Source organism: Tsukamurella pulmonis, from assembly GCF_900103175.1.
Lineage (GTDB): Bacteria > Actinomycetota > Actinomycetes > Mycobacteriales > Mycobacteriaceae > Tsukamurella > Tsukamurella pulmonis.
This window is the reverse complement of sequence record NZ_FNLF01000002.1, coordinates 1,754,730-2,205,156: the sequence shown is the minus strand read 5'-3', so window position 1 is coordinate 2,205,156 and position 450,427 is coordinate 1,754,730. Positions and strand designations below refer to the sequence as shown.

The window sequence follows — 450,427 nt, the reverse complement described above, 5'->3', positions numbered from 1 at the left end:
CGGTTGAGGGTGGACGCGGGGTGCACGTGCCGATCGCTGAACAGACCCATCAGGTCCCGCATCGGCGAGCGCGCATCGATCGCGCGCTGCACCGTGCCGGGGACGTCCATTGCCAGGCCGAGCTGTGCCGGCTGGAGCTTCACCTCGCCCTTGGCGGTACGCAGCGTGATGGGCTCGGTGTCCACCCGGCGCGCGGCGTCGTCGAGTCGGTGCACGGCGTCGTCGCGGCCGAGCGCGCCGAACTCCACGCCCACCGCAGTGGCGCCGTGAACGGTCTCGGCTCGCCCGGATTCCCAGGCCGCGGCCCCGCCCGCGCCCAGGAGCAGCGCCCCGGCCAACGCCAGAGCCGGGGCACGGCGCAGCGCCGTTCGGGTGCGAGTCACAACCTGAGAATATCCTGACGTGGTTTTACCGCACAGTAGGGGCGATGCGGAATACCGATCTCAGGACGTTCAGTCCTCGTCGAGCTCCGCCAACACCTCGTCGGAGATGTCGACGTTCGTGTAGACGTTCTGCACGTCGTCGCTGTCCTCCAGCGCGTCGACCAGCTTGAACACCTTGCGCGCGCCGTCGGCGTCGACGGGGACCTCGACCGACGCACGGAACCCGGACTCGGCCGAGTCGTAGTCGATGCCGGCTTCCTGCAGGGCGGTGCGCACGGCGACCAGATCGGTCGGCTCGGCGATGATCTCGAACTGGTCCCCGAGATCGCTGATCTCCTCGGCGCCGGCGTCGAGGACCGCCATGAGGACGTCGTCCTCGGCCTGATCGTTCTTGTCCAGCGTGACGATGCCCTTGCGGGTGAACAAGTACGAGACCGAGCCCGGATCGGCCATGTTGCCGCCGTTGCGGGTCATCGCGACGCGGACCTCGCCCGCGGCGCGGTTGCGGTTGTCGGTGAGGCACTCGATGAGCACCGCCACGCCGTTAGGGCCGTAGCCCTCGTACATGATGGTCTGCCAGTCGGCGCCGCCCGCCTCCTCGCCGCCGCCGCGCTTGCGGGCGCGCTCGATGTTGTCGTTCGGCACCGAGGTCTTCTTCGCCTTCTGGATGGCGTCGTAGAGCGTCGGGTTTCCGTCGGGATCACTGCCACCGGTCCGCGCCGCGACCTCGATGTTCTTGATCAGCTTGGCGAACAGCTTGCCGCGCTTGGCGTCGATCGCCGCCTTCTTGTGCTTGGTGGTGGCCCATTTGGAATGGCCGCTCATCGATCCCTCGATTCCGTTCGGGTGCGCTGCTTCAACCCTTCGAGTTTACGTGAAAGCCTTCTCCAGCTCAGTCAACGCGTCCTCGAGATGGTGGATGAGTCGCTGCACGTGCGGCACGGAGGTGCGGTCGGCGGTGATACCGAACTCCAGGTTGCGGTTGTTCGTGCAGATCGTGATGTTGAGGGCCTGTCCCTCCCAGGCGATCGACGCGGGGTACACGCCGTCGAGGTGCGCCCCGTTCCAGTACATCGGTTCCCGGGGCCCGGGCACGTTGGAGATGACCAGGTTGAAGGGCGGCCGGGAGACGCCGCGGTAGCCGGGCAGCATGCCCGGCGCGAGCCCCGCGATGTTCGCCGCGCTGAGCGCGAGCACCTGCAGCGGCGAGAGCTCCCCCATCACGCGGCGGGCGGCGCGGACGGAGTCCTGGATGGCGGTCACCCGCGCGGCCGGGTCGGTCAGGTCGGTGGCCAGGGTCGAGATCACGGCACCGACGGCGTTCGACGAGCTCTCGTCGCCGTCCTTGTGCAGGGAGACCGGCACCATCGCCGTGAGCGAGCGATCGGGCAGCTCGCCCATCTCCTGCAGGAAGGCGCGCAGCGCGCTGCCGCACATCGCGAGCACGATGTCGTTCACGGTCGCGCCCGCCGCCTGCCGGATCACGTCGATCCGGTCGAGCGAGTAGGACTGCGCGACGAACCGTCGGGCGCCGCCGATCGGCACGTTGAAGATCGTGTGCGGCGCCTGGAAGGGCGCCTTGTAGTCGTGGTCACGGATCGAGGTGCCCGCGACCTTGAGCGAGGCCGGGAGCATGCCCAGCACCTCACCGGTGAGGCCGCCGATCTGCTTGACCGTGCCCAGCGGGTCGAACGCCGGCCGCCGCGTGGAGTGCGCCGGCGCCCGCTTGCCGCGGCGCCCCAGGCCCGGCTGCCAGACGACGCGCCCCTCGCGGTCGTCGGGGTCGTTCGAGAGCGCCAGGGTCATGTAGCGCAGCGCGGTCACCCCGTCGACCAGGGAGTGGTGCACTTTGGAGTAGACCGCGAACCGACCGTCCTCGAGTCCCTCGACGACGTGCACCTCCCACATCGGACGATGCCGGTCGAGGAGCGTCTCGTGCCACAGGGAGACCTGCTGGAACAGCTCGCGGATGCGGCCCGGCTGCGGCAGCGCCGAGTGCCGCACGTGGTAGTCCAGGTCGATCGAGTCGACCTCGGTCCACCACGTGTTGCCGAGGATCCCCACCGGATCGGCGGGGCGCCGACCGAACTTCTCGCTGACCTGCGTGTGCGCGCGCATCGTCTCGACCACCGACCGCACGAAGTCCGGCCCCGCGTCCTTGGGCGGCGTGAACAGCTGCAGGCCGCCGACGTGCATCGGATGCTCGCGGGACTCCGCCAGCAGGAACATCGAATCGGTCACCGGCATGTAGCTCACGGCGCGCTCCCCTCGCTCTACGGCAGCGGAGTCACCGGCGCCGGACCATGTCCACGAAGCGACGGTGGATCCGCAGATCCCCCGTGACTTCGGGATGAAAAGATGTGGCCATCGTCACACCTTGCTGAACAGCGACAACCGTACCCGCTGTGGCGCCGGCCTCAGCGGGCACCCTCGCCAGCACCTCGACGCCCTCGCCGACCCGCTCGACCCACGGCGCGCGGATGAACACCGCGCGCACGGGGTCACCGTCGACGCCGGTCACCGCGAGGTCGGTCTCGAAGGAGTCGACCTGCCTGCCGAAGGCGTTCCGCCGCACGGTCATGTCGATGGCGCCCAGGCACCGCGCATCGGGCCGGGTGTCGAGCACCTCGGAGGCCAGCAGGATCATCCCCGCGCACGAGCCGTAGGCGGGCAGGCCCGCGGCGAGCGCGTCACGGAGCGGGTCGAAGAGGTCGAAGACGCCGAGCAGCCGGCTCATGGTGGTCGACTCACCGCCGGGGATGACGATGCCGTCGACGGCCGCGAGGTCGGCCTCCGTCCGCACCGTCGCCGTCGCGGCCCCCGCCGCCTCGAGCGCATGGCGGTGCTCGCGCACGTCGCCCTGCAGAGCCAGAACCCCGATCCGCACAGTCACGGGGAGCCAGCCTAGGCGGCTACTGCCGGAAGCGGTGCAGGCCCTCCTGGATGACGACCGCCACGAGCGCGCCGTCCTGCGCGAAGATGCGGCCGGCGGTCAGCGCCCGGCCGCCTCCGGCGGACGGCGACGTCTGGTCGTAGAGGAGCCACTCGTCGGCGCGGAACGGCCGCAGGAACCACATCGCGTGGTCGAGCGAGGCGACCTGGGTGTCGACGCCGGGGTGCGCGACGCGTGCCGAGCCGAGCAGCGTCATGTCGCTCATGTACGCGAGAGCGCTGGTGTGCACGTTCTGATCGTCCGGGAGGCGCTTGATGTGCCGGAACCAGACCTGCTGATGCACGGCCCGCCCCGTGTACGGCGTGGTCTCCTCCTGCGGCACGATGCGGATGTCCCAGTCGCTCCACTCCGCGAAGAGCCCGAGGCTCTCGCGCGTCGCGTTGGGATCCTCGCGCGGGCTCAGCACCGATTCCGGGTCGCGGGTCGGCGGCATCTCGTCGGCGTGCTCGATGCCGTCCTGCCCGGGCAACTGGAACGACGCCGACATCGAGAAGATCGCCTCGCCGTTCTGGACGCCGTTGACGCGGCGGGTGCAGAAGGACCTGCCGTCGCGGATCCGGTCGACCAGGAAGACGGTATCGGCGTCCGGGTTGCCGGGACGCAGGAAGTAGCCGTGCAGCGAGTGCACCTGCATCTCGTCGGGCACCGTCTCGATCGCCGAGCGCAACGCCTGCCCGGCCACCTGGCCGCCGAAGGTGCGCACCAGGATCGACGGGGCGTGGATACCGCGGAAGATGTCGCGGTCGATCTGCTCGAGACTCAGTAGTGCTTCGATGTCAGCCACGAGGGATGACTTTACTCAGGTCACCAGTCCGGATCGGTCTGTTCCGTGGTGGCGTCCACCACGATCACCGTGACGTTGTCGCGGCCGCCCGCGTTGAGGGCCGCGGCCACGAGCTGATCGGCGCACTCGTCGATCGGCACGTCGCTCTCGAGGATCTGACGGATCTCGTCGTCGGTGAGCTCACCGTTGAGACCGTCGGAGCACACCAGCAGCTTCTCGCGCGGCTGCGCCGGCACGATCCAGAAGTCGGCGTCGGGCTCCATACCCGCGCCGAGGGCGCGGGTGATGACGTTGCGCCGCGGATCGACGCGGGCCTGTTCGGGGCTCAGGAAGCCGCCGTTGATCAGCTCCTGGACCTGCGAGTGATCGACGGTGAGCTGCTCGAAGTAGCCCTCGGCGAGCCGGTAGGTGCGCGAATCGCCGATGTTGACCACCAGCCAGTGCGGCACGCCCTCGTACGTGGTGAGCAGGACTCCGGTCACCGTCGTGCCCGCGCGCTTGCCCGTCTCGGAATCGATGGCCTCGATCGCCGCGTGTGCGTCGCGCAGCCGGTCGACGACCTGCTCCATCACGACCTGGGCGTCCACCGGCTCGGGCCCGAAGACCTCGGCGAGCGCCTCGAGAGCGGCGGCCGAGGCCACCTCGCCCGCGTCGTGGCCGCCCATGCCGTCGGCCAGCAGGAACATGCCCGGGCCGGTGAGCGCACCGTCCTCGTTGGTCATGCGCACGCGTCCCGGATTGCTGATGGCGACCCACTTCATGGACACGCCGCCCTGCGCGCCGTAGACGATCTCGGAGCGTGCCTCCCCCGCTTCCGTCGTCATCCTGCGAACACCTTGAAACTCCGCTGCCCCATGTGCACGACGCTGCCCTTCTCCACGGCGTACCTGACTCCCTTGGTGAGCTCGGTCCACGAATCGCCGAACGCGATCGCGGAACCGTTGGTCGAGCCCACGTCCTCCACCCACAGTTCACCGCGGGTGATGCCGAACAGCAAGTGCGTCTTCGACACCGAAGCAGTGTCGTCGACCAGCACGTGCTTGGTGACCTTGGCCGGGTCGGAGCCCGAGGGCACGACCGGCTCGCGACCGATGATGCCGTCGCCCCGGACGTCGACCGAGTGGCCGTCGTCGAAGCGCAGGACGACGGGCGCTCCGCCCGACGGCGCGGGCGCAGCGGGGCGCCCCTGCTGCGGCGCGGCCTGCGGCGGCACCGGGCGTGCGACGGGCGGCTGTGAGGGGCCCTGCGGGCGCGCCTGCGGCTGGCCGGTGGGGCCGGTCGGCCCCGTGGGCCGGGGTGCGACCTGCGGCGGCTGCGGCGGCGGCGCGAACGCCGGGGTCGGCGACTGCGCTGCGGCGGCCTGCTCCTCCGCCGTGGGCGGCGGACCGAAGCGGGGCGGGATCGGGCGCAGACCGGGAACGTCGTCCGGCAGCGGCGGCAGCGACGGGGGCTGCATCCGCTCGCGCGGCTCGTCCACGCCGACGACCTCGGTCGCCGCGCCCGCGGCGGCCGACTCGGGCAGAGGCTTCGGAATGCGCTGCAGGCTGCTCTCGGACTCTCCGGTCACCAGGCCGCCGAGCGGGCCCGACGGCGCGGCCGAACGCGCGCGGACGGGCGCGGCGACGTCGGCCTCGTCGACGACGGTCGAGCGCGAGGCCTTCTCGTGCACGCCCCGGTGCCCACCGTCGGCGAGGACGGACCAGGCCGGGAGGTAGACGAGCGGTGCCAGAACGTTGAACACCACCGAGCGGATCGCCGAGGCCGGGAACGCGATCGGCTGGCGCGAGTCGGCGTCGACGACCGTGAGGCCGGCGAGCGATTTGCCGGGGCTGGCGCCGTAGAGCCCGTGCAGCACGATCGAGGCGACGATCGCCACCGCGACACCGATGCCGAGGAAGACCCAGCCCAGCTCGAGGCCGGCCACCACGTTCACGATCAGGGCGATCGCGACCACCGCGGACGCGACGCACAGGTCCGCGATGTACGCGAGGACGCGCAGCACCGTGGGCGCGGCCTCCACCTGCGATCCGCCCAGGGACGGCTGAGCTCCGTACTCCTGGGTGGCCCTGGCCGTTGCTTGGTCTGACATCCTCCGCCTCACTGCTTCCACTTCAGTACCGCGCCGTGCCCGACACGCGCAGTCTCGACGCTAGCGCGAATCGTCGGACACCGGCGGGCGACATGCCGTTACCAGCCGCGTTCCGCCAGGCGGTGCGGCTGCGGGATGTCATCGACGTTGATTCCGACCATCGCCTCGCCCAGCCCGCGCGAGACCTCGGCGAGCTTGGCCGGGTCGTCGTAGAAGGTCGTGGCGGCGACGATCGCCTTGGCCCGCTGTTCCGGATTGCCCGACTTGAAGATGCCGGAGCCCACGAAGACGCCCTCGGCGCCGAGCTGCATCATCATCGCCGCGTCGGCCGGGGTGGCGATGCCGCCCGCGGTGAACAGCGTGACCGGCAGCTTGCCGTTCTTGGCGACCTCGACGACCAGGTCGTACGGGGCCTGCAGCTCCTTCGCGGCGACGTACAGCTCGTCCTCGGGCAGCGAGGTCAGTCGGCGGATCTCGTCGCGGATCTTGCGCATGTGCGTGGTCGCGTTCGACACGTCGCCGGTGCCGGCCTCGCCCTTGCTGCGGATCATCGCGGCGCCCTCGGTGATGCGGCGCAGGGCCTCGCCCAAGTTGGTCGCGCCGCAGACGAAGGGCACGGTGAACGCGAACTTGTCGATGTGATTGCTGTAGTCCGCCGGGGTCAGCACCTCGGACTCGTCGATGTAGTCGACGCCGAGCGCCTGCAGGATCTGCGCCTCGACGAAGTGGCCGATGCGGGCCTTCGCCATGACGGGGATGCTGACGGCCTCGATGATGCCGTCGATCATGTCGGGGTCGGACATGCGGCTGACGCCGCCCTGGGCGCGGATGTCGGCCGGCACGCGCTCGAGGGCCATGACGGCCACGGCGCCGGCGTCCTCGGCGATCTTCGCCTGCTCGGGCGTGACCACGTCCATGATCACGCCGCCCTTGAGCATCTCGGCCATGCCGCGCTTGACGCGTGCGGTGCCGGTGACGGGTGCGGTCTGGGGATCAGTGGTCACTGACAGGTCTCCTCGTAGGTGGGGCGTGCGGGGTTCCAGTATTCCCGATGACGGTCCGCGGTTCCCAGCCCGGGTCGGGACGCCGGTTGTCGACGGTGCGGTCCGGGCACACCCACAGGTCACGGCGGTGTCTTCTCTACACTGACGTCATGGGCGGAATGATTGCGGTGCACCCGTTCGTTCCGGCGGCCGAGCTCACCGTGGGTCCCGATTTCGCCACGGAACGCGTGGTCCGCTTCATCGCGACGTGGTCGCTCGTCGCCGTACCCGATTCCCCCGGCGAATACCTGACCGCCGAGGACATCGCCGACGGATTGCTGCCGCGCATCACCGCCGACGAGCAGCACCTCGCCATCAGCCGCCCGATCGACACCGAGATCGACATGGCCTTCGACTGGATGTTCACCGTGGGCGGCTCGTTCATCGACTACTCGGGCGGCGAGATCATTACGACCGATCCCCGATGGCTGGAGCTCGAGACTGCTCCTGCGAGCGATCTCCGCGTCTTCGTCGTGCAGGACGCGAGTGACGCGTGGGAGGCCTACCGGGCACACCGAACCCCACCCGGCGTGTGGGACGTCCGCGACGGGGCAATCACCGCGGCGCACCGCGACGGGACAGGCGGCCCCGTCATCACCTCGCGCTGACGCCCCCGCCCCCCTGATTCGTTCCGTCCCCACCGGAACGCGCGTCGTTTCGGTGGGGACGGATCGAATCGGGTGGGGGCTGTGGCGTTTCGGTGGGGACGCGACGGATCGGGGGGCGGGTCAGCGCACCCAGACGGCGCGGGCGGGCTCGGAGGCGACGGCCCGCCCGTCGCCGCGGGAGATGACCAGGCCGCTGGCGCTCACGGTGTAGATGTGGTCGTTGTCGGACTTGCCCTTGGCGTCGCGGTTCACCGCGCGGTAGGCACCGGCGCCCGATTCCGTCGCGGGCAGGGTGACGCCGCTGTTGTCGCCCGATGCCCGTGCACCGCGGTAGGTGAAGGCACCGTCGGCGCTGCAGACCACGACCCGCGATCCCGAGCCGGCCCCGGTCGTGAGCAATGCGAATTCGAGCGTCTCGCCGCCACCGCAGCGGGCCGGGCTGCCGACGAAGCCGTAGGCGTCGGTGCCGGGCACCGTCGGGACGCGGACGGAGGGGGTGGTCGCGACCGGAGTCGTCGTCGGGAGGTCCGTCGTGGTCGACGGCGTCGACGATCCGGTGGCAGCCACCGGGGCACCGGCATCGTCGCGCCCGAAGGCGAGGAAGCCGACGACCACCAGCGCGACGACGAGCACCGCGACGACCGCGCTCAGCGCGATGACCCGGCCGTTGCCCCGCGCCGGCCCCGGCGGTGGGCCGCCGGGCGGCGGCGTGGTGCCGGACGCGTAGGCCGGAATCGGCGTGGGCGGCGGCGTCGGCCGGATCAGCGTCGGCTCGGAGGGCTGCATCGGCGGACGGTTCGGCGACGTCGAACCGACGACGGGCGGACGCCCCGCGACGGCGGGCGCGGTCCCCAGGGCGTCGCGGAGGGCGGCCGCGAACGCGGCGTTGTCGGGGAACCGCTCCGCCGGCCGCTTGGCCATCGCCCGGGCGAAGACCGGACCGAGGCCCGACGGCAACCCCGCCAGCCGCGACGCGGGGTCCGGGACCGGGGCCTGCAGGTGCGCCATCATCACCGAACTGGGCGTGCCCGGCCCGTACGGCGGCGCGCCCGTCAGCAGCTCGAAGGCGGTGCAGGCGAGCGAGTACTCGTCGGCGCGGTTGTCCAGCGGCTCGCCCTCGATCACCTCGGGCGCGAGGTAGGCCATCGTGCCGACGGCCACCCCGGTGGCGGTCAGCGAACTCGCCTCGTCGCCGGCCTTGGCGATGCCGAAGTCCACGAGCTTGGCCACGGGAGGGCGGCCGGACCGCGCGGGCTCGATCAGGATGTTGCCGGGCTTGATGTCGCGGTGCGTCAGGCGGCTCTCGCTCCACGCCCAGTCGAGGGCACTGCCGACCTGCTCGACGATCTGCACGACGGTCTCGGGCGGCAGCGGCCCGCGGGTGCGCAGGTACTGCGCGGCGTCCTCCCCCGCGACGTACTCCATCGCGAGCCAGAGCCGGTCCTCGTACTCGCCGCGGTCGTGGATCGTGACGATGTTCGGGTGCCGCAGGCCCGCGAGGATGTCGGCCTCGCGCAGGAAGCGAGCGGCGAACTGCGGGTCGCCGCCGAACTGGGGCCCGAGCAGCTTGAGTGCGTCCTGCCGGGGCAGCCGCGGGTGCTCGACGAGGAAGACCTCGCCCATGCCGCCCGCCCCGAGGCGGCGCACCACCCGGTACCCGGAGATCTCCTTCGGCGCCACGGCGGCCTCCTATTCGACGGGGGTCGGCGAGGCCGGCGCCGCGCCGGAGCCGACGGCCGCGTGAGCGGCCGGGATCAGGTCGGCGAGCGTCGCGGGGTAGACGGGATCCGCGAGCGCGCGGATCTCGTCGGGCGTGCACCAGCGCATCTCGTCGAGGGTGCGACGCTCCAGTTCGGTCCAACCCGACGGTGCCGGCTCGAAGCGTTCGGTGCCGACCGCGAAGAAGTACTCCACCGAGTCGATCACCTCCCCGTCGAAGGAGAACACGGCCTCTCGGCGGTAGAGGGGCCCGACGAACGCCGACGGCGCGAGGGCCCGGCCCGTCTCCTCCAGCAGTTCGCGCGCGGCCGCTACGCGCAGGTCCTCGCCCCGCTCGACTCCGCCGCCGACGGTGAACCACCAGTGATTCGACGGTGTCCTGCCCTCCGGGACCGGCTCGTGGCCGCGGACCAGCAACACGGCACCGTCGGGATCGAGGACGATGACCCGGGCCGAGACCCTGCGCTCGTCGTTGGCCGCGAGCAGAGCCGCGGGCAGGATGCCGCCGCGGTCGACGATGTCGAAGTACTGCGGCATCGGCGCGGTGCCCCCGAGGTGCAGCCAGCGCACGAACCGCCGCCCGCGCAGCGCCCGAGTGTCGCGGACGGCGTCGTTGTGGAAGCGCCGGGCCATCGTGACACGGGTGTCGGCGTCGGCGATCTCGGCGACGAGCGAACGCGGCAGGTTCTCGATGTCGATGGCCCCGATCGCGGCGGAGAGCCGGTTCTCCATCGGCATCCGATCCTCGGGCGCGGCGTTCTCGGCGCGGTCTGCCGCTGCGCGCAGCATCGGCCCGCGGTCCGCGGGGATGGACGCCGCCACGGCCCGGGCGACGGCGGACCGTCGCGCGAGGGCGGCCTCGAGCGCGGCGAACGAGAGATCGACCCGCACGTGCAACCGGTCCAGACGGTGCGCGGTCTGATACGCCAGGGCCGCCACGACGAGCACGGCCATGACGATCAGGCCGATCACCAGCACGGTGGTTGCGGTGAGATTCAGCACGGCGACACCCTCATCTCAGTCACGGGGCCCGCTCGCTTCGCTCCCGGCGGCTCAGTCACGGGGCCCGCTCGCTTCGCTCCCGGCGGCTCAGTCACGGGGCCCGCTCGCTTCGCTCCCGGCGCCCGGGATCGACACGACCACGCCGGGCACGGCGACGGTCTCGTAGACGCGGATCACCTGCTCGGCGACAACGGACCAGTCGAAGCGCCAGACCACCTCGGAGGCGTGGGTGACGAGCTCGGCGCGACGGAAGTCGTCGTCGAGCAGGTCGACGATGGTGCGGCCGAGGGCGGCACCGTCGCCGACCGGGAACAGGCGCCCGGCCTCGCCCCCGTCGAGCACCCGCTCGAAGGCGTTGAGGTTGCTCGCGACCACGGCGGTCCCGGCCGCCATGGCCTCGACGAGCACGATGCCGAAGCTCTCGCCGCCGAGGTTCGGGGCGACGTAGACGTCGGCGGAGCGCAGCGCGGAGGCCTTCTCCTCGTCGGTGACGGCACCCATCAGCCGCAGGTGCCCGGCGTACGGGCCGGCCTCGCGCAACAACTTCTCCTCGTCGCCGCGGCCGATCACCAACACCTCGACGTCGGGCTGCGCGGCGACGATCGCCGGCAGCGCCTCGAGGAAGACGGCCATGCCCTTGCGCGGCTCGTCGTAGCGGCCGAGGAAGAGCACCGTCTTGCCGGCGCGCGGATAACCGGGCAGCGGTTCGGCGTCGGAGAAGGTCCGCACATCGACGCCGTTGGGGATCTCGATCGCGTCGGAGCCGAGGGACTCCATCTGCCAGCGACGGGCTAGCTCGGAGACCGCGATCTTGCCGCGGATCTTCTCGTGCGACGGGCGCAGGACGCTCTGGAAGACCGAGAGCACCAGCGACTTCTCGGTGGAGGTGTGGAAGGTCGCCACGATCGGGCCGTCGGCGATGGCCAGCGCCAGCATGCCGAGGCTCGGGGCGTTCGGCTCGTGCACGTGCAGCACGTCGAACTCGCCGCGCCGAATCCACTTGCGCAGGCGGGCGAACGCCTTGGGCCCGAAGGAGAGCCGGGAGACGGAGCCGTTGTACGGGATCGCGACGGCCTTGCCGGAGGAGACGGCGAAGTCGGGCAGCACCGTCTCCTTCGACGACGGCGTGAGGACAGAGACCTCGTGGCCGCGTTCGATGAGCACTCGTGCGAGATCCACGACGTGCGCCTGCACTCCGCCCGCGACGTCGAAGGAGTACGGGCAGATCATCCCGATCCGCATCAGCGCACCTCGGGCTCCGCGTCCGCACCGAGGATCCGCTCACGTCGCGCCTGCGACCAGTCGGACTCCCACAGCGGCTGCAGCATGTGCCAGTCGGCGGGGTGCTCGGCGATGTTGCGCGCGAAGGCGTCCGCCAGTTTCTGGGTCGCGCTCTCGATACCGCCGGAGACGTCGATCGGCGCCTCGGCCTTGAAGCCCCACGCGTCGCCCTCGAACCAGCAGTGCACGGGCAGCAGCGGCGCGCCGGTGTCGATCGCGAGCTTGGCGGGTCCCGCAGGCATCCGGGTGCGCTCGCCGAAGAAGGTGACCGGCACGCCGTGGCGCGCCAGGTCGCGCTCGCCGAGCAGGCAGATCGGGCGGCCCTCGCGCAGCCGCTGCGCCAGCGCCTGCATCGGCGGCTGCTCGCCGCCGGACGTGGGGAAGATCTCGAACCCGAGCGACTCGCGGTACGCCACGAACTGCCGGAACAGGGACTCGGGCTTGAGCCGCTCGGCCACCGTCGCGAAACGGCCGTAATGCTGCGCGAGCCACACGCCCGCCATGTCCCAGTTGCCGCTGTGCGGCAGTGCGAGGACGGCGCCCTTCCCCGCGGCGACGGCCTCGTGCACGCTGGGGGCGTCGACGTACCGGTCGAGCGTGCGCCCCAGTTCCTCCAGGTCCATCGACGGCAGCCGGAAGGACTCGCGCCAGTACCGCGCGTACGAGCGCGAGGACTCCTCGATCAGGCTCTGCGGCACCGCGTCCGGCGTGGTCCCGAGGACCCGCGCGAGGTTCTTGCGCAGCTGGGTGTTCTCGCCGCGGGCGCCGAGGCGGCCACCGACACCGTCGATGAGGAACTTCGCAGCGGACTCCGGCATGCGCTTGGTGACGGCCCAGCCGGTGCGGTAGGCGAGGTCGGCGAGCTCTTCGCGCGGGTCGATCACGCCTGGTCCTCCTCGTGCTGGGCGACGGCCTGCGGCAGCGGCAGCAGGTCGGTGGCGCCGGGCGAGCGGCGCACGCTCATCGCGCGCTGGAAGACCGTCACGATGCTCGTGACCGCGAGCAGCCACATCGCCACGTGGATCGCCCACCACACGCCGAGCCCGGTGAAGCCGGCACCGACGAGCACGATGATGAGACGCTCCGGGCGCTCGATCCAGCCACCGTCGCCCTTGAGGCCCGAGGCCTCCGCGCGCGCCTTGGCGTAGCTGATGACCTGCGAAGTGACCAGGCAGATGAGCGTGGCGACGAGCAGGTTGAGGCGGTTGTGCTCGGTGAACACGGCCCACCACGCCAGGCCGGCGAAGATGGCACCGTCGGCGACCCGATCACAGGTGGCGTCGAGCCACGCGCCGAACCGGGTGCCGCCGCCTCGCACACGGGCCATGGCACCGTCGAGCATGTCGAACATGACGAAGAACCAGATCACCATGGTTCCCCAGAACAGCTGGTCCTGCGGGAACAGCCACAGCGCGGCGCCCACCGAGCACACCGTGCCGAACAGGGTGACCGCATCGGGGGTCAGGCCGGTCTTGATCAGCACCTTCGCGATCGGATGGGTGACCTTGGAGACCGCCTCGCGACTGAAGATCGCCGACACTCCTAGACCTCCTCCCAGGCCTTCGCCATCAGCGCCCGGGTCTGTCCGAGGAGCTGCGGCATCACCTTAGTGCCCGAGAGCACCGTGATGTAGTTCGCATCCCCGGGCCAGCGCGGGACGATGTGCTGATGCAGGTGCTCGGCGATGGAGCCACCGCCCGCACGACCGAGGTTGAAGCCCACGTTGAACGCGGCCGGCCGGGAGATGCGCTTGATCACCCGGATGGTCTTCTGAGTGAGCTTGATCAACTCGAAGGCCTCGTCGTCGGTGAGCTCCTCGAGATCGGCCACCTGGCGGTACGGGACCACCATGCAGTGGCCCGGGTTGTACGGGAACAGGTTGAGCACCACGTAGCAGTGCTCGCCGCGGGCCACGATCAGCCCGTCCTCGTCCGCCAGCTTGGGGATCTCGAGGAAGGCCGTACTGCCCTCGGGGACGGGAGGGGAATCGACGAGGTACCGCATCCGGTACGGCGTCCAGAGCCGTTCGATCGACTCGTCGCCGTCCCCGACGCCGAAGTCGGTGTGAGCGTCGTGCGCGCCGCCCTCGGTGGCGTCCGTCATCGATCCCCTCTCCCGTTCGTCCCGTGCTGTTCCGGTCAGGGCGTGACGACGGTGCCGAGCAGCTCGGCGGTCGGCGACTCGTTGCGGCGCGCCCGCACCCATTCGACGATCTTCGCGACGGCCTCGTCCACGGGCACCTCGTTGACCTGGGTCCCGTCCCGGAACCGGAAGCTCACCGCTCCCGCCTCACGGTCGCGCTCACCGGCTAGCAGCATGAACGGAACCTTCTGGGTGGTGTGGTTGCGGATCTTCTTCTGCATCCGGTCGTCGCTGTGGTCGACGTGGGCGCGGATCCCCTCGGCCCGAAGCTTGCGGATCACCGTCTCGAGGTGATCGCCGAACTGCTCCGCCACGGGGATGCCGACGACCTGTTCCGGGGCGAGCCACGCGGGGAAGGCGCCGGCGTAGTGCTCGGTGAGCACGCCGAAGAACCGCTCGATCGACCCGAACTTGGCCGAGTGGATCATCACCGGCTGCTGTTTGGTGCCGTCCGCGGCGGTGTACTCGAGATTGAAGCCGGCCGGCTGGTTGAAGTCGTACTGGATCGTCGACATCTGCCAGGTACGGCCGATGGCGTCCTTCGCCTGCACGGAGACCTTGGGGCCGTAGAAGGCGGCCCCGCCCGGGTCCGGCACCAACTGCAGGCCGGACTCGATGCAGACCTCCTCGAGGATGCCGGTCGCCACGGCCCACTGTTCGTCCGAGCCGATGAACTTCTCGGAGTCACCGCGCGTGGACAGTTCGAGGTAGAAGTCGTCGAGACCGAAGTCGCGCAGCAGCCCGAGGACGAAGCCCAGGAGGTGCTTGATCTCCCCCTTCGCCTGCTCCGGGGTCACGTAGCTGTGCGAGTCGTCCTGGGCGAAGCCGCGCACGCGGGTCAGACCCTGGATCACGCCCGACTTCTCGTAGCGGTACACGGAACCGAACTCGAAGAGCCGCAGCGGCAGCTCCCGGTACGACCGACCGCGCGAGCGGTAGATCAGGTTGTGCATCGGGCAGTTCATCGCCTTGAGGTAGTAGTCCTGCCCCTGCTTGGTGATCTCGCCCGCGGCGTTGCGCTCCTCGTCCACGTGCAGCGGCGGGAACATCGTGTCCGCGTAGTACGGCAGATGGCCCGAGGTGTGGAAGAGGTTCTCCTTCGAGATGTGGGGCGTGCCCACGTACTCGAAGCCGTTCTCGATGTGCTTGGCGCGGACGTAGTCCTCCATCTCGCGCTTGATGATGCCGCCCTTGGGATGGAAGACCGGCAGGCCCGAGCCCAGCTCGTCCGGGAAGCTGAACAGGTCCAACTCGGCGCCGAGCTTGCGGTGGTCGCGCTTCTCCGCCTCGGCGAGCAGCTCGAGGTACTCGTCCATCGCCTCGGGCGACTCCCACGCGGTGCCGTAGACGCGCTGCAGGTCGGCATTGTTCTGATCGCCGCGCCAGTACGCCGCAGAGCTGCGGGTCAGCTTCACCGCGGGGATGTACTTGGTGGTGGGCACGTGCGGGCCGCGGCACAGATCGCCCCAGATCCGCTCGCCCGTGCGGGGATTGAGGTTGTCGTAGGCGGTCAGCTCGGCGCCGCCGACCTCCATGACCTCGCTGTCGTCGGCCGCACCCTTGTCGTCGATGAGCTCGAGCTTGTAGGGCTCGCCGGCGAGCTCGGCGCGGGCCTCGTCCTTGCTGGCGTAGACGCGGCGGCTGAACCTCTGCCCGGCCTTGATGATCTGCTTCATCTTCTTCTCGAGGCTCTTGAGGTCCTCGGGGGTGAACGGCTCGGCGACGTCGAAGTCGTAGTAGAAGCCGTCCTTGATCGGCGGGCCGATGCCCAGTTTGGTGCCGGGGAACCCGTCCTGCACGGCCTGCGCCAGCACGTGGGCGGCGGAATGGCGGATCACGCTGCGCCCGTCCTCCGTGTTCGCCGCGACGGCCTCGACCTCGGTGTCGGTCTCGGGGATCCAGCTCAGGTCCTTGAGGGTGCCGTCCGTGGTCTTGACGACGACGACGGCCTCGGGCCCCTTGTTGGGCAGATCCAGCTCGCGCATGGCGGCCCCGGCGGCGATGCCGGCGGGGACGACGAAGGTGGTGCTCACAGTGCTCCTAGTCATGTAGCGGGCGGCATACCTGGCCGCACGCGGTTGTCAGTGTGTCCGATCCTATCGGTCGCGACCGGCGCGGCGCCGTTCGAGGCGAGCTCAGGCGAGCCGCGCCCGCCGCTCCCGCGGCGTCTGCCGCGGGCAGCTCAGGCATTTGGTCATCCCGGGGCACAGGTACAACAGGCAGCACGAACCCCGTCGGACGACGGTGCCGCGTCCCGGCACCTGCTCGAACCGGGCGGCAGGGGCCTCGGGGCCGCACGCCCGCAGCGCCTCGGCCGCGGCGGCGTCCGGGTCGGTTGCGCCCAGGGCGACCGAGGCGATCGAGTCGGTCGTGACCGCCCAGAGGGATCGCTCGGAGGCGCCCGAGGCGGCGGCGAGTACCGGGATCAGGGCGTGACAGCGGCGGGCGAACGCGCCGTACGGGTCGTCCGACGGTGCCCGCTCCCCCAGCTCCGGCCAGCCGCCGTGGCCCGAGTGGATCGTCAACGTCGACGCGTCCCGGCCGGCGGCGGCGACGCCGGCGAGAGCGTTCGAGAGGGCGTACCAGTAAAGGACGCCCGCGACGCGCCGATCCGGCGCGCCGGTGCCGCACCGGAGCGCCTCGACGGCGCCGACTACGGCGTCGGGTTCGGTTCCGTCGGATCGCACCTGAAGGGTCAGCCGAAGATCGGACTGGCGAGCCAGGCCCAGTCGATGCCGAACCACCCGGCGATCATGGCTGCGGCGCCGAGCAGCCACACGGTGGCGAGCACGATGAGACAAGTGGCCAGGCCGAAGGCGCCCTTGACGAGGATGTTCTGCCGCGAGAGCCATTCGGCGAAGCGGTCGTAGCGGGCGCGGGCGAAGCGCAGGAGCCGGTGCGCCCACTCGAATTCGGTGGCCAGGATGCCCAGCCCGGCGAAGACGATCAGCCACCCCGGGCCCGGATACGGGATGGCGATGATGCCGGCGACCAGCACGAGGCCGCCGATCACACCGACGGCGATCCGCCAGGCGAGGGCGCCGTGCGCCGACGACTTGATGCGTGCGCGCCACGCGCGTGGGCCCGTCTGGGGCAGCTCCTTGTGCTGGTCGTGCATGGTTCCACGGTACCGGCGCTAGCCGGCTACCTCCTCCAGCAGCGGCAGGGTGACGGCGTCCGCCACCGCAGGAGCGGCCGACTGCAGTTCGGCGTCGAGGATCTGGACCGCGGCGGCGAACGCGCGCCCGACGTTCTTGACGTCCCGCGATCCGGTCTCCGTGGCACGCAGGCGCGTGCGGTCCTCGGGCACGAGGAATCCGGGCGGAGCGCCTGTACGTGCCCCCGCGAGAGCGATGAGCGCGTCCCGCAGCCCACCGAGCGCGTCCGCGGCGGCGGGCCCGTCACCACGGTGCAGTGCGGCGCGGGTCCGCAGCGCGGCCAACCAGGCCGGACCGACCAGATCGGCCGCGGGGGCACCGATCCCGCCCTGCTGCACGTCGGCGCCGAACACAGGATGGAAGGGTTCGCCCGGACGGGGGCCGAACCGCGCGGGCGAGACGATCGCGATCCGGGCCGTGAGGAGATCCTGAAGCAGGTAGACGGTGCCCTCCGCCTCGACCGTGTGATGGACTGCGCCGAACTCGGCGTACATCAGGGCCGTCCAGCGCTCCCGCACGTCGGCGATCTCACCGTCGGTGGCGAACCGAAGGTCGATGCCGGACAAGGGATCCAGGGCGCCCGCAGCCGCCGCTCCGATGACCGCACCCGCCGTGATCCCGTCGGCGCCCCGGGCTGCGGCGAGCAGCCGGTTCGCTACGTCCTGACGTTGCATGGTAGTGAACATGACGTTCATGATAATCGCTTGGCGTCATCGGAGCGCAGGCTGCACATCCACTTATGCAAAGCGCCTATTCATTCACCGCCGAACGTCATTTCTGCCGCGAAGAAACCCGCCATTCCAACGCCAGAAAACTGTTACGAATACACCGATTGCGCAGGGCTATCGCATCGCAAACAGGTGGAACGGGTTTTGTTAGACCACTTATGATTTCGCTACTGCGCGGTAGCTTGAATCGGTTTGAGCGAATACCTGAGAAACGTATTGGGAAAGCGTGAAATTACTGATAACTTCAGAACTCCCAGGAGATGCACAGGCGCCGCTTCAGGCACTCGCACCGAGCGCAGACGCCGTAGGCCCTCCCGGGTCACCATCACTTCTATCGGCGCCCTCGACCGAGCTCGCCGAACCTTCATGAACCGGAGGTCCTCCATGTCCGCTCCCTCGCCCAAGCACACCCGGAAGTCGGTGCGCCGCACCGCCGTCGCCGCGACCGCCGTCGCCGCGGCTGCGGCAATGGCGGTGGCCACCCCGGCCACCGCGAACGCCGCTACCACCGGCAACCCGCAGGTCGACGCGATCCTCGCCGCCGCGCCGTTCCTCCCCGGCGGCATTCCGCTGGCGACGATCCCGATCGTCGCCCCGCAGATCAACCAGGGCGTCGCCACGTGGAACCAGATCCCCGTCCTCGGTGGCCTGTTCCCCGCGTCGAACACCACGGGCGGCGCCGTTCTCGGCACCACGCCCCTGGCGCCCGGCTGGATCGGCGCCTGGGCGTCGGACACCTTCGCGGTGGGTGCACCTCTCGGCCTGGGTGGCCTCTCGAGCACCACCTACGGAGTGGTCGGCCTCGCTCCCGGGGGCGGGCTCGGCAGCATCGGCGGCAACAACACCACGATCAACGGCCCGCTGGGCAGCGCGCTGGGCCTGTCGACCTCGCTGAGCGCGATCACCGCGAACGGCCTGACCACCTGGACCCCGTCGCTGGGCCTCAACGCCACGGCACCGCTCGGTCTCGGCGGTGCCACCGCCACCATCGTCCCGGTCAAGGTCACCTACGGCCCCAACACGTTCATCGTCGGGCTGCCGGCCATCAACCTGGGCCTGACCACCCCGCTGGGCGGCGGGACGCTCGCGCTCAACCTCGGCAGCATCGGCTTCCAGAACGGCCAGCTCGTCCTCGTCACCCCGAGCCTGTCGGGCGCGATCACCACCCCGCTCGGCGGCGGCTCCGTGGGCGTCACGCCGGGCACCATCACCGTCGGCACCGGCGGCCTCACCGTCGATGCCCCCGACCTCACTGCGAACGTCAACGTGCTCAACACCGTGACGGCCGGACTCAACGTCAACGGCGGCGGCGGGAGCATCACCCCGACCGGCGCCACCGTGACCGGACCTTCGGGAACGGCGAACGTGTCCACGCCGATCGGCGGCGGAACCGTCTCCGCCACCACCGGTAGCGCCACCGCCGGTGCCGACGGCGTCTCGGTGACCGGCCCCACGGCCAGTGGTTCCGTCACCACCCCCGTCGCGAGCGGCAGTGCCTCCGTCTCGACGGGTTCGGGCAGCGTCGCCGGCAACGGCGACGTGACGGTCACCGGCCCCAAGGCCGAGGCCGAGGTCACCACCCCGGTCGGCGGCGCCAGCGGCCACGTGGAGGCCGGCGAGGCCACCGTCAGCCCGAGCACCGGCTCGGCATCCGTGACCGGCCCGTCCGGCGGCGTCGAGGTGAGCTCGCCCGCCACCGGCAGCACCAGCGTGGAGGCCGACACCGGCTCCGTGACGGCCGATTCGAGCGGCGTCGAGGTCACCGACACCCCCTCGGTGGACGTGAGCTGACCCCCTCGCGGAGACGACCGGCGGCGGCCGGGGCCCAGTGCCCCGGCCGCAGTCGGCGTACCGTTCGAGCATGACCAGCGATTGGCGGGAGCGCACCGTCGAGCAGATCCGCAGCCTCATCCTCGAGGCGGAGCCGGACACCGTCGAAGAGGTGAAGTGGCGCAAGCCCTCCAACCCCGATGGGGTGCCCACGTTCTCGCTCGGCGGTCTTCTGTGCACGGTCGAGACCTACAAGGACAAGGTGAAGGTCACCTTCGCCAAGGGCGCCTCGTTCGACGACCCCGCCGGGCTGTTCAACGCCAGCCTCGACGCAGGAACCCGGCGCGCCATCGACATCCGCGAGGCCGACGCGCTCGACGAGCCGGCCTTCCGCGACCTCATCACCCGCGCGGCCGCCGTCAATCGGGCCTGAGAGCTCAGTCCCGGGCGATGGCCTGGGCGAGCATGACGATGATGCCGCTCGGGCCGCGCACGTACGTCAGCTTGTAGACGCCCTCGTACGTCCCGATTCCGCGCAGGGGGAAGCACCCGTGCTTCGCGGCGATCGCCAGTGACTCGTCGAGATCATCGACGGAGAAGGCGATCCGGTGCATGCCGATCTCGTTGGGCAGCGTCGGCTCGGTCTCGATCGCGTCCGGGTGGAGGTACTCGAACAGCTCCACGTGGCCGCGGCCGTCGGGCGTCTGGAGCATCGCGATCTTCGCGTGATTGCCGTCGAGGCCGACGGCGGTGTCCGTCCATTCGCCGCTGACCGTCTGGCGGCCGATGACGGTGAGCCCCAGGTCGGTGAAGAACGCGATCGTCGCGTCCAGGTCACGGACCGCGATCGCGACGTTCTCGAGTGTGATGGCCATGTGATCGAGGCTAGCGAGGGCTCGGCGTGCGCGGGGGACAACCGAAGCCGACCACGCCCCGTCCGTAATGGTGGCAGTCTCCTGTCCATGACGGCTGGGCATCACGTGAGCGCGGCGCAGAGCGCCCTCCTCGTGATCGATGTCCAAGGAACCTTTCCGACGATCGCGTACGACGCCGACGGCGTCCTCGCCCGTCTCGCTGCGGTGCTGCACCGTGCCCGTGCCGCCGGCGCGCTCATCGTGTTCACCCGGCAAAGGTTCGGCGATCGGATACCGGCCGTCGTCGCGGCGCTCCACCCTGAGCACTCGGACGTGACGATCACCAAGGACTTCCCCGATGCATTCGCCGAGACCGACCTCCCGGACGTTCTCACCCGCGCCCGGATCACGACGGTCGTCGTCGCCGGGTTCGCCACGGAGGCGTGCGTCGACTCGACCGTTCGCGGTGCGAACGCGCGCGGGTACCAGGTCGTACTGCTGGCGGATTGCCACACGACGACGTGCGAGCGCGGCCTCGAACTCATGCGGGCTGCGGACGTGATCGAGCACCACAACACCGCCTGGCGCCGGCCGTCGGACTCAGCGCCGATCTCGGTCGTCCGCTCCGGGGATCTCGGCTTCACCGTTGGCGCTGAGCCGGTCTAGGACCCCATTGGACCACCGAGGACGACGCACCGTCGCACGACGGTCGAGCGCCGCTCCGGTCCCCGGATACGACGAAACCCCCTGGATATCCAGGGGGTTTCGTCTTGTGCGCGATACTGGGATTGAACCAGTGACCTCTTCCGTGTCAGGGAAGCGCTCTCCCACTGAGCTAATCGCGCTTACATGAAGTGGCGCTCAGCCGCTCCGTTGCGGAGTGGCTGAGCGTGTTGGAGGCGGCGACGGGAATCGAACCCGTGTGCACGGCTTTGCAGGCCGTTGCCTCACCACTCGGCCACACCGCCACGGTAAGCCCACTTCGAGCGGATGACGGGATTCGAACCCGCGACCCTCACCTTGGCAAGGTGATGCGCTACCACTGCGCTACATCCGCACTCGTCCGGACCGGCGCTCAGAACGCCTTTCCGGTGCGAGAGAGAACACTACGTGAACAACGAGCGCTCTGCCAAATCAGCAGGTAAACCCGTGTTTCGCGCGCAGTCGGCGTGGTGATGCGCACGCCCGAAGCCTCTTCGGCTCACACAGTCGAACTCTAACCGCTGGTCGGACACCCGATTACCGTTTCACTCACCGGTCGTGTTAGTGTTCTCTCTCGTTCGCCTCCCTGATACCACGGAGGCGCGCACGAGCTCGGTCCTATGGCTCAGTGGGAGAGCGTCCCCTTCACACGGGGAAGGTCGCTGGTTCGATCCCAGCTAGGACCACCGAGAAACCGCCTGGTGACAGGCGGTTTTTTCGTTTCCAGGCCCGCACGCTCGCACGGGCCGGCCCTCGTCGATCCCCCAGGCCCATTCACCGTGTTGACAGTGCTTACATATCCGCATACGGTCAATGTAAGCACCGCACACATCGAATCGAGGAGCCTCATGAACACCACCGTCGACGTCGATCTCGGCGGGCGCACCGTCCCCGTCCCGCGGGACGGTCTCTACGACCGTTTTCGGATGGACACCCCGCTGGAGGAGGTGGCGGCCGACCCGCACGTGCCGGGCGTCGACTTCTTCCGCACGCTCCCCAAGACCCGGGTCGACTCCCCCATCGGTGCCACGCGGACGCCGAACTTCTACTACGCCATGTCCTCCGCGCGCCTGACGATGCTGGCCCCCACCGCGGCGATCCGCCGCCGCTTGCCGCAGGAACTCACCCCGCTGGAGGTCGCCCCCGGCCTGGGGCTCGCCTCCGTCATGTTCTTCCGGTACGACGTCTGCGACATCGACTTCTACACCGAGGCCGCCGTGGGCGTCGCGGTCCGGCCCGCGCGCCACGGCGGTCCGGGAGTGGCGGATCTGGTCACCGCTCTCGCCGACGACCACCTGCACTCTTACGTCTTCTCGCTGCCGGTGAACACCGAGATCGCGCAGGTCCGCGGTCACGACGGCTACGGCTTCCCCAAGTGGGTCACCGACCTCGACGTCGACATCACGGCCGAGCGCACCACGGCGCGGGTCGCCAACGCCGACGGTGGCGTCGACGTCGCCTTCTCCGCCCGGACCCCGCGCCAGAAGCGGCGCGCGAGTGGCGAGAAGGTCTCCACCCTCACCTCGTACACCCGGCGGGACGGCGCGTGGTTCTCCACCCTCAACCAGACCAACGTCCTCGCGTCCGGCTCCACCGTCCTCCCCCGTGGCGCCGATCTCACTCTGGGCGAAGGGCGCATGTCCGACGACCTGCGATCACTGAAGCCGATTCGCACGATCGCGCTCGACGTGAACACTGGAGCCCAGGCGGCCCTGCACATGCCCGTCCCGTTCTCCGTCCGCTGACCGTCGCACCCGACCGAAAGGTATCCGACATGACCTCCGCACAGACCTCCATGCGCGCGATCGTCGTCGACACGGAGGGGAATCTCGTCGTCGACGAGGTGCCCACTCCCGCACCCGCCTCCGGCGAGGTCCTCGTCCGGATCGAGGCGGCGGGGATCAATCGTGCCGACCTGCTGCAACGGCAGGGCCTCTACCCGCCCCCGCCCGGCATCACCGACGTGATGGGGATGGAGGTGTCCGGCACCGTCGTCGCGCTGGGCCCCGAGGTCGACGGGCCCGCCGTGGGCGACGAGGTGTGCGCACTGATCGCCGGAGGGGGCTACGCGGAGTACGCCGTCGTCCCCGCGACCCAGTTGCTGCCGATCCCTGCCGGCATTTCCCTGATCGACGCGGCGGCGCTGCCGGAGGTCGCGAGCACCGTCTGGTCGACGATCGTCATGGATGCCGGCCTCACGGCGGGCGAGCTGCTGCTCGTGCACGGCGGCGGCAGCGGGATCGGCACGCACGCGATCCAGGTCGCGAAGGCGCTCGGCGCGCGGGTCGCCGTCACTGTCGGCTCGGAGGGCAAGGCGCAGCGGTGCCGCGAGCTCGGCGCCGACATCGTCATCAACTACCGCGAACAGGATTTCGCGGCCGAGCTCGCGGGCCAGGTGGATGTGATCCTCGACATCATGGGCGGCAGCTACCTGCCGCGGAACGTCGACGCGTTGGGCGTCGGCGGGCGGCTCGTCATCATCGGCATGCAGGGCGGCCTCACCGGAGAGGTGAACGTGGGCGCGCTCATCGGTAAGCGAGCGAGGGTGATCGGGCTCAACGTCCGCAACCGCCCTCTGACCGGGCCCGGTTCGAAGGCGGAGATCGTCGCCGCCGTGGCCGCGAACGAGTGGCCGTTCGTCGAGCGCGGGCTCATCGCCCCGGTGATCTCGGCGCGCCTGCCCCTCGCCGAAGCCGAGCAGGGACAGGCCCTACTCGAGTCGAAGGATTCCGTCGGCAAGGTCCTCCTCCTACCGCGGGAAGTCTGACGCCACCTGGCGATTCGCCTTCGGGCGCAACGTTCGTGTAACTTGTTGCTCGCCCGATGGGCACGCGGATGTAGCGCAGTGGTAGCGCATCACCTTGCCAAGGTGAGGGTCGCGGGTTCGAATCCCGTCATCCGCTCAAGAAGCCCCGGTCGCGTACGCGGCCGGGGCTTCAGCCATTTCTGCCGTACCGTGGAGTCATGATCGCCGACCTCGTCCGGAGCCTCCCCCGCTGGGACGATCTCTCCGCGCCGTGGGTCGCCGTGGTCGCCCTGTTCGTCGCCGGCGTCGCCATGTCCGACGGTGCCGCCGCCCTCGTCGGGATCGCCCTCGCCGTCGCCGTGGCCGCGCTCTGCCACGCCTGGTCGGATCGGGACGCGCAGGCACCGTCGGGACCGGCCACCGGACGCGAACCCGATCAACGACTCCGCGGCGCTTATCGCCGCAGTTCCATGCCCAACGGGGCCGGGCGGCCCCGTCGACCTCGAGCACCCGGCTTCGCCGCCTCCGCGGCGTAGCCCCCTCTCCCGGCACACGCCGCACACGCAGAACCCATCCCCTGCGCGTCGCGGTCCCTCGCGCGCGCTCTGCCTGTGAGGTGCTCCTTCATGCTCGATGTCGTCTACTACCCGATCTCCGCCGTCCTCTGGGCCTGGCACCGCGTCTTCGGCGCGGTCCTGGGCGCCGACAACGGCTTCGCCTGGGCCCTGTCCGTGGTGTTCCTGGTCTTCACCGTCCGCGCATTCCTGTTCTGGCCCGGCCTGGTCTCCGCACGGACCGGACGCCGGATGCAGAAGATGCGGCCACAGCTCGACGCGCTGCGCACCGAGCACGGCAAGGACACGCAGAAGCTCGCGGCGGAGATGCAGAAGCTGCAGCGCGAGCACGGCGTCCGGCCGCTGCTCGGCTGCCTGCCCGCCCTGGTGCAGATCCCGGTGTTCTTCGGGCTCTACCACGTGCTCCGCTCGTTCAACCGCACCGGAACCGGCGTCGGCCAGCTCGGCCTCACACCGGAACAGAACGCATCGACGGCGAACTACGTCTTCTCCGCGCACGACGTGCAGTCGTTCCTCAGCGCCCGCCTCTTCGGTGCCCCGATCTCCGTCTCTATGTCCAGCTCCGACACGGTGCTCGCGTCGTTCGGTCAGTTCGGCGGCGTGCCGAGTCTCGCGACCATCGCAGCCGTCGCGATCCCACTGATGCTGATCGCCTGCCTGGCGACGCATCTCAACGCTCGGTTCTCCCTGCGCCACCAGGTGACCGACACTCCGAACGCGATGCAGGCCGGCATGATGCGCAATCTGATGCTGTGGGTGATGCCCGTGGGCAGCATCATCGCCGGCCCGATCCTGCCGATCGCGATCCTGCTCTACTGGGTCGCGAACAACATCTGGACGTACGGGCAGCAGCACGCGGTCCACGCGATGCTCGGGCGCGAAGAGCAGGGGAGGGTCGCTGCGCTGAGGTAAGTCGCAGGCCAGGCCGCTGTCTCGCGGAGCTTGACGCCATCCTGCGGAACATGACGTCCGAACGCCGGCGAGCTCACCGCACGCGACCGGTCACTCCAGCAAGGCACCCGTCGCCGACATCGTGCCGCTGGCTTCATCCAGGGTCGCGGTGCACGTGAACGGTTTGGTCCCCACGTAACCGCCGAAGCTGTTCTTGGCGTTGACTGTGCCTGCGACGTCCCAGACGCGAGTCCCTCCGTCCCGTCGTTCGCTTCCCGAGGTGACGTCGCCGAACCTGGCACTCTCAGGGTCCTTCAACTGACCGCTTATCGACTCCTTGCACAGCGATATCGCCGTCTCCTTGTTCGCACGCGGCGGCGGAGAATCGTCGCTGACGATGACACCAATCGTCGCTGCTACCGCAAGGGTCGCGACAGCGCCTATACCGATCAGGATCGGAACACGGTCCCGACGTTCGCGAGCCCCTTCTGTGTTTGCGGAGGAAGGCGAATCCGCGGGGCCATCGCCGCACGCGTTCGCTCCCGCGTCGGAGGAGCCGGCCTTGGTGTGACCAGCTACGACGTCATCATCCATCACGCGATGGTACGCCCGAGTTACGCAACCGGATCCAGGTTTTCGCTCTGCTGACAGTACGTGAGCAACGGGCACTGAGTAGACACTTAGGGGGCGATTGTCCACTGCGCGCGCCTGGCTGCTAGCTTCCGAGCGTGAGCGAGAACACGCAGGCACCGTCGAATCAGAGCCCCGAGGGGGCGCTGAACGACCGCGTTCGTGCCGCCTACCGGGCGGTCACCGACGAGGCACGCGCCGAGAAGGTCGCGAAGCAGCACGCCCGCGGGAAGATGACCGCCCGCGAACGGGTAGCGCTGCTCGCGAACGGCGGGTTCCACGAGTTCGGCGCCCTCGCTGGGCCAGGCCCGGCGCAGCAGGGCGCCGCTCCCCTGGTCGCGCCCGGCGACGGCGTGGTGACCGGCATCGGTTACATCGACGGGCGTCCCGCGGCGATCGCGGCCTTCGACTTCACCGTGCTCGGCGGTAGCAACGGCGCCACCGGCATGGCGAAGCTCGACCGGTGCGCCGAGCGCGCCCTGCTCGACGGCATCCCTCTCGTCATGCTCATGGACGGTGGCGGCCACCGCATGCAGGAGGCGCTCGACTCGCGGCTCGCCGCACCGGGATCGAAGCTGCTGCTACGGCTGGCCGACCTGTCCGGCCACGTGCCGCTCGTCGCCGCGATGATGGGCCCGGGCTTCGGCGCGCCCGCGAACATCTCGGCGTGCTGCGACTTCGTCACCATCGTGCGCGGCATGGGCACCATCGGGATCTCGTCGGCGCCGCTGGTTCAGGCCGCGACGGGCGAGAACCTCACCAACGACGAGATCGGCGGCGCCGACCTGCAGGCCGAGCGCGGCGTGGTCGACGTGGTGACCGATACCGAACAGGAAGCGGTGGACGCGATCCGCGCCTTCCTCAGCTACCTCCCGGCCTCCGCCGCCGACGAGCCGTTGATCTCGGCCGGCCCGTACGAGCCCGGGGACACCGCGGACGGGATCGACACAATGGTGCCGTCGTCGATGCGGCAGGCCTACGACGTGGTGGACGTCATCGAGGCGATCGCGGACGTCGACACGGTCTTCGAGCTCAAGCGCGTTCACGCGCGGAACATCGTGACCGCCTTCGCGCGGATCGACGGCCGCCCGGTGGGCGTGGTCGCCAACCAGCCGCGCTTCCACGCCGGCGCTCTCGATGCGAACGCGTGCGAGAAGGCGGCGCACTTCATCGCCGTATGCGACACCTTCGGGCTGCCGCTGCTGATCCTCATCGACCTGCCCGGTTTTCTGGTCGGCGCGGGCGCCGAGGAGACGAACCTCGTGCGGCGCAGCGCCCGTCTGGGTTACGAGTTGGCGGCGGCGACGGTCCCGCGCTTCGTCATCGTCACCCGTAAGGCCTACGGCGCGGCGTACATCGCGATGGGCGGCGGCCGCAGCATCGAGGCCGATCTCTCCTTGGCGTGGCCCACCGCGGAGATCTGTGCGATCCCCATCGAGAGCGCGGTCGACCTCGCGTTCCGCTCGCAGTACGAGGCGGCGCCCGATCCGGCGAAGGCGCGCGGCGATCTCATCACGCTGTTCCAGGCGAACGTCGATCCGCTGCTCGCGGCCGACGGTTTCGGCATCGACGACGTGGTGCTCCCGTCGGCGACGCGGCCGATGCTCGCGGAGGCGCTGGGCCGGGTTCGGCGGCGCCCGCCGCGGGTGCCGCAGAAGCGCCGCTCGATCTCCCCGATCTAGGTGCGACGGTGCCGGCGTACCGCGTCGGTGTTGGAGCAGCGGGGCGAGCAGTAGGACTGCCGCCCACCGCGACTGGTGTCCGCGAAGACCCGGCCGCAGCCGGCGCGGGCACAGGCTCCGAGGCGCGCGCCCTCGGCCTCGGTGGTGAAGACCGCGAGCCCGCCGGCGGTGACCGCCTTGACCCGGCCGAGCAAAGATTCCGTCTCCGGCGTGAAGTGCAGGTGCGGCCGCCAGTCGTCGTGCGCGGTGAGGTAGATGCCGGCGGTCCCCGCGTCGAGGAGACTGTTCACCGCAGCGCAGCGCTCGTCGACGGTCGAGGTGAGAAAAGGCGCACGAAGGAGGTTCGCCCAGTCGCCGAGCCCGGCGGTCGTCGCGGAATCCAGTTCGATGCGCCGGATCTCGTGCTCGCGCAGAACCTCGGCGACGCGATCCTCGGCCCACTCCCCGTCGACCCGGAGATTCACCAGGTCGACGGAGAGCCGCACCCCGGTCATGTTGTCGTGGTCGAACTGCACGCGTCGATCATCCCGCCTGCGCGACGATCCCGAGCTGCGACACGGGTACTTCGACGGTGCGGCCGACCAACTTGATCTTGCGGGCCCCGCACGAGCACCGTTGGTACACGACCACACCTTCGCTCGTCGGGTGGTGCGATTCGGTGACCCAGGCGTGCGGCTGCGTCTCGATCTCGTTCATGGTCTCGAGCGTGCGACCTGTTCATTCGACGTTTCAACCATTACAGTGCGCCGCAGCGCCACCGCGCCGTTCGGCGTACCCTAGGGGGGTATAGTTCGCGCGACACAGACGGAAGGGCGGTCACGACGATGAATCCACTGGCGACGATCGGCGCGTTCGTGGCCGGCCTGGCCGTGGTCTTCGTCGTCGCGTTCGCGGTGGGCTCCGCCGCCGACCCGTCGCCCGACGGCACGACGCCCCACGCCCCGTCCGCCGTTCCGGCGCCGCCCGCGGGCGCACCGACGATCCCGGACGGGGGCCACGATGGCCACTGAGACCCGCCCGGACGACACCGTCGTCGACCTCGCCATCGAGGGGATGACCTGCGCTTCGTGTGCGAACCGCATCGAGCGCAAGCTCAACAAGCTCGACGGGGTGCACGCCACGGTCAACTTCGCCACGGAGAAGGCGCATGTCACCGCTCCGCGGGGGACCGACACCGCGGTGCTGATCGGCACCGTCGAGCAGGCCGGCTACTCCGCGCACGTGCCCGCGCCGCCGGGCTGTGAGGACGGCGACGAGCCGGACGGGCGTACGCACGAGCCCACCGATGCGCTGCGCCGCCGTCTACTGATCAGCGCTGCCCTCACGGTCCCGGTGATCGCCATGGCGATGATTCCCGCGCTGCAGTTCGACTACTGGCAGTGGCTCTCGCTGACCCTGGCCTCGCCCGTCGTGGTGTGGGGAGCGCTCCCCTTCCACCGTGCCGCGTGGACCAACCTCCGGCACGGCACCGCCACCATGGACACGCTCGTCTCGATCGGGGTGCTGGCGGCGTTCGGCTGGTCGGTCTACGCCCTGTTCTGGGGCTCGGCGGGCGTCACCGGCATGAGGCACCCGTTCACGTTCACCATCGAGCGGATGGACGGCGCCGGCAGCATTTACCTCGAGGCGGCCGCGGGGGTGACCACGTTCATCCTGGCCGGGCGCTACTTCGAGGCGAAGAGCAAGCGCCGGGCCGGCGCCGCACTGCGGGCCCTGCTCGAACTGGGCGCCAAGAACGCGACCGTGCTGCGCGACGGTGTCGAATCGCTGGTGCCGATCGGCGAGCTCGCCGTCGGCGACGAGTTCGTCGTCCGCCCCGGCGAGAAGATCGCGACCGACGGCGTCGTCGTCTCGGGACAATCGGCGGTGGACGCCTCGATGCTCACCGGCGAGGCGGTGCCGGTCGAGGTGCGCGCCGGCGACGCCGTGACGGGCGCGACGGTCAACGCGGGCGGCCGTCTCGTGGTGCGCGCCACCCGCGTCGGCGCCGACACCCAGCTCGCCCACATGGGTCGCCTCGTCGAGGATGCGCAGGCCGGCAAGGCCGCCGCGCAACGCCTTGCCGACCGCATCTCCAGCGTCTTCGTGCCGATCGTCATCGCGATCGCGGTCGGCTCTCTGGGCTTCTGGCTGGGCGCGGGACAACCCGCCTCCATGGCGCTCACCGCCGCCGTCTCGGTCCTGATCATCGCCTGCCCGTGCGCACTCGGCCTCGCCACGCCCACGGCCCTGCTGGTCGGGACCGGCCGCGGCGCCCAACTCGGCATCCTGATCAAGGGCCCAGAGGCACTCGAACACACCCGCAGGATCGACACCGTCGTCCTCGACAAGACCGGCACGATCACCTCGGGCGTGATGACCCTGCAGGCCGTCCACGCGGCCGCGGGTGAGTCCGCCGACGAGGTACTGGCCGTCGCCGCCGCGCTCGAGGCGGCGTCCGAGCACCCCATCGCCCGCGCCGTCGTCCGGGCCGCACCCGCACCGCTCGGTGCCGTCGAGCACTTCGCCGCCGTGCCCGGCCTGGGAGTCCGCGGCGGTTCCGGCGGGCGCACCGTCGCCGTCGGGCGGCCGAGCCTGCTCGACGAGGACGCGATGCCGTTGCCCGACGACCTGCGCGCCGCCTTCGACGAGGCCCAGCACCGGGGCCAGACGCCGATCGCCGTCGGCTGGGACGGCGCCGCCCGCGGCGTGCTCGTCGTGTCCGACGAGATCAAGCCCACCTCGCGTGAGGCCGTAGCCCGGCTCCGCGACCTGGGGCTGCGTCCCTTGATGCTGACCGGCGACAACGAGCCCGCCGCCCGATTCATCGCCGCGCAGGTCGGGATCGACGACGTCGTGGCTGAGGTGCTGCCCGAGCGGAAGGTGGGCACCGTGCGAGCGCTGCAGGCGGACGGTCGCGCCGTGGCGATGGTCGGCGACGGCGTCAACGACGCGGCCGCACTCGCGACGGCCGACCTCGGCGTCGCGATGGGCACCGGCACCGACGCCGCGATCGAGGCGGCCGACCTCACGCTGGTCAACGGCGATCTGCGGACCGTGGTGGATGCGATCCGGCTCGCGCGGCGCACGCTGAGCACGATCAAGGCGAACCTGTTCTGGGCGTTCGCGTACAACGTGGCGGCACTGCCTCTCGCCGCCGCCGGGCTCCTCAACCCGATGCTGGCGGGCGCCGCAATGGCCCTGTCCTCCGTCTTCGTGGTCAGCAACAGCCTGCGACTGCGGAGCTTCCGCCCCGAGAAGGGATACTGATCGTCATGACCACCGACACGGGCCACGAGCACCATCACGGCTACATGTCCGACAAGGACGAGTACCTCAAGCGGCTGCGCCGCATCGAGGGGCAGGCCCGCGGGCTGCAACGGATGGTCGAGGAGGAGAAGTACTGCATCGACATCCTCACCCAGGTCTCGGCCATGACCAAGGCGCTGCAGGCCGTCGGCCTGGGACTGCTCGAGGACCACATGAGCCACTGCGTGGTGGACGCGGCACGCTCGGGTGACGAGGAGGAGACCGCGGCGAAGATCAAGGAGGCCGCAGACGCCATCGCCCGGTTCACGCGCTGAACCACTGCGGCAGAACGGGCCGCAGATCCCGACGTGGGAAAGTGCGAAACCCGGTTCCCCGGAGCACCACGTTCCCGTACAGTGACTGGTGTCAGCGAAGTGAGATCCGTCTCACACTCCGGCACCCTCACCCATGCACCCGCCCGGCCCACACATCACCGGGCGGGTGTTGGTGTGTTCGGGGGCTTCAGCGCACGTCGGCCGACGCGAAACGCGAGAGCGCCAGCAGGCGCGACGTCGCGCGGAGGTACTTCTTGCGGTAGCCGCCGGCCAGCATCTCGGGCGTGAAGATCTCGTCGAGCTTGGCCCCGGAGACCAGCACCGGGATACCGGCGTCGTAGAGACGATCGGCGAGCACCACGATCCGCAGCGCGACGGTCTGGTTCTCCGCGGGGTGCACACCACTGATGCACACCTTGGAGATCCCCTCGACGAGCTGCTTGTAGCGCGAGGGGTGCAGCTTCGACAGGTGCTCGGAGAGCGCGTCGAAGGTGTCGAGCGTGGCCGTCGGGTCCGCCTCGGCGATCGCCGTCAGCTCCTCGTCGGTGAGCGGGTCCGGCGCGGGCGGCAGGTCGCGGTGCCGGTAGTCGGGGCCGTCGACGCGCACGGACTGGAACACCGAGCTCAGCTTGTTGATCTCGCGCAGGAAGTCCTGCGCGGCGAAGCGGCCCTCGCCGAGCTGCCCCGGCAGGGTGTTCGACGTGGCGACGATGGACACGCCGCGCGCCGCGAGCTCGGTCAGCAGCCGCGACATCACCATCGTGTCGCCCGGGTCGTCGAGCTCGAACTCGTCGATGCAGAGGACGCTGTGGTCGGCGAGGTACTCCACGCACTGGTTGAAGCCGAGCGCGCCCACCAGGTGGGTGTACTCGACGAAGGTGCCGAAGGACTTCGGCGACGGGACGCTGTGGAAGATCGACGCCAGCAGGTGGGTCTTGCCGACGCCGAAGCCGCCGTCCAGGTACAGGCCCACGCCGTGCGGCGGGGTGCTCTTGCGGCCGAACAGGCCCTTCTTGGTGCGCTGCTTGGTCAGCTTGATGACATCGGCGACGAAGGCGCGTCCCGTCTGCACCGCGGCGGCCTGGGTCGGCTCGTTGGGATCGGGGATGTAGCTGTCGAAGCTGACCTCGCTGAACATCTCCGGCGGAACGAGTTGCTCCACCATCTGCTCCGGCGTCACCGTCGGGTTGCGATCCACGAGATGCAGCGTCATGACTGGAGATCATATCCAGTGGTCGGCGCGGTCGAAAATCTCGCGCTACCGTCCCTGCATGATCAAGGACCTCCCCGCGGACGATGCGGCCCTCGCCCTCGCCTACGCCCACCCCGTCGCGGAGGGCCGCGCTTACGTCCGCGCGAACATGATCAGTTCGCTCGACGGGTCCGCGACGGCGGCCGGACGCTCCGGCGGCCTCGGCGCGCAGGGCGATCACCGGGTCTTCGGTGCGATGCGCGCCGCGACCGACGCCGTGCTGGTCGGAGCGGCCACGGTGCGCGACGAGGACTACGGCACGCCGGAGCATCCGGCGCTCGCCGTCGTGACGCGCGGAACGCTCGACCGCACCCCGCGCCTGTACCCGCCCGGTGGGCCGGAGCCGATCGTGTACTCGGGCAACGGCGCATCGGTCGACCTCGCCGAGGTGCTGAAGGACCTCTACGCCCATGGCCACCGCCGGGTGCTCGCCGAGGGCGGCCCCGGGATGCTCGGAGCCCTGCTCGCGCAGGGCCTGGTCGACGAGCTGTGCCTGACGTTGTCCCCGGTGCTCGTCGGGGGCAGCGGCAAGCGCATCGTGACGGGCCCCGACCTGCCGCTCGATCGCCTCCACCGACGCCACGTGTTCGGTGACGACGAGGGCTACCTCTACACCCGCTGGGCGCGCTGAAGCGGGCCCACCGCGGGCGTGGTTACTGTGAACGGCATGCCCCACGCGCGCACCCGAGCACTCGCGACCGCCGGTCTCGCAGTCGGAGCGATCCTGGTTCTGCCCGCCTGCGCACCGGTTCCGGCACCCACCCCCGACTACGTGACGGACTTCGGGAAGGGTGGCGGTGCCGCCCCGGGCTCGCCGGAGGCGCCGAAGGGGCCGGAGTGGAAGGCCTCCGCGAAGGACCCGCTCGCCTGGCAGGACTGCACGAGCCGGCTCGCCTCCCGCTACGGCACCCCGCCGGCGGCCAACGCCACCCTGCAGTGCGCCACGCTGACGGTGCCCGTCGGCGGCGCGCAGGTGCCGCTGCGCCTGTCGGTGACCCGGGCGAAGGTCCCCGGCACCCCGGACGCCGCGGCTCCGCTGGTCCTCGTCGGCGGCACCGAGTTCACGGGGCAGCGCGCCGTCGCGACCCTCGCCTCCGGCGACAGCCCACTGCTGGCGAACCGGCCGGTGGTCGCAGTCGAGCGCCGGGGCATCGGCGCCTCGGGCGCTCTCGGGTGCCGCACCGTCGAGGACCAGGCGGTCCTGCGCAGCGGCGGCGACCCCGGCCCGGACGTCGGCCGGCGCATCGCCGCGATCGGCGACGCCGCGCAACGGGCCGCCACCGCCTGTGGTGACGTCTACGAGTCGACGATCGCCGACTACACCGCCACCGCCGCGGCCGAGGACCTCGAGGCGCTGCGCACCGCATGGAACGTGCCCACGCTGGGCCTGCTCGCCGTCGGCGACGGCTCCACCACCGCCCTCGCGTACGCGGCGCAGCACCCGAAGCAGGTGGCACGGCTCGTGCTCGACTCCCCCGTCCGGTACGGCGGCACGGAGCTGCAGCGCGCCGAGGACGCCGCCCGGGGCACGTCGGCCACCATCGACGCCCTCGCCGCGCAGTGCGGCCCCGGGTGCGCGCTGGGCGCGGATCCGGCGGCCGCGATCCGCGGGATCATCGACGACGCCGCGGCCGGCCGGCTGGGGCCGTTCACCGACGTCGACGTCCGACGGGCCGTGGTGCTCACCCTGGGGATCGGCGCGGGCGACCGCGATGCGCGCATCTCCCGGCTGGCGACCGCCCTGCAGGGCGCCCGCACCGGCGACGCCGCACCGCTGCGCGCTCTCCTGCGCTCCGCCGACGAAGCGCTCGGCACGGACGGACAGTTCATCGCCCGCTGTTCGGACGCCTCGACGAAGGCATCTCCCGATCAGATCGCCGCTTCGGCCCGCACGTGGGGCCCGGAGTTCCGGCTCGGCGCGGCCGCCGCGCTCGAGCTCGGCGCGTGCGCCGCGTGGCCGACGATGCCGGAACCGCCGAAGCTCGCCGAACTCGACGTGAAGTCGGTGGTCGCGACCTCCGCCGCCGACCCGCTCACCGCGCGGACCGCGCTCGACACCCTGACCGGGCAGCTCACCGTCGTCGGCGCGCAGCCCTCGCAGGTCACCTGGGGCGGCATCGGCGACGGCGCCCTGATCCGCTCCTCCTGCGTGCAGAAGTCGGTGATCGGCTACCTGGACCGGCTCGACGCACCGTCGACCCGCGCCTGCCCGGCATGACCCCGGCGGGCCTCCCCTGGCCCGCAGCGCCGTTGGGTACGGTTTAGCGGTGTCGTCAGTCGCCCTCGCTCGGATGAAGTCCGACCCCGCGCTCGTGGTCAAGGCCATTCTCTGGCCCCTCGCCCTGCTCACACTGCTGCAGCGGCTGATCATCCTGGTCCCGAACGGGAACAAGACGGACGACTTCACCACGGTGTACGCGGCCGCGGTGCGCTTCCTGCGGCACGAGGCCGTCTACACCGAGAACTACGACACCGTCGATCCGCACTACCTGTACGCGCCGTCGGGCACGCTGCTCATGGCCCCGTTCGGGTACTTCGACCCGCAGACCGCCCGGTACATCTTCGTGGGGCTCAGCGCCGCCGCGCTGCTCGTGGCGCTCTACATCTTGATCCGGATGTTCGGCTACGGGCTCACGTCCCTCGTGGCGCCGGTCGTGCTGTTCTTCGCGGTGACCACCGAGGCCGTGACCAGCACGCTGGTCTACACGAACTTCAACTGCTTCGTCCTGCTGGCCGAGGTCGCCGCGATGGCGCTGCTGCTCAAGAACAAGGCGTTGTGGGCGGGCATCCCGCTCGGGCTCTCCTTCGCCGTCAAGCCCCTGCTGGCCGTGATGCTCCTGCTCATCGTCCTCAACCGGCGGTGGTGGAAGGCGTTGATCACCGCGGTCGGCATTCCCCTGGTGCTGCTGGGCGCGGGCATGCTGCTCTCGGCGGACCGCACCGAGTACTTCGACAAGACCCTGCCGTACCTGGGCGAGGCGCGCGACTACTACAACAGCTCCATCGCCGGGAACGCGAAGTACTTCGGCCTGCCGGAGTGGCTCGAGCTCCTCCTCCGCGCCGCCGTGGTGATCATGGCCGCGGTCACGCTGTGGCTGCTGTGGAAGTACTACCGCACGAATAACGAGCTGCTCTGGCTCGCGACCTCTACCGGCACGCTCCTGACCATGTCCTGGCTCGTCGGTTCGCTGGGGCAGGGCTACTACTCGATGCTGCTGTTCCCCATGCTGATGACGGTGGTCTACCGCAGCTCGGTGATGGGCAACTGGGTGTCCTGGGTCGCCGTGTACGGCTTCCTCAGTTACGACACCTGGCTCTCGGGCAAATGGCCCGCATTCGGACGCTCGCTGGCCTATCTCAAGTGCACGCTCGGCTGGTCCCTGCTGATCATCGTGCCGTTCTGCGTGCTCCTCTTCCGGTACCTCGATGCGAGGGCGGAGAAGCGCCTCGAGGACGGCATCGACCGCCCGCTGCCACCCGCCGAGGAACCGGGCAAACACGAACTGGCACCAACCGCCGTACAGGGTTAGCGTGGAGTCATGACTGACCCCAAGCCCAAGCTGGAACTGAGCGATTCGGAGTGGCGTCAGCGCCTCACCGCCCCCGAATACCGCGTTCTGCGCCAAGCGGGCACCGAGGCGCCGTTCACCGGCGAGTACACCGATACCAAGACCACCGGCGTCTACCGCTGCCGCGCCTGCGGCGAGGAGTTGTTCCGCTCGGACGCCAAGTTCGAATCCCACTGCGGCTGGCCGTCGTTCTTCTCCCCGCTCGCGGGCGAGAAGATCATCGAGCGCGTCGACAACTCGCTGGGCATGCGCCGTGTCGAGGTGCTCTGCGCCAACTGCGAGAGCCACCTCGGCCACGTCTTCGAGGGCGAGGGCTACGACACCCCCACCGATCTGCGGTACTGCATCAACTCGATCTCGATGCGCCTGGAGCCCGACGCGGACGACGCCGCCGCCACGGAGTGACGGCCGCCGGGCCCCCGGCGACGGGGGTCACGGCAGCGCGGTGACCAGATCCCGCACGGGCACCCGCGGCCCGGAGAAGAACGGCGTCTCCTCGCGGGTGTGCCGACGGGCATCGGTGGCCCGCAGGTCCCGCATGAGGTCGACGATGCGATGCATCTCCGGCGCCTCGAACGCCAGCAACCACTCGTAATCGCCCAGCGCGAATGCCGGCACGGTGTTCGCGCGCACGTCCGGGTAACCGCGCGCGGCGCGGCCGTGGTCGGCCAGCATCTTGCGGCGCTCCTCGTCGGGCAGCAGGTACCACTCGAGGCTGCGCACGAACGGGTACACGCAGATGTACGCGCCCGGGTCCTCACCCGCCAGGAACGCCGGGATGTGGCTCTTGTTGAACTCCGCCGGCCGGTGCAGCGCCGAGTTCGACCACACCGGGCGGCTCGCCCGGCCCAGCGCGGTGGTGCGCCGGAAGTCGTTGTACGCGGCCTGCAGATCCTCGAGCTTCTCCGCGTGCCACCAGATCATGTAGTCGGCGTCGGCGCGCATGCCCGCGACGTTGTAGACGCCGCGCACGACCAGATCCCCCTCCTGGATCTTCGCGAGGAACTCCTCGGCCTCGGTGGCCGCCGCCGCCCGCTGCGCATCGTCACCCAACTCCCCCGGCGAGATCGAGAACACCGAGAACATGAGGTAGCGAACGGTCGAATTGAGCTCCGCGTAATCCAGTTTGGCCATGACCCGATCGTAGTCCCGCGCGTGGGACGGGCTCAGGACAGGTCGGCCAGCACCCGCTGCGCCGCAGCCTCCGCACGGGCGATGCACGCCGGCACTCCGACGCCGTCGAAGTAGGCGCCGGCGAGCGCCAGGCCCTTCGGCGTGGCCGCCTCGATCGCCGCGAGCGTCTCGCGGTGCCCCGGCAGGTACACGGGGATGCCCTCGTACCACCGCTGCACGTGAGCGGCGGTCGGTTCGGCGGTCACGCCGAGCACGTAGGCCAGATCATCGCGCGCCGCCGCGATCAACCCGGCGTCGACGTCGTCGACGATCCTGCTCACGCCGAGGCGGCCGAACGACAGCCGCACCGTCCCACCCGGCAGGTGATCCCACTTGCGACCGGAGAGGGTGAGCGCCTTCGCGCTGACCTGCTCGCGACTGGCCATGAGCACGCCGGACAGGTCCGGCAGCTCGGTCCCCTCCGGCAGGCGCAGCGTCACGAGGGCGGAGCTGGCCGCCGGGATCGCGCCCACGGCGGCACCCAGGTCGGGCAGGCTCAGCCCGACGAGGCGCCCCACCTGCGGGGCGGGGACCGCGAGCACGACCGCGTCGAACATCGAACAGCGCAGGCTCCAGCCCGGACGCACCTCCGGCACGGGCGCGCCGAGCATGATGCGATCACCGAGCCGCTCGGCCAGCGCATCGAGCAGCTGCTGGTAGCCGCCGCGGAAGGCACCGAACACCGGGGTGTCGACGGGCCGGCCGAGCACATCCCGCACGGCCTCGCCGAGCGACGGCGCGCCCTCGTCCAGGCGCGCGGCGAGCGCGGGCAGCGCGGCGCGGACCGAGACGTCGTCCGCGTGCGCGGCGAACACACCGGCGACCATCGGATCGACGCTGCGCTCGACCACCTCGTCGCCGAGGCGCGAGCGGACCAGTGCCCCGATGGAAGCATCCGCGCCGGCGTTCCAGCGCAACGGGATCCGCACCTCGTCGGCGTCCCCGGGGACGCCCATCAGGGTCCGGCCGAATCCGCCGCGCAGGGCACCGTCGGCGAACAGGGCCGGGCGCCGCCCGGCGGGCTCGACGAGTTCGTCGGTCAGGCCGAGCTCGGCCGCGAGGTCGAGGACCTCGGGACGGCGACGGACGAAGGCCTCGGCACCCACGTCGAGGCGGTCGCCACCGATCTCCTCCGAGCGCAGTTTCCCGCCGACGCGATTGCCCGATTCGAAGACGGTGACGCGCACGCCCGCCTGCTGCAGCCGCAGTGCCGCTACCAGCCCGGAGATGCCCGCCCCGACGACGGCGACATTGCTCATAGGGCGTGCACCAGCTCGACGACGCGCGTCAGCACGTCGGGATCGGTGGAGGGCAGGACGCCGTGCCCGAGGTTGAAGACGTGCCCCGTCGCACCGGTGGCGAGAGCGGCGTCGGCGTCGGCGACGACGCGCCGGACCTGCGCCTCGACGGTGTCCCGATCGGCCATGAGGGTGGCGGGATCCAGGTTGCCCTGCAGCGCCTTCCCGGGCCCGACGCGGCGGGCGGCCACCTCGAGCGGAACGCGCCAGTCCACGCCGACCACGTCCGCGCCGGCCTCACCCATGGCGCCGAGCAACTCGCCGGTCCCGACCCCGAAATGGAAGGCGGGCAGGGCGGGCGCGCTCTCGCGCAGGGCGGCGAAGACCTTGGCGGAGTGCGGCTGGACGTACTCGCGGTAGTCGACGAGCGAGAGCGCTCCGGCCCAGGAGTCGAAGAGCTGGAAGGCCTGCGCGCCCGCGTCCGCCTGCACGCGCAGGAAGGTGATCGCGATGTCGGCGAGAGCGTCGAGGAGGGCGTGCCAGGTCTCGGGCTCGGAGTACATCAGCGCCTTGGTGCGCTCGTGGTTGCGGCTCGGGCCGCCCTCCACCAGGTAGGAGGCGAGGGTGAACGGCGCACCGGCGAAGCCGATGAGCGCGACCCCGGCGGGCAGTTCGCCGCGAAGCATCCGGACGGCCTCCGCGATCGGCTCGACCTGTGCCACGTCGAGCCGCGGCATCGCCGCGACGGCGGCCGCGTCCCGGATCGGCTGCTCGATGACGGGGCCGATGCCGCTCACGATGTCGAGATCGATCCCCGCCGCCTTGAGCGGAACGACGATGTCGGAGAACAGGATCGCGGCGTCGGTGCGATGCCGGCGGACCGGCTGCAGCGTGATCTCGGTGACCAGGTCGGGGCGGAAGCACGACTGCAGCATGCCGACGCCCTCCCGCACCTTCCGGTACTCGGGCAGCGAGCGCCCGGCCTGCCGCATGAACCACACCGGACGGTGTGAGGGGGTGCGCCCCGCCGCTGCATCGAGCAACGGATACGCCGTCGCGTCGGCCGTCGTCGATCGATCCTCGGTACTCATCGCCAACGATCATGTCATGACCTCCGCGCCCGGAGGCCGAGGCCTGCGGCGCGCCTCCGCCGGGAGCGCCGCCCGAGCGGCTACGGTCACGGTTTGTGAGCCAACCAGGAACGGGTGACGAGACGGCGGGAGCGCGCGGCGCCGAGCCGGAGTCCTTCCGCGTCGCCGTCGAGTCCCTGCACACGGCGACGGTCCGCCCCGAGATCGAGATCGGCAGCATCCGGCCGCCCCAGCGGCTGGCCCCCTTCAGTTACGCCCTCGGCGCCGAGGTGCGCGCACCCGAGACCGACGTCGTGCCCGAGCACTCCGACGGGGAGACCTTCGGCCGGCTGATCCTGCTGCACGACCCCCACGGCCACGAGGCGTGGAACGGCCTGATGCGGCTCGTCGCCTACGTCCAGTCCGAGGTCGACGAGTCGCTGGCGTCGGATCCGTTGCTGCCCGAGGTCGCGTGGAGCTGGCTGACCGACGCCCTCGCCGACCGCGGCCAGGAGGTGACCGCCCTGGGCGGCACCGTCACGGCCACCGCGTCCGTGCGTTACGGCGATATCGCCGGCCCTCCGCGCGCGCACCAGCTGGAGCTGCGGGCCTCGTGGACTCCCCTCGGCGACGACCTGTCCGGGCACGTCGAGGCCTTCTGCGCGGTACTCGAGACCGCCGCCGGACTCCCCCCGGCCGGCACCACCCGGCTCGGCCCGGCGTAGGCGCGCCCGTGGGCAAGGCCTCGTCGGAACCGGTTCCCGGTATTCCGCTCACCGAACCCGCCGGGGGCGTCCCGGAGCCGCTGACCACTGTCGAAGAGTTCGCCGACTGCGCCGCCGCGCTGCGTCGTGGCACGGGTCCGATCGCGGTGGACACCGAGCGGGCGTCGGGCTTCACCTACTCCTCCCGCGCCTACCTGATCCAGATCAAGCGCACCGGCTCCGGCCTGTTCCTGCTCGACCCGATCCACGAACCGGAGGGCCTCGCTCCGGTGATCGAGGCGATGCGGGGCGTCGAGTGGGTCCTGCACGCGGCCGATCAGGACCTGCCGTGCCTGCGCGACGACGGCTTCGAGTGCGATGCGCTCTTCGACACCGAGCTCGCCGGACGGCTGCTGGGCGCGCCGCGCGTCAATCTCGCGGCGATGACCTCGGAGTACACCGGGTACGCGCTGGCCAAGGGCCACGGCGCCGCGGACTGGAGCACCCGCCCCCTGCCGCACGAGTGGCTCAACTACGCGGCCCTCGACGTCGAGGTGCTGGTGGACCTGCGGGACGAGGCGCACGAACGGCTCGAGGACGCGGGCAAGCTCGAATGGGCGCTCGAGGAGTTCGAGTACGAGCGCACGCGGCCCGATCCGGCGCCCAAGCCGGATCCGTGGCGCCGCGTGTCCGGGCTGAGCACCCTGCGCAACCGGCGCCAGCTGGCCCGCGCGCGGGAGCTGTGGCTCGCCCGGGACGAAATGGCCGAACAGCGCAACGTCGCGCCCGGCCGTACCCTCCCGGACGCCGCGATCGTCAACGCGGCGGCGAAGAACCCCACCACGGAGGCGGAGCTCACGGCGCTGCCCGTGTTCGGCGGCCCGCGCATGCGACGCTCGGCCAAGCGGTGGCTCGGCGCGATCCAGCGGGCCAACGCGCTCCCCGACTCACAGCTGCCGCCGCTGCACGGCCCCCGCAACGGGGTTCCGGCGAACAACCGCTGGTCCAAGTCGAATCCCGAGGCGGCCGAGCGGCTCGCGAAGGTCCGGGCCGCCCTGACCGAGATCTCCGACGAGGTCGCGGTACCGGTCGAGAACCTGCTGCCGACCGACGCGGTCCGGCAGCTGTGCTGGGACGGCACGGCCCGCGGCGCGGCGGCCGTCGACGATGCGCTCGCCGCATCGGGCGCGCGGGACTGGCAGCGCCGCCTGACGGTGACCGCCGTCGCGGACGCCCTCGACGCCGCGTAGCGCGGAGCCCTCCTCGCCTGCGCCCCTCGGGGACGCGGGCCTCTCAGGAGACGCGTCGGCGTCGGCTCAGCGGACCTGCTCCGGCGCCGCCGCGGGCTCCTTCTCCACCGCGACGCTCACGTGCGCGCACGCCGTGGCCCAACCGGTGATGCGGAAGGCGATCTCCGCCGGGGTGAGGCCGAGGCCGGTGAGGATCTCACCGCGGGAGGCGTGATCGAGGAACTTCTGATCGATGCCGAGGACCCGGGTGGGCACGTCGATCTCCGCGCGCTGCAGGGCCGCCGTCACCGCCGCGCCGACGCCGCCGGCCACGCCGTTGTCCTCGAGCGTGACCACGAGCTGATGCGTGCGGGCCAGGTCGACGACCGAGCCCGGGACCGGCAGGACCCAGCGAGGGTCGACGACCGTCGCAGAGATGCCCTGATCACGCAGGCGGGTGGCGACGTCGACCGCGGTGTGCGCGAAGGGGCCCACGGCGACGATGAGCACGTCCGCGCCGGCGGGATCACTCTCGACGAGCACGTCGGCACCGTCGGAGAGCCGGCGTGCGGGTTCCAGATCGGCGGGCACCGCCCCCTTGGGGTAGCGCAGGAGGGTGGGCGCGTCGTCGACGGCGAGCGCCTCGGCGAACTCCTCGCGCAGCCGGGCGGCGTCGCGCGGGACCGCGACGCGCAGGCCCGGGACGATCGAGGCGAGCGACAGGTCCCACATGCCGTGGTGGCTGGCGCCGTCGGGCCCGGTGACGCCGGAGCGGTCGAGCACGATGGTCACGCCCTGCCCCAGCAGCGCGACGTCCATCAGCAGCTGGTCGAAGGCGCGGTTGAGGAAGGTGGCGTAGAGCGCGACGACCGGGTGCATCCCGCCGAGCGCGAGTCCGGCCGCGGAGGTGAGGGCGTGCTGCTCGGCGATGCCCACGTCGTACATGCGGTCGGGGAACTTGCGGCCGAAGTCCGCGACGCCCGTGGGCTCGGCCATGGCGCCGGTGATGGCGACGACGTCGGAGCGCTGCTCGCCGTGCGCGACCAACTCCTCCGCGAACACCGAGGTCCAGTCGCGGGCCCCGCCGCCTCCGCCGGTCGGGAGGCCGGTGGCGGGGTCGATCACGGCGACCGAATGCATCTGATCGGCCTCGTTGTTCTCCGCGTGCTCGTAACCGTTGCCCTTGCGGGTGATGGCGTGCACCACGACGGGGCCGCCGAAGTCCTTGGCGCGCCGCAGCGCGGCCTCGAGGGCCTCCTCGTCGTGCCCGTCGATGGGACCGATGTACTTGAGGCCGAGATCGGCGAACAGGGCCTGCGGGCTCACCATGTCCTTGATGCCGGCCTTCATGCCGTGCAGGAACGAGTAGGCGGGCTCGCCGAGGACGGGCATGCGGCGCAGCCGGGCGCGGGCCTCACCGAGCAGTCGCTCGTACTCGGGCTGCGTGCGCAGGCCCGTGAGCCGGTTGGCGAGTCCACCGATGGTGGGCGCGTAGGAGCGACCGTTGTCGTTGACCACGATGACGACGGGCCGCTCCGAGGCGGCGATGTTGTTGAGCGCCTCCCAGCACATGCCGCCGGTGAGGGCGCCGTCGCCGACCACGGCGACGACGGTGCGCTGCTCGCCCTTGAGCGCGAAGGCCTTCGCGAGGCCGTCGGCGTAGCTCAGGGCGGCGGAGGCGTGCGAGGACTCGACCCAGTCGTGCTCGGACTCGGCGCGGCACGGGTACCCGGACAGCCCGCCGGCCTGCCGCAGCGTGTCGAAGGCGTCGCGGCGCCCCGTGAGGATCTTGTGCACGTAGGCCTGGTGGCCCGTGTCGAAGAGCACCGGATCGGTCGGCGAGTCGAAGACCCGGTGGATCGCCATCGTGAGCTCCACCACGCCGAGGTTGGGTCCGAGGTGCCCGCCGGTCGCCGCGACCTTCTCCACGAGGAAGTCGCGGATCTCCCCGGCCAGCGCCGTGAGCTGGTCCTGATCCAGCCGACGCAGGTCGCGTGGGGTGTCGATGGTGCGCAGCAGGTTCATATCCCTCGTGTCTACTCCCGTGAGAGGTGCCTTTGCCACTTTACCGGCCACGCCGGTCTTCGCGACCCGACACCAGCACCGCGAAGGCCTCCAGATGATGGGTGCCGGGGAACGCGTCGCACGCGGACACCTCCGCCAGGCGATAGCCGTTCTCACAGGCCGCACCGAGGTCGCGGGCGAAGGCCGCGGGATCGCAGCCGACGTGCACGATCGCGGTCGGCGCCGCCGCCGTGATCGCGGACATCACGGCCTCGCCGGCGCCCGTGCGCGGCGGATCGAGCACGACGACACCGGGCGCCCGCAGGCCCTTGAGCCGGGAGGCGACGTCGCCCCGGTGGAAGGCGACGGGCTCGTCCGCGAGGCTCTCCCTACCGGCGGCGATCGCGCCGCCGGAGGTCTCGACGACGTCGACGGCGAAGCCCTCGTCGACCAGCGCGCCGGCGAGGACGCCCGCGCCGCCGTACAGATCCCAGGCCCGGCCGGGTTCTCCCCCGTACCGCCCGGTGTACTCGCCCACCCACTGCGCGTAGCGGGACGCGGCGTCGCGGTGGGCCTGCCAGAAGCCGCCGACGGGGATCCGCCACGAGCGGGCGCCGACCCGGTACTCGGCGAGCGCCTCCCCGGCGAGGACCCGGGCGGCGCGACCGCGGCGCGCGGGGACGGCGGCGTGCGCGGCGCCCGCGTCGTCGAGCACGAGCGCGACCTCGGCGCCGGGCTCGGCCCGCAGGCCGGCCGCGAGATCGACGAGGGCGGAGGGCAGTTGCACGCACGGCGCGACCACGACCTCGGCGCTGCGGTGGGCGTGCTGTCCGAGACGGCCGTCGTCGTCCGCGACGAGGCGGGCGCGGTGCCGCCACCCGGCCGGCGGGGCGTCGGAGAGCGGAGCGACGACGGGTTCGAGGGCTCCGGCCTCGAAGCCGCCGAAACGCACCAGCAGGTCCTGCAGCACCTGCGTCTTCATCTCCCGCTGGAAAGCGGGGGCGGCGAAGGTCAGATCGCAGCAGCCCGCTCCGGCGGCGGCCGCGGCGCAGGCCTCGGCCACGCGGTGCGGCGAGGCCTCGAGCACCTCCACGGTGCTCGCGCGGGCGTAGGACTTCTTCACCTCGGTGACCCGCGCCCGCACCCGCTCCCCGGGGAGCGCGCCGCGCACGAACACGGCCCGACCCTCGTGCCGGGCGACGACGAAGCCGCCGTGTCCGGGGGCGCCGCAGGTCAGCTCGAGGACGTCATTCGGCGCGAGCATGCGTCACCCGCCTCGCCACGAGGAAGGTGATCAGGACGCCGACGGCGAACATGGGCCAGCCCATGATGATCCGGGCGATGCCGAGGCCGCCCACGTCGTCGTTCTGGTACAGCGCCGCCTGCACGGCGAAGCGGACCGCGAACATCGCGATCCACAGCACCGTCAGCCATGCGAACGCGCGGTACTGCCGGCGATCGGACCGCCAGTCCCCCGCGGCGACGGTGCCGTCGGTATCGGCGGAAGTCTGCTTCCGCTCGTCGAAGAGGTGCCAGAGCACGCCCACGAGCGGCCATCGCACCAGCAGCGAGACCGCGAAGACGACGGCGAACACCGCCTGCATGACGATGCCGTAGAGGAAGTAGCCCTTGCCGTTGCCGCCGACGATCAGGGCGATGACGACGCACACCGCCACGCCGAAGAAACCGGAGATCGCGGGCTGGATCGAGCTGCGGGTCGCGAGCCGGATCACGGCGACCACGGCCGCGACGACCAGCGCCGCGATGGCGCCGCCGGTGAGACCCCAGGCCGCGTTCGCGGGCACGAAGGCGGCCACGGGCAGCGTGGAGTACACCAGCCCCTGCCAGCCGCCCATCTGCTCGAGCACCTGCTCCTTGATCGAGGGCTCGGGGGCGTCCTGCGCGGTATCCCGCTCCTGCTCTGCACCATCCGTCACACGGACACACTACGCGGCCGCGACGCCCGCACCGCCCGCTCGGCGGTGCCGACGGTGCGCCGCGCGGCCGCCCTGGCATGCTCGGCCCATGCAGTTCCCCGCGCACACCACCGCAGTCCTGCTGCCCGGGTCGGGGTCGGACGCCGACTTCGTGCTCCGCGCCTTCGCGCCGCTGACGGCGCTCTGCGCGCGCACGGTCGCCGTCGATGCGACACCGCCGTCCGTCGAGGCCGGGTACCGCGCCGCGCTGGACGCGGCGGCGGCCGATGGGCCCCTCCTGATCTGCGGCGTCTCCCTCGGTTCCGCCGTCGCGGCGAGCTGGGCACTGGAGAATCCGCACGCCGACGTCACCCTGGTACTGACGCTGCCGCCGTGGTGCGGACCGGCGGGACCGGACGTGCCGGCCGCGCTGTCGGCGCGGGTCACCGCCGAGACCGTGGACGAGGTCGGGTCCGTGGAGGCGATCGCGCGGATGCGGGCCGGGAGCCCGCCCTGGCTGGCGCGGGAGCTGAGCCGCTCCTGGGCCGCGCACGGTGACTTCCTCGCGCCCGCCCTGCGCGAGGCGGCGGGCTACGCCGCACCGACCGAGGAGGCGCTGCGCGAGCTGACCGCGCGCGCCGTCGTCGTGGGCGCCGAGGGCGACCTGATCCACGCCGTCGCGACGGCGCGGACGTGGGGCGCGGCGATCCCGGGCGCGGCCACGGTCGTGGTGGACCTGGCCGACCTGGGTCCCGACCCCGCCGTTCTGGGCCGGGCCGGGATCGAGGGCCTTACTGCTGGTTGTTCAGGCGGGTGAGCGCCGAACCCTGCGTGAGCCGGTCCTGATTGCTCTGCCGCAGGGCGGCCGGGCCGTCGGCGGAGGCGCGCTGGGCGACCTGCGCCGCGATCGATGCGGCGGCCTGCTCCTGCTGCGCCTGCTGGGCCGCCATGGCCTCCTGCAACTGCTGCACCAGCTCGGCGGGGAGCTCGATCTCGAGGTGATCACGTGCGGGCCGCGGGTCGGTGCCGCGACGCACCACGGTCTCCGCGAGCATCGCGCGCGCCAGTTGCGCGGCCTGGTCGGCGGTCTCGAGCGGCGAGGCGACGACGATGCGGACCATCCACCGCGGACCGTCGACACCGACGAACCGCAGGATGCCGTCGGGCTGCGTCCCGACGACCTCGCGGCCCCAGTGGCCGTCCTCGATGGCGACCTGCGCGCCGTTCTCGCGGAGCGAGTCGGCGAGCTCGGTGACGACCTCACGCCACTGCCCGCCCGACTTGGGCGCGGCGAAGACGCCCGGGGTGATGCGGCCGACGGGGGTGTCCAGGTGCACACCGACGGGCACGCCCTCGGGGCTCATCTCCACCTGCAGCTGCGATTCCGGGGGCATCGCCAGGATGAGCGAGCCGAGATCGAGGCGACCCTCGTCGAGTCCCTCGGTGCTCTCCAGCGAGCCGAGGTCGTACGGGCCCGCGCCGGTGCCGAGCTCCTGCACCTCGTCGTCCTCCACGGGCGCCGGCGCCGTGTGGTGCTCGGGCTGTCCGATCGTCGCGTACGGGTCGACGCTCGAGGTGCTGCGCTGCTTGGACTTGCGGCGGCCGAGGGCCATGGGGATGTGCTCCTTGGATCTACGAGGGGTGTGTTCGGGAGATTACTGGGACGACTCGAGGCTGGCGTGCCCGCCCGACGAGCCGTAGCCGCCGGCGCCGCGGACCGTCTCGTCGAGGAACGAGACCTCCTTGAAGTCGGGCAGTTCCACGCGCTGGACGAGCAACTGGGCGATCCGGTCGCCGCGCTTGATCTCGACGGCGCTCTCGCGATCGGTGTTCAGGAGGCAGACCTTGATCTCGCCCCGGTAACCCGCGTCGACGGTGCCGGGCGTGTTGACCACGGTGAGCCCGTGCTTCGCGGCGAGGCCGGAGCGGGGGTGGATCAGACCGACGGTGCCGTGCGGCAGCGCGAGCGCCACGCCGGTGGCGACGAGCGTGCGGGCACCGGGTTCGATCCGCACGTCGATCGTCGAGTACAGGTCCACGCCCGCGTCGCCGGGATGTGCGCGCTTGGGAAGTGGGAGGCCCTCGTCGAGCCGCAGTAGGGGTATCTGGCTCACCATGGCATGCAGACTACGCTGAAGGCGTGTCGGACGATCGAACAGTGAAGACCTCGAAGCCCGCGGGCGGCTACTCCGAGCGGCTGACGGTGCCGTGGTACTGGTGGATCGCGGGCGCGGTGGTCGCGTCCCTACTCTGCTACGAGGTGACACTCGCCGCACGCTGGGGCGATTGGATGATCGGAGCGTGGGTGCTGATCGTCGCGGTCATCGCTGTCCTGCTCTGGTCCATGGGACGCGGCAGTGTCGCGATCCGCGACGGGGAGCTGTGGGCCGGCAACGCCCATCTGCCGCTGGAATTGGTCTCGCGCGCGGCGGCGGTGCCGCCGGAGGCGAAGAGTGCGGCACTGGGCCGCCAGCTCGATCCCGCGGCGTTCGTCTATCACAGGGGATGGATCAAGTCGATGATCGTCGTGGTCCTCGACGACCCGGACGATCCGACACCGTACTGGATGGTGTCCACGCGGCATCCCGAGAAGATGCTCGCGCTCATCCCCGCCGCGACCACGCTCGGCTAGGAGCGGGCCGCCGCGGAGAGTTTCGCCGTCAGGCGCAGTCGATGCAGATCAGCTCGTTGCCGTCCGGATCGGCGAGGCGGCTGCGGTGGTACACCAGGAAGCAGCTCGTGCAGGTGAACTCGTCGGCCTGCTTGGGCACCACGCGAACACTGAGTTCCTCGCCCGAGAGATCGGCGCCGGGAAGCTCGAAGGACTCGGCGGTCTCACCCTCGTCCACGTCCACCGTGCCGGACTGCCCCTCGTTGCGACGGGCCTTGAGCTCCTCCAGCGAATCCTCCGAGATCTCGTCCGCCTCGGAGCGCCGTGGAGCGTCGTAATCAGTTGCCATGCCGTGTCATCCCCATCCTTGCTCGTGCCCCGGGTCTCGGGGTTTCCGTGACCGCCGGGCGCGTTGTCCCGCGCGAGCGGCCCAGAGTGTAACCCACTCGGAAAGCGATGTCACGGCCTTTCCGTGACGGCCTCCGATCGGTCCGCTCGTTGCCCGTCCAACGCGCACGGAGCCCCGATGATTCCCGGGCCGACTCCCGCGCCGCCTCCCCGGCACCGGCGGCCCGCTCCCGTACAGTCGGGGCCGTGGTTTCCCAGCTCACCGGCACCGGCCGGCGATTCGACCGGAACGGTGATCCGTTCCGGCGTCGCAACACGTTGCCGATCCTCATCGTCGTCGCCGTGCTCGCCGTGATCGCGGTAGCCACCTGGGCCCGCGCGATGTCCACCCAGGAGGAGACCGCGGCACCGGTCTCCTGCCCGCAGCCCGGCCCGGCGTCGGCGTCGGCCGCGCCCGCGCCCAGTGCCGCCGCGCGTGCCGGCGGCACCACGCCCGCCCCCGCGCCCAACCGGTTCGAGGTCGTCTCCCCCGACGATCTGATCTCGGTGCGGCCCGCCCCACTGGCCGCGACCACGGTGCGGGTCCTCAACGCCTCCGGCCAGTCGGGGCGCGCGGAGACCACCCTGAACAAGCTCGCGGACTACGGCTTCGCCGCGCCCACCACCGGCGCGTACGGCAACGACCCCGTCTACCCGGAGATGGCCTGCCAGGCACAGCTGCGCTTCGGCGATTCCGGCCGCGCCGCCGCCGCGGCGGCCTGGATCATCGCGCCCTGCGCGGAACTGATCGACGACGGCCGGCGCGACAACTCGGTGGATCTGGTGCTGGGCACGTTCTTCACCGACCTCGAGCCCAGCACCGATGCGCAGGAGATCCTGCGCATCCTGCGTGCGGCTCCGGCCGGCGCCACGGACGGCGGGGCGAATCCCGCTCTCGTCTCCGCGGTGCACAGCCAGTCCTGCACCCGCTGATCAGAGCGCTTCGAGGCCCCCGGCGCTGCGAAGGAGCTCGATCAGCGCCTCGGCGATCCCCGGCGCGGCCGCCAGCGTCAGCGCACCGTCCGCGCTGCTGGAGTCGGCGGCGGGCACGATCACGACCGCTCCGGCCTCCTGTGCGATGAGTGCGCCGGCAGCCCAGTCCCACGGACTCAGACCGTGCTCGTAGTGCGCGTCGGCACGGCCCGCTGCCACCATGCACAGGTCGAGTGCGGCGGAACCGATCCGCCGCACGTCCCGTACGGCGGGCAACAGCTGGGCCAGCACGCGCCCCTGCTTCTCGCGCCGCTCACGGGCGTAGCCGAACCCCGTGGCGACGAGGGCGAGAGCAGGATCGGTGATCGGGTTGGCGCTCAGTTCGCGGACGGTGCCGTCCGGCGATATCTCGCGCGCGCCACCGTCGCGCACCGCCGCGTAGACGGTGCCGTGCACCACGTCCGCGACGGCCCCGGCCACTGATACCCCGTCCACCTGGGCGCCGAGCGAGACGGCGTACGCCGGCACGCCGTAGAGGAAGTTGACGGTGCCGTCGATCGGATCGACGATCCACCGGACCGCGCCGGACTCGCCCGGGTCGCCCCCGAACTCCTCCCCGAGCACGGTGTCGTCCGGCCGCAGCTCGGCGAGTCGTTCCCGGACGAAGCGCTCGGTCTCGGTATCGACGACGGTGACCGGATCGGTCGGCGTGGACTTGGTGGTCACGCCCTCCGGGCGGGCGCCGTCGGCACCGTCGAATGCGTTGGCGCCGAAGACCTCCGCCCGGCGGGCCGCGACGCGCTGCGCGGCTTCCGTGACGACGGCGACGGCGACCTCGGACAACTCCCAGCGGTTAAGTTGCACGTCCTCCACAGAACCACAATCCGCGGTAGTTTGTCAGCGCCGGGGGCACCCCGGGAACCAGGACGCGACGTGCGGCACCGACGAGGAATGCGAGCAGGCAATGGCGGAGAAGCTGGGTTTCGGCGTCGATATCGGCGGCAGCGGCATCAAGGGCGGTGTCGTGGACATGGAGACCGGGGAGCTGGTGGGCGAGCGCTACAAGGTGCTCACGCCGCAGCCCTCCACGCCGGAGGCGTGCGCCGAGGTCGTCCGCGAGGTGATCGATCACTTCGACTGGACGGGCCCCGTGGGCGTCACCGTGCCGGCCGTCGTGACCAAGGGCACGGTCCGCAGCGCCGCGAACATCGATCCGGGCTGGATCGGCACCGACGCGGACGCCCTGTTCACGTCCACGTTGAACCGGGCCGTCACGGTGCTCAACGATGCCGATGCCGCGGGCCTGGCCGAGGACCGCTACGGCGCCGGCCGGGACTTCGACGGCGTGATCCTGCTGCTCACGCTGGGAACGGGAATCGGGTCAGCCCTGCTGCACCGCGGAACCCTCGTCCCGAACACCGAGTTCGGGCACATCGAGGTGGACGGCAAGGAGGCCGAGCACCGGGCCGCGAGCTCGGTCAAGGAGCGCAAGGAATGGAGCTACGAGCGGTGGGCCAAGGAGGTGAGCCGCGTCTTCCAGGAGTACGAGAAGCTGCTCTGGCCGGACCTCATCATCGTCGGCGGCGGGGTCAGTCGGAAAGCCGACAAATGGGTGCCGCTGCTCGACGTTCAGACCCCGGTGATCCCGGCGAAGCTGCAGAACACGGCGGGCATCGTCGGCGCGGCGATGGCATCGCAACGCGACTGATTCCGGCCGGTTCGTCGCACTGTGACCGCAGGTGAATGCGGGCGCGACGAGAAGAATCGTTACAATGGGGGTCCGACGTCGAAACGTCGGACCAGACGCCGAACCACCTCGCCCCGGTCGCCGCAGCCACCACCGAAGCCCCGTACCACGGGAACGGTAGCGTTGTCGCGCCCTGGACCAGCAGTTCGACGCACGCAGGCACAGTAGGAAAGGGCGTAAGTGGCAGCGACGCAGACCAGCTCCAGCGCACCGTCGGCAGACGGCGTGGACGGTTCGGCCACCTCGGCGGAGACCCCCGCCAAGAAGACCACCGCCAAGAAGGCTCCCGCGAAGAAGGCCCCTGCCAAGAAGGCGGCGGCGAAGAAGGCTCCCGCCAAGAAGGCCCCTGCCAAGAAGGCGGCGGCGAAGAAGGCTGCCGGGCCGGCGAAGCGCACCGCCAAGAAGGCGGCGGGCAAGAAGGACGCGTCGGCCGCCGGCGCGGAGAGCGGCGCCGAGGACGAAGTCGATCCCGAGCTCGACGGTGACCCGGATCCGACCGAACTCTCCGACGAGGAGGTCGCGATCGACGCGGAGGACACCGCGGACGACGCCCCGGACACGAAGACCAAGAGCGCCGTCACCAAGCCCGCCCCTGCGGACGCGGAGGACGAGGAGCCGTCCGAGGCCGACAAGGCCTCCGGCGACTTCGTCTGGGACGAGGAGGAATCCGAGGCCCTGCGGCAGGCCCGCAAGGACGCCGAGCTCACCGCCTCGGCCGACTCGGTGCGCGCGTACCTCAAGCAGATCGGCAAGGTCGCGCTGCTCAACGCGGAGGAGGAGGTCGAACTCGCCAAGCGGATCGAGGCCGGCCTGTTCGCCGAGCAGCAGATCAACCGCTGGCTCGAGCGCGGCGAGAAGCCGGCGATCGGCATCCGGCGTGACATGAACTGGATCGCACGCGACGGCAACCGCGCCAAGAACCATCTGCTCGAGGCCAACCTGCGCCTCGTGGTCTCGCTGGCCAAGCGCTACACCGGTCGCGGCATGGCGTTCCTGGACCTGATCCAGGAGGGCAACCTCGGACTGATCCGCGCCGTCGAGAAGTTCGACTACACCAAGGGCTACAAGTTCTCCACGTACGCCACCTGGTGGATCCGGCAGGCGATCACCCGCGCGATGGCCGACCAGGCCCGCACCATCCGCATCCCGGTGCACATGGTCGAGGTCATCAACAAGCTCGGTCGCATCCAGCGCGAGCTGCTCCAGGACCTGGGCCGCGAGCCCACGCCGGAGGAGCTGGCCAAGGAGATGGACATCACGCCGGAGAAGGTGCTGGAGATCCAGCAGTACGCGCGTGAGCCCATCTCGCTGGACCAGACCATCGGCGACGAGGGCGATTCGCAGCTCGGTGACTTCATCGAGGACTCGGAGGCCGTCGTCGCGGTCGACGCGGTCTCGTTCACCCTGCTGCAGGATCAGCTCCAGTCGGTGCTCGACACGCTCTCCGAGCGTGAGGCCGGCGTCGTCCGCCTGCGGTTCGGCCTCACCGACGGCCAGCCGCGCACTTTAGACGAGATCGGGCAGGTCTACGGCGTCACGCGTGAGCGCATCCGCCAGATCGAGTCGAAGACGATGAGCAAGCTGCGGCACCCGTCGCGCTCGCAGGTCCTCCGCGACTACCTGGACTAGCGGCTCCCCCGCTGCCACGACACTCGGCTGCTCCCGCGATCACGATGGTGATCGCGGGAGCAGCGTCGTTTCCGAGGCAGGTCTCAGCGCTCTGCGGTGCGTTCCCCTCGCCCCGCGACCCACAGCGGCCCGGTGACGAGCCAGATCACCGTGATCACGCCGAGGGTGCCGAAGACGCCCATGAGCGCCTCGCGCTGCGTCTGATCGGCGACGGTGTAGCCCAGCCCCAGGGACACGGCGCCCGCGATGGCCACAGCGCCGAGCCAGCGGTAGAAGTCGTTCCATTCCTTGCGCGTGCGCTCGGGCCCGACCTTGGGCACCTTCCGCGGCGCGGGCCCGCCGGCGAAGCGGTGTGCGAAGCGCTCGTCCGCCCAGGCGATCATCGTGTGCCCGAACATCACCGTGCAGCCCAAGTAGATCCCGGCCAGTCGGTGCGCGAAACCCACTTCCCCGCCGCGGTTCAGATCGATCGCGACGGCGGCGATCAGCACCAGATCGAGCAGCGGCACCAGCGCGAGCGCCACCATGCCTGCGCGCCGCAAGCGCAGGATGTAGCGCAGCACGAGGCCCCCGACCACGAGGACCCAGAAGCCGATCTCGCACGCGGCGATCGTCCACAGCACCGGATTGTTCAACTCGTCCATGCCCCGCACTCTGCCGCGCCCGCGCCCCGCCGTCGTCCGCCCGACGGTGCGCCACCCATCCTCCGTTCGGCGGACCCGGCACTGCGCCCGATGTGCTCCAATGGGCGCATGAAGTCGATCGGCCGGTCGTGGACGTCGGAGTACGCCGCGGTCCCCGCGATCGGCATCACGCTCGTGGGAGCGCTGCTGTGGGCCGCCGGCGGCTGGACGGTGCGCAACGAGGCGGAGGACTTCTATCCCTGGCAGGTGAAGCTCGGGCTGCTCTGCGGCGCGCTCGCAGTCCAGCTGCTCGCGCGACATCGCCCCGCGCTCGCCTTCGGCCTCATGCTCGCACTCGCGGCGTGGGACTTCCCGTTCGGCCCGTCGGTGGTCTTGTGGATCGCCTTCTCGGACGTCATCTACCTCGCGGTGGCCACCGGCTCCGATCGGCTCCGCGATGTCGTCTCGTGGACGGTGCTGGTGCTCACGCTCGCACTCGGGGCCGGTGCGTCCGTTCTCGGTGGGGTCAAGGGCGGCATTTACGCGGTCCTCGTACTGGTCGCCGTCCTCTGGTCGCCGATCGGGTACGGCCGCGCGGTCCTCGCCTACCGCAGGCTCGCGGAATTGGAACGCGACGAGGGCGAGGCCCGGCGCGCGACCGCACTCGCGGACGAGCGGCGCCGCCTGGCACGGGAGCTGCACGACACCGTTGCAGGGCACCTGTCCGCGGTGGCGATCCTCGCGGACGCGGCGCAGCGCACCCCCGAGAATCCCGCGGTGCTGCAGTCGATCCGATCGGGCAGCCTGGCCGCCCTCGAGGAGATGCGGGCCACGATCAACCTGCTCACCTCCCCCGACGACGCGGCGGTGCGGACCACTCTCGAGTCGCTCGAACCGCTGATCGAGACGGCGAACGCGGCGGGGGTCCCGGTACGGCTCGCGCTGCCCGACGGTGCGCTGCCCACCGCGGTCGAGGCGACGCTCACGCGGATCCTCGGGGAGGTCATCACCAATGCCACCAAGCACGCCCCCGGGGCCGCTCTGGAGGTCGACGTCGCATTCGCGGAGGAGCATGTGAGCATGACCGCCAGAAACGCCCTGCCGCCCGGCCCGCTCGGGTCGGGTGACGGCCTGCGCAACATCGCCTTCCGCGCGGAGTCGGTCGGCGGGACGGCGACGGCGGGCCCCGAGGGCGAGACCTGGGTGGTCCGGGCGACGATCCCGAGGGAGGTGGCGAGGTGACGGTCACCGTCGTCCTGGCGGACGATCACGCGGCTATCCGCGCCGGTCTGCGACTGCTCCTCGAGTCGACCGGCGACGTGCAGGTGGTCGGTGAGGCGGCCGACGGTGCCGCCGCGCTGCGGCAGGCGCGCGCGCTCAAGCCCGACGTGGTGGTGATGGACGTGAGGATGCCGCGGGTCGACGGGCTGGCGGCGACGGCCTCCGTCGTCGCCGAGACCGACTGCGCCGTACTGGTTCTCACCACGTTCGATCTCGACGAGTACGTGCTCGGCGCGCTCGCCGCGGGCGCGAGTGGCTTCCTGCTCAAGTCGGCGGGCGGCGACGAACTGATCCGGGCCGTCGTGGCGGTCGCCGCGGGCGATGCGGTGCTCGACCCGAAGGTCACCCGCGCGGTGATCGCGGCGATCCCCCGGCCCGCCGAGCCGTCCGGTGCCGACCTGAGCACGCTCACGGACCGCGAACGCGACGTGCTGGCCGGGCTGGGCCGCGGACTGTCGAATCAGCAGATCGCGCGGGAGCTCGACATCGGCGAGGCGACGGTGAAGACCCACGTCTCGCGCGTGCTGATGAAGCTCGGCGTGCAGTCGCGGGTACAGGCGGCTGTCGTCGCCGCGCAGGCCGGTCTCACCTAGAGGCTTGACCTAAACATTCCTTGAGGTTGTGTGATGGATCCGTTCCAGAAAAACGACCCCCGAGGAGAGACCATGACCGCCATCGATTCCGCCGCCCCGTCGTCCTTCCGCGTCAACCGCACCACCGCCGTTCTCGGCGCGGTGGGCCTGTCCCTGCTCATCAACCTCGTGCTGTGGCTGGCCGGCCTCGCCGCCGGTGGAGACTTCACCATGTCGGACGAGACCGGCGCCCGTGCCTCGGTCGCCCCGGGCGGCGTGATCCTCCTGACGGTCGTGCCGCTGGCCGTGGGAATGACCGTGGCCGTGCTGCTCTCGAAGCTGTGGGCTCCGATCCTGCGCGTCGCGGCCGTGGTCGGTTCGGCCGCCTCGCTCGGCACCGTCGCGGGCACCCTGGCCGCCGACTTCGACGGCCCCTCCACGCTGATGCTCTCGCTGATGCACGTCGTCATCGCGGCGGCGCTCACCGTGGCACTGGAGGCTCTGTACCGCCGCGTGCGCTGACCGCGGTCACCGGCGCACGGCCGGTGACCGCGGAGGATCCGTACCCTCGCCCCCTCACCGGGTGAGGGTACGGATCCAGTCTCTGGTGGCGGCGGGGTCGATCACGTCGTCCAGCTCGAACGTGGTGGCGGCGTGCAGCGCTCGTCCGCGCTGATACGCGAGCCCGAGCAGCTGGTCGAACAGCTCCGCTCGGGCGGCCTCGTCGGGCGCCGCCGCGAGCTCCTTGCTGAACCCCAGCCGCACGGCCCCTTCGAGGCCCATGCCGCCGATCTCGCCCGTCGGCCAGGCGACCGTGAACTGCGGCGCGTGGAAACTGCCGCCCGTCATCGCCATCGCGCCGAGTCCGTAGCCCTTGCGCAGTACGAACACGCCGAGCGGCACCGTCAGTCGCGCACCGAGCACGAACAGCCGGGAGAACCGACGGACCGTGGCCTGCTCCTCCGCGTCGGGGCCGACCATGAATCCCGGTGTATCGCAGAGCGAGACGATCGGGAGCCCGTGGGCCTCGGCGAGTTCGAGGAAGTCCGCGAGCTTGTCTGCGGCCTCCGCGTCGATCGCGCCGCCGAGGTGTCGTGTGCTGTTCGCGATGAGCGCGTACGGCCGGCCCTCCACCCGCACCAGCGCGGTGATGACGCCCACGCCGTAGTCACGGCGCAGCTCCAGCGTCGAGTCCTCGTCGACGATCGCGGCGATCGCGGCGCGGACGTCGTAGGCGCGCAACCGGTTCTCGGGAACGACATGGCGCGCGACGCGCGGGTCCGGCGCCGACCACTCCTCGACCGGCCCCGCGAGGTAGCCGAGGTACCGGCGCGCCCGGTCGACGGCGTCCGCCTCGTCGTCGGCGACCACGTGCACGACGCCGTTGCGACGCTGCACGTCGATGGGGCCGATCGCCTCCGGCGCGAACTCACCCAGGCCGCCGCCGGAGATCATCGCCGGCCCGCCCATACCGAGATTCGCATCGGGGGTCGCGATGATCACATCGCAGATCCCCGCCAGTGCGGCGTTGCCCGCGAAGCACCGGCCCGAGACGACGGCGACCAGCGGGACGCGGCCGCGCAGGGCACCGAGCGAGCGGAAGGTCGGAACATCGAGTCCCGCAACGATGTCGAGATCGGTGTCCCCGGGGCGCCCGCCGCCGCCCTCGGCGAACAGCACGATCGGCACGCCGCGGCGCTCCGCGACGTCGATCAGCCGGTCCGTCTTCGCGTGGTTACGCCAGCCCTGCGTGCCGGCGAGCACGGTGTAGTCGTAGGAGATGACCATGGCCTCGGCGCCGTCGATGGTGGCGAGGCCACCGATCAATCCGTCCGCCGGGCCGGTCGCGATCAGCTCCTCCTCGGACCTGCGGGCGCGCTGCGCCGGCAGGAGCAGCGCCCCGTACTCGGTGAAGCTGCCCGGATCGACGAGATGGTCGATGTTCTCGCGGGCGGTGCGCCGCCCGAGCCGCCGGCGTTTGGCCACGGCGTCGGGCCGACCCTCGTCGCGGGTCACGCGGTGCCGTTCGCGGACCTCGTCGAGGTCCGCACGGGGCCGGTCGAGATCGAGCGCGTCCGCCGTCGCGGTGCCCTCCCCCACCGCGCTGTCGGCGTGGTACGTCAGCAGCGGGGTTCCCGCGGCCACCGTCTCGCCGGGCCGGACCAGTACTTCCCCGACGGTGACGGGGACCGCCAGCACCTGCTCGTGCTCCATCTTCATCGCCTCGAGCACCACCAGGGCGGTGCCCGGTTCGGCCGCCGATCCCGGTTCCGCCACGGCGACGACGGTGCCGGTCAGGGTCGCGGTCAGGACGTCGCCGTCGAGATCGGCGGCCGCGACGGCGGGTTCGGGCGCGTCGACCTCGGGCACGAGGTCGACGATGCGTCGCGCCAGGTACCCCGTATCGACGGGGCCGGAGCGGAATTCGGGATCGACGAGGACGGCGCGCAGTAGGGGGAGGTTCGTGCCGGGGCCGTCGATCACGAACTCCCCCAGCGCCGTATCCGCCTTCGCGTACGCGCGCGCCGGAGTCGCGGCGCGCACGATCACCTTCGCCAGTAGAGAGTCGTAGCGCGCGGAGGTCGTCAGCCCCGGGCGGCCGTAGTCGTCGACGCGGACGCCGGGACCGGTCGGCGGCGTGTACCCGGTGAGGGTGCCGGCGGCGGGCAGCACGGTGCCGTCGTGCTGCGGCACTTCGAGGTTCACCCGGGCCTGCACGGCGGTGCCGTGCGCGGCGGCGGGCGCGCCCGTGACGACGCCGTCGCGGCAGCCGATGGCGGCGGGCAGGCCCAGCTCGCGCAACGGCGCACCGTCGGCGAGCGCGAGCTGCGCGGCCACCAGATCGACGCCCGTGACCTCCTCGGTCACGGTGTGCTCCACCTGGATCCGTGGGTTGACCTCGAGGAAGACCGCTGCGCCGTCGCGCACCAGGAACTCGACGGTGGCGAGCCCGCGGTAGCCGGCCGCCGCGCAGAGGCGGGCGGCATGGCCGTGCAGCGCGGCGCGCAGGTCCTCGCCCAACGCCGGTGCGGGTGCCACCTCGATGAGCTTCTGGTTGCGGCGCTGCACGCTGCAGTCGCGGTCGCCGAGCGCGACGCTCTCGGTGCCGTCACCGACGATCTGGACCTCGACGTGCCGGGCTCCGCTCTGCAGTTCCTCGGCGAAGACGCGACCGTCGGCGAAGCCGAGCTCGGCCTCGGAGACGCAGGCGCGGTACGCGGATTCGAGCTCCTCGTCGAAGCGGGGACCGGGCACCACGGCGCGCATGCCGCGGCCCCCGCCGCCGGCGACGGCCTTGATCATCACACCGGCGGCACGCCCCGCGGCGAAGGCGCGCACCGTCGCGAGATCGACCCCGCCGTCGGTGGCCGCCGGCACCGGTACCCCGGCGGCGACGGCCGCGGCCCGGGCGGATGCCTTGTCGCCGAAGGTGCGCAGCACGCCCGGATCCGGACCGACGAAGGTCAGCCCCGCGGCGGCGCAGGCCGCGGCGAAATCGGCGTTCTCGGCGAGGAAGCCGTATCCGGGGTGCACCGCATCAGCGCCCGTGTCGGTGGCGGCGACGATCACCGCATCCTGGTCGAGGTAGGCGGCGGGGCCCGAACCCGGCAGTGCCACGGCGTCGTCGGCGGCAGCGACGTGGGGCGTCCCGGCATCGTCGGCGGCGTGGACCGCCACCGTCGCCACGCCGAGTTCGCGGGCGGTACGGATGATCCGCAGCGCGATCTCGCCGCGGTTGGCGATGAGCAGCTTCACTTCGCACTCCCCTCGGCCGCGATCCGCGCGGCCCTCTCGAACAGATCCCCCTTGCGCACCTTGCCCGTCGCCGTCATGGGCAGCGCGTCGACGACGACGAAGTCGGGCACCTTGTACCCGGCCATGTTCTCCCGCGCCCACGCCGTGAGCTCGGCGACGTCGACGGGCCCGGCCGAGACGACGAACGCGAGCGGCACCTGGCCCCTGCGTTCGTCCGGGCGCGGCACCACCGACACCGACCCGATCGCCGGGTGGTCCTTGAGCAGCGCCTCGACCTCGGACGGGAACACCGACATGCCGTTCACCTTGATCATCTCCTTGGTGCGCGCGAGGTAGTGCACGGCACCCCAGTCGTCGATCTTCCCCACATCGCCGGTGTGCAGCCAGCCGTGACGAATCGCCTCGGCGGTCGCGTCGGGGCGGCGGTGGTACCCGGTGAGGATCGATTCGCTGCGCACCACGATCTCCCCGGTCTCCCCGACCGGGACCGGTGCCCCGTCGGGATCGACGACGAGGATGTCGGTGCCGGGCACCGGAAGTCCGCAGAAGACGGGGTCGGCGGTGAGATCGCGGTCGCCGTCCTGGAAGCCGAGGGTGAAGGTGTCGGCGGTGTGAGTCTCCGTCATGCCGTACGAGGCCTCGCGCAGGGTCCGACCGGTCAGCTCGCGCCAGCGTGCGCGCACCGCGGGGGTCAGCTTGAGCACGAAGGAGACGGCGAGCGGGTTGACGACGGTGCGGAGGGCGCTTCCGTCGAATCCGGGCAGGTCCATCAGTTCGACGTAGTTGTCGACGGTCGCCACCATGTCGGTGACCGCGTACCGCGCCGCGAGCGCCGCCGCGATGCTCGGTTCCCACCGCGTCATGAGCACGATCGTCTGCCCGTTGATCAGCGGCTTGAGGATGCCGAAATCCTCACCGGCGATCCAGAAGACGGGCAGGAAATTCAGACCGACCGCACTCGGGTCCCCCACCTCGGTACCGCCCGCGAGGGTGGCGGTGGCCGCCGTGTAGGCCATGTGTCGCTGGGTGTGCTCACACCCCTTGGGCAGCCCCGTGGTGCCGCCGGTGTAGTTGAGCGCGGCCAGCGCGTCCGGATCCGACGCCCGCACCGGCGCGGGCGCGGCGGCGACCACACGGTGCCAGTCGCTGCGCGGGTCCGGCGCGGTGTCGAAGGGCGCCGCCCCCTCGGCGAGTGGCGCGACGTCGGTGAGCAGATCACCCAGCGCGGTGCCGATCACGGTGTGCACAGGTGTCCGCTCACGGACCGATTCGACCAGCTCCAGCAGATCGGTCTGTGCCAGCAGGACTCCGACACCGGCGTCCTCGAGCTCGTGCTGCAGTTCGCGGCCCTTCAGGAGGGGGTTGACGGGGACGTGGACGGCGCCCGCCTTGAGGATCCCGAGCATGGCGATGGCGAACTGCGGGCAGTTGCCCAGGTACACGCCGACCGCGTCGCCGGGCCGCACGCCGAGCTCGACGAGCAACCCGGCGAACCGGTCGGAGAACTCGTCGTACTCGGCGTAGCTCACCTCGCGGCCGTAGAAGGCGATCGCCACCGTGTCGGCGCGCTCGCGGGCCCAGTGCCGCAGGTGCTCGACCATCGCGGGCGTACCGGCCGGGTAGTCGACGGTGCGGGGCACCTGCGTCGGCCAGTTGCGCTCGCGCAGGGCGCGGATCTCGTCGGCGGCGGCGTCGAGTGCGGCGGCCACGTCGGTGGTCCGGTCGGTCATGGGGCTCCTTCGGTGCGTCGGCTCCGTCAGAAGCCGATCAGTCGTTCGGCGACGCGGATCTGGTCCGCGACGAATCGCTCACGCGCGGCGGGGCTGTCGCGCGCGACCCGCTTCGCGCCGTGGTGGATGGTGTCGTTGAGGATGGTGACCAGGGCCGCCGGCGGCAGGCACAGGTCGACGGTGCTCGGGTCGAGGGACTCGAGGTAGGCGGTGTAGCGGCGATGGGTGCGGCGAGTGGTCCGGCCCCAGATCTCGGCGACGTCGTCGCGGACCGGCGCCATCGCGTCGAACAGTGCCACCAGGCCGCCGTTGGCGAAGACGGCGTCGGCGTAGGCCCGCATCGTCGCCGCGATCACCTCGCGGGGAACGTCGGTCTCGATGCCGTCGAGCATCTGCGTGGCCTCGAGCTCCGTGCCGATCCGGTCGACCAGGGCGAGAAGGATCTCGTCCTTGGAGCGGAAGTAGGCGTAGAACGTGGGACGCGAGGTCTCGGCGCGCGCGGCGATGAGTTCGACGGTGGTGGCCGCGTAGCCGAGGTCGTCGAAGCACTCGGCCGCCGCTCGGAGGAGTTCCTCCCGGCGGGCGCCACCGGCGTCCTTGCGGTTCGCGCGGGCCCGCTCCTGTGATTGGCTGATCGTCACACTCACGAGTCTGCTCGGCTCCGCTCGGACCTTCAAGGACGCCGGTGCGGGTCACGCCGCTACGGGGACGCCGGGGACGGCGTTCGGATCCTCGCGCACCGCCTTGCCGTTCGTCTCCTTGAGCAGGTAGGCGCTGGCGAAGGTCACCAGGCCCATGGCCGCGAGGTAGACCGAGACGAACGTACTGGACTGCGTCTCCGCGATGATCGCCGTCATGATCAGCGGTGCGACGCCCGAGACGGCCACGGCCGCGAGCTGGTACGCCAGCGAGGCGCCGGAGTAGCGGATGCGCGGTTCGAACAGTTCGGCCATGAACGCGGCGAGCGGGCCGTAGGTCAGCGCCTGACCGAAACTCGAGACGAACATCGCGACCAGCAGCAGACCGATGTTGGTGGTCTCGGCGAGCCAGAAGAACGGGAACGCCCAGGCGACGAGCACGGCGCCGCCGATCAGGATGAGCGGCCGGCGGCCGACTCGGTCGGACACGGCACCGGCGATCATGATCACGATCGGCATCACGATCGACGTCGCCAGTACGCACGCCAGGATCGAGTTGCTGTTCATTCCGAGGCCGCCCGCGGACGGCTTCTTGCTGCCGTAGCTGACGAAGCCGGCGATCGAGACGTAGAACGCGGAGTTGGTACCGGCGAGCAGGCCCGCGCCGAGCAGGATCTTCCGCCAGTGCTTGCGGATGGCCTCCGACAGCGGAGCGGCGGCGACCGCTTCCTTGCCGGCGTTCTTGGCCGCGACCTCGCGCTGCAGGGCGAGGAACTCCGGCGAGTCCTCGATCTTCTTGTGGATGTACATCACGACGGGTACGAGGATCGCGCTGGCCCAGAACGGCACGCGCCAGCCCCAGCTGAGGAAGGCCGCGTCGTCGAGGACGCCGTTCATCAGGATCATCATCAGGTTGCCCAGCAGCAGCCCCAGCGGCACGCCCATCTGGCCGAAGGTGCCGGCGAAGCCGCGCTTCTTGGGGCCGGCGGACTCGGTGAGCAGCAGGACCACGCCGCCCCACTGGCCGCCGCACGCCAGACCCTGCACGAAGCGCAGGGACACCAGCAGGATCGGCGCGAGCGAGCCGATCGCGCTCGCGGTGGGCAGGCAGCCGATGAGGAAAGTGGCGGTCCCCATCGCGACCAGGCACCAGATGAGCATCGGCTTGCGACCGATCTTGTCGCCGAAGTGCCCGGCGAGGATGCCGCCCACCGGGCGGGCGACGAAGCCCACCGCGAAGGTGGCGAACGCCATCAGCGTGCCCATCAGCGGCGACAGGTCCGGGAAGAAGACCTTGTCGAACACGAGGGCGGCGGCAGTGCCGTAGACGAAGAAGTCGTACCACTCGATCGAGCTGCTCACCAGCCCGGCGGTCAGCAGTTTGCCGTGCGACTTCTTCGCGGTCACCGGTGCGGCGGCGCCCGGGTCGTGGGTCTGTGTCATGGATGGCCCTTCAGGTGGAAGTGTGTGATCCCCGACACAGAGAATCCTTGACGTTGACGTTCGTGTCAACCGGTTCAGCGAAATTGCTAAGCGTTTGCTTACGCAGATGAGAGACCGTTTCCATGGCTTCAGATCGTTCTGCGACGGTCCGGGCGCCGATCACGTAGAACTGGGGCATGGCACTCCTCGAACCCGATTTCCCGTCCGTCAACGGTCGCGACACCGTGCGCGCCTGGATCTACAGCCCCGTGCGGCGGCCCCGCGCGGTCGTGCAGGTGATCCACGGCCTGGGCGAGCACTCACGGCGCTATCTGCGCCTGGTGACCGCACTGCTCGACGCCGGTTTCGTGGTGGCCGCGGAGGATCACGCCGGGCACGGCGCCACCGCGATGGGCTCGGGTGTCTGGGGCGACGCCGGCGCGGACGCCGCACACGTGCTCGTCGCCGATGCCGGCACACTCCGCACGACGGTCCAGGACCTGTACCCCGACCTGCCCTACGTCGCGTTCGGCCACTCGATGGGCTCGATGATCGCCCGCGGGCTGGCGACGGCGCGGCCCGACGGGATCGACGGCCTGGTGCTGTGCGGTATCGCCGCGCAGATCGCCGGGATCGACGGCGTCGTCGATCGCGCCGCGCTCGCCGCGGAACCCGACCAGGCCGGCCCCGCCCCCGAGCACTACGTCGCCGAGCTCTTCGACGGCTTCGTCTCGCGCTTCGGCGCAGCGGCGGGCCCGACCGATTGGGTGGCGCGGGACGCGGAGGTCGTCGCCGACCACGCCCGCGATCCGTTCAACAACTTCGGCGCTCCGCTGTCGACGCGGTTCCTGCGCGGCTTCATCGAGCTCTACGACGCCGCGAACGGGGACGCGTTCTACGCCGCGCTGCCGCCGGAGACACCGGTGTTGATCCTTGCGGGCGACCAGGATCCGGTCACCAACTACGGCGAGGGCGCCTACCACGTGGCGAACGCCCTCGTCGCCTCCGGTCACCCCGACGTGCGCACCCGGGTGTACCCGGGCGTGCGCCACGAGGTGCACAACGAACCGGAGACGCGCGACGACGTGACCGCGGAGCTGATCGCCTTCGTCGAGCGCGTCATCGCCTGACGGTGCGCGGCGGCCCCCGGAGCGCCGGGTGCCGCCGCCGACCACTACTGCGCGCGCAGTTCCCGCTTGAGGATCTTGCCCGTGGCCCCCTTGGGCAGCTCGGCCCGCACGTAGTAGGCGCGGGGGTACTTGTACGCCGCGAGATGCTCCTTCGCGTAGGCGGCGAGGCCGTCCTCGTCGAGGGCGGAACCGGGGCGCAGGACGACGTGCGCCACGACCTCCTCCCCCAGCCGGTCGTCGGGGCGGCCCACGACGGCGGCCTCGATCACGTCCGGATGGGCGTAGAGCACCTCCTCGACCTCGCGCGGGTAGACGTTGTACCCGCCACGCACGATGAGGTCCTTGAGCCGGTCCACGATGAAGAAGTAGCCGTCCTCGTCGCGGTAGCCGAGGTCGCCGGTGTGCAACCAGCCGTTGCGGATCGCCTCCGCGGTGGCCTCGGGCCGTTTGTAGTAGCCCTTCATCACGTTGTGCCCGCGCACCACGATCTCGCCGACGTTCTCCTCCCCGGGCGGGAGCTCGGCACCGTCGGGATCGACGGCCCGCATCTGCACGCCCCAGATGGGCTTGCCGATGGAGAGCACCTTGCGCTGTTCGGCGCTGATGTTGAAGGTCGCGGTCGACGCCGTCTCCGAGAGCCCGTAGCCCTCGAGGATCGCCAGCCCGGGGAACTTCTCCTCGAAGGCGCGGATCACGCCGCCGGGGATCGACGCACCGCCCGAGACCGCGGCGCGCAGGCTCCGCACGTCGCGCCCCGCGATGTCGACGCCCAGCAGTGCCACGTACATCGTCGGCACGCCCGAGAGCACGGTGACGCGGCGACGCTCGATGACGTCGATCGCCGCCTCCGCCTCGAACCGCGGCAACAGCGCCATGGACCCGCCGTACCGCACCGCGGCGTTGAGCACGCTGGAGAGGCCGAAGACGTGGAAGAGCGGCAGCGCTCCGAGCGCGACGTCGTCGGCCCGCATGCCGAACAGCTGCGGCGCGATGGTGCAGTTCATGTAGAGCTCGATGTGGGTGAGCTCGGCACCCTTGGGACGCCCGGTCGTCCCCGACGTGTAGAGCAGCACCGCGGTGTCGTCGGCGTTCGTCGGGTGGATCTCCCTCGCGTCCTCGCCGAGCAGCGCGCTGAAATCCCGGGCCCCGGCGGGCGGTTCGCCGCCCACCACCACGACGTCGCTCACGTCCGCGGCGCGGGCGCCCTCGAGCGCGCCGGCGAGGGAGAAAGCGGACGTGATGAACAGCCGGGCATCGCTGTCGGTCAGGTGGTACTCGACCTCGCGGGCCGTGAACAGCGGATTCAACGGGACCATCGTCAGGCCGGCCTTGAGGATGCCGAAATAGGCGACGACGAACTGCGGGAGGTTCGGCAGCTGCACGGCCACCTTGTCCCCCGGAGCCAGGCCCGCCGCAATCAGACCCGCTGCGAGCCGACCGGATTCGGCGTCGACGGTGCGGTAGTCCAACTCGGCGTCACCGGCGAAGAGCAGGGGCGCCGACGGGGCGGCGTCGGCGGATTCGCGGAGCATCGTCGCGAGGTTGAACGACATCTACGCCTCCCCGGTCAGCACGCGGCGCGGCACGTCCACGAGCATCGTGTCGATCTGCGCCTGGGTGACGCCTCGCTCGAGGACGTACGGGAAGACGTCGTCGAAGACGTGCGTGTAGTGCCACTGGGTCATGCCCGCCTTGACGTTCGGGTCGATCCAGTCGATGTAGCAGGAGGCGTCCTGGGACAGTACGATCCGTTCGGCGTAGCCGCGGCGCACCATCTCGATGAGGGTCTCGTTGCGGGCCTCGAACGTGGTCTCGAGGTTGATGCCGAACCGATCGAAGCCGAGGGTGAACCCGGCATCGGCAAGCGCCGTGAGGTGCTCGACGTCGGTCGAGTCGCCGCTGTGCCCCAGCACGATCCGGCTCGGGTCGACTCCCTCCTCATCGCACATCACCCGCTTGACCAACAGGCCCGTCTCGGAGCCGGGATGCGTGTGCACGGTGATCGGCACACCGGTGGCGTTGTGCGCCTTCGCCACCGCGCGCATCACGCGCTCGACGCCGTCGGTGAGCCCGTAGTGATCGATGGCGCACTTGAGCATGCCGGCCTTGACCCCGGTGTCGCCGATGCCCTCGGTGATGTCGCGGACGAACATGTCCACCATGGGATCCGGGAAATCGATCCCGGTCATCGCGGTGAGCGCCGGGCCGCGGTACATGAAGTAGCGCGGCACGTCCCGGTAGGTGTAGACGCCCGTCGCCGCCACGATCCGCACCGGTGTGCGCTCCGCGATCCGCCGGATGCGCGGGATGTAGCGGCCGAGGCCCACCACCGTCGGATCGACGATGGTGCGCACGCCCGCGTCGTGGGCCTTCTGCAACTGAGCGACGGCGTCGTCCACCCGGACATCCTCGTCACCGAAGTCCTCCGGATAGTTCTGCTGGATGTCCGGGGTGAGCACGAAGACGTGTTCGTGCATGAGGGTGACGCCGAGATCGGCGGCGTCGACGTCTCCGGTGACGGTGTGGACGACTCCCATGATTCCTTCTTCCTGTCTCGGTGCGCCCGGGGCGCGGTGTTCTCAGGCGGGCAGGTCGACGAGGCCCGCGAGCGCGGCGCGGTGCCGCCCCGCAGTGCCGAGCCCGATCTGATCCGCCTTGGCGCGCTTGAGGTACAGATGCACCGGCGCCTCCCAGGTCATGCCGATGCCGCCGTGCAGCTGCACCGCCTCCTCCGCCGCGCGGACCGCGAGGTCGGAGCAGTACGCCGCCGCCACGGCGACCGCGATCCGGGTCTCCGGGTCCTCGGTGCCGAGGGCGGACAACGTCACCGTCGCCGACCGTGCCGCCGCGGCGGCGGACTCGGCGTCGGCGTACAGCTCGGCGAGGCGGTGCTTGAGCGCCTGGAACCCGCCGACCACGCGCCCGAACTGCTTGCGCTCCTTGAGGTACGCGACCGTCGTCGTGACGCACCAGCGGGCGACACCTGCCTGCTCGGCGGCGAGCAGCGCCGCCCCGGTGAGCAGCCCCGCGCGGACGGCGGCGGCGCCGTCGGCGGCGACCGGCGTTCCCGGGACGTCGGCGAGGACGACGTCCGCGAGCTGCCGCGTCATGTCCAGGGACGAGACCGCGGTGATCTGCGCGGCGGACGCTTCGACGGCGTACAGCGCACCGTCGTCGCCCGGCACCAGCAGCACGTCGGCGCCGAGTGCCCCGGCCACCGACCGGACGGTCCCGGTGAGCGCGCCGCCGGTGACGGTGACGCCCCGGACCGGGCCGTGCGGATCCACGGAGAAGGGCACGGCGAGCGCAGCGGTGCGCTCCCCCGCGGCGAGGGCGGCCACCAGGTCGGTGGCGCCCGCAGCGAGCGCCGTCGCGGTGGCGATGCCCGCCGAGGTGAGGAAATCACCGGCCGCACACGCGGAACCGAGCTCCTCGGCGACCACGCCGGCGACGGCGGCACCGGCTCCGGCGCCACCGGACTCCTCCGGGACGAGCAGGCCGGCGACTCCCATGTCCGCGAGCTCCGACCGCAGGCCGGGCGCGGGGTCGCCGTCGTAGGCGGCGATCAGGTCCGACGGTGCGACCCGTCGGCCGAGCAGGTCGCGGACGGCGGCGCGCAGATCGTCCTCGACGTCACTGTCGAGCAGGTGCGGGGTGAAGCTCACTTGGGCACGTCCTTCCACGGCAGGTCCTTGTCGACCCGGTGCTCCGGCGGCAGGCCCAGCACGCGCTCCGCCACGATGTTCTTGAGGATCTCCGAGGTGCCGCCCTCGATCGAGTTGCCCTTGGCGCGCAGGTACCGGTACCCGGCGTCGCGGCCGTAGAAGTCGACCCGGTCGGGGCGGACCATCGTCCACTCCCCGTAGCGCAGGCCGTCCTCACCGAGCAGCTCCAGTTCCAGTCCGGAGAGCTTCTGGTTCAGCCGCGCGAACGACAGCTTCATCGCGGCGCCCTCCGGGCCGGGCTGGCCCGAGGCGAGCTTCTGTCCCAGGCGCAGCGCGGTCACGCGGGCGACCTCGCTGTCCACCCACAGGCGGAGCAGGTCGTCGTGCAGGTCCGGCGTGCGCAGCTCGGGCCGCTCGCGCCAGGTCTTCGCGACGACGCCAATCATGCCGTCCTCGCGCCGCGCGGCGCGGCCGCCGATCGCGACCCGCTCGTTGTTGAGCGTGGCGTTCGCAACCTGCCACCCCTGCCCCACCGCGCCGAGGCGGTGTGCGTCCGGGATGCGGACGCCCTCGAGGAAGACCTCGTTGAACTCGGCCTCGCCGGTGATCTGCCGCAGCGGGCGCACGTCGATGCCCGGGTCGGACATGTCGCACAGGAAGTACGTCAGGCCCTTGTGCTTCGGCTGATCCGGGTCGGTGCGGGCGACGAGGATCGCCCACTGCGCGTTGTGCGCGCCCGAGGTCCACACCTTCTGCCCGGTGACGATCCAGTCGTCGCCGTCGCGCACCGCGCGGGTCGCGAGGCCCGCCAGATCGGACCCCGCGCCGGGCTCGCTGAAGAGCTGGCACCAGATCTCCTCGCCCGTCCACAGCGGGCGCAGGAACCGGTCGATCTGCTCCGCGGTGCCGAACGCGAGGATCGTCGGCGCGGCCATGCCGAGCCCGATCCCGTTGACGTGGCTGCGGTTGTCCGGGGCACCGGCGGCGGCGAACCGGGCGTCGACGCCCTGCTGCAGCGATCGGGACAGCCCGAGTCCGCCGCGCCCCTCGGGGTAGGCCACCCAGGCCAGCCCGGCGTCGTACCGCGCGCGCAGGAACTCCAGTGGATCGGTCGCGATGGGCGGGTGCGCCGCGAGGAACTCGTCGATGCGCCCGTCGAGTTCCTGCGCGGTGGTCACTGCGCCTTCTTCGCTGCGACGCGCTTGAGCTCTGCCCGCGCCAGCGAGTTCTTGTGCACCTCGTCGGGGCCGTCGGCGAAGCGCAGCGTGCGGATGCCGGCGTACGCCTCGGCGAGCGAGAAGTCCTGGGACAGGCCGCCCGCGCCGTGCGACTGGATGGCCTTGTCGAGGATCCACTGCACCGTCTGCGGGGTGGCGATCTTGATCGCCTGGATCTCCGTGTGGGCGCCGCGGTTGCCCACGGTGTCCATCAGCCAGGCGGTCTTGAGCACCAGCAGGCGCAGTTGCTCGATCCGCACACGGGACTCGGCGATCCAGTCCCGGATCACGCCCTGCTCGGAGAGCGGCTTGCCGAAGGCGGTGCGGCTCGACACCCGCTCGCACATCATCTCCACCGCGCGCTCGGCGACGCCGATCGAGCGCATGCAGTGGTGGATGCGGCCGGGCCCGAGGCGGGCCTGCGCGATGGCGAAACCGTCGCCCTCGTCGCCGATCAGGTTGCTCGCGGGGACGCGGACGTCGGTGAAGCGCAGCTCGGCGTGGCCGCCGTGGCTGTGGTCGTCGTAGCCGAAGACCTCCATGCCGCGCAGCACCTCGAGGCCCGGGGTGTCGCGGGGCACGAGGATCTGCGACTGCTGGCGGTGACGCTCGGCATCGGGGGCGGTCTTGCCCATGACGATGAAGACGGCGCAGTTCGGGTTCATCGCACCGGTGATCCACCACTTGCGGCCGTTGATGACGTAGTCGTCGCCGTCGCGCACGATGGAGAGCTCGATGTTGGTGGCGTCGGAGCTGGCGACGTCCGGCTCGGTCATCGCGAACGCCGACCGGATCTCGCCGTTCAACAGCGGCGTGAGCCATCGCTGCTTCTGCTCGGCGGTACCGAACTCGTTGAGCACCTCCATGTTCCCCGTGTCGGGTGCCGCGCAGTTGAACACCGCGGGCGCGAGGTGCAGGCTGCGGCCGGAGATCTCGGCGAGGGGCGCGTACTGCAGGTTGGTCAGTCCGGCACCGCCCTCGCCGGGGAGGAAGAAGTTCCAGAAGCCCCGGCTGCGAGCCTCGGCGCGCAGCTCCGCCAGGACCGGGACGCTGTCCCATGCCCAGCGGTCGTCCAGCTCGGCCAGCTGGCGGTGGAAGGTCTCCTCCGCCGGATAGACGTGGCTGTCCATGAAATCGTTGACCTGCCCGATCAGTTCGGTGGTCTTGGCGTCGTACGCGAAATCCATGTCAGTTCTCCTTCAGAGCGTCGAGTCCGGCGTCCAGCAGCGGGTTCACTGCCTGGCCGGCCTCGGCGAAGCCCTCGCCCACGGTCTGCCCGTTGACGTAGCGGTAGTGGATGCCCTCGACGATGCCTGCGAGCTTGAAGCAGGAGAGGGCGATGTAGAAGCCGAAATCGCCGAGGTCCCGGCTCGATCCGGCGGCGTAGCGGTCGATGATCTGCTGCTCGTCGAGGAAGCCCGGCGCCTCGCTCACGTCGCTGACGGTGCCCGCGGAGACCTTCGCCAGCCGGCCGTAGACGAGCATCAGGGCGAGGTCGGTGAGCGAGTCGCCGATCGTCGCGAGCTCCCAGTCGACGACGGCCGCCGGCTCGTCCTGCGGCGAGACGAGGACGTTGTCGAGACGGTAGTCCCCGTGCACGATCCCCGGTGCCGAATCGGCGGGGACGCGGGCCTCGAGCGCGGTGAAGAGCTCGTCGACCTTGGGCAGGTCGCGGGTGTGCGCGGCGGCGAACTGCTTACGCCAGCGCTGCACCTGCCGACCGAGAAAGCCCTCGGGGCGGCCGAAGTCGCCCAGGCCGACGCTCTCCGGATCGACGTGGTGCAGGTCTACGAGGGTGTCCACGAGGCGCTCGGAGATCGCCCGGGTGCGCTCGGCACCGAGCGCCTCGAGCTCGGTCGCGCGGCGGTAGGGCACGCCGTCGATCTCGCTCATCACGTAGAACGGCGCGCCGAGCACCGCGGGATCGTCGCAGTACGAGTACATCACCGGGACCGGCACCGCGGTGCCGCCGAGCGCCGACATCATCCGGTACTCGCGACCCATGTCGTGCGCGGACGGCAGCAGCTTCCCGACCGGTGGCCGGCGCAGGATCCACGACGAGGCACCGTCGGAGATGCGGTAGGTGAGGTTGGACTTGCCGCCGGCGATGAGCACGGCGCTCAGGTCCGCCCCCGCCCCCGCCACGTGCTGCGGGAGCCAGGTCGCGAGGACGTCGAGGTCGAGGCCCGGGTGCTGCTCCGCCATCAGAAGACCACCACGGACACGGTCTCGGCCACGCAGGCCGGGCGGTCCGCGCCCTCGCGCTCGATGGTGACCCGGGCCACCACCTGCTGTCCGCCGCTGCCCGGGGTCACCGAGACCAGCTCGACACCGGCGCGCACCCGCGATCCGACCGGCACCGGCGCCGGGAAGCGGACCTTGTTGCAGCCGTAGTTGACGCCCATCTTCGTGCCCTCGACGGTGTAGATCTGCCACACCAGCATCGGGATGAGGGAGAGCGTCAGATAGCCGTGGGCGATGGTCGTCCCGAACGGCCCGGCCTTCGCCTTCTCCGGATCCACGTGGATCCACTGGTGATCGCCGGTCGCCTCGGCGAACAGGTCGATCCGCTTCTGATCGATCTCGACCCAGTCGCTGTAGCCGAGGTGCTCCCCCACGGCCGCCTGCAACTCCTCGAGTCCGTTGAGTACCCGCATGCTCGTCTTCCTCTCCCGTCCGGTCCTGCGCCTAGTCCTTGGGCCCGCCGGCCACGTAGACCACCTGGCCGGAGACGAATCCCGCACCCTCACTGGCGAAGAAGCTCGCGGTGTGCGCGATGTCGGCGGGCAGGCCCACGCGCTGCACCGGGATCTCCTTGGCGGCAGCGGTCTTGAAGTCCTCGAAGGAGACGCCGATCCGCTCGGCGGTCGCGGCGGTCATGTCGGTGGCGATGAATCCGGGAGCGATCGCGTTGGCGGTCACGCCGAAGCGGCCGAGCTCGAGGGCGAGCGTCTTGGTCAGGCCCTGCATGCCGGCCTTCGCCGCCGAGTAGTTGGCCTGGCCGCGGTTACCCAGCGCCGAGGTCGACGACAGATTGACGATGCGACCCCACTTCTCCTGGGTCTGGTACTTCTGCACCTCCCGCGACATGAGGAAGGCGCCGCGCAGGTGCACGCCCATGACCGAATCCCAGTCGGAGACGGTCATCTTGAAGAGCAGGTTGTCGCGGATGATGCCCGCGTTGTTGACCAGGATGGTGGGCGGTCCGAGCTCCTCGGCGACGCGGGTGACGGCGGCGCCGACCTTCTCCTCGTCGGAGACGTCGACACCCACGCCGATGGCGCGGCCGCCGGCGGCGGTGATCTCGTCGGCGACCACCCGGCAGGCGGCCTCGTCGAGGTCGAGGACGGCGACGGCGTGTCCGTCGGAGGCGAGGCGGCGGGCCACCTCGGCGCCGATGCCGCGGGCGGCCCCGGTCACGATGGCGATGCGCTGGGTCATGGTGTTCTCCTTCAGGGGTGGACGGACGTATCGGCCAGGGCGGGAACGAGTTCCCGCAGGGCCGCACGCGTGGTGGCGGGTTCGGTGTGATGCACGGCGCGGATGCCGAGGGCGGCGGCGCCGTCGATGTTCGGCGTCGCGTCGTCGATGAAGGCGGCCCGCTCGGGCGGGACGCCGAGCGAGTCGAGCGCGAGTCGGAAGATGGCGGGGTCGGGCTTGCGCAGCCCCACCTCCTCCGAGATGATCACCGGCGCGAACAGGGCCGCGAGGCGCTCACGGGGGTAGAGGTTCCCGCCGCCCCAGCTGTTGGAGACGATCGCCACGGGCACGCCCGCCGCACGCAGATCGGCGGCGAGCTCCCACATCGCGGGGTCCTCCTCGATCCGGGCGAACATGCGGCGCAGCACACCATCGGGATTCACGGGCTCGCCCGTACGGGTGCGCAGCGCCGCGGCGAACTCCGCGTCGAAATCCGCCTCGGGCAGCTCGCCGGTCTCGAGCCGGTGGATCGGGCTGCCCGCGTGGGCGTCCCGTCCGAGCCAGGCCTTGAGCGTGGCGGTGAAACTGGCGGGTTCGATGCCCTCGTCGGCGATCCACGCCTCGATGCTGTGGCGCATCGGCCGGGTGAGGACGCCGCCGTAGTCGAACAGGACGGCGTCCACCCGGCGGCCCTGCGGCCCATCGGGGCCGCTGCCCGCCACGGGTTCCGCCGTCACCGGTCCGCCTGGTAGACGACGCGCCCCACGGTGGTGCCGTCCGCGAGCCGCTGCAGGCCGTCCGGCACCTGGTCGAACGAGAGTCGCTCGCTCACCAACGGGTTGACCAACCCCTTGTCCGCCAGAGCGGTCAGCTCGGTGTGGCACTGCTGGACCGCCGCCGGGTCGAGGGCGTTGTAGAGCCCCCAGTGCAGGCCGACGATCGAGTAGTTCTTGATCAGGGCGTGGTTGAGCGGGGCCTCCTGGATGGTGCCGCCGGCGAAACCGATGATGAGGATCCGGCCCTCGAAGGCGATGCACTTGGTGGAGCGCTTGTAGGTCTCGCCGCCGACGGGATCGTAGATGACGTCCGCACCGCGGCCGCCGGTCTCGGCCTTGACCACCTCGACGAAATCCTGGGTGTGCCGGTCGATCACGACGTCGGCACCCAGCGCGCGGGCGACCTCCGCCTTGGCCTCGCCGCCCACGACGCCGATGACCTTCGCGCCGGCGGCCTTGCCGAGCTGGATCGCGGCGCTGCCGACGCCGCCGGCGGCGGCGTGCACCAGGAGGGTCTCGCCGGCCTGCAGGTGCGCGCGACGGTGCAGGCCGAACCACCCGGTCTGGTAGCCGATGAACAGCGACGACGCCTGCGCGTCATCGAGCGATGCCGGCGCGGGAAAGGTCTGTGCGGCGCTGAGCACCGCGTACTCCGCGAAGCCGCCCGCGGGCAGCGCCGCCCCACCGAGCACACGATCACCGACGGCGAAGCCGTCGACACCGTCACCGACCGCGACCACCTCACCGCAGAGCTCGACGCCGGGGGTGAACGGCAGGTCGGGCTTCACCTGGTACAGCCCGCGGCACATGAGGACGTCGGGGAAGTTCGCCGCCGTCGCGAGCGTGCGCACCACGACCTGCCCGGGGCTCGGCTCGGGAACGGGGAGGTCGGCCTCCCGGAGTACGGCGAGCGGCTCCCCCAGTTCGGGTACCTGCCAGGCCCTCATCGCGTGCTCTCCTTCTCTTCCAGTCGCTGCTGGAGCTTGTTCATGCCGTGCAGCCACTTGTCGGTGGCACCCGCACGAGTGGCGTAGTACCCCGCGACCTCGGGGTGCGGGAGGATGAGGAACTCATCGCCGGCGAGCGCGTCGACCGCCTGCGTCGCGACCTGCTCGGGGGTGAGCGCGGTGTCGTGACTGAGCAGCTCCTCCAGTTCGCCCGACTGCTCGAGCATCCGCGTGCGCACGCCCTGCGGACAGATCGCCTGGACCACGACGCCGCGGTGCCGGTAGGTGACCGACAGCCACTCGGCGAAGGCGACGGCGGCGTGTTTGGTGGCCGAGTACGCCGGGGCGCCGAGCATGGTCAGCAGGCCCGCCGCCGAGGCGGTGACCACGAACCGGCCCGCGCCTCGTTCGGCCCACTCGGGGACGAGGAGCCGGGCCGCCCTGACGTGCGCCATGACGTTGACCTGCAACGAGAGATCCCAGTCGGATTCCGGGGCTTCGAGGCCGCGGCCGCGGTCGACGCCGGCGTTGGCGTACCAGGCGTCGATGGCGCCGAGGCGCCCGCGAGCGGTGGCGACGAGGGCGGCGACGCCCTCCTCGGAGGCCGCGTCGCCGGGGGCCGCGTACGCGGTGCCGCCCGCGGCGGTGATCTCGTCCGCGACGCGCGAGGCCCCCTCGGCGTCGAGATCGGCCACCACGACCCGCGCCCCGCGGGCGCCCAGCTCCCGCGCGAGTGCTGCGCCGATGCCGTTGCCCGCGCCCGTGACGACGATGCCCTTGTCCTTCGGATCGAAGGCCGCCATCGGCCTAGACCCCACCGGTGAGCAGGACGCCACCGTCGACGGTGAGCGTCTGGCCGGTCATCCACGCCGCGTCGTCGGAGAGCAGGAAGGCGACCACGGAACCGATGTCGTCCGGGACGCCGAGGCGCTTGAGCGGGTACGCGGCCGAGACCTGCTCCTCGCGTCCCTCGTAGAGGGCGGTGGCGAAGCGGGTCTTGACCACGGCGGGGGCGACCGCGTTGACGCGGATGTCCGGGCCCAGCTCGACCGCGAGCTCCTCCGTGAGGTGGATGACGGCCGCCTTGGAGACGCCGTAGAAGGCGATGCCGGGCGCGGGGCGCAGGCCGGCGACCGAGCCGACGTTGACGATCGCACCGCCGTGCTCCTTCTGCCAGGCGGCGTGGACCTTCTTGGTCCAGGACAGAGTGGAGAGCACGTTGACCTCGAAGATCTTGCGCGCGGCCGCGATGTCGATGTCCATGAGCGGGCCGTAGACCGGGTTGATGCCGGTGTTGTTGACGAAGAAGTCGGCGCTGCCGAAGGTCTCGATCGCGGTGGCGATCGCCTGATCCTGGTGCGCCTCGTCGTCCCCCGAGCCGGCGACGGCCACGGCGACGTCCGGCCCGCCCAGCTCGACGACGGCGGCGTCGAGCGCCTCCTGCTTGCGCGCCGTGATGACGACCTTCGCGCCGTCGGCCACCAGCCGCTGCGCGATGGCCAGGCCGATGCCGCGGCTCGCTCCGGTGACGATCGCGGTCTTCCCGGCGAATCGGGTCATGCTCCACACACCTTCCATTCAAACTGACTAAGCGCTCGCTTATTTTGTAGCCTACGACACACCGCGCCGGGTGACGACCCCTTGAGCCGGCGAACTCCTGTGACCCTTCTCACAGTACGGATGTCCGCGGTGCGCCGCCTCGGAAAACGACGGAGCGGCCCGCGCGTCGAGGACGTACGGGCCGCTCCGGGACGGTTCGAGCGCTGGTCAGCTGAGCCGCTCGATGACCATCGCCATACCCTGGCCGCCGCCGACGCACATGGTCTCGAGACCGAACTGCTTGTCGTGCCACTGCAGCGAGTTGATGAGCGTGCTGGTGATGCGCGCGCCGCTCATACCGAAGGGGTGGCCGACCGCGATGGCGCCGCCGTTGATGTTGACCTTGTCGACATCGATGCCGAGGTCGCGCACCGACGGGATGACCTGGGCTGCGAACGCCTCGTTGACCTCCATGAGATCGATGTCGCCGATCGAGAGTCCGGCGCGCTGCAGCGCCTGCTTCGACGCCTCGACGGGGCCGAGGCCCATGATCTCGGGAGAGAGACCGGTGACACCGGTGGAGACGATCCGCGCGAGCGGCGTGAGACCGAGCGCCTTCGCCTTCTCGTCGGACATGATGACCACGGCCGCCGCACCGTCGTTGAGCGGGCAGCAGTTGCCCGCGGTGACGGTGCCGTCCGGGCGGAAGACCGGCTTGAGGCCGGCGATGCCCTCGTAGGTGACGCCGGCGCGCGGGCCGTCGTCCTTGCTGACGACGGTGCCGTCGGCGAGCGTGACCGGGGTGATGTCCTTGGCCCAGAAGCCCGAGGCGATCGCGGCCTCGGCGCGGTTCTGGCTGCGCACACCCCACTCGTCCTGGTCCTGACGGCTGACGTTCTTGAACTGCGCGACGTTCTCCGCGGTCTGCCCCATCGCGATGTAGACGTCGGGCAGCAGGCCGTTCTCGCGCGGGTCGACCCAGGTCTGACCACCGGCGGCGAACGTGGCGGTGCGCGCCTCGGCGTCGGCGAAGATCGGGTTCTTGGTATCGGGCAGGCCGTCGGAGTTGCCCTTGATGTAGCGGCTGACGGTCTCGACGCCGCCGGAGATGAAGACGTCGCCCTCCCCCGCCTTGATCGCATGGAACGCCATGCGGGTGGTCTGCAGGCTCGAGCTGCAGTAACGGTTGACGGTGACGCCGGGCAGATGGTCGAGACCGGCCTCGACGGCGACGACGCGGGCGATGTTGAAGCCGGACTCGCCCGCGGGCTGGCCGCAGCCGAACATGAGGTCGTCGATGTCGCGCGGGTCCAGGCCGGGCACCTTGGCCAGCGCGGCCTGCACCATCTGGACGGAGAGGTCGTCCGGGCGGGCGTCCTTGAGCGAGCCCTTCGCTGCGCGCCCGATGGGCGACCGGGCGGTGGAGACGATGACTGCTTCGGGCATGGGATGACCTCCGAGTTGAAACTATGCTGACTAAGCGCTCGCTTAGCGGTGTACCATTTACTCTGCACCACTGAGAGCCGGTCGTCAACGGACCGTTCACTGTGGTCCCGTTCACACTAGAGACATCGCATCGAAGGGCCGCATCGCGGTGGGCAGCGGAGGGAAACGATGACCGACACCGAGGCACCGTCCCGCGCGGACGCCACGCGGGCGCGACTGCTGGCCGCCGCCGCAGCCGCCTTCGCCGAACGCGGCTTCCACGGCACCACCACCCGCGACATCGCCTCCGCCGCGGGGATGAGCCCGGCCGCGGTCTACGTGCACTACAAGTCCAAAGAGCAGTTGCTGCACCAGCTCTCCCGCGTCGGCCATCAGCGGATCATCGACGCGATCGCCGCCGTCGACGACGCCGGCGCCTCCCCCGCCGAACGCCTGGCCGCGACCATGCGCGCGTTCGCGACGCACCACGCCTCGTCGCACACCAGCGTCCGGGTGGTCAACTACGAACTGGACGCGCTCACCGAGGAGCACCGCGCCGAGATCGGCGGCCTGCGCCGGGAGATCACCCGCCGGGTCCGCGCGATCGTCGACGCCGGTGTCGCCGACGGCTCGTTCGACACCCCCGATCCCCGCATGGCCACGATCGCCGTGCTCTCGAGCGGCATCGACATCGGCCGCTGGTACCACGACGGCGGCGAGATCACCCCCGACCGCATCGGCGACTTCTACGCCGACCTCGCCCTGCGCACCGTCGGGGCGAACACCACCGAGACCCCGAACTAGAAACCCGAGGAGAACACCATGCGCCGTACCGTCTACACCGCCGATCACGAGGCCTTCCGCGAGACCCTCCGCGCCTTCATCGAAGCGGAGGTCGTTCCGCACTACGACGAGTGGTACGCGAACGGCATCGTGCCCAAGGACTTCTACCCCAAGCTCGGCGAGCTGGGCGTCTTCGGCATCGAGGTGCCCGAGGAGTACGGCGGCGCCGGCATCGAGTCGTTCAAGTACCAGGCCGTCATCAGCGAGGAGCTGGGCCGCGCGGGTGTCTCCTTCGGCGGCTCCAGCGTGCACATCGCGCTGTGCCTGCCCTACCTCACCAGCCTGGGCACCGACGAGCAGAAGCAGCGCTGGCTGCCCGGGATGGCCGCGGGCGAGATGATGTTCGCCATCGCGATGACCGAGCCCGGTACCGGCTCCGACCTCGCCGGGATGAAGACCACCGCGAAGCTCTCCGAGGACGGCAGCCACTACGTGCTCAACGGCGCCAAGACCTTCATCACCGGCGGCGTCAACGCCGACCGCGTGATCGTCTGCGCACGCACCGCCCCGTCGACGCCCGAGGACCGCCGCCACGGCATCTCGCTGTTCGTCGTCGACACCACGCTCGAGGGGTACTCGGTCGGCCGCAAGCTCGACAAGATCGGCCTGCGCACCTCGGACACCGCCGAGCTCTCCTTCACCGACGTCAAGGTGCCCGCCGAAGATCTGCTCGGCGAGGAGAACAAGGGGTTCAGCTACCTCGGCCAGAACCTGCCCCAGGAGCGCCTGTCGATCGCCGTCGGCGCGTACTCGCAGGCCGCCGCCGCGGTCCGCTTCGCGCAGGCCTACACCCAGGACCGCACCATCTTCGGTAAGACCGTCGCCTCGTTCCAGAACAGCAAGTTCGAACTCGCGGCGTGCAAGGCGAAGGTCGACGCGATGGAGTCGAGCGTCGATCGCGGCCTCGAGCTGCACGACGCGGGCCAGCTGACCGCAGCGGATGCGGCCTCGCTCAAGCTCTTCTGCACCGAGGCGGCCTCCGACGTCATCGACCGCTGCCTGCAGTTGCACGGCGGCTACGGCTACATCAACGAGTACCCCATCGCCCGCCTCTACGCCGACAACCGCGTCAATCGCATCTACGGCGGCACCTCCGAGGTGATGAAGACCATCATCGCCAAGGACATGGGCCTCTAGCCCGGTCCCCCGCGGCGGTGCTGTACTGAGCGCATGGACCTGCTGATCGGCCTGGCGGTCGTGGCGCTCGGCGGGGCCGCCGCGGGGAACGTGCGGCGCGGCGGTCCCGGAGCGGCGGCGACGGTGCGCTGGGCCCGCTACGCCCGGGCGTGGGTGCGTGCGAGCCCCGTCGCCGCGGCGCTGTGGTTCGTGGTCACCCTCAACGCGGTGATGCTGCTCGGGCTGCCCGACGGGCTCGCCGACGACGTGCTGCAGGTGCACAGCACCAACCTCGACCGGTTCGCCACGCACCCGCTGCAGGCGCTCATCACCTCGGCGCTGTGGATCGAGCCGATCGACATCGTCTTCGCCACCCTGATGACGATGCTCGTCCTCGGCCCCGCGGAGCGCTGGCTCGGCCACATCGGGATGCCCCTGGTCTACTTCGCGGGCAGCGCGACCGCCTCGCTGATCTCCGTCCTGTCGGCGAACCGCCTTCTCGCGCACGGGGTCATCACCGACGAGATCGACCTGCGCGGCATGATCGACGTCGGTGTGAGTTACGGCGGCCTGTGCGTGCTCGGACTGCTCGTCTACCGCATCCACGGCCTGCGATGGCGGCTGGCCGCGATGATCGCGCTGCCCGTCCTCGTCCGGCTCACGCTGCCCTTCTTCGGCATGTACTCCACGCTCGGGCACCTGCGCGCCGTTCTGCTCGGCTACCTGCTGTGGCCGGTCACCCGGATCCCGGCCGTGCGCCGCCGCGGTGCGGACTGGACGTGGCGACTGCACCCCGCCGAGCCGGATCGGCGCGGCGGGGCGGCACTCACCAGACCCTGACGCGGTCCTTGGGATCGAGCCACTCCCCGTCACCGGCCTTGACCCCGAAGGTCTCGGCGAAGGCACCCACGTTCTTGACCACCTGGTTGGCCCGGAACTCGTTGGGGGCGTGCGGGTCCGTGGCGAGCGACTGGATCGCGGCGGCCTCGCGCGCCTTGTTCCGCCAGATCCGGCCCCAGCTCAGGAACAGGGGCGTCAGGTCCGGTCCCGCAGCGGACGGGGCCGAGCTCGGCGAGGCGCTCGGCCCCGCGCTCGCCGACGGTGCGCTGCTCGCGGCGGTGGCGTCCTCAGTGCCGGCGTCGTTGTTCGCGACGGCGATCCGGTAGGCGGCGATGGCGATGGACAGGCCGCCGAGGTCGGCGAGGTTCTCCCCCACCGTGAGCCCGCCGTTGACCTTGTTGGTGGGCGGCAGGCCCGCCGGGACCAACGCGTCGTACTGCGCGATCAGCGCCTTGGTGCGCTTGTCGAACTCGGCGCGGTCAGCCGGCTCCCACCAGTCCTTGAGGTTGCCGTCACCGTCGTACTTGGCCCCCTGATCGTCGAAGGCGTGACCGATCTCGTGCCCGATCACGGCGCCGATGCCGCCGTAGTTGACCGCGGCGCGCGCATCGGGCGAGAAGAACGGCGGCTGCAGGATCGCGGCCGGGAAGACGATCTCGTTCATGCCCGGGTTGTAGTAGGCGTTCACGGTCTGCGGCGTCATCAGCCACTCGCCCTTGTCCACCGGCTTGGACAGTTTCGCCAACTGGTAGGCGTTCGAGAACTCCGCCGACGCCCGGACGTTGGCGACGATCGACTTCGCGTCCGTCTTGTAGTCCGAGTAGTCGCGCCACTGGTCGGGATAGCCGATCTTGGTGCGGATCTTCTCCAGCTTCGCGGCCGCGGCGCGCCGGGTGGCGGGCGTCATCCAGTCCAGGTCCTCGAAGCTCGCGCGATAGGCGCTGCGCAGGTTGTTCACCAGTCGCTCGGCCTGCTGCTTGGCGTCCGCCGGGAAGTGCTTCGCGACGTACAGCTTCCCGAGCGCCTCGCCGAGGGCGTCCTCGACCACCGCCACGCCGCGCTTCCAGCGATCGCGCTGCTGCTCGACTCCGCTGAGGGTCTTGGAGTAGAAATCGAAGTTCGCCGTCACGAAGGGCTCGGACAGATAGGCGGCGTAGGCGCGCACCACCTGGATGCGGGCGTGGTCCTTGAGCGTGTTCAGATCCGTGTCCGCCCACAGCTTCGCCACGGCGGTGAGGAAGCTCGGCTGCGCGACCACGACGTTCCTGGCGTCGTCGGCCTTGATGCCGACCGCCTTCTGCCAGCGGTCCCAGTCGTAGCCGGGCGCCAGCTTCGCCAGCTCGGTCCAGGGGTACGGGTTGTAGGTGGCGGTCGCATCGCGCGAGCGGACCTTGTCCCAATGCCCCTTCGCCACCGACGATTCGAAGGCGAGTACGCGCGCCGCGACGCCCGGCGCATCGGCCAGGCCCGCGAGCGAGGCCGCCTTCTCGAGGTACGCGCGGTACTTGTCGCGGACCTCGGCGTACTTCGGGTCGCGGTAGTACGCCTCGTCGGGCAGGCCGATGCCGGACTGCACGAGGCTGAGCACGTACTTCGACGAGTCCTTCTGGTCGGTGTCGACGTAGTAACCCACGAGGCCGCCGACGCCCTGCTTCTCGTGCGCGCCGATCACATCGAGTAGCGCCGCCTTGTCCGCCGCCTTGTCGATGGCGTCGAGGTCGGGCTTGATGGGGCCCGCGCCCTCCCGGTCGATCCGGCCTGTGTCCATGAACGAGTCGTAGACATCGCGGATCTTCGCCTCGTCGCTGCGGGTGCGCGGGTCCTTGATCCCCTCGATGATCTCCTTGAGCTGGTCCAGCGCGCGATCGGAGAGCTCGGTGAAGGTGTTGAAGGAGGCCTTGTCGGCCGGGATCGTGTAGCCGTCCGCCCAGCCGCCGTTGACGTGCCGGAACAGGTCGTCCTGCACGCGCACGCCGGGGGCGGCGCCGCTGAGGTCGGGGCCCGTCAGGGGGCGCGACGGTCGGGCGGAGGTCGACGGTCCGCTGTTCGGTGCCGAGACCCCGCACGCGGCGAGGACGGCCGTGCCCGCGAGCACGCCGAAGCCGGCGAGGAACCGGCGGCGGTCGAACCCGGCCGACGGACCGCCGAACGGGTCCCGGTCGGGGCGGGGCGGATGAGCGGAGGAGTGTCCATCACCGGTGTGCATACCCGAATCTAACCCGAGGACCGCCGAGGTGCTGCGAAAGGCTAACCACCCGTGTCGGGTGCGGGCGTGCGGCGCGAGGTGAGCGCGATCGCGAACACCACCAACGCGATCCCCGCCGCCTCCAGCCAGCCGGGCCGCTGACCGAGCAGGACCGCGCCCACACCCGTCGCGGTCACCGGGAGCAGCGCGAGCAGCAGCGCGAAGCGCTCGCGCCCGACCCGGGTGAGCACCACCTGGTCCAGGACGTACGGCACCACCGAGCTGAGCAGTCCGAGGCCCAGCCCCAGCACCCACACCTGCCAGTGCAGGAATGCCTCGGGTCGGGTCGCCAGATCGGGGCCGAGGCCGGGCAGCGCCAGCACCAGGGCGCCCGCGGCGAGTCCCACACCGAGGCCCTCGATGCCGCCGCCCGCATCGGCGACGCGCTTGCCGAGCACGATGTAGCCGGCCCACAGGGCCGCCGCGAGCAGCGCGCACGCGATGCCGACGACACCGTCGGAGCCCGACCCGCCGGCACCGTCGATGTTGACGCCCGCGACGCAGATCACCCCGATGAGCGCGGACGCGGCGGCGATCAGGTCGACGGCGCGGCGCGATCCGGCCACCGCCACCGCGATCGGGCCGAGGAACTCGATCGCGACGGCCGTGCCCAGATCGATGTGGTCGATCGCCTCGTAGAAGGCCATGTTCATCGCGACGGTGACAGTGCCGAACAGCGCGGCGGCGCGCAGGCGGGTGCGGGACCAGTCGGCGCGGCGCGGCCGCAGCACGAGCAACAGGATCAGCCCGGCCCCGGCGCCCCGCAGCCACGCGACCGCGACCGGGGAGAGCTGCTCGAACAGGCCGACACCGAGGGAGGCGCCCACGTACTGGCTGATCGCCCCGAGCACGAACATCGCGGGGATCATCAGGGGCGTCACGCGGATCACCCTAGGCGACGGGTCCGGCGCGCCGCATCGGCGTTTCCGGCGGCGGAAAGTTGTTCACCCTCGGAGAACATGCCGCCCACCTCCCCGGTGCGGTGGAACAAATGGGTACCCTCGAACGTATAACCAGATGTACGAATGGTTCGTGAGGAACGGAGGAGTCATGACGAACACAGTCACTTCAGAGGCCCCCGCGGGCGATGCCTTCGCTCCCCTGACGGCGTCCGACCGCTGCGATCGGTGCTCGGCGGCCGCCCAGGTCCGTGCGGTTCTCCCCTCGGGGTTCGAGCTGCTCTTCTGCGGGCACCACTTCACCGAGCACCGGGAGAAGCTGGAGTCGCAGGGCGCCCACATCACGGGGGAGCCCGCCTCCGTCTGATCCCGCACGACCGACGGCGCCGCGCACCCGCCCTACTTCCGGGTGCGCGGCGCCGTCGTCGTATCGGGGCCTCGCGTCACTTCCAGGTGCGCAACGCGGCGATCCGCTCCCGCAGCTGATCCGCCGTGGCCATCGCGGTGACCGGTCCGCCCAGCTTGCTGCGCAGCTCGTTGTGCACCACGCCGTGGGGCTTACCCGTGCGGTGATGGTGCATCGCCACGAGCGAGTTGAGCTCGCGCCGCAGGGCGGAGAGCTGCGCACCGGCGGTGGCCCGCTCCTCGACCTGCGGCGGCGGCGCGGGCCGCTCCTCGACCGCGCGCTCGATGACCTGCTCCTTCTGCCGCTGCCGCAGGAGCGCCCGCATCTGCTCCGCGTCCAACAGCCCGGGGAGCCCGAGGTAGTCGGCCTCCTCCTCGCTGCCCGAGAACGTGGCGGTGCCGTAGGACGATCCGTCGTAGATGAGCTGATCCAGCTCGGCATCGGCGTGCAGCGAGACGAACGCCTTCTCCTCCTCGCCGGGCTCGTCCTTCTGCTTGTTGGCGTCGATGAGCAGCGCGTCGTCGAGCCCGTCGGACTCGCGGTGCGGCTTGCCCAGGACGTGATCGCGCTGCTCCTCGAGCTTGGCGGCCAGATCCAGCAGCACCGGCACCGACGGCAGGAACACGCTGGCCGTCTCCCCGGGCACCCGCAGTCGCACGAAGCGGCCGATGGCCTGCGCGAAGAACAGCGGAGTCGATGCGCTCGTCGCGTAGACGCCCACCGCCAGGCGCGGCACGTCGACGCCCTCGGACACCATGCGGACGGCGACCATCCACTTCTCGGTGCCCTCGGAGAACGCGGAGATCCGCTTCGAGGCGGTCGGGTCGTCCGAGAGCACGACGGTGACCTTCTCGCCGCTGATCTCCTCGAGCAGCTCCGCGTAGTCGCGGGCGGTGCTCTGATCGGTGGCGATCACCAGGCCGCCCGCGTCGGGCATGGCCCGGCGCAGCTGCTCGAGTCGCGTGTTCGCGGCGTGAAGCACGGCCGGGATCCAGTCGCCGTGCGGGTCGAGCGCCGTGCGCCACGCGCGGGCCGTCTGCTCCTTGCTCAGCGGCTCGCCCAGGCGTGCGGTGAACTCCTCACCCGCGCTGGTGCGCCAGCTGGCCTGACCGGAGTAGGCCAGGAACACGACGGGGCGCACGACGCCGTCGGCGAGCGCGTCGGAGTAGCCGTAGACGTGGTCGGCCTTCGAACGCTGTCCGCCGCCGAACTCGGGCTCGTACGTGACGAACGGGATCGGGTTGTCGTCGCTGCGGAAGGGGGTACCGGTGAGCGCGAGCCTGCGCGTCGCGCCCTCGAAGGCCTCCCGTACGCCCTCGCCCCAGCTCTTGGCGTCGCCGGCGTGGTGGATCTCGTCGAGGATGACCAGCGTCTTGTAGGCCGTGGTGCGCGCGTGGTGCTTGTACGGATGCATACCCACCTGCGCGTAGGTGATGACCACGCCGTCGAAGTCCGACGAGGTGCTGCCGGCCGAGTTGGTGAAGTTCGGGTCGAGGTTGATGCCGTTCCGGGCGGCCGCCTCGGCCCACTGGTACTTCAGGTGCTCGGTCGGCGCGACCACCGTCACGCGCTCGACGGTGCGGTCGGCCAGCAGCTCGGAGGCGACCCGCAGCGCGAAGGTGGTCTTACCGGCGCCGGGCGTCGCCACGGCGAGGAAGTCCTGCGGCTTCGCGGTGAGGTACTTCGTGAGCGCACGGCGCTGCCAGACACGAAGTGAAACCGCCATTGAGAAACGCACCCCTAAACGCAAGAGAAGGCCCGCCGGGCGCGGACGGGCGCCGCGGGCGGGTCGATCGTGAACCGTGAAGCAGTCTACTCGCAACACGCGGCGGTCCCGGTTCCGGCGTGATCGCGCCCGGTGCGCAAGACTGGACACGATGGACGACGCACGCGGCACGCCGGGAACCCGGCAACCGGGTCCGGCGAAGGACGCCGGACCACGCGATCCGGGCCCGCACACCCAGGACCTGGATCGGCCCGCCCGTGCCTCCTTCCCGACCCGCGCGTGGGGCGTGATCAAGGGAATGCCGCAGGTGCTGTGGCGCACGGTGGTGAAGTCGTGGGACGACTCGATCGTCGGGCACAGCGCACAGGCCGCGTTCTGGACCACACTCTCGCTCGCCCCGCTGCTGCTCGCGCTCATGGGCCTGATCGGTTACGTCGCGAACTGGTTCGGCCCGGACACCATCGGCGTGATCCACGACCGGCTCATCTCGTTCGCACTGCGGGTGTTCACCCCCAACGTCGTCGACGAGATCATCCGGCCGATGGTCGACGGCGTGCTCCAGCAGGGCCGCGGTGACGTGGTCTCGGTGGGCTTCATCCTCGCCCTGTGGGCGGGATCGTCCGCGCTGTCGTCGTACGTCGATTCGATCAGCATGGCCCACGACCAGCACACCGTGCGCAACCCCGTGCACCAGCGGTTCTTCGCGCTGGCGCTCTACGTGGAGTTCCTGGTGATCGCGGTGTTCACGCTGCCGCTCGTCGCGCTGGGACCGAGCTTCATCGTCAAGTACATCCCCGCGTCGTGGCACCCCGCGGTCGCCCAGCTCATCGACTTCGGGTACCTGCCGTTCGTCGTGCTGATGCTGGTCGGTGGGCTGGCCCTGCTCTACCGGCAGGCGCTCCCGCGCCCGCTCCCGTGGTACCGGCACGTGCCCGGGGCCGCACTGGCCGCACTGATCTTCCTCATCGCCTCGACCGGGCTGCGGGTGTACCTGTCGTACATCGCCTCGGGCAAGGGCATCTCGTACGGCGCACTCGCGACGCCGATCGCCTTCCTGCTGTTCACGTTCTTCCTCGGCTTCGCCGTGATGGTGGGCGCCGAGTTCAACGCCGCGCTGCAGGACCGCTGGCCCGCGCGCGAGATCAAGACCGACCAGCTGCGCGGCTGGGTCGTCGAGCAGATCAAGGAGGTCGGCATCCCCGATCCCGGCCGCGCCGCCGCCGAGGGCCTGCGCCGCGCGACCGATCCGATCCGCCGGAGACAGCGTGGGGACGACGAGCCGGCGGACGACGAGCCCGCCCGTGCTCCCGAGCCGGCGGTCCGGCGCACCGTCGAGACCGACACGCCGACACCGCGCGCCGGCGCACCGCGGAACGCGCCGGTGCGGCCGCCGCACGGGGTGGAGCCGCGCTGAGCGGCTACTTCTTCATGCGGTCGTAGATCTTCTTGCACTCGGGGCACACGGGCGAACCGGGCTTGGCCGACTTGGTGACGGGGAAGGTCTCGCCGCACAGCGCGACGACGTAGTTGCCCATCACGGCCGACTCGGCGATCTTGTTCTTCCGGACGTAGTGGAAGAACTTGGGAGTGTCGTCGTCGTTGCCGGTATCGGCGTCGACATCGACATCGGGCTTCTCCAGAGTCTTCGTGCTCATGACTTTCATTCTGCCAGCCGCAGTGGGACGATCGAAGTGTGGGAAATCAAGGTGAGAACACCTACGTCATCACCGACGCCGAGGACTCGTACGAGGAGCAGCATCGGCGGCGGGTGCGGCGGTACCTGATGATCATGGCGATCCGGATCCCCGCCCTCGTGATCTCGGCGTGGATCTACTCCGCCACCGGTAACTGGATGATCGCGCTCGCCGTCCTCGCCGGTTCCATCCCGATTCCTTGGATCGCGGTGATCCGGGCGAACGACCGGCCCAAGAAGCGCAAGGGCGAGCCCGACCGGTTCACCCGCCGCAAGCTCGACCGCCTGGCCCTGCAGGGCCACCCCATCACCACCGTCTCGACGCGCGGCGAGTAGGTGCTGCTCTCCCCCGCTCTGGCACCGCTGTGCCGTCGGCTCGGCCCTGCGCTGACCGCCGCCGACTTCTCCGAATCCGCCGTCGCCGGTCGTCTCGGTGACGCCTACGCCTGCCTCTCCCGCGGCGAGCCGGGCCCCGTCGAGGCCGCCGCCGGCGGCGACGGGCCGCTCGATGTCCTGATTCGTCTGTTCCTGGCCGCCGCGCCGGTCCCGCGTCCGCTGGCCGACGGTGCCCTCGCGCCGGTCACCGTCGACGAGGCGATCGCCGCCGGGCTGCTCGAGCCGGACCCGGAGGACGCGTCCCGGGTCCGGGCCGCACTGGGCCTGCGCCCCCTGGACCTGCCGGACGGTCCGCAGTTCTTCCTCTCCGATCTCGACGGCCTGATGCGGCCGCATCCGCAGCACCGCGAGCACGTGCTCGGCGTGGGGCACGCGTCGCAGTCGCTCCTGCGGGCCACGCCGCGCGAACCGGTGGGTTCCGTCCTCGACCTGGGCACCGGCTGCGGCGTGCACGCGTGCGCGGCCACGCGGTTCGCCGACGCGGTGACCGCGACCGACGTCAGCGAGCGCGCCGCGGGCTTCGCCGCCGCCTCGGCCGCGCTCAACGGCGCGGACGTCGAGGTGCTCACGGGCGACTGGTTCGCCCCCGTCGCCGGCCGGCGGTTCGACCTGGTGCTCGCGAATCCGCCGTTCGTCGTGGGCGAGGGCCGGGTGGATCACACCTACCGCGATTCCGGCCTCGACCTGGACGGCGCCTCGGAGCTGGTGGTGCGGGGCGCGCCCGAGCACCTCGCCCCCGGAGGGACTGCGGCACTGCTGGCCTCCTGGGTGCACCGCGAGGACGAGACCTGGCAGGCGCGCGTCGCCTCTTGGCTGCCCGCCGAGGGCATCGCTGCGTGGGTGCTGCAGCGCGACGTCGCCGACCCCGCGTTGTACGTGGGCACCTGGCTGCGCGACGAGGGGCTCGACCCGCGCACGGGCGAGGGACGCGCGAAGTCCGACCGGTGGCTGGCGCACCTCGCGGACGCCGGCGTGAGCGGGATCGGCTTCGGCTTCGTCCTGCTGCGCGCGATCGACGGACCGTCGGAAGTGGTGTGCGAGGAGCTCGCGCACCCGTTCGACGATCCCCTGGGGGACGAAGTGCCCGCGCACTTCGCCCGAATGGCGTGGTTGCGCGACGGCGACCTCGATGCCGCGCGCCCCCTGCTCGGCGACGACGTCGCGCTCGAGCGGGTCTCCATCGGCGGCGACGAGGGCTGGGACGAGGTCGCGGTGCGCGTGACCCGGATGTCGGGGCCGCGCTGGAGCCATGAGATCGACGATGCGGGTGCCCGGCTGCTGGCGGGCTGCCGCGGTGAGCTGCCCACCGAGGACCTGGTCCTGCTACTGGAGGCGGCGACGGGGTCGGACGGACTGGCCGAATCCGCCCGCCGACTGCTCGCGGATCTCCATCGCCACGGATTCGTAACCTTCCTCTAAGCAACTTCTCAGACCGCCTCTGCGTCTTCGCAGGTCAGGGGTTCGAGGCTCGGGAACTCTGCGGCCCCGCCGTCCGTTGAACCTCATGTACCGGCGAACAGGAGGCAGCCACATGGCACACCGCGTCAATACCGCTAGCACCGCAGCCCGCCCCGCTGATCGGGTGCGGCCCCCGCTGACCGAGGCCGATCTCGATGCACAGAGTCCCGCCGCGGATCTGGTGCGGGTGTACCTGAACGGCATCGGCCGCACCGCTCTGCTGACCGCGGAGGACGAGGTCGATCTGGCCAAGCGCATCGAGGCGGGGCTGTACGCACAGCACCTCCTCGCCACGAAGAAGCGGATGGCCGCGTCGAAGAAGCGTGATCTCGCGTTCATCGTGCGCGATGGGCAGGCCGCGCGCCAGCACCTGCTGGAGGCCAACCTGCGCCTCGTGGTCTCGCTGGCCAAGCGCTACACCGGCCGCGGCATGCCGCTGCTGGACCTGATCCAGGAGGGCAACCTCGGACTGATCCGCGCGATGGAGAAGTTCGACTACGCCAAGGGCTTCAAGTTCTCCACGTACGCCACGTGGTGGATCCGTCAGGCGATCACGCGCGGTATGGCGGATCAGTCCCGCACCATCCGCCTGCCCGTCCACCTCGTCGAGCAGGTGAACAAGCTGGCCCGCATCCGGCGCGAGCTGCACCAGCAGCTGGGCCGCGAGGCCACGGACGCCGAGCTCGCGGAGGAGTCGGGCATCCCCGCCGAGAAGATCGCCGATCTGATGGACCACTCGCGTGATCCGGTGAGCCTGGACATGCCCGTCGGTTCCGACGAGGAGGCGCCCCTGGGCGACTTCATCGAGGACGCCGAGGCCGCCTCGGCCGAGTCCGCGGTCATCTCGCGGCTGATGCACAGCGACGTGCGGTCGGTGCTGGCCACCCTCGACGAGCGCGAGCAGCAGGTCATCCGCCTGCGCTACGGCCTCGACGACGGCCAGCCCCGCACCCTCGACCAGATCGGCAAGCTCTTCGGGCTCTCCCGCGAGCGCGTGCGCCAGATCGAGCGCGAGGTCATGAGCAAGCTCCGCAACGGCGAGCGGGCCGACCGCCTGCGCGCGTACGCGAGCTAGGAACCACCCCGAAGGAACCGCGTCGGCTGTTACAGCCGGCGCGGTTCCGCTTGTTGGGTGAGCACGTCGCTGGCGTGCCCGATCCGGATCACCGCCGAGAGCACCGCGGCACCGTCCGTGGTCGCCAGGATCGGCTGGCAGTCGATCGAAACGATCTCGGGCACCTCGTAGGCGAGCGCGGCGATGCGGGTGACCACGTCGGTCAGCGCCGCGCGGTCCACACCCGACTCTCCCGCGAAGCCGTCGAGCAGCGGAGCCGAGCGGGTCGCGGTGACGAGGTCCTCCGCGGCGGCATTGGTCAACGGCAGGAGCCGATAGGCGCGGTCGCCGAGGAGTTCCGGGACGGCGCCGCTGAGGCCGAACGAGAGCAGCGGACCGATCCGGGGGTCGTTCTCGTACCCGACGGCGCAGCCGATGCCCTTGTGCGCCATGCGCTGCACGTGCAGCGTCGACTCCCCGGTGGCGTGCGAGAGCTCGGCGAAGGCGTCCGCCACCGCCTGCGAGCCGGCGAGATCGAGCCGCACCGCCGCGAGGTCGGCGCGCAGCCGCCAGCGCTCCCCCATCGCCTTGACCGCCACGGGGTAGCCCAGTCGGTCGGCGGCGGAGGCCGCCTCCTCCGGGGTGGAGACGACGTCGAAGGCGACGACCCCGACCCCGTAGAGGCCCAGCAGTTCGGCGCTCTGCGCGAAACTCAGCGTGACGGGGCCACTCTCGGCGTCGTCGACGGCCAGCCATTCGCGCACCCGGGTCCGAGCGGTCTCCACGTCGGTGCGATCGGGCCGCGCGGTGTCCGAGACCGGCCGGGCCCGCCACTGCGCGTAGCGCCAGCCGTGAGCCAGGACCCGGGCAGCGCGCTCGGGCTCCGGGTACGAGGGCACCGAGCCCCGTACCCGCGCGCCGTGATCGTCGGTGGCCGCGAGGATCTCGGCGACGCCGTCGAAGGCGAGAAAGGTCGAGACGATGGGCTTGACCTGCTTGCGCGAGGCCTCGAGCAGGACGGCCGCGTGTGCCTCGGGCGGCGCCTCGACCGGCGGGACGAAGACGGCGATGATCGCGTCGACCGCGTCGTCGGCCAGCGCGGCATCGATGGCGGCGCCGAACTCCGCGGGCGTGGCCGCGGCACCGAGGTCCACGGGCTGCGCGACGTCGAGCCCCTCGCGGATACCGGTGTGCGTTGCCAGGACCCCCAGGGCGGTCGAATTGCCGATGACGGCGACGCGCGGCCCCGCCGGCAGCGGCTGGTAGCTGAAGAAGGTCGCGCAGTCGAACAGCTCCGGGATCGAATCGACCTGCACCACACCGGAGTTCTCGAACAATGCCTCGGAACCGCGCTTGCGCCGGTTGGCGTCGACACCGCCGCGATGCACGGCGACGATCGGCTTGCGCCGGGAGAGCCGCTGCGCGATCCGGCCGAACTTGCGGGGGTTACCGAAGCTCTCGAGGTAGAGCAGCACGACCTCGGTGGCGTCGTCGGTGTCCCAGTACTGCAGCACGTCGTTGCCGGAGACGTCGGCCCGGTTGCCCGCCGAGACGAAGGTGGTCAGGCCGACGCCGCGCTTGGCGGCGGTGTCGAGGATCGCGATGCCGAGGGCGCCGGACTGACAGAAGAACCCGACGTTGCCGCGCCGCGGCACCACGGGCGCCAGCGTCGCGTTGATCCGCACCTCACGGTCAGTGTTGACCACACCGAGCGCGTTCGGGCCGATGAGCCGCATCCCGTGCGAGCGAACGGCTTTGAGCAACCGCCGCTCCGATTCCTTGCCCCGCCCGCCGACGTCGGAGAAGCCGGACGAGACGACCAGCAGCGTCCGCACCTCCTTGGCGAGGCAGTCGTCGAGGACCTGGTCCATGTTGTCGGCGGGCACCGCGACCACGGCGAGGTCCACCTGGTCGGGGATGTCGCGCACGGACTCGTAGGCGCGGATACCGGCCACGGACCGACGCTCGGGATGCACCGGGAACACGGGCCCCGCGAAATCGCCGGCGATGATGTTGCGCAGCACGGCGTGCCCGACCTTGCCGGGGGTCGTGGAAGCGCCGATCACCGCGATCGAGGTGGGACGCAGAGCGTTGCTCACGCTGCGTGCCTCGGACGCCAGCTCGCGGGCGTTGCGCACCGCGACGAGCGCCTCGGTGGGGTCGATGCCGAACTCGACGTGCACCACACTGCCGTCGAAGCTGCGGCGCAGCTCGTATCCGGCCGCCTTGAAGACGTTGACCATGTACCGGTTCTCGGCGAGGACCTCGGCCTCGAACCGGTGGAAGCCGTTCTCCGCGGCGGCCCCGGCGAGGTGCTCGAGCAGGATCGGACCGAGCCCTCGGCCCTGGTGCTCGTCGGCGACGACGAAGGCCACCTCCGCCGACGTCGGCTTGCCGGAGTCGGCGAGGCCCTCGTAGAGGCCGACGGCGATGATCTTGCCGCCGAGGATCGCGAGCAGGCAGACCCGCTGCTCGTGGTCGACGGTCGTCATCCGCGCGACGTCGCGCGGCGGCATCACGGGGTACGGCCCGAAGTAGCGCAGGTAGCGGGTGCGCTCGGAGAGTCCCGCGTGGAACTCGACCACGGCGTCGGCGTCGTCGGGCACGACCGGCCGCAGGTGGACCACACCGCCGTCGGAGGCGAGCACGTCGGCGACCCAGTGCACGGGGAACTCGTACGGCCCCGACGAGGCCTGCGGGCTCGGCGCCGGAAACGGGTCCGTGGCGGGCCCCGACGGGTGCAGCGGGGTGTCGTCAGTCACGAGGGTCCTCCGGGTCGAGGCCTGGAGCGGCGAAGTGCGGGAGGCGACGGTCAGTCACGAGGATCCTCCGGGTCGAGGCCGTGGAGTGGAAAGACCGCCGAACGGGCGCGCGCGATGAACCGGTCGGCGGCGGCGTCGAGCGGCGCGCTCGTGGGGTCGTAGGACGAGGGCTCCCAGGGTGTGAACGACGTGTCCCCATCCTCGCCCATGGTCGCGGGCAGTCCGTCGACGGCACCGACCTGGTCGGTCGGCAGGGCGGCGGCGAGGTCCTTCCACTCCTGCGGGATCGGCGTGGCCGGGTCGATGTCCACGCCGACCACCGCGCCGATGAGGTGGGTCCAGGCGCGGGGAACCACGTGCACGAGCTGGTAGCCACCGCCGCCGACCGCGAGCCACCGGCCGTCGCACAGCTCGTCCGCCAGGTCGCGCATCGCGAGGATCGCGGCGCGCTGCCCGTCGACGGTGAGTGCGAGGTCGGTGAGCGGATCGCTCGCGTGCGAGTCGCAGCCGCACTGGCTCACGATGAGCTGGGGCGCGAACTCGCGGACCACCGACGGGACCACGGCGTGGAACGCGCGCAGCCACAGACCGTCGGGGCAGAAGGCGGGCACGGGGATGTTGACGGCGGCGCCGCGGGCCTCGGGCCCGCCGAGCTCGGTCGGGTAGCCGGTGTTGGGCCACAGGTGCTGCGGGTCCTCGTGCATCGAAACGGTGAGCACGCGCGGGTCGTTCCAGAACTGGGCCTGCACCCCGTCGCCGTGATGGGCGTCGACGTCGATGTAGGCGATGCGGTCGAATCCGTTGTCGAGCAGCCAGGAGATGGCGATCGCGGCATCGTTGTAGATGCAGAAACCCGAGGCGTGCGAGCGCATCGCGTGATGCATGCCGCCGGCGATGTTGACCGCCCGCGTGGTGTGACCGGAGGCGATCGCCTTCGCGCCGGTGAGCGTGGAACCGACGAGGCTCGCCGCCGCCTCGTGCATGCGCAGGAAGATCGGATTGTCGTCGTTGCCGAGGCCGTAGCCGGTCAGATCGATGCGCGAGCGGCCGGAGCCCGCGACCCGCACCGCGGCCTGGTAGTCGTCGGTGTGCGCGCGGGCGAGCTCGAGCGGGTCGAAGCCGTCGGGGGCGACGACCTCGGCACCGTCGAGGATCCCCAGCATCCGCGAGAGCTCCATCGTCAGGTGCAGCCGGACGGGGTCCATCGGATGCGAGTGCGAGAAGCGGTAGTCGAGAACCGAGGGGTCCCAGACCACCTGGGAGTCGGGGAACCGTGCCATGGATCACGACCCTAGTCGTTGTCCACCTGGACCGCCTCCAAGTTAGGTAACCTTTAGTACGGGGGACGGTAGCCCGTCTCGGTTAAGCTCGACAGTGACGAGAAGGAGCTGGATACGTGAACGATCTGGTGGACACCACCGAGATGTACCTGCGGACCATCTACGAGCTCGAAGAGGAGGGCGTGGTGCCTCTCCGGGCGCGGATCGCGGAGCGTCTCGAGCAGAGTGGTCCCACCGTCTCGCAGACGGTGCAGCGCATGGAGCGCGACGGCCTGGTGCGGGTCGCCGGCGACCGTCACCTCGAGCTGAGCGAGAAGGGCCGCCAGCTGGCGATCGCGGTGATGCGCAAGCACCGCCTGGCCGAGCGGCTCCTGGTCGACGTCATCGGACTGCAGTGGGAGAACGTGCACGCCGAGGCGTGCCGCTGGGAGCACGTCATGAGCGAGGACGTGGAGCGGCGGCTGCTGGAGGTGCTCGGCAACCCCACCACCTCCCCGTACGGCAACCCCATCCCCGGGCTCGGTGAGCTCGGCGTCGCGATCGGTAACGAGCCCGCGCGCCCGGCCCGCCTGACCGATCTCCCGCAGGGCGGCCCGACCGCCGTGGTGATCAAGCGGCTCGCCGAGCACGTGCAGGCGGACACCGATCTGATAGGCCGTTTCCGCGAGGCCGGCGTGGTGCCGGACGCCCGCGTGTCCGTCACGGTCCAGCGCGGTGCGGTCACCATCTCCGTCGCGGGGCACGAGGATTTCGAGCTGCCGGACGAGATGGCGCACGCGGTGTTCGTGGAGGCGGTGTAGTCGATGCGCCTGGTGGTGACCGGCGGTGCCGGGTACGTCGGCAGCGTGTGCACGCAGGTGCTGCTCGAGCGCGGCCACGAGGTCACGGTGCTCGACGATCTGAGCACCGGCAACCGCGATGCGGTGCCCGCGGGCGCCACGTTCGTCGAGGGTGATGTGGCCCAGGTCGCGCGCCCGCTGCTCGCCGACGGCGATTTCGACGGGGTGTTGCACTTCGCGGCGAAATCCCTGGTGGGCGAGTCGGTGTCGCATCCGCACAACTACTGGCAGGGCAACGTGGTCACCACGCTGACGCTGCTCGATGCGATGCTCGCCGCCGGGGTGCCGCGCCTGGTCTTCTCCTCGACCGCGGCGACGTACGGCGAGCCGGAGTCGGTGCCCATCACGGAGGACGCCCGCACGTCGCCCACCAACACGTACGGCGCGACCAAACTCGCGATCGACGCGGCGATCTCCTCGTACGCGACGGCCTACGGGCTGGCCGCGGTCTCGCTGCGGTACTTCAACGTGGCCGGCAGCTACGGCGGTTTCGGCGAGAATCGCGCGGTCGAGACGCACCTGATTCCCCTGGTGCTGCAGACGGCGCTGGGCCAGCGCGGCGACATCGCCGTGTTCGGCGCCGACTACCCCACCGCCGACGGCACGGCCGTCCGCGACTACGTGCACGTGCGCGATCTGGCGGAGGCGCACCTGCTGGCGCTCGATCACGCGCGGCCCGGCGCGCACGAGATCTTCAATCTCGGCTCCGGCGAGGGATTCTCGGTGCGGCAGGTGATCGACACCTGCCGCGAGGTGACCGGGCGCGACATCCCCGAGGTGGCGGCCGAGCGCCGCGCCGGAGATCCGGCGGTGCTGGTGGCGTCCTCGCAGCGGGCGATCGACGTGCTGGGCTGGCGACCGGAGAAGACCGATCTGCGCGACATCGTCGCCGACGCCTGGGAGTACACCCAGGCGTTGGGTGATCGCGCGCACGCGGCACGCCGCGCCTGATCCTGCTCCACCCGCGCGGCGGCGGCCGGCACACGTCATCCCGCGAGCGGGTAGTCGACATCACGCGGCGGGAGCTCCACACCGAGCCGCCGCGCGATGGCCACGCCGATCTCGGCCGTCGCGCGCAACTCCTGCGGGTGCATGCCCGCGGCCAGCGCCTCGGCCAGCAGCCGGGCCCCGCGATAGCGCCGATCGGCGCCGAGCGCCGCGTCGAGCGCGATCCCGGTGAGCGGTCCGTCCCCGCGGAGGTAGCCGGACGAGGCGACGAGGGTCGCGGCAGCGGCGCGCGGCGTACCCCGCAGCCGCCGAGCGAGTTCCGCGAACAGCAGGCGCGCCTCGTCCGCCATCACGGTCAGCCCGAGGGCCATCGCCGCGTCGCGCACCTGGACGTCGAGGAGCGCGCCGCCGAGCAGCGCCACCTCGGCGTCGGAGAGCCCGCCGGGGCGTTGCCCGGTGACGGCGCCGACGACGGCGGCGAGCAGCTCGCACGGGTCTCCGTCCGCCTCGTAGGCGGCGGCGTCACGGCACCGATCGGCGACGATCCCCGTCCCCTCCTCCGCGAGTTGCGCGGTCAGCTCCGTCCGGGAGCGATGGATGATCCGCCCCTCCATCACCGCCGCGAGCATCACCGGCGAGGACTCCGGGTCCGGGAGCGCCCCACTCTCCCCGTGCCCGCACAGCCACCGCTGGCCGTACGCGATCCGCTCGACGATCAGGACGTCGACGATCTCCAGATCGGGTTCGGCGACGATCGATGAACGCCCCGCGTCCTCCAGCACCTGAATCAGCGCGGGCGTGGCGCGTACCAGGGGGCGGTCGTCGACGACGAGGCAGAACAGGCGGTCCGCTCCCTGCGCGCGCAGCATCCCCACCGCCTCGGTCAGGTGCGCCCGCGCGTCCTTGCGCAGTTCGCCCACGCGCGTCAGGCCGAGATCGGTGCGGGCGGTCGCCCCGATCCGACGGGTCACGTCATCGTGGGCGAGCAGGACCACCGACCGCTCCGGGTAGAAGCCCAGCAGCGCCGGGACGGCGGCGACGAGGTCGCCCACGGAGTCGATCTTCATGGCGGGGTTCGTGTGATGGTTCGTCATGTCCGTCATGCTGGTGCAGCCCGCGGACCGCGATCGCCCGGCGAGGCGGCGTCGTCCCCAGTTTGGTTACGAAACCTTCTCCACGCTGCGCGTCGTGCACAGGATCGGTCGTTACCGGACACCTGCGCTCAGGGCGAACGACGCCCGGGATCGGTGAGCGCTACTGTGAACCGCGTGATCGGCTTACCGCGGTTCTCGGACCGCACGCGCGCCTGGTTCCTCAGCGGCATGTCTGAGCGTGCCGGCACCCACGTCGGCCCGCACGCGACCGACGCCGAGCATCCGCAGCCGTGGTGGAAGGTCATGTGCCTGACCGGCGTCGACTACTTCTCCACCCTCGGATACCAACCGGCGATCGCGTTCATCGCCGCCGGTGTGATCTCCCCCATCGCGACGCTGGTGCTGATCGCGCTCACCCTGTTCGGCGCCCTCCCCGTGTACAAGCGGGTCTCCCGCGAGAGCTTCAACGGCTCGGGCTCACTGGCGATGTTCGAGCGGCTCCTGCCGTGGTGGGGCGGCAAACTGTTCGTGCTGGTGCTCCTCGGCTTCGCCGCCACGGACTTCATCATCACCATCACCCTGTCCTCGTCCGACGCTGCCGAGCACATCGTCGAGAACCCCCTCGTGCCGTCGTTCCTGCACGGCGCGAACATCCCGATCACGCTCGGACTGGTCCTGCTGCTCGGCGTCATCTTCCTCAAGGGGTTCCGCGAGGCGATCGGCACCGCCGTCGTCCTCGTGGCGGTGTACCTCTCGCTCAACGTGGTCGTCATCGGCGTCTCGCTCTTCCACGTCGCGCAGCAGCCGCACAAGGTGATCGACTGGCAGAACCTGCTGTGGGCGGAGCACTCGAATCCGCTCATGGTGATCGCGGTCGCGCTCATCGTCTTCCCGAAGCTCGCGCTGGGCCTGTCCGGCTTCGAGACCGGCGTCGCGGTGATGCCGCAGATCAAGGGCGATCCGAACGACCCACCCGAGTACCCCGCCAAGCGGATCCGCGACACCGGGCGCATGCTGACCACCGCCGCCGTGATCATGAGCGTCCTGCTCGCCACCTCCAGCTTCGCGACCACGGTACTCATCCCGGCTGCGGAGTTCGAGCCGCACGGCGACGCCAACGGTCGCGCGCTCGCGTGGCTCGCGCACGAGTACCTGGGCAACGGTTTCGGCACGGTCTACGACGTCTCGACCGTCGCCATCCTGTGGTTCGCCGGCGCCTCCGCCATGGCCGGCATGCTCAACCTGGTCCCGCGCTACCTGCCCCGGTACGGCATGGCACCGCGCTGGGCCTCCGCCGTGCGGCCGCTCGTCGTGGTCCTCACGGTGATCGCCCTCGTGATCGTGCTCATCTTCGAGGCCGATGTGAACGCGCAGGGCGGTGCCTACGCCACCGGCGTCCTGGTGCTGATGACCTCCGCCGCCGTAGCCGTGACCATCTCGGCCCGTCGCAAGAGGCAGACCGCCGCCACCTGGGGCTTCGGGCTGATCTCGGCGGTCTTCGTCTACACCACCATCGACAACATCATCGAGCGGCCCGACGGCGTGCGGATCGCGGCGCTGTTCATCCTCGCGATCGCGGTGGTGTCGATCGGCTCGCGCGTGCGCCGCTCGTTCGAGCTGCGCGCCTCGTCGATCACCTTCGATGAGAAGGCCCTCGAGTTCATCCGGGACGACGCGGCCGCGCAGCACGCGATCCGCATCGTCTCGCACGAGCCCGACGTGGACACCAAGAAGGAGTACCGCGACAAGGTGCGCGCCGAGCGCAAGTTCGGCCACATCCCCGGCCGCTCGCGGGTGATCCTGCTCGAGGTGTGGCCGCGCGACTCCTCGGACTTCGAGGAGGACCTCGAAGTGCGGGGCATCGAGAAGTTCGGCTACCGCCTGCTCAAGGTGCGCTCGGGCAGCATCGCGAACACGATCGCCGCGGTCCTGCTCTACATCCGGGACGAGACCGGCGTGGTGCCCGAGGTCTACTTCCAGTGGTCCGAGATGAACCCGGTCCTCAACATGGGCAAGTACCTGGTCGAGGGCTCGGGCGAAGTGGCCGCCGTGTGCCACGAGGTGCTCCGCCAGGCCGAGCACGACGCCAAGCGCCGCCCGACGGTGCACGTCTCCTGATCGACGCCGCTCACGGGCGATAGGCGAACGGCAACTCGTGGTGCGACACGGGCAGCGTCTCGACCCGCATCCACGGGTACCGCCGTTCGACGGTCCGCGCCAGGGCCGCGCCGTCGTGGTACCGGCTGCGCAGCGCGAACACCACCGTGACCGCACCGGGTACGGCGCCGAGCCCGTCCAGCGCGGTCGCGGTGGGCCGGCGCGGCGGCCAGTACCTGGGCCGGGCACCGTCGGCGATCACCGCGGCGAGGCGGCCGAACTCCTCGGTGGGAGGCCACTGTCCCCGTGTCTCCCACATCACCTGCGCGCGGCTGCGTGAGCTCGACGGTGCCACCAGCGCGGGCAAGGCACGCAGCAGCGCACTCGGCCGCATGGGAGCGAACACGTCGGTCGGGTCGAGCAGGGTCATCGTGCGCACCCGCTCGGGGTGGACGAGGGCGTGGGCGACCGCGATCTGGGCGCCGTACGAGTGGGCGAGCACATCGGCGGTCGGCGCGTCGACACCGTCGAGGACCTCGTCGAACCAGGCCGGCCAGTCCGCCCGCGAGCCGAACGCACGGCGCTGCGTCCCGCCCGCGTCACCCGGCAGGTCGGGCGCGATCACCCGGAATCGCCGGACCAGGTCGGCCGCCTGTGCGAACCACACCGCCGCCGTACCACCGCCCCCCGGTAGGCAGAGCAGGGGCGGCGCATCGTCGTCGCCCGCGACCAGCACCCGCGTGCGGGCGAGGGCCCCGTCGACGACGAGACGCCGCACCGGCACCCGCCAGTCCCGCAGCACGGTGTCGTAGGCGTCGGCGAACTCGGATCCCATCGAATTCCTCTCGATAATCGAGATATTTGACGATCAAGTTACCTGATATCGTCGCCGCGTGAGCGACAACGAGCACCTCGTGCACGCCCTGCGCGCTGCGGCCCTGCGTTGGGAGCGGGAGATCGCCGCGTTCGGTGCGCGGCACGCGCTGGGAGTGACGGACGTGCGCGCGCTCGTGGCGCTGCTCGATCTCGCGCGGACCGACACCCCGGCGACGCCCGGGGCCCTGGCCGCGGAGCTGCGCTTGAGCTCCGCCGCGTGCACCGCCCTACTCGACCGCCTCTCCGCCGCGGGCCTGATCGAACGGGGGCCCGATCCCGACGACCGCCGCCGGGTCCAGGTGCTCGTGACCGCGCACGCGCGGCGCCTCGGGGAGGACTTCTTCGCCGATCTGATCGGCCCGATCCGCGCCGCGGCGGCTGCGCTCTCCTCCGCGGAGGCCGAGGTCGTCGGCCGTTTCCTCGCGTCCGCCGTGACGCCGTGAGCGGAAACACGCGGCGCGCGGGAATCGACACAGTGCCCGCGAGGTTGTCCCACGTGGAAAACTGGTAGCTCCCCCTCGCGGGGCGGCACGGTGAAGGAGTAGCGCATGGACGAGCAGTCCCACATGTACGAGCTGGAGTTCCCCGGCCCCTCGGTCTCGGACACCGACGGCAACGGTCCCGTCCTCGTGCACGCTCTCGACGGCTACGCCGACGCGGGTCACGCGCTCCGTCTGCTGCGTCAGCACCTCAAGGACAACCTCACCACCGAGCTGGTGGCATCCTTCGACGTGGACGAGCTGATCGACTACCGCTCGCGCCGCCCGTCGATGACCTTCGAGGACGGCTTCACCGGTGTCGACGAGCCGGAGCTCAACCTCTACGCGGTCCGCGACTCCGCCGGAAGGCCGTTCCTGCTGCTCGCCGGCGCCGAGCCCGATCTGCGCTGGAACGGTTTCGTCAGCGCCGTCGCGGGCCTCGCGGAGCGGTTCGGAGTGCGCACCGTCGTCGGCCTGCACGCCATCCCCATGGCCGTGCCGCACACCCGCCCCGTGCCGGTCACCGCGCACGGCAACAACCCCGCCCTGCGCAGCGAGCTGCGGTCCTGGGACGGCGGCACGATGCGCCTGCCCGGCAGCGCCGCCGGCATGCTCGAGCTGCGCCTGGCCGACAAGGGCTACGACACCCTCGGGTTGTCGGTGCACGTGCCCCACTACCTCGCCCAGAACGACTACCCGGAGGCCGTCCTCGGCATGCTGGGCGCGCTCCGGTCCTCCGTCGACCTGCAGGTTCCCGACGGCGAGCTGCCGGTCGAGGCCGCGGAGCTGCGCGAGCAGATCGACGCCCAGGTCTCCTCGAGCGCCGAGATCTCCTCGGTGGTCGAGACGCTCGAGCAGCAGTACGACGAGGCCGTCGCCCAGCCGCGCGAGCTGCTGATCGCCGACGGCGAGACCATCCCGACCGGTGACGACCTGGCCAGCGAGTTCGAGGCCTTCCTCGCGGAGCAGGCCGGCGACGACGGCGAGAACGGCTCCGCGTCGTGACACAGGTCCGTCAGCGCGTCGCGCTGATCCACGGCCACCGCCGGGCCTATCGCATCGGCGGCAGCGGCCCCGCCCTCCTGCTCATTCACGGGATGGCGGACAACTCGGCGACCTTCGAGCCGATCCTCGAGCGGCTCGCCGAGCAGTACACGGTGATCGTGCCGGACCTCCTCGGACACGGCCTCTCCGGACGACCGCGCGCCGACTACTCGCTGCCGGCGTTCACGAACGCCATGCGCGATCTGCTTCTCTACCTCGGGATCGAGCGCGCGACGCTGGTCGGGCACTCCCTGGGCGGCGGCATCGCGGGCCAGTTCACCTACCAGTACCCGGAGATGGTCGAGCGGCTCGTCTTCGTCAACACCGGGGGCGTGACCCGGTCGGTCTCCCCCGTGCTCAGGGCCGTCTCGCTCCCGATGTCGGAGGTCGCCATCCGCTCGCTCGCGCTGCCGGGCGTACTGCCCGTGGCGAGCGCCGCCCTGGGCCTGCTGGGCCGCGTGCCGCTCAAGCTGTTCGTCGACAACGCCGAGTGCGCCCGTGTGCTCGCGGGCCTGCCGCACGCGGGTACGCCCCGCGCGTTCGCGCGCACCCTGCGCGCCGTGGTGGATCCGTTCGGCCAGGTGGTGACGATGCTCGACCGCACCTACGTCGCCGAGTCCGTGCCGGTGCTCGTCGTGTGGGGTTCGGACGACCCGATCATCCCCGTCGAGCACGCGCACCTGCTGCACGCCTCTCTGCCGTCGTCGCGCCTGGAGGTGTTCGACGGTGCCGGGCACTTCCCCTTCCGGAGCGCCCCGGACCGCTTCGTCGCGGTGCTGACCGATTTCATCGACGGCACCGAGCCCGCGCGCCTCAGCCTTGCGGACCTGCAGGCCGCACTGCGCCGCGACTCGGATTTCGACGTCGAGGCCGGGGCCGAAACGCCCGCGTAACGGGCGGCGTCGCCGGCCGTAACCCCGCCCTTCCACACTGACGGACATTCAGTAGTGAGGAGGCCGCGATGAACTCCGAGGTCCTGCCCTTCCGGGCCCGTCCGTACGTGCCCGATCTGTGTTTCGCGACCATTCACGGGCACCGCCGCGCCTATCGCATCGGGGGTACCGGCCCTGCGGTGCTCCTGCTGCACGGCATCGCCGATAACTCCCTGGTGTGGGATTCGGTTCTCGCACCGCTCACGGACCGTTTCACCGTGATCGCACCGGACCTGCTCGGCCACGGCCTCTCCGACCGCCCGCGCGCCGACTACTCGATCGCGGCGTTCGCGAACGGCATGCGCGATCTGCTGTGCTACCTCGGTATCGAGCGCGTCTCGGTCGTCGGCCATTCGCTGGGCGGCGGGGTGGCCGGGCAGTTCGCCTACCAGTTCCCGGACATGGTGGAACGGCTCGCCTTCGTCGCGCCGGGCGGCGTGGATCACGACGTCTCGCCCCTGCTGCGGCTGCTCTCGCTGCCCTTCGCCGAGCAATTGGTCGCCCTCACCGCGTTGCCGGGCGCGAAGCAGGTCCTGGCGACCGCGCTGCTCGCGGCGGCGGCCGTACCCAGCCCGGTGCGCCCCGACGCGGCGCAGCTGCGCCGGGCGCTCGACCGCATGCCCAACACCGCGTCCCCGCACGCGTTCGCCCGGACGCTGCGATCCGTCGTGGACCTGCGCGGGCAGGTCGTGACGATGCGGGACCGCTGCTACCTGACCGCGGAGGTCCCCACCCTCGTCGCGTGGGGCGCCGACGACTCCATCATCCCCGCCTCGCACGCGGAGGTGCTGCGTGCAGCGCTGCCGTCGGCACGGGTGGAGGTCTTCGACGGCGTCGGCCACTTCCCCATGACCGAGGCACCCGATCGCTTCCTCGCTCTGCTCACCGACTTCCTGACGACCACCGCGCCGGCGCGCCTCGAGCGGACCCACCTGCGCGACGGGCTGCGGTCGGCCGCCGGCATCACCGTCGCCGCGCCCGCCCAGGAGCTGGGCTGAACGGCCACGATCGCGGCCCGTAGAGTGAGATGAGTGAACCTCACCGACCTGCTCCCGGCCGATCCGACGGCGGACGCGGTCTTCGAGGCCTTCCTGGAGTGGACGGACGGCCGCGGCATCACGCTGTATCCGGCCCAAGAGGAGGCGTTGATCGCCGCCTGCTCCGGCGCGAACGTCATCGTGGCCACCCCGACGGGTTCCGGTAAGTCACTGGTAGCCATGGGCTCCCAGTTCGCCGCGCTCGCGCAGGGACGCCGGACCTACTACACCGCGCCGATCAAGGCTCTCGTCAGCGAGAAGTTCTTCGCCCTGTGCGAGGTCTTCGGCACCGAGAACGTCGGCATGGTGACGGGCGACGCCGCGGTGAACGCGTCGGCGCCGATCGTGTGCGCCACCGCCGAGATCGTCGCGAACCTCGCGCTGCGCGAGGGCGCCGATTCCGATATTGCCCAGGTGGTGATGGACGAGTTCCACTACTACTCCGAGCCCGACCGCGGCTGGGCGTGGCAGGTCCCGCTCATCGAGCTCCCGCGGGCGCAGTTCGTGCTCATGTCCGCGACGCTGGGCGACACCTCCTTCTTCGAGGAGGACCTCACCCGCCGCACGGGGCGCGAGACCGTCCTCGTCGCCGGTGCGGAACGGCCGGTGCCGCTGCACTTCTCGTACTCGACGATGCCGATCCAGGATCAGATCGTCGAACTCGTCAGCACGCACCAGGCACCCGTGTACGTCGTGCACTTCACCCAGCAGGCCGCCGCGGAACGGGCGCAGGCGCTGATGTCACTGCCGTTGACCTCCAAGGAGCAGAAGGCCGCCATCGCGCAGGCGATCGGCGACTTCCAGTTCACCACCGGGTTCGGCAAGACGCTCTCGCGGCTCATCCGTGCCGGCATCGGCGTCCACCACGCCGGGATGCTCCCCCGCTATCGGCGTCTGGTCGAGAAGCTCGCCCAGGACGGACTGCTCAGGGTCATCTGCGGCACCGACACCCTGGGCGTCGGGATCAACGTGCCCATCCGCACCGTCTACCTGACGGGACTGACCAAGTTCGACGGCAATCGCACGCGCCACCTGCGGGCGCGCGAGTTCCACCAGATCGCGGGCCGCGCCGGGCGGGCGGGATTCGACACCATGGGCACCGTCGTCGTCGCGGCGCCGGAGCACGAGATCGAGAACGCTCGCCGCGAGGCGAAGGCCGGCGGGGATCCGGCCAAGCTCAAGCGGGTCCAGCGCAAGAAGCCGCCCGAGGGCTTCGTCTCCTGGGGGAAGGCCACCTTCGAGAAGCTGGTCGCCGCTGATCCGGAGCCGCTGACCTCCCGCTTCTCGGTGACCAACTCGATGCTGCTCAACGTGATCGCGCGGCCGCAGAACTGCTTCGACTCCATGCGGCACCTGCTCGAGGACAACCACGAGTCGCGGCGCAATCAGTTGCGGCACATCCGCACGGCGATCACGCTGTACCGCGGCCTGGAGTCGGGCGGCGTCGTGGAGAAGCTGGACACCCCGGACGAGTTCGGCCGGCACGTGCGGCTCACCGTCGACCTGCAGCCCGACTTCGCGCTCAACCAGCCCCTCGCGCCGTTCGCGCTGGCGGCACTCGAGCTGCTCGATTCCGAATCCCCCGACTACGCACTCGATGTCATCTCGGTCGTCGAGTCGGTGCTCGACGACCCGCGGCCCGTGCTGCGGGCCCAGCAGAACGCCGCGCGGGGCGCCGCGGTGGCGGAGATGAAGGCGGACGGCATCGACTACGACGAACGCATGGCGCTCCTCGAGGACGTGACGTACCCGAAGCCGTTGGAGGACCTGCTGGTTCCGGCGTTCGCCACCTATGCGGCGGGGCACGCCTGGGTCACGCAGTTCGAGCTCTCGCCGAAGTCGGTGGTGCGCGAGATGATCGAGCGGGCGATGACCTTCAACGATCTCGTCTCGAAGTACCAGCTCGGCCGCTCCGAGGGCGCGGTGCTGCGCTACCTCTCCGACGCGTTCAAGACGTTGCGGCACACCGTCCCCGAGTCTGCGCGCACACCCGAGCTGGACGACTACATCGCCTGGCTGGGCGCCCTGGTGCGGTACGTGGACAGTTCCCTGGTGGACGAGTGGGAGGAGATGACCTCGCCGGATCCGGTGAAGGCGCACGCCTCCGCACCGGAGATCGGACGGTCCACCTCGCTCACCTCCGACGAACGGGCGTTCGCCGTGATGGTGCGCAACGCGATGTTCCGCCGCGTGCAGCTCGTGGCGGACGAGGAGTACGACCTGCTCGACGCGATGGACCCGGGCGTCGACTGGTACGCGGCCTTCGACGACTACTACGAGGAGTACGACGACATCGAGACGGGCCCGGACGCCCGTGGCCCGCAACTGTTCTCGCTCGACACTTCCATGCCGCGGGCCTGGAAGGTGCGGCAGACGATCGCCGACCCCGACGGGGATCACGGTTGGGCGATCACCGCCGTCGTCGACCTCCCGGAATCCGACGAGCGCGGCGACGTCGTTCTCGTCGACGTCGAGGTCGTCTCCGGCTGAATCAGCCCGAGACGTGGCGGTCGAGCGCCTCGAGCGACTGGTCGAGGTACTCGGGCGGGAACGGCGGCATCGGCACCTGATCGCGGAAGGCCTGCGGCGTCTCCGACCAGTCGTACGTGAGTGTCACGTCGGTGCCGTCGCCCGAGGGGGCCAGGTCGTAGCGCCACCACCAGCCGCCGGCCTCCCACCCGCCGCCCTCCGGGGTCTGGCCGGGCAGCCAGCCGATGGTGCGATCCGGCACGAACTCGGTGACCTTGTTCTCCATGACGTACGCGCCGCCGGCGAAGTCGAGGTACATGTTCACCGCGAAGACCTGGCCCGCGTGGTCGATGGGCGCGGTGTCGACCGCGTCGCGGACCCAGTCGGTCGGTTCGGAGTACTGGTGGGTGTTGGGATCGCTCAGTGCCGCGAAGACCCGCTCGGGCGGGGCCGCGAAGCGTCGAGTGCTGGAGAAGCGTTCGGTCATGATGCACCTGCTCTATCGAGACGGACCGGTGCACGGCGGCGCCCGCGCACCATGTTCACAGCGTACACATGGATGCGCGTCCTCGGAACCGAACTCAGGATTCCGGCCGGTCAGCGAGCGGGAGCCGCCTCCACCGTCTCGTTCGTGCCGGTGTCGGAGCCTGATTCCTGCGGTGACGGCGCCTCCTGGACCTCAGTCGGCGGAGTGGCGGGCTCCGGGGACGCCGATTCGTCCACAGACGCCTCCGCCGTCGCGGGCGGCACCGTCTCCGACTCCGTCGCCGGCGTCGTCTCCGCCGAAGTGCGCGTGGTCGTTTCCGTCGCGGTCGGCGCGGCCGACGTGCTCCCCTCCGCCGCGGTCGACGAGTTCGCGGTCGACGACGCGGACACGGCGGCGGTCGGCACCGTGGCGGACGGGCTCGTCGATTCCCGCGTGGATGTCGAGGACGCGGTCGCGCCCGCCTCCCCCGCCGTCGCGCCGTCAGCGTCCGTTCCGTCCCCGGCCTTCGTCGCGCCCTCGTCCGCATCGCGGCCCGCCGGATCGGGACCGGCCGCGACGACGGGCGCGGTCACCGTCGCGACGCCGGGCCGGATGATGTCGGCGACGAACTCCTGGACCGCGGTGACCGCGTCCTCAACGGCGAGCAACACGATCCGCGTGGCGGTCTCGAGGCTGCTCCGCACGAAGTACACCGCCCGCTCGATCGGGCCCGGGTTGAGCGCACGCGGGTCGACGCCGGTCCGGACGACGGAGCCGTCGGCGCGGGTGATCTCGAAGTAGCCGGTCACGGGCTCATGATCCGAGACGGGCTCGGCCCCGGCGACGGGGATCTGCACCCAGCGGACCGTCGCGCCGCCGGTGGTACCGACGTAATCGAGCGTGTCGCGGTAGCCCGCGTACCCCTGGTTCGCAACCAGCTTGTTGGTCACCGCGTCGTAGGTGTACGGCAGCGCTCCGGGGTCGAAGAGGTTGATCCCGCTGCGTGCGACGAGTTGCTGGAACTCCGTGAGCCCCTGGGCGTCGCGCCGCCCCTGCCCCGCGAAGTACTCGGTGTTGAAGTCGCCGCCGTAGATCACCGGCGCACCGTCCGCGGCGAACGTGTCCACGAACCTCCGCAGCTCGGCGGCCTGCAGCATCCGGATCTCGTGCGTGCGCGAGGCCCTGTCGTTGATCGTGTCGTCGGCCTGGGTGTGCATCGCCACCACCCAGAACTGCTGCCCGTCCTTCTCGATGCGCGCCATCACCGCGCCCTTGTTGGCGAACATGTCGGGGGCGAGCGGCGCGTAGTTGGTGTAGACGTACTGCTCGGACTGCGCGATGGGGTACTTGCTCACCACCGCGACACCGCCGTTGACGGACCAGAGGGCATCGCTGCACGCGCCGAAGACACCGGAGCAGCTCTCACCGAGGCGCGGTGTCTGGTAGGTGTAGCCCTGCTCCTTCAGCCCGTCCAGGATCGCCCTGCCCGCAGTGCCGTTGACCTCGCTGAGCAGCAGCACGTCGGCGCCGCTGGCGGCCAGCTGCTCCACCGAGGCACGCACGCGGGCGTCGGAATCGGCCTGGGTTCCCGTGACGAGATTGAGGATGTTCGGCAGCTGGTACATGTTCCAGGCCTGGACCTTGACCTCGACCGGGACCGCCGGCGCGGCGGGTACCACGTCGGCGCGCACACCCGGGACCTGCGCCGGAGTCGATCCTGCGGCCGGTCCCGCGGTCATCGCACCGATCCCCGCTAACGCCATCACCGCGAGCGCGGTCGCCCCGAACCCGTTGTACTTCGCCATCCGTCCGACCTTCTCCTCCGTGCGATTCCACAGGGATTAAACCGGACGGAACGGACCGGTGACGAGCGTTCGGGTGAACGCCGTACGACGCCCCGGTGGCGCGACGTCATTGCCGGCGGGCACGCTCCTCGCGCAGCGACTTCACCCTGCGCTCCTCGCGCAGCACCGTCTGGTACCCGGCGCGTTCGGTGACCAGCCAATCGGGATTCTCGGCGATGAGGGCGTCGATCCGCTCGGTGGTCAGCGCGTCCTCGACGCCGCCGCGGGCGAGGCCCGAGATGGAGACGCCGAGCTTGGCCGCCACGAGGTTCTTCGGATGCGGGCCGTTCTTACGCAGGTCCTTGAGCCACTGCGGCGGATCATCCTGCAGCGCGGCGAGTTCGGCGCGGGTGATGGTCGATTCCTGGAACTCCGCCGGGGTCGCGGGCAGATACACGTCCAGCTTCTTCGCCGCGGTGGCCGGTTTCATGGACTGCGTGTTCTGCCTGCTCATGGGTGCCAGCCTATCGGTAACCTCCAGGAGTGACCTCCTCGCTCCCGCCCGTTCTGCGGCTCGGCTACGTACCCGGCGCCACGCCCGCCAAGTGGGCGCGCATCTGGGATGAGCGGCATCCGGACGTCCGGCTCGAGCTCGTGCCCGTGGCGGCGGCCGATGCGGCCGACGCGGTGCGGGAGGGCGCCGTCGACCTCGCGTTGGTGCGGCTGCCCACCCCCACGACCGGCCTCGCGACCATCACCCTCTACGAGGAGCAGGTGGTGGCGCTCGTGCCGAAGGAGCACCACACCGCGGCCGCGGACGAGCTGACCACGCAGGACCTCGAGGACGAGCCGACGATCGCGCCGCTCGACGACGCCCTGTACTGGGCGGAGGCGCCCGGAACGCCGATCGAGCACCGCCCCGAGAACACCGAGGCGGCCGTCGAGCTCGTCGCGGCGGGGCTGGGCGTGCTCCTCGTGCCGCAGTCGCTCGCCCGGCTGCACCACCGGCGGGACCTGACGTTCCGGCCGATCACCGACGCGCCGCCGTCGCCCGTCGCCCTCGCCGTGCCGGCGGGCGAGCAGTCGGATCGGGTCGCCGACTTCATCGGCATCGTCCGCGGCCGGAAGGCGGGATCCTCGCGCGGGAACTCGGAGCCCGCGCCCAAGCGCACGGCGCGGGAGAAGACCCTCGCCAAGCAGGCGGCGCGGGCCGCCGCCGGCAAGAAGCAGGGCCCTGCGAAGGGCAAGTCCGCCAAGCGGACCCGGCGCTGATTCAGGCGCGGCCGTCGATCCACTCGTCGACGGTGAGGACTTCGGCCTGGCGCGGGAAGACCTTGCGCATGAGCACGCGGTGCACCTCGGGATCGTGGTCGGCGCAGGCATCGAACAGCACCGTCAGGTCGTAGTCGAGGTCTCCGGCGTAGCGCACCGTCGACAGCACGACGCCACTCGTCGAGATCCCCGCGAGCACCAGGTGATCGGCCTGCAGGCCCCGCAGGACGACGTCGAGATCGCTGCCGCTGAACGCGCTGAACCGCCGCTTGATCACGACGGGCTCGCCCGGCAGGGGCGCTACCTCGGGGACGATCGCAGTGAGCGGGGAGACCTCGGTCATCGAGTCGCCGCCCTCCCGGATCACGGCGAATGCCCGGTTCGTGGGCGGGATCTCGGGGTAGTCGGGCCGGAAGGCCACGCGCACGTGAACGACGGGGATGCCGCGGTCGCGCGCGGACGACAGTGCGCGCGCCGCGGAATCCACCGCCGCGGTACCCGCCCGCTCGGCACCGTCGACGATGCCCTTCTGGTAGTCCATGAGAACGAGGACGATGCGCGAGGAGGTCATGGCCCCAGGCTAGCGGTCACCGGATCGCCCCGCGGGCGCGCGCGTCAGGCGGGCACGTGCGCCGCGGACCGGGCGATCTCCGCGAGGCGGGCGAAGCCCTCGTTCTTCGCGCTGGAGGCCCGGTAGGCCAGACCGATCCGGCGCCCCGGCGCGGGCGCGGCGAAACGGGCGATCTGCAGATCGGTACCGCGCAACTCGACGGCCACGGCGGGCTCCGGGAGCAGCGTCACGCCCAGGCCCCCGGAGACGCACTGCACGATCGTGGCCAGCGACGCCGCGCGGGTATCGCCCATCACCCCGACTCCCTGCTCAGCCTGGCGGCACAGGTCGAGCGCCTGATCCCGGAGGCAGTGCCCCTCGTCGAGCAGGAGCAGCGGCAGGCCGGACAGGTCATCGGCGGTGAGATCGTCGCGCCCGGCGAGCGGATGCCCGGGCGGCACCACGAGGACGAACTCCTCGTCGTAGAGCGGGATCTCGGCGATCGAGCCGCTGTGCACCGGCAGGGCGAGGAAGGCCGCGTCGATCCGGCCGGAGCGCAGTGCGTCCAGCAGCCGGGCGGTCTGGTCCTCGACGACGGTGACCGCGAGATCGTCGACCTCGGCGCGCAACTGCGGCAGGAGGCGCGGCAGGCGGTAGGGCGCCACCGTCGGGATCATCCCGAGCCGCAGGGAGCCGCGCAGCTCCCCTGTCAAACCGGCAGCGGAGCTCACCAGCTCGGCGGCGGAGGCGACGATCCCGGAGGCCTGTTCCAGCAGCGCCATACCCGCCTCGGTGATCAGCACCTTGCGGGTGCTGCGCTCGACCAGCTGAACGCCGAGCCCCGCCTCCAGCGACGCCAGCGCCTGCGAGAGCGACGGCTGGCTCACTCCGAGCGACGTGGCGGCGGTCCCGAAGTGGCGGGAACGCGCCACGGCGACGAAGGCACGCAGCTGCGCCAGGGTCGGCTGGTACGGCTGATCGGACATACCTATGAGTCTACTGTCGGCCATCGCCTACGCCTTTGCACCGGCGTGCCGACCGTCTCCGCGAGCAGGTCTAACATCAGTGTTCGCAATCAGAAAGGTGCTTTCGTGAAGAACGTCGCTCTCATCGCGCGCACAGTGGCGCTCACGCTGCTCCTGGCCGGCGCTCTCGCCGCGATCGCGTCGATGACTCCGCGGACGGCGGACGCGGCCGAGTTCGCGGCGGCGCTGGAACACGACGAGGTCGTCGCGGTGCAGCTCACGGACACGGGCGGATCGTCGACTCGGGTGCGCTCCTTCGACGGTTCCTGGGCCACCGGCCCGTTCGAGTGGCGGCGCGGGCCGCTCGCGGACGACGTCAGCGAGCAGGACTTCCGCGATCGTCTGGCGGCGCACGACGTCGAGTTCCAGCGGATCGACCGCGATCAGTGGATCACCTGGCCGTTCCGCATACCGACGTGGTTCGGCCTCGTCGTGGCGACGACCTGGGGGCTCACGTTCGTCGCGATGATCGCGTCGCGGCCGACGTACGGCAACCGATGGGCGTGGTTCTGGCTCTTCACGATCGGACAGATCGGCGCACTGGCGTATCTGCTTCTCGAGCCGGTCCCTCTGCGGCGCGCCCTGGACGATCGGGAGTTCACCGCGCTCACCCCTGCCCGCGACCGGTGGACAGGCCTCCAGGGCTGTCTCGCATCGCCGGTCGCCGCGTTCGCCGCGGCCACGGCCGCCACCGTCCTCGGATGGGCCCTGAGCTTCGTGCTCCCCTGACACGACCTCGCGACGTCTCCGAACGCGACGGTGCCCGGCCCCGGAGGCCGGGGACGGGCACCGTCGAACGCGGGAACCTAGTGGTCGATGGCCTTCTCGACACCGACGCCGGTGAGCGATCGGACCTCCATCTCCACCGCCTTTTCGGCGAGCTCGGGCTCCGACTTGCCGAAGAGCGTGCCCAGGATCGCGAGGCCGAAGCCGATCGGGATCGACACCAGGCCCGGGTTCTCCAGCGGGAACCAGTGGAAGTCGAGCGACTTGAACATCGAGGTCGACTTGCCCGAGACCGCGGGCGAGAACACGATCAGCACGATCGCCGAGATCAGGCCGCCGTACATCGACAGGACGGCGCCGGTGGTGTTGAACCGTCGCCAGAACAGCGAGAACAGGATGGTCGGCAGGTTGGCCGACGCCGCGACGGCGAACGCCAGGGCCACCAGGAACGCGATGTTCTGCCCCATCGCGCCGATGCCGAGGATGATCGACGCGATGCCGATGACGACCACGGTGATCCGCGAGACGCGCACCTGGGACTCCTCGGAGGCCTTGCCGTGCTTGATCACGCCGTTGTAGATGTCGTGCGCAAGGCTGGCCGAAGCCGTGATCGCGAGGCCGGCGACGACCGCGAGGATCGTGGCGAAGGCGACCGCGGAGATGATCGCCATGAGGATCGTGCCGCCGAGCGAGAACGCCAGCAGCGGCGCCGCCGAGTTCACGCCTCCCGGAGCTTTGGCGATGACGTCCGCGCCCACGTAGGCGGCGGCGCCGAAGCCGAGCACGAGGGTGAAGATGTAGAACGCGCCGATCAGGCCGATCGCCCAGGTCACCGAGCGGCGGGCCTCCTTGGCGGTGGGCACGGTGTAGAAGCGCATCAGCACGTGGGGCAGGCCCGCGGTGCCGAGCACCAGGGCCAGCGCCAGCGAGATGAAGTCCAGCTTGGTGGTCTCCGTCTTGCCGTACTTGAGGCCGGGCTCGATGATCTTCTCCCCCGCCGCGCTGCCGTCGATGGCCTTCTGCAGCAGATCCGAGAAGTTTCCCTTCACGGCGGCCAGCACCATCAGGGTCATGAGCAGCGCGCCGCCGACGAGCAGCACCGCCTTGACCATCTGCACGTAGGTGGTGCCCTTCATGCCGCCGACCAGCACGTACACGATCATCAGCACGCCGACGACCGCGACGACGACCGCCTGCCCCGTGCTGCCCTTGATATTGAGCAAAAGGGAGACGAGGCCGCCCGCGCCGGCCATCTGCGCGATCAGGTAGAACAGCGAGACCGTGAGCGTGGCGAGCGCCGCGGCCATCCGCACCGGGCGCTGCTTGAGCCGGAAGCTGAGCACGTCGGCCATGGTGAACTTGCCGACGTTGCGCAGCCTCTCGGCGACGAGGAGCAGCGCGACGAGCCACGCGACCAGGAAGCCGATCGAATACAGGAAGCCGTCGTAGCCCTGTACGGCGATCGCGCCGCAGATGCCGAGGAAGCTGGCTGCCGAGAGGTAGTCACCGGCGATGGCGAAGCCGTTCTGCGGACCGGTGAAGGTGGCGCCGCCCGTGTAGAAGTCGGTCGCCTTCTTGGTCGTGCGGCTGGCCTTGATGACCAGGCCCATCGTGACGCCGATGAACAGGACGAAGACCAGGATGTTCAGCGCCGTCGAGCCGACCTGCTGGCCGACCTCGATCGTCCGGGGTTCCCATGCGAGGAGATCGGTCACTTGCCCGCCTCCCCCGCCTTGAGCTCGCCCTCGATGTGCTCACGCAGCTCGGTGGCCATCGGGTCGATGGTGTTGTTCGCGAACCGGACGTACGCCCAGGTGATGGCGAACGTGGTCACGAACTGGCCGAGTCCCATCACCAGCGCGACGTTGATGTTGCCGAACAGCTTCTGGCTCATGAACTCGTGCGCATAGGTGGCCAGCAGCACGTACAGGACGTACCAGAGCAGGAAGGCCACGGAGATCGGGATCACGAACGACGCCAGCCTGCGGCGGAGTTCGTGGAATTCCTTGCTGTCGTAGGCGCGCTGATAGACCGCCGCCGTATCCTCTTCGTTCACGAGCGAAGTGTGGCACGGACCACATTCGCCTCGGGTTTGAATCGTCGACAAACGCGGTGCAACCCCGTGCAACGGTCAGCGCACGGGGCCGCACCGATCAGGCGTCGAGTGCCCGCCGGGTGGCCGCGGCGATCTCGGCGACCTGCTCGTCCGTGGTGACCAGCGCGGGCGAGTACTGCAGCGTCCCCAGCCCGGCGGCGCGACCGGAGACCCCCTGCGCCCGCAGCTTCTTCACCATCGCCATCGCCTCCGCGGGCTCGTGCAGCTGCACGCCCGCGACGGCGCCGACGCCGCCCCGGACGTCCTTGACCTTGGGGTGATCGGCCAGGGTCGACAGCTCCCGCAGGAGCGTGCTCTCCAGCCGCAGCGCCTCGGCCAGCAGGTTCTCCCGCTCCATGATGTCCAGGACCGCCATCGACGCGGCCGCCGCGGCCGCGTGCCCACCGTAGGTGTAGCCGTGCCGCCACCACACGCCGCCGGAGTAGAAGGGCTCCGCGACGTGCGGCGCCACGAACAGCGCACCCATCGGGACGTAGCCGCTGGTCAGTCCCTTCGCCGTGGTCATCAGATCGGGCTGCAGGTCGAACCGGCTCGACGCGAACCACGCGCCGCCGATGCGGCCGAATCCCGTGATGACCTCATCGGCGATGAACAACACGTCGTGCTCGCGGCAGATGTCGCGCACCTCGCGCAGGTAGCCCTCCGGCGGGGGCAGCAGTCCGCCGGCGCCGATCACGGGCTCGGCGACGAACGCCGCGATCGACTCGGCGCCGACGCGCTCGATGAGGCCCAGGAGCTCCTTCGCGTCGTCCCACGCGACGGTGGCGGTGTCGTCGAAGAGCACGCCGCCGTAGCCCTCGGCGTTCACCGGGATGCCGCCCAGGCTGGTGCCGCCGACGTGCATGCCGTGGTAGGCGTTCGAGCGGCCGACGATCAGCTTCTTCCCGGGCCGGCCCTGCTCCTGCCAGTAGCGCCGGGCCAGCTTGATCGCCGAGTCGACCGAGTCGGAGCCACCCGAGGTGAAGAAGATCTTGCTGCCCGCCACCGGTGCGATGGCCTGCAGGCGGTTCGCGAGGGCGACGGTGGTGTCGGTGGCGGCGTCGCCGAAGCCGGTCACGTGCGCCACCTTGAGCAGCTGATCGCGCACCGCGTCGGCGACCTCCGCGCGTCCGTGGCCGACGTTGGCGAACCACAGTCCGGCCGTCGCATCCAGATAGCGATTGCCATCGGTGTCGAAGACGTGGGCGCCCTCGCCGCGGGCGAAGACGAAGGCTCCGTCCCGCTCCACGGCGCCCATGTCCGCGAAGCCGTGCCAGAGTGCCGATGAGGTCGTGGGTCCCTGTCCGCTCATAGGCCTAAAATAGAGCAAATGACTGAGCACGAGACGCGCACCGCACCCCGCGGCGCAGACGAGGCGCAGCTCCGCCCTTCCACGAAGCGTGATCTGTACGCCGCGCTCGGCACCGACGCCGCGCCCACCGTGAGCCTGCGCGACGAAACACGTCTGCGCGGGAAGCTCAAGCGCGCCAAGGACTCCGACCTGGCGCGCCTGACCCGCGATGTCGCGGCCGCGCAGGATCGCTTCGCCGAACGGAAGGCGGCTGTCCCCGCCATCGTCTATCCCGAGAACCTGCCGGTGAGCGCGCGACGCGACGAGATCGCCAAGGCCATCAGCGAGAACCAGGTGATCATCCTCGCGGGCGAGACCGGCTCGGGCAAGACCACGCAGCTGCCGAAGATCTGCCTGGAACTCGGCCGCGGCGTACGGGGCATGATCGGGCACACCCAGCCCCGGCGCCTCGCCGCGCGCAGCGTGGCCGAGCGCATCGCCGAGGAGACCGGCACGGAGCTGGGCGACGCGGTCGGCTACGCCGTGCGCTTCACCGACAAGGTCTCACCGAAGACGTCGGTGAAGCTGATGACCGACGGCATCCTGCTGCGCGAGCTGACGCGCGACCGGCTGCTGCGCGATTACGACACGATCATCATCGACGAGGCGCACGAGCGCAGCCTCAACATCGACTTCCTCCTCGGCTACCTGCGGCAGATCCTGCCGCGTCGTCCCGATCTCAAGGTCATCGTCACCTCGGCCACGATCGAGCCGGACCGGTTCGCGGCGCACTTCGCGCGGCCCGACGGGACGCCCGCCCCCGTCATCGAGGTGAGCGGCCGCACCTACCCGGTCGAGATCCGCTACCGCCCGCTCGACGAGATGACCGACGACACCGAGCCGCTCGACCAGGTGACCGGCATCGTGCACGCGGTGGACGAGCTCTCCCGCGAGGCCCCCGGCGACGTGCTGGTCTTCCTCTCGGGCGAGCGCGAGATCCGTGACGCCGCCGAGGCGCTGACCGCGCACGTCAAACCCGGAACGGAGATCCTGCCGCTGTACGCGCGCCTGTCCTCCGCCGAGCAGCACCGCGTCTTCGCACCGCACACCGGGCGCCGGATCGTGCTGTCCACCAACGTCGCCGAGACCTCGCTCACCGTGCCGGGGATCAAGTACGTGGTGGACACGGGCACGGCGCGCATCTCGCGGTACTCCCTGCGCACCAAGGTGCAGCGGCTGCCGATCGAGCCGGTCTCGCAGGCCTCCGCGCAGCAGCGCTCCGGGCGCTGCGGCCGCACGTCCGACGGCATCGCGATCCGCCTGTACTCCGAGGACGACTTCGACGCCCGACCGGTGTACACCGATCCGGAGATCCTGCGCACCAACCTGGCCTCGGTCATCCTGTCCATGACGGCGCTGGAGCTGGGCGAGGTCTCGGCCTTCCCGTTCGTGCAGCCGCCCGACGAGCGCGCGGTCCGCGACGGCACCGCCCTGCTCGAGGAGCTCGGTGCCCTGGAGGATGCCAAGGAGGGACACAAGCGGCTCACCGCCGTCGGCCGCCAGCTGGCGGACCTGCCCGTCGATCCGCGCATGGCACGAATGCTGGTCGCCGCGCGCGAGTTCGGCGTGCTGCCCGAGGTGCTCGTCATCGTCGCCGGCCTGTCCATCCAGGACGTGCGGGAGCGGCCGGCCGAGCACCGTCAGGCGGCGGACGAGAAGCACGCCCGCTTCGCCGACCCCACCTCCGACTTCCTCTCCTACCTCAACCTGTGGCGTCACCTCGGTGACCGCCGGGCCGAGCTCAGTTCGAGCGCCTTCCGCCGCGAGTGCCAGCGGGAGTTCCTGCATTACGTACGGATCCGCGAGTGGCAGGACCTGCAGGGCCAGCTCCGGCAGATCTGCCGGGATCTGGGCTGGAAGGTCGAATCGCTGGGCCGGGAACCGGCACCGTCTCCCGACCTCATCCACCAGGCGATGCTCTCGGGCCTGCTGTCGCAGATCGGCCTGCGCGAGACCGACGGTCGCGAGTTCCTCGGCGCGCGGGGCGCGAAGTTCATGGTGTTCCCCGGATCAGCGCTGTCGAAGAAGCCGCCGCGGTTCGTCATGGCGGGCGAGCTGGTCGAGACCTCACGACTGTTCGCCCGCACCGTCGCGAAGATCGAACCGGAGTGGGCGGAGAAGTTGGCGGGGCCGCTCGCCAAGCACCACTACTCCGAGCCGCAGTGGTCGACCAAGCGCGAAGCCGTGCTCGCGAAGGAGCGGGTCACGCTGTTCGGCGTGCCGCTCGTCGCCGATCGCACGGTCAACTTCGGCCGCATCGATCCGCAGGCAGCGCGGGAGATCTTCCTGCGCCACGCTCTCGTGCAGGGCGAATGGCGCACGCGTCACGGCTTCTTCGCCCGCAACCGGGCCCTGCTCGACGACGCGGAGTACCTCGAGGACAAGGCACGCCGCCGCGACCTCGTCGTCGACGAGGACGGCCTGTTCGACTTCTACGACCGTCGGGTCCCCGAAGGCATCGTCTCGGCCCGGCACTTCGACTCGTGGTGGAAGAAGGCCTCGCGGACCGAGCCGGACCTCCTGGACTTCACCGCCGACGATCTCCTCTCCGACGGCGCCGCCGACGTCACGGCCGACGCGTACCCCACCTCGTGGTTGCAGGGCCGGATCGAGGTGCCGCTGAAGTACCGGTTCGAACCGGGTGCCGCCGACGACGGCGTCACCGCGCGGATCCCCGTCAAGGACCTCGCGACGGTCCGCGCGGACGGCTTCGAATGGCTGGTACCCGCGATGCGCGAAGAGCTGGCGATCGCGCTGATCAAGTCGCTACCGAAGCATCTGCGCCGTGAGGTGGTGCCCGCGCCGGACTTCGCGGCCGCGGCGCTCGCCCGGCTCACGCCGCGGGCCGAGCCTCTCGCCGAGGGGTTGGCCCGCGAGCTGACGCAGCTCTCCGGCACCGTGATCCGGGCGGGCGACTTCTCCCCCGCCGCGATCCCGGACCACCTCCGGGTCACCTTCACCGTGATCGGCGACGACGGCCGCGTACTCGGCTCCGGCAAGGACCTCGACGCGCTCAAGCGCACGCTCGGCGCCGCGGTGCAGAAGGACCTCTCCCACCGGGCCGGGGCGTACGAGCGGGCGCCGGCGCAGCAGTGGACCGCGCAGACTCTCGGCGACGTGCCGCGCACCGTCGACACGGAGATCCGGGGCAGCCGGGTGACCGGGTTCGGCACCCTCTATCCCGACGGTGACCGGGCAGGTGTCAAGATCGTGGCCGCCGAGCCGGAGCAGCGGGCGCTGATGGGGGCGGGCCTGGATGTGCTGCTCGCGAACGTGCTTCCTGGAGCACACAAGTCGGTGCTGCAGTCGGTGGGGCAGCGCGAACGCCTGGCGCTCTCGCAGAGCCCGTACGCGACCCCGATGGATCTCGTCGCCGATTGCCGCCGGCGAGCCATCACCGACCTGCGGGCCGCTGCCGCTTTCGCGTGGACGCCCGAGGAGTTCACGCGACTCACCGCGACCGTGCGTGCGGGCCTCGGCGAGGCCGTGCAGCAGAACTTCGCGAACGTCGCCACCGCCGTGGCGACCGCCACCGAGGTGCGCGGCGCCATCGCCTCCGCGCCGCCCGCCCTGCGGGACGCCGCGGACGACATCGCGGAGCAGTTGGACGCGCTCCTGTTCCCCGGCTTCGTCGCGGCGACACCGGGCGTGCACCTGCAGCACCTGCCGCGCTACGCGGCGGGCGCGGCGGCGCGGTGGGCGGCACTGCCCGCCTCGCTCGATCGCGACGACCGCGGGATGGCCGTGCTCGACCGCGTGTACGGAGCGCTCACCGCGAAGTTGGAGACGCTCCCGGAGCACCGCCGGGATGCGGGGCTCGAGCAGGTGCACTGGCTGATCGAGGAGCTGCGCGTGAGCCTGTTCGCCCAGTCACTGGGCACGGTGGGCTCCGTCTCCGAGAAGAAGGTGCTGGCCGCGATCGCCGCCCTGACCTGAGCTCGGCGACGCCTACGCGGCGTCTGTGGGGTCTGCGGCGGCGGCACGGGTGCGCAGCTCGCGGATGGCGGCCTCGAAGTCCTCGATGGAGGAGAAGCCCTTGTAGACGGAGGCGAACCGCAGGTACGCCACTTCGTCGAGATCGCGCAGCGGCCCGAGGATGGCGAGACCGACCTCGTTGGCAGGCACCTCAGCGACACCCGTCGCGCGGATCGCCTCCTCGACCTGCTGGGCGAGCTTGTGCAGATCGTCCTCGGCGACGTCGCGCCCCTGGCAGGCACGGCGGACACCCTTGACGACCTTCTCGCGACTGAACGGCTCAGTGACCCCGTTGCGCTTGACGACGGCCATCACGGCGCTCTCGACCGTGGTGAAGCGGCGCCCGCACTCGTTGCAGGAGCGGCGGCGGCGGATGCCCTGCCCGTCGTCGAAGACGCGCGAATCGACCACACGGGTGTCCTCGTTCTTGCAGAACGGGCAATACATGGGTCCACCTCCCGCGGCGCGGCTGCGCTCGGACGTCCGGCGGGGCAGCTGCAGCACGGTGGCCTCTGCCACCGCCGTGCCCCGCGATCTCCCTGTCGAGAATACTCGGCGCGGGAACGGCACCACGTTGTCGAGGTGGGCCGAGCGCCCGCCCTGCCGGGAATCCACTATCACCATGCGGGTGGTCATCTAGGTCTCCTTGCTGCGTGGGGTGAGTCAGTACCGCGGCGTGACGAGGGTCTGCCCCGGGTGCACGCGCCCGTCCTGCAGGCCGTTGATCTCGCTGATCTCGGCCATCACCGCGCCGGACGCGCGCTCCGGAGCGATCTCACGGGCGATCTGCTCGAGGCTCTGTCCGGAACGGACCGTGACGATCGACGTGAGCGCGGGCGTGCTCGCACCGGCCGGGGCCGGCTCGGTCTGCGATCCGCCGCCGAAGAGCACCAGCAGGCCCACGAAGACGCCGGCCGCGAACAGCACGCACGCCGCGAGCGATGGACTCGGAGTGCGACGGGCGCAGCCGCCCGCGCGGGAGACGCCACGGGGTGCGCGCCGCGCGGCCGAACGCACGCCCGGGCGTTCGACGGTACGCCGGGCGGAGCCGCGCGCACCCGTCACGCGGACCGCCACGGGATCCGTTCGAAGAGCACCCGCGGGGAGCTCGTTCGACGACGTGATCGAATCCGCGGACAGCTCCGCCGAACGACTGCGTGCGAGCCGCGGGGACACCCCGCGGGCGCGGGTGGCGCCGCGACGACCGGCGGCAGCGGAGCCGTGGCGCGCCAAGGACGGCGCCTCGGCGATATCGCCCTGCGCTGCGGTGATGACGTCTCGATCGATGATCGCGGTCATGGTCTCTCCTGAGGTCGGTAGCGGTTCCTTCTCGCTCACCCACAGGTCTATCGGAGGGGACTGACAAGTTTTCAATCCTGCCCCACCAGTCACACCGAAGTGCGTGCAAGTGTTCGAGAGAACTTCTGTTCGATTTCTACCACACCCCCGTACGGAGCGGAAGACACGCGGCGAAATTTCTCGAACAGATGTTTGTCAGCGGGTCCGGGCTGCATTACAGTGGAGTCGGAACCGAACGGGCGTGAGGAGCGACACATGACAGAAGATCGACAGGTTCAGCACCGGGACAAGCGCTTCCGCGACGCGCAGGGCAACGTCTCCGAGGATCACCTCACCCGTCGCCAGAAGCAGGTCCTCGAAGTCATCCGGCGTTCCGTCCGCGATCGCGGCTACCCGCCCAGCATCCGGGAGATCGGTGACGAGGTGGGCTTGACCTCCACGTCGTCGGTCGCCCACCAGTTGCGCACGCTCGAGCGCCTGGGCTTCCTGCATCGCGATCCCAACCGCCCCCGCGCCGTGAACGTCCAAGGCGCCGAAGAGCGCACCGCGCAGGTGATCCAGAAGGTGATGGAGGACGAGGAGAGGATGCCGGAGCCGGCCTTCGTCCCCGTCCTCGGTCGCATCGCCGCCGGTGGGCCGATCCTCGCGGAAGAGGCGGTCGAGGAGATCTTCCCGCTCCCCCGCGAGCTGGTCGGCGAGGGCTCGCTCTTCCTGCTCAAGGTGGTGGGCGAGTCCATGACCGACGCGGCCATCTGCGACGGCGACTGGGTCGTCGTGCGGCAGCAATCCGTGGCCGAGAACGGCGACATCGTCGCCGCGATGCTCGACGGCGAGGCCACCGTGAAAACCTTCCGTCGCACCGGTCGGGATGTGTGGTTGATGCCCCACAATCCCGCGTTCGATCCGATCCACGGCAATGACGCCGTCATTCTCGGCAAGGTCGTCACGGTCATGCGCCGGATCTGACCGCCCCCGCTCCCGACGACGCCGGCTCATCGACCACCAGGTCGAGGGCCGGCGTTCGTCGTCCGCCGGTCGAGGCGATCGCGCAGGCGGCGCCACCCAACGCCAATCCCGCGACCACTCCTGGATGCACCGGCTCCCCGAGGATCAGGAAGGCGAACACCGCGGATACCGACGGGATCACCGCGAACAGCATCGCCGCGCCGCTCGCTCCGGCGATCCCGATCACGCGCAGATACAGCGTGGTCGCTGTCATCGAACTCAGCACCACCATCAGCACGAGGACCACTGCGCCCCGCACCGGATCGACGACCGTCGCGCCGAACAGGAGCATCAGTACCCCCGCCGGCACCGCCGCGACGGCCATACCCACCGCGTTGCCCGCCACCGGATCCACCTCCCGGCAGAACCGCTGCTGATAGACCCCGCCCAGCGCGATGCCCGCCAGCCCCACCAGCGTGAAGCCGAGTCCGGCTCCGGCGTGCGCCAGCGCCGGCACCGTCGACCAGCACGCGGTGACGACGGCCGCCAACCCGAGCACCGCCGCGAGCGAGCGCCGGGCGGTCATCTGTTCCTGCAGCACCATCCTCGACAGCACCGTGGTCACGGCGGGGTTCACGCCGATGATGAGTGCCGCGACCCCGGCCGGAACGCCCGCCCGCAGCCCCAGATAACAGCCGAGGAACTGCGTCGCCTGCGTCAGCATCCCCACCACGACGGCGTGCCCCAGGTCCGCGCCGCGGGGCAGTCGTCGACCGGTGAAGCGGACCAACCCGAGCATGAGTGCGCCGGAGACCGCGAAACGCAGGAACAGCAGCAGGAACGGGCTCATGGCCGCGATTCCAAGGGCGCCGAGCGGGTAGCCGAAGGCGTACAACACGACGACTGAGAGCGCGAGCAGCGGTGGAATTCTCATGACGTCATGGTCGAACGCGCAGGTCGTGCGCGTCCAACAATGATTGACGATCACGATCGATCGAGACTATCGTTCAGTCATGCGAGACCCTGTCCTGGACATCGTGCCACTGCGCAGCGTGGTCGCGATCGCACGCTGTGGCGGCGTCCACCGCGCCGCCGAGGCTCTGCACCTGACCCAGTCGACGGTGAGCGCGCACGTACGCCGCCTTGAGACGTCGACGGGTGAGGCGATCGTCGAGAAGGCCGGACGCGGCGTCCGCTTCACCGATCACGGCACCCGCCTTCTCGTGCACGCTCAGGCGATCCTCGACGCGCACGACGCCGCCGTCCATGCGCTCGCCTCCCCCACGACCCGCACGCTGTCCGTCGCCGCGACCGAGCACGGCGCCGACCGCCTGATCCCCGAACTCAGCCGCGGCTTCGGCACTCTGCCCGGCGGATGGACGGCGCAGTTCCGGTTCGACCGCAGCGCGCAGGTCGCCGGCGCCGTGGAACGCGGCCTCGCCGACGTTGCGGTCTACCTCGCGCCCGTCGACCACCCGGACGCGGTCGGCACTATCCCCTTGCAGTGGTACGCCGCGCGGGACTGGGAACGCCCGTCCGACACCGTTCCCGTCCTCCTGTTCGACGATCCCTGCGTCCTGCGCGCCCCGGCCGCCACCGCCCTCCGGCGCGACGGCGTCGATTACGTCGTCGCGGCGGAGGCCGCCAATCTCGCGGGCCTGTACTCCGCCGCCCGCAGTGGCCTCGGCGTCACTCTGCTTCCGGCCATCGACGCCACGGACGGTCTGGTCACCGTCGACGCCCTCCCGGTGGTTCCGTCGATCGCCCTCGCCGTCACGGTCGGACCGCGCATCCCCGGGCCGGTCGCGGCGGCGGTCCGCCGCGCCGCCGCGGCGCTCGCATCCACGACGTGAGGACTGCGGCGGCGAGCCGTCGACCGATCACCCGGCCTGCACCCCGCGGCCCGAGCGACGTTCCTGCTCGACAACAGCTCCATCGATGCTCCGGTGATCATCGCCGACCGGAGCTGACTCGTACCTATCCGGAGCCGGCGTCTGCGTACCGTCGGAGATGGTCGGTGGCGGAACCGAACTCGGTCTCGATCGCGGTGAGCCGCTTGAAGCAGTGGCCGATCGCGAGTTCCTCCGTCATGCCCATGCCCCCGTGCAGTTGGACCGCGTTCTGGCCGACGAAGCGCGCCGCGCGCGCGACGGTGATCTTCGCCGCCGATACGGCCCGTCGCCGCGCCTGCGGCTCCGCCTCCAGGTTGAGCACGGCCAGATAGGTGGCCGCGACGGACTGCTCGAGTTCGAGTGACATGTCCACCATGCGGTGCTGCAGCGCCTGGAACGACCCGATCGGCACGCCGAACTGGCGCCGCTGCTTGGCGTACTCCACCGTCTCCCGCACGACGCGGCGCATGATCCCGACCGCCTCGCTGCAGACGGCGGCGGCACCGTCGTCCAGAGCGCGTTCGATGATCCCCCAGGCTCCGCCCTCGGCGCCGAGCAGCGCCGTGGCGGGCACGCGCACCTCGTCGAGCACCAGATCGCCCGTGTGGTGATCGTCGATCGTGCGGAAGTACGTTGCGCTCACCCCGGAAGGCGGAGCCTGCGGATCGAACTCGAGCAGGAACAGCGACACTCCATCACGGTCGAGACGATCCCCCGCGGTGCGGGCGGCGACGATCAGGTGCGTGGCCAGCGGTAGGTCGGCGACCACGATCTTGGCCCCGGTGAGGACGTACTCGTCACCGTCGCGGACGGCGGTGGCCCCGATGTCCCAGGGCTCGCGACCGGACTCGGGCTCGGTGAGCGCGAACGCGATCCGCGCACCGCCCTCGGCGATCGCGGAGCGCACGGCATCGGCGGATTCGCCCCCGCCGCCGCGCAGCAGGGCGGCCCCCACGACGGCGGTGCCGACGTAGGGCTCGACCACGAGCGCGCCCCCGAGCTCCTCCGTGATCACCATCATCTCCTCGGGCCCGCCGCCGAGTCCACCGAGCGATTCCGGGACGAGGGCCGCCAGGATGCCCAGTTCGGAGGCGAAGGCCTCCCAGACCGCGGGCTGCCAGCGCTCCGCGGATCGTGCGGCACTCCGGGATTCGACCAGCGGGTACCGTCCGGCCAGGTACGACCGCACGGCGTCGCGCAGCATGCTCTGTTCGTCGGTGAGTGTGAAGTCCATCTACAGCCCCAATGCCGCTTTCGCCAGAATGTTCCGTTGGATCTCGTTGGAGCCCGCGTAGATCGACCCCGCACGATCGTTGAAATAGCGCAACGGCGCCACGGCCTGCCAGAGATCACCGCTGTGCGCTCCGTCGGCCGGCGGCAGGTACTCGACCACGGGGCCACCGGGTCGCGTCACGTGCGGCTGGTAGACGCGGCCGCGCGGGCCGGCGCTCTTGTGGATGAACTCGGTGATCGCCTGGCTCAGCTCGGTTCCCAGGATCTTGAGCATCGACGCGGCCGTGCCGGGGTTGCCACCCGCGGCGAGCACCGCCAGCGAGCGGTGTTCGAGGATCTCCAGCACGTCGACGCGGGCGCGCAGTTCCGCGAGCCCGAGCCGGAAGTCGTCGTCGTCCGACAGCGGGCGCCCCGCACGACCGGGCACCGTCGTCGCCTGCTCGGCGAGACGGTCGAGCGAGACCTGCAGCCACGGCGCGGCAGCACCGCCGCCGCGCTCGAACTCCAGCAGGTACTTGGCGACGGCCCAGCCCTCGTCGATCTTCCCGAGAACGTTGGCCTTCGGCACCCGCACCCGGTCGAAGAAGACGACGTTCTGGACCTCCTCACCCGAGGCCATGACGAGCGGCTGGATCTCGATCCCGGGCACCGTCATGTCGAGCAGCAGGAACGTGATGCCCTGCTGCTTGCGCTCCTGCTTCGAGGTGCGGACCAGCGCGAACATCCAGTTCGCCTCCCGCGCATGGGTGGTCCAGATCTTCGAGCCGGTGAGCACCAGATCGTCGCCGTCGGACTCGGCGCGCATCGCCAGCGACGCGAGATCGGAGCCGGATTCGGGCTCGGAGTAGCCCTGGCAGAAGAAGACCGAGGCGTCCAGGATGCCCGGGAGGAAGAACCGCTTCTGCTCCTCGGTCCCGAACTTGATGATGGCGTGCGCGACCATCCGGATCCCCATCGGCGAGAGGAACGGCGCGCCGGCCAGCACCGACTCGCGGGCGAAGATGTAGTGCTGCGCGACGCTCCAGTCGCACCCGCCCCATTGCACCGGCCATGCGGGCGCCGCCCACCCCCGCTCGTGCAGGATCGCCTGCCACTGCAGGCTCGCCTCGTGATCGGAGTACACGCTAGTGGCGAGGTCACCGGCCGCGCGCAGATCGTCGGTCAGGTGCGTGTCCAGGAACTCGCGCACCTCGTCGCGGAAGGCCTCTTCCTCCGCTGTGAACGTCACATCCATCCGGGTCCTCCCCGCGTTGACACCCTCGCACTGGCGAGACAAAATAGAAGTATGTCTCATCCGGAGCGGACTGACAAGCAGATCGCGGCGATCCGTCGCGCCGCACAGTGGTTCCGCGAGGGTCGCCGCATCGATCTGGGGCGGCTCGCCACAGCGGAGGGCGTCGGACGGGCCACGCTCTACCGTTGGTTCGAGGGGCGCGAGCAGGTGGTCGGCGAAGCGATCTGGCTGGGCATCGCACAGGCCATCGCCCGCGTCGAGGCCGCGGAGCCGGTCCGCGACCGCCCGGCCTTCGTGCGCTCCTTCCGCCGGCTCGCGCACGAGGTGCGTGAGTACCCGCCTCTCGCCGGATTCGCCTCGGACGAGCCGGAATTCGCAATGCGGGTGCTGCAGTCCGGCGGCAGCGTCGTCCAGGCGCGCCTGATCGCGTGGGTGGACGACTGGCTCGCGGACATCGCCGTACCCGGTGTCGACGGCGCCCGGGGCGTCGCGCGGGGCGACCTCGCGTACGCGATCGTGCGCATCGCCGAATCGTTCCTCTGGTCGGACATGATCATCGGTACGCCCCCGCAACCGGACAAGGCCGCCGCGCTCGTCGAGCTCCTGCTGGACGGCGCGTCCGCGCCCGCCGACGGCTAACCCGAGACGATGCCGACGACCAGGTTGATCGCCGTGGCGAGGATCAGGGTGCCGAAGACGTACGAGAGCAGGCAGTGCCGCAGCACCACGCTGCGGATCGCCGGCGAGGAGACCGAGGTGTCCGACACCTGATAAGTCATCCCCAGGTTGTAGCTGAAGTAGAAGAAGTCGCGGTACGCGGGCAGATCCTCACCGTTGAAGTCGATGCCACCGGGTTCGTCGTCCGGGTCGCCGTAGTACAGGTCCGCGTACTGCGTGGCGTACGTCAGATGCAGCGCGGCCCACACCGCGAAGGCCGCGATCAGGGCGGTGGCCGCGGCGGCGTCCCGGTTCTCCGAGTCACCGGCGATCATCAGCGCGACGATCGCGATCAATCCGCTGAGCGCAATCACTGCCACGACCAGCTCCATGACCTTCGGCCGGAAGTCCTCGCGCTGGACCGTCGCGCGGGTCGCGCCCGCGGGCAGGGGCCACATGACCCACCAGCCGATCGCGACGAAGACTGCTGCCGCGACGGCGATCCCACTCAGCACGCCCAGGACCGGGTCGATCATCACGGCGACGGCCGCGGTCACGGCTGCCCCCAGCGTCAGCGCGGACGCCAGGCGCACCCCGGCGGACAGCGGCATGCGTGCCGTGGCCCCGGTCACCGGTTCAGTCATACGACGATTGTGCCGCCTACGACACGAACGCGGCGAGCAACCCGGCGAGTGCGCCCGGAACCCGCGCGGTGATCCGCGTTCCCTCGGCCTCGTGCTCCGTCGACAGGATCGTCCCCTCGGCGTGGATACGGGCGACCAGATCGCCGCGGTCGTACGGCAGCAGCGCGGTGACCTGCACATCGCCGGCGGTGATCAGCTCCGTCATCCGGGCGAGCAGCTCGTCGACGCCCTCGCGCGAGTGCGCCGAGACGAACACGGCCTCGGGCAGCGCGACGCGCAGCTGGGCCAACACGAGCGGATCGGCCGCGTCGATCTTGTTGACCACCAGCAGCTCGCGCGGCAACGACGCCTCGCGTTCGCCCGCGACCTCACGCAGCACGTGCCGCACCGCATCGATCTGGCGCTGCGGCATGACGTCGCTGCCGTCGACGACGTGCAGCAGCAGGTCCGCGTCGACGACTTCCTCCAGCGTGGAGCGGAAGGCCTCGACGAGCTGCGTGGGCAGGTGCCGCACGAAGCCGACGGTGTCGGTGAAGACCACATCGCGGCCGTCCGTGAGCACGCCCTGCCGAGTGGTCGGATCGAGGGTGGCGAACAACGCGTTCTGCACCAGCACGCCCGCATCGGTGAGGGCGTTGAGCAGGCTGGACTTGCCCGCGTTCGTGTAGCCCGCGATCGCCACCGCGGGCACCCCGGACCGGCGGCGTGCCCCGCGCTTGGTGTCGCGGGCCTGCTTCATGCCCTTGATCTCGCGTCGCAGCTTGGCCATCCGCTCGCGGATCCGGCGACGGTCGGTCTCGATCTTCGTCTCACCGGGACCGCGCAGGCCCACACCGCCGTTGCTGCCGGCGCGGCCGCCCGCCTGCCGGGACAGGGCCTCACCCCAGCCGCGCAGCCGGGGCAGCATGTACTCCATCTGCGCGAGGCTGACCTGAGCCTTGCCCTCGCGGGAGGTGGCGTGCTGGGCGAAGATGTCGAGGATCAGGGCGGTCCGGTCGATGACCTTGACCTTGACCACCTTCTCCAGCGCGTTGAGCTGCGCGGGGGTCAGCTCACCGTCGCAGATCACGGTGTCGGCGCCGGTCGCGAGGACGATCTCGCGGAGCTCGTGCGCCTTGCCGGAGCCGATGTAGGTGGCGGGGTCGGGCCGGTCGCGACGCTGGATCACACCGTCGAGCACCGCGGAGCCCGCGGTCTCGGCGAGGGCCTTGAGCTCGGCGAGCGAGGCGTCCGCCTGCGCGGCCGAGCCGGAGGTCCAGACGCCCACCAGCACGACCTGCTCGAGGCGCAGCTGGCGGTACTCGACCTCGGTGACGTCGTCGAGCTCGGTCGAGAGGCCGACGACGCGGCGGAGCGAGGAGCGCTCCTGGAGTTGGAGTTCACCGACGGTGGGCTGGTGCTCTTCGGTCGGTTCCCAGGTATCTGTCTGTGTCATATGCGACCCATTCTCGCACGTCGTGCGGGTGCGGGTCACGCGAGTTTTCGCAGGGCGAAACCGCTCAGAGCGCCGCGAGGCGCGCTGTACCGGACGCCACGATGCGGCTGGGACCGCGCAGCACGGCACCGTCGGCTTCGACGGTGACGGTGACCGTCCCGCCCGGCACGTGCACGTCCACCGCGCCGGTCTCCCGGCCGGCCGCACGCAGCGCGGCGACGGCGGCCGCGACGGTGCCCGTGCCGCAGGAACGGGTCTCGCCCGAGCCGCGCTCGTGCACGCGCATGTGGACGCCGCCGTCCACGAGCGGGGTGACGATCTCGACGTTGGTGCCGTGCGGGAACAGGCCGTGATCGAAGGTGGGGACGCTCGCCACGTCAAGCGCCGCGAGGGCCTCCTCGGTCAGCCCGGGGACGACGCAGGCGATGTGGGGATTGCCCACGTCGACGGCGATCCCGGCAAGATCGCGACCGTCGACACCGGCGGACGACTCCCCGAAGACGCGGGGAACCCCCATGGAGACCGAGACCTCCGCGGTCTCGGGATCGGCGTGGTGCACGCGCACCGGCTTCGCGCCCGCACGGGAACCGACGGTGAACTCGTCCCCGGGTACCAGCGCGTTCGCAGCCAGGAAGTGGGCGAAGACGCGGACGCCGTTACCGCACATCTCGGCGATCGATCCGTCGGAGTTGCGGTAGTCCATGAACCAGTCCTCGCGGCGCACTCCGGCGGGCAGCGCGTCCAGCACGCCCGCGTCGAGCAGATCGCCCGCACGGGCGGCGCGGAGCACGCCGTCGGCGCCGATGCCGGCGCGCCGGTCGCACAGCGCAGCGACCAGTTCCGGCGTGAGGTCCAGGTCCACGCCCGGGTCCGGGAGGATCACGAAGTCGTTCTCCGTGCCATGGCCCTTGAGGAAGTCGACCGCCGTCACCTGACCCGTCATGGCGACCAGTCTACGGACGCCAGGGCGGGGCGTCGTGCGCGGCGAGAGCGCCGCCGAGGAGGTCCGACGCGGCCGCGTCGAGCCACACCACCCGCGGGTCGCGCCGGAACCAGGAGCGCTGGCGCCGGACGTACCGGCGGGTCCCGATGAACGTCAGCTCGCGCGCCTGCTCGAGGTCGTACTCCCCGTCGAACGCGGCGAGTACCTGGGCGTAGCCGATCGCGCGCGACGCCGTCACCCCGTCCCGCAGGCCGCAGGCCTCGAGCGCGCGGACCTCATCGACGAGACCGTCGTCGAACATGCGGCGCGTGCGCAGGTCGATCCGGGCGTCGAGTTCCCCGGTGTCGCGGTCGAGCGCGACGACGGCCGTGTCCCAGCGCGCGGGGCCGATCTCCGGCGCCGAGGCCGCGAAGGGCTCGCCGGTGATCGTCACGACCTCCAGGGCGCGGACGATGCGACGCCCGTCGGTGGTGAGGATCTTCGCGCCCGCGGCGGGATCGAGCGCGGTGAGTTCGCGGTGCAGGGCGAGCGGGCCGATCTGGGCGAGGCGCTCCTCGAACCGCGCGCGTACCGCAGGATCGGTCGCGGGGAAGCGCCACTCGTCGAGCAGGGCCTGGAAGTACATCATCGAGCCGCCGACGATCACCGGCGTGCGCCCCGCGGCGAGTAGGGACTCGACGTCGGCGCGGGCGCGCTCCTGGTACGCGGCGACGGTGGCCGTCTCGGTGACGTCGAGGACGTCGAGCTGATGGTGCGCGATGCCGCGGCGCTCGGCGACCGGCAGCTTCGCCGTCCCGATATCCATGCCGCGGTACATCTGCATCGCGTCGATGTTGACGATCTCGCCGCCGAGCCGTTCCGCCAGATCGAGCGCCAGATCGGACTTGCCGGTCGCGGTGGGGCCGACGACCGCGATGGGCCGCGGGCTCACCGCACTCCCCCGGTCGCGACCAGGTAGCCGACGCCGAACGGTGCGTCGCGGTACCGCACGTCCACCGGTGCACCCGAGCACGCGAGCGCTGCGGCCCGCCACGCCTCGTCGAGCCCGTCCACGGGACCTTCCCCGCTGACCGCGGCGACCTGGGCCTCGAAGACGGCGGCGTCCTCGGGACGGTGCCCACCGGGCGCCCGGGCGGTCAGCGTGTTCGGACCGTCGAGCACGAACAGCAGGCCGTCGGCCTCGTCGTCATCGTCGACGAGGCGGGCCGACGGTGCGGCCGCACCGCGGACCCAGGCGGCGACCAGCAGTGGGACCGGCCACGTGGCACTCGGCGGCAGGTCGTTCGACGGTCCGCCGGGCGCCGCGGTGACCAGGACATCGACGCCGAATCCGGTGAAGCTCCCTGCCGAGGAGGCGTCATTCCTGGTCAATGGGCTGGAAGCGACGACACGCCAACTCCGGGCGCGGTCACCGAGCCAGGTGCCGGCCGCGAGCACCGCGGCGCGCAGCCGATCGGCGTCGGGGTCGCCCGGGGAGCCCACCAGCTCGGGAACGAGCAGCGGGGCGCCGGGGATCACGGCGACGGGCCGGTGGCCGCGCGAGGACTCATGCACGAGAAGAACGCTAATCGATCGCGCCCGCACGCCCGCGGAGTGCTTGAATGGAGCCGGGCCCGCGTGCTGTGCGGGTCCATGACGACCGGCAGCCGTGACGCGCGGCGCAGACGAAGGGGACCCCCGTGGCCGAGAACGACCCGATCGCCGAGACCACTCCGATCGAGAACGCCGCCCCGAAGCCCGTCCCGGGCGCCCGGCCCGGCCCCAAGCCGCACCCCGGCCCCCGGCCCGGCGGCCCGCGCCCGCACGCCCCCGCCGCTGCGGCCGCGCCACGCACCCGCCCCGCTTCCGACCCGAGCAAGTTCGGCCGGGTCGACGAGGACGGCACCGTCTACGTCGTGACCTCCGGCGGCGAGCGCGCCGTGGGTTCCTGGCAGGCCGGCGAATCCGCCGAGGGCCTCGCGCACTTCGGCCGCAAGTACGACGAACTCGCCACCGAGGTCGAGGTGCTCGAGGAGCGCCTCGCGAGCGGCACGGGCGATCCGAAGAAGATCCGCACGGCCGCCCAGCAGATCGCCGACGCGCTCCCCACCGCCGCTGTGGTGGGTGATCTCGACGGCCTCGCGTCCCGCATCGGCGCACTGCTCACGGGCGCGGATACCGCTGTCGTCACCGCGCAGGCCGACCGGGAGCGCAGCCGCGCGGAGGGCATCGCCCGCAAGGAGGCACTCGCCACCGAGGCCGAGCAGATCGCCGCCGAGGCGACGCAGTGGAAGACGGCCGGCGACCGGATGCGCGCCCTGCTCGACGAGTGGAAGACGATCAAGGGCGTCGACCGCAAGACCGACGACGCGCTGTGGAAGCGCTACTCCAAGGCCCGTGACGCGTTCAACAAGCGCCGCGGCGCGCACTTCGCCGAGCTCGACCGCGAGCGCGCCGGCGCCAAGGCGCGCAAGGAGGAGCTGATCGCCGAGGCCGAGAAGCTCAAGAACGACACGTCGTGGGGCGAGACCTCGGCGAAGTTCCGTGATCTGCTCGCGAAGTGGAAGGCCGCCGGTCGCGCGCCCCGCGACACCGACGACGCCCTGTGGGCCCGGTTCAAGGGCATCCAGGACGAGTTCTTCTCGGCCCGCAACGCCGCCGCGGGCGAGCGGGACGCCGAGTTCGCCGAGAACGGCAAGGCCAAGCAGGCGCTGCTCGACGAGTACACCCCGCGCATCGAGTCCGCCTCGAACCTGAACGCGCAGAAGTCCGCGCTGCGGGAGCTGCAGGACAAGTGGGAGGCCATCGGCAAGGTCCCGCGCGAGCAGATGGGCTCGCTCGAGGCCGGAATCCGCGCGCTGGAGAAGAAGATCAAGGCCGCGGACGACAGCCAATGGCGCCGCACCGACCCCGAGGCCGCCGCGCGCGCCGCCCAGTTCCGCGACCGCGTCGCGCAGTTCGAGGAGCAGGCCGAGAAGGCCGAGAAGGCCGGCAAGACCAAGGACGCCGTGCGGCTGCGCGAGCAGGCCCAGCAGTGGCGCGAATGGGCCGACGCGGCCGAGGGCGCCGTCGAAGACCGCTGATCCGGCGGTGGCCTCCCTGTTCGCCGACGGCTTCTCCGTCGGCGCCGAGGGCGCCGGCCTCCCCCGCTGGGTCCACCGGGTCCCGGCGCTGGGGCCGCTGATCGGCGGCGCGACCGTCCCACTGACCGCGCCGGTGACCTTCGTCGTCGGTGAGAACGGCTCCGGCAAGTCCACCCTCGTGGAAGCGATCGCGGAGCGGTTCGGCCTGGATGCGCGGGGCGGCCGCGCAGCGGTCCTGGGCGGCAACCTGGACACCGAGAAGACGCCGCTCGGCGAGGCGCTGCGCCTGCACCTGACCCATCGGGGCCTGGCGATGCGGCGCGGGCCTCGGACGGCCCGGCACGGATTCTTCCTCCGCGCCGAAACCGTGCTGGAGATGAACGAGCGGTGGCGCGACCTGGAATTGGTCCGGCACTGGCAGCGCTTCGTCGACCACCCCGAGACCTACCTCGGCGAGTTGGTCACGGCCACCGTCGAACCGGCGGCGGAGCCCGAGCGCACCGTCGCACCGGAGGACGAGCGGGAATTGATCCGGCGGCTGCGCGCGCGGATCCACGGCGAGGACTGAGCGGCTACGACTGGTCGGTCGGGCGCTGCGGGCGGGGCGGCTGGTTACCGATCCGGTTCGACCGCGCGAAGGCGTCCCACTGCGTCGAGGCGTCGCGACGCTCCTGCTCGGCGGCGATCTGGTACGGCGTCCGCGCCCAGATCGTCTTGATCCAGACCACCGCCAGCACGATCATCGCCAGCCAGCCCAGGTAGAGGCCGATCCCCGCACCCGTCGGCGGCTCGCCGTGCAGGCCCGTGGTCTGGCGCGACCACACCGACAGCAGGCCGAAGACGATGGAGACGCCGCTGCCCGCGCCCGCGATCACGGCGAGCACCCACCGTCGGGTGAGCAGCGCGGCACCCGAGGCGAGGACGCCGAACAGCACCTCGAGCCAGACGAAGATCTTGGAGACGATGACCAGCGAGCTGCCCTCGATGTGGGGATCGCCGGTGACGATCTCGATGCCCGTGACCGACCCCGTGTGCGGCAGGGCCAGCGAGCCGATCACCGCGACGACGGCAACGGCGGCCACCAGAATGCGGGGGCCGACCTGGAACTCGCCGGCGAGCTTGCGCTCGACGGACTCGACCTGCGTGCGCAGGTTCTCCAGCTCTTCGGCGCTCCGGGGTTTCTCGCTGTCGGAGTTCATGGCACCCATTGTCCACCCCTACGCAATCGTTGTCTCCTACAGGTCGTCGTAGACGACGATCAGCAGGTCGAGCAGCCGTTCGCGGCGGGCTGCGCGGCCTGCGCGGGACGACCGACCGCCGGCAGCCCCAGCCCGACGCCGACAGGCGGTGTGACGGGCGTGATCGACGCCTCCACGTTGTCGCCCGCACGCGTCCGGCGGTGGCTGAGCACACCGGCGTCGGCGACGAGGTGGTGCGGTGCCGCGCCCGTGATCTCGACCTCGACCACGTCGCCCGGGCGGATGTCCTCGCGCCCGGCGAAGTGCACGAGCCGCCCGTCGCGGGCGCGACCCGACATGCGGTTGGTCTCCGCGTCCTTGCGGCCCTCACCGAGCGCCACCAGCAGTTCGACGGTGCGCCCCACCTGCTTCTGGTTCTCCTCGAGGGTGATCCGCTCCTGGAGTTCGATCAGCCGCATGTACCGCTCCTGGACGACCGCCTTGGGCAGTTGCTCGGGGAGCTCGGCGGCGGGGGTGCCCGGCCGGATCGAGTACTGGAAGGTGAAGGCGGAGCTGAACCGGGCCTTCTCCACCACGTCGAGCGTGGCCTGGAAGTCCTCCTCGGTCTCCCCCGGGAAGCCGACGATGATGTCGGTGGTGATCGCGGCGTGCGGAATGCGGTTGCGGACCCGCTCGAGGATGCCGAGGAACTTGGTGCTGCGGTAGCTGCGCCGCATGTCCTTGAGCACCTTGTCCGAGCCCGACTGCAGCGGCATGTGCAGCTGGGGGCAGATGTTCGGCGTCTCGGCCATGGCGTCGATGACGTCGTCGGTGAACTCGGCCGGGTGCGGGCTCGTGAACCGGACGCGCTCGAGACCCTCGATGCGGCCGCAGGCGCGCAGCAGGTCGGCGAAGGCGCCCTTGTCGCGGCCGAGCTCGGGGTCGGCGAAGTTCACGCCGTAGGCGTTGACGTTCTGGCCGAGCAGCGTGACCTCGGAGACGCCCTGGTCGACGAGGGCCTGCACCTCGGCCAGGATGTCGCCGGGACGGCGGTCGACCTCCTTGCCGCGCAGGCTCGGCACGATGCAGAAGGTGCAGGTGTTGTTGCAGCCGACGGAGATGGAGACCCACCCGGCGTACGCGCTCTCGCGGCGGGCGGGCAGCGTCGACGGGAACGCGTCGAGCGCCTCCTTGATCTCGACCTCGGCCTTCTCGTTGTGGCGAGCGCGCTCGAGCAGCGTCGGCAGCGAACCGATGTTGTGAGTGCCGAAGACGACGTCGACCCACGGGGCCTTCTTCACGACGGTGCCGCGGTCCTTCTGGGCGAGGCAGCCGCCGACGGCGATCTGCATGCCCGGCCGCTCGCGCTTGATCGGAGCGAGGTGGCTGAGGTTGCCGTACAGCTTGTTATCGGCGTTCTCCCGCACCGCGCAGGTGTTGAACACCACGAGATCGGCCTGCTCGCCGCCGTCCGCCCTGACGTAGCCGGCGTCCTCGAGCAAGCCCGACAGGCGCTCGGAATCGTGCACGTTCATCTGGCACCCGTAGGTGCGGACCTCGTACGTTCGGGTGACGGGGGCTGCTTCGATCACCTCACCAGGATAATCGCCGGGGGCAAATCAACCCCGCTCGCAGATTTCCGGCACCAATCCGCCCGAGTTAACGCGAGCGAAACCTCACAACTCATAGGCTCAGGCAATGACCACTCCCGCGACCGAGCCCACAGGCTCCGCTCCGATGATCGAGATCGAATCGGTGGATAAGCACTTCGGCGACCTCCACGTGCTCAAGAACATCAATCTGACGGTCCCCAAGGGGCAGGTCGTCGTGATGCTCGGCCCCTCCGGTTCGGGCAAGTCGACGCTGTGCCGCACCATCAACCGGCTCGAGCCCATCGATTCCGGATCGATCAAGATCGACGGGGCGCTCCTGCCCGAGGAGGGACGCGGTCTCGCGAACCTGCGCGCCGAGGTGGGCATGGTCTTCCAGTCGTTCAACCTCTTCGCGCACAAGACGATCCTCGACAACGTCACCCTGGGCCCGATCAAGGTGCGCAAGCAGTCCAAGGCCGATGCCGAGAAGCGCGCGCTCGAACTGCTCGATCGCGTCGGCATCGTCGCCCAGAAGGACAAGTACCCCGCCCAGCTCTCGGGCGGCCAGCAGCAGCGCGTCGCCATCGCCCGTGCTCTCGCGATGGGCCCCAAGGTCATGCTCTTCGACGAGCCCACCTCCGCGCTCGACCCCGAGATGGTCAACGAGGTGCTCGACGTGATGGTCGGCCTCGCCAAGGAGGGCATGACGATGGTCTGCGTGACCCACGAGATGGGCTTCGCGCGCAAGGCCGCCGACCGCATCCTGTTCCTGGCCGACGGCGAGATCGTCGAGGACACCGAGCCCGAGCCGTTCTTCACCGCACCGAAGTCGGACCGCGCCAAGGACTTCCTCGGCAAGATCCTGGGGCACTGATGACATCACCGCAGAGCACTCGAACCCGACCGTGGCGGGGCGCGTTCGTCGCGCTGGCCGCCACTCTCGTCACCGTTCCCCTCCTCTCCGCGTGCGGGACGGACACCCCGCGCAGCCTGCTGGACTCGATCCGCAACGGCGATGTCGTGCTGGGCACGAAATACGACCAGCCCGGTCTCGCCAATCGCAACCCCGACAAGTCCCACTCGGGGTCCGACGTGGACGTCTCCGAGTTCGTGGTCAAGCAGATCGCGAAGAACAACGGCTGGGACGAACCGAAGATCACGTGGAAGGAGACCCCGTCTCCCCTGCGTGAGCGGATGATCGAGAACGGCGAGGTCGACATGATCGCCGCCACGTACTCCATCAGCGCCGCCCGCACCAAGAAGGTCACCTTCGCCGGGCCGTACGTGACCACCTATCAGGCGCTGCTGGTGAGTAAGAAGACCTCGAACCCGATCCGCAGCCTCGAGGACCTCAATTCGGGCCGCAAGCTGTGCTCGGTGTCGGGCTCGACCTCGGCGATCAACGTCAAGGCGGCCCTGCCGAACGTCCAGCTGCAGCAGTACGACGGCTACGCCTCGTGCGTGGAGGGCGTGCGCCGCGGCGTGCTGGACGCGCTCACCACCGACGCGACGATCCTCGCCGGCTTCCAGGCGAAGTACCCCGGCGAGTTCGACATCGTGCCGATGACCTACCCGAAGGACGTGACCCTGACCAGCAGCACCGGCACCAAGACGGAGAAGAAGAAGGGCGATCAGTTCTCCACCGAGCGCTACGGCATCGGCCTGCGCAAGGGCGACGCCGACGCGCTCCGCGAGGTGAACAAGGCGCTGCGCGAGATGACGCTCGGTGAGCAGGGCGCGGCCGCCTACGACGCGGAGGCGACGCCCTCCTCACCGAGTTGCGTGGTGCCGACGGCGACCGTCAGCGACTTCACCGCACGCGCCTACGCCGACCCCGATAACGCCCTGTTCAAGGCGCTGCGGGAGAACTTGGGCGAGTACGCGAACACCATGATCGAGGAGGGGCGCCCCGTCGACGGGGGCAAGCCGAAGTCCGTGCTCGTCGCCGTTCCCGGTGACCAGACGTGGTTGCTGCCCAAGCAGGTTCCGCTCAAGGCCCCCGACGCGGCGCCCGCACCCGACGGCACGCCCGCAACGGCGCCGCAGTCCGATCCGCGGACCTGGTGCACGAAGGCAGGTGCATGAGTATGTGGGAAGACCTCGGGCCACAGCTGTGGCCGGCGTTCTGGGTGACCATCAAGCTCACCTTCTTCTCGGCGATCGGCGCCACCATCTGGGGCACGATCCTCGCGGGCATGCGGGTCTCCCCCGTACCGGCCATGCGGGTGTTCGGCACCTGGTACGTCAACATCGTCCGCAACACGCCGCTGACGCTCATCATCCTGTTCCTGTCCCTCGGGCTCTACCAGAACATGGGCCTCGCCCTGGTTCCCGAGGACGCGAACTTCACCACCAACAACAACTTCTGGCTGGCGGTCATCGGCTTCGTCGTCTACACCGCCACCTTCGTCTGCGAGACGCTGCGGTCGGGCTTCAACACTGTGCCGCTGGGCCAGGCCGAGGCGGCGCGCTCGCTGGGCCTGTCGTTCATCCAGGTCTTCCAGATCATCGTGCTGCCGCAGGCGATTCGCTCGGTGATCGCGCCGATGGGCAGCGTGCTCATTGCGCTCACGAAGAACACCACCATCGCGTCGATCATCGGTGTCGGTGAGGCGGCGCTGCTGATGAAGGAGCAGCAGGAATTGCACAGTGATCAGCTGATCCTGATCTTCGTGATCTTCGCGGCCTGCTTCATGGTGATCACACTGTTCGAGGGAGCCGTCTTCGGCTACTTCGCCAAGCGACTGGCGGTGAAGCGATGAGCGCGAAGTCCACCTCGACCGTCCTCTACGACGCGCCCGGCCCGAAGGCCCGCGTCCGCAACAACATCATCGCGCTGGTCTTCATCGTGGTGCTCGTCGGCCTCCTCGCCTGGGTGATCACCACGTTCGCCGCGAACGGGCAGTTCGACCAGGAGAAGCTCGAGCCCTTCACTGAGAAGAATTTCTGGGGCACCTACATCATCCCGGGCCTGTGGGGCACCTTCAAGGCAGCATTCGCCTCGATCATCCTGGCTGTGATCATGGGCGCCTTCCTCGGCATCGGCCGGCTCTCCGACCACCGGTCGGTGCGCTGGGCGACGGGCGCGATCGTGGAGTTCTTCCGCGCGATCCCGGTGCTGATCCTGATCACCTTCCTCTACATCGTCTTCGGCGTGTACAAGGTGTTCACCTCGGACTACACCGCGTTCTTCGCCGTGGTCTTCGGCCTCGCCCTGTACAACGGCTCGGTGATCGCCGAGATCCTGCGCTCGGGGATCAACTCGCTGCCGCAGGGCCAGTTCGAAGCCGCGAAGGCGCTGGGCCTGCGCAAGTCGCAGACGATGCGTCTGATCCTGCTCCCGCAGGCCGTCGCGGCCATGCTCCCGGCCCTGATCTCGCAGATGGTCATCGCGCTCAAGGACAGCACATTGGGCTACACGATCGGCTACGTCGGGGTCGTCAAGTCCGGCATCCAGGCGGGCAACTACTGGGGCAACGTGATCCCCACGCTCATCGTGGTCGCGATCATCATGATCCTCATCAACTTCGGACTCTCGGCGCTCGCGTCGAACATCGAGAAGAACCTGCGCGAGGGACGCAAGAGGAAGTCGATCCTGGATCCGCCGCACGCGCTCCCGGAACCCGGACTGATGTCCAAGGAAGTCCTGGAGACCACGCACCCGGATCCGAAGCACAGGGATCTACGGCAGGACTACGGCGACTGATCGACGTGATCTCCCGAACTCGCGCGAGCGCGGCCCTGGCACTGGTGACAGTGCTGGTGGCCGCGCTCGGCGCGTGTTCCGGGCCGTCACCGCGCAACCTCCTGCGCTCCATCGACGACGGTGCCGTCCTGGTGGGAGTGAAGGCCGACCAACCGGGTCTCGGACTGCGGGGGCCCGACGGTGCGTACTCCGGCTTCGACATCGACGTCGCGCGGTTCGTCATCCGGACGGTGGCCGACGCCCGTGGCAAGCCCGAACCGAAGATCACCTGGCGCGAGAGCCCGACCTCGCAGCGCGAGAAGCTGATCGGCAACGGCGAGGTGGACGCGATCGTGGCGTCCTACTCGATCGACGCCGAGCGTGCGGACGCCGTCGCGTTCGCCGGCCCGTACCTGTCGACCCGCCAGGGGCTGCTCGTACGGCACGACGAGGCGGGTGTCGACACCGTCGCCGATCTCGGCCGCAACCGCACGCTGTGCTCGGTGAGCGGCTCGACCTCGGCGCACACCGTCGCCGAGTTGCTGCCGGGCGTGCGGCTTCTGGAGTACGACTCCTACCGGGCCTGCGCGGATGCGTTGGACCGCCGGGTCGTCGATGCGGTGACCACCGACGAGGTGATCCTCGCCGGTTTCGCTGCGCAGCGCCCCGACGCCTTCCGCCTCGTGGACATGACCCTGCCGAAGGAGACCTGCGTCGACGGCCGGCTCCGCGCGGCGGGAGCACCGTTCGCGGTGGAGCGCTACGGCATCGGGCTGGCGCAGGGTGATGCCGACGCCGTCGACGCGGTCAACGCGGCGCTGCGGACGATGCTCGAATCCGGTGAGTGGGAGCGGTCCCTGCGGCGGGCCGTCGGCGACGAGGAGGCGATGCGCACCCTCGACCGCGACGGGGGCTCCGACCGGATCGCCTCCGGGCTCGGAGACCTCGGCCTCGACGCGGCCGGCGGCGCGCCCTGTGCGTCGCGCTGACCGTCACAGGTAGGGGCGGGTGAGCAACTCGATGCCGTGGCCGGCGGGGTCCCGGACGTAGACGCCGCGCCCGCCGTGCCCGTGGTTGATGCGGCCCGGCTCCTTCCAGAACGGGTCCGCGGCATGATCGACGCCGCGCTCGGTGAGCAGGGCGTAGGCGCGGTCGAAGTGGTCGTCATCGACGAGGAACGCGTAGTGCTGCGACTGGATCTCGATGGGCGGTGCCGCGATCTGCAGGAGGACGCCGTCCTCGATCTCGAGGTTGGTGAACGGCCCCCAGGACTGCGCGGGGCGCGCCTCGAGGTAGTCGCGGTAGAACGCGGCGGACTCGTCGCTGTTGGTGGCGAAGATGATGGTGTGGTTGAAACGTGCTGGCATGGAATCTCCTTCGGGTTCGGAATCGGGGTATGTGTGGTGTGATTCCGAACGGCGGAGACCGGGCCGTCAACCGTTCGCCGGATCGCCCGTCCGTGCATGGCCCGTGGCCGTTCCGGCAGTCATGAGCAGGACACTACTCCGGCGCACCGCAGCGTGACCAGTACCCGGATGCGCTGGCCGGCGATACAGCGAAGCCCCCGGAGTGTTCTCCGGGGGCTCCACTCGGCACGGGGATCACTCCCCTGGTTCATGGGACGTCGCGCGACAGCGGCGCGGCGTGGGCCCGTCTCGGTACGCGCACGCGGGACGCAGATGAGGCGCCGCCGTGGCTACTCCGCGGCGGCCTCCGCCTTCTCGCGGAGAGCCTCGAGTACCACCGACAATGCCAGCGACGGATGGTAGCCGCGCCGTCCGAGCATGCCGACGAGGCGCTGGGTCAGCTTGTCGCGCTCGATCCGGTCCTCCGGCACCTCGACACGGGCGAGTTTGCGATCGACCAGCTCGGCCGCCCGTTCCCGCTCGTCCTCCCGGCTGACCGTCTCGAGAGCCGCCGACGCCTCCTCCTCGCCGACGCCCTTCGTGCGCAACTCCTGTGCGAGGGCGCGGCGGCCCCGGCCGGAGAACTGGTGGCGGGACTGCACCCACCGCTGCGCGAACGCGGCATCGTCGATGAGGCCGGCGGCGACGAACTTGTCGAGCATCCGCTCGGTGAGCTCCTCGTCGAAACCTCGGCGCGCCAGCTTGTTCCGCAGCTCGGCTCGCGAGTGATCGCGCATGCCGAGGGCCCGGTAGATCAGGTCCCGGGCCAGCGCCTCACGTTTGGCCGGGTCCTGTTCGACCTGCTGCGGCTGCCCCTCCGGTCCGTCACCGTCGCGCCGACGACGACCGCGCCGCCGGCCTCGCGAGACGACCTCGTCGTCGGCGTAGTCCGACATCGCGGGCTAGAAATCGACGGGGGCGGGAGCGATCTCGTCGGCCTCGACAGTGACATCGGCACCCACGCCCAGCTTCTCCTTGATCCGCTTCTCGATCTCATCGCGGACGTCCGGGTTCTCGACCAGGAACTTGCGGGCGTTCTCCTTGCCCTGGCCCAGCTGGTCACCGTCGTAGGTGTACCAGGAGCCGGACTTGCGGATGAAGCCCTCGTTGACGCCCATGTCGATGATGGAGCCCTCGCGGCTGATGCCCTGGCCGTAGATGATGTCGAACTCGGCCTGCTTGAACGGCGGCGAGACCTTGTTCTTGACGACCTTGACGCGGGTGCGGTTACCCACGGCGTCGGTGCCGTCCTTGAGGGTCTCGATGCGGCGCACGTCCAGGCGCACGGAGGCGTAGAACTTCAGCGCCTTACCGCCCGTGGTGGTCTCGGGCGAGCCGAACATGACGCCGATCTTCTCGCGCAGCTGGTTGATGAAGATGGCGGTGGTGCCCGAGTTGTTCAGGGCGCCGGTCATCTTGCGGAGCGCCTGGCTCATGAGGCGGGCCTGCAGGCCGACGTGGCTGTCGCCCATCTCGCCCTCGATCTCGGCCTTGGGGACCAGCGCGGCCACCGAGTCGATCACGATGATGTCGAGTGCGCCGGAGCGGATCAGCATGTCCGCGATCTCGAGGGCCTGCTCACCGGTATCGGGCTGGGAGACGAGCAGGGCGTCGGTATCGACCCCCAGCTTCGCGGCGTAGTCGGGATCCAGCGCGTGCTCCGCGTCGATGAAGGCGGCGATGCCGCCGTTGGCCTGCGCCTCCGCGACCGCGTGCAGGGCGACAGTGGTCTTACCCGAGGACTCCGGGCCGTAGACCTCGATGACGCGGCCGCGAGGGAGACCGCCGATGCCCAGCGCCACGTCCAGCGCGATGGAGCCGGTGGGGATCACCGCGATGGGCTGGCGGACCTCGTCGCCGAGGCGCATGACCGAGCCCTTGCCGTAGCTTTTGTCGATCTGGGCGAGCGCCAACTCGAGGGCCTTGTCGCGATCCGCGGGTGCAGGTGCCATGGGACTCTCCGTCCTTCGGGCCGGGGTGGGAAGTACCGCCGGCGCTGGGTTCTACTGTTGCTACGGACGCTAGAGGGACCCTCTGACAAGTTTGCGCATCCGCATCGGGCGCGCTCTCGCCGGCTCACTTTCACGTCGAACACCGTCGACTATAGGCGAACCTGCGTTCGAAGCAAGCATCGAACGCGCGACACGCCGCCTCGCAGTTCGGCCGCGTCCGAACGCCGGGACGAGATCACCTGCGAGCTGCGGTTCCCCCGCTCCGCGCGAAGCGTCCAGGCGTGGTTCCGACCATCGACTTGAAGTGACGGTTGAGGTGCGACTGGTCGTGGAACCCCGCCTCCACCGAGACGTCCGCCGCGGCGGCACCTGCCAGCAGTAGCCTGCGCGCGAGCTCGACCCGGCGGCCGATCAGGTAGCGGTGCGGCGGGAGCCCGAACTCGCGGGAGAACTCCCTGACCAGGTGCGTCGGATCCGCGTGGAGCGCGCAGCCTGCCTCCTCCAGGGTCATGCCCTCGCGGACACTGCTGTCGAGCAGGTCCCGGAGAGCGTGGGCGATCGATCGGTTCCGCGGGGCCCGTAGAGGCTCCGGGTTGCCGTCCAAGTGCCACTGCAGCCGTTCGACGATCAGCGCCAGCCTGCTCGCCGCTTCGAACTCCTCGCCCGGCCCGGCGAGCGCTCGATTGAGCCGATCGACACGCCGCCGGAGCGCCCCGTCGAGCAGCGTCGGCCTGCCGACGGCGCGGCCGATCCCGTCGAGCATCCGCGACTCCAGGTAGATCACCCGCTTGTCGAACCCGCCCGCCGTGAGGCTGTGCCCGTCGTGCGCGACGTGCGGCGGCAGCAGCGTCACCGACCGCGTCGACGAATCGCACCGCTCGCCGCCCAGCTCATACCCGATGCGCCCGCGGTCGACCGTGAGCAACGTCCAGACCTCGTGCGTGTGCATCGGGTAGGCGTGCTCCTCGAAGTGCGCCCGGAACACCTCGGCGATCCCCTCGACGCGGGGTCGCCACGCGACGCTCGACTCCGCGGACATCCATCAAGTATGTACAAGACTCGGGCACCGGCCGCCGACGACGCTGGGGGCATGACCGAGACGATCCGATTCGACACCAAGATCGCGGTACTGCTTCGCGACGATCTAGCCGGGTGGCAACGCCTCAACGCCACGGCGTTCCTCGTGAGCGGGATCGCCGCCACGGTTCCCGACGTCGTCGGCGAGCCCTACGCGGACGCCGACGGCGTCGCGTACCTGCCCATGTTCCGCCAGCCCGTCCTCGTCTTCGAGGGCGCCGCCGACACACTCCGCCTCGCGCACCAGCGGGCGCTGGGGCGGGGCCTGACCGTGTCGGTCTTCACAAGGGAACTGTTCTCGACCGGCAACGACCGCGACAACCGCGCCGCGGTGCAGGCGGTCGGCACCGCTGAGCTGGACCTGGTCGGCATCGGCGTCCACGGTCCCAAGAACGCCGTCGATCGAATCATGAAGGGCTCACGGATGCACCCGTGACGCGGGGCCGAAACGACGGTGACCGCCCCTCAGAGCGAAGGGACGGTCACCGTCGAACACGAGGGACGGAGGGTTACCAGCCCAGCGTCTGAAGCTGCGCCTGGACGGCGGCGCGGTACTTCTCCACGTTGCCGGTCTTGATCGACTCGTAGCCGCGAACCATGTCGGGCAGCTCGGCCAGGGCGACGACCTGCATCCGCTGATCCTCGGCCACGCGGCCGCCCTCGGCGGCGGCGATCATGAGGCCCACCAGTGCCCGGTACTCGGCGATGAGCGTGCGCTCCATCTTCCGCATCTCGGTCATGCCGAAGAAGTCGAGCTTGGTGCCGCGCAGGCGCTTCATCTTCGCGAGCGTCTTCGTGCCCGGGTTGACCCACTCACCCAGTGCGAGCTTGTTCTTCAGGCCCATCTCGCGCAGCGTCGGCGGGTGCAGGCGGATCGCCTTCTTGGCATCGGCACCGAACTCGTCGGCGACCTGCGCCGCGAAGCCGGCGTCCTGCGAGAGCCGCGCAACCTCGTACTCGTCCTTGTACGCCATCAGCTTGTGCAGGTTGTGCGCGACAGCCGCGGTGAGATCCTCCGAGCCCCAGCTCTTCTCGGCGCGGAAGACGCGGGCGACGTCATCGACGTAGCGCTCGGCGTAGGCCTTGTCCTGGTACGCGACCAACTCGTCCACGCGGATCCCGACCTGGCGCAGCAACTCCTCGGAGCCACCGTCGAGCACCCCGACGAGACCCTTGGCGAAAGCGCTGACCGGAGCCGGCGCGGGCACCGGGTGCAGCGCGTCGATCGCGGCCTTGACGCCGGCCGGGTCCGACACCGACTGGCGGCCACGGCGGAACGCCTGCAGGTTCTTCTCCACGGCCACGCCGTTGAGCTCGATGGCACGCTCGATCGAGGTGGAGCTGATCGGCAGTGCACCGGTCTGGAACGCCGCGCCGACCATGAACATGTTGGCGTACTGCTCGTCGCCGAACAGCTGCAGCGTCAGCTCGCCCGGATCGAGGTACACGGTGCGCAGCGAGGCGCGGTCGATCGCCTCGTGGATGCTCCGCGCGTCCGGGTAGCCCACCGACGTGTCGATCACCATCTGGCCGGTGGGCACCTCGGTGGTCGAGACGATCGACGTGGTGCGCTCGGGCGAGGCCACCTTGAGGTTCGTCGGATCGACGCCGACGAGGCTGTCGCAGGACAGGTAGACGTCGCAGTCGCCGGAGGCGACCTTCGCGGCCTGGTCCACGTACGTGGCCGAGACCTTGATGTCGGAGACGACGGCGCCGCCCTTCTGCGCCATGCCGGTCATGTCGACGGTGCGCGCCGAGTGACCGTCGAGCACCGTGGCCGTCGCCAGGATCTGCGAGACCGTGACCACGCCCGTGCCGCCGATGCCGGTGACGCGGATCGCCATGCCGTCGGCCTCGCGGCGGGCCTTCTTCGGCTGCGGAATCGACTCGGCGGTGATGTCGGGCACCGACTTGCGGACCTTGCCGACCTCGCCCGGCGTGACCGTCACGAAGGACGGGCAGTCGCCCTTGAGGCAGGAGAAGTCGAGGTTGCAGGAGCTCTGGTCGATCCGGGTCTTGCGGCCGAACTCCGTCTCCACCGGGTGCACCGAGAGGCAGTTGCTCTTCTGGCCGCAGTCGCCGCAGCCCTCGCAGATGCGCTCGTTGATGACCACGCGCTGGTTCGGGGTGGGGTACTTGCCGCGCTTGCGCTTACGCCGCTTCTCGGCGGCGCAGTGCTGGTCGTGCACCAGGACGGTGACGCCCGAGAGCTCCGCGAGCTCGCGCTGGATGTCGAGCGTGTCGGCGCGGTCGCGGACCTCGACGCCCTTCGGCAGCCCGAGCGCCTTGGTGCGCTTGGGATCGTCCGAGGTGACCACCACCTTGGTGACGCGCTCCGCGAGCAGCAGGGTACACATCTGCGGCAGCGTCATCTCGCCGACCGGGTCCTGGCCGCCCGTCATCGCGACGGTGCCGTTGAACAGCAGTTTGTAGGTGATCCGCTCCCCGGAGGCCACCGACTGGCGCAGCGCCAGCGAGCCCGAGTGCATGAACGTGCCGTCGCCGATGTTCTGCACGAAGTGCTTCTCGGTGACGAACGGGGCCATGCCGACCCACTGCGCACCCTCGCCGCCCATCTGGCTGACGCCGGTGACGTCGCCGACCTGCTGCGGATCCATGAGCAGCACCATCGCGTGGCAGCCGATGCCGGCGCCGACCAGCGTGTCGTCGGCGACCTTGGTGGAGGTGTTGTGCGGGCAGCCCGAGCAGAAGTACGGCGTGCGCGCCGCGAGCGGCAGCTCGATGCGAGTGCGCACCTGCGCCTTGCGGTCGAGCCAGTCCTTCGCCGCGGGTACCTGGTGCACGCGAGCGAGGCGCTGGGCCAGGCCGCGGGAGACCGAGTCGACGTCCAGTTCGCCGAACCTCGAGAACAGGGTGGAGCCGTCCTCGTTGGCCTTGCCGACGATGTTCGGGGCACCGGGGTGCCGGAAGAGGATGTCGCGCATCATCGTCTCGAGGAAGTCGCGCTTCTCCTCGACCACGATCACCTCGTCGAGGCCGTCGATGAACTCGTGCATGATCTGCCGCTCGAACGGGTAGACCATGCCCATCTTCAGAATGCGGATACCGAGGCGGTTGAGCTCGCCGTCCTCGATGCCGATCAGCCGCAGCGACTCCCGCACATCGAGGTAGGTCTTGCCGGCGCAGACGATGCCGATCCGGTCGTCGCTGGAGCGCACCGTGATGCGGTTGAGCCGGTTGATCCGGGCGTACTCGGTGGCGCGCGGCAGCCGGACGGTGAGCTGGTTCTGCTCGAGCTCCATCAGCTTGGCGCCGAGCAGCTGGCCCGACGGGACGTGCGGGCTGGTGCCCATGTCTCCGTAGACGGGCAGGATGCGATCCGGGTGCACGTCCGCGGTCGACGCGCCGTCCGCGACGTGCGCGGAGATCTTCAGCGAGGTCCACAGGCCGGAGACGCGCGACATGATCGCCGCGTGCACGCCAAGATCGAGGATGTCCTGCGAATCGGCCGGGTACAGGATCGGCATGTAGAGATCGGCCAGCGCCATCTCGGAGGCGCAGGGCACCGTCGAGCTCTTGGCACCGGGGTCGTCGCCGACGAGGGCGACGGCGCCGCCGGTCGGATGGGTGCCGATCATGTTGGCGTGCCGCAGCGCGTCCGTGGCGCGGTCGAGACCGGGCGCCTTGCCGTACCAGTAGCCCGTGACGCCGGCGAGGCCGCGGTCGAGGTGGCCTACCTGCGCGGCGATCTGCGAGCCCATGACCGACGTGGCGGCGAGCTCCTCATTGAGCCCGGGGCGGTGAACGATGTCGAAGTCCTTGAGGTACTTCGTTCGCTTGGCGATCTCCAGGTCGTAGCCGGCGAGCGGCGAGCCCTCGTAACCGGAGATGAACGAGCCCGTGGTGAGGTTCTGGCGACGGTCCAGGCGCGCCCGGTCGCGCACCATGCGGACCAGGGCCTGAATGCCCGTCAGGTAGATCGTGCCCTCTTCGCGTGTGTAGCGATCGTCCAAGGAGAAGGACTCGACCGCGGCCGACTGCCCGCCCCGGGGATCCGCGTCATGGTGGCCGGCCTGCGTGGCGTCGGCAACGTCGGGAACCTTCTGCAAAGGCGAATTGGCGTCAAGGGTCACTGAAACCACCGTGCTTTCTCTCAATGCGCTGAGTTCCAGGGGTGGCGGAACGCAGCGCGGGCTGTGTCGGTGATCACAGCATAGCCGTCGAGACGGCTCAATTCACACCCGCGCCGGGCGACTCGCCGCGCGGCGCCCGGGACCTCCCGTGCGGGCCGATACCCTGACTGATCGTGAACCTCCGAATCGCCCGGATCGCCGCCGTCGTCGCGGGCCTGGTCGGCCTGGTGCTCGCGATCGCGACGCCGCTGCTGCCGATCAAGCAGACCGCCGTCACGATCGACTGGCCGCAGTCCGGTTCGCTGGCCCCGGTCACCGCGCCGCTGACGATGTACAAGCCGCTGCAGGTGAACGCGACGATCCCGTGCGCGGTCGCCGCGGCGGCACCGTCGGACCGGCAGACGGTGCTCGCGGCCACGACGCCCCCGGCCGCCGGGGACCGGGCACGCACGGCCGGGCTGTACGTCACCGTCGACGGCGATGCCCTGACGGTCCGCTCCCGGGGCGAGCTCGTGCACACGGTGCCCCGCGCCGACCTGGGGCGGTGCGGTGACCTGCGGATCACCATCGACGCCGACAACGCCTTCGCAGCGGCCACCGGTATCGCGGCGCAGGGCGGTGTCCGCGGCGACCTGCGGCCGCAGGTCGTGGGGGTGTATTCCGACCTGCCCGCGGACCTGCAGGGCCCGGTCCCGTCGATGACGATCGACGTGGACTCGCGCTACACCTCCTCGCCGACCGTCCTCAAGGGCATCGCGATCCTCGTCGGGGTGGCGTGCGTACTGATCTCGCTGATCGCGCTCGCGCTGCTCGATCGCGCCGACGGGCGGCGCCGGGGCGCGCTGCTCCCCCGCCGCTGGCTGCACCTGCGGCTCGCCGACGTCGCCGTGATCGGCAGCCTGTTGGCCTGGCACATCGTCGGAGCGCCGACCTCGGACGACGGCTACATCCTCGGCATGATCAAGGCGGCGCCGCACTCCGGCTACATGCCCGAGGTCTTCCGCTACTACGACGCGCCCTACGCGCCCTTCGGCATGCCTTTCTACGTGGTCTCCTGGATGGCCGACCTCAGCGTGTCGAGCCCGTGGCTGCGCCTGCCCGCGTTGCTCTCGGGGATCCTGGCGTGGTTCCTGCTCTCGCGCGAGGTGCTGCCGCGGCTCGGCCTGAGCAAGCGCCGCGCGCCACGCGATTACTCGCGCGCACTGTGGGCCATGGCGGCCGTGTTCACCCTGTTCTGGCTCACGTACAACCCCGGGCTGCGCCCGGAGCCGATCGTCGCCGTGGGCACCGTCGTCACCTGGTGCCTGGTCGAGCGCAGCATCGCCACCCGTCGCCTCGCGCCCGCGGGCGTCGGCCTGGTCGTCGCGGGCCTGACCGTCTCCGCGGCGCCCACCGGCAGCTTCGCGTTCGTCGTGTTCCTCGTGGCGGCCGCCCCGCTGTGGCGGGCGGTGGTCGCGCACGTGAAGGCCAACGGCTACGCCGCGACGCTCCTCACGCTGGCCGCGGCCGGCGCGTCCGTGCTGTTCCTGGTCTTCGCCGATCACGGTCTCGTCGAGATGCTGCAGTCGACGAAACTGCTCAGCGAGGTCGGGCCGAGCGAGCCCTGGCACCGGGAGATCATCCGGTACGAGGCGCTGTTCCAGCAGAACCCCAACGGCTCCGTCGCCCGACGGTTCGCGATGCTCGCACTGTTCCTGGGCGCGGCCATGGTCACGGCGGTCCTGCTGTGGCGGCGCCGGATCCCCGGTATCGCCACTGGTCCCGCGCGGCGCGTGGTCGCCGCGATCGGCGTCTCCCTGCTGGTCATGGCCTTCAACCCGACCAAGTGGACGCACCACTTCGGCGCCTTCGCCACGCTCGGCGCGATGGTCGCGGCGATCGCGGTCGTGGCGGTGGGCCCGCGCACGATCCGTCGCCCGCAGTTCCGCCTCCTCGCGCTCGCGGCTGTCGCCGGCTGCGCGACGCTCGCCTTCGAGACGACCAACGGCTGGTTCTACCCCGGCAACTTCGGCATTCCTTGGGGAGGCGCCGAGCCGACCGTCGCGGGCATCAAGATCGCCGACGTCTTCGGCGCCGCGACCGTCGTGCTGCTGCTCGCCGCGCTCGTGGTGCACGTGACCGGCTGGACGCCGCGGCTGCCGCGCGTCGCCGACCGCCTGCCGGGCTTCGCCACGCCGATCACCCTGGTCGCGACGCTGATCATCGCGATGATCGGCGCCACCAACGTCGCGTCGATCATGATCCAGCGGCCCGCGTACTCCTACGGGCAGCAGAACCTGCGCTCGCTCGCCGGCGACCCGTGCGGCATGGCCGACGAGGTTCTCGTCGAACGCGACGTGAACGCCGGCGTGCTCACCCCGCTGGGCACCGCGCCCGATCCGCTGGTGGGCGAGCTGAACGCCAACTTCACGCCCAACGGCATCGCCGGCAGCCTCACCTCGAGCTCGCGCGGCGCGGCCGACCTGGTGCGCACCGGCGACGCCGACAACACCCCGTCGAACACCGGCGGCACCGGCGGCGGCACCCTCGACGCGCCCGGCGTGAACGGCTCGACCGCGGCTCTGCCCTTCGGATTGGACCCGGCGCGCGTCCCGGTGATCGGCAGCCGGCAGACGGGCCCGCAGCGCTCCGCACGCGCGATCTCGAGCTGGTACGCGCTGCCCGCCGACGGCATCGACCGGCTGCTGACGATCAGCGTCGCCGGCCGGTTCAACCCCGGCGATCTGCAACTGGAATTCGGCACCGGGGAGGGTGTCATCACCCCGAACGGTGCGGTCACGCCGATCGACATCGGCCCGCTGCCCGCGTGGCGCAATCTGCGCGTCCCGGCGGAGACAGTACCCCCGGGCGCGACGGCCGTGCGCGTGCGCGCGTCGATCACCGCCCCGTCGGAGAGCACCTGGGTGGCGTTCACGCCGCCGCGCGCGCCGAAGCTCGAGACCCTGCAGGAGCTGTTGGGCGACGATCCGACCCTCGTCGACTGGGGTGCGGGCATCGGTTTCCCGTGCCAGCGCCAGTGGCGCGAGAACGGCGGCGTCGCCGAGCAGCCGAAGTGGCGGATCCTCCCCGAGCGCGATCTCGCGGCCGCGGCGACCACCACGTGGCAGGGCGGCAGCGCGGGCGGTCCGCTGGGCTGGGCGCTGCTGGTGGCCAAGGCGCAGACGGTGCCGACCTATCTCGACCACGACTGGGGCAGGGAGTGGGGCGCGCTGGAGCGGTACGTGCCCTACGTCGACGCGCCCGCGGCGCAGCTGGGCCGGACCGAGGTCACGCGCACCGGCCTGTGGACGCCGGGACCCACGCCGGCGTAGCGGCTACCGACGGAACAGGGGCATCGACCGGGCGTGCGCCCGGTCACCACCGGGACCGCGGGACGTCGAACTCGGAACACAGCGCCCGCCACACGTCCCGCGGATCGACGCCGGACTCGATGGCCTGGTCGCCGGTGACGCCGAACTCGTTCAGGCGGTGATCACTCATCAGGGTGTCGCCGCGGAGGGTGCCGAACTCGGCGTAGAGCAGTTCGCGGAAGTCGGTGAGGCGCACCGCACCAGGTTACCGATAGGCCTCGCACACGAGCACCGGGTCGGCGACGCGGTGGGCGGTGGCGGCGGCCGCGCGCGCGGCGCGGGCGAAGGAGGGCTCGGCGACGACGCGCCGCACCGCGGCCCGGATCGCGTCGGCGGTGGCGGGCCGCACGAGGACGCCGCTCCCCTGCCGCGCGACGCGGTTGGCGAGCTCCCACTGGTCGCCCCCGCCGGGCACGACCACGACGGGTTTGCCGGCCGTGAGCGCCTTGGTGAGCATCCCGTGCCCACCTCCGCACACCACCGCGTCGGCGCGGGCGACGAGGTCGTCCTGCCTGCCGAACCCGCTGGCGACCCACGGTTCGTCGAACACGGGCGGGGTGAGTCCGCTGACCGCGAGGCGCAGTCCCTCGCCGCGCAGGCCGTCGACGGCGATCGCGGCGAGGTTCTGCTCCCCCGTCGCCGCGGTCGACGGCGCGACCATCACGAGCGGTCCCGCACCGTCGGGGACGGGGCACAGCTCGTCCGTCGGCTCGAGGGTGAGCGGTCCGACGAGGTGGGTACGCGCGGGCCAGTCCGGGCGCGGCACCTCGAGGGTGGGGATGGTGGCGACGAGCCGCCCGGCGGGCCCGCCGTCGCGCGCCGGAAGGCCGATGCCGGCGCGGGCGGCTTCGCGTTGACGGCGACCGTTGCGGATGTCGCGGGCGGTGAACGCCCGCAGCACGGCGTCTCGGAGCAGTTCGCGCGGCGTCTGCGCGGGCGCCAGCCCGGAGCCGATCGGGGGCAGCCCCGCCGAGGGGAGGTAGAGCGGATGCGGGCTCAGCTCCACCCAGGGCAGGCCGAGCAGTTCGGCGGCCATGCCGCCGCCCGGGGTGAGGATGTCGGCCACCACGAGCTCGGCGCGGACCTCCTCGATGCCCGGCATCACCCGGGTGGCGATGTAGGCGGCGCGGCCGTGGATCTTGGCGCCGGCGTCGCCGTCGTCGTCGCCGGGGCGGGCGGCGAGGCCGGGCAGTTCCCGGGTGTCGATCCCGTAGCGGGCGCCGACGCCCTGCCACTGCCTGCCGGTGAAGACGACCGGTTCATGGCCCGCGGCGAGCAGGCGCAGGGCGAGCGCGAGGCCGGGCAGTGCATGCCCGGCCTCGGAACCCGCGATGATCGCTACGCGCACCCGCACTCCTTCGTGAGCCGTCGGCACGCCCCGCTGGGGTGCGTGCGCGGGGGCGGCCCCGCTAGAACGTGCTCGGGGACTTCTTCCCCGAGCTCAGCCACTTGACCACCGTGACGATACCGATGACGACGAGCGCGATGACGGCGAGCGGGAACAGGGACTTGATGATCGCCGAAGCCACCATCAGGGCGAGCCAGAGGACGACGATGGCGCCGAGGATCTTCCAGAACATTGCGGTGCACCTTTCGGGATGACGTTTGGGCCTTGCTTCGCCTTCCATACTGCCCCCGCGAGAGACGGAAAGTCACGCTCTGAACTGCGGTTTCAGGGAGATTTGGGGGTTAACCCGGAGGAGCCGATCACCACTGGTGCGGATCCGGCACGGGCGGCAGCGCCGCGATGCCGTAGGCCCACGCACGCAGGCGCTCGGCCGTCTCCTGCAGGCGGGGAGTGGCGTAGCTCAGTTCGTCGAAGCGGGCGGGCGAGCCGAGGGACCTGCGGGCGGCGGCCACGGTCGTGGCGGCTGAGCGGACCATGTCGCGGTACGCCACGATGCCGTCGTCCAAGCTGTCCAGGCCCTCCTCGAAGGTCTCGCGCAAGTAGGCCGCGGAACCGCCGCCACCGGAGACGACGCGCTCGAGATCGGCGAGTTGTTCCGCGTAGGCCACGATCGCGTCGGCCGAGGTCTCGGCGTCGTCGTCGAGCTCGCTGAGCGCGTCCGCGGGCAGCGCGCCCGAGCGTGAGAGCACCGACATGAGCGCGAGGAACTCCTGCTCGGCCTCGGCGAGCGCGCGGACGGGACCGTGCAGGGCCGAGGAACGGGCGGGAACGGCCCGTCGGGCGTAAGTACGGGGAGGAGGTGGGGTGCGCCGCAGCCGGCGCAGCTTGCGGACGGCGTAGCCCGCGGGGACGGCGACGAGCGCGGTCACGGCGGTCGCGGTGCCGCCCACCACGGGAGCTGCCGCGGCGAACCCGCCGACGGCGACGACCGCCGACGTGGACGTGGTGGCGGCCCAGCTGTTCACGGTGTAGCGGGCCTGCTTGATCGAGCGTTGGTGCGCGGCTTTGGGGTCGCGGCGACGGGCGGCCTTGTCGCGCGCCTCATCGGCGGCGCGGGCGGCGGTCTCCATCGCGGTGGACGCCGCGGTCATCGCGGACGCAGCCATCCGACCGGCAGAGGCCGCCACCGCCGAGAAGTCGGTGCGGTAGCGGCCTCGCTGGTCGGTCATGGTTCCTCGTGTTCTCAGGGCTTCTGCAGGTTCGGGTTCGGAGCCTGCTGCGGGGTCTGCGGCGCCGGGGCGGCCTGCGGGGCCGCGGGGGCACCCTGGATCTGGCCGTTCGCCTGCATCGACGCGCGGATCTGCTCGAGCCGCGAGTGGCCGGCCATCTGCACGGTGGCCTGCTGGACCTCCATCATGCGGCCCTGGACCGAGTTCTGGGCGAGCTCGGTGGAGCCGAGCGCGTTGGCGTAGCGGCGCTCGATCTTCTCGCGCACCTCGTCGAGGTTGGGGGTGTTGCCCGGCGCGGAGAGCTGGCCCATCTGGTTGAGCGACGCGGAGACCTGCTCCTGCATCTTGGCCTGCTCGAGCTGGCTGAGCAGCTTGGTGCGCTCGGCGAGCTTCTGCTGCAGCTGCATGGCGTTCTGCTCGACGGCGCGCTTGGCCTGGCCGGCGGCCTGCAGGGACTGATCGTGCAGGCCCTTGAGATCCTCGACGCTCTGCTCCGCGGTCACCAGCTGCGCGGCGAAAGCCTCGGCGGCATTGGTGTACTCGGTGGCCTTGGCGGCGTCTCCCGCAGCGGTCGCCTGGTCGGCGAGCTGCACGGCCTGGCGGGTGTTGGCGGAGAGCTTCTCGACCTCGGCGAGCTGACGGTTCAGCTTCATCTCGAGCTGGCGCTGGTTGCCGATGACGGCCGCGGCCTGCTGCGAGAGGGCCTGGTGCTGGCGCTGCGCGTCCTCGATCGCCTGCTGGATCTGCACCTTCGGATCGGCGTTCTCATCGATCTTCGAATTGAACAGCGCCATCAAGTAGTTCCACCCCTTGACGAACGGGTTAGCCATCGTCAGTTCTCCTCCGCCTCGATATACGTCCGATCCGGATCCACATCCGGCCGCCCGGCGACCGCCGGACTCGTACTCACCAATCTATCGGGAAACGACCCCGTCGCGCCCCCCTGGTCCGCGGGTTCGGGGAAATCCCCGAATCCGCGGAACATCGTCTCAGGGTCAGGCAGCCGCGAGCGCCGGCGCGGGGATCACCATCGTGGGGATCGGGCGCATCGACACGCTGGCCTGTGCGACCACATCGGCCACGTCGACCGCGAGCGCGCCACAGATGGCGGCCAGCAGTTCGCTGGACGCCTCCTTCTGGCCGCGCTCGACCTCCGACAAGTAGCCGAGGCTGACCTGTGCCGCCGAGGACACGTCCCGCAGGGTGCGACTCTGGCGCACCCGGGTCTTGCGCAGGTTCTCGCCGATCGCCTCGCGAAGCAGTAGAGCCATGCTCACCTCCGTGTTGGTATCTGTCCAGTCAACGCGGGGCGGGCCGAGAAGGTTCCCGATTCGCCGAAACCCGTGCGGTCAGCTCCCGCAGCGCGCTGCCGACGGCGCCCTGGCGGATCGCACCGCGGTCACCGTCGAGCCGGAGGGACGTGACATGGTCGCCGTCCGGCCCGGATATCCCCAGGTAGACGGTGCCGACGGGGACGCCGTCCTGGTCGGTGGGACCGGCGACGCCGGTCAGCCCTACGCCCCAGTCGGCGCCGCAGCGGACCCGCGCACCGTCGGCGAGCGCTCGGGCGGTGTCGGGGTGGACGGGGCCGTTGCGCTCCAGCTCGACCGACGGAACGCCCGCCAGGCTCGCTTTGAGGTCGGTCGCGTAGACGATGAATCCGCCGCGCAGCACGGCGCTGGCACCGGGGACGTCGGCGATGGTGGCGGCGAAGAGGCCCGCGGTCAGCGACTCGGCGGAGGCGACCGTCTCGCCGCGCTCGACGAGCGCGGCGACCAACCGGCCGGCCTCACCTGCGGCCACGCCACCAGCTCAGCAGGTAGTCGATGCCCGTCGCGACGGTCACGACGACGGCCGCGCCCATGACGATCTGGCTGGGCACGGCCATCCAGGCCGGGAGCGGCATGAGGTAGAGGCCGATCGCGATCGTCTGCAGCAGGGTCTTGAGCTTCCCGCCGCGGCTGGCGGGGATGACGCCGTCGCGGATCACGGCGAACCGGAAGACGGTGATACCGAACTCCCGCGCAAGGATCACGATCGTGACCCACCAGGGCAGCTCCCCCAGGACCGACAGCCCCACGAAGGCGGCGCCGGTGAGCGCCTTGTCGGCGATGGGGTCCATGAGCTTGCCGAAATCGGTGATCAGGCCGTAGCGGCGCGCGATCTGGCCGTCGACGCGATCGGTGATCATGGCGATCGCGAAGATCCCGAAGGCGATCCAGCGCCAGGTGCTCGATTGCCCGTCGTCGACGAACAGCGCCGCGAGGAAGACGGGAACGAGTACGATCCGGAGCACCGTCAACCCGTTCGCGACGTTGACGTTCGAGACAGGTGTGCTCGCAGGCTGCACGCCGTCCGTTGCACTCACGCCGATCAGCCTATCGGTAGGCCGGATCGGCGGCTCTGCGCGCTACAGTTTCGTCCCGTGAGCACCGACGAGGCCGCCGTCCCGCGCCGCGCCCGGACCTCCGACGTCCCCGCGATCAAGCGCCTCATCGACGTCTACGCGGGCCGGATCCTGCTCGAGAAGAACCTGGTCACGCTGTACGAGTCGGTGCAGGAGTTCTGGGTGTTCGAGGTCGACGGGACGATCGTCGGGTGCGGTGCACTGCACGTGCTGTGGTCGGACCTGGGCGAGATCCGCACGCTCGCCGTGGATCCGATCGTCAAGGGCCACGGGATCGGCCACCGGCTGGTCGCCCGCCTCCTCGAGGAGGCGCGCTCGCTCGGGCTGCGCCGGGTGTTCGTCCTGACCTTCGAGACCGCCTTCTTCGGCCGGCACGGCTTCGTGGAGATCGACGGGACGCCCGTGAGCGCCGAGGTCTACAACGAGTTGTGCCGCAGCTACGACGAGGGGATCGCGGAGTTCCTCGATCTCTCCTCCGTCAAACCCAACACCTTGGGCAACACCCGCATGCTCGTCACCCTCTGATTCCGATCGACGGATTCACCTGATCGGACCTGTACTCGCGCAGGGTGAACCAGCCCGCACCGAGGTGTGGTGAGTGTGGTGAATCACGGCCAACCGTGATTGACTCCACCGGTGAATGTGATCGGTGAGCTGCGGGCGGCGGGCTGCGCCTTCGCCGAGCGCGAGGCCGAGTTACTGGAGGAGGCGGCGTCCGGAGCCGACCTCGAGGCCCTCGTCCGCCGACGGTGCGCGGGCGAGCCGCTGGAGCACCTGCTCGGCTGGGTGGAGTTCCGCGGCCGGCGACTCTCGGTCGGCCCCGGCGTCTTCGTGCCGCGCCGACGCACCGAGCTGCTCGCCGAGCTCGCCGACAGCCCGGGCGTCCTCGTCGAGCTGTGCTGCGGGGCCGGCCCCATCGCGGCGACCGCCGCCTCCGCGAAGACCTACGCCGCGGACATCGACCGCACCGCCGCGGAGTACGCGGCGCGCAACGCCCCGGACGCGACGGTGCTGGTCGGCGATCTGTATCAGCCGCTCCCCGAAGTGCTGCGCGGGTCGATCGACGTGATCGCCGCCAACGCGCCGTACGTGCCGACGGCGGCCATCGCGACGATGCCGTCCGAGGCCCGCGACAACGAGCCGCACCGCGCCCTCGACGGCGGGCCCGACGGGCTGACCCTGCATCGCCGGATCGCCATGGATGCGCCGCGCTGGCTGAGACCGGGCGGCCGCGTGCTGATCGAGACCGGCCGGCTGCAGGCCACCTACACCGTGGCCGCCCTGCGCGCGGTGGGGCTACTCACCCACATCGAGATCGACGACGAGCGGCAGGCGACCGTCGCCGTCGGCGTCCGGCCCTCCTGACGACGGACCGCCGACCACCCGGCGGGGTGATCGGCGGTCCGACGGGTCGGGGCGCCTACGCCTGCGGGCCGCTGTCCTCGTCGACGAGTTCCTTGCGGCCGTCGCGCTTGGACTTGACCAGCGAGGCGACGGTGGTGATCACGAGAACGCCGAGGATCACCGAGAGCGACAGGCCCGTGGAGATCTCGGGCACCGCGACGTGCTCGCCGCCGTTGATGAAGGGCAGCGTGTTCTCGTGCAGGGCGTGCAGCACCAGCTTCACGCCGATGAAGCCGAGCACGATCGACAGGCCGTAGGACAGGTACACCAGGCGATCGAGCAGGCCGCCGATGAGGAAGTACAGCTGGCGCAGGCCCATCAGCGCGAAGGCGTTCGCCATGAACACCAGGTAGGGCTCCTGGGTCAGGCCGTAGATCGCGGGGATCGAGTCGAGCGCGAAGAGCACGTCGGTGAAGCCGATGACCACCAGCGCGAGCAGCAGCGGGGTCGCGACCTTTTTGCCGTCGACCTTGGTGATCAGCTTGTCGCCGTCGTAGGTCTCGGTCGTGGGGACGATCTTCTTGAACAGCGCGGCGACGCGGCCCTCGCGCTCCTTCTCGTCCTCGACCGGCCCCTCGGGCGACGACGCCTCCTTGACCAGCTTGATCGCGGTGTAGAGCAGGAACGCGCCGAAGATGTAGAACACCCACGAGTACGCGGAGATCGCGGCGGCGCCGACGGCGATGAAGCCGGCGCGCATCACGAGCGCCATCACGATGCCGATCAGTAGGACCTTCTGCTGGTAGATCCGGGGCACCGCGAACTTCGCCATGATGATGACGAAGACGAAGAGGTTGTCGACCGAGAGCGCCTTCTCGGTGACGAAGCCGGCGAAGAACTCACCGCCGTACTGCGGACCCGACACGGCCCAGACGCCGATGCCGAAGAGCACCGCGATGCCGATGTAGACCGCCGACCAGAAGCCGGATTCCTTGAGCGAGGGCTCGTGCGGCGTGCGCACATGACTGAAGAAGTCGAAGACGAACAGTCCGAGAACGACCAGGATCGAGACGATCCAGACGAGAGCAGAAACCTGCATTGCATACACCTCCGGTACAGATCCGGAGGTCTCTCCCGACCCGACTTCGGGTCCGACGTGCCCGGGTGGATGTCGATCCACCGTGCTGACGTTCACGCCGCGAGCGGGATACTCCCCTCACACATGCAAACAGGACTGTATCAGAAGTCCGGTTCGTCCGCTTCCTGAGCAGCGGCGTCGCCACCCTTGAGCACCAGCAGCAGCCCCGGCAGCTCGTCGGGCGTGACCAGCACGTCGCGCGCCTTGGATCCCTCGGACGGCCCGACGATGTCGCGGGTCTCCATCAGGTCCATCAGCCGGCCCGCCTTCGCGAAGCCGACGCGCAGCTTGCGCTGCAGCATCGATGTCGAGCCGAACTGCGAGGACACGACGAGTTCGACGGCCTGCAGGAAGACATCCAGATCGTCGCCGATGTCCGGGTCGACGTCCTTCTTCTCGACCTTGGTCTCGGTGACGCCGTTGGCGTACTCCGGCTCGGCCTGGGTGCGCACGAACTCCACGACCGACGAGATCTCCTCGTCGGTGATGAACGCGCCCTGCATACGGGTGGTCTTGCCGCCCATGGGCAGGAACAGCGCATCGCCCATGCCGATGAGCTTCTCGGCGCCGGGCTGGTCGAGGATGACCCGCGAGTCCGTCAGCGAGCTGGTCGCGAACGCCAGGCGCGAGGGCACGTTCGTCTTGATCAGGCCGGTCACGACGTCGACCGACGGGCGCTGCGTGGCCAGCACGAGATGGATACCGGCGGCACGCGCCTTCTGCGTGATCCGGACGATCGCCTCCTCGACGTCGCGCGGGGCGGTCATCATCAGGTCGGCGAGCTCGTCGACGATCGCGACGATGTACGGGTACGGCCGGTAGACCCGCTCGGACCCGAGCGGCGTGGTGATCTCGCCGGAGCGCACCTTCCGGTTGAAGTCGTCGATGTGCCGCACGCGCGAGGCCTGCATGTCCTTGTAGCGCTGCTCCATCTCCTCGACCAGCCAGGCCAGCGCGGCGGCGGCCTTCTTGGGGTCGGTGATGATGGGCGTGATGAGGTGCGGGATGCCCTCGTACGGCGTCAACTCGACCATCTTCGGGTCGATGAGGATCATCCGCACCTCGTCGGGGGTGGCCCGGGCGAGCAGCGAGACCAGCATCGAGTTGACGAAGCTCGACTTACCCGAGCCCGTCGAACCGGCGACCAGCAGGTGGGGCATCTTGGCGAGGTTGGCGTTGACCATCTCGCCCTCGATGTCCTTACCCAGGCCGATGACCAGCGGGTGCGTGTCCTTGCGGGTGTTGTCGGCGGCCAGCACGTCGGCCAGGCGGACCATCTCGCGGTCCGTGTTGGGCACCTCGATGCCCACGGCGGACTTGCCGGGGATCGGCGCCAGCAGACGGACGTTGTCCGTCGCAACCGCGTACGAGATGTTGCGGTGCAGAGCGGTGACCTTCTCGACCTTCACGCCGGGTCCGAGCTCGAGCTCGTACCGCGTGACCGTCGGGCCACGGGTGTAGCCGGTGACGGCCGCGTCGATCTTGAACTGCTCCATGACGCCGCTGATCGCGTCGATCATCGCGTCGTTGGCGCTGGTGCCGGCCTTGGCCGGTTCGCCCTCGATGAGCAGGTCGGCCGGCGGCAGGACGTAGTCCTCGCTGTCGATCGTCCGCGCGACGGTGAACTCCTCCGACTTCGGCGCCGGCGGGGGCGTGTGGTCCTTGACCACCGGCGCGGCGCGGCGCGGCTTCGGCGCGGGCGCCACCTCGACCGTGGGCTCCTCGGACGGGGCCGGCTCGGGCGTGATCGGCGCCGTCACCTGGTCCGACGGTGCCTCGTCCACCGGCTCGGCGGCCTTACGGCGACGGCTGGCGCGCTTCGGGGGCTCGGGATCCGCCGGGTAGTTGTCGTACGGATCGCCGTAGGGCGAGAGCGCCCGGGTCGCGGTGTCGTCGCGGCCCGAGTCGAAGGCCGCGAACGGCGAGTCCAGGTCGTCGTCCGCCGCGGCGTCCCACTCCTCGTCCGCCGCGCCGTACTGCTCCTTCATGTCCACGCCGAAGTAGAACTTGAGCCGGTCGACGATCTCGCGCACCGTCATACCGCTCACCAGGAGCAGGCCGAAGGCCGCGACCAGCACCAGCAGCGGGACTGAGATCCACGGCGTGAAGCCGTCGGTCAGCGGCCCGCCCACGATGTAGCCCAGGTAACCACCCGCCGCCGCGCGGTCGTCGAAGCGCGACGGTCCGCCCGCGGCGATGTGCAGCAGGCCCAGGAACGGCAGCACGATGAGCGCGGCACCGACGCGGTGACGCACATGCGCCGACGGGTTGTCGGGGCGACGCATCATGACGACGCCGAGGGCGATGGCCAGCGGCGGCACCAGCACGGCGAACCAGCCGACCACGGCGCGCACACCGGTCGAGAAGAACGAGCCCACCGGCCCGCCGGCGTCGAAGTAGACGGCGGCGCCGAGGACGATGGCGACGGCGAACAGCGCCAGCGCCAGCCCGTCGCGCGAGTGCGTGGGACGCGCGGGGGTCACCTCACCCGTCGCAGCGTCCGCGTCGTCGGAACGACTGCCGGTGCGCACGGCACCGCCGACGCCCTTGGCCAGCAGCTTCCAGCCCGCACCGAGGCCGCGCCCCACTCCCCCACCGGGGCCCGAGGCGGCCTTCGGCGCCGCGGCCGCCTGCTTACCGCGGGAGCGCGGAGCCGCCTGGCGGCTGCGCGTGGAGCTCGCGGCGCGGCTGTTGCGCGCGCCGCCGGAGCGGGAGTTCGCGGCGCCGCGCGCGCGGGTGCTGGTCTTCGATGCCATGGGGGCAGTCTATCGATATCGACCCCATTCGTATCAAGTGCCACACCCGTAACAGCTGAACCAGCGGCGGGTCGCCTACAGCGAACGCACCACCGAGCCGAGCAGTTCGATGTCGGCATCCGCTCCCTCGAAGGTGACGAGGGCCTCGTCGCGCCCGAACGCCCACATCGTGACCTCGCCGATCGCGCCGGTCACGGCCACCTCCGGCCCGCGGCCGGCCGCGACGACCGTGCCCTCCTCGGTGGTGAGACTGATCCGCAGCGGGGCGCCCCGCAGGGTCAGCTTGGCGATCCGGCCGACCACCGACCGCAGACCGTGCTGCACCCCGTCGTCGAGCTGCCGGGGCGTCCAGCCCGTCGCGGCCCGGCGGATGTCCTCGGCGTGCACGAAGTACTCCCCCAGGTTCGCCTGCTCGTCGACCAGGCGCAGCGGCGAGAAGCGGGGCGGACCGCTCGCCACCGTCTCCAGCAGGTCGACGAAGGGGCGCGCCGCGATCTCGGCCTGGACGCGCTCGGTGTATCCCGCCAGGGGGCGAACCAGAATGCCCGCCATCGCGTCGGGGCGGCCCTCGCGGAGAACGAGGTGCGCGAGCAGCTCCCGCACGGTCCATTCACCGCAGAGAGTGGGGGCATCGGGTCCGGCGGCGCGCGCCGCCTCGACGAGTGCGGCACGTTCGATCCGAGCTGGCTTCACAGGGCCACCCTAGTCGCGCGCGACGGTCCGCCGCAGCCGTCACGAACGCCCGGATCCGCGTACTGAAATCAATGTGAAGTGTTCTATACTTCACCTCATGACTGCGACCTCGCTGCCTACCTCCCGCCGTACGCGCTTCGCCTCGGCGGCCGCGCTCCTCACCGCCGTTGTCGCGGGATCCACGCTCGTCGCTCCCGCGGCGTCCGCCGCGCCGGCCGGCCCGAGCCTCGTGCTGACCAAGGCCGAGTTCCCCGCGGGGTCGAGCGACTACATGACGGGCAAGCCGGTCCCGACGCGACTGAAGGTCTCCACGAACCCGCCGCCGGTGTGCGCCACCGCCATCGACCGGGTCAACCGCGCCACCGACTCCGCGCAGGGCACCAGTGCCACCGCGCGCAACGGCTACTCGCTCATGCTCACCTCGGTGCTCACCCCGCAGCACGCCGGCGTGTGGCGCGCGGCGACCAAGGCCTGCGGCGGCCCCGTCGCCGAGCTCCCCGTCCCCGGTGACCTGGTGCGGTTCAACCCGGTCGTGCTGGCCTACCGCGACGACAAGCGCACCTACGCCGTCGAGGGCGTCGCCGACGTCGCCGGTCGCACCGTCGACGTGTACGTCAGCGGCCTCGGCGAGACCCCGGCCAACACCGCCCGCTTCTGGGACGTCTTCCGCGCACAGATCAAGAAGGTCGAGGCGGCGCGCTGATGCGGGCCCGTCACCTCGTCGCGGGCACGACGGTGGCGGTGCTCGCCGCCGTCGGCCTCCCCGGCGTCGCGCAGGCGGCTCCGGTCGTGCCGGCGCAGGCCGTCCTCGCCGCCCACGAGTTCCCTGCAGGCTCGACCGGGTACACGCAGAAGAGCAGCATCGAATCCGCGGCGTCAGTGCCGTCGGCGAAGACCCCGTGCACCACCGCCACGTACGAGGCGGAGAAGGCCACGGCCGGCGGGCGCTCCACGACGGCCACCGCACGCAGGGGCAGCACCGTGCTCGACGCGAGCGTGATCGACCGCGTCGTGATCGGCAAGGCGATCGAGATCGGACGAGCGTGCACCGACGACGGCCCGATGCCCGGCACTCGCCTGTCCGCCCCGGCGGACCTGGCGCGATACCGCACCGTCTTCAGCTCGAACGCGGGTGGTCGCGAACTCATCGGTTTCATCGGGGTGCGCGATAGCACCGTCCGCGTCGATGCGGTGAGCGTGCGCGACCGGGCGGACTTCGATGCCTTCTGGCAGACGGTTCGCGCACAGGTCGCCAAGGTGGAGCGGCAGCCGTGATCGCGCGCCGTATCGCCGCCGCGCTGGTCCCCGTCGCCGCGATGTCGCTGCTCGTCCCCGGCACCGCGCACGCGGCACCGGTGAACACCGCGCAGGCGGTCCTCGCCGCGCACGAGTTCCCCCTCGGCTCGACCGGGTACAAGGTGGAGACCGAGACCCTCGAGCCGCTCGACGAGCCTCAGGATGCCTCGCCCGCCGCCGGCCCGTGCGGCCGGTTCATCGATGCGATGTTCCAGCGCCTCAGCGGCGCGCGGGTGAGCGATGCCAGCGCCGTCCGCGGGGGCACCGAGATCAACGCGACCGTCCTGAGCCGGCCCATGGCGCGGTTCATGGCCGACGGATTCCCGACCTGCGAGGCGGCCCTCGATCCAAGGAGCCGCTCAACGGTCCTCGCCGTCCCCGCCGACCTGGCGCGCCTGAACCCGTTCCTCTTCCGCGATGCGGACGAGCTCCAGGGGTGGGTCGATGTCCGTGGCATCTCCGTCAACGTCATCGCCTCGGCGACCAAGGGCTCGGCCGTCGACACCGACGCGTTCTGGCAGACCCTGCGCGCGCAGGTCGCGAAGGTGGAGCGGCAGCCGTGATCGCGCGCCGGATCGCCGCCGCGGGCGCCCTCGCACTCGCTGCGACCGCGTCGGTTCCCGCGTTCGCGAGCGCCGCACCGGTGCAACCGACACGCGCCCTCCTCACCGCCGACGAGTTCCCCGCCGGCACGACCGACTACACGTTGGAGAACAGGTCTCCGTCCGCCGGATTGCCGTCGTCCTCGGAATCGCCGAAGTGTTCTGCGCAGCGCGAAGACCTCGATCAACGACTCCGAGGCATCACGTCTGCGAATGCCGTCGCTCTGCGACGCGCGAACGAGATCCTCGTCTACGTGCTCGATCGACCTGTCACGACCCAGATTGCAGACCTGGCCACCCACTGCGCGATACCCGGCATGGGTGTTGCCACACCGCGGGCGGTTCCGGGCGACCTCGCCCGGGTCCGCGCCCGCGTCGTGACGACATCGCCGGACACCATTCAGGGCTGGGCGGACGTCCGGGGAGCCACCGTCTCCGTGAACCTGTTCGGGATCGACGGTGCCGCCGCTGACCGCGAGGCGTTCTGGCAACTGTTCCGCGCGCAGATCGCGAAGGTGGAGCGGCAGCCGTGATCGCGCGCCGGATCGCCGCCGCGGGCGCCCTCGCACTCGCTGCGACCGCGTCGGTTCCCGCGCTCGCGAGCGCCGCACCGGTGCAACCGACACGCGCCCTCCTCACCGCCGCCGAATTCCCCAGCGGCAGCAGCCAGTACACCGTGATGCACCGACCCGCCCCCACGGCGCCCGCCGGAGCCGCGGGTACGTCGTGCGATGCGGCACGGGAGCGCCTGGGGGCGGCATCGGCGGGCGGCCGCTCGACAGAGGCGGTCGCCTATCGGGACCGGACCTACGCCTCGGTCGAGCTGACGGACAGGCCGCTGCTCGACCCCATCCGCGCCGTCATCACCGCGTGCACTGATTCGGAGCCCGGTGCACCGACGACGCTCGCCGTTCCCCGCGACGTGAGTCGGTACGGCGCGATCACCGCTTCCACCGAGGGCGGCACGACACTCGAGACGGTCGCCGAAGTCCGGGGGATCACGATCCAGGTTCTCGTCGACGCCTCCCCGGACGGCGCCGATCACGCCACGTTCTGGGAGCTCCTCCGCGCGCAGATCGCGAAGGTCGAGCGGCAGCCGTAGCGAGACCGCAGCACCATAGCGCTCCGTGAGGTCCGCGGAAGTCCGCTTCCGGTATCTGTTGCTCCACTAAACTCCGGGGAACCGAGAGCAGCGGTCACCAGAGGAGCGGATCATGAACGTTCGACAGTGGGCAGCAGGTTCGGCGGTCGCGACGGCCACCGTGGTATTCCTTCCCGCACTCGCCCAGGCGGCGCCGATAGCGCCGCAGCAGGCGGTGCTGGCGGCGCACGAATTCCCCCTCGGTAGCACCGAGTACAAGGTGGAACGCGAGACCCTGACCTCCCCGGAGGGGCTGCCGTCCGAGCCTGCGGCGCAGTCGCAGTGCGCCACGAAGCTCGACGCGTTGAGCAAGGCGCTCGACGGCGCCGCCATCGTGGAGGCGGAGGCCGTCCGCGGCACCACTGAGCTCGAATCGTCCGTCCTCGATCGCACGGTCACGACCGCCCGCTCGGACGCGTCCAAGGCGTGCATGCAGGAGGTCACCGGTGAGGACCGGCCGACGATCCTCGACGCTCCGCAGGACCTGGCCCGCCTGAACCCCTTCCTGTTCGCGATGGGTCGCAACACTCTGCAGGGCTGGGTCGATGTGCGCGGCGTGACGGTCATCGTCGAGGCCGAGGGCAAGGACGGTGGCGCCGTCGAGACCGAGGCGTTCTGGCAGACCCTGCGCGCCCAGGTCGCGAAGGTCGAGCGCCAGCCGTAGGGCCCGAGAAGGACGAAACGCCCTGCGCCGCAAGCATGCGACACAGGGCGTTCGACGTTCTACTACTCGCCGACCACCATCACGGTGGGCACGATCATGGGCCGGCGACGGTAGGCCTTGTCGACCCAGCGGCCCACGGCCCGGCGGACGCCCTGCGCGATGCGGTGCGCCTCCTTGACGCCCTCGGCGGCGAGATCGGCGAGCACGTCCTCGACGAGCTGCTCCGCCTCCTTGAGCGCGGTCGGGTCGTCGGAGAAGCCGCGCCCCGACACCTCGGGCTTGCTGACGGCGTTGCCCTCCTTGTCGATGGCGACGCTGATCGAGATGAAGCCGCCCTCGCCGAGGACCAGGCGATCGGAGAGCGTCGACTCGCCGACGTCGCCGACCGAGTTGCCGTCGACGTAGACGTGGCCGACGGGGACCTGCCCGACGATCTTGGCGACACCGTCGACCAGGTCGACCACGACGCCGTCCTCGGCGAGCATGATCCGATCCTTGGGGACGCCGGTCGCCTCGGCCAGCGCGGCGTTGGCGCGCAGGTGCCGCCACTCGCCGTGCACGGGCATCGCGTTGCGCGGGCGCACCGCGTTGTAGAGGTAGAGCAGCTCACCGGCGCTGGCATGGCCGGAGACGTGCACCTTCGCGCTCTGCTGCGTGATCACCTTCGCGCCCAGCTTCGACAGCCCGTTGACCACCGCGAAGACCGAGTTCTCGTTGCCCGGGATGAGCGAGCTGGCGAGGACGATCAGGTCGTCGGGCGAGATGGTGATGTTGCGGTGCTCGCCTCGGGCCATGCGCGAGAGCGCGGCGAGGGGCTCACCCTGCGATCCGGTGGAGATCAGCACGATCCGGTTGTCGGGCAGCGAGGCGGCGGTGTCGAGGTCTACCTCGACGCCCTCGGGCAGGTTCATGTACCCGAGCTCCTGCGCGAGCGCCATGTTCCGCACCATCGACCGGCCGACGAAGGTGATCCGCCGATTGTTCTTGACCGCCACCTCGGCGATCTGCTGGATGCGGTGCACGTGCGAGGCGAAGGACGCGACGATCACGCGGCCCTTGGCGCGGCCGATCACGTTGTCGAGCACGGGGCCGATCTCCCGCTCGGGGGTCACGAAGCCGGGGACCTCGGCGTTGGTCGAGTCCACGAGGAACAGGTCCACGCCGGCGTCGCCGAGCCGCGAGAAGCCCGCGAGGTCGGTGAGGCGGCCGTCGAGCGGCAGCTGGTCGAGCTTGATGTCGCCGGTGTGCAGCGCCACCTGGCCGCCCGCGTGGATCGCCACGGCGATCGCGTCGGGGATCGAGTGGTTGACGGCGAAGTACTCGCACTCGAACGGGCCGTGGCGGGTCGACTCGCCCTCGCGGACCTCGACGAGCTTCGGCCGCAGACGGTGCTCGTCGCACTTGGCCTTGATGAGGGCCAGGGTGAACTTGGCGCCGACGATCGGGATGTCGGGCCGCAGCCGCAGCAGGAACGGCACGGCGCCGATGTGGTCCTCGTGGCCGTGCGTGAGCACGATCGCCTCGACGTCCTTGATGCGGTTCTCGATGTACCGGAAGTCCGGGAGGATCAGGTCGACGCCGGGCTGCTGGTCCTCGGGGAAGAGCACGCCGCAGTCGACGATGAGCAGCTTGCCGTCGTACTCGAAGACGGTCATGTTGCGACCGATCTCCTTGATGCCGCCGAGCGCGACGATCCGCATGCCGCCCTTGCGCAGCTTGGGCGGGGCCCCGAGCCGTTCCACGGGGGCCGACGGTGCCTTCTGCCGGTCGTTGCCGCGACGGCCGCCGCCGCGACGTCCCCCGCCGCCCCGCGAGGCCGCCTTCTGCGGCTGCTGGCCCTCGGCCTTCGCCGCCGGCGCGTTCGCCGGGGCCTTGGCCGCCGGGGCCGCCTCCTCGACGACGACGCGCGCCGCCGAGGTCTCGATCACCGGCTTGGGCTCGGCAGGCGGTCCCGCCTGCCGGGTCGCCTTACGGCTCCGTCGGGCTCCACCTGCTGCACCGTCGGTCATTGTTTAGAGCACCCCCGCTTGGGTCAGTAGCGCTGCGAGCCGGTCGCGCTGTTCACCGGTGGGCGGCACCTGCGGGAGGCGCGGTACACCCATATCAAGGCCCTGCAGGGCCAGTGCCGCCTTCGAGAAGGTCACGCCGCCGAGGCCGGCCATGGCCTCGTAGACGGGCCCGAGGGAGGCGTTGATGTCCTTGGCGCGGGCGATGTCGCCCGCGAAGTAGGCATCGCGCATCGCGCGCAGCTGCGGCGTGACGACGTGCCCGATCACCGAGACGAAGCCGAGGGCGCCCACGGAGAGCCAGGGCAGGTTCAGCGGATCGTCGCCGGAGAGGAACTGCAGGTCGGTCTCGGCGATGAGCCGGGCACCGGCACCGAGGTCGCCCTTCGCGTCCTTCACGCCGATGATGTTCTTGTGCTCGGCCAGCTTCCGCAGCGTCGCGGTCTCGATCGGGACCACGGAGCGCGGCGGGATGTCGTAGAGCAGCACGGGCAGATCGGTGGCGTCGGCCACCGTCGTGAAGTGCGCCAGCAGGCCCGCCTGCGGGGGCCGCGAGTAGTACGGCGTGACCACGAGGAGGCCGTGCGCACCGGCCTCGGCGGCGTCGCGGGCGAAGACGGCGGATTCGTCGGTGTCGTAGGTGCCCACACCCGCGGTGATCTTCACGCGGTCGCCGACGGCCTCGAGGATCGCCTTGAGGAACTGGATCTTCTCCCACGGCTGCGTGGTGGGCGACTCACCGGTGGTGCCGGCGACGATCAGTCCGTCGCAGCCCTGGTCGGCGAGGTGCGACGCCAACTTCTGCCCGGCCTCGAGGTCCAGCGTGCCGTCCGCCTTGAACGGAGTCACCATCGCCACGGAGATCGCGCCGAACGGGGTGGTGGGCGTTGTGGTCGCCGGGGTCGCACTCATAAGCGCTAAGGCTACCCACCCGGGACCGGAAAGCTGCTATTGGCTAGCGCTTGCGCCGGTAGGTGAGGTGCCGGTACCGCAGGCCCGACGTGGACTCGCGCCACGCGGCGTCCTCCTCGAGGGCGAAGCCGTCCGGGATCGACGGTGCGCGCGTGTCGCCCGCGACGTCGGCATCGACCTCGGTGACCGCGAGCAGATCCGCGACCGGCAGTGCCGCCGCGTAGATCTCGCCACCGCCGATGACCCACACGTCACCCTCCGGGAGGGCGAGGTCGTGCTGCACCACGGCACCGTCGGCCCGCCAGGACGGATCCCGGGTGACGACGATGTTGGTGCGGCCCGGCAGGGGCCGGAACCGGGGCGGGAGTGAGTCCCACGTCCGGCGCCCCATCAGGACGGTGGCACCGGCGGTGCTCTCGCGGAAGAACTTCATGTCCTCGGGGATGTGCCACGGGATACCGCCGTCGGCGCCGATCACTCCCCCGCGGGCCTGCGCCCAGATGAGCCCGATCATCTACACCGCCACCGGGGCTTTGATCGCGGGATGGTGCCGGTAGTCGTGCACGGCGATGTCGCCGTACTCGTAGTCGAAGATGCTGGGGCGCTCGGCGAGTTCGAGCCGCGGGTACGGGTACGGCTCCCGGCTGAGCTGCTCGGTGACCTGCTCGACGTGGTTGTCGTAGATGTGGCAGTCGCCGCCGGTCCAGATGAAGTCGCCGGGCTCGAGGCCCACCTGCGCGGCGACCATGTGCGTGAGCAGCGCGTAGCTGGCGATGTTGAACGGGACGCCCAGGAACAGATCGGCGCTGCGCTGGTAGAGCTGGCAGCTGAGCCTGCCGTCGGCGACGTAGAACTGGAAGAAGGCGTGGCACGGAGGCAGCGCCATGTTCTCGATCTCGGCCACGTTCCACGCGGAGACGATGTTGCGCCGGCTCGACGGGTTGGTCCGCAGGGTCTCGATCGCCTTGCTGATCTGGTCGATGTGCTCACCGTTCGGAGTGGGCCAGCTGCGCCACTGCACGCCGTAGACGGGGCCGAGCTCGCCCTCCGGCGAGGCCCACTCGTCCCAGATGGTGACGCCGTTGTCCTGTAGCCACTTGACGTTGGAATCGCCGCGCAGGAACCACAGCAGCTCGTACGCGATGGACTTCATGTGCACCCGCTTGGTGGTGATCAGCGGGAAGCCCTGGGACAGGTCGTAGCGGAGCTGGCGACCGAAGACGCTACGCGTCCCGGTGCCGGTGCGATCCGGCCGGTGCGTGCCGTTCTCCATCACGTCGCGGAGCAGGTCTTCATAGGGCGTCGCGATCACAGGGCCAGTGTAGGCGCGGCCACTGACACGCCGCGGTCGCGCCGTCCGCTGCGGCGTCCGCCGCGGTCAGCCTGCCTGCTGAGCGGCGCGGGCGAGGCGCTGCTGGCCGATCTCGGCGAGGTTCTTCATCAGCTCCGCGTTGACCCACGCGACCTGGTGCGCGACGGTCAGGCCGGCATCCTCCGGCCACGGGTATGCGGACGGGGCGTCGAGTCCCTCCTCGGTGAGCCCGTCGAGCACCGTCAGCCATTCGTCGCGCAGCCCCGTCAGCCAGGCCACCGCACCGTCGGGCCCGGGCCACCGCACGGATTCGCGCTCCCGGACCGGGCGCCCCAGCAGGTGATCCATAGTGGTGCTCCACCACCAGCCGATGTGCCAGCTCAGCCAGGCCATCGTCGGGACGGGGATCGGCGTGGGCTCGGTGTCGGCCCAGTCGGCGATCCACTCGCCGTCGCCGCCGGGGCGCACGGTCCAGCACAGCGGACCGGGCTCCCACCGGAAGTCGTCCGGCGTCAGCTCGGCGAGGTGCACCTCGCCGAGTGCCCAGGTCAGGTCGAACTGCCAGCGCAGGAGGTCGAGCCGCGATTCAGCCACGCCTCGACCCTATCGGCGGCGCACGCTACGCCGCCTGGTCCGGCGCGGTGGAGCGGTGGCCGTGTCCCCTCGGCGTCCGGGCTTCGACGGTGTGCCGCCCTGACAGGTCGCCGACGACGGTGCTGTGCCAGCCGTCGGCTTCCTCGGCGTGGTTGCACGCCGCGCGCAGGCGCCGGGTCCGAGCACAACCGCTCATCCGCGGCGCGCCGATCCGCGATGTCCAGATGCGAGAGGCCCGCGATCACCGCCGGGATCGACTCCGTCGAACGCAATCGTTCCACCACTCCCGCATCAGGCGGCGGATCCTCCTCCACAGCAGTCTTTTCGTCGATGCCAGGACGCTACCGCGACCCACCGACAAGCTTTCAAGATCGCAAGCACGAATCGAACAGGGTTGGCGCTCAGCCCATCAGCTGCGCGGCGACGGTCGCGCCGAGGTTCCAGCACTCCTCGAGCTGATCCTTCGTCGGTCTGCCCGACACCACCACGTACGGGGTCACCTTCTCCCAGCCGAGCCCGGCGGTGATCGAGTCCACCGCCCGCTCGGCTCCTTCGCCACCCTCGTTCGCGTGCAGGTACAGGCCGAAGGGACGCCCCTGGGTGGCGTCGAGGCACGGGTAGTAGATCGTGTCGAAGGCGTGCTTGAGCGCGCCCGAGATGTACCCGAGGTTCGCGGGCGAGCCGAGCACGAAGCCGTCGGCCGCGAGGACGTCGGAAGCGGTCACGGCGAGCGCCGCGCGACGCACCACCTCGACGCCTTCGATCTCGGGGTCGCTCGCGCCCGCGATCACCGCCTCGAACATCTCCTGGCAGTGCGGGGACGGCGTGTGGTGGATCACGAGCAGCACGGCCATCAGCGCGCCTTCTTCTCCATCGAGACGGCCTTCGTCATCCAGTCGCGCGCACGGGACCGATCGCCGGCGTAGTCGTAGGCGCGCGCGAGCCGGTAGGCGTTCACCCAGGACTCCGGCTCCGCCTCGTACTCCGCCTTGACCTCGGCGAAGAGCTGATCGGCGGCGGCGCGCTGGACGCGCCCGGAGGGCATCTTCGGCAAGTCGGACACGTCGAGGTCGCGACCGAGGGCCTTGGCCGAGGCCGCAAGCCTCTGGTGCGCGTAGCCGTTGCGCAGCACGGACCACAGGATCCACAGGCCGACCACTCCGACGAGCACCATCCCGAACGCGAGGCCCAGGTTGGCGCCGCCGCCGCGGCGGGCGATCATCGACGCCCACACGCCGATCAACCCGATGTAGACGAGCATCGCGACGGCGAGGAACCCGATGACCAGCAGCTGGCCCAGGTTCCCACGGTCGCGGCGCTCCACGGGACTCACAGATCCATGAACGGCTCGATGCCCACCGTCAGGCCGGGGCGCGACGAGATGCCGCGCACACCGAGCAGCACGCCGGGGACGAAGGAACTGCGGTCGAGCGAGTCGTGCCGGATGGTCAGGGTCTCCCCCTGGGTGCCGAGCAGCACCTCCTGGTGGGCGACGAGGCCGGCGACGCGCACCGAGTGCACGCGCACGCCGTCGACCCGGGCACCGCGGGCGCGGTCGAACTCGGCGGACGTGGCGTCGGGCATCGGCCCGCGACCCGCCTCCTCACGCGCCTCAGCGATGAGCTCCGCGGTGCGGCTGGCGGTGCCGGACGGGGCGTCCGCCTTGTGCGGGTGATGCAGTTCGATGATCTCGACGGAGTCGAAGTACTTCGCGGCCTGCGCGGCGAAGCGCATCGTGAGCACGGCGCCGATGGCGAAGTTGGGGGCGATGAGGACACCCACCTCGGGCTTCTCGGCGAGCCAGCCGCGCACGGTGTCGAGCCGGTCGTCGGTGAATCCGGTGGTGCCGATGACGGCGTGAATCCCGTTGTCGATGAGGAACTTCAGGTTGTCCATCACCACGTCGGGATGGGTGAAGTCGATGACCACCTGCGTGTTCGAGTCGAGCAGACCGGTGAGCATGTCACCCGCGTCCACCGCCGCGCTCAGCGCCAGGTCGTCGGCCGCCTCCACGGCATCGACCATCGCGCGGCCAACCTTGCCACCGGATCCCAGGACACCCACGTTCAGCATGAGCCCGACGATACCCTTGCACCGTGACCGCCCGACCAGACGTTCCCGACGAGTGGATCGACCGCCTCGCGGGCATCCTCGAGGCCTTCCCCGAATGCGTCGCCGACCGGGCCTGGGTCGGCACGCGCTGGCGCGTCCGCGGGGCGACGGTGGCCCACGTGTTCGGCGGTGAGGACCAGCTGTTCCGGCTGATCTTCCGCGCCGAGCCCGGCGAGGTCCCGGCCTTCGAGAACCTGGGCGACCCCTACTTCCGCGTGAACTGGGGCGAGAGCACCGTCGGCATCATGGTCGATGACGGCACGGACTGGGACGAGGTCGCCGAGCTGCTCACCGACTCCTACTGCGTCCAGGCTCCGCAGGCGCTCGCGGCGCTCGTCGAGCGTCCGCCGGTCGACGGGTCCTAGGCTCACCGCATGGACGTCACCATCCGCACGTGGAACGAGGCGGCCGACGGTGCCGCCCGCTTCGACCGCGCCGTCCACGCCGGCGCGGAGGCGGTCGCGGACGCCCTCGCCACGTCGTCGGGCCTGGCCTGGGTCGACGTGCTGGACCCGACCGAGGCCGAGTTCGCCCCCTTCGCCGCGGCGCTGCACCTCGATCCGCTCGCGGTCGAGGACGCGCTCACGGTCCATGAACGCCCGAAGTCGCTGCGCTACGGCGAGGTGCTGTTCGTCACCGCGTACACCGTGACCGACGACGGCACCACCAACCGGCTCTCAGTGTTCTTGTTCGAGTGCGGCGTCCTGACGGTCCGGCTGGGCCCGGGTTTCGACGTGGACACCGTCGCGCGGAGCATCGCCGCCAACGCCGGCCTGCTCCGGTACGGCCCCCACGCCCTGGAGCTGATGCTGCTCGACGCCATCGTCGACGGCTACACCTCGCGCGTGACGGCGGTCGACGAGCGGCTCGACGACGTCGAGGCGATCCTCTTCGACGACCGCGCCAGCGACCGCGTCTCGCAGATGACCTTCGCACTGCACAAGGACGTCAGCGAGCTGCGCCGGATCGTGCTCCCGATGCGCGACGTGGTCGGTTCCCTGCTGCGCCGGGTCTCCGCCACACCGGAGGAGCACCAACTGCTCCCCTACGCCGAGGACGTCTACGACCACACCATGCGGGCGGCGGACTGGACGGACGGACTGCGCGACGGCGTCGAGTCGGTCCGCTCGACCAACCTCGCGCTGGTCGACAACCGGCTCAACACCGTGATGAAGAAGCTCACCAGCTGGGCCGCGATCATCGCCGTCCCCACGGCGATCACCGGCTACTTCGGGCAGAACGTGCCGTACCCGGGGTTCGCCGAGGAGTGGGGCTTCTGGCTGAGCCTGGTGACGATGGTGCTCCTGGCCGGCGGGCTGTTCATCCTGTTCAAACGACGCGGCTGGATCTGATCCGGATCGCTCACCGGGCGGGCCGGGTCGCGCCCGCCTAGGCTCGGTCCATGACCGGTTCACCCGTTTCCCGCGGATCGCTGCACCCGCTCGCCCTGGTGGTGTCGCTGATCGCCGTCGCGGTGGTGGCGTTCCTCGGCGGGCTCGCCTCCGCCGACGCCGCGGACGAGTACGGCGCGCTGGCCCAGCCCACGTGGGCGCCGCCGAGCTGGCTCTTCGGACCGGCGTGGGGCGTGCTGTACCTGCTCATGGCGATCGCCGCGTGGCTGGTGTGGCGTGTGCAGCCATCGTTCGGCGGCCGGGCGATCCAGCTGTACACGGTGCAACTGCTGGTGAACCTGTCGTGGTCGCCACTGTTCTTCGGGCTGGAGCTGCGCGGCATCGCGTTCGGCGTGATCGTCCTGCTCGACGTCCTGGTGGTCGCCACGATCGCCGCGTTTTGGGCCGTGCGGCGCTCAGCCGCGCTGCTGCTGCTCCCCTACCTCGGCTGGATCCTGTTCGCCAGCGCGCTCAACTACTCGGTCTGGATCCTCAACGCCTGACGCGTGACCGCGCGGCCACCAGTTCGCGGTACCCGCGATCCGCATGAAAGCGGGCAGCAGCACCAGCCGCACCAGGGTGGCGTCGAGGAGCACCGCGATCGCGAGGCCGACGCCCAGCATCCGCATGAACGAGACCTCGGAGAAGCCGATCGCGGCGAAGACGACCGCCATCAGCAGCGCCGCGGCGGTGACCACCCGTGCGGTGCTCGCGATCCCCCGCGCGACGGCCTCGTCGTTCGCGGCCCGGTCGGCGCCCGGCAGCTTCCGCCACTCCTCCCGGATGCGTGAGAGCAGGAACACCTCGTAGTCCATCGACAGGCCGAAGGCGATGCAGAACATCAGCACCGGCATGTCCGCGATGAGATGTCCCGTCACCGTCGTCCCGAGCCCGCCCAGGTGGCCCTCCTGGAAGATCCACACCATGGCACCGAACGTGGCTGAGAGCGAGAGCACATTGAGCACCAACGCCTTCAGCGGCAGCAGCACACTGCCCGTGAGCAGGAACAGGAGCAGGAAGGTGGTGACCGCGATCGCGAGCAGGACGCGCGGCACCGCACCGAGGATCGAATCCACCGCGTCCCGATCCGCCTGCGCCGCACCGGCGAACAGCGTCGGCGCTGGGGCGGGCACCGCGCGCAGCGCGTCGAGCTGCTCGCGCCCCGCGTCCGAGCGGGGGTCGTACTCCCCCGCGACCGTCATCAGCCGGGCGAAACCGGCTCGCGCGGCAGGGTCCCCGTCGGTGACGCGCTCGCCGCGCAGCCACGTCCCGTCGGGGCCGGTGACGGGACCGGTCCCCGTCACCCGGGACAGTTCCCGGGCGTAGTCCTCGGTGCCCGACGGTGCGCCCTCCGGCAGCAGGATCAGGACGTCGGACGCCGGATTGGGGTGGAAACCGGTCCGCAGCTCGTCGCCCACCCGGTGCGCCGACGCGGTGGTCGGCAGTGCCCGGTCGTCCGGATACCCGAGCTTGGCGCCCAGGAACGGCGCACCGAGCGCCACGAGCAGTGCCACGACCGCGATCCCGAGCGGAACCGCCCGGCGCTGCACCGCCCGCACCGCCCGGTACCAGCGGGATTCGTCCGACGGGCGGGGGCCCCGACCCACCCGCAGGCGGTCGATGCGGTCGCCGAGGAGCGCGAGGATCGCGGGCGTCACGACGAGGGTCGCCACCGCGGTGAAGGCCACGACGACCAGGCCGGCGTAGGCGAACGAGCGCAGGAAGTACATCGGGAAGAGCACCATCGCGGCGAGGCTCAGGCCGACGGTGACCGCGGAGAACAGCACGGTGCGCCCGGCGGTCGACATCGCGACCACGAGCGCCTCGTCGCGGCCCCGCGCCGGCACCTCCTCGCGGTAGCGACTGACCACGAGCAGTGTGTAGTCGATGGCCAGGGCGAGGCTCATCGCCGTGATCAGGTTGAGGGCGAAGACGGAGACGTCGGTCGCCTCCGCGACCAGTCGCAGCAGGCCCGAGGTCGCGATGATCGCGGCGATGCCCACCACGACGGGGACCGCGGCGGCGACCACCCCGCCGAACGCCCACACCAGCACGAGGAAGGTGAGGGGCAGCGCGATCAGTTCGGCGCGCAGCAGGTCCTTCCCCGACTGCTCGTTGATCTGCAGGTAGGTGATGGCCTCGCCGCCTGCCTCGATCCGCACGCCGTCGGGTGGGCGCGGCAGGGCGCCGACGAGTTCGCCCGCATTGTCGGGCGCCTTCCCGCTCCCGCCGGTCACGGTCGCCACCACCAGTCCGGTGCGGCCGTCCGCGGAGGTCAGGCGGGGTGCGGCGGCGGGGTCCGTCCAGCCGGACACCGCGGATTGGACCGTCGGGGCGGCGCGGAGGGATTCGGTGATCGCACGCCCGTAGTCCGCCGCGGCGGTCGCGGCGTCGGGGCGCTCGGCGCGGACCGTCAGGACGAGGGACGAGCCGCCGCGCCCGAAGTCGTTCTCCAGCACCGTCTGCGCCCGAGCGGACTCGGCGTTCGGGTCGGTGCTGCCCCCGCTCTTGAGAGCGCTCCCCACGCCGGTACCCAGCACGCCCAGCGCGATGAGCACGAGCAGCGCAGCGGCGAGAACGGTGCGCGGCCGCGCCGCGACGGCGCGGGTCAGGCGGGCGATCACAGCGCCGCGAGGAAGGAGCGGACCTCGTCCATGGTGCCCACGCTCCGCATCCGCTCGGCGTCGAACAGCACGAGGAAGTCAGCCATCTCGAAGTCGGGGTCGTAGGACGGCGGACCGCAGACGAGGCCGCCGTACCGCACGGCGACACGGATCGTCGGAGCCACGAGGTCCTCGTCGGCCCCTTCCGGGCGCGGGAGCCGCTCGATCGGGACCCCGTCGACCGAGACCGGGCGGATCGGCTCGACGCGCACGTCGCCGCTCGCCAGTGCGTCCTGGTCCGCGAGGAAGCCGAGCGCGGCGCTCACCAGCGCAGCGCGGGGGTGCACTCCGTCCTCCATCCGGACCGACATGCAGCCCATCGCGTACTGGAAACCGGAGCGTTCGTAGAACAACAGCAGCGCGATGCGCAGCAGCATCGAGACCACACCTCCGCGGTGCGCCGCGTCGATCGTGGCGCGGCCCCATTCGGCGACCTCGTCGGACATCGCCTCGAACGCAGGGCTGAGACGGAACATGCTGGTGGTGAACACTTCCCGTTCGCCGCGCGGCGCCGGCAGGATGATCCGATAGCAGCCGACGATGTCGTCGGTGGGGTCGTGGCGCACCAGTAGATGGGCGCTGTAGTCGTCGAACCGGTCCACGTCGATCGGCCGGCCGAGGCGCTCGCTGAACACGGCGCCCGGCAGCGGGGCACCCATCTCGGTGGAGAAGGCGGCGTAGCGCAACGCCTGTGCCCGTTCGATGTCGAGGGGATCCTCCGCCACGAACACGGTGAACGGGGTCCGCTCGGTGGCCGCGAACAACACGGTGCCCACCGGAACGCGTGCGGTCATGGCGTCTCCTCCTGCTCCAGTGCGCGGGCGATCTCGCCCGCGCGGACGGCCACGTTGGACAGCAACGTGGTCCCGAGCCCGTGGCCGGGCAGATCGGCCCCCTGGACGTACAGGCCGGGGATCTCCCGTCCGTCGATCACGGCGCGGTGCGAGCGCGCCACGTGCACCGTGGCGCCGGCCGGCGCCACACCCGCCAGGCCCGTCAGCGCGCCCGGCTCGAATCCCGTCGCGCACACCACGGCGTCGAAGGCCTCGGTCCACTGCTCGCCGGTGGTGGACCGCCGTACGGTCACTTCGACGCGGCCGTCCGGCAGCGACCGCGCGGCGACGACCTCGCTCGTGCGGTGCACGCCCAGGCGGCGCGGCCCGGTCACCGATTCGCGGTACCACCGGTCGTAGAGATCGCGGGTCAGGGCGTGCTCGACCGCGGCGTAGTTGGTGTTGCCGTGCCGTTCGAGCAGCATCGCGCGCACGTCGGGCGAGGCCGCGTTGAACTCGTCGACGACGTCCGGGTCGAAGACCTGGTTGACGAACGGGCTCTCGTCGACGTCCGCGAGGCCGAACCCACGGAACACCAGGTCCACGCGGGCGCCCTTGTCGTGCAGGTGAAGCGCGACCTCCGCCGCCGACTGTCCACCACCGACCACGAGGAACGACGCCGCAGCGCCCGCCTGCGTCGTGCGCGCGAGGGCTTCGAGCCGCGGCAGTACCTCGATGTTGTGGAACACGCGGGCCGGATCGAGTCCTCCGGTCCACGCCGGCAGGACCGGCCGCAGGCCGCGGGCCACCACGACGGACCGCGCGCGGGTGGTCCGTTCCGCACCGCCGGGGCCGCGGTGGGTCACGGCGAACCGGGCGCCGTCGCCGTCGGTCGACACCGCGATCGCCTCGCGGCCGTAGTCGACGCTGTCGGCGAAAGGCGCAGCCGCCCAAGCGAGGTAGTCGGCGAACTCCGCCCGCTCCGGGGTGAGCACGGCCCTGTTGACGAAGTCGACCAGCCTGCCGCGCGCGCCGAGATAGGCGACGAAGGAGTACGGGCTGCTCTGGTTACGGAGCGTGACCAAGTCTTTGAGGAAGCTGATCTGCATCGACGCACCCGGCAGCAGCATGCCGGGGTGCCAGGCGAAGGACTCGCGACGCTCCAGGAACCGCATGGACCGGCCGGGCCGTGGTGATTCGCCGAGTGCGATCGCCAGAGCGAGATTGGCGGGACCGAAGCCGATCCCGAGCACGTCGACGACTCCCCCGTCGCCCTCCGGTTCCGTCGGCCGCATCACGCCCTTTCCCACTGGTCGGGGCGGGTGCCGCGCATCCGCCTGAACGGATCGTACTACCGAGAAAATGTCGTACGGCGTACTTGATCCCGGCGCTCACGTGGACCGCGCGGCGGGACCTTCAGTACCTGCGGATGCATGCCTCTACCTGGTTGAACGCGGAGGCTCCATAGGTAAACGCGGGTTGTGCAGGTGAGCGACCAGACCGGTCCATCCGGTCTGGTGCGTGGCACCGAGCCCCTCCCCCGTGTCACCGTCGAAGTACTCGTAGAAGGTGGGGTGCTGCGCCCACAACGGGTTGTCACTGCCCTCGATCCGGCCGGCGTCGGCCGGTCGGCGGGTGCCGCCGCCGTCGGCCCGCGCGACGGGACGGAACAGGCCGACGAGCCCCTCGTCGATGACGTCGGCCGCCTCCTCCAGAGTGCAGATGTTGTCGGAGCCCGTGGGGATCGCGATGGTGAAGTCGTCGCCGAAGTGCCGCCCGTACGTGCGCAGTTTGTCGGCGAGCAGCACGTTCACCGGGAACCACACGGGGCCGCGCCAATTGGAGTTGCCTCCGAACATGGCGGTCGTGGACTCGCCCGGCTCGTACTGTATCGAGACGGTGTTCCCGTCCACGTCCTCGGTGACCTGTTGCTCCGCCTTCGACAGCGAGCGGATCCCGTAGGGCGCGAGGAACTCCGCCGGATCGAACATGCGCTCCAGGACTCGCCGCAGGCGATCGGGGCTGACCAGCGAGAGCAGCATCCGGCCGTCGTCCGAGCCGTCGCCGGAGGCGTTCGAGAGCACCGGTTCGACGAGCTCCGGCCGCCGCGAGCGCAACCAGTTCAGGCGGGCCGTCACGTCGGGGCACTCCTGGGCCACCCACGCCGGGACATCGGTGGTGCCCAGGACCGGAAGCAGTCCCACCATGGAACGCACGCGCATCGGCAGCGCGCTGCCGTCGGGCCGTACCAGCACGTCGTAGAAGAAGCCGTCCTCCTCGTCCCACAGCGACAGGCTGTGCGAGCCGAAGTCGTAGGTGGCCTTGGAGATCTGCAGGAAGTGCTCGAGGAACTTGGTCGCGCAGTCCTGCCACACCGGGTCGTGCCGGCTCAGCTCGATGGCGATCTTGAACATCTGCTGGCAGTAGAAGGCCATCCAACTGGTGGCGTCGGACTGCTCGAGCCGGTAGCCGGGCGGCAGGGGCGCCGAGCGGTTGAAGAAGCCGATGTTGTCCATCCCGAGGAAGCCGCCCTCGAAGACCCCGGCGTCGTCGGAGCCCTTGCGGTTGACCCACCACGAGAAGTTGAGCAGGAGCTTGGTGAAGACGCGGATCAGGAAGTCCTGGTCGCGCCAGCCGTCGATGCGGTACACGTGCCAGGCGGCCCATGCGTGCACGGGCGGGTTGACATCGCCGAACTCCCACTCGTAGGCGGGCAGTTGGCCGTTCGGGTGCATCGCCCACTCGCGGCACATGAGGACGAGCTGTTCCTTGGCGAATTCCGGGTCGACGTGCGCCAGTGGGATGCAGTGGAAGGCGAGATCCCAGGCGGCGAACCAGGGATACTCCCATTCGTCGGGCATGGAGATCACGTCCGCGAGGGAGAAGTGCTTCCAGGTGGTGTTGCGGCGCCCCTGGTCGGCCCGCTCCCGCGGCGACGGGTCCACCGCGGGATCGCCCTCCAGCCAGGACTCGACGTCGTAGCGGTAGAGCTGCTTGTTCCACAGCATGCCCGCGTAGGCGCGCCTCGCGACGGCACGGTCCTCACCCTGCACGTCCTCGTGGATGACGGTGGCGTAGAACTCGTCCGCCTCCTCGCGACGATCCGCCAGGACCGCCGCGAACCCGGGCCCGAAGGTGTCGAGCGACGGGGCGGTGCGCGCCAATCGCAGCCGCACCGTCACGCTCTCCCCCGCAGGGACCGAGGGGAATCGGTACCAGAGCGCGACCTTCGTGCCGCGCTCCTGCGGGTTCACCGCGCTCTCGTCGCCGCGGACCACGCGCTCGTTGATCGAGTCCTTGGGGTACGGCGAGGCGTTGGACTCGGCACCGAAGAGCTCCACGGCATCGGTCTCGTTGTCGCAGAACAGGAGCCGCGGAGCACCCTCCGCGGCGAGGTGGTACTCGCCGAGCCACTGGTGCGTCACCCGCACGGCTTCGAGGCCACCGGCCTGCGGCGAGTCCACCCGCGCGATCTCCCCGCGCCGGTCGTCGTGGCCCCATGCCCAGGTGTTGCGCAGCCACAGTTGCGGCAGCAGGTCGAGCGGCGCCGCCGACGGGCCGTGGTTGACCGCCTCGATCTCCATACAGACGTCGTCGGGGGCCGCCTTGGCGTAGCGGACGTGCACGTCGAAGAACCGGTTGTCGGCGAGCACGCCGGTGTCGGCGAGCTCGTATTCGCGCTGCGTGCGATCGCGCGCGGCGTTGCCGTCACGGAGTTGCTGGTACGGGAACTCGGCCTGCGGATACCGGTACATCCAGTGCATCCAGCTGTGGGTGGGAGTCCCGTCGACGGGCCACCAGTACTCCTTGACGTCCTCGCCGTGGTTGCCCTGTGCGTTGGTCAGGCCGAAGAGCCGCTCCTTGAGGATCGGATCGTTGTGGTTCCACAGCGCGACGGCCAGATTGAGGAATCCGTAGCGGTCACAGATGCCGCCCAGACCGTCCTCGCCCCACCGGTAGGCCCGGCGGTGCGCCTGCTCGAAGCCGAAGCTCTCCCAGGCGTCGCCGCTGCTGCTGTAGTCCTCGCGGACGGTGCCCCACTGGCGGCCTGCCAGGTACGGGCCCCACAGGCGCCACGGCCCGTCCGGGCCAGGGCTCTCCGCGAGGCGGCGGTGTTCGGCGGTCGTCTCGGTGTGCACCCGAGAATCCTCCTACACGGATGTGCCGCCCCGCGTGAACAGTGCCCGAACTCAGTGCGTGGAGCCGTGGTCCTGCGTGAGCAGCCGCAGCTTGGTGAGCTCGTCGAGCAGCCCGATCGTGGCGTGCGCCGATGCGATGGCCGCCCACGCCGCGGGATCCTCCTTCGCCCCCTCCTCGGCCTTCTTGACCGCCGCCATCGCCTCGCCGTAGTGGCTCGCCATCTCGTCCTCCGCTCATCCGCGGGCGCGCGGATCGCGCCCGCTGACAGTCTTACCGAGAACGAACGCTCGCGCTGTGCAATCGCGAACCACGGCCGCGGGATTCGCCCCCCTGCTACCGCAGCGCGGAGCGGGCCTGCGCGCGCATCGCCCAGAACAGGATCTCGGTGCCGTCCGCGTCGGCCCGCACCGGCGTCACCCCCGCCCCGACGGTGCGCAGGGCGTCTCCGTCCGCGAGCCGGCCGGCCTCGACGGCGACCGCGCCGGAGACCACGAACAGGTGGCCGTACGGCGTCGCGGGCAGCACCACGGACTCGCCCTCGGCGAGTCGGGCGGCGTACAGGGCCGCGGCGTCGTTGCCGATCGTGACGGCCGGCTCGTCGCCGTCGATCCCCGAGGCGACCAGGACGAGTCCGCGCCCGTCGAGCGGGACGTCGGCGGTGCGGTACTCGGGCTCGCCGCCGGGCTCGTTCGGCGGGAGCCACATCTGGATGACGCGCGCGGTCACCCCGGTGACGCGCGGGTTCTGTTCGCGGTGGTTGACCCCGGTGCCGGCACTCATCGCCTGCACCTGGCCCGCCCGGACCACCCCGGTCGCACCGGACGAGTCGTCATGATGCATCTCGCCGGTGACCACCCAGGTGACGATCTCGGCGTCGCGGTGGAAGTGCCGGTCGACGCCGGAACCCGGATCGATGAGGTCGTCGTTGTGCACCAGCAGCTGGCCGTGGGCGTTCGCCCCGAGGTCGAACTTGCCGGTGAACGGCATCGACTGCCGCGTGTACAGCCCTTCGCCCCGCCAGTGCGTGCGGTCGGCGGCCGGGATGATCCTGCTCTCGCTCACCCGGCCAGCGTAGGCAGCCCCGCTCCGGACGGCGAGACCAGGATCTTCACCGCGCTCTCGTTGTGGTGCAACAGGGTCTCGTAGCCGGTGCTCACGAGTTCGTCCAAGCCGATCCGTCCGGTGATGAACGGCGCCAGGTCGACGGTGCCGCTCTCCACCAGCGCGATCGTCTCGGCGTGGTTGTTGACGTAGGCGATGGTGCCGCGCATGTCGATCTCCTTGAGCACCAGCTTCTGCATGTCGACGGTGCCGGGGTGCCCCCAGATGGAGACCACGACGAGCACGGCCTGCGGCCGCAGCGCGTCGAAGAGGGTGTCGAGGGCGGGCTGCACCGAGGTGCATTCGAACCCGACGTCGGCGCCGCGGCCGCCGGTCAGATCGCGCACCGCCGCGACGACGTCGACCTGCGTCGGATCGAAGACGTGGTCGGCGACCCCGGTCTCGGCGGCGCGACTGCGACGCAGCGAGCTCGGTTCGCTGATCGCGACGGTGAGCCCCTTGGCCTTGCAGACCGCAGCGGTCAGCAGCCCGATCGGCCCGGCGCCGGTGATGAGCGCGAAGGCTCCCGCGCCCGCGCCGGAGCGCTGCAGGGCGTGGTACCCGACGGCGAGCGGCTCGATCAGGGCGGCCTGATCCAGCGGCACGTCCTTCGAGACCCGGTGCACCCAGCGCCGCTGCACCACGATGCGCTCGGAGAGGCCGCCACCGCGGCCGCCGAGGCCGATGAAGTTCATGTTCGGCGAGAGGTGGTAGTCCGTGCTCGCGGGTCCGGTGTCGACACCGTCCGCGATGATGTACGGCTCGACCACCACGTGATCGCCCACCTGCAGATCGTCGACGCCCGCGCCGACGGCCGCGACGACGCCGGACATCTCGTGGCCGATCGTCACCGGCGCGGCCTCGCCGCTCACCGGGTGCGGATGACCGCAGGGCGGCACGAAGATCGGGCCGTCGACGTACTCGTGCAGGTCGGTCCCGCAGATGCCGCACCACGCGACGTCGATGGCGACGGTGCCGGCCGTCGTCTCGGGTGCGGGGACGTCCTCGATCCGGACGTCGCCTCGGTCGTAGTAGCGCGCTGCTCGCATGGGGGCCTCCAAGCCGGTACGTGTGATGCGTCCCACACTGGCCGCGCCGGTCCCTCGCGGTCGATCGTTGCAGCGGGTTGCACACCTACAGCGGCGCCGAGCCGCGGACGTGCTCGAAGACCAGTGAGGTGTTGGTGCCGGCGACCTCCTCCCGCGCGCTGAGGTACTCGACGAGGTGCCGCAGGTCGTCGGTGTCCACGGCCGCGACGTGCAGGAGGTAGTCGTCGCCGCCGGCGAGGAAGTAGGCGTCGATCACCGGCGGCAGATCGATCACCGACTCCACGAACTGCCGGATCCGGTGCCGCGCGGTCGACCTCAGGGTCACCGCGATCATGGCGCGCAGCGGACGGCCGACGGCCGCGGGATCGACGTCGGCGAAGAAGCCGCGGATCACCCCGGCATCGGTGAGCCGTCGAACGCGGGTGTGCACGGTGGACGGCGCCAGCCCGACCTCCGCGGCGAGCGCGGCGTTCGAGACCCGGCCGTCGCGCTGCAGGACCAGCAGGATGCGCCGGTCGGCATCATCGAGCAGGGGGCGACGATCGTTCGACGACTGCGGCCGATATGCCGTTCTCACTGAATGCACGTCACTCATCGCGCCTACTTTCAGAATCTTCTTCTGGTGCCTTGATCGGTTCTCGATGTTTCTTCAGACTATGTGACACACGACACTCACCTGACAGGAGCACACGATGCGCGTCGGAATCCCCACCGAGATCAAGAACAACGAGTACCGCGTGGCGATCACGCCGGGCGGCGTCGCCGAACTGGCCCGCCGCGGCCACGAGGTGCTGATCGAGGACGGTGCGGGACTCGGCTCGGCCATCGGCAACGACGACTTCGTCGCGGCCGGCGCCCGCATCGTCCCGACCGCCGACGACGTCTGGGGCGCGGCGGATCTGCTGCTCAAGGTCAAGGAGCCGATCGAGGCCGAGTACGGCCGGATGCGCGCCGAGCAGACGATCTTCACCTACCTGCACCTGGCCGCCTCGCGCCCGTGCACCGACGCGCTGCTGACGTCGAGGACCACGTCGATCGCCTACGAGACGGTCCAGCTCGCGGACGGCTCGCTGCCCCTGCTCGCGCCGATGTCCGAGGTGGCCGGCCGGCTGGCACCGCAGGTCGGCAGCTACCACCTCATGCGGTCCAAGGGCGGACGCGGCGTGCTCATGGGCGGCGTCCCCGGCACCGCGCCCGCGAAGGTCACCGTGCTCGGCGGCGGCGTGTCCGGCATCAACGCCGCCCAGATCGCCGCGGGCATGGGCGCCGACGTCACCGTCTTCGACCTCGACGTGCGCAAGATGCGCGCCGTCAACGCGCAGTTCGGCGGTCGGGTGCACACCAGCTACTCGACTTCGCTCGCGCTCGAGGAGGCCGTCGTCGAGTCCGATCTGGTGATCGGCGCCGTGCTGATCCCCGGCGCCGCCGCGCCCAAGCTCGTCTCCACCGAGCTGGTGCACCGCATGCGCCCCGGCGCCGTGCTCGTGGACATCGCGATCGACCAGGGCGGCTGCTTCGCCGACTCGCACCCGACCACGCACGACGATCCCACCTTCACCGTGGGCGAAACGGTCTTCTACTGCGTCGCCAACATGCCCGGCGCGGTGCCGCGCACCTCGACCTTCGCGCTCACCGGCGCCACCCTGCCGTACGTGCTGCGCATCGCCGATCAGGGCTGGCGCGCGGCCTGCGTCACCGATCCGGCGCTCGCAGCGGGCCTGTCCACGCACGACGGCGTGCTGCTCAACGACGGTGTCGGCGAGGCCCTCGGCATCGATGCGACGTCGCCGGAGTCCGTGCTCGCCTGAGGCTCACCACTCGCCGGCGTCGAGGTACTGGGCGAGGTTGGCCATCCGGCGCTGCACCGCGGCCACCTGCCGCACGCACTGCTCGAGCAGGCCGCGATCCAGGGACGACATCCGGCGGATCGACAGCACGTCGCCCGGCGTGCGCCCGGCCGCCATCTGCTCCACCTGGTGCTCGAGCCGGAGTCGCTCGAGGATGGAGAAGGCCTCCCGCAGCACCTCGGCCGAGTCGTCGGGCAGGACCGGGGAGTCCGCACCGGCCGCGAGCCGGTTGCGGGTCTGCAACTTCGTGGAGCCGCGGCTGAGCGCGGCCCATCGCGCGATGTTGACCACCGGCACCAGCGCGTGCGCCTTGATGTCGAAGGTGCCGCCCCGCAACGAGATCACGTCGCGCACCGACCGCAGCCGCGCCTTCGCGGTCAGCGCTTCCCGCAACATCAACATGAAGGCCCGCGGATGCTCCGAGAGATGCTGGTACACACCGGCCACCGGCTGCAGTGTCAGGTCGCCCCACACAGGGCGACCGTCCACCAGCAGCGACGCCATCATCATGGCGTTGTTCGACAGCGGCGCCTCGATCCACTCGCCGGCCGCGTAGAGCCACTCGGCCTCGGTGCGGCAGAACCGCGGCTGGGCGGCGACCGCGCCGTTGGTGTCCGACGGTATCCCGCACTCCTCCAGCCGCCCGTGCACGGCGGCGGCGAGCGCGAGCGCGGCGGACCGCCGGACCTCGATCTCCTCCGGCGAGGCACCGGGGAGGTCGCGCAGGATGATCGCGCTGTCCACGTCCGAGCTCGGGACCACCTCGCGGCGGGAGACGCTGCCCAGCGAGAGCCACGTGAAGTCGCCCTCGCGCAGCTCGGGGTGCACGGGCAGCTCGAGTTCGATGCAGCGGCGCACCATCGCCTCGATCGCGACGGCGGCCACGCCGGAGATGTGCCGCACCGGCGCCTGCTGCCCCCACAGCACCGGGAAGATCTCGCGGATCGTGGCGCCGATCTCGGGCAGCTCCGCCGCGCTCGCGCGCTCGATCCGGCGCTGCAGGGCGAAGGTCGAGGTGGTGGGCACCGTGAGGAAGTCGACGTCCTGCACCACGCCCCGCACGGCGGCGTGCTCGTCGAGCACCGCCATGTAGTGCAGCTTGCGGTCGAGCATCTCGATCAGCACGTCCGACGAGAGCGCGGACTCCGGGACCGCGGCGAGCGGCGCGGTCATCACCGCGGTGACAGGGTCGGTGACCGGCCTGCCCACGGAGATCACCCGGGCGCGGAGGTCGTGATCGGTGACGATGCCCAGCGGCTCGCGCGCGGCGTTCTCGACCACGATGTAGCCCGATTTCGCCTCGGTCATGGCCGTGGCCGCCTCCTGCACCGTGACCGTCGGCGGGCACACCACCGGCGCGCGGCGCACGATCTCGCCGGCGGTCCGCTCGCGCACTTCCTCCGCGGAGACGGCCGTGGTCGGCTTCGCCAGCTCGGTGGCGAGGAAGGCCGCGCCCGCCGGCGTGGAGAACATGTCGCCCACGGCCCACGCCGGCAGGCGCAGCAGCGTGACGTCCGAGAGCGCCACCGCGCGCGGGCCGCCCTTCGCGCCGACCAGGATCACCACGTACCCGAAGACGCCGCCGGGCCCGACCACCTCGTCGACGTCGCGGGCCTCGCCCGGCACCGCGGTCGGGAAGTTCCACACCCCCACCCGGCCGGAGAGCACCACGAACGCGTGATCGGGCGAAGCGGACAACCCGTCCAGGATCGTGGCCCCCTCGGCGAACTCGCTGATCGTCGACTCGGCCGCCAGACGTGCGCGAACGTCGTCGGGGAGGCCGTCGAAGGGCGCGTGTCCGGACAGGAAGGCGAACAGCTCCCCGAGGTCCGAGAAGTCGGTCATGGACCTATGTTTACACGCCTGAACCGATCGACATCCCGAAGTCATCTCCCGGTAACGCATCCGCGGAAGCGTTGCGAGGTCTACATTCCCATCCAGCGCACAACCCCACGCGCACTTCCCACGTCGAGGAGAAAGACTCATCCATGACGCAATCCGTCGATAAGTTCGCGGCCGAGCAGGAGGGCTACAAGCAGACCCTCGGCCGCCGACACGTGCAGATGATCGCCATCGGTGGCGCCATCGGCACCGGCCTGTTCCTCGGTTCCGCCAGCCGCCTCAACAGCACGGGCCCCGCCCTGCTGTTCTCCTACGCCTTCGTCGGCGTGATCGCGTTCTTCCTCATGCGCGCGCTCGGCGAGCTCGTGCTCTACCGCCAGAGCTCCGGCGCGTTCGTCTCGTACGCCCGGGAGTTCTTCGGCGAGGCCGCGGCCTACGCCGCGGGATGGCTGTACTGGATCTTCTGGGCGCTCACCGGCGTCGCCGAGCTGTCGGCGGTGGCGGTGTACGTCAGGAAGTGGTGGGAACTGCCCAACTGGATCTCGGTCATCATCGCTCTCGCCGTGGTGCTGGTGATCAACCTCCTCTCGGCGCGCGCCTTCGGCGAGTTCGAGTTCTGGGCATCCGTGCTCAAGGTCGCCGCGATCGTCATCTTCCTCGTCGTCGGCCTCGTCATCGTGGTCGGCCAGATCACCGTGGGCGAGGGCGAGCAGGCGCACCGGGCCGGGATCTCCAACCTGTGGTCGAACCCGGGCGGATTCTGGCCGCACAGCGACACGTTCGGGTGGATCGCACCGATCGTCGTGATGTCCGGCGTCGTCTTCGCGTACGCCGCCATCGAGATGGTCGGCATCGCGGCCGGCGAGATGCAGAACCCGCAGCGCGAGGTACCGAAGGCCGTCAACTCGGTGATCCTGCGGATCGCCGTCTTCTACTGCGGCTCGATCTTCCTGCTCGTGTGCATCCTGCCCACCAGCCAGTACGGGCAGCGCAACGCCGAGGGCGACCTGGAGTCGCCGTTCGTCACCGTCTTCGAGCGCATGGGCGTGAGCTGGATGGCCACCCTCATCAACGGCGTGCTCATCGTCGCGGCCATGAGCTCGCTCAACGCCGGCCTCTACACCACGGGCCGCATGCTGCGCAGCCTCGCCGCCAGCCGCGAGGCACCGAACATGTTCCTGAAGATGAGCAAGTCGGGCGTCCCCGCCACCGGCATCATCGTGACGTCGATCTTCTACGTGCTCGGCGCCGTCCTCAACGCGCTCGTCCCGGGCCACGCCTTCGACATCGCGCTCGAGGCGTCCGCGATCGCGGTCGTCGGCGTGTGGAGCCTGATCTTCCTGTGCCACATCCGCTACCGGAAGCTCTCCGACGCCGGGATCGTCGCGAAGAGCCCGTTCCGCGCTCCGCTCGCGCCGATGATGAGCTACGTCGGCCTCGTCTTCCTGTTCCTGGTCCTGGTCGGGATGGCCTACTCGGGCTACAAGTCCGACGGTGGCTTCTGGGACAAGACGAACCTCATCGTGGTCATCCTCGGCATCCCCGCATTCGTCGCGATCCTCGCCATCGGCTGGATCGTCGTGAAGCCCAAGGTGCTCGAGCACACCGGCGGGGACCTCTCCCCGACCTGGTCGATGGACGACGCGACGAACGTCGACCTCGACAAGAAGTAAGCACGATCCGCTCCGCGACGAACGCCCGCCGGCCTCCGGCGGGCGTTCGTCCGTTCACCGGGGATTCATCGTGTGCGATTACGTTGCCGCCATGACCTCCCGCACCCTTTCCCGCCTCTCCGCGCTCGCCGCGGCCGCCGTCGTCGTTCTCGGTGGTGCCGCGCTGGCCGCGCCGGTCCAGGCGGCACCGTCGACCGGCTTCGATCTGCAGTCGCACCGCGGCGGCCGGGGCGAGCACACCGAGGAATCCCTCTACGGCTTCGCCCGCTCGCTGGAGCTCGGCGTGACGACGCTGGAGCTGGACGTCGTACTGACCAAGGACGACGTGCCGCTGATCTGGCACGACCCGACCGTGCAGGCCGACAAGTGCGCCGACACCGCCCCGGCCACCCCGGGCGACCCGCAGTTCCCGTACGTCGGCAAGACCGTCCACGACCTGAGCTACGCGCAGGTCCAGACGCTGGTGTGCGCGAAGAAGCTGGCGAAGTTCCCGGACGCGAAGGTGGTCGAGGGCAATCGGATCGCCACCCTGCCACAGCTGTTCGATCTGGTCGGGCAGTACAAGGGCAACACCGTGCGGTTCAACATCGAGACCAAGATCGAGGCCGAGGAGCGGTCGAAGTCCGCCGCGCCCGCCGCGTTCGTCGGGCAGATCCTCGGCGCCGCGCGCCGCGCCGGCGTCCTCGACCGGATCGAGATCCAGAGCTTCGACTGGCGCTCACTGCCACTGGTGCGGGCGCAGGCCCCGTCGGTGCCCCTGGTGGCGCTCTACGACGCGACGACGTGGAAGAAGGGCTCGGCCTGGCTGGGCCCCGTCCGCTACGAGGAGTTCGACGGCGACGTGGTCCGCGCGGCGAAGGCGGCGGGCTTCGACGTGCTCTCTCCGGATTACGAACTCTCCGATGCGAAGACGGTGTCCGCGGCGCACGCCGCCGGCCTGAAGGTGATCCCGTGGACGGTGAACGACGCCGCCGATATGCGGGCGCAGCTCGCGCTCGGTGTCGACGGCATCATCACCGACTACCCCACGCGCCTGCGCGGCGTGCTCGCCGACGCGGGCGAGCCGCTCCCCCGGGCGTTCACGAAGTAGCGAACCACGGCGGCGGCCCACCGGATTCCGGTGGGCCGCCGCCGTGTCGGGTACGGGATCAGGCGACGTAGGTGGCGACCGCCGTGCCGACGATGCCCGTGATCATCACGTTCACGTTGCCCTTGCCCGGCCTGACGATGAAGGTCCCGTCGTATTCGGAGCGCGCGGTGCCGGTGGCGCCGGTGGTGCTGTTCTCCCACACCAGGAGGCGGTCGGAGAGGTCGATGCCCTGGATCGACTCGCAGCGCTCCGGCGGCAGGGGCGACGGCGGGATGCCGATCACGCCGAGCTCGTGGCGGGCGATGACGCAGTTGGTGCGGATCACCAGGTTGCCCGCGTCGTCGTAGTCGCCGACCCAGGTCGCGGTCGCGTTCGGCGCGGTGGTGCGGATGGACGTTCCGCCCGTGACGGTGCCGCGGAAGGTCACGGAACCGGAAGCGTTGGCCACGGCCGGGGCGAGTGCGAGCACCGTTCCCGCGGTGAGAGCGGTCGCGATCGCGCGACGGACGAGGGTGGTCATGGGCATCCCCTGATTCTCGAAGCAGCTTTTGACTTCGCAAAGTGTACACACGGGCCGCCCGCGCGCCGCATCGCCGTGCTCGAGCGCCCTACCGCTCCGCGCCACCCGGGTCAGGCCGGCGATGTTGCCCCGAGAAAGTCGGCGAGTTCAGCGGCGACGGCGTCGGGCCTGTCCAGCATCGCCAGCACGGCGCAGTCCTCCAATTCGACGAGCCTGCCCCGCGGCAGGAGATCAGCCAGTCTGCGCCCGTGCTCGCGTGGCATGACCGCGCCGTCGGTCGACCACAGCACCAGCGCGGGACCGCCGAAATCGCGCAAGGCCTCACAGCCCCGCGTCAGTTCTGCGCGGTCGAACGGTGCCCGGGCATGCCGGAGCAGGTCCCGACGGATCGCCGGGTCGTTGATCGCGGGCTCGGTCCATGCCCGCATCGTGCCATCCGGGATGCGATGAGCCATGCGCCCGAAGAGCAAGGGCGAACGGCGCACCACCCCGATCCGCATGGCGCGCAGGCCGAATCGCAGTCCGGGCAGGCGCGCAGCGATCGTCGCGACCTTGCCCGGCAGTCCGGGCGGGAAGTTGTCGAAGGCGGTACTCGGCAGGATGACCAGGCGCCCGATCCGCTCGTCCCGGCCGAGCGCGGTCAGCAGCAGCGCCCCGCCCCAATCACTGTGCACCAGCGTGACGTCACGCAGATCGAGGGCGTCGAGGAGGTCCGCGATCAGGTGCGCGATCCCCTCGTTGCTCTGGTCCGCGTCCGGCCGCAGCGGGATCCGGTGGGCACCGAGAGGCAGATCGGGCAGCACGTAGCGGTACCCCGGGGGCAGCAGCGGCAGGACCTGATCCCACAGCGTGTGATCCATCAGGAGTCCGTGCAGCAGGACCACCGGCGGCCCCTGCCCGCGCTCCTCGTAGTGGACCCGGCCGGCGGGGACGGCGGCCTCCGGCATTCCCATCACCTCCAGTGGAGCGATCACTCTAGAGCGGACACTCTAGAATGTATTCCGTGATGATCGACCGGTCAATGCCCACCCGCGAGCGGCTCGTGGTCGCGATGGGAGAACTGCTGCGCCGCCAGGGATACGGAGCCACCTCCGTCAAGCAGCTCACGGAGGCGGCGGGCGCGACGATGGGCTCGCTCTACCACCACTTCCCGGGCGGAAAGCCCGAGGTCGCCGCTGCGGCGTTGCGCGCGTCGGGGGCGGCGTACGCGGATCTGCTCGCCGTCCTGTTCGACCGTGCACCGGAGTTGTCGGAAGCGATCCCGGACGCCTTCGCCCTGGCCGCCGAGCACATCGCCGAGGCGGGCTGGATCACGATGTGCCCGGTGGGCACCGTGGCGGGCGAGGTGGCGGACTCCGAGCCCGAGGTGGCGGCCGCTGCCGCTGAGGTCTTCGTGGACTGGATCGCCGGCGGCACCGCGTACTTCGCCCGGCGCGGCCTCGACGACGACGCCGCGCGGGAGCTCACGCTGGCGGTGCTGAGCTCGCTCGAGGGCGCGTTCATCCTCGCTCGATCGCTGCGCAGCCCGGACCCCCTCCTCGCGGCGGGATCCGCTCTGCGCGAGCACGTTCGACTGCGCCTGGGGATTGTCGGAACGATGTAACTTCCGGCGAACCGGGGCGGAGGCACTCCCGCACCCGCGGCGCCCGGGCGCACCCGGCGTGCCGGGTGCGCTCGGGTGTTCCGGGTGCGGTCGGGGTACCGCACCCGGAACGCGCGGTTCAGCCCAGCCAGTTCCGGACGGGCGACGGAACGCCGCGCTTCCCGCGGTGCGGGCCGAGAACGGCGCCACCGAAGGGCTGCGAGAGCAGATCCCGCGCAACGCGGTTCACGTCCGCCGCCGAGACCTTGTCGATCCGCGCCAGCGTTCTGGTGACGGTGCGCTGGTTCTGGTAGTTGATCTCGCTGCGGCCGATGCGGTGCATGCGGGACTGCGCGTCCTCGAGTCCCAGCACGAGCCCACCGCGGAGCGAACCCTTGGCGCGGGAGAGCTCCTCAGCCGTCAGGCCGTCGTCCCGCACGTCCTCCAGGACCTTGCGCGCGACCGTCGCGACCTCGCCGAGACGCTCGGGCGAGCACCCGGCGTACACCGAGAACAGACCCGTGTCGGCGTAGGTGTCCACCGCCGAGTACACGGTGTAGGCGAGGCCCCGCTGTTCCCGGATCTCCTGGAACAGGCGGGAACTGAGCCCACCGCCGATCGCGGTGTTGAGCACCGACAGCGCCCAGCGGTCGGGGTGGAAACGCCCGTAGGCGCGCGTTCCCGCGACCAGGTGCGACTGCTCCCCGTCGCGATTGACCACCTGAAGCGTCGGTGCGCCGGGGCGACGACGGATGCCCGTGCGCACGGGCGTCGATTCCGCGGCACCGTCGAGCCGGCCCGCGAAGGCCTTGCGCGCCAACCCGACCACCTGGGCGTGCGTGACGTTGCCGGCGACGGCCAGCACCATCCGCTCCGGCGTGTACCGCCGGCGGTGGAAACCGCGCAGCCGCGCCGCGGTCATCGCCGAGACCGAGTCCTCGGTGCCGAGCACCGGCCGGGCCAGCGGATGATCGCCCAGAAGCGCCGCGGTGGCGGCCTCGTTGACCAGGTCCTCGGGGTCGTCATCGCGCATGGCGAGCTCCTCGAGCACGACCTCACGCTCGACCTCGACGTCCGCGGGGCGGCAGAGCCCCCCGAGCACGACATCGGTCACCACGTCGACGGCCAGGTCGAGATCGGTGTCGAGCACGTGCGCGTAGTAGCAGGTGTGCTCCTTCGACGTGAAGGCGTTGATCTCCCCGCCGACCGCATCCACCTCGGCGGCCAGGGAGGCCGCGTCGCGATGAGGCGTCGCCTTGAACAGCAGGTGCTCGAGGAAGTGCGCGGAGCCGGCGGAGGCGGGGTGCTCGTCGCGGGAGCCGACCGCGACCCACAGGCCGACGGCGGCGGACCGGGACCCCGGCACCGTCTCCGTGACCACCCGCAGGCCGCCGGGCAGGACGCTACGACGAACGGGGGCACCCGATCCGGATGCCCCCGCCCGCGCAGCCCGTGATGTCAGGCTGCTCAGTTCCTACTCCTCGCCAGCGGGAGCGGCCTCGGCGGCCTGCTCCTCCACGACGGGGATCAGGCTGATCTTGCCGCGCTCGTCGATGTCGGCGATCTCGACCTGCAGCTTGCTGCCGACGTTGACCACGTCCTCGACCTTGTTCACGCGCTTGCCGTTGCCCAGCTTGCTGATGTGGACCAGGCCGTCGCGGCCGGGGACCAGCGAGACGAAGGCGCCGAACGCCGTGGTCTTGACCACGGTGCCCAGGAAGCGCTCGCCCACCTTCGGCAGCTGCGGGTTGGCGATGGCGTTGATCCGGTCGATCGCCGCCTGGGCCGACGGGCCGTCGGCCGCACCGACGAACACGGTGCCGTCATCCTCGATCGAGATGTTGGCGCCGGTCTCCTCGGTGATGGAGTTGATCGTCTTGCCCTTGGGTCCGATGACCTCGCCGATCTTGTCGATCGGCACCTTGATCGTGGTGATCCGCGGGGCGTACGGGCTCATCTCGTCGGGCGCGTCGATCGCCTCGGCCATGACCTCGAGGATCGTGGTGCGGGCGTCCTTCGCCTGGCCCAGCGCGCCGGCGAGCACCTGCGACGGGATGCCGTCGAGCTTGGTGTCCAGCTGCAGGGCGGTGACGAAGTCGGACGTACCGGCGACCTTGAAGTCCATGTCGCCGAAGGCGTCCTCGGCGCCGAGGATGTCGGTCAGGGCCACGTAGCGGGCCTGACCGTCGACCTCGTCGGACACCAGGCCCATGGCGATGCCCGCGACGGGCGCCTTGAGCGGCACGCCGGCGTTGAGCAGCGACATCGTCGAGGCGCAGACCGAGCCCATCGAGGTCGAGCCGTTGGAGCTCAGCGCCTCCGAGACCTGACGGATGGCGTAGGGGAACTCCTCCACCGAGGGCAGCACCGGCACGAGGGCGCGCTCGGCGAGCGCGCCGTGGCCGATCTCGCGGCGCTTCGGCGAGCCGACGCGGCCGGTCTCACCGGTCGAGTACGGCGGGAAGTTGTAGTGGTGCATGTAGCGCTTGCTGGTCTCGGGTCCCAGCGAGTCGATCTGCTGCGCCATCTTCACCATGTCCAGCGTGGTGACGCCCAGGATCTGGGTCTCGCCGCGCTCGAACAGCGCGCTGCCGTGGGCGCGCGGGATCACGGCGATCTCGGCGCTCAGCGAGCGGATGTCGGTGATGCCACGGCCGTCGATGCGGAAGTGGTCGGTCAGGATGCGCTGGCGCACGAGCTTCTTGGTCAGCGAGCGGAAGGCCGCACCGATCTCGCCCTCGCGGCCCTCGAACTGCGGGCCCACGGCCTCGAGCACCTCGGCCTTGACGACGTCGGTGGCGTTGTCACGCTCCTGCTTGCCGGCGATAGACAGCGCGTCGTTGAGCTTCGCGGCGCCCGCGGCCTCGACGGCGGCGAAGACGTCGTCCTGGTACGCGGGGAACAGCGGGAACTCACCGGTCGGCTTGGCGGCACCGGCGGCCAGCTGCTTCTGCGCCTCGCAGAGCACGGCGATGAAGGGCTTGGCGGCCTCGAGGCCCTCGGCCACGACGGCCTCGGTGGGCGCGGTGGCGCCGCCCGCGATGAGCTCGATGACGTTCTCGGTGGCCTCGGCCTCGACCATCATGATCGCGACGTCGGCGTCCTTGCCGGAGCCCGAGACGATGCGGCCGGCGACGACCATGTCGAAGACGGCGCGCTCGAGCTGCTCGACGGTCGGGAACGCGACCCACTGGCCGTCGATGAGCGCGACGCGCACGCCGCCGACGGGACCGGAGAAGGGCAGGCCCGCGATCTGGGTCGACGCCGAGGCGGCGTTGATCGCGACCACGTCGTACAGATCCTTGGGATCGAGCGACATGACGGTCACGACGACCTGGATCTCGTTGCGGAGACCGTCGACGAACGACGGGCGCAGCGGCCGGTCGATCAGGCGGCAGGTGAGGATCGCGTCGGTCGACGGGCGGCCCTCGCGACGGAAGAACGAGCCGGGGATGCGACCCGCGGCGTACATGCGCTCCTCGACGTCCACCGTGAGGGGGAAGAAGTCGAAGTGCTCCTTGGGGTGCTTGCTGTGCGACGTGGCCGAGAGCAGCATCGTCTCGTCGTCGAGGTACGCGGCGACGGAGCCGGCGGCCTGCTGCGCGAACCGGCCGGTCTCGAACCGGATGGTGCGCGTGCCGAAGGAACCGTTGTCGATGACGGCGACGGCTTCGGTGATGTCGTCGTCGAATTCGACCTGCGTGTTGTCTGTCATGAAGGGGGAAGAAACCTTTCTTCTTCGCGCGGACCGTCCCCACCCGGCGGCGCGCATGCTGCGCGCGGCCCAAGTCGTTCGACGTGGCGGCGGGGCGCCCTGGCGCGGTCATCGATCGAAGCCGCCGGACCCTCCCGCCCGTGAGGGCGAGGTTTCCGGCAACCACTACCGAGGACCACCCCGCGGGGAGTGACACCGAGATGGCGCACCGCAGATGTCGACGGGCCGGATCTACCGGTGCCGACGTCGGACGGACCTGCAACAAGGCTATCATCGGGAGTCTTTTCCACGTGAGCCGCACACGCCGTGCGCACACCGAGAGGGAATCGCTCGTGTCGCAGACCAGCCGTGAACGCGCTCAGGAGGCGACCGCGGTGTGGATCGCGAGAATGATGCTGGTCGCGGCGATCCTCTCGCTGCTCAGCGCGCTCATCCGCAACGACCGCTCCTTCTACGTGGCCGATCTGCTCAGCGTCGTCGGCATCCCGTCGTATCCGAGCCTGCTCGTGGTCGCGGTGCTGACCGTGCTCAGCGGCGCGTTGCGCCGGCGGCTGCGGGCCGCGCACACCGTCACCGTCGTCCTGATGTCGCTGCAGGTCCTCGCGAACATCGCGACGCTGGTGATCATCGCGACCGAGGAGATCGACCCCGACGAGGCGCACCACCTCCCCACCTACCTCGCGTCGTTCGTGGCCGTGCGCTACTCGCTGCCCGGTGCCGCGCTGGCCGCCGTGACCAGCGCCGTCTGTCTGGCGTTCGTGATCGCCTCCCGGCCGCGCTTCCCCGCCCGGCTCGCCCGCGGCTCGCGGCGCGCCGCGATCGGTGTGCTCGCCGGCGGCTTCGTCAGCGTCTACCTCGTGGTCGTGGCGCTGGCCTACACCTTCCCGGGGCGCGGGCCGAACCGGCTCGACGGCACCGTCGAAGTGCTGGTGTGGTCACTGCGCTCCACGTTCGGCGTGGCCGTGCCGCGACGGCTCGACCTGGCTCTCAACGGCCACAGCGGTCCGGTGTGGATCTACTCCCTCGCCGGCGTGATGTCCGCGTCGGTCCTGATCCTGGCGCTCATGGCGTTCTGGCGCGCGGGACGCGGTGACGAGCTGATGACCGAGCCGGAGGAGCTCGAGGTACGCCGCCTGCTGCTCGAATACGGCGAGGACGACTCGCTCGGCTACTTCGCCACCCGCCGCGACAAGGCGGTGATCGCGGCGCCGGACCGGCGCGCCGTGGTGACCTGCCGCGCCGTCGGCCCCGTGTCGATGGCCAGCGCGGACCCGATCGGACACCGCGATTCCTGGCCCGCCGCGGTCGGCGCCTGGATCGAGGACTGCCGCGCGCACAGCCTCTACCCCGCCGTCCTCGCCGCCAGCGCCGAGGGCGCGCAGGTGTACGAGGAGGCCGGGCTGCGCACCCTGATGATCGGCGACGAGGCGATCATCCACGTCGACGCTTTCACGCTCAAGGGCCGCGAGATGCGGGCCGTGCGCCAGGCCGTGACCCGCGTCGCCGCCGCGGGGTACACGCTCAAGGTCCGCCGGCACGGCGACCTGTCCGCCGCGGAGCTCGCCGAGGTGGCCGAGCTCGCCGAGGCGTGGCGCGGCGAGGAGACCGAGCGCGGCTTCTCCATGGCCCTCAACCGGATCGGCGATCCGGTGGACGGTCGGTGCGTCCTGGTCTCAGCCCACGACGCCACGGGCACCGTGCGGGGCCTGCTCAGCTTCGTCCCGTGGGGCACGCGCGGCCTGTCCCTGGACCTGATGCGGCGCGACCGCGATGCGGAGAACGGGCTCAACGAGTTCATGGTCGCCACGCTCATCGAGCAGTGCGGGGAGCTCGGGATCCGCCGGATCTCCTTGAACTTCGCGGTCTTCCGCTCCGTCTTCTCCGAGGCCGACCGCGTCGGCGCGGGGCCGATCACCCGCATGGTCGACTCGGCGCTCAGCCTGGCGTCGAAGTTCTACCAGCTGGAGTCGCTGTACCGCTCGAACGACAAGTACCGGCCCGATTGGGTGCCGCGCATCCTCTGCTACGACCCCACCCTCACCGCGGTGCGGGCCGGCATCGCCGTCGGCATCGCGGAGGGCTTCCTGCCGCAGATCGGACCGAAGTTCCTGGCCGGACCGTCGATTCCGGACGAGGTTCCGCGTGATCCGGAGTTCGTGGATCGGTTGCTCGCCGAGGAGGAGCGCCTACTGCGCCGCGAGGCTCCGCCGGTGCGGCTCTCCGAGCAGCAGCGGGTGCGGCGGCGCAAGCTGCGGGCCCTCGAGGAGGCGGGCATGCCCGGCTATCCCCCGTCGGTCCCTCGCACGACCTCCCTCGAGGCCGTGCGTGCGCAGGACGCCGCTCCACCCGCCGACGGTGCCGGCACCGTCGTCTCCGTCACGGGCCGGGTCCGCGCGGTGCGCGACTACGGCGGCGTGACCTTCGTCGACCTGCACGAGGACGGGGCGCACCTCCAGGTGATCGCGGAGCGCTCCCGCACCCCCGAGGACGCACGGTCGCTGTGGCGCAGCGCGATCGACATGGGCGATCTCGTTTCGGTGACGGGGCCGGTGGTCCGCTCCCGCTCCGGCGAGTTGTCGGTGCTCCTGACCTCGTGGGCCATGGCGGGCAAGTGCCTGTCGCCCGTCCCGAAGACGCGGGCCCGGCTCGGCGACGAGACGCGGGCGCGCAACCGTCCCCTCGAGTTGATCACCGACGACGGCGCCGTGGACCTGCTGTACCGGCGCTCGCGGGCCGTTGCGGCGATGCGTGCGGTCTTCACCCGTCGCGACTACACCGAGGTCGAGACTCCGATGCTGCAGACGGTGCACGGCGGCGCCGCGGCCCGTCCGTTCACCACGCACATCAACGCCTACGACATGGGCCTGTACCTACGGATCGCGCCAGAGCTCTACCTCAAGCGACTCGCGGTCGGCGGGATGGGCCGGATCTTCGAGCTGAACCGCAACTTCCGCAACGAGGGCGCCGACGCCACGCACAACCCGGAGTTCACCGCTCTCGAGGCCTACGAGGCCTACGGCGACTACAACACCATGCGCACGCTGACCCGGGAGGTGATCCTCGCCGCCGCGGTCGCGGTCAACGGACGGCCCGTCGCCGTGCGGCCCGACGGTGCCGGCGGCACCCGCGAGGTGGACCTCACCGCCGAATGGCCGGTGATCGCCGTGCACGCGGCGGTCTCCGCCGCCGCCGGAACGGAATTGACCTCGGCGTCGAGCTTCGACGAGGTGGCCGCGGTGTGCGCACGCCATCGCGTCGCCGTCCCCCGGGGCGCGACCGCGAGCAAGCTCGTCATGGAGCTGTACGAGGCGCTGGTCGAGAAGCAGACCGAGTTCCCCACGTTCTACTGCGACTTCCCCATCGAGGTCTCCCCGCTGGCGCGCAAGCACCGCGATGATCCTCGGCTGACCGAACAGTGGGATCTGGTGGGCTTCGGTGCCGAGCTCGGCACCGCGTACACGGAACTGACGGACCCGATCGACCAGCGCGAGCGGCTCACGCAGCAGTCGATGGCGGCCGCCGCCGGCGATCCCGAGGCGATGGAGCTCGACGAGTCCTTCCTGGACGCTCTCTCCTACGCGATGCCGCCCACCGGAGGCCTGGGCATCGGCGTGGACCGCATCGTCATGCTGCTCGCGGGCGTGAACATCCGTGCCACCCTGGCGTTCCCCTTCGTCAAGCCCCAGGACCGCTGAGGGGCTGTTCGCCTCCACGGCGAGCGGCGAGTTCGCGCACCACCAGGAGAGCGCCGAGCGCCCTCGACACCGTGCGGTCCGACGACGCGCAGCGCCAATCCCGGTATCCCCCAGCGGTCCGCCGTCGCCACAAGGGTCGCCGCCGTGCGCGCGTGCGATGGCGCGGCCCCGACGCCGACCACCGCGGCCAGAACCGCCACCACCGCCGCCCATCGACGTGCCGCCCCAATCGAACCCATCATGGCCGCACGGTATCGAGCCGTCCCGCGTCCCGACCTCCCCCGAACGGGTGAGATCGCTCAGTCGACCTGGATCTCCGGCCGGCCGCTGGGGATCGTGACGACGGCGCGCCGGTGCAGCCCGAGTCCGCGGCTCGCGATGGAGTCCGCGACGCGGAACTCCGCCCGCCACTCCTGCGGCGTGAGGCGGTTGAGCATGTAGCCGCGCTGGGCGTTCCCGAACTTCACGTGCGGCGACGCCGCCTTGATCGCCTTGTCCGCGTCGTCGCTGTCCTTGCCGTCCTTGCCCGAGGCGATCGAGGTGCCCGCGAGCTCGACGCCCACCGTGGTTGCATCCGCGGTGTAGGTGGACTTGAGCTCGGAGACCACGTTGCGGTGGATGTCGCCGACGACCGACACCAGGTTCGGCACCCGGCGCTGCACGGCACCGTCGAGGATCCGCGCCCGGGAGGCCTCGTAACCGCTCCATCCGTCCATCGAGACGGTGCGCCGGCCGTCCGTGTTCCGGGCGAGGTCGGCGATCGTGGTCTGGTGCGCCAGGACGTTCCAGTGCGCACCGCCGGCAGCGAGACCGTCGAGGATCCACTTCTCCTGCGCCGCACCGGTGATGGTGCGCGACGGATCGGCGGTGGCGGCGTCCTGGGGGCTGCTCTTGTCGTCGTTGGCCTGATCGCTGCGGTACTGCCGGGTGTCGAGGACGCTGAACCGGGCGAGGTCGCCGTAGGAGAAGCGCCGGTACATGCGCAGATCGGGGCCGTTCGGCCGCAGCGCCGCCCGGACGGGCATGTTCTCCCACCACGCCTTGAAAGCCGCGGCGCGGCGGACGATGAACTCCTCGGGCGACTGCCCCTTTTCGGGGATGCCCGCGGCCCAGTTGTTCTCGACCTCATGGTCGTCGTAGGCGCAGATGAAGGGCGCGGCGCGATGCGCGGCCTGAAGATCGGGATCGAGCTTGTAGAGCGCGTAGCGGTCCCGGTAGTCGGCGAGAGTGGTCATCTCGCGCCAGGCCGATGCCGGGACGTCGGTCGTGGGACGACGGACGGTGGCCGGCTTGATCTCGTACTCGTAGACGTAGTCGCCGAGGTGGAAGACCACGTCGGGCGCGTGCGCCGCCAGGTCGGCGAAGGCGTTGAAGTAGCCGTCGGTCCACGCCTGGCAGGAGACGGCGGCGAAGGTCATCTCGGAGACCCGGGCCCCGGGAGCCGGCGCCGTGCGGGTCCGGCCGATCGGCGAGAGGTCGCTGCCGCAGCGGAATCGGTAGAAGTAGTCGGTCGCCGGACGCAGGCCGCGTACGTCGATGTGCACGCTGTGCCCGTCCTCCGGCACGGCGGCACTGCTCCCCCGCTGGACGACGGAGCGGAATCCCCGGTCGGCCGCGATCTCCCACTGCACCGGGACGGGCGCGTTCGGCATCCCACCGCCGGGCTGCAACGGACGGCGGGCCAGTCGGGTCCACAACACCACCCCGTCCGGAAGCGGATCGCCCGAGGCGACGCCCAGCGTGAACGGATCCCCCGTGCCCGGTTCCGCACCTGCGAACGCCGGCCGCATCAGCTGGGGCGCGGCGGCGACGCCGCCCACCAAACCCATCCAGGTCATGAACCTGCGCCGGGTGGTGCCGGCGGTCACGGTCTTGTCGGGCAGGACACGGAAGGAGGCTGAGGTGTCGGGCATGGGTACTTGTGTTACCGAAGGGAGGTGGCCGCCCCCTCACCGCGAAGTGTCCCGCGTCACCCTTCGACGTGAACCCGCCGTGAATGCGATCCGGAATCGGCCGGGATGCACACCGGCCGCGATCGTGAGACATTCGAAGGATGACGAGGCGAGCAGTGGTGACGGGTGGCGGCACGGGCATCGGACGCGCGATCGCGCACCGTCTGGCGTCCGACGGGAACGACGTCGTGATCGTGGGACGGCGCGGCGACGTTCTCGAGCGGGCGGCCACCGAGATCGACGCGGCCGTGCAGATCGCGAGGGTATCCGTCGAGATCGCCGACCTCACCGACACCGGCGAGGTCGACGCCCTCGCCGGACGGATCGCAGCGGGCGGCACGGTCGACGTCCTGGTCAACAACGTCGGCGGCAACCCCGCACTGCCGCAGGAGAACTCGGCCCAGATCGCCGCCGCCTACGCGGAGGTCTTCCGACTCAACGTGATCACGGCGGTGACCGTCACGAACGCCCTGGCACCGCACCTCACCCGCCCGGGCGCGCGCATCGTCTCGATCAGTTCCATCGCCGGCCTGCGCGGACCGGGTGCGTACGGTGCCGCCAAGGCCGCCGTCCACGCATGGTCCTCGGGGCTGGCCACCGAGATGGCACCCGAGGGAGTCACCGTGAACGTGGTAGCCCCGGGATTCGTGCCCGCCACGGAGTTCTGGACCGACCGGCTGACGGACGAACTGGCGACGAGTCGGATCGCGCAGATCCCCGCCGGGCGCCCCGGGACCCCCGACGAAGTCGCGGCGGCGGTCGCCTACCTAGCCGCTCCGGACGCGGGCTGGACGACCGGACAGATCCTGCAGGTGAACGGCGGAACGCTGCTCGGGCGCGGGTGACGAGCGCTCGCCGCCTGCGCCACCGCCGTCTCCATGCGCGTTGGTGATGCGGCGGACGCATCACCGGACGCGCATCGGACCAGGTGGGCGCGGGTATGCGCTGGGCGCATCGCTCCCCGGCAACGCGAACGGCCCGCTCCCGGAGATCCGGGAGCGGGCCGCTGGCGTGGAGGTTCTTAGCGACGCAGGCCGAGACGCTCGATGAGCGAACGGTAGCGGTTGATGTCGACCGAGGCGACGTACTTCAGCAGGCGGCGACGACGGCCGACGAGCAGCAGCAGGCCGCGGCGGCTGTGGTGATCGTGCTTGTGCTGCTTGAGGTGCTCGGTGAGGTCGGTGATGCGCTTGGTCAGCATCGCGACCTGCGCCTCGGGCGAGCCGGTGTCGGTCTCGTGCAGGCCGTACTCGGCCAGGATCGACTTCTTCTGCTCAGTGGTGAGCGACATGGATTGCTCCTTGTTTCAGTATCGCGTCGTCAGAATTCCGTGCCGCCACCGCGAACTGCAGCAGGCACGAGAGGCCACGTTACCAGGCGTCAGGCGATTCCCAGAATCGCGCGCGTCCGGTCGACGTCGCCACCCATCGCCTCGAGCAGCGCCTCCACCGACTCGAAACGCTCCATCCCGCGGACGCGATCGACGAAGTCCACGGCGACGTGCTGGCCGTAGAGATCGGCCGAGGTGTCCAGGACGAACGCCTCGACGGTGCGGGTGCGCCCGGAGAACGTCGGATTGCTTCCCACGGACACCGCCGCCGGGTACCGCTCGCCGGGCGTGACCTGGCCGACCACCGGCCCGGGGCCGAGAACCGTGAACCAGGCCGCGTAGACGCCGTCGGCGGGGATCGCCGCGAACATCGGCGGGGCCACGTTCGCGGTCGGGAAACCGAGTTCGCGCCCGCGACCGTCGCCGCGCACGACGACACCCTCGACGCGATGCGGACGCCCGAGAGCCTCGGCGGCGGCCTTGACGTCGCCCGCGTCGACGCAGGAACGGATGTAGGTCGACGAGTAGGTGACCGCGTGCTCGGTGAGCAGCGGCACGGAATCGACGGAGAAGCCGAACTTCTGGCCCAACTGCGCCAGCATCTCCACGTTGCCGAGAGCGCGGTAGCCGAAGGTGAAGTTGTCGCCGACCACCACTGCGGCGGCGTGCAGCCTCTCGACCAACACGGAGTGCACGAAGTCCTCGGCCGGCTGCGCCATCACCGTGGCGGTGAAGGGCATGACGCAGAACACGTCGATGCCCAGCTCCTCCGCCAGCTCCGCACGCCGCGTCAGCGTCGTGAGCTGCGGTGGATGCGATCCGGGCCGCACCACCTCAGCGGGGTGCGGATCGAACGTCATCAGTACGGCCGGGAGCCCACGTTCATGGGCCTCCGCGGTCGCTCGTGCGATCAATTGGGCGTGTCCACGGTGTACACCGTCGAACACGCCGATCGTCACTACACAGCGTCCCCAGTCCGCGGGAACGTCATCGAGCCCTCGCCAGCGAAGCACGCACTCACCCTATCGGACGGCATATGGTGGGTGCGTGACTAAGCCTCCCCTGCCCGATTCGCCGCGCCCCGTCGGCGAGCTGTCCGCGGTCACGCAGGACTACCTCAAGCAGATCTGGACCGCCCAGGAGTGGTCCGATGTCAAGGTCACCACCAAGTCGCTGGCCGACGCGCTCGGCGTCTCCGCCTCCACCGCCTCCGAGGCCATCCGCAAGCTCGCCGACCAGGGGCTGGTGGACCATGAGAAGTACGGCGCGGTCACGCTCACCGACGACGGCCGCGCCGCCGCGACGGCGATGGTGCGCCGCCACCGGCTGCTCGAGACCTTCCTCGTCTCCGAGCTCGGCTACGGCTGGGACGAGGTGCACGACGAGGCCGAGATCCTCGAGCACGCCGTCTCCGAGCGCTTCCTCGTGCGGCTCGACGAGCGCCTCGGCCACCCGCTGCGTGACCCGCACGGCGACCCGATCCCCCAGCCGGACGGCACGGTGCCGACACCGGACGCCTGCCTGCTCTCCGAGCTCGAGGCCGGGCAGTGCGGCACCGTCGCCCGGATCTCCGATTCCGACCCCGAGATGCTGCGCTACTTCCAGGAGGTCGGCATCGCCCCCGACGCGCGGATCGTGGTCGTGGAGTTGCGCAAGTTCCTGGGAACCATCGCCGTCACCGTCGACGACGGTGCGCCGCTCGACCTGGGCGACGTGGCCGCACAGGCGATCTGGGTCCGCAGCTGAGTGCACCGCCTCACAGGTGCTTGAGCGCCTCGCGTCGCGAGAGCCCGCTGAGCCGATTCTCGTGGGCCGTCACATAGGCGCGCACCCAGTCCGGATCGGTCTTGGCGTGCTCGCGCAGCGCCCAGCCGATCGCCTTGCGCAGGAAGAACTCCGACTCGGACAGCGCCGGCTCGATCACCTCCGCCAGGAGTGCGGTGTCGAGCCGGTCCTTGCGGCCGAGCTGGGCGAGGATCGCCAGCCGTCGCAACCACAGGTCCTCGCCGCGACTCCAGGCGCGGACGACGGCCGCGGTGTCCTCGGGATGCGCATCGAGCAGGGCCGCGATGTGCCGGGCGGTCTCGTCGACGTGATCCCACCAGGCCCCGGTAACCGCGATGTGTTCGTGCAGCGGGAGGAGTGCCGGCTCACCCCGGCCGAGCCGGTGGCGGAGCAGGTTCTGCGCGGCGTAACGCTCCTCGCGGAACTCGGCCTCGTCCCACAGGGCGAGCACGGCGGCGCGCAATCCGTCGAGATCGGCGGGCGGGTGCGTCCGAAGCGCGGTCGACGTGATGCTGCGCACCGCCGCCGCGGGCACGCCGAGGAAGGGCATCGCGGATTTCATGTACGCCTGCATCGCCGGCGCCCGCTCGGCATCGGCGGCCGCGCGCAGGTCGGTGCGGATCCGGTCGACCAGCTTCACCTCGTCATCACGCGCGCGATGCTACTCGCGAGGGCGTCGACGACCGTGGGAATGCTGAGCACGGTGCCCCAGGTCCAGGCGCCCGACACCACCGGATCATCGATGAACACGGATCGTCCCGCACGCACCGCCGGCACCGTGCGATAGATCGGCAGCCCCTCGATCTCGGTGCGCACCGCGGGGGTGCTGCCGATGTTCCACACCAGCACGTCCTGATCGAGCCGGGACATGTTCTCGTCCGGAAGACTCACGCCGTCGTTGCCACCCGAGTCGTTGCCGGCGACCTCGGCGACGGTGAAGCCGAGTGCGCTCAGGAGCCGTGAGCGGGGATCACCCGGGGAGCGCACGAAGGTCGCTCCGGGCTCGAACCGTTCGACGACGACCGCCGTTCGCCCGGCGAACTCGGGGTGTGCCGCTCGTGCCGCCGAGAGCCGCTCGTTCACAGCAGTGATCGCACGCTCGGCCGCCTCCCGCCGCCCGAGGGCATCGCCCGCGAGCCGGGTCGCGGCATCCCACGGCGCGGTGAACTCCTTGTAGCCCGGGGGCGGCCCGACGGTGGGCGCGATCCGCGAAAGCCGCTCGTACTGATCGGGATTCATCTCGGTGTAGAGACCCAGAATCAGATCCGGGCGCAGCGCGGCGATCTCCTCGTAGCGGTAGTCGGGGGTCCCGGTGAACTTCCCCTTGTTCAACACGGCGGGCCGCTGATCCCCCAATTGCGCCTGCGCCCACGGCCAGGTGGCGAACTCGTAGTCGCCGTACCAATCGGTCACCCCGACGAGACGCCCACCGAGCGCGAGAACGGGGTCCTGATCGCTGAAGCCGACCGCGACGATGCGCCGCGGATCGTCGGGCACCGCGGTACTCCCCCGCAGATGGTCGACGGTGCGCCGCCCGGACTCGACCACCGAACCCCCGCCCGCGCCGCACGCTGCCGCCAGACCGGCCGCACCGAGCAGTCCCGCGCCACGGAACAGGGCGCGACGGGTGGGCGAGACTACGGCACTCATTATTCTCCTAAGGCTTGGCTAACCTAGTGAATCACAGTCGTCGTCAGCGCACGGCGCTACTGTTGGCGCCGCGCCAGCGCAGCGGCGCCTCCTCGTACTCCTCGGCGATGTGCGCCGCCATCCCGACGGTGCGCCCGTATTGGAAGAGCACCTCTGTGGCGCGCTCCGGCAGCCCCAGCGCGTGCGCGACCGCGGCGCCCGCCAGATCGATGTTCACCGCCCGGCCGACGCGGTCCGCGAGCGCCGAGACCGCCCGCAGAGCAGGGGCATCGGGCCGGTCCTGGCGAATCATCCCCAGGACGACGGTGGCCCGCGGATCCTCGCCCGTGTAGACGATGTGTCCGAACCCCGACAGGTGCCCACCCCAGGAGGCGTCGGCGATCGCCGCGTCCACGTCGCCGCCCGCGAGCACCCGCCCGAGCATCGCGTAGGCCGCGGCCGGCGCACCGCCGTGCAGCACCCCCGCCATCGCCCCGTACCCCGCGAGCAGTGCGTCGTACAGACCCGCCCGCGCCGACGCCGCGACCCGGGCGGCAGTCGTGGACGCCGCGAGCCCGTTGTCGATGAGGCAGGTCGCGAGCGCGTCGACCCAGGGGTGCTCGAGATGGACCTCGGGGACGAGCTCGGCGAGCACCGGCAACAGTCCGAGAGCCCGTTCTGCCACCTGGGAACGGTCCGCCCGCAACGGGTCCTGCGCCGCGAGCAGCGCGACGGCGAGCGGGATCCTGCGCTCCAGCGCTACGGCCCGCGCCGCGCCGAGATCGACGACGGGCGGCGCCTCCGCGGTCCGCGCCTCGAGGGCGAAACGCGCGGCGGCGGCGAAGTCCATCTCCGCGCACACCTGCGCGATCGGTCGGCCGCGCAGGGAGAGCGCGTCCCCGCGGAGCGCGGAGACGCGCGTGGTCACGGCTCGGAAGCGCAGCAGGCGGTCCGCTTCGCGGCGGCCGTCGTGTTTCGCGGCGGCGAGCGAGTCGACCTGCGTGCGATCGAAGAGCGACTCGGCCTGGCCGGGCATGCGCTGCGAATGCAGCACGCCCCGGCTCACGTACGAGTACAGCGTCCCGCGCTTGACCCCGAGGCGCTCGGCCGCTTCCGAGGTCGTGATCCATCTGTCCACGACCTTGATTCAATCAACATTGCGGATGTTGATCAACATCGCCCAGACTCGGGCCATGACCACACCGCTCATCGCCCCGGCGGGGCTCAAGAACGTCATCGTGACCGACACCGAACTCGGCGATGTCCGAGGCGAAGAGGGCTACTTCCACTACCGCGGCCACGACGCCACAGCCCTGGCCAGGGACGTCGACTTCGAGGACGCCTGGCACCTCGTGCTGTTCGGTGCACTCCCCCGGCCCGACGAGGCCGCCGCCTTCCGACGACGGGTGGGCGCTCTCCGCGAGCTCGACGGACGCACCGTCGACCTGCTGCGGGCGACCGTTCGACCCGGGACCGAGCCCATGCACGCCCTCCGCGTCGCGCTCGCGGCGCTCGGCCTGGGTGAGCGGCCGCTCATGGACCTGCCGGAGGACGAACGTACGGCGGCCGCACTGCGGTACGCCGCGCTGACGCCGACGATCCTGGCGGCGGCACACCGTCTGGCCCGCGGAGAGGCGCCCGTGGACGCCGACCCCGCTGCCGGCCACGCCGCCGACTACCTGCGCATGGCGACGGGGAACGTCGCACCGGACGACGCCGCGGCACTGCAGACCTACCTCGTCGCCACCATCGATCACGGTTTCAACGCTTCGACGTTCGCGGGGCGGGTGATCGCGTCGACCGGCTCGGACATGGCGTCGTGCCTGCTCGGCGCCCTGGGCGCCTTCCTCGGTCCACTGCACGGCGGTGCGCCGAGCCGCGCACTGGCCGCGCTCGACGAGATCGGAGACCCGAGCAACACCCGGGACTGGGTGCGCGACAAGATCGCCCGGGACGAGCGGATCATGGGCTTCGGGCACGCCGTCTACCGCACGCACGATCCGCGCTCGGAGCTGCTCAAGGGCGTGGCCCGCCGCTACGACTCGGTGCTGGTCCGCCAGGCGCTGCAAGTGGAGTCGGAGATCGAGACCGCGATCAACGAGCTCAAGCCGGGTCGGCGGCTGTACGCGAACGTCGAGTACTACGCAGGGGTGGTGATGAGCGAGGTGGGACTGCCGCCGTCCATGTTCACGCCCACCTTCGGCACGGCACGCGTCGTCGGGTGGACGGCCAACGTCCTCGAGCAGGTCGCGCAGGGAAAAATCATCCGCCCGTCCGCGCGCTACACCGGCCGAATTTTGCAGTAGCATCATCGCGTGACCACACAGTCGAACTCCGGCCGGTACCGCTTCGGGGACCGGATCATCGAGCTCCGCACGTCCCGTCTCTCCGACGGACGCTCCTGGCGGCGCACCAATCTCGAGCACGAGGAGCGGCTCCGGCCCGCCTTCGGCAGCCCCAGCTCGGATTGGGACGCCGAGCATTCGGCCACCGCATGGGCGCAGAAGTGGCTGGCGGACCGGTCCGGCGTAGGGATCCCCCTCTCTCGCCTCATCCTCCTCGAGGAGGGCGACACCGATCGCGTCGTCGGTCAGCAGGCCTACGCCGGCCCGGATCCGCGCACCGGCCACGCCGAATCGTCGACGTGGATCGCCGGCCTCGACGATTCGAGCAAGGTCGCGGTATGGCTCTGCGCGATGAACATGCTCGAGCTGTTCCGGCTGCATCCGCAGGTGACGTGGGCCACTGCGCCGCTCGCCGTGACGAACGCGCCCGCCATCGCGCTGGCGAAGGCGGTCAACCTCACCTGGATCAACGACATGCGCGGCTTCCGCGAGTACAGCGGCGTCCCCATCGATCACACGCTGTACGCGGGGCCCAACACCCCCGAGTACAAGGACCACCTCGAGAAGCTCGTGGCCTCGCTCGGTGTGGAACGCGTGGCACCGCGCCGCGCGGCCGCCCCGTCGCCCGAGGCGCTGCTCGGTCTGGCCCGCGCGGGCGTGCGCCGCGCCCGCGCCCGCCGCGGGGCGGGGGCGTCCTCGGGCGCGGCAGCCGTACTCCTGCCCGCGGCCACGACCGAGGACGGTCACGCCATCGCGTTCGTCCCCGGGCCCGACCAGCGCTACACGGTGACCGCCGACGGCACGCGGATCGGTCAGGTGCAGATCACGGTCGACCCGGGCACTTCGACGACGGAGCTCATCGAGTGGCTGCGTCCGGACGCACCCAAGGAGATCGCGACCGCGGCCACCGTCGCGGCCTGCCGCGTCCTGGCGGAGCGCCAGAACACCAGGCGACTGACGGTGGCGCTGGCCGATCGGCACGCGGGCGCACGCGACCCGCTCATCGGGATCGACTTCGTCTCCGAGGGACAGACCCTGCCGACGATCGGCGACGCCGACTCGCCTCGCGAGATGTTCACCCGCTACCGGGAGCAGTGACGCCCCGTCACGCCGAGGGGCGGACCACGAACACCGAGCTCGCGCGCTTGCCGCTCTCCTGCAGCAGCGCGAAGGCCCGCCCGTCCGCGGTGACGGCGGCGTAGACGCCCGGCATGCCGACGGGATCGAGCCACCGGCCGAGTGCCAGATCCACGGCCTGCTCGTCGGTGATCGTCCGCGTGGCGAAGCCCGCGGCGATCGCCTCGTCGATCCCGTAGGACAGGCGCGGCGTCTCGAAGAGGTCGTCGAGGGTGATCGCGTGGTCGAGTCCGTACGGGCCGACACGGGTGCGCCGCAGCGCGGTGAGGTGTCCGCCCACGCCGAGCGCGGCGCCCAGATCGCGGGCCAGCGCCCGCACGTAGGTGCCCGACGAGCACTCGACGCTCACGTCGACGTCGAGGTACTCGCCGTCGCGCCGGAACGCGTGCGCCGCGAACTCGTCGACGGTGACCGGGCGGGACTTGAGCTGTACCTCCGCACCCTCGCGCACCAACTGGTGGGCGCGCTTACCGTCGACCTTGATGGCACTGACGGTGGACGGGACCTGTTCGATCGCCCCGGTGAGCGGCGTCATCGCGGTGCGCACGTCCTGCTCCGTGACCGCGGCGGCCGAAGCGCCGCCGGTGATCTCGCCCTCGGCGTCGTCGGTCGACGTGGACGCCCCCAGCCGCACGGTGGCGGAGTAGGCCTTGGTGGTCAGGGCGAGGTGGCCGAGCAGCTTGGTCGCGCGCTCGATACCGATGACCAGCACACCGGTCGCCATGGGATCGAGAGTGCCCGCGTGGCCCACCTTGCGGGTGCCCATCGCGCGCCGGCAGCGCGCGACGACGTCGTGGCTGGTCAAGCCCGCCGGTTTGTCGACGATGACCAGGCCGGCGCCGTCGGGTTCGAGGAATCCTCTCGCCGAGGTCATCTCAGACCACCGCGATCGAGGTGACGATGAGGCCGTCGGTGATCCGCCACCGGCCGTCGAAGGACGCGACGGGGGCGCCGCCGTCGGTCGCCCGCCCGTCGATGAGGATCCGCGAGTGGAAGAGTCCCTCGGCGGCGTCGTCGGTGCGGTCGGTGACCTCGAAGGTGATCTCGGCGTCCTCGAAGCCCAACCAGCGGCCCGTGATCGGGTTCCACGCCTTGTAGGTGGCCTCCTTGGCGCAGAACAGCAGCCGGTCCCAGTGCAGTCCGTCGTCGGGGCGCGAGGCGAGCACCTCGCGCTCGGACTCGACGGAGACGGTGGGCAGCACCTTGTCGGGCAGCGCGAGGTGCGGCTCCGCGTCGATCCCGACGGTGCGCACACCCATCCGGTAGCCGACGACGGCCCCGCGGTAGCCGTCGCAGTGGGTCAGCGCACCGACCACGTTGCGGGGCCAGTCCACGCCGCCGCCCTCGCCCTTGACGAGCACGGCGTCGCCGATGCCCAACTCGCCCAGCGCCTCCCGGGCCAGATGACGCACCGTCGCGTACTCGGCCTGCCGCTTGGGCACGGCCTTGGCGATCTGCGCGGCCTCGCGCGGGTGCAGCGGCGCCTCGACGTCGCCGTGGGCCTCGCGGGCGATGACGCCGCGCGGCAGCATGGACTGCAGGATCACTGCTCCCCCTCCTTCGCCCGCGCCGCCCGGCGCTCGGCGATGCGTTCCCGTGCGGCGGTGCGACGGTCGCTCAGCCGTTCCTGGGCCGCGGCCCGCTCGGCGGCGAACTTCTCCGGATCGTCCCGGTACTCGGGGTCCACCTCGAAGTGCACGCCGTAGTGCCCGAGCGACTCCGGGGTGTACTCCGGCGCGGGCAGGATCCGCCGCAGAAGCGGATCGGGCAGGCCGCGCTTGTTCCACTCCCGCGGATAGCCGACCGAGACCTCCTCGAAGCGCACGCCGTCGTACCAGGTGGTGCGTGGGATGTGCAGGTGGCCGTACACCGCGGCCTCGGCGTTGTACCGCACGTGCCAGTCACGGGTCTCCGTCGTTCCGCACCAGAGAGCGAAATCCGGGTAGAACAGCACGTCGGTCGGTTCGCGCCGCAACGGCCAGTGGTTGACCAACACGGTGCGCGTGCCCGCCGGCAGCGCCGCGAGCCGGCGACGCGTGTACTCGAGGCGGGCGCGGCACCAGGCGTCGCGCGTGGCGTACGGCTCCGGGGAGAGCAGGAACTCGTCGGTGGCGACGACGCTCTTCTCCTTCGCGCGCGCGAGGGCCTGCAGCGCGGTCAGTCCCTCGTCGCGGAAGCTGTAGTCGTAGAGCAGGAACATCGGGACGATCGTGACGGGCCCCGCCTGCGCGTCCTCGAAGACCGGGAACGGGTCCTCGGGCGTGAGCACGCCGTGGTGCCGGCAGATCTCGACCAGGTGGTCGTAGCGGGTCTCACCGAAGACCTGCATGGGGTCCTTGGAGGTGGTGTAGAGCTCGTGGTTGCCCGGCACCCAGATCACCGTCGCGAACCGCGGCGCGAGGGCGGAGAGCACCTCGTCGAGCTGGTCGGTCCGCTCACACAGATCACCGGCGAGGATGAGCCAGTCGTCGGGGGCGGCGGGTCGGATGAGATCGACGATCCCCTCGTTCCCCCGATGACCCACGTGCAGGTCACTGATCGCCCAGAGATTCGCCACCCCTCCACGCTACCGGCCCCGGGCGGTCGCCGGGCGCGCCGGGCGGGCGCCGCGATCATTAGGCAAGGTAACCCTAACTGCACCTGCTAGCGTCTACCGCCATGACCATCGCATCGCGCCCGAACCGCCGTCGATTCCTCGCCGTCACGCTCGCCGTGGCGACCGCCGCCACGCTCGCCGCGTGCGGATCCGGCGACTCCGAGGCCGGCCCGTCGGACACCCGTGTCGTCCGGCACGCGATGGGCGAGACCTCGGTCCCCGTCGACCCCAAGCGGGTCGTGGTGATCGACTCGCCGCACCTGGACGCCCTGGTGGCGCTCGGGATCACGCCCGTCGGCGCCACGGTCTCCTCGGCGAACGACGGCTTCCCGGGGTACCTGCGCGACAAGCTGAGCGGCACGGTCTCCGTCGGATCGACCACCTCCCCCACCATCGAGGAGATCGCCGCACTGCGCCCCGACCTCATCATCGGCTCGAAGGTGCGCCACGAGAAGATGTACGCGCAGCTCTCGGGCATCGCGCCGACCGTCTTCTCCGTGGACACGGGCACCAATTGGAAGGAGCAGGCGAACATCACCGCGTCGGCGGTCAACCGCACCGCGGAGATGGACACCAAGCTCGCCGAGCTCGACGCCCGCGCCACCGCGGTCGGCAAGCAGGTGGGCGCCCCCGGCACCACCCTCTCGATCGTGCGGTTCCGCGCCAACGGCTTCCGCCTCTACGGGCCCGAGACCTTCTCCGGCAGCGTCATCGCCTCGATGGGATTCAGCCTGCCGCAGAAGGCGTGGGGCCAGTACTCGATGATCGAGACCTCGCTGGAGAACTTCGCCGAGATCGACGGCGACACCGTGTTCTACACCGAGGGCGCCAACGCCGCCGCGACGGCGAAGACGGTGACCGGCCGATGGGGAGCGCTCCCCGCCGTGGCCGCCGGTCGCGCGTTCGCGGTCGAGGACGAGACCTGGATGGTCGGGATCGGGGTGCTCGGCGCCGGCCGCATCATCGACGACGTGCAGCGCCTCGTGAAGCCCAAGCCCTGACCCGCTCCGGTGGGCGGTCCGCACGGACCGCCCACCGCGACGTCGGCGGCTCAGTAATGTCGGGTGCGATGACTCCCACGACCGATGCCCAGCTCGCGCCGTACCCGCGCAAACCGCCCGTCCTGTGGACCGATTGGGCGATGGTCGTACTGGCCTTCGTCTCCGTCGGGCTGATCGTGTGGATCACCTTCTTCGACGTCTCCGAGACCACCCGTACCACCGTGCTCATCGCCGACGCGGTGATCTGCGTCGTGTTCGCCGTGGAGTTCCTCTACCGCTGGCGGCAGGTGGGCTGGCACCGGCGGTTCCTTCTGGTGAACTGGTACGAGCTGCTCGGCATGGTCCCGGCCATCATCGTCCCGAGCCCGGCGCCGCGACTGTTCCGCCTCATCCGGATCGCCGTCGCCCTCGCCCGCCTCGCCCGTGCCATCGACCGGCTCTACGGCGACCGGATCACCGCTGCCGTGGTCAACCGCGCCACCGACACCGTCGTCGACGCGGTCAAGCGGCCGATCACGATCGCCGTACTCGACGAGGTCGCCGCCGTGCTCAAGGCGGGCCACTACACCAAGAACATCGCCGCGGCGCTCGAGGAGAACAAGCCCGAGATGACGGGCATGATCCTCGAGACGATCAAGAACGATCCGCAGACCAAGCGGGTCAAGTACATCCCCTTCCACGACGAGATCATCCAGCTCATCGTGGACACCACCTTCCGCATGGTGCTGCAGGTGCTCGCCGACGAGCGCACCGACGAGTTGGTCTCGGACATGCTGCGCGAGAACATCGACCAGATCCGCGACACCGTCAAGCGCAAGGAGGAGGCGGCCGCGCGCCCCGGCACGGGCAACACCGTCGTGACATCACCGCCGGCCTCGTAACCCGACCGTTACGGCGGGGTCATCGGCTCTGAACCCGCCGCCAGCACGATTCCCTGCAGTCCCGCCGCACGGCCGGGACCGGAAGGAATCCTTCGTGACCGCACTGCAACCCGCGCAGGCCGACGGCGCCCCGTCCGCCGCCCGCCGCGACGCCGCCTCCCGCGAGACGCTCGAGGACTACACCCTGCGGTTCGCGCCGCGCAGTTACCGCAAGTGGGGGCCCGCCGTCGTGGCGACCTCCGCGCTCGGCGGCATCGCCTACCTCGCCGACTTCGCGATCGGCGCGAACATCGGCATCGCCGGCGGCACCGGCAACGCGCTGCTCGGCATCGGCTTCTTCGCCCTGGTCATCATGGCCACGGGACTGCCCCTCGCCTACTACGCCGCCCGGTACAACATCGACCTCGACCTGATCACCCGCGGCAGCGGCTTCGGCTACTACGGGTCGGTGCTCACCAACGTGATCTTCGCGTCGTTCACGTTCATCTTCTTCGCCCTCGAGGGCGCGATCATGGCGCAGGGGCTCAAGCTCGGCCTCGGCATCCCGCTGCCCGTCGGCTACTTCGTCAGCTCGGTGATGGTGATCCCGCTGGTCATCTACGGCATGAACACCCTCGCGAAGCTGCAGGTGTGGACCACGCCGATCTGGTTGATCATGATGGTGCTGCCGTTCGCATACCTGCTCATCAGCCACCCGTCCGCGATCGGCGACTTCTTCGCGTACTCGGGCACCGACATCGTGCGCGACGACGCCGGGAACGTGCTCTCCGCGACGTCCGCCGGGCACGGCGTCAGTCTCGCCGGCACCATGCTGGCCGCCGGCGTATGCCTCTCGCTCATCGCCCAGATCGCCGAGCAGATCGACTACCTGCGATTCATGCCGCCCAAGACCGCCGAGAATCGGCGCGCCTGGTGGACCGCGATGCTCACCGCCGGACCGGGCTGGGTCGTCTTCGGCGCCATCAAGCAGGTCGTCGGGCTGTTCCTGGCGGTGTACCTGATCGCGCAGACCGCGGACAACGCCGGCATCGCCAATGAGCCCGTGCACCAGTTCGTGGAGATCTACTCCGACTTCCTCCCGGGCTGGCTCGCCATCACGCTCGCCGTGATCCTCGTGGTGATCAGCCAGATCAAGATCAACGTCACCAACGCCTACTCCGGCTCGCTCGCCTGGACGAACGCCTTCACCCGCGTCACGAGCACCTACCCCGGACGCCTGGTCTTCGTGGTGCTCAACGTCGCGATCGCCCTGGTGCTCATGGAGGCCGACATGTTCAGCTTCCTCAACTCGATCCTCGGCTTCTACGCCAACCTGGGCATCGCCTGGATCGTGGCCGTCGCCAGCGACATCGCCATCAACAAGTACCTGCTGAAGATCTCGCCCAAGGATCCTGAGTTCCGCCGCGGCATGCTCTACAACGTCAATCCGGTCGGCGTCGTCACCTTGATCGTCGCCGGTGGTCTGTCCATCGCCGCGTTCTTCGGACTGCTCGGCTCGGGCCTGCAGCCGTACTCGCCGCTCGTCGCGCTGGTCCTCGCCCTCGTACTGCCGCCGGTACTGGCCGTGGCCACCCGCGGCAAGTACTACCTGCGCCGCGGCGACGACGGCATCGACCTGCCGATGTTCGACGAGGACGGCAACCCGTCGGGCGAGAAGCTGCTGTGCTGCGTGACCGGCATCGAGTTCGAGCGCCCGGACATGCTGGCCTCCGCGGTGCCCGGCCCCGACGGCGCGAAGCAGTACATCAGTTCCCTGGCCCTCTCGACCGACAAGTCGGGCGAGCACATCCTGCCCGCCGATCCGCCGGTGCGGTAGGGATCGTCAGGACGCCGACGGTGCGCCGACCTCCCCGGTCGGTGCGCCGTCGTCGTCGCGCAGGCGCAGATGCATCAGGATCTCGGCGTGCCCCTGCAGGAACGCCTTCTCGTCGAGCTTCTTGCGGCGCATCCACCCGGTGACCTCCGCGTTGCACTTGCTCGCATTGCACGAACGGCACGCGGGTACCACATTGTCCCGGGTGTAGCGGCCGCCGCGGGAGATCGGAAGGACGCAGTCCTTCTGGAAGGGGCCCTCTCCCCCGCAGTACGCGCACGCGCCCCACAGCCGCAGCAACTCCTCCCACTGCGCGCCGGTCAGATCGTTGTCGGCGGCGGCCACGCGCCGGGCGCGGCGGCGGGCGATCCTGGCCTTGCGGGTCCGCGCGGGCGGCGTCGACTTCGGGGGCACGCGCCCACGGTACTCACCGCAAGCGGTACCGATTCGGTAGTTCCCCCTCGGGAACCGGACGAAAGGAATACGGTCCACTCATGCCTACCTATGAATTCCGCTGCAGCGGTTGCGGACCCTTCGACGCGGTGTTCAGCATGCGCGAGGTCCCCGCGACGACGCCGTGCCGGTGCGGCGCCCCGGCGCGTCGCGGCATCTCCGCTCCCCGGCTGGGCACCGGCGCGACCGGCGCGATGCGTCTGCTCGACGCCACCAAGGCCACCGCGGAGCGGCCCGCCGTCGTCTCGGGACCGCCCGGCCGGAGCGGGGGCGGCGGCGCACCGTCGGACCCCCGGCACGCGCGCCTGCCCCGCCCCTAGACCACCGAAGACCGTCCACTGAAGAAAGGCCCGCTCCATGCCCGAAGTCGTCTTTCCGCTCGACTCCAGTAAGAAGTTCACCGATCAGGAGAAGATCGGCCACAACCGGTGGCACTACGCCATTCCGCCGGCCGTCACCGTCAAGCCCGGCGACACGTTCCGGGTGCACTGCCGCGAGTGGTTCGACGGTGCCATTCACAACGACGACTCCGCCGAGGACATCCTCAACGCCCCGCTGACGACGGTGCACACGCTGTCCGGGCCGATCGCGGTGGAGGGCGCCAAGCCGGGCGACCTGCTGATCGTGGACATCGTGGACGTGGGCCCGATCCCGCAGGAGGACAGCGGTCCGCTCGCCGGGCAGGGCTGGGGCTACACGGGCATCTTCGCCAAGGACAACGGCGGCGGCTTCCTCACCGAGCAGTTCCCCGACGCCTACAAGGCCGTCTGGGACTTCACGGGCCACACCGCCACGTCGCGGCACGTGCCGCACGTGAGCTTCACCGGCATCATCCACCCGGGCCTGATGGGAACGGCACCGTCGAAGGACCTGCTCGCCCGGTGGAACGCCCGCGAGGCCGCGCTGATCGCGACCGACCCCGATCGCGTTCCGCCGCTGGCGCTGCCGCCCGAGCCGAACGACGCCATCCTCGGCTCCCTGACCGGTGACGCCTTCACCGCGGCCGCCGCGGAGGGCGCCCGCACGGCGCCGCCGCGCGAGAACGGCGGCAACCAGGACATCAAGAACCTCACCCGCGGCACCCGCGTGTTCTACCCGGTGTTCGTGGACGGGGCGAACCTGTCGGTGGGCGACCTGCACTTCAGCCAGGGCGACGGCGAGATCACCTTCTGCGGCGCGATCGAGATGGGCGGTTTCATCGATCTGCACGTCGACATCATCTCGGGCGGCATGGAGACCTACGGCGTCAGCGAGAACGCGATCTTCCTGCCCGGCGGCGACGTGGGTCCGCGCTACGAGCAGTTCCTCGCCTTCTCCGGCACGTCGGTCACGCTCGACGACGAACAGCGCTACCTGGACAGCCATCTCGCCTACCAGCGGGCGTGCCTGCACGCGATCGACTACCTGACCAAGTTCGGCTACAGCCCGGAGCAGGCGTACCTGCTGCTCGGCGCCGCGCCGATCGAGGGCCGCCTCTCGGGCGTGGTCGACATCCCGAACTCCTGTGCCACGGTGTACATTCCGACGTCGATCTTCGACTTCGACGTCACCCCCGGCAAGGACGGACCGGTGCGGATCGATCCGGGTCAGGGGGCCCCGCGCGCCTCGCGCTGATCTCCGCCCGACCCCGGCCCCGGGAGCGCGGCCACGGCGAACTCGCCGAGCTGCCGCCGCGCCCCGGGGCCGAGGCGTACCGTGGCCCGGCCCGCGATGTCGTCCACCAGATCGCGCGCCCGGTCCAGGTAGGCGATCCGCTCGGCCTCGGTGGCGGCGCCGACGGCGTGCCGGAGCAGTCTCACGGCGCGATCGAGATCGGCGGCGTCGGGTGCCGTGAGCCGTGCGTGGCCGGTCCGGCGGCCGTGGTCCTCGCACACCGCCCACCGTCGCGCGGTCTCGGTGACCGCGCGGTGGTATTGCTGCGCGTGCTCGGTTCCCGTCGGACCCGACTCCGTGCGCAGGGCTTGTGCCCGGCCGAGGGCGTCGTGGAAATCGGCCGTCGGCTGTTCGGTGACGTCGGAGACGGCCGGGTACGCCAGGATCACCGCGGGGTCGCTCTCGTACGGCAGATACGCGCCCAGGACCCGATCGTGTTCCGCGGTGGCCGCGCGCCACAGCAGCTCTGCGGGCGACGGCCCCGGGGACGGGCGCGGCGCGCGGCGCCACCACGATCGCGTGCGTCGCGGGACCGGTGGCGCCGCCGGCGCCCCGACCCGCAGCCCGGGCGGCGGACGGCGGTAGCCCCGCGCGGGCCGGTTCTCGACGATCCGCGCCCCCGCGGAGGGATCGCCGGCGAGGTGTGCGCGGCAGCGCTCCACGGACAGCACGCGCACCCGGTCGGCGGCGTGCGACGGCACCGCGGGGACGACCCGCACCGTGAGCGAGCCCCGCGCCGGCCCGTTCACCACGGTGACCCGATGCAGTGTGCACCCGGCCCCGACCGCCACGGAGGCGTAGCTGACGCCCTCGCGCGCGACGACGGCCACGACGTCGCCGACGGTGATCGTCTCGTCGTCGGAGGCGTCGAGCCGCAGCGCGGTTCCGCCCCCGGCGACCGGCTGCGGAGCACCGCGCGGGGCCCACGTCGTTCGATCCGGGTGATCGCGGCGAAGGCGGCGAGGACGGGGACCGTATGCGCGGTACCGATCATGGTGTTCGGGAGGTGATCGAGCGCGCGCTCGACGGTCGCCGGGCGGTACGACAGCCCGGCGGCGACCGGACCGATCGCCTCGAGCCGCGCCCGTAGCGCCGGCGCGTCCACTCCCGCCGCGACGCTCACCTCGGCGATGCGATGGACCTCGTGCACGCTCAGCTGCCCCAGGCGCAGCGCGAGCGCCCACTGCAGCTCCGACATCCGCTCCCCCGGCTCCTCCGCCGGGAAGACGCCGCGGTCCCCGGCACTCACCGCCTCGAGCAGGGCGGCCACCGTCGGCGCCGGGCACAGCGACTCCACCGCGGACGGCCGTGAGGGGTCGACCCCGTCGATCGCGTCGCGCGTGTCGAGCAGGACCGCCGTGGTGGGGCGGTCCATGTCGAGCACCACCGGCAGTACCGTTCCGGCGGCGACGCCCTCCCGGCTCGCGCAGTCGGCGACGGGGCGCAGCCCCCGCCGTCCCGGGACCCACACCTGATCCGGACCGTCGGACGGGTCCGAGATCCGCAGGTAGCCGCGGGTCAGCACGCTCGCCCGGGGATCAGCGCGGAACGGGCAGCCCCGGCGGGATGGTGATGGTGCGCGGCGCGCCCGGCGGCAACTGGATCGCCGGCGGGATCACGACCGTGGTGGGGTACGGCTCCTGCGTCGCCGCCGGCGCCTGCGTGGTCTCGGGCTCGGTGTACGTCGTGGTGGGCGGCGTGTACGGCGGGGTGTAGGGCTGCTGCGGCGCCTCGGTCCGCGGCGGCGCCGTCGTGGTGGCGGCGGCCGCGGAGGCCGACGACGACGCGGAAGCACCGGCCGAGGCCGAACCCGACGGCGCGCTCGGCGCCGACGGATTCACCGTGAACGAGGGCACCGATTCCGGGGCCGACGGGGAGCAGGCGACCGCCACACCGCACGCCGCGACGACGGCGGCACCGGCGAGGATCCGGCGGAGCGGGTTCGTGCTCGTAATCACAGTGAACGACATAGGCAACATAGGATCGCATTCGCGGCCGCATTGCAAGCCCGCTCACGCCGGTGCGGTGCCCACCCGCTCCCACCGATGCCCCAGGAAACGCACCACGACGGCGAGGCAGCGCAGCACCATGAACGTCGCCAGGCCCGACCAGATCCCCGCCAGGCCCCACCCGAAGGCGTAGGACAGCCAGATCAGCGGCAGGAAACCGACCAGCGCCGCGGCCAGCGTCGCCGAGCGCAGGTACGCGGCGTCGGAGGCGCCCAGCAGCACACCGTCGAGCGCGAAGACCACGCCCGCGATCGGGATCATCGCCACCAGGAACCACCACGGGACCCGCAGCGCGTCCAGCACCGCGGGGTCCGAGGTGAACAGGTGCGGCAGCACGCCCGACGCCGCCGCCAGGGCCGTGGCGATCAGCACCGCGACAAGAGTCGACCAGGCGGTGACCCGGTGCCCCAGTGAGCGTGCGGCGGCCACCTTCCCACTCCCGAGGGCCGCACCCACCAGGGTCTGTGCGGCGATCGCCAGCGAGTCCAGGACCAGCGAGACGAAGTTCCACAGCTGCATCGCGATCTGATGCGCGCCCACGTACTGCGCGCCCGCCCGGGCCGCGACCGCACCGGCCGAGACGAAGCACACCTGGAAGGACAGGCTGCGCACGATCAGGTCGCGCCCCAGCACCAGTTGCGCCCGGATCAGAGCGGGCTGCGGGCGCAGTGCGGCGACGGGCCCGGCCGCGCCGCCGCCCGCCGCGCGCACGACCGCGCCGAGGAAGAGCGACCCGCTGACGATCTGCCCGGCGAGGTTCGCCCACGCCGAGCCGACCAGCCCCAGCTCCGGTGCGCCCGCCCACCCGAAGACGAGGACCGGGCAGAGCACCGTCGAGAGCCCGAGGCCGACCAGCACGAAGACCAGTGGAGCGCGGGGCCGCTGCACGCCGCGAAGCCACCCGTTCCCGGCCATCGTGATCAGGATCAGCGGGATCCCGAAGGCCGCCACGCGCAGCCAGGACTCCGCGGCCCCGGCGATCTCCGCGCGGCCCGCGATCGCCCGCGTGATCGGACCGGCGAGGCCCTGCACGAGAGCCAGCAGGGCGCCACCGACGGCCAGCGCGATCCAGGTGGCCTGCACGCCCTCCACGACGGCTCCGCCGGGATCGCCGGCGCCGAAGCGGCGCGCGGAGCGCGACGTGGTGCCGTACGAGAGGAACGTCAACTGGGTGGAGACGGTGGCGAGGATCAGCGCGCCGACGGCGAGCCCGGCGAGCGGGAGCGCGCCGAGCCGGCCGATGATCGCGGTGTCCCACAACAGGTACAACGGCTCGGCGGCGAGTACGCCGAGAGCGGGCAGTGCCTGCCCGAGGATGCGCCGACCGAGCCCACTGGGCACGGCGTCGGTCTCGGTCATACGGGTCACGTCGGAATCGGGCGGGGCGGTCAGGTGCGGGCGAGGAAGGCGGAGACCACGTCCTCGCCGGTGCCGCGCGCCGAGTAGCCCGCGGCCAGCTTGTGGCCGCCGCCACCGAAGGCGCGCGCGAACGCCGCGACGTCGAGATCGGTGCGGGCCCGCAGCGAGGCGGACCAGTCCCCGTTGTCGGCCTCCTTGAACAGCGCGGCGACCTCGCAGTCCTCCGCGGTGCGCAACAGGTCGATGAGCGACTCCGCCGCGTCCCAGCCCAGGGGCCCGCGATCGGCGGCACGGCACACGGCGTAGACCGCGCCGCGACCGCCGAAGGCCTCGGGCACCGCGGTCGCCGAACCGAGCACGGCGGCGACCATCGAGAACCAGGCGCGCGGATGGCTGTCGAGCAGGTCGCGCGAGAGCTCACGGCCCTGGGCGCCCGCGGCGAGCAGCCGGCCGGCCATCGTGTGTCCCGCGGGGGACGACCAACGGAACGATCCGGTGTCGGTGACCAGTCCTGCGTAGAGGCAGTCCGCCGTTCCGGCGTCGAGCTCGGCACCGAGCGCGTCGATGACGGCCAGCACCAGCTCGGTGGTGCAGTTCGCTCCCGGGTCGATCAGGTCGATGGTGCCGAAGCCCGGGTTGGTGGCGTGGTGGTCGATGACCACGCGCACGGGATGCGCGTGGAAGGACTCCTCGAGCCCGGCGAGCCGCTCCGCGCTCGCGCAGTCGACGGCGACCGCGACCTCCGCATCGGCGAACGGGGCGGAGAATCCGTCCACGCCGGGGAGCCGGCCGATGCCGGAGGGGAGATCGGGCCCCGGGTGGCTCACGCTCACCTCGGCACCCCGGGCGCGCAGCACCCGCGCGAGTCCCAGGCCGGAGCCCAGGGTGTCCGCATCCGGTCGCACGTGGCAGTACACGGCCACCCTGCGGGCGCCGTCGAGGGCCGCGGCGACGGCAGCGGCGTCGGTCACCGCACGTCCTCGCCCGGCTCGTCGTCCGGGTCCTCGTCGTCGTGCTTGTACGGGTCCGCCTCGCCGGCGGGCTGCGCGGTGGCGGCGACGGCGGCCACCCGCTCGTCCTGCTCCCGCGCCTTGGCGAGCAGCGCCTCCATGTTCGCGACGGCCGCGGGCACCCCGTCGAGCTCGAAGCGCAGGGTGGGCGTGAACCGCACGCCGGTGCCCGCGCCGACCTTGCTGCGGAGCTGGCCGCGGGCCTTCTCCAGGCCGGCCGCGGCCGCTTCGTAGTCCGGCTCGACGTCGAGCGTCGGTCCCATGACGGTGTAGAAGACGGTCGCGTCGTGCAGGTCGTTCGTCACGCGGGTATCGGTGACGGTGACGTAGTCGAGCCGCGGGTCCTTGATGTCGTGCTCGATCGCGGTCGCGACAATGGTCCCGATCCGCTTGGCGAGCCGAGCGGCCCGTGCCGGGTCAGCCATGGCCAATTCTCCCTTACACGTCGAACGAACTTCATCGGAGTCGTGTGTCATCCGATGGAACAGCGAGCATATCCCGGCACGGTGCGGTCGTGCCGGAACCTGCGTCGGGGACGCTCAATCCTCGGGGCCGAAAAGCCTCCGGCGCACCGACAGCACCTCGAACTCGGGATGCGCGGCGGCCGTGCGCTCGCACCGGTCGAGCACCTCGACGACGTGCGCATGATCCGGGCCGACGACGCCGACCCCGAGCACCGCGCGGCGGTGCAGATCCTGACCGCCGACCTCCGCCGCGCTGACGGAGAACCTCCGCAGCTCGGCGAGAACGGGTTTGATGAGCGATCGCTTCTGCTTGAGCGAGTGGACGTCGCCCAGCAGCAGATCGATTTCCAGAGCACCGAGGAACATTCAGTCGGGCCACCCGGCCCAGGGGGTAGGGAGCCCACGGGCCGGGCGCGACTGCGCCCGGCCCCTGGACCCGTGAATCACACGCGCGGCTTCTCGACCAGCTCGTAGGTCTCGATGACGTCGCCGACCTTGATATCGGAGTACGACAGCGTCAGACCGCATTCGTAGCCCTCGCGGACCTCGGTCGCGTCGTCCTTCTCACGCTTGAGCGAGGTGACCGTGAGGTTCTCGGCCACGACGGTCGAATCACGCAGCAGGCGCGCCTTGGCGTTGCGCCGCATGATGCCCGACTGGACGAGGCAGCCCGCGATGTTGCCCACCTTGGAGGACTTGAAGATCGCGCGGATCTCGGCCTGGCCGAGCTCCTTCTCCTCGTAGACCGGCTTGAGCATGCCCTTGAGCGCGGCCTCGACCTCGTCGATGGCCTGGTAGATCACCGAGTAGTACCGGATCTCCACGCCCTCGCGGTTGGCGAGCTCGGTGGCCTTGCCCTCGGCGCGCACGTTGAAGGCGATGATGATCGCGTTCGACGCCGACGCCAGGTTGACGTTGGTCTCCGTGACGCCACCGACACCGCGATCGATGACGCGCAGCTGCACCTCGTCGTCGATCTCGATGCCCAGCAGGGCCTCCTCGAGCGCCTCCACGGTGCCCGAGTTGTCGCCCTTGAGGATGAGGTTGAGCTGGCTGGTCTCCTTCAGAGCCGCATCCAGGTCCTCGAGCGAGACGCGCTTGCGCGAGCGGGCCGCCAGGGCGTTGCGCTTGCGCGCCGCGCGCCGGTCGGCGATCTGCCGGGCGATGCGGTCCTCGTCGACCACGAGCAGGTTGTCGCCTGCACCGGGGACCGACGTGAAGCCGATGACCTGCGCCGGACGCGACGGGGTCGCTTCGGTGATGTCGTCGCCGTTCTCGTCGACCATGCGCCGGACGCGACCGTAGGCGTCGCCCGCCACGATCGAGTCGCCCACCCGCAGGGTGCCGCGCTGGATGAGCACGGTGGCCACCGGGCCGCGGCCGCGGTCGAGGTGCGCCTCGATGGCCACGCCCTGCGCGTCCATGTCGGGGTTCGCCCGCAGGTCCAGCGAGGCGTCGGCCGTCAGCAGCACCGCTTCGAGCAGCTCCTCGACGTTCGTGCCCTGCTTGGCGGAGATGTCGACGAACATCGTGTCGCCGCCGTACTCCTCGGGGATCAGGCCGTACTCGGTGAGCTGCCCGCGGATCTTCTCCGGCTGCGCGCCCTCCTTGTCGATCTTGTTCACCGCCACGACGATCGGCACGTCGGCCGCCTGCGCGTGGTTGATGGCCTCCACCGTCTGCGGCATGACGCCGTCGTCGGCCGCGACCACGAGGATCGCGAGGTCGGTGGCCTTCGCACCACGGGCACGCATGGCGGTGAACGCCTCGTGACCCGGGGTGTCGATGAACGTGATCAGGCGCTCGTTGCCCTCGAGCTCCGTCAGCACCTGGTAGGCACCGATGTGCTGCGTGATGCCGCCGGCCTCGCCCTCGCGGACGTTGGCCTTACGGATCGTGTCGAGCAGTCGGGTCTTACCGTGATCGACGTGGCCCATGACGGTGACCACCGGCGGACGCTGCTCGAGGTCCTCCTCGCCGCCCTCGTCCTCGCCGTAGGTGAGGTCGAAGCTGTCGAGCAGCTCGCGATCCTCGTCCTCGGGGCTGACGACCTGGACGACGTAGTTCATCTCCTCGCCCAGCAGCACGAGGGTCTCCTCGTTCACCGACTGGGTGGCGGTGACCATCTCGCCCAGGTTGAACAGCGCCTGGACCAGCGACGCCGGGTTCGCGTCGATCTTCTCCGCGAAGTCGCTCAGCGACGCGCCCCGGGCGAGACGGATCGTCTCGCCCTGGCCGCGGGGCAGCCGGACGCCACCGGCGATCGGCGCCTGCATGTTCTCGTACTCGGCGCGTTTCGCCCGCTTCGACTTACGGCCACGACGCGGAGCGCCACCGGGACGACCGAACGCACCCGCGGTACCGCCGGGACGGCCACGACCGCCGCCGCCGGGACGCCCGCGGAAGCCGCCCGCGGGAGCACCGGTACCGGTGCCGCCGCCGGGCCCACCGCGGTAGCCGCCGCCACCGCCGGGACGCCCACCGGGCCCGCCACGACCACCGGGGCCGGGACGGCCCTGAGCGGCCGGACGTGCGGCGCGTGCGGGCATCGCTCCCGGAGTCGGGCGCGGAGGCATGCTGCCAGGGGTCGGACGGGGGCCGCCGGGACCGGCCGCGGGGCGACCGCCCTGCGGACGCGGGCCACCCTGGCCGGGCGCCGGACGGGCGCCGCCCTGCGGACGCGGACCACCCTGGCCGGGCGCCGGACGGGCGCCGCCCTGCGGGCGGGGACCACCGGGACCCGGCTGCGGACGGGCCGCGGGACGCTCGACGGGAGCCTGCGAGGAGAACGGGTTGTTACCCACCTTGGGCGTGCGCGGGCCGGGCTTGGGGCCGGCCGGGCGCGGAGCCGGGCGTGCGGCGGGAGCCGCGGGGCGCGCCTCGGGCGCCGACGGTGCGGCACTCGCGGCGGGAGCCGCCGGTGCGGCGGGCTCCGGGGTCGGCTCGGGCGCGGCCGGCGCAGCGGGGCGCGGGCCGGGTCGGGCCGAGGTGGGACGGGGCGCATCCGCGGCGGGTGCCGACGGTGCGGGGGTGCTCGCGGCCGCGGGGCCGGGCTTGCGGGCCGGGGCGGGGCCCGGCTTCGCGGCGTCGGACTTGGTTCCGTACGACTCGCGCAGGCGTCGCGCGACGGGTGCTTCCACCGTCGACGACGCGGACTTCACGAACTCGCCCTGCTCACTGAGCCGAGCGAGAACTTCCTTACTGGTGACACCGAGCTCTTTTGCCAACTCGTGCACGCGGGCCTTGCCTGCCACTCTTCTCCTCAAATGTGAGGTCGAGGGCATCACTGGTCCCGCCGACCTCGGTTAGTTACTCCGATTGCCGTTCATCGCTGGTGCTTCACGGTGTGCTCATGTCTTCAGCTCGATTCCTTCATTTCCGAGTAGGTCGGCCTTGGGAAAGACCTACCGTCTTCAGACCGCTCATAATCATAGCGCGTCCTGGCAAGTCGATTCACCGCAGGGAGTCGTCCAACGGGCCCGAAACCCGCAGAGCGCGGCGGAACGCGTTCCTTTTCGCCGCCGCCTCCCGGCAGCCCGGATCGTCGTGCAGCCACGCCCCGCGGCCGGGCAGCCGGCGCCGGTCGTCCACGACGACGGTGCGCGCACCGTCGTCACCGGTGACCGCGACCACCCGGATCAGCTCGCCCGCCGGCGCCCGGCGACGGCATCCGATGCAGGTGCGCACGGGGCCGGACGGGGTCATCCCTCCGACGCCGCGCTGTCCGCGTCCGAGCGGATGTCGATGCGCCAGCCGGTCAACCGCGCGGCGAGGCGGGCGTTCTGGCCCTCCTTGCCGATCGCGAGGCTCAGCTTGAAGTCGGGCACCACCACACGGGCGGCCTTCTCCTTCGCGTCGACGACGGTCACCGAGACCACCGACGACGGCGAGAGCGCGTTGCCGACGAAGACCGCGGGGTCGTCGTCGTAGGAGATGATGTCGATCTTCTCCCCCTCGAGGTCGCTCATCACGTTGCGCACGCGCTGGCCCATCGGGCCGATGCAGGCGCCCTTGGCGTTGAGCCCCGCCACCGAGGTGCGCACCGCGATCTTCGAGCGGTGCCCGGCCTCGCGGGCCACGGAAGTGATCTCGACGCTGCCGTCGGCGATCTCGGGCACCTCGAGCGCGAACAGCTTCTTGACCAGGTTCGGGTGCGTGCGCGAGAGGGTGATCTGCGTGCCGCGCTGGCCGCGGCTGACGCCGACGACGTAGAACTTCATCCGGTCGCCGTGCTCGTAGCTCTCCCCCGGCACCTGCTCGGCGGGCGGCAGGAGGCCCTCGTGGCCCTCGCGCTCGCTGCCGATGCGGACCACCACGAAGCCGCGGGCGGCGGCGCGGGCGTCGGCCTGCACGACACCGGAGACGACCTCGCCCTCGTAGACGGCGAACTCGCCGAAGGTGCGGTCGTTCTCCGCGTCACGCAGGCGCTGAGTGATCAGCTGGCGCGCCGAGTCGGCGGCGATGCGCCCGAAGCCCTCAGGGGTGTCGTCCCACTCGGTGATGATGTTGCCGTCGGCGTCGAGCTCCTGCGCGAGCACCTTCACCGCGCCGGTGCGCCGGTCGACGTCGATGCGCGCGTGGGGCTGATGCCCCTCGGTGTGCTTGTACGCGGTGAGGAGCGCCACCTGGATCGCCTCGATGACGGTGTCGACCGAGATGTCCTTCTCCGCCTCGATCGCCCGCAGGGTCGCCATGTCGATGTTCATCTATTCCTCATCCTCGCTCTGCGCCGCTCCGGCGTCATCACCCGTCAGGTCCGCCGGTTCGGCGCCCGACTCCACGCGCCCGGGCGTGATGCCCGAGAGCTCCATCTCCCTGGGGTTCGGCCTGCGGAACTCGACCCGGACGGCGGCGGCGGCCACCTCGTCCAGCGCGAGCTCGCGGGTCGTGGGGGCGGATCCCTTCGCCCCCGGCAGCACGACGGTGACCCCGGCGCCGTCGTCCGACAGCGGTCCGATCCGGGCCAGGAGGTTCGTCCCGTCGGTCAGTTCGATCGCCGCCTGGCGGCCGCGAGCGCGGCGCCAGTGGCGAGGCTCGACGAGCGGACGCTCGGCGCCCGGAGTCGTGACCTCGAGGGTGAACGCCTGACCGCCGAAGACCTCGTCGGCGTCGTCGACCGCGGCCGACAGGGTGCGCGCCACCTCGGCCAGCTCGTCGAGGGTGGGTCCGGCATCGCTGTCCACGACCACCGCGATGGTCGATTTGCTGCCCGCGTTGTTGATCTTCAGCTGCTCGAGATCGAGTCCAGCCGCATCCAGGTGGGGCGCGAGGACGGCCTTCACCGCCGATTCGTCGTAAGCCATACGCGCCTCCCTGTGAAATTGTCACCGGACGTGCCCGGTGTCGAACGCTGCGGCCAGTGTACTCATGTCCCACGCGGCGAGTGCGCGACTGCGTCCACGTCGATCGAACACACCGATCGGACTAGCGGGCCGTCGGTAGACTGATCGGGATATCACCGGAGATCCCTGTGGGAGGGGCACACGATGCGAGCACGGGACGGCCTCATCGAAGCAACCGTCGGTCTGCTCCGCCGTCACGGCGTGGCCGGAACGGGTCTGACCGCGATCACGGAGGCGAGCGGGCGGTCGCGGCGCACGATCTACCTCAACTTCCCCCAGGGCAAGGCACAGCTCGTGGAAGCCGCGACGCGCGCCGCCGGCCAGTTCATGGCCGACGTCATCGCGGCGCTACCGCTCGAGGATCCGGCCGCGGCGATCCGCCGGTTCGGCGCCCTCTGGGAGACCACCCTGATCGAAAGCCGGTTCCTGTCCGGATGCCCGATCGTCGCTGCGGCGCTCGGGCGCGCCGAGGCGCCCGAGGCCGCGGACGCCGCGGGCGATGCGTTCCGGCAGTGGATCGAGACACTGACGGATTCGCTCGTCGAGCACAGCGCGATGGAGCCGCGTAGGGCGCGGGCCGTCGCCACGACGATGGTCGCGACCGTCGAGGGCGCCATCATCATGAGTGCCGCGACCCGATCGGTCGAGCCGCTCCACCAGGCGCTGAGCGTCCTGGAGGAGTTGGTCGCGCCGGACGACAGGAGCGTCACGCCGCGGACCTCGGTGTAGTCGAGCTCAGGAAGCTCGTCGGCCACCAGAACCAGCGCCCCGCGAGCCGGGCGATGGCGGGCATGACCAGGGTGCGGACGATGAGCGTGTCGATCACGAGCCCGATGCCGACGGTGGTACCGATCTGGGCGACGTTGGGCGCATAGCTGGCGAGCATCGCGAACATGGTGACGCCGAAGGTCAGGCCTGCTTGCGTGACGACGCTGCCGGTGCCCACCATCGCGCGGATGAGACCGACTCCCGGTCCGGCGGCGTACTCCTCCCGGAGCCTGCTCACGAGCAGCATGTTGTAGTCGGCGCCGACCGCCACGAGGAAGGTGAACGCGATGGGTGCGACCGACCAGTGCAGGGGGTTGCCGATGACGTCCTGCCAGAGGAACACCGCGACGCCCAGGGCCGCGAGGTACGACAGTCCGACGGTGCCGATGACCGCGAGCGCGGCGATCAGGCTCCGGAGGAGGATGAGGACGACGCAGAAGACGAACGCGAACGCCGCGACGATGATCGCGATGAAGTCCTCGTGCGCGAACGACTCGATGTTGAGCAGCGTGCCACCCGGTCCGCCGATGCTGACAGTCGAGCCCGCGAGCGAGGTGCCCTTCATCGAGGTGAGCGCCGCGGGGATCACCTTCGCGCTGACGTCCATCGCGTCGCGGCTGAACCCCTCGCGTTGCGGCGTCACGACCATGCGCGTGGCTTTGCCGTCCGCGGAGAAGAAGTAGGGCATGCCGCTCTTGAAGAGAGGGCTCTCGAGCGCCTGACTGGGGAGGAAGAACGACGTGCCCGGATTGCCGGCCGCATAGGCGGAGCTGACCTCGTTGACGAAGTCCGTGATCTCGCCGGTCTGCGGGATCAGCGCCCCGAGAGTCGTTCGCAGCGGCGAAATCAGCTGGCGCGTCTGAGCGACCGCCGCGCGCATGACGGGGATCTGGCGAGCGGCGTCCGGCAGAGCCGCGCTGAGCGCGGTGGTGCCGTCCGTGAGCGACTGGACGGACCGTCGCAGCTGCGGCAGTTCGTCGAGCACGGACAGCCCGGTGAGCGCCGCCTTGCATGGCGCGAGCGTGGCGCACTGCGGGATCGAACTGATGAGACCGCGCGCCGGAGCGATCGCCGTGCTGAGCTCCACGACCTTCTTCAACGCGGAATCGCTGATCGTCGCCAAGGACCTGGTTGCGGTGGAGAGGCCCGCGGCGCCGGCACCTCCCTGCTTGAGGGCGGAATCGAGACCGTTGATCGCGGTGTCGAGCTGATCGATCGTGGCCGAGACGGAGTCGAGGTCTGCGAGCCGGTCGCGGAGCAAGGTCGTCATCTGCGTGAACCGGTTGCCGATGTAGGCGGCCTGGCTGGTCAGGGACCCCTGGTTGAAGGGTTGCCCGAGCGGGCGGGTGATTCCCTGCACCGCGCTGATGCCGTCGATGGATGCGACAGCGTCGGTGAGTTTGGCGAGGGCGATGAGATCGCCCGGATTGCGCATGTCGTGATCGGATTCGACGATCAACACACTGGGGGACATGATGTTCGGGGGCAGGTGCCGGTCGGCCGCGGCGAAGCCCAGGTTGGCGGGTGAATCGGACGGCTGCGCCCGGCGTTCGTTGTAGCTCGGTGCGTAGAACGCCAGTGGAACGATCATCACGGCGAGGACTGCGAGCGCGCCTGCCAGCACCGGTCCGGGCCACCTGGCCACACAGGTGGCGATCCGGTGCCACCGGCGCCCCGAATCATTCGCACGGGGTTCCACGAATCCGAGCCTGGTCGTGACCGCGAGGATCGCGGGTCCCAGCGTCAACGCCGCCGCCAGGGTGACCAGAATGGCGATGGTGCACGGCAGCCCCGACGTACTGAACATCGCGAGACGCGTCGCCGCGAGGCAGGCCATGGCGCCCGCCACCGTCAGCGCCGACGCGATGACGATGTGCTGGACCCCGGCGAGCGCCGCGTAGTACGCGTCCTCGGGAGTCATTCCCTTGCGGCGTGATTCCTGGTACCGACCGACGAGGAAGATCCCGTAATTGGTCCCGGCGCCCAGCACGACGACTGCGGACAGGGACGCGGCGAAGATCGATACCTGGATGACCTCGTGCTCGGCGAGCAGGGAGATCGTCGCGCGGGCCACGGCGAGCGCGATGCCCACTCCGAGGAGCGGCACCAGCGCGGTCACCACCGACCGGTACACCAGGATCAGGACCAAGGTCACGAGGAGCGAGCACAGGACGATGAGCAGGATCATCGAATCGTTGATCGCGACCATCTCGTCATTGACGACCGCGGACGGACCGGTGAGGTGCGCGGTGATACCCGCGGGCGGCGGATTCGCGGCGATGATGTCCCGTGCCGCCTGCGTCGATTCCATCGCCAGCGCGGTCCCCATGTTGCCGGTGAGGTTCACCAGCACGTAGGCGACCTTGCCGTCGCGGCTCTCCGCGACCGGCGCGAGATCGGCATTGGACCACAGGTCCATCGCGGATCCGACGTGCTCGGTGTCGGCGGTCAGCCTGGTCAGCAGGCCGTTGTAGTACGTCCGGGCGTCGTCGCCGAGCGGCTCGTCGCCTTCGAGAAGGACGTAGACGAAGTTGTTGCTTCCGCCGCCACCGAAGTACTTCCCCATCTTCACCAGCGCCTGCACCGAGGACGCCTCGTCCGGAAGGAAGGACTGCGCGTGCGCGGTCACCGTCGACTCCAGCTGCGGAACAGTGAGATTCAGCACGCCGGCGAGCACCAGCCACACACCGATCACCGGCAGCGAACACGCATACAGGAATCGCGCGAACCGGGAACGACCGTCGACCGGTCGACGAAGGACATCGAGGCGGACCGGATGGCGGAGCTCGCCTCCGAGGCCCTTCGTGACATCGGAAACGCGGTGGCGCACATCGCGCGCGGAGATCTTCATCGTCGACTCCCCTTCGTCTACGCGACCGGCACGGCGCAATTGACGGCCGCTGTTCCCGCCGGCCCGGTTCCACGTTCGGTCGCCCGCTGCACGCCGTTGACCCGGACCGTGCAGGACACCGAACCGGATCCCGAGACCTGGGCGAGGACGCCCGCGGACACGGTGAACTCCCTCGACGTGACGACCTTTCGCCACGGCAGTACGACTTGCTCGTCCTGGGCGCGGCCCGCCGCACCGAGATAGGACACCCGCGCCGTGGTTCCGGCGGGTCCCGCGACCGTGTACTCGATCGATCTGTCCCGCGGGAGGCCGGCTTCAGGAGCAGGCGGCGCATGACCGATCGCCCGATCGGGGATCTCACTGAGCCGTAGTCGGCCGACGTACAGACCTGACACGCTCATCACCAGCACCACCACGAGGGCGATCCACCCACCGTCGCGCAACCGGCGCGAGACGCGCCCGAAGCCGGCACGACCGTCTGTGCGTCCCATACCAGAACCTCTCCCCTTGCTCAGTGGCCCGGTTCGAGCGGGAACCGGACCGAGCGGCGACGACCGCCACGGTCGGTGCCGACTAGACTGATCGGTGTACCGAACCTAGCGACCGATAGATGTGGGCGCAAGTTCTATCACCGAGCCGGGGTCGTGACGCCCGCCACAGGCCTCGGAGCGAAACGACGATCAGGTCGCGTGCGCGCGAGCCCGGCAGCGCCCCATAGACTCGACCGCGTGATCGACCAACCGCACAGCGGCCGCCGCGGTATCAATCGGCGCACCGCCCTGACATCCGCCCTGGTGACGGGTGGCGCACTCGTAGGCTCGGGCGCCCTCGCCGGGTGCACGACGCCCGACGACCGCGCCGACGACCCGCAGGCCGTGCGCCTGCAGGCCGCCGCCGCGCAGGCGCAGGCCGACGCCGATGCCGCCCGCGGGCTCGCGGTGCTCGACGGTGCCGCCGGGGCGCAGCTGCGGGTCATCGCGGACCAGCGCGGTCAGCACGCCTCCGCGCTGGCCGACGAGCTGTCGCGGTACGTCGAGCGCACCACGTCCGTGACCGCCGCGCCGTCGTCGACCCCGGCGCCGCCGTCCCCGCTGACCCGTCAGTCGCTGCACGCCCAGCTGGTCCGCTCCGCGAAGGATGCGGGCGACGCCGCAGTCGCGGCCTCCGGGTACCAGTCCGCGCTGCTCGGGTCCGTCGCCGCCGCGACCCGGGTGCACGCCGAGGTGGTGCTCGCATGACCCCCGCGCAGGAGGCGGTCGCAGCCGCCGTGAAGTCCGAGCACGCCGCCGTGTACCTCTACGGCCTGGTGGAGGCGTACGCCGCCCCCACCCGCCGCAGTGAGATCGCGACCTACGCCGCCGACCACCGCGCGCAGCGCGACGCCCTGATCCGGGTGCTCAGCGCCGCCGGCGTCGAGGTGCCCGCCGCGGCGCCCGCCTACACGCCGCCGGAGACCGTCACCGATCCCGTGAGCGCGGCCAAGGTCGCGGCCGCGGCGGAGGACGACGTCGCCGCGGCGCACCGCAACGTGCTCGCGCACGCCGACGGTGACGGCATCCGGCACCTCGGCGTCACGGGCCTCGGCGGCGCGGCCGTGCGCGGCGCCCGCTGGCGCGTCGCTCTCGGCGACTCCCCCGTGACCACGCCGTTCCCCGGTATCCGCACCTGACGTCGTCATTACGTACCCCTACACTCGGGGAATGACGTCCAGCGATCCGCAGCAGCCCGGCGACGGGACCGACGACCCGACCGTGATCCGCCCGGCCGAGCCGACCCCGTCCGCCCCCGACCTGACCAAGCGGGACGGCGGGACGGCGAGCGCAGGCGATCAGAACGTCGGCGACCCGGACGCGGCGACCACCGTGCACAACACGGCGCAGCCGAATCCGTACGCCGCGCCGTACACCCCGCCCGCCGATCCGTACGCGGCACCGGCGGATCCGTACGCGCAGCAGAACCCCTACGCGGCCCCGGCCGACCCGTACGCGAACCCGTACGCCGCGCCACCGCAGTACCCGGGACAGCAGTTCGGCGGCGAGCAGCCGCAGTACGGGCAGCAGCCGTACGGTCAGGATCCCTACGGCCAGCAGGGTTTCGGGCAGCAGCAGCCGTTCGGTCAGCAGGGCTACGGCCAGCAGGGCTTCCCCGCGTACCCGGGCCAGGCCGGCGGCTACCCGGGCTACCCCGGATACCCGGCCCAGCAGCAGTCCGGGACCAACGGCCTCGCGATCGCCGCGCTCGTGACGGGCGTCCTCGCCTTCCCGCTCGCGTGCATCCCGTTCCTCGGGTACGTCACTCCGTTCCTCGCGATCGCCGCGATCGTGCTCGGCATCATCGGGATGAAGCAGGCCAAACAGACCGGACAGCAGGGACGCGGCATGGCCATCGCGGGCATCGTCCTCGGAAGTGTCTACCTGGTCCTGCTCGTGATCGGCCTGATCTTCGGCATCGCGTACGTGGCGACCGACGGTTTCGGTAGCGGCACCGACTTCCTGCTCTCGCTGCTGCGCTAGCACCCGTTCTTCAACGCGGGAAGCCCGCACCGTTCCGGTGCGGGCTTCCTGCGTCGCTCGGGCTACTTCGCGGCGGCGGCGATCTCCGTCGCGGCGTCGGCGACGGGGATCTCGCGGGACTCGCCGCTCAGGCGGTCCCGGAGCTCGACGACACCATCGGCCCAGCCCCGGCCCACCACCACGACGGTCGGCACGCCGATCAGCTCGGAATCCTTGAACTTGATGCCGGGCGAGGCCTTGCGATCGTCGAGCAGCACCTGCAGGCCCTGTGCGTCGAGCGCGGCGGCGATCTCCTCGGCGCCGCTCCAGGCGCCCTCGTCCTTGTTGGCGATGACGACGTGCACGTCGAACGGGGCGATGCCCTTGGGCCAGCGCAGGCCCTTGTCGTCGTGCTGCTGCTCGGCGACGACGGCGACGAGGCGCGAGACGCCGACGCCGTAGGAGCCCTGCGTCAGGCGCACGGGCTTGCCGTTCTCGCCGAGCACGTCGATCTCGAAGGCATCCGTGTACTTGCGGCCCAGCTGGAAGATGTGACCGATCTCGATGCCGCGCGCGGACTGCAGCACGCCCTTGCCGTCGGGCGAGGCGTCGCCGTCGCGGACCTCGGCGGCCTCGATCGTGCCGTCGGGGGTGAAATCGCGGCCGGCGGTGAGGTTCACGACGTGCTTGCCGGGTGCGTCCGCGCCGGTGATCCAGGCGGTGCCATCGACGACGCGCGGGTCGACGAGGTAGCGGACCTTGTTCTCCAGCAGCGCCTTCGGCCCGATGTACCCCTTGACCAGGAACGGGTGCTTCGCGAAGTCCTCGGCCTCGAGCAGCGCGACCTCGGTGGGCTCCAGCGACGCCTCGAGGCGCTTGAAGTCCACCTCGCGGTCGCCGGGGACGCCGACGCCGAGCAGCTCCCAGTCGCCGCCCGGAGCGCGGGTCTTGACCATGACGTTCTTGAGGGTGTCCCCCGCCGTGACCTCGCGGCCGAGCACGGAGGCACCGTCGGCGCCCTCGTTGGCCCACGCGACGAGGGTCTCGATGGTGGGCGCGTCCGGGGTGTCGTGGACCTGCGCGGCGGGCAGCCCGGCGAGCGGGATCGCCGGGGGCGCGGGGGTGATCACGGCCTCGACGTTGGCCGCGTAGTCGGACTCCGTCGAGTGCACGTAGGTGTCCTCGCCGACCTCGCTCACCGCGAGGAACTCCTCGGAGGCGCTGCCGCCCATGGCGCCCGACGTCGCGGAGACGATCACGTGCTCGACGTCGAGGCGCGCGAAGATCCGCTGGTAGGCGGCGCGGTGCTTGGCGTACGCCTCGGACAGGCCCTCGTCGGAGGTGTCGAAGCTGTAGCTGTCCTTCATGACGAACTCGCGACCGCGCAGGATGCCCGCGCGGGGGCGCTCCTCGTCGCGGTACTTGGTCTGGATCTGGTACAGGATGACCGGCAGGTCCTTGTACGAGTTGTACTCGCCCTTCACGGTGAGGGCGAAGATCTCCTCGTGGGTGGGGCCGAGCATCATGTCGGCGCCCTTGCGGTCCTTGAGCCGGAACAGCGCGTCGCCGTACTCGGTCCACCGGTTGGTGGTCTCGTAGGGCTCGCGCGGCAGCAGCGCGGGCAGCAGAATCTCCTGGCCGCCGATCGCGTTCATCTCCTCGCGGACGACCTGCTCGATGTTGCGCAGCACCCGCAGGCCCAGCGGCAGCCAGGAGTAGACGCCGGGTGCGATGCGGCGCACGTAGCCGGCACGGACGAGCAGCTTGTGGCTGGGCACCTCGGCATCCGCCGGGTCGTCGCGGAGCGTGCGCAGGAACAGCTGGGAGAATCGGGTGATCACGACGCCACAGCTTAGTGTGTCCGGTGTGTTGATCCTGCTTCCCCCGTCCGAAACCAAGGCCGGTGGCGGGAAGGGCGCGCCGCTCGACCTCGCCGCGCTGACCTTCCCGTCGCTCACCCCGACCCGCCAGCGCCTCCTCGACGCGCTCGTCACGCTGTCGCAGGACGACGGTGCAGCCCGCGCCGCGCTGGGCCTGTCCGAGGGGCAGACCGACGAGCTCGAGCGCAACCGGGCGCTGCGCACCGCCGCCACGCGACCCGCGATCGAGCAGTACACGGGCGTGCTCTACGACGCCCTCGACGTGCGCGGACTGACCCGGGCGCAGCGCGCGAAGGCGGACGCGCGGCTGGCCGTCGGCTCGGCACTGTTCGGGGTCGTCGGGGCGGTCGACGCGATCCCCGCCTACCGGCTCTCGTCGGGCTCGAAGCTGCCCGGGCTGGGAACCCTGGCGGCGCAGTGGAAGCCGGACCTCGCCGACGCGCTCGCCGATGCCGACCGAGGCCTGGTGGTGGACCTGCGCTCCGGCGGCTACGCGGCGCTCGGGAAGGTGCCGGACGCGGTCACCGCGACCGTCGTGACGGAGAAGTCCGACGGCTCGCGTTCGGTGGTCTCGCACTTCAACAAGCACCACAAGGGCCTGCTGGCCCGGGCGCTGGTGATCAGTCGCGCCGAGCCCGGTGACGCGAAGGCCGTCGTCAAGGTCGCCGAGAAGGCGGGCCTGCGCGCGGAACTGTCGTCGCCGACCGAGGTTACGATCGTCACCGCCGGGTGAGTCACCCGATCCCGCCGGAAAGGGTGGCGCCATGATCGCACCGTCGAATCCCAACGCCGTGCCCGACGACGCGGCGCTGCCCCCGCTCGGGCTGGGCGCCGAGGACGCGGAGGCGCTGCGGACGGAGATCTGGTCGCTGCTCGTCGTCGGGCGGGACGACCCCGAGGAGTTCGCCGAGTACGCGGCGGAGGAGTACGACCTCTCGCCGGAGCAGCTGATCGCGGCCTTCCGAGGCCTGCGCGAGGCCCGCATCCGGCAGCAGGCCGGGTTCGGTGGATTGCGCTCGCGCACCACCGCCGCCTTCGCGGAGCTGGCGGAGCACGGGATCCTCGCGCGCGGCGACTTCACCTGCTGCGGCACCTGCGCGGCGGCGGAGATCGGCGACGAGCGGGACGAGAGCCGGCACTGGTCCGGGTACGTCTACTTCCACAGCCAGGACACCGAGGGACTGATCGAGACCGGCAGCACCTACATCGGCTACGGCGCATTCCCGCCCGCGGACTTCGACGAGGTCGCGTACGCGGACCTCAGCGACGCCGAGAAGCGGGCCGGATACGCGGCGGACGTCACCCGCATGCTCGACGAGGTGGTCTTCCCCGTCCTGCGGCGGCACGGCATCGAACCCGAGTGGAACCGCGACCTGGGCACGCGAGTGCTGCTGGCCAACGCCGACTGGTACGTCCCGATCGGCCCGGGCGCCTAGTCCTCGTCGGTGCGGTGCCGACGCGCCCGGCGCACCCGATCGGCCTGGGGCGAGGGATCGGGACGGTGCATGCCGTCGGACTCGGGCAGCGCGTGCCGGCCACCGGTCCGGGGCGCCCGCGTCGGGGGCTCGGACGCCGTCGGGCGCTGCGGCGGGGAGGCTGGGCGCTGGATCGGGCCGCTCGGGCGCTGCATCGGCGCGCTCGGGCGCTGCACCGGGCCGCTGGGGCGCGGTGCCTGATCGGGGCGCCCCATCGCACCGCTCGGACGCTGGATCGGCGCGCTCGGACGCTGCACCGGCCCGCTCGGGCGCTGCATCGGCCCGCTCGGGCGCGGGATCGGCGCGCTCGGGCGCTGGATCGGCGCGCTCGGGCGCTGCTGGCGCGCCGACGGGCCCGGGCCGGGCCGGTACTGCGGGTCCGCCGCCGGGCGCTGCGGCTGCGGTCGCGCGGGTTGCTGCGGCTCGACGACGTCGCGCTGGATCGGACCGGACGGGCGCGCGAGACCGGCGAGGTCGTCACCGGGGCGGGTGATCGGATCACTCGGATGCGAGTAGGCCTGTTGCGGCGCCGGGGCGGCGGGAGCGCTCGGTGCGGCGGGAGCACGCGGCGCCGGCGGGGCGGGCGGCGCGGCCTGCGGGCGCTTGATGGCGCGGAACCGGTCGGTGAAGTACACGGGCTCCGGATCGCCCGGCTGCTCGTTGTAGGCGCGGTCGAAGTCGCCGCGGCGCACCGCAGGGAAGGAACCGGAGGTGACGTCGCCCTCGAGCGGCTCCCAATCGTCGTCGACGTCGTCCTCGTGATCGAGCGCCTGCGCCGGGAAGGAGGTCGACGGGATGGTGCCGCCGGACTTGCTCGACTCCTGCGCCGCCTGTCCCTCGGCGACCTCCTCCGGGGTGAACCGCATGAACGGGATCACGACGAGGCCCGCGAGGATCAGGATCACGGCGCACGCGATGAAGGCGAGGCCGTAGCCCGAGGCGAGCGCGCTGCGCTGCGCGTCGTCGAGCATGTCGTGCGTGATCTCGCCCTTGGTCGGTCCGCCCTCGGCCATGATCCGCGAGGTCACGATCACCTGGACGGTGGCGAGCCCGACGATGCCGCCGATGTTCTGGCACACCTCGACCAGCGCCGACATGGGGCCGGTCTCCGACGGACGCACCCCGGCCAGGGCGCAGATGGGCAGCGGGATCATCGCGAAGCCCACGCCCAGGCCGATGAAGAAGACCGCCGGACCGATGTACGGGAAGTAGGTGACGGTGGCCGGGTCCCGGGTCATCAGCGTCGGGACGTAGATGCACGGGAGGAAGACGATGGCGCCGCCGAGCGCCACCAGCCAGCGCGCCTGGACCCGCAGCGCGAGCTTGGAGGAGATCGGCGCGGCGATGCCCATGCCCACGGCGAACGGGATGAGCGCGAGGCCGGACTGCAGCGGCGTGTACCCGAGCACCTGCTGGAAGGTGAGCGCGACGTAGAAGCCGAGGGTGGGGATGAGGGCGCCGCAGACCAGGATCGCCACCATGGCCGCGACGCGGTTGCGGTTGTGGAAGAGCGAGAAGGGCAGGATCGGGTTCTTCGCGGTGCGCTCGACGACGAGGAACGTCGCCAGGCACACGACGGCGATCGCGGCGGAGATGTAGACACCGGCGCCCTGCCAGTGCACTTCCGGGCCCATGGTCAGGGTGTAGACGCCGGCGACGCAGCCCGCGACGGCGAGGAAGGCGCCCTTGATGTCGAGCGCGTGCCGCCGCTCGGCCGTGGACTCCTCGAGCGCGATGACTGCGCCGATGATGCACACGATGCCCACCGGGACGTTGATCCAGAAGACGAAACGCCAGTCCCAGGTGGCGAGCAGGCCGCCGGCGACGAGTCCGGAGACCGAGCCGAGGCCGGCCATCGCCCCGAAGATCGCGAATGCCTGGTTGCGGGCCTTGCCCGGCGCGAACGTGGTCGCGATCAGCGCCAGCGCTGTGGGACAGGCGATGGCGGCGAAGAGCCCCTGCCCGGCGCGGGCGATCAGCAGCCAGGCCTCGTTGGTGGCGAAGCCGGTGAGCAGCGACGCGAGGGTGAATCCCGCGACGCCGAGGATGAACATCCGTTTGCGCCCGAAGGTGTCGCCCAGTCTGCCGCCCAGCAGCATGAAGCCGCCGAAGGTCACCGCGTACGCGCCGAACACCCAGATCTTCGCGGCGTCGGACAGGTGCATGGCGTCCTGGATCCGCGGCAGGGCCACGAAGACGACCGTGCCGTCGAGCACGGCGAGGAACATCATCCCGGACAGCACGACGATGGCGAGTCCGAGAGCGCTGCCCTTGACGCGGTAGGTCTGCGCCGGGGCCCCGGGGGCCATCGTTGAGGTCATGGAGACCGAGGCTACCGGCTGATAGAAGTCGCTAAGAAATCGCTCACGCTGGTTTTCCGGGCGTTCCCGAGGAGCGCGAGCAGCCGTGCATGCACCCCGCAATCATTGCGCGGGAGCGTTTTCCCAGACCACGGCCGGTATCCGGCCGATCGCGACGACATCGCCGTCGGAAAGGTCACAATTCGGGCGACACGCCGGGCGCGCCCGCCGTCAGTCCTCCCGGCGGTGCCGGCGCGCGCGGCTGACCCGCTCGGCCTGCGGGGTCGACTCCGCGTGGTGGATGCCGTCGGGCTCCGGCGCGGCGTGCCGACCGGTGCGCGGCGCCGGGGCGCCCTGGTACTGCGGGACGCGCTGCTCCGGCGCACCGGCCGTCGGTGCGCTCGGCCGCGGGACGGGGCCGCTCGGGCGCGGCGGCCGCGGGTCGGCGCGGTACTGCTGCGGCGCGGGGCGCGGCGGACGGTAGTCCGGCACGGCCGCGCGCGGCGCCGGCGGCACCGGGGGACGCGGCAGGTCGACGCTCTCGCGCTGGATCGGGCCCGACGGGCGCGCGACGCCGGCCAGGCCCTCTCCCGGGCGGCCGCCCAGGCGGGGCAGCGGATCGCTGGGATGCGAGTAGGCCTGCTGCGGCGCCGACGGTGCCGGTCGGTGCAGCGGATCGCTCGGGTGCGGCTGCCCGCGCGGCGGCACCGGCGGCGCGGGGCGCTGCCCGGGCCGTACCCCGGGGGCCTGCCCCGGCCGGGCGACGGGGACCTGCGCCGTCGGCGGCTGCGGCTGGGCGGGGGCGGGCCGGCCCTGGGCCGCGGCCGCGTTCTCGACGTCGGCGCGCTTGATGGCGCGGAACCGGTCGGTGAAGTACACGGGCTCCGGATCACCGGGCTGTTCGTTGTAGGCGCGGTCGTAGTCCTCGCGGCGGATCGCGGCGAACGAACCGGAGGTGACGTCGCCCTCCAGCGGCTCCCAATCGTCGTCGACGTCGTCCTCGTCCTCGAAGGCCTGCGCCGGGAAGGAGGTGGACGGAATGGCGCCACCGGATTCGCTGGATTCCTTGGCGGCCTGCCCCTCGGCGATCTCCTCGGGGGTGAAGCGCATGAAGGGCACCACCACGAGGCCGGCGAGGATGAGGATCGCGGCGCACGCGATGAACGCGAGGCCGTAGCCCGAGGCGAGCGCGTGGATCTGGTCGCCCGAGAGGTTGTCGTGGCGCAGGTGGCCGGTCGTGGGGCCGCCCTCGGCCATGATCCGCGAGGTCACTACGACCTGCACCGATGCGAGACCGATGATGCCGCCGAGGTTCTGCGCGACCTCGATCAGCGCGGTCAGCGGACCGATCTCCGACGGGCGCACGCCGGCGACGGCGCCGAGCGGCAGCGGCACGACGGCCAGGCCCACGCCGATGCCGATGAAGAACACCGGCAGGGCGATCTGCGGGAAGTAGTCGATGGTGGCGGGCGCCTTGGCCATGAGCGTGGGCACGTAGAGGCAGGGCAGGAAGACGATGAGCCCGCCGAAGGCGACGAGCCAGCGCGCCTGGAAGCGCCGCACCAGGGAGGCGCTGATCGCCACGGAGATGCCGAAGCCGACGGCGAAGGGCAGCAGTGCGAGCCCGGACTGGAACGGCGTGTAGCCGAGCACCAGCTGGAAGGTCAGCGCGACGTAGAAACCGAGCGTCGGGATCAGCGCGCCGCAGACCAGGATCGCGAGCATGGCCGCGACCCGGTTGCGGTTGTTGAACAGGGAGAACGGCAGGATCGGGTTCTTCGCGGTCCGCTCGACCCAGAGGAACAGGGCCAGGCAGATCACACTGATCACCGCGGCCACGTAGACCGACGTGCTCTGCCAGTGCGCCTCGGGCCCGGCGGTGAGGGCGTACACGCCCGTCACACAGCCGGCGACGGCGAGCGCGGCCCCCTTCACGTCGAGGGCGTGGCGCCGCTCGGCCATGGCCTCGTCGAGCGTGAGGTAACCGCCGATGGCGCACGCGATACCGACGGGCACGTTGATCCAGAAGATCAGGCGCCAGTCGATGGTGGCGAGCAGGCCGCCGGCCACGAGCCCGGCGATGGAGCCGAGGCCCGCCATGGCGCCGAACACGGCGAAGGCCTGGTTGCGCGCCTTACCCGGCGCGAACGTGGTCGCGATGAGCGCCAGCGCCGTGGGCCCGGCGATGGCGGCGAAGAAGCCCTGGCCCACGCGGGCCGCGAGCAGCCACATCTCGTTGGTCGCGAACCCCGCCAGCGCCGAGGCGATCGTGAAGCCGATGACCCCGAGCAGGAACATCTTCTTGCGCCCGAAGGTGTCGCCCAGCCTGCCGCCCAGCAGCAGGAATCCACCGAACGTGAGCGCGTACGCGCCGAACACCCACACCTTGGTGGCATCCGACAGGCCGAGCGCGTCCTGGATCTCCGGCATGGCGACGAAGACCACGGTGCCGTCGAGCACCGAGAGGAAGATCATGCCGCAGAGCACGAGGATCGGGATGCCGACTGCACTGCCCTTGACGCGGTAGGTCTGCGCCGGGCTGCTGGGCGCCATCGTTGAAGTCATGATGGTCCGAGGCTACCGACTACCCCACCGGATCTGGAAGTCGTGAACGGTAACAATTGTGACGAGAGTTACTGAAGTTACGGTTCGCCACGACGGCGATCCGAGCGGATTCGGGCGATTCGCGCAGCGCAGAGCGGTGCTCCCCCCGGCTCGGGGCGCGGGAGGCCGTGGGGGCGTCACACTCGAGCGACACGCGGCGAAACCACACCCCGGATGGGCGTCAGGCCCCCTGCGCCGCCAGGAATCCGGCCGTCGGCCCCACCACGAGCACCGCCGGCGGGACGACGTTCGCGGCCGCGGCATCGGCCGCGATCGAGGCGAGCGTGCCGCGGACGGTCCGCTGGCCGCCCGTCGTCGCGTTCTCGACCACGGCGGCGGGGGTCTCGGTGGGCCGCCCGCCCGCGATCAGCGCCTCGGCGATCGCCGCGAGCCGCTCCACCGCCATGAGCACCACGACGGTGCCGCGCAGCCGGCCCAGCGCGTCCCAGTCGACGAGGCTGTCGGGGTGCCCCGGCGCCACGTGCCCGGAGACGACGACGAACTCGTGCGTGACGCCGCGGTGCGTGACCGGGATGCCCGCAGCCGAAGGCGCGGCGATCGAGCTGGTGATCCCCGGGACCACCGTCACGGGGATGCCCTCGGCTGCCAGCGCCTCGAGCTCCTCGAAGCCGCGGCCGAAGACGTACGGGTCGCCGCCCTTGAGCCGGACGACGAACTTGCCCTCGCGCGCGCGTTCGATGAGCACCTGGTTGATCGCCTGCTGCGCCATGGCGCGCCCGTAGGGCACCTTCGCCGCGTCGATGACCTCGACGTGCGGCGCGAGCTCGGCGAGCAGGCGGGGCGGCGCGAGGCGGTCGGCGACGACCACGTCGGCCAACCCGAGCAGGGCCCGGCCCCGCACGGTGATGAGGTCGGGGTCGCCCGGTCCCCCGCCGACGAGCGCCACGCCTTCGGGCTTGCGGCTGGGGCGGGCGGCCTCGTCGCCCGTCAGGACGGCGCGGAGAGCGTCCCGGACGGCGGCGGACCGTCGGTGATCACCCGAGGCGAGGACGCCCACCTGGAGGCCGTCCGTGGCGACCGTCGCCGGAGTGACGGCCGTGCCCTCGCGAGCGAGGTCGGCGCGGACGCAGAAGGTGCGCTGCACCTCGGCCTCGGCGACGACGGCCGCGTTGACCGCGGGATCGTTCGTGGCGGCCAGGGCGTACCAGGCGCCGAGCAGGTCGCCGGAGGCGTACTCGCGCCGGTGCCAGACGATCCCCGGGGTCGCCTCCACCGCCGGCGTGGCCTCGGGGGCAACGACGTGGACGTCGGCGCCCGCGGCGAGCAGGACGGGCAGCCGGCGCTGCACGACGGTGCCGGCCCCCACGACGACGACACGGCGCCCTCGCAGATCCAGACCGACGAGGTAGGGATCGTGCGGGGCGCCGTGGCTGTTCATTCCGCTCAGCTTAGTGAGCGACCGGTGCGGCTATGCGCGCGGCTCGGCGTGCTTGGTCGGCGTGTGCACGATGTCGTAGTACACGGCCTTGTTCGACGCCTCGGGGTACACGCGGTACGTGAACTCCTTCTCGGTGAGGGTCACGATCTCGACGGTGCGCTTGTACTGGACGCTGCCGTCGGCGTTCTTGGCGACGATGGTGCGGGTCTTGCCGTCGGCGGAGACGGTCCAGTCGCCCTTGCCCTTGGCGGTGTCGTCGAGGTTGTAGAGGGTGAAGGTGCCGTCCTTCTTGAAGTAGGCCCAGCCGACGTAGTTCTTCACGTTCTTGTCGGTCAGCGCGACCGTGGCGCCCTTCGCGTCCTTGGCACCGGTGGTCTCCCACGCGGTGGAGGCGAGGATCGCGCCCGGGGTGCCCGCCTTGACCGGGGTGGGCTTCGCGGCCGAGGGCTTGGCCGAAGCGCCGGCCGACGTGCCGGTCGAAGGCTTGGTGGACGGCTTGGCGGACCCGCTGGGCTTCGCGGAGGACGAGGACGACGGCGAACCGGGGGCGGCGTAGGACCCGGCGGCGCAGGCGGAGGTGGCGACCACGGCAGCGGCGGCGAAGGTCACGGAGACGAGCTTGATCGAGGAGTGCATGAAGCTTTTGTACAGCACCCTCTCAGCCCGCGCGAGGCCCTCGCTCAGGGTGAGACGAACTCCTCACGCGACCGCTCTGACCAGGCGTTCCGCGACCTCGGGGTATCCGGCAGGGTGCACGTGCAGATACGAGGAGTGCACTGTGGGCGAGAGGTGTCCGTCGGTGACGGCGACACCGTCACCGTCGCGCCAGCCCCAGGCGGGCGCGGGGCCGGGAGCGAGCACGGTGCGGTGGAACTCGTGACCCGTCACGCGCTCGCCGGCCGCGAACAGCGCCCCCGTGCCGAGGGCGACGGCGTCGCGGTAGCCGAGCTTCAGACGGGGGGTGAAGGCCGCGTCGCCCGGGATCACCCCGCACATCGGGACCCCGTCGAGCGAGTCCGCGAGATAGAGCTGGCCGGCGCACTCGGCGTGCACCACTCCCCCCGCGGCGACGAGCGCACGGACCTGTGCGCGCAGCGGCGCGTTCGCCGAGAGCCGCTCCGCGTACACCTCGGGGAAGCCGCCCGGCAGCACCACGGCGGCGGCGTGCTCGGGCAGTTCATCGGTGAGCGGATCGAAGCGGTGCACCCGGGCGCCGGCGGCGCGCAGCAGTTCCTCGTGCTCGGCGTAGCCGAAGCTGAAGGCGGGGCCGCCGGCCAGGGCGACGACGGGTTCGCCCACGGCGGCCACCTCCGTGGCGGGCGACCACACCGGCCCCTCCGCGACGGGCCGCGCGAGGGCGCGGATCCGCTCCACGTCGACGTGGCGTTCGACGAGGTCGGTCATGGCCTCGACGGCGGCGACCGCGTCCGTGCCGCGCTCCGCCGCGGGGATCAGGCCCAGGTGTCGCGCCGGGACCTCCAGAGCGGCGGCGCCGGGGACCGCCCCGACCGCTTCGAGGCCCGCGTGCACACACGCATCGCGCAGCACCCGCTCGTGGCGCGGGCTGGAGACGCGATTGAGGATCACGCCGGCGATCGCGATCCCCGGACGATGGGTGGCGAAACCGGCGAGCAGGGCGGCGAGGGACTGCGAGTGGCCGCGGGCGTCGACGACGAGCAGCACCGGGGCGCCGAGGATCTGGGCGACGTCGGCGGTCGAGCCGATGCCCTCGGTCGCGACGCCGGCCGGGCCGTCGAGGATGCGCCCGTCGAACAGGCCCATCACGCCCTCGATCACCGCGATGTCGGCGCCCTGCGCGCCGTGCCGGTAGAGCGGCGCGATGCGCTCGTCGCCGCACAGCACGGCGTCGAGATTGCGGCCGGGGCGCCCGGTGGCCAGCGCGTGGTAGCCGGGATCGATGTAGTCGGGGCCGACCTTGAACGGCGCCACCGCACCGGTGCGCGCGAGGGCACCCATGAGTCCCGTCGCGATGGTCGTCTTCCCGCTGCCGGACGAGGGCGCGGCGATGACGACGGCGGGGGTCACCATGCGATGCCCCTGCTCTCCCCGGCCACCGCGCCTCCCGGGACGCCGGAGCCGTTCCTCACCACTCGATCCCCCTCTGCCCCTTCCTCCCCGCGTCCATGGGGTGCTTGACCTTCGTCATCTCGGTGACCAGGTCGGCGGCGTCCATGAGGGCCTGCGGCGCGTCGCGGCCGGTGATGACGACGTGCTGGTTGCCGGGGCGGTGCACCAGGGTCTCGACCACCTCGTCGACATCGATCCAGCCCCACTTGAGCGGGTAGGTGAACTCGTCGAGCACGTAGAAGCGATGCTGCTCGACGCTGAGCCGGCGCGCGATCTCCCGCCAGCCGTCGCGCGCGGCCTCGGCGTGGTCCTGTTCGGCGTCGTCGGTGCGGCGCAGCCACGACCAGCCCTGCCCCATCTTGTGCCACTCGACGGGCCCGCCGGCACCGGTGCGCTCGTGCAGCTCGTTCAGCGCGAGCATCGTCTGCTCCTCGCCGACCTTCCACTTCGCGCTCTTGACGAACTGGAAGACGCCGATGTCGAAACCCTGGTTCCAGGCGCGCATGGCCATGCCGAACGCCGCCGTCGACTTCCCCTTGCCCGGCCCGGTGTGCACCGCGAGAACCGGCTGGTTGCGGCGCTGCCGAGTGGTCAGGCCGTCCTGCGGCACCGATTCGACCTTGCCCTGGGGCATTCGGGGCTCCTCACTGAGTGTCGGGTTTCGCGGGGCTCCGCGGCCCGATCTCACCTCGGAGGGCCGCAGAACCCGACGTTGGCGAACATACGTCAGGCGACGCGGGCGAGATCCTGCGGGCTCAGGCCGCTCAGCGGGAGTAGCGAGGCGCCGAGCTCGGCCGCGACCTTCGTCGCCAGCCCCAGCCGCACCATGGAGGTCTCGCAGTCCACCACGACCGCCGCGCGGCCGTCGGCGCGCAGGCCCGCGGCCGCGGCGAGAGCCCGCGGCAGCGGATCACGGCCGGCGGTCGCGCGACCGTCGGTGAGCACCACGACCAGCGGGCGCCGGGCGTCGGGCCGCAGGTCCTCGCGACGCAGCAGCTTCCGCGCCTCGATCAGGCCCTCGGCCAGCGGGGTCCGGCCGCCGGTGCGGGCCCGCGCCAGTCGCCCGACGGCCACGTCGACGGACCGCGTCGGCGGGACGAGCAGGGTGGCCTCGGCGCCCCGGAAGCCGATGACGGCGACCTTGTCGCGGCGCTGGTAGGCGTCGCGCAGCAGCGAGACGGCGGCCTCGCCGACCAGCGCGATCCGCTCCCGGGCCGCCATCGACCCGGAGAGGTCCACGACGAAGACCACGAGGTTGCCCTCGGTCGCCTCCCGGATCGGGGACCGCAGATCCGACGGTGCCAGGCGCAGCGGACCGTCGACGCGGCCGCGGGCGGCCTGCGCGGGTGCCGCGGCGCGCAGCGTGGCGGCCAGGTGCAGGCCCGCGCCGGTGCCGGCGGGGGCCGCGCGGACGACGCTGCCGCGATCGGAGCGGGACTTCGAGCGACGGCCCGCTGCTCCCCCGGTCCCGACGCCGGGCACGGTGAGCCGGCCGACGGTGCGGTGCCGCGCGGTGGGCAGCGGCGCACCGCCCGGCGCGTCCTGTCCGTCCTCGCCCGGATCCTGTTGCGGCGTCGGCGGGTCCGCCGCCTCGCCGCCGTCCGGGCCGTCGGGATCGGGGTCCGGCTCGGGTTCGGGGTCGTCGTCCTGGCGGGCCTCGTCGAGGGCGCGCTCGAGTTCGGACTCGTCGAGGCCAGGCTCGTCGAAGGGGTCACGGCGCTTGCGGTGCGGCAGCGCCAGCGCCGCGGCGACGCGCACGTCGTCCTCGGTGACCTCGTCGGCGCCGCGCCAGGCGGCGTGGGCGCGGGCGGCGCGCGCGATCACCAGGTCGGCGCGCATGCCGTCGACGTCGAAGGCCGCGCACACCGCGGCGATGCGGCGCAGCTCCGCGTCGGGCAGCACGACGTCCGGTAGCCGGTCGCGGGCGGCGGCGATGCGACGGGCCTGCTCGGCGTCGGCCGCGGCGTACTCGGCGGCGAAGGCCGCGGGGTCGGCCTCGAAGGCGAGGCGCCGCCGCATCACCTCGACGCGGTCGTCGACGTCGCGGCTGGCGCGCACGTCCACCGCGAGACCGAACCGGTCGAGCAGCTGGGGCCGCAGCTCCCCCTCCTCGGGATTCATGGTGCCCACCAGGACGAATCGCGCCGGGTAGGAACGGGAGACGGCGTCGCGTTCGACGCTCACCCGGCCCATCGCGGCGGCATCGAGCAGCACGTCCACGAGGTGGTCGGAGAGCAGGTTGACCTCGTCGACGTAGAGGATGCCGCCGTCGGCGTCCGCGAGCAGGCCCGGCGTGAAGTCCACGGCCCCCTCACCGAGCGCGCGGTGCAGATCGAGGGAGCCCACGACGCGGTCCTCGGTGGCGCCGATGGGCAGCTCGACGAGGCGGGCGGTGCCGCCGTCACTGCGCGGCGGGAGCAGCGGTGCCAGCGCGCGGGCGGCGGTCGACTTCGCGGTGCCCTTCTCGCCGCGCACGAGCACGCCGCCGACCGCGGGCGCGATGGCGCACAGGGTCAGTGCGAGCCGCAGCTCGTCGTGGCCGACGACGGCGCTGAACGGGTAGCGGTCAGACACCGGCGGGCCTCCTCATGGGGACGTGCGGGATGCCGTCCTCGATGAATTCGTCTCCCTCGCGGGCGAATCCGTACTTGGCGTACATGGCCTCGAGGTGCGACTGCGCCTCGAGCAGGCAGGCGCGACCGTCGAGTTCGGCGAGCGCCGCGGTCATCAGTTCGCCGATCAGGCCACGCCCGCGGTGCGACGGTGCCGCGCACACCCGGCCGATCGCGGCCAGGCCCGGCCCCTCGTCGGTGACGCGCACGGTGGCGACGGCGCCACCGTCCTCGGCGGGCAGCCAGAAGTGCACCGTCGACGGGGAGAGGTCCCGCCCGTCGACGTCGAGCCACGGGCTCTGCTGCTCGGCGATGAAGACCTCCGCGCGCAGCCTGAGCAGCGCGTAGAGGGTCCTCGCGTCGAGTTCGTCACCGGAGGCGCGGTGCACGGCGTTACGCCTGCGCGTCGGCCCCGACGCCCGGGGACAGCTGCAGCGTGCGGTTCGTCCAGTCCCAGACCTGGTCGAAGAGCTGCTTGTTGTCGTTGAGCGTGGTGCCGTACGACGGGATCATCTCCTGCAGCAACGGCTTCCACGCCTGCATGTGCTTGGGGAAGCACTTGCCGAGCACGTCCAGCATGGCGGGAACGGCCGTCGAGGCGCCGGGCGAGGCACCCAGCAGGCCGGCGATCGACTCGTCGTTCGCGGCGATCACCGCGGTGCCGAACTCGAGGTTGCCGCCACCGGGGCCCTTGCGGATCACCTGGACGCGCTGACCGGCGGTGATGAGCTCCCAGTCGTGGCCGTCGGCGCGGGGCACGAACTCCGAGAGGGTCTTGACCCGGTCTGCGGGCGACTGGAGCAGCTCGCCGATGAGGTACTTGGTCAGGCCCATCTCCTTGAGGCCCACGGCCATCATCGGGAGCAGGTTGTTCGGCTTCACCGACAGCGGCAGGTCGGTGTACTGGCCGGCCTTGAGGAACTTCGGCGAGAACCCGGCGTAGGGGCCGAAGAGCAGGCCCTTGTTGCCCTCGATCACGCGGGTGTCGAGGTGGGGCACCGACATCGGCGGGGCGCCGACGGCGGCCTTGCCGTAGACCTTGGCGGCGTGGTGGTCGATGAGCTCCGGGTTGGAGCAGCGGAAGAACTGACCGGAGACGGGGAAACCGCCGAAGCCCTTGGCCTCCTTGATGCCCGACTTCTGCAGCAGCGGCAGCGCGCCGCCGCCCGCGCCGACGAAGACGAAGCGCGCGTCCACGTGGGTGACCTCGTGGGTGCGCAGGTTCTTGACCGTCAGCCGCCAACCGTCCTTGGTGCGCTTGAGGTTGGTGACCTTGGTGCCGAAGTGGACGGCGCCGCCCTTGCCCACGAAGTTGATCAGCTTCTTGGTCAGCGAGCCGAAGTCGACGTCGGTGCCGCCCTCGTACCAGTTCACGGCGACGGGATCGGCGAAGTTGCGGCCCGCGGCCATGATCGGCAGGCGCTCGGAGAACGTGGCCGGATCGGTGAAGTACTCCATGCCCCCGAACAGCGTCTGGTGCGCCAGCGCGTCGTAGCGCTTGCGCAGGTACTCGACGTTGTCGGCGCCGTGCACGAAGCTGGCGTGCGGGATGGGGTTGATGAAGTCGGAGGGCTCGTCGAGCACGCCGGCGTCCACCGCGTACGCCCAGAACTGGCGCGAGACCTGGAACTGCTCGTTGATCGTGATCGCCTTGCTGATGTCCACCGAACCGTCCGCCGCCTGCGGCGTGTAGTTCAGCTCGCACAGCGCCGAGTGCCCGGTGCCCGCGTTGTTCCACGGGTCGGAGGACTCGGCCGCCGCGGCGTCGAGGGACTCGAAGACGTTGATCGACCAGCTGGGCTCCAGCTTGCGGAGCAGGGTCCCGAGCGTGGCGCTCATGATTCCTGCGCCGACGAGCGCGACGTCCGTGCTGATCACGTTACGGGCCATCTGGTAGTTCACTCCTCGACGTGGGGCGGGGCCCGGTATCGGCCCCCTTCTGGGCGAGAACCTTACTCCGGGCCCCTCCGGTGGCGCGCGGCACACCGTGCAGTACGACCCGACGGCACACCCTCATTACAGTGAAGTCGTGGCGACCACTGAGCTGACCTACTCCCCCGACGTCCTCGGCGACGAGTACGTCGCGCACACCTTCGAGCTGGGCCCGGACCCGGACGGCGAGCCGGGCGGGGACGTCGTGGCCACGCTGGTCAAGCACGTCCCGACGAGCACCGCGGGCGCGACCGATCCGCACCACGCGGTGCTGTGGGTGCACGGCTTCTCCGACTACTTCTTCCAGACCGCCGTCGCGGAGTTCTTCGCGGAGCGCGGGTACGCCTTCTACGCGCTCGATCTGCGCAAGTGCGGTCGTTCGCTGCGCGAGGGTCAGTCCGCGCACTACGCGACCGACTTCACCGTCTACGACGAGGAGCTGGACCTCGCGGTCGCGGCGATCGAGCAGGAGCACCCCGGCCTCGGCGTCGTCGTCGCGGCGCACTCCACGGGCGGACTCATCACCCCGCTGTGGCTCGATCGGCGCCGCAAGGCGGGCCGCACCGGACCGGTCGTCGGCCTCGTCCTCGACAGCCCCTGGTTCGACCTCCAGGGCTCCGCGATGCTCCGCGAGCTCGCGACGCCCGTCGTCAAGCTCATCGGCAAGGCCGTCGGCACCCGGCCGGTGCCGGTCGAAGCCGTCGGCGTCTACGGCCAGACCATCCACTCGAGCGCGCACGGCGAGTTCGACTTCGACCCGCGGATCAAGCCCATCGAGGGCTTCCCGGTGCGGTTCGGCTGGCTGCGTGCCGTGCGAGTGGCGCACAGCCTGCTGCACCGCGGCCTGGACGTGGGCGTCCCGTCCCTGGTGCTGCGCTCGACGAAGAGCTTCGCCCCCAAGGAGTGGAGCGAGGAGGCCGGCCGCGCCGACGTGGTGCTCGACACCCGGCAGATCGCGAAATGGGCCGGCGCCCTCGGCGGGCGGCTGACCGTGATCCCCGTCGAGAACGCCAAGCACGACGTCTTCCTCTCCGAGAAGGACGCGCGGGAGACCGCTTACGCCGAGCTGGCCGGTTGGCTGGCCCGAGAGATCGAGGCCTGACATGTCCGAGAACGTCTTCGACCTCGTCGTCATCGGCTCCGGCGCCGGCAACACCATCCCCGATCACCGCTTCGACGACCGGACCGTCGCGATCGTCGACAAAGGCGTGGCCGGCGGCGCGTTCGGCGGCACCTGCCTCAACGTCGGCTGCATTCCCACCAAGATGTTCGTCTACCCGGCCGATGTCGCCGAGGACGCGCGCGAGAGCGGCCCGCTGGGCGTCGACGCGACCGTCACGGCCACCCATTGGCCGGCCATCCGGGACCGCGTCTTCGGCCGCATCGACCGCTACTCCGCGGGCGGCCTGCGCTACCGCGTGGAGAAGTGCCCGAACGTCACCGTCTTCCAGCAGGAGGCGCGATTCCTCCCGGACGCCGGGGACGGCCTGCACCGTCTCGCGCTCGCGGACGGCACCGTGGTCGCCGGCCGCGACGTCGTGATCGCGGCGGGTTCGCGCCCGGCCGTCCCGCCCGTCATCGAATCGGGCCCGGCGCGCTACCACGTCAGCGAGAGCATCATGCGGCTCGACGACCTGCCGCGCCGGCTGATCGTGGTGGGCGGCGGCTACATCGCCGCCGAGTTCGCCCACGTCTTCGCCGGCCTCGGCTCCGAGGTCACCGTCGTGGCCCGGGGCGAGCGCCTGCTGCGGGCGCAGGACCGGACGATCTCGGAGATCTTCACCGAACAGGTCCGCCGGACCTGGGACGTGCGGCTCGGCACCGAGGTCACCGCGACGCGGGCGGTGGGCGACGGCGTCGAGGTGGATCTGACCGACGGGTCGACGGTGGCCGCCGACGTGATGCTCGTCGCGACCGGCCGGATTCCGAACGGTGACACGCTCGACCTGTCCGCGATCGGCATCGACCTCGACGAGGAGGGCCGGGTCCCCGTCGACGAGCACCAGCGCACCCCGGTGCGCGGCGTGTGGGCGCTGGGCGACGTGAGCACCCGGTTCCCGCTGCGGCACGTGGCCAACCACGAGGCGCGGACCGTCGCGGAGAACCTGCTCTCCGGCTGGGACACGCCCGCGGCGACCTCGGATCACCGGTTCGTGCCGGGTGCGGTGTTCTCCCGGCCGCAGGTCGCCTCGGTGGGCCTGAACGAGGACGAGGCCCGCGCGCGCGGCATCGACGTGGCGGTCGGCGAGCAGCGCTACGCCGACATCGCCTACGGCTGGGCGATGGCGGATGCGGAGGGCGTGTGCAAGCTGGTCGGCGACCGCGCGACGGGGCTGCTGGTGGGCGCGCACATCGTCGGCCACCAGGCTTCGGCGCTGATCCAGTCGGCGATCACGGCGATGTCGTTCTCGATCCCGCCGGAGGAGTTCGCCCGCGGTCAGTACTGGATCCACCCGGCGTTGCCGGAGCTGGTCGAGAACGCCTTCCTGAAGGTGGCGGAGGACATGCGCTCCTGACGCCCGGCCGCGGTACAGTCATATGCATGAATCACAATGAATTGATCATCCCCGGCTGCTCCAACCCGAACTGCACGTGCGAGAACTGCTCGTGCGGCGACAGCTGCACCTGCGGCTCCGGCTCCTAGCTCGCTCGGGGACTGACCGCGCGCGGCGCGGTCAGTTCCGCAGCGTGCGCAGCGCGATCTCCGAGGCCAGCGCCGCCGGCGCGCGCAACGGGAGCCAGTGGTCGCCGTCGGGCACCTCGCTGAGCCGGTAGTCGGCACGGAGGAAGTGCGCGGTGCCCTTGGCCTGCGCCGCACCCGCGATCGCATCGCGATCGCCCCAGACCAGCGTGGTGGGCACCTCGATCACGGGGCAGTCCAGCCCCTCCCCGCCGGGCACCATGTTGGCCCGGTACCAGTTCAGCGCCGCCGTCAACGCGGGTTCGTTCGCGAGGTCCTCGATGCCCCCGCCCGGCGCCGTGGCGAGCAGCGTGCGGGCGTCGTTCGCGAGCAGCGCCTTCTCGGCCTCGCCGGAGCGCAGGAACAGCTCCAGGTAGCGCGAACGCTGCCGCTGGTCCTGATCGCTCGCCATCGCCTCGCCGAACGCCGACGGGTGGCCGAACGAGACCGCCGTCAGGCTCATGGCGCGCAGTGGATAGGCGGCGGCGAAGTGCCACGCCACCGTCGCGCCGAGGCCGTGACCGACGACGTGCGCGTAGGGCACCTCGAGCGCGTCCAGGATGCGCGCGGCGTCCTCGGCGAGGTGCTTCATCGTGTACTGGTCGACGCCCACCGGACGGGCGCCCGGGCTGTACCCGCGCTGGCGGGGCGCGATGGTGCGCAACCCGGCCTCGTGCAGACGCTCACGGACCTGGTCGAAACACTCCTCGGTCTGCGGGAATCCGTGCAGCAACAGCACCGGCACGCCGTGCTCCGGCCCCCCGACCGAGACGTCGAACGTCCACGAGCCCGCGGGTACCTGCACGGTCTGCGCTGTATCGATCCCCATGACCGTTCACGCTAGTCACTGACAATCCGTATGGGCGGCAGGATCGCGGAAAACGCGCCGAGCGATTGCAACGGCGCCAGGATCGCGTCCACGTCGCAGTGCTCCTCGATCGCGTCGGCGAGGACGTCGAGCTGGGCGCGCCGCGCAGCGTCGTAGCCGACGGCCGGACCGAGGTCGCGGCCCGGGAGAACGGCGCCCAGGTAGGCGCGCCGGAACTCGTCGGCGCCGAACAGTCCGTGCCAGTGGGTGCCGAGGACCGTGCCCCGCAGCGCCCCCTCCGGCCCGTCGGGTCCCTGCAGCACCGGGCTCTCCTCGGTCCGGACCACGACGCCGTGATGGATCTCGTAGCCGCTCGCAGCGGCACCCATGCCCGTGCCGGTCACGTTCCGCACGCATTTGACGGGGCCGAACTCGACGTCGAGGTCGAGGATGCCGAGGCCGTCGACGCGCGTCCCGGCCGCCGCCTCCACACCGCCGGGATCGGTGATCGAGCGGCCGAGCATCTGGTAGCCGCCGCAGACGCCCACGATCGGGCCGTCCGCCGCGGCGCGCCGGATCAGCGCGTCGGCGAGTCCGCGTTCGCGCAGCCACGCGAGATCGGCGACGGTGCTCTTCGTGCCGGGGAGCACGACCAGGTCCGCGGCGGCGACGTCGGCGGGCCGGGTCGTCCAGCGCACCGTCAGCCCGGGTTCGCACGCGAGGGCCTCGACGTCGGTGGTGTTGGACACCCGCGGCAGCGCGATCGCGGCGACGCGGATCGGGTCGGGGCGCGTGGAGCCGCGGCCCACGAGATCGGCGCCGAGCGCGGCGAGCGAGTCCTCCGCGTCCAGCCACAGGTCGGTGAGGTACGGCAGCACGCCGAGCGTCGGCCGCTTCGTGATCGCCTCGAGTTGCTCCAGTCCGGGCGTGAGGAGCGAGACGTCGCCGCGGAAGCGGTTGATCAGGAAGCCGTAGATCAGGCGCTGGTCGTCGGGCGGCAGCACGGCGACGGTGCCCGCGAGGTGGGCGAGCACTCCCCCGCGGTCGATGTCGCCGACGATCAGTGTCGGCAGGCCGGCGGCGCGCGCGAGGCCCATGTTGGCGATGTCGGTAGCGCGCAGGTTGATCTCGGCGGGACTGCCAGCGCCCTCGCAGAGCACGACGTCGAACTCCTCGCGCAGGCCGGCCAGTGTGGTGGTGACCTCGTCGAGCAGCCACTGCCGCCGGGTGACGTAGTCGCGCGCACCCACGTCGCCGACGGGCCGGCCGTGCAGGACGAGCTGGCTGCGCCGGTCGCTGCCGGGCTTGAGCAGTACGGGGTTGAACCGGGTCGACGGCGCCAGACCGCACGCGAGCGCCTGGGTCGCCTGGGCGCGCCCGATCTCCCCGCTCGTGCCGTCGGCCTCGACGGTGGCGACGGAGTTGTTGGACATGTTCTGCGCCTTGAACGGCGCGACGCGCACGCCTCGCCGGGCCAGCAGACGGCACAGCCCGGCCGTGACGGTGGACTTACCGGCGTCCGAGGTGGCGCCGGCGATCAGCAGCGCCCCGTGCATCTAGGCGGCGTCGCTCGGCAGCGTGAGGATCTCGGCACCGTCGTCGGTGACGACGAGGGTGTGCTCGAACTGCGCGGTCCACTTCTTGTCGGTGGTCGCAACGGTCCAGCCGTCGGACCAGATCTCGTAATCGAGGCCGCCGAGGTTGATCATCGGCTCGATGGTGAAGACCATGCCGGGCTCGAGGACGGTCTCGACGTTCGGCTCGTCGTAGTGCAGCACGACGAGGCCGTTGTGGAAGGTCTCGCCGATGCCGTGGCCGGTGAAGTCGCGGACCACGGTGTAGCCGAAGCGGTTCGCGTAGGACTCGATGACGCGGCCGACGACGTTGAGCTCGCGCCCGGGCTTGACGGCCTTGATGGCGCGTTCGGTGGCGGTGCGGGTGCGCTCGACGAGGAGGCGGTGCTCCTCGGAGACGTCGCCGGCGAGGAAGGTGGCGTTGGTGTCGCCGTGCACCCCGTCGATGTAGGCGGTCACGTCGATGTTGACGATGTCGCCGTCCTCGATGACGGTGCTGTCCGGGATGCCGTGGCAGATCACCTCGTTGAGGCTCGTGCAGCACGACTTCGGGAAGCCGCGGTAGCCCAGCGTCGAGGGGTAGGCGCCGTGGTCGATCATGTACTCGTGCGCCACCCGGTCGAGGTGGTCGGTGCTCACGCCCGGCGCCACCTCGGCGCCCGCCGCCTGCAGCGCGTCCGCGGCGATCCGGGAGGCGAGGCGCATCTTCTCGATGGTCTCCGGGGTCTGCACCCAGGGCTCGTTGCCCTCGTTCGCCGAGGCCTTGTCGACGTACTCCGGCCGGACGATCGTCGCCGGGACGGCCAGACGGGGCGAGACGGTGCCGGGAACGAGTGCAGCGCGGGTCATCCGTTCAGCCTAATCGGCGCCCGCCACACCTCCAGCGCCCCGCCCCGAAGCACGCAGCCGCCCACCGGGCCGTCGCCACCGCCCCATCCGGACGTAACAGCGCCGGCTCGGACGGCGTCCTGGGAAAACGCCTGCTGCTCACGCTGTTACGTCACCCGGTGGGCGACATCGGGGGCCGTGGGGAGCCAGTAGTGGCAGGTCGGTTCGAGGAAGCCGTGGCCGACGGCGAAGTCGTCGACCGGACGGATCCTGGTGAGGACGCCACCCGCCGATTCCGCGGTGCGCCGCGAGGCGAGGTTGCCCTCGTCGCAGGTGACGAGCACCTCGGTCAGCCCGATGCCCTCGGCGCGCCGGACCACCTCGCACAGCGCGGCGGATGCGACGCCGCGGCGGCGCGCCGAGGGACGCACGTGGTACCCGATGTGGCCGCCCAGCTCGGCGAGCATCGGGGACAGCTCGTGCCGGAGCTGGATCGCACCGAGATAGCGCTCGCCCCGCACGATCCACCAGGTCGTCGCGGGCAGCAGTTCGCCACTCCGGTCGATCGTGGTCGCCGCGTTCAGTCGATCCACCCAGGTAGCGAAGTCCGACGGTGCCGTCAGGTCCAGCTCGCGCGCCAACGCGCTGCCGGAGCCCGGGTGGTGCGTCACGTCGCCCCACTCCGCGACGTTGCGCAGCCACTCCTGGTGCCACGCAGCGTCCGGGGCGATGAGGTCGATGTCCACGCCCCGAGCCTCCCCGACGAGACTCGGGGCGGCAATCGATTTCCCGTGAGGTGTGCGGCGGGTGTAATGCCCGTCTCTTGTCTCCGAACACAACCCTGGGTAACTTACTCAGGCACAGTATGCAGTCTGTCGCAGAGCGGGTTGCATCGATGGAAGCGATCGGATGACGACATGGGGGAGACAATGCCCAGCACCACACGCCTGCGCCGCACCGCTGCCACCGGCGGCGCGCTCCTGGCGGCGCTCGCGGTCGCCGCAGGACCGGTCCAGGCCGCGCCCGGCGATCCCACCCTCGCCGGCACCGACACGCACGGATTCACCACCCAGCCGGCCGCGCGCTGCGACGGCGCCGACCGCGCGACGGCACTGTTCACCGGCGGCAACGGCGATCCGTACCGCTTCGCGGTGTGCCGCACCGCGAACGGCGCGCCCTACCTGCGCGCGTGGGCCAACGGCCGGCCGAGCCTCGCGGACACGCAGGGGCCGCGGATCGGCCTGCGCGGGACCGCCGTCAACGGATCGGACACCCTCTTCGCCGCCCGCGGCGCCACCGTCGACGTGGGGGTCTCCCCCATCGCGATCCGCTGGCCCGACAACGGCGCCGGGGCATGGACCGTCTCCTACCCCATCCGAGCAGCCTGGCACCGCGGATGACGCGGCTCCGCGCAGCGGTGCCGATCGCGCTGACGTGTATCGGCGCCGCCGTGCTCACGGGCTGCGCAACGGCGATCGAGGGTCGCGCCACCGTCGACGCCGCCGAGGTCAGCGCCGCGCTCGCCCTGCCCGCGGGCCGGGGCACGCCGCCCGCGGATACGGATCGCCGGGGCTTCACGGCGGCGTCGGCGCGCTGCGACGGCACCGACGTCCCCGTGACCCTGATCTCGGGCGGCCTGCCGGCTGACCCGTACCGCTTCGCAGTGTGCCGCGACGACAGCGGGATGCGGTACCTGCGCGCGTGGGCGAACGGCGAACCGTCGAGCATCGACTCCTCGCCGCCCCGGATCACCTTCCGCGGATCGTTCCTCACCGACACCCCGAACAGCGCCCAGTTCCTCGCGGGCGACGCCAAGGTCGACATCGGGCCGACCGTGGTCACCATCACGTGGCCGCGTCGCGGCTCGACCACCTGGACGACGACCTACCCGATCCGGGCCCGCTGGGACCGCCTGTAGCGTCGGGCGGTCCGGTCTCGACGCGCGATCAGCCGGGGGTCGCCGCGACCGGGGCGTCGAAGCGGTCGAAGAACTCCTTGGTGACCGCGACCGCGTTGTCGGAGCTGCCGCCCAGCACGACGAGGGACGCGAAGGCCAGGTCGCCGCGGTAGCCGACGAACCAGGCGTGCGAGCCGCCCTCGACCTCCGCCTCGCCGGTCTTGCCGAGGATGTCGCCCGAGCCGCGGATCAGCTCGGCGGTACCGGAGGCGACCACCTCGCGCATCATGGCGCGCACCCCGTCGACGGCCTTCGGATCGAGCGGGGGCCGCTCCCCGTCGACCGTGGTGGGCTTGCCGAGCACCAGCTGCGGGGTGACCGCGCCGCCGTGCGCGACCGCGGCGGCCGCGAGCGCCATGGCGAACGGGCTCACCAGCACCTCGCCCTGCCCGAAGCTGTCCTCGACCTGATTGACCATCGCCTTGGGCACCGGGTACTGCCCGGACGAGACGGGCAGGCCCGCGATCGAGTACTCCGGCCCGATGCCGAGCTCGGCCGCGGCGGTGGGCAGCGCCTCGGGCGTGAGCTTGGCACCGAGGTAGGCGAAGCTCGTGTTGCACGACCGGGCGAACGCGCGCTGCATGCTCACATCGCCCAGGGCGAACCGGTTGTAGTTGGGCACCTCGCGCTCGCCGATGGTGAGGGTGCCGGGGCACGGCACGATCGTCTCGGGCCCGGCGATGCCGGCGGAGATCGCCGCGGTGGCCGTCACGATCTTGCCGACGGAGCCCGGCGGGTACAGGCCGGAGGTCGCGAGCGAGCCGAGTTTGTCGGCCTCGGGGTTCTGCGCCACCGCCAGGACGTTGCCGGTCGACGGCTGGATCACCACCATCATCGACTGCCGGTCGCGGCGGGTGTTCACGGCGGCCTGCGCCGCGGCCTGCGCGATGGGCGAGATGCTCACGGACGCGGCCGGGGCAGTCTGCGGCGCCGTGGACGAGAGCGTGGTCACGCGAGCGCCGGTGTCGGCCTGGGCGATCACCTCCCAGCCGTCCTTGCCGGCGAGGTCGCCGGCGACGTTCTTCTTGATCGAGGACATGAGCGCCGGGGCGAAGCTGCGGTCGGTGGGCACCAGGTCCGCCTGCTCGACGAGGGTGACCCCCGGCAGCGAGGTCACATCGCCCGCGAGCTTGCGCAGGTCGGCCTGGTTGACCGAGGCGACCGTGTACGGCGCGCCCAGCGACGTCGCCTGCTCCGTGATCTGCACCGGGTCGAGCCCCGGCAGGATCGGCTGCAACGCGCGGGCCAGCTGCCCCGCGACGTCGAGCACCGTGGTGGGGGCGGCCACCTTCGACGCGTCGAGCCGGATCCGGTTGATCACTCCGGGAACGAGCACGGCGCCGCCCGACGCCGAGTTCACGGGCGCCTCGGCCGCGGGCAGCGCGCGCAGCACCATCGTCTGGTTGGCGCCGAGCCGCGGATGTAGCACCGACGGCGCCCACCGCACGCGCCACTGCCCGTTCTCCTGGACACCGGTCAGCGAACCGCGGTAGTCCCAGGAGCGGCTCGAGCGGCCCTGTTCGGCGGGCAGGTCCCACACGTACTCGTACTCGACCTGGCTGGTGGCCCCGACGGTGCGCACCTGCCCCACCTTGAGCTGGACGCCGCGCGCCTGCAGCCCGTCGAACGCCTCCTGCAGCGCCTTCTTCGCGGCGTCGGGCGACGTGGTGAGGGCGGCGGCACCGTCGAGATCCTTGTCGGCGAGCGCCGCACCGAAGCGCACCGCGAGCGGCCCCGGGCCGGCGGTCTGCGCCGGCGCGCACGCTCCGCTGGCGACCAGCGCCACGAGGGCGACGATCGCGACGGCGCTGCGCATCGGCGTGTTCACCGGCCCAGAGTATGTCGGTGCGCCGTCGGGTTCGGGTTGCCGCGCTGGGCCGTGACAGGTGGGACGCAGGTGACGGCCGAAACACCGTGACCGTGATCACCCACTCGAACTGACTCGTGAGTAAGATAGCGGCATGACCACGCAGCAGAGTCGCCGCGCCGTGATCGTCTCCGGCGCGCGCACCCCGTTCGTCCGCGCCTTCGGCGACTACGTCCGCCTCGACAGCATCGCCCTCGCGGACCAGGCCGTCCGCGGCCTCCTCGATCGTGTTCCGGCCGTCGCGGACGGCGTCGAGGCCATCGTCTGGGGCGGGGTCATCCTGCCCGCGGGTGCGCCGAACATCGCCCGCGAGATCGCTCTGGACCTCGGGCTCGGTCACGGCGTCGAGGGGCACACCGTGACCCGCGCCTGCGCCTCCGGCCTGCAGGCGATCACCACCGCCGCCGCCGCGATCGAGCGCGGCGAGTACGACGTGATGATCGCCGGCGGCTCCGATTCGGTCTCCAACGCCGCAGTGAACCTGCCGCAGAAGCTGGTGCAGGCCGCGGCTCCGCTGGCCCTGGGCAAACCGTCGGCCCGCGACTACGTCGGCGCCGCGATCGGGCTCGCCCCGTTCACCGGCCTGCTGCCCAGTCGCCCCCGGATCGAGGAGCGCACCACCGGCGAGGTGATGGGCGAGTCGGCGGAGAAGATGGCGCGCATCCACGGCATCACCCGCGAGGCGCAGGACGAGTTCGCCGCCCGCTCGCACGCCCGCGCCGCGGCGGCCATCGCCTCGGGCCGCTTCGACCGCGAGGTGGTCCCGGTGACCACCCCCGACGGCACCACGGTGACCCGCGACGGCCTGGTCCGGGCCGACACCAGCGCCGAGAAGATGGCGCGCCTGAAGCCCGCGTTCGAGCGCGAGGGCACCGTGACCGCGGGCAACGCCAGCCCGCTCACCGACGGTGCCGCCGCGGTGCTGCTCATGAGCGAGGAGAAGGCGCGCGAGCTCGGCCTGACCCCGCTCGCCGCGATCCGCTCGTGGAGCTACGTCAGCGTCGACCCCGCCGACGAGGTGCTCATCGGCCCCGCGATCTCGATGCCCCGCGCGCTGGAGAAGGCGGGCCTGAAGCTCGAGGACGTCGACCTGGTGGACATCCACGAGGCCTTCGCCGCGCAGACGCTCTCCGTTCTCGACGCCCTGGCCAGCCCGGAATGGGCGGCGGAGCGTCTCGGCCGCGACGAGCCCGTCGGCACGATCGACCCGGAACGACTCAACGTGCACGGCGGATCGGTGTCGATCGGCCACCCCTTCGGCGCCACCGGTGCCCGCATGGTCACCACGATGGCCAACGAGCTCGCACTGACCGGCAAGGACACCGCCCTGCTCGGCATCTGCGCGGCGGGCGGCCACGGCGCGAGCGTGGTGCTCGAGCGCGTGTAGTCGACGAATCGGCTGATTTCCGGCCGGCGATCCCGTGAGCGCATCGCCACGCGGGAATCGGCCGATTCTCCGAGGCTCAGGTGACGGAAAGCCCACCGTCGACGCAGAGGTTCTGCCCGGTCACCCAACCGGAACCGGGGCCGGCGAGGAAGATCGCCGCCGCCGCGAAGTCCGCCGGTGCGCCCAGCGTCCCGGTGTGCGCGCGCCGCCGGAAGTAGTCGGCGCGCTCCGGATCGGCCAGGACGGGTGCGGTCATCGGCGTCGCGACGAGTCCGGGCGTGAGTGAGTTCGCGGTGACGCCCGACGGCGCCCACGCCTCGGACTGGGACCGCGTCAGCCCGGCGATGCCGGCCTTCGCGACGCCGTAGACGCCACTGTTGCCGAATGCGCGATGCGCCTGGGTCGATGCGACGTTGATGATCCGGCCCCAGCCCCGGGCGGCCATCCGCGGCCCGTAGTGCCGGCCGAGCTGGAAGGGCGCATCGAGATTGACGGCGAGGATCTCCCGGTAGAGCACGTCGTCGATCTCGGCGAGCGGCGGGCGCGGGTTGCTGCCCGCGCAGTTGACCAGGATGTCGACGGCGTCGGCCCGTCCGTCCACCTGCGCGATCAACGCAGCCGCGCCGGCGCCCAGGTCGGCGCTGATCCCGTCGGGCCCGAGCCGATCGCGGTCGCGGCCCGCCCGGAGGACCCGCGCCCCGGCGCCCTCGAGCGCCTGCGCGATCGCGGCGCCGATCCCCGAACTCGCCCCGGTCACCAGCGCGGTGCGGCCGGCGAGGTCGAACAGCGCGGTCGTCTGCGGATTCATGGGAGACACAGTACGTCCCGGCACCGCGCGGCCCGGCCGCGCGGACAACCGTGATCCGATCACCGGCTCACATTGCAATCGCTACGATCGCTCCATGGTGAGCCTGATTCTCATGGTGAAGCGACTCGTCGACGCGGTCGTCACCAGCTGGCGCGACCGAGTCTCGCGGGGCGCGGCGATCAGCCTGGTGGGCACGGTGACCGGCGCGACGATCTTCTACACGCTCACCGAGAAGTGGTCGGTGCTCGATTCACTGTTCTACGCCGTGTCGGTGGGACTGCCGATGGGCAACGGTGCGCTGGGCCCCACGACCACCGTGTCGAAGATCTTCACCCTGATCTACGCGCTCGTCGTGGTGGGCCTGTTCGTCGCCGTCGGCGGCTCGCTGGCGAAGGCGACGGTGAAGAACACCAACCGGAAGGTGGCCCGGGTGCGCCGCGATGACGCGCACCTCGAGCAGGAGGAGATGCGACTGCAGAAGAAGGAGGCACTGCTGCAGGAACAGGCCGACCGGGTCCGGAGGGAGGCGGCCCGCCTCGGAATGACCCTCGAGGAGGATCTCTAGGAGAGCACCGCGGCCAGCCAGATCGTGATGGCGCCCAGCGCGCCCGCGAGCTCGGTGAGGATGAGCAGGCCCGCGGCCCTGGTCGCGGCGAGCGCGGCCCGCCAGCCCGCCTTGGCGTCCTGCAAACGGATCGCCTCGGCCACGAAGGTGCCCCCGACGAAGCCGATGAGCAGCCCGATCACGGGGATCACGAAGAAGCCCACGATGCCGACGATGCCGCCGGCCACGAGCGACCACTTCCCCACCCCGGCCTTGGCCATGGTGCGACCGCCGACGAGGTACTTCACCCCCCAGGCCAGCACCATCACCGCGAGCGCGCCGGCGAAGACCCACCAGGCGTTCCCCCCGGTGAAGATCGCCCAGATCAGGATGCCGAGCGCCACCAGGGATGAGCCCGGCAGCAACGGGACCACGATTCCGACCAGGCCGACGACCATCAGCGCGACGACCGCCACGTACCCCCATGCGTTCATGGGGACTAGGTAAGCAGAACGGTGGCGAACGTCGCCACTTGGCGGAAGCCCACCCGCTCGTAGGCGCGGCGAGCGGCGACGTTGAAGCTGTTGACGTACAGGCTGGGCAGACGGCCGGAACGCAGAACCGCGTCGGCGACGGCGGCGGTCCCGGCGCCGCCGAGGCCCTGTCCGCGCAGGTCGGGCCGTACCCACACGCCCTGGATCTGCCCGACGGTCCGCGAGACGGCTCCGACCTCGGCCTTGAACGCGACCTCCGGACCGTCGAAGAGCACGTACGCGCGGCCGCCGAGGATCACGTTGGCCACGCGGCGGCGGTAGGCGCGACCGCCGTCGGCGCCCCGCGGATCGATGCCGACCTCAGCGGTGAACATGGCGACCGCGGCGTCGAGGTACCGGTCGAGCTCGGCGAGCCGCGCGGGCCGCACGCCGGCGTGCGCGAACGGCGACGGCTCGCTCATCGTCATGAGGGGCTGCTCGGGCCGGACCTCGCGAGCGGGACCCCAGGCCCCCTCGAGGCCCTCCCAGAGCGGCAGCACCATCTCGGCGCGCCCGACGACCGAGGCGGCGGCGCGGTGCCCGCGCCCGGCCCGTCCGGCGAAGTACCGCATGTCCTCGAGATCACCGCGCAGCGGCATGAGGTTCGCGCCCGAGAAGCACAGTGAGCTGCCGACGCCGCGGTGGGTCCACAGCTCGCCACCCAGGCGCCCGGGTTCGGTGCCGCACTCCTGGACGCGGCCGGCGACCATGCAGGCGGCGACGGGGTCGGCGTCGAGGACGGTCAGCACCCGGGCCAGGTCCCGCGGCGGGACCGGGCGCTCGTGCAGCATCCTCAGCACCGCTGCCTCCTCACCCCTGACTCGACCCGCCCTCGTCGGCGGGCAGCCGACTAGGACACCGTGACGACCGGTGTCCCGCTTTCACTATCCCCCGACTCCTCCGCGATGCGCAGGGCTTCCTCGATCAGGGTCTCGACGATCTTGGACTCGGGCACGGTCTTGATGACCTCGCCCTTGACGAAGATCTGGCCCTTGCCGTTGCCGGACGCCACGCCGAGGTCGGCCTCGCGCGCCTCGCCGGGGCCGTTGACGACGCAGCCCATGACGGCGACGCGCAGCGGCACCTCCATGCCCTCGAGACCGGCGGTCACCTCGTTGGCGAGCTTGTAGACGTCCACCTGCGCACGCCCGCACGACGGGCAGGAGACGATCTCCAGCTTGCGGGGGCGCAGGTTGAGCGACTGCAGGATCGCGTCGCCCACCTTGATCTCCTCGGCCGGCGGCGCGGAGAGGGAGACGCGGATGGTGTCGCCGATGCCGTCGGCGAGCAGCGATCCGAAGGCCACAGCGCTCTTGATGGTGCCCTGGAACGCCGGGCCCGCCTCGGTGACGCCGAGGTGCAGCGGATAGTCGCACTGCGCGGCGAGCTGCCGGTAGGCCTCCACCATGATCACCGGATCGTTGTGCTTGACGGAGATCTTGATGTCGCCGAAGCCGTGCTCCTCGAACAGGCTCGCCTCCCACAGCGCGGACTCGACCAGCGCCTCGGGGGTGGCCTTGCCGTACTTCTCCATGAGCCGCTTGTCCAGCGAGCCGGCGTTGACGCCGATGCGGATCGGGATGCCCGCGGCGCCGGCGGCCTTCGCGACCTCGCCCACGCGGCCGTCGAACTCCTTGATGTTGCCGGGGTTCACGCGCACCGCGGCGCAGCCGGCGTCGATCGCGGCGAAGATGTACTTCGGCTGGAAGTGGATGTCGGCGATCACCGGGATGTTCGCCTTCTTGGCGATGATGGGCAGCGCGTCGGCGTCCTCCTGCCGGGGGCAGGCGACGCGCACGATGTCGCAGCCCGACGCCGTGAGCTCGGCGATCTGCTGCAGCGTGGCGTTCACGTCGTGCGTCTTGGTGGTGCACATGGACTGCACCGAGATGGGGCTGTCGCTGCCGACGCCCACTCCGCCCACGTTGAGCTGGCGGGTCTTGCGACGGGGTGCGAGCGTCGGGACCGGGGCTGCCGGCATTCCCAAACCTACGGACATTTCCTGCTACTCCAGTTCAGTTGAAGAGCTTGATCGGATTGACGATGTCAGCTGTGAGGACGAGCAACATGTACCCGCCCGCGAGCGCCAGGACGACGTACGTCAACGGCGCGAGCTTCATGTAGTCGACGGGGCCGCCCTTGCGGCGCGTGACCAGGTCGCGGAGCTTCTCGAAGATCACCACCGCCATGTGGCCGCCGTCGAAGGGCGGCACGGGCAGCAGGTTGATCAGGCCGAGCATGAGGTTCAGGCCCGCGAGCAGGAGGAAGAAGACCGCCCACATGTCGCGCTCGACGACCTCGCCGCCGATCATCGACGCGCCGACCAGGGACTGCGGGGTGTCGAGGCCGCGCTCCTCGCCCTTGATCGCGTCGATGAGGGCGGGGACCTTCTGCGGCAGCTCGCCGATCGCCACGATCGTCTTGTGGCCCAAGTCCATCGTGAACGCGGCGGTGCCGCCGATCGCGGTGATCGGGTTGTAGTGGTCGGTCACCGGGATCAGTCCCACGGTGATGCCGATGGTAGGACCGGAGACCTCGACGAGGTCCTTCCCGTCCTCGGACGGCCGCCACTTCTTGCTGGTGAGGGGGTCGACCACGACGGTGCGCTCCGCACCGTCGCGCTCGATGCCGAGGGTGATCGGCCCCGTGGACGCCTGCAGGGCTTCGACGACGGTGTCCCCGTCGACCGCGCCGCCGTTGACCGTGGTGATCACGTCGCCGCGCTGCAGGCCCGCCTGCGCCGCGGGACTCGGCCGGCACTCGCCGACCGGCGTGCTCGGCCGCTCCTTCGTCGGCTTGGTGATGGCATCGGCGACGCAGCCGGTGGCGGCGACCGCCGCGCGCGGCGCGCTCGTCGACGGCAGCCCCGAGAAGACCGCCACGCCGTAGATGAGCAGGGCGCCCAGGATGAAGTTCATGCCCGGGCCGGCGAACAGCACGAACAGCCGCTTCCACGCGGCCTGCTTGTACATCGCCTTCTCCTGCTCGACGGGCGTCTTCAGCTCGTCGAGCAGGGTCATCCCGGCGATGTCGCAGAACCCGCCCAGCGGCAGCGCCTTGACGCCGTACTCGATCCCGTCCGGCCCCTTCGGGCGCCTGGTGGACCACAGCGTGGGACCGAAGCCGATGAAGTAGCGCCGGACCTTCATGCCCGTCGCCTGCGCCGCCCACATGTGCCCGCACTCGTGCCACGCGATCGACGCGAGGATGCACAGCGCGAACGCCGCGATACCCAGTGCGTACATCATGGGTTCCAGGATACCGGGCGATCAGACCAGCCCGACCAGCTCCGACGCCCGCCGGCGGGCCCACTGCTCGGCCGCGAGCACGTCCGCGACGTCGCGCGGCTCGGCCTGCCACTGCGCACCGTCGGACACGACCTGCGCGACCGTGTCGACGATGGCGAGGAAGGAGGTGCGGCCGTCGAGAAAGGCCTGCGCCACCACCTCGTTGGCGGCGTTGAACACCGCGGTGAGGCTGCCGCCGCGGGTGCCCGCGTCGCGGGCGACGGCGATCGCCGGGAAGGCCTCGTCGTCGACGGGGGCGAAGGTCCACGTGTGCGCCTGCGTGAAGTCGCAGGCCGCGGAGGCGCCCGGCACGCGATCGGGCCAGCCGAGGGCCAGCGCGATCGGCAGCTTCATCGACGGCGGCGAGGCCTTGGCGATGGTCGCGCCGTCGACGAAGGTGACCATCGAGTGCACGACGGACTGCCGGTGCACCGTGACGTCGATGCGGTCGTAGGGCACACCGAAGAGCAGGTGCGCCTCGATCACCTCGAGCGCCTTGTTGACCAGCGTCGCGGAGTTGAGCGTGATCATCGGCCCCATCGACCAGGTGGGGTGCTTGCCCGCCTGCTCGGGGGTCACGTCGGCGAGCTCGGCGCGCGTGCGGCCGAAGAAGGGGCCGCCCGACGCCGTGAGGATCAGCCGGTCCACCTCGGCCGCCGTCCCGCCGCGCAGGCACTGGGCGATGGCCGAGTGCTCGGAATCGACGGGCACGATCTGCCCCTCGGCGGCGCGGGCCAGCACCAGTGAACCGCCGGCGACCAGCGACTCCTTGTTCGCCAGGGCGAGGCGCGCGCCGGAGTCCAGCGCCGCGAGGGTCGGGCCGAGCCCGAGGCTGCCGACGACGCCGTTGAGCACCACGTCCGCCTCGACGGTCTCGACGAGCCTCGTCATGGCGTCCGGGCCGGTCAGCGCACCGTCGAAACCCGCGGCGCGGGAGGCGTCCGCGATGCCGATCCGGGCACCGTCGATTCCGACGGCGCGCGCCTGCTGGGCGAGGAGGTCGGTGTTGCCACCGCCGGCGCCGAGGCCGACCACCTCGAACCGGTCCGGGTTCTCGGCGATCACCTCCAGCGCCTGGGTGCCGATGGAGCCGGTGCTGCCGAGGATGAGGACGCGGGTGGTCACGGGCTCAGCCTATCGGCGGCCGCCCTCGCCCGACGGTCCGCCGTCGCCGCCGGTCCGGTCCCGCTGCGCCGGTACCGCTTTCGCCGCTGACGAACTGTCGACGAGGTCCGCGGGCGCCAGTTCGACCACCGCGGATACGGGGATCGGCCCGTAGACGTGCGGGAACAGTTCCTCGACCCCGGGCGCGGGCGGCTCGTACCGCACGTCGAGCCCCGTCGGATCGATGGAGAGCAGCACGAGATCCGCGGCGGGGACGTCGGCGTAGAACCGCTCCCGGACGCCGCGCCACTGCTCCGCCGTGGAGCAGTGCACGAAGCCGACGTCGGCGAGGGAGGCGCCGCGCGTGGACACGGTGTACTCGCCGGCGGCGCGCGCGGCGTCCCAGTCGGATACGAGAGCCAGATGGAAGATCACGGCGCCACGGTACCCAGGATTTCCCGCCCCTCGTACGACGCACGGTCGTAGCGGGATAGGATTCATCCGTATCCCGGGCCCCGGCCCGGTGCTCAGCTGAAGCGATGAAGGAGAACTCGAGTGGCAACCACCGACCTGGAGCGTCAGAGCACTTCGAAGGTCGACGTCGCCGACGTCCCGTCGCGCGACTGGGGCTGGAGCGGCAACGCCCCCACCGCGGCGCGCATCTCCGGCGTGCTGTTCGCGATTCTGCTGCTGCTCATGACCATCGGCAACCACCAGGGCAAGACCGAGGACATCTTCCTCGTCGGCTTCGCCGTGGTGATCCTGGGCTCGATCCTCGTGCAGTGGCTGACCACCCGCCGCAAGAAGTGGAAGTACTGAGCTACTTCTCCTCGGCGGCCAGCTGACCGCAGGCCGCCGCGATCTCCTGGCCCCGGGTATCGCGCACGGTGCACGAGACGCCCTGCGCGATCACCCGGCGCACGAACTCGTCCTGACGGTCCTTCGGCGACGCGTCCCACTCGCTGCCCGGCGTCGGGTTCAGCGGGATCAGGTTGACGTGCGCGAACTGACCGAGCTTCTTGCGCAGCTTCTCCCCGAGCATGTCGGCGCGCCACGGCTGATCGTTGACGTCGCGGATCAGCGCGTACTCGATGGACACGCGGCGGCCCGTCCGATCGGCGTAGTACCGTGCGGCCTCCAGCACCTCCTGCACGCTCCAGCGGTTGTTCACCGGAACCAGCGTGTCGCGCAGCTCGTCGTCGGGGGTGTGCAGCGAGACGGCCAGCGTCACGGACAGGCCCTCGTCGGCCAGCTTGCGGATCGCGGGCGCCAGGCCCACAGTGCTGACGGTGACGTGGCGCTGCGAGATCCCCAGGCCCTCCGGTGCCGGTGAGGTGATCCGGCGGACGGCCTGCACCACGCGCTTGTAGTTGGCGAGCGGCTCCCCCATGCCCATGAACACGACGTTCGACAGCCGCCCCGGTCCCCCGGACACGTCGCCGTCCTGCATCGCCTTCGCGGCGCTGCGTACCTGGTCCACGATCTCGGCGGTCGAGAGGTTGCGGTCGAGGCCGCCCTGGCCGGTGGCGCAGAACGGGCACGCCATGCCGCAGCCGGCCTGGCTGGAGATGCACAGCGTCGCGCGGTCGGTGTAGCGCATGAGCACGGATTCGAGCAGCGTGCCGTCGTGCAGGCGCCACAAAGTCTTGCGGGTGGTGCCGCTGTCGGTGGCGATGTGCCGCACGGGCGTCATCAACTCGGGCAGGAGCGCCTCGCCGACGGTGCCCCGCGCGTTCGCCGGCAGGTCGGTCATCGTCGCCGCGTCGGCCTCGAGCCGGCCGTAGTAGTGCCGGGCGAGCTGGTTCGCGCGGAACGCGGGCAGGCCGAGGTCCTTGACCGCGGTCCTGAGCTCGTCGTCGGTGAGGTCGGCGAGATGGCGCGGGGGCTTGCCGCGCTTGGGGGCGTCGAATACCAGGGGCAGGGAGGTGCTCATAACACCTCCATCCTCCCACGTCGGCGCCGCTGCGCCGACCAGCGTGATCCGAGCCACCGCGCGCCGAGTGTCGCACCCCCGCGCGAGGTGGCAGGATGACGCCATGCCCAAGGACGAAGACCACGTTCGAGACGGCGAAGAAGCGCTGGGTACCCCCACCCCCGGCCCCTCCGACGCCCTCGACGTCCCCGCCGATCCGACCGCCGTGCCGGCCGGTGCCGACGACGCCCGCACCGGTGCGACGACGCCGTCGTCGAAGCGCCGGATCGACACGCGCGACGCGTACGAACAGGTCAAGCACACACGCTCGGCCGCGCTGTGGTCCGGTCTCGTCGGCGGCGCCGTGGTGCTGCTGCTCCTGCTGGTGTTCATCGTGCAGAACCAGCAGAACACCGAGATCAACCTGATCTTCTGGACCGCGCGACTGCCGCTCGGCGTGTCGCTGCTCATCGCCGCGATCGGCGGTGCCCTGCTGGTCGGCCTCGCGGGCGCACTGCGCATCCTGCAGCTGCGGCGCGCGGCGAAGAAGCTGCAGGACTGACGGCGCTCTCCCCGCCACCGCGGTGAATCCACCGCTCACCGCGGCGGGGCGGCGTCCTCCTGCGCACCTCCGCCGCGGATTCACCGGCCGTGCCGCGCACGGGATCCGGCCGGGGTGAAACGATGGACCCATGCGCGCATGGGTCGTCTGGTCGGTGGCGACTCTCGCCTACGTCGTCGGCGTTCTCCAACGGACCTCGTTCGGGGTCTCCGGCACCGAGGCCGGTGAACGCTACGGCGCAGCGCCCGCGACGCTCTCGGCGTTCGTGGTGCTCCAGCTCGTGGTCTACGCGGGGATGCAGATCCCGGCGGGCCTGATGCTCGACCGGTTCGGATCGCGCCGCCTGGTGTTCACCGGCGCCCTGATCATGGCGCTGGGACAGATGACGCTGGCGCTCACCGGCGCTCTGCCCGTCGCCATCGCCGGCCGCGTCGCGGTCGGCATCGGCGACGCCCTGACCTTCGTCTCCGTGCTGCGCCTGGTGCCCGCGTGGTTCCCGGTGCGCCGCATCCCGCTGGTGACGCAGTTGACGGGCATGACGGGCCAGCTCGGCCAGATCCTCTCCGCGGTCCCGTTCCTGGCCCTGTTGCACGCCGAGGGCTGGACGCCCGCGTATCTCGCGGCCGCCAGTCTGGGGCTGATCGCCGCCGTCGCGGTACTGACCGTGGTGCGCGACGCCCCCGCCGACCGCATCCCCCCGCGCGTGACCGTCCGCGTCGCCGACATCCCCGGCATCCTCCGCTCGACGTGGCTGCACCCGGGCACGCGGCTGGGCTTCTTCACGCACATGGGTGCGATGTTCTCGGTGACCGCGTTCATGCTCATGTGGGGCGTCCCCTACCTCACGCTGGGCCAGGGCCTCTCGTCGGCCACGGCCGGCGCGATCGTGAGCTTCGGTGTGGCCGCGACGCTCGCCGCGGGGCCGGTGATCGGCTACCTCACCGGGCGGTTCCCGCTGCGCCGGTCGTGGATGGTCATCGCCATCATCGTCGGTAGCGCGAGCGTCTGGACGGCGGTCCTGGTGCGCGACGAGCCCTCCCCGGTCTGGCTGCTCACCCTGCTCGTGCTGGTGATCTCCGTCGGCGGCCCCAGCTCCGCGATCGGCTTCGACTACGCGCGCTCGTTCAACACGACGCGGGTGCTGGGCACCGCGCAGGGCATGGTGAACATCGGCGGGTTCCTCGCCAGCCTGGTGCTGATCCAGGCGATGGGCGCGGTGATGGGGTCCGGCGACGGGCTGACCTTCGACGGGTTCCGGGCGGCCTGGACGGTGCAGTACCCGCTGTGGGCGATCGCCCTGATCGGGGTCATCGTCACCCGCGGCAAGGCCCGGCGCCGCGACGGGATCACCCCGCGTCCACTGCGCGAGGCCGTGCGCCGCCGCCCCTGACGCCGGTCCGGGCGCTAGCTGCCCATCAGGGCGGTGAGTGCGGCCCACACCACCACGGCGCTGGGCAGCAGGGAGTCCAGCCGGTCCATGATGCCGCCGTGCCCGGGCAGCAGGGTGCCCATGTCCTTGATGCCCAGGTCGCGCTTGACCTGGGACTCGAGCAGGTCGCCGAGCGTCGCGGTGATCACCACGACGGGGCCGAGCAGCAGGCCCCACACCGGGTTCACGTCGAGCAGGAACTTCAGCACGAGCACCGCACCGACCGCGCCGGCGACCATCGACCCGGCGAAGCCCTCCCAGGACTTCTTGGGGCTGATCGCGGGCACCATCGGATGCTTGCCGAAGAGGACGCCCGAGGCGTAGCCGCCGACGTCCGAGCACACCACGAGCAGCACCAGCGCCACGACGCGCTGCGGCCCGCGATCCTCGGGGAGCACCAGCATCGCGCCGAAGGACGCGAACAGCGGGATCCAGGCGAGCACGAAAACGGTGGTCGAGATGTCGCGCGTGAACGAGTTCGGCGCGGCGGTGCTCTGGTGCCCCAGCAGTCGCCAGACGATGGCGACCAGCACGGTGGCGACGAACGCCGCCAGCACCCCCTCCGGGCCCAGCGGCCAGCTCAGCCAGATGATGGCCTGCCCGCCGATGAGCATCGGCCACAGTTCCAGGTTGGTGCCGGCGGCGCGGAAGCGCTTGACCACCTCCCAGGTGGCGACGGCGACGGCCGCGGCCACCAGCGGGACCCACAGGTGCGGCGCGAAGTACAGGATCGCCACGATCAGCCCGCCCAGGCTCACGCCCACGCCGATGGCGGCCGGGAGGTCGCGGCCGGCGCTGATGCGCCGCTTGCCGGACTCCTCGGGCCCGCCCGGTGCGCTCGGCCCGGAGCCGACTGATTCGGGGGTTTCCGGCACGGCTAGACCTCCATCAGATCGGCTTCCTTGCGCGCCACGAGGTCCTCGATCTGGGCGACGTACTTGGACGTCGTCTTGTCGAGCTCCTTCTCGGCGCGGGCCACCTCGTCCTCACCGGCGTCGCCGTCCTTGACGATCTTGGCCAGCTGGTCGTTGGCCTTGCGGCGCACGTTGCGGATGGACACCTTGGCGTCCTCGCCCTTGCCCTTGACCTGCTTGACCAGGTCCTTGCGTCGCTCCTCGGTGAGCTGCGGGATGCCGACGCGGATCAGCTGACCGTCGTTGGTCGGGTTCACGCCCAGGTCCGAGTTGCGAATGGCGGTCTCGATGTTGCCGAGCTGGTTCGCCTCGTAGGGCTTGATCACCACGAGCCGCGCCTCGGGCGTGGTGATCGAGCTGATCTGGGTGATGGGCGTGGGCGAGCCGTAGTAGTCCACGACCACCTTGGAGAACATCGCCGGGTTCGCGCGACCGGTGCGGATCGACTGGAAGTCCTCCCGGGCCACCGAGACGGCCTTCTCCATCTTCTCCTCGGCGTCGAAGAGCGTTTCGTCGATCACTTGGGTCACACGTCCTTTACTTCAGAATGGGTGGTTGCATCCGGCGTCACGGCCGGACGAGGGTGCCGATCTTCTCCCCCGCGACGGCACGGGCGATGTTCCCCTCCTCCAGGAGATTGAACACCAGCATCGGCATCTTGTTGTCCATGCAGAGGCTGAAGGCGGTCGCGTCGGCCACCTTGAGGCCCTTCTCCAGGGCGGCGCGATGGGTGATCTCGTCGAAGAGCTTCGCGTCGGGGTTCGTGCGGGGGTCGCTGTCGTAGACCCCGTCGACGGCCTTCGCCATGAGCACCACCTCGGCGCCGATCTCCAGCGCGCGCTGGGCGGCGGTGGTGTCGGTGGAGAAGTAGGGCATGCCCATGCCGGCGCCGAAGATCACGACGCGGCCCTTCTCGAGGTGGCGCCGGGCACGCAGCGGCAGATAGGGCTCGGCGACCTGCCCCATGGTGATGGCGGTCTGCACGCGGGTGTCCACGCCCTCCTTCTGCAGGAAGTCCTGCAGGGCGAGGCAGTTCATCACCGTGCCGAGCATGCCCATGTAGTCCGAGCGGGCGCGGTCCATGCCGCGGTTCTGCAGTTCGGCACCACGGAAGAAGTTGCCGCCGCCGATCACCACGGCGATCTCGTGGCCGCTGCGCGCGACCTCGGCGATCTGCTGCGCCACCGTCGTCACCACGTCGGGGTCGAGCCCCACCTCACCGCCGCCGAACATCTCGCCGCCCAGCTTGAGCAGCACGCGCTTGTAGCCGTGCCGCACCTTGTGCTCCGTGTCCTGATCCGTCTGCTGTCCCTGGGCCGTGTCCGTCACGACGACCATCCTATGCGGGCGGCGCAGTTCCTCGGAGCCGGTCCTCTATCAGGTTGCCCAACGCCCGCTGTCCGGCCGCTGTCGGGTGCAGTCCGTTGGCGTCCGGCTCCTGCTTCCTGAGCTTGGATCCGCCGATCCGCACGTACGGATCGGGCTCGCACGCGGTGCGTTCCATCGGAGGCTGGACGTACATCACCCGACGGTCCGCGGCCACCTCACGGATGAGCCGGTCGACGCTGCGGTACCAGGTGCGCCAGTGGCCGACGTTCTCCTCGGGGATCCCGGCCCGGTCCAGGCAGGCGCGGTCGAGCGGACCGTCGAGCGGGAACAGCGGGAGGTAGCCGACCAGGACGACCCGCACGTCGGGCGCGGCGGCGCGCTTGATCGCGTCGACGGTGGCCGCGTACTGCGCGCGCACGAAGTTCCAGCCCTGCGAGCCGGGCAGGTCCTGGGTGGCGACGGCGCCGCAGCGCTCGTCGGGCTCGCCGAAGCAGTGCACCACGATGTTGCCGAAGCCCAGGGAGTTCGCTCCGATGATGATCGTGACGAGCCGTGTGTACGGCCCGACGCCGAAGAGCTGCGGCGAGGTGTTCGGCTTGGGCGAGGGCTGGGTCAGGTCGTCGAGCGTGGCGCCCGAGCACGCGCGGTCGGTGAAGGAGTACGGCTGCAGGCGCTGGGCGAGGACGTGCCCGAGGTCGTCGCCGTTACGGGCGCACAGGTCCAGCGGCCGCACCTTGGCGGTGGTCCCGGACGCCGCGTAGCTGTCGCCCATCGAGACGTACTGGGCGCCGCCGGGCAGATCGGGGATGTAGCTCCTGGAGTTGCTCTGGTAGTGCACGTAGCCGCTGCCGCCGCCGATGTACGTCGACGCCCCGACCGCGAGCACGAGGCACGCGACGAGGGCGAGTGCGATCGCACGCCGGATCCAGGACACCCCGGCGAGACTACACAGGCGTGAACTCGCTCCTGCGTCGCGCGAGGTACGCGGACGGCGAACACCCCAGGAAGGCCCGGAACTCGCGGCTCAGGTGCGCCTGGTCCGCGTACCCGGCGCCCACCGCGACGTCGGCGGCGCCCGCCCCGGCCTCGAGCGCGTGCCGCGCGGCGTCGAAGCGCATCAGGCGGGCCGCCTGCTTGATCCCCATGCCGAACTCGGCCGTGAACCTCATCGCCAGGTACCGCGCCGACCACCCGGAGCGCTCAACGAGTTCGGCGACGGTGACCCGCCCCTGGCGGGCGACGAGGTGGGACCACGCCGCCGCCGCGTCGGGCTGCACGTCGCGGCCCGACGTCGCGTAGCCCGCCAGGACGCCTGCCGCGACGGCCTCACGACGGGCGACGGGTGCCGCCGCCACGCGGCCGTACAGCTCGGCGGCGAGACCCGGGTGGAGGTCGTCGAGTTCGACGGCCTCTCCCCCGAGCTCGGCCGCGGGTGCGCCGGTGAGCGCGCGGACGAGGCTCGGCAGGACGTCGACCTGGACGCCGCGCTGCAGCCCGTCGTGGTGCACCAGTTACGGCGTCGGGTGCATCCCGGACAGGCACAGCCGGAACGTCGTCCGGTCGGGCAGGCCCGGCCCCGTCAGGTCGAGGCCGTGCCCGAGGTCGATGATCAGCGTGAGCGCCGGCGACGGGACGGCCAGGTGCGTGCCGGGGACGACGCCGCTGATGTCGTAGGCGGTCGCGCGCGAGATCCCGGGCGCCGTCACCCCGCGTAGGTACCGAAACTCCACGTGTTGCCCTCCGCGTCGGCGATGGAGAACCCTCGCGACCCATAGTCCTCCTCCGCCATGTCGCGCACCAGGCGCGCGCCGATGGCCTGCGCGCGGGCGTACACGGCGTCGGGGTCGGTGACGACCACGTACACCCCGGACGTGCCGGGCGGGTTGGTGAAGGTCGTGTCGACCTTGCAGATGCTCGAGACCATGACCCGGCCCCGTCGGGCCAGAGCATCTCGGAGTGGACGACCTCGCCGTCACCGTCGCCCTCGACGAGGATCCCGTCCTCGAAACCGAGTCCGCGCAACCACTCCCGCTCCGCGAGCGGATCGTCGCAGGTGATGCCGGGCCAGATGTTCGTGTCTTTGCGTGTGGTGTTCATGCCTTCAAGACTGGCAGCCGGAGGCACCGTCGGGCTTGAAGATTTCCGCACGCCCCCCGATTCGCCTCAGCCCCACCGGAACGTACGGCGTCCCGGTGGGGCGGGCACGGATCGGGGGCGGGCGCCGCGGATCGGGTGGGGTGGGGCGAATCGGGGGGGCGACGGAGACGACTCGGGCCGGGCAGTCGCAATGACTGCCCGGCCCGATGACGTCTGCAGGAGACTAGTCCTGGCCGACCTCGAAGCGCGTGAAGGCGACGACCTTGGCGCCGGCCTCGTCCAGCACCTGCTGGACCGACTTCTTGTTGTCGGTCACCGACGGCTGATCGGGAAGGACGGTGTCCTTGTAGTACGCGATCGTCTTGCCCTCGATGATCTTCGGCAGCGCCTGCTCCGGCTTGCCCTCGGCCCGCGCGGTCTCCTCGGCGATGCGACGCTCGTTCTCGATGACGTCGGCCGGAACCTCGTCCCGGCTGGCGTACTTCGCCTTGAGCGCGGCGATCTGCATGCCGGCGCCGCGAGCGGCCTCGGCAGCGGTGTCACCCTCGCCCTCGAACGAGACCAGCACGCCCACGGCGGGCGGCAGGTCCGAGCTGCGCTTGTGCAGGTAGACGGCGACGGGGCCGTCGTAGCGCGCCACGCGGCGCAGCACGAGCTTCTCACCCAGCTTGGCCGACGCGGCCTCGATGCGGGCGGCGACGGTCTCGCCGTCGATCGTCAGGGCCTCGACGGCCTCGACGGTGGCGGCGTCCGAGGCGGCGGTGGCGGCGACGATCGCGTCGGCGAGCTGCTGGAACTCCTCGTTCTTCGCGACGAAGTCGGTCTCGGAGTTCAGCTCGATGAGCACGCCGTCCTTGGCGGCCACGAGGCCCTCGGCGGTGGAACGACCGGCGCGCTTGCCGACGTCCTTCGCGCCCTTGATGCGCAGCACCTCGACGGCCTTGTCGAAATCGCCGTCGGTCTCGGTGAGCGCGTTCTTGCAGTCCATCATCCCCGACCCGGTGAGGTCGCGGAGACGCTTGACGTCAGCGGCGGTGTAGTTCGCCATGAATTGCGGCTCCTTAGCGTTGTAGGGAAGTGCGACCGGACGCAGTTACTCGGCGGCCGGGGTCTCGGTGGCCGGAGCCTCCGTCGTGGTGGCCTCGGCGGCGGGCGCCTCGGCAGCGACGGTGGCGGACTCCAGCAGCTCCTGCTCCCACTCGGCGAGGGGCTCGCCGGCGCCGGCCTCGGGCTTGGCATCGCCGGTGGCGACGCCCGCGCGGGCCTGCACGCCCTCAGCCACGGCCGAGGCCACGACCTTGGTCAGCAGCGCAGCGGAGCGGATGGCGTCGTCGTTGCCCGGGATCGGGTAGTCGACGAGGTCCGGATCGCAGTTGGTGTCGAGGATCGCGATGACCGGGATACCCAGCTTGCGGGCCTCGCCCACGGCGATGTGCTCCTTGTTGGTGTCCACGACCCAGATGGCCGAGGGGACCTTGGCCATGTCGCGGATACCGCCGAGGGTGCGCTCGAGCTTGTTCTTCTCACGCGTGAGCATGAGGATTTCCTTCTTGGTGCGACCCTCGAAGCCACCGGTCTGCTCCATGGTCTCCAGCTCCTTCATGCGCTGAAGACGCTTGTGGACCGTCTGGAAGTTGGTGAGCATGCCGCCCAGCCAGCGCTGGTTCACGTAGGGCATGCCGACGCGGGTGGCCTCTTCGGCGATCGACTCCTGGGCCTGCTTCTTGGTACCGACGAAGAGGACGGTGCCACCGTGGGCGACGGTCTCCTTGACGAACTCGTAGGCCTTGTCGATGTAGGTCAGCGTCTGCTGCAGATCGATGATGTAGATGCCGTTGCGGTCGGTGAAGATGAATCGCTTCATCTTCGGGTTCCACCGACGGGTCTGGTGACCGAAGTGCGCGCCGCTGTCCAGCAGCTGCTTCATGGTGACGACAGCCATGATGCCTCTTTCGTAGTTGCAGTTGTTCACGCCGCGACGACCCTCGTTTCCGCTGGTCAGCGGGCGAGAGGCGATGCGCGGTGTCCTGGTGTTCCGCCGCACTGCACTCCTTCGGTGAAGGAGACCGCGCTGCACGGCAGCGCCCAGAACGAACCAGGGCGCCTCAAGGAACACGCGTAGTCACCCCGCCATAGGGACGGAGTGCAGGAACAAGTGTACGCCCACGGCGCCGACCTGCGAAATCGCCGGGATTCCGCAGGTCGGCGGCGCCGGGCGGCTAGGCGTCGACGGGATCGGCGCGACGCGACGCCGCGCGCTCCTCCCAGAAGGTCGCGTTCGTGATGCCCAGCGGGATCGGGTCGAACTGCGGGTCGATCCCCATCTTCTGCTGCCGCTCGAAGTCGCGGAGCGTCTTGAACGCGGCGTTCTGCAGGACCAGGATGCCGATGATGTTGAGCCAGGCCATCAGCCCGACGCCGAGATCGCCCATCGCCCAGGCGTCCTTGGCGGTGGAGACGGCGCCGACCGCCACCGACGCCAGGATCAGCATCTGCAGCAGCATGGTCAGGATGCGGCCGAGCGGCGCGCTGAGGACGGGGACGATCACCGTGGCCGCCCGGCCGAGCAGAAAGCGCAGGTTGGTCTCGGCCATGTAGTAGTAGGCGACGATCGTGGTGAAGCAGAAGAAGGCGAGTGAGATCGCGATGAAGCTCGCGCCCGAGCCGTTGAAGACCGTGTCGAAGCCCTGCTGCGCGTAGGCGGGCCCGACCTCGGGGTCGCCGGTGAGCGCGCCACCGTCGGCGAGCACGCGACCGGACATCGAATCCCCCTCGTAGACCCGGTACGCGCCGGTGCTCAAGATGATGAACGCGGTGGCGGAGCAGACGAACAGCGTGTCCACGTAGACGGCGAAGGCCTGCGCGAGCCCCTGCTTGGCGGGGTGGCTCACCTCGGCGGCCGCGGCGGCGTGCGGGCCGGTGCCCTGCCCGGCCTCGTTGGAGTAGACGCCGCGCTTGACTCCCCACATGACCGCGGTGCCGATGAGCGCGCCGAAGCCGGCGGAGAGATCGAAGGCCTCGCGGACGATGAGCTCGATGACGCCGGGGATCGCGCCGGCGTTGAAGGCCATGATGATCAGGGCGGCGGCGATGTAGAGGATCGCCATGAACGGCACCACGATCGACGCGAAGGTGGCGATCCGCTTGACGCCGCCGATGATGACGAAGGCCAGCACGATGACGGTGCCGATGGCGGCCACCCAGGGCTCGATCCCCCAGGCGCTCTCCATCGCCGTCGCCATCGAATTGGCCTGCACCATGGGCATCAGCAGGCCGCAGGCCAGCACCGTGACGGCCGCGAAGATCAGTCCGTAGACGTTGCCCACCACGGCGTACTTGCCGTGGGCGAGCGCGCGCCGGAAGTAGTACGCGGGCCCGCCGCGATACTCCCCCGTCAGCTTGTCGCGCTCCTTGTAGATCTGGCCCAGCGTGCACTCGACGTAGGAGGTGGAGGCGCCGAGGAAGGCCATCACCCACATCCACAGCACGGCGCCCGGACCGCCGAAGGCGATCGCGGTGGCCACGCCGGCGATGTTGCCGGTGCCGACCCGCCCGGCGAGCGAGATGGCGAGCGCCTGGAAGGAGCTCACGCCCGACGCCGATTTCTCGCCGTGGATGAGTTGTCCCAGCATGGCGGGGATCTGGCGCACCTGCACCAGGCGGGAGCGGATCGAGAAGTACACGCCCACCCCGAGGCACAGGTAGATCAGCGCGGGGCTCCACACGTACTCGTTCAAGGTGGTCAGCAGGTCGGACATGGAGCAACTTTAAAGGCCTCCCCAACGCTGCGGAGCACAACGGCGATCACCGTTGACACGAATGTCACCGGGCCGCAACACCGCGCCGCCCGGTCAGGTCGCGAACAGCTCGTCCAGGTGGCGATCGACCGCGGCGAGTGCATCGTCGGCGGTGATGACCCCCAGCTCGAGCAGGGGCGTCAGGCCGGTCAGCGCGAGCACCCGGTCCGTCTCGGTCGACGGTGCGCGACCGGCCGCGATCTGTCCGTCGTCGATCGCCTGTCGGAGGAGTTCCTCGACCTGCGCGCGCCCCTGCAGCATGCCGTCGCGCGTGCGGGTGCGCACGGACTCGTCGTGCAGCGCCTCGAGGACGTAGGCGGCGCTCATCCGGCTGGTCGCGCGGGCGTCCTCGTGCAGCGGCAGCATCTCGATGACGGTGAGCCGCAGGATGTCCCGCGGGTGCGGATCGGGGCCGAGTCGGGCGATCCCTTCCGCGACCCGTGCAGCCGTCCGCTCGGCGGCGAGGTCCATCGCGAAGGTGAGGAGCTCCTGCCGGGAGGCGAAGTAGTGCTGGAGCTGGCCGTGCGACATCGCGGCCTCCTTCGCCACCTCGCGCAGGCTCAGCCGCTGCACGCCGGAGCGCTCCACGACTCGCCACAGCGCCCGGGCGATCTCCTCGCGGCGCTCCTGGTGATCGACCTGTTTCGGCACGTCGCCCCTCACTCTTTCTAATACACTTGAAATAATACACCTGGCTGATAACGTGAGGTGCACGACGCGCCACAGAGAGGTGATCGATATGCGCGCACATCCCCGAGTCCGCACCGCGGAGGGCGTCGTCGAGGGCCGTCGGCTCGGCGGCACCCTCGCCTTCCGCGGTATCCCCTACGCGCAGCCACCGGTCGGGGCGTTGCGCTTCGCCGCGCCGGCACCGGTCCCCCACTGGGACGGGGTCCGGTCCGCGGCCGAGTTCGGGCCCCCGCCGCCGCAATCGGGGCCGGGTCCGAAGGCCGGGGCGTCGGACGACGCGAACTGGCTCACCGTCGGCGTGTGCGCACCGGACACCGGCGCGTCCGAACTGCCCGTGCTGGTGTGGATCTCCTGCGGCGGCTACATGGCGGGCACCGCGGCCGATCCGATGTTCGATCCCACCGCGCTCGCCCTCGAGGGCCTCGTGGTCGTGATCGTCCAGTGCCGGATGGGGGCCGAGGGCTTCGCGCTGCTGGACGGCGCACCGTCGAACCGGGGGCTGCTCGACCAGATCGCCGCGCTCGAGTGGATCCGGCGCAACATCGCCGCGTTCGGCGGCGACCCCGAGGCGGTCACGATCGCCGGCACGTCGGGCGGCGCCGGATCCGTCGCCGCCCTGCTCACGATCCCGCACGCGCGAACGCTGTTCCGCCGGGCCATCACCCACTCCGTCCCCGGACTGAACATCACCCCGGCGCTGGCGAGGGAGGTGACGGCCGCGCTCGCGGAGCGTCTCGGCGTCGCGCCGACCGCGGCGGGGTTCGCAGACGTCCCGCCGCAGCGCCTCGCCGAGGAGGTCACCGCCCTCTGCGCAGACTCCCCCGCGCACCGTGAGCGATGGGGCCGCCTCGCCCACCTGGGTATCGTCGTCTGCCCGGTCATCGACGACGACCTGCTGCCGCAGACCCCGTGGGAGGCGCTGACCGACGGGAACGCCGCGGGCATCGATCTGCTCGTCGGTCACATGCGCGACGAGTTCCGGCTGTTCAGCGTGATGATCGGAGTGCGCGGCACGTTCACCGAGGAGGACGCAGCCACGGCGCTGGAGGTGTTCGCGCCCGGCGATCCGGCCGAGTACCGCGCCGCGTACCCGGACGCGGCGGCCGACGAGATGGTGGAGATCGTGTACTCGGACGCCACCTTCCGCATGCCGTCGGCCCTACTCGCCGAGGCGAACGCCGCCGCTGGCGGCATCTCGCACCTGTTCGAGATCCGCTGGGAGACCGAGGAGTTCGGCGCCGGCCACAGCATCGACGTCCCGCTCGCCTTCGGAACCCTCGCGAGCCCCACCGGCGTCCTGTTCTTCGGCGAGGACGCCGCGCCCGCGCTGCGGGCGCTCTCGGACGAGGTACGCAGCGCGTGGGTGCGCTTCTGCCGCACGGGCGATCCCGGATGGGCCCGCTACGAGGCGGAGCGCCGCAGTACGCGCCTCCTCGACGCGGCCTCGACGACGGCGCCCTATCCCGAGGAGCGTTCGCGCCGCATCTGGGACGGCCGCCCGCCGGCGCCGTTCGCGCCGGCCTGAGCACAGCACCCTGCGCGGGGCGGACGCCGCCCTGCAGGCCCTGTTGCGCGACTCAGGCGGGTAGCCGCGCGGCGAGGCCGTCGAGCACCAGCCGCACGGCGTCGTCGAAGCGTTCGCCCGGCGGCCCCCAGGCGGTCGGCCCGGCCTGCGCCGCGAGTGGGTGCGTGCGCGTGCCGATCGCCTCCGCGCGGGCCGTCGGGTCGTAGCCGTCGGTCGGCGTACCGTCGGCGCCGAAGACCTCCTGCTCCTCGATGACGAAGCCGACCACGAGGTCGCGCAGGCTCGCCAGCGCGAGGGCGGCGTCGCGCAGCGGGAACCCGGCGTCCACGAGCAGGCGCAGCGGCCGCTCGCTCGCGCGCACCACTTCCACATCCGTGAACTTCGTGCCGCTGAAGACCCGCGCACCGTCGGTGTGCGCACGCAGCACGGAGCGCAGCCGGCGGGCGCCGTCGAGCAGTTCGGCGCGCCAGTCGACGGCGGGCGGCCCGACGGGCAGTGCGCGGCGCATGAGTTCGGTGGCCATCTCGTCGAGCAGGTCGCGCTTGGAGGCGACGTGCCAGTACAGGGCGGGCGCCTTGACCTCGAGGCGGTCGGCGATCCGGCGCAGGGTCAGCCCCTCGACGCCGACCTCGTCGAGCACGGCCAGCGCCGCCGTCACCACATCCGCACGCGTGAGTCCCACGCACCCAGCTTAACGCTGTTAAGGTGGACATCGATTTAACACCGTTAAGGAGATGTCATGCAGGCCGCACTCGCCACCTACGCCGCGACCCCCGTCTGGGCCGACGCGCCCGCCGTCGCCACGGATCCGGGGCTCGTCCCCGTCACGATGCGCGCCGTCGCGCTGCACAACCTCGCGCGCGGCATCGCCGACGGGCGGCACTACGCCTCGCCGCCGGCGCCCGGATTCGTGATCGGGGTCGACGGCGTCGGGGTCACCGACGACGGCCGCCGGGTCTACGTCTCCGCGCCGGGCACTGCGGCGCCACGGATCGCCGTCCCTGAATCAGCCCTGGTCGACGTGCCGGACGCGCTCGACGACCTCCAGGCGGCGGCCGCGATGAACGCCGTCATGTCCTCGTGGATGGCGATGACGGTCCGCGTCCGGGTGCGGCCGGGACAGACGGTGCTGGTGCTCGGCGCGACGGGCGGCTCGGGGCGACCCGCGGTGGCGCTGGCGCGTCGTCTCGGGGCGCGGGTGATCGCGGCGGGACGGAACACGGCCGTGCTGAGCACGGTCGGGGCGGACGCGACCATCGATCTGCGCGCCCCCGAAGAGGACATCGCCGCGGCGCTGCGCGCCGAGAAGATCGATGTGGTGTTCGACTACCTGTGGGGCAGGCCCGCGGAGCTGACTCTGGCCGCGCTCGAGAAGCGCGGGCCGTCGCAGTTCGTGCAGATCGGCACGATGGCGGGCACGGAGATCGCTTTGCCCGGCGCGCTGCTGCGCTCGACCGACATCCGCCTGCTGGGCAGCGGATTCGGATCGTTCACCGCGGAGGAGGTGGTCGCCGCGCGGCCGTCGATCCTCGCGACCGCCGTCGATCTCGGGATCGAGATCGACGTCACCGCCGTGCCCGCGGAGTCCGTCGCCGAGGTCTGGCGGGCGGACACCGCGGGCCGGCGGGTGGTGCTCACGCTGTAGCGGACACCTTCGCCCCGGCGTCCGCGGCGTCCGCGGCTTCGTCGGCCGACTCGTCGGCGTAGACGTCCTTGCGCGGCGCGTTGTAGGCCTCCTCGTCGAGGATGCCCTCCTGCTTGGCGACGATCGTCGGCACCAGCGCCTGGCCGGTCACGTTGAGCGCGGTGCGGCCCATGTCGACGATCGGCTCGACGGCCAGCAGCAGGCCGACGCCCGCGAGCGGCAGGCCGAGCGTCGACAGGGTCAGCGTCAGCATGACCGTCGCGCCGGTCGTTCCCGCCGTGGCGGCCGAACCGATCACCGAGACGATCACGATGAGCAGGTAGTCCGTGAGGCCGAGCGGGACGTGGAAGAACTGCGCGACGAAGATCGCCGCGATGGCCGGGTAGATCGCGGCGCAGCCGTCCATCTTGGTGGTCGCGCCGAGCGGGACGGCGAACGACGCGTACTCGCGCGGCACGCCGAGGTTGCGCTCGGTGACGCGTTCCGTGACGGGCAGGGTGCCGATGGAGCTGCGGGAGACGAAGCCGAGCTGCGCCGCGGGCCACACGCCGCTGAAGAACTGCTTGACCGACAGGCCGTGCGCCTTGACGATCAGCGGGTACACGATCAGGCCGACGATCAGCAGGCCCAGGTAGATCGCGCCCGTGAAGACGCCGAGCGAGCCGATCGCGTCCCAGCCGTACGTCGCGACCGCGGTGCCGATGAGCGCGGCGGTGCCGATCGGTGCCAGGCGGATGATCCACCACAGCACCTTCTGGATGATCGCGAGCAGCGAGGCGTTGAACGCGATGAAGGGCTCGGCCTTGTCGCCCACCTTGAGCGCGGCGATACCGATCGCGGCAGCGACGACGAGCACCTGCAGCACGTTGAAGCTCAGCGAGACGGACCCGTCGGAGGCCTTGGCCTGCAGGCCGAGGAAGTTCGACGGGACCAGACCGGTCAGGAAGGCCCACCAGGAGCCGGTGCTCGACGGTGCCTTGCCGTCACCGGTGACGGTGGTGTGCGCGCCGGGCTGCAGCACCAGGCCGAGGATGATGCCGATGATCACCGAGATGAAGGCGGTGATCGCGAACCACAGCAGCGTCTTGCCCGCCAGCCGCGCCGCGTTGGTCACGTTGCGCAGGTTGGCGATCGAGGCGATGACGGCCGTGACCACGAGCGGCACGACGGCCACGGTGAGCAGCTTGACGTAGCTCGAACCGATGGTCTTGAGCGTGCCGACCAGCCAGTTGACGTTGCCGTCGGCGGCCGGGGCCATGCTGCGGGCGAGCAGGCCCAGCAGCACGCCGGCGACGAGGCCGACGATGATCTGGAAGCCGAAGTTCTTCAGCAGCGGCGGGATACGAGAGGGCTTCTGCGCAGGGGTGGCGGCAGAGGACGACATGGTCGTGTCCTTAGGTAGGAGCGCCCGGATGTGGGCGGAGAAGACGTGCGGAAAGGGACGGATCAGCGGCGACAGAGCGCGCTGGCCGTCTGCACCTGGTCGACGAACCGCCGACTCGTGAGGAGGCACTGCACCCCGAGGATGCTACGCCTGACCGCGGAACCGTCGGACCACGACCCGTGCGGGGCGCACCGAACGCCCGGGCACGCTCAGCCCCGGCGCCAGGACCGCCTCGACGGTGCGGTCCTCGCCGGCGTCGGCGGCGTCGACCACGTCCGCAGCCTCCATCACGGCCGCGTCGAAGACGTCGCCGACGGCGGGCACCACGACCGTGCCGCCGCGCCCCACGAGCAGGCGCTCGACGCGCGCGGCGACGGCGGCGAACGCCGCGCGCTCGCGCTCGGATCCGGCGGTGTCCGCGCACGCCGTCACCTCGCCCAGGAGGGCGAACAGCTCGACGACGAGCGGCAGGTCGGCACCGGCCCGATCGCGGGCCGCGCGGGCCTGCTCGGCGTCCGCCAACCGCTCGACGGTGCCGGCCTGCCGCGCCAGGATCCGGGCCAGGTCCTGTACCTGTTCCGCCAGTCGGTCACCGTCGGATCCGGAGGGCGTCGCGACCTCGTCAGCGCTCATGCTCACCCACCCTAGCGAGCGCCTGTGCGCTGCTAATATCCCCGCCATGGGGGTCTACGGAATCGACCTGGGCACGACCAATTCGGCGATCGCGCGCATCGGCGCCGACGGGCGTCCCGAGATCGTCCGGGGGCTCGGCGGAGAGGCGACGGTGCCCTCCGTGGTCCTGTTCGCCTCCTCCTACGACCACCTCGTCGGCGAGGGCGCGCGGCGCCAGGCCCGGCTCGATCCCGAGCACGTGTGCAGCCTCGTCAAGCGCCGGATGGGCGACTCGCAGTGGCGCTTCCGCGCGTACGGCGAGACCTGGTCGGCCCCGGCGGTCTCGGCCCTGATCCTCAAGTCCCTCGCGGGCGACGTCGCGTTCAGCGGCGGCGAGCCCGTGCACCGCACGGTGATCACCGTGCCCGCCTACTTCGGCGACGAGGAGCGCCGCGCCACCATCCAGGCCGGCGCGTACGCGGGCTTCGACGTGGCCGGGGTGCTGTCCGAGCCGATCGCGGCGGCCCTCTCGTACGGCTTCGGCCGGCTCGACGGCGGCCTCGACACCGGCAAGGGCGCGCCGCGCGAGACGGTGCTGGTCTACGACCTGGGCGGCGGCACCTTCGACGCCACCGTCATCGAGCTCGCCGACCGCCGCATCTCCGTCCTCGCGGTGGAGGGCGATCACCAGCTCGGCGGCGCCGACTGGGACGAGCGCCTCGCGCTGCACCTCGCGCAGCGCTTCTGCGAGGCCAACCCGGACGCGGAGGACCCGCTCGACGATTCCGCGGGCTCGCAGTCGCTGGTGCTCGCCGCCGAACAGGCCAAGCACGAGCTGACGCTCGCCGAGCGCACCGAGGTGGTGATCGCGCACGACGGTGCCCGCGCCGTCGTCCCGCTCACCCGCGCCGAGCTCGAGGAGATGACGGCCCCGCTGTTGCGGCGCACCGTCGACCTGGCCCGGGACTGCCTGAAGACGGCGGAGAAGCGGGGCGTGCACACGATCGACCGGCTGCTGCTCGTCGGCGGGTCCTCGCGGATGTCGGCCGTCGCCCGCGCGCTGCGCGAGCAACTCGGCCTCGACGGCGAGCTGCACGACCCGGACCTCGCGGTGGCCCGCGGCGCGGCGCTGTACGGCGAGAAGCTGGAGATGGAGCGCCTCGTGGCGGCCGACCTGGTGACCCGCGGGCTCCTGCCCGACGGCGCTCCCCCGCTGCACGCGCCGGCGGCGGAGCTGGAGAACTCGATCGCCCGCGTCGCCGCGTCCTTCCAGCAGCCGGTCTCGATGGTGCGCCGGATGCTGGAGATCCAGGTCGACACGGTGATCTCCCGCGGCTTCGGCGTGCTGGCGGTGCACGATCACGGCGACCTCGGGGTCACGTGGCTCGTGGAGCGCAACCAGACTCTGCCGGTGCGCGTGCGCCGCTCCTTCGGCACGATGCGCGAGGACCAGCAGCAGATCGAGATCACCGTCGTCGAGCAGCAGGGCCAGATCGCCTCGCAGCGCCTCGGTGACGCGAAGCTGTTGGTGGAGGGCACGATCCGAGACATCCCGCCCGGCTACCCCGCGGGCAGCGAGGTGCGCATCACCTTCGAGATGGGCTTCGACGGGGTGCTGCACGTGACGGCGCACCACGTCGAGGCGGACCTGCCGCTCACGCTCTCCGCCCAGACCGGCGCGATGCTCTCGCAGGCCGACGTCGAGCGCGAGCTCGGCCAGGTGCAGCGCTCCCGACGGCGCGACTGAAGGGAGGCACCGACGATGACGCCGATGACGCCGTTCGATCCCAACGGCTATCGCAAGCGGGTGCTCGCCGACGTCGCGCGACGCGGCGGCCCCGAGCACGCCGACGCCTTCGAGCTCTACGACCTGCCGCTCGACGGGGCCGATCCCACCGACGCCGAGGTCGCGGTCCGGCTCGACGAGGTGTGGGGCTTCTGGCAGCGCCAACGCGACCACCCGAAGTACCGCACCCTGGTCGCGCGGCTCGTCGACGAGCACGAGCAGCGCAGCGCCCCACTGCGATCCGCCGCGAGTCGAGCGGCCGAGGCCGCCCGGGTGCGCGCCGAGCGGGAACAGCGGGACGCCGCGCGGTACGAGATCCTCGACACCGCGATCGCACGGCTCGTCGAGCGGCACGGCGGGGTGCCCGCGGCGAAGGTCGCCGGCCTCGAGGAGGTGGGCGCGCTGGGCGGCCTCACGCCGGCCGAGGTCGCGACCCGGCTCCGGCGCCATCGGGTGCTCGCCGGCGACGTCCCCGCGTCGGACCCCGCGCTCGCGGGCCTGACCCCGCAGCGCCGCACGCAGATCCGTTCCCTGCTCACCGAGTGGGGCGAGCTGTGCGGCGAGCGCGTACCGAGCCTGTTCTCCCTCCTCGGTCTCGGCACCGCCGACGCGCACGACGTGGTGGAGATACGCGACCGCGCCGAGATCCTGCACCGCCGCGCGCGGCAGATGCCTCCCGGCCGCAGCCGCGCGGTCCTCGACGAGCTGGGCGTGCACGTCCGCGAGGTGCTCGCCACCGGCGGCCCGCTCGCCGACGCGTACGCGCGCGCCGTCATCGAGGACGCCACGGAGGCGCTGCGACCCAAGGTCCGCGCCGCGATCCTCATCGAGGACCGGCTCGTCGGCCCCGACTACGAGTACCTCGCCGGCGAGGGCGAGGAGCTCGGCCTGGACCGCATCACCGCCGAGCGGGTGCTCGCGGACCTGGCCGCCGAGTACGGCGGCGGGGTAGGGAACGCCGCTCCCGCCGCTGCGCCCTCGGCGCGACCCGCTCCCGCCGCCCCGCGCGCCTGGGAGGCGCCGCTCAGGGCCGCCCGCGCGGCGCTGCGCCGGGGCCGCCCGGCAGAGGCGGCGCGCCTGGCCGCGGAGGCGGCCGGCCTCGATGACGGCACGGCCGGTGCTCAGGTGCGCACCGTCGCCGACGAGGCGCGACGCGTTCTCGACGACGCCGCGGCCCTGTGGCGCGAGGTCGCCGCGGCGCGCGCGGCGGGTCGGCCCTCCGACGCCGCCCGCGCCCTCGCCCGACTGCAGCGCGGCGCGCTGGACGCTCCCCCGCCGCCCGGCCAGCCGCCGCTGCTGGAGGCCATCGACGAGGCCCGCGGCGCGCAGGCGGGCGCACCGAATCCCGGGCCGGGCGCCACGCCGGCGTCGCCCACCACGGCGCCCGCGCCGCCCACGGCCGTCACCGCCCGCCAGGCCGACGGTGCCGTCCTGGTCACCTGGGACTCCGCGCATCCGGATGCGTCCTTCAAGGTCAGCAGGCAGGGGCCCGACGGCGGTTGGACCGTGGTCGGCCGCACCCGCGAGCGACGGCTCGAAGACGGCGGCGCACCCCGCCGCGCGGTGCCGGTCTACGCCGTGGTCGCGGTCGTCGACGGCGTCCCGTCGGCCGAGGCCCGCTCGGATGCCCGTCGCTCCCCCGCGCCGGTCCCCGCTCCCGCGAGCACGCCGTCCGCGCCGGTGTCCGTCCCGCCACCCGCCCCGCCGGAGCCGGTCCCCGCGGGCGACTTCCCGCCGATCGCGAACGTCGCGCTGCGCGGCGACCGACTGGTCTTCGACTGGCCCCCGGACATCACCGAGGCGTACGTCACGGCGCGGGTGGGCGGGCCGCCGCGCTCGCCCGTCGATGCGACGGCGCGGGCCTGGAAAGTGACCAACACCCGGTATCAGATCGACGGCGGCGCGGTCCTTCCCGCGGATCTGCCCCGCCCCGCCCATGTCGCGGTCGCCGCCTGCCGCCGGGCACCGGACGGGGCGCTGCTGATCGCGCCGGATTTCGCCCCGACCGCGCACCTGCGGTTGGATTGAGGGGTGACACGACCCAGCGCAGACTCCCGAGGAAACCTGCGGCTGGCCCTGATCCTGGGCTCGCTGTCGGCGTTCGGTCCCATCACGACCGACCTCTACCTCCCCGCACTCCCCGCGGCGGCCGCAGACCTCGGCGCCTCGCAGCCGGCGATCCAGGCGACGCTCACCGCCTGCCTGATCGGCCTCGCCGTCGGGCAGATCTTCGTCGGCCCGCTCTCGGACTCGATCGGCCGGCGCCGCCCGATGATCGTCGGCATGGCGCTGTTCATCGTCAGCTCGCTGCTGTGCGCCGTCGCCCCGTCGGTGTACCTGCTCGACGTCGCGCGGCTGCTGCAGGGCGCCGCGGGCGCCGCCGGAATCGTGTTGAGCCTGGCCATCGTCCGGGACCTGTTCGACGGTGTCGCCGCGGCCCGGATGATCGCGGCGCTGATGGCCGTCGGCGGCGTGGCCCCGATCATCGCTCCCCTCGCGGGGGCGCAGTTGCTGCGGTTCATGGACTGGCGCGGCCTGTTCGTCGTGCTCGCCGTCCTCGGTGTCGCTCTGCTCACCATCGCCGCCGCGAAGGTCCCGGAGACCCTGCCGGCCGCGGACCGTCGACCGGTGGGCTGGGCGGCGGTGGCGAGCGGTTTCGCCTCGCTGGCCCGTGATCGCCGATTCGTGGCACTCACCCTGACCGGCGGCCTGGCCTTCGCCGCGATGTTCGCCTACATCTCCACGTCCGCCTTCGTCTTCCAGAGTCACTACGGCTACTCCGAGTCGGAGTTCAGCATCGTCTTCGCCGTGAACGCGGTCGGGTTACTCGCCACCAATCTGATCGGCGGTCGTCTCGTGGGGCGGGTGCCGGTCGCCACGCTGGTGCGGATCGGGCTGGCCGGCATGGTGATCGGCGCCGTGGCTTCGCTCGGCTCCCTCGCCGCGGACAACCCGCCGCTGGTGATCGTCTCCCTGTTCGTGACCGTGTCCAGCCTCGGCCTGGTCATGCCGACGGTCGCCGCGCTGGCCCTCGACGACCACGGGAATCTGGCGGGCACCGCCTCGGCCGCACTCGGAGCGGCACGCATGGTGCTCGGCGGCGTGGCGGCGCTGTTCGCCGGGATCGGTGGGAACCCCGTGGTGCTCGGCACGGTGATGGTGCTCTGCGCGGCCGGTGCCGCGCTGGCGTTCGCGATCGCCAAGCGGACGCCAAGCGCGAACCGGTAACGTGGCCGACATGACCGATTCAGTGTCCCGAAGCTACCGTTCGCTGCCCGGAATCAGTACTCGCGCGTGGGAGCATCCCGCGGATCGCGCCGCCCTGGTCGCACTGCGCAACCTCAAGGGCTTCGACACCGTGCTCAAGGCGATCTCCGCGCTGCTGCGCGAGCGCCAGCACCGGCTGCTGTTCCTCGCCTCCGGCGTGCGGGTGGACGACCGGCAGTTCCCACACCTGCACGCCCTGCTCGAGGACTGCGTGCGCGTCCTCGACGCCCCGTCGACGCCCGAGCTCTACGTCGTGCAGGATCCGACGGTCAACGCGATGACGATCGGCATGGACCGGCCGTTCATCGTGATCAACACGGGCCTGCTGGATCTGCTCGACGAGGAGGAGCAGCGCTTCGTCGTGGGCCACGAGCTCGGACACGCCCTGTCCGGACACGCGGTGTACCGCACCATGCTCATGCACCTGCTGCGGCTGGCCGGCAGTTTCGGCTGGGTGCCGATCGGCGGCTGGGCGCTGCGCGCGATCGTCGCGGCGCTCATGGAGTGGCAGCGCAAGTCCGAGCTGTCGGGTGATCGCGCGGGTCTGCTGTGCGTGCAGGATCCCGACGTCGCCATGCGGGTGCACATGAAGACCGCCGGCGGCACGAAGCTCTCCGAGATGGACACGCAGCGCTTCCTGGCCCAGGCCGCCGAGTACGAGCGCACGGGCGACCTGCGCGACGGTGTGCTCAAGCTGCTCAACCTCGAACTGCAGTCGCATCCCTTCTCGGTGCTGCGCGCGGCGGACCTGAACCGCTGGGTCGAGCGCGGCGACTACGGCCGGATCGTCGGCGGTGACTACCCGCAGCGCGCCGACGACGACAAGGCCAGCGCGGCCGAGGAGTTCAGGTCCGCGGCCCGCGGGTACAAGGACGGCTTCGACGCCTCCGCCGATCCGCTGATCACCACCCTGCGCGACTTCGGTTCGTCCGCGGTCAACACCGTCGGCCAGGGCGTCACCGACGTCGCGACGGGCGTCGGCCGCAAGATCGACGAGTGGCGCCGCAACGCGGCGCGCAAGCACGACGAGGACGAGTGAGCACTCCCCCGTCGCCCGGGGAGGACGACGGGCCCGAGCCCGAGGTCGCACCCGAGCCGGGCGGCGCGCCGACGCACCCGGACGATGCCCTCTCCGGCCGCGACGACACCGCCTCCGAAGCCCCGGCCGAGGCGGTGCCGCTGAGCCGACGACCCGCCGTGCTCACGCTCCTCGCCCTCGTCGTGGTGTGCGTCCTCGGCAGCCTGCTGATGCGCTGGATGAACGGTTGGCTCAACCAGACCTCGGTGTTCTACGTCGGCCTTCCCGCGCTGCTGGCCGCGATGCTGGTGATCTCCCGCCCGTCGACCAGCGCCTCCGGCATCGTGTTCAAGGGCACCACGATGTTCCTCCTCGTCGCCGCGATCTTCGCCGGTGAGGGCGTGGTCTGCGTGCTGTTCGCCGCGCCGCTGGTCTACGCGGTAGCGCTCCTGGTCGCGGCGCTGGTCAAGGCCGTCCGCGCCGGCACGCGGAGCGCGCGCGCCGTCGCCGCGCCGGCCCTGCTCCTCGTGCTCGCGTCCGCGGAGGGCGCCGTCCCTGCACTCACCCTGCCCGCCGAGAACACCGTCGTCGCCGAGCGGGTCGTGGCGGCGACGCCCGAGCAGGTCGCGGCCGCCGTCGCCGCGCCACTGCGGTTCGGCGAGCCCACAGGCCTGCTCGCGCTCGGCTTCCCCCGCCCGCTCGAGGACCACTCCGAGGGCGTCGCGCCCGGCGATGCGCGGCACATCCTCTTCAGCGGCGCGCCGGAGCGCGCCGCGCCGCTGCACGGGCACCACTGGGGCACGGCACCGTCGACCCTGACGCTGCGCGTCACGGCCTCCGACGCGCGCTCGGTGACCTACGCGGCCGAACACGACGCCACCCCGATCGCGACGTGGCTCGCCTGGCGCGCGTCGACGGTGCGCTGGGCGCCCGTGGACGGCGGGACCCGGGTCACCTGGTCGCTCACCTTCGACCGGCGCCTGGCGCCCGCGGCGTACTGGACCCCGCTCGAGCGCACCGTCGTGCAGCGCGCGGCGCAGTACCTCATCGGCTCACTCGCCCTGCCGAACTGACGTGGAAACGACCGTCCCACTGGAGATCCTGCGCCCCGCCGTGGCGCTGGTCCCCTGGTTGCTCGCACTGGCCGCGGCGATGACGGCGAATCGGCCGCGGAAGGCGGGCGCGGCGTTGGCGGCGCTGTGGAACGCGGTGACACTGGTCGCGGTGAACGCGGTCGCCGTGAGCGCCGGGTGGTGGTCCTTCGGCACGCCGGCGCATCCCGTCACCGGAACGACCTGGTCGGGCGTGCCGATCGACGTGGTGCTCGGGTGGGCGGTCCTGTGGGGTGCGGTGCCCGTGCTGCTCGGCTCGATCGTGCGGCCGGCGCTGACCGCGGCGGTCCTCGTCGCCGGGGACCTGCTCGCCATGGCCTCCCTGCGGCCGCTCGTCGTACTCGAACCGGACTGGCTGTGGGGTGAGGCTCTCGCGGTGGCGCTGGCCCTCGTGCCGGGTGTGCTGCTGGGCGAGCTCACGGCCCGCGGCCGTGCGGTGCGCGCGCGGTCGTGGCTGCAGACGGCGCTGTTCACCGCGATCCTGACCTGGTGCCTGCCGAGCATCGCGCTGGCCTTCGCGGACCGGAGCTGGGGCGAGGCCCTCGCGGCATGGCCCAGGACGGTGCTGTCGCTGGCGATCCAGGCCGGAGTGCTGTGCGCGATCGTCGCGCAGCGCGCGGTCGCGGAGTTCGCCGAGCACGGCGGCACGCCCTTCCCGTGGGACCCGCCCGCGCGCCTGGTGCGGACAGGGCCCTACGCCTACCTCGCGAACCCCATGCAGACGGCGGCGACGGCGATCCTGGTGGTCGAGGCTGCCGCGCTGCGCGAGTGGCGCCTCGCCGCGGCCGCGTTGGTCGCCGTCGCCTTCGCCGCCGGCCTCGCGGCCCGGCACGAGGACGGCGAGCTCGCCCGGCGGTTCGGCGCGCCGTGGCGCGATTACCGCCGCTCAGTACCGGTCTGGCGGCCGCGCTCGCGCCCGGTCGACGGTGGCGGGGCCGCCGAGCTGTGGATCTCGGCGACCTGCACAGTGTGCGCCCCTGTCGGGGCGTGGTTCGCCCGGCGGGCGCCGGAGCAGCTGCGGATCCGGGCCGCCGAGGATCATCCCGCGGGCCTGCGCCGGGTGCACTACGCGCGGATCGCCGCGGACGAAGGAGCCGTGACGGATTCGGGTCTCGCGGCGGTCGGCCGCGGCCTCGAACACCTGGGGCTCGGGTGGGCGCTCGTGGGGTGGGTACTGCGGGCGCCCGTGCTCGCACCACTGCTGCAGGTCACTGTCGATGCGCTGGGCGGCGGGCCCCGGCGCCTCCCGGGGGACAGTCGCGCGTAGGCCCCCGGCGGGACGGGCCGCGCCGGCTCTGTCAACCCCCTGTGGAAACACCCGATTCATCCACAGGCGGCACCGGCGGCGCGGTTCCCGGTCCCCGGCGTGCGGCACCGTCGGGACATGCGCACCCTGTTCCGCTCCGTCCTGGCCCTGCTCGCCGTCCTCACGGCGAGCGCACCATCGGTCTCGGCGGCGGGTGACTACGACTGGCCGCTGGATCCGCGCCCAGCGGTGGCCCGGCTGTTCGCGAACCCGGAGAAGCGGTGGCAGCCCGGGCATCGCGGCGCCGACCTGGCCGCCGCACCCGGGCAGAGCGTGTACGCCGCCGGCGCCGGGCGCGTGCACTACGTGGGCCGCGTCGACGATCGCGTCGTGGTGTCGGTGCTGCACCCGAACGGCCTGCTCACGACCTACGAGCCGATCGAGGAGCCCACGGTGCGCGCCGGCGACGAGGTGGGGCGGGGTTCGCCGCTCGGGCGGGTGGCGGCGGGCCACGATGGCTGCCCGGCGGCCGCGTGCCTGCACTGGGGCCTGCGCCGGGGCTCGGGCCGCGCCGCGCAGTACTTCGACCCGCTGCTGCTCGTGGGTGCCGCGCCCGTGCGGCTGCTGCCGGACGCCACGGGATGAATCGGACCCGATCGCCGCGCCGCCGCGCGCCGCCCGGCGCAGAATGCGACGATTCCTCCCGTGACGGACGCGAGCAGGCCAGAATCGACCACGGACGACGCGAAGGCTCAACGGCTTGAGGAGGCACAGACGATCGCCTACCCGAGCGGTTCCACGCGGCGCTCCCGCACGGCCCCGCAGGAGGATCCCACGCTGGTGGTGCTCTTCGGGGCCACCGGCGATCTGTCGCGGCGCAAGCTGCTCTGCGGCCTCGGCTATCTCGCGGTCTCCGGTCTGGCACCGGACATGCGGGTCATCGGCACCAGCCTCGACGACATGACCGACGAGCAGTTCCGCGTCTTCGCCAAGAAGGCGATCGACGAGCTCGGCGCCCGCAAGCTGACCGACGAGCAGTGGGAGCGGTTCGCGCCGAAGCTCTCCTACGTCAACACGTCGGCCGGCCCCGAGGCGCTGGCGGCGGCCGTCGCGGCCAAGGAACAGGAGCTCGCGGACGACGAGACGCAGGGCGACCGGGAGCGGGTGCGCCGGCTGTACTACCTGAGCGTGCCGCCCAAGGCCGCGACCAAGGTGATCGAGACGCTGAACACGGCGGGCCTCGTCGAGCGCTCGCGGGTGATCATGGAGAAGCCCTTCGGCGAGGACCTGGAGTCGGCACTGGCCCTCAACGACGAGGTGCACAAGACCTTCAAGGAGAAGCAGATCTTCCGGATCGACCACTTCCTCGGGAAGGAGGCGGCGCAGAACATCCTGGCCTTCCGGTTCGCCAACGGTCTGTTCGAGCCGATCTGGAACCGCAACTTCATCGACCACGTGCAGATCGACATCCCCGAGTCGCTGGGTCTCGACGCCCGCGCCGCGTTCTACGAGCCGACCGGCGCGTACAAGGACATGGTGGTCACGCACCTGTTCCAGGTGATGGCCTTCGTCGCGATGGAGCCGCCGACGGCCCTGGAGCCGCGCGCGATCTCGGAGGAGAAGAACAAGGTCTTCCGCTCGCTCGAGCCGATCCGGCCCGACGACGTGATCCGCGGCCAGTACGCCGGGTACCGGCAGGAGAAGGGCGTCGATCCCGAGTCCGACACCGAGACCTTCATCGCACTCAAGGCGCGGATCGACAACTGGCGCTGGGCGGGAGTGCCCTTCTACCTGCGCACGGGCAAGAAGCTGGCCCAGGGCATGCGGATCATCTCGATCGCCTTCAAGGAGGCGCCGAAGTCGATGTTCCCCGCCGGCTCCGGCATCGGCCAGCAGGGTCCGGACCACCTCACCTTCGACCTCGCCGACGAGTCCAAGGTGTCACTGTCGTTCTACGGCAAGCGTCCCGGGCCCGGCATGCGACTGTCGAAGCTGTCGATGCAGTTCTCCACCGAGGACACCGAGCAGGCCGATGACGTGCTCGAGGCCTACGAGCGCCTCATTCTCGACGCGATCAACGGCGATCACACGCTGTTCACCACCGCCGAGGGCATCGAATCGCTGTGGGAGCGGTCGATCCCGCTGCTCGACGATCCGCCGCCGGTGCGCTCGTACGAGCCGGGCTCGTGGGGCCCGAACTCGATCCACCAGCTGATCGCCCCGAACGCCTGGCGCCTGCCCTTCGAGCGCAACTGGCGCGACTAGCACGTCACGCCCGCTTCACGGCGCCGCCCGGCAGGGCGAGGTCGGCGGCGAGCCCGGCGCGGATCGCCGGCCCGAGCAGGCGAGAGGCGCCTTCGCGCGGCAGATCCGCGATCGCACCGGCGAGGTCCGGCAGCCGCGCGTGATCGCCCTGGGCCACGGCGCGGGCGGCGATCAGGGCGGCGAGCCGGTGCGTGTCGAGCGCGCTGTGGCCGGTGTCTGCGAGCGGCACCAGCACCCCGTCGGGCAGCAGCGCCACGGTGCGCTCGGCGACCGGCCGCGGAGTGCGCAGGTCGCGTTCGCCCGAGACGACGGCGGTGGGCCACGTGAAGCCGGGCAATCGAGCCGGGAGATCCTCGGGCTCGCCGTGGAACGCGGGAGCGCGGTCGCGGACGAAGGCCGCCTGCGGATCCAGCGGCAACCCGTCCGGCGCGTGCGAGGCTCCGAGCTCACCGTGGGCGATGCCCTCGACCAGATCGGGCTCGATCACGAAACGCCTACCGGATCCGCTTGTCTCCTCGCCCCCGAGCTCCACGAGCCGACGCCACACCCGCACTCCCCTGCCCTGTGCCCGTGCGCGCAGCAGCCGCGCCAGGACCGCGGGGCCGCTGAACTCGTAGACCACCTGCGCGACGTGCCCGATCTCGTCGACCGGCACGGTTCCGTCCTCGATCAGGGCACGGATCAGGCCGGGGAGCCGGCCGGAGCCGGTCAGCAGCAGTGCGCGGCGGTGGGCCCGCGTCAGGGCCAAGTCGCCTTCGACGTCGAGCACGGTGGAGTCGAGCACCATCCCCGCGACGCGCTGCGGGTGCCGCGCGCCGAAGACCTGGGCGAGCGAGGTGCCGTACGAACAGCCGTAGATCACGGCGCGCTCGATGCCGGCGTGGTCGAGCACGGCGGCCAGATCGTCGACGACCGCCGCGATGGTGACGGACGCGCGCGGCAGGTCCGCTCCGTCCACGTCCAGGCGGGAGAGCCCGACACCGCGGTGCTCCATCATCACCACGTCGAAGCCGCGCGCCGCGGCTCGACGACGGAAGCCGCGGTACGGCACGAGTGAACCCAGTCCCGGGCCACCGGGCAGCACGACCAGCGGAATCGGGTTCGACGGGGCCGGACGGGCGTAGGCGATGTCGACGAAGGTGTCGCCGGCTGGACGGCGGATCCGGCCGCCCGCTCCTCGGCGAGTCTCCGATTCGGCCACCGCGTGCAAACCTGTGGGGCGCATGGCCCCACCGTACGGACGGCGGCTCAGGCGCGCGGGTGCGCCTGCTCGTGCGCGGCGCGCAGGCGGGCGACGGAAACGTGGGTGTAGAGCTGGGTGGTCGCCAGCGACGAGTGGCCGAGGAGCTCCTGCACGACGCGCAGGTCCGCGCCGCCGTCGAGCAGATGGGTGGCGGCGGTGTGCCGCAGCCCGTGCGGGGCGACCTCGCGCCCGCCCGGCACCGATCCCGTGACCTGATGCACGACGGTGCGCGCCTGCCGCGGGTCGAGCCTGCCGCCGCGCGCCCCGAGGAACAGGGCCGGGCCGGAGCGTTCCGTCACCAGCGCGGGCCGCGCCTCGTCGAGCCACCGTCGCAGGGCGGCTGCGGCGGGCGCCCCGAAGGGAACGGTCCGCTCCTTGTTCCCCTTGCCGATCACGGTCAGCACGCGCCGGCCGTGGTCGACGGAGCCGAGGTCGAGTCCGCACAACTCGCTCACGCGGATCCCCGTGGCGTACAAGGTCTCCGCGATCGCGAGGTCGCGGACGGCGAGCGGATCGCCCTCCGCGGCGCCGGAGGCGGCATTGCGCAGGGCCTGCCCGGCGTCGTCGGACGAGAGGACCGCCGGCAGGGTGCGGTGCGCGCGCGGCGCCTTGAGCCGGACGCCGAGGTCCTCCGCGAGGTGGCCGCGCCGGGCGGCCCACGCCGTGTAGGTGCGGGCGGACGAGGCCTGACGCGCAAGGGTGGTCCGGGCGGCCCCGGCCGCGGCCCGCTCCCCCAGCCAGGCCCGCAGCGTGGCCAGGTCCAGACGGTCCGCCGGCACCCCGCGCTCCGCGGCGAACGCGAGCAGGGCGGTCAGATCAGCGAGGTAGGCGCGCACGGTGTGTTCGCTGCGGCCGCGTTCGAGCCGCAGGTACCGCTCGTACTCCTCCAGCGCCTCGCTCACACCCCCAGCGTAAGCCGCGCCCGATCGGACACGGTGATGGAGCGGGAACCGCGCGTCACCCGCGCCGTCCCGGCCTCACTCGGGCAGGGGCGCGTGCGCCGTCTCGCGCAGACGGTGCACGACGGGCAGGGCGAGCAGGTGCAGCGCCACCAGGTAGATCGGGAAGACGGTCTCGAGGCCGCGTTCGTGGAGGGCGGTGCCGATTGCGGGGATGGTGCCGCCGAAGATCGCGGTCGCCAGTGCGAAGGCGGTGCCGGTGGCGAGCACGCGGATGTGCGACGGGAACATCTCCGCGAGGGCGGTGCCCAGGCTCGCCATCATCACGGCGGTGATGCCCATGCCCGCGCACTGCACGGCCAGCACCACGAGGAAGCCGTCGGAGATCGCCCAGAACAGCGGGATCGTCGCTATCGCCCCGGCGAGCAGGGAGGCGTACATCATGGGCTTGCGACCGATCCGGTCCGAGAGCAGGCCCAGCGGGATCTGGATGAGGCCGTAGACGACGAAGGCGATCGCCGAGATCGTCACGGCGCTCTCCTTGTTCAGCCCCGCGGTGAGGATCGCCCAGGTGGGCACGAACGTGCTCCAGGCGTAGAAGATCGCGGCCGTCGAGGAGGCGAGGACGAACGCGCGGCCGAAGTCGGCGCGGTGATCGGTGAGGATCGTCCGATAGGGGCTCGCGCCCGTGCGCGGGACCGCGGCCTCGGGCAGGGTCTCCTGCGCGCTGCGCCGGATCCACCACGCGACGACCGCCAGGGCCGCCCCCACCAGGAACGGCACGCGCCAGGCCCAGTCCGCCATCGCGTCCGCGCCGACCGTCCCGACGAGCAGCGTGATGGCGAGCAGGCACAGCACCTTGCCGACGCTGGAACCGACGTTGACGATGCTGCCGTAGGCGCCGCGCCGGTCGGCGGGCGCCGACTCGACGAGGAACGCCGTGGCGGTCGACAGCTCGCCGCCCGTTGAGAGGCCCTGGACGAGCCGCGCGATCACCAGGATGATCGGCGCGATCACGCCCACCTGTGCATACGTCGGCGCAAGGCCGATCAACAGGCTGCCGAAGCCCATCATGGCGACGCCGATCGCCAGCGTCGGCTTGCGCCCGTAGCGGTCGGCCATCCGGCCCATCAGCACGCCGCCGACGGGCCGCGCGAGGAAGCCGACCGCGAACACCGTGAAGGTGGCGAGCAGTGGTACCACCGACTCCGCGTCGCCGGGGAAGAACTGGCGCGAGAAGTAGATCGCGAGGAAGGAGTAGGCGCTCCAGTCGAAGTACTCGACGAGATGCCCCACCGTTCCGGTGAGGACCTGTGTGCGCCGCCTCCGGCCCTCGTCGGCGGGCGCGTCGATCTCAGTCACGGTGCTGCAGTCGGCGGCTGAGCCAGTTGCCGAAGAACTGCGCGATCTGCACCACGACGATGAGCACGACGATCACGACCAGCGTGAGCTGCCAGTTGTTCTGCTGGTAGCCGTACTGCCGGGCGAAGTCGCCCAGGCCGCCGCCGCCGACGTAGCCGGCCATGGCCGACATGTCGACGACCGCGACGAACATGAACGTGTAGCCCAGCGTCAGCGGGGCCAGCCCCTCCGGGATGACGACAGTCGCGAGCGTGCGGACCTTGCTCGCCCCCATCGATCGCGCGGCCTCGACCACGCCGGGATCGACGGTGACGAGGTTCTGCTCCACGACGCGGCCGATCACGAAGGTCGCCATCACCGTCATCGCGAAGGCCGCGGCCTCCACGCCGATGCGGGTGCCGATCACCTCCTTGGTGATCGGCGCGATCGCCGTGATGAAGATGATGAACGGGATCGGCCGGATGATGTTGACCAGCACGTTGAGCACCGAGAAGACGGCGCGGTTCGCGAGCAGATTGCCCGGCCGCGTGGCGTAGAGCAGCGTTCCGTAGACGAGTCCCAGCAGGCCGCCGACGATCATCGTGATCCCGACGAGGCGGACCGTCTCGCCGATCGCCTGGATGAAGACGTCCTGTGTGCCGGGCGGGAAGACGTCGTCGAGGAAGGTCGGATGGGTCATCGGTCGATCTCCTGACCGGTCTGCGGGTCCTTGACGTGCGCGAGATCGCCGAGCTCAGCGATGGCGGCGCGGACGGCGGCGTCCTCGCCGGTCACGGAGTAGGTCAGCGAGCCGAACGGCCGCCCGCCCACCTCGGCGACGCCGCCGTAGAGCACCCGCGCGCCGGCTCCGTGCGTCGCGAAGACCTCCGCCGCGTCGAGCGCATCGGGTTCGTCCCGCACGTCGACGGTGACGACGGTGCCGGGCCTCGCGGCGTGCAGCCGCTGCAGCGTCTCCGGCGCGACGTCGTCGCCGACGGCGGCATGGATCAGCGACTCGGTGGCCTTCGAGGTGGGCGCGGCGAAGACGTCGTAGACGGGGCCGTAGTCGACGAGCCGGCCGTGATCGAGCACCGCGACGGTGTCGCAGATGCGGCGGATCACGTCCATCTCGTGCGTGATCACGACGATCGTCGTGCCGAACTCGCGATTGACCCGCAGCAGCAGGTCGAGGACCTCGCCCGTCATACCCGGGTCGAGTGCGCTGGTGGCTTCATCGGCGAGCAGGATCTTCGGATTGCGGGCCAGGGCGCGGGCGATGCCGACGCGCTGGCTCTGACCGCCGGAGAGCTTGTTCGGGTACTGGCCGGCCTTCTCGCCGATGCCCACGAAGTCGAGCAGCTCGGTCACGCGCTTCTTCCGCTCGGCCTTGGACAGGTCACCGAGGGTGAGCGGATACTCCACGTTGCCCGCGACGGTGCGCGAGTTCATCAGGTTGAACCGCTGGAAGATCATGCCCACCTGGGCGCGCAGCTTCTGCAGGTCGCGCTCGCCGAGCGTCCCGACCACCGTGTCGAGCACGCGCACCTCGCCCGAGGTGGTCGACTCGAGGCCGTTGATGGTGCGGATCAGCGTGGACTTGCCGGCGCCGGACTGGCCGATCACGCCGGTGATGGAACCCTCCGGGATCGCGAAGCTGACGCCGTCGAGGGCCTTGATCGTGCCGAAATCCCGGGTGGCGTCGACGAACTCGATCGCCACCCGGGCCGGGGCGCTCTCGCTCACTTGGGTCCGTTGGCCTTGACCTGCTGCTGCAGCGACTCGGTGAGGCTCTGCAGCTCGGCGGCGGGCTTGTCGACGAGGATGAACGAGTCGCCCTTGTCCTTCTTGAGCTGGTCGAGGACCTTCTGGTCCTTGTACAGCGCGGCCAGCTTGAGGTAGGTCGCGTTGTCCTTGTCGGCCTTGCGCACCACGAAGGCGTTGATGAAGGGCTGCGACTGCGGGCTCGCCGGATCGTCCTTGGCGATGATCAGGTCCTTGCCGAGCTTGGCGTTCTCGGCCGGGTCGTTGTTGACCACGGCACCGTCGACGCTGTCGAGGCTGAGCGCGGTCTGGTTCGCGTCCACCGGCTTGACCGTGACCTTCGAGGCGGCGGTGTCGATGTCGGCCGGGGTCACCTGCCGGTTGACCTCGCCCTTGAGCTTGATCAGGCCGGCGGAGGAGAGCACGCCGAGCGCGCGGGACTGGTTGGTCGGGTCGTCGGGGACGACGACGGTGCCGCCCTGCGGGACCTCGGCGACCGACTTGTGCTTCTTGGAGTACAGCGGCAACGGGTAGATCGCGGTCGCGCCGATCGGGACCAGGTCGGTGTTGTTCTTGGCGTTGTACTCGGCCAGGAACTGCAGGTGCTGGTATTCGTTGATCTGCAGGTCGCCGTCGTTGAGCGCGGCGTTCGGCTGCTGGTAGTCGCTGAAGTTCTTCAGCTCGACGTCGATGCCCTGGTCCTTGGCGAGGTCCTTGTAGACGTTCCAGAACTGCTGGGCACCGTCGGTGACGCCGATCGTGATCGTGTCGCCATCGGAGCCCGAGCCGCAGGCGGCGAGGCCCGAGGTGAGGGCGAGGGGCACGACCAGGGCGAGCGCGAAACGCTTCATCTTCACGGCTATTGTTCTCCAACTCGACGGCACCGGGGATCTCCCAGCTGCGTGAACGATACCTATCGGTTAATACATCGGCCGGACAACTCCACGGTTCGGCACCGCGCCCGGTTCGGTGACCAGGTTCGACGGTCCGCGTCCGGTTTCACTCATGAGTGCATCGAATCATCGCGGGCCCGCCCGGTGCCGATCCCCGATCGATCACGATTCGAGAAGCCGGTCCGGGACGGTGCTCGTAGTCTCGGTCGAAAGCACCGCCACCCCGAGGAGAGAAGATGAGCACCCGGAGCGCGACCGCCGTCCGTTTCACCGCCCCCGCCGAGGCTTTCGGGGAGCGGACCCTCGTCCGGCTGCCGGCCGACGCCAGCGCCGCGCTCCCGTCGCGGGGCCAGGTCGCAGTCATCGGCACCCTCGACGGCGCGGACTTCCGCACCGTCATCGAGCCGGACGGACGCAAGGGCCACTGGATCGCCCTCGACGATGCGGCGGTGCAGGCCGGCGACGAGGTCACGCTGGAGATCACGCCGACGAAGGACTGGCCGGAACCGACGGTGCCCGCCGACCTGCGGGTCGCCCTGGACGGTGCTCCGGACACGCTCGATGTGTGGACCGACATCACGCCGATGGCGCGGTGGGAGTGGGTGCGATGGATCGGCGCGACGAAGAACCCGGCGACCCGGGCCAAGCGCGTGGACGTGACGATCTCCAAGATGCGCTCGGGCAAGCGCCGGCCCTGCTGCTTCGACCTGGCCTCCTGCACGGACCCCGAGCTGATGAAGAACGGGCAGCTCATCGCGCCCGAGGACGCCGCGCCGCGCGGCGCCTGACCGCCCTGGAGCACTGCGGCCGGCCCGCGTGCTGCGGGCCGGCCGGAGTGAGGGATCGATTCTGCTGCGACCGATCAGTTCTGGTGCGGCGGGTACGGGCCGCCCTGGCGGCCCGGGTCGGCGTCGGGCCACCGCTCGGGATCGGGCCCCGGCTGCCAGCCCTGCGGCTCGGCGCCGGGTTGTGCGCCGTGCTGCCCGGCGGGCGGCTCGCCTCCCGGCCGCCAGTCGGGCGAATACCCGGGGGCGCTGTGCTGCGGTGCACGGCCGCCGTACTGATGCTGGCCGGGCTGGTGCTGCCCCGGAGGCTGCGCCGGCAGGCCGACGGTGGGCGGCTGCCCGCCCTGCGCGCCGTACTGCCCACCGGCCTGCGGCGGGTCCTGGCTCGGGAAGGGCTGCTGCCCCGAGAGCGGTTGCTGACCGGTCTGCGGCGCCCCCAGCGGGGGCTGGGCCTGCGGATTCGGTGCCTGCGGCGGCAGCGGGGCCTGGTACCCCGATGCCTGCGCCTGGTACGGATCGCCGGGCGTCTGAGCCTGGTACGGATCCCCCGGCGCCGACTCCTGCGGACGCTGGTACGACTCCTGGGGGCGCTGCGCCTGGCTGTGGCGTGCGGTCTCGCGCGCCGCGGCCTCGCGCTCGGCCTTGCGGGCGGGGATCTCCTCCTCGACCTTGGTCAGCCAGCCCTCCCACCGCTGCTGCATCGGGCGCACCAGGCCTCCGCCGACGCCCACGACGATGACGCCGCCGATCGTGGCGAGCACCGCCACGAGGACCGGGGTGGTGACCGTCGTGGCGACACCGATTTGGTTGAGGGCGGCGATGATCCCGGCTCCCCAGACGAAGAGCGAGGCGATCGTGGCGAGCAGCGGACCGTAGGAGGCGCTGCCCAGCGCACCGCCCACGATGTCCTTGACCGCCTTCGCGATCGCCGCGACGATCACGATGATGATGATCGCGACGAACAGCTTGGGCAGCCACGCGACGAAGCGCGAGAGCAGGTCGCCGATCGGGTTGGGACCGAAGACGCCGATGGCGAGTTGCAGCGTGATGAGCAGCACCGCGTAATAGACGACCTTCGCGAGGAGGGTCGCGGCGTCGTAGTCACTGCGGGCGAGGACGCTCTGCAGGCCGCTGCGTTCGGCGAGGCGGCCGAAGCCGACCTTGGCGAGGATCTTGGCGACCACCGCGGACAGGATCTTCGCGACGATCCAGCCGATGATCGCGATGGCGAGGAAGGCCGCCAGCTTGGGTACGAAGGTCGCGACGGAGCTCCAAGCGTCGGAGAGCCCGGCGCCGTAGTCGATGGCGAGCTGGGAGGTCATGGGTACACCTCTCGATCTGCGATACCCGACGCCCACCATGGTGAGCAGGTATCCACGGGAAAGGATCGGGGACCACGCCGGTTTCTGGACACCGCCACCCTGGCGCCAACCCTAGGCACAAGAACCCGGGTTCTCGCGCCAACGCTCCGGATCGTGGGGTCGATTGATCGCATTCACGACATTTCGCTCACCCGCACGAGCCGCCAGAGCGCACCGTCGCGGCGCACCAGCCCCTTGGTCTCGAGGAGCGCGAGCTGCCCCATCACCGCACGGGGCGGGAGACCGGCGAGCACCGCGATCTCCGAGACCGGCAGCGCGGACTTCGCGGGGAGCGCGTCGTGGACCCGCAGCGCCGGCCCGTCGAGCCCGTCGGTCGGGCGCGCCGGGACGGCGAGTTCGTCGGCGAGCTCGCCGATCCGTCCCACCTCCTCGATCACCTCTGCGGACCTGGTGACGAGCACGGCGCCCTCGCGGATCAACTGGTGGCAGGTGACCGAGGTGGCGGCGGTGACCGGGCCGGGCACGGCGCACACGACGATCCCGCGCCGTCGCGCCCACGTCGCGGTGTTCTTGGTCCCGGAGCGGAACCCGGCCTCGGCCACGACCACGCCTCCGGTGCAGGTGCCGACCATCCGGTTCCGGTTCAGGAAGCGGTGCCGCGCGGGTACGCCGCCCGGCGGGTACTCCGAGACCAGGTTCCCCACTTCGGCGATCCGACGGAACAGGCCCGCGTGCCCCGCGGGATAGGGACGGTCGAGGCCACCGGCGAGGAAGGCGATGGTCGGCCCCTCCGCGGCCAGCGCCGCGCGGTGCGCGACCCCGTCGATGCCGTAGGCGCCGCCGGAGACGATGGTGAACCCCTCGGCCGCGAGATCGGCGGCGAAGGCGTCGGTGACGCGTTCGCCGTAGCTCGACGGTGCGCGGGTGCCCACCATGGCGACCGAGCGTTCCAGCAGCTCGTCGAGCCGCCCGCCACCGACGACCCACACCGCGACCGGCCGCAGCTCGCGGACCTCGTCCTCGTGCTGGGTGTCCTCCGTCGGGATCCGTTCGGCCAGCGCGCCGAACGCCGCTGCCGGCCATTCGTCGTCCTCCGGGATCACCAGCCGTCCGCCGAGGTGCGCGATGTGCGCGAGGTCGGCCTCGGCCCGGTCGACGCCGGCCCGCCCGACGGTGCCGTCCGCCACCGACTCGAAGCCGTCCGCGAACTCCTGCCGCCGCACCATGTCCGCCGCCGCGATCGGCCCCACCTCGTCGATCAACGTGATCAGCGCGCTGTACGGCGGTTCCGCGACCCGGCTCAGGTAGGCGCGGGCGCGCCTGACGTCATCGGTCATGCTCACTCCTTGTCCCGGAACTGCAGCGCTTGAACCACTTCGGACTCGCCCGGTCTGTCGAGCCCGAGGAGGTCCGCAAGGGTCCAGGAGAGCCGCAGGCAGCGGTCCGCGCCGCGCGCGGTGATCTTCCCGGTCCGCAGGTACAACTCCAGCGGGCGCAGGGCCTGCGCCGAGAGCCGGAACCGGCGGCGCAGCACCACCCCGGGGACCTCCGAATTGGTGAGCCATCCCTCCGCTCCCCAGCGCGCCGCCGCGGCCTCCCGCGCGGCCCGCACGCGGGCTCGGACCGTCGCGCTGGTCTCCTCCCCGACGCCGTCCTCGTGGAGCGCGCCGGTGCCCGGCGGTTCCATGCGCACCCACAGGTCCACCCGATCCAGCAGCGGACCGGACAGTCGCCCGAGGTAGCGGCGGCGGACCGTCGCCGTACAGGTGCAGTCCTGGTCCCGTGCTGGTGCGCACGGACACGGATTCGCCGCCATCACCAGAAGGAAGCGGCAGGGGTACTTCACCACGCCGTCGCGGCGGGCGAGCCGTATCCGCCCCTCCTCCAACGGTGTTCGCAGCGCCTCGAGCGACCGTGGGCCCATCTCGGCGCACTCGTCGAGGAAGAGCACACCCCGGTGCGCGAGCGAGACCGCGCCGGGCCGCGCCAGCCCACTGCCGCCGCCGACGAGCGCACTGACCGAGGAGGTCTGGTGCGGTGCCACGAAGGGCGGCACGGTGATCAACGGTCGGTCGGCACGCAGGTTCCCGGCGATCGAGTGGATCGCGCTGACCTCGAGCGCCTCGCGCCGGCCCAGCGCGGGCATGATCCCCGGAAGTCGCGAGGCCAGCATCGTCTTCCCGATCCCGGGCGGCCCGGTCATCATGATGTGGTGCGCCCCCGCCGCGGCGACCTCCAGCGCGTACTTGGCCTCCGGCTGCCCCACCACGTCGGCCAGGTCCGCAACCGTGGGATCGGCCTCGTCGGCGACGAGCGGACCGGGCTCGGCGAGCGGGCCCTCACCGCTGAGCCAGGCCACGACCTCGGCCAGGTGTGCGGCGCCCAGCACCTCGATGCCGTCGACGAGCCCCGCCTCGTCGAGATTGGCGAGCGGCACGACCGCGCGCACGAACCCGGACTCCTTGGCCGCGAGCACCGCCGGGAGCACGCCGCGCACCGCGCGGACCCGACCGTCGAGGGCGAGTTCGCCCAGCAGGACCGCGCCCTCCACCCGCCCCGCCGGCACCCGCTCCGCCGCCATCAGGATCGCGATCGCGAGTGGTAAGTCGTAGACCGATCCGACTTTCGGCAGCGTCGCGGGCGAGAGGGCGACCGTGACCCGGGTGTCGGGAAACCTGATCCCGATGTTGACCACGGCGGCCCGGACCCGGTCCCGGGACTCCTTGAGCACCGTGTCGGGCAACCCGACCAGATGCACGGCCGGCAGGCCCGCGCCGATGCAGCCCTCGATCTCGACCACGGCACCGTCGACCCCGGTGATCGCGACGGAGTGCACCTTGCTCAGCGAGGACATCACGCCACCCCCGCCCGGTACTCGAGCGTCACCGGACCGCCGGGCGGCGTGAACACCGACGCCACATCGATTCTGACCCGGGCGAAGGCGCCCTCGGTCTCCGCCAGCCAGCGGGAGGTCAGCGCCCGCAACTGAGCGACCTTGCGCGGCGTCACCGCCTCGAACCCGGAGCCGAACGCCCGCCCCGTGCGGGTCTTGACCTCGACGATCGCGAGCAGCCCGTCCGGCGCACGGGCGATGACGTCGAGCTCGCCCCGCAGGCCCCCGCCCGAGAACCTCCAGTTCCGTTCCAGCACCGTCCACCCACGATCGGTCAGGAAGTCGCAGACCACGTCCTCGCCGGCACGTCCCGTTTCGTTGTTCCCCATGCGCCGATCGTGCCGTCGACACCCCACGGGCACCGCCGAGAACGGCGGTGCCTGTGGAGAAAAAAGGTTATGTACGCAAATCTGTGGAGGAACGGCCCCGCGGACCGGTTACTGTCGGACGAACCGCCCCGCGATCGACGCCACGTCGGACGCACCGATCACACTGCCCTGCACCAGAATCCGGAAGACGACAGGACCCACCAGCTCGGCGGCGGCCATCGCGGGATCGAGGTCCGCCGGCAATCTTCCGGCCCGCCGGTTGCGGTCGATGACGGCCCGCGCGGCCTCCCCCAGCGGGTCGGCCCCGGCGATGAGCTCGGCGACCTTCGGATCGTGCTGCGCCTCCCCGACCAGGGCCCGGTACGCCAGGCCCGCATCGGAGGTGGTGAGGAAGCGGACCACCGCCGCGAGAAACGCCTCGACGTCCTCCCGCGCTGTGGGACGAGCCTCCACCGCGAGTTCCCCGGCGGCGTCGGCCGCGCTCGCCTCGAACAGGATCTCGGCCTTCGTCGACCACCAGCGGTAGACGGTCTGCCGTCCGACCCCGGCCCGCTCGGCGATGCCCTTCATGGTCATCGCCGCGTACCCCTCGGCGACGAGCATGTCGTCGACCGCCCGGAGCACCGCCGTGCGCGCCTCCTCGCTGCGGGGGCGCCCGGCCGGGCGTTCCGTCTGCGTCATCGCGCCACCGTAGCAGTCGGTTCCGAGGTCGGACGGCACGCTCACACCCGCACCGCGAGCGTTCGAGCCCGGGACGCCGAGCGCGCCTCGACCGCGCAGACGGAGGCGGCCAGGATCCCGACCACCACACAGAAGACCAGGCCCGCGGTGCGCAGCCCGACGACCGCCGACAGCGCACCGACGCCGATCGCCGGGAAGGCGAGCATCACGTAGAGGCCGGCGAAGAAGGACGAGGAGACCTCGGCGCGATGCTCGGGCGGCACCTGCTCGACGGTGGTCGCGATACCGGCGTTCATGCACAGGCCGCCGCACAGGCCCAGCACCGCAGCCGAGAGCAGCAGCGCAACGAGGGAGTTCGCCGCGAGGGCCACGGCGAGCAGCCCCGCCGCGACGACCAGTCCCCCGCACCCGAGGACCAGCGCGCGGCGCGGCGGGAACCGGCGCGCGACGAGCTGACCGATGGCCATCCCGGCGAAGGCGAGAAAGACCACGAAACCCGCGAGGGCGTGGCTGGACAGGTGCAGGAACCGGGCGAGGAAGATCGCCGCGACGGCGGTGAGGACGCCGGTCACCGCGAACGCCGAACCGGCGGCCAGCACCGCCCGGACGAAGGCGCCGTGGATCTCGCTCGGCACCCGCAGGCGGCGCGGCCGCAGCCGCATCCGCCCCGCGATCGCGGTCCGCGGTGCGAACGCCCACAGCCCGGCGCCCGCCAGCAGCGCGAGCGCGAGGTGCACCACGAACGGCACGACCAGCGGCGACGAGGAGACATCCGCGACGAATCCGGCGAGCAACGTACCCGCGGCGAGACCACCGGTGTTCACCGCGACCGCGAGCGTGCCGGCGGCGGCCCGGCCCTCGGGCGCGAACAGGTCGATCACCGCCGCCGTGCCCGTGCCGCTCATCAGGCCCGCGCCGAGGCCGGAGACGATGCGGGCCACGATCAGCAGCGGGAGCGAGGGCGGCAGCAGGAACAGCATGGCACTGAGGATCGCCAGCGCCACCGCGACCAGCAGCACCGGGCGCCGCCCGATCTCATCGGAGAGGCGGCCGAAGACGGTGAGCGCGGCGACGACGCCGAGGGCGTAGACCGCGAACAGGACGGTGACCGTGAGCGAGCTGAATCCGAGCTGCGCCGAGTAGATCGAGTAGAGGGGCGTGGGGAGGGTGGTACCCATCATGACCACCAGGAACGCGAAGGCCGTGCACACCACGGCCGGCGCGACGCGGTAGGGAACCGCGGTCCGATCAAGCAACATGAGTAATTCCTTCTATAACGAGACAATGTGACTCGTTATAGAACGATAGCAGGTATTCGAGACACCGTGAACCGTTAATATTCGGTCAGAGAAGAGGCCGCAGGCGCCGCCCCTGTGCGGGAACGGCGCCTGCGGCCGGATCGGTCAGCGGCCGATCACTCCGGCAGCCGCAGCTCCGGCTTGTCGAGCTCCTCGATGTTGACGTCCTTGAACGTGACCACGCGGGCCTGCTTGAGGAACCGGGCCGGCCGGTACATGTCCCACACCCAGGCGTCGGTCATCCGCACCTCGAAGTAGACCTCGCCGTCCGCGTTGCGCGGGATCAGGTCGACCCCGTTGGCGAGGTAGAAGCGGCGCTCCGTCTCCACCACGTAGGTGAACTGGCTCAGCACGTCCTTGTACTCGCGGTACATGGACAGCTCCATCGCGGTCTCGTACTTCTCGAGATCCTCTGCGCTCACGTCGTCCTCCTCACCTGATGTCACCAGTCGTAACCGCTCCAGATTACCGCGCCGCCGCGGAACTCCCCGCCGACGCGGCCAGTGCGGCCCGCACGTTCTGGTACCGCATGCGGTGCTGGCCGCTCGGCCCCAGCTCCCCCAGCGCCGCCATGTGCACCGCCGTCGAGTAACCCTTGTGCACCGCGAAGCCGTACCCGGGGAAGGCGCCGTCGAGCTCGGCCATGACCCGATCGCGCGTCACCTTGGCGAGCACGCTCGCAGCCGCGATGCACGAAGCGGAGGCGTCGCCGCCGATCACGGGCAGCGACGGAACGCCCAGGCCGGGCACGCTGAACCCGTCGATGAGCACGTACCCCGGCCGCACCTGCAGACCGGCCACCGCCCGCCGCATGCCCATGATGTTGGCGACGTGCACACCGATCCGGTCGATCTCGGGCGCCGGGATCGAGACCACGGACCAACTGATCGCGAGCTCGAGGATCTTCGGATACAGCTCCTCCCGCGCGTTCTCGGTGAGCTTCTTCGAGTCGTCGAGACGCGCGAGCGACGCGGGGATCCTCGCGGGAAGGATGCACGCGGCAACCGTCATCGGGCCCGCGCAGGCCCCGCGCCCGGCCTCGTCGACACCGGCGACGGGGCCCAGACCCGCCCGGCCGAGCACCGTCTCCAGGGTGCTCAGGCCCGACGATGCCCGCACCACCGGCCGCGGGGGCCATCGGTCGCGCACGTGCGCCTAGCCCTGCTGCGGGTTGATCGAATCCACCGTCTGCCAGCGGCTGAACGGGTAGATGATCGCGACGACCTTGCCGCGGATGTCCGCCTTCGGGATCGTGCCCTGCAGCTCGTCGTCGATGTGGAAGCGCGAATCGGCCGACGCCATCCGGTTGTCGCCCATCACGAAGACGCTGCCGTCGGGGATGGTGATCGGCCCGAACGCACCGGACTCGTTGTACTGGCCGTTCTTGCCCGAGATCGGCCAGCAGCCACGGGTCTTGGCCCACTCCTTGGCCGGTTCCGCCAGATAGGGTTCGACGATCTTCTTCCCGTTCACCGTGACACCCGTCTCGGGCCTGCACTGAATGGTCTGCCCGCCGACGGCGATCACGCGCTTGACGAGATCGTTCTCGTTCGGCGGCTGCAGGCCGACGTACGACAGGGCCTCCTGGACGCCGCGGATCACGGCGTTCTCGGAGCGGACCGGCTGCAGCGGCTCGAGCCCCCACGACTCAGTGGGCCCCTTGAACACGATCACATCGCCCGGCGTCGGGTCACCGGCGAAGTAGCTGATCTTCTGCGTCACGATCCGGTCGCCGGTGCAGCCCGGGCAGCCGACGAGGGTGGGCTCCATCGATTGGGACGGGACGTACCACTGGCGGCCGACGAAGGTCTGCAGGCAGAAGCTGAGCACCAGGGCGACCAGCACGATCACGCCGACCTCGAGCGGCCAGTTGGTCTTCTTGTCCTTCGGCGGCTTCGCGTCCTTGCGCGCTCGCCGTCCCCGGCCCCGCCCCTCTTCGGACTTCCCATCGCCCGACGGTGACGTCGCGCCCTCCGACGGTGTCGGTGCGGCGTGCCGGCCTCCCGCTCGGGGCTCGGCGGGACGGTCCGCGCCCGCGTCGCCGAGGCGGCCGGTCGCGGCCGGTTCGCCGGGCTCGGGCGCTGCCGGGGAGTTCGTCTGCTCAGGCACGGATACAGCGTACCGACCGGATCGGTCGTCCTCCGCGCACCGGCCGCGGCCGTGCACAGGCGGAGCCTAGACCCGGTCGGATCGTTCGCACGCCGACCGAACCGGATTGCTTCGATCGCAATGAATTTCCCAACCGTCATTGATACGATCGCAAAAGGCTGCCGGAGCTGTGGAGCCATCGCCACTCGCGCTCCTCGAATCGCCTGGTGCCGCATCGAGTGACCACCGAGGAGGAACGTTGTCGTCCGAGCACACCACGAGTTTCATCAACGGCGAGTTCATCGCCGCCGCACCGGAGGACGAGGACCTGGACGTCCTGAATCCGTCGACGACGGAGCGGATCACCACGGTGAAGATCTCCTCGCCGGAGGTCGTCGACCGGGCCGTCGCCGCCGCCCGCGCCGCGCAGGACCGCTGGCGTCGACTCCCCCAGACCGAGCGCGCCCGGTACATGATCGCCATCGCCGACGAGATGCAGCGACGGCACGAGGACTTCGTCGTCGACCTCATGACCGAGCAGGGCAAGGTCCGCGCACACGCCGAGGGCGAAGTCGGCAAGGCCATCGGCTACTTCCGCTACATGGCCGAGTGGGCGCGCCGCATCGAGGGCGAGGTGATCCCGTCCGATCGCCCCGGCGAGCTGATCGTCCTGCAGCGCCGCCCGATCGGTGTCGTCGCCGGCATCTGCCCGTGGAACTACCCCCTCTTCCTCCTCTCCCGCAAGGTCGCGCCCGCGCTGATCACCGGCAGCACGCTGGTGATCAAGCCGGCGGAGGACACTCCGATCAACGCGCTCATGTTCGCCGAGGTCTGTGCCGCGGTCGGGCTTCCGGCCGGCGTGTTCAACCTGGTCCTCGGGACCGGCGCCGTCGGCGCGGCGATGTCGGGCCATCCCGGCGTGGACTTCGTGACGTTCACCGGTTCCACGGCGACGGGCGCGAAGATCATGGAGAGCGCCTCCAAGTCGGTGACGAAGGTGAGCCTGGAGCTCGGCGGCAAGGCGCCCGCGATCGTGCTCAAGGACGCCGACCTCGACCTCGCGGTCGAGAAGATCGCCGAGTCCCGCCTGCTCAACAACGGCCAAGTGTGCACCTGCGCCGAGCGCGTCTACGTCGAGCGCCCCGTCGCCGACGAGTTCATCAAGCGCATCGGTGAACGCCTCGGGCGGCTCAAGACAGGGGACCCCGCGGATCCGACGGTGGACGTGGGCCCGCTGGTCAATCGGAAGGCGGCCGACCGCACCCGCAAGGTGCTCGACGAGGCGCTCGCGGCGGGCGCGACGCTGGTGGCGGGCGGGGGCCGGGTGGACTCCCCGGGATACTTCTTCCCGCCGGCGGTGATCCGGGTCGACGATCCCGCCGCGGACATCCTCTACAACGAGGTGTTCGGGCCGATTCTCCCGGTCCACGTGGTCGAGAACGTGGACGAGGCCATCGAGCGGGCCAACGACTGCGAGTACGGCCTCGCGTCGTCGCTCTACACCAACGACCTGAACATGACGCTGCGCGTGATCGACGAGCTGCAGTTCGGCGAGGTGTACGTCAACCGCGAGAACGAGGAGGCGATCCAGGGCTTCCACGCCGGCATCAAGGCCTCCGGCATCGGCGGCGCCGACGGCAAGCACGCGATCGAGGAATACACCACGACGCAGGTGAGCTACATCCAGCGCCACTGAGCGAGCGCCCCTGAGGGCGGGCCCGGGAGCCCCGTCCGGACGGCACGACGCCCACCGCCCGTCGGCGGTGGGGCGTCGTCGTCCCTCGACGCGATCGGCAGCGCCGTCGAGCGAGGACCGTAAAACGACGAGCGCCCCGCGAGTCCGTCGGACTCGCGGGGCGCTCGGGAGGTGCTACGCGGCGATCACTCGGACCGCCCGCGGCGCTGTTGTCAGCGCTTCTCCTTGATCTTGGCGGCCTTACCGCGCAGGTCGCGCAGGTAGTACAGCTTCGCGCGACGCACGTCACCACGGGTGAGGACGTCGATCTTGGCGATGTTCGGGGAGTGCACGGGGAAGGTGCGCTCCACACCGACGCCGAAGGACACCTTGCGCACGGTGAAGGTCTCGCGCACGCCGCCGCCCTGGCGGCGGATCACGACGCCCTTGAACACCTGGACGCGCTCCTTGCTGCCCTCGATGACCTTGACGTGCACGTCAAGGGTGTCGCCGGGGCGGAAGTCGGGCACATCGCTGCGCAGGGACTGCTGGTCAATGAAGTCGAGCGTGTTCATCGCTGGATCATCCGTTTCTTACATGTCTTCGTGAGCAGAGGACCCTGGCGGCCCGTCGCGACTACTGCCGCGGGGGTTCGACCGGTTCGTACTCCTGTCCTACCGGCCGCTCCGCAGCCGGATACGCCCGGGTAGCACGCAGCCCGGGCAACCTGTTGATTGTGCCAGATCGCCGACGGTTTCTCGAAATCGTGAGTCGCCGGGCCATCGACCGGGGCCGTCGGGGCGGCGCCGGCGCGGGCACGACGGTGCGATCGAGCTCTTTCTCCGCGTCCTCGCGCAGGTTCGGCAGCAGGTCCGGGCGGCCGGCCATCAGGTCCTGGACGGCGATCTTGGCGCGGATCAGTGGGCGGCGCAGCCGGCGCTCGCGACGCAGCGCACGGAGCATGCGCCGCGAGTCCTGTTCGTACCGCCAGCGGGCCCAGGGCGCGCCCGGCCGGGAGAGCCGGATCGCGCCGATCAGCAGCAGCGGGAAGAAGAACAGCCCGATCAGCCCGGTCCAGATCTTCCCCTTGAGCAGCACGATCGCGGCGGTGCCGAGGCTGATGACGCCGAAGCCGATCTGCGCGGCCCGCTCGGGTGAGTCCCGGAACCCCGCGAAGTCCACGAGGTCGAGCGGGCGCAGTCCGAGGAGCAGTAGGCCGCTCATCGCGATCGCCACGAACACCGCGTCGACCGAGGCGCGCCCCTCCTCCTGCCAATACACGTCGCGCAGGTAGAGGATCAGCGCGAACTCGTCGAGGATCAGCGCGGCCCCCAACCCAAAGACGCCGGCGAGCACCGCGGCCGTCGTCTGGGTGGCCTTGTCGAAGTTCGCTATGAGGCCGATCGCCGAGCCCAGGCACAGCACCACGCCGAACACCATGTGGTGCAGGTGCAGGCCGCCGGGCGTGACGTTGCCGAACCACCAGCGCACCTTCGCCCGGATCAGCCGGACGCTGATCCGGATCCCCATGAAGCCCACGATCAGCCCGACGCAGAAGGTGAACAGCGGCAGCCGTCCCCCTCCGACGATGTCGTTCGCGAACCAGGTGGACATGCTTCCAACCTAGCGTCGGACATCGTCGTCGCAGGTCGGAACGCCGCGGGCGGCACACGACGCCCACGCGATGCGCGCGCGACTACTTCCCGAAGCCGGCCTTGCGCAGCGCGTCCGCCATCGAGCCCGACGGTGCCGCCTGCCCGCCTCCGCGCGACGCCCGGTTCTGGCCGCCGCCGCGCTGACCCTGGCCGCGGTTCTGCCCACCCTGGCCGCGCGAGCCACCGGGCTGCCCGCCGCGCGCGCCGCGGGCATCGCCCCGCGGACCGCCGCCGCGCTGCGCTCCCCCGCCGCGCGGGCCGCGCTCCTTCGGAGCGGCATCGTCGTTCAGCCGCAGCGAGAGGCCGATCCGCTGGCGTTCGACGTCCACGTCGACCACCTTCACCTTGACGACCTGGCCGGACTTGACCACCTCGTGCGGGTCGGAGACGTACCGGTCCGACATGGCGGAGACGTGCACGAGGCCGTCCTGGTGCACGCCGACATCCACGAACGCGCCGAACGCGGCGACGTTGGTGACGACGCCCTCCAGCACCATGCCCGGTTGCAGGTCGGAGACCTTCTCGACACCGGCCGCGAAGGTCGCGGTCGCGAAGGCGGGGCGCGGGTCCCGTCCCGGCTTCTCCAGCTCGGCGAGGATGTCGGTCACCGTCGGGACGCCGAACCGCTCGTCCGCCAGGTCCGCGGCGATGTCCGCCGGCCGCAGCTTCGCGAGCGCCGGGCCGTTGCCGATGAGCTCGGCGAGCGCCAGCCCCGAGCGGTCCAGGATCTTCCGCACCACGGGGTACGCCTCGGGGTGCACGCCGGAGGCGTCGAGCGGATCGTCGCCGCCGCGGATGCGCAGGAAGCCCGCGCACTGCTCGAAGGCCTTCGGGCCGAGTCGCGGCACGTCCAGCAGGCCCTTGCGGCTGCGGAAGGCGCCCGCGCCGTCGCGGTGCGCGACGATGGCAGCGGCCAGGTTCTCGGTGACGCCGGAGACGCGCGCGAGCAGCGGGGCCGAGGCGGTGTTGAGGTCCACGCCCACCGCATTCACCGCGTCCTCGACGACCGCGTCGAGCGACTTGGCGAGGCTGGCCTGCGAGACGTCGTGCTGGTACTGGCCCACGCCGATCGACTTGGGATCGATCTTCACCAGCTCGGCCAGCGGGTCCTGCAGGCGGCGGGCGATGGAGACGGCGCCGCGCAGCGAGACGTCCATGTCCGGCAGCTCCTGCGAGGCGTACTCGGACGCCGAGTAGATCGACGCGCCCGCCTCGCTGACGACGGCCTTGGCGGGCACCCGGGCGCCGGCCTTCTTGATCTCCGCCAGCAGCTCGGTGGTGAGGGCGTCGGTCTCGCGCGAGGCGGTGCCGTTGCCGATCGCGACCAGCTCCACGTCGTGCCGGGCGATGAGCGCGGCGAGCAGCGCCTTGCTCTTGTCCCACTGGTTCTGCGGCTGGTGCGGGTAGATGATCAGGGTGTCGAGCACCTTGCCGGTGCCGTCCACCACGGCCGTCTTCACGCCGTTGCGGAAGCCCGGGTCCAGACCCAGCGTCGGCCGGGTGCCGGCCGGCGCCGCCAGCAGCAGGTCCTTGAGGTTGGTGGCGAAGACGTGCACGGCGTCGTCCTCGGCGCGCTGCCGCAGCCGGGTCCGCGCGTCCACGGTCGCGGAGACCATCAGCTTGGTGCGCCAGGCCCATCGCGCGACGGTGCCGAGCCACTTGTCCGCCGGGCGCCCCTGGTTCGAGATGCCCAGCGTCGCCGCGACCATCGCCTCGTAGTCGGCGTCCTCGCCACCGTCGAACTGCAGGGAGAGCACCTCCTCCTTCTCCCCGCGCAGCACCGCGAGCACGCGGTGCGAGGGCATCTGCTCCAGCGGCTCGGAGAACTCGAAGTAGTCGCGGAACTTCTGCGCCTTCTGCGGGTCCGCTCCCTCGCGCACGCCGGTGCGCAGCGTCGAATCGGCCCAGAACTTCTCGCGGACGGTGCCCACCAGCTCGGCGTCCTCGGACGCCCGCTCGACCAGGATGTGGCGCGCGCCCTCGAGCGCCGCCGCCGCGTCGGCGACGTTCTCACCGAGGAACTCCGCGGCCAGCTCCTCGGGGACCAGCGTGGGATCGGACAGCAGGCGCTCCGCGAGCGGCTGCAGGCCGTTCTCCCGCGCGATCTGCGCCTTGGTGCGCCGCTTGACCTTGTACGGCAGGTAGATGTCCTCGACGCGGGCCTTGGTCTCGGCGGCGATCAGCGCCTCCCGGAGCTGCGGCGTCAGCTTGCCCTGCTCCTCGATGGAGGCGATCACGGCCGCGCGCCGGTCGTCGAGCTCGCGCAGGTAGCCGAGCCGTTCCTCCAGCGTGCGCAGCTGCGCGTCGTCGAGGCTGCCGGTGACCTCCTTGCGGTACCGGGCGATGAACGGCACCGTCGACCCCTCGTCGAGCAGCTGGACCGCGGCGGCCACCTGGTTCTCCCCCACCGAGAGCTCCTCGGCGATGCGGGCGGATACGGATTTCACGGGCGCGCTCGAATTCACGCGGCCACCCTACCGGCGGGCACCGACGAGATCCGCGATCACCGGCTCTGTGGCGCCGCACACCATCACCGCCTCGTAGGCGACATCGGCCAGCCCGACGCCGCCGTCGCGCACGAGGAAGTACAGCGCCGAGAGCACCCGCGCCGACTGGAAGCCCAGGATGTAGCCCGTGTGGTCACCGTCGAGCCGTCGGGCGTGGGCGTACGAATCGAAGTCCCGCGCGGCGGCGGCCAGGGAGTCCGCGGCGCCGCGGCGCGACCCCGGGGCGCGCCGCTCGTCCAACAGGATCTCGCCCGTGTGATCGAGGGCCGGATCCGCAGCGCGGTCGAGTGCGCCGGCGACGAGGGCGACCCCTGCGGCGTGCCGGTGCTCGGCGGGCACGGCCGCGACGGCCTCCGTCAGGTCGGGCAGGCTATTCGAGCGGTGCATCGGTGTCCCCCCAGTGCGTATTCCAGGCGTCCGCGGACCAACTCGGGGCGAAGCCCGCCTCGCGCAGGTACTCGCACACGTCGGGCGGCGGTTCGACGGCGCCCACCACCGGCCCGGGCGTGAAACCGTGTGCCGCACAGAAGGTGGCGATCGACAGCTCCGGCCAGGTCTCGTTGCCGGCGGCGAGCTCGCCGTCGCGCAGGACGACGCCGGGCCGCAGGTAGCCGTCGAGCTCGGTGGTCCCGATCAGCCGCCAGGGCCGCCCGGCCTCATCGGCGACCTCGGCGACGGCCATGCGCACCCAGCCGCGGGCCGGGCCGTCCACGGCCCCGCACAGCTCCCGCAGCCGCAGGTCGAGGTCGGCGGGTGCACCGGCCGGGATCGCGTAATGGGCGGCGCGGTGGGTGCCCTCGGCCGAGAGGGACCGGCCGAATCCACCCATCCCGGCCATGCCGGCCATCGGCGCCATCGAACCCACCGCAGCGCCGTGGCCGGCCGCGAGTTCGGCCGAGCGGCGGCGCGCCTCCTCGGCGGCGTCCTCGGTCTCCGCGCGGCCGCGCTCGTCCGCGACGTCGGCGGCCTGCTCGGCCCCCGGATCGTCGGGCGGGTTCTGGCCGCGGGCCTCGAGCCGGGCCAGCGCGGTGCGCGCGGCGACGTCCGTCATGCGGGCCCGGGTGTCCTCGACCAGCGTCGCGTACTCCGCATGGAAGGCCACCCGCGCGGCGTCCAGGTCGGCCGCCGTCACCAGCACGCCGGACGGTGCCGCGACTCCGAGCCGGGAGGCGATCCGCCGCGCTTCGTCGTGCGCGGCGACGTACTGCGCGCCGGTGCCCGCGTACGTGCCCGGTTCCTGCGGCCAGAACGACGGATCGGTCACCGGACGGCCTCGATCGCCCGGGCTCCGCGAGCGTCGGTCCCGGCGGTGGCCCGCGCGTGCGAGCGGATCCGCTCGGCGAGTCCGCGCAGCTCGGCGACGGAGGCGGCGTGCAGTTCCCGTGCCGCGGAATCGGATTCGGCGGGGACCGCGCCCAGCGCCCGCGCGTACGGATCGTCGGGCAGCGGCAGCGGCTCCGGTGCGCACAGTGCGTCCGCGAGGGCGTCGACGGTGCGCGCCTCCCGCTCCCAGTCGTGCGGGTCCAGTTCGAAGATCATGACGCGACCCGAGTCAGTTCGGCGCGCCGCTCGTAGTGCTCGCGGAGGGTGCCGACGGCCGTGGCGGCGAGCTCGGCGATCAAGGGCCCCAAGCGTTCCGGCGGATGGGCACGTGGCGTGCCGGGCGCCAGGTCCACGGCGACCACGTGCCCCCGCACATCGACGGTGACGGCGACGGTACGGTCCTGCGAGCGCGCCGTGACGCGGGCGGTGCGGAACTCCTCGTCGAGCCGCGCGAGGGCCGCTTCGCGCCGCTCGACCTCCGCGAGCAGGGCGGCGGCACCGCTGATCTCAGCCATGATTCCCCCGAATCCGCGGACGCCCCCACGCCCGCTCTCCCCCATCATGCCGTGGTGCCGCGCGGACGGTGCGGATTCGGCGGCAATCGCGTCCGGTGGTTCAGGTCGGGGACGGCGCGGCGGCGACGGCGGGCAGTTCCACGCGCAGCCGGGAACCGCCGCGCGGGGACTCCTCGAGCTGGGCGGTGCCGCCGTGGGCGCGCACGATCTCGTCGACGACGGCGAGCGCGAGCCCGCCGTCGGCATCGACACCGGCGCCGACCGTGAACGCGGCGTCCCGCCCGTCGGGCGGGACGGGCGGCCCGTCGTCGTCCACCCGCAGCACCACGACGTCGTCGATCCTGCCGATCCGCACCGTCACCGCACCGTCGGCGTTCGCGGCCGCCGCCTCGAGGGCGTGCTGCATCAGCAGCGCCAGATGCGTCCGAGCGCCCAGCACGAGGGTGGCGAGATCGCCCTCCACGAGGACGTCCACCCCCGACGGATTCCGGACGGCGGTCATCACCTCGAACCACGGCACGATCTCGCGGGGAGGCTGCTCACCCGCCCGCAATCGGGCGAGCAGGAGCAGTCCGCCGGCCGTGGCCTGGAGCCGGTCGAGATCGGCCAGGGCGCGGCGCACGGCGTCGGGCTCGCCGTCGGCATCGGCGACGCGCAGATCCGCGCGCAGATCCGCGATCGGGGCCTGCAGAGCCTGCGCCGCCTCGCCGACGAAGGCCAGGCGCCGGTCCGCGGCGTCCCGCCGGCGTTCGAGCGCGTCGGCGAGGGTGCGGGTGAGACCGGCGATCTCGTCGTCGCCGGTGGGCTCGGGCAAGCCGCCCGGCGCGCCGGTGTCGAGGTCGCGGTAGCGCCGCGCCAGCGCGCCGACCGGGCGCAGCGCGCACCCCGCGGCGATCCACGCCGAGAGTCCCGCGGCGAGCGCGACGAGGGGCGCGAGCAGCAGGCCTCCGGTCACGGCGGTCACCGCGATCGCGACGACCAGAGCGATCACCCCGGCGAGCAGGGACAGACGCAACCGGGCGGGCCCGGCGGGGGTCTCGGGCGGTTCGTCGCCCGGCGCGTGCCGCATCAGGTCATCCTCGCCGATCAGGGCGTCGGCGGGAGCAGATCGGGGCGACGGTCCGCGGTTCGCTCAAGGGATTGCTCGCGTCGCCACTGCGCGACCTTGGCGTGGTCCCCGGACAGGAGTACGGGCGGCACCGTGAGGTCGCGCCACGTCTCGGGGCGGGTGTAGGACGGACCTTCGAGCAGGCCGCCGGCCCCCTCGGAGAAGGAATCGTCCTGGTGGCTGAGCTTGTTGCCGAGGACGCCGGGGATGAGCCGGCCGAAGGCCTCGACCATGACGAGCACCGCGACCTCGCCGCCGATGAGCACGTAGTCGCCGATGGACACCTCGACGACCCGCACGCGTCGGGCGGCGTCGACGAAGACGCGCTGGTCGATGCCCTCGTAGCGGCCGCAGGCGAAGACGATGTGCTCCTCGCGCGCCCATTCGTGGGCCATGGCCTGCGTGAACGGCACTCCGGCGGGGGTGGGGACCACGAGCAGTGCGTCGTCGGGGCAGACGTCGTCGAGGGCCGGCCCCCACACGGTGGGTTTCATGACCATGCCGGGCCCGCCGCCGTAGGGCGAGTCGTCGACGGCCTTGTGCACGTCGTGGGTCCAGTTCCGCAGGTCGTGCACACCGAACTCGAGCAGGCCCTTGTCGACGGCCTTACCCAGGAGCGCCTGCCGCAGCGGCGCGAGGTACTCGGGGAAGATCGTCACCACGTCGATGCGCACGGGACTACTCCGGGTCGAGGAGACCGTCGGGCGGATCGACGGTGATCGCGCCACCGGCCAGGTCGACGTCCGGGACGATGGCCTTGACGAACGGGATGAGGATCTCGCGGCCGTCGGGCGTCTTCACCGACAGCAGCTCGCCGCCGGGCGGGTGCAGGACCTCGGCGATCACGCCCACGTCCTCGCCTCCGACGGTGCGCACGGCGAGGCCCTCGAGTTCGTGGTCGTAGAACTCGTCCGGATCGTCGCTGGGCTCCACGTCGGCGGAGTCGATGTAGAAGAGGGTGCCGCGCAGCTCGTCGGCGGCGGTGCGGTCGTCCACCCCCTGCAGACGCACCAGCAGCCTCCCGGAATGGTTCCGGGAGGCTGCCACGGTGTACGTCTGGTTCTGCTTCTCGCGGGGGCGCCGTCCGGTGAGGACGGCGCCGTCCGCGAAGCGGAGCTCGGGCGAATCGGTGCGCACATCCACGACGATCTCGCCGCGGATGCCGTGCGACTTGGCGACGCGGCCGATCACGAGCTCCATGTTCGTCAGCGAACCCGATCGGTGTCGACGACGTCGATCCGGATGCCCTTGCCACCGATGCCGGTGACGAGGGTGCGCAGGGCGGTGGCGGTGCGGCCGCTACGGCCGATCACCTTGCCCAGATCGTCCGGGTTCACGTGCACCTCGATCACGCGGCCGCGACGGCCGGTGATCAGGTCGACGCGGACGTCGTCCGGGTTCGACACGATGCCGCGCACGAGGTGCTCGACGGCGTCGGCGACGACGGCGCTCATTACTCGCCCTCGGCCGGAGCCTCGGCGGCGGCCTCGGCCGGAGCCTCAGCAGCCTCGGCGGGGGCCTCGTCGGCCTTCTTCTCCGCCTTCTTCTTGGGCGTGGTGGCGGCCGCGGCGGGCTCCTTGTCGGCCTCGGCGAGCGCGGCGTTGAAGAGGTCCAGCTTGGACGGCTTCTCGGCGGCGGTCTTCAGGGTGCCCTCGGCGCCCGGGAGGCCCTTGAACTTCTGCCAGTCACCGGTGATCTTCAGGAGGGCGAGCACGGGCTCGGTCGGCTGGGCGCCGACGCCCAGCCAGTACTGGACGCGCTCGGAGTCGATCGCGATGAGCGACGGCTCCTCCTTGGGGTGGTACTTGCCGATCGACTCGATCGCGCGGCCGTTGCGGCGGGTGCGCGAGTCGGCGATGACGACGCGGTACTGGGGGTTGCGGATCTTGCCGAGCCGCGTGAGCTTGATCTTGACAGCCATGTGCTGTGGTTCCTTCGTTCTCGAGTCACGTGTGCAATTCAGCGATGCGTCAGGATGAACGCACCCGGTTTTGCCGTCTGGTTGCGTGACCGCCGGGCGGTATCTCAGCCGCTGCCGGTCAGCAGCGGTCCATTGTGCCATGACCTGCGGCCGCGACGAAATCCAGGTCGGCGGCGCGGCACCCGCTCGCAGCCCGCACTCGGGCTGCACGGGCGGGGCCCCGCGCGTAGTTTCTGAGCATGAGCAACGACCCCCGCGACGACGAAGGCCTCCTCCTGCCGGCGTACGCCGGACGACTCGGCACCGAACCGCTCCCCCGCGCCCGCCTCGCGGACGAGGAGACGCCGCCGCTGGCGGCGTACCGCTTCGTCCACGACGAGCTCGTCCTCGACGGCCAGTCCCGGACCAATCTGGCCACGTTCGTCACCACCTGGATGGAACCGGAGGGCCAGGCCCTCATGGCCGAGTCCTTCGACAAGAACGCGATCGACCACGACGAGTACCCCGCGACCTCGGCGATCGAGTCCCGCACCGTCGCGATCGTCGCGCACCTCTTCCACGCTCCCGGCCTGGACCCGCACGATCCGGCGTCGGCGACCGGCGCGTCGACGATCGGCTCGTCCGAGGCGGTCATGCTCGCCGGCCTCGCGATGAAGTGGCGCTGGCGCAAGCAGCGGCGCGCCGCGGGCCTGGACGCGAGCACCCCCAACCTGGTGCTGGGATCGAACGTCCAGGTCGTCTGGGAGAAGTTCTGCCGCTACTTCGACGTGGAGCCGGTGTACCTGCCCATCGAACCGGGGCGCTACGTGGTCACGCCGGAGCAGGTGCGCGACGCTGTCGACGAGAACACCATCGGCGCGGTCACCCTCCTCGGCACCACCTTCACCGGCGAGTACGAAGACGTCGCCGGCGTCTGTGCCGCGCTCGACGAGCTGTCGGCGTCCGGCGGCCCCGACGTTCCGGTGCACGTCGATGCGGCGAGCGGCGGCTTCGTCGCCCCGTTCCTCGACCCGGACCTCGTGTGGGACTTCCGGCTGCCCCGCGTCTTCGCGATCAACACCTCCGGGCACAAGTACGGCCTGACCTACCCGGGCATCGGGTTCGTGATCTTCCGCGACCGCGCCGCCCTGGACGAGGACCTGGTCTTTCGCGTGAACTACCTCGGCGGCGACCTGCCGACCTTCACGCTCAACTTCTCGCGCCCCGGCGCGCAGATCATCGGGCAGTACTACAACTTCGTCCGGCTCGGCCGCAACGGCTACACCAAGATCATGCGGGCGCTGCGTGGCACCGCGATGTGGCTCGCCGCGCAGATCGCCTCCCTGCCGCACCTCACCGTGATCAGCGACGGCTCCGCGCTGCCGGTCGTCACGTTCTCCGTCGACGACGCGGCACCGTTCACGGCGTTCGACCTCTCACACGAACTGCGCGCGGCCGGCTGGCAGGTGCCGGCGTACACCATGCCGGCGGACGCCCAGGACGTCACGGTGCTGCGAATCGTCGTGCGCGAGGGCTTCTCGGGCGATCTGGCCGGCAAGCTCCGCGGGGACGTGATCGCCGCCCTGGCCCGACTGGACCCGCGCCACACCGCCGACGACCGCCGCGCGTTCCATCACTGAGTACCCGACGACGCCCTGAGCTGCGCAATCGCCCGCACGACACGCGGCTCGCCCGCCCGGCGCCGCAGTGCGGCTAGGCTCGGGGGCGAGCACGGTCGCCGTCGCGTGACACGCGCCACTTCGGCGCTGTAGTTGCGAGAGCAATGGTTACCAGCGGGTAAACTCCACCCCGTTGTCGCCTGCGCGGTGCACCGTCAGCCCGGTGTAGCCCACTGCCAGGCCACGTTCAGCACCCCAGCAGGAACGGACCGCAGACTCAGCTCATGGCCACGCACCTGGATCGATCCACCGCGTCCCCGGTCGCCACCGGTGACGCGGCGGGCTCCCCGTCGCGCGGCGGTTACCTCTACCAGCTGGATTTCGTCCGCACCATCACGTTCCTGCTCGTGGTCTTCATCCACACGCTGACCAATACCAACGACGAGGTCAACGGCACCGTCACCAACGCGATCGCGATGAACCTGCACTTCACCCGCAACGCCTTCTTCGCGCTGACGGGCCTGGTGCTGGCCTACGGCATCGTCGAGCGCGGCGCCCGGCTGAGCCCGGTCCGGTTCTGGCGCAAGCGGCTCACGCTGGTGATCACGCCGTTCGTGCTGTGGGCGTTCGCCTACTGGGTCTACGACATGGTCGCCGGTGGCGTCGGCGGCGAGATCCCGCACCGGCTGGGCGAGTTCTGGGACGCCCTGAAGTGGGGCGGCCCCGCGGGCGGCTACCAGCTCTACTTCATCTTCGTCACCCTGCAGATCTACGTGCTGTTCCCCCTGATCTTCGCGTTCGCGGAACGCACCCGCCGCTACCACGGCCGCATCCTGCTGGTGAGCGCCGTGCTGCAGGTCGGCATCTACACGGCCGCCACCTACTGGAACCCCACCTCCGGCTGGTGGAGCGAGAACTTCTGGCACCTCTACGCCACGTTCGTGCCGTACCAGTTCTTCATTCTGCTGGGCGTGTTCACCGCCTTCCACCGCGAGCGGGTCGAGGCCGTCCTGCTGCGGCACGCTCCCGTGGTGCTGGGCCTCGCGGCGCTGACCGCGGTGGGCGCGCAGGTCCTCTACCGGGCCCGCCTCAACGACGAGACCGCGCCGATCGTGGCGTCGGCGGTCTTCCAGCCCGGCAACTTCGTGCTGTACGTCGTGCTGGTGGCAGCGGTCTACACCGTCGGGCTGCTGCTGGCCCGCAACCGGCACCGTGTCCCACGGCTCACGCGCTTCGCCTCCTACGGCGCGAAGCGCTCCTTCGGCGTCTTCCTGGTGCACGTCATGGTGCTCGCACTGTTGCTGCTGCCCCGGACGTCCGACGGCGCCTCCTGGCTCACGACGGTGCTGCCCTCGCCCCTGGGGACGGCGGTGGCGTACGCGCTCACGATCGCGATCACGCTCGCCGTCGTGGAACTGCTCAGCCGGGCCCCGAAGGCGCAGTGGTGGGTCGGTCGCCCGCGCCCCGCGAAGCGTCGCACCCCGCCGCCCACGGCCCGCGAGGACGCCCCGTCGACGCAGGACAACGACCTGCTCGGCATCTCCCGCACCTCCACCTCTTGACTCTCCCCTCACTGGAGACCGCAGGCTGATCCCGTGACCGACGACAACGCACTGTTCAGCATCGGCGACGTCGCGGCCCGGACCGGGGCATCGGTGAAGACCATCCGGTTCTGGTCGGACGAGGGCCTCGTCCCCACGGTCCGCAGCGCTGCCGGATACCGGCTCTACGATGCGGATTCGGTGGCGCGGCTCGAGCTGGTGCGGACCCTGCGCGAACTGGGCCTGGACGTCAAGACGGTGCGCGCCGTCCTCGCGGAGCGCACGAGCCTCGCCGCGGTGGCGGATGCCCACGCGCAGGCCCTCGACGCCCAGATCCGCACGCTGCGGATCCGGCGGGCGGTGCTGCGGTCGGTCGCGACCCGGAACAGCACGACCGAGGAGCTGAGAATCATGCACGAGATGGCGACACTGTCCGCGGCGCAGCGCCAGCGGATCATCGACGAGTTCGTCGACGAGGCCTTCGCCGGAATCGCCCCGGACGCCCCCGGCGCGCACATCGCGCACGGGATGCGCTCGATGCCGGCCGCATTGCCCGACGATCCGACGCCCGCACAGGTGGACGCGTGGATCGAACTGGCGGCGCTCGTCGCGGACGAGGACTTCCGGGCCCGCGCCCGGGAGATGGCCGTGACCGGGGCGGCTGCGACCGCGCCACCGGTGATGGTGGACCTCGAGGCCGCCCGCGCGGCGGCCGAAGGCGGTACGGACCCGGCGTCGGACGACGCCGGAGCCCTGCTGGACGCACTCGTCCCGGCGGGCACGGACCGGGCCGCACTGGCCGAGCAGATGGTGACCTTCACCGACGCCCGCGTCGAGCGCTACTGGGCGCTGCTCGGGATCCTCAACGACTGGCCCGCCCGCCCGGCGACGGTGCCGGTCGCGCAGTGGGTGATCGCCGCGCTCCGCGCGCACGCCTGAGCGACGGGGCGCGGGGCCGGGCCGGACGCACGGATCAGCGCGGCAGGTCGGCGAGCACACCCCGCACGACCACGGCCGACGGTGCCGGCAGCCCGCCGTGCGCGAGCGCCACGCGCGGATCCACGTCGTAGATCACGAGATCCGCGGGGGCACCGTCGTCGAGTCCCGCGAAGCCGAGCCACTGCCGCGCCCGCCAGGACGCGGCGGCGATCGCCTCCTCGGCGGGCATGACGGCGGCGAGCGCCTCGATCTCGCGGGGAAGGGCGCCGTGCACGTTGAAACCGCCGGCATCGGTGCCCGCGTACATCGCGACACCGGCCTCCCAGGCGGCGCGGAAGGTGGCCCGGCGCCGATCGTGCAGCGCCATCATGTGGCGGTGGTAGGTGGGGAACTTCTCCTGCGCGGGCGCCGCGATGGAGGGGAAGTTCTCGATCTGGATCATGGTGGGCACCAGTCCGATCCCTTTCTCCACCATGATGTCGATGGTGTCCGGTGTGAGGCCGGAACCGTGTTCGATGGCGTCCACGCCGGCGGCCAGCAGCCCCGGCAGGGCTTCCTCGCCGAAGACGTGCGCGGTGATCCGCGCGCCCGCGTCGTGGGCCACCGCGACCGCCTCGGCGAGCACGTCGTCGGGCCACAGCGGCGCGAGATCGCCGACGGACCGGTCGATCCAGTCCCCCACCAGTTTGATCCACGGGTGCCCCTCGGCGGCGCGCCGGCGCACCGCGTCGACGAGCTGCGAGGGGTCCTCGAGTTGCTCGCCGAGTCCGCGGGTGTACCGCTTGACCAGTGCGATGTGGCGGCCCATGCGGACGAACCGCGGCAGGCCGGGCCGACCGTCGAGGGGCGAGGTGTCGAGGTCGGATCCGGGTTCGCGGATCACGGTCACCCCCACCGCGACGTCCTCGAGCGCCAGCGCGCGGCCCTGGACGAGGTCGGGTTCCCCGTCGGCGACGATGCCCACGTGGCAATGGGCGTCGACGTACCCGGGGACGGCGAAGCCGGTCAGTTCCACGCGCGGCGCCGCGGTGCCGGGATCGGAGAGGCGCACGGCACCGTCGGAGACCCAGAACTCGCCGTCGCCGCCGGGCAGCACCGTGCCGGAGAAGTGCAGATCGCTCACGGGGCAACCCTACGTCGCGAAACCGGACGATTGCGACGGTATGGCGCCACGACGATCACCCGCCCGGTGGACGGCGCCGGGGCCGCGGGGATCACTTCTTCTTGCGGAGCTGCTCCTCGAGCGCGGCCATGTCGATGCCCTCCAGGCCGGGGGGCAGCTGATCGAGGCCCTTGGGCATGCTCGACAGGTCCATCCCGGCGGGCATCCCCGGCATCCCCGGCATGCCGCCGGGGAAGCCGCCGCGCATCTTCGGCGGCGTCGGGCCGCGACCGGAGGCCTTCTTGCCCTTCTTGCCCTTCTGCTTGCGCTTGGGGATCCGCTTGGGCGCGCCGAAACCCGCCATCTGCGACATCATCTTGCGGGCCTCGAAGAAACGGTCCACCAGCTGGTTGACGTCGGTGACGGTGACGCCCGAGCCCTTGGCGATGCGCAGTCGGCGCGAGGCGTTGATGATCTTCGGGTCGGCCCGCTCGGCCGGGGTCATGCCGCGGATGATCGCCTGGATCCGGTCGAGCTGGCTGTCGTCGACGGCGGCGAGGGCGTCCTTCATCTGGCCCGCGCCGGGCAGCATGCCCAGCAGGTTCCCGATGGGGCCCATCTTGCGGATCATCAACATCTGGTCGAGGAAGTCCTCGAGGGTCAGCTCGCCGGAGGTGATCTTGGCGGCCGCCTCCTCCGCCTTCTGCTGATCCATGTGCTGCTCGGCCTGCTCGATGAGCGAGAGCACATCGCCCATGCCGAGGATCCGGGAGCTCATCCGGTCCGGGTGGAAGACGTCGAAGTCGTCGAGCTTCTCGCCGGTGGAGGCGAACAGGATCGGCTTGCCGGTGATCTCGCGGACCGAGAGCGCGGCGCCGCCGCGGGCGTCGCCGTCGAGCTTGGTGAGCACGACACCGGTGAAGTCGACGCCGTCGGCGAAGGCCTGCGCGGTGCTCACCGCGTCCTGGCCGATCATGGCGTCGAGGACGAACAGCACCTCGTCGGGGTCCACCGCGTCGCGGATCGCGCGGGCCTGGCCCATGAGCTCCTCGTCGATGCCGAGGCGGCCGGCGGTGTCGACGATGACCACGTCGTGCTGCTTGGCCCGGGCCTCGGCGATGCCGCCGCGCGCCACCTCGACGGGGTCGGCCGCGCTCACGCCCAGGGCGCCCTCGCCGCCGACGGACGTGCCGGGGTGCGGGGCGTACGTGGGGACGCCGGCCCGCTCGCCGACGATCTTGAGCTGGTCGACGGCGCCCGGACGCTGCAGGTCGCAGGCCACGAGCATGGGCGTGTGGCCCTGCTTCTTGAGGAACGCGGCCAGCTTGCCGGCGAGGGTCGTCTTACCGGCGCCCTGCAGGCCGGCGAGCATGATCACCGTCGGCGGGGTCTTGGCCAGGTTCAGGCGCCGGGTCTCGCCGCCGAGGATCCCGACGAGCTCCTCGTTGACGATCTTGACGATCTGCTGCGCGGGGTTGAGCGCGGCCGAGACCTCGTGGCCCTTGGCCCGCTCCTTGACCCGCGCGACGAAGGCGCGCACCACGGGCAGCGCGACATCGGCCTCGAGCAGCGCGAGGCGGATCTCGCGGGCCGTCGAGTCGATGTCGGCGTCGGTCAGCCGGCCCTTGCCGCGCAGGTCCTTGAGCGCGCCTGTGAGCCGATCGGAGAGGGATTCGAACATTGCTCCAGACTATCGGGTCGGCTCGTCCTCCGGTGGCGCAGGCGGTGCGGCCTCCGGCAGGACGGCGAGGACGGCGCTCTCGGCCCGCGCCCGCAACTCGCTCTCGGCGCCGGTGACGTCGAGGCAGAAGACGTCGACGGCCGTGGCGCCGAGGGTCGCGACCTTGGCCCACCGCACGTCGAGTCCGGCGTCGTCGAGAGCCCCCGCGACCCGCGCGAGCAGGCCGGGGGTGTCGCCGGCGCGGACCTCGAGGACGACGGTGCCGGGCGCGCCGTCGAACCAGCGCAGACGGGGCGGGGCGGCCGCCCGCAGCGGCGGCGCGGCGACGCTCCCGTCGACGGGGGTGGCCGCGGCGCGTTCACGGGTGCGCAGCTCGGCGAGCACGTCGGCGCCGTCGAGGGCGGCGAGCAGGCGCTGGCGCACCAGGGCCGGGTCGGGCGGGTCGCCGAAGGTGGGCACCACGAGGAAGGTGTTGACCGCGGACTCCCCCATCCCCGCGACGGCGGCGCTCTGCACCCGCAGGCCGGCGAGGGCGAGCACCGCTGCCATGCGGGCGAGCACGCCGCGCCGGTCGGGGCCGACGACCACGACGGAGAACGTGTGCGGCCCGAGCGCGGGCGCGGGCGTGATGCGCACGTGCGTGCCGCCCGCGGCGGCGAGCGCGGCCACTTCGCCGGGCACCGGCTCCGGCTGCGGCGCGGGTTCACCGGCCAGCACGCGGGCGGTGCGGCGGACCAGGTCGCCGATGAGCCGCGACTTCCACTCGCCCCAGACGCCGGGTCCGGTGGCGAGCGAGTCGGCCTCGGCGAGCGCGTACAGCAGCTCCAGCAGGACGGGGTCGTGGCCGATCTTCTCCGCCACCATCTCGATGGTCGCGGGGTCGTCCAGGTCGCGACGGGTCGCCACCGCCGGGAGCAGCAGGTGGTGGCGCACCATCGCGGCGAGCAGTGCGGTGTCGTCGGCGGGCAGGCCCAAGCGCGCGGCGATGGCCTCGGCGAGCTCGGCGCCGATCACGCTGTGGTCGCCACCGCGTCCCTTGCCGAGGTCGTGCAGCAGCGCGCCGAGCACCAGCAGATCGGGGCGGGCGACGTCGGTGGCGCGGCTCGCGGCGTACGCGGCGGCCTCCACCAGGTGCCGGTCGACCGTCCAGGTGTGCACGGCGTCGCGCGGCGGCAGGTCGCGCACGGCGCCCCACTCGGGGAGCAGCCGGCCCCAGAGTCCGGTGCGGTCGAGTGCCTCGATGACCGGCACGGCGTTGCGCCCGGCACCGAGGAGGGCGAGCAGGTCGGCGACCGTCTCCGCGGGCCACGGGCTGCGCGGCGCCGGTGCGATCTCGGCGAGCCGGGCGAGCGTGGAGGCGGACATGGGCAGGCCGGAGGCGGCCGCCGCGGCGGCGACGCGCACCGTCAGGCCGGGATCGCGGTCGGGTCGGGCGTCGCGGGCGAGGGTCACCTCCCCGGCGTGCTCGACGACCCCCTCGGCGAGCGGGCGGCGCACGGGCGGGCGGCGCAGCCGCGCCAGTCCCCGCCGGGGCAGGGCGTTCTGGGCGGTACGGATGCCCACGTCCACGGCGTAGGCGACGGTGCGCCCGCTGTCGCTGATGGTGCGGGCCAGGTCGAAGCGGTCGCCGAGGCGCAACGCGGCGCCGATCTCGTCGGCCTCCTGGGCTCGCACGGAATCGCGGGCGCGGCCGGCGATGCGGTGCAGTTCGGTGCGCACGTCGAGCAGCCGGCCGTAGGCGGAGGCCAGGTCGTTGCCGGTGGTGCCGTCCGGGGTCGCCGACGGTGTCGGTATCCCGTCGGTCAGCTGGGCGAGCGAAAGAGCCTGCAGCAGTTGCACGTCGCGCATGCCGCCGCGACCGTTCTTGAGGTCGGGCTCGGCGCGGTGGGCGATCTCCCCCGAACGGCGCCAGCGCTCGCGGGCCTGCTCGACGAGGTCGTCGACGCGGGTGCGGATGTCGGCGCGCCACTGCCTGCGCACGCCGCTGATGAGCAGGTTGGTGATCTCCTGGTCCCCGACGATGTGCCGGGCGTCGAGCAGACCGAGCGCGGCGGTGAGATCGGACTGGGCGACGCGGACGGCCTCGGGAACGGTGCGGACGCTGTGATCGAGCTTGATGTGCGCGTCCCACAACGGGTACCAGATGCTCTCGGCGACGGCGGTGACGTGTTCGGGATCGATCCCGTCGTCGTGCACCAGGAGCAGGTCGAAGTCGCTGTGGGGCAGCAACTCCCGCCGTCCCAGGCCACCGACGGCGACGAGGGCGAGGCCGCTGTCGGGGCCGATGCCCGCGGCGGCGCCGTGGGTGCTGAGCCAGACCTCGGCCAAGTCGGCGAGCGCGCCGCGCAGGGCCGCGGGATCGAGCCCGTGCGGCCCCGACGCCCGGTCCAGCAGGCGGGCGCGGGCGGCGACGAGTTCCTTCGCACCGCCCTGCCCGCCCGCCGTCCCGATGTCCTGCGTCGGCGCGATCGCCTTGTCCGGCACCGTCATCGACCGGCCTACAGGGCCTCGGCGCCGCGCTCGCCGGTGCGCACGCGCACGACGGACTCGACGGGTGTGACCCAGACCTTGCCGTCACCGATCTTGCCGGTGCGCGCACCCTCGACGATCACATCGACCACGCTGTCCACGACGGCGTCGTCGACGACGACCTCGATGCGGACCTTGGGGACGAAGTCCACGGAGTACTCGGCGCCGCGGTAGACCTCGGTGTGGCCCTTCTGCCGTCCGTATCCCTGCACCTCGCTGACGGTCATTCCGAGGATCCCTGCCTGCTCGAGGCCCGCCTTCACGTCCTCGAGTGTGAAGGGCTTGACGATCGCGGTGACCAGCTTCATAAGAGTTTCCTTCGTTGGATCGGTGTCGGGTTCCAGCTTAGTTCCGGTCGCCTCAGACCAGGTCGTAAGCGGTTTCGGCGTGCTCCGAGTTGTCGATGCCGTCGGCCTCGGACTCCTTGTCCACGCGCCAGCCCAGCGGCTTGAGCGCGAGGGCGATGACCGCGGTCAGGATCGCGGTGAAGGCCAGGGCGACCGCGGCGATGACGATCTGCACCACCAGCTGCTTGTAGTCGCCGCCGTAGAACAGGCCGGTGTCCTTCGCGAGGAAGCCCAGCGCCACGGTGCCGATCACGCCGGCCACCAGGTGCACTCCCACCACGTCGAGCGAGTCGTCGAAGCCGAACTTGCTCTTGAGGCCGACACCGAAGGCGGCGGCGACACCGGCCACGACGCCGAGGGCGACGGCGCCCACGGGGCTCACGTTCGCGCAGGCCGGGGTGATGGCGACGAGGCCGGCGACGACACCCGATGCGGCGCCGACCGTCGTGGCGTGGCCGTCCCGGAACTTCTCCACCGCGAGCCAGCCGAGCATCGCGGCGGCGGTCGCAGCCGTGGTGTTCACCCAGGCCAGGCCGGCGGTGGCGTTCGCGCCGAGGGCGGAGCCGGCGTTGAACCCGAACCAGCCGAACCACAGCAGTGCGGCACCGAGCATCACGAACGGGATGTTGTGCGGGCGGTAGGACTGCTTGCCGAAGCCGAGGCGCTTGCCGACGACGATCGCCAGGACCAGGCCCGCGATACCGGCGTTGATGTGCACCACGGTGCCGCCGGCGAAGTCGATGGGCGCGACGGTCGCCTTGCCGTCGGTGGTGCCGAACAGCCACGCGGCGATGCCGTTCTCGTCGTGCGAGAGGAGGCCGCCACCCCACACCATGTGCGCGAGCGGCAGGTAGACGATCGTGGTCCAGATCCCGGTGAACAGCAACCAGGTGCCGAACTTCACGCGTTCGGCGAGCGCGCCCGAGATCAGGGCGACGGTGAGCACGGCGAAGGTCAGCTGGAAGCCGGCGAAGACGATCGCGGGCAGACCGCTGTCGGCGGCGTTGAGCACCACCAGGGTGTCCTCGCCCGAGGGCTTGGTCGCCATCAGCTGATCCAGCCCGAAGTACGTGAAGGGGTTGTCGAACATCCCGAGGTAGTTGCCCTCCCCGGAGAAGGACATCGAGTAGCCCCACAGCACGTAGATGACGGAGACCACGCCGAGCGAGCCGATCGACATCATCATCATGTTGAGCACGCTCTTCTGGCGGGAGAGCCCGCCGTAGAAGAACGCCAGCGCGGGCGTCATGAGCAGCACCAGCGCCGCGGACATCAGCATCCACGCGGTGGTGCCGGAGTCGACCTTGCCGAACAGTTCGTCGGGCACAGAAGCCAAGAGCACGGGGAAACCTCCTCGGGTGCGCCCTTGCGGCGCAGTGAGAACAGCTTCTGCGGCGGCGGTTTCCCTGTGGATGCGCTCGTGTTGCCCGTGTGTAACCGGTCCGCCCGGGTTCAGGGCTCTCCGTTACGGCGGTGTTACCGGGCGTCCCGCGATTTCGCGTTCTGCGGCGCTGGACGTGCGCTGGAGCACGTCCAGGCGCCGGCACGTCGACATCGTGAGCCGGAGACCGGTCCTCACCCCAGAAGTGCGTCGACGAACGCCGCGGGCTCGAACGGCGCCAGGTCGTCGGCGCCCTCGCCCAGGCCCACCAGCTTCACCGGCACGCCCAGCTCGTGCTGCACCGCGTAGACGATGCCGCCCTTGGCGGTGCCGTCCAGCTTGGTGAGCACCACGCCGGTGATCTCCACGACCTCGGCGAAGACCTTCGCCTGCGCCAGCCCGTTCTGGCCGATGGTGGCGTCGAGGACGAGCAGCACCTCGTCGACCTTGGCCTTCTTCTCCACGACGCGCTTGACCTTGTCGAGCTCGTCCATGAGGCCCGTCTTGGTGTGCAGGCGGCCGGCGGTGTCGATGAGCACCACGTCGACGCCCTCCTCGGTGCCCCTGGCGACGGCGTCGAAGGCCACGGCGGCGGGGTCGGCGCCCTCCTTGCCGCGCACCACCTCGGCGCCCACGCGCTCGCCCCAGGTCTGCAGCTGATCGGCCGCGGCGGCGCGGAAGGTGTCGGCGGCGCCGAGCAGCACGCGGCGGCCGTCGGCGACGAGCACGCGCGCCAGCTTGCCCGTGGTGGTGGTCTTGCCGGTGCCGTTGACACCCACGACCAGCAGCACCGACGGGGCGCCCGCGTGCGGCAGGGCCTTGATGCTGCGGTCGTACTCGGGATGCAGTTCCTCGATCAGCACCTGGCGCAGCAGCGCGCGGACCTCGGCGGCGTTGGAGACGCCCTGCGTGGCGATCCGGTCGCGCAGCTTCTCCACGACGGCCATCGTGGTGGGGGTGCCGAGGTCGGCGAGGAGCAGCGTGTCCTCGATCTCCTCCCACGACTCCTCGTCGAGGTCGCCCGCGCCGAGCAGGCCGAGCAGCGACGCGCCGACCGTCGACTGCGAGCGCGCGAGGCGGCCCTTGAGCCGGTCCAGGCGGCCCGCCGTCGGGGCGATGTCGTCGAGCTGTGGCGCCGGCGCCTCGGCCGGAGCGGTCGCGGCCTCGGTCTCCGCGGGGGCCGGCGCGGGTTCCGCAGGTGCCTCGGCGGGTGCCGACGGCGCGGACTCGGCGACCGAGGGCTCGGGCTCGGGCTCGGGCTCGGGCTCGGGCTCGGGCTCGGCAGGAGCTTCCGGTGCGACCGGGGCCTCCGGCGCGACCGGGGCTTCCGGCGCGGCGGCGGTCTCGGGCGCGGCCTGCGTCTCGGGCGCGTCCTCGATGTGCTCGATCTCGGTCGGCGCGGACGGCGCGACGTTCGCGGTGCCGGGGTCGATCTCCTCGGCCTCGGCGAGGCGCGCATCGGCCTGCGCCTGCGCCGCCTCGGCGGCCTCCTGCTCGCGCGACTCCTGCAGGTCCTTGAGCGAGACGTGCGGCGTGACCGGAGGCGCGGGCGGCACCTGCTCCTTCGGCGGCGTCACCGGCGGCACCTTCGGCACCACGGGCTCGGCCTCGCGCGTTCCCTCGCTGAAAGTGAATCCGCCGCCGGCCTTGTACCCGCCCGACTTGTCGAGGCTCTTGGGTTCGGGGGTCTCCTCCTTCAGCGATACCCGCCGGCGCTTGTTCAGGTAGAAGCCCGTGGCCAGCGCCACCAGGACCACGAGGATGACGGCGACGGCGATGAGGATCGCGATGGTGGTAGTGCTCACGCACTCAACTGTAGTCAACGCGGTGTTCGCATCCGGGTGCCCGTCGCGCGGGGCCGAGCGCGACCGCTGAGGCGAGCAGGATCACGTGCCCCGGATCGCGGTGATCGGAACTATTCGCGAACCGAACTACCGCAACTAGCGTTCTCGTTCCATCGGGCTCGTTCACCTCCTGAAGAAAGCGAGATCGCCCATGCGCCACTCCGTCTCCCGTCGCTCCGCCATCGCCGCCGTGGCGGCCGTCGCCGCGTCGGCCGCCACCGTCGTCGCCGCGCCCGCCGCCCACGCCGACACGCTCACCGGCACCTTCTCGATCGACTCCGGCTCGTACTTCCGGATGATCCTCCCCAGCGGCACGACGTCCGGTCCGTTCCTGGCGAACGGCAATTCGCCCAGCGAGGACAAGACCACCACCCCGCTCTCGGGCTCGCTGTCCTCGGGCTCGTACCAGGGCCAGGTCACCGGAGCCCGCACCTTCTTCGGCTCCGACTTCGTGACCTCCACGAAGGCCACCGACCCGCAGACCGGCGCGGCGACCGCGGTCCCCACCATCACCCGTGACGGCTCGTCCCTGTCCGGAGACCTGTCCGCGTTCGGCGTCGCGTGGAACGGTCAGGTCTTCAACCAGGGCGCGCCCAAGCCCGGCGGCGGCCTGCCCGGCAAGACCAGCCGCGTCACGGGCTCGATCAACGGCTCCAACTACACCCTCACCTGGACCAGCCAGATCGTCGGTGGGCCGTTCAACAACTTCACCGGCCTGTGGCACCTCACCGGCACCTACAGCAAGTAGCGGCGCCGGCCGGTGCGACGGTCTCGCTGTTCGGGGGCGTTCCCCGGCTGCGTCCCGTCGCACCGCCCCGGACCGCGGCACCGCCCCGCCCCCGGCGCTGGCCGGGATGGTTCCTCCTGGTCGCGGGCCTCGCCCTCGCCCTCGGCGCCGTGGCGGGCGGCCTGCCCACCACCGCCGCGGGCGCTACCAAGATGCTCGACGCCTTCGCGCCGCACCTGGCGCCGCAGGCCCTGGAACGGCTCGACGGAGACGTCGACGCCATCGCCCGGTTCGGCGCCGCCACACGGGCGGAGGCGGCCGCGGGTCGACTCGCGGCGGCGCCGCGCACCGCCGCGTACGCGCGCCGGTCGGCGGAGATCGACGCGAACGCGCACGATCTGCTCTCGCGGGCGCGCGCCGCGCAACCGGACGTCGCCGCGCTGGAGGGGATCCGAGGGCTCGCGACGCTCCCTCCGCTGCTCCTGCTCACCGGGATCGCTCTCGCCCTCGCGGGCGCGGTCCTGCTCCGCGCCCGCACCGCCGCGCCGCGGCGGGGGGCGGTCGCGGGAGCGGTGGTCTGCGCGGTGGTGCTGCTCGTGCATCCCTTCGCAGCGGGCCTGGTCGACGGGGCGAGCTCCGCCAGCCGAGTGGTCGACCGGTTCGAGCCGATCATGACCCAGCAGCGGGTCGTGGGTCTGCAGCACGACTTTCTCGCACTGGTGGGCGCGGTCGGCGAGATCGATCGCGGCACGGCCGTGCGCCGTACCCCCGAGATCGCCGCCTTCACGGCCTCCTGGCAGACGGTCTCCTCCGACCTCGCCTCGCTCACCGGAGCGATCAACGACAACCTCACCGACTATCGCCGCCTCGCGACGACCAACGCCGCGATTCCGACCCCCGGCGGGACCTTCGCGGCCCTGCCCTGGGCGGAACTCGCGCTCGGGCTCGCGGTCGCGGGCGCAGTGCTCGGAACTCGACGAAAGGCCCGGCCATGACGCCGCTTCCGCTCTCCCTCCCGACCGCGCGACGGGCGGGCGCACTCGCACTCGCCGCACTGACGCTGGCGACGTCCGCGGCGTGCGGCTCCCCGTCACCGTCGCAGCCCGAAGCCCCGGAGCAGCTCGTCGGCCTGTTCCGGTTCACGCCCGGCGGTTTCGCCGACGGAAAGCCGACCGGCACCTACTTCAAGATGGCGATCGTCGGTGGCACCGCCGACGGGCCGTTCGTCAACAACGCCAACTCGCCCGTCGACGAAGGCCGCGTGACCGCTCTCCACCCCGGCACCGCGGGCGGCCTGCGCACCGGCGCCTACCAGTCCGAGGCGAAACCGGGCTTCGCGGGAGGGGATTCGCGCTCGGGATCGGTGATCACTCCGACGAAGTTCTTCGACGTGCTGTTCGGCATCTCGACCAACGCCGTCGATCCGCAGACCCGCGCGCCGTTGCCCGCCCCGTCCGTCACCCGGACGGGAACGACGCTCACCGCCGACGTCTCCGCGTGGGCGGCGTCGTGGAACAACCAGGAGTTCAACCAAGGCGCACCGAAGCCCGTGCCGCGCACCGACGCCGCGGCGGCCGGGCAGGAGCAGGTCGCGCGCGCCTGGGACGTGGTCTCCCAGCGCTGGCTCGCGCAGCCCGCCGCTGCGAAGTCCACCGGCCCCGCCGCGACCGGCACCTTCGACGCCGCCACCCGGCGGTTCACGCTCGACTGGACCAGCCACATCCAGGGCGGCCCGTTCAACGACTTCACCGGCGTCTGGCACCTCGAGGGCGTCTTCGAGCCCGGGCCGCCGCCCTCCGCCGCCCCGTCCGGCTCCCCCACCCCCGTCGCACCGAAGAAGGCACCATGACCCGCATCCCGCCGACGCTCCTCCGCACCGCCGCCGCAACAGCTCTCGCGCTCACCGTGCCCGTCACGGCGGTCGCGACCGGCGCCCCCTCGCCGACGCCCTCCTCGGCGCCCAGCAGCTCGACGACGTCCGGATCGGCGACGGCCCCCCGCACCGACCCCGCCGCCGCGGCGGCCGCCGCCGTTGCGCCCGGAGTGAACCCGGCCGACATCCGGTGCCCACTCGGCTGGCCGAAGCCACGGGAGAAGGGCGGACTCGCCTCCCTCATTCTCCTGGCGCCCGCCGCCGGCGCGTTCACCGACGAGGCCTTCGCCGCCGGGCAGGCCTACGACCCGATCCTGAGCCTCGTCGGCCCCTTCCTCGCCGCGATCAAGCCGGCGATCGAACGGTCCCAACCCGCGCTCGCGGGTCCGGTCAGCGCTCTCAATGCGGCCGAACAGGCGGTCTACGACGCGATCAAGCCCCTCTACGCGCAGTACCGGCCCAGGGTGATCGAGGCGCTGACCAAGGCCGGCGACGATCTCGCCCCTGCCCTGCAGGAACTCGCCGCCACTCCGGCCGCCGCGTGCCTCGTCGCCTGGGAGGACCAGGTGCTCATCGGATTGCAGACCGGGAAGTGGTCGCCCATCGCCACTGGCGGCCTCGCCGCGCTCGGCGAACTCGCGAGCAGCGGCAAGGGCGGGGGCCCGGTACCGGCGACGCCGACGACACCGCGCTCCGGCGCGAAGCCCGTCCCGGCGGGGAAGCCCGGCCCCGCGGGCAAGCCCACCGGTACCGTCGTCGCCGCGCCGCCGCGGTGATCGAACTCTCCAGCGTCACCGTCCGCTACGGCTCAACGGTCGCCGTCGAGGACGTGACGTTCAGGGCACCGTCGGGCGAGGTCACAGGTCTGATCGGCCCGAACGGGGCCGGGAAGTCCACCACCCTGCGGCTGATCGCCGGACTCGAGCGGGCCACGTCCGGGACCGTGACGATCGACGGCCACCGGTATGCGGAACTCCCCGACCCCGGCGCACGCATCGGCGTGCTACTCGACGCGGGGTGGGCCTCACCGTCACGCACCGCCCGTGAACACCTGCGATGGATGGCGGCTGCCATCGGTCTCCCGGACACGCGGGTCGACGCCGCGCTCGATCTGGTGGGCCTGCGCGCCGTGGCCGACAGCCCGGTCGGCGAGTTCTCGCTGGGCATGCGGCAGCGGCTCGCGATCGCGGGCGCGGTGCTCAGCGATCCGCCGGTCATCGTTCTCGACGAGCCCGTGAACGGACTCGATCCCGAGGCCATCGCGTGGATCCGCGGCACGCTGCGCGCTCTCGCCGACGCCGGCCGGACGGTGCTGCTGTCCTCACACCTGCTCGCCGAGCTCGAACAGACGGCGGACCGCATCGTCGCGCTGCACGGTGGAAGGGTGGTGGCGCAGGGCCGGCTCGCCGAGCTCGTCGAACCCGCACCGGCGGGTCGATCCGGCCTCGAGGACCTCTACTTCCGGCTCACGACGGCGACGGTGCCGCAGCGACGACGCAGACCTCACCGCCGGGCGAACCGCGCGGCGTGGGGCACCGCTCCGTCGCGGCCGAGACCCGGAAGGCGCTGACCTCCCGGGGATTCCGCGCCGCGCTCGGCGGCGCGATCGCCGTCTCCGTCGCGGTGGCGGTGGTGGTCGGTGTCTTCGCGCCCGTCTTCCGCGGGGCGTCGGTGACCACGGCTGCGTACGGTTTCGGCCTCGTCGGCGCCGTGCTCGCCGCGGTCGCCGGGGCACTGCTGATCGGGCTCGACCGCGACCACGGGACACTCTCCCTGACCCGGATCCTGATACCGCGCCCGCTTCTGAGTTACGCGTCGAAGGTCCTGGTCGCCGCCGTCTCCGGCTCCGCGATCGGACTGCTCGCCGGTGCGCTCGCGATCGGCGTCGCGGTGATCACGGGTCTGCCCTCCCCCGCCGGCGAAGCCCTGGCGCTGCTGGCGACTGCCCCGGTCGTGGGAGGCCTCGTCGCGGTCATGGGGCTGGCCGTCGGCCGTCTCGCACCCTCGACGACCGCGGCCGTGGGGATCGTCCTGGGCTGGTGGTTCCTGCTCGAGGCGATCGCGGTCCCCGCGTTGCCGTTCGGGCGGACCGTCGCGGCGTGGCTGCCCGCGACCAGCGCGCAGATCGCGACGATCGGGGTCCCCGCGAACACCGCGACGTGGTCGCCGTGGATCTCGTTGGCAGTGCTCGCCGGGTGGACCTCCTCCGTCTCCGTGGTGGCCCTGGCAGCGGAGAGGCGCCGAGTGCAGCCCTGATAGCGTCGGCTCCGAGTCGGTCAGAGGAACCCGGTGGGATTCCGGGACTGGCGCGCAACGGTGTGGGGCGGGCGATCCGCTTCGAGTCCGATACTCGCCGACTCGATCGTGTCCATCGCCGCCCCCGCGCACGGGGTGGCCGACGAAACGAGTCCCACCATGCGGCCCAGTTCCCTCGCTCCTCCCCTCGCCCTGACCGTTGCGGCGGCGACCCTGCTGACCGGCTGCGGCGCTCCGCCGACGCCCGCGGCGAGCCCGTCCGCACGCTTCCCCGTCGCCGTCACCACCTGTGGGTTCACCACGGACGTGCGGGCGGAGCCCCGGCGGATCGTGACCATGAACCAGGGCGCCACCGAGGTCGCGCTCGCCCTCGGCGTCGCAGACCGGATGGTCGGCACGGCCTATCTCGACGATGCCGTCGCTCCGCGCTTCCAGGCGGACTACGCCAGGATCCCCGTGCTCGCCGCGAAGTACCCGACGCAGGAGAAGATGCTGTCGGTCCGCCCGGACCTGGTCTACGGCTCGTACAACTCGGCGTTCAGCGAGAAGAACGACGGCGACCGGGCGCGGCTGCAGGGGCAGGGCATCGCCACCCTGCTCGCCCCGGCGGGCTGCGCGAGCAAGCCGGAACGCGCGTCGTGGGATCTGATCTGGGACGAGCTCACCGCCGCCGGGCGCGCCTTCGGCGCCGAGGACGCCGCGGACGCCCTGATCGCCGAGCAGGAGGCCGAGCTGGGCAGCCACGCCCTCCGGGGTGCCGCCCGCGGGCAGCGGATCTTCTGGTGGGACTACGGCACCGAGGCCGGCCTCCACATCGGGGCGGGCAAGGGCACGCCGCAGCTGCTCATCGAGGCGGTCGGCGGCGTCAACGCCTTCGCGCACCTCCCCGGCAACTGGGCCGAGGTCTCGCTCGAGAACGTCGTCGGATCGGACCCCGACGTCATCGTCGTCGCCGACGCCGCCGGCCACCCCGCCCAGGAGCGGATCGACCGAGCGCGCAAGGACCCCGCGCTGAGCCAGCTGCGCGCCGTCCGCGACAACCGGTTCGTGGTGATCCCGTTCTCGGAGACCACGTCCGGGGTCCGCCTGCTCGACGGTGCCCGGCGCCTCGCCGACGGCGTCCGGACGCTGCGATGACCGCCGTCCTGGTCGGCATGTCCGCGGGCATCGACCCCGCCGAGCTCACGTCCCTCGCCCGGACCGCCGGCGCGGAGCCGGCCTTCCTGCAGGTCCACGACCCGGCGCTGGTCGACGTGCTCACCGCCGTGGCCGACGGCGGCGCCACCGAGGTGCTGCTCATCGGCGCGGGCTGGGCCCCGCCGGGCCCGAAGCGCTCGTGGCTGCGCCGGGTGGCAGCGCACTGGCTGCGGGGCTACGACGGTGCGCCACCCGTCCACCTCGCGCCGCAGCTCCTCACCGCGCCCGACGCCGAGCGGCTCGCCGCCGCGATCGCCGCGGGCGGGGCACCGATGACGGCGGACGCCGCGCCGCTGCACTCGCCCGCGTGGGAGGAGGTGCCGCAGCACCGTCATCAGGTGCTCGTCTGCCGGGGGCCGCGGTGTTCGGCGCTGGGCGCGGCGGCCCTGAGCACGGCCTTCGCCGACGAACTGCGCCGCACCGGACTCGGTGACGACGACGCCCTGATCACCGTCACCGGCTGCCAGTTCCCGTGCAACCACGCGCCGGTCGTCACGGTCCAGCCCGACGACGCCTGGTACGGCGGCGTCGGCGTCGAGGACGTTTCGGACCTGGTGCGGACGCACCTGGTGCGCGAGGAGCGCGTCGCGCACCTGGCGCTCCCCCGCGAGCGGTCCGCCGCACGACGGTCCGCGGAATATTCGGACCGCGGTCCCGGGTTGTAGCCGCCATGAAGAAGATCGGCTTCCTGTCCTTCGGCCACTGGTCCGATTCCCCGGGCTCGCGGACCCGCACCGCGTCCGACGTCCTGCATCAGTCGATCGACCTCGCAGTGGCGGCCGAGGAGGTCGGTGCCGACGGCGCCTACTTCCGCGTGCACCACTTCGCGCAGCAGCTCGGCTCGCCGTTCCCGCTGCTGGCGGCCGTCGGCGCCCGCACCTCGCGGATCGAGATCGGCACCGGCGTGATCGACATGCGCTACGAGAACCCGCTGTACATGGCCGAGGACGCGGGCGCCGCCGACCTCATCGCCGGCGAGCGGTTGCAGCTCGGGGTGAGCCGGGGATCGCCCGAGCAGGTGATCGAGGGCTACAAGTACTTCGGGTACCAGCCCGGCGAGGGCAAGACCGACGCCGACATGGGGCGCGAGCACACCGAGGTGCTGCTCAAGGTGCTCGAGGGCGGCGGCTTCGCGCAGCCGAACCCGCGCCCGATGTTCCCGAACCCGCCCGGCCTGTTGCGCGTGGAGCCGCACTCTCCGACGCTGCGGGATCGGATCTGGTGGGGCGCCGCTTCGGACGCCACCGCGGAGTGGGCGGCGAAGCTCGGGATGAACCTGATGAGCTCGACGCTGAAAACCGACGAGTCGGGCGAGCCCTTCCACGTGCAGCAGGCCAAGCAGATCCGCAGGTTCCGCGAGGCGTGGGCCGAGGCGGGACACGATCACGAGCCGCGGGTCTCGGTGAGCCGCAGCATCATGCCGATCATCGACGACGAGAGCCGCGCCTACTTCGGGCACGAGCGCTCCAGCGACGACCAGTTCGGGGTGATCGACGACTTCCGCGCGGTCTTCGGCCGCACCTACGCCGGCGAGCCCGAGCAGCTCGTCGAGCAGCTCCGCAACGATGAGGGCATCGCGGAGGCGGACACCGTGCTGGTGACGGTGCCGAATCAGCTGGGCGTGGAGTACAACACCCGCCTGCTGGAGTCGCTCGTCAAGGACGTCGCCCCGGCGCTCGGCTGGCGCTGACCTCACCGACGCCGAGTTCGACTACCCTCGGCGCCGTGAGGAGGAGCCATGGCTTGGTTCGGTGACAACGATGCCCTGGGGCTTCTGACGTCAGCCGCGGTCGGGCGAGGGCTCGAGGTGACGCCGATCAAGACCTCGCTTTTCGCCGTCGACTCGGCGGACGCGCGGGTGGTCGTCGAGGTGGATGCCGACGGAAAGCTGTACCGGGTCACCGGGAGTGCCGCTGCGACGGATCGCGAGCTCGGTCGGGGCGACGCGTTCGCCGGCACCTGCGATCCGCAGACCGGAACCGCCTCCCGCCTCGCTGCCGGACGCGGGCGTCGACGCGAGTGGGTCCGGACGTTTCATCCGGATACGCGACAGTTCGACGCCGATCCGTCGGGCCGGATCGACGCCTTCCTCGCGGAGGTACTCACCCCCGCAGGGTGGACACGCCGATGGTCCGCGTCGGACCGGAAGTGGTACACCGCGATGGTCGCACTCTTCGTGGGCGTCTTCGGCATCCTGGGCGTGGCATCGGTGTGCATCTGGGTCTGGGGATCGCCGTGGGGCGGCGCGGTGATGCTCGCCGTGACCGTCGGAAACGCGATCCGGTGGGCACCCGGCCTCTTCGGGTTCGGCCGCTCGACGAACTCGACGAACTCGACGAAACGGTAGGCGTCAGACGGTGCGTCGCATCAGCACGCGGGTGAACCCGGCCAGGACCGACGTGGTGTCCATGACGTACTCGAAGCCGGCGCGCTCGAACAGCGCACGGGTGCCGACGTAGGCCATCGTCAGGTCGACCTTCGCGCCCCGATTGTCGACGGGGTAGGCCTCGATCACGCTCGCGCCGTGCTCGCGCGCGAACGCCACCGCGCCGGCGACGAGCTCGTGGCTGATGCCCTGCTTGCGGTGGCCGGGCCGCACGCGCACGCACCACAGCGACCAGGGGTCGTCGTGCCCGTCGACGTGCGGGATGCGGCGGTTGGTGGCGAAGCTCGTGTCCGCGCGCGGGTGGATCGCGGCCCAGCCGACGGGGTCGGCACCGTCGTAGGCGAGCACGCCGGGCGGTGGGTCCTCCGCGCACAGGCCCCGGACCCGCTCGAACCGGTCGGGCCCGCGCAGCGCCTGGTTCTCCTTCGACCCGATCCGGTAGGAGAGGCAGAAGCAGTTGCTGGAGGTCTGCTTCTTGGGGCCGAGCACGGCCGCCACATCGTCGAAGACGGTCGCCGCACGCACCTCGATACCGCTCATGCCGGAAACGCTAGCCGAGGGCGGGTTTCGGCGGTCAGTACTTGCGCAGGTGCAACGGCGCCTGCCCTGTCCACCGGGAGCGGAGCAGCGCGATGACCTCGTCGAACAGGTTCGCCAGCTCGGCGGTGTCGTCGCCGAGGCAGCGCAGCACGAAACCCGGTCCGGACAGTGCGGTGAGCCCGCTCCGGACGGTGCCGGCGGCCTCGGTGAGCGCGTGCACCTCGTCGAGCAGGGCGTCGTCGATCCGCGGGTCGACGACGGTGAGCGAGCCGACGTGCGTGTGCCCGTCGAGGAATCCGATGCCCGACGGGTCGGCGCGGCCGGGCTCGATGAGTAGGTTGTCGACGGCGAGCAGCGCGCCGCCGCGGTGGATCTCGGTGCGCATCCGCAGCTCGTCGTAGCGGAACCGCGCACCGTCGGGCGACCACCCGGGCGTGACGATCTCGGCCAGCACGAGCGTCGCCGACTCGTCGAGTTCCACGGTGCAGCTCTGCCGGTACGTGGCCTCGCGGTAGAGGATCAGCGCGTCCGGCACGTACTCGAGCACGGCACCGGCGCCGAGCCGGATCCGCATGTGCTGGGTCGCGGCCGCATCCGGCGTGCGGTAGACCTTGGTCGCCGACTGCGTCGTGAGGACGGCGCTCGCGCCGGCCTCGAGCTCGATGTCGATGGCGTAGGTGTCGCCGCGCAGGCAGCCGCCTCCCGGATTGACCACGTGGTAGGTGACCTGCCCGGAGCCGTCGAGGTACATCGGCCGCAGGGTCTGCAGGGTGCCCGCGTGCCGCTGCCCCACGGCGACGGTCCGCGTCCCGCGCGGTGCCAGGGTCAGGGCGAGCTCTCCGGTGAGTCCGGCTGCGGCGGTGGTGTTCACGCGAGGTCGAGCATCAGCACGTCGCGGCGGATCCAGTCGAGCACGCCGTCGAGGCCCTCGTCGGTCTTGAGGTTGGTCATGCAGAACGGGCGATCACCGCGGAAGACCTTGGAGTCGGCGGCCATCACGGACAGGTCGGCGCCGACGTAGGGCGCGAGGTCGGTCTTGTTGATCACGAACAGGTCCGACTTGATCATGCCCTGGCCGGCCTTGCGCGGAATCTCCTCGCCCTGCGCGACGTCGATGAGGTAGATCGAGAAGTCCACGAGCTCGGGGCTGAAGGTGGCGGAGAGGTTGTCACCGCCGCTCTCGATGAAGACGATCTGCAGGTCCGGATGCAGGCCCACCAGTCGCGCGACGGCCGCCTCGTTCATCGACGTGTCCTCGCGGATGGCGGTGTGCGGGCAGCCGCCGGTCTCGATGCCGACGATGCGGTCGCCGGCGAGAACGCTGTTGCGTGCCAGGATCTTCGCGTCCTCGGTGGTGTAGATGTCGTTGGTGATGGCGGCCATCGACACCTCGTCGGCGAGGTGCCGGGTGATCCGCTCCACCAGCTGGGTCTTGCCTGCGCCGACGGGGCCGCCGACTCCGATCCGGATCGTGGTCATGCAATCTCCTCCTAGCTCATGAACATCCGCGCCCGCTGGCGCCGATGCCGCATCTGGGCGATCTCGAGCCCGGGCGATGCGGCGCCCAGGTCGTGCTCGGTCAGGGTCAGGGCGGTGGCGACGGCGTCCGCCACCACGTCGTGCATCGCGCGCTGCACCCGCTGCCCCGCGGTCTGCCCGATGGGGATGGCGCGCACCGCGTTCTGGGTCAGTGAGGTGACGGCGGCGAACAGGTGCGCCTCGATCGCCGCCGCAGGCGGCGCGTCGATCGCGTGCGCGAGGACCGCGAACGCGACGGCCGGATGCCCGTGGCAGCGGCCGGCATCGAGTTCGGCGAGGTAGTCGCCGAGGAAGGACTCGGGGGCCACCACGGAGCCGACCTCGGCGGTGCGCCGGCCGATGGTGGCCGCGGCGGTGCGCACCTGTTCGGGCAGGGTGAGCGCGGCGAGAAGCAGGTCGAGCCGCCAGATCGCGTCCAGGTCGCCGAGGTGCAGCGCGTCGTAGACCATGCGGATGGCGACGCCGTCCGTGTAGGTCAGCTGCCGGGAGACGTAGGCGCGCAACCACGCCGCGAAGGTGGCTTCATCGGCGACGGTGCCGTCCGCGAGGTAGGACTCCATGCCGAAGGAGTGGCTGAACGCGCCCGTGGGCAGCGCCGAATCGCTGAGCTGCAGCAGGGGCAGCAGGTATCCCGGTGACGCCCCCGATCCGTTCGAGCACTGCCCCTGGACGTCGTGCCCTGCGGTGTCATCGTGGGTGACGGTGCTCAATGCGTGTGCTCCGCGTGCCGGAACGGCGTGGGCAGCACGCGGTCCTGGCGGTCGAACGGCACGCCGTGGTGGGTGAGGTAGTCCTCGACGGTGTGGTCGTACTGCACGACCATCACCTCGGCGCCGTACTCGGAATCGGCGTCGAAGAACTGGGCCTGCAGGTGGCGGTTGCCGAGCCCGTGTGCGGTGCGCCCCATCTCGGTGACGGTGCGGGGAGCGATGACGAGCACGTCCGTCGCGAGTACCTGCACGGCGATGACGTTGCGCTCGTCGCGGTGCAGGATGTCCCCGTCGCGCAGGTCGCCGTCGGGACCCGCGGGCGCGGCCAGGCGCAGCCCGATCTCCCGGTCGTGGTCGGTACGCACGCGCTGGATCCGCTTGACCAGGTCGGCGCCGGCGAGCGGCACCCGCTCGACGTGCAGGGCGTCCAGTTCGGCGGGGTCGAGGTCGGCGAGGTTGCCGGCGACGGTCTCGATGATCACTTCTCGCCTCTCAGAACAGGAAGTAGCGCTGGGTCATGGGCAGGGACGAGGAGGGCTCGGAGCGGACGGGCGTCCCGTCGACGGCGACGACGTACGTCTCCGGGTCGACGGTGATCTCGGGCGTCGCGCCGTTGTGCGGCAGGTCCTGCTTGCGGAGGCCGCGGATGCCCCGGACCGGGAGCGTGCGCTTGCGCAGCCCGAGTTCGTCGGCGATCCCGGATTCCGCTGCCGCGGTGGAGAGGAAGGTGATCGTCGCATCGTGGACCGCCTTGCCCATCGATCCGAACTGCGGGCGCATGGTCCGCGGTTGCGGGGTCGGGATCGAGGCGTTCGCATCACCCATGAGTGCCGTCGCGATCTGGCCGCCCTTGATCACCAGGTCGGGCTTGACCCCGAAGAACGCCGGGTTCCACAGCACGAGATCGGCGAACTTGCCCTCCTCGACACTGCCGACGTGGTCGGCGATGCCCTGCGCCAGAGCGGGATTGATCGTGTACTTCGCGACGTACCGCTTGATCCGGGCGTTGTCGCCACCGTCGGGGTCGTCGTCGAGCGGACCGCGCTGACGCTTCATCGAGTCGGCGAGCTGCCACGTGCGGGTGATCACCTCGCCGACGCGGCCCATCGCCTGCGAGTCCGACGAGGTGATGGCGATGATCCCCATGTCGTGCAGCACGCCCTCGGCGGCGATGGTCTCGGGGCGGATCCGCGAGTCGGCGAAAGCCACGTCCTCGGGGATGTCGGCGTTGAGGTGGTGGCACACCATCAGCATGTCGAGATGCTCGACGATGGTGTTCTCCGTGAAGGGCAGCGTCGGGTTCGTCGACGCGGGAAGCACGTTCGGGTGTCCCGCGATGGCGATGATGTCCGGGGCGTGGCCGCCGCCGGCGCCTTCGGTGTGGAAGGTGTGGATCACGCGGCCGTCGATCGCGGCGACCGTGTCCTCGAGGAAGCCGCACTCGTTGAGGGTGTCGGTGTGGATGGCGACCTGCACGTCGAACTCGTCGGCCACCCGCAGCGAGTTGTCGATCGACGCGGTGGTCGAGCCCCAGTCCTCGTGCACCTTGAGGCCGATCGCGCCGGCGCGGATCTGTTCCGCGAGCGGCTCGGTCGCGCCGGCGTGGCCCTTGCCGAGCAGCCCGATGTTGACCGGGGCGTCGTCGAGTGCCTGCAGCATGCGGGCGATGTGCCAGGGGCCCGGCGTCACGGTGGTGGCGTTGGTGCCCGCGGCAGGGCCGGTGCCGCCGCCGATCATGGTGGTGACGCCGGAATTGAGCGCGGTGTCGATCTGCTGCGCGCTGATGAAGTGGATGTGGGTGTCGATGCCGCCGGCGGTGAGGATGCGGCCCTCCCCCGCGATGATCTCGGTGGCGGCGCCGATGGTGATGGTGACGCCGTCGGAGATCTGCGGGTTGCCCGCCTTGCCGATCCGGAAGATGTGCCCGTCGCGCAGCGCGACGTCGGCCTTGATGATGCCGGTGTGGTCGATGATCAGCGCATTGGTGATGACGGTGTCGGGGATGTCGTGCTCACGGGTGAGCACGCCGTTCTCGCCCATCCCGTCGCGGATCACCTTGCCGCCGCCGAACACGACCTCCTCGCCGTGGACGGTCAGGTCGCGCTCGACGAGCGCGAACAGCTCGGTGTCGGCGAGGCGCACGGCGTCGCCGACAGTGGGGCCGTACAGGTCCGAGTACTCGCGGCGGCTCAGTTCGAAGCTCACTGTGCTCCCCCGTTCCCGGTGCCGGCGAGGGGGCCGTTGACGCGGTTGGCGAGCCCGTGGACCTCCCGGGTGCCCGCGAGAGCGACCAGGCGCACCGTCTTGGGATCGCCGGGCTCGAACCGGACGGCGGTGCCGGACGGGATGTCCAGACGGTGCCCGTGGGCTTCGGCCCGGTCGAAGTCGAGGGCGCGATTGACCTCGGCGAAGTGGAAGTGCGAGCCCACCTGGATGGGGCGGTCGCCGGTGTTGACGACGCGGACAGTGCGCGTGGGCCGGCCGTCGTTGCACAGGATCGGCGCGGACGCGAGGCGGAGTTCTCCGGGGATCATCGCGGTCACCGGATGGGGTGATGGACGGTGACGAGCTTGGTGCCGTCGGGGAAGGTGGCCTCGACCTGCACGTCGTGGATCATCTCGGGCACGCCCTCCATGACGTCGTCACGGGTCAGGATCGTGGCGCCGAAGGCCATCAGGTCGGCGACGGTGCGCCCGTCCCGCGCGCCCTCTACCAGCTCGTACGTGATGATCGCGACGGCCTCGGGATGGTTCAGCTTGAGCCCACGGGACTGACGGCGGCGCGCCAGGTCCGCGGCGACGACGATGAGCAGTTTGTCCTGCTCGCGGGGCAAGAGGTGCATGAGAATTCACTCAAATCCTTTGCCCCGGCGCCAGTCAAGCCAGATCGTCAGGCGCAACAGGCTGGAAACACGAAGTTAACGACCCTCGCCCACGTCGCCCTGAGGCAGCGCGGCGGCCCGGGTTCCCGGCGACCGCCCGGCGGGGTCGCCGAGCCGGTATCGGATCAGCCTGGAGCTGTTGAGCACGACCGCGACCGAGGAGGCGTTGTGCAGGATCGCGGCCAGGACGGGCGAGAGCGCACCGCCGGCCCCGACGAGCAGGCCGACCGAGTTGACCGCGATCGACATGCCGTAGTTCTGTCGGATCACGTCGACGGCCCTCCGGCCGAGATCCACGACGTCGAGGACGTTGCGCAGGTCGTCCCCGGCGAGTGCCACGTCGGCGGTCTCGACCGCCACGTCGGTCCCCGCGAGGCCCATCGCGATCCCCACGTCCGCCGCCGCGAGCGCGGGCGCATCGTTGACGCCGTCGCCGACCATCGCGACCACGTGGCCCTCGTCCTGCAGCGCCCGGACTTCGGCCAGCTTGTCCTCGGGCATCACTTCTGCGCGCCATCGCGTGATGCCGAGCTCGGCGGCGATGGCGGCCGCCGTCTCCGGATGGTCGCCCGTCAGCATGACGACGGTGCCGATCCCCGCAGCCGCCACGGCGGCGAGGGTCTCCGCGGCCTCGGGGCGCACCTCGTCGCGCAGGCTGACAAGGCCGGTCAGGGCGCCGTCCACCGCGAGGAGCAGCGGCGTCTCGCATTCGGCGCGGAGGCGGGCGACCCACCGCGCGGCGTCGACGCCGACGGCCACGCCGTGCTGCTCCAGGAGAGCCGGGCTTCCCAGCAGGAGTACGCGGCCGTCCTCGGCCTGGGTCCGCATGCCGAGGCCGACGATGACCTCGCACTCCGCGTGGCTGGGAATCTCGATGTGCCGCTCCTCGGTGGAGCGGATGACGGCCTCCGCCAGCGGGTGCCGGGAGTGGATCTCGGAGCTGGCCGCGTGCGCGAGCACCTGCTCCGGCGTCCAGTCGTCGCGGAACGAGACCACGTTGGTCACCACCGGGCGCCCCGTCGTCAGCGTGCCGGTCTTGTCGAAGACCACCGCCGTGACCGAGCCCGCCGCCTCGAGATGCGAACCGCCCTTGATGAGGATGCCTCGCCGTGCCCCGTTGCCGATCGCACCGCTGATCGCGGTGGGCGTCGACAGGCCCACGGCGCAGGGGCACGCGATGAGCAGCATCGTCATCGCCCGACGCAGGTCCCGGGTCAGGAGCAGGGTGAGCCCGGACAGGAGGAACGAGCCGGGGACGAAGCGGCGGGAGAAGTTGTCCCCGACGGTCTGGATCGGCGCGCGGTCCCGCTCCGCCTCCTCGACCCGCTCGATGATGCGCCCGATGGCGGTGTCGGCCCCCACGGCCGTGGCGCGCACGACGAGGCGCCCCGAGACGACAACCGCTCCCGCGTGCACGGTCGCGCCCGGTTCGATCGTGACGGGGAGTGTCTCCCCGGTCAGCGCAGCCTGGTCCACGACGGCGAGCCCGTCGACGACGACGCCGTCCACCGGTACCGCCACGTGATCGTGCACGATGACGACGTCACCGACGTCGAGCGTGTCGATCGGGACCTGCACCTCGGCCCCGTCGGCGAGCCGCAGCCAGGCCGAATCGGTGTTGCCGCGCAGCAGGTCCGAGATCGCACGCCGGGTTCGGCGCAGCGTGAGGTCCTGGAGGAACTCGCCGATGTTGAGGAGCCACAGCACCGTCAGCGCGACGACGTTCTCGCGCAGGAGGAGACTCGCGATCGTGGCTGCGGAGACGAGCGCGTCCGTGCCGGCGCGTCCGCCGCGCAACGACCGCAGGGCGCCTCGCAGGAACGGATAGCCGGTGAAGACGGTGATCGCGGTCGCCGCGGTCCGCGTGCCGGGCCCGAGCAACGGCGGTCGGCGGAAGGCGTAGCGGCGGAGACCGAGGAGCACCAGCGCCGAGGCGCCGAGACCCATCCGGAGCAGATCCGCATTGGTCACGTCGGCCGAGTGCGGCGCGTGCCGGGCGACGAGGGAGGCATCGGCGGCGAGCCCCTCCGCGGCGGCCTCGGCGATGCGGGCGGGAAGGACGTCACTGCGATGCCAGACCACGAGGGATCCCGTGTGGCTGTACGCGTGCGCCGCTCGCACCCCGGGGATCGCCAGCACCGCGTCCTCGACCGCGATGCGGCGCTGCGGTGTCGCTCCGACGAGACCGTCGAGCACCCACCGCAGCCGGCCTGCGGCCTGCGAGACGACACGGCCCGCCGGCTCGGACAGCGCGGTCATCAGTGGTCGTGGTCGTGCGCGGCGCCGGCCGCCGGTGGGGTCGACTCCTCGCCGACCCGCTCCTTGGCCTCGGCCAGGATGTCCGCGGCGTTCAGTCGCACGTTCTCGGCGACCTCCTCGGCCTTGCGGCTGCCCTTGAGCCCCAGCGCCGTCGCGGCGACCGCACTCTCGCGCAGCGGCGCCTTGGCGAGCGCCTTCTTGGTCGCCTCGTACGCCGCGGCGCCGACGAGACCGGTCACGAGCGCGGAGCCCGCCTTGAGGAGTACCGCCTGAACCGCCATCGGATCGTCCCTTCGTCAGGCGGCGTCGCGCCACCTATCGAACATCATTTCCAACAGCGTACCGTGCGAGGCGGGACGGGCGGAACGTAACGCACAACACGGTGGGTCGCCTTGCGCGTTGCTGGAAAGAGGCGGCGGGAGCACCTCGCGTCAGCCCTGCGGGACCTTCACCGCCAGCACGGGACAGGTGGCGTCGAGCAGGATCCGCTGCGCCGACGAGCCGAACAGGAGCTTGCCTGTCGCGGTGCGGTGCTTGATCCCGATCACGAGGACGGAGGCGTCCAGCGCCGTGGCGGCATCGACGAGCCCGCCCACCGGGTCCTTCTCGAACTCCTTCGGCCGTTCGACGGTGACGGTGAGGCCGCGCGCGGTGGCCTCCGAGAGGTCAGGCGCGTCCCCGTCGAGCAGGAAGACGACAACGGGCTCGCCGGGCCGGCGCACCGCTTCGCCGTAGGCGGCTTCGAGCGCGGCGGCGCTCTCGGGGGTGGTCGAGTGGGCGACGAGAATCGTCATGTCAGACGTCCTTTCCGGTGCGGGCGGTGACGACCTGGCGTGCCTTGATCAGCAGCACGGCGATTAACAGGGCGTAGAGCGTGATCGAGATGGGCGAGGAGACGAAGACGGAGTAGTCCCCGTCGGAGGACAGCAGCGCATCGCGCAGGCTCGTCTCGGCGAGCGGACCCAGCACCATGCCGATCAGGAGGGGCGCGATCGGGATGTCGTAGCGCTTGAAGACGAAGGCCAGCAGGCCGATCGCGAGGAACAGCAGCAGGTCGAACATGGTCGGCGACGTCGCGTAGATGCCCAGTCCGCAGAACACGACGATGCTGCCGTAGAGGTAGGGCGCAGGGATGAGCAACAGCTTCGCCCACAGCTGCGCGAAGGGCAGGTTGATGATCAGCAGCACGACCATCGCGATGAAGAAGCTGGCGAGCAGCGCCCACACCAGGTCCGGCGAGTTGTCGAACAGCAGCGGCCCCGGCTGCAGACCGTACTGGCGGAATGCGGCGAGCATGATCGCGGCGGTCGCCGAGACCGGGAGGCCCAGGGAGAGCAGCGCGCCCATCGCCATGCCGGTGGTCGAGTTGCCGGCGGCCTCCGGTGCGGCGAGGCCGCGGGGCGCGCCCTTGCCGAACATCGGGAACTTCCGACGGCGATCGAGGCGGCGCTCCACGTCGTAGGCGAGGAAGGTGGGCACCTCCGAGCCGCCGACCGGGATGACGCCGAAGGGCAGGCCGATGGCGGTGCCGCGGCCCCACGCCGGGAGCGCCTCCTTGAACTCCGCCTTCGAGAGCCAGGCGCGGCCGGCCTTGGCGCCGAGCGCCTTCGGGGCGGGATCGCGGCGGATCCGCGAGGCCACGATGATGATCTCGCCGAGGGCCAGCATGCCGACCGCGACGATGACGAGCGAGATCCCGTCGAAGAGGTTCGCGGAGCCGAAGGTGAAGCGCTCGGTGCCGGAGATCTGGTCGATGCCGACGGTGGCGAACATGAGGCCCATCACCAGCGAGGCGAGCCCCTTGATCACCGATTCGGAGACGACCGAGGAGATCGCGCCGAAGGCGAGCAGCGAGAGCGCGAAGTACTCGGCCGGGCCGAACTTCGTGGACAGGTCCGCCATGAACGGGGCGAGGAAGACGACGAGGATCGAGGCGATCATGCCGCCGATGAAGGCGCCGATGGCGGCGATGGCCAGCGCCTGGGGCGCCTTGCCGTTCTTCGCCATCTGGTGGCCCTCGAAGGTCGAGGCGATCGAGGAGGCCTGGCCCGGGGTATTCATGAGGATGGCCATCGTCGAATCGCCGAAGAGGCCGCCGAAGTAGACGCCGGAGAACAGGATGAAGGCCGCGGTCGGGTTGAGCGCGAAGGTCATCGGGAGCAGCAGCGCCACGGCCATCGAGGAGCCGAGGCCGGGCAGCACCCCGACCGCGGTGCCGATGAGGCAGCCGATGACGACCCACATGAGGTTCGACGGCGAGAGTGCCCCGGCGAACCCGTCGAGCAGGAGTCCGAACTGGTCCATGGTTACAGTCCTCCCAGGATTCCGGACGGGAGCGGGACGTCCAGCAGGACGCCGAAGATCAGGAAGACGAGGCTGGAGAGCAGCAGCCCCACGGAGACGTCGAACAGGGGCCGCTTGCTATTGAAGGCCCGTGTCACGCACCAGAACAGGAGCGCGGCGGCGAGGATCCAGCCGAGGACGTCCAGGAGGACCGCGAACGCGATGAGCCCGCCGATGAGCCAGCCGGCGGCGGCCCAGTCGGTGTAGGTGCGGAACTTGGTCTCGGAGCGAGCCAGTTCGTCCGGGTTGCGGACGAAGTGGACCGTGAGCGCGGCGGCCAGCGCGTAGCCGACGATGGCCAGCAGCCACGGGAAGAACGTCGGGCCCGGGCTGTCATCGGACTGGACGTCCATGGTGAGGTTGCCGATGACGACGAGGGTGCTGGCGATCGCGAGGATCGCGGGGACGACGAGCGCGCCGAGCCCGTTCCCGGTGTCCGGGGCCGCGGAGTCTGCTTCTTCTGTCTGCGTTGTCATTTGCCGAGCTCCTGGTACAGGCCGGCGATGACGCGGTCCTCGTCGGCGATGAAGGTGGTCAGCTCGGGGCCTTCCAGCCACGCCCTGGTCCACTTGTTGTTGCGTTCGGCCTCGGCCCAGTCCTGCGTGCGCATGACCTCGTCGAAGACGTCGCGGATGTTCTTCACGTCCGCCGCGGAGATGTCGGGCGGGCCGAACAGGGCGCGCCAGTTGGCCAGCGTCACGTCGTAGCCGAGCTGGCGGAGCGTCGGGAAGTCCACGCCGTCGATGGGCTCCTTGGCGGCCATGGCGAGTCCGCGGAGGCGCCCGGATTCGATCTGGTCGATGAGGTCGGCGTAGCCGGAGAACGCGGCCTTCGCCGTGCCGGTGACCAGGGCCTGGGCGACCTCGCCGCCGCCGGCCTTGGGGATGTAGGTGGTGTTCCTGGGGTCGATCCCGGCGGCCTTCGCGAACTGCGCCATGACCAACTGGTCGAAGCTGCCGCCGCCGGTGAACGGGATCGAATGCGGGTTGCTCCTCCACGCCGCGACCAGGTCGTCGACGGACTTGTACGGCGAGTTCGCCGGGACGACGAGCACGTCGTACTCCTCGAAGATCCGCGCGATCGCGGTCACATCCGTCATGGTGACGGCCGACTTCGTCTGCTGGACGCCGGCCACGAGACCTGTGCCGCCGACCATGGCGACGTCGGCGCGGCCCTCCATGGAGTGCAGTCGCGAGAGGCCGATGGTGCCGGCGGCGCCGGGCACGTTGACGACCTGGATGTTGGTGGCGATCTTCTGCTCGCGCATGATCGCCTGCGATTCGCGCATCACGAGGTCCCACCCGCCGCCCGCGCCGGCGGGCGCGATGAGGGTGGCCTTGTTGCGGATGTCGGCGGAAAGGCCGCCGCGCTGGAAGGAGTAGTACACCGCGGTGGAGATCACCACGACGGCGATGAGCGCGTAGATCGCGAGGGCGACGACGCTGCGCTCTCCCGGTGGGGATGTCGCCCGCCCCTCATGGTCCGAACTGTCCGACGCCATCGGTGAACCTCCTCGTCGAGCTGATGAGGACGCCAGATTATCGACGCACCAAGGACAGGTGACCGAATTCACAATTCCAGGTAAAGAGCAGAACGAGCGAAACGCGCAGAAGTCGGAATCGCCAGGTCAGGCGGGCCCGATCACCGGTCGAGCCAGTGATCCACGGCGAGGTCGCGGGCGCTCGCGAGCGCCGACGCCTGGCAACCGAACCCCACCACGTCCCGGCCGTCGTCGAGCCGAACGGAGCCGAGTGTCATCGGGGATGGAAGCCGGGTGAGGAACGCTCCCAGCGCCGCGGGTGCGAGTCGCCAGAGCTCGCCGCGGATGCCGCGGCCGTGTGCGGGGTCGTGGACGAGGCCGGGCTTGGGCGGCGTCGTCGCCAGTTCGACGAGGCGGTACTGGTCGGCGGTCCGGATCTCGCCCGCCCAGTACGCCCCGAGTGAGGTCAGCTCGTGCTCGAGCGGCTGCCCACGCAGGTGCGCGCCGAATACGGCCAGCTCCACCGCACCGGCCAGGTCGAGGTTCCACGGCGCCACGGGCGGCGCTCCGGTGATCCGAGCGGCGAGGTCGAGCGCGACCCCGTCGTGCCCCGCGGGCGCCAGCACCGTGATCCCGAACTGCGCACCGTCCGTGGTCTCCCCGACCGGGACGGCCACGCCGCACAGGTCGAGGAGGTTGCAGAAGTTGGTGTACGTCCCCATCTCCGAGTTCACCCCGACCGGGTCGTCGGCCACCTCGGCGAGCGTCGGGTGCCGCGGCGCGGTGGGCACCATGAGCCCGGAGTAGCCCTCGAACAACCCCGCCGCTCGCCGGGCCACGACGCGCAACTCGGCCTGGTCGGCGGCCAGGCGGTGCGCGGGAAGCCCGCCCGCGGCGCGCACGATGGCGGCCACCGTCGGATCCAGTCCCGCGTCGTCACCCGCCTCGGCGACGAACTCCCCCACCGCGCTGTACCGCTCGGCGACGAGGGCACCGTCGTAGAGGAGCTTCGCGGCGGCGAGCAACTCGGAGACGTCGACGGGCTTGACCCGCAGCCCCGCCGCCTCGGCGCGCGCGACGGCACCGTCGAAGGCCTCCCGCCAGGCGGCGGACAGGCCGGGGAGCTCCGCGGGGATCGCGAGAGTCGCCTCGGGCGCGGCGGCGAACGGGGTGTCGGCGGCCCAGCGTCGGGTGCCGGTCTCGCCCATGACGGTCATGGCGCGGCTCGCCGTGGCGACGTCGGGGGCGAAGACCGTCACACAGTCGTACGACGCGCACGCGGGCACAACGCCGTCGGTGCCGACGGTGCCGATCGTGGGCTTGATGCCGACGATGCCCTGCAGTCCGGCCGGGACGCGGCCGGAGCCGGCGGTGTCGGTGCCGATCGCGATGTCCGCGTAGTCGAGGGCGACGGCGACCGCCGAACCGGAGCTCGATCCCCCGGAGATGTGGTCGGGCCGCCGGGAATCCCGCACCGCGCCGTACGGGCTGCGGGTGCCGACCAGACCGGTGGCGAACTGGTCGAGGTTGGTCTTGCCGATGACCACGGCGCCGGCAGCGCGGAGGGCCGCGACGGCGGCGGCGTCCGCCTCGGGTCGGTAGGCGTAGCCGGGGCAGGCGGCGGTGGTCGGGAGGCCCGCAACGTCCACGTTGTCCTTGACGGCGAGGACGACGCCGGCGAGCGGGCCGCCCGCCGCGAGGGACGCCGCGTACTCGGCGGCGACCTCGGCCTCCGGACGCAGCGCGAGGAAGAGCTCGGTCCGCTCGTCCGCGGCGATGCGCCGGTAGATGTCGGCGATGCGGTTCATGCTGCGCTCCTAGTGAATTCGCCGGCGGCCGCCCAGCGGCCGCGCTCCTCGTCGCGGGCGATCTCCATCGCCGACTGCACGCGGGCGATGCCGTCGGCCTCGCGGGCGAGGAAGGCGCGGTGCGAGGAGAGGGAGAAGGAGCCGGGCGTGATGTCCACGGAGCCACGGCCGGCGGCGGTGTCGGCGCGCAGATCGGCGAGCTCCTCGGTGCAGACCGGGTACCAACTGATCCGGTCGAAATGGCGGAGCAGCCAGGGGTGTTCGGGCTCGAAGCCGCCCGCGGCGTGGGGGTGACTGTGGTTCCACACCTGGGTGGTGCGGCCCACGAACTGGTAGCCGCCGGGGCCCTCCATGCCGTAGATGCACAGGTACGCACCGCCGATGCCGACCGCGTTCTCGGGCGTCCAGGTGCGGGCGGGGTTGTACTTGGTGGTCACCAGCCGGTGGCGCGGGTCGAGCGGGACGGCCACGGGCGCACCGAGGTACACATCACCCAGGCCGAGGACGAGGTACGAGGCGTCGAAGACGATCCGCTGGACGTCCTCGACGGAGCCGAGCCCGTTCATGCGGCGGATGAACTCGATGTTCCACGGGCACCACGGGGCGTCGCCGCGGACGCCGAGCACGTACCGCTCGATGGCCTCGCGGGTGCTGGGATCGTCCCACGACAGTGGGAGGGAGACGGTGCGGCTGGGCACGATCATGTCGTCGGCGGCGCGCAGCTGCGATTCGGCCTCCCGGATCCAGTCGAGGGCCGCCGGCTGGCGTAGCGCCGTGGGATCGAACTTGACCTGCAGGCTGCGCACGCCGGCGGTCAGGTCGATCAGGCCGCGCGGTGCATCGGCGCGCAGTCGCTGCTCGAGGGCGTGCACGCGGGCGCGGGACTCCAGATCCAGTGTCATGGCGCCGTACTCGACGAGGACGTTGTCGTCGCCCGACCGTCGGTAGGTGATGGTGGTCTCGCCGTCGGCGGTCACCGATCGCGCCAGCACGCCGTCGTCGGGGTCTCCCCCGCCGGACAGGACGACGGGCAGGTGGGCGCGCCGCGCAGTGCCGAAGGAGCCGGGCGAGGCCGCCGCGGCGGCGCGGACGGGGACGAAGCGCACGCTGTCCCCGGGGCGCAGCTGTCCGAGCTTCCAGCGATCGGCGGTGGTGACTGTGACGGGGCAGACGAAGCCCCCCAGGCTGGGACCGTCGGGGCCGAGCAGGATCGGGGTGTCGCCGGTGAAGTCGAGGGCGCCCACCGAGTAGGCGTTGTCGTGAATGTTGGACGGGTGCAGGCCGGCCTCGCCGCCGTCGGCGCGGGCCCATTCGGGCTTGGGGCCGATGAGCCGCACGCCGGTGCGGTCCGAGTTGAAGTGCACCTCGTAGGCGGTGCCGTAGAGGGTCTCGATGTCGGATGCGGTGAAGTACTCGGGCGCCGAGTGCGGGCCGACGGTGACGGCGAGCTCCCAGCGGTCGGTGAACGCGGGCACCTCGTCGTCGAGGATGCGACGCGGGGCGGCGGCGAGCTGGTCCCCGAGGGGCAGCTCGTCACCGGCGGCGAGTGTCCTGCCCTGGTGGCCGCCGAACTTCCCCAGCGTGAACGTCGATGCGCTGCCCAGGTATTCGGGTACCGCGATGCCGCCGCGGACGGCGAGGTAGGCACGCATGCCGAGCGATCCCGTCGCACCGATGGCGAGCTGCTGTCCGGGCAGGAGGTCGACGGGCGCCCAGGTGGGGACGGGCACCCCGTCGACGGTGACCGTGACGGGGGCACCGGTGACCGCGACGGTGGTGGACTCGTCGACGGTGACGGCGAGACCACCGAGCGTGCACTCGAATCCCGGTGCGCCCTCGGCGTTGCCGACGGCGAGGTTGGCGAGGCGGAAGGAGAGATCGTCCATGGGGCCCGAGGGCGGGACGCCGATCGACCAGTAGGCGGCGCGGCCGGGCCAGTCCTGCACGGTGGTCATGGGGCCGGGGCGGACGACGGTGAGGATGGTCATGCGGCGGCCTCCGAGATCTCGAGCTCGACCGCGGTGGGGTCGAAACCGTTGCAGGGGTTGTTGATCTGCGGGCAGTTGGAGATCAGGACGAGGGTGTCGATCTCGGCGCGCAGCACGAGCTTGCGGCCGGGAGCCGAGAGGCCGTCGACGATGCCGAGCGTGCCGTCGGGGTCGATGGGGACGTACATGTAGAAGTTGACGTTGCCCACGAGGTCGCGCTTGCCGAGGCCGTGCCGGCTGCCCTCGATGAGGAAGTTCTCGACGCAGGCGTGCTGGTGCTTGGTGTGGTGGCCGTAGCGCAGGGTGTTCGACTCCTGCGAGCAGGCGCCACCGAGGGTGTCGTGGTGGCCGACCTCGTCGTCGACGATGGTCATCATCGGGCGCGACTCCTGGTCGCGGATCACGGTTCCCGTGCCCAGGAAGATGCTGCCCTGGCCGAGGATCGTCTGCTGGGCGCTGTAGCGGACGGTGTGGTCGTGCGCGCCGTAGAAGAGGGTGTCGACGGCCTGGTTGCCGTGCAGATCGGTCATGGTGAGGGTGTGGCCGGCAGGGACGACGCCCGACCAGGGGGCCCGCGGGGTGACGGTGGCGCTCATGGGGATTCCTTCCGGGTCAGTGGGCCGCGCGGTGGGCGTCTTCGGAGTTCGCCACGGCGCGCTGGTATTCGGGGTCGGTGTCCGGGTCGGCGATCAGCGCGGCGAGGTCGTCGTCGGCGCGCCAGGCCAGCACCTCGAGCAGGCCGGTGTCGAAGGTCGGCGACGGGTCGAGGGGGTGTGCGGTGTTCGCGACGGCGACGATGCACGGCAGGTGCAGGACCATCTCGACCGACTTCCCCGGCCCCGCACTGCCCGTGGAGACGAGCGCACCGTCGGCGGAGACGGTGACGCCGTGGAAGAACGAGACGGACGGCGCGACGTCGGTGGGCGTCAGCCCGTGCTTGGCGGCGGCGAGCACCAGCAGCTCGCGACCGGCGGGGCTCGCGGAGTGTGCCTCGCCCGCGCCGTACTTGGCGGTGTTGGTGGCGAGCGTGGTGGCGCCGCAGAGGGCGTCGTGGTGGCCGGAGTCGTCGGCGACGACGGTGGCGAGCACGCGTCCCTGGTCGGAGAGCAGCGGGTGGCCCGCGCCGACGTACGCCTGCCACGGCACCTTGACGGTGTCTGCGACGTTGAGCCGTTCCCAGGGGGCGTCGGCGCGCCAGAGGAGGATGTTCGCGCAGACGGTGCCGACGGTGTCGGTCAGGCGGATTCGGGTGCCGCGCGCCAGCACCTTCGACGTGTAGCGGCCGCCCGGGACGGTCTCCGCCCAGGTGAGGGCGTCGGCGGGCACGCCGGCGGGCGGGTCGGGCCAGGCGGTGGCGGGCACCGTCGGCATGCCCTCGACGCGGGTGTCGGCCTGGGCGCGGGCGTGGTCGCGGGCGCCCTGGGTGGTGGCGGTGGTCTCGGCGATGGCGGTCACGTCAAATGCCTTTCGTGGCGGGGAGGTTCGGGAGGACGGCGGTGACGGGGCGCGGGTGCGCGTGGCGCGGGAAGCAGGCAATGCCCGCGACGATCGCGATACCGACCGTGATCGGTCCGGCCCATTGCAGTAGCGGGGATTGTCCTGCGGGGTCGTAGATCTCGGCGCGGGGCCAGGCGAGGTTGATCACCATCGCCCCGCCGTAGAGGACGGCGGCGGCGTTGATCGGCACGCCCCAGCGGCCCAGGGTGAATACGGGCCTGCCCTCGGAGTCGCGGACGTCGGCGCCGTGCGGCCAGCCGCGGAGCCGCTGGTAGAGCATCGGCACCGTCACCGACAGGTAGGCGAGGTAGATGAGCACGATGCAGACGCTGGCGAGGGTGGCGAAGATCGCGGGATTGCCGACGTTCACGAGCAGGACGGCGACGCACAGGATCCCGATGAGCACGGCCGGGGCGACGGGCGCCTGGGTGCGCGGGTTCACGCGGGAGAGACGCTCGGAGAACGGGAGGCGGTGATCGCGGGCCATGGAGAAGATCAGGCGGCTGCACGCCGTCTGGATGGCGAGGGTGCAGATGAAGACGGCGACGGCCACGTCGATCAGGAGGACCTTCCCCCAGAACGAGCCGAGGACGGACTGCAGGACGTAGGGCAGGCCGCCGGCGGCGAGCTCCTCCCCCAGCGTCGGCGCGGCCATGAGGGCGGCGAGCAGCATGAGGCCGCCGCCGACGGCCGAGGCGGTGAGCGCGAACCGGATGGTGCGCGGCGCGACACGGCGGGGGTTGACGGTCTCCTCGGCGAGCTCACCGGCCGAGCCGAAGCCGACCATCACGTAGGCGGCCATGAGGCCGGAGACGATGAACGCGCCGAGGTAGCCGCCCGAACCGGCGGACGCGACGTGCGAGGTGTCGAAGACGACCTGGGGACCGCGCTGGGCGTGCATCGCCAGCGCCCCGATGACGGCGACCACGCCGACGAGCTCGCAGGTGACGCCGATGGCGTTGATGCGGCTCATCCAGTGCACGCCGATGCAGTTGATGGTGGTGGTGATGATCAGCAGGACGGTGCCGAGCAGGACGGCGTTGGCGGCGCCGCTGGGGCTGGTGAGGGAGGCGTCGTCGCCGATGATCTGGAAGCCCGACCACACGGTGGGCAGGACCACCTGGAGCGCGATGGCGGCCGCCGAGGCGGTCACGATCTGCGCGAGGATCATGAACCAGCCGCCGAACCAGCCGACCACCTCGCCGCCGAGGCGCCGCGACCACTGGTAGATCGCGCCGGAGATCGGGTAGCGGGCGGCCATCTCGGCGAAGCACAGCGCGACCAGGAACTGGCCGAGGTAGACCAGCGGCCAGGTCCAGAAGAAGGCCGCCCCGCCGAGGGAGTAACCGAGGCCGAACAGCTGGAAGATGGTGGTGAGGATGGACACGAACGAGAAGCCGGCGGCGAACGACGCGAACGTCCCCAGCGAGCGGCGCAGCTGCGGCTGGTAGCCGAGTTCTGCCAGATCATCCGAATCATGGTGTCGGGCTTGGGTTGCTGTCATGGTCGACTTCCCGGTCGGCGCTCTATCTGTCAGTTGATAGAAAACCGTTCTCCCGGGTCAGCCGCATTGCCCCGCGGTAAGGAATGGGAAAACCGGCGCTACGAACATGTTTCGCGGCGGGTAGCCTGTGTGCCGTGACGGAGGCGAACGGTGGGGCGGAAACCGCAGGTAGACGGGGCCGACCGCGGGCGAACGATCCGCGTCGGCCCGGCGCCACGGCCGTCGAGGAGATTCTGGACGCCGCGGCCGAGTTGTTCACCCAGCGCGGGTACGCGGCCACGTCGACCCGGCAGATCGCGGAGGCCGTGGGAATCCGGCAGGCGTCGCTCTACCACTACTTCCCCACCAAGGGCGAGATCCTGACCGCACTGTTGGAGGCCACGGTGCAGGCCCCGCTCACGCTCGCGCGCTCCGTCGCCTCCGCCGACGGTGCGCCTCTCGGCCGGCTGTTGACGTTGGCCCGGTCCGACGCCGGCCAGCTGCTGGCGGCGCGCTACAACCTGGGCGCGCTCTACCACCTGCCCGAGCTCGCGGCCGAGGAGTTCGCCGAGTTCCGATCGGACCGGGCGGAGCTGGCGTCGCACTACCGCTCTCTGGCTGTCGCTGTTCTCGGTGACGACACCGATCCGCGCACGCTCCTGCCGTTCCGGCTCGTGGAGTCCGTGATCGGCCTGCGCTCCGACGGTGCCGTCTCCCCCGGTCGCGAAGACGCGCTCGTCGACGCCATCTGTGAGGCGATCGAGCGGGTGCTGGCCTGACTCGCGAGACGACGAAGGGGCGCAGCCGATCACGGCTGCGCCCCTTCGTTGCGGTCTCTAGTCCGTCGTGATCTCGCTGCGGTCTCCCGACCACAGCGTGTGGAAGGTGCCGGGCTTGTCGACGCGCTTGTAGGTGTGCGCGCCGAAGAAGTCGCGCTGGCCCTGGACGAGCGCGGCGGGCAGGCGGTCCACGTTGAGCGAGTCGAAGTAGCTCAGCGCCGTCGCGAAGCCCGGGATCGGGACGGCGGCCTGGGTGGCGGTGATGACGACGCGGCGCCAGGCGTCCTCGCCGTCGCGGATGGCCTGCGCGAAGTACGGGGCCTCGAGCAGCGTGGCGAGGTTCGGGTTCTCGGCGTAGGCGTCGGCGAGGACGTTGAGGAACTGGGCCCGGATGATGCAGCCGCCGCGCCAGATCTTGGCGACGGCGCCCTTGTCGATGTTCCAGCCGTACTTCTCCGCGCCGGCGATGATCGCGTCGAAGCCCTGGGCGTAGGCGACGATCTTGGAGGCGTAGAGGGCCTTCGCGACGTCGTCGACGAAGGAGTCGTCGACCCGCGGGGCCGTGGGGCGCTCGATACCGAGAGCCTGCACCGCGTCGCGCTGGTTGCGCTTGGAGGAGACGGCGCGGCCGAAGACGGCCTCGGCGACGCCGCCGACCGGCACGCCCAGGTCCAGGGCGGTCTGCACGGTCCACACGCCGGTGCCCTTGCTACCGGCCTGGTCGGTGACGATGTCGACGAAGGGCTTGCCCGTCTCCGCGTCGACGTGCTTGAGGATGTCGATGGTGATCTCGATGAGGTAGCTGTTGAGCGGCCCCTCGTTCCACGTCGCGAAGAGGTCGGAGATCTGGGCGGGCGTGTAGCCGGCGACGTTGCGCAGCAGGTCGTAGGCCTCGCCGATGAGCTCCATGTCGGCGTACTCGATGCCGTTGTGGATCATCTTGACGAAGTGGCCGGCGCCATCGGTGCCCACGTGGGTCACGCAGGCCTCGCCCTCCGCGACCGCAGCGATCGACGCGAGGATCGGGCCGAGGGTCTTGTACGACTCGGCGGTGCCGCCGGGCATGATCGACGGGCCCTTGAGCGCGCCCTCCTCGCCGCCGGAGATGCCGGCGCCGACGAAGTGGATGCCCGTCGGCGCGATCTTCGCCTCGCGGGCGATGGTGTCGTGGAAGTTCGCGTTGCCGCCGTCGACGATGATGTCGCCCGGCTCGAACCGCTCCTGCAGCTGTTCGATCACCGCGTCCGTGCCCGCGCCGGCCTGCACCATGATGATCGCGGTGCGCGGCTTGGCCAAGCTGGCGACGAACTCGTCGATGGTGTCGCTGGCAACGAAGTTCGCCTCGGGATGGTTCTTCACCACATCGTGCGTCTTCTCCGGCGAGCGGTTGTAGATCGCTACGGTGTTGCCCTCCCGGGACGCCAGGTTGCGGGCCAGGTTGGAGCCCATCACCGCCATCCCCACCACTCCGATATTCGCCTTGGCGTCGTTGCTGCTCATCGCTCGTTCGTCCCTCTTCCTCGTGGTGGTTCACACTCGGCCCCTACGTTACGTCCCCACGCCCGACGGTGCCCCCACCTCACCTGTTCTTCGGGCGGTACCTCTTCGCCTTCTCGACGACGGCCTTGATCTCCGCTGCCGCGACCGCCGGGTCCTCGTGTTCCCACACACGGATCACCGTCCAGCCTGCTTCCTCGAGACGCCGGTTGGTGTCCTCGTCCCTGGCACGGTTGTTCGCAACCTTGGTCGCCCAGAACTCCGCGTTGGTCTTACTCACCGAGTGATGCTCCGGGCATCCGTGCCAGAAGCAACCGTCCAGATAGACCGCCACCTTCAGCCGAGGGAAGACCAAGTCAGCGCGTCGGCGCCGCATCTTCGATAGCGGCGCACGATCGACGAAATACCTAAGACCGAGTCGGTGCACTTCCCGACGAAGCGCCAGCTCTGGACGAGTGTCCTTACGACGGTTCGACATCATCGACCGCCGCACGGCATCTGACGACGCCCAAGAATTCACTGAACCATCATGCCCGTCGACAAGCACGGCCGAGCAAGTGACCGAACCGATCAATGCACCTGGATTGCCTGCTTGTGCCTCAGACCAACATCTTGGACTGAAGGTGTCGCTGTCGAGGTCACACTGACTGATTAGGCGGGGATCAACCGCGAAGGCAGTCCTGGCAGCCGGAAATGAGTGGACCCAATGCAGATTAGATGAGCACACTGCATGCACTATGGCGTCCACCCAGCTACACGTCAGCGAACCTCGGGCACCAATACCCGGAAGAGCCCGTTCGAACTCCTGTCGCTTGACAAACATTGCAGCCTCGAAGCCCCCACCGGCTATAGTTCTCTGCATGGAGGACTCACAGCAAATGGATATCGCCGATCAGCCCAGAATATGCTCCATATCGGACTTGATGCAGGCACTCGCGCCAATAACGGCCGACGGCAGAGAGCTGTGGTATCGCGGACACCGAGATGCGTCATGGTTTCTCACCCCGTCTGCATTTCGAAGTACCGGGCGCACAGAAGCAGAGGGGGCAATGCTGGCACGTTTTCGCCAAGAAGCAGCCGCCGCCGGCACCCAATATGCGTTCGACAAATGGGGATGGATTACGTTCGCGCAGCACCACTCCCTACCAACTCGCCTCTTAGACTGGTCTCAGAGCCCTCTGGTCGCACTATTTTTTGCAACCGAGAAAGACTCAGACGCCAATGCACTCAGTGACGTTGCTGGCGAGTTTTTCGTACTTGACCCAGCCAAACTTAACCGGGACGCCGGCGATGACGACGGGGGGCACCCACGGCTGCTGTCCGAGAGTGACAGCCTGCTGTCAAAGTACCTCCCCGGACAGGAAGGCGACCAACGTTCGAAACCGCGATCAGTCCTCGCGCCCTTACTGTTTGATCGAATCCGCTTCCAGAATGGCACCTTCACAGTGTCGCAGTCCCCGACGGGTTCATCAAGCACGGAGCCTCTCCGGCAAGCGGCAGCCTTGCAGTCATTCACCGTTCCAGAAGATTCGAAACGGAACCTTCGAGAAGAACTGGACACACTCGGATTTAACGAGGTATCGATCTACCGCGATCTCGACCGGATAGCTCGTCGAATAACAGCGGGAGCGGAGCAGCGAGCATCATGAATCCTCGGCGCATTACAACGAAGATGATGACCGGCGTATCAATCGGTCGATTTGGGCGCATGAGGAGTGTCATAGACCTCTCGCCTCCATACCAGCGTGAGGGTGGAGTATGGTCACCGCAAACTCGAGAAAATTTGATAGATTCGATAATCAACGGTCTCGACATCCCTAAGCTCTACTTCGAAGAAGAGAATTCGGGTCGCAAGAATGCTAAAGGTCTCACATACCAGTACGCAGTGATAGACGGAAAGCAGCGACTAGAGACAATACTAGCCTTCCTCGAAGGCGATCTCGCACTGTCCGAGAACTTCATCTTTTTCGAGGACGAATCAATCGATGCGACAGAGATGAGAATATCGGAACTTCGCAAGACATATCCGCACCTTTATGACCGCTTCGTTGATTTCGAACTCCCCATCGTTCGCGTAACAACAAACAGCGGCGACCTAATCGAGGAGATGTTTCAACGACTGAACGCTTCGACAGCGCTGAATGCGGCTGAACGACGAAACGCCCTCAAAGGGCCCACACGTGATGCCGCCAACACTCTTGCCGAACATGACCTCCTCGTGCGCTGCTCACCAATCAAGAATGCACGCTATAAGTACAGAGAGCTCGGGGCCAAATTTCTCGCCATTGAGCATCAGCTCGATACAAATAATAGAATTACAGATACAAAAGCCGACCGGCTTTACGCGCTGTTCATTGCGACGCGTGCCCCCTCACCAAGCATCAGTCCCGAAAGAATGTCCGACTACGCGCAGTCGGCAACGGAGACATTGGACCGGATGTCAACAATTTTTGACGCAGAAGATGCTCTGCTCGCCTCGATCGGTACAGTAGTGGTCTACTACATATGTTTCCGAGACCAAGAATTCTACAGGACCGTCAACCGAGAAATGCTGACCGACTTTGAGCTAGCACGCCGTAGTGTCGCTCAATTGAGTGAGATGTCTGATTCGTACAGCACCGCTGCTAATGCACGCCTGCGTGAATACAACGGACTAGTCCAATCTACCAACGACGGCAGCGCCTTGAGTCGTCGAGCACAGATTCTCACTAGTTATGTGTTAGGTTACTCCGAAGGTGCGCCTCTCGCGGGACTCGAGAGCATTCAGGACGGGGAGCTCCCACAACTTGACGAGTCCGAGGATGCATGAGATCGAGTCGATCGACTTCGTTACTGTCGAGCCCGTGGTACTTGCTCCTAGAATCATTGGACCGCCAACCGGACCTTTTCCATCCGCGTTCGCGTGGCCTGGTGGAATTTCTCACCGATCGCGAAGGAATTCGCGATCAATGACATGACCTTGGCCAAGCGTCTGCGTCGCGCCGATACTGAATGTGCGATTTAGCGAGCTGCTGTGTGTCCGTCGCGGGCGATTCTGCCGGATAAACCTTCCGCTCTCTAAGGAGCTCAGCTCCGGCGAGATCAGAGGATCGCCTGCCCGTACCGGAGGAAATGTCACTCGGTATATTGATCACTCGGAGCCTGGGATTCTGCTCAGGGCTCGCAGATTCGTGACGGCTTTGAACAGGCACCGCTGGTCGTTCGATGGCTCCGCGCGACACGGACAGGACCCCGGCTGGGCTGGTCGACCTCAAGCAAGCACGACACGATTGCTAGCTAACACCACCACCTCGGCTGCGTTCGTCCCGGGCTCGTGGAACCTACATCCGAGCGACCAGCTGGGGGCGAATGGCATGACGCGCGTACCGCATCGATTCCAGCCCCCTGCCAGACATGGCACCGGGTACGCTCCCCCACCGCCGCAGTCCTGGACTGCACGACTGGCTGCCCCGTTTCTGGCGTGTCAGTGCCTCCAGATAGCCTGGGCAGTATGAGGAGTGTCGAGCTTTTCGCAGGAGGCGGCGGCCTGACTCTCGGAACGCACAAGGTCGGGTTTTCGACCGAGATCGTCTCCGAATGGAACCGCTGGTGCTGCGATACGCTGCGTGAGAACCGCGATGCCGGCTACCCGCTGGTCAAGGACATCGACGTACGCGAGGGCGATGTTCGTGACGTCGACTGGGGACAGGTCCCGGACGGAATCGACCTCGTCAGCGGCGGGCCGCCCTGCCAGCCGTTCTCAAGTGGGGGCAAAGGTAACGCCGCCAACGACAAGCGGGACATGTTCCCTGCCACCACAGACGTCATCCGCCGGCTACGGCCGCGGGCGTTCATCATCGAGAACGTCCGAGGTCTGCTGCGCCCGAGCTTCTCCGACTACTACGAGTACATTAAGCTCCGTCTTGCCCACCCGGAACTGATTGCGACGAACCTCGAATCCTGGGGCGACCACCTCACGCGACTGCAATCCGAGCACACGTCGACTCATACGGGCCTGATGTACAACGTGGTGTCGAGGCTAGTGAACGCCGCCGATTACGGGGTGCCGCAGCAGCGGTGGCGTGTATTTTTTGTGGGCTTCCGTGCCGATGTCGATGCCGAATGGCACTTCCCGGCAGAGACCCACTCTGCGGGGGCTCTGCGTTTGGCGCAGCAGGACGGTTCTTATTGGGAGCGGCATGAAGTACCCAATAGGCACCGCGCTTATCGCGTCCGCGCCGCTCAGGATTCCGATACGTCGTTGCAGCCCTGGAATACAGTTAGAGACGCCCTCAAGGGATTACCTGCGCCAGGCGACAATGCACTCAACCATACGCCGCAATACGGAGCCAGGTCATATAGGGGACATACCGGTTCCTACATCGACGCGCCGGCGAAGGCTCTTAAGGCGGGTGTCCACGGGGTGCCCGGCGGCGAGAACATGCTTCTCAATGTGGACAACTCAGTACGATACTTCACTGTGCGCGAAGCCGCGCGTTTGCAGACTTTTCCGGACGACTACCGTCTGCACGGTCCGTGGACTGAGGCGATGCGTCAGGTCGGCAACGCTGTGCCAGTCGACTTGGCGGCGGTAGTTGCCAGGTCAGTCCATACTCACCTCGGCGCCGCTACGTTCCGCGACGCCAAGGCGGCGCGCCGCGCGTGCTAGTGGTTCTCGCCCACGAGCCGCCGTCCTCGCCAGCCCGTTCGATTCCACTCAATTAGCCCGAATGACCACGGAAACCGGGCCCTATATCCAGCTGATCCCCCCGGGACTACCTTCGTCGAACCAAGTTCCTCAGTAGACGAGCATCCTAGTGAATGCTAGTAATCTTCGTCGCGCAGCGTTTCTGGTCAGAATGACCAGGTTCGAAGCGTGGGGCATACATTACCGAAAACACTTCGACGCCAATCAAATCGCAAAACGCACATACGCGATCCCACTCGCCCTTGGGCGGCTCAGCCATCGTAGGTCTAGTGATCGCAATGAAGACGCGCTCCTGGCCGTCAACCTTTGCCGCCGAGGCCGCGAAGTATAGATCGCGCAGGCTCCTCAGCGGCCCCCAAGTGAGCAGCGCCTCGTGGCCTCCCAAGCTGGTCACTCGACAGCGCATAGGTTTCTGCTCGATAGAGTTGGCGACCACCGCCCATTCGTCGCCGAGCGTCGCGGCCACGATCGCAGTCGGCCCGGGATAACCCCGTTTGGTGTAACTTGCCGTCGGGCCGGTGCCCTCCAACGCCCGCGGATACTCTTTGGCGGCGCTGTCCTTCAGCCACACGCGCATCTGTGCTGGGGTGGCGAACGGCCGCAGCGCGGCGGTGAACCCCTCGTCAGCAATCAGCTCGTCATACACCGCCCCACGCTTACTGGCGGGCACCTGCTCCCACCGCTTGCGGTCGAAAACCTCGTACACACGGGCCAGCGCGGCGTCCCTGACCTCGTCGGGCAGTCGCATCAGTTGAAACCTCTCGTCGCTACGCCTGGATCGTCCGACGTCGGCGGGAATTCCAGCCGTACCTGATCAGTCGCAGTCGCCAGATCACCGATATCGGCAACCCACTGCTCTATCAATGACCGTACGCCCTGGTCTGCGAAATCGAAGCTCGACCGGTTGATACTGAGTACCTCAGTCTCCGACGCCTCGACTTGCGCGCGGAAGGCAGACACCTCGGCGATCCGCCGCAGATCCGAGACGCAGTCTAGAACCGCGACGCGCTCCTTGCCTGTGCGCAGTCGCAGGCCCCGCCCCAACTGCTGGATGAAGATCCGGCGCGAGTGCGTCACCCGGGCGAACACGATGATGTTCACGTCCGGGACGTCGATGCCTTCGTTAAGAAGGTCGACGCTAACCAGCAGCTCCGTCTGGCCAGCGCGAAACTGTACCAGCCGCTGCTGGCGCTCACGCTTGGTCATGCCGTTGTGAATCGTCTCAACACCGCGCCAGGCTGAGTACTCGCGCAGCCGCTCGGCGAATCGCTCGGCGTGCTCGATCGTCTGGCAAAACACCATGCCCCGCGGGGTCCGCGTCGAGTTCCAAACCTTGGTGAGCCGTTCGATGATCGCCTCGTCCCGCTCGGGGATAAACAGCCGGCGATTCAGGTCCTTGATCGTATACGAATGCGCCGAGGCCTCCTTGACGAACTCCCAGTCGATGTCGTCGGCGAGAAGCTGATAATCGACCTGCGCCAGATACCCGCGGCGGATGCCATCCGCAATTGACATCCGCACGACTGGCTCCCCGAACATCACCTCGATGTCGAACCTGTCCCCACGCCACGGCGTCGCGGTGACACCGAGTCGCGGCACGCCGTCGAGCATCTCAATTATGTGCGCGTAGAATCCTGTCTCGCCGACGTGGTGCACCTCGTCGACGATCACCAGATCGGGCCGGTATCCCCGCTCAACATAGTCATGCGCGGTCGGCAATACCGCGAACGTCACACCTGATAGGTCGTCGCGATGCTCGCCCTGGCCGATCATCTGCGTCGGGATATCCTTCGGGATGAACGGCCACATCGACTTCTCCAGCTGATCGACCAGCGGCCCGCCGTGGGCGATCACCAGAATCTTCGCCGACGGATCGCGGTCGAGCCAGTCTGCAGCGATCGAGCCGGCGACCACCGTCTTGCCCAGGCCCGTGGCCAGATACACCAGTGCCCGTCGCTTCTCGGGGTCCCGCAGCGACTCCAGCGAAGCCTGCACGGCCTCAACCTGGTAGGGCCGAAGTTCGACCTGCGCCGCTATCATGGCTGCCTTGCGGTACAGCTTGGCCAGGTCCCGACCATCCCAGGCCTTGATCTGTCGACTCACCTTCCCGTAGGCGTCAATCCGGCCCCTCGCCGACTTGGTGAACCGACCATTGGTGACTACGATCCCGGAGGCGGCGCCATACGCGTCGATCGCATTGGAAACCTCGTCAACCGCATCATCACCGACCGAGCCGCGAACCGGGTCCTGGCGCCATTTGACCTGTAACGCCACTTGTTCCCGTCCGAACTTGGTCAATAGGTCGCCTCCCTGGTCACCTGATCCATCGATGTTCACGACCTGGCTGAACCCCAGCAGCGGCAGCAGGCGCTCCAGCGCTCGGGTGAACCCGGCCGGGCCGCCTCGCGCAACGCGCTCAGCCGACAGGAACGACGAATCACTCACAACGAAGCTCCCTGGACAACGAGCGCGCTGAGGGATTCGAGACCGATCGAAAGCCGGATCAACTCGCGTGAACTCATCCGATCCGTCGCCGACACCGTGCGTTCCAGGTCGCGGATCAGACTCGTCAGGTGGGACAGCTTTGCTTCGCGGATCGACTCGTCCTGCCACGATCCGTAAGTCGTCGTGAACACCCCGCCGTCGAGGACCTTCTCAGGCAGCTCCACCGCCAGGTCCTCGAACGCTCGGGGTGACAAGTAGGCCGCGTAACCGCCAGAGGCCTCCAATTCGTTCCAATCTCGGTCGGCCTCAGCGGCCGCTGCTTTCTGCGTCTGGGTTTTAGCATTCGGTGACAGACTCTTCCAATATCCGACCGGGTCGTCGGCGACGAGAGGGACTACGGCCTCTCGAATCTCATCGAGCAGTCCCTCGGCAGATTGACGCACAGTCGCGGCGTCAATCCGTCGATCACCAATCTGTTCGAGGACCTGCTCGACAAACTGGCCGGCCGGGCCGTCGTATCCCAAGTAACGATCGGCCGTGTCGTGCAGCAGCATCACCGCCACGTCCACCCGGTTCCAGCCGAATACGTCCAACAACGGATGCTTGTCGTCGATGAACAGCTCCAGCTCGTTCGCCTCAAGGCTTACCTCGGAGAAACGATCCTGAATGAACTCGACGCCGGAGGTGATGAAGGCAGTGATCATGATCGTCCGCCCCTTACCCGGGACAACGATCTCGGTGCCATCCAGCTGTGGGACGACGCGACCGCTCGCGCGATAGCGAGCGCGGCGCTCGAAGCTGGTTTCCGCAATATCGTTCTCGGCATCGGCGTCATCTTCCTCGCTGCCTGCAGACTCGGTGCCATCACCGGCGGCACCGCCACCTGCCGGCGAGGTCGGCAACAGATCGTCGATGCTGTCGTCATCGCCGTCGCCATCGGTCAGACCGGCTTTGGCCTCCTCGTGCGCGACGACGTTCTTCCACCACATCTCATCGCTCTGGTAGTCAGCACGGCCCTCACGGAAATACTCACCCCACTTGCGAGCCTGATCCGACAGCGCCTGAGCGCCATTTCCCGGCACCAAATATCGGTAGCCTGGGTCGTAGCGACGGTATGCATGTGCGAGCATGCCGAGCTCTGTAGTGTTCGGCCCATATCCAGCGCTCTTGGCTCGCTGTTCCTGCAGAGGTCCCTCGCCACGGACCTTCTCACGCACGGTCCGCCACGCGATCGTGTCCCGACCGAAGTCCTTCTTCCGATAGTTCACCTCGATGTGGTCCAGATGCAACTCCCCGACGATTCGGCCGCGGCCGAGTTCGAACGGGTACTCTGGGACCATCTTGTCGGTGACGGTGTCCTTCCAATCGAACAAGTCTTTGTCCAAATGCACGATCGTGCGTCCCTCTCGCAGCAGCGAGATCCCAAAGTCGCTCGGGTCGTCGTACCTCTGAATGCCGAGCCAGCCCCGGATCGCCCGACTGCGCAGCTCGACCCGATCGGAGCCGCACTCGCTGCACACCTCAAGGGAACCGAGATTTTCCGGATGCCAGTGGCCGCACGTCATGCACGCGAACGCCGGCTTCAGTTCATGGTTGACCTCGGTCACCGCTGGGACGTCCTGGCCGCGGTAGTTTACCGACCGTTTTGGCGACCAGATACAAGGGATATAGGCTGGCACCGAGCGGCCGTTGAGCAGCAGTTCGACGCCGAGACCGCCGATCACCTCAGCGCCGGCGATGTCGGTATCCTCGACCGATCGCAGCATGTATGAGTAAGTCTCGCCCAGCCGATCCCGGACCTGGCTGGCGATGCCGTTCCACCCTAGGCGCTGCACAACATCGGGCTTCAGACCCGCAACGGTGATCGACGTACCGTGCTCACTCACCTGCTTCGGTTCGGTGTAGATCGGTACCGAGAATGTGTCTCGCGACTCCATAGCGCGAATGTCAATCTCGGCGATCGTCCAGTGGTCGTCACCAGCCCGGCCGGTACGCACCTTTGTAAGGGTTCCCAGCCGCGCCGTAGCCACGTTAAACCCCATGCCGAACAGCCCCAGGGCACCGAACCGCGAGTTCCCCGACGATCCGGCACGGAGGGCCGATCGCATCTGCCCCACCGACATCCCTCGCCCGGTATCGATGACACTGATCTCCGAGTCACGGTTCACCTTTCCCGACCCGTACGGGAACACGATCTCGACCCGTCCCTCGAAACCAGGATCTTCCCGCTGCGCCTCGGCGATCTCATCGAGTGAGTTGTCGACGAGCTCGGCGAGGCATTCCGGCACCTTCATGTCGACGTCCGCGATGACTTCAAGAATCCGTGGGTGGGGTGTCAGATCTAGGGTTTCGTCAGGCATCAGGGTCCTCATCGGTCGTTCCCAGCGGCCCCGTGGATGACCGCTTGCGGGAGTATCTCCTCTTAGGAAGAGACTACTGAGGGCCACCGACAAGATTGATACGACGCCGTCAAGCAAGCGTTGACGCAACAGGTTCGGCTTGGACAAGCCCATCTCTGAGCTCTCTTCTCATCGCGACCACGTAACCTTCGCGTATGGCTCAAGTTCGCTCGATCTCCGCCGGCACACAGTCTGTCCGACGACACCCTACTGAGGTCGACTGCTTCTACACAGTAGTTGCAGACTCCGAAGGCAAGGTGCTCCACCTCAGCACATTTGGCTCCGACCAGCGCGCAAGCCCCGGCAAGAGCAGTCAGTCCATCCAGTTCAACGAAGCGATCGCCAGCGAGCTGTTGGAGGTGATCCTGCAGACCTTTCCGTCACTCAGCCGTTATAGGTAGTGACCGGCGCTCTGGGTGGCTGACTCCTCCGCAACTATCGCAGTTCATCGTCTAATGGTCTGCGGCGCGGTTCGTCCGCGCCTACACGGACAGCGCGCCCAGCTCCTGGCCACGGATCCGCTGCGAGATGACCTGGGTGATGCCGTCTCCCCGCATCGACACGCCGTAGAGCGCGTCGGCGACCTCCATTGTCGGCTTCTGGTGCGTGATCACGATCAGCTGGGACTTGTCGCGCAGCTGCTCGAACAGGGAGATCAGGCGGCGGAGGTTGGTGTCGTCCAGCGCCGCCTCGACCTCGTCCATCACGTAGAACGGAGACGGCCGGGCGCGGAAGATGGCGACCAGCATCGCGACGGCGGTCAGGGACTTCTCGCCGCCGGAGAGGAGAGACAGTCGCTTGACCTTCTTGCCCGGCGGCCGGGCCTCGACGTCGATTCCCGTGGTCAGCATGTCGCCCGGCTCGGTGAGGATCAGCTTGCCCTCGCCACCCGGGAACAGGGTCTTGAACACCTCGACGAACTCTCGCTCCACGTCCACCCAGGCCTCGGTGAACACCTGCAGGATCTTGGCGTCCACCTCCTCGACCACACTCAGCAGATCCTCGCGAGCCGACTTCACGTCCTCGAGCTGCGTGGAGAGGAAGTTGTAGCGCTCCTCCAGCGCCGCGAACTCCTCCAGCGCCAGCGGGTTCACCCGCCCCAGCGTCGCAAGGTCCTTCTCCGCCAACTTCAGCCGGCGCTCCTGCACTGCCCGGTCGAACGGCAGGCCCTGGGGCTTCACGACAGTCTCGCCGCGTTCCCGCGCCGCCTCGTACTCCTCCAGCTCCAGCGAGGACGGCGGCAGCGGAACATCAGGCCCGTACTCGGCCACCAGATCGTCCGGCGACATCGCGAACGACGCCACCACCTGCTCCTCGAGCTGTTCGATCCGCAGCGCCGCCTGAGCCCGCGCCACCTCGTCGCGGTGCACCGCATCCGTCAGCTGGGCCAGTCGAGCCGTCAGCGCCGCGCTCTCCTGCCGCGCGACGTCCAGCGCGCCGGCGCGCTGCGCGCGTGATGCCTCCAGCGCATCACGATGCGCAGCAGCCCTCGTCACCGCGCGCCCCAGCCGCGATGACACGAGCGCAGCGCCCTCCGCCACCGACGATGCCACCGCTGCGGCAGCCAGCCGCGAAGCAGCAGCCGCCTCCGCCCGCTCCCGCGCCGCACGCTCGGCCGCGGCGGCTCGTCGCAGCCCCTCGGCCTTGCCCCGCACGCCGGCCGCACGCTCCTCGGCGGTGCGCCGCGCGAGCCGGGCCTCCATCTCCACCGACCGCGCCGCGGCCAACGCCGCAGCAGCAGCGTCCCGGTCGTCCGTCCCGACGGACACCGAATCCTCGGGCAGCGATTCAGCTAGCCGCAAGCGCTCCTCGTGCTCCACCAGAGCCGCCCGTGTCTCGTCCCGCGACGACTCGATCCGCGACCGCTGCGCCACCAGGCGCTCCGCCTCGTCGCGCGCGCTCCGCGCTGCCTGCCCCAATCGGGCCAACTGCTCGTAGATCGCGCCGAGTTGGGCGTCCGACTCGTGCAGCGCCGCGAGCGCCGACTCCGTCACCTCGCGCCGCGCAGCCAGATCCTCGTTCGCCCCGGCCAGCGCCGCTGACAGGGACTCCACCGACCGCCGGGTCTCCCCCAGCGCCGCCTCGGCCGCGTCGATCGACTTCTGCACCTCCAGCGTCGACTGCCGCGCCGCGGAACCACCGGTCAGCACCCCGTGGGAGATCAGGTCACCGTCGGGCGTCACGGCCCGCAGTTCGGGCCGTGACGCGACCACTGCCACGGCTTCCGGGACGGAACCGACCAGCACGCATCCCGACAGCGCCGCCGCGATCACGCCCTCCAGCGCCGCGGGCGTGCTCACGCACGACATGGCCCAGACGGCACCGTCGGGCAGGCTCCCGCCGTCGCCGGACCCCGCGGCGAGCCCCTCCACGACCAGGGCGGCGCGGCCACCGTCGGCCTCGCGCAACCGGGCCAGCGCATCGGATGCCACCGACACCGAGGGGGCCGCCACCGCCTCCGCGATCGGCCCGAGGGCGACGGCGATCGCCTTCTCGTGGCCCGGCGTGATGGACAGGCGCTCGGCGACGGCGGCGGTCACGCCGTCGACGTGTTCGACGACCCAGGCGGCGCCGTCGCCCCGGTCCAAGTTCATGGTCAGGGCCTCGATCCGGGCGACGAGCGAGGCGACCTTCTGCTCCGCCTCCCGCTCCGACGCGCGCAGTTCCTCCACCCGCGCGGCGGCGGCGTTCATGGCCGCGACGCTGCGCTCGTGGTGCTCGTCGAGCGAGGCCTCGGAGGAATCGAGCTCGGCGATCTGCCCCTGGACCTGCTCGAACTCCGCCTCCGCGGCCTCGGCCCGCTCGACGGCCTCGGCGATGGCCGCCGTCAGCCGTCCGGACTCGGATTCGACGGACTCGGCCCGGGTGCGCAGGGTCTCCACCTGGCCGGCCAGGCGCGCGAGCCCCTCTCGACGGTCCGCGATGGCCGCGACCGCGGCCATGTGCGCCTTCTCGGCGTCCCGAGCGGACTCCTCGCGCGACGCGAGCTCCTCCGTGGCCTCCTCGAGGATCATGGCGGCCTCCTCGAGGGCCTCCATGAGCTCGGCCTCCTCCTCGGCGACGCGCTCGGCCTCGGCCTCGAGCTCGTCGGGGTCGCGGCCGGGAGCGTGCTGGACGGGCTCGGACAGCAGGCGGGCGCGCTCGGAGGCGATGCGCTCCGTCGACGAGACGCGCTCGGCGAGCGCGGACAGCGAGAACCAGCCCTCGCCCGCGGCCTTCACCGCCGGGTCCAGCGCGGCCACGGCCTCCGAGTGCTCCGCGACCAGCGCGTTCGCCTCGTCCAGCTGCTCGGCCACCTCGTTCTGCTCGAGTCGCACCGCCGCCTCGTTACCGCTCTGGTCGGCCAGCTCGGCGCGGCGGCGCACCAGATCGTCAGCAGCCAACCGCAGCCGCGCGTCGCGGAGGTCAGCTTGGATGGTCTGCGCCCGCCGGGCCACCTCGGCCTGCCGGCCGAGCGGCTTGAGCTGGCGGCGCAGCTCCGTCGTCAGGTCCGTGAGCCGCGCGAGGTTGGCCTGCATGGAGTCGAGCTTGCGGACCGCCTTCTCCTTGCGGCGCCGGTGCTTCAGAACCCCGGCCGCCTCCTCGATGAAGGCCCGACGTTCCTCCGGCTTGGACTCGAGGATCGCGGCGAGCTGGCCCTGCCCGACGATGACGTGCATCTCGCGGCCGATGCCGGAGTCCGAGAGCAGCTCCTGCACGTCCATCAGGCGCGCCTTGGTGCCGTTGATCTCGTACTCGCCGGCGCCGTCGCGGAACATGCGCCGCGTGATGGAGACCTCGGAGTAGTCGATGGGCAGCGCACCGTCGGAGTTGTCGATGGTGAGCGTGACCTCGGCGCGGCCCAGCGGCGCGCGGCCGGAGGTGCCGGCGAAGATGACGTCTTCCATCTTGCCGCCGCGCAGGCCCTTGGCGCCCTGCTCGCCCATCACCCAGCGCAGGGCGTCGAGGATGTTCGACTTACCCGATCCGTTGGGCCCGACGACGCAGGTGATGCCCGGCTCGAGGCGCAGAGTCGTCGCCGAAGCGAAGGACTTGAAGCCCTTCAGTGTCAGCGACTTGAGATACACGAAACGCCAGTTTAGGTGGTGCCCGTCAGAGGACCGCCATCGCCACGATCAGACCGAGCGCGACGTGGGAGGCGGCGATGACGCGGGCCTGGGGCAGGAACACCTCGGAGTACATGAGCTCCTCCATGTCGACGCCCGTGACCAGGTCGAGGACGCGCACGGAGATGATCTGCGCGACGATGCCGACCACGCCGTAGACCAGCGAGTAGACGACGCCCGCCCACAGATCGCCGCCGCCGGTGTAGTTCGCGTAGATCGCGACCACGATGATGAACGCCATCGAGAGCATGCCGGCGCCCGTGATGTAGGTGGCGTTGGGCTTGCCGGACTTCACCAGGTCGCGCAGCTTGCCGGGCGTGGAGAGATCGACGGCGTAGAAGCCGACCACCATGAGCAGCAGGCCGACGAGGGCGTAGAGGCAGATCGCGCCGATGCCCTTACCCAGGGTGCCCAGGTCTGCGGCGGCGAGGAGGGTCGTGTTCATGATGCGGGCGTGCCTTTCGGAGTGATGCGGTGCGGGATGAAGGCGGCACCGTCGTCGGTGATGAGGCCGGAGGTCTCGCGGATGCCGATACCGGCGGATTCGTCGCCGACGACCCAGGCGCCGATCACGGGCCGGTAGCCGTCGAACTCGGGAAGCGGGTCGAACAGTTGGTACACGTAGCCCTCGGCGCCGTAGACGCCGCCGGTGGCGGTCTCGCGGCCCGCGTCCACGATCGTGAGGTTCGCGCCCTCCCGGCCGAGCTTGGGCTTCTTCACGTACTCGGTGAGGAAGCCGGGGCTGTCGATGAAGGCGGGCAACAGGTTCGGGTGATCCGGGTACATCTCCCAGAGCACCGCGAGGATCGCCTTGTTGGACAGGATCGTCTTCCACAGCGGCTCGACCCATGTGGTGGCGGGGATGGATTCGACGACCCGCTTGCCGAAGTCGTCCTCGAGGATCCACTCCCACGGGTACAGCTTGAACACCGAGTTGATCGGGGCGTCCTCGAGGTCGACGAAGGTCTTCAGGTCGTGGTCCCAACCGATGTCCTCGATGGGTAGCCCGACGGTGTCGAAGCCCGCCTCGGCGGCCGTCTCCTGCAGGTAGCCGGTGGTCACGTGGTCCTCGCCGGTGGCGTCCGCGCCGGACCAGGTGAAGTGCAGCTCCGAAGCCGGGATGACGCCCCGGATCTCGCCCCAGCGCGCGACGAGCGCCTCGTGCAGCGAGTTCCACTGGTCGTAGCCGCCCTCGTCCCAGGGGCGCGTGTCCGGCGCGGTGTCCTGGAACCAGTACCACTGCACCACAGCGGCTTCCAGCAGCGAGGTGGGCGTATCGGCGTTGTACTCCAGCAGTTTCGCCGGCCGGCGGCCGTCGTAGCGCAGGTCGAACCGGCCGTAGACGTGCGGGTCCTGCCGCTTCCACGACTCCTCGATCGCGCCCCACGCCCACTCGGGGATGCCGAAGTCGGCGTACCGCTCGGTGAGGATCACGTTCTCGACGGCCTTGAGGCACATCGAGTGCAGCACCTCGACCTGCGCCTCGAGCGCGAGCACCTCGTCCATGTCGAACTCGTAGTACACGGACTCATCCCAGTAGTTCCGGCTCTCGCCGGCACCGTCGCGGGCGGGGGTGCCGAACACCAGGCCCTGCGATTCGACGGTCCGCTGCCACCCCGCGCGGGGCGTTCCCCGCATGCGGCGCATCAGGATCCACTCGATCCGGAGCCGCCCTTGGAGCTGCCGCCCTTGCTGCCGGTGCCGAGGCCGCCGCGGTCGATGTTCTTGCCGGTGGAGCCGCTCTTGCTGCCGGCGTTCGTTCCGCCCGACTTCGTTCCGCCCGACTTCGATCCGGCGGCCGGCGGCGCGGGCTTGCTCGCGGCGTTGCTCTGGCCGTTGGTGCCGAACGAGGTGGATTTCGCCGGGTCCACCGCCGCGCCGGACGAGGTGCGGAAGGCGGTGTTGGCGGGCCGGTCGTAGCTGCCGCCCGTCAGGCGCCCGTTGTTGTAGGTGCCGCCGTAGTTGTACCGGTAGCTCAGGCCGTTGAGCAGGATGAATCCCGTGACCGGATTGTAGGTGCCGCGCGAGCAGTAGTCGTCGGAGACCACCTGGTCGTTGCCGGTGGTGCAGTAGGCCGTCTGGGTCGGTGTGCCCGCGTTGTCGTCCGGGACGGCCACGTAGAGCAGGGCGATCGCGCCCACGACGCCGACGCCGACCCCGGCGCCGATCATCTGCTTGCGCCGGCGGCTCTTCTTCGCCGCCGCGGCGGCGGCCTCCGCGGCCTCGCGCTGCTCGTCCTCGGCGCGCTGGCGCTGCGCCCGCTGCCGGGCGCGGGCCTCGGCCACCGTCTCGGGGCGGGCGGTGGTGTTCTCGTCCTGTTCCCGGATCCTGCCCGGGCGGCGCGGCGGTTCGACGGTGCCGGGCAGGTTCACCTGCGGCGGGAGCCCGGGCACGGGCGGCAAGTAGTTCGACTCCGGCCCGGGGATGTCGCCCACGGGCCGGTTCTCAGGAACGGGCGGCTGCATGCCTCACCTCTCCTCGAACGACGGGAGCCCGCCTCGTGCGGGCCCGAACAGTTCCACGACCAGATCGACCCTGCCCGGAGAGTCCCCCGACCACAGACGTTGCAGCAGAGTCTCGCATGCGGACCGGTCGCCCTCGACGACGACGCGCACGCGACCGTCGGGCTGGTTGGCAGCGTAGCCCAGCAGTCCGAGCTCCAGGGCCTGAGTCTTCGTCCAGTACCGGAACCCGACGCCCTGCACCCCGCCGTGCACCCAGGCCGTCATCCGGGACTGCTCGTCGGGCACTACTACTCCGCGGTGATGTCGAGGTTGACCACGGTCCCCGCCTTGAGCGTGCGACCCACGGTGCAGACCTGGTCGATGGCGCGGCGCGCGATGGTGATCAGCCGCTCGCGTCCGGCCTCGTCGAGCTCGGACAGGTCCAGCTCGAGGATCTCGTTGAGCTCGGGGTAGGTCTCGTTCTCCCGGTCGGCGTCGCCGGAGACGCGCACGGTGGCCTCGTAGTCCTCGCCGAGGCGACGGGCGAGCACGTGATCGGTCGACATGCCGCTGCACGCGGCCAGGGCGATCTTGAGCAGCTCACCGGGGGTGAAGACGCCCTCGACGTCGACCGAGCCCACCAGCACCTCGGCGCCCCGCGAACTGCGCCCGGTGTAGCGGCGCACGCCCGTGCGCTCGACCCAGAGTTCGGTGGACGGTGCCTGCGCTTTCGTGTCATCGGCCATGGTGCCAATCTACGGCAGCACCGTCGCCGACGGGCGTCCGCAGGGGGCCGTCCCGGCCGCCACCAGGGCTCTCCGGACGGTAGCGTTGGTCGTATGCGCGCACGGTGGTGGTCGTTCCTCGGAACAGTCGCCGTGTACGCCGCCGCGTCGATCTGGGCCGCGTCGGCCGGCCCCGACCCGTTCCCGACACACTTCGACCTCTCCGGCCGGCCACTGACGTGGGGCCCGCGCGGCGAGGCGGTGCTGCTGCACGCGCCCATCGCGGCCACGATCGCCGTGGTGTTCGGCGGCCTCGCTCTGCTCGCGCCGCGACTGCCCACAGCCCTGATCCGGATCCCGCGGCGCGACCACTGGCTCTCCCCCGCCCATCGTCCGCGGTTCGACGAGGTCCTCGCGGGATTCCTGTTGTGGGCCGGGGGCCTGGTCCTGCTCCACCGCGCGGCCACCATCGTCGTGACGACGATCGATCCGCACGAGACGGCGGCGAAGTCGACGCTGCTGGTGCTGCTGCTCCTCGCGATCGCCGGATCGATCGGGTACCTGCTCTGGCTGCTCGCCCATCCACCGCAGCGCTCCGTCACGGCGACGCGCGGCGTGCGCCCGGACCGCAACCCCGATCGTTCGCCACGGTAACGTCAGGGTCATGCGACCTCGGTGGTGGATCTTCCTCGGCGCGCTCGCGCTCTGCGGCGTCGCGCTCCTGTGGGCCGCGGCCTCGGGCCCCGATCCGTTCCCCGTCCACTGGGGCGCCGGCGGCGCCGCGGATTCCTTCGAGCCGCGAGGCAAGGCCGTCGCGATTCTCGCGGTCTCCAGCGTGGGCGTCGCCGCGCTGATCGGAGTCCTGGCCGCATGCGCGCCCGCGATCCCCGACCGCATGATCAACCTGCCGCCGAGCTCCCGGGCCTACTGGCTCGCCCCCGAGCACCGCCCCGCCCTCGACGCCCTGCTGCAGCGCTCGCTCCTGTCGATCGGCACCGGCGTCCTGCTGCTGATGGCGATCTCGGTGACCGGCGCGGTCGTCCGTCCCGACGGGAATCCCGTGCTGCGCGTCGGGATGTGGGTCCTGTTCGCGGTGATCGCCGTCAGCGTCATCGATCTGGTCCGGCGCCTTCTTCGCCCGCCGACGGATACCCTGAAGCGGTGAGCGCCTCCACGGAAACGGGTCCCTTCTTCCACGGCACCACCGCGGATCTGCAGGTCGGCGACCTGCTCAGCGCGGGCTTCGTCTCGAACTACCGCCCCGACGTGGTGATGAACCACATCTACTTCACGGCCCTGCGGGACGGTGCGGGGCTCGCCGCGGAGCTCGCCTCCGAGCTCAAGTCCGACGGTGCCGCCCCGCGCGTCTACGAGGTCGAGCCGACGGGCCCCTTCGAGGACGACCCCAACGTCACCGACAAGAAGTTCCCCGGCAATCCCACGCGGTCGTACCGCAGCACCGAGCCGCTTCGCGTCGTCGCCGAGGTGACCGACTGGACGCGACTGACGCCCGAGGCCCTGCAGATGTGGCGCGACACCCTGATCGCCAAGGCGCCCACCGAGCGCGGCGAGATCATCAACTGATCTCGCCCGAAGCCGACGCACCAGGCCACCGATCGGTTCCGGTCGCCGAGCGATTGTGAACAATCCCCCACTACGCGCGGAGGACTCACGATCACCGCGGTCGGCTCGTAGCGTGACCGCATGCAGAAACAGTGGGGGCTGTTCCTCGGGGCGGTGGGGTTCTACGTCGCGACGCTCGGGTTGACCTACGTGGCGGGACCTGATCCGTATCCGCGGACGTACTCGGGAGGCCGCGTCTCGACGTGGACGTCGCGCAGCGCGTTCGTCGAGAATCAACTCGTCTCGGCCGCGATCGCAATCGGGTTCGGCACGATCCTCGTTCTCTTGTCCCTGTGGCGACCACCGTTCCGCAGGCGGGAGTACCGCGATTACTGGTCGGCCCACCTGCCGGAATACCGACGCATCATGACGAGGATGTGGCTGCGTGCCGCCTCCATCTGCGCGATCGGATTCGGGCTCACGTACCTCGCAGCCGTCGTACTTCCCTTTTCGACGGTCGGACGCACCGTCCTCACGGGGGTGATCGTCGTGGCGCTGTTCGTGGAGATCTTCCGCGGAGTGTGGCCGCTGCGGCTGACACGAGAACAGCGGGCGAACGCGGCTCTACCGCCCAGCGGAGCGTCGGAGCAAGCGACCCGCGCATGGCCCACCAGCCCCTGAGCCGCGCGGGGGCGGGTGGCTCCACCGGTCAGCGGCGCGGCACCGTCTGACAACTCGGGCAGAAGTGCGAGCCGCGGTTCATGAACGACTCGCGCTGCATGATCGTGCCGCACCGCCGGCACGGCTCACCGTCGCGCCCGTACGCGTTCAGCGAGCGTGCGAAGTAGCCCGACTGGCCGTTGATGTTGACGTACAGCGCGTCGAAGCTGGTGCCGCCCTGATCGAGTGCGCTGCGCATGACGGAGGTGGCGTCGTCGATGAGTCGGCCGAGCGCGGGCTTGCTCAGCGCGGAGGCGCGGCGCCGGCCGTGCACACCGGAGAGCCACAGCGCCTCGTCGGCGTAGATGTTGCCCACGCCGGAGATCACGGTCTGATCCAGCAGGACCCGCTTGATCTCGGTGTCCTTGCGTTTCATTCGCGCGATCACCGCGTCCCGATCGAACAAGGGGTCCAAGGGATCCCGCGCGATGTGCGCGACGGCCTCGGGGACGAGCGTGCCGTCCACCTCGACGAGCGGGTCGACGGCCCAGCCGCCGAAGGTGCGCTGATCGACGAAGCGGAGCACCGCACCGTCGGACAGGTCGGCCCGGATGCGCAGGTGCCGGTCGTCGCCCGGCCCCACGAGCATCTGCCCGCTCATGCCCAGGTGCACGACGATGGCGGTGTCGGCGGAGACGCCGCCGCGGGCCAGCGGCAGCCAGAGGAACTTTCCGCGGCGCTGTGCGGATTCCACGTCGGCGCCGGTGATCTGGCCGATCAGATCGGCCTCGCCCGCGACGTGTCGGCGTGCGGCACGGGGGTGCAGCACCTCCATCGCGGTGACGCCGCGGCCCACCAGGTGATCGTCCAGCCCGCGTCGGACGACCTCGACCTCGGGCAGCTCGGGCATCAGGCCGACTCGGGTGCGGGCTCGGCGTCGTCGGCCGAGGACGGAAGGGGATCCCCCTCGTCGAGCGACTTCCAGGCGGCCGCGGCGGCCTTCTGCTCGGCCTCCTTCTTGGTGCGGCCCACGCCCTCACCGAGATCGTTCTCGTCGACCACCGCCACAGCGGTGAACTCCTTGTCGTGGTCCGGCCCCGTCGACGTGATGCGGTACGCCGGCGCACCGAGATCCCGCTCCGCGGTGAGCTCCTGCAGGGAGGTCTTCCAGTCCAGTCCCGCGCCCATGGACGACGACGTCGTCAGCATCGGCTCGAACAGGCGCAGCACCACCGCGCGGGCGGTGTCGATGCCGTGCTCGATGTGCACGGCCCCGAGCAGCGCCTCCATGCCGTCGGCGAGGATCGAGTCCTTGTCCCGGCCACCGGTGAGCTCCTCGCCGCGGCCGAGGTAGAGATGCGCGCCGAGGCCGCCCTCCCCCAGGCCGCGCGCGACGCGCGCGAGGGCGTGCATGTTGACCACGCTGGCGCGGATCTTCGCGAGCTCACCCTCGGGCTTGTCCGGGTGGGTGGTGTAGAGCCACTCGGTCACGGAGATGCCGAGCACGCTGTCGCCGAGGAACTCGAGCCGCTCGTTGGTGGGCAGCCCGCCCGCCTCGTAGGCGTAGGAGCGGTGGGTCAGCGCGAGGGTCAGCAGGTCTGCGTCGAGGGTGACGCCCAGGGCCTCGAGCAGCGGGGCGCGGTCCGTGGCGGGCGGCGCGGGCAGGCGCTTGCTCACTTGCCGTCGGCCTCGCCCTCGGTCACGAACTTCGCGAGTCCGGCCCAGCGGGGGTCGATCTGCTCGTGGGCGTGATCGGCCGGCAGGTCGGCCAGCTTCTCGCCGCAACCCTGGCACAGGCCGCGGCACTCCGGGGAGCACAGCGGATCGAGTGCGAGCTCCATGCCGACGGCGTCGATGATCGCCTGCTCGAGGTCGATCATGTCGTCGTCGATGCGGTACATCTCGTCGTCATCGGTGGTGCGCGCGGTTTCGCTGTCCGGGTACGCGTACAGCTCCGTCAGGAACAGGTTGAGCGCGCCCGACAACGGATCGAGGCAGCGCGCACACTGGCCGGCGGTGTTGGCGCTCACGGTGCCGGTCACGAGCACGCCCTCCGAGACGGCCTGGACCTGCAGGTCCAGGTCGACCTCCTCGCCCGTCTCGACACCGATCAGGTCGACGCCGATGCGCTCCGGCGCGGCAACCGTGCGGTGCACCTGCGCTGAGGTGCCCGGCCGCCGCCCGAAGGCGCGGACGTCGAGTACGTACGGCTTACCGGCCGGCTGGCGCACGGCGGCGTTGGGTTCGTTCACAACAATCCTCGGAACTCGTCAGGTGTAGCCAAACACCCCATTGTACGTCACGCCTCTAGCGGGCGTCGACGCGCGATTCCGCGAACTCCTCCAGGTAGCCGTCGGCGGCGCCGTGGTCGCTGTAGTCGTGCACGCCGGCGGCGGTGCGCAGCTGCTGGCGGCCGCGGTTGACCGAGCGCATGGTGGCGCCCAGCACCTCCTCGAACTGCGAGAGCTTCGTGTCGACGTAGACGTCGCACTCCCCGCGCAGGCGGTCCGATTCGGCGTGCGCGGCGTCGATGATCCGGTCCGACTCGCCCTTCGCGGCCGCGACGACCTCGGTCTCGGCGACGAGGCGCTCCTGCTCGGTGATGCCCTCGGCCACCGAGCGCTGGTACGCGGCGTTGCCGTCGGCCACGAGGCGCTCGGCCTCGGCGCGAGCGCGGCCGGTCACGGCCTCGTACTCGCGCTGGGCGCCGCGGCGGATGCGCTCGTCCTCGGCGCGGGCCTCGGCGACGAGACCGGTCGCGTGCTGATGCGCCTCGGCGACCATGCGGTCGGCCTGCGCCTTCGCGTCCGCGAGCAGGCGGTCCGCCTCGGCGCGGGAGCGGCTCAGCGTCGCGTCGGCCTCGGAGTTGGCCTGCGCGACCGTGGTGTCGTAGTGGGTGCGCGCCTCGCTGATCAGGCGATCCTTCTGATCGAGCACGTCCTGCGCGTCGTCGAGGTCGGCCGGGAAGGCGTCACGGATGTCGTCGAGGAGCTCGAGCACATCACCGCGGGGCACCAGGCACCCGGCGGTCATGGGGACGCTGCGCGCCTCCTCCAGGATGGCGCCCAGCTCGTCCAGTGCTTCGAATACGCGGTACATACACCCATTGTGACGCGTGGGACCGATGTTTCGCCGTAACGCAGCCGCCGCGTGTCGAGCCCTCGGAGAATCCGCCGATTTCTAGCTCGCGCCGGATATCTGCGCCGCCGGCTCGATATCGGCCAATTTCACGAGAGCTTGGCGCTCAGTGCGGTCTGCACGTTGGCGGGAATCAGCGAAGAGACGTCGCCGCCCAGCTTCGCGACCTCCTTGACCAGCGAGCTCGACACGTAGGAGAACTCGGGCGCGGTGGTGAGGAACGCCGTCTCGACGCCGGTGAGGTGCATGTTCATCCCGGCCATCGGCAACTCATAGTCGAAGTCCGTCGAGTTCCGCAGCCCCTTGAGGATGCAGGCCACCCCGTTTTCGCGGGCGTAGTCCACGAGCAGGCCCGTCCACCGGTCGACGGTCACCCCGGGCAGGTCCTTCACGTTCTCCTCGATCAACGCGATGCGCTCATCGATGGAGAACATGCCCTGCTTGTTGGGGTTGACGACGACGGTGATCACCAGCTCGTCGAAGATCCGCGCGGCGCGGCGGAAGATGTCCAGGTGGCCGTTGGTCATGGGATCGAACGATCCGGGGCAGCACGCCTTGCTCATGCCCGGTCATCCTGCCAGACGGCGATCTCCACGCGCGTCTCCCCGTAGTCGCGCGACATGTCGAGATCGAAGCCCTCGGGCCACGTGGTCGCCGGGGTGCGCGCCGAGCGCTCCACCACCACGTGCGCCCCCGGCGCCAGCCATCCGGCGGCCAGCGCCGCCACGTCGCCGTCGACGGTCGCGGCCGGCACGTCGTACGGCGGGTCCAGGAAGACGAGGTCGAAGGCCTCGTGCTGGAGCTCGAGGAAGGTCCGCGCGTTCCGACGGTGCGCGGTCGCCCCCGGCAGGCCCACGGCGCGCGCGTTCTGGTTGATCACCGCGACCGCCTTGGCGTCGGCGTCCACCAGCACGGCGCGACCGGCGCCGCGGGAGAGCGCCTCGAAACCGAGCGCGCCCGACCCCGCGTAGAGGTCGAGGACGGCGAGGTCGTCGAAGTCGAGGCGCGATTGCAGGGCACTGAACACTGCCTCCCGCACGCGGTCCGACGTGGGACGAGTGCCGCGGGGCGGCACGGCGAGCCTGCGCCCGCGTGCCGCCCCGGCGATGATCCTGGTCATCGCTCCACTCTGTCACGACCACGATGCCCTCCGGCCGAACGAGTCGTCGTGGTATCGGCCGTCTACTGCGGACTACACGAGGTGACCAGGCCGTTGGTCAACCGGTACGTCACGCCCTTGCCCGGCTGCGCGCAGGACTCCAGCTGCCGCTTGTCGAAGTTCCCGCCGGCTTTGATCAGTTGGCCTCCCACCTTGAAGACGAATCCCGCAGGCTTCGGCGCGACGGCTCCCTCGTCGCCGGCCTTGCCGACCCAATCAGCCCCGTCACCGAGGCCCTTGATCGTCTCCTGCACTCGGCAGGAATCCTCCTTCACCACCTGCGTTCCATCGGAGGTCATGGTCGGTACCCCGACCATCTCCCGCCCGTTCTCGCCGACGCACGGCGCGGCCGTCGCGGTTCCCGCGCCGACGAGGACAGGGGCGGTGAACGCCCCCGCGAAGACGCCGGCCGCGATGATGGCACGAATCTTCATCTCACACCCCCTGGTGTCGGATGGTTCTCCGGTCGATCGAGGTGCAGTGCCCCGTTTCTTCACGCCCCCGGATTTGCGCACAGCTGACGATGCCGCACTCGTGCGATTGCTCGCAGGGGATTCGACATGGTGGGAGATCAGCCGGCCTTCGCGAGCCGCGCGTCCTCGATCTCCGACAGTCGCGTCGCGTCCGTGTGCGGTCCGGGGATCTCGGTACCACGAATGGAGCATCGCGCCGTCTCCTTGAGGAACGGCATCGCGAGCAGCCCGATCACGCAGGCGCCCATCATGTACCACGCGGGGAACAGATTCCATCCAGTGCTCTCGATGACGGCCTCGTTCACCAGCGGGGCCGTACCGCCGAAGGCAGCGGTGGCGACGTTGTACGACAGCGCGAACCCGGCGAAGCGCACATGCGTGGGGAACATCGCAGGGAAGGTCGCCGAGATCGTGGCGAGCTGCGGAATGTACAGAAGCCCGAGAATCACGAACGCCACGATCGCGATCCCGAAACCCTTCCCCATGAGCGAGTACAGCGGCCACGCGAGCAAGAACATGCCGAGAAGCGACACGATCCACAGCGGCTTTCGACCGGTGCGGTCGGACAGGGCACCGAACAACGGGATGCACATGGCCATGACCAACTGTCCGATCAGCATCAGGGCGGTCGCGCTCGACGGTGCCAGCCCGATCGTGGTCTTGAGATAGGTAGGCATGTACGTCAGCAGCGTGTAGTTCGCGACGTTCAGTGCGATCACCATCGCGACCATGGTCAGGATCGGGCGCCAGTAGTCGTAGAACAGGGCGTAGTTGAACCCGACGAGCAGCATCACCGCGACCGCGACGGCGACGACGATCGCGACGAAGACCGGCGCGCTCATCCCGAGCCTGATGCCCGGAACCAGAAGACCCGCAATGGCGATGGCGACCGCGACGAGCGCGGTCGAACCGATGGTGACGTACAGGATCTTCGGGTCACGACGGAGGTACTTGAGCGCGCGCTGCCACGCGTTCTCCTTCACGACGTCCGAGTTCTGCATCTCGTTGAACACCGGCGAGTCGTGCATCTGTTCGCGCAGGTACCAGCCGACGAGCCCCAACGGAAGCGCGACGAAGAACGGGATACGCCACCCCCAGGAGCTCATCTGCTCATCGGTCAGCAGGACCTCGAGGAACAGCACGACGGCGCTGCCCAGGACGAACCCGCACATCGTGCCGAATTCGAGGAAGCTGCCGAAGAAGCCGCGCTTCTTGTCCGGCGAGTACTCGGCCATGAACGTTGCCGCTCCGCCGTACTCGCCGCCGGTCGAGAATCCCTGCACCACGCGGAGGAGGATCAGGAGCACCGGCGCGAGCCCACCGACCATGGCGTGCGTCGGCAACGCGCCGATCAACGCGGTGGCGCCGGCCATGAGGAGAATGGTCGTAGCCATGATGGCTTTTCGTCCCAGCTTGTCGCCGAGAGGGCCCCAGACCACGCCTCCGAGAGGACGCAGCAGGAAGGACACGGCGAACCCCAGCATCGTGCCGATCTTCCCGAGGCCGTCACCCGGGAAGAAGGCTGCCGTGATGTAGGTCGCCGTCGCGGCGTAGACGCCGTAGTCGTACCACTCGGTCATGTTCCCCAGCGCTGACGCGCTGATCGCCTTGCGGAGGGTTCCCTTGTCCACCTGCTTCGGCGGCGTGCTCACCGCGGAAGCGAGACTGGAACTACTACTCGGTTCGTGTGACTGATCAGGCATATCGGCCCCTAGCGTGGGTCACCCGCTGCCGCATCGTCGCCTGGAGCTAGACGATGATGCTCGACGGATCGTGAATTCCGCTGTCGGCGAATCGGAGTGCACATGCTGTCGTGCGCACCGAGCCGTCGCTGTCGTCCGATAATCGAACGTAGCAGATTCTTCACATCCCCACAGCCGCACCACGTTCACCAGCCATTCACTATCGCGTTCCCAAACAGTGAGACGCGGATACAAGGCTGCCTCCATGCCCCTCAGTGATTCGCAGTTCTCGCGTCGTTCCCTGCTCAAGGCCGGCAGCGCCGGCGCCCTCCTGATCCCGGCCGGCTCGCTGCTCTCGGCCTGCGGCAGCTCGTCCGACGGCGCGGCGGCCTCGTCGTCCCCCGGCGTGGTCCGCGGCCGCCCGACGCTCACGCACGGCATCGCCACCGGCGATCCGCGCACCGACGGCGCGCTGGTGTGGGCACGTTCGGACACCCCCGCCCGGATGATCGTCGAGACGGCGTCGTCGGAGGCCTTCAGCAACCCGCGCCGGTTCGAGGGGCCGCGCGTGGATCCGTCGTCCGACGGTGCCGGACGGTTCCGCATCACGGGCCTCGAGCCCGGCCAGACGGTGCACTACCGCGTCACGCTCGAGGGCGAGAACGGCGCGACCTCCGAGCCGCTGTCCGGCACGTTCCGTACGGCACCGTCGGCGAACGGGAACGTGAGCTTCGCGTGGTCCGGCGACGTGGTGGGCCAGGGCTGGGGCATCAACCGCGACGGCGGCATGGCGATCATGGGCGCCATCGCCGACACCCGGCCGGACTTCTTCCTGCATTCGGGCGATGCGATCTACGCCGACAACCCGGTGCCGGAGACGCAGAAGCAGAACGACGGCAACACGTACCGCAACGTCACGGCGGAGGCCAAGAACCAGGTCGCGCAGACGCTCGACCAGTTCCGCGGCAACTACGCCTACAACCTCACCGACGAGCACTACCGCCGGTTCGCGGCGAACGTGCCGCAGCTGATCCAGTGGGACGACCACGAGGTGGTCAACAACTGGTTCCCCGGCGAGAGCCTGGCCGGGCAGAACCGCAAGGGCTACACCGAGACCGACGTGAACAAGCTGGCCGATTTCGCTTACCAGGCGTGGCGCGAGTGGCAGCCGGTGCAGCCCACGGAGGCCGCCGACGGGCGCCTGTACCGGAAGATCTCCTACGGCCCGCTGCTCGACGTCTTCGTGCTCGACATGCGCAGCTACAAGGACCCGAACCCCAACGCGTGGGCCACTTCGAACGACGCCGGCATCCTCGGCGACAAGCAGACCCAATGGCTCATCGACGGCCTGACCTCGTCGAAGGCGGTGTGGAAGGTGGTCGCGAACGACCTGCCGCTGAGCATCGTCGTCCCCGACGCGTCCACCAATCCCAAGGACGGCGGCCCGAAGTCGATGGAAGCGGTCGCGCAGGGCGACAACGGTGCACCGCTGGGCCGCGAGATCGAGTTCTCCCGCATCCTCTCCCGCACCAAGGACGTGAAGAACGTCGTGTACCTGACCGCGGACGTGCACTACACCGCTGCGATCTCGTACCACCCGGACAAGGCCGCCTTCCAAGACTTCTCGCCGTTCTGGGAGTTCGTCTCCGGTCCGCTCAACGCCGGTGCCTTCCCGCAGAGCCCGCTCGACGGGACGTTCGGCGCGCAGTACGAGTTCGTGCACGCCCCCGACAAGGCGAACGTCTCCCCCGCCGAGGGCTTCCAGCACTTCGGGCACGTCACCATCGACGGGGGCACGCGCGCTCTGACGGTGCACCTCAAGGACGCCAAGGGCGCCCCGCTCTACACCAAGGAGCTGGCACCGGCGTAGCGGTGCCGCTGGGCGGGGTGGTCGGCGGGCAGCCGGTCACCCTGCCCGAACAGCTTGTTGCGCAGCGTCCCCGGCGCGTACTCCGAGGGGTAGACGCCCCGTCGGCGCAGCTCCGGCACGATGAACTCGACGATGTCCTCGAAGGTGCCGGGCGTGATCGCGTAGGCGAGATTGAAACCGTCGACATCGGTCTCCTCGACCCATTCCTGCAGCTCATCGGCCACATGGTCGGCGGAACCGACGAGCACGGGGCCCATGCCGCCGATGCGCCCCCACTTGCCGATGTCCTCCACGGTCCACTCCTTGCCGGAGGGATCGGCCTGCTGGAAGTTGGAGACGGCCGAGATGATGGCGTTGGACTGCACGTCGCCGACCGGATCACTCGGGTCGTAGGCGCCCAGGTCCACGCCCATCCAGCCGGACATGAAGACCAGCGAGCCTTCGATGCTGGCGTAGCGGTGGTACTCCTCGAGCTTGGCCTGCGCCTTCGCCTCGGTCTCATCCGTGACGATGGTCAGCAGTGTGTAGACCTTGGCGGAGTACGGATCGCGACCGTTGGCGACGAGGCCCTCGCGCACCGTGCGCACGACCTGCTTGAGGATCGCCTTGGTCGGCGCCGCCACGAAGATCGCCTCGGCGTTCTCCGTCGCGAACTTCAGGCCGCGCGGCGAGGCGCCGGCCTGGTAGATCACGGGTGAGCGCTGCGGCGAGGGCTCGCCGACGTGGATGCCCGGCACGTCGAAGTACTTGCCGTGGTGATTGATCGGATGCACCTTCGACGGATCGGTGAACACGCCGCTCTCCCGGTCGCGGATCACGGCGTCGTCCTCCCACGATCCCTCCCACAGTTTGTAGAGCACCTCGAGGTACTCGTCGGCGTGGTCGTAGCGCTCGTCGTGCTGCAGCTGATCGAGCTGCCCCATGTTCTTCGCCGCGGACGGCAGGTACCCCGTCACCACGTTCCAGCCGATCCGGCCGTTGGTGAGGTGATCGAGCGTCGTCAGCCGGCGCGCGAACGGGAAGGGGTGCTCGAATCCGGTGCCGGCGGTGACGCCGATCCCGAGGTGCTCCGTCGCGCCGGCGATGGCCGAGGCAAGGAGGATCGGGTCGGAGACGGGGACCTGCGCCGCGTGCTTGATCGCCGCGTCGCCGTTGCCGTTGTAGGCGTCGTAGATGCCCAGCACGTCGGCGATGAAGATGCCGTCGAAGGTGCCGCGCTCGAGAAGTTTCGCCAGGTCCGTCCAGTAGCTCAGTTCCTTGTAGCGGTGCGACTGGTCCTTCGGGTGCCGCCACAGCCCCGGGGACTGGTGGGCGACGCAGTTCATGTCGAAGGCGTTGAATCGGATCTGACGGCTCATGGGCGCCGACGGTAGGCGGCTCGCCCGCACCCGCCCAGGCTTGCGCTCAGCGTGACGCGAGCCCCGTCGCGAACAGGCGGACCGTCAGGCCAGGTTCAGCTGCCAGGACACGCCGAACCGGTCACCGACCCACGCGAACGCGGTGGAGAAGCCGTACTCGCCCAGCGGCATGTAGGTCTTCCCGCCCGCCCCGAGCACCTCGGTGAGGCGCTCGAGCTCCGCGCGATCGTCGCACTCGACGAACAGCGACGTCGACGGGGTGAAGTCGAAGTCGTGGTCGACCGCGCTGTCGCTGATCAGCACGTGCTGCCCCTTGATCACCAGTTCGGCGAGCTGGACGCCCTGCTGCGGACCCGCGTGCGGCACGGAGCGGAGCACGGCACCGTCGAAGGCCTTGACGTACAGCTCGATCGCGGCGGCGGCGACCCCGCCCTGGAACATGAGGAACGGACGAATCGTGGTCATGCGCCGAGCCTACGGCCGCGATGAGCCGTAGGGTGCGGGCATGACGTCGGTGGTCGTGGTGGGCAGCGTGAACCTCGATGCGGTCACGGTGTGCGAACGCTTCCCGCACCCGGGCGAGACCGTGGCGGGCCTCTCCGTCGCGTTCGGCCAGGGCGGCAAGGGCGCGAACCAGGCCCGGTCCGCGGCGCGGTCCGGCGCACCGACCGCCTTCATCGGCGCGGTCGGCGACGACGACGCCGCCGAGACCGTGCTGAACTCGCTCGCGGGCGCTGAGGTGGACGTCTCGCGGGTCGCGCGGGTGTCGGGCAGCACCGGCTTCGCGAACGTCACCGTCGACGGCGCGGGCGAGAACCACATCGTCGTGGTCCCGGGCGCCAACGCGGAGGTGGCCGTCGGAGAGGCGTCGCGCCGCGCGATCGCCGAGGCGGACGTGCTGCTCCTGCAACTGGAGATCCCGCTCGACGCGGTCCTCGACGCCGCCCGCGCCGCGCGGGAGGCGGGCACAGTCGTCCTGCTCAACCCGTCCCCCGTGCGCGCCCTCCCCGACGAGCTCGTCGGGCTGCTCGACGCCGTCGTCGTCAACCGCGACGAGGAGAAGGCGCTCGCCGACGTGGTCGCGCGCGTGCCCCACGTGATCACCACCCTCGGCGGCGACGGTGCCCGGGCCACCGGACCGGGCGGGACCGTCGAGGCCCCCGGGTTCGCCGTCGACGTCGTCGACACCACCGGCGCCGGGGACGCCTTCGCCGGCGCGCTCGCGGCGCACTGGGACCTGCCGCCCGCGGAGCGCCTGCGCCGGGCGAACGCCGCGGGCGCCCTCACCGCGACCGCCGCCGGTGCCGCGGCCGCGCCGACGGCCGCCGAGGTCGACGCCTTCCTCGCCGCGCAGGAGAACACCCGATGACGATCACGCTCCACGAGGTACCCGGTGCCGGGCCGTACGCACTGACCGCCGGCCCCGACGGCGGACTGTGGTTCACGCTGGTCGGGAGCGGCGAGATCGGCAGGCACGACCCCGCCACCGGCACGACCGTGCTGCACCCCGTGGGCCCCGAGTCCGGTCCCACGATCATCACGACCGGCCCCGACGGCGCGCTCTGGTTCACCGAGTACCGCGCGCACCGCCTCGGACGGATCACCGTCTCCGGCGAGGTCTCCCACATCGACCTCCCCGCGGACGTCGGCCCCGGCCCGTTCGGCATCGCCACCGGCGCGGACGGCGCCCTGTGGTTCACCGCGACCGCGACCGACCGCATCGGGCGACTCACGCCCGCGGGCGATCTCACCGAGTTCGACCTGCCGGTCCCCGGAGCCTTCCCCTCCGCGATCGCCGCCGGCCCCGACGACGCGCTCTGGTTCACCCTCAACCAGGCCGACGCGATCGGCCGGATCACCCTCGACGGGGCGGTCACGACGTTCGGCCTCGACGCGGGGAGCGCACCGGTCGGGATCGCCGCGGGCCCCGACGGCGCGCTGTGGTTCGCGGAGATCGGCGCCGGACGCATCGGCCGGATCACGGCCGACGGTGCCGTGACGCACTTCCCCCTCGCCGACCCCGCGGCCCGCCCGCACGGCATCTGCGCGGGCGCGGACGAGCGGATGTGGTTCACCGAGTGGGCCGGGAACGCCCTCGGCTCGATCGACCCCGAGGGGCGAATCCGCAGGTACGAGCTTCCCCGAGCGGCGTCGGAGCCGCACGGCATCGCGCTCGGCCCCGACGGTGCGCTGTGGGCGGCCCTGGAGGCCGGTTCGCTGGCGCGGACCGCTGCGTCGCGGCCGTGATGTGACCCATCTCACATTGACCCGACTCGCTGGGGATACTTCGGCGTTCCGGTGACCGATTCCGAAGCGCGGGTGACTTCCTCAGAGCCGGTTGTTAGCGTCGAATGCGATGAGCCCGTCTCACAAGAGCGATCCCACCACCACCGCGGAAGCGGGGGTTTCCACTCGCCGCCCGTCTATCGACGACGGGATTCGGCTCTGGGAAATCGCCCGCGATACCGAGGTTCTCGATCTCAACTCGACGTATGCGTACACCTTGTTGTGCCGTGACTTCGCCGCCTCGTCGATCGTCGCCGAACGCGACGGTGCCGTGGCCGGATTCGTCACGGGCTACCGCCGACCCGACCGCCCGGACACCCTGTTCGTGTGGCAGGTCGCTGTGGACGCCGCGCATCGCGGCCACGGCATCGCATCCCGCATGCTCATCGATCTGTTGGACCGTCTTGCGGTGGAGGGCGTTACCCGCCTGGAGACCACGATCACCGCGGACAACACAGCGTCCCAACAGCTCTTCGGCGCAGTGGCGAAGAAGCGCGGCTCCACCCTCGCGGTGAGCGACCTCTTCGCCTCGCACCACATCTCCCCCATTGATTCCGAACCACACGATCCCGAGCAGCTGTACACCATCGACCCCGCCTGATGCGCGGGGCGCTGCACGGCCCACTAGGAGGATCACCATGGCAACCGTGACCGACGATCACACCAGCACTGCAGATTTCGAGCAGCCCTCGATCTTCAGCACCCGCGAGTCGCAGGTGCGCAGCTACTCGCGCGGCTGGCCCGCGGTGTTCGATCGGGCCGAGGGCTCATGGCTCATCGACCGCGACGGCCGCCGCTACCTCGACTTCTTCGCCGGCGCCGGTGCCCTCAACTACGGGCACAACCACCCCAAGCTCAAGCAGGCTCTGGTGGACTACATCTCCGAGGGGCACATCACCCACTCGCTGGACATGTCCACCGTTGCCAAGGGCGAGTTCCTGCAGACCTTCGAGGACAAGATCCTGCGGCCCCGCGGTCTGGACTACAAGGTGCAGTTCCCCGGCCCGACGGGCACCAACACCGTCGAGGCCGCGCTGAAGCTGGCCCGCAAGGTGAAGGGTCGCGAGTCGATCATCAACTTCACCAACGCCTTCCACGGCATGACCCTGGGTGCGCTGTCGGTGACCGGTAACTCGATGAAGCGCGGCGGCGCCGGCATCCCGCTGGTGCACGCCACGCCGATGCCCTTCGACAACTACTTCGACGGCGTCGCGCCCGACTTCCAGTGGTTCGAGGCCGTGCTCGCCGACTCCGGCAGTGGCCTCAACAAGCCCGCGGGCGTCATCGTCGAGACCGTGCAGGGCGAGGGCGGCGTCAACGTCGCGCGCCCCGAGTGGCTGCGCGCGCTCTCCGAGCTGTGCGAGCGCCACGACATGCTGCTCATCGTCGACGACGTCCAGATGGGCTGCGGCCGTACCGGTCCGTTCTTCTCGTTCGAGGCCGCCGGCATCACGCCCGACATCGTGACGCTGTCCAAGTCGATCGGCGGATACGGCCTGCCGATGGCACTGACGCTGATGAAGCCGGAGCTGGACGTCTGGGGCCCGGGCGAGCACAACGGCACCTTCCGCGGCAACAACCCCGCCTTCGTCACCGCCAAGCACGCGATCGACGAGTTCTGGTCGGACGACACGTTCGAGAAGGAGACGCTCCGCAAGGGCGCTCACATCGAGAAGCGCTTCGAGGAGCTGTGCGCCGAGTTCCCGGAGCAGCTGAGCCACCGCGGCCGCGGCATGGTGCAGGGCCTGGTCTTCACCGACGCCGACAAGGCCGGCGAGGTCTGCGGCGCCGCTTACGAGCAGGGCCTGCTCGCGGAGACCTCCGGCCCCTCCGACGAGGTGGTCAAGCTGCTGCCGCCGCTGACCATCACCGACTCCGAACTCGACCTCGGCCTGGACATCCTGGCCACCGCGACCCGAAAGGTTCTGTCCGCATGATCGTTCGTACCACCGACGAGATCACCGGCACCGAGCGCGACGTCGCCGCGGGCCACTGGCGCAGCAAGCGCATCGTCCTCGGCGGCGACAGGGTCGGCTTCTCGTTCCACGAGACCGTGATCGAGCCCGGCACCGTCAACGAGTTCCACTACGCCAACCACGTGGAGGCCGTGTGGCTCGTGGAGGGCGAGGGCACCCTGCTCGACCGGGAGACCGGCGTCGAGTACCCGCTGGCCCCCGGCACGATGTACCTGCTCGACGGCCACGAGCGGCACACGGTGACCACGAGGACCCGGATGCGCATGCTGTGCGTGTTCAACCCGCCCGTCGTCGGCACCGAGGTGCACGACGAGAACGGCGTCTACCCGCTGGTCGCGGTCGACTGATCCACCCCCTCCGATGCCCGACGGTGCCCGCACCGTCGGGCATCGGTCGTCAGAGGGCCAGGGCGAGAACGCAGGCCGCGCCCACCAAGGCGGCGGCGACCGCGTCGCGACGGCCCGGCCCCTGTGTGCGGGCGACGAGTCGGCCCGTCCCGCCGCGCGCGGCGATCGCCTCGCCCATCTCGGTGGCACGGCGCAGGGCCACCACCATCGCGGCGACGCACAGGTCCACCAGATCGGCCCGGCGTGAGCGCTGCACCGGGGGCGGCGGCTGCAACCTCCGCGCCGCGGCCAGCGTGCGGAACTCGTCGAGCATCAGCGGGAACGTACGCAGGGCGAGAGCCAGCGTGACCGCCCACTCGTCCACCGGAACGCGCAGCGGGCGCAGCGGCCGCATCAGCCGGGCGACGGCGGGTGCCACATCCGCGGGGTCGGTGGTCCACGCGATCAGCGCGCCCGCGCCGAGCAGCACCAACCCCAGCAACACGATGCGCAGCAGGTTCGAGAGCCCGCCGAGGCCCAGCGACACCGCGCCCAGGTGCACGAACGGCGCCCCACCGCTGGCCACCATCAGGCCACCGCCGATCGCGGTGACCACGAGGACCCAGCGGGGCACGCCCGGCACGACGGACAGCGGGATCCGCGCGGCCGCGGCGGCGAGCACCAGGAGCACGGCGAAGAGCCCCACCACCGGCCAGCTCGGCGCGACGGTGAGCACCACGGACAGCGCGGCCACGGCGAGCAGCTTGGTCCCGGCCCACAGCTCGTGCAGGTAGGACCGCTGCGGCAACGGCCGCAGGACGAGGGAGGTCGATCTGCTCACGCCGCCTCCTCGGTCTCGATCCGCCCACCGGCGAGGTGGATCGTCCTGTCCCACAACCGATCGAGATGATCGACGTCGTGCGAGATGATCACCAGCGCCTGACCGCGGTCCCGGATGCCGATCAGCAGCTCGATCAGCTCCCGCTGGGAGGGCAGATCGAGCCCCGCGAGCGGCTCGTCGAGGATCAGCAGGCGCGGCGCGCGGGCGAGCAGGCCCGCGAGCGCGACCCGGCGGAGCTGGCCGCCGCTGAGCCGATCCACCAGCAGGCCCGCCGTTTTCGCGGGCAGCCCCACCGCGGCGAGCGCCCGCCCGATGGCCCCGTCGTCGTCACTGCGGTAGCCCGCGAGCGCTGCGAGGGCGTCCCCGGCGGTGCCCCGCATCAGCTGCAGGCGCGCAGCCTGCAGCGCGAGCGCGACCGCTCCGACGTGGTCCGCGACCGGCGCACCGTCGAGCTCGCAGGTGCCGGCCGTGGGCGCCAGCAGCCCCGCCATCACCCAGGCGAGCGTCGACTTGCCCGAACCGTTGCCGCCGCACAGCAGGACCGCCTCGCCCTCCCGCACCTCGAAGTCCACGCCGCGCAGGGCCTCTCGGCGCCATGGGGTGCCGGCGTCGTACTCGTAGCGCACGCCGCGCACCGCGAGCACCACGCCGCCGAGCGGCGCGCGACGGCCCGGCGCGGACTCCGGCAGCGGCACGGAAGCGCGTTGCGCCTCCCCCAGGTCGACGGTGCGGTCCGCCCCGTCCGCCTCCTCCGGGTAGTGCGTGATGTTGACCAGGCCGAGGTCGTGGTGGCGGGTCAGGCCGCCCAGCAGGCCCATCAGATCGCCCCGCCCGTCGCGGTCCACCATCGTCGTCACCTCGTCGGCGACGACGAGGGCCGGCCGCCGGGCCAGTGCCGCGGCCACCGCGAGACGCTGGGCCTCGCCGCCGGAGAGCCCCGACGTGTCCCGGTCCCCCATGCCGGCGAGACCGACCTCGGCGAGCAGGCCGTCGACGTCCACCTCGGTCTCCTCGGGCAGTCCCCACACGACGTCGTCGGCGACCCGGATTCCGAGCACCTGACTGTCGGCGTGCTGCAGCACGAGGGCCGTCCCGCCGACCCGGCCGAGGCCCACCGCCCCGCGTCGTTCGACGGTGCCGCCCGTCGGCGCGAGCCCGGCGAGCACCCGCATGAGCGTCGACTTGCCGGTGCCGTTGGCACCGGTCACCGCGACGTGATCGCCCGCCCGCACCGTGAACGAGACGCCGGCGAGGGTGTCGTGGTCGGCACCCGGATAGCGGAAGTCGACGCCCCGCAGCGTCATCGGCAGCGGGCCGGGCGGTTCCGTGCCGTCCTCGGGGGTGAACAGGTCGCGCGGCGCCGCGCTCGTGGCCCGTACCCGGCGCAGTACCGGGGTGAGGATCCGCCACGCGAAGGAGCACCCGATGACGACGATCAACCAGACGGACACCAGCACGAAGGCCTGCCACCGTTCGAGCCCGAAGTCGGCGAGCCGGTGCAGCGCCGCGCCGGCACCGGAGAGCCCCGGCACCGGCTCGAGCACCGCGCCCAGCCCGTGCACGTTCGCCGCGAACGCGCCGAGCACCACGGTGCGCAAGTCGGCGAACACCGCGAGGAAGGCGAACACCGCCGAGGAGACGACGACACCCCACACCGCGGCGACGGCGAGCATCGTGCCGCGGCCCCGCTCGCGGCGGCGCACCTGACCGCAGATCACGCCCATGTAGACGCACGTCCACGCCGAGACCAGGCCGCCGAACCCCGCCAGGAGGAAGGAGACCGTGCCCGCGGCGATCGCGGTCGCGAGCGCGACCCTGGCGCGGTGGTGGAAGGCGAGTACGCCCATGGGAACCGCGCCGGCCCAGGCGAAGGCGACGGCGCCCGGGACAACCATGGAGAGCACCGCGATGGCGGACATCAGTGCGGCGGTGACGGCGGCGTGGGCGAGTTCGACGGGCCGCAGCGGACCCGGCTGTGTGTCCAACATCGAATCACCCTATCCAGGCAGGTCCTTCGCGGGAGGCACGACGGTCCGACCCGAAGCGGTGCGCACGCCGCGCGGATGCACCAGACTGGTGTCATGACATCGCTCGCCGATCTGGCCACCACCCTGAAGTCCCTGCACCGCAAGGGCGATCCCGTCGTCCTGCCGACCACGTGGGACGCGTGGTCGGCCCGTACCGCGGTCGCCGCGGGCTTCGCGGCGCTCACCGTCGGATCGCATCCGATGGCAGATTCGATCGGCCGGCCCGACGGCGAGGGCATGACCTTCGACGAGGCGATGACCCGCGTCGCGCAGATCACCGCCGCCGTCGACGTGCCCGTGTCCGTCGACATCGAGTCCGGCTACGGCCGGCCCGCGGAGCGGCTCATCGAGGGTCTGCTGGGCGCCGGCGCGGTGGGCCTGAACATCGAGGACACCGTGCACTCCGAGGGCGGTCGGTTCCGCGACGCGCAGGAGCACGCCGACCTGGTCGCCGCGCTGCGCGCCGCCGCCGACGCCGCGGGCGTGCACGTGGTGATCAATGCCCGTACGGACATCTTCAAGAACCAGGTGGGTGAGGCGGAGGATCGCGTAGAGCGGGCCATCGCGCGGATGCAGCTGTGCGCCGACGCGGGCGCCGACTCGCTGTACCCGGTCGCGTTCCACGACGCGGCCACGCTCCGCCACCTCGCGGACGCCCTGCCGCTCCCTGTGAACGCGATCGCGAACCCCGCGAGCGACGATCTGGCCGCTCTCGCCGCCGCCGGCGCGGGCCGGATCAGCTTCGGCCCGATCTGGCAGATGGCACTCACGGAACGATCGAACGAACTGCTCGCCCGCTGGCGCTGAGTGATGGCTGCCCGCGTCACTGACATCTGGGCGCTCCTCATCGTCGCGACCGATAGACGCGAATCCCATGGTCGACGCCGCGTTCGGTGAACGCCCCGCCGGGTCGGACCGCGCCTGTTCGAGTGCGGCGACACCCCAGCACGGAGCGACTCCCCTACGCACGGTGATGCGCACGTCTGAGATTGAGGAACACTGATCCTTATCTTTTTGTGACTGACTCACGCGTGAGGTGTAACGTTCGTCACATGGACCGAGCCGATCGCCTGGACAAGATTCGTGACCAGTTGCGAATCCGTGGCGAACTGACCTTCGACTCGATCGCACGGGAGTACGGGATCTCCTCGATGACCGCACGACGCGACATCGAGGCGCTCGAGAGGCACGGCGACGTCCGCCGCGTCCGGCACGGAGCGGTGTACACGGGCGGACTTTTCGAGCCCCCGTTCGCGGACCGAATGGTGCGGAACGACCTGGCCAAGCGTGCGATTGGCATGGCCGCACGTGATCAGATCGCCGATGGTGACACCTTCTACGTGGACTCAGGCACCACTGCGATCGCACTCGCTTCGGCAATCGCCGACCGGCCACTGCGCGGGACGATGATCACACCGAATCTCACCGCGGCAAGCATCGTCGCGGGCTGCACGACGATCTGGGTCGAAATGATCGGTGGTCGCGTGCGCTCCGAGGAACTGACGGTCGTCGGGCCTGATGCTGTCGACCGACTCCGCGAGTTCCGCTTCGACACGGCGTTCCTCGGTGTCGCGCGTATCACCGCAGCGGGCGGCGCCTCCGACTACGGGATCGATGAGACCCGGGTGAAACAGGCCGCGGCCACCGCCGCGCGCCGACGGATCATCCTCGCCGACACAACGAAACTCGACGGATCCGACGCAGCAGTGCGTGTACTGGAACCTCGCGCCATCGATCTTGTCATCACTGACGCGGATCCGAGGTCAGAGCCTGTGCGCGCCCTGGTCGATGAAGGGATAGGAGTACTCCACGCATGAGCCTCGCCGAACACCTCCGCAGCCTGTGTGCACTCTCGGGCCCGCCGGGATACGAGCACGCCGTCGTCGGTCACGTTCGCAAGCACCTGCAATCCCTAGGACTCGACGCGCGTCAGGATCGGACCGGTCAGTTGTCCGTCGTGATCGGCACCGGCACCGGCGAACCCACTCTCATCACCGCGCACCTCGATGAGGTGGCACTGGTCGTGCACCGAGTAGAGGAGGACGGCTTCCTCCGGATCCGCCGCGTCGGCGGTGTTCCCGAACGTCTCCTACCCGGTTCGCGGTTCAATGTACTCACTCGGCACGGCCCGATCCCTGCCGTAGTCGGCAGTCTCGCGCACCACCTGACACCGGAGACCGAGAAGTACGTCGCGCACCCAGCCGAGGATCTCTATCTCGACATCGGCGCACGAACCCGGTCCGAGGCGCTGCACATCGGCGCCCGCGTAGGCGACATGGCCTGCACGGAAAGATGTTTCACAGAGCTTCCCAACGGAGGTGTCGTCTCCCCCGCCCTCGACGACCGATCGGGCGTCGCCTCCCTCTGCGAGTTGGCTGAGCGACTGGCCGCAGCCCCTCCAGAACGACCCGTCATCTTGGGATTCACCACACAGGAAGAGTTCCACGTTCGGGGCACACTCTCTCTCGTGGCACACCACCACCCCGCGGCGGTGGTGAACGTGGATGTGTCACCTGCTACTGACACTCCCGACCTCGATGGCACGGGTAACGTCGCCCTCGGCGCCGGTCCCGTCCTGAACCGGCTCTCCTTCCACGGCCGCGGCACACTGGGCGGCCTCATCCCACACCAGGGTCTGGCTGACGCCGTCGAGACCGCCGCGACCGACACCGGGACCCCACTTCAGCTCGAAACGATCATCGGACTCATCACCGACGCAGCCTTCGTACCGATGTCGACCGCGGAGGGCGTGGCGACCGTCGGGATCGGAATTCCGTGTCGCTACACGCACAGCTCCGTCGAACAGATCCGAATGGACGACCTCATCGGTTGCACGGACATCCTTGAGTCCCTGGCGCACTCCCTCGACACCTCGACCCTCACCTGGTAGGAGCTCCCATGTCCCAGACCATCCTCGTAGCCTGCGGCACCGGAGTCGCGACCTCCACGCACGTCGCCACCGCGCTGACAGCGCGGTTGAAGGAACGAGGCCTCGCCGTCCAGACGAAGCAGTGCCGCGTGCAGGACATCACTGCCAATCTCGCCGGCGTCTCCCTCGTGGTCTCGACCGCCGCAGCTCCCGACAGTCTCCCCGTGCCGGTTCTCTCCGGGGTGCCACTGCTCACCGGGATCGGAGCCGATGATCTCGTCGATTCGGCGGAATCGATCCTGCGGGAAAAGTCGTGAGCGTGCTCGAATACGTCCGGGATTCCCTCGGCAACGCGGTCGTCCTGCCGATCGTCATCGCACTCGTAGCTCTCATACTCGGGGTCAAGTGGCCCAAGGCGATTCGTGCCGGGGTCCTGCTCGGCATCGGATTCGTCATGCTCGGTGTCGTCGTGAACCTGCTCATCGAGTCCCTGGCTCCGGCCGCAGATGGACTCGCGACGAAGCTCGATCTCCACTTGCAGGCGATCGACGTGGGATTCGGAGCAGTGGCAGCGATCGCGCTGGGCACCGCCGTCGGCGCCACGACGATCCCGATCATCTTCTGCATGAACGTCGTGATGCTCTTGCTGCGGATGACGAAAACGCTGAACCTGGACATCTGGAACTTCTGGTGTTACGCATTCAGCGGCGCAGTCGTTTTCAAGATCACCGGCGACAACTACCTGGCAGGAGTGCTCGCGTCGATGACCCACGCCGTGTTCTCACTCCTGATCGCCGACGCGACCGCCTCACGCGTCCAGAGCTTCTTCCAGCTCCCCGGCGTCTCGATCGCCCATGGGTGGGCGACCACCTCGGTACCGGTAGTACTCGGATTGCAATGGATCCTCGACCGTACGCCCGGACTGCGCGATGTGAACCTCGACGTCGACCGGCTCCAGAACAAGCTCGGCGTAGCGGGGGAACCGTTTGCGATAGGCGGCATCCTCGGCATCGTCATAGGCGCGATCGGAACCGGGGAGGTCTCTTCCGCGTTGAAACTGGGGATCACCCTCGCAGCGGTAATGTACTTCCTCCCCAAGGTCATCTCGGTCTTCATGGAGGCGCTCGTCCCGCTCACCGAACAGGCACAGGTCTTCTTCCAGCGCAGGCTCAAGGGTCGCGAGGCCTACGTCGGACTCGACTCGGCCCTCCTCGTGGGACACCCCGCGACTGTGATCCTCGGCGTCCTGATGGTCCCGATCACTTTGCTGCTCGCCGCGTTTCTGCCGTTGAACAGCACTCTTCCTTTCGGCGACCTGGCGGCAACGGCGTTCTTCGTAGCGATGTGTGCACCATTGATGCGGGGCAACCTATTCCGAGGGCTGATAGCGGGGATCGTGATCATGTCCGGCGTCCTGCTGATCGCCTCCTACTTCGCACCCTCGATCACCGCCGCCGCGCCCGATGCCGGCTACGCACTGCCCGAGTCGGCGCAGGGAGCCACCTACATCACCGCGCTCAGCGCCGGCAATTGGGTGTCGTACCTGACGTCGCAGCTCGGCCGCCTCGGCGGCACGTGGGCGATGGGTCTGATGTTCGCCATCGTCCTGAGCGCCGCAGCGGCCGTAGGCTTTGTCCGGCATCGTCGTGAACGCGCACAGCTCGCAACCACCGACCCTGCAACCGCGGAGGCAGACGCATGACGCTCCGAGTGGTCACTCACGACACCCTGCTGGACTTCACGGCGGAGGACCCGGCGACCGTCATCCGCGCTGTGGGAGCAGTCCTGAACGATGCCGGCACGGTGACTCCTGACTACGTGGAGGCGATGCTTGACCGTGAAACCCAGTACCCCACGGGCCTTGCGACCGAGCCCGTCGCGATCGCCGTCCCCCACGCAACCGCCGGAGATGCAGTCCTGCACAGTTCGATCGGTTTCGCCCGACTGTCTCCACCCGTCGCCTTCGCCGAGATGGGCACGAGTGACGGACGCACGGTCGACGTCGGGTTCGTCTTCGCACTCGCAGTGTCTCCTGATGAGCATCTAGGTACGTTGACATCACTACTGCGACTGGCCCAGGAGGAGTCGGACCTACTCTCAGAGGCCACTGTGGAGGCGATCACAGCGGCGATTGGTCGTGCCCTCCGGTGATTCGACTGTGGATCTCGCTCGAACGGGCCGATCCCCTCGACCTTGGCAGCGCGGTGGAACAAGTCTCGAACGCCGGTGCGTCCGGTCTCCACGTGGACTTCTGCGATGCACACTTCGTCCCGAGCCTGAACGGCAGCGTGCGACAAGTTGCGGCGATCACCGCGAGGTCATCGCTCCCCGTCGACGTCCACCTCATGGCGGAGCAACCCGAGTTCCTGATCGGTCCTCTGAAGGAGGCTGGTGCGCACTCCGTGACCTTCCACGCCGAGACCACTCGGTACCCGACTCGGATCGCTCGCATGATCCGGTGCGCGGGTATGCGCGCGATACTCGCGATCAATCCCTCCACACCGGCTCCCGTCCTGGACTTCTCGACGCCATGGATCGACGGGGTCAGCCTGCTCACCAGCGAGCCCGACGGTGGCTCTGAGGGTTTTCTTCCTGCTGCGGTCACGGCTCGAAAGGCCTTCCTCGCGGATCTCCCACTGACATTGGGATATGCGCCGACGGCGGAGTCTCACTCGAGCACCGCGAGCAGCTCATCGGCGCCGGGTTCACCGATGTGGTCTTGGGCCGGTCGTTCCTCGCTGCACCGGACCCAGTGGCTCTGGTGCGGGCCTGGCGCTGACACGTCCCATCTCCAGACGCGCCCCACTCGAGCAGAGGCGCACCCGGCGAGGGACAATCAGGCGGTGGCCCTGAAGTCCCGGACCGCACCCATGAGCTCACGTACCCGACCCAGCTCGACCCTGTTGGCGAACTCGCCATCCTTCTTGAACGCGGTGCCGACGACAGCTCCGTCGGCGACAGCCAGTTGCTCGGCGGCATTGGACGCTTCGACCCCTGTGTTGACGAACACCGGCACGGAACCCGCAGCGTCCTTGACGGTCGTGAGTGATTGTGTGTCCGTGGGGGAGCCGGCAGTGAGCCCCGATACGCACAGCGCGTCGGGTGCGGTCGCGAACACCGTGCTCCGCGCGATCGACTGCAACGACCGGTCGGCGGCATACGCTGCCGACTCCGGGACGATGTTGAAAAGGAGCTTGACATCGTGTGCTCCGATCCGGTGCCGGTAGCGAGCGACCTCACCGACGTTGGTATTCCACAAGCCGAAATCGCTCGCGTAGACACCCGTGAAGATCTCCCGAACCCATTGCGCGCCGGTAGCAACAGCAAGGTCGATGGAGGCGCGACCGTCCCACAGGACGTTCACGCCGTGTGGTACGGATAGCTCCGGGAGCAACTCGGTGATGATCCGTGCCATTGTGATCGCGGTGATCGGCTCGGTCTTGGTGAGATAGGGCAGACTGAACTCGTTGGAGACCATCACGCCGTCAACACCGCCCTCCTGCAGGGCTTCGAGTTCGCCCTTGGCACGATCGACGATGGCGCTGATGCCGGCGACGCTGTCGTACCCGGGATCTCCCGGTAGGGCAGCCAGGTGAAGCATAGCGATGACAGGCTTCTTCACTGTGAAGACGTTATCGAGCCAGGTGTCGTTCATGGATGACTCCTTCGTCGGCGCGCCTGAATAGGGCGCGGGGATTTCCGATACCACTGCGAATCGGTCAGTTATTCACCGCTCCGCCAGGACGACGTGGACGCCCATCTCACGCCCAACTCTCACGACTTCTGCCCCCACGTCGGCATCAGTAACGAGCAGGTCCGCCGCCTCGAACGGTGCTATTCGCGCTAGGTGTGCGCGGTCGAGCTTCGTGTGGTCTGCGACGACGACGAGCCTGTCCGCGGCACCTATCGCGGCGCGCTTCACCGCGCTCTCATCGGAGCGGTAGTCGCTGTACCCGCGGTCGGTGTCCACGCCGGACACCCCCATCACGAAGGTGTCACAGTTGTAACGATCGAACGTCGCCGCGGCGTCGTCGCCGATCAGACTGAGCTCACCGGCCCTGACCGTCCCGCCGGTCAGCAACACGGTGGTTCCGGGATCGTCCGCAAGCTCGACGGCGACCAGAATGCTGGGAGTTAGAACCGTCAGGCCTAGGCCCCTCCCGCGGATCGCTCGCGCGACGGCCAGCACGGTGCTGCCGCTGTCGAGGATCACCGTCTCCTTCGGACACAGGAGTGCTGCCACGGTTTCGCCAATGTGTTGCTTCCCCGCGGACTCCACAGCGGCGCGGGACTCGAAGGAGGGCTCGGCGACCTTGCCGGTCGCGATTGCACCTCCCATGACCTTGCGCACCAGTCCTTCAGCCTCAAGTGCATCGACATCGCGGCGCACTGTCATAGCCGACACCCCGAAACGCGCAGCGAGTGCTGCGAACGCGACCTCACCCTTTTCGTGGGCAAGGTCGCGAATCATGTTCCGACGCTTGGAGACATCGCTCACCATGGGGCACCTCCACACTCACCATGTTATTTCCTCACAGAGATTCGGGGTGGGCGCGAACTTCCGCGCATAATTTCCAGCACGTACGAGAAAAATTACCACCATAGGCGCGCCGTGTCGGGAACTGTGTAATTTTTCATCATCTGGGCTGAGGGCTCGCCACGCTCGAGTGCAGGCCGGAGTCAACGACGCCCGTCCGCGACGAACGCACTGCCGCGTTCCCGGTCGAGGTAGGTCTCGGACTTGTTGTGCAGGAAGAAGATGTAGACGAACAGCGAGATACCGATGGTGATGGTGACGTAGGCGATGAACCACGGTACGTGCCCGGAGTTCTTCGCGGCCTCGTAGATCAGCGGCGCCGTGCCGCCGAAGATCGAGTTGGCGAGCGCGTAGCCGATCCCGACGCCGAGGGCGCGGACGTGGGAGGGGAACAGCTCGGCCTTCACCAGGGCGTTGATCGACGTGTAGCCGGTGATGATCACGTAGCCGAAGCAGACCATCGCCAGCGAGGCGATCGCGACGTGCAGCGTCGGCAGGTAGGTGATGAGGAAGTACGTGTAGCAGACGCCGCCCACACCGAAGAAGACGAGCATCGGCTTGCGGCCGATCTTGTCGCTGATCGCACCGCCGATCGGCTGGATCAGCATGAGGAAGATCAGGCCGATCAGGTTGACCCAGGTCGCCGTCAGCGCGTGATCGGAGTACGCGGTCTTGACGATCGCGGGTGCGTTGACGCTGTAGACGTAGAACGCGAGCGTGCCGCCCATCGTGATGAGGAAGCACAGCAGCAGCGATCGCCAGTAGCCGGTCAGCAGTTCGCGCATCGTCCCGGAGGAGGTGTCCTCACCGTCGCGGATCGCGGCGAGCTGCTCCGCCGAGAGCGACTCGTCCATCGTGCGGCGGAGCCAGAAGACGATGATCGCCGCGATGCCGCCGACGAAGAAGGCGATCCGCCAACCGAAGTCGGAGACCTGGGCCTTGGAGAACAGTCCGAGCAGGACGAGCAGCATGAACTGCGCCAGCACATGGCCGCCGACGAGGGTGACGTACTGGAAGGAGGAGAAGAAGCCGCGCCGCTCCCGCGTAGCGGCCTCCGACATGTACGTCGCCGAGGTCCCGTACTCGCCGCCGGTGGCGAAGCCCTGCACCAGGCGGCACAGGATGAGGATCACCGCAGCGGCGATGCCGATGGTCTCGCGCCCCGGCACGATCGCGATGATGAACGAGCATGCGGCCATGAGGGAGACGCTCATGGTCAGCGCGGCGCGGCGGCCCTTGCGGTCGGCGTACCGGCCGAAGAACCAGGAGCCGACCGGCCGCATGACGAACGTGACCGCGAAGATCGCGTACACGTACACGGTGGAGTTCTTGTCGGCCTTGTCGAAGAACTGGCTCTCGAAGTACGTCGCGAAAACGGTGTAGACGTAGACGTCGTACCACTCGACGAGGTTGCCACTCGAACCCCGCAGCGTGTTCCAGATCGCGCGGCGGGTCTCCGCCCGCGACGACACCGGCGCCGGCGCACTCGCATCAGTCATGATCGCCCTTCCGACCGGAGCTCGGCCTAGACCTCATCGGCGGAGCGCCCCGTGCTCCGGTGGCCGAGGACGGCCACCGTGACCATCAGCGCGAGCATCGCCGCCGCCACCACCGCGAACACCCACACGCTGCCACGCTCGTCGAGAATCGGGAGCAGAACGAACGGAAGGAACGCGGTCACCAGCTTCGAGAGCGAGTACGCGGCGCCCGCGGCCGTCCCGCGGATCGCCGTGGGGTACGAATCGGCGAGGTAGACGTGGTAGGCGTTGGAGAACAGGTTGGAGGCCAACGTGTAGAGGAAGCCGGCGAGCACGATCTGCATCGGGCTCGCCGCGAAGCCGAACCACAGGCCGAACGCGGCCATCAGGCCCGCCGAGCCGATCACCAGGTACCGCCGCTCGACCCGCTCGACGATCGGCACGGCGAGCGCCGCGCCCAGCGGGTAGCCGATGTAGGACAGCGCCACGAACAACAGCGAGGTCTGGATCGAATAGCCCTTGGCCAGGAGGACAAGCGGCGCGATGGTGCCGAACCCGTAGTAGCCGAACACCTCCAGCGCGGAGACGATCCACAGCATGACGGTGCGCCGGCGGTAGGGCGGCCGGAACAGGGCGCGGATCGAGATCGACCGGGACCGCACCGGGCGCAGCGCGGCATCGGGTTCGGCGAGCACCTTCCCCTCCTGCACCGCCCGCGCCTCCAGACGCCGCACGATCGCGTCAGCCTCGTCGTACCGGCCCTGCGCCTCCAGCCAGCGCGGCGACTCCGGCAGGCCCCGTCGGACCAGCCACACGAGGAGCGAACCGAGGGCGCCGAAGACGAACAGCAGCCGCCACCCCTGCACCTCGGCCCCGCCGAGATCGAACACCTGTGGGGTGAGCCAGCGCGCGGCGAAACCGACGACCGGAACGCCGAGGAAGGAGACCACGTACGCCAGTGAGATGTACTTGCCGCGCACGTTCTTCGGCAGGATGTCCGAGAGGTACGAGTCGGCCAGGGCGAACTCGCCGCCGATGCCGATCCCGGCGATGAACCGGGTGACCACCAGGAAGGCGGCGTTCGGGCTGAACGCGCCGACGAGCGACATCGCCGAGTACAGCGCGAGGTTGATCATGAAGGCGGTGCGCCGGCCGTACCGGTCCGCGAGGCGGCCCATGAACAGCGCGCCGATGAACTGGCCGATGAACGCGGACGCGAGCAGCAGCTTGAGCTCGTCGGGGCCGAGCGCGAAGTCCTTCTTCAGCACTGTCGCGATGGTCGCCGCGAGGAAGTTCTCGTACTGGTCGAAGAACAGCCCCAGCCCGATCACGCCCACCGCGGCGAAGTGCAGCCGCGTCATGGGCAGCCGGTCCAGGCGCGCCGCGATCGACGGTGCCTGCGTGGTCTCGGAGGTCATCGCAGAAATATACTTCGGTGAACGAATACAGTGGTTTCCGGGCGGTGACCACCTGACGACGAGGCGCTGCGATCCCGCACACGGGCGCCCGTCGTGGGGTTGAATCACGGGAGTGATCGTCGATTGCGCCCACTACCTGGGCGGCGCCCGGCAGGCCGAGGAGGCGCTCTCCCCGCTCGATGCCGCACGTCTGTGCACGGAGGACGGCTTCGTCTGGCTCGGGCTCTTCGAGCCCACGCCCGACGAGATGGAGTCGGTGCGGCAGGCCTTCGACCTGCACGAACTTGCGGTCGAGGATGCGCAGGACTATCACCTGCGGCCCAAGGTCGAGGACTTCGAGGCCTCGGTGAAGCTCGTCATCCTGCGCACGGCGCGCTACGACGACGCCCGCGAGGAGGTCGACTTCGGCGAGATCAGCATCTTCGTCGGGCGGAACTTCGTGATCACGGTGCGGCAGGGCGTCGCGAGCGAGCTGCATGAGGCCCGCGCGCGGCTCGAGCAGAAGCCCGAGCTGTTGGCGCTGGGCACCGACGCCGTGCTCTGGGCGATCCTCGACCAGGTCGTCGACGGCTACGAGCCCGTGGTCGCCGGACTCGAGCACGACATCGAGCAGATCGAGGCCACCGTCTTCTCCGGCGCCGTCGCCCCCACGGAACGCATCTACCTCCTGCGCCGCGAGGTGACGAACTTCTACCGGGCGGCGCATCCGCTGCTCGCCGTGGTCAACGCGGTGGGCAAGGGGCTCACCGAGGACAAGCTCGCGCCCTACCTGCGCGACGTCTACGACCGGCTGCAACTGGTCAACGAGGAGGTCTCGGCGCAGCGCGACCTGCTGGGCACGATCCTGCAGGCGAACATCGCCGTCGTCTCCGTGCAGCAGGCGCACTCGGCCGCCCGGCAGAGCTCGACCATCGAGCGGCTGACCATCCTGTCCACCATCTTCCTCCCGCTCACGTTCGTCACCGGCTTCTTCGGCCAGAACTTCGGCTGGCTCGTCGATCACATCGGCGGCGCGTGGCAGTTCTTCTTCCTCGGCCTCGGCGGCCTGCTCGTGCCGCTGGTGGCGCTCGCCCTGTGGCTGCGCCGGAACAAGGCCCCGGAGGTGGACCCGTTCGCGGCCTCGCACGACGGTGCGCCCCGCGCCGGCCGCCTGTAGTCCCAAGCCCGCGCCAAGCGGCCGCCAGTCCGCGGCGCGGACACTCGATCCCGACCGCGCACCGAACCACGGGGCGCACCGCTCGGAGGAGATCCGCATGCACCACACCCCGCGCCGCTTCGCCGCCACCGCCCTGCTCGGTCTCGCCCTCGCGGGCGGGTCCGCCACCGTCGGCGGCGCCGCCGCGCAGGCCGCCGGGCCGCAGCTCGGCGACACCTGCGTCGGCGCGGACATCGGCGAGCGCGCAGTGACCGCGAACGGCACCCGGATCCTGTGCAGCGAGTACCGCTGGGTCGTCGATCGCGGCCAGTCGCCGAGCCACTCGTGGGTCGACGACCAGCGCTGAGAGCGCGGCGCCCGCCACCCGCCGACGAGTAGCCTGGACGCGTGCGCACTGCGACGCCTGCCTGGGAACCCGCGGAGGCCACCACGCCCGATCCGGATTTCGTCGATCGGCTGGACCGGGCCCGCGCGCTGCTGCACGGCCGCCGCATCGTCGCGCTCACCGGTGCGGGCGTCTCCACCGCGTCCGGCATCCCCGACTACCGCAGCCCGGGGGCGCCCCGTCGAACACCGATGACGCTGCAGCAGTTCCTGGGCTCCGCCGAGTTCCGGCGGCGCTACTGGGCGCGCAACCACCTCGGCTGGCGGCACATGGACTCGGCCCTCCCGAACGCCGCACACCGCGGCCTCGCCGCCCTGCCCGGCGTGAGCGCGGTGATCACCCAGAACGTCGATCTGCTGCACCTCAAGGCCGGCTCGCGCGGCGTGATCGACCTGCACGGCAACTACGCGCAGGTGCGCTGCTTGAGCTGCGAGTACCGCATCAGCCGGCACGCGCTGCACGCCCGGCTCGCGCCGCTCAACGCGGACTTCACGGCGCGCATCGCCGGGCGCGGCGCGCTCGAGGTGGCCCCGGACGCCGACGTCGTGGTCGAGGACACCACCGACTTCACCATGGTCGACTGCCCCGAGTGCCAGGGCATCCTCAAGCCCGACATCGTCTACTTCGGCGAATCGGTGCCCAAGCCGCGCGTCGCGCGCGCCTTCGCCGCCGTCGACGGTGCCGACGCCCTCCTGGTGCTCGGCACCTCCCTGACGGTGATGTCCGGACTGCGCTTCGTCCGTCACGCGCACCGGCGCGGCACGCCGGTCGTCATCGTCAACCGCGGCCGCACCCGCGGCGACGGACTGGCGGACGTCACCGTCGACGTCGATGTGGCGACCGCACTGCGCCACCTGGCCGACGACCGACCATCGAGCACCGACCGAGAGGAAACGCCGTGAGCCCCACTGTCTCCGCCGCCGACCTGAGCCTCGAGGACCGGGCCCGCCTCCTCACGGGGGCCGACTTCTGGACCACCGCGCAGGCGCCCGGGGTGCCGTCGATCGTGCTGACCGACGGCCCGCACGGCGTCCGGCGCCAGACGGGCGGCTCCGACCACCTCGGGCTGAACGCGGCCGCACCCGCGACGTGCTTCCCGCCCGCGGTCGCCGTCGGGTCGAGCTGGAACCCGGATCTCGCGCGCCGCATCGGCGCGGCAGTGGCGGCCGAGGCCCGCGCGCTCGGCGTGGCCGTCGTCCTCGGTCCCGGCGTCAACATCAAGCGGCATCCGCTGTGCGGCCGCAACTTCGAGTACTACTCCGAGGACCCGCTGCTGGCCGGCGCGCTCGGCGCCGCACAGGTGCAGGGACTGCAGGACGGCGGCGCGGGCGCGTCCGTGAAGCACTTCGCGCTCAACAATCAGGAGACCGAGCGCATGCGGGTCAGCGTCGACGCGGACCCGCGCACCGTCCGCGAGATCTACCTGCCCGCGTTCGAGCGGATCGTCCGCGAGGCCTCCCCCGCCACGGTGATGTGCTCGTACAACCGGATCGACGGTGTGCACGCCTCCGAGAACCACTGGCTGCTCACCTCCGTGCTGCGCGAGGACTGGGGCTACGACGGGCTCGTCGTCTCCGACTGGGGCGCCGTGCACGACCGGATCGCCGCGGTCCGCGCCGGCCTCGACCTCGAGATGCCGCACGGCCCGCACAGCGCCGCGAAGGTGATCGCGGCGGTGCAGGCGGGCGAGCTCGACGAGACTGTCGTGACCCGGGCGGCGCAGCGCGTGATCGACCTGACGCGGTGGGCACCGTCGCACGACGAGCCGGCGCCGGACCTCGATGCGCACCACGCGCTGGCGCGGGAGGCCGCGGCCGAGTGCGCCGTGCTGCTGCGCAACGAGAATGCCGCCCTCCCTCTGGGTTCCGGTTCGGTGGCAGTGATCGGCGAGCTCGCCCGGACCCCGCGGTACCAGGGCGGGGGCTCCAGCCACATCAACGCCACCCGGGTGGACGTGCCCCTCGACGAGCTCACCGCCCGGGCCGCGGACGCCGGCGCCGCGGTGGAGTTCGCCGCGGGCTACGGACTCGACGCCGAGGTCGACGCCGACGCGCTGCGCGCCGAGGCGGTCGCCGCCGCCGGGCGCGCGGACGTGGCCGTGGTCTTCGCCGGCCTCACCGAGTCCGAGGAGTCCGAGGGCTTCGACCGTCGCGACCTCGCGATCGCCCCGCAGCAGGTCGCGCTGGTGCGAGCGGTCGCCGCAGCGGCGCCGCGGACCGTCGTCGTGCTGGTCGGCGGCGGCGTGGTCGAGCTCGAGCCCTGGCACGACGAGGTGGATGCGATCCTCGAGGCCTTCCTCCTCGGCCAGGGCGGCGGGGCGGCACTGGCCGATCTGCTGTTCGGGCTCACCGAGCCGTCCGGCCGGCTCGCCGAGACGATCCCGCACCGACTCGAGGAGACGCCGGCCTTCGGCAACTTCCCGGGCGAACTGGGTACCGTGCGCTACGGCGAGGGCCTGCTCGTGGGCTACCGCTGGTACACCACGCGGCGGATCGCGCCGCGGTACCCGTTCGGGCACGGCCTCGGCTACACCAGCTTCGAGATCGGTGATCTCGCGATACGGTCCACCGGCCCGGACACCGCGACCGCGACGGTCCTCGTCACCAACACCGGGGACCGGGCCGGGAGCCACGTGGTGCAGCTCTACCTCGCGGGCGGCCCGGGCGAGGTCGTCCGCCCGCGACGGTCGCTGATCGCGTTCCGCAAGATCGCCCTGGACCCCGGCGCCACGACCACGGTGACCTTCGAGCTGCCGCGCCGCGCCTTCGCGTACTGGGACGTCCGGCGCGGCGACTGGACCGTGGTGCCCGGCGCGCACCGGATCGAGGCCGGGTCGAGCAGCGCGAGCATCGACGACGGTGCCGACGTCGATCTGGACGGCGATGCGATCGTGCAGCGCCTCGATCTGGAATCCACGCTCGCCGAATGGGCCGCGCATCCGGTGGCGGGCGAGGGATTCCGGGCGGCGCTGGCCGGATCGGTGGGCGGCATACCGGTCGATCAGCTGCTCGAACTAGCCGGATCGATGCCGCTGGGCAAGGCACTGGACATGCTCCCCGGTCCCGCCGGCGACGAGGCGCGTGCGCAGCTGGAGACGGTGATCGCCGCGCAGTGACCGCCCGCGGTGGCGCTCTGCTGAGAGCGGAGCGGGCCGCCGGACCGCCGCGCACCGTCGTAGCGTGGACCGCATGACGACGCGCGGCGAGGACCTGTTCCGGCACGAACTGGGCGCCCACCTGCGCCGCCTGCGGCACGCGCGCGGCGAGCGCCTGAGCGATACCGCCGAGCGCGCCGGGATCTCGCCGCAGTACCTCTCCGAGATCGAGCGCGGCCTCAAGGACCCGTCCAGCGAGATGCTCGCCGCCATCGCCGGCGCACTCGGCACCGGCGTCGGCGACGTCGCCGTCGAGGTGGGCCACCGGCTGCAGGCCGCCCGCCCGGTGCTGCGCCTGGACTTCACCGCTTCGCGCGGCGCCCGTCCGACCTCCCCCGGCCCCCGCCTCCTGGCGCTCGCGGCCTGACCGTCAGGCCTTCTCGATGACCTCGTCGATCAGCCCGTAGCCGACCGCCTCGTCGGCGGTGAGCACCCGGTCGTGGTCGGTGTCGGCCCGCAACTCCTCCGTGGTGCGCCCGGTGTGCCGGGCCAGTACCCGCTCCATCTGCGCCCGCACCCGGATCACCTCGTCGGCCTGCAGGATCAGGTCCGGGATCGTGCCGCGTCCCTGCGCCGAGGGCTGATGCAGCACCATCCGGGCGTGCGGCAACCCCATCCGACGGCCCGGCGCGCCCCCGGCGAGGAGCAGCGCGCCCACGGCGACGGCCTGGCCCACGCAGGTCGTGGCCACGGCGGGCCCGATGTACCGCATGGTGTCGTAGATCGCCAGTGCCGCACTGGGATCGCCGCCCTCGCAGTTGATGTAGAGCTGGATCTCGCCGTCGCCGTCGGAGGCGAGGAAGAGCAGCTGCGCGACGATCGCGTTCGCGACACCCGCGTCGATCGCGGTGCCGAGGTAGACGACCCGTTCGGAGAGCAGGTGCGAGTAGACGTCGGTGATCCGCTCGCCGTTCGGGCGGCGGTCGATGACGTTGGGGATCGTGTACGTGCTCATCGGCCCGCTCCCGCCAGGTCGAAGCCGGTGCGCCGACGGCCCGGGACGATGGTGTCGAAGGAGTCGACGATCTCGTCGACGAACCCGTACGCGCGGGCCTGCTGCGCCGTGTACCAGCGGTCGTGCAGCGAGTCCTCGAAGATCCGCTCGAGGGGCTGGCCGGTGTCCTCGGCGATGAGGCCGAGGACGGTGTCGCGGGTGTGCCGCAGATCGCCCGCCTGCAGCTCGATGTCGACGGCGGTGCCGCCGATCCCGGCGGAGCCCTGGTGCATGAGCACCCTGGCATGGGCGAGTGCGCGCCGCTTGCCCGGCGTTCCCGCGGAGAGCAGGAACTGGCCGGCGCTGTAGGCGATGCCGAGCACGAGCGTGGACACGTCGCACGGGACGAGACGCATCACGTCGCGGATCGCGAGCATCGACGGCACGGACCCGCCGGGCGAGTGGATCCACAGCGCGATGTCTGCGGAGCCGGCCGACGCCAGCGCCAGGATCTGCGTCGTGAGCAGCGCGCCGTTGTCGTCGTCGAGCGGACCGTCGAGCACGACGACTCGGCGGTCGTAGAGCTCGCGGCGGACGCTCTCGGTGAATTGCGGGATCTTCGGGTTATCACTCATGCCCCCAGGATGGCGCCGACTGCCCGCCACGGACAGACGAATCCGCCTGGGGCGGAACCGCTCACGGCAGCTCCGCTCCAGGCGGATCGGTGGGGGTCTCGGTCAGCCGGCGGAGTAGGCGGGCTCGCTGCGGAAGCGGGAGACGCGACCGTCGATGCCGAGGACGCGCCACAGGACGCGCGAGACCGGGTTCATGAGCTTGGTCTTCTCGGCCAGCAGCCGCACGTCGCCGAAGACCTCGCGCTTGACGGCCTGCGACTCCGGGGAGCGCCAGTACATCTGCTTCCACTCGGACCGGGGGATCTCGAAGCGCTTGCGGAACTCGCGCGGGGGCACGGCGATCGCGGTGAGCAGCGAGCGCATCACCAGCGGCAGCGCCAGCGAGAGCAGGAACCGCGGGAACGCGCCACGGGTGGGGATCCGGTGCTCGAGCAGCTGGTGCGCGAACGAGATGTGGCGGGCCTCCTCCGCCACGTGGATCTGCATGACCGCGGTCATCGTGGGGTGCTGCTCGATGCCGGAGCGCAGGAACTGCTTCTGCACGTGGTCGATCGGCTCCTCGCCGCCGAGCACGCCCATGTAGAAGATCATCGGGAAGGTCGTCGCCGCGAGCGGGATCAGCGGCGAGAGCCGACGGAACCACAGCGGGCCGCCCGGCACGTCCATGCCGATCCGGTTGACGAACTCCTGGAACATCAGCGTGTGCTGGCACTCCTCCTTCGCCTCGTGCGTGGCGTAGCGGAACTCCGGCGAGTTGTTCGGCTGCACGGCGGTGTACTGCATGATGCCGCGGATCAGCACCGACTCGAACTGCAGGCCGACCTTGGCCACGTTGGCCTGGCGCCACATGCCCATCTCGATCTGCTTGGAGCGGGGCTGCGACTGGTACCACTCGGTGCGACCGATCGGGTCGAACCGGGAGTCGAGGATCCACCGCGGATCGTCCGGCGTCACCGCGAGCTCGGGCGAATCCCAGTCGATGTCGACGTAGGGATCGAAGTTGCGCTGGACCGAGGCGACGGACAGGTCCTGCAGGGTCTGCTCGTACTCCGCCTGCCCCGGGAACGGGCGGCCGCGGGTGCGACCCATGTGCGTGATGTGCAGTGCCATGACGAACTCCTCCTGCGGGCTGACACAGTTCTAATGAAAATGTACCACGATGGTGGACATTTCCTACCTGTCTGTATGAACACGCAGGTCGAGTCTGTAGGGTCGCCGAGGATCACCCGGGTCGCCGGGTCCCACACGTCCGTCCTGATCGCCGAGACCGGAGGCCGCCATGACCACCATCCACCACACCGCGACCGCGCGGGTGCCGCTGAGCACCGCCTTCGCCCACGTCGCGGACTACCGCACCGTGCCGCAGTGGTTCTTCGGGATCAGCCGGTTCGTCCCGCAGGGCGAGAACGACTACGGCCTCGGCGCCACCTACGACTCCGCCGTCAAGATCGGCCCGAAGGAGATCGGCTCCGTCGTGCGGGTCACCGAGTTCGAGGAGGACCGCCTGATCACCCTCACTTCGATCGCGGGGTTCAAGACCACCTCGCGCTGGAGCTTCACCGCCGTCGACGATTCCACCACCGAACTCGCAGTCGAGTTCACCTACGAGCTGCCCGGCGGTTTGGCGGGCAAGGCGCTCGGCATGATCGTCGAGCCCTTCGCCGTGCAGGCCGTGAAGGCGTCCGAGGCCGCGCTGCGCCGCGACCTCGAGGGCGCCCAGGTCTGACGCCGCCGGCGAGCCGCGCCGCTGGGCGGTCGCGACCGATTCGGGGTCAGCCCGCGAGTTCACGGCCGGCCGCGAGCTCCCGCAGGGTGCCCGCCACAGTGTCCAACGGGGCGAGGTCCCGGCGGACGCGGGAGAGCGAGATCGCACCGTCGAGCGCCGCCAGGGCGGTGGTGGCGAGATCCTCGGCACGCGGCCGCAGAGCACCGTCGGCCGCGAAGGCATCGGCGACCGCACAGTGCCATCGAGCGTAGACCACGGCCGCGCGAGCCGCCAGGTCGCCGCCGCCCTGCCCGGGATTGACCGCTGCCGCAACGACGGGACATCCGGCACGGAAGTCACTGTCCACCAGCACTTCCCGCCAGAACTTGACCATGCGCTCGATCACCGCGGACGCCCCGCCCGTCGCGGCCCGCTCGATCATTCCCGCGTAGGACTCCCCCGCGTGGTCGAGTGTGCACCGCAGCAGTTCCGCCCGCCCACCAGGAAAGTGGTGGTACACCGATCCCCGCGGTGCGCCACTACGGGCGAGCACCTCGTCGATCGACAGGCCGACGGCGCCGTGCTCGCGCATCACCGCGATCGCCGCATCCAGCATGCGGCGGCGGGTCTCTCCGTGCGGTGGCATCGTCGCGCGATCAGTCCGCCGGTCCGCGTTCCGCGGCGCCGCAGAGCTCGGCGATCCCCCGGAGGTTGGCCTCGATGCCGGCCCGCCACTCGGCGAGCCGATTGTCGATGATCCGCCCCTCCTTCTCGGGCATCCGGTCGATCGCGTAGCTGAGCCCGGACCGGCCCGGGCCCATGCGGCCCCACTGTCGCACCAGGGTCCCGGCGCGGACGGGCTCGACCTCGAAGCCCCACGAGGCCATGACGTCACCGTCGGGCCCCTGCACGTTCCACACCCACCGGCGTCCGTCCTCGACCTCCACGACGGTCGACTCGGTCGACCAATCGCCGAGTGCCGAATGGCTGTTATGCCCGCGGAACCGGTTCCCCACCGCGACACCCGCACCCTCGACCCACTCCACCGAGCCGAGCTCGCCCGAGAACCGGGCCGGGAGCGTCACGTCCGTGACCAGTTCCCAGACCCTTTCCGCCGGCGCCGTGACGACGAGCGCCTCCTGAACGGTGGGCGTGTCTCGGTAACGCATGGCGATCCCCTTCCCAAACTATGGTTAGGAACATAGTCTAGGGCCATCGCATCGTCGAGAGGGGTAGAAATGCGCGTCGGAGTCGTCGTCCAACCACAGGAACCGGATGCGGTCGAGTTCGCTCAGGCCGCCGAGGCGATCGGCGTCGACTCGCTGTGGGCGCCGGAGATCTGGGGCTACGACGCCCTGACCGGGCTCTCGTATCTCGCGGCGCGCACCACGAGGATCGGGCTGGGCACCTTCGTCGTCCAACTGGGCTCGCGGACGCCGGCCATGCTCGCGGGGTCGGCGCTGAGCCTGCAGCAGCTGTCCGGCGGCAGATTCACTCTCGGAATCGGCGTCTCCGGGCCTGCGGTGATGGAGGGCTGGCACGGCGTGCCCTTCGGCAAGCCGGTCCAGCGCACGCGCGAGACGATCGACATCGTCCGGATGGTGATGCGGGGCGAGCGCCTGCGCTACGACGGACAGGAGTACCGGCTGCCGCTCCCGGACAGCCGCGGCGCGGCGCTCGTACCGGCACTGCTACCCGCCGAGCTGCCCATCTACGTGGCCGCCATGGGCCCCGCGAACCTGCGGCTCACGGGTGAGCTCGCCGACGGCTGGCTGGGCAACGCGTTCATCCCCGAGCTGTCGGACGTCGTCCTCGGTCCCCTCGCCGAGGGCGCGGCCCGGGTCGGGAGGAACCTCGACGCCCTCGACCTGGTCGCCCCCGTCGCCCTCGAGGTGACCGACGATCCCGCGCGCACCGAGGCACTCATCGCGGAGCACGCCGCCGGGTACGCGTTCACCATCGGGGCGATGGGCGCGGGCAAGGAGAACTTCTACAACCGGGCGTTCGCCCGGCTCGGCTTCGCCGACCGCATCGACGAGGTGGCCCGGCTGTGGCAGGCCGGCGACAAGGCCGCCGCCCGCGCCGCGGTGCCGCTCGAGCTCGGAGGCCTCACGAACATCATCGGCGATCCCGACCGCATCGCCGAGCGCGTGCGCGCCTACCGCGAGGTCGGCGTCGGCACGCTGCTCGCGAAGGTCTCGGGCACCGTCGACGAGCGGATCGACGCGCTGGCCGTGCTGGTGAAAGCGGCGCGCGCCTGACGGTGCCGGCCGTCTCAGCGCACCGGCACCAGATCGTCCGCGTGGACGACGGGCCGCCGCAGGCCCTCCGGCAGCTCCGTGGTGTCGCGGCCGAGCATCATCTCGAGCTCGGTGTGGTCGTAGGCGGCCACGCCTCGGGCCCGGACGGTGCCACGCAGGTCGCGGAGGTTCACGACGTCGCCGCCGGAGAAAGTGCCGCTGACGGCGGTCACACCCGCGGGCAGCAACGAGCGCCGGCGGTCCACGACCGCGGCCACGGCACCGTCGTCGAGCGTCACGTCGCCGTGCACGTCGGCGGCGTGCCGGACCCAGAACCGGCGGGCCGAGAGCCGCACCGCGCGGGGCCGGAAGACGGTGCCCACGTCGGCACCGTCGAGCGCCCTGTCCGCGAGCGCCGCGGCGGTGAGCAGCACGGGAACGCCGGCGTCGGCGGCGAGCCGGGCGGCCGAGAGCTTCGAGGCCATGCCGCCGGTACCGAGCGCGCCGCCCGAACCGGCGACGACGCCGTCGAGGTCCTCGGGGCCGTCCACGGCCGCGATCAGCGCGGCGTCGCCCTTGCGCGGATCGCCGTCGTAGAGACCGTCGACGTCGGAGAGCAGCACGAGCGCGTCGGCGCCGGTCAGGTGAGCGACGAGGGCCGCGAGCCGGTCGTTGTCCCCGAAGCGGACCTCGTTGGAGGCCACCACGTCGTTCTCGTTGATGATCGGGACCGCGCCGAGGGTGCGCAGACGGTCCAGCGTGCGCTGGGCGTTCGCCGCGTGCACCCGCAGCCCGATGTCGTGCGCGGTGAGCAGCACCAGGGACACGATGCGCTGGTAGCGCCGGAACGACGCGCCCCACGCGTTGGCCAGCTGCAGCTGCCCCACCGACGCGACGGCCTGCTTGGTCGCGAGGTCGGTCGGCCGGCGCTTGAGGCCCAGGGGTGCCATCCCCGCGCCGATCGCTCCCGAGGAGACGACGATGACCTCGGTCCCGCGGTCGAGCCGCGCGACGATGGCATCGGTGAGAGCGTCGAGCCGGTCCGAGGCCAGCCCGTGCTCGAGATCGGTCAGCGCCGAGCTGCCGATCTTCACGACCAGCTTGCGGGCACCCGCGACCAGGGCGCGCATGTCGCCCGCGAGCAGCTCGTCGGCCGCGGGTGCGGCGGTCACTCGTCGTCCTCGTCGTCGCTCGCGAGGCCGCGGCGCACGTCGTGCTGGTGGCGGCGCTCGGCCGCGCCCACGCGCTCGTTGCGCTCCAGGCGGATGTCGGTGCCGCGGCCGGTGACGGGCACGTCGTCGATGGTGCCGAGCGAGGGCTCCCACTCGAAGCAGACGTTGCCGATGGTGACCGGGGCGCCCGGCACTGCTCCGAGCTTGACCAGCTCGGCCTCGACGCCCAGCCGGTTGAGCCGGTCGGCGAGGTAGCCGACGGCCTCGTCGTTGTCGAACGGGGTCTGCTTGATCCACCGCTCGGGCCGCGGGCCGCGCACGATGAAGCCGCCCGGCTGATCCGGGTCGGAGATGACCTCGAAGCCGGACTCGTCGATCGCGATGGGCCGGATGACGGGGCGTCGCGCGACGGGCGTGCCGCGCTCGGCGCGGTAGCGCTGCACCAGCTCCGCGAGCGCGAAAGTGAGCTCGCGCAGGCCGGTGTGAGCGACCGCGGAGATCACGAAGACGGGCCAGCCGCGCGCCTCGAACTCGGGGCGCACCATCTCGGCGAGTTCCTCGGCGTCCGGCACGTCCGCCTTGTTGAGCACGACGATGCGGGGGCGCTCGGACAGCTCGCCCAGTCCGGTGTCGGCGGCGAGCGCCGGCTGGTAGGCGGCCAGCTCGGCCTCCAGCGCGTCCACGTCGCTGACCGGGTCGCGGCCGGGTTCGAGCGTCGCGCAGTCGACCACGTGCGCGAGCACGGCGGTCCGCTCGAGGTGGCGCAGGAAGTCCAGGCCCAGACCGCGGCCCGACGAGGCGCCGGGGATGAGGCCGGGCACGTCGGCCACGGTGAAGGTGGTCTCCCCCGCCGACACGACGCCGAGGTTCGGCGCGAGCGTGGTGAACGGGTAGTCGGCGATCTTCGGCTTCGCGGCCGAGAGCACGGAGACCAGCGAGGACTTGCCCGCGGACGGGAAGCCGACGAGGCCCACGTCGGCGACGGACTTGAGCTCGAGGACCAGGTCGCGGACCTGGCCGTCCTCGCCGAGCAGGGCGAAACCGGGCGCCTTGCGCGCCTTGGAGACGAGCGCGGCGTTGCCCCGTCCGCCGCGACCGCCCTGGGCCGCGTCGAACCGGGTGCCGGCGCCGACCAGGTCGGCGAGCATCTTGCCGTCGGTGTCCAGCACGACGGTGCCGTCCGGCACCTTGAGGATCAGGTCCTGGCCGGACTTGCCCTCGCGGTTGCCGCCCTCGCCGGGCTTGCCGTTGGTGGCCTTGAGGTGCGGCCGGAAGTGGAAGTCGAGCAGCGTGTGCACCTGCGGGTCGACCTCGAGGATCACCGATCCGCCACGACCGCCGTTGCCGCCGTCGGGGCCACCGAGCGGCTTGAACTTCTCCCGGTGGATCGAGGCGCAGCCGTGGCCCCCGTTACCGGCCGTGACGTGCACCGTCACCCGGTCGACGAACCTGGACATATGAACCTCTTTCTACCGATGTGCCCTCGCGGGCGAAAAGCCGAAGGCGGGCGGGCCCCCGTCGTGGAGACCCCGCCCGCCTTCGAAAAGACTCGTGTCGCTGCTGCGGACTAGGCCTCCACAGCGACCGGCACGATGTTGACCGTCTTGCGGCCACGCTTGGTGCCGAACTCCACCGCACCCGCCGCGAGGGCGAACAGGGTGTCGTCGCCGCCACGACCGACGCCGACGCCGGGGTGGAAGTGGGTGCCGCGCTGGCGGACCAGGATCTCACCGGCGCTGACCTTCTGGCCACCGAACCGCTTCACGCCCAGTCGCTGGGCGTTGGAATCACGACCGTTGCGCGAGCTGGACGCGCCCTTCTTGTGTGCCATCTGGCTACTCCTGTACTAAAAGGTGTTCGTTGTCTGGCTTCGCCGGTCAGGCGATCGCGGTCACCTTGACGACCGTCAGGCGCTGCCGGTGGCCCTGACGCTTGTGGTAGCCGGTCTTGTTCTTGAACTTGTGGATACGGATCTTCGGTCCCTTGACCTGATCCACGACCTCGGCCGTGACCGAGACCTTCTCCAGGGCGGCGGCGTCGGTGGTGAGGTTCGCACCGTCGACGACGAGCGCCACGGGCAGCTTGACGCTGGTACCGGGCTCACCTTCGAGCTTCTCGACCTTCACCAGGTCGCCGACGGCGACCTTGTACTGCTTGCCGCCGGTCTTGACGATCGCATACGTGGCCATCTTCGGGCTTACCTCTTCTTACACATCTCGTAGTTCAGCGCGCGCCAGGTGCGCGGCTCGTATCACGCGGGTACTCCGGAACACGCACGCACGAGCGCGCCGCCGGAAAAGCGACCTTCCCAGGTTACGGGAACGCCAACCGCAGGGTCAAACCGGCAGGTCCGCCTTGTCGGCACCGTCACCCTCGGGTCCGCCCGCCGCGGGACCCGCGGGCCGGGCCGCGGCCCGTCGCCGGGCCCGCTTGCGGGCCGGCTCCGCCACGGACGCCCCCGCGCCCTCGGCCGGTACCGCGGCGCTCGCCGCTGCCTCGGCCGGCGGTGCGGCGATGTCCACGACGATCGTCTGCGGAGCGGCCGAGGTGGTGGTCGGCGCCTTGCGCGCGACCCGCCGACGGCGGGGTGCCGCCGCGACGGGGGCCGCCTGCTCGACCGCCGGAGCCGACTCGACCGCGGGGGTCGGTTCGGCCGCGGGGGCCTCGGGCTCGACGACCACGGCCGGCGCCTCGGTCACGGCGGCGGCAGGAGCCTCGGTGGCTTCGGCCGCAGCCGGAGCGGGCTCCGCCGGGGACTGTGCATCGGCACTCTCGCCCGCGGCCGGCTGCTCCGCCGTGTCCTCGTCATGATGCGAGGCCATGGCCTTGAACATGGGGTGCTCGCCCTTGTGCGCGGCGGGCTCCTTGGCCGGCGCGACCGGGGCCGACGGAGCCTGGGAGGCACCGTCGGACTTGGCGCGCTTGCGCTTCTTGCGACCCGAGCCCTCCGACTTCTCGCCGGAACGGCTGCCGTCCTCGCCGCCGCCCGACGACTCGACGGGCGCGTCGTGGACGATGATGCCGCGACCCGAGCACGCCTGGCACGGCGTGGAGAAGGCCTCGACGAGGCCGGTGCCGATCCGCTTGCGGGTCATCTGGACCAGGCCCAGCGAGGTGACCTCGGAAACCTGGTGGCGCGTGCGGTCGCGGCCGAGCGCCTCGGTGAGGCGGCGCAGCACGAGGTCACGGTTGGACTCGAGCACCATGTCGATGAAGTCGACGACGATCATGCCGCCGATGTCGCGCAGCCGCATCTGCCGCACGATCTCCTCGGCCGCCTCGAGGTTGTTGCGCGTGACGGTCTCCTCGAGGTTGCCGCCGGCGCCGGTGAACTTGCCGGTGTTGACGTCGACGACGGTCATGGCCTCGGTGCGGTCGATGACCAGCGTGCCGCCCGAGGGCAGCCACACCTTGCGGTCCATCGCCTTGGCCAGCTGCTCGTCGATGCGGTACGTCGCGAAGACGTCCGGGGCGTCGGCGTGGGCCTTCTCGAACTTCTCGACGCGCGGCAGGAGGTCGGGCGCGACGGTCGAGACGTACTTCTCGACGGTGCTCCACGGGCGAGCGCCCTCGATGACGAGCTTGCTGAAGTCCTCGTTGAACAGGTCGCGGACGACCTTGACCAGCAGATCGGGCTCCTCGTAGAGCGCCTTGACGCCCTTCTGCGACGAGGCCTCCTCGATCTCGGCCCACTGCGCCTGCAGCCGGGCCACATCGCCCGCGAGCTCCTCGGCGCTGACGCCCTCGGAGGCCGTGCGGATGATCACGCCGGCGTCGGCCGGGACGATCTCCTTGAGGATCTCCTTGAGCCGCTTGCGCTCGGTGTCGGGCAGCTTGCGCGAGATGCCCGCCGAGCCGCCGCCGGGCACGTAGACCAGGAAGCGACCGGCCAGGGAGATCTGTGTGGTGAGCCGGGCGCCCTTGTGGCCCACCGGGTCCTTGCTGACCTGCACCAGGACCTGATCGCCGGGCTTGAGGGCCTGCTCGATCTTGCGGGCGTTGCCGTCCAGGCCGGCGGCGTCCCAGTTGACCTCGCCGGCGTAGAGCACGCCGTTGCGGCCGCGGCCGATGTCGACGAAGGCCGCCTCCATCGAGGGCAGCACGTTCTGCACGCGGCCCAGGTAGATGTTGCCGACCATCGACGCCGAGCTCGACGACGTGACGAAGTGCTCCACCAGCACGCCGTCCTCGAGGACGGCGACCTGGGTGTAGTCCTGCGGGTGCGGCACGGTGTGGCCGTCCTGGCCCTCCGACGGGCCGACGCCGGTGCGCTCGCGCACCACCATCACGCGGTCGACCGCCTCGCGACGGGCGAGGAACTCCGACTCGGTGAGGATCGGCGGGCGGCGACGCACGGTGTCGCGGCCGTCGCGGCGGCGCTGGCGCTTGGCCTCGAGACGGGTGGAGCCGCTGATGCCGCGCACCTCGTCGCGGCGCGAGCGCTGGCGCGGCTCGCGCTCGTGCACGACGGTGTTCGGCGGATCGTCCGAGGACTCGGCCTCGGCCCCGTCCTCCCCCGTGCCCGAGCGGCGCCGACGACGACGCCGGCGACGACGCGAGCCGCCCTCGGTCACGTCCTCGACGTCGTCGGAATCGGTGTCCTCCGAGGACGCCTCGCCGGCCTTCTCCTCGCTGGACTTCTCGTCGGCTTTGCCGCCGTCGCCGCGGTTGCGGTCGCCCTTGTCCTGGTCGGACTTCTTCTCACCCTCGGCGGGCGCGGCGTCGCTCTGGTCCGAAGCGTCGGCCTTGTCGCCCTCGGTCTGCTCCTGCGCATCCTGCTCGTCGGCGTTCTCGCCCCGGCCGCGTCCGCGACCGCGACGGCCGCGACGCCGGCGGCGGTTGCCGCCGTTGTCGTCGTCGCCGTTCTGCTCGGGCGACGACGCCTCGGCCTGCTCCGTGGTCTCGGCCTGCTCCGTGGTCTCCGCCGGCTCGGTCGTCTCGGCCTGCTCGGCCGTCGAGGCCTCCGGCGCCTCAGTCGTCTCCGACTCCGCATCCTGTGCCTTGCGGGCACGCGTCTTCCGCGCGGGCTTCTCGGCCTTCTCGGGCTGCAGGAACAGCGGTGCATTGGCGTCGAAGGAGGCCGGGGCCTGCTCCGTGACGGGCTGCGCGACCGCGGCCGCCGAGAACAGCGACGGCGCCTCGTCCTCGGCCGGCGCCTGCTGCGCAGCGGGTGCCTGCTCCTCGGCGGGCGCGGTGGCGGGAGCCTCTGCGACGGCGGCGTCCGGCGCTCCGCCGGCCTGCTCCGCGATGCGGTCCCGCACGCGCTCGGCGGCGCTGCGGTCGATGCTCGAATGCGCGCTGCGCGCGACGAAGCCCAGCTCGCCGAGGTGCGCGAGCACCTCCTTGCTGGTCAGGCCCAGCAGACGCGCCAGCGCGTGGACGCGCAGCTTCTGCGGGAACTCCTCCCGAGCTTCGTTGTTCTGTTCTTCCGGCGACGTGTTGTCGGCCACTCGATATCTCCTACCGACCCCCGGGCGCGATCACTTTCGGTCGCGGCCACGCGGGGGCGTGTCATGTGGTGCGGGCGAAGGAGTGCTCCTACCGCCCCACGTTTGTCAAGGTCTGCACGTGTCTCGTGCGTGGCGCACGCGGACCCCACGTTCTGCGGGTCAGCCGGGCCGGTCGGCGCTGCGCGGTTGCGCGCGCCGACGTGCGTCCGGATCAGTATCCCACATGCCACAGGGACGCGGGAAAAGGATCGGGCCCGTACCGCGCGGTTCGCGCGGCACGGGCCCGGAGATCAGGGAGGGGGGAACAGGTTCTCGCAGGTCAGGCGAGGCCGGGGAACCAGAGGGCGATCTCGCGCTCGGCCGACTCGGGCGAGTCGGAGCCGTGCACGAGGTTCTCCTGGGTCTCCAGACCGAAATCACCGCGGATCGTGCCGGGAACGGCCTTCTCCACGGGATCGGTGCCGCCGGCGAGCTGGCGGAACGCCGCGATCGCGCGGGGGCCCTCCAGCACCGCGGCCACCACGGGCCCGGAGGTGATGAACTCGAGCAGCGAGCCGAAGAACGGCTTGTCCTTGTGCTCGGCGTAGTGGCCCTCGGCCACCTCGGTCGGGACGTGCTTGAGCTCGAGGGCCGCGATGGTCAGGCCCTTCCGCTCGATGCGCGCCAGGATCTCCCCGGAAAGGCCGCGCCGCACGCCGTCGGGCTTGATGAGAATCAGAGTCCGCTCAGTCACGGGCAACAGCGTAGCGCGTCCCGAACGTCGGGTTTTGCGGCCCTCCGCTGGCGGATTCCGCCGCCGAGGCCCGCAGAACCCGAAACTCGGACGGGCTCAGTCGGTGATGGGTTCCTGGCCGGGCAGCCGGCCCTCCGCCATGCGCTGCTTCACATCGCGCTCGATGTAGACGATGTACGCCCAGACGATGGCGAAGACGACGCCGACCGCGCCGATCCCCCAGTGCACGAGGAAGCCTGCGATGACGGCGACCTGCAGTGCGCAGAACGCCGGAATCGCCCAGGGCTTCTTCACCACCATGCACCCGGCGAACATGAGCGCCGCGAGCACCAGGACGTAGCCGACCTTGAGGCCGGAGAGCCCGGGCGAGAGGCGGATCACCACGGGCAGCGCCAGCAGGATGACGATCATCTCGAGGATGAGCGTCCCGGAGAGGATGCCGCGGAAGCTCTTCCACGGATCCTTCGGGGGCGGCGTGAACCTGGGGTTGGAGGCGGGGGTTCCCGTCACTGGGGTTCCTTTCCGAACAGCGAGCGCGCGGAGCCCGCGGTGACCACGGAACCGGTGATGAGCACGCCCACGCCCGAGGCGGGACCGTCCTCGTCGTCGGACTCCTGATCGGCGAGCGCGACGGCGGTCTCCACCGCGTCGACCATGGTGGGCGAGGTGACCACGCGCTCTTCGCCGAAGATCTCCTCCGCGATCGCCGCGAGCCGCTCGACCTCGAGCGCGCGGGGCGAGCCGTTGTGGGTGACGACGACGGTGTCCAGCACGGGCTCGAGAGCCGTGAGCACGCCGACGGCGTCCTTGTCCGCGAGTACCGAGACCACGCCGATCAACGTGCGGAAGCCGAACTCCGTCTCGATGGTCCGCGCGAGCGCCTGCGCGCCGTGCGGGTTGTGCGCGGCGTCGAGGAGCACCGTCGGGGCGCTGCGGACCCGCTCGAGCCTGCCGGGCGAGGCCGCGGCGGCGAAGCCCGCCCGCACCGTGTCGACGTCGAGCTGCTGGTCGGCGCCGGCGCCGAAGAAGGCCTCGACCGCAGCCAGGGCGACCGCGGCGTTGTTGGCCTGGTGCTCGCCGTGCAGCGGCAGGAAGACGTCCTCGTAGACGCCGCCGAGGCCCTGCAGGGTGAGTTGCTGGCCGCCGACCGCGACGCGGCGCTCGACGACGGCGAACTCGGAACCCTCGCGCGCGACGGCGGCGTCGGTCTCGACGGCCTTGCGCAACAGCACGTCCATCGCCGCGGGCTCCTGCTTGCCCACGATCATGACGGTGTCCTTGGGGATCAGCCGCTCGGGCGCGCGCTTGACGATGCCGGCCTTCTCCCCCGCGATCGACGCGAGGTCGGGGCCGAGTATCTCCACGTGGTCCAGGCCGATCGGGGTGATCACGGCGACCTCGGCCGTCACCACGTTGGTGGCGTCCCAGGTGCCGCCGAGCCCGACCTCGACGACGGCCACGTCGACGGGGGCCTCGGCGAAGGCCGCGAAGGCCATGGCGGTGAGCACCTCGAACTTGCTCATCCGCGGCCCGTCGGCGGCCTCGGACTGCGCATCGACGAGCTCGATGAAGGGCTCGATCTCGCGGTAGGTCTCCACGTACTGCTTGGCCGTGAGCGGCGCACCGTCGACCGCGATGCGCTCGGTGGCGAGCTGCAGGTGCGGACTGGTGATCCGGCCCGTGCGGCGCGAGAAGGCCAGCAGCAGCGCGTCGATCATCCGGGCGGTCGACGACTTGCCGTTGGTACCCGCGATCTGGATCGACGGGTACGCGTCCTGCGGCGACCCCAGCAGCTGCATGAGCGCGGAGATCCGCGTGAGCGAGGGCTCGATCTTGGTCTCGGGCCAGCGCTGATCCAGCTCGGCCTCGACCTGAGCCAGTTCGGCGAGGTCGTCGGGGTCGGCGGCGAAGGCGGGTACCGTCACGCGGCTCCCCCGCCCAGCTGGGCGATGCGGACGGTGAGGCGCTCGACCTCCTCCTGCGCGACGGTCCGCCGCGCGCGGATCTTGTCGACCACCGCGTCGGGCGCCTTGGCCAGGAAGGCCTCGTTACCGAGCTTGGCGGTGGTCCCGTCGAGCTCCTTCTGCGCCGCCTTGAGGTCCTTCTCCAGCCGCGATCGCTCCGCACCGAGATCGACGGTGCCGGACGTGTCCAGCTCGACGGTGACGGTGCCGCCCACGAGGCGCACCTCGAGGGAGGCGGTCGCGGCGAAGCCGTCCTCCGGCGGGGTGAGCCGGCACAGGTTCGCCGCCGCGGCGCCGAGCGAGGTCAGGCCCGCCTCGTCGAGCCCCGTGAGCCGGGCCGCGACCCGCTGGCCGGGCTTGAGCAGCTGATCGCTGCGGAAGCGGCGGATCTCGGTGACCAGGCGCTGCAGATCGGCGAACCGGCGCGCGGATTCGACACCGTCGGCGGGGATCTCGGCCGGCGCCCAGTCGCGCGAGGGCCAGTCGGCGATCACCAGCGAGGTACCGCCCGTGAGCGCCTTCCACAGCACCTCGGTGACGAAGGGCATCGTCGGGTGCAGCATGCGCAGCACGACGTCGAGAGCCTTGCCCAGCACCAGCCGGGTGTTCTCGGCGACGGTCGCGTCGTCGCCCTGCAGCTGGAGCTTGGCCACCTCGAGATACCAGTCGCACAGCTCGTCCCACGCGAAGTGGTAGAGCGCCTCGCAGGCCTTGCCCAGCTCGTTGGCGTCGAACGCGGCGTCGGCCTCCGCCTGCACGGCGGCGAGGCGGTCGAGGATCCAGCGGTCGGCGTCGGTGAGCGCCGCGCGATCCGGGAGCTCGCCCAGGTGCGCGTCGTTGAGCAGGGCCAGCTTGGTGGCGTTGAACAGCTTGGTGGCGAACTTCTTCGACGACGCGGCGGCGTCGGCGCCCACGTTCAGGTCGGCGCCGGGGATGGTGCCGCGGGCCAGGGTGAAGCGCAGCGCGTCGGCGCCGTACTCCTGCACCCAGTCCAGCGGGTCGATGCCGTTGCCCTTCGATTTCGACATCTTCTTGCCGAACTCGTCGCGCACCAGACCGTGCAGGAGCACCTCGTGGAACGGGACCTTGCCCGGGGCGTTCGGCTCCTCACCGATGAAGGTGCCGAACATCATCATCCGGGCGACCCAGAAGAAGATGATGTCGTAGCCGGTGACCAGCGTCGAGGTGGGGTAGAACTTCGCGAGATCGGCGGTGGAGTCCGGCCAGCCCATGGTGGAGAACGGGAACAGTCCGGAGCTGAACCAGGTGTCGAGGACGTCCGGGTCCTGCTCGTAGCCGGCGGGCGGGGTGTCCTCGGGGCCGCAGCAGACGACGTCGCGGTTGCCCTCGGCGTCGGCGGGGCCGTACCAGACCGGGATGCGGTGACCCCACCACAGCTGGCGGGAGATGTTCCAGTCGTGCATCTCGTCGACCCAGTCGAAGAACCGCGGCGCGAGCGACTCGGGGACGATCGTGGTGTCGCCGCCCCGCACCGCGTCCCCCGCGGCCTTGGCCAGGCGGTCGACCTTGACCCACCACTGCATCGACAGGCGCGGCTCGATCGGCTCACCGGAGCGCTCGCTGTGGCCGACGCTGTGCCGGTACGGGCGCACCTCCTTGACGATGCGGCCCTGCTCGGCCAGCGCCTCGCGGATCGCCTTGCGGGCCGCGAAGCGGTCGAGACCGTCGAACTGCGTTCCGGTGCCGACGATGTGGGCGGTCTCGTCCATGATCGTGGGCATCGGCAGGTCGTGCCGCTGGCCGAGCGCGAAGTCGTTCGGATCGTGCGCGGGAGTGATCTTCACTGCGCCGGAACCGAACTCGGGATCGACGTAGTCGTCGGCCACGACGGGGATCCGGCGGTCCAGGAAGGGATGCTCGAGGGTGGTGCCCACGAGAGCGCGGTAGCGCTCGTCATCGGGATGCACGGCGATCGCGGTGTCGCCGAGCATCGTCTCCAGTCGCGTGGTGGCACAGACGATGTGCGGCTCGTCGTCGCTCAGGGAGCCGTACCGGAACGAGACCAGCTCGCCGTCGACCTCCTTGTGATCGACCTCGAGGTCGGAGATGCCGGTCTGCAGCACGGGCGACCAGTTGACCAGGCGCTCGGCGCGGTAGATCAGGCCGGCGTCGAAGAGCTGCTTGAAGATGGTCTGGACGGCGCGGGAGAGCCCCTCGTCCATGGTGAACCGCTCGCGGGACCAGTCGATGCCGACGCCGATGCGGCGCATCTGGCCGGTGATGTTGCCGTGGCTGGCCTCTTTGAAGGCCCACGCGCGCTCCAGGAACTTCTCGCGGCCGATCTCGCGGCGGCTGGTGCCCTCGGCGGCGAGCTGCTTCTCCACCAGCGACTGGGTGGCGATGCCGGCGTGGTCCGTGCCGGGGAGCCACAGCACCTCGAAGCCCTGCATCCGCTTGCGGCGGCACAGCGCGTCGGTGATGGTCTGGTCGAGCGCGTGGCCGAGATGGAGGCTGCCGGTCACGTTCGGCGGCGGCAGGACCACGGAGAAGGCGGGCTTGGGCGAGGTGTTGTCGGCGGTGAAGTACCCGGCGTCCACCCACCCGTTGTAGATGTCCGCCTCTACCGCACCGGGCTCCCAGGCGGCGGGGAGGCGGTCGACGGCGTTCTGCGGCTGCGTAGTCACCCCACGATTCTAGTCAGTGCACGCGCGAGCCCGACGCGGGGCTTTTGCTCAGGCCACGTCGCCCGACGAGGCCGCCCAGGTGTTGCACCGCGCCAGGCGGTTCGACTGGTAGCCGGTGTCCCACCAGCCCTGCGAGTGCGCGTAGGTGCCGTGGTCGCGGAGGGCTCCCGGGCGGTCGCCGCGCTCCTGATCCTCGTACACGGTGCGGTAGTCGGCGCTGGTGAACTGCCCACCGGTATCGCTCACGGACTTCACGAACAGGCCGCTGAAGCACTGCGCCTGGAGCTCCAGACGGCGCGAGGACTCGAGCCCCGCCTCGGAGGTGCGCCCACTCAGGTTCTCGATCCGTCCCTGCGCGGTGAGGATGCCGCTCACCAACTGCACGTGGTGGCCGTACTCGTGTGCGAAGACGGCGAGGTAGATCGCCGGCTGGTTGCCGTAGCGGTCCACGTTGAGCCCCTTCGGCGGCATGTACAGCGCCTCGTTGCTCGAGCAGTAGAAGGCCGCGACGTTCTCCGTCTCGAGGTTCGTCGATCCGCACGGCGAACTGATCCGCGATCCGGTGGGGACCAGCACCGTCGGCGCGCGGTATTCGAGGCCTGCGGCACGCATGGCGGCGCCCCAGGCCCGGTCGAAGCACGGCGCGAGACTGGCGAAGAAGCGCTTGCCCGCGGCGCTGTCGGAGGGCCAGCCGACGGCGTTGCACGGCTGGGTGAGCAGGCCCGCCGATCCCGAGCCGTAGAGCGGGTTGCCCTGCAGCGCGGCGGTTCCCGTCGGCGTGGCCCCGGCGGAGCTGGTGAGGAGCGAGGACGTCGAAGTGGTGGTCCCGGTCCGCGTCGTCGTGGTCTCCGTGGTGGTCGTCGTCCGCGCGGCGGTCGTGCGGGCGGTCGTCGCGCCACCGGCATCGGTACTGGCGCGCCCGCCCACGTAGAGCAGCGCCGCGGCGAGCACGACGATCAGCACCACCACCGTGACCAGCAGGAGGACCAGCAGCGGCGTGCTGTTCGCTCCCGTCGCCGGACGCGGAGCCCAGGCGGGCTGCGGCACGCGCGGCCACGGCTGCCCCTGCGGGACTCCGGGACGCGGATAGCCCGGAGGTACTGCCCCCGCGGACCGGGCGGGGGGCGGGGCGGGCATCGACCACTGCCGGTACGGCACAGCACGGGGCGGTGCGGCCGGGACCGCGGCGCGCGGGGCGGGAACGCGTTGGTACTGCGGCGCGGCGCCCGGCCGCGGGTACGCGCCGGGGCGCGGATACGCGGGGGTGCAGGGGCTCGGGGCACCCGACCTCGAGGCGGCGGCCGCGCCGGGCCGGGGATAGGCCGGAGCGCCCGGGCGGGGGTACGCGGGCGCGCCGGGACGGGGGTATCCGGTAGCGCCGGCGCGGGGCCGCGCCGTCACCCGGTAGTGCCCGGTGGCACCGCGCACCGGTGCCGGCCGCGGTGCGGCGGGCGCCGGAGGGACGGGGACGTAGCCGCGCCGCGGAGCCGGCGCACCCCGGCCGCCGTAGGGATCCTTCGGATGACCCACTTCGCTTCCCCTCCTCCACCCCAGGTGTCCGATACTGTACCCAGGCATGTGGGAGGGCACGCGGAACCAGGGCGGGACTGTTCGACGCCGGCGGCGCAGCGGTTGGGCGGCGGTGTTGGCGGTGATCGGCGTCGTGTTCGCCGGCGCCGGAGCGGGACCGGCCGGCGCCGACCCCAGCGGCGTCGGCGTGGACACCGTCCTCGATCTCCAGGACGACGGGTCGCTCGCGGTGACCACCGTGATCACTGCTCCGCCGGGCAGGGCGATCGCGCAGCGCCTCCCCCTGTCGGTGCCGGTGGAGGGCAACCGCACCCAGCACTTCACAGTCACGGGGACCAGGGCGGAGAACGGTTCGGTCTCGGTGTCCGACGGTGCGCTGCAGGTCTCCGCCCCCGGCGGCACCACGAAGGTCACCTACACGGTGCGGGGCACCGTCGCCGACGGCCCGGAGCTCCAGCAGTTCACGTGGCCGATCGCGGCGGGGTACACCGTCGACCTCGACACCGTGACGATGCGCTTCGCCTCCCCCACCGCCGTCCCTGACTCACCGCTGTGCGGCATCGGCCAGGTCGGCGAGCGCCGGATGTGCACGCTCACGCAGACCGACGCCTCCGGCGTCGTCACCGCGCAGCAGAACGGGCTGCCGCAGGGCAGGGTCGCCGTCTTCACCACGCTGCTGCCCGCCGGCACCGTCGCCGCCGATGCGCGGTTCACCGCGACGGCCGCCCCCGCCCCGGAACGGGACACCGGCGGCCTGATCGCACTCTCCCTGGCCGCGGTGCTGGCCGTCGCGCTCGCCGGTTACGGCTACGTGCGGCGCCGCTCGGACGCCGCCGCGGCGCACTCGGCCGGTGCCACCGCTGATCTGCTCGTCCCGGGCGGCAACGGCGAGATCGCCTTCGCCTCCCCCGACGGCGTCCTGCCCGGCCAGATCGGCACCCTCCTCGACGGCCGGCTGCGGCCCACCGACGTCGGCGCGACGGTGCTCGATCTCGCGGTGCGCGGCTACCTCTGGCTCGCCGCCCTGCCCGACGGGGACTTCCAGATCTCCCGTCGTGTGCCACTCGACGGTGCGGTCACGCCCGCGGAGCGGGTTGTGGTCGACGCCCTCCTCCCCCACGGTGCGGAGACGACCACCGTCTCCGAACTGACCGGTGGCGCCCGGCCCCTCGACCCGGCCCCGATCGTGGCAGCCGTTCCCGCGGCGACCGCGGAACGCGGGTGGCTCCGCGCCGCGCCGCGCAGTCCCCTCCTCGTCCCCGCGATCGCCGTCGCGGCGGGCGGCGCGATCGCGACGCTGGTCTGCGGCTTCCTCGGCGCCGGCGTGCTGTGGGCCGCCGCCGCGCTCGTCCTCGGCCTCGGGCTGGTGGCGGCGGCGCTGCTGTGGCCGCGCCGCACGGCGTCGGGCAGCCGCCTCGCGGCGGGGCTCGGCGGCATGCGCCAGTACTTGATCGCGACGAACGTCGGCTCGCTGCCGGACGGTCAGCGCGACGTGCTCTTCGAGCGGGCCATCCCGTACACCCACGCGTTCGGCGACCTGCGGGGCTGGCTCGCCACCTGGGGCAGCGTCCCGAGCGCCCCGCTGGACTGGTACCGCGCGCCCCAGGGGCCGGTGGCCGGGCTCGCGACGCTCGCCGCGGTCCTCGACGGTGCGGTCGCCCAGGCTCTGGCCGCGCAGCGGGACTGACGGGCACCGTCGGGGTCGGAAAACCGCTGGCGCTCGTCCCTCTGCTGCCGCGAGGATTGGGCATATGGGACATCTCGAGGCGACGCATGTGGAGTACTACCTGCCGGACGGGCGGGCTCTCCTCGGCGACGTCTCGTTCCGGGTGGGCGACGGGACGGTCGCAGCGCTCGTGGGTCGCAACGGCGCCGGCAAGACCACGCTGCTGCGGCTCCTCGCCGGTGAACTGGAGCCGCACGGCGGCACGGTGACCTCGAGCGGCGGCGTCGGCGTGATGCCGCAGTTCATCGGTTCGGTGCGGGACGAGCGCACAGTGCGCGACCTGGTGCTCTCCGTCTCGCCGCCCCGGCTCCAGGACGCCGCCCGCGAGCTCGACGCGGTGGAGCTGGCGCTCATGGACGACGACGGCGATGCGAATCAGCTGCGGTACGCGACCGCGCTCGCCGAGTGGGGCGACGCCGGCGGCTACGCCGCGGAGACGCTGTGGGACGCGTGCACCGTCGCGGCGCTGGGGGTTCCCTATGACCGCGCCCAATGGCGCGGGCTGACCTCACTCTCCGGCGGCGAGCAGAAGCGGCTCGCTCTCGAGGCGCTGCTCCGCGGCGACGACGAGGTCCTGTTGCTCGACGAGCCCGACAACTACCTCGACGTCCCCGGCAAGGAGTGGCTCGAGGACCAGCTGCGGCAGACGCCGAAGACGGTGCTGTTCGTCAGTCACGACCGCGAGCTGCTCGCGCGGGCCGCGACCCGGATCGTGGCCGTCGATCCCGCGCCGGGCGGCGCGGACGCGTGGGTGCACGGCGGCGGTTTCGCCACCTTCCCCGCGGCGCGCGAGGAGCGGTTCGCGCGGTTCGACGAGTTGCGGCGACGGTGGGACGAGCGGCACCAGCAGCTCAAGAAGCTCGTGCTCACGCTGCGCGAACAGGCGAAGTTCAACGACGGCATGGCCTCGCGGTACTCCGCCGCACAGACCCAGCTGCGCAGGTTCGAGGAGGCCGGGCCGCCACCCGAGCCGCCGCGGCAGCAGCAGATCACCATGCGGCTGCGCGGCGGTCGCACGGGCGTGCGCGCCGTGACGGCGAAGCAGCTGGAACTGACCGGCCTCATGCAGCCCTTCGACCTGGAGATCTTCTACGGCGAGCGGGTGGCTGTGCTCGGCTCGAACGGATCCGGGAAATCGCACTTCCTGCGCCTGCTCGCGGGCGAGGACGTCGCGCACACCGGTTCGGCGGCGCTCGGCGCCCGCGTGGTTCCCGGCCACTTCGCGCAGACCCATGCGCACCCGGAGCTGCAGGGCCGCACCCTGGTGCAGATCCTGCGCGAGGAGCACGCGGCCGATCTCGGTCGGTCCATGCCTGCGCTGCGCCGCTACGAGCTGCACGGGCAGGCGGAGCAGCGGTTCGAGAGCCTCTCGGGCGGCCAGCAGGCCCGCTTCCAGGTGCTACTGCTCGAGTTCGCCGGCAGCACCGCGCTGTTGCTCGACGAGCCGACGGACAACCTGGACCTGGAGAGCGCCGAGGCGTTGCAGGACGCGCTCGAGGCCTACGAGGGCACGGTGCTGGCCGTGACCCACGACCGGTGGTTCGCGCGGTCGTTCGACCGGTTCCTGGTGTTCGGGACCGACGGCACCGTCCGCGAAGCCGACGAGCCGGTGTGGCACGAGGCGCGCGTACAGCGCGTGCGTTGACCGGAAACGACTGCGCCCCCGGCCTTCTCGGCCGGGGGCGCAGTCGTGACGATGGTTACGCGCTCTTCTCGCGACGCTCGCCGCGGGAGTGCTTGCGGGGCACGATGGTGGGCAGCACGTTGTCGCGCACGGTCTCCCCGGTCACGACGACCTTGGCCACGTCGTCCCGCGAGGGGATGTCGAACATGACGGGGTTGAGGACCTCTTCCATGATCGCGCGCAGGCCGCGGGCACCGGTGCCGCGGTGGATGGCCTGGTCGGCGATGGCGCCGAGCGCGTCCTCGTCGAACTCGAGCTCCACGCCGTCCATCTCGAACAGGCGCTGGTACTGCTTGACGAGCGCGTTCTTCGGCTCCGAGAGGATCGAGACCAGCGACTCCTTGTCGAGGTTCGAGACGGAGGCGATGACGGGCAGGCGGCCGATGAACTCGGGGATCAGACCGAACTTGATGAGGTCCTCGGGCAGCACGTCGGCGAAGTGATCGACGGTGTCGACCTCCGCCTTGGTGCGCACCTCGTTGCCGAAGCCGAGGCCGCGCTTGCCGATGCGATCGCCCACGACCTTCTCCAGCCCGGCGAAGGCGCCGGCCACGATGAACAGGACGTTCGTCGTGTCGATCTGGATGAACTCCTGGTGCGGGTGCTTGCGGCCGCCCTGCGGCGGGACGCTGGCCTGGGTGCCCTCGAGGATCTTCAGCAGCGCCTGCTGCACGCCCTCGCCCGAGACGTCCCGGGTGATCGACGGGTTCTCGCTCTTGCGGGCGATCTTGTCGACCTCGTCGATGTAGATGATGCCGGTCTCGGCGCGCTTGACGTCGTAGTCGGCGGCCTGGATCAGCTTGAGCAGGATGTTCTCGACGTCCTCACCCACGTAGCCGGCCTCGGTGAGCGCGGTGGCGTCGGCGATGGCGAAGGGCACGTTGAGCATCTTCGCGAGCGTCTGCGCCAGGTAGGTCTTGCCGCAGCCGGTGGGGCCGAGCATGAGGATGTTCGACTTCGCCAGCTCCACGCCCTCGCCGCGCGCGTCCTTGCGCTCGCCGGCCTGGATGCGCTTGTAGTGGTTGTAGACGGCGACCGCGAGGTTGCGCTTGGCCGAGTCCTGGCCGATCACGTAGTTGTCGAGGAAGTCGCGGATCTCGACGGGCTTGGGCAGCTCGTCCAGCTTCACGTCACTGGTCTCGGCCAGTTCCTCTTCGATGATCTCGTTGCACAGGTCGATGCACTCGTCGCAGATGTACACGCCGGGGCCCGCGATCAGCTTCTTGACCTGCTTCTGGCTCTTTCCGCAGAAAGAGCACTTCAACAGGTCCGCGCCGTCCCCGATCCGTGCCATGCCGTGCCCACTTCCCTTGCTGATGACTCGCCCGCCCCGTTGCTCAGCGGGTGGCGTCTGTGTACGACGGTACCCGCGAACTTCTGTCCCGGCGACCGATATGAATAGCTTGCTAGAGGCGACGCCGGGGGCCGCGGAACCCGCTCACGCGGCGTGTCGCGACCCCCGGTGTGCTGCTCGAACTACTTGGCCGAAGCCTTGCGGTACGGGAACACCGTGTCGACGATCCCGTATTCCTTGGCCTGGTCGGCCGTGAGGATGTTGTCGCGGTCGGTGTCCTTGCGGATCTGCTCGACCGTCTGGCCCGTGTGGCCCGCGAGGATCTCGTCGAGGCGGTTGCGCGCACGCTCCATCTCGGCGGCCTGGATCTCGAGGTCCGAGACCTGGCCGCGCATCGAGCCGCCGGTGCGGGGCTGGTGGATCAGCACCGTCGAGTTGGGCAGCGCGGCGCGCTTGCCCGGGGTGCCACCGGCCAGGAGGATCGCGGCGGCCGAAGCCGCGGTGCCGAGCACCACGGTCGCGACGTCGCAGTGCACGTACTGCATGGTGTCGTAGATGCCGAGCGCGTCGTAGAGGCTGCCGCCGGGCGAGTTGATGTAGATCGTGATGTCACGATCCGGGTCCTGCGACTCGAGCACCAGGATCTGGGCCATGACGTCGTTCGCCGAGACCTCGTCGATCTGGTTCTTGAGGAAGATGATGCGCTCGTCGAACAGCTTCGAGTACGGGTTGGTGACGCGCTCGTTGCCGTTCGCCGCGCGCTCGATGAACGACGGGACGTCGTAGCGGCCGGTGGCGGGGACGTGCAGGCCCTGGGCCGACATCGTGGTGGGGTAACCCTCAGTCATGGATATGTCCTCTCGCTACTTGACGGAGCTCGCGCGGCTGACGACGTGGTCGACGAACCCGTAGTCCCGGGCCTGCTCGGCGGTGAACCACTTGTCGCGGTCGGCGTCGGCCTCGATCTTCTCGATCGGCTGGCCGGTGAACTGCGCGTTGAGGCGGTTCATCTCGACCTTGGTGTTGCGGAACAGCTCGGCCTGGATGGCGATGTCGGCGGCGGTGCCACCGATGCCGGCGGACGGCTGGTGCATCATGATGCGCGCGTGGGGCAGGGCGTAGCGCTTGCCCTTGGTGCCCGCGGCGAGCAGGAACTCACCCATCGAGGCGGCCATGCCCATGGCGTACGTCGCGACGTCGCACTCGACGAACTCCATCGTGTCGAAGATCGCCATGCCGGCGGAGATGCTGCCGCCGGGCGAGTTGATGTAGAGGTTGATGTCCTTGGTGGGATCCTCCGCGGACAGCAGCAGCATCTGCGCGCAGAGCTGGTTCGCGATGTCGTCGTTCACCTCGCTGCCGAGGAAGATGATCCGCGATTCCAGGAGACGGCTGTACACCGAATCGTTGAGGTTCAGGCCGGCAATTCCGGCCCGCATGGTGGGGTTGGAGTTCATCCGCTGCTCCCTGCCTTTCTTTGCTGACATCGACAGTAACGAACGGGACCGGCCGAACCGTCCCTCGGCACGCCCGGCTCCGCTGAGGGCAGAAACGCCCCGCAGCCGATCCGGCTGCGGGGCGCTCCGCGGGGTCCTACTTCTCGTCGGCCTCGGCGGTGATCTCCTCCGCCTCGGCGACCACGTCCTCCTCGGAGGCCGCCTCCTCGGCGAGCTCCTCGCCGGCGTCCGCACGGTCGAACAGCGACTTGGTGTCGACGACGTTGCCGTCGGCGTCCTTGACCGAGACCTCGAGCACGACGTCCGCGAGGCCCTTGCCGCGACGGACCTCCTGGAAGAGGGCGGGCAGCTGGCCGGCCTGCTGGATCTGCTGGATGAACTCCTGCGGCTGCATGCCGTAGCGCTGCGACTGGAACAGGATGTGCTCCTGCAGCTCCTGCTGGTCGACCTGCACGTCCTGCGCGTCGGCGATCGCGTCGAGCAGCAGCTGCACCTTGACCTGCTTCTCGGCGGACTCGCGCGCCTGGGTCTCGAACTCCTCGCGGGTGGTGCCCTGCGCCTTGAGCGCGGTCTCGAGGAGCTCCTCGTTGTGGCCCACCTGGTGCAGCACGTCGTGCACGTTGGCGTCGGTCTGCTCCTTGACCACGGCCTCGGGCAGCGGCACCTCGACGGCCTCGAGCAGCTTGTCGAGGACGGCGTCGCGGATGTCGGCGGCCTGGCCGAGCTTCTTGTTCTGCTCGACGCGCTCACGCAGGTCGGTGCGCAGCTCCTCGACGGTGTCGAACTCGCTCGCGAGCTGGGCGAACTCGTCGTCCAGCTCGGGCAGCTCGCGCTCCTTGACGGAGTCGACGACGACGGTCACGTCGGCCTCCTGGCCGGCGAACTCGCCGGCCACGAGGGTGGTCGTGAACTCCTTGGACTCGCCGGACTTCAGGCCGACGACGGCCTCGTCCAGGCCGTCGATCAGATTGCCGGAGCCGACCTCGTGCGAGAGGCCGGTGGTCTTGGCGTCCTCGACGTCCTTGCCGTCGACGGTGGCCGACAGGTCGATGGTGATGAAGTCACCGGTCTCGACGGCGCGGTCGACGCCCTTGAGGGTGCCGAAGCGGGCGCGCAGGCCCTCGATCTGCTCGTCGACGTCGGCGTCGGTGACCTCGAGCGACGGGACCTCGACCTCGATGGTCGAGTAGTCGGGCAGCGTGATCTCGGGGCGCACGTCCACCTCGGCGGTGAACGAGAAGGTCTCGCCGTACTCGAGCTTGTCGATGTCGATCTCGGGCTGGCCGAGCGCCTTGACCTCGGCGTCCAGCACGGCCTGGCTGTACTTGCCGGGCAGCGCGTCGTTGATCACCTGCGAGAGCACGGCGTCGCGACCGACGCGCGCCTCGATCAGCTTCGCGGGGGCCTTGCCCTTGCGGAAGCCGGGGATGTTGACCTGCTGCGCGAGCGTCTCATAGGCGCGATCGAAATCCGGCGCGAGCTCGTCGAAGGGAACCTCGACGCTCAGGCGGACGCGAGTCGGGCTCAGCTGCTCGACGGTGCTCTTCACTCGTTCTCCTCGGGTTGGTCTCAGCAGGAGGGCCGCGTGATGTGCGGGTTCCTGCGGGCAGCACGGGACCGACGTCGGGCCCACGGCACTCGGACAAGCGTACGCGACGGGGTTGCGGCTCCGACAGCCCGGGCGGCGGCGTCCGGCCCGGCCCGGGCGGGGCATCCGCGCCGTCGATCGACGATGATGAGCGCATGATCCTGATCGGCCTCGTGGCCGCCGCCGTCGCGGCACTCGTGCACTGCTTCATCTTCTATCTGGAGTCGATCGCGTGGACCTCCCCGCGCGCACGCGCCGCCTTCGGCACCACCGAGGAGACCGCGGAGATCACCCGGGGCCTCGCGTTCAATCAGGGCTTCTACAACCTGTTCCTCGCCGTCGCCGTGTTCGTCGGGCTGGCACTGTTCGGACCGCAGCGCGCGGTGGGCGCCACCCTGGTGCTCACCGGCGCGGGCTCGATGCTGGCCGCGGCACTGGTCCTGGCGCTCTCGGATCGGACGAAGCTGCGCGCCGCCACGATCCAGGGCGCAGCGCCCCTGGTCGCGGTGATCCTCCTGGGAATCGGGCTGGCGGCGTAACCGCAGGCGTCTCCCCCTCCCGCGCGCCCGACACCGACTTCACCGCCGGACACCACAGCCGGGGCCCGATCGACCTCCCGGCGGGCCGGATCGTCCTACCCTGAATCCGTGGAACTCTCGATGCGCGCCATGGAGCGCACGGACCTGCGATTCGTGCACGGATTGTTCAACGACCGGGCGGTGATGTCGTACTGGTTCGAGGAGCCCTTCGACGCCCTCGCCGAACTCGAGGACATCTACGAGCGGCACATCCACGACGACCGCGAGCGCCGGTTCATCATCGAGAGCGACGGGCTGCCCGTCGGCTTGGTGGAGCTGGTGGAGATCAACACCATCCACCGCAACTGCGAGTTCCAGATCATCGTCGCGCCGGCCGCGCAGGGTCGGGGCTACGCGACGGTCGCGACGCGCAGGGCGCTCGACTACGCCTTCCGAATCCTCAACCTGCACAAGGTCTACCTGTACGTCGACATCGCGAACGAGAAGGCGGCGCATGTCTACGAGAAGATCGGGTTCGTCCAGGAGGGGCTGCTCCGCGAGCAGTACTTCTCCAACGGGGCGTATCGTGACGCGCGGCTGATGCGCGTGTTCCAGCGAGACTTCCTCGCATCGGACACACCGCCCGTGTGAACCGCGTCTCGATCGCGGTCGATTGTGGCGCGGGGCCGATCCCTTCCCCGAATGTGAGTCGCTGCGGCCGCCCGGCGGGCACCCCCGCCCATCGGTAACCATGGGGAATGACCACCCCGACGGAGCAACAGTCCAGTTCGACGAAGCCCCGCCCGGTCGTCTCCCGGGAGACCGCCATCGGCACCGACGCACGACTCTCCTGGCTCCTCGCCGGGGTCGCCGGCATGGTCGGCGCAGTCGCTTTCCTTCATTCGGCCGGCTACTTCGTGACCTTCATGACCGGCAACACCGAGCGCGCGGTCCTGACGTGGTTCAAGGCCTCGGACGCGCAGCAGGTCGCGGGCGCCGGGGCACTCGCCGCGACCTCCCTGATCATCGCATTCGTGGCCGGCGTCGTCGTCGCGTCCATCTGCCGCCGGTTCTTCTGGCACGGACATCCGCACGGCCCGACGGTGCTGACCACCGCCGGCCTGCTGGTGGCGTCCGCCACCGACTTCGTCCTCGACGGTTTCGACGAGCCCGAGGTGCGGTTCGTCCCGATCCTGATCATCACCTTCTCGCTCGGTGCGCTGAACACCTCGTTCACCAAGAACGGCGAGGTCTCGGTGCCGCTGTCGTACGTGACCGGCACGCTGGTCAAACTGGGCCAGGGCATCGAGCGGCACGCGACCGGCGGCGGCACCGTCTACGACTGGCTCGGCTACGCACTCGTCTACGCGGGCTTCGTCCTCGGTGCCGCGGTCGGCGGCGTCATCGGCTCGTTCGTGACCGGCCCGCAGGTGATCCTCGTCGCCGGAATCCTGTGCGGGATCACCACTCTGGTCACGTTCTTACACTCGGACCGCCGAGCCCTCCTGGGTTGAGGTCACCGCGAGTACAACCGGTGACAGCGACGGCGCATCGCCGATAGGTTCCGGTCGGTGAGTACCGCCACCGCCGAGCCCGCGCCGATCGGCGCTCCCGACCGCACCCAGCTGCGACGCGTCATCGCCGCCTCGCTCCTCGGGACCACCGTGGAGTGGTACGACTTCTTCCTCTACTCGACCGCCGCGTCGCTGGTGTTCAACAAGCTGTTCTTCCCCGATACGAGCTCCTTCGTCGGCACGATGCTCAGCTTCGTGACCTTCGCCGTCGGATTCGTGATGCGGCCCATCGGCGGTCTCGTCTTCGGGCACATCGGGGATCGGATCGGGCGCCGCCAGACGCTGGCGCTCACCATGTTGCTGATGGGCGTGGCCACGGCGCTGATGGGCGCACTCCCGACGGCCGCCCAGGTGGGGATCCTGGCGCCGATCCTGTTGCTGCTCCTGCGGATCGTGCAGGGCTTCGCGCTCGGCGGCGAGTGGGCGGGCGCCGTCCTGCTCGCCGTCGAGCACGCGCCCGAAGAGCGCATGGGCCGCTTCGGGGCGATCCCGCAGGTCGGACTCGCGCTCGGTCTGGGCCTGGGGACAGCAGTCTTCGCCCTGCTGCAGACCGTTTTCGACGACGATCAGTTCCTCCGGTTCGGCTGGCGCATCGCGTTCGCCGTCTCGATCGTGCTGGTGGTGATCGGCGTGCTCGTGCGTCTCGCGGTGGACGAGACGCCGGCCTTCGTGGCGGCGCGAGCGTCGCTCGACACCACCCGGACTCCGTTGCGGCAGTTGCTCGCCGATCCCGGGCTGCGCCGCAACACGATCGCGGGCTGCCTCGCCCGGTGGGCCGAGGGCAGCGCGTTCAACACCTGGGGCGTCTTCGCGATCACCTACGCGACCGCGAGCCTCGCCATGAACAAGGTGCAGGTCCTGCTCGCCGTCACCGTGGCCGCCCTGGTGATGGCGGTGGTGATCCCGTTCGCCGGGGCACTGGCCGACCGTCACGGGCCGGGGCGCGTGTACGGCGTGGGCGTCCTGCTCTACGGGCTCGCGGTCTTTCCCGTCTTCGCACTGTTCGGTACGGCGTCCATCGTGTGGTTCACCGTGGGGCTGGTGGTGGTCTTCGGGCTGATCCACGGCGTCTTCTACGCCGCGCAGGGCACCTTCTTCGCGAGCCTGTTCCCCACCGAGGTGCGGTACACGGGACTGTCGGTGGTGTACCAGTTCTCGGGGATCTACGCCTCGGGCCTGACTCCCCTGATCCTCACCGCATTGATCCACGGGGTCGACGGAGCGCCGTGGACGGCCGCCGGCTACCTCGCCGCCACGGCGCTGATCTCGCTCGCCGCGACGGCCTGGATCCGGCGGGCCGCTCGCCTGCCCTGAGCGTCGCGATCGGATTCCGAATTGGAACAGACGAGCTGAGCCTGATACAGTTTCGAACAAGTTCGTGAGCGTGACTGTAAACCGCTCAGTGAAACAGAGGCCGGGGCGCGTTACAGGTGCCGCCGGCCTCGCCCATATCCGGGGCCTCTTCCCGATCCGCCTACTCTCGAAGCATGACCGGTCCTGCCCGATCCACCTCGCCCGTGCGGGCACCGTCGGCGGCGGTGACGGCGCGATCCGTGGCGGACCTGGACGAGCTCATCACCACCTGCCGGGCCTGCCCGCGACTGGTGGCGTGGCGGGAGGAGGCCGCGCGGGTCAAGCGCGCCGCGTTCGCCGACGAGCCCTACTGGGGCCGGCCGGTTCCGGGGTTCGGGCCGGCGGACGCGCGCATCCTCATCGTCGGACTGGCGCCGGCGGCGCACGGGGCCAACCGGACCGGGCGGATGTTCACCGGCGATCGCAGCGGTGACGTCCTGTTCGCCGCGCTGCACGCGGTGGGGCTGGCGAATCAGCCGCTCGCCGTCTCCGCCGACGACGGGCTCGAGCTGTTCGACACCCGGATGAGCTCGCCCGTGCGGTGCGCGCCGCCGGCGAACAAGCCGACGCCGCAGGAGCGCCGGAACTGCGCGCCGTTCCTTGCGCGCGAGATCTCGCTGATGCCGCGCCTGCGGGTGGCGGTGGTGCTGGGTGCGTTCGGCTGGCAGGCCCTGTTCGCGGTCCTCGACGAGGGCGGCTGGCGCGTCCCGCGTCCGCGCCCCGCGTTCGGCCACGGCGCGCGCGTCGACCTCGCTCACCCCGACGGCCGTACCCTCGCCGTCGTCGGCTGCTTCCACGTCAGCCAGCGCAACACCTTCACCGGGCGACTGACACCGGCCATGCTGGAGGAGGTCCTGCGGAGCGCGCGGACCATCGCGGAGGACCGCGCGAGGGAAGGAACAAGAATGACGGTGCGGGTCAAGCGGGTGTACGAGGCGGAGCAGAACGGGGACGGCGCGCGGGTGCTCGTCGATCGGCTCTGGCCCCGCGGTGTCAGCAAGGACCGCGCCGATCTGTCGCAGTGGTGCAAGGCGATCGCGCCGTCCACCGAGCTCCGGAAGTGGTACGAGCACGACCCCGCGAAGTACCCCGGATTCGTCGATCGGTATCGGGCCGAGCTCGCCGAACCCGAGGCGGCCGAGGCGTTCCGCGCGCTGCAGGCGCTCGTCGACGAGGGACCGGTCACGCTGCTCACCGCCTCCAAGGCGGAGGACATCAGTCATGCGCACGTCCTCGCCGCGCTTCTGACGGGGCGTGATCCGCTCGAGCGGTGACGGCGCCGACTTCGCGGACCGGCACCGTCGAACCCGGCCGGGCTGCTAGCGTCGCGCCGTGGCCGCGCTGTCCTTCCTCGACCGAGAGCACTCCGTCGCACCGCTGAACTACAACCGGTGGTTGATACCGCCTGCGGCGCTGGCCATCCACCTGTGCATCGGCCAGGTGTACGCGACCAGCGTCTACAAGGACGCTCTGGTCAAGCATTTCGACACCAACAAGACCATGATCGGGATCGTCTTCTCCATCGCGATCGTCATGCTGGGGCTCTCCGCCGCGGTGTTCGGGACATGGGTGGACCGGGTCGGGCCGCGGCGCACCATGTTCACCGCCGCGAGCTGTTGGGGCGCAGGCTTCCTCATCGCCGCGGTCGGCATCGCGACGGGGCAGCTCTGGCTCGTCTACCTCGGGTACGGCGTGGTCGGCGGCATCGGCCTGGGGCTCGGGTACATCTCGCCGGTCTCCACCCTGATGAAGTGGTTCCCCGACCGGCCCGGACTCGCAACGGGCATGGCGATCATGGGATTCGGCGGCGGCGCGATGGTCGCCTCGCCGCTGTCGAAGGAACTGATGACGTTCTTCGGCGGCGCCGAAGCCGGTGGCAGCGCCGTGACGAAGCTGTTCGTCACCCTCGGCATCGGCTACTTCGTCGTGATGATGATGGGCGTCTTCACCATTCGCGTGCCCGCGCCCGGCTACGTCCCGGCGGGCTTCGACCCCGCCACCGTCGCCTCCAAGGCGATGGTGACCACCGGGAACGTCTCCGCCGCCAACGCGATCAAGACCCCGCAGTTCTGGCTGCTGTGGATCGTGCTGCTGTGCAACGTGACCGCGGGCATCGGCATCCTGGAGCAGGCCGCCGACATGATCCAGGACTTCTTCCGCGACGACACCGGCGTCTCCACGGTCACCGCGACCGTCGCCGCCGGCTTCGTCGGCCTGCTCTCCGTGGCGAACATGGCCGGCCGGCTCGGCTGGTCGACCACATCGGACTACATCGGCCGCAAGCCCACCTACATGATCTACCTCGGCGTCGGGATCCTGCTCTATCTCGGGCTGGCGACCGTCGGGGCCTCCTCGACGGCGCTGTTCGTGCTGTTCTGCGCGGTGATCATCTCGTTCTACGGTGGCGGCTTCGCGACGGTGCCCGCCTACCTGCGGGACCTGTTCGGCACCTTCCAGGTCGGCGCGATCCACGGCCGGCTGCTGACCGCGTGGTCGACGGCGGGCGTGCTCGGCCCACTCATCGTGAACCGGGTGCTGGACTCGAAGAAGGACCGGGTCGACGAGGCGGGCAACGCGATTCCGCTCCAGGCGGCCGATTACCACCTCGCGCTGTACATCATGGTGGGCGTGCTCGTGGTGGGCTTCCTCGCCAACCTCGCCATCCGCCCCGTGTCCGAGCGGTGGCAGGAGAAGGGGAACGTCGTCGACGCCGTCGACGCTGCGCACGGACCGAAGGGAGCCTCGTGACCGACACCGAATCCGACGGGCGGCACCCCGTCCAACTCGTCGCGACGTGGACTCTGGTGGCGATCCCGCTGCTCTACGGCCTCTACAACGCCGTGGACGCGGCGCTCCAGCTCTTCCAGGGCTGAGACGTCAGGCGCTCGACGGTGCCTGCCGCGCACCGTCGGCGACGGGCGGCGTGAGCGCGTAGATCGTCAGGTAGGCGAGACCGAAGAAGGCCGCCACCGCCGCGGCCACGCCCGTGGACTGGACGTAGGAGAACGGCGAGGTCACCCAGTCGAGCGTCGCGACGACGACCGCGTCGGGCCGGGTCACCAGATCCCACGAGTTCCAGCGCTGGAAGCGGCCGATGACCACGCCGATCGCACACAGTCCCACGGACAGCACCACGGCGAGCCAGCCCCACAGCGCGCCGAGCTCACGCTGCAGGCGGCGATGCACCAGCAGCATCGAGACCACGCCCAGCAGGATCCCGGTCCACGCGGCGAACCCGTACTGCAGCACGTGCCGCCACATGTTCTCGCCGTCGCCGAGGTGCACCAGGTCGGTCACCAGGTACGGCGCGTTGGGCAGGAAGGCCAGCCAGCCGATGCCGAGGGGCACCAGCGCCCAGCGGCGGCGCACCGTCGCGAAGCCCACCGCGAACAGCATCGGGATCCACGCGAGGAAGAGGTTCCAGATGAGGAAGCGGCTCGGGTAGGTGAGCGGCGCCGCCGGGTCCGTGGTCCCCAGCGCCACGGTCAGCGCCGTGGTGGCGAGCAGGGAGGCCAGCAGCAGTACGCCGCGCGTTCTGGTCATCAGATCAGTTTGCCAGCCTGCACGAGTTCGTTAGCGCAGGTCAGGTCTGACCATTCGCGACTCGTGACACGACCACTCCTCGTCTACCTGCACCGCGCCGTCGAGCTCGAAGCCGTGCTTGCGGTAGAAGGCGAGGGCGCGGCCGTTGCCCGTCGCCAGCCACAGGTACGCGCCACCGGTGCCGATCACCGCGTCCATCAGCGCTGCGGCGACGCCCGTGCCGTGGTGCTCCGGCAGCACGTTGAGGGACCAGAGCTGGGTGTCCGACGGTGCGCCGTCGTCGCGCGCGGTGCCGCCCGTCGCGAAACCGACGATCTGCGAGGTGGTCGCGTCCACCGCGCAGCGGGTACGCACGCCGTCACGTTCCTGGCCGTCCAAGCCGGCGATGATGCGCTCCCAGCGCTCCACACCGCCGGCTGCGGTGAGCGCATCGAGCTTCGCCCGATCGACCATGCCCGGATACGTCGCCTTCCACACCCGCACGTGCACGGATGCCAAGGCCGCGGCGTCATCGGAGCGCAGCGGCCGGATGACGTACCTGCCCGGCAAGTCCCTCACCGGGGCCACGCTAGCGCAACACCGCAGCCTCGCCGTCGCGACGAAATCCGGTTGCCGCCGGCGCCCGGTCTCCGTACCGTCGGTGCCGACTCCGCCCACGTCGCGTCTACCCGGGTAGGGCCGCGACCTACCCGCGATGGTGAGGGTGGCCGCCCGTTCGAGCCGAGCCGGAGCCGGAGGGCTCACATCGACGCGGGCGTAGTCCGGGTCCTCGCCACGGGTACTCTCTTACCTGGTCGCACACGCGATCACGGGATGTGGCGCAGCTTGGTAGCGCATCCGCTTTGGGAGCGGAGGGTCGCAGGTTCAAATCCTGTCATCCCGACAGCAGAACGGTCCCCGCGCCGACGTGCGCCGGCACACACTCGGTAACGATCCGGACCCGTCGGGCGATATC

436 protein-coding genes, 6 tRNA genes, 1 pseudogene and 1 riboswitch (1 of these 444 running past the window's edge) are annotated in these 450,427 nt (G+C 70.8%); of the genes and pseudogenes, 164 read left to right on the top strand and 279 right to left on the bottom strand.

Translation table 11 applies throughout. From position 1 onward, the window contains the following. From BLQ62_RS10835 to pdxS, 8 genes are all read right to left on the bottom strand, one after another. Positions 1-383, bottom strand: the 5' end (the start) of a protein-coding gene (locus tag BLQ62_RS10835; protein WP_068565486.1) for a VanW family protein. Its footprint begins 1,321 nt before the window's first position; the window shows 383 of its 1,704 coding nt (coding positions 1-383); its start codon is at positions 381-383; its stop codon lies beyond the left edge, outside the window. Between the two features lie 69 nt (positions 384-452). Next, complete coding sequence (locus BLQ62_RS10830; RefSeq protein WP_068565492.1) at positions 453-1,208, bottom strand: YebC/PmpR family DNA-binding transcriptional regulator; 756 nt, start codon at positions 1,206-1,208, stop codon at positions 453-455. A gap of 45 nt (positions 1,209-1,253) precedes the next feature. Further along, entirely contained in the window at positions 1,254-2,630 is a 1,377-nt protein-coding gene (locus tag BLQ62_RS10825) for a WS/DGAT/MGAT family O-acyltransferase (protein WP_068566253.1), read from the bottom strand. A 40-nt stretch (positions 2,631-2,670) separates the two neighbouring features. Further along, complete coding sequence (pdxT, locus tag BLQ62_RS10820) at positions 2,671-3,276, bottom strand: pyridoxal 5'-phosphate synthase glutaminase subunit PdxT (RefSeq protein ID WP_068535011.1); 606 nt, start codon at positions 3,274-3,276, stop codon at positions 2,671-2,673. Between the two features lie 19 nt (positions 3,277-3,295). Beyond that, positions 3,296-4,120 (bottom strand): acyl-CoA thioesterase, encoded by an 825-nt coding sequence (locus tag BLQ62_RS10815; RefSeq protein ID WP_068535014.1) that lies wholly within the window; start codon positions 4,118-4,120, stop codon positions 3,296-3,298. A 20-nt stretch (positions 4,121-4,140) separates the two neighbouring features. Continuing rightward, positions 4,141-4,944, bottom strand: coding sequence for a PP2C family protein-serine/threonine phosphatase (locus tag BLQ62_RS10810; RefSeq protein WP_068535017.1), 804 nt, complete (start codon positions 4,942-4,944; stop codon positions 4,141-4,143). Next, positions 4,941-6,209 carry an RDD family protein gene (locus BLQ62_RS10805; RefSeq protein WP_082756444.1) on the bottom strand — a complete coding sequence of 423 codons (1,269 nt, stop codon included), beginning with the start codon at positions 6,207-6,209 and terminating at the stop codon, positions 4,941-4,943. The genes BLQ62_RS10810 and BLQ62_RS10805 overlap by 4 nt, the downstream gene beginning before the upstream one ends. A gap of 98 nt (positions 6,210-6,307) precedes the next feature. Further along, a complete protein-coding gene (gene pdxS / locus BLQ62_RS10800) occupies positions 6,308-7,156 on the bottom strand; it encodes a pyridoxal 5'-phosphate synthase lyase subunit PdxS (RefSeq protein ID WP_231857625.1) in 849 nt (282 codons plus the stop codon). Positions 7,157-7,362: 206 nt separating this feature from the next. Between pdxS and BLQ62_RS10795 the strand changes: the two genes are divergently transcribed. Continuing rightward, on the top strand, positions 7,363-7,860 hold the full coding sequence (locus BLQ62_RS10795; protein ID WP_139184187.1) for a hypothetical protein: 498 nt from the start codon (positions 7,363-7,365) through the stop codon (positions 7,858-7,860). Positions 7,861-7,980: 120 nt separating this feature from the next. On the opposite strand, the gene BLQ62_RS10790 is transcribed toward BLQ62_RS10795, so the two are convergent. The 10 genes from BLQ62_RS10790 to BLQ62_RS10745 form a co-directional block, all read right to left on the bottom strand. Further along, entirely contained in the window at positions 7,981-9,540 is a 1,560-nt protein-coding gene (locus BLQ62_RS10790) for a serine/threonine-protein kinase (protein WP_068565499.1), read from the bottom strand. A gap of 9 nt (positions 9,541-9,549) precedes the next feature. Then, positions 9,550-10,578, bottom strand: a complete 1,029-nt coding sequence (locus BLQ62_RS10785) for an NUDIX hydrolase (RefSeq protein WP_114653802.1) — start codon at positions 10,576-10,578, stop codon at positions 9,550-9,552. A 90-nt stretch (positions 10,579-10,668) separates the two neighbouring features. Beyond that, positions 10,669-11,823 carry a glycosyltransferase family 4 protein gene (locus tag BLQ62_RS10780; protein WP_068535034.1) on the bottom strand — a complete coding sequence of 385 codons (1,155 nt, stop codon included), beginning with the start codon at positions 11,821-11,823 and terminating at the stop codon, positions 10,669-10,671. After that, the gene (locus tag BLQ62_RS10775; RefSeq protein WP_068566256.1) at positions 11,823-12,743 is read right to left on the bottom strand and encodes a phosphatidylinositol mannoside acyltransferase; all 921 of its coding nucleotides are present in this window, start codon (positions 12,741-12,743) and stop codon (positions 11,823-11,825) included. The genes BLQ62_RS10780 and BLQ62_RS10775 overlap by 1 nt, the downstream gene beginning before the upstream one ends. After that, positions 12,743-13,402, bottom strand: a complete 660-nt coding sequence (gene pgsA / locus BLQ62_RS10770; RefSeq protein WP_068535036.1) for a phosphatidylinositol phosphate synthase — start codon at positions 13,400-13,402, stop codon at positions 12,743-12,745. Before pgsA (BLQ62_RS10770) ends, BLQ62_RS10775 begins: the two co-directional genes overlap by 1 nt. A 2-nt stretch (positions 13,403-13,404) precedes the next feature. Beyond that, positions 13,405-13,965 carry an HIT family protein gene (locus BLQ62_RS10765; RefSeq protein WP_068565501.1) on the bottom strand — a complete coding sequence of 187 codons (561 nt, stop codon included), beginning with the start codon at positions 13,963-13,965 and terminating at the stop codon, positions 13,405-13,407. Positions 13,966-14,000: 35 nt separating this feature from the next. Then, positions 14,001-16,052, bottom strand: a complete 2,052-nt coding sequence (thrS, locus tag BLQ62_RS10760) for a threonine--tRNA ligase (protein ID WP_068565503.1) — start codon at positions 16,050-16,052, stop codon at positions 14,001-14,003. 87 nt (positions 16,053-16,139) lie between these two features. After that, the gene (locus BLQ62_RS10755) at positions 16,140-16,691 is read right to left on the bottom strand and encodes a (2Fe-2S)-binding protein (protein ID WP_068565505.1); all 552 of its coding nucleotides are present in this window, start codon (positions 16,689-16,691) and stop codon (positions 16,140-16,142) included. An 8-nt stretch (positions 16,692-16,699) separates the two neighbouring features. Beyond that, positions 16,700-17,122 carry a TIGR02611 family protein gene (locus tag BLQ62_RS10750; RefSeq protein ID WP_068535048.1) on the bottom strand — a complete coding sequence of 141 codons (423 nt, stop codon included), beginning with the start codon at positions 17,120-17,122 and terminating at the stop codon, positions 16,700-16,702. Between the two features lie 18 nt (positions 17,123-17,140). Further along, positions 17,141-17,848 carry a hypothetical protein gene (locus BLQ62_RS10745; RefSeq protein ID WP_139184186.1) on the bottom strand — a complete coding sequence of 236 codons (708 nt, stop codon included), beginning with the start codon at positions 17,846-17,848 and terminating at the stop codon, positions 17,141-17,143. 426 nt (positions 17,849-18,274) lie between these two features. Between BLQ62_RS10745 and BLQ62_RS10740 the strand changes: the two genes are divergently transcribed. Together BLQ62_RS10740 and BLQ62_RS10735 are read left to right on the top strand one after the other, a co-directional pair. Beyond that, a complete protein-coding gene (locus BLQ62_RS10740) occupies positions 18,275-19,681 on the top strand; it encodes a hypothetical protein (RefSeq protein ID WP_068565510.1) in 1,407 nt (468 codons plus the stop codon). A 70-nt stretch (positions 19,682-19,751) separates the two neighbouring features. Further along, positions 19,752-20,093 (top strand): DUF1801 domain-containing protein, encoded by a 342-nt coding sequence (locus BLQ62_RS10735; protein ID WP_068566259.1) that lies wholly within the window; start codon positions 19,752-19,754, stop codon positions 20,091-20,093. A gap of 4 nt (positions 20,094-20,097) precedes the next feature. Here BLQ62_RS10735 and BLQ62_RS10730 read toward each other — a convergent pair whose 3' ends face one another. After that, complete coding sequence (locus tag BLQ62_RS10730; RefSeq protein ID WP_068535064.1) at positions 20,098-20,535, bottom strand: VOC family protein; 438 nt, start codon at positions 20,533-20,535, stop codon at positions 20,098-20,100. An 87-nt stretch (positions 20,536-20,622) separates the two neighbouring features. On the opposite strand from BLQ62_RS10730, the gene BLQ62_RS10725 reads away from it, so the two are divergent. Further along, positions 20,623-21,180, top strand: a complete 558-nt coding sequence (locus tag BLQ62_RS10725; protein WP_082756448.1) for a cysteine hydrolase family protein — start codon at positions 20,623-20,625, stop codon at positions 21,178-21,180. Between the two features lie 107 nt (positions 21,181-21,287). Here BLQ62_RS10725 and BLQ62_RS10720 read toward each other — a convergent pair. From BLQ62_RS10720 to BLQ62_RS10710, 3 genes are all read right to left on the bottom strand, one after another. Beyond that, positions 21,288-21,359, bottom strand: a tRNA-Val gene (locus BLQ62_RS10720). 49 nt (positions 21,360-21,408) lie between these two features. Next, a tRNA-Cys gene (locus BLQ62_RS10715) sits at positions 21,409-21,482 on the bottom strand. A 17-nt stretch (positions 21,483-21,499) separates the two neighbouring features. Continuing rightward, positions 21,500-21,571, bottom strand: a tRNA-Gly gene (locus BLQ62_RS10710). A 259-nt stretch (positions 21,572-21,830) separates the two neighbouring features. Between BLQ62_RS10710 and BLQ62_RS10705 the strand changes: the two genes are divergently transcribed. The 6 genes from BLQ62_RS10705 (at position 21,831) to yidC (ending at position 25,449) form a co-directional block, all read left to right on the top strand. Next, positions 21,831-21,902: transfer RNA gene (locus BLQ62_RS10705), tRNA-Val, on the top strand. Positions 21,903-22,064: 162 nt separating this feature from the next. Then, positions 22,065-22,961, top strand: a complete 897-nt coding sequence (locus BLQ62_RS10700) for an acetoacetate decarboxylase family protein (protein WP_115391364.1) — start codon at positions 22,065-22,067, stop codon at positions 22,959-22,961. A 50-nt stretch (positions 22,962-23,011) separates the two neighbouring features. Continuing rightward, complete coding sequence (locus BLQ62_RS10695; protein ID WP_068566265.1) at positions 23,012-23,983, top strand: NAD(P)H-quinone oxidoreductase; 972 nt, start codon at positions 23,012-23,014, stop codon at positions 23,981-23,983. A 64-nt stretch (positions 23,984-24,047) separates the two neighbouring features. Further along, a tRNA-Gly gene (locus BLQ62_RS10690) sits at positions 24,048-24,119 on the top strand. A 61-nt stretch (positions 24,120-24,180) separates the two neighbouring features. Continuing rightward, on the top strand, positions 24,181-24,498 hold the full coding sequence (locus BLQ62_RS10685) for a DUF6412 domain-containing protein (RefSeq protein ID WP_068535071.1): 318 nt from the start codon (positions 24,181-24,183) through the stop codon (positions 24,496-24,498). Between the two features lie 90 nt (positions 24,499-24,588). Next, the gene (gene yidC / locus BLQ62_RS10680; RefSeq protein ID WP_068565512.1) at positions 24,589-25,449 is read left to right on the top strand and encodes a membrane protein insertase YidC; all 861 of its coding nucleotides are present in this window, start codon (positions 24,589-24,591) and stop codon (positions 25,447-25,449) included. Between the two features lie 90 nt (positions 25,450-25,539). Here the strand turns inward: yidC and BLQ62_RS23320 are convergent, their stop codons facing one another. Beyond that, positions 25,540-26,022, bottom strand: a complete 483-nt coding sequence (locus BLQ62_RS23320) for a hypothetical protein (RefSeq protein WP_139184185.1) — start codon at positions 26,020-26,022, stop codon at positions 25,540-25,542. Between the two features lie 134 nt (positions 26,023-26,156). Here BLQ62_RS23320 and BLQ62_RS10670 point away from each other — a divergent pair, with 134 nt between their 5' ends. Continuing rightward, positions 26,157-27,740: an acyl-CoA carboxylase subunit beta gene (locus BLQ62_RS10670; RefSeq protein ID WP_068565513.1), complete on the top strand. Its 1,584-nt coding sequence runs from the start codon at positions 26,157-26,159 to the stop codon at positions 27,738-27,740. Here BLQ62_RS10670 and BLQ62_RS10665 read toward each other — a convergent pair. Continuing rightward, positions 27,737-28,255, bottom strand: coding sequence for a CGNR zinc finger domain-containing protein (locus BLQ62_RS10665; protein ID WP_068535085.1), 519 nt, complete (start codon positions 28,253-28,255; stop codon positions 27,737-27,739). The genes BLQ62_RS10670 and BLQ62_RS10665 overlap by 4 nt on opposite strands. A gap of 7 nt (positions 28,256-28,262) precedes the next feature. Further along, entirely contained in the window at positions 28,263-28,436 is a 174-nt protein-coding gene (locus tag BLQ62_RS23825; protein WP_165824727.1) for a hypothetical protein, read from the bottom strand. Between the two features lie 128 nt (positions 28,437-28,564). Here BLQ62_RS23825 and BLQ62_RS10660 point away from each other — a divergent pair, with 128 nt between their 5' ends. From BLQ62_RS10660 to BLQ62_RS10650, 3 genes are read left to right on the top strand one after another with little or no spacing between them, the layout of a single operon-like run. Further along, positions 28,565-28,750, top strand: a complete 186-nt coding sequence (locus tag BLQ62_RS10660) for a hypothetical protein (protein WP_068565515.1) — start codon at positions 28,565-28,567, stop codon at positions 28,748-28,750. Then, positions 28,740-30,989: a heavy metal translocating P-type ATPase gene (locus BLQ62_RS10655; protein WP_068565517.1), complete on the top strand. Its 2,250-nt coding sequence runs from the start codon at positions 28,740-28,742 to the stop codon at positions 30,987-30,989. The genes BLQ62_RS10660 and BLQ62_RS10655 overlap by 11 nt, the downstream gene beginning before the upstream one ends. A gap of 5 nt (positions 30,990-30,994) precedes the next feature. Next, positions 30,995-31,303 carry a metal-sensitive transcriptional regulator gene (locus tag BLQ62_RS10650; protein ID WP_068535094.1) on the top strand — a complete coding sequence of 103 codons (309 nt, stop codon included), beginning with the start codon at positions 30,995-30,997 and terminating at the stop codon, positions 31,301-31,303. Positions 31,304-31,490: 187 nt separating this feature from the next. Here BLQ62_RS10650 and zapE read toward each other — a convergent pair whose 3' ends face one another. Next, entirely contained in the window at positions 31,491-32,516 is a 1,026-nt protein-coding gene (gene zapE, locus BLQ62_RS10645; RefSeq protein ID WP_068535096.1) for a cell division protein ZapE, read from the bottom strand. Between the two features lie 58 nt (positions 32,517-32,574). Between zapE and BLQ62_RS10640 the strand changes: the two genes are divergently transcribed. The 4 genes from BLQ62_RS10640 (at position 32,575) to msrB (ending at position 36,529) form a co-directional block, all read left to right on the top strand. Then, positions 32,575-33,186, top strand: a complete 612-nt coding sequence (locus BLQ62_RS10640; protein ID WP_068565519.1) for a dihydrofolate reductase family protein — start codon at positions 32,575-32,577, stop codon at positions 33,184-33,186. 36 nt (positions 33,187-33,222) lie between these two features. Beyond that, entirely contained in the window at positions 33,223-34,773 is a 1,551-nt protein-coding gene (locus BLQ62_RS10635) for an alpha/beta fold hydrolase (protein WP_139184184.1), read from the top strand. Positions 34,774-34,846: 73 nt separating this feature from the next. Further along, positions 34,847-36,085 (top strand): glycosyltransferase family 87 protein, encoded by a 1,239-nt coding sequence (locus BLQ62_RS10630; protein ID WP_068565523.1) that lies wholly within the window; start codon positions 34,847-34,849, stop codon positions 36,083-36,085. Between the two features lie 9 nt (positions 36,086-36,094). Then, entirely contained in the window at positions 36,095-36,529 is a 435-nt protein-coding gene (msrB, locus tag BLQ62_RS10625; protein WP_068535111.1) for a peptide-methionine (R)-S-oxide reductase MsrB, read from the top strand. A gap of 27 nt (positions 36,530-36,556) precedes the next feature. On the opposite strand, the gene hemQ is transcribed toward msrB, so the two are convergent. The 3 genes from hemQ to hemE are packed head-to-tail and all read right to left on the bottom strand — an operon-like array spanning position 36,557 to position 39,626. Further along, entirely contained in the window at positions 36,557-37,258 is a 702-nt protein-coding gene (hemQ, locus tag BLQ62_RS10620) for a hydrogen peroxide-dependent heme synthase (RefSeq protein WP_068565525.1), read from the bottom strand. 32 nt (positions 37,259-37,290) lie between these two features. Then, entirely contained in the window at positions 37,291-38,556 is a 1,266-nt protein-coding gene (locus BLQ62_RS10615) for an FAD-dependent oxidoreductase (RefSeq protein ID WP_068565527.1), read from the bottom strand. Further along, positions 38,553-39,626, bottom strand: coding sequence for a uroporphyrinogen decarboxylase (gene hemE / locus BLQ62_RS10610; protein WP_068565528.1), 1,074 nt, complete (start codon positions 39,624-39,626; stop codon positions 38,553-38,555). The genes BLQ62_RS10615 and hemE overlap by 4 nt, the downstream gene beginning before the upstream one ends. Positions 39,627-39,721: 95 nt before the next feature. Here hemE and BLQ62_RS10605 point away from each other — a divergent pair, with 95 nt between their 5' ends. Next, positions 39,722-40,330 (top strand): DUF3000 domain-containing protein, encoded by a 609-nt coding sequence (locus BLQ62_RS10605; RefSeq protein ID WP_068535122.1) that lies wholly within the window; start codon positions 39,722-39,724, stop codon positions 40,328-40,330. 8 nt (positions 40,331-40,338) lie between these two features. After that, positions 40,339-41,559 (top strand): HRDC domain-containing protein, encoded by a 1,221-nt coding sequence (locus BLQ62_RS10600; protein WP_068535125.1) that lies wholly within the window; start codon positions 40,339-40,341, stop codon positions 41,557-41,559. Between the two features lie 66 nt (positions 41,560-41,625). Here BLQ62_RS10600 and dxs read toward each other — a convergent pair whose 3' ends face one another. The 3 genes from dxs to BLQ62_RS10585 are packed head-to-tail and all read right to left on the bottom strand — an operon-like array spanning position 41,626 to position 45,479. Further along, positions 41,626-43,563: a 1-deoxy-D-xylulose-5-phosphate synthase gene (gene dxs, locus BLQ62_RS10595; RefSeq protein ID WP_068565530.1), complete on the bottom strand. Its 1,938-nt coding sequence runs from the start codon at positions 43,561-43,563 to the stop codon at positions 41,626-41,628. A gap of 40 nt (positions 43,564-43,603) precedes the next feature. Beyond that, entirely contained in the window at positions 43,604-44,806 is a 1,203-nt protein-coding gene (locus BLQ62_RS10590) for a class I SAM-dependent RNA methyltransferase (RefSeq protein ID WP_068565532.1), read from the bottom strand. Continuing rightward, positions 44,790-45,479, bottom strand: coding sequence for a DUF3159 domain-containing protein (locus BLQ62_RS10585; protein ID WP_068565534.1), 690 nt, complete (start codon positions 45,477-45,479; stop codon positions 44,790-44,792). The genes BLQ62_RS10590 and BLQ62_RS10585 overlap by 17 nt, the downstream gene beginning before the upstream one ends. Positions 45,480-45,567: 88 nt before the next feature. On the opposite strand from BLQ62_RS10585, the gene BLQ62_RS10580 reads away from it, so the two are divergent. Further along, positions 45,568-46,275: a hypothetical protein gene (locus tag BLQ62_RS10580; RefSeq protein WP_068565536.1), complete on the top strand. Its 708-nt coding sequence runs from the start codon at positions 45,568-45,570 to the stop codon at positions 46,273-46,275. Here BLQ62_RS10580 and BLQ62_RS10575 read toward each other — a convergent pair. Both BLQ62_RS10575 and dut read right to left on the bottom strand, forming a co-directional pair. Then, positions 46,250-47,071, bottom strand: coding sequence for a DUF3710 domain-containing protein (locus tag BLQ62_RS10575; RefSeq protein ID WP_115391367.1), 822 nt, complete (start codon positions 47,069-47,071; stop codon positions 46,250-46,252). The genes BLQ62_RS10580 and BLQ62_RS10575 overlap by 26 nt on opposite strands. A gap of 42 nt (positions 47,072-47,113) precedes the next feature. Further along, a complete protein-coding gene (gene dut / locus BLQ62_RS10570; protein ID WP_170842906.1) occupies positions 47,114-47,575 on the bottom strand; it encodes a dUTP diphosphatase in 462 nt (153 codons plus the stop codon). A 23-nt stretch (positions 47,576-47,598) separates the two neighbouring features. Here dut and BLQ62_RS10565 point away from each other — a divergent pair, with 23 nt between their 5' ends. Beyond that, on the top strand, positions 47,599-48,090 hold the full coding sequence (locus BLQ62_RS10565; protein WP_231857595.1) for a DUF3093 domain-containing protein: 492 nt from the start codon (positions 47,599-47,601) through the stop codon (positions 48,088-48,090). 28 nt (positions 48,091-48,118) lie between these two features. Here BLQ62_RS10565 and BLQ62_RS10560 read toward each other — a convergent pair whose 3' ends face one another. Next, a complete protein-coding gene (locus BLQ62_RS10560; RefSeq protein ID WP_068535141.1) occupies positions 48,119-48,418 on the bottom strand; it encodes a DUF4193 domain-containing protein in 300 nt (99 codons plus the stop codon). A gap of 245 nt (positions 48,419-48,663) precedes the next feature. Here BLQ62_RS10560 and cei point away from each other — a divergent pair, with 245 nt between their 5' ends. Then, positions 48,664-49,389, top strand: coding sequence for an envelope integrity protein Cei (gene cei / locus BLQ62_RS10555; RefSeq protein WP_068565538.1), 726 nt, complete (start codon positions 48,664-48,666; stop codon positions 49,387-49,389). On the opposite strand, the gene BLQ62_RS10550 is transcribed toward cei, so the two are convergent. Next, positions 49,390-50,262 carry an inositol monophosphatase family protein gene (locus BLQ62_RS10550; RefSeq protein WP_068565540.1) on the bottom strand — a complete coding sequence of 291 codons (873 nt, stop codon included), beginning with the start codon at positions 50,260-50,262 and terminating at the stop codon, positions 49,390-49,392. It lies immediately after the preceding gene. 91 nt (positions 50,263-50,353) lie between these two features. On the opposite strand from BLQ62_RS10550, the gene ppgK reads away from it, so the two are divergent. Then, the gene (gene ppgK / locus BLQ62_RS10545; protein WP_068535150.1) at positions 50,354-51,097 is read left to right on the top strand and encodes a polyphosphate--glucose phosphotransferase; all 744 of its coding nucleotides are present in this window, start codon (positions 50,354-50,356) and stop codon (positions 51,095-51,097) included. 219 nt (positions 51,098-51,316) lie between these two features. Further along, on the top strand, positions 51,317-52,765 hold the full coding sequence (locus BLQ62_RS10540) for an RNA polymerase sigma factor (RefSeq protein WP_068535153.1): 1,449 nt from the start codon (positions 51,317-51,319) through the stop codon (positions 52,763-52,765). A gap of 83 nt (positions 52,766-52,848) precedes the next feature. Here BLQ62_RS10540 and BLQ62_RS10535 read toward each other — a convergent pair whose 3' ends face one another. Further along, complete coding sequence (locus BLQ62_RS10535) at positions 52,849-53,409, bottom strand: hypothetical protein (protein ID WP_068535156.1); 561 nt, start codon at positions 53,407-53,409, stop codon at positions 52,849-52,851. A 108-nt stretch (positions 53,410-53,517) separates the two neighbouring features. Between BLQ62_RS10535 and BLQ62_RS10530 the strand changes: the two genes are divergently transcribed. From BLQ62_RS10530 to BLQ62_RS10520, 3 genes are all read left to right on the top strand, one after another. Further along, entirely contained in the window at positions 53,518-54,630 is a 1,113-nt protein-coding gene (locus tag BLQ62_RS10530; protein WP_068535159.1) for a sensor histidine kinase, read from the top strand. Beyond that, the gene (locus BLQ62_RS10525) at positions 54,627-55,262 is read left to right on the top strand and encodes a response regulator (protein ID WP_068535161.1); all 636 of its coding nucleotides are present in this window, start codon (positions 54,627-54,629) and stop codon (positions 55,260-55,262) included. The genes BLQ62_RS10530 and BLQ62_RS10525 overlap by 4 nt, the downstream gene beginning before the upstream one ends. A gap of 72 nt (positions 55,263-55,334) precedes the next feature. Continuing rightward, positions 55,335-55,763 carry a DUF6069 family protein gene (locus tag BLQ62_RS10520; protein WP_068565542.1) on the top strand — a complete coding sequence of 143 codons (429 nt, stop codon included), beginning with the start codon at positions 55,335-55,337 and terminating at the stop codon, positions 55,761-55,763. Positions 55,764-55,817: 54 nt separating this feature from the next. On the opposite strand, the gene BLQ62_RS10515 is transcribed toward BLQ62_RS10520, so the two are convergent. Genes BLQ62_RS10515 through BLQ62_RS10500 form a run of 4 tightly spaced genes read right to left on the bottom strand, consistent with a single transcriptional unit; the run spans position 55,818 to position 62,808 of the window. Next, entirely contained in the window at positions 55,818-58,997 is a 3,180-nt protein-coding gene (locus BLQ62_RS10515) for an acetyl-CoA carboxylase family protein (protein WP_068565544.1), read from the bottom strand. Then, a complete protein-coding gene (locus tag BLQ62_RS10510) occupies positions 58,994-60,727 on the bottom strand; it encodes an AMP-binding protein (RefSeq protein WP_068565546.1) in 1,734 nt (577 codons plus the stop codon). Before BLQ62_RS10510 ends, BLQ62_RS10515 begins: the two co-directional genes overlap by 4 nt. Positions 60,728-60,753: 26 nt before the next feature. Then, entirely contained in the window at positions 60,754-61,368 is a 615-nt protein-coding gene (locus tag BLQ62_RS10505) for a TetR/AcrR family transcriptional regulator (RefSeq protein ID WP_231857596.1), read from the bottom strand. 51 nt (positions 61,369-61,419) lie between these two features. Continuing rightward, on the bottom strand, positions 61,420-62,808 hold the full coding sequence (locus BLQ62_RS10500; protein WP_068535175.1) for an MFS transporter: 1,389 nt from the start codon (positions 62,806-62,808) through the stop codon (positions 61,420-61,422). A gap of 176 nt (positions 62,809-62,984) precedes the next feature. On the opposite strand from BLQ62_RS10500, the gene BLQ62_RS10495 reads away from it, so the two are divergent. Beyond that, positions 62,985-63,917 carry an alpha/beta fold hydrolase gene (locus BLQ62_RS10495; RefSeq protein ID WP_068565548.1) on the top strand — a complete coding sequence of 311 codons (933 nt, stop codon included), beginning with the start codon at positions 62,985-62,987 and terminating at the stop codon, positions 63,915-63,917. A 44-nt stretch (positions 63,918-63,961) separates the two neighbouring features. On the opposite strand, the gene BLQ62_RS10490 is transcribed toward BLQ62_RS10495, so the two are convergent. The 13 genes from BLQ62_RS10490 to BLQ62_RS10430 all read right to left on the bottom strand — a co-directional run bounded on the left by BLQ62_RS10490 (position 63,962) and on the right by BLQ62_RS10430 (position 76,927). Then, a complete protein-coding gene (locus BLQ62_RS10490; RefSeq protein WP_068565550.1) occupies positions 63,962-65,470 on the bottom strand; it encodes a long-chain-fatty-acid--CoA ligase in 1,509 nt (502 codons plus the stop codon). Next, on the bottom strand, positions 65,471-66,454 hold the full coding sequence (locus tag BLQ62_RS10485) for a phosphotriesterase family protein (protein ID WP_068535182.1): 984 nt from the start codon (positions 66,452-66,454) through the stop codon (positions 65,471-65,473). A 42-nt stretch (positions 66,455-66,496) separates the two neighbouring features. Continuing rightward, positions 66,497-67,582, bottom strand: a complete 1,086-nt coding sequence (locus BLQ62_RS10480; RefSeq protein ID WP_068565552.1) for an acyl-CoA dehydrogenase family protein — start codon at positions 67,580-67,582, stop codon at positions 66,497-66,499. Beyond that, a complete protein-coding gene (locus BLQ62_RS10475; RefSeq protein WP_068565554.1) occupies positions 67,579-68,760 on the bottom strand; it encodes an acyl-CoA dehydrogenase family protein in 1,182 nt (393 codons plus the stop codon). Before BLQ62_RS10475 ends, BLQ62_RS10480 begins: the two co-directional genes overlap by 4 nt. Next, entirely contained in the window at positions 68,757-69,986 is a 1,230-nt protein-coding gene (locus tag BLQ62_RS10470) for an acyl-CoA dehydrogenase family protein (RefSeq protein WP_068565556.1), read from the bottom strand. Before BLQ62_RS10470 ends, BLQ62_RS10475 begins: the two co-directional genes overlap by 4 nt. Before the next feature lies 1 nt (position 69,987). Continuing rightward, positions 69,988-71,004, bottom strand: coding sequence for a phosphotransferase family protein (locus BLQ62_RS10465; RefSeq protein WP_068565558.1), 1,017 nt, complete (start codon positions 71,002-71,004; stop codon positions 69,988-69,990). After that, a complete protein-coding gene (locus BLQ62_RS10460; protein ID WP_068535197.1) occupies positions 71,004-71,456 on the bottom strand; it encodes a MaoC family dehydratase in 453 nt (150 codons plus the stop codon). The genes BLQ62_RS10465 and BLQ62_RS10460 overlap by 1 nt, the downstream gene beginning before the upstream one ends. A 31-nt stretch (positions 71,457-71,487) precedes the next feature. Next, positions 71,488-72,240 (bottom strand): SDR family oxidoreductase, encoded by a 753-nt coding sequence (locus BLQ62_RS10455; protein WP_068535200.1) that lies wholly within the window; start codon positions 72,238-72,240, stop codon positions 71,488-71,490. A gap of 11 nt (positions 72,241-72,251) precedes the next feature. Beyond that, entirely contained in the window at positions 72,252-72,956 is a 705-nt protein-coding gene (locus tag BLQ62_RS10450; RefSeq protein WP_231857597.1) for an HAD family hydrolase, read from the bottom strand. Continuing rightward, positions 72,953-73,942 (bottom strand): NADPH:quinone oxidoreductase family protein, encoded by a 990-nt coding sequence (locus BLQ62_RS10445; protein ID WP_068535206.1) that lies wholly within the window; start codon positions 73,940-73,942, stop codon positions 72,953-72,955. Before BLQ62_RS10445 ends, BLQ62_RS10450 begins: the two co-directional genes overlap by 4 nt. Further along, entirely contained in the window at positions 73,939-74,745 is an 807-nt protein-coding gene (locus tag BLQ62_RS10440) for an SDR family NAD(P)-dependent oxidoreductase (protein WP_068565561.1), read from the bottom strand. Before BLQ62_RS10440 ends, BLQ62_RS10445 begins: the two co-directional genes overlap by 4 nt. Positions 74,746-74,749: 4 nt before the next feature. After that, positions 74,750-75,502 carry an SDR family oxidoreductase gene (locus BLQ62_RS10435; RefSeq protein WP_068565563.1) on the bottom strand — a complete coding sequence of 251 codons (753 nt, stop codon included), beginning with the start codon at positions 75,500-75,502 and terminating at the stop codon, positions 74,750-74,752. A 207-nt stretch (positions 75,503-75,709) separates the two neighbouring features. Beyond that, positions 75,710-76,927, bottom strand: coding sequence for an acetyl-CoA C-acetyltransferase (locus BLQ62_RS10430; protein WP_068565565.1), 1,218 nt, complete (start codon positions 76,925-76,927; stop codon positions 75,710-75,712). Positions 76,928-77,095: 168 nt separating this feature from the next. Here BLQ62_RS10430 and BLQ62_RS10425 point away from each other — a divergent pair, with 168 nt between their 5' ends. Genes BLQ62_RS10425 through BLQ62_RS10415 form a run of 3 tightly spaced genes read left to right on the top strand, consistent with a single transcriptional unit; the run spans position 77,096 to position 79,705 of the window. After that, on the top strand, positions 77,096-77,710 hold the full coding sequence (locus tag BLQ62_RS10425; protein ID WP_068535219.1) for a TetR/AcrR family transcriptional regulator: 615 nt from the start codon (positions 77,096-77,098) through the stop codon (positions 77,708-77,710). A gap of 18 nt (positions 77,711-77,728) precedes the next feature. Further along, a complete protein-coding gene (locus tag BLQ62_RS10420) occupies positions 77,729-78,886 on the top strand; it encodes an acyl-CoA dehydrogenase family protein (RefSeq protein ID WP_068535222.1) in 1,158 nt (385 codons plus the stop codon). A gap of 33 nt (positions 78,887-78,919) precedes the next feature. Then, complete coding sequence (locus tag BLQ62_RS10415; protein WP_068565567.1) at positions 78,920-79,705, top strand: rhomboid-like protein; 786 nt, start codon at positions 78,920-78,922, stop codon at positions 79,703-79,705. Here BLQ62_RS10415 and BLQ62_RS10410 read toward each other — a convergent pair. Beyond that, entirely contained in the window at positions 79,692-81,911 is a 2,220-nt protein-coding gene (locus tag BLQ62_RS10410) for a M13 family metallopeptidase (RefSeq protein ID WP_082756453.1), read from the bottom strand. The genes BLQ62_RS10415 and BLQ62_RS10410 overlap by 14 nt on opposite strands. Positions 81,912-81,952: 41 nt before the next feature. Further along, positions 81,953-82,831, bottom strand: coding sequence for an EamA family transporter (locus BLQ62_RS10405; protein ID WP_231857598.1), 879 nt, complete (start codon positions 82,829-82,831; stop codon positions 81,953-81,955). Between the two features lie 169 nt (positions 82,832-83,000). On the opposite strand from BLQ62_RS10405, the gene BLQ62_RS10400 reads away from it, so the two are divergent. After that, positions 83,001-83,216 carry a DUF7455 domain-containing protein gene (locus tag BLQ62_RS10400; protein WP_068535906.1) on the top strand — a complete coding sequence of 72 codons (216 nt, stop codon included), beginning with the start codon at positions 83,001-83,003 and terminating at the stop codon, positions 83,214-83,216. Positions 83,217-83,292: 76 nt separating this feature from the next. Here BLQ62_RS10400 and BLQ62_RS10395 read toward each other — a convergent pair whose 3' ends face one another. Next, entirely contained in the window at positions 83,293-84,981 is a 1,689-nt protein-coding gene (locus BLQ62_RS10395) for a DEAD/DEAH box helicase (protein WP_068535227.1), read from the bottom strand. A 151-nt stretch (positions 84,982-85,132) separates the two neighbouring features. On the opposite strand from BLQ62_RS10395, the gene BLQ62_RS10390 reads away from it, so the two are divergent. After that, complete coding sequence (locus BLQ62_RS10390; protein WP_082756456.1) at positions 85,133-86,395, top strand: YihY/virulence factor BrkB family protein; 1,263 nt, start codon at positions 85,133-85,135, stop codon at positions 86,393-86,395. 4 nt (positions 86,396-86,399) lie between these two features. Here the strand turns inward: BLQ62_RS10390 and BLQ62_RS10385 are convergent, their stop codons facing one another. Continuing rightward, the gene (locus tag BLQ62_RS10385) at positions 86,400-86,636 is read right to left on the bottom strand and encodes a DUF3039 domain-containing protein (protein ID WP_068535230.1); all 237 of its coding nucleotides are present in this window, start codon (positions 86,634-86,636) and stop codon (positions 86,400-86,402) included. A gap of 38 nt (positions 86,637-86,674) precedes the next feature. Between BLQ62_RS10385 and BLQ62_RS10380 the strand changes: the two genes are divergently transcribed. The 3 genes from BLQ62_RS10380 to BLQ62_RS10370 all read left to right on the top strand — a co-directional run bounded on the left by BLQ62_RS10380 (position 86,675) and on the right by BLQ62_RS10370 (position 89,603). Then, complete coding sequence (locus BLQ62_RS10380) at positions 86,675-87,010, top strand: DUF3099 domain-containing protein (protein WP_068535233.1); 336 nt, start codon at positions 86,675-86,677, stop codon at positions 87,008-87,010. Continuing rightward, entirely contained in the window at positions 87,011-88,489 is a 1,479-nt protein-coding gene (locus BLQ62_RS10375; RefSeq protein ID WP_082756457.1) for a DUF7782 domain-containing protein, read from the top strand. A 112-nt stretch (positions 88,490-88,601) separates the two neighbouring features. Then, positions 88,602-89,603: a sigma-70 family RNA polymerase sigma factor gene (locus tag BLQ62_RS10370; RefSeq protein ID WP_068525066.1), complete on the top strand. Its 1,002-nt coding sequence runs from the start codon at positions 88,602-88,604 to the stop codon at positions 89,601-89,603. Between the two features lie 29 nt (positions 89,604-89,632). Here BLQ62_RS10370 and BLQ62_RS10365 read toward each other — a convergent pair whose 3' ends face one another. Both BLQ62_RS10365 and BLQ62_RS10360 read right to left on the bottom strand, forming a co-directional pair. Next, entirely contained in the window at positions 89,633-92,344 is a 2,712-nt protein-coding gene (locus tag BLQ62_RS10365) for a bifunctional acetate--CoA ligase family protein/GNAT family N-acetyltransferase (RefSeq protein ID WP_068535236.1), read from the bottom strand. 50 nt (positions 92,345-92,394) lie between these two features. Beyond that, positions 92,395-93,624 (bottom strand): acetoin utilization protein AcuC, encoded by a 1,230-nt coding sequence (locus tag BLQ62_RS10360; protein WP_068565569.1) that lies wholly within the window; start codon positions 93,622-93,624, stop codon positions 92,395-92,397. A gap of 116 nt (positions 93,625-93,740) precedes the next feature. Here BLQ62_RS10360 and BLQ62_RS10355 point away from each other — a divergent pair, with 116 nt between their 5' ends. Both BLQ62_RS10355 and galE read left to right on the top strand, forming a co-directional pair. Continuing rightward, positions 93,741-94,424: an iron-dependent transcriptional repressor DtxR gene (locus BLQ62_RS10355; RefSeq protein ID WP_068535241.1), complete on the top strand. Its 684-nt coding sequence runs from the start codon at positions 93,741-93,743 to the stop codon at positions 94,422-94,424. A 3-nt stretch (positions 94,425-94,427) separates the two neighbouring features. After that, positions 94,428-95,414, top strand: a complete 987-nt coding sequence (galE, locus tag BLQ62_RS10350; RefSeq protein WP_068565571.1) for a UDP-glucose 4-epimerase GalE — start codon at positions 94,428-94,430, stop codon at positions 95,412-95,414. A 35-nt stretch (positions 95,415-95,449) separates the two neighbouring features. On the opposite strand, the gene BLQ62_RS10345 is transcribed toward galE, so the two are convergent. Then, on the bottom strand, positions 95,450-96,505 hold the full coding sequence (locus BLQ62_RS10345; RefSeq protein ID WP_068565572.1) for a DUF4192 domain-containing protein: 1,056 nt from the start codon (positions 96,503-96,505) through the stop codon (positions 95,450-95,452). 228 nt (positions 96,506-96,733) lie between these two features. Here BLQ62_RS10345 and BLQ62_RS10340 point away from each other — a divergent pair, with 228 nt between their 5' ends. Further along, a complete protein-coding gene (locus BLQ62_RS10340) occupies positions 96,734-98,623 on the top strand; it encodes an APC family permease (protein ID WP_231857628.1) in 1,890 nt (629 codons plus the stop codon). 10 nt (positions 98,624-98,633) lie between these two features. Here the strand turns inward: BLQ62_RS10340 and BLQ62_RS10335 are convergent, their stop codons facing one another. Continuing rightward, positions 98,634-99,437: an alpha/beta fold hydrolase gene (locus BLQ62_RS10335; RefSeq protein WP_068565575.1), complete on the bottom strand. Its 804-nt coding sequence runs from the start codon at positions 99,435-99,437 to the stop codon at positions 98,634-98,636. A 58-nt stretch (positions 99,438-99,495) separates the two neighbouring features. Here BLQ62_RS10335 and BLQ62_RS10330 point away from each other — a divergent pair, with 58 nt between their 5' ends. The 5 genes from BLQ62_RS10330 to BLQ62_RS10310 all read left to right on the top strand — a co-directional run bounded on the left by BLQ62_RS10330 (position 99,496) and on the right by BLQ62_RS10310 (position 105,460). Beyond that, positions 99,496-99,921 (top strand): MarR family winged helix-turn-helix transcriptional regulator, encoded by a 426-nt coding sequence (locus tag BLQ62_RS10330; protein WP_068565577.1) that lies wholly within the window; start codon positions 99,496-99,498, stop codon positions 99,919-99,921. 105 nt (positions 99,922-100,026) lie between these two features. Then, positions 100,027-100,962, top strand: a complete 936-nt coding sequence (locus BLQ62_RS10325; RefSeq protein WP_068565579.1) for a proteasome assembly chaperone family protein — start codon at positions 100,027-100,029, stop codon at positions 100,960-100,962. Then, complete coding sequence (locus BLQ62_RS10320; protein WP_068565581.1) at positions 100,959-101,894, top strand: alpha/beta fold hydrolase; 936 nt, start codon at positions 100,959-100,961, stop codon at positions 101,892-101,894. The genes BLQ62_RS10325 and BLQ62_RS10320 overlap by 4 nt, the downstream gene beginning before the upstream one ends. A gap of 68 nt (positions 101,895-101,962) precedes the next feature. Continuing rightward, a complete protein-coding gene (locus tag BLQ62_RS10315) occupies positions 101,963-102,931 on the top strand; it encodes an alpha/beta fold hydrolase (protein WP_068535266.1) in 969 nt (322 codons plus the stop codon). Between the two features lie 33 nt (positions 102,932-102,964). Next, positions 102,965-105,460, top strand: coding sequence for a DEAD/DEAH box helicase (locus BLQ62_RS10310; RefSeq protein ID WP_068565583.1), 2,496 nt, complete (start codon positions 102,965-102,967; stop codon positions 105,458-105,460). Position 105,461: 1 nt separating this feature from the next. Here the strand turns inward: BLQ62_RS10310 and BLQ62_RS10305 are convergent, their stop codons facing one another. The 3 genes from BLQ62_RS10305 to BLQ62_RS10295 form a co-directional block, all read right to left on the bottom strand. After that, the gene (locus tag BLQ62_RS10305; RefSeq protein WP_068565585.1) at positions 105,462-105,926 is read right to left on the bottom strand and encodes an SRPBCC family protein; all 465 of its coding nucleotides are present in this window, start codon (positions 105,924-105,926) and stop codon (positions 105,462-105,464) included. Between the two features lie 110 nt (positions 105,927-106,036). Continuing rightward, complete coding sequence (locus BLQ62_RS10300; protein WP_068565587.1) at positions 106,037-107,710, bottom strand: sphingomyelin phosphodiesterase; 1,674 nt, start codon at positions 107,708-107,710, stop codon at positions 106,037-106,039. 106 nt (positions 107,711-107,816) lie between these two features. Next, positions 107,817-108,203, bottom strand: a complete 387-nt coding sequence (locus BLQ62_RS10295; RefSeq protein ID WP_068565590.1) for a DUF5997 family protein — start codon at positions 108,201-108,203, stop codon at positions 107,817-107,819. Between the two features lie 29 nt (positions 108,204-108,232). On the opposite strand from BLQ62_RS10295, the gene BLQ62_RS10290 reads away from it, so the two are divergent. Beyond that, entirely contained in the window at positions 108,233-108,961 is a 729-nt protein-coding gene (locus BLQ62_RS10290; protein ID WP_068565592.1) for a LysR family transcriptional regulator substrate-binding protein, read from the top strand. Position 108,962: 1 nt separating this feature from the next. Here the strand turns inward: BLQ62_RS10290 and BLQ62_RS10285 are convergent, their stop codons facing one another. Both BLQ62_RS10285 and BLQ62_RS10280 read right to left on the bottom strand, forming a co-directional pair. Next, complete coding sequence (locus BLQ62_RS10285) at positions 108,963-109,532, bottom strand: cysteine hydrolase family protein (protein ID WP_068565594.1); 570 nt, start codon at positions 109,530-109,532, stop codon at positions 108,963-108,965. Between the two features lie 44 nt (positions 109,533-109,576). Beyond that, positions 109,577-110,497, bottom strand: coding sequence for a hydrogen peroxide-inducible genes activator (locus BLQ62_RS10280; RefSeq protein WP_068565596.1), 921 nt, complete (start codon positions 110,495-110,497; stop codon positions 109,577-109,579). Positions 110,498-110,602: 105 nt separating this feature from the next. Here BLQ62_RS10280 and BLQ62_RS10275 point away from each other — a divergent pair, with 105 nt between their 5' ends. Continuing rightward, entirely contained in the window at positions 110,603-111,265 is a 663-nt protein-coding gene (locus tag BLQ62_RS10275) for a hypothetical protein (protein WP_068565598.1), read from the top strand. 77 nt (positions 111,266-111,342) lie between these two features. Here BLQ62_RS10275 and BLQ62_RS10270 read toward each other — a convergent pair whose 3' ends face one another. The 3 genes from BLQ62_RS10270 to BLQ62_RS10260 form a co-directional block, all read right to left on the bottom strand. Continuing rightward, positions 111,343-112,977, bottom strand: coding sequence for a solute symporter family protein (locus BLQ62_RS10270; protein ID WP_068565600.1), 1,635 nt, complete (start codon positions 112,975-112,977; stop codon positions 111,343-111,345). Beyond that, positions 112,974-113,318, bottom strand: a complete 345-nt coding sequence (locus tag BLQ62_RS10265) for a DUF485 domain-containing protein (RefSeq protein ID WP_068535295.1) — start codon at positions 113,316-113,318, stop codon at positions 112,974-112,976. Before BLQ62_RS10265 ends, BLQ62_RS10270 begins: the two co-directional genes overlap by 4 nt. 97 nt (positions 113,319-113,415) lie before the next feature. Then, entirely contained in the window at positions 113,416-114,669 is a 1,254-nt protein-coding gene (locus tag BLQ62_RS10260; RefSeq protein ID WP_068565601.1) for an aminotransferase family protein, read from the bottom strand. 18 nt (positions 114,670-114,687) lie between these two features. On the opposite strand from BLQ62_RS10260, the gene hrpA reads away from it, so the two are divergent. After that, positions 114,688-118,644: an ATP-dependent RNA helicase HrpA gene (gene hrpA / locus BLQ62_RS10255; RefSeq protein WP_082756464.1), complete on the top strand. Its 3,957-nt coding sequence runs from the start codon at positions 114,688-114,690 to the stop codon at positions 118,642-118,644. A 12-nt stretch (positions 118,645-118,656) separates the two neighbouring features. Here the strand turns inward: hrpA and nrdR are convergent, their stop codons facing one another. Both nrdR and BLQ62_RS10245 read right to left on the bottom strand, forming a co-directional pair. Continuing rightward, positions 118,657-119,130 carry a transcriptional regulator NrdR gene (gene nrdR, locus BLQ62_RS10250; RefSeq protein ID WP_068535912.1) on the bottom strand — a complete coding sequence of 158 codons (474 nt, stop codon included), beginning with the start codon at positions 119,128-119,130 and terminating at the stop codon, positions 118,657-118,659. Positions 119,131-119,346: 216 nt separating this feature from the next. Then, positions 119,347-119,982 (bottom strand): LysM peptidoglycan-binding domain-containing protein, encoded by a 636-nt coding sequence (locus tag BLQ62_RS10245; RefSeq protein ID WP_068565603.1) that lies wholly within the window; start codon positions 119,980-119,982, stop codon positions 119,347-119,349. Positions 119,983-120,237: 255 nt separating this feature from the next. On the opposite strand from BLQ62_RS10245, the gene lexA reads away from it, so the two are divergent. Then, positions 120,238-120,948, top strand: a complete 711-nt coding sequence (gene lexA / locus BLQ62_RS10240; protein ID WP_068535301.1) for a transcriptional repressor LexA — start codon at positions 120,238-120,240, stop codon at positions 120,946-120,948. Here lexA and BLQ62_RS10235 read toward each other — a convergent pair. Next, positions 120,932-121,861 carry a DMT family transporter gene (locus BLQ62_RS10235; RefSeq protein ID WP_082756465.1) on the bottom strand — a complete coding sequence of 310 codons (930 nt, stop codon included), beginning with the start codon at positions 121,859-121,861 and terminating at the stop codon, positions 120,932-120,934. The two genes, lexA and BLQ62_RS10235, sit on opposite strands and share 17 nt — an antisense overlap. Before the next feature lie 79 nt (positions 121,862-121,940). Between BLQ62_RS10235 and BLQ62_RS10230 the strand changes: the two genes are divergently transcribed. Further along, positions 121,941-122,780: a LysR family transcriptional regulator gene (locus BLQ62_RS10230; RefSeq protein ID WP_068565607.1), complete on the top strand. Its 840-nt coding sequence runs from the start codon at positions 121,941-121,943 to the stop codon at positions 122,778-122,780. Positions 122,781-122,904: 124 nt separating this feature from the next. Here BLQ62_RS10230 and BLQ62_RS10225 read toward each other — a convergent pair whose 3' ends face one another. Beyond that, complete coding sequence (locus BLQ62_RS10225) at positions 122,905-124,053, bottom strand: acyl-CoA dehydrogenase family protein (protein ID WP_068565609.1); 1,149 nt, start codon at positions 124,051-124,053, stop codon at positions 122,905-122,907. After that, positions 124,054-125,286, bottom strand: coding sequence for an acyl-CoA dehydrogenase family protein (locus tag BLQ62_RS10220; RefSeq protein ID WP_068565611.1), 1,233 nt, complete (start codon positions 125,284-125,286; stop codon positions 124,054-124,056). Positions 125,287-125,337: 51 nt separating this feature from the next. Between BLQ62_RS10220 and BLQ62_RS10215 the strand changes: the two genes are divergently transcribed. Further along, positions 125,338-125,925, top strand: a complete 588-nt coding sequence (locus BLQ62_RS10215) for a QsdR family transcriptional regulator (RefSeq protein ID WP_068535311.1) — start codon at positions 125,338-125,340, stop codon at positions 125,923-125,925. Here the strand turns inward: BLQ62_RS10215 and BLQ62_RS10210 are convergent. From BLQ62_RS10210 to BLQ62_RS10190, 5 genes are all read right to left on the bottom strand, one after another. Further along, the gene (locus BLQ62_RS10210; protein ID WP_231857599.1) at positions 125,922-126,587 is read right to left on the bottom strand and encodes a DUF1345 domain-containing protein; all 666 of its coding nucleotides are present in this window, start codon (positions 126,585-126,587) and stop codon (positions 125,922-125,924) included. The two genes, BLQ62_RS10215 and BLQ62_RS10210, sit on opposite strands and share 4 nt — an antisense overlap. A 16-nt stretch (positions 126,588-126,603) precedes the next feature. Then, positions 126,604-128,022 carry a GTPase HflX gene (gene hflX / locus BLQ62_RS10205; RefSeq protein WP_068535314.1) on the bottom strand — a complete coding sequence of 473 codons (1,419 nt, stop codon included), beginning with the start codon at positions 128,020-128,022 and terminating at the stop codon, positions 126,604-126,606. Between the two features lie 64 nt (positions 128,023-128,086). After that, complete coding sequence (gene dapF, locus BLQ62_RS10200; protein ID WP_068535316.1) at positions 128,087-128,965, bottom strand: diaminopimelate epimerase; 879 nt, start codon at positions 128,963-128,965, stop codon at positions 128,087-128,089. Positions 128,966-128,975: 10 nt separating this feature from the next. Further along, a complete protein-coding gene (miaA, locus tag BLQ62_RS10195) occupies positions 128,976-129,896 on the bottom strand; it encodes a tRNA (adenosine(37)-N6)-dimethylallyltransferase MiaA (RefSeq protein WP_068535318.1) in 921 nt (306 codons plus the stop codon). After that, entirely contained in the window at positions 129,893-130,519 is a 627-nt protein-coding gene (locus BLQ62_RS10190; protein ID WP_068535320.1) for a class III extradiol ring-cleavage dioxygenase family protein, read from the bottom strand. Before BLQ62_RS10190 ends, miaA begins: the two co-directional genes overlap by 4 nt. A 125-nt stretch (positions 130,520-130,644) precedes the next feature. On the opposite strand from BLQ62_RS10190, the gene BLQ62_RS10185 reads away from it, so the two are divergent. Beyond that, positions 130,645-132,027 carry a DUF349 domain-containing protein gene (locus BLQ62_RS10185; RefSeq protein WP_068535322.1) on the top strand — a complete coding sequence of 461 codons (1,383 nt, stop codon included), beginning with the start codon at positions 130,645-130,647 and terminating at the stop codon, positions 132,025-132,027. Between the two features lie 7 nt (positions 132,028-132,034). Continuing rightward, complete coding sequence (locus BLQ62_RS10180; protein ID WP_068565615.1) at positions 132,035-132,595, top strand: AAA family ATPase; 561 nt, start codon at positions 132,035-132,037, stop codon at positions 132,593-132,595. A 4-nt stretch (positions 132,596-132,599) separates the two neighbouring features. Here the strand turns inward: BLQ62_RS10180 and BLQ62_RS10175 are convergent, their stop codons facing one another. Continuing rightward, positions 132,600-133,226: an Rv2732c family membrane protein gene (locus tag BLQ62_RS10175; protein ID WP_083350802.1), complete on the bottom strand. Its 627-nt coding sequence runs from the start codon at positions 133,224-133,226 to the stop codon at positions 132,600-132,602. A gap of 59 nt (positions 133,227-133,285) precedes the next feature. After that, positions 133,286-134,797: a tRNA (N6-isopentenyl adenosine(37)-C2)-methylthiotransferase MiaB gene (gene miaB, locus BLQ62_RS10170; RefSeq protein ID WP_068565617.1), complete on the bottom strand. Its 1,512-nt coding sequence runs from the start codon at positions 134,795-134,797 to the stop codon at positions 133,286-133,288. A gap of 145 nt (positions 134,798-134,942) precedes the next feature. Between miaB and BLQ62_RS10165 the strand changes: the two genes are divergently transcribed. Genes BLQ62_RS10165 through BLQ62_RS10145 form a run of 5 tightly spaced genes read left to right on the top strand, consistent with a single transcriptional unit; the run spans position 134,943 to position 139,471 of the window. Then, positions 134,943-135,671: an amino acid ABC transporter ATP-binding protein gene (locus tag BLQ62_RS10165; protein ID WP_068535328.1), complete on the top strand. Its 729-nt coding sequence runs from the start codon at positions 134,943-134,945 to the stop codon at positions 135,669-135,671. Continuing rightward, positions 135,671-136,882 (top strand): transporter substrate-binding domain-containing protein, encoded by a 1,212-nt coding sequence (locus tag BLQ62_RS10160; protein ID WP_068565619.1) that lies wholly within the window; start codon positions 135,671-135,673, stop codon positions 136,880-136,882. Before BLQ62_RS10165 ends, BLQ62_RS10160 begins: the two co-directional genes overlap by 1 nt. After that, complete coding sequence (locus tag BLQ62_RS10155) at positions 136,879-137,559, top strand: amino acid ABC transporter permease (RefSeq protein ID WP_068565621.1); 681 nt, start codon at positions 136,879-136,881, stop codon at positions 137,557-137,559. Before BLQ62_RS10160 ends, BLQ62_RS10155 begins: the two co-directional genes overlap by 4 nt. Then, positions 137,556-138,503, top strand: a complete 948-nt coding sequence (locus BLQ62_RS10150; RefSeq protein ID WP_082756467.1) for an amino acid ABC transporter permease — start codon at positions 137,556-137,558, stop codon at positions 138,501-138,503. Before BLQ62_RS10155 ends, BLQ62_RS10150 begins: the two co-directional genes overlap by 4 nt. Positions 138,504-138,508: 5 nt before the next feature. Continuing rightward, positions 138,509-139,471 (top strand): transporter substrate-binding domain-containing protein, encoded by a 963-nt coding sequence (locus tag BLQ62_RS10145; protein ID WP_231857600.1) that lies wholly within the window; start codon positions 138,509-138,511, stop codon positions 139,469-139,471. Between the two features lie 3 nt (positions 139,472-139,474). On the opposite strand, the gene BLQ62_RS10140 is transcribed toward BLQ62_RS10145, so the two are convergent. From BLQ62_RS10140 to BLQ62_RS10125, 4 genes are all read right to left on the bottom strand, one after another. Continuing rightward, positions 139,475-139,849 carry a VOC family protein gene (locus BLQ62_RS10140; RefSeq protein WP_068565623.1) on the bottom strand — a complete coding sequence of 125 codons (375 nt, stop codon included), beginning with the start codon at positions 139,847-139,849 and terminating at the stop codon, positions 139,475-139,477. 329 nt (positions 139,850-140,178) lie between these two features. Next, on the bottom strand, positions 140,179-140,784 hold the full coding sequence (locus tag BLQ62_RS10135; RefSeq protein ID WP_082756469.1) for a regulatory protein RecX: 606 nt from the start codon (positions 140,782-140,784) through the stop codon (positions 140,179-140,181). Positions 140,785-140,790: 6 nt separating this feature from the next. Continuing rightward, complete coding sequence (gene recA / locus BLQ62_RS10130) at positions 140,791-141,840, bottom strand: recombinase RecA (protein WP_068535341.1); 1,050 nt, start codon at positions 141,838-141,840, stop codon at positions 140,791-140,793. Positions 141,841-142,075: 235 nt separating this feature from the next. Beyond that, positions 142,076-142,879: a helix-turn-helix domain-containing protein gene (locus BLQ62_RS10125; RefSeq protein WP_068565625.1), complete on the bottom strand. Its 804-nt coding sequence runs from the start codon at positions 142,877-142,879 to the stop codon at positions 142,076-142,078. 51 nt (positions 142,880-142,930) lie between these two features. Here BLQ62_RS10125 and BLQ62_RS10120 point away from each other — a divergent pair, with 51 nt between their 5' ends. Further along, on the top strand, positions 142,931-143,353 hold the full coding sequence (locus BLQ62_RS10120; protein WP_068565627.1) for a DUF2000 domain-containing protein: 423 nt from the start codon (positions 142,931-142,933) through the stop codon (positions 143,351-143,353). Positions 143,354-143,426: 73 nt separating this feature from the next. On the opposite strand, the gene BLQ62_RS10115 is transcribed toward BLQ62_RS10120, so the two are convergent. Continuing rightward, the gene (locus BLQ62_RS10115) at positions 143,427-147,011 is read right to left on the bottom strand and encodes an indolepyruvate ferredoxin oxidoreductase family protein (protein WP_068565630.1); all 3,585 of its coding nucleotides are present in this window, start codon (positions 147,009-147,011) and stop codon (positions 143,427-143,429) included. 173 nt (positions 147,012-147,184) lie between these two features. On the opposite strand from BLQ62_RS10115, the gene BLQ62_RS10110 reads away from it, so the two are divergent. Beyond that, on the top strand, positions 147,185-150,322 hold the full coding sequence (locus BLQ62_RS10110; RefSeq protein WP_068565631.1) for an arabinosyltransferase domain-containing protein: 3,138 nt from the start codon (positions 147,185-147,187) through the stop codon (positions 150,320-150,322). Positions 150,323-150,365: 43 nt separating this feature from the next. Here BLQ62_RS10110 and BLQ62_RS10105 read toward each other — a convergent pair whose 3' ends face one another. The 8 genes from BLQ62_RS10105 to pgsA (BLQ62_RS10075) form a co-directional block, all read right to left on the bottom strand. Continuing rightward, entirely contained in the window at positions 150,366-150,557 is a 192-nt protein-coding gene (locus BLQ62_RS10105) for a DUF3046 domain-containing protein (protein ID WP_068535347.1), read from the bottom strand. Between the two features lie 9 nt (positions 150,558-150,566). Beyond that, positions 150,567-151,709: a glycosyltransferase gene (locus tag BLQ62_RS10100; RefSeq protein WP_170842905.1), complete on the bottom strand. Its 1,143-nt coding sequence runs from the start codon at positions 151,707-151,709 to the stop codon at positions 150,567-150,569. Positions 151,710-151,770: 61 nt separating this feature from the next. Then, the gene (locus tag BLQ62_RS23820; RefSeq protein WP_165824501.1) at positions 151,771-151,941 is read right to left on the bottom strand and encodes a hypothetical protein; all 171 of its coding nucleotides are present in this window, start codon (positions 151,939-151,941) and stop codon (positions 151,771-151,773) included. A gap of 127 nt (positions 151,942-152,068) precedes the next feature. Next, positions 152,069-152,938 carry a phage shock envelope stress response protein PspM gene (gene pspM / locus BLQ62_RS10095; RefSeq protein WP_068535349.1) on the bottom strand — a complete coding sequence of 290 codons (870 nt, stop codon included), beginning with the start codon at positions 152,936-152,938 and terminating at the stop codon, positions 152,069-152,071. A 14-nt stretch (positions 152,939-152,952) separates the two neighbouring features. After that, the gene (locus tag BLQ62_RS10090; RefSeq protein ID WP_068535351.1) at positions 152,953-153,768 is read right to left on the bottom strand and encodes a PspA/IM30 family protein; all 816 of its coding nucleotides are present in this window, start codon (positions 153,766-153,768) and stop codon (positions 152,953-152,955) included. A 165-nt stretch (positions 153,769-153,933) separates the two neighbouring features. Then, a complete protein-coding gene (locus tag BLQ62_RS10085; RefSeq protein ID WP_068535353.1) occupies positions 153,934-154,209 on the bottom strand; it encodes a helix-turn-helix domain-containing protein in 276 nt (91 codons plus the stop codon). A 28-nt stretch (positions 154,210-154,237) separates the two neighbouring features. Further along, positions 154,238-154,741, bottom strand: coding sequence for a CinA family protein (locus tag BLQ62_RS10080; protein ID WP_068565633.1), 504 nt, complete (start codon positions 154,739-154,741; stop codon positions 154,238-154,240). Then, positions 154,728-155,306, bottom strand: a complete 579-nt coding sequence (gene pgsA / locus BLQ62_RS10075; RefSeq protein ID WP_231857601.1) for a CDP-diacylglycerol--glycerol-3-phosphate 3-phosphatidyltransferase — start codon at positions 155,304-155,306, stop codon at positions 154,728-154,730. The genes BLQ62_RS10080 and pgsA (BLQ62_RS10075) overlap by 14 nt, the downstream gene beginning before the upstream one ends. 57 nt (positions 155,307-155,363) lie before the next feature. Here pgsA (BLQ62_RS10075) and BLQ62_RS10070 point away from each other — a divergent pair, with 57 nt between their 5' ends. Both BLQ62_RS10070 and BLQ62_RS10065 read left to right on the top strand, forming a co-directional pair. Beyond that, positions 155,364-155,870 carry an amino-acid N-acetyltransferase gene (locus BLQ62_RS10070; protein ID WP_068535924.1) on the top strand — a complete coding sequence of 169 codons (507 nt, stop codon included), beginning with the start codon at positions 155,364-155,366 and terminating at the stop codon, positions 155,868-155,870. A gap of 111 nt (positions 155,871-155,981) precedes the next feature. Next, complete coding sequence (locus BLQ62_RS10065; protein WP_114652957.1) at positions 155,982-156,710, top strand: putative protein N(5)-glutamine methyltransferase; 729 nt, start codon at positions 155,982-155,984, stop codon at positions 156,708-156,710. A 55-nt stretch (positions 156,711-156,765) separates the two neighbouring features. On the opposite strand, the gene BLQ62_RS10060 is transcribed toward BLQ62_RS10065, so the two are convergent. The 3 genes from BLQ62_RS10060 to BLQ62_RS10050 form a co-directional block, all read right to left on the bottom strand. Next, a complete protein-coding gene (locus BLQ62_RS10060; RefSeq protein ID WP_068535360.1) occupies positions 156,766-157,788 on the bottom strand; it encodes a TerC family protein in 1,023 nt (340 codons plus the stop codon). Between the two features lie 140 nt (positions 157,789-157,928). Further along, complete coding sequence (locus BLQ62_RS10055) at positions 157,929-160,583, bottom strand: FtsK/SpoIIIE family DNA translocase (protein ID WP_082756474.1); 2,655 nt, start codon at positions 160,581-160,583, stop codon at positions 157,929-157,931. A gap of 75 nt (positions 160,584-160,658) precedes the next feature. Then, positions 160,659-161,276 carry a TIGR03085 family metal-binding protein gene (locus tag BLQ62_RS10050; RefSeq protein ID WP_068565636.1) on the bottom strand — a complete coding sequence of 206 codons (618 nt, stop codon included), beginning with the start codon at positions 161,274-161,276 and terminating at the stop codon, positions 160,659-160,661. A gap of 97 nt (positions 161,277-161,373) precedes the next feature. On the opposite strand from BLQ62_RS10050, the gene BLQ62_RS10045 reads away from it, so the two are divergent. From BLQ62_RS10045 to BLQ62_RS10020, 6 genes are all read left to right on the top strand, one after another. Then, positions 161,374-161,979 (top strand): hypothetical protein, encoded by a 606-nt coding sequence (locus tag BLQ62_RS10045; protein ID WP_068535364.1) that lies wholly within the window; start codon positions 161,374-161,376, stop codon positions 161,977-161,979. Continuing rightward, the gene (locus BLQ62_RS10040) at positions 161,979-162,551 is read left to right on the top strand and encodes a hypothetical protein (RefSeq protein ID WP_068535365.1); all 573 of its coding nucleotides are present in this window, start codon (positions 161,979-161,981) and stop codon (positions 162,549-162,551) included. The genes BLQ62_RS10045 and BLQ62_RS10040 overlap by 1 nt, the downstream gene beginning before the upstream one ends. Continuing rightward, positions 162,548-163,135, top strand: a complete 588-nt coding sequence (locus tag BLQ62_RS10035) for a hypothetical protein (protein ID WP_068565638.1) — start codon at positions 162,548-162,550, stop codon at positions 163,133-163,135. The genes BLQ62_RS10040 and BLQ62_RS10035 overlap by 4 nt, the downstream gene beginning before the upstream one ends. Then, the gene (locus BLQ62_RS10030) at positions 163,132-163,707 is read left to right on the top strand and encodes a hypothetical protein (RefSeq protein WP_068565639.1); all 576 of its coding nucleotides are present in this window, start codon (positions 163,132-163,134) and stop codon (positions 163,705-163,707) included. Before BLQ62_RS10035 ends, BLQ62_RS10030 begins: the two co-directional genes overlap by 4 nt. Then, a complete protein-coding gene (locus BLQ62_RS10025; protein WP_068565640.1) occupies positions 163,704-164,276 on the top strand; it encodes a hypothetical protein in 573 nt (190 codons plus the stop codon). Before BLQ62_RS10030 ends, BLQ62_RS10025 begins: the two co-directional genes overlap by 4 nt. Positions 164,277-164,388: 112 nt before the next feature. Continuing rightward, positions 164,389-164,979: a hypothetical protein gene (locus BLQ62_RS10020; protein WP_133298676.1), complete on the top strand. Its 591-nt coding sequence runs from the start codon at positions 164,389-164,391 to the stop codon at positions 164,977-164,979. A 62-nt stretch (positions 164,980-165,041) separates the two neighbouring features. Here BLQ62_RS10020 and BLQ62_RS10015 read toward each other — a convergent pair whose 3' ends face one another. From BLQ62_RS10015 to dapB, 8 genes are all read right to left on the bottom strand, one after another. Continuing rightward, on the bottom strand, positions 165,042-166,988 hold the full coding sequence (locus BLQ62_RS10015) for a ribonuclease J (protein WP_068565642.1): 1,947 nt from the start codon (positions 166,986-166,988) through the stop codon (positions 165,042-165,044). A 3-nt stretch (positions 166,989-166,991) separates the two neighbouring features. Beyond that, positions 166,992-167,897, bottom strand: a complete 906-nt coding sequence (gene dapA / locus BLQ62_RS10010) for a 4-hydroxy-tetrahydrodipicolinate synthase (RefSeq protein WP_068565643.1) — start codon at positions 167,895-167,897, stop codon at positions 166,992-166,994. A 43-nt stretch (positions 167,898-167,940) separates the two neighbouring features. Beyond that, a complete protein-coding gene (locus BLQ62_RS10005; RefSeq protein ID WP_068565645.1) occupies positions 167,941-168,411 on the bottom strand; it encodes a dihydrofolate reductase in 471 nt (156 codons plus the stop codon). Further along, entirely contained in the window at positions 168,412-169,209 is a 798-nt protein-coding gene (locus BLQ62_RS10000) for a thymidylate synthase (RefSeq protein WP_082756475.1), read from the bottom strand. A gap of 66 nt (positions 169,210-169,275) precedes the next feature. Further along, a complete protein-coding gene (locus tag BLQ62_RS09995; RefSeq protein ID WP_068565647.1) occupies positions 169,276-169,803 on the bottom strand; it encodes a DinB family protein in 528 nt (175 codons plus the stop codon). Between the two features lie 401 nt (positions 169,804-170,204). Continuing rightward, positions 170,205-170,657: a flavodoxin family protein gene (locus BLQ62_RS09990; RefSeq protein WP_068535384.1), complete on the bottom strand. Its 453-nt coding sequence runs from the start codon at positions 170,655-170,657 to the stop codon at positions 170,205-170,207. Beyond that, positions 170,657-171,136: a hypothetical protein gene (locus tag BLQ62_RS09985; RefSeq protein WP_331711106.1), complete on the bottom strand. Its 480-nt coding sequence runs from the start codon at positions 171,134-171,136 to the stop codon at positions 170,657-170,659. The genes BLQ62_RS09990 and BLQ62_RS09985 overlap by 1 nt, the downstream gene beginning before the upstream one ends. After that, positions 171,133-171,876 (bottom strand): 4-hydroxy-tetrahydrodipicolinate reductase, encoded by a 744-nt coding sequence (dapB, locus tag BLQ62_RS09980; protein WP_068535386.1) that lies wholly within the window; start codon positions 171,874-171,876, stop codon positions 171,133-171,135. The genes BLQ62_RS09985 and dapB overlap by 4 nt, the downstream gene beginning before the upstream one ends. Before the next feature lie 23 nt (positions 171,877-171,899). Here dapB and BLQ62_RS09975 point away from each other — a divergent pair, with 23 nt between their 5' ends. From BLQ62_RS09975 to BLQ62_RS09965, 3 genes are read left to right on the top strand one after another with little or no spacing between them, the layout of a single operon-like run. Further along, complete coding sequence (locus BLQ62_RS09975) at positions 171,900-172,280, top strand: MmcQ/YjbR family DNA-binding protein (RefSeq protein WP_068535388.1); 381 nt, start codon at positions 171,900-171,902, stop codon at positions 172,278-172,280. 9 nt (positions 172,281-172,289) lie between these two features. Further along, positions 172,290-173,267, top strand: a complete 978-nt coding sequence (locus BLQ62_RS09970; protein WP_068565649.1) for a magnesium transporter CorA family protein — start codon at positions 172,290-172,292, stop codon at positions 173,265-173,267. A 50-nt stretch (positions 173,268-173,317) separates the two neighbouring features. Continuing rightward, a complete protein-coding gene (locus BLQ62_RS09965) occupies positions 173,318-173,809 on the top strand; it encodes a TspO/MBR family protein (protein ID WP_068565651.1) in 492 nt (163 codons plus the stop codon). On the opposite strand, the gene BLQ62_RS09960 is transcribed toward BLQ62_RS09965, so the two are convergent. From BLQ62_RS09960 to BLQ62_RS09930, 8 genes are all read right to left on the bottom strand, one after another. Then, complete coding sequence (locus tag BLQ62_RS09960) at positions 173,723-175,930, bottom strand: MMPL family transporter (protein ID WP_068565653.1); 2,208 nt, start codon at positions 175,928-175,930, stop codon at positions 173,723-173,725. The genes BLQ62_RS09965 and BLQ62_RS09960 overlap by 87 nt on opposite strands. Then, positions 175,927-176,763: a GNAT family N-acetyltransferase gene (locus tag BLQ62_RS09955; protein WP_068565655.1), complete on the bottom strand. Its 837-nt coding sequence runs from the start codon at positions 176,761-176,763 to the stop codon at positions 175,927-175,929. The genes BLQ62_RS09960 and BLQ62_RS09955 overlap by 4 nt, the downstream gene beginning before the upstream one ends. Further along, positions 176,760-178,037, bottom strand: a complete 1,278-nt coding sequence (locus tag BLQ62_RS09950) for a lysine N(6)-hydroxylase/L-ornithine N(5)-oxygenase family protein (protein ID WP_068566296.1) — start codon at positions 178,035-178,037, stop codon at positions 176,760-176,762. The genes BLQ62_RS09955 and BLQ62_RS09950 overlap by 4 nt, the downstream gene beginning before the upstream one ends. A gap of 144 nt (positions 178,038-178,181) precedes the next feature. After that, complete coding sequence (locus BLQ62_RS09945; protein WP_068565657.1) at positions 178,182-180,881, bottom strand: MGH1-like glycoside hydrolase domain-containing protein; 2,700 nt, start codon at positions 180,879-180,881, stop codon at positions 178,182-178,184. Positions 180,882-180,932: 51 nt separating this feature from the next. Beyond that, on the bottom strand, positions 180,933-181,103 hold the full coding sequence (locus BLQ62_RS23815; protein ID WP_156483184.1) for a hypothetical protein: 171 nt from the start codon (positions 181,101-181,103) through the stop codon (positions 180,933-180,935). A gap of 112 nt (positions 181,104-181,215) precedes the next feature. Beyond that, positions 181,216-181,944: a pirin family protein gene (locus BLQ62_RS09940; protein WP_068565659.1), complete on the bottom strand. Its 729-nt coding sequence runs from the start codon at positions 181,942-181,944 to the stop codon at positions 181,216-181,218. Then, positions 181,941-183,032: a 2,3-butanediol dehydrogenase gene (locus tag BLQ62_RS09935; RefSeq protein ID WP_068535395.1), complete on the bottom strand. Its 1,092-nt coding sequence runs from the start codon at positions 183,030-183,032 to the stop codon at positions 181,941-181,943. Before BLQ62_RS09935 ends, BLQ62_RS09940 begins: the two co-directional genes overlap by 4 nt. 85 nt (positions 183,033-183,117) lie before the next feature. After that, positions 183,118-183,627, bottom strand: coding sequence for an Lrp/AsnC family transcriptional regulator (locus BLQ62_RS09930; RefSeq protein WP_068535397.1), 510 nt, complete (start codon positions 183,625-183,627; stop codon positions 183,118-183,120). A 97-nt stretch (positions 183,628-183,724) separates the two neighbouring features. On the opposite strand from BLQ62_RS09930, the gene ald reads away from it, so the two are divergent. Beyond that, complete coding sequence (gene ald / locus BLQ62_RS09925; RefSeq protein WP_068565661.1) at positions 183,725-184,840, top strand: alanine dehydrogenase; 1,116 nt, start codon at positions 183,725-183,727, stop codon at positions 184,838-184,840. A 3-nt stretch (positions 184,841-184,843) separates the two neighbouring features. Here the strand turns inward: ald and BLQ62_RS09920 are convergent, their stop codons facing one another. Continuing rightward, complete coding sequence (locus BLQ62_RS09920; RefSeq protein ID WP_068565663.1) at positions 184,844-186,724, bottom strand: putative nucleotidyltransferase substrate binding domain-containing protein; 1,881 nt, start codon at positions 186,722-186,724, stop codon at positions 184,844-184,846. Positions 186,725-186,867: 143 nt separating this feature from the next. Between BLQ62_RS09920 and BLQ62_RS09915 the strand changes: the two genes are divergently transcribed. Next, positions 186,868-188,394 carry an amino acid permease gene (locus tag BLQ62_RS09915; RefSeq protein WP_068535402.1) on the top strand — a complete coding sequence of 509 codons (1,527 nt, stop codon included), beginning with the start codon at positions 186,868-186,870 and terminating at the stop codon, positions 188,392-188,394. 91 nt (positions 188,395-188,485) lie between these two features. After that, positions 188,486-189,484: a glycerophosphodiester phosphodiesterase gene (locus BLQ62_RS09910; RefSeq protein ID WP_068535404.1), complete on the top strand. Its 999-nt coding sequence runs from the start codon at positions 188,486-188,488 to the stop codon at positions 189,482-189,484. Between the two features lie 58 nt (positions 189,485-189,542). Here the strand turns inward: BLQ62_RS09910 and BLQ62_RS09905 are convergent, their stop codons facing one another. Both BLQ62_RS09905 and BLQ62_RS09900 read right to left on the bottom strand, forming a co-directional pair. Further along, complete coding sequence (locus BLQ62_RS09905; protein ID WP_068535405.1) at positions 189,543-190,004, bottom strand: hypothetical protein; 462 nt, start codon at positions 190,002-190,004, stop codon at positions 189,543-189,545. Between the two features lie 110 nt (positions 190,005-190,114). Then, the gene (locus tag BLQ62_RS09900; protein ID WP_068566299.1) at positions 190,115-190,951 is read right to left on the bottom strand and encodes an alpha/beta fold hydrolase; all 837 of its coding nucleotides are present in this window, start codon (positions 190,949-190,951) and stop codon (positions 190,115-190,117) included. 59 nt (positions 190,952-191,010) lie between these two features. Between BLQ62_RS09900 and BLQ62_RS09895 the strand changes: the two genes are divergently transcribed. Next, positions 191,011-191,607, top strand: a complete 597-nt coding sequence (locus BLQ62_RS09895; RefSeq protein WP_197467293.1) for a TetR/AcrR family transcriptional regulator — start codon at positions 191,011-191,013, stop codon at positions 191,605-191,607. A gap of 118 nt (positions 191,608-191,725) precedes the next feature. Here BLQ62_RS09895 and BLQ62_RS09890 read toward each other — a convergent pair whose 3' ends face one another. Beyond that, on the bottom strand, positions 191,726-193,057 hold the full coding sequence (locus tag BLQ62_RS09890; RefSeq protein ID WP_082756477.1) for a M16 family metallopeptidase: 1,332 nt from the start codon (positions 193,055-193,057) through the stop codon (positions 191,726-191,728). Positions 193,058-193,060: 3 nt separating this feature from the next. Next, positions 193,061-195,301: a polyribonucleotide nucleotidyltransferase gene (locus tag BLQ62_RS09885; RefSeq protein WP_068535411.1), complete on the bottom strand. Its 2,241-nt coding sequence runs from the start codon at positions 195,299-195,301 to the stop codon at positions 193,061-193,063. A 332-nt stretch (positions 195,302-195,633) separates the two neighbouring features. Here BLQ62_RS09885 and lysX point away from each other — a divergent pair, with 332 nt between their 5' ends. Then, positions 195,634-198,996, top strand: a complete 3,363-nt coding sequence (gene lysX / locus BLQ62_RS09880) for a bifunctional lysylphosphatidylglycerol synthetase/lysine--tRNA ligase LysX (protein ID WP_068565668.1) — start codon at positions 195,634-195,636, stop codon at positions 198,994-198,996. 299 nt (positions 198,997-199,295) lie between these two features. On the opposite strand, the gene BLQ62_RS09875 is transcribed toward lysX, so the two are convergent. Then, positions 199,296-200,909: an alkaline phosphatase D family protein gene (locus tag BLQ62_RS09875; protein ID WP_068565671.1), complete on the bottom strand. Its 1,614-nt coding sequence runs from the start codon at positions 200,907-200,909 to the stop codon at positions 199,296-199,298. Positions 200,910-201,049: 140 nt separating this feature from the next. Here BLQ62_RS09875 and BLQ62_RS09870 point away from each other — a divergent pair, with 140 nt between their 5' ends. After that, positions 201,050-201,793: an SDR family NAD(P)-dependent oxidoreductase gene (locus tag BLQ62_RS09870; protein WP_068565673.1), complete on the top strand. Its 744-nt coding sequence runs from the start codon at positions 201,050-201,052 to the stop codon at positions 201,791-201,793. 176 nt (positions 201,794-201,969) lie between these two features. On the opposite strand, the gene rpsO is transcribed toward BLQ62_RS09870, so the two are convergent. Both rpsO and BLQ62_RS09860 read right to left on the bottom strand, forming a co-directional pair. After that, a complete protein-coding gene (gene rpsO / locus BLQ62_RS09865) occupies positions 201,970-202,239 on the bottom strand; it encodes a 30S ribosomal protein S15 (RefSeq protein ID WP_068535417.1) in 270 nt (89 codons plus the stop codon). Positions 202,240-202,328: 89 nt separating this feature from the next. Continuing rightward, positions 202,329-203,291 (bottom strand): bifunctional riboflavin kinase/FAD synthetase, encoded by a 963-nt coding sequence (locus BLQ62_RS09860; RefSeq protein ID WP_068565675.1) that lies wholly within the window; start codon positions 203,289-203,291, stop codon positions 202,329-202,331. Between the two features lie 34 nt (positions 203,292-203,325). Between BLQ62_RS09860 and BLQ62_RS09855 the strand changes: the two genes are divergently transcribed. Then, positions 203,326-204,024 carry a metal-dependent transcriptional regulator gene (locus BLQ62_RS09855; RefSeq protein ID WP_068535421.1) on the top strand — a complete coding sequence of 233 codons (699 nt, stop codon included), beginning with the start codon at positions 203,326-203,328 and terminating at the stop codon, positions 204,022-204,024. Positions 204,025-204,034: 10 nt separating this feature from the next. Here the strand turns inward: BLQ62_RS09855 and BLQ62_RS09850 are convergent, their stop codons facing one another. The 3 genes from BLQ62_RS09850 to BLQ62_RS09840 are packed head-to-tail and all read right to left on the bottom strand — an operon-like array spanning position 204,035 to position 206,830. Continuing rightward, positions 204,035-204,703, bottom strand: a complete 669-nt coding sequence (locus BLQ62_RS09850; RefSeq protein ID WP_068565677.1) for a DNA alkylation repair protein — start codon at positions 204,701-204,703, stop codon at positions 204,035-204,037. Beyond that, entirely contained in the window at positions 204,700-205,713 is a 1,014-nt protein-coding gene (locus BLQ62_RS09845; protein WP_068565679.1) for an iron-siderophore ABC transporter substrate-binding protein, read from the bottom strand. Before BLQ62_RS09845 ends, BLQ62_RS09850 begins: the two co-directional genes overlap by 4 nt. A gap of 43 nt (positions 205,714-205,756) precedes the next feature. Continuing rightward, the gene (locus BLQ62_RS09840; RefSeq protein WP_068535427.1) at positions 205,757-206,830 is read right to left on the bottom strand and encodes a citrate/2-methylcitrate synthase; all 1,074 of its coding nucleotides are present in this window, start codon (positions 206,828-206,830) and stop codon (positions 205,757-205,759) included. 55 nt (positions 206,831-206,885) lie between these two features. On the opposite strand from BLQ62_RS09840, the gene BLQ62_RS09835 reads away from it, so the two are divergent. Beyond that, the gene (locus BLQ62_RS09835; protein ID WP_068566302.1) at positions 206,886-207,998 is read left to right on the top strand and encodes a citrate/2-methylcitrate synthase; all 1,113 of its coding nucleotides are present in this window, start codon (positions 206,886-206,888) and stop codon (positions 207,996-207,998) included. A 9-nt stretch (positions 207,999-208,007) separates the two neighbouring features. Then, complete coding sequence (locus tag BLQ62_RS09830) at positions 208,008-209,135, top strand: GNAT family N-acetyltransferase (protein WP_068535429.1); 1,128 nt, start codon at positions 208,008-208,010, stop codon at positions 209,133-209,135. Between the two features lie 7 nt (positions 209,136-209,142). On the opposite strand, the gene truB is transcribed toward BLQ62_RS09830, so the two are convergent. The 3 genes from truB to BLQ62_RS09815 are packed head-to-tail and all read right to left on the bottom strand — an operon-like array spanning position 209,143 to position 211,731. Next, positions 209,143-210,048, bottom strand: coding sequence for a tRNA pseudouridine(55) synthase TruB (gene truB / locus BLQ62_RS09825; RefSeq protein WP_068535432.1), 906 nt, complete (start codon positions 210,046-210,048; stop codon positions 209,143-209,145). Between the two features lies 1 nt (position 210,049). Then, complete coding sequence (locus tag BLQ62_RS09820; RefSeq protein WP_068566305.1) at positions 210,050-210,718, bottom strand: 4'-phosphopantetheinyl transferase family protein; 669 nt, start codon at positions 210,716-210,718, stop codon at positions 210,050-210,052. Continuing rightward, the gene (locus BLQ62_RS09815) at positions 210,718-211,731 is read right to left on the bottom strand and encodes a metallophosphoesterase family protein (RefSeq protein ID WP_068535433.1); all 1,014 of its coding nucleotides are present in this window, start codon (positions 211,729-211,731) and stop codon (positions 210,718-210,720) included. Before BLQ62_RS09815 ends, BLQ62_RS09820 begins: the two co-directional genes overlap by 1 nt. A gap of 101 nt (positions 211,732-211,832) precedes the next feature. On the opposite strand from BLQ62_RS09815, the gene BLQ62_RS09810 reads away from it, so the two are divergent. From BLQ62_RS09810 to BLQ62_RS09800, 3 genes are all read left to right on the top strand, one after another. Continuing rightward, positions 211,833-212,771: an ABC transporter substrate-binding protein gene (locus BLQ62_RS09810; protein WP_115391370.1), complete on the top strand. Its 939-nt coding sequence runs from the start codon at positions 211,833-211,835 to the stop codon at positions 212,769-212,771. Positions 212,772-212,839: 68 nt separating this feature from the next. Next, the gene (locus BLQ62_RS09805) at positions 212,840-213,652 is read left to right on the top strand and encodes an ion transporter (RefSeq protein ID WP_068535942.1); all 813 of its coding nucleotides are present in this window, start codon (positions 212,840-212,842) and stop codon (positions 213,650-213,652) included. A gap of 94 nt (positions 213,653-213,746) precedes the next feature. Next, positions 213,747-215,468 carry a purine-cytosine permease family protein gene (locus BLQ62_RS09800; protein WP_068565681.1) on the top strand — a complete coding sequence of 574 codons (1,722 nt, stop codon included), beginning with the start codon at positions 213,747-213,749 and terminating at the stop codon, positions 215,466-215,468. Between the two features lie 6 nt (positions 215,469-215,474). On the opposite strand, the gene BLQ62_RS09795 is transcribed toward BLQ62_RS09800, so the two are convergent. Beyond that, a complete protein-coding gene (locus BLQ62_RS09795; RefSeq protein ID WP_068565682.1) occupies positions 215,475-215,879 on the bottom strand; it encodes an HNH endonuclease in 405 nt (134 codons plus the stop codon). Positions 215,880-215,959: 80 nt separating this feature from the next. Between BLQ62_RS09795 and BLQ62_RS09790 the strand changes: the two genes are divergently transcribed. Further along, on the top strand, positions 215,960-216,238 hold the full coding sequence (locus BLQ62_RS09790) for an FmdB family zinc ribbon protein (RefSeq protein WP_068535438.1): 279 nt from the start codon (positions 215,960-215,962) through the stop codon (positions 216,236-216,238). A gap of 37 nt (positions 216,239-216,275) precedes the next feature. Continuing rightward, complete coding sequence (gene fmdA / locus BLQ62_RS09785; protein ID WP_068535439.1) at positions 216,276-217,532, top strand: formamidase; 1,257 nt, start codon at positions 216,276-216,278, stop codon at positions 217,530-217,532. Here the strand turns inward: fmdA and BLQ62_RS09780 are convergent. From BLQ62_RS09780 to rimP, 11 genes are all read right to left on the bottom strand, one after another. Further along, the gene (locus tag BLQ62_RS09780; RefSeq protein ID WP_068565684.1) at positions 217,505-218,401 is read right to left on the bottom strand and encodes a hypothetical protein; all 897 of its coding nucleotides are present in this window, start codon (positions 218,399-218,401) and stop codon (positions 217,505-217,507) included. The genes fmdA and BLQ62_RS09780 overlap by 28 nt on opposite strands. Next, on the bottom strand, positions 218,317-219,096 hold the full coding sequence (locus BLQ62_RS09775) for a hypothetical protein (protein ID WP_068565686.1): 780 nt from the start codon (positions 219,094-219,096) through the stop codon (positions 218,317-218,319). The genes BLQ62_RS09780 and BLQ62_RS09775 overlap by 85 nt, the downstream gene beginning before the upstream one ends. A gap of 13 nt (positions 219,097-219,109) precedes the next feature. Next, a complete protein-coding gene (locus BLQ62_RS09770) occupies positions 219,110-219,541 on the bottom strand; it encodes a hypothetical protein (RefSeq protein ID WP_068565688.1) in 432 nt (143 codons plus the stop codon). A 42-nt stretch (positions 219,542-219,583) separates the two neighbouring features. Further along, positions 219,584-220,939, bottom strand: coding sequence for an MATE family efflux transporter (locus tag BLQ62_RS09765; protein WP_068565690.1), 1,356 nt, complete (start codon positions 220,937-220,939; stop codon positions 219,584-219,586). A 29-nt stretch (positions 220,940-220,968) separates the two neighbouring features. Continuing rightward, the gene (locus BLQ62_RS09760) at positions 220,969-221,910 is read right to left on the bottom strand and encodes a DHH family phosphoesterase (RefSeq protein ID WP_068535449.1); all 942 of its coding nucleotides are present in this window, start codon (positions 221,908-221,910) and stop codon (positions 220,969-220,971) included. After that, positions 221,907-222,374: a 30S ribosome-binding factor RbfA gene (rbfA, locus tag BLQ62_RS09755; protein WP_068535451.1), complete on the bottom strand. Its 468-nt coding sequence runs from the start codon at positions 222,372-222,374 to the stop codon at positions 221,907-221,909. The genes BLQ62_RS09760 and rbfA overlap by 4 nt, the downstream gene beginning before the upstream one ends. Positions 222,375-222,488: 114 nt before the next feature. Further along, entirely contained in the window at positions 222,489-222,779 is a 291-nt protein-coding gene (locus tag BLQ62_RS09750; RefSeq protein ID WP_068535454.1) for a DUF503 domain-containing protein, read from the bottom strand. Between the two features lie 77 nt (positions 222,780-222,856). After that, entirely contained in the window at positions 222,857-225,667 is a 2,811-nt protein-coding gene (infB, locus tag BLQ62_RS09745) for a translation initiation factor IF-2 (protein ID WP_068565692.1), read from the bottom strand. A gap of 199 nt (positions 225,668-225,866) precedes the next feature. Continuing rightward, positions 225,867-226,118 carry a YlxR family protein gene (locus BLQ62_RS09740; protein ID WP_068565694.1) on the bottom strand — a complete coding sequence of 84 codons (252 nt, stop codon included), beginning with the start codon at positions 226,116-226,118 and terminating at the stop codon, positions 225,867-225,869. Next, the gene (gene nusA / locus BLQ62_RS09735) at positions 226,115-227,119 is read right to left on the bottom strand and encodes a transcription termination factor NusA (protein WP_068535460.1); all 1,005 of its coding nucleotides are present in this window, start codon (positions 227,117-227,119) and stop codon (positions 226,115-226,117) included. The genes BLQ62_RS09740 and nusA overlap by 4 nt, the downstream gene beginning before the upstream one ends. After that, on the bottom strand, positions 227,120-227,716 hold the full coding sequence (gene rimP, locus BLQ62_RS09730; protein WP_068565696.1) for a ribosome maturation factor RimP: 597 nt from the start codon (positions 227,714-227,716) through the stop codon (positions 227,120-227,122). A 183-nt stretch (positions 227,717-227,899) separates the two neighbouring features. Here rimP and BLQ62_RS09725 point away from each other — a divergent pair, with 183 nt between their 5' ends. Next, positions 227,900-228,484: a TetR/AcrR family transcriptional regulator gene (locus BLQ62_RS09725; RefSeq protein WP_082756480.1), complete on the top strand. Its 585-nt coding sequence runs from the start codon at positions 227,900-227,902 to the stop codon at positions 228,482-228,484. Here the strand turns inward: BLQ62_RS09725 and BLQ62_RS09720 are convergent. Then, entirely contained in the window at positions 228,462-231,374 is a 2,913-nt protein-coding gene (locus tag BLQ62_RS09720; RefSeq protein ID WP_068565698.1) for an MMPL/RND family transporter, read from the bottom strand. The genes BLQ62_RS09725 and BLQ62_RS09720 overlap by 23 nt on opposite strands. 17 nt (positions 231,375-231,391) lie before the next feature. Beyond that, on the bottom strand, positions 231,392-231,865 hold the full coding sequence (locus tag BLQ62_RS09715) for an MmpS family transport accessory protein (protein ID WP_068535467.1): 474 nt from the start codon (positions 231,863-231,865) through the stop codon (positions 231,392-231,394). 237 nt (positions 231,866-232,102) lie between these two features. Between BLQ62_RS09715 and BLQ62_RS09710 the strand changes: the two genes are divergently transcribed. Genes BLQ62_RS09710 through BLQ62_RS09700 form a run of 3 tightly spaced genes read left to right on the top strand, consistent with a single transcriptional unit; the run spans position 232,103 to position 233,887 of the window. Continuing rightward, positions 232,103-232,612 (top strand): hypothetical protein, encoded by a 510-nt coding sequence (locus BLQ62_RS09710; protein ID WP_068565700.1) that lies wholly within the window; start codon positions 232,103-232,105, stop codon positions 232,610-232,612. Continuing rightward, entirely contained in the window at positions 232,609-233,043 is a 435-nt protein-coding gene (locus tag BLQ62_RS09705; protein ID WP_068565701.1) for a ferritin-like domain-containing protein, read from the top strand. Before BLQ62_RS09710 ends, BLQ62_RS09705 begins: the two co-directional genes overlap by 4 nt. Before the next feature lie 31 nt (positions 233,044-233,074). Continuing rightward, a complete protein-coding gene (locus BLQ62_RS09700; protein WP_068565704.1) occupies positions 233,075-233,887 on the top strand; it encodes a DUF4190 domain-containing protein in 813 nt (270 codons plus the stop codon). A gap of 62 nt (positions 233,888-233,949) precedes the next feature. Here BLQ62_RS09700 and BLQ62_RS09695 read toward each other — a convergent pair whose 3' ends face one another. Continuing rightward, positions 233,950-235,707, bottom strand: a complete 1,758-nt coding sequence (locus BLQ62_RS09695) for a proline--tRNA ligase (RefSeq protein ID WP_068565706.1) — start codon at positions 235,705-235,707, stop codon at positions 233,950-233,952. Between the two features lie 25 nt (positions 235,708-235,732). Between BLQ62_RS09695 and yaaA the strand changes: the two genes are divergently transcribed. After that, on the top strand, positions 235,733-236,479 hold the full coding sequence (gene yaaA / locus BLQ62_RS09690; protein ID WP_068565709.1) for a peroxide stress protein YaaA: 747 nt from the start codon (positions 235,733-235,735) through the stop codon (positions 236,477-236,479). Between the two features lie 31 nt (positions 236,480-236,510). Continuing rightward, entirely contained in the window at positions 236,511-237,182 is a 672-nt protein-coding gene (locus tag BLQ62_RS09685; RefSeq protein ID WP_068565711.1) for a DUF6891 domain-containing protein, read from the top strand. Here BLQ62_RS09685 and BLQ62_RS09680 read toward each other — a convergent pair. From BLQ62_RS09680 to mqo, 9 genes are all read right to left on the bottom strand, one after another. Beyond that, the gene (locus BLQ62_RS09680; protein ID WP_331711107.1) at positions 237,179-239,542 is read right to left on the bottom strand and encodes an MFS transporter; all 2,364 of its coding nucleotides are present in this window, start codon (positions 239,540-239,542) and stop codon (positions 237,179-237,181) included. The two genes, BLQ62_RS09685 and BLQ62_RS09680, sit on opposite strands and share 4 nt — an antisense overlap. A gap of 210 nt (positions 239,543-239,752) precedes the next feature. Further along, positions 239,753-242,086: an MFS transporter gene (locus tag BLQ62_RS09675; protein ID WP_231857603.1), complete on the bottom strand. Its 2,334-nt coding sequence runs from the start codon at positions 242,084-242,086 to the stop codon at positions 239,753-239,755. A 220-nt stretch (positions 242,087-242,306) separates the two neighbouring features. Beyond that, a complete protein-coding gene (cobA, locus tag BLQ62_RS09670) occupies positions 242,307-243,524 on the bottom strand; it encodes a uroporphyrinogen-III C-methyltransferase (protein ID WP_068565713.1) in 1,218 nt (405 codons plus the stop codon). A 30-nt stretch (positions 243,525-243,554) separates the two neighbouring features. Continuing rightward, entirely contained in the window at positions 243,555-244,160 is a 606-nt protein-coding gene (locus tag BLQ62_RS09665; protein WP_082756563.1) for a DUF4822 domain-containing protein, read from the bottom strand. A 63-nt stretch (positions 244,161-244,223) separates the two neighbouring features. Next, positions 244,224-245,573, bottom strand: coding sequence for a cobyrinic acid a,c-diamide synthase CobB (locus BLQ62_RS09660; RefSeq protein ID WP_068565717.1), 1,350 nt, complete (start codon positions 245,571-245,573; stop codon positions 244,224-244,226). A 55-nt stretch (positions 245,574-245,628) separates the two neighbouring features. Beyond that, positions 245,629-246,246 (bottom strand): cob(I)yrinic acid a,c-diamide adenosyltransferase, encoded by a 618-nt coding sequence (gene cobO / locus BLQ62_RS09655; RefSeq protein ID WP_068535487.1) that lies wholly within the window; start codon positions 246,244-246,246, stop codon positions 245,629-245,631. Between the two features lie 92 nt (positions 246,247-246,338). Then, positions 246,339-248,186, bottom strand: coding sequence for a VWA domain-containing protein (locus BLQ62_RS09650; RefSeq protein ID WP_068565719.1), 1,848 nt, complete (start codon positions 248,184-248,186; stop codon positions 246,339-246,341). Continuing rightward, positions 248,179-248,613, bottom strand: coding sequence for a GNAT family N-acetyltransferase (locus BLQ62_RS09645; protein WP_068565720.1), 435 nt, complete (start codon positions 248,611-248,613; stop codon positions 248,179-248,181). Before BLQ62_RS09645 ends, BLQ62_RS09650 begins: the two co-directional genes overlap by 8 nt. Before the next feature lie 4 nt (positions 248,614-248,617). Then, a complete protein-coding gene (mqo, locus tag BLQ62_RS09640; RefSeq protein ID WP_068566308.1) occupies positions 248,618-250,114 on the bottom strand; it encodes a malate dehydrogenase (quinone) in 1,497 nt (498 codons plus the stop codon). Positions 250,115-250,253: 139 nt separating this feature from the next. Between mqo and BLQ62_RS09635 the strand changes: the two genes are divergently transcribed. Together BLQ62_RS09635 and BLQ62_RS09630 are read left to right on the top strand one after the other, a co-directional pair. Further along, on the top strand, positions 250,254-251,258 hold the full coding sequence (locus tag BLQ62_RS09635) for an alpha/beta hydrolase (protein WP_068535490.1): 1,005 nt from the start codon (positions 250,254-250,256) through the stop codon (positions 251,256-251,258). A 1-nt stretch (position 251,259) separates the two neighbouring features. After that, a complete protein-coding gene (locus tag BLQ62_RS09630; protein WP_068565723.1) occupies positions 251,260-252,672 on the top strand; it encodes a mycothione reductase in 1,413 nt (470 codons plus the stop codon). A 159-nt stretch (positions 252,673-252,831) separates the two neighbouring features. On the opposite strand, the gene BLQ62_RS09625 is transcribed toward BLQ62_RS09630, so the two are convergent. The 4 genes from BLQ62_RS09625 to BLQ62_RS09610 all read right to left on the bottom strand — a co-directional run bounded on the left by BLQ62_RS09625 (position 252,832) and on the right by BLQ62_RS09610 (position 256,792). Next, positions 252,832-253,665, bottom strand: a complete 834-nt coding sequence (locus BLQ62_RS09625; protein WP_068535495.1) for an alpha/beta fold hydrolase — start codon at positions 253,663-253,665, stop codon at positions 252,832-252,834. Between the two features lie 11 nt (positions 253,666-253,676). Beyond that, positions 253,677-255,200 carry a cobyric acid synthase gene (locus BLQ62_RS09620; protein ID WP_068535497.1) on the bottom strand — a complete coding sequence of 508 codons (1,524 nt, stop codon included), beginning with the start codon at positions 255,198-255,200 and terminating at the stop codon, positions 253,677-253,679. Then, the gene (gene map, locus BLQ62_RS09615) at positions 255,201-256,067 is read right to left on the bottom strand and encodes a type I methionyl aminopeptidase (protein WP_068535498.1); all 867 of its coding nucleotides are present in this window, start codon (positions 256,065-256,067) and stop codon (positions 255,201-255,203) included. A 146-nt stretch (positions 256,068-256,213) separates the two neighbouring features. Beyond that, positions 256,214-256,792, bottom strand: a complete 579-nt coding sequence (locus BLQ62_RS09610; protein WP_068535500.1) for a GNAT family N-acetyltransferase — start codon at positions 256,790-256,792, stop codon at positions 256,214-256,216. A gap of 183 nt (positions 256,793-256,975) precedes the next feature. Between BLQ62_RS09610 and BLQ62_RS09605 the strand changes: the two genes are divergently transcribed. Together BLQ62_RS09605 and BLQ62_RS09600 are read left to right on the top strand one after the other, a co-directional pair. Further along, positions 256,976-257,446 carry a hypothetical protein gene (locus tag BLQ62_RS09605; protein ID WP_068565724.1) on the top strand — a complete coding sequence of 157 codons (471 nt, stop codon included), beginning with the start codon at positions 256,976-256,978 and terminating at the stop codon, positions 257,444-257,446. Then, a complete protein-coding gene (locus BLQ62_RS09600) occupies positions 257,443-257,964 on the top strand; it encodes a hypothetical protein (RefSeq protein ID WP_068565726.1) in 522 nt (173 codons plus the stop codon). Before BLQ62_RS09605 ends, BLQ62_RS09600 begins: the two co-directional genes overlap by 4 nt. A gap of 28 nt (positions 257,965-257,992) precedes the next feature. Here the strand turns inward: BLQ62_RS09600 and BLQ62_RS09595 are convergent, their stop codons facing one another. After that, entirely contained in the window at positions 257,993-259,819 is a 1,827-nt protein-coding gene (locus BLQ62_RS09595) for a penicillin-binding transpeptidase domain-containing protein (protein ID WP_068566311.1), read from the bottom strand. A 145-nt stretch (positions 259,820-259,964) separates the two neighbouring features. Between BLQ62_RS09595 and BLQ62_RS09590 the strand changes: the two genes are divergently transcribed. Next, positions 259,965-261,257 carry an acetyl-CoA C-acyltransferase gene (locus BLQ62_RS09590; protein ID WP_068535504.1) on the top strand — a complete coding sequence of 431 codons (1,293 nt, stop codon included), beginning with the start codon at positions 259,965-259,967 and terminating at the stop codon, positions 261,255-261,257. A 76-nt stretch (positions 261,258-261,333) separates the two neighbouring features. On the opposite strand, the gene BLQ62_RS09585 is transcribed toward BLQ62_RS09590, so the two are convergent. Beyond that, entirely contained in the window at positions 261,334-262,065 is a 732-nt protein-coding gene (locus BLQ62_RS09585; protein ID WP_068565728.1) for an SDR family NAD(P)-dependent oxidoreductase, read from the bottom strand. A gap of 94 nt (positions 262,066-262,159) precedes the next feature. Here BLQ62_RS09585 and BLQ62_RS09580 point away from each other — a divergent pair, with 94 nt between their 5' ends. Next, positions 262,160-262,630 carry a potassium channel family protein gene (locus BLQ62_RS09580; protein WP_068565730.1) on the top strand — a complete coding sequence of 157 codons (471 nt, stop codon included), beginning with the start codon at positions 262,160-262,162 and terminating at the stop codon, positions 262,628-262,630. Here BLQ62_RS09580 and BLQ62_RS09575 read toward each other — a convergent pair. The 6 genes from BLQ62_RS09575 to BLQ62_RS09550 are packed head-to-tail and all read right to left on the bottom strand — an operon-like array spanning position 262,627 to position 267,968. Beyond that, entirely contained in the window at positions 262,627-263,103 is a 477-nt protein-coding gene (locus BLQ62_RS09575; RefSeq protein WP_068565732.1) for a DUF456 domain-containing protein, read from the bottom strand. The two genes, BLQ62_RS09580 and BLQ62_RS09575, sit on opposite strands and share 4 nt — an antisense overlap. 5 nt (positions 263,104-263,108) lie before the next feature. Next, entirely contained in the window at positions 263,109-263,942 is an 834-nt protein-coding gene (locus BLQ62_RS09570; RefSeq protein ID WP_068535512.1) for a GNAT family N-acetyltransferase, read from the bottom strand. Between the two features lie 50 nt (positions 263,943-263,992). Beyond that, positions 263,993-265,141: a flavodoxin-dependent (E)-4-hydroxy-3-methylbut-2-enyl-diphosphate synthase gene (gene ispG / locus BLQ62_RS09565; protein ID WP_068535514.1), complete on the bottom strand. Its 1,149-nt coding sequence runs from the start codon at positions 265,139-265,141 to the stop codon at positions 263,993-263,995. Positions 265,142-265,157: 16 nt separating this feature from the next. Then, a complete protein-coding gene (locus tag BLQ62_RS09560) occupies positions 265,158-266,390 on the bottom strand; it encodes a M50 family metallopeptidase (RefSeq protein ID WP_068565734.1) in 1,233 nt (410 codons plus the stop codon). Between the two features lie 21 nt (positions 266,391-266,411). Beyond that, positions 266,412-267,554 carry a 1-deoxy-D-xylulose-5-phosphate reductoisomerase gene (dxr, locus tag BLQ62_RS09555; protein ID WP_068565735.1) on the bottom strand — a complete coding sequence of 381 codons (1,143 nt, stop codon included), beginning with the start codon at positions 267,552-267,554 and terminating at the stop codon, positions 266,412-266,414. A gap of 9 nt (positions 267,555-267,563) precedes the next feature. Then, entirely contained in the window at positions 267,564-267,968 is a 405-nt protein-coding gene (locus BLQ62_RS09550) for a DUF952 domain-containing protein (RefSeq protein WP_197467288.1), read from the bottom strand. 120 nt (positions 267,969-268,088) lie between these two features. On the opposite strand from BLQ62_RS09550, the gene BLQ62_RS09545 reads away from it, so the two are divergent. After that, positions 268,089-268,352: a DUF2631 domain-containing protein gene (locus BLQ62_RS09545; protein ID WP_068535520.1), complete on the top strand. Its 264-nt coding sequence runs from the start codon at positions 268,089-268,091 to the stop codon at positions 268,350-268,352. 1 nt (position 268,353) lies between these two features. On the opposite strand, the gene rlmN is transcribed toward BLQ62_RS09545, so the two are convergent. Next, positions 268,354-269,466, bottom strand: coding sequence for a dual-specificity RNA methyltransferase RlmN (rlmN, locus tag BLQ62_RS09540; RefSeq protein WP_068535522.1), 1,113 nt, complete (start codon positions 269,464-269,466; stop codon positions 268,354-268,356). A 103-nt stretch (positions 269,467-269,569) separates the two neighbouring features. Here rlmN and BLQ62_RS09535 point away from each other — a divergent pair, with 103 nt between their 5' ends. Together BLQ62_RS09535 and BLQ62_RS09530 are read left to right on the top strand one after the other, a co-directional pair. After that, complete coding sequence (locus BLQ62_RS09535) at positions 269,570-270,007, top strand: LapA family protein (RefSeq protein WP_068535524.1); 438 nt, start codon at positions 269,570-269,572, stop codon at positions 270,005-270,007. 130 nt (positions 270,008-270,137) lie between these two features. Next, entirely contained in the window at positions 270,138-271,397 is a 1,260-nt protein-coding gene (locus tag BLQ62_RS09530; protein ID WP_068535526.1) for an MFS transporter, read from the top strand. Between the two features lie 14 nt (positions 271,398-271,411). On the opposite strand, the gene BLQ62_RS09525 is transcribed toward BLQ62_RS09530, so the two are convergent. The 11 genes from BLQ62_RS09525 to BLQ62_RS09480 all read right to left on the bottom strand — a co-directional run bounded on the left by BLQ62_RS09525 (position 271,412) and on the right by BLQ62_RS09480 (position 280,224). After that, positions 271,412-272,311 (bottom strand): phosphatidate cytidylyltransferase, encoded by a 900-nt coding sequence (locus BLQ62_RS09525; RefSeq protein ID WP_068535528.1) that lies wholly within the window; start codon positions 272,309-272,311, stop codon positions 271,412-271,414. A 2-nt stretch (positions 272,312-272,313) separates the two neighbouring features. Next, entirely contained in the window at positions 272,314-272,871 is a 558-nt protein-coding gene (gene frr / locus BLQ62_RS09520) for a ribosome recycling factor (protein ID WP_068535530.1), read from the bottom strand. A 46-nt stretch (positions 272,872-272,917) separates the two neighbouring features. Further along, positions 272,918-273,688 carry a UMP kinase gene (gene pyrH / locus BLQ62_RS09515; RefSeq protein WP_279386758.1) on the bottom strand — a complete coding sequence of 257 codons (771 nt, stop codon included), beginning with the start codon at positions 273,686-273,688 and terminating at the stop codon, positions 272,918-272,920. A gap of 1 nt (position 273,689) precedes the next feature. Further along, on the bottom strand, positions 273,690-274,613 hold the full coding sequence (locus BLQ62_RS09510; RefSeq protein ID WP_068535531.1) for an SGNH/GDSL hydrolase family protein: 924 nt from the start codon (positions 274,611-274,613) through the stop codon (positions 273,690-273,692). Between the two features lie 10 nt (positions 274,614-274,623). Beyond that, positions 274,624-275,187, bottom strand: a complete 564-nt coding sequence (locus BLQ62_RS09505; RefSeq protein WP_231857605.1) for a helix-turn-helix domain-containing protein — start codon at positions 275,185-275,187, stop codon at positions 274,624-274,626. A 3-nt stretch (positions 275,188-275,190) separates the two neighbouring features. Continuing rightward, complete coding sequence (locus tag BLQ62_RS24135; RefSeq protein WP_231857606.1) at positions 275,191-275,385, bottom strand: hypothetical protein; 195 nt, start codon at positions 275,383-275,385, stop codon at positions 275,191-275,193. Then, the gene (locus tag BLQ62_RS24130; protein ID WP_231857607.1) at positions 275,382-275,603 is read right to left on the bottom strand and encodes a VOC family protein; all 222 of its coding nucleotides are present in this window, start codon (positions 275,601-275,603) and stop codon (positions 275,382-275,384) included. The genes BLQ62_RS24135 and BLQ62_RS24130 overlap by 4 nt, the downstream gene beginning before the upstream one ends. Positions 275,604-275,999: 396 nt before the next feature. Continuing rightward, on the bottom strand, positions 276,000-276,824 hold the full coding sequence (tsf, locus tag BLQ62_RS09495; protein WP_068565738.1) for a translation elongation factor Ts: 825 nt from the start codon (positions 276,822-276,824) through the stop codon (positions 276,000-276,002). A gap of 45 nt (positions 276,825-276,869) precedes the next feature. Further along, a complete protein-coding gene (gene rpsB, locus BLQ62_RS09490) occupies positions 276,870-277,718 on the bottom strand; it encodes a 30S ribosomal protein S2 (protein ID WP_068565739.1) in 849 nt (282 codons plus the stop codon). 277 nt (positions 277,719-277,995) lie between these two features. Further along, positions 277,996-279,534 carry an alanine/glycine:cation symporter family protein gene (locus tag BLQ62_RS09485; protein WP_068565741.1) on the bottom strand — a complete coding sequence of 513 codons (1,539 nt, stop codon included), beginning with the start codon at positions 279,532-279,534 and terminating at the stop codon, positions 277,996-277,998. Positions 279,535-279,627: 93 nt separating this feature from the next. Beyond that, a complete protein-coding gene (locus tag BLQ62_RS09480) occupies positions 279,628-280,224 on the bottom strand; it encodes a TetR/AcrR family transcriptional regulator (protein WP_068565743.1) in 597 nt (198 codons plus the stop codon). Between the two features lie 88 nt (positions 280,225-280,312). Between BLQ62_RS09480 and BLQ62_RS09475 the strand changes: the two genes are divergently transcribed. Continuing rightward, positions 280,313-281,788, top strand: a complete 1,476-nt coding sequence (locus tag BLQ62_RS09475) for a carboxylesterase/lipase family protein (RefSeq protein WP_068566314.1) — start codon at positions 280,313-280,315, stop codon at positions 281,786-281,788. 52 nt (positions 281,789-281,840) lie between these two features. Here the strand turns inward: BLQ62_RS09475 and BLQ62_RS09470 are convergent, their stop codons facing one another. Further along, positions 281,841-282,470, bottom strand: coding sequence for a TetR/AcrR family transcriptional regulator C-terminal domain-containing protein (locus BLQ62_RS09470; RefSeq protein WP_068565745.1), 630 nt, complete (start codon positions 282,468-282,470; stop codon positions 281,841-281,843). 57 nt (positions 282,471-282,527) lie between these two features. Between BLQ62_RS09470 and BLQ62_RS09465 the strand changes: the two genes are divergently transcribed. Continuing rightward, positions 282,528-283,433 (top strand): zinc-binding dehydrogenase, encoded by a 906-nt coding sequence (locus BLQ62_RS09465; RefSeq protein ID WP_068565747.1) that lies wholly within the window; start codon positions 282,528-282,530, stop codon positions 283,431-283,433. Here the strand turns inward: BLQ62_RS09465 and BLQ62_RS09460 are convergent. Next, a complete protein-coding gene (locus BLQ62_RS09460) occupies positions 283,423-284,817 on the bottom strand; it encodes a dicarboxylate/amino acid:cation symporter (RefSeq protein WP_068565748.1) in 1,395 nt (464 codons plus the stop codon). The genes BLQ62_RS09465 and BLQ62_RS09460 overlap by 11 nt on opposite strands. 144 nt (positions 284,818-284,961) lie before the next feature. Then, entirely contained in the window at positions 284,962-285,450 is a 489-nt protein-coding gene (grpE, locus tag BLQ62_RS09455; RefSeq protein ID WP_068535956.1) for a nucleotide exchange factor GrpE, read from the bottom strand. A 46-nt stretch (positions 285,451-285,496) separates the two neighbouring features. On the opposite strand from grpE, the gene BLQ62_RS09450 reads away from it, so the two are divergent. From BLQ62_RS09450 to zwf, 8 genes are all read left to right on the top strand, one after another. Continuing rightward, a complete protein-coding gene (locus tag BLQ62_RS09450; protein ID WP_068565750.1) occupies positions 285,497-287,176 on the top strand; it encodes an Hsp70 family protein in 1,680 nt (559 codons plus the stop codon). Between the two features lie 24 nt (positions 287,177-287,200). Next, positions 287,201-289,243, top strand: a complete 2,043-nt coding sequence (locus BLQ62_RS09445; RefSeq protein WP_115391371.1) for a hypothetical protein — start codon at positions 287,201-287,203, stop codon at positions 289,241-289,243. A 3-nt stretch (positions 289,244-289,246) separates the two neighbouring features. Further along, on the top strand, positions 289,247-290,443 hold the full coding sequence (locus BLQ62_RS09440) for a multidrug effflux MFS transporter (RefSeq protein WP_068535551.1): 1,197 nt from the start codon (positions 289,247-289,249) through the stop codon (positions 290,441-290,443). A 10-nt stretch (positions 290,444-290,453) separates the two neighbouring features. After that, on the top strand, positions 290,454-291,521 hold the full coding sequence (locus tag BLQ62_RS09435; RefSeq protein ID WP_068535958.1) for a M48 family metallopeptidase: 1,068 nt from the start codon (positions 290,454-290,456) through the stop codon (positions 291,519-291,521). Then, entirely contained in the window at positions 291,518-292,573 is a 1,056-nt protein-coding gene (locus BLQ62_RS09430) for an SRPBCC family protein (RefSeq protein ID WP_068565754.1), read from the top strand. The genes BLQ62_RS09435 and BLQ62_RS09430 overlap by 4 nt, the downstream gene beginning before the upstream one ends. A gap of 1 nt (position 292,574) precedes the next feature. Further along, positions 292,575-293,879 carry a methyltransferase family protein gene (locus BLQ62_RS09425; protein ID WP_068565755.1) on the top strand — a complete coding sequence of 435 codons (1,305 nt, stop codon included), beginning with the start codon at positions 292,575-292,577 and terminating at the stop codon, positions 293,877-293,879. A 117-nt stretch (positions 293,880-293,996) separates the two neighbouring features. Next, the gene (locus tag BLQ62_RS09420; protein ID WP_068565757.1) at positions 293,997-294,503 is read left to right on the top strand and encodes a M23 family metallopeptidase; all 507 of its coding nucleotides are present in this window, start codon (positions 293,997-293,999) and stop codon (positions 294,501-294,503) included. A 60-nt stretch (positions 294,504-294,563) separates the two neighbouring features. Then, on the top strand, positions 294,564-296,123 hold the full coding sequence (gene zwf, locus BLQ62_RS09415) for a glucose-6-phosphate dehydrogenase (RefSeq protein WP_082756487.1): 1,560 nt from the start codon (positions 294,564-294,566) through the stop codon (positions 296,121-296,123). Between the two features lie 4 nt (positions 296,124-296,127). On the opposite strand, the gene BLQ62_RS09410 is transcribed toward zwf, so the two are convergent. The 6 genes from BLQ62_RS09410 to BLQ62_RS09385 form a co-directional block, all read right to left on the bottom strand. Then, the gene (locus BLQ62_RS09410; RefSeq protein WP_068565759.1) at positions 296,128-297,348 is read right to left on the bottom strand and encodes an alpha/beta hydrolase; all 1,221 of its coding nucleotides are present in this window, start codon (positions 297,346-297,348) and stop codon (positions 296,128-296,130) included. A gap of 23 nt (positions 297,349-297,371) precedes the next feature. Then, positions 297,372-298,268, bottom strand: a complete 897-nt coding sequence (locus tag BLQ62_RS09405) for a tyrosine recombinase XerC (RefSeq protein ID WP_068565761.1) — start codon at positions 298,266-298,268, stop codon at positions 297,372-297,374. Between the two features lie 75 nt (positions 298,269-298,343). Then, entirely contained in the window at positions 298,344-299,627 is a 1,284-nt protein-coding gene (locus BLQ62_RS09400; RefSeq protein ID WP_068565763.1) for an MFS transporter, read from the bottom strand. Continuing rightward, the gene (locus tag BLQ62_RS09395) at positions 299,620-300,306 is read right to left on the bottom strand and encodes a methionine ABC transporter permease (protein WP_068535562.1); all 687 of its coding nucleotides are present in this window, start codon (positions 300,304-300,306) and stop codon (positions 299,620-299,622) included. Before BLQ62_RS09395 ends, BLQ62_RS09400 begins: the two co-directional genes overlap by 8 nt. Continuing rightward, positions 300,303-301,349 carry a methionine ABC transporter ATP-binding protein gene (locus tag BLQ62_RS09390; protein WP_068565765.1) on the bottom strand — a complete coding sequence of 349 codons (1,047 nt, stop codon included), beginning with the start codon at positions 301,347-301,349 and terminating at the stop codon, positions 300,303-300,305. Before BLQ62_RS09390 ends, BLQ62_RS09395 begins: the two co-directional genes overlap by 4 nt. Then, positions 301,346-302,218 (bottom strand): MetQ/NlpA family ABC transporter substrate-binding protein, encoded by an 873-nt coding sequence (locus tag BLQ62_RS09385; RefSeq protein ID WP_068566316.1) that lies wholly within the window; start codon positions 302,216-302,218, stop codon positions 301,346-301,348. Before BLQ62_RS09385 ends, BLQ62_RS09390 begins: the two co-directional genes overlap by 4 nt. A 278-nt stretch (positions 302,219-302,496) precedes the next feature. Between BLQ62_RS09385 and BLQ62_RS09380 the strand changes: the two genes are divergently transcribed. Further along, positions 302,497-303,048, top strand: a complete 552-nt coding sequence (locus tag BLQ62_RS09380) for a YdeI/OmpD-associated family protein (protein ID WP_068535566.1) — start codon at positions 302,497-302,499, stop codon at positions 303,046-303,048. 74 nt (positions 303,049-303,122) lie between these two features. On the opposite strand, the gene BLQ62_RS09375 is transcribed toward BLQ62_RS09380, so the two are convergent. The 9 genes from BLQ62_RS09375 to lepB all read right to left on the bottom strand — a co-directional run bounded on the left by BLQ62_RS09375 (position 303,123) and on the right by lepB (position 311,677). Further along, a complete protein-coding gene (locus BLQ62_RS09375) occupies positions 303,123-304,367 on the bottom strand; it encodes a mechanosensitive ion channel family protein (RefSeq protein ID WP_082756488.1) in 1,245 nt (414 codons plus the stop codon). 173 nt (positions 304,368-304,540) lie between these two features. Then, positions 304,541-305,704 (bottom strand): DNA-processing protein DprA, encoded by a 1,164-nt coding sequence (gene dprA / locus BLQ62_RS09370; RefSeq protein WP_082756567.1) that lies wholly within the window; start codon positions 305,702-305,704, stop codon positions 304,541-304,543. A 2-nt stretch (positions 305,705-305,706) separates the two neighbouring features. Continuing rightward, the gene (locus BLQ62_RS09365) at positions 305,707-307,221 is read right to left on the bottom strand and encodes a YifB family Mg chelatase-like AAA ATPase (RefSeq protein WP_068535570.1); all 1,515 of its coding nucleotides are present in this window, start codon (positions 307,219-307,221) and stop codon (positions 305,707-305,709) included. Further along, on the bottom strand, positions 307,221-307,589 hold the full coding sequence (locus tag BLQ62_RS09360) for a YraN family protein (RefSeq protein ID WP_068535572.1): 369 nt from the start codon (positions 307,587-307,589) through the stop codon (positions 307,221-307,223). The genes BLQ62_RS09365 and BLQ62_RS09360 overlap by 1 nt, the downstream gene beginning before the upstream one ends. Positions 307,590-307,697: 108 nt before the next feature. Next, positions 307,698-308,270 (bottom strand): TetR/AcrR family transcriptional regulator, encoded by a 573-nt coding sequence (locus BLQ62_RS09355; RefSeq protein WP_068566319.1) that lies wholly within the window; start codon positions 308,268-308,270, stop codon positions 307,698-307,700. Positions 308,271-308,311: 41 nt separating this feature from the next. Continuing rightward, complete coding sequence (locus BLQ62_RS09350; protein WP_068565769.1) at positions 308,312-309,529, bottom strand: MFS transporter; 1,218 nt, start codon at positions 309,527-309,529, stop codon at positions 308,312-308,314. Between the two features lie 155 nt (positions 309,530-309,684). Further along, the gene (locus BLQ62_RS09345; RefSeq protein ID WP_040768524.1) at positions 309,685-309,990 is read right to left on the bottom strand and encodes a DUF2469 domain-containing protein; all 306 of its coding nucleotides are present in this window, start codon (positions 309,988-309,990) and stop codon (positions 309,685-309,687) included. Between the two features lie 43 nt (positions 309,991-310,033). After that, the gene (locus BLQ62_RS09340; protein WP_082756490.1) at positions 310,034-310,717 is read right to left on the bottom strand and encodes a ribonuclease HII; all 684 of its coding nucleotides are present in this window, start codon (positions 310,715-310,717) and stop codon (positions 310,034-310,036) included. Positions 310,718-310,723: 6 nt separating this feature from the next. Next, on the bottom strand, positions 310,724-311,677 hold the full coding sequence (gene lepB, locus BLQ62_RS09335) for a signal peptidase I (RefSeq protein ID WP_068565772.1): 954 nt from the start codon (positions 311,675-311,677) through the stop codon (positions 310,724-310,726). 238 nt (positions 311,678-311,915) lie between these two features. On the opposite strand from lepB, the gene aldA reads away from it, so the two are divergent. Beyond that, positions 311,916-313,352: an aldehyde dehydrogenase gene (aldA, locus tag BLQ62_RS09330; protein ID WP_068565774.1), complete on the top strand. Its 1,437-nt coding sequence runs from the start codon at positions 311,916-311,918 to the stop codon at positions 313,350-313,352. Positions 313,353-313,564: 212 nt separating this feature from the next. Here the strand turns inward: aldA and rplS are convergent, their stop codons facing one another. From rplS to rpsP, 12 genes are all read right to left on the bottom strand, one after another. Then, entirely contained in the window at positions 313,565-313,906 is a 342-nt protein-coding gene (rplS, locus tag BLQ62_RS09325) for a 50S ribosomal protein L19 (RefSeq protein ID WP_019203499.1), read from the bottom strand. A gap of 61 nt (positions 313,907-313,967) precedes the next feature. Continuing rightward, a complete protein-coding gene (locus BLQ62_RS09320) occupies positions 313,968-314,945 on the bottom strand; it encodes a hypothetical protein (RefSeq protein WP_068565776.1) in 978 nt (325 codons plus the stop codon). Positions 314,946-315,027: 82 nt separating this feature from the next. Further along, positions 315,028-317,451: a Tex family protein gene (locus tag BLQ62_RS09315; protein ID WP_068565778.1), complete on the bottom strand. Its 2,424-nt coding sequence runs from the start codon at positions 317,449-317,451 to the stop codon at positions 315,028-315,030. Between the two features lie 9 nt (positions 317,452-317,460). Then, positions 317,461-317,880 carry a hypothetical protein gene (locus BLQ62_RS09310; protein WP_068535585.1) on the bottom strand — a complete coding sequence of 140 codons (420 nt, stop codon included), beginning with the start codon at positions 317,878-317,880 and terminating at the stop codon, positions 317,461-317,463. Then, positions 317,864-318,757 carry a hypothetical protein gene (locus BLQ62_RS09305; RefSeq protein ID WP_068535586.1) on the bottom strand — a complete coding sequence of 298 codons (894 nt, stop codon included), beginning with the start codon at positions 318,755-318,757 and terminating at the stop codon, positions 317,864-317,866. Before BLQ62_RS09305 ends, BLQ62_RS09310 begins: the two co-directional genes overlap by 17 nt. Beyond that, positions 318,754-319,032 carry a hypothetical protein gene (locus BLQ62_RS09300; protein WP_068565781.1) on the bottom strand — a complete coding sequence of 93 codons (279 nt, stop codon included), beginning with the start codon at positions 319,030-319,032 and terminating at the stop codon, positions 318,754-318,756. The genes BLQ62_RS09305 and BLQ62_RS09300 overlap by 4 nt, the downstream gene beginning before the upstream one ends. Continuing rightward, a complete protein-coding gene (locus tag BLQ62_RS09295; protein WP_068565782.1) occupies positions 319,029-319,331 on the bottom strand; it encodes a YbaB/EbfC family nucleoid-associated protein in 303 nt (100 codons plus the stop codon). Before BLQ62_RS09295 ends, BLQ62_RS09300 begins: the two co-directional genes overlap by 4 nt. A 100-nt stretch (positions 319,332-319,431) precedes the next feature. Then, positions 319,432-320,400, bottom strand: a complete 969-nt coding sequence (locus BLQ62_RS09290) for an ATP-binding protein (RefSeq protein WP_068565783.1) — start codon at positions 320,398-320,400, stop codon at positions 319,432-319,434. A gap of 17 nt (positions 320,401-320,417) precedes the next feature. Then, positions 320,418-321,113 carry a tRNA (guanosine(37)-N1)-methyltransferase TrmD gene (gene trmD / locus BLQ62_RS09285; RefSeq protein WP_068565785.1) on the bottom strand — a complete coding sequence of 232 codons (696 nt, stop codon included), beginning with the start codon at positions 321,111-321,113 and terminating at the stop codon, positions 320,418-320,420. A gap of 4 nt (positions 321,114-321,117) precedes the next feature. Continuing rightward, positions 321,118-321,639 carry a ribosome maturation factor RimM gene (gene rimM, locus BLQ62_RS09280; protein ID WP_068535594.1) on the bottom strand — a complete coding sequence of 174 codons (522 nt, stop codon included), beginning with the start codon at positions 321,637-321,639 and terminating at the stop codon, positions 321,118-321,120. Positions 321,640-321,644: 5 nt separating this feature from the next. After that, positions 321,645-321,893, bottom strand: a complete 249-nt coding sequence (locus BLQ62_RS09275) for an RNA-binding protein (RefSeq protein WP_013126270.1) — start codon at positions 321,891-321,893, stop codon at positions 321,645-321,647. Next, a complete protein-coding gene (rpsP, locus tag BLQ62_RS09270) occupies positions 321,893-322,360 on the bottom strand; it encodes a 30S ribosomal protein S16 (protein WP_068535595.1) in 468 nt (155 codons plus the stop codon). The genes BLQ62_RS09275 and rpsP overlap by 1 nt, the downstream gene beginning before the upstream one ends. A 239-nt stretch (positions 322,361-322,599) precedes the next feature. Between rpsP and gad the strand changes: the two genes are divergently transcribed. From gad to BLQ62_RS09255, 3 genes are all read left to right on the top strand, one after another. Further along, positions 322,600-323,979: a glutamate decarboxylase gene (gad, locus tag BLQ62_RS09265; protein WP_068565787.1), complete on the top strand. Its 1,380-nt coding sequence runs from the start codon at positions 322,600-322,602 to the stop codon at positions 323,977-323,979. A 263-nt stretch (positions 323,980-324,242) separates the two neighbouring features. Next, positions 324,243-325,520 carry an acyltransferase gene (locus tag BLQ62_RS09260; RefSeq protein ID WP_068565789.1) on the top strand — a complete coding sequence of 426 codons (1,278 nt, stop codon included), beginning with the start codon at positions 324,243-324,245 and terminating at the stop codon, positions 325,518-325,520. Between the two features lie 33 nt (positions 325,521-325,553). Continuing rightward, positions 325,554-326,438 (top strand): MerR family transcriptional regulator, encoded by an 885-nt coding sequence (locus tag BLQ62_RS09255; RefSeq protein WP_068565791.1) that lies wholly within the window; start codon positions 325,554-325,556, stop codon positions 326,436-326,438. Positions 326,439-326,472: 34 nt separating this feature from the next. Here the strand turns inward: BLQ62_RS09255 and BLQ62_RS09250 are convergent, their stop codons facing one another. From BLQ62_RS09250 to ftsY, 6 genes are all read right to left on the bottom strand, one after another. After that, complete coding sequence (locus tag BLQ62_RS09250) at positions 326,473-327,561, bottom strand: amidohydrolase family protein (RefSeq protein ID WP_170842904.1); 1,089 nt, start codon at positions 327,559-327,561, stop codon at positions 326,473-326,475. 91 nt (positions 327,562-327,652) lie between these two features. Next, positions 327,653-329,221: a signal recognition particle protein gene (ffh, locus tag BLQ62_RS09245; RefSeq protein ID WP_068535600.1), complete on the bottom strand. Its 1,569-nt coding sequence runs from the start codon at positions 329,219-329,221 to the stop codon at positions 327,653-327,655. 9 nt (positions 329,222-329,230) lie between these two features. After that, a complete protein-coding gene (locus tag BLQ62_RS09240) occupies positions 329,231-331,711 on the bottom strand; it encodes a [protein-PII] uridylyltransferase (protein WP_082756492.1) in 2,481 nt (826 codons plus the stop codon). Between the two features lie 8 nt (positions 331,712-331,719). Then, positions 331,720-332,058 (bottom strand): P-II family nitrogen regulator, encoded by a 339-nt coding sequence (locus BLQ62_RS09235; RefSeq protein WP_068535602.1) that lies wholly within the window; start codon positions 332,056-332,058, stop codon positions 331,720-331,722. 52 nt (positions 332,059-332,110) lie between these two features. Continuing rightward, positions 332,111-333,376 (bottom strand): ammonium transporter, encoded by a 1,266-nt coding sequence (locus BLQ62_RS09230; RefSeq protein WP_068535973.1) that lies wholly within the window; start codon positions 333,374-333,376, stop codon positions 332,111-332,113. 296 nt (positions 333,377-333,672) lie between these two features. Then, positions 333,673-335,283: a signal recognition particle-docking protein FtsY gene (gene ftsY, locus BLQ62_RS09225; protein ID WP_068565793.1), complete on the bottom strand. Its 1,611-nt coding sequence runs from the start codon at positions 335,281-335,283 to the stop codon at positions 333,673-333,675. Between the two features lie 190 nt (positions 335,284-335,473). On the opposite strand from ftsY, the gene BLQ62_RS09220 reads away from it, so the two are divergent. The 10 genes from BLQ62_RS09220 to BLQ62_RS09175 all read left to right on the top strand — a co-directional run bounded on the left by BLQ62_RS09220 (position 335,474) and on the right by BLQ62_RS09175 (position 343,722). Further along, positions 335,474-336,070: a hypothetical protein gene (locus tag BLQ62_RS09220; protein ID WP_068565795.1), complete on the top strand. Its 597-nt coding sequence runs from the start codon at positions 335,474-335,476 to the stop codon at positions 336,068-336,070. Then, positions 336,040-337,044, top strand: a complete 1,005-nt coding sequence (locus BLQ62_RS23810) for a hypothetical protein (protein ID WP_156483185.1) — start codon at positions 336,040-336,042, stop codon at positions 337,042-337,044. Before BLQ62_RS09220 ends, BLQ62_RS23810 begins: the two co-directional genes overlap by 31 nt. Beyond that, positions 337,041-337,898 carry a hypothetical protein gene (locus BLQ62_RS09210; protein WP_068565797.1) on the top strand — a complete coding sequence of 286 codons (858 nt, stop codon included), beginning with the start codon at positions 337,041-337,043 and terminating at the stop codon, positions 337,896-337,898. The genes BLQ62_RS23810 and BLQ62_RS09210 overlap by 4 nt, the downstream gene beginning before the upstream one ends. Further along, positions 337,895-338,698, top strand: coding sequence for a hypothetical protein (locus BLQ62_RS09205; protein ID WP_068565799.1), 804 nt, complete (start codon positions 337,895-337,897; stop codon positions 338,696-338,698). The genes BLQ62_RS09210 and BLQ62_RS09205 overlap by 4 nt, the downstream gene beginning before the upstream one ends. Further along, a complete protein-coding gene (locus BLQ62_RS09200; protein WP_082756493.1) occupies positions 338,695-339,492 on the top strand; it encodes an ABC transporter ATP-binding protein in 798 nt (265 codons plus the stop codon). Before BLQ62_RS09205 ends, BLQ62_RS09200 begins: the two co-directional genes overlap by 4 nt. Beyond that, a complete protein-coding gene (locus tag BLQ62_RS09195) occupies positions 339,450-340,178 on the top strand; it encodes an ABC transporter permease (RefSeq protein WP_068565801.1) in 729 nt (242 codons plus the stop codon). The genes BLQ62_RS09200 and BLQ62_RS09195 overlap by 43 nt, the downstream gene beginning before the upstream one ends. Then, positions 340,168-340,294, top strand: a riboswitch (cobalamin riboswitch). Its footprint overlaps the gene before it by 11 nt. Before the next feature lie 43 nt (positions 340,295-340,337). After that, on the top strand, positions 340,338-341,315 hold the full coding sequence (locus BLQ62_RS09190; RefSeq protein WP_082756569.1) for an ABC transporter substrate-binding protein: 978 nt from the start codon (positions 340,338-340,340) through the stop codon (positions 341,313-341,315). After that, positions 341,312-342,040, top strand: coding sequence for a (2Fe-2S) ferredoxin domain-containing protein (locus tag BLQ62_RS09185; RefSeq protein ID WP_068565803.1), 729 nt, complete (start codon positions 341,312-341,314; stop codon positions 342,038-342,040). Before BLQ62_RS09190 ends, BLQ62_RS09185 begins: the two co-directional genes overlap by 4 nt. A 5-nt stretch (positions 342,041-342,045) precedes the next feature. Continuing rightward, the gene (locus BLQ62_RS09180; RefSeq protein ID WP_068565805.1) at positions 342,046-343,065 is read left to right on the top strand and encodes an LLM class flavin-dependent oxidoreductase; all 1,020 of its coding nucleotides are present in this window, start codon (positions 342,046-342,048) and stop codon (positions 343,063-343,065) included. A gap of 48 nt (positions 343,066-343,113) precedes the next feature. Further along, positions 343,114-343,722 (top strand): hypothetical protein, encoded by a 609-nt coding sequence (locus BLQ62_RS09175; protein ID WP_068565806.1) that lies wholly within the window; start codon positions 343,114-343,116, stop codon positions 343,720-343,722. Between the two features lie 3 nt (positions 343,723-343,725). Here the strand turns inward: BLQ62_RS09175 and BLQ62_RS09170 are convergent, their stop codons facing one another. From BLQ62_RS09170 to BLQ62_RS09080, 19 genes are all read right to left on the bottom strand, one after another. Beyond that, the gene (locus tag BLQ62_RS09170; protein ID WP_068565808.1) at positions 343,726-344,301 is read right to left on the bottom strand and encodes a GNAT family N-acetyltransferase; all 576 of its coding nucleotides are present in this window, start codon (positions 344,299-344,301) and stop codon (positions 343,726-343,728) included. Positions 344,302-344,335: 34 nt separating this feature from the next. Continuing rightward, positions 344,336-345,172 (bottom strand): urease accessory protein UreD, encoded by an 837-nt coding sequence (locus BLQ62_RS09165; protein WP_068565810.1) that lies wholly within the window; start codon positions 345,170-345,172, stop codon positions 344,336-344,338. Next, the gene (gene ureG, locus BLQ62_RS09160) at positions 345,169-345,780 is read right to left on the bottom strand and encodes an urease accessory protein UreG (protein WP_068535619.1); all 612 of its coding nucleotides are present in this window, start codon (positions 345,778-345,780) and stop codon (positions 345,169-345,171) included. Before ureG ends, BLQ62_RS09165 begins: the two co-directional genes overlap by 4 nt. Before the next feature lie 11 nt (positions 345,781-345,791). Then, positions 345,792-346,550: an urease accessory protein UreF gene (locus tag BLQ62_RS09155; RefSeq protein WP_231857608.1), complete on the bottom strand. Its 759-nt coding sequence runs from the start codon at positions 346,548-346,550 to the stop codon at positions 345,792-345,794. Next, positions 346,547-347,032 (bottom strand): urease accessory protein UreE, encoded by a 486-nt coding sequence (ureE, locus tag BLQ62_RS09150; protein ID WP_068535620.1) that lies wholly within the window; start codon positions 347,030-347,032, stop codon positions 346,547-346,549. Before ureE ends, BLQ62_RS09155 begins: the two co-directional genes overlap by 4 nt. A 10-nt stretch (positions 347,033-347,042) precedes the next feature. Beyond that, on the bottom strand, positions 347,043-348,755 hold the full coding sequence (ureC, locus tag BLQ62_RS09145) for an urease subunit alpha (protein ID WP_068565812.1): 1,713 nt from the start codon (positions 348,753-348,755) through the stop codon (positions 347,043-347,045). Then, positions 348,752-349,084: an urease subunit beta gene (locus tag BLQ62_RS09140; RefSeq protein WP_068566331.1), complete on the bottom strand. Its 333-nt coding sequence runs from the start codon at positions 349,082-349,084 to the stop codon at positions 348,752-348,754. The genes ureC and BLQ62_RS09140 overlap by 4 nt, the downstream gene beginning before the upstream one ends. Before the next feature lie 5 nt (positions 349,085-349,089). Next, a complete protein-coding gene (locus tag BLQ62_RS09135; protein ID WP_068565814.1) occupies positions 349,090-349,392 on the bottom strand; it encodes an urease subunit gamma in 303 nt (100 codons plus the stop codon). A gap of 75 nt (positions 349,393-349,467) precedes the next feature. Next, entirely contained in the window at positions 349,468-351,690 is a 2,223-nt protein-coding gene (locus tag BLQ62_RS09130) for a heavy metal translocating P-type ATPase (protein ID WP_082756495.1), read from the bottom strand. Next, positions 351,690-351,971 (bottom strand): DUF1490 family protein, encoded by a 282-nt coding sequence (locus BLQ62_RS09125; RefSeq protein ID WP_068566334.1) that lies wholly within the window; start codon positions 351,969-351,971, stop codon positions 351,690-351,692. The genes BLQ62_RS09130 and BLQ62_RS09125 overlap by 1 nt, the downstream gene beginning before the upstream one ends. A gap of 150 nt (positions 351,972-352,121) precedes the next feature. Continuing rightward, positions 352,122-352,484 (bottom strand): universal stress protein, encoded by a 363-nt coding sequence (locus tag BLQ62_RS09120; RefSeq protein WP_068535626.1) that lies wholly within the window; start codon positions 352,482-352,484, stop codon positions 352,122-352,124. Position 352,485: 1 nt separating this feature from the next. Further along, positions 352,486-353,994, bottom strand: coding sequence for a tripartite tricarboxylate transporter permease (locus BLQ62_RS09115; protein ID WP_068565816.1), 1,509 nt, complete (start codon positions 353,992-353,994; stop codon positions 352,486-352,488). 2 nt (positions 353,995-353,996) lie between these two features. Continuing rightward, a complete protein-coding gene (locus BLQ62_RS09110) occupies positions 353,997-354,509 on the bottom strand; it encodes a tripartite tricarboxylate transporter TctB family protein (RefSeq protein ID WP_068565818.1) in 513 nt (170 codons plus the stop codon). Beyond that, entirely contained in the window at positions 354,506-355,534 is a 1,029-nt protein-coding gene (locus tag BLQ62_RS09105) for a Bug family tripartite tricarboxylate transporter substrate binding protein (protein WP_082756496.1), read from the bottom strand. Before BLQ62_RS09105 ends, BLQ62_RS09110 begins: the two co-directional genes overlap by 4 nt. Positions 355,535-355,674: 140 nt before the next feature. Then, positions 355,675-357,321 (bottom strand): allophanate hydrolase, encoded by a 1,647-nt coding sequence (atzF, locus tag BLQ62_RS09100; RefSeq protein ID WP_068565820.1) that lies wholly within the window; start codon positions 357,319-357,321, stop codon positions 355,675-355,677. Next, positions 357,318-359,309, bottom strand: coding sequence for a 5-oxoprolinase/urea amidolyase family protein (locus tag BLQ62_RS09095; RefSeq protein WP_068565823.1), 1,992 nt, complete (start codon positions 359,307-359,309; stop codon positions 357,318-357,320). The genes atzF and BLQ62_RS09095 overlap by 4 nt, the downstream gene beginning before the upstream one ends. Next, positions 359,306-359,905 carry an urea amidolyase associated protein UAAP2 gene (locus tag BLQ62_RS09090; protein ID WP_068565825.1) on the bottom strand — a complete coding sequence of 200 codons (600 nt, stop codon included), beginning with the start codon at positions 359,903-359,905 and terminating at the stop codon, positions 359,306-359,308. The genes BLQ62_RS09095 and BLQ62_RS09090 overlap by 4 nt, the downstream gene beginning before the upstream one ends. A 16-nt stretch (positions 359,906-359,921) precedes the next feature. Further along, positions 359,922-360,764: an urea amidolyase associated protein UAAP1 gene (locus BLQ62_RS09085; protein ID WP_068565826.1), complete on the bottom strand. Its 843-nt coding sequence runs from the start codon at positions 360,762-360,764 to the stop codon at positions 359,922-359,924. Position 360,765: 1 nt separating this feature from the next. Further along, complete coding sequence (locus BLQ62_RS09080) at positions 360,766-362,310, bottom strand: amino acid permease (protein WP_068565828.1); 1,545 nt, start codon at positions 362,308-362,310, stop codon at positions 360,766-360,768. A 134-nt stretch (positions 362,311-362,444) separates the two neighbouring features. On the opposite strand from BLQ62_RS09080, the gene BLQ62_RS09075 reads away from it, so the two are divergent. Continuing rightward, positions 362,445-363,068 (top strand): TetR/AcrR family transcriptional regulator, encoded by a 624-nt coding sequence (locus BLQ62_RS09075; RefSeq protein WP_068565830.1) that lies wholly within the window; start codon positions 362,445-362,447, stop codon positions 363,066-363,068. Between the two features lie 57 nt (positions 363,069-363,125). Here BLQ62_RS09075 and gndA read toward each other — a convergent pair whose 3' ends face one another. Then, positions 363,126-364,568 carry an NADP-dependent phosphogluconate dehydrogenase gene (gene gndA / locus BLQ62_RS09070; protein WP_068565832.1) on the bottom strand — a complete coding sequence of 481 codons (1,443 nt, stop codon included), beginning with the start codon at positions 364,566-364,568 and terminating at the stop codon, positions 363,126-363,128. Between the two features lie 79 nt (positions 364,569-364,647). Then, positions 364,648-365,085, bottom strand: coding sequence for a very short patch repair endonuclease (locus BLQ62_RS09065; protein WP_414929913.1), 438 nt, complete (start codon positions 365,083-365,085; stop codon positions 364,648-364,650). A 340-nt stretch (positions 365,086-365,425) separates the two neighbouring features. Between BLQ62_RS09065 and BLQ62_RS09060 the strand changes: the two genes are divergently transcribed. The 3 genes from BLQ62_RS09060 to BLQ62_RS09050 all read left to right on the top strand — a co-directional run bounded on the left by BLQ62_RS09060 (position 365,426) and on the right by BLQ62_RS09050 (position 369,213). Then, the gene (locus BLQ62_RS09060; protein ID WP_160126323.1) at positions 365,426-366,214 is read left to right on the top strand and encodes an FRG domain-containing protein; all 789 of its coding nucleotides are present in this window, start codon (positions 365,426-365,428) and stop codon (positions 366,212-366,214) included. After that, complete coding sequence (locus BLQ62_RS09055; RefSeq protein ID WP_082756501.1) at positions 366,211-367,374, top strand: DUF262 domain-containing protein; 1,164 nt, start codon at positions 366,211-366,213, stop codon at positions 367,372-367,374. Before BLQ62_RS09060 ends, BLQ62_RS09055 begins: the two co-directional genes overlap by 4 nt. Before the next feature lie 681 nt (positions 367,375-368,055). Then, the gene (locus BLQ62_RS09050; RefSeq protein ID WP_068565836.1) at positions 368,056-369,213 is read left to right on the top strand and encodes a DNA cytosine methyltransferase; all 1,158 of its coding nucleotides are present in this window, start codon (positions 368,056-368,058) and stop codon (positions 369,211-369,213) included. Between the two features lie 145 nt (positions 369,214-369,358). Here BLQ62_RS09050 and BLQ62_RS09045 read toward each other — a convergent pair whose 3' ends face one another. From BLQ62_RS09045 to BLQ62_RS09035, 3 genes are read right to left on the bottom strand one after another with little or no spacing between them, the layout of a single operon-like run. Further along, positions 369,359-370,000 carry a hypothetical protein gene (locus BLQ62_RS09045; RefSeq protein WP_068565839.1) on the bottom strand — a complete coding sequence of 214 codons (642 nt, stop codon included), beginning with the start codon at positions 369,998-370,000 and terminating at the stop codon, positions 369,359-369,361. After that, positions 370,000-371,697: a DEAD/DEAH box helicase family protein gene (locus tag BLQ62_RS09040; RefSeq protein WP_068565841.1), complete on the bottom strand. Its 1,698-nt coding sequence runs from the start codon at positions 371,695-371,697 to the stop codon at positions 370,000-370,002. Before BLQ62_RS09040 ends, BLQ62_RS09045 begins: the two co-directional genes overlap by 1 nt. Continuing rightward, complete coding sequence (locus BLQ62_RS09035) at positions 371,694-374,057, bottom strand: ATP-binding protein (protein ID WP_160126325.1); 2,364 nt, start codon at positions 374,055-374,057, stop codon at positions 371,694-371,696. Before BLQ62_RS09035 ends, BLQ62_RS09040 begins: the two co-directional genes overlap by 4 nt. 194 nt (positions 374,058-374,251) lie before the next feature. Between BLQ62_RS09035 and BLQ62_RS23300 the strand changes: the two genes are divergently transcribed. Beyond that, the gene (locus tag BLQ62_RS23300; protein WP_139184183.1) at positions 374,252-374,497 is read left to right on the top strand and encodes a hypothetical protein; all 246 of its coding nucleotides are present in this window, start codon (positions 374,252-374,254) and stop codon (positions 374,495-374,497) included. 81 nt (positions 374,498-374,578) lie between these two features. Here BLQ62_RS23300 and smc read toward each other — a convergent pair whose 3' ends face one another. The 6 genes from smc to BLQ62_RS09005 are packed head-to-tail and all read right to left on the bottom strand — an operon-like array spanning position 374,579 to position 381,392. Next, on the bottom strand, positions 374,579-378,163 hold the full coding sequence (smc, locus tag BLQ62_RS09030; protein WP_068565845.1) for a chromosome segregation protein SMC: 3,585 nt from the start codon (positions 378,161-378,163) through the stop codon (positions 374,579-374,581). A gap of 25 nt (positions 378,164-378,188) precedes the next feature. Next, complete coding sequence (locus tag BLQ62_RS09025) at positions 378,189-378,647, bottom strand: DUF350 domain-containing protein (RefSeq protein WP_068565847.1); 459 nt, start codon at positions 378,645-378,647, stop codon at positions 378,189-378,191. Then, positions 378,644-379,849 (bottom strand): glutathionylspermidine synthase family protein, encoded by a 1,206-nt coding sequence (locus BLQ62_RS09020; RefSeq protein ID WP_068565849.1) that lies wholly within the window; start codon positions 379,847-379,849, stop codon positions 378,644-378,646. Before BLQ62_RS09020 ends, BLQ62_RS09025 begins: the two co-directional genes overlap by 4 nt. Next, positions 379,849-380,667: a hypothetical protein gene (locus BLQ62_RS09015; protein ID WP_068565851.1), complete on the bottom strand. Its 819-nt coding sequence runs from the start codon at positions 380,665-380,667 to the stop codon at positions 379,849-379,851. Before BLQ62_RS09015 ends, BLQ62_RS09020 begins: the two co-directional genes overlap by 1 nt. A 3-nt stretch (positions 380,668-380,670) precedes the next feature. Then, on the bottom strand, positions 380,671-380,952 hold the full coding sequence (locus BLQ62_RS09010) for an acylphosphatase (RefSeq protein ID WP_269451316.1): 282 nt from the start codon (positions 380,950-380,952) through the stop codon (positions 380,671-380,673). A 2-nt stretch (positions 380,953-380,954) separates the two neighbouring features. Then, a complete protein-coding gene (locus BLQ62_RS09005) occupies positions 380,955-381,392 on the bottom strand; it encodes an OsmC family protein (RefSeq protein ID WP_068535660.1) in 438 nt (145 codons plus the stop codon). A gap of 93 nt (positions 381,393-381,485) precedes the next feature. On the opposite strand from BLQ62_RS09005, the gene BLQ62_RS09000 reads away from it, so the two are divergent. The 4 genes from BLQ62_RS09000 (at position 381,486) to BLQ62_RS08990 (ending at position 383,615) form a co-directional block, all read left to right on the top strand. Further along, positions 381,486-382,025 carry a DUF1648 domain-containing protein gene (locus BLQ62_RS09000; RefSeq protein ID WP_068565853.1) on the top strand — a complete coding sequence of 180 codons (540 nt, stop codon included), beginning with the start codon at positions 381,486-381,488 and terminating at the stop codon, positions 382,023-382,025. A gap of 10 nt (positions 382,026-382,035) precedes the next feature. Beyond that, a complete protein-coding gene (locus BLQ62_RS23295) occupies positions 382,036-382,536 on the top strand; it encodes an SdpI family protein (RefSeq protein WP_068565855.1) in 501 nt (166 codons plus the stop codon). Then, a complete protein-coding gene (gene arr, locus BLQ62_RS23290) occupies positions 382,533-382,955 on the top strand; it encodes an NAD(+)--rifampin ADP-ribosyltransferase (protein ID WP_068565857.1) in 423 nt (140 codons plus the stop codon). The genes BLQ62_RS23295 and arr overlap by 4 nt, the downstream gene beginning before the upstream one ends. 120 nt (positions 382,956-383,075) lie before the next feature. Then, positions 383,076-383,615 (top strand): hypothetical protein, encoded by a 540-nt coding sequence (locus tag BLQ62_RS08990; protein WP_068565859.1) that lies wholly within the window; start codon positions 383,076-383,078, stop codon positions 383,613-383,615. Between the two features lie 28 nt (positions 383,616-383,643). Here the strand turns inward: BLQ62_RS08990 and mutM are convergent, their stop codons facing one another. The 8 genes from mutM to BLQ62_RS08950 all read right to left on the bottom strand — a co-directional run bounded on the left by mutM (position 383,644) and on the right by BLQ62_RS08950 (position 390,067). After that, positions 383,644-384,504, bottom strand: a complete 861-nt coding sequence (mutM, locus tag BLQ62_RS08985) for a bifunctional DNA-formamidopyrimidine glycosylase/DNA-(apurinic or apyrimidinic site) lyase (RefSeq protein WP_068565861.1) — start codon at positions 384,502-384,504, stop codon at positions 383,644-383,646. Continuing rightward, entirely contained in the window at positions 384,504-385,271 is a 768-nt protein-coding gene (rnc, locus tag BLQ62_RS08980; protein WP_068535687.1) for a ribonuclease III, read from the bottom strand. Before rnc ends, mutM begins: the two co-directional genes overlap by 1 nt. Next, positions 385,268-385,846 carry a YceD family protein gene (locus BLQ62_RS08975; RefSeq protein ID WP_068565864.1) on the bottom strand — a complete coding sequence of 193 codons (579 nt, stop codon included), beginning with the start codon at positions 385,844-385,846 and terminating at the stop codon, positions 385,268-385,270. The genes rnc and BLQ62_RS08975 overlap by 4 nt, the downstream gene beginning before the upstream one ends. A 55-nt stretch (positions 385,847-385,901) precedes the next feature. Further along, complete coding sequence (locus BLQ62_RS08970; protein WP_068535691.1) at positions 385,902-386,693, bottom strand: DivIVA domain-containing protein; 792 nt, start codon at positions 386,691-386,693, stop codon at positions 385,902-385,904. A gap of 128 nt (positions 386,694-386,821) precedes the next feature. Continuing rightward, complete coding sequence (coaD, locus tag BLQ62_RS08965) at positions 386,822-387,295, bottom strand: pantetheine-phosphate adenylyltransferase (protein WP_068565866.1); 474 nt, start codon at positions 387,293-387,295, stop codon at positions 386,822-386,824. Further along, positions 387,292-387,852 carry a 16S rRNA (guanine(966)-N(2))-methyltransferase RsmD gene (rsmD, locus tag BLQ62_RS08960; RefSeq protein ID WP_068565868.1) on the bottom strand — a complete coding sequence of 187 codons (561 nt, stop codon included), beginning with the start codon at positions 387,850-387,852 and terminating at the stop codon, positions 387,292-387,294. The genes coaD and rsmD overlap by 4 nt, the downstream gene beginning before the upstream one ends. 62 nt (positions 387,853-387,914) lie before the next feature. Further along, on the bottom strand, positions 387,915-388,325 hold the full coding sequence (locus BLQ62_RS08955; protein WP_068565870.1) for a hypothetical protein: 411 nt from the start codon (positions 388,323-388,325) through the stop codon (positions 387,915-387,917). A gap of 137 nt (positions 388,326-388,462) precedes the next feature. Further along, positions 388,463-390,067, bottom strand: coding sequence for an MFS transporter (locus BLQ62_RS08950; RefSeq protein WP_068565872.1), 1,605 nt, complete (start codon positions 390,065-390,067; stop codon positions 388,463-388,465). Positions 390,068-390,311: 244 nt separating this feature from the next. Here BLQ62_RS08950 and BLQ62_RS08945 point away from each other — a divergent pair, with 244 nt between their 5' ends. Next, positions 390,312-391,916, top strand: a complete 1,605-nt coding sequence (locus BLQ62_RS08945) for an alkaline phosphatase D family protein (RefSeq protein ID WP_068565875.1) — start codon at positions 390,312-390,314, stop codon at positions 391,914-391,916. On the opposite strand, the gene BLQ62_RS08940 is transcribed toward BLQ62_RS08945, so the two are convergent. Both BLQ62_RS08940 and BLQ62_RS08935 read right to left on the bottom strand, forming a co-directional pair. Continuing rightward, positions 391,889-393,274, bottom strand: a complete 1,386-nt coding sequence (locus BLQ62_RS08940) for an LLM class flavin-dependent oxidoreductase (RefSeq protein WP_115391373.1) — start codon at positions 393,272-393,274, stop codon at positions 391,889-391,891. The two genes, BLQ62_RS08945 and BLQ62_RS08940, sit on opposite strands and share 28 nt — an antisense overlap. 84 nt (positions 393,275-393,358) lie before the next feature. Beyond that, positions 393,359-393,739, bottom strand: a complete 381-nt coding sequence (locus BLQ62_RS08935; RefSeq protein WP_068565879.1) for a VOC family protein — start codon at positions 393,737-393,739, stop codon at positions 393,359-393,361. A gap of 40 nt (positions 393,740-393,779) precedes the next feature. Between BLQ62_RS08935 and BLQ62_RS08930 the strand changes: the two genes are divergently transcribed. The 5 genes from BLQ62_RS08930 to BLQ62_RS08910 all read left to right on the top strand — a co-directional run bounded on the left by BLQ62_RS08930 (position 393,780) and on the right by BLQ62_RS08910 (position 397,883). Beyond that, positions 393,780-394,643: a ribokinase gene (locus BLQ62_RS08930; protein WP_068565881.1), complete on the top strand. Its 864-nt coding sequence runs from the start codon at positions 393,780-393,782 to the stop codon at positions 394,641-394,643. After that, positions 394,640-395,521 (top strand): Vgb family protein, encoded by an 882-nt coding sequence (locus tag BLQ62_RS08925; RefSeq protein WP_068565883.1) that lies wholly within the window; start codon positions 394,640-394,642, stop codon positions 395,519-395,521. The genes BLQ62_RS08930 and BLQ62_RS08925 overlap by 4 nt, the downstream gene beginning before the upstream one ends. A gap of 109 nt (positions 395,522-395,630) precedes the next feature. Further along, positions 395,631-396,161 (top strand): diaminobutyrate acetyltransferase, encoded by a 531-nt coding sequence (ectA, locus tag BLQ62_RS08920; protein ID WP_068565885.1) that lies wholly within the window; start codon positions 395,631-395,633, stop codon positions 396,159-396,161. Positions 396,162-396,198: 37 nt separating this feature from the next. Beyond that, entirely contained in the window at positions 396,199-397,497 is a 1,299-nt protein-coding gene (gene ectB, locus BLQ62_RS08915) for a diaminobutyrate--2-oxoglutarate transaminase (protein ID WP_068535711.1), read from the top strand. Then, positions 397,494-397,883 (top strand): ectoine synthase, encoded by a 390-nt coding sequence (locus BLQ62_RS08910; RefSeq protein ID WP_068565887.1) that lies wholly within the window; start codon positions 397,494-397,496, stop codon positions 397,881-397,883. Before ectB ends, BLQ62_RS08910 begins: the two co-directional genes overlap by 4 nt. Before the next feature lie 49 nt (positions 397,884-397,932). Here the strand turns inward: BLQ62_RS08910 and BLQ62_RS08905 are convergent, their stop codons facing one another. Both BLQ62_RS08905 and BLQ62_RS08900 read right to left on the bottom strand, forming a co-directional pair. Further along, positions 397,933-398,703 carry a CbiQ family ECF transporter T component gene (locus tag BLQ62_RS08905; RefSeq protein WP_068535715.1) on the bottom strand — a complete coding sequence of 257 codons (771 nt, stop codon included), beginning with the start codon at positions 398,701-398,703 and terminating at the stop codon, positions 397,933-397,935. Continuing rightward, entirely contained in the window at positions 398,700-400,691 is a 1,992-nt protein-coding gene (locus BLQ62_RS08900) for an ABC transporter ATP-binding protein (protein WP_231857609.1), read from the bottom strand. The genes BLQ62_RS08905 and BLQ62_RS08900 overlap by 4 nt, the downstream gene beginning before the upstream one ends. A 93-nt stretch (positions 400,692-400,784) precedes the next feature. On the opposite strand from BLQ62_RS08900, the gene BLQ62_RS08895 reads away from it, so the two are divergent. From BLQ62_RS08895 to BLQ62_RS24480, 7 genes and pseudogenes are all read left to right on the top strand, one after another. Next, entirely contained in the window at positions 400,785-401,537 is a 753-nt protein-coding gene (locus BLQ62_RS08895) for an isocitrate lyase/PEP mutase family protein (RefSeq protein ID WP_068566346.1), read from the top strand. Between the two features lie 245 nt (positions 401,538-401,782). Beyond that, positions 401,783-402,547, top strand: a complete 765-nt coding sequence (locus BLQ62_RS08890; protein WP_068565889.1) for a DeoR/GlpR family DNA-binding transcription regulator — start codon at positions 401,783-401,785, stop codon at positions 402,545-402,547. Continuing rightward, positions 402,544-403,620: a M42 family metallopeptidase gene (locus BLQ62_RS08885; protein ID WP_068565892.1), complete on the top strand. Its 1,077-nt coding sequence runs from the start codon at positions 402,544-402,546 to the stop codon at positions 403,618-403,620. The genes BLQ62_RS08890 and BLQ62_RS08885 overlap by 4 nt, the downstream gene beginning before the upstream one ends. 8 nt (positions 403,621-403,628) lie before the next feature. Then, the gene (locus tag BLQ62_RS08880) at positions 403,629-403,916 is read left to right on the top strand and encodes a PTS sugar transporter subunit IIB (protein ID WP_068565894.1); all 288 of its coding nucleotides are present in this window, start codon (positions 403,629-403,631) and stop codon (positions 403,914-403,916) included. 2 nt (positions 403,917-403,918) lie between these two features. Next, the gene (locus tag BLQ62_RS08875) at positions 403,919-405,301 is read left to right on the top strand and encodes a PTS galactitol transporter subunit IIC (protein WP_082756573.1); all 1,383 of its coding nucleotides are present in this window, start codon (positions 403,919-403,921) and stop codon (positions 405,299-405,301) included. After that, positions 405,298-405,750 carry a PTS sugar transporter subunit IIA gene (locus tag BLQ62_RS08870; protein WP_068565898.1) on the top strand — a complete coding sequence of 151 codons (453 nt, stop codon included), beginning with the start codon at positions 405,298-405,300 and terminating at the stop codon, positions 405,748-405,750. The genes BLQ62_RS08875 and BLQ62_RS08870 overlap by 4 nt, the downstream gene beginning before the upstream one ends. Continuing rightward, positions 405,747-406,190 (top strand): annotated as a pseudogene (locus BLQ62_RS24480) (ribulose-phosphate 3-epimerase); the annotation flags it as partial. The gene BLQ62_RS08870 and the pseudogene BLQ62_RS24480, both read left to right, overlap by 4 nt. A gap of 245 nt (positions 406,191-406,435) precedes the next feature. Here BLQ62_RS24480 and BLQ62_RS08860 read toward each other — a convergent pair. The 4 genes from BLQ62_RS08860 to BLQ62_RS08845 all read right to left on the bottom strand — a co-directional run bounded on the left by BLQ62_RS08860 (position 406,436) and on the right by BLQ62_RS08845 (position 411,032). Then, positions 406,436-407,254, bottom strand: a complete 819-nt coding sequence (locus BLQ62_RS08860) for a BtpA/SgcQ family protein (RefSeq protein ID WP_068565900.1) — start codon at positions 407,252-407,254, stop codon at positions 406,436-406,438. Positions 407,255-407,326: 72 nt separating this feature from the next. Beyond that, positions 407,327-408,100, bottom strand: coding sequence for a DeoR/GlpR family DNA-binding transcription regulator (locus BLQ62_RS08855; RefSeq protein WP_082756574.1), 774 nt, complete (start codon positions 408,098-408,100; stop codon positions 407,327-407,329). Positions 408,101-408,279: 179 nt separating this feature from the next. Next, positions 408,280-409,635: an MFS transporter gene (locus BLQ62_RS08850; protein ID WP_068565904.1), complete on the bottom strand. Its 1,356-nt coding sequence runs from the start codon at positions 409,633-409,635 to the stop codon at positions 408,280-408,282. Positions 409,636-409,661: 26 nt separating this feature from the next. Next, entirely contained in the window at positions 409,662-411,032 is a 1,371-nt protein-coding gene (locus BLQ62_RS08845) for an MFS transporter (protein WP_068565906.1), read from the bottom strand. 112 nt (positions 411,033-411,144) lie between these two features. Between BLQ62_RS08845 and BLQ62_RS08840 the strand changes: the two genes are divergently transcribed. From BLQ62_RS08840 to BLQ62_RS08820, 5 genes are all read left to right on the top strand, one after another. After that, on the top strand, positions 411,145-412,188 hold the full coding sequence (locus tag BLQ62_RS08840; protein ID WP_068535725.1) for a magnesium and cobalt transport protein CorA: 1,044 nt from the start codon (positions 411,145-411,147) through the stop codon (positions 412,186-412,188). A 97-nt stretch (positions 412,189-412,285) separates the two neighbouring features. Beyond that, on the top strand, positions 412,286-412,534 hold the full coding sequence (locus BLQ62_RS08835) for a hypothetical protein (RefSeq protein WP_139184182.1): 249 nt from the start codon (positions 412,286-412,288) through the stop codon (positions 412,532-412,534). A 41-nt stretch (positions 412,535-412,575) separates the two neighbouring features. Next, positions 412,576-413,475: a Sir2 family NAD-dependent protein deacetylase gene (locus tag BLQ62_RS08830; protein ID WP_068535729.1), complete on the top strand. Its 900-nt coding sequence runs from the start codon at positions 412,576-412,578 to the stop codon at positions 413,473-413,475. After that, positions 413,472-415,688, top strand: a complete 2,217-nt coding sequence (locus BLQ62_RS08825; protein ID WP_068565909.1) for a glycoside hydrolase family 3 C-terminal domain-containing protein — start codon at positions 413,472-413,474, stop codon at positions 415,686-415,688. The genes BLQ62_RS08830 and BLQ62_RS08825 overlap by 4 nt, the downstream gene beginning before the upstream one ends. 73 nt (positions 415,689-415,761) lie before the next feature. Beyond that, complete coding sequence (locus BLQ62_RS08820; RefSeq protein WP_068535733.1) at positions 415,762-416,094, top strand: helix-turn-helix domain-containing protein; 333 nt, start codon at positions 415,762-415,764, stop codon at positions 416,092-416,094. A gap of 3 nt (positions 416,095-416,097) precedes the next feature. On the opposite strand, the gene BLQ62_RS08815 is transcribed toward BLQ62_RS08820, so the two are convergent. The 3 genes from BLQ62_RS08815 to BLQ62_RS08805 form a co-directional block, all read right to left on the bottom strand. Then, positions 416,098-416,682, bottom strand: coding sequence for a ClpP family protease (locus BLQ62_RS08815; protein ID WP_068565911.1), 585 nt, complete (start codon positions 416,680-416,682; stop codon positions 416,098-416,100). After that, positions 416,679-417,296, bottom strand: coding sequence for a ClpP family protease (locus BLQ62_RS08810; protein ID WP_068565913.1), 618 nt, complete (start codon positions 417,294-417,296; stop codon positions 416,679-416,681). Before BLQ62_RS08810 ends, BLQ62_RS08815 begins: the two co-directional genes overlap by 4 nt. 102 nt (positions 417,297-417,398) lie before the next feature. Next, complete coding sequence (locus BLQ62_RS08805) at positions 417,399-418,406, bottom strand: AurF N-oxygenase family protein (RefSeq protein WP_068535739.1); 1,008 nt, start codon at positions 418,404-418,406, stop codon at positions 417,399-417,401. A 169-nt stretch (positions 418,407-418,575) separates the two neighbouring features. On the opposite strand from BLQ62_RS08805, the gene BLQ62_RS08800 reads away from it, so the two are divergent. Next, a complete protein-coding gene (locus BLQ62_RS08800) occupies positions 418,576-419,022 on the top strand; it encodes an SRPBCC family protein (protein WP_068535741.1) in 447 nt (148 codons plus the stop codon). 46 nt (positions 419,023-419,068) lie between these two features. On the opposite strand, the gene BLQ62_RS08795 is transcribed toward BLQ62_RS08800, so the two are convergent. Together BLQ62_RS08795 and BLQ62_RS08790 are read right to left on the bottom strand one after the other, a co-directional pair. Further along, complete coding sequence (locus BLQ62_RS08795) at positions 419,069-419,647, bottom strand: TetR/AcrR family transcriptional regulator (RefSeq protein WP_115391374.1); 579 nt, start codon at positions 419,645-419,647, stop codon at positions 419,069-419,071. 10 nt (positions 419,648-419,657) lie between these two features. Further along, a complete protein-coding gene (locus BLQ62_RS08790) occupies positions 419,658-420,170 on the bottom strand; it encodes an SRPBCC family protein (RefSeq protein WP_068565917.1) in 513 nt (170 codons plus the stop codon). A 69-nt stretch (positions 420,171-420,239) separates the two neighbouring features. Here BLQ62_RS08790 and BLQ62_RS08785 point away from each other — a divergent pair, with 69 nt between their 5' ends. Then, positions 420,240-421,262, top strand: a complete 1,023-nt coding sequence (locus BLQ62_RS08785; protein ID WP_068565919.1) for an LLM class flavin-dependent oxidoreductase — start codon at positions 420,240-420,242, stop codon at positions 421,260-421,262. 14 nt (positions 421,263-421,276) lie between these two features. Here BLQ62_RS08785 and proB read toward each other — a convergent pair whose 3' ends face one another. From proB to BLQ62_RS08735, 10 genes are all read right to left on the bottom strand, one after another. After that, entirely contained in the window at positions 421,277-422,371 is a 1,095-nt protein-coding gene (gene proB, locus BLQ62_RS08780; protein WP_068535990.1) for a glutamate 5-kinase, read from the bottom strand. 38 nt (positions 422,372-422,409) lie between these two features. Further along, positions 422,410-423,870 (bottom strand): GTPase ObgE, encoded by a 1,461-nt coding sequence (gene obgE / locus BLQ62_RS08775; RefSeq protein WP_068535746.1) that lies wholly within the window; start codon positions 423,868-423,870, stop codon positions 422,410-422,412. 110 nt (positions 423,871-423,980) lie between these two features. Beyond that, positions 423,981-424,244, bottom strand: a complete 264-nt coding sequence (gene rpmA, locus BLQ62_RS08770; protein WP_013126135.1) for a 50S ribosomal protein L27 — start codon at positions 424,242-424,244, stop codon at positions 423,981-423,983. Between the two features lie 46 nt (positions 424,245-424,290). Next, a complete protein-coding gene (rplU, locus tag BLQ62_RS08765) occupies positions 424,291-424,602 on the bottom strand; it encodes a 50S ribosomal protein L21 (protein WP_068535748.1) in 312 nt (103 codons plus the stop codon). A gap of 147 nt (positions 424,603-424,749) precedes the next feature. Then, entirely contained in the window at positions 424,750-427,863 is a 3,114-nt protein-coding gene (locus BLQ62_RS08760; protein ID WP_068565921.1) for a translation initiation factor IF-2 N-terminal domain-containing protein, read from the bottom strand. Between the two features lie 319 nt (positions 427,864-428,182). Beyond that, positions 428,183-428,596, bottom strand: coding sequence for a nucleoside-diphosphate kinase (gene ndk, locus BLQ62_RS08755; protein ID WP_068535751.1), 414 nt, complete (start codon positions 428,594-428,596; stop codon positions 428,183-428,185). A 96-nt stretch (positions 428,597-428,692) separates the two neighbouring features. Further along, positions 428,693-429,106 carry a DUF4233 domain-containing protein gene (locus tag BLQ62_RS08750; protein WP_068535752.1) on the bottom strand — a complete coding sequence of 138 codons (414 nt, stop codon included), beginning with the start codon at positions 429,104-429,106 and terminating at the stop codon, positions 428,693-428,695. Further along, positions 429,103-430,521 (bottom strand): bifunctional tetrahydrofolate synthase/dihydrofolate synthase, encoded by a 1,419-nt coding sequence (gene folC / locus BLQ62_RS08745; RefSeq protein WP_068565923.1) that lies wholly within the window; start codon positions 430,519-430,521, stop codon positions 429,103-429,105. The genes BLQ62_RS08750 and folC overlap by 4 nt, the downstream gene beginning before the upstream one ends. Beyond that, positions 430,518-433,205 carry a valine--tRNA ligase gene (locus BLQ62_RS08740; RefSeq protein ID WP_068565925.1) on the bottom strand — a complete coding sequence of 896 codons (2,688 nt, stop codon included), beginning with the start codon at positions 433,203-433,205 and terminating at the stop codon, positions 430,518-430,520. Before BLQ62_RS08740 ends, folC begins: the two co-directional genes overlap by 4 nt. A gap of 48 nt (positions 433,206-433,253) precedes the next feature. Next, the gene (locus BLQ62_RS08735; protein ID WP_160126327.1) at positions 433,254-434,735 is read right to left on the bottom strand and encodes a neutral zinc metallopeptidase; all 1,482 of its coding nucleotides are present in this window, start codon (positions 434,733-434,735) and stop codon (positions 433,254-433,256) included. Between the two features lie 46 nt (positions 434,736-434,781). Between BLQ62_RS08735 and BLQ62_RS08730 the strand changes: the two genes are divergently transcribed. Then, the gene (locus BLQ62_RS08730; RefSeq protein WP_082756505.1) at positions 434,782-436,422 is read left to right on the top strand and encodes a DUF2207 family protein; all 1,641 of its coding nucleotides are present in this window, start codon (positions 434,782-434,784) and stop codon (positions 436,420-436,422) included. A gap of 64 nt (positions 436,423-436,486) precedes the next feature. Then, positions 436,487-438,106, top strand: a complete 1,620-nt coding sequence (locus tag BLQ62_RS08725; RefSeq protein WP_068565931.1) for an ABC-F family ATP-binding cassette domain-containing protein — start codon at positions 436,487-436,489, stop codon at positions 438,104-438,106. Positions 438,107-438,161: 55 nt separating this feature from the next. On the opposite strand, the gene clpX is transcribed toward BLQ62_RS08725, so the two are convergent. The 4 genes from clpX to tig form a co-directional block, all read right to left on the bottom strand. Continuing rightward, positions 438,162-439,439 carry an ATP-dependent Clp protease ATP-binding subunit ClpX gene (clpX, locus tag BLQ62_RS08720; RefSeq protein ID WP_068535758.1) on the bottom strand — a complete coding sequence of 426 codons (1,278 nt, stop codon included), beginning with the start codon at positions 439,437-439,439 and terminating at the stop codon, positions 438,162-438,164. Between the two features lie 182 nt (positions 439,440-439,621). After that, positions 439,622-440,287, bottom strand: coding sequence for an ATP-dependent Clp protease proteolytic subunit (locus tag BLQ62_RS08715; protein WP_068535760.1), 666 nt, complete (start codon positions 440,285-440,287; stop codon positions 439,622-439,624). A 15-nt stretch (positions 440,288-440,302) separates the two neighbouring features. Beyond that, entirely contained in the window at positions 440,303-440,896 is a 594-nt protein-coding gene (locus BLQ62_RS08710) for an ATP-dependent Clp protease proteolytic subunit (RefSeq protein ID WP_068535762.1), read from the bottom strand. Between the two features lie 136 nt (positions 440,897-441,032). Next, positions 441,033-442,445: a trigger factor gene (tig, locus tag BLQ62_RS08705; protein ID WP_068565932.1), complete on the bottom strand. Its 1,413-nt coding sequence runs from the start codon at positions 442,443-442,445 to the stop codon at positions 441,033-441,035. Between the two features lie 194 nt (positions 442,446-442,639). Here tig and BLQ62_RS08700 point away from each other — a divergent pair, with 194 nt between their 5' ends. The 7 genes from BLQ62_RS08700 to BLQ62_RS24345 all read left to right on the top strand — a co-directional run bounded on the left by BLQ62_RS08700 (position 442,640) and on the right by BLQ62_RS24345 (position 448,802). Further along, positions 442,640-443,023 carry a DUF1304 domain-containing protein gene (locus tag BLQ62_RS08700; RefSeq protein WP_068535766.1) on the top strand — a complete coding sequence of 128 codons (384 nt, stop codon included), beginning with the start codon at positions 442,640-442,642 and terminating at the stop codon, positions 443,021-443,023. 108 nt (positions 443,024-443,131) lie between these two features. Continuing rightward, the gene (gene speG / locus BLQ62_RS08695; RefSeq protein WP_269451317.1) at positions 443,132-443,653 is read left to right on the top strand and encodes a spermidine N1-acetyltransferase; all 522 of its coding nucleotides are present in this window, start codon (positions 443,132-443,134) and stop codon (positions 443,651-443,653) included. 107 nt (positions 443,654-443,760) lie between these two features. Continuing rightward, positions 443,761-444,516, top strand: a complete 756-nt coding sequence (locus BLQ62_RS08690) for a YoaK family protein (RefSeq protein WP_082756507.1) — start codon at positions 443,761-443,763, stop codon at positions 444,514-444,516. 57 nt (positions 444,517-444,573) lie between these two features. Continuing rightward, on the top strand, positions 444,574-445,890 hold the full coding sequence (locus BLQ62_RS08685; RefSeq protein ID WP_068565935.1) for an MFS transporter: 1,317 nt from the start codon (positions 444,574-444,576) through the stop codon (positions 445,888-445,890). A gap of 173 nt (positions 445,891-446,063) precedes the next feature. After that, positions 446,064-447,203 (top strand): DUF488 family protein, N3 subclade, encoded by a 1,140-nt coding sequence (locus BLQ62_RS24475; RefSeq protein ID WP_083350800.1) that lies wholly within the window; start codon positions 446,064-446,066, stop codon positions 447,201-447,203. 58 nt (positions 447,204-447,261) lie between these two features. Then, positions 447,262-448,677 (top strand): L-lactate MFS transporter, encoded by a 1,416-nt coding sequence (locus tag BLQ62_RS08675; protein WP_068565937.1) that lies wholly within the window; start codon positions 447,262-447,264, stop codon positions 448,675-448,677. Beyond that, positions 448,674-448,802 (top strand): MFS transporter small subunit, encoded by a 129-nt coding sequence (locus BLQ62_RS24345; RefSeq protein ID WP_269451318.1) that lies wholly within the window; start codon positions 448,674-448,676, stop codon positions 448,800-448,802. The genes BLQ62_RS08675 and BLQ62_RS24345 overlap by 4 nt, the downstream gene beginning before the upstream one ends. A 4-nt stretch (positions 448,803-448,806) precedes the next feature. Here the strand turns inward: BLQ62_RS24345 and BLQ62_RS08670 are convergent, their stop codons facing one another. Continuing rightward, positions 448,807-449,472 (bottom strand): DUF1361 domain-containing protein, encoded by a 666-nt coding sequence (locus BLQ62_RS08670; RefSeq protein ID WP_068535772.1) that lies wholly within the window; start codon positions 449,470-449,472, stop codon positions 448,807-448,809. 30 nt (positions 449,473-449,502) lie between these two features. Continuing rightward, positions 449,503-450,030: a GNAT family N-acetyltransferase gene (locus BLQ62_RS08665; protein WP_231857610.1), complete on the bottom strand. Its 528-nt coding sequence runs from the start codon at positions 450,028-450,030 to the stop codon at positions 449,503-449,505. A 251-nt stretch (positions 450,031-450,281) separates the two neighbouring features. On the opposite strand from BLQ62_RS08665, the gene BLQ62_RS08660 reads away from it, so the two are divergent. Continuing rightward, positions 450,282-450,355, top strand: a tRNA-Pro gene (locus BLQ62_RS08660). Positions 450,356-450,427 lie beyond the last annotated feature (72 nt).

Excerpts from the sequence above, each read along its gene's own strand:
- BLQ62_RS10830 (WP_068565492.1), bottom strand. The coding sequence starts at position 1,208 with ATGAGCGGCCATTCCAAATGGGCCACCACCAAGCACAAGAAGGCGGCG.
- BLQ62_RS10825 (WP_068566253.1), bottom strand. The coding sequence starts at position 2,630 with ATGCCGGTGACCGATTCGATGTTCCTGCTGGCGGAGTCCCGCGAGCAT.
- BLQ62_RS10810 (WP_068535017.1), bottom strand. The coding sequence starts at position 4,944 with ATGACGACGGAAGCGGGGGAGGCACGCTCCGAGATCGTCTACGGCGCG.
- BLQ62_RS10805 (WP_082756444.1), bottom strand. The coding sequence starts at position 6,209 with ATGTCAGACCAAGCAACGGCCAGGGCCACCCAGGAGTACGGAGCTCAG.
- pdxS (WP_231857625.1), bottom strand. The coding sequence starts at position 7,156 with ATGGCCGAGATGCTCAAGGGCGGCGTGATCATGGACGTGGTCACGCCC.
- BLQ62_RS10795 (WP_139184187.1), top strand. The coding sequence starts at position 7,363 with ATGGGCGGAATGATTGCGGTGCACCCGTTCGTTCCGGCGGCCGAGCTC.
- BLQ62_RS10780 (WP_068535034.1), bottom strand. The coding sequence starts at position 11,823 with ATGCGGATCGGGATGATCTGCCCGTACTCCTTCGACGTCGCGGGCGGA.
- BLQ62_RS10765 (WP_068565501.1), bottom strand. The coding sequence starts at position 13,965 with ATGACGGACGCCACCGAGGGCGGCGCGCACGACGCTCACACCGACTTC.
- thrS (WP_068565503.1), bottom strand. The coding sequence starts at position 16,052 with ATGACTAGGAGCACTGTGAGCACCACCTTCGTCGTCCCCGCCGGCATC.
- BLQ62_RS10750 (WP_068535048.1), bottom strand. The coding sequence starts at position 17,122 with ATGCACGACCAGCACAAGGAGCTGCCCCAGACGGGCCCACGCGCGTGG.
- BLQ62_RS10745 (WP_139184186.1), bottom strand. The coding sequence starts at position 17,848 with ATGTTCACTACCATGCAACGTCAGGACGTAGCGAACCGGCTGCTCGCC.
- BLQ62_RS10740 (WP_068565510.1), top strand. The coding sequence starts at position 18,275 with ATGTCCGCTCCCTCGCCCAAGCACACCCGGAAGTCGGTGCGCCGCACC.
- BLQ62_RS10735 (WP_068566259.1), top strand. The coding sequence starts at position 19,752 with ATGACCAGCGATTGGCGGGAGCGCACCGTCGAGCAGATCCGCAGCCTC.
- BLQ62_RS10730 (WP_068535064.1), bottom strand. The coding sequence starts at position 20,535 with ATGGCCATCACACTCGAGAACGTCGCGATCGCGGTCCGTGACCTGGAC.
- BLQ62_RS10725 (WP_082756448.1), top strand. The coding sequence starts at position 20,623 with ATGACGGCTGGGCATCACGTGAGCGCGGCGCAGAGCGCCCTCCTCGTG.
- BLQ62_RS10700 (WP_115391364.1), top strand. The coding sequence starts at position 22,065 with ATGAACACCACCGTCGACGTCGATCTCGGCGGGCGCACCGTCCCCGTC.
- BLQ62_RS10695 (WP_068566265.1), top strand. The coding sequence starts at position 23,012 with ATGCGCGCGATCGTCGTCGACACGGAGGGGAATCTCGTCGTCGACGAG.
- BLQ62_RS10685 (WP_068535071.1), top strand. The coding sequence starts at position 24,181 with ATGATCGCCGACCTCGTCCGGAGCCTCCCCCGCTGGGACGATCTCTCC.
- yidC (WP_068565512.1), top strand. The coding sequence starts at position 24,589 with ATGCTCGATGTCGTCTACTACCCGATCTCCGCCGTCCTCTGGGCCTGG.
- BLQ62_RS23320 (WP_139184185.1), bottom strand. The coding sequence starts at position 26,022 with ATGGATGATGACGTCGTAGCTGGTCACACCAAGGCCGGCTCCTCCGAC.
- BLQ62_RS23825 (WP_165824727.1), bottom strand. The coding sequence starts at position 28,436 with ATGAACGAGATCGAGACGCAGCCGCACGCCTGGGTCACCGAATCGCAC.
- BLQ62_RS10660 (WP_068565515.1), top strand. The coding sequence starts at position 28,565 with ATGAATCCACTGGCGACGATCGGCGCGTTCGTGGCCGGCCTGGCCGTG.
- BLQ62_RS10655 (WP_068565517.1), top strand. The coding sequence starts at position 28,740 with ATGGCCACTGAGACCCGCCCGGACGACACCGTCGTCGACCTCGCCATC.
- BLQ62_RS10650 (WP_068535094.1), top strand. The coding sequence starts at position 30,995 with ATGACCACCGACACGGGCCACGAGCACCATCACGGCTACATGTCCGAC.
- zapE (WP_068535096.1), bottom strand. The coding sequence starts at position 32,516 with ATGACGCTGCATCTCGTGGATCGCAACCCGACGGTGACGCCGGAGCAG.
- BLQ62_RS10640 (WP_068565519.1), top strand. The coding sequence starts at position 32,575 with ATGATCAAGGACCTCCCCGCGGACGATGCGGCCCTCGCCCTCGCCTAC.
- BLQ62_RS10635 (WP_139184184.1), top strand. The coding sequence starts at position 33,223 with ATGCCCCACGCGCGCACCCGAGCACTCGCGACCGCCGGTCTCGCAGTC.
- BLQ62_RS10630 (WP_068565523.1), top strand. The coding sequence starts at position 34,847 with ATGAAGTCCGACCCCGCGCTCGTGGTCAAGGCCATTCTCTGGCCCCTC.
- msrB (WP_068535111.1), top strand. The coding sequence starts at position 36,095 with ATGACTGACCCCAAGCCCAAGCTGGAACTGAGCGATTCGGAGTGGCGT.
- hemQ (WP_068565525.1), bottom strand. The coding sequence starts at position 37,258 with ATGGCCAAACTGGATTACGCGGAGCTCAATTCGACCGTTCGCTACCTC.
- BLQ62_RS10615 (WP_068565527.1), bottom strand. The coding sequence starts at position 38,556 with ATGAGCAATGTCGCCGTCGTCGGGGCGGGCATCTCCGGGCTGGTAGCG.
- hemE (WP_068565528.1), bottom strand. The coding sequence starts at position 39,626 with ATGAGTACCGAGGATCGATCGACGACGGCCGACGCGACGGCGTATCCG.
- dxs (WP_068565530.1), bottom strand. The coding sequence starts at position 43,563 with ATGAACCTGCTGCGCACCATCGACACCCCACGCGACCTGCGTCGGCTG.
- BLQ62_RS10590 (WP_068565532.1), bottom strand. The coding sequence starts at position 44,806 with ATGCTCGCGCCGAATGACGTCCTCGAGCTGACCTGCGGCGCCCCCGGA.
- BLQ62_RS10580 (WP_068565536.1), top strand. The coding sequence starts at position 45,568 with ATGCAGTTCCCCGCGCACACCACCGCAGTCCTGCTGCCCGGGTCGGGG.
- BLQ62_RS10575 (WP_115391367.1), bottom strand. The coding sequence starts at position 47,071 with ATGGCCCTCGGCCGCCGCAAGTCCAAGCAGCGCAGCACCTCGAGCGTC.
- dut (WP_170842906.1), bottom strand. The coding sequence starts at position 47,575 with ATGGTGAGCCAGATACCCCTACTGCGGCTCGACGAGGGCCTCCCACTT.
- BLQ62_RS10560 (WP_068535141.1), bottom strand. The coding sequence starts at position 48,418 with ATGGCAACTGATTACGACGCTCCACGGCGCTCCGAGGCGGACGAGATC.
- ppgK (WP_068535150.1), top strand. The coding sequence starts at position 50,354 with ATGGCGGAGAAGCTGGGTTTCGGCGTCGATATCGGCGGCAGCGGCATC.
- BLQ62_RS10535 (WP_068535156.1), bottom strand. The coding sequence starts at position 53,409 with ATGGACGAGTTGAACAATCCGGTGCTGTGGACGATCGCCGCGTGCGAG.
- BLQ62_RS10530 (WP_068535159.1), top strand. The coding sequence starts at position 53,518 with ATGAAGTCGATCGGCCGGTCGTGGACGTCGGAGTACGCCGCGGTCCCC.
- BLQ62_RS10520 (WP_068565542.1), top strand. The coding sequence starts at position 55,335 with ATGACCGCCATCGATTCCGCCGCCCCGTCGTCCTTCCGCGTCAACCGC.
- BLQ62_RS10510 (WP_068565546.1), bottom strand. The coding sequence starts at position 60,727 with ATGACCGACCGGACCACCGACGTGGCCGCCGCACTCGACGCCGCCGCC.
- BLQ62_RS10500 (WP_068535175.1), bottom strand. The coding sequence starts at position 62,808 with ATGACACAGACCCACGACCCGGGCGCCGCCGCACCGGTGACCGCGAAG.
- BLQ62_RS10495 (WP_068565548.1), top strand. The coding sequence starts at position 62,985 with ATGGCACTCCTCGAACCCGATTTCCCGTCCGTCAACGGTCGCGACACC.
- BLQ62_RS10490 (WP_068565550.1), bottom strand. The coding sequence starts at position 65,470 with ATGTCGTTCAACCTCGCGACGATGCTCCGCGAATCCGCCGACGCCGCC.
- BLQ62_RS10485 (WP_068535182.1), bottom strand. The coding sequence starts at position 66,454 with ATGGGAGTCGTCCACACCGTCACCGGAGACGTCGACGCCGCCGATCTC.
- BLQ62_RS10470 (WP_068565556.1), bottom strand. The coding sequence starts at position 69,986 with ATGGATTTCGCGTACGACGCCAAGACCACCGAACTGATCGGGCAGGTC.
- BLQ62_RS10465 (WP_068565558.1), bottom strand. The coding sequence starts at position 71,004 with ATGGCGGAGCAGCACCCGGGCCTCGACCTCGACGTCCTCGCGACCTGG.
- BLQ62_RS10460 (WP_068535197.1), bottom strand. The coding sequence starts at position 71,456 with ATGCGGGTACTCAACGGACTCGAGGAGTTGCAGGCGGCCGTGGGGGAG.
- BLQ62_RS10455 (WP_068535200.1), bottom strand. The coding sequence starts at position 72,240 with ATGACCCAGCGCATCGCCATCGTGACCGGGGCCGCCCGCGGCATCGGC.
- BLQ62_RS10445 (WP_068535206.1), bottom strand. The coding sequence starts at position 73,942 with ATGAGGGCCTGGCAGGTACCCGAACTGGGGGAGCCGCTCGCCGTACTC.
- BLQ62_RS10440 (WP_068565561.1), bottom strand. The coding sequence starts at position 74,745 with ATGGCGGCCTTCGATCCGAAGGACAAGGGCATCGTCGTCACGGGCGCG.
- BLQ62_RS10435 (WP_068565563.1), bottom strand. The coding sequence starts at position 75,502 with ATGACCCGATTCGCCGGGAAGACCGCGATCGTCACCGGAGCGAGCCGC.
- BLQ62_RS10430 (WP_068565565.1), bottom strand. The coding sequence starts at position 76,927 with ATGCCCGAAGCAGTCATCGTCTCCACCGCCCGGTCGCCCATCGGGCGC.
- BLQ62_RS10425 (WP_068535219.1), top strand. The coding sequence starts at position 77,096 with ATGACCGACACCGAGGCACCGTCCCGCGCGGACGCCACGCGGGCGCGA.
- BLQ62_RS10420 (WP_068535222.1), top strand. The coding sequence starts at position 77,729 with ATGCGCCGTACCGTCTACACCGCCGATCACGAGGCCTTCCGCGAGACC.
- BLQ62_RS10415 (WP_068565567.1), top strand. The coding sequence starts at position 78,920 with ATGGACCTGCTGATCGGCCTGGCGGTCGTGGCGCTCGGCGGGGCCGCC.
- BLQ62_RS10410 (WP_082756453.1), bottom strand. The coding sequence starts at position 81,911 with ATGCACACCGGTGATGGACACTCCTCCGCTCATCCGCCCCGCCCCGAC.
- BLQ62_RS10400 (WP_068535906.1), top strand. The coding sequence starts at position 83,001 with ATGACGAACACAGTCACTTCAGAGGCCCCCGCGGGCGATGCCTTCGCT.
- BLQ62_RS10395 (WP_068535227.1), bottom strand. The coding sequence starts at position 84,981 with ATGGCGGTTTCACTTCGTGTCTGGCAGCGCCGTGCGCTCACGAAGTAC.
- BLQ62_RS10390 (WP_082756456.1), top strand. The coding sequence starts at position 85,133 with ATGGACGACGCACGCGGCACGCCGGGAACCCGGCAACCGGGTCCGGCG.
- BLQ62_RS10385 (WP_068535230.1), bottom strand. The coding sequence starts at position 86,636 with ATGAGCACGAAGACTCTGGAGAAGCCCGATGTCGATGTCGACGCCGAT.
- BLQ62_RS10370 (WP_068525066.1), top strand. The coding sequence starts at position 88,602 with ATGGCACACCGCGTCAATACCGCTAGCACCGCAGCCCGCCCCGCTGAT.
- BLQ62_RS10360 (WP_068565569.1), bottom strand. The coding sequence starts at position 93,624 with ATGGCACGGTTCCCCGACTCCCAGGTGGTCTGGGACCCCTCGGTTCTC.
- galE (WP_068565571.1), top strand. The coding sequence starts at position 94,428 with ATGCGCCTGGTGGTGACCGGCGGTGCCGGGTACGTCGGCAGCGTGTGC.
- BLQ62_RS10345 (WP_068565572.1), bottom strand. The coding sequence starts at position 96,505 with ATGACGAACCATCACACGAACCCCGCCATGAAGATCGACTCCGTGGGC.
- BLQ62_RS10340 (WP_231857628.1), top strand. The coding sequence starts at position 96,734 with ATGTCTGAGCGTGCCGGCACCCACGTCGGCCCGCACGCGACCGACGCC.
- BLQ62_RS10335 (WP_068565575.1), bottom strand. The coding sequence starts at position 99,437 with ATGGGATCCGAGTTCGCCGACGCCTACGACACCGTGCTGCGGGACTGG.
- BLQ62_RS10325 (WP_068565579.1), top strand. The coding sequence starts at position 100,027 with ATGGACGAGCAGTCCCACATGTACGAGCTGGAGTTCCCCGGCCCCTCG.
- BLQ62_RS10315 (WP_068535266.1), top strand. The coding sequence starts at position 101,963 with ATGAACTCCGAGGTCCTGCCCTTCCGGGCCCGTCCGTACGTGCCCGAT.
- BLQ62_RS10305 (WP_068565585.1), bottom strand. The coding sequence starts at position 105,926 with ATGACCGAACGCTTCTCCAGCACTCGACGCTTCGCGGCCCCGCCCGAG.
- BLQ62_RS10300 (WP_068565587.1), bottom strand. The coding sequence starts at position 107,710 with ATGGCGAAGTACAACGGGTTCGGGGCGACCGCGCTCGCGGTGATGGCG.
- BLQ62_RS10295 (WP_068565590.1), bottom strand. The coding sequence starts at position 108,203 with ATGAGCAGGCAGAACACGCAGTCCATGAAACCGGCCACCGCGGCGAAG.
- BLQ62_RS10285 (WP_068565594.1), bottom strand. The coding sequence starts at position 109,532 with ATGACCTCCTCGCGCATCGTCCTCGTTCTCATGGACTACCAGAAGGGC.
- BLQ62_RS10280 (WP_068565596.1), bottom strand. The coding sequence starts at position 110,497 with ATGTCCGATCAGCCGTACCAGCCGACCCTGGCGCAGCTGCGTGCCTTC.
- BLQ62_RS10260 (WP_068565601.1), bottom strand. The coding sequence starts at position 114,669 with ATGAGCGGACAGGGACCCACGACCTCATCGGCACTCTGGCACGGCTTC.
- hrpA (WP_082756464.1), top strand. The coding sequence starts at position 114,688 with ATGACTGAGCACGAGACGCGCACCGCACCCCGCGGCGCAGACGAGGCG.
- nrdR (WP_068535912.1), bottom strand. The coding sequence starts at position 119,130 with ATGTATTGCCCGTTCTGCAAGAACGAGGACACCCGTGTGGTCGATTCG.
- BLQ62_RS10245 (WP_068565603.1), bottom strand. The coding sequence starts at position 119,982 with ATGACCGCGATCATCGATCGAGACGTCATCACCGCAGCGCAGGGCGAT.
- lexA (WP_068535301.1), top strand. The coding sequence starts at position 120,238 with ATGACAGAAGATCGACAGGTTCAGCACCGGGACAAGCGCTTCCGCGAC.
- BLQ62_RS10235 (WP_082756465.1), bottom strand. The coding sequence starts at position 121,861 with ATGAGAATTCCACCGCTGCTCGCGCTCTCAGTCGTCGTGTTGTACGCC.
- BLQ62_RS10230 (WP_068565607.1), top strand. The coding sequence starts at position 121,941 with ATGCGAGACCCTGTCCTGGACATCGTGCCACTGCGCAGCGTGGTCGCG.
- BLQ62_RS10225 (WP_068565609.1), bottom strand. The coding sequence starts at position 124,053 with ATGGACTTCACACTCACCGACGAACAGAGCATGCTGCGCGACGCCGTG.
- BLQ62_RS10220 (WP_068565611.1), bottom strand. The coding sequence starts at position 125,286 with ATGGATGTGACGTTCACAGCGGAGGAAGAGGCCTTCCGCGACGAGGTG.
- BLQ62_RS10215 (WP_068535311.1), top strand. The coding sequence starts at position 125,338 with ATGTCTCATCCGGAGCGGACTGACAAGCAGATCGCGGCGATCCGTCGC.
- BLQ62_RS10210 (WP_231857599.1), bottom strand. The coding sequence starts at position 126,587 with ATGACTGAACCGGTGACCGGGGCCACGGCACGCATGCCGCTGTCCGCC.
- hflX (WP_068535314.1), bottom strand. The coding sequence starts at position 128,022 with ATGACACAGACAGATACCTGGGAACCGACCGAAGAGCACCAGCCCACC.
- dapF (WP_068535316.1), bottom strand. The coding sequence starts at position 128,965 with ATGACGGGTCAGGTGACGGCGGTCGACTTCCTCAAGGGCCATGGCACG.
- BLQ62_RS10175 (WP_083350802.1), bottom strand. The coding sequence starts at position 133,226 with ATGAACTCCGACAGCGAGAAACCCCGGAGCGCCGAAGAGCTGGAGAAC.
- BLQ62_RS10165 (WP_068535328.1), top strand. The coding sequence starts at position 134,943 with ATGATCGAGATCGAATCGGTGGATAAGCACTTCGGCGACCTCCACGTG.
- BLQ62_RS10160 (WP_068565619.1), top strand. The coding sequence starts at position 135,671 with ATGACATCACCGCAGAGCACTCGAACCCGACCGTGGCGGGGCGCGTTC.
- BLQ62_RS10155 (WP_068565621.1), top strand. The coding sequence starts at position 136,879 with ATGAGTATGTGGGAAGACCTCGGGCCACAGCTGTGGCCGGCGTTCTGG.
- BLQ62_RS10150 (WP_082756467.1), top strand. The coding sequence starts at position 137,556 with ATGAGCGCGAAGTCCACCTCGACCGTCCTCTACGACGCGCCCGGCCCG.
- BLQ62_RS10140 (WP_068565623.1), bottom strand. The coding sequence starts at position 139,849 with ATGCCAGCACGTTTCAACCACACCATCATCTTCGCCACCAACAGCGAC.
- BLQ62_RS10135 (WP_082756469.1), bottom strand. The coding sequence starts at position 140,784 with ATGTCGGACTACGCCGACGACGAGGTCGTCTCGCGAGGCCGGCGGCGC.
- recA (WP_068535341.1), bottom strand. The coding sequence starts at position 141,840 with ATGGCACCTGCACCCGCGGATCGCGACAAGGCCCTCGAGTTGGCGCTC.
- BLQ62_RS10125 (WP_068565625.1), bottom strand. The coding sequence starts at position 142,879 with ATGTCCGCGGAGTCGAGCGTCGCGTGGCGACCCCGCGTCGAGGGGATC.
- BLQ62_RS10120 (WP_068565627.1), top strand. The coding sequence starts at position 142,931 with ATGACCGAGACGATCCGATTCGACACCAAGATCGCGGTACTGCTTCGC.
- BLQ62_RS23820 (WP_165824501.1), bottom strand. The coding sequence starts at position 151,941 with ATGTTCTGGAAGATCCTCGGCGCCATCGTCGTCCTCTGGCTCGCCCTG.
- pspM (WP_068535349.1), bottom strand. The coding sequence starts at position 152,938 with ATGACCGACCAGCGAGGCCGCTACCGCACCGACTTCTCGGCGGTGGCG.
- BLQ62_RS10090 (WP_068535351.1), bottom strand. The coding sequence starts at position 153,768 with ATGGCTAACCCGTTCGTCAAGGGGTGGAACTACTTGATGGCGCTGTTC.
- BLQ62_RS10085 (WP_068535353.1), bottom strand. The coding sequence starts at position 154,209 with ATGGCTCTACTGCTTCGCGAGGCGATCGGCGAGAACCTGCGCAAGACC.
- BLQ62_RS10060 (WP_068535360.1), bottom strand. The coding sequence starts at position 157,788 with ATGCAGGTTTCTGCTCTCGTCTGGATCGTCTCGATCCTGGTCGTTCTC.
- BLQ62_RS10055 (WP_082756474.1), bottom strand. The coding sequence starts at position 160,583 with ATGGCATCGAAGACCAGCACCCGCGCGCGCGGCGCCGCGAACTCCCGC.
- BLQ62_RS10045 (WP_068535364.1), top strand. The coding sequence starts at position 161,374 with ATGACTGCGACCTCGCTGCCTACCTCCCGCCGTACGCGCTTCGCCTCG.
- BLQ62_RS10040 (WP_068535365.1), top strand. The coding sequence starts at position 161,979 with ATGCGGGCCCGTCACCTCGTCGCGGGCACGACGGTGGCGGTGCTCGCC.
- BLQ62_RS10020 (WP_133298676.1), top strand. The coding sequence starts at position 164,389 with ATGAACGTTCGACAGTGGGCAGCAGGTTCGGCGGTCGCGACGGCCACC.
- BLQ62_RS10015 (WP_068565642.1), bottom strand. The coding sequence starts at position 166,988 with ATGACCGACGGTGCAGCAGGTGGAGCCCGACGGAGCCGTAAGGCGACC.
- dapA (WP_068565643.1), bottom strand. The coding sequence starts at position 167,897 with ATGAGTGCGACCCCGGCGACCACAACGCCCACCACCCCGTTCGGCGCG.
- BLQ62_RS10005 (WP_068565645.1), bottom strand. The coding sequence starts at position 168,411 with ATGATCGGGCTCATCTGGGCGCAGGCCCGCGGGGGAGTGATCGGCGCC.
- BLQ62_RS09990 (WP_068535384.1), bottom strand. The coding sequence starts at position 170,657 with ATGGCCGTGCTGCTCGTGATCCACCACACGCCGTCCCCGCACTGCCAG.
- dapB (WP_068535386.1), bottom strand. The coding sequence starts at position 171,876 with ATGCTGAACGTGGGTGTCCTGGGATCCGGTGGCAAGGTTGGCCGCGCG.
- BLQ62_RS09970 (WP_068565649.1), top strand. The coding sequence starts at position 172,290 with ATGGACGTCACCATCCGCACGTGGAACGAGGCGGCCGACGGTGCCGCC.
- BLQ62_RS09965 (WP_068565651.1), top strand. The coding sequence starts at position 173,318 with ATGACCGGTTCACCCGTTTCCCGCGGATCGCTGCACCCGCTCGCCCTG.
- BLQ62_RS09955 (WP_068565655.1), bottom strand. The coding sequence starts at position 176,763 with ATGACCGCACGCGTTCCGGTGGGCACCGTGTTGTTCGCGGCCACCGAG.
- BLQ62_RS09950 (WP_068566296.1), bottom strand. The coding sequence starts at position 178,037 with ATGCGGCCGACGGAACCGGAGGGCGACGGGGGAGTCGTCGACGTGCTC.
- BLQ62_RS23815 (WP_156483184.1), bottom strand. The coding sequence starts at position 181,103 with ATGGCGAGCCACTACGGCGAGGCGATGGCGGCGGTCAAGAAGGCCGAG.
- BLQ62_RS09935 (WP_068535395.1), bottom strand. The coding sequence starts at position 183,032 with ATGCGAGCAGCGCGCTACTACGACCGAGGCGACGTCCGGATCGAGGAC.
- BLQ62_RS09930 (WP_068535397.1), bottom strand. The coding sequence starts at position 183,627 with ATGAGTGACGTGCATTCAGTGAGAACGGCATATCGGCCGCAGTCGTCG.
- ald (WP_068565661.1), top strand. The coding sequence starts at position 183,725 with ATGCGCGTCGGAATCCCCACCGAGATCAAGAACAACGAGTACCGCGTG.
- BLQ62_RS09920 (WP_068565663.1), bottom strand. The coding sequence starts at position 186,724 with ATGACCGACTTCTCGGACCTCGGGGAGCTGTTCGCCTTCCTGTCCGGA.
- BLQ62_RS09915 (WP_068535402.1), top strand. The coding sequence starts at position 186,868 with ATGACGCAATCCGTCGATAAGTTCGCGGCCGAGCAGGAGGGCTACAAG.
- BLQ62_RS09910 (WP_068535404.1), top strand. The coding sequence starts at position 188,486 with ATGACCTCCCGCACCCTTTCCCGCCTCTCCGCGCTCGCCGCGGCCGCC.
- BLQ62_RS09905 (WP_068535405.1), bottom strand. The coding sequence starts at position 190,004 with ATGACCACCCTCGTCCGTCGCGCGATCGCGACCGCTCTCACCGCGGGA.
- BLQ62_RS09900 (WP_068566299.1), bottom strand. The coding sequence starts at position 190,951 with ATGCCGGAGGCCGCCGTCCCCGCCGGCCGGGTCCACTACGAGGAGCGC.
- BLQ62_RS09895 (WP_197467293.1), top strand. The coding sequence starts at position 191,011 with ATGATCGACCGGTCAATGCCCACCCGCGAGCGGCTCGTGGTCGCGATG.
- BLQ62_RS09885 (WP_068535411.1), bottom strand. The coding sequence starts at position 195,301 with ATGACAGACAACACGCAGGTCGAATTCGACGACGACATCACCGAAGCC.
- BLQ62_RS09875 (WP_068565671.1), bottom strand. The coding sequence starts at position 200,909 with ATGCCCGACACCTCAGCCTCCTTCCGTGTCCTGCCCGACAAGACCGTG.
- BLQ62_RS09870 (WP_068565673.1), top strand. The coding sequence starts at position 201,050 with ATGACGAGGCGAGCAGTGGTGACGGGTGGCGGCACGGGCATCGGACGC.
- rpsO (WP_068535417.1), bottom strand. The coding sequence starts at position 202,239 with ATGTCGCTCACCACTGAGCAGAAGAAGTCGATCCTGGCCGAGTACGGC.
- BLQ62_RS09845 (WP_068565679.1), bottom strand. The coding sequence starts at position 205,713 with ATGAGTGCCGTAGTCTCGCCCACCCGTCGCGCCCTGTTCCGTGGCGCG.
- BLQ62_RS09835 (WP_068566302.1), top strand. The coding sequence starts at position 206,886 with ATGACCACACCGCTCATCGCCCCGGCGGGGCTCAAGAACGTCATCGTG.
- truB (WP_068535432.1), bottom strand. The coding sequence starts at position 210,048 with ATGACCTCGGCGAGAGGATTCCTCGAACCCGACGGCGCCGGCCTGGTC.
- BLQ62_RS09810 (WP_115391370.1), top strand. The coding sequence starts at position 211,833 with ATGACCATCGCATCGCGCCCGAACCGCCGTCGATTCCTCGCCGTCACG.
- BLQ62_RS09805 (WP_068535942.1), top strand. The coding sequence starts at position 212,840 with ATGACTCCCACGACCGATGCCCAGCTCGCGCCGTACCCGCGCAAACCG.
- BLQ62_RS09790 (WP_068535438.1), top strand. The coding sequence starts at position 215,960 with ATGCCTACCTATGAATTCCGCTGCAGCGGTTGCGGACCCTTCGACGCG.
- fmdA (WP_068535439.1), top strand. The coding sequence starts at position 216,276 with ATGCCCGAAGTCGTCTTTCCGCTCGACTCCAGTAAGAAGTTCACCGAT.
- BLQ62_RS09770 (WP_068565688.1), bottom strand. The coding sequence starts at position 219,541 with ATGTCGTTCACTGTGATTACGAGCACGAACCCGCTCCGCCGGATCCTC.
- BLQ62_RS09765 (WP_068565690.1), bottom strand. The coding sequence starts at position 220,939 with ATGACCGAGACCGACGCCGTGCCCAGTGGGCTCGGTCGGCGCATCCTC.
- rbfA (WP_068535451.1), bottom strand. The coding sequence starts at position 222,374 with ATGGCTGACCCGGCACGGGCCGCTCGGCTCGCCAAGCGGATCGGGACC.
- BLQ62_RS09750 (WP_068535454.1), bottom strand. The coding sequence starts at position 222,779 with ATGTTCCTCGGTGCTCTGGAAATCGATCTGCTGCTGGGCGACGTCCAC.
- BLQ62_RS09740 (WP_068565694.1), bottom strand. The coding sequence starts at position 226,118 with ATGACCCCGTCCGGCCCCGTGCGCACCTGCATCGGATGCCGTCGCCGG.
- nusA (WP_068535460.1), bottom strand. The coding sequence starts at position 227,119 with ATGAACATCGACATGGCGACCCTGCGGGCGATCGAGGCGGAGAAGGAC.
- rimP (WP_068565696.1), bottom strand. The coding sequence starts at position 227,716 with ATGGCTTACGACGAATCGGCGGTGAAGGCCGTCCTCGCGCCCCACCTG.
- BLQ62_RS09725 (WP_082756480.1), top strand. The coding sequence starts at position 227,900 with ATGCGAGCACGGGACGGCCTCATCGAAGCAACCGTCGGTCTGCTCCGC.
- BLQ62_RS09720 (WP_068565698.1), bottom strand. The coding sequence starts at position 231,374 with ATGAAGATCTCCGCGCGCGATGTGCGCCACCGCGTTTCCGATGTCACG.
- BLQ62_RS09715 (WP_068535467.1), bottom strand. The coding sequence starts at position 231,865 with ATGGGACGCACAGACGGTCGTGCCGGCTTCGGGCGCGTCTCGCGCCGG.
- BLQ62_RS09705 (WP_068565701.1), top strand. The coding sequence starts at position 232,609 with ATGACCCCCGCGCAGGAGGCGGTCGCAGCCGCCGTGAAGTCCGAGCAC.
- BLQ62_RS09700 (WP_068565704.1), top strand. The coding sequence starts at position 233,075 with ATGACGTCCAGCGATCCGCAGCAGCCCGGCGACGGGACCGACGACCCG.
- BLQ62_RS09685 (WP_068565711.1), top strand. The coding sequence starts at position 236,511 with ATGATCGCACCGTCGAATCCCAACGCCGTGCCCGACGACGCGGCGCTG.
- BLQ62_RS09680 (WP_331711107.1), bottom strand. The coding sequence starts at position 239,542 with ATGACCTCAACGATGGCCCCCGGGGCCCCGGCGCAGACCTACCGCGTC.
- BLQ62_RS09675 (WP_231857603.1), bottom strand. The coding sequence starts at position 242,086 with ATGACTTCAACGATGGCGCCCAGCAGCCCGGCGCAGACCTACCGCGTC.
- cobA (WP_068565713.1), bottom strand. The coding sequence starts at position 243,524 with ATGAACAGCCACGGCGCCCCGCACGATCCCTACCTCGTCGGTCTGGAT.
- BLQ62_RS09665 (WP_082756563.1), bottom strand. The coding sequence starts at position 244,160 with ATGCACTCCTCGATCAAGCTCGTCTCCGTGACCTTCGCCGCCGCTGCC.
- BLQ62_RS09660 (WP_068565717.1), bottom strand. The coding sequence starts at position 245,573 with ATGGTGACCCCCGCCGTCGTCATCGCCGCGCCCTCGTCCGGCAGCGGG.
- cobO (WP_068535487.1), bottom strand. The coding sequence starts at position 246,246 with ATGCCCCAGGGCAAGGTCGAATCGGTGCCGCAGGACGGCCTGACCACT.
- mqo (WP_068566308.1), bottom strand. The coding sequence starts at position 250,114 with ATGGCCCGTAACGTGATCAGCACGGACGTCGCGCTCGTCGGCGCAGGA.
- BLQ62_RS09630 (WP_068565723.1), top strand. The coding sequence starts at position 251,260 with ATGTCCGAGAACGTCTTCGACCTCGTCGTCATCGGCTCCGGCGCCGGC.
- BLQ62_RS09625 (WP_068535495.1), bottom strand. The coding sequence starts at position 253,665 with ATGGGGATCGATACAGCGCAGACCGTGCAGGTACCCGCGGGCTCGTGG.
- BLQ62_RS09620 (WP_068535497.1), bottom strand. The coding sequence starts at position 255,200 with ATGCACGGGGCGCTGCTGATCGCCGGCGCCACCTCGGACGCCGGTAAG.
- map (WP_068535498.1), bottom strand. The coding sequence starts at position 256,067 with ATGACCCGCGCTGCACTCGTTCCCGGCACCGTCTCGCCCCGTCTGGCC.
- BLQ62_RS09605 (WP_068565724.1), top strand. The coding sequence starts at position 256,976 with ATGCCCAGCACCACACGCCTGCGCCGCACCGCTGCCACCGGCGGCGCG.
- BLQ62_RS09600 (WP_068565726.1), top strand. The coding sequence starts at position 257,443 with ATGACGCGGCTCCGCGCAGCGGTGCCGATCGCGCTGACGTGTATCGGC.
- BLQ62_RS09595 (WP_068566311.1), bottom strand. The coding sequence starts at position 259,819 with ATGCGCAGCGCCGTCGCGATCGTCGCCCTCGTGGCGCTGGTCGCCAGC.
- BLQ62_RS09590 (WP_068535504.1), top strand. The coding sequence starts at position 259,965 with ATGACCACGCAGCAGAGTCGCCGCGCCGTGATCGTCTCCGGCGCGCGC.
- BLQ62_RS09585 (WP_068565728.1), bottom strand. The coding sequence starts at position 262,065 with ATGAATCCGCAGACGACCGCGCTGTTCGACCTCGCCGGCCGCACCGCG.
- BLQ62_RS09580 (WP_068565730.1), top strand. The coding sequence starts at position 262,160 with ATGGTGAGCCTGATTCTCATGGTGAAGCGACTCGTCGACGCGGTCGTC.
- BLQ62_RS09575 (WP_068565732.1), bottom strand. The coding sequence starts at position 263,103 with ATGAACGCATGGGGGTACGTGGCGGTCGTCGCGCTGATGGTCGTCGGC.
- ispG (WP_068535514.1), bottom strand. The coding sequence starts at position 265,141 with ATGTCCGTAGGTTTGGGAATGCCGGCAGCCCCGGTCCCGACGCTCGCA.
- BLQ62_RS09560 (WP_068565734.1), bottom strand. The coding sequence starts at position 266,390 with ATGATGTACGCACTGGGTATCGCGGCGTTCGCGCTGTGCATCCTCGCG.
- rlmN (WP_068535522.1), bottom strand. The coding sequence starts at position 269,466 with ATGAGCACCTCCCTGCCCCTGGTATTCGACGCCCCCAAGCGCGGCAAG.
- BLQ62_RS09535 (WP_068535524.1), top strand. The coding sequence starts at position 269,570 with ATGCCCAAGGACGAAGACCACGTTCGAGACGGCGAAGAAGCGCTGGGT.
- BLQ62_RS09530 (WP_068535526.1), top strand. The coding sequence starts at position 270,138 with ATGCGCGCATGGGTCGTCTGGTCGGTGGCGACTCTCGCCTACGTCGTC.
- pyrH (WP_279386758.1), bottom strand. The coding sequence starts at position 273,688 with ATGGTCGTCGTGACGGACACGGCCCAGGGACAGCAGACGGATCAGGAC.
- BLQ62_RS24130 (WP_231857607.1), bottom strand. The coding sequence starts at position 275,603 with ATGGTCTCGAGCATCTGCAAGGTCGACACGACCTTCACCAACCCGCCC.
- tsf (WP_068565738.1), bottom strand. The coding sequence starts at position 276,824 with ATGGCGAACTACACCGCCGCTGACGTCAAGCGTCTCCGCGACCTCACC.
- rpsB (WP_068565739.1), bottom strand. The coding sequence starts at position 277,718 with ATGGCTGTCGTCACCATGAAGCAGCTGCTGGACAGCGGCGCGCACTTC.
- BLQ62_RS09485 (WP_068565741.1), bottom strand. The coding sequence starts at position 279,534 with ATGTCCGACCTGCTGACCACCTTGAACGAGTACGTGTGGAGCCCCGCG.
- BLQ62_RS09475 (WP_068566314.1), top strand. The coding sequence starts at position 280,313 with ATGCGCGCACATCCCCGAGTCCGCACCGCGGAGGGCGTCGTCGAGGGC.
- BLQ62_RS09465 (WP_068565747.1), top strand. The coding sequence starts at position 282,528 with ATGCAGGCCGCACTCGCCACCTACGCCGCGACCCCCGTCTGGGCCGAC.
- BLQ62_RS09460 (WP_068565748.1), bottom strand. The coding sequence starts at position 284,817 with ATGTCGTCCTCTGCCGCCACCCCTGCGCAGAAGCCCTCTCGTATCCCG.
- grpE (WP_068535956.1), bottom strand. The coding sequence starts at position 285,450 with ATGAGCGCTGACGAGGTCGCGACGCCCTCCGGATCCGACGGTGACCGA.
- BLQ62_RS09450 (WP_068565750.1), top strand. The coding sequence starts at position 285,497 with ATGGGGGTCTACGGAATCGACCTGGGCACGACCAATTCGGCGATCGCG.
- BLQ62_RS09445 (WP_115391371.1), top strand. The coding sequence starts at position 287,201 with ATGACGCCGTTCGATCCCAACGGCTATCGCAAGCGGGTGCTCGCCGAC.
- BLQ62_RS09435 (WP_068535958.1), top strand. The coding sequence starts at position 290,454 with ATGACCGATTCAGTGTCCCGAAGCTACCGTTCGCTGCCCGGAATCAGT.
- BLQ62_RS09420 (WP_068565757.1), top strand. The coding sequence starts at position 293,997 with ATGCGCACCCTGTTCCGCTCCGTCCTGGCCCTGCTCGCCGTCCTCACG.
- BLQ62_RS09410 (WP_068565759.1), bottom strand. The coding sequence starts at position 297,348 with ATGCGCCCCACAGGTTTGCACGCGGTGGCCGAATCGGAGACTCGCCGA.
- BLQ62_RS09395 (WP_068535562.1), bottom strand. The coding sequence starts at position 300,306 with ATGACCCATCCGACCTTCCTCGACGACGTCTTCCCGCCCGGCACACAG.
- BLQ62_RS09385 (WP_068566316.1), bottom strand. The coding sequence starts at position 302,218 with ATGAAGCGTTTCGCGCTCGCCCTGGTCGTGCCCCTCGCCCTCACCTCG.
- BLQ62_RS09380 (WP_068535566.1), top strand. The coding sequence starts at position 302,497 with ATGAGCACCCGGAGCGCGACCGCCGTCCGTTTCACCGCCCCCGCCGAG.
- BLQ62_RS09375 (WP_082756488.1), bottom strand. The coding sequence starts at position 304,367 with ATGACCTCCCAGCTCGCCATCGACTACGGCGCCGGGCTCTCCGACGCT.
- dprA (WP_082756567.1), bottom strand. The coding sequence starts at position 305,704 with ATGACCGATGACGTCAGGCGCGCCCGCGCCTACCTGAGCCGGGTCGCG.
- BLQ62_RS09365 (WP_068535570.1), bottom strand. The coding sequence starts at position 307,221 with ATGTCCTCGCTGAGCAAGGTGCACTCCGTCGCGATCACCGGGGTCGAC.
- BLQ62_RS09360 (WP_068535572.1), bottom strand. The coding sequence starts at position 307,589 with ATGGGGAACAACGAAACGGGACGTGCCGGCGAGGACGTGGTCTGCGAC.
- BLQ62_RS09355 (WP_068566319.1), bottom strand. The coding sequence starts at position 308,270 with ATGACGCAGACGGAACGCCCGGCCGGGCGCCCCCGCAGCGAGGAGGCG.
- BLQ62_RS09350 (WP_068565769.1), bottom strand. The coding sequence starts at position 309,529 with ATGTTGCTTGATCGGACCGCGGTTCCCTACCGCGTCGCGCCGGCCGTG.
- rplS (WP_019203499.1), bottom strand. The coding sequence starts at position 313,906 with ATGAACACGCTCGACTTCATTGACCAGCAGTCCCTGCGCAGCGATGTG.
- BLQ62_RS09320 (WP_068565776.1), bottom strand. The coding sequence starts at position 314,945 with ATGTCCACCTGGTTCGCGAACGACATCGTCGGAGGGGGACGGCTGCCG.
- BLQ62_RS09310 (WP_068535585.1), bottom strand. The coding sequence starts at position 317,880 with ATGCACCGCTCGAATAGCCTGCCCGACCTGACGGAGGCCGTCGCGGCC.
- BLQ62_RS09300 (WP_068565781.1), bottom strand. The coding sequence starts at position 319,032 with ATGATCTTCGAACTGGACCCGCACGACTGGGAGCGGGAGGCGCGCACC.
- BLQ62_RS09295 (WP_068565782.1), bottom strand. The coding sequence starts at position 319,331 with ATGGCTGAGATCAGCGGTGCCGCCGCCCTGCTCGCGGAGGTCGAGCGG.
- BLQ62_RS09290 (WP_068565783.1), bottom strand. The coding sequence starts at position 320,400 with ATGCGGCACGCGCCGGGCGACGAACCGCCCGAGACCCCCGCCGGGCCC.
- rimM (WP_068535594.1), bottom strand. The coding sequence starts at position 321,639 with ATGGAGCTCGTGATCGGCCGCGTCGCCAAGTCGCACGGCATCCGCGGC.
- BLQ62_RS09275 (WP_013126270.1), bottom strand. The coding sequence starts at position 321,893 with ATGAGCGCCGTCGTCGCCGACGCCGTCGAGCACCTCGTGCGCGGCATC.
- rpsP (WP_068535595.1), bottom strand. The coding sequence starts at position 322,360 with ATGGCTGTCAAGATCAAGCTCACGCGGCTCGGCAAGATCCGCAACCCC.
- gad (WP_068565787.1), top strand. The coding sequence starts at position 322,600 with ATGAGCAACGACCCCCGCGACGACGAAGGCCTCCTCCTGCCGGCGTAC.
- BLQ62_RS09260 (WP_068565789.1), top strand. The coding sequence starts at position 324,243 with ATGGCCACGCACCTGGATCGATCCACCGCGTCCCCGGTCGCCACCGGT.
- ffh (WP_068535600.1), bottom strand. The coding sequence starts at position 329,221 with ATGTTCGAATCCCTCTCCGATCGGCTCACAGGCGCGCTCAAGGACCTG.
- BLQ62_RS09240 (WP_082756492.1), bottom strand. The coding sequence starts at position 331,711 with ATGACGGTGCCGGACAAGGCGATCGCGCCGACGCAGGACATCGGGACG.
- BLQ62_RS09235 (WP_068535602.1), bottom strand. The coding sequence starts at position 332,058 with ATGAAGCTGGTCACCGCGATCGTCAAGCCCTTCACACTCGAGGACGTG.
- BLQ62_RS09230 (WP_068535973.1), bottom strand. The coding sequence starts at position 333,376 with ATGCTGATGTCCGCGGCGCTGGTGCTGCTCATGACGCCCGCGCTGGCG.
- BLQ62_RS09220 (WP_068565795.1), top strand. The coding sequence starts at position 335,474 with ATGCGCCACTCCGTCTCCCGTCGCTCCGCCATCGCCGCCGTGGCGGCC.
- BLQ62_RS09210 (WP_068565797.1), top strand. The coding sequence starts at position 337,041 with ATGACGCCGCTTCCGCTCTCCCTCCCGACCGCGCGACGGGCGGGCGCA.
- BLQ62_RS09205 (WP_068565799.1), top strand. The coding sequence starts at position 337,895 with ATGACCCGCATCCCGCCGACGCTCCTCCGCACCGCCGCCGCAACAGCT.
- BLQ62_RS09190 (WP_082756569.1), top strand. The coding sequence starts at position 340,338 with ATGCGGCCCAGTTCCCTCGCTCCTCCCCTCGCCCTGACCGTTGCGGCG.
- BLQ62_RS09185 (WP_068565803.1), top strand. The coding sequence starts at position 341,312 with ATGACCGCCGTCCTGGTCGGCATGTCCGCGGGCATCGACCCCGCCGAG.
- BLQ62_RS09180 (WP_068565805.1), top strand. The coding sequence starts at position 342,046 with ATGAAGAAGATCGGCTTCCTGTCCTTCGGCCACTGGTCCGATTCCCCG.
- BLQ62_RS09175 (WP_068565806.1), top strand. The coding sequence starts at position 343,114 with ATGGCTTGGTTCGGTGACAACGATGCCCTGGGGCTTCTGACGTCAGCC.
- BLQ62_RS09170 (WP_068565808.1), bottom strand. The coding sequence starts at position 344,301 with ATGAGCGGTATCGAGGTGCGTGCGGCGACCGTCTTCGACGATGTGGCG.
- ureG (WP_068535619.1), bottom strand. The coding sequence starts at position 345,780 with ATGACCACGATCCGGATCGGAGTCGGCGGCCCCGTCGGCGCAGGCAAG.
- BLQ62_RS09140 (WP_068566331.1), bottom strand. The coding sequence starts at position 349,084 with ATGATCCCCGGAGAACTCCGCCTCGCGTCCGCGCCGATCCTGTGCAAC.
- BLQ62_RS09135 (WP_068565814.1), bottom strand. The coding sequence starts at position 349,392 with ATGCACCTCTTGCCCCGCGAGCAGGACAAACTGCTCATCGTCGTCGCC.
- BLQ62_RS09130 (WP_082756495.1), bottom strand. The coding sequence starts at position 351,690 with ATGACCGCGCTGTCCGAGCCGGCGGGCCGTGTCGTCTCGCAGGCCGCA.
- BLQ62_RS09125 (WP_068566334.1), bottom strand. The coding sequence starts at position 351,971 with ATGGCGGTTCAGGCGGTACTCCTCAAGGCGGGCTCCGCGCTCGTGACC.
- BLQ62_RS09120 (WP_068535626.1), bottom strand. The coding sequence starts at position 352,484 with ATGACGATTCTCGTCGCCCACTCGACCACCCCCGAGAGCGCCGCCGCG.
- BLQ62_RS09115 (WP_068565816.1), bottom strand. The coding sequence starts at position 353,994 with ATGGACCAGTTCGGACTCCTGCTCGACGGGTTCGCCGGGGCACTCTCG.
- BLQ62_RS09110 (WP_068565818.1), bottom strand. The coding sequence starts at position 354,509 with ATGACAACGCAGACAGAAGAAGCAGACTCCGCGGCCCCGGACACCGGG.
- BLQ62_RS09105 (WP_082756496.1), bottom strand. The coding sequence starts at position 355,534 with ATGGCGTCGGACAGTTCGGACCATGAGGGGCGGGCGACATCCCCACCG.
- atzF (WP_068565820.1), bottom strand. The coding sequence starts at position 357,321 with ATGAACCGCATCGCCGACATCTACCGGCGCATCGCCGCGGACGAGCGG.
- BLQ62_RS09095 (WP_068565823.1), bottom strand. The coding sequence starts at position 359,309 with ATGACCATCCTCACCGTCGTCCGCCCCGGCCCCATGACCACCGTGCAG.
- BLQ62_RS09090 (WP_068565825.1), bottom strand. The coding sequence starts at position 359,905 with ATGAGCGCCACCGTCACCCCGCGGGCCCCCTGGTCGGGCGTCGTCCCT.
- BLQ62_RS09080 (WP_068565828.1), bottom strand. The coding sequence starts at position 362,310 with ATGACAGCAACCCAAGCCCGACACCATGATTCGGATGATCTGGCAGAA.
- gndA (WP_068565832.1), bottom strand. The coding sequence starts at position 364,568 with ATGAGCAGCAACGACGCCAAGGCGAATATCGGAGTGGTGGGGATGGCG.
- BLQ62_RS09060 (WP_160126323.1), top strand. The coding sequence starts at position 365,426 with ATGGAGGACTCACAGCAAATGGATATCGCCGATCAGCCCAGAATATGC.
- BLQ62_RS09055 (WP_082756501.1), top strand. The coding sequence starts at position 366,211 with ATGAATCCTCGGCGCATTACAACGAAGATGATGACCGGCGTATCAATC.
- BLQ62_RS09050 (WP_068565836.1), top strand. The coding sequence starts at position 368,056 with ATGAGGAGTGTCGAGCTTTTCGCAGGAGGCGGCGGCCTGACTCTCGGA.
- BLQ62_RS09045 (WP_068565839.1), bottom strand. The coding sequence starts at position 370,000 with ATGCGACTGCCCGACGAGGTCAGGGACGCCGCGCTGGCCCGTGTGTAC.
- BLQ62_RS09035 (WP_160126325.1), bottom strand. The coding sequence starts at position 374,057 with ATGCCTGACGAAACCCTAGATCTGACACCCCACCCACGGATTCTTGAA.
- BLQ62_RS23300 (WP_139184183.1), top strand. The coding sequence starts at position 374,252 with ATGGCTCAAGTTCGCTCGATCTCCGCCGGCACACAGTCTGTCCGACGA.
- BLQ62_RS09025 (WP_068565847.1), bottom strand. The coding sequence starts at position 378,647 with ATGAACACGACCCTCCTCGCCGCCGCAGACCTGGGCACCCTGGGTAAG.
- BLQ62_RS09020 (WP_068565849.1), bottom strand. The coding sequence starts at position 379,849 with ATGCGCCGCATGCGGGGAACGCCCCGCGCGGGGTGGCAGCGGACCGTC.
- BLQ62_RS09015 (WP_068565851.1), bottom strand. The coding sequence starts at position 380,667 with ATGCAGCCGCCCGTTCCTGAGAACCGGCCCGTGGGCGACATCCCCGGG.
- BLQ62_RS09005 (WP_068535660.1), bottom strand. The coding sequence starts at position 381,392 with ATGGCCGATGACACGAAAGCGCAGGCACCGTCCACCGAACTCTGGGTC.
- BLQ62_RS09000 (WP_068565853.1), top strand. The coding sequence starts at position 381,486 with ATGCGCGCACGGTGGTGGTCGTTCCTCGGAACAGTCGCCGTGTACGCC.
- BLQ62_RS23295 (WP_068565855.1), top strand. The coding sequence starts at position 382,036 with ATGCGACCTCGGTGGTGGATCTTCCTCGGCGCGCTCGCGCTCTGCGGC.
- BLQ62_RS08990 (WP_068565859.1), top strand. The coding sequence starts at position 383,076 with ATGCAGAAACAGTGGGGGCTGTTCCTCGGGGCGGTGGGGTTCTACGTC.
- mutM (WP_068565861.1), bottom strand. The coding sequence starts at position 384,504 with ATGCCCGAGCTGCCCGAGGTCGAGGTCGTCCGACGCGGGCTGGACGAT.
- BLQ62_RS08970 (WP_068535691.1), bottom strand. The coding sequence starts at position 386,693 with ATGTACCGCGTATTCGAAGCACTGGACGAGCTGGGCGCCATCCTGGAG.
- coaD (WP_068565866.1), bottom strand. The coding sequence starts at position 387,295 with ATGAGCAAGGCGTGCTGCCCCGGATCGTTCGATCCCATGACCAACGGC.
- rsmD (WP_068565868.1), bottom strand. The coding sequence starts at position 387,852 with ATGACCAGGATCATCGCCGGGGCGGCACGCGGGCGCAGGCTCGCCGTG.
- BLQ62_RS08955 (WP_068565870.1), bottom strand. The coding sequence starts at position 388,325 with ATGAAGATTCGTGCCATCATCGCGGCCGGCGTCTTCGCGGGGGCGTTC.
- BLQ62_RS08950 (WP_068565872.1), bottom strand. The coding sequence starts at position 390,067 with ATGCCTGATCAGTCACACGAACCGAGTAGTAGTTCCAGTCTCGCTTCC.
- BLQ62_RS08945 (WP_068565875.1), top strand. The coding sequence starts at position 390,312 with ATGCCCCTCAGTGATTCGCAGTTCTCGCGTCGTTCCCTGCTCAAGGCC.
- BLQ62_RS08940 (WP_115391373.1), bottom strand. The coding sequence starts at position 393,274 with ATGAGCCGTCAGATCCGATTCAACGCCTTCGACATGAACTGCGTCGCC.
- BLQ62_RS08935 (WP_068565879.1), bottom strand. The coding sequence starts at position 393,739 with ATGACCACGATTCGTCCGTTCCTCATGTTCCAGGGCGGGGTCGCCGCC.
- BLQ62_RS08930 (WP_068565881.1), top strand. The coding sequence starts at position 393,780 with ATGACGTCGGTGGTCGTGGTGGGCAGCGTGAACCTCGATGCGGTCACG.
- BLQ62_RS08925 (WP_068565883.1), top strand. The coding sequence starts at position 394,640 with ATGACGATCACGCTCCACGAGGTACCCGGTGCCGGGCCGTACGCACTG.
- ectA (WP_068565885.1), top strand. The coding sequence starts at position 395,631 with ATGAGCCCGTCTCACAAGAGCGATCCCACCACCACCGCGGAAGCGGGG.
- ectB (WP_068535711.1), top strand. The coding sequence starts at position 396,199 with ATGGCAACCGTGACCGACGATCACACCAGCACTGCAGATTTCGAGCAG.
- BLQ62_RS08910 (WP_068565887.1), top strand. The coding sequence starts at position 397,494 with ATGATCGTTCGTACCACCGACGAGATCACCGGCACCGAGCGCGACGTC.
- BLQ62_RS08900 (WP_231857609.1), bottom strand. The coding sequence starts at position 400,691 with ATGTTGGACACACAGCCGGGTCCGCTGCGGCCCGTCGAACTCGCCCAC.
- BLQ62_RS08895 (WP_068566346.1), top strand. The coding sequence starts at position 400,785 with ATGACATCGCTCGCCGATCTGGCCACCACCCTGAAGTCCCTGCACCGC.
- BLQ62_RS08890 (WP_068565889.1), top strand. The coding sequence starts at position 401,783 with ATGGACCGAGCCGATCGCCTGGACAAGATTCGTGACCAGTTGCGAATC.
- BLQ62_RS08885 (WP_068565892.1), top strand. The coding sequence starts at position 402,544 with ATGAGCCTCGCCGAACACCTCCGCAGCCTGTGTGCACTCTCGGGCCCG.
- BLQ62_RS08880 (WP_068565894.1), top strand. The coding sequence starts at position 403,629 with ATGTCCCAGACCATCCTCGTAGCCTGCGGCACCGGAGTCGCGACCTCC.
- BLQ62_RS08870 (WP_068565898.1), top strand. The coding sequence starts at position 405,298 with ATGACGCTCCGAGTGGTCACTCACGACACCCTGCTGGACTTCACGGCG.
- BLQ62_RS08860 (WP_068565900.1), bottom strand. The coding sequence starts at position 407,254 with ATGAACGACACCTGGCTCGATAACGTCTTCACAGTGAAGAAGCCTGTC.
- BLQ62_RS08855 (WP_082756574.1), bottom strand. The coding sequence starts at position 408,100 with ATGGTGAGCGATGTCTCCAAGCGTCGGAACATGATTCGCGACCTTGCC.
- BLQ62_RS08850 (WP_068565904.1), bottom strand. The coding sequence starts at position 409,635 with ATGACTGATGCGAGTGCGCCGGCGCCGGTGTCGTCGCGGGCGGAGACC.
- BLQ62_RS08845 (WP_068565906.1), bottom strand. The coding sequence starts at position 411,032 with ATGACCTCCGAGACCACGCAGGCACCGTCGATCGCGGCGCGCCTGGAC.
- BLQ62_RS08835 (WP_139184182.1), top strand. The coding sequence starts at position 412,286 with ATGCACCACACCCCGCGCCGCTTCGCCGCCACCGCCCTGCTCGGTCTC.
- BLQ62_RS08820 (WP_068535733.1), top strand. The coding sequence starts at position 415,762 with ATGACGACGCGCGGCGAGGACCTGTTCCGGCACGAACTGGGCGCCCAC.
- BLQ62_RS08815 (WP_068565911.1), bottom strand. The coding sequence starts at position 416,682 with ATGAGCACGTACACGATCCCCAACGTCATCGACCGCCGCCCGAACGGC.
- BLQ62_RS08810 (WP_068565913.1), bottom strand. The coding sequence starts at position 417,296 with ATGAGTGATAACCCGAAGATCCCGCAATTCACCGAGAGCGTCCGCCGC.
- BLQ62_RS08805 (WP_068535739.1), bottom strand. The coding sequence starts at position 418,406 with ATGGCACTGCACATCACGCACATGGGTCGCACCCGCGGCCGCCCGTTC.
- BLQ62_RS08800 (WP_068535741.1), top strand. The coding sequence starts at position 418,576 with ATGACCACCATCCACCACACCGCGACCGCGCGGGTGCCGCTGAGCACC.
- BLQ62_RS08795 (WP_115391374.1), bottom strand. The coding sequence starts at position 419,647 with ATGCCACCGCACGGAGAGACCCGCCGCCGCATGCTGGATGCGGCGATC.
- BLQ62_RS08790 (WP_068565917.1), bottom strand. The coding sequence starts at position 420,170 with ATGCGTTACCGAGACACGCCCACCGTTCAGGAGGCGCTCGTCGTCACG.
- BLQ62_RS08785 (WP_068565919.1), top strand. The coding sequence starts at position 420,240 with ATGCGCGTCGGAGTCGTCGTCCAACCACAGGAACCGGATGCGGTCGAG.
- proB (WP_068535990.1), bottom strand. The coding sequence starts at position 422,371 with ATGCGCGCCCTGGTCGCGGGTGCCCGCAAGCTGGTCGTGAAGATCGGC.
- obgE (WP_068535746.1), bottom strand. The coding sequence starts at position 423,870 with ATGTCCAGGTTCGTCGACCGGGTGACGGTGCACGTCACGGCCGGTAAC.
- rpmA (WP_013126135.1), bottom strand. The coding sequence starts at position 424,244 with ATGGCACACAAGAAGGGCGCGTCCAGCTCGCGCAACGGTCGTGATTCC.
- rplU (WP_068535748.1), bottom strand. The coding sequence starts at position 424,602 with ATGGCCACGTATGCGATCGTCAAGACCGGCGGCAAGCAGTACAAGGTC.
- BLQ62_RS08730 (WP_082756505.1), top strand. The coding sequence starts at position 434,782 with ATGTGGGAGGGCACGCGGAACCAGGGCGGGACTGTTCGACGCCGGCGG.
- BLQ62_RS08725 (WP_068565931.1), top strand. The coding sequence starts at position 436,487 with ATGGGACATCTCGAGGCGACGCATGTGGAGTACTACCTGCCGGACGGG.
- clpX (WP_068535758.1), bottom strand. The coding sequence starts at position 439,439 with ATGGCACGGATCGGGGACGGCGCGGACCTGTTGAAGTGCTCTTTCTGC.
- BLQ62_RS08715 (WP_068535760.1), bottom strand. The coding sequence starts at position 440,287 with ATGACTGAGGGTTACCCCACCACGATGTCGGCCCAGGGCCTGCACGTC.
- BLQ62_RS08710 (WP_068535762.1), bottom strand. The coding sequence starts at position 440,896 with ATGAACTCCAACCCCACCATGCGGGCCGGAATTGCCGGCCTGAACCTC.
- BLQ62_RS08700 (WP_068535766.1), top strand. The coding sequence starts at position 442,640 with ATGATCCTGATCGGCCTCGTGGCCGCCGCCGTCGCGGCACTCGTGCAC.
- BLQ62_RS08690 (WP_082756507.1), top strand. The coding sequence starts at position 443,761 with ATGACCACCCCGACGGAGCAACAGTCCAGTTCGACGAAGCCCCGCCCG.
- BLQ62_RS24475 (WP_083350800.1), top strand. The coding sequence starts at position 446,064 with ATGACCGGTCCTGCCCGATCCACCTCGCCCGTGCGGGCACCGTCGGCG.
- BLQ62_RS08670 (WP_068535772.1), bottom strand. The coding sequence starts at position 449,472 with ATGACCAGAACGCGCGGCGTACTGCTGCTGGCCTCCCTGCTCGCCACC.